Genomic DNA, 461373 nt, shown 5'->3' on the forward strand with positions numbered 1-461373 from the left:
GCTCAGTAACGAGTTCATCCAGTTGCTTGCTGCAATTATATATAGCTGAAATTTTCTTTGAAAACTCAGCAGGCATTGAGCCCTTTCTGGAGAGTATTTGCTCAATCTGGACGGATATTAAAGTCAACGGAGTCCTGAACTCATGGGAAACATTGGTAAAAAAATTGATTTTGGAATCATTGAGGATTTCCAGCTCCCTCGCATGCAGCTTTTCGTAACGCAGCGATTCCTGCAACCTGATCCTCGACCTGTAAAATCTAAAGATATAATACATCAAGCCTGCAAAGAGTAATATGTAGCAGATGTAAGCCAGCGTCGTTCGATAAAACGGTGGTGATATTTTTATAGCAAGCCGTGTTTCAGGACCACCTGAGCGGGTAGATTTAACAATTAGAACATAACTGCCCGGTGAAAGGTTGGTATAACTTATCGGGGTATTTTCTCTTGCATCGTTCCACTTGTCGGAAAAACCATGCAACTGATATATAATGTTATCTTTATTTTCCAGGATATAGTTATCCGTGACCCATTCAATATCAAAAGTTGTCTGGTCACTATTAAGCACAACCTCCTTTTCATAATAAAGCCCCTGGATCAAAACCTTGTTTCCAACTCCTGATTTTGTGTTACTGTTATTGACCGTAATTTGTTGAAGCCTTAATGAATAAGGTTTATTTGCCACAATTAACTCCTGTTCATTAAAAGAAACCATTCCACTCACTCCACCTAAAAATATTCTTCCCGAACGGGAAAGATAAAGTCCGTTTTCATTCATCGCTCCCAAAGGAAAGCCATGGTCATAACGGTAGTCATTGAAGGAATTTTCTTTTGGATTATAGACCACAAAACTTTTATTTGTAGCAATCAGCAAATTCCCGGTTGAAGATTCCACTAGATCATATACATAATTACTACTGACACCGTACATTTCAAGGTTTATCCTTTTAAAATCGTCTGTGGAGGGTTGAAACAAACAGAGTCCTGCTGAAGATGTAGCAAACCACAATTTCCCCTGATGATCCTGGATAATACGGGTTATAAAATTATCAGACAAGGTATTTTTTTTATTTACTTCGCTACTATAATGCTGAAACTCGCCTGTGTTAAAATGATAAGCAAATGCGCCCGAGCCAAGTCCTCCCACCCATAAAACTCCTTCGCGATCAATCAGTAAACTGAATGCATCCGTATCCAGTAACCTTTTGTATTGACCGGTATGGGGATCAAACTCACCAACCCCAAGCGGAGTTGCCAGGATTAGTTTATCACCATGTGGAACTATATCCTGGATTACGTTAGATGGCAATCCATCCGTTCTTTGGGGGGCTGCAAGGTAGCATGTAAACTTCCCCGTGGTGAGGTTCATCCTGTTTAGCCCTCCCAAATGCGTTCCAATCCATAATGCATTCTGTTTGGGATCAAAATAAATTGCCTTTAAATTATCCTGAGAGATACTATTTGCATGTTTATCACTTTTGAACCATTTAAATTTACCCGTCTTCAGGTTATATCTATTTAAACCACCCCCTTCCGTACATATCCAGAGGTTTCCCTGGTTGTCCTCGGTCATTTTAGCTACAACCGAAGAGCTGAGCCCCGCATCCCTGATAATGCTTTTTTTGAAATAGTCGTAAATTTCATATTTGGGATTAAAATAATTTACGCCGCCAAAATAAGTGCCAACCCAGATCGTGCCTTGCCGGTCCTTGATAATACTCCATATGGAAGAATTTTTTAAACCACCATTTTCTTCCCCATCATCATAACTTAATATTCGCCCAGTACTGCGTTCGAGTTTGTCAAGGCCACGAAAAGATCCTATCCACATATTTCCGGCTTCATCTTCCATAAAACACCGAACGAAATCGGATGAAATAGAATTCTTATCAGTTTCACTATGCCTATATCTTATTGTTTTGCCATTCACAATCCTAAATAGTCCATCGTTCCAGCTACCTATCCAGACTTCTCCCCTGGAATCCTGATATACCTGAGTCACATTGATATTATCAATTACCTTACGAACTGTTTTATTGCTACTATCTTTTACCAATAAGCCACCTTTTTCGGTACCGATCCATAATTGGCCGGATCTATCAATAAGAAAACACTTTAAAGACAGTGATATCTCAGGAAGTGAGAAATATAAGCGTTTCTCGTTTTTGGCTTCATCGTAGATGAATATCTGCTTTTTATCCATGATGTATAGTATTCCTCTGATACATGCCATCTGATAGTAAGCTCCCTTAACCAGAACTTTGAATTGGCCGGTTTTGTCATCAAATACTGAAATACCTTCATTCGTTAGTACATAAACTTTATCTATACCATTTCCGGTAACTGCCTTTATATAGCCACGGACGAACTGTACATTTTTGTAATTATCTTCCCTAAACTGTTGAACCCGGTTTCCGTTATAGCGGTTTAAGCCCTCCCTGGTACCGATCCAGATGGCACCTTTACCGTCCTGGAAAATGGCTGTTACCGAGTTGTGGGACAATCCTGTTTCTGTAGTCAGGGAATGAAATGCTATCCCCTGCCCCAAACAGACTGTTACCAGGCTAATCAATAAAAATAAAAGTGTAATAATTTTCCTCATATACTTTATTAAGAGGGAGAGATCCTTATCAGCGAATATTTGGTTTAAACTTAAGATAAAGATAATAATACTATAAAGCTAAAAGAGCTAAAATTGTACAAAGAAAACCCGAAATCATCCATATTCTGAGTCCAATTGCATTAGCACATTGACGCAGCTGAATTGACTTTCGCATTGATTACTAGGTCTTATACGCCTATGGCGTTACTGTAGGTAAGGCTAGGTGTATAAGACCATAGAGAGGTTAATCCAACACGGAACACTCATTACAAATTGGCCTAGTTTCCTCTATCAAAGGAAACTCATAAAGAATAACATGAGATCATTAGCTTATCCAATCGGAAAATTTGCCTTATAACCGTTTGTTAAATTCGTCACTTTAATAACTATTGTATAATTCGCCGCTATGTCCAGAACCAACTGCATAATATTTCGTCCAGAAACTACAGGCAGCACTATTGCAGAAATTTCCTCAAATTGGCTTCCCTGAGTCCTTTACAACCTTTATTGTGATTTAATCCATAAAACAAACCGATTTCTGCTTACTTCAGTTCCAGCTCAATAACATTGGGCAGTGCGGTTCTTAATGCTGCCGGTACCTGTACAGTAAGTTGCCCGTTTGCTACGCTGTATTTAAGGGTAGCTTTATTGCCTGATAGACTTACATTTTTAATACTTCCCTTTGTGCTAAAAGTCACCTGCTCATCGATCGGTTTTTCACCCTTTTTATGAGCCAGTAAAAACAGGTAGCGGCGCTTGGCTGCTGCTGTGGCCGGTACCGATGCCGATTCGCTGGCATCGAGTGCCTGTGCACCTTTTATGGCACTGCCATTTACTTTCATCCAACCGGCAATTTCAGCCAGACTGGTGTACATTTCAGGAGTAAGAACCCCTTCTTTAGTTGGCCCGTAATTTAACAGCATATTGGCGTTATTGGCCCTGCACTTGATCAGATTGTTGAGCACCAGCGCAACGGGTTTTAAAGGCTTTCCTGTATAGCCCCAGCCTCCATCGGTAATGGTGGTACAAAGTTCGGCCCAGCCATCTTGCTTGGTTTTGGGCAATGCTTTATCCTGCTCAAAGGTTTTGTAATCGCCATAACCGAAAAACCTTGGACTTACCACAATGCCAGGTTGCAATCTATGGATTTCGGCCATGGTTATGCATTTATCCCAGGCTTTATTTCCACGCGGAATATCGGCTGCTCCATCGAACCAGATCATATCAATCTGCCCGTAATTGCTTAATAGCTCAGTAACCTGCCCTTTTACATAAGCAGCCATTTCATTGTAATGGGCCTGCTTTTCAGCTTCGGTTTTTACGGTAATCCGAGGCCTTAAATTTTCATCCAGCACCGGGATATTTGGGTAATCCCTACCTACCCCATAGTACATAAAATTTTGGAAATCGCCATTTTGGTGCCAGTCTGGTCCTGAGTAATAAATCCCAACCTTTAACCCATATTTTCTGCAGGCGGCCACATAATCTTTTATCAGATCGCGGCCACCCATGTAGTTTTTGGTATTGAAATTACCATAAGCGCTTGGCCACAGGGCAAAACCATCATGATGTCTTGCTGTAAGCACCGCATAAGTCATACCGGCTGCTTTGGCTGCTTTAATCCATTTTTCGGGGTCGTAGTTTTGAGGATTAAAGTTTTTGGCCAGTGCCCAATACTCAAGCGGAGTAATACAGCTGTTTGTTTTTTCGCAGCCATTTCCGGCAAAATAATTGCCCGAATCCATAATCTTTTTAACCGATGCCGAATCCATCTTGGGCGAACGCCAGCCAATCTGGGTGCCGGCCATCATGGGCCACGAGAGATCTATTTGTTTAATCGATGAAATGCTCCAATGGATAAACATACCTAAACCAGCCTCCGGAAACCACTGTGCTCCGGGGTGGGTGGTATGCTTGTAGCCCGATTTTGCATCTTCAACAATGCCAATCTGGGCGTGCTCCATTTTTACTTTATCGGCTTCTTTATTTTGTGCAACCGCAAGGTTAACAGTGCCAAGCAATGGCAAACATGCCAGGCACTTATATATTAAATTTCTTTTCATTGCTTAAATCATGAATTAAGGTTATTTCCCGATAACAAAGGCATCTTTTGTTTTTTCCAGCCACTGCAGCAAAACTGACTGCAGCTTTGTTACAACGGGTAAACCCGGCTGGTAGATGTTATTAAGTTCGAAAGGATCTACTTTTAAATCGTAAAGCTCATATACGCCTTTGCCCTTTTTCTTCACAAAAGCCAGCTTATAGTCTTTGGTACGAATGCCCCTGAAACCGGTGTTGATGTTTACATTACTGCTGCCAATGGCTCCTAAAATGTACTGTTCGGCTGGTTTTTCACCTTTACCATTCAGGTAATACTGGGCGTAACTCTTACCATCTACATCTTTTGGTGTTTTATTTTTTAATCCCATCAAATCTAAAAGGGTTGGATAAATATCAGGCACACTGCCTAAAAAGGTATCATCTTTACGGGGCTGGATATGACCTTTCCAGTTTACAATGAAAGGAATCCGCAGCGACTCTTCAAAGATGTTGTTTTTGGATTCTTCGTCATGTTTACCTAAACAGTTACCATGATCGGCCATAATGACCACAATGGTATTCTCCTCCAAGTGCTCATCTTTTAAGCCTTGTAAAATACGGCCAATCTGCTCATCTACGCCAGTAATATTGGCATAATAATAACGCACATCTTTACGGTACTGATCGCCAAATGCCGTACCTGCTGCCGGGATATTGGGATCTTTTACCAAATCGGTCAAAGGAACATCTTTGTACAGGTTATAGTATTTTTCGGGTACGGTGCGGTAATTAGAGTGTGGCGGGTTCATGGAAACCACCAATGAGAAAGGCGCACCATTTTTACGGATTTTTCCGCTTTCGTTTCTAAAGTAAGCCAATGCTTTATCGGCTTCGTGCTCTGGTCCCCATTGGTTTACGTACTTAAAATCATCGCGTTTATCGCCCGTATCCCAGTACATGGGTTTGTTGTGTTCATCGTAAGTACCATAAGCATACCAATAATCGAAACCATGCCTGCGCTCTGGTGCAGTCCACTCGTTCCAGGCTACTTTACCTGTGTTGTTTGAAGTAGGAATGTAAGGTGGGTAAGGCGAATCGAGGTGCCATTTACCGATGTAACCGTTCGAATAGCCGTTCTGTTTCAATACATCCGACCAGCATACGGCATCTTTTTGAAGCTCGATGCCGAAAGGGGCCGAACTGGAGTTTACATTGCTGTAAACATGGTTTTTGAGTGGGTATTGTCCGGTCATGAGCATGGCCCTGGCTGGCGAACAAACGGGGTAATTACTCACCATCTGGCTCAGCACCAAACTCTCTTTGGCATACTGATCTAAATAGGGCGTCATTACCGGCTCGCGGCCTTCGAAACCCAGTGCCTGCCCTCTCCACTGATCGGCCATGATAATTAACAAATTTGGGCTAGTTTTAGCTTTCGTACCCTTTTGTGCCATGGCCGGGAACGCAACTAACAGGGATAGAAAAAACAGAATATACGGAGGATATTTTTTATTGCTCATTCGTCTTGGGTTTTTATCAGTTTTCATTATGGGCAGCTGCGCCGGGTATGTGCTTATTTCTTTCTGTTGCTCTTCTTATTTTTCAGCCAGAATATCCTGTGCCTTAATTTTCTTTTTCTCTTCGGCTATCCACTGGGGTAATTTACCTAATCTTAATTCCAATTGGGCTTCAAATAACGATTCGGGTTGTACGGCCTTGCCCAGGCTTTCCAATACCTGTACCTGATCTTTATTGAAGGTGGTTTCGGCACCATGATAACCCACAATAATGGGCGGCACTATTTTCCACCAGATTGATTTGGCTGGCCAGAATTCGAAATTCTTTCTGGCAGCACCTAACTGCTTGTAGTTCCACAGCACCAGATTACGGCCGTGGTTGGGCATATTAAATATGGCCCCTCCCGCCCTTCCGTCAGACAGGCCTCCTGTTACCTCATCAAGCAGGGTACATCGGGGTTGCGAGGAATGCGATTCGAAACAGGTATTTTCGGGGTACCTCGAACGCCAGATTACGGTAGCTGTAGTGCTGCCGCCACCTACGCCCACAGCATGGTGCATACCGGTTAAATCGGTAATATTAGCCAATAAAATACCAGTCGAACCACCAGCGGCATCTACAGAGTTATGCCCCATGTTGCCGTCAAAAACCAAATCAATAGCTGTACAGGCTGCTGATGCGCCGATGGTTAAACCGTTACTTACATTGCGGAACGAGCAGTTTCTAACCCACGAGTTTACCGATTTGTTTAAACTCAGGATACTCCATCCGCTATCATCCTGTGCTGAGCGGTGGTGCACAAATTTCTTTAGCCAGTTGCCTTCGAAAGCAATATTTTCGACCCCTACCTCGCTTAAATGGGCAAAGCCAGAAACGGTCCAGTGGTGTTTGGCCTGCACATCATAATGAATGGGTTCTACCAGTATAAGCTTGTTGCCCTCTACTTTAGCCACCTGATGGCGTTCATTAACCTGCACCCCTTTTTTAATCAGCGAAGCCCAGCTGGTATCGGGTTTTATGCCTTTTAAATCGTAATCAATTAGTTCGGGGCTGTTATTGGTTACCTCGAGGATAATCCAGTCGCCGGCCTTAATTTTAGAAGCATTACTTACCTCAATGATGTGGCTTTCGCGCGGGGCGTTGGCTGTTACATCAGCCAGTTTTTTATTGGCACCCTTTGCACCAATGTTTATGGCCATCGGTACCGACCACATTTGCTTTGGATTGGCGGGAGGCAAATCTTTATCAAAAAACAAAACAGTGCCCCCTTCTCCGTTACCCGCGCCCCTGAGTACAATTTTCGACCCCGAAATGCGGATCACCTGCTGGTCGTCGTTAGCGGTATTAAACAGGTACCTGCCCCTAGGGAAATAAATAATCCCTTCTCCGTTTTTTTCTGCCGCAGCAATCGCGCTTATAAATGCTTTTTTATCCGAAAGGTTATCGTTTGGAATAGCACCAAAGCTGGTTACATCGAAAACCTTATAGTTTACCGTGGGGATGGCTTCTTCGCTGTAGCGGTAGCCGGCATAAGAGAAATCGGGCAAAACAGGTGTGACACCTGTACTTTTTGCAGTTTTAAAATCTTGCCATATCGCGCTTTCCTGAGCCTGGAGCGATAAACTGCTGATGGTGATTAAACCAAAAATGATTCTTTTTAAAGCCATACATGGATTGTTATAGTTCGCTAAAATCTGCCGGACTAAAACCGGCAGATTTCATTTGATGTGCAGCTTGTTACCAGCCCGGGTTATTTTCTGTTATTAATTTGTTCGACGACATTTCTAAAGAAGGAATGGGGAACAATAAATTTCTTGCCGTAACATTTTTGCCGCCTAAACCACCATATTGCTGGTTACCCGAAGTTAGTGCGCCAGTGGTAGGTGCAGCACCCATTTCGGCGCCAACCGAATTCATGGTGCTTACAAATTTATTCCAGCGGATTAAATCCATACGGCGTAAACCTTCAAAACACAACTCGCGCATGCGCTCGTCTTCTATAGCTTGCTGAAAGGTAGCTTTGTTAAGTCCGGTCAAATCTGCCACAACACTTGCTGCCGCAACCGGCAACCCGTAACCTCTTCGGCGTACCTGGTTAATGGCATTGTAAGCGTCGGCTGTTGGACCATTTACCTGATTTTCAGCTTCAGCAAACATCAACAGGATATCGGCATACCGCAGCACCGGGAAGTTAATTCCGGTCTGGTTTTTATCTTTAGGTGTAAGCAGTTCGTACTCCCTTCTCCATTTGGCCATATCCCTGCCGTATTGAACGGTTTTGGCAATAGCCGTTTTGGTAGCGGTATTGGTGGTATTGTTAACGGTCCAGGTATAGGTTGTGAGTACCCAATCGCGGCGTAAATCTTTTCCGGTTGCATCGTATTTATTGTATAAACGCGCTGTTCCTTTTATAAAACCATAGCAATAACCCGGATAGGAATACAAGGGCGAATTGGCTGCCGATGGTGTCATGGTAATTCCCACCTGGCTCCCCAAAGGGCCCAGATCTAAGTAACCATCGGCACGGTTACCTTTAAATTCAATTTCCCACATGCTCTCTTTGGTGTTGTAAATCTCTTGCGCAGCATTGATGAATATCTGGCGGTAGGCATTATTGGAATTGGCCGGTACTGATGGTAAAGTTTCGTTGAAACCATTAAAGGTAGCATCGGTACTAAAAGTTGTATTTAAGGCATGTTCGCCCGAGCTGATTACTTTTTTAGTCCAGGCCAGTGCCTCGGCATATTTACCTGTATCGTTTAAAGGGTAGCCTGCCATTTGTAAACAAACCCTGGCTAAAATGCCTTGTACTACCGTTTTTGAAACGCGGCTGGGGTAGCCAATTGCGGTAGAGGTTGCCACTTTTGTTTCGGCTGTGGTCATATCTTTCAATATCTGGGCATAAACATCAGCCGTTTTGGTGCGGGCTAACTGCACATCGTTAGGGCTTGTGGTTGGCACTAACCTTAAAGGCACATCGCCAAAACGGGTAACCAGCATAAAGTAGTAGTAACCTCTTAAAAATAAAGCCTCGCCCAATATAATCTGCCGCTTGCCTTCATCCATTTGCGGTACATCAATGTGTGCAATTAAATCGTTGGCACGGTTAACTCCGGTATAAAGGTCGGTCCATAAATTGGTTACGTTGGTATTGGAAGGATCGAAATTAAATACCTGTATGCCGGTTACTGTACCCGAACGGGCATAATAGCCCTCATCGGTACAAGCTTCGAAACCATTTGGCAAATTGCCGTACACATTACCCGAACCCAGCGGATCGTACACCCCTGCCAATGCCTGGGTTAAGCCTGTTTCATCGGTATAATATTGTTCAAGAGCAATTTTATCGGTTGGCTGGGTATCTAAGAATTTCTTACAAGAGCTGCTGGCAATGGCCACCAAAACTAATAATACATATATCTTTTTCATCTTGAAATAATTTATTTGATTAAAATGTAAGGTTTGTACCAAAAACTATAGTACGGGCACGCGGATAGGCAGAGAAATCAAATCCTGGTGTTAAAACCGAACGGTAGGTATTTACCTCAGGGTCTCCTCCCGAATATTTGGTCCAAGTGGCCAGGTTTTGTGCCGATACAAAGAATCTTAGCGATTTAAGGTAAATTTTCTTAATCACCTTCGGATCGAGATTATAGCCCAGCGATACTGTTTTTAGCCTCAGGTAAGAACCATCTTCTACATAGTTTGATGAATATCCGCCTCCAAAAAAGCCCCTGGTACGGAACATCTCCGATTCGGCATTTTGTGGTGTCCATCGGTTTTCATAGCTCGCATATTGATTAAAATTACCCAGGCCATTTGTATTTCCTTCGAACAGCATTTTATTGGCATTTAAAAGATCGTTACCGTACGACCATTGGAAGAAAACATTTAAATCAAAACCCTTATAGGTAAAATTATTAGAAAAACCACCGGTGTGGGCTGGTAAACCATTTCCTATTTTAACGTAATCCTGGGCATTTACCACACCATCGCCATTTTGGTCTTTATATTTAATATCGCCCGGCTGAATGGTTGCCCTGGTATTTCCGTTGGTAGCAACCTCTGGTTTTAAGGTATAAACGGTAACACCGCTGCCATTAACGGAGGTATTAAAATCGGCATATTTATAAGTACCCAACCACTCGTAACCATACATAGAACCTAAAGGCTGGCCTACTTCGGCCACATAAGCGCTTACGTTACGCCAGGCGGCATCCCAGTTAATGGTACTCTCGAGGGTGTTTTGCCCTTCAGCTAGCGAAATTAGTTTATTGCGGTTAAAGGCAATATTGGCATTGGTAGTCCAGGTAAAATTTTTAGTAACAATGTTTTGAGTAGTTAAGGTTAACTCCAAACCCCTGTTTTCTACACTACCAATGTTTTTTAATGCGGTACCAAAGCCTGCCGATGGTGGCAATTGGGTGTTTAACAATAAATCTTTGGTTACTTTTCTATATACATCGGCACTGAAGGTAATTCTTTGCTTAAAAAAGCCTAAATCAATACCGGCATCTACCTGTTCGGTAGTTTCCCATTTCAAATCGGAGTTACCCAGTTTGGTTGGGATTACACCCGGTACGTATTCGTTGTTGAAAGTGTAGGTATTTACAATCGGATTGAAATAATTGGTCAGGTAATCGAAATCGCCTACGCGGTTGTTACCGGTTTGTCCGTAACTCACACGCAATTTACCTTCTGATAGTATTTTAGATTTTTTGAGGAAATTTTCCTGATCAAACCGCCAGGCAATAGCTGCCGAAGGGAAGTAACCCCAATGGTTTTGGCTTGGAAATTTAGAAGATCCATCGGCCCGGTAAGAGGCAGTAAATAAGTATTTAGAATCGTAGTTGTAATTAATACGGCCTAAAAAAGAAGCCATGGTCCAGTCGGATGCAGAAGGATCGACCCTTTGTTGTACGCCCTGATCAAAACCATCAAACATCAGGTCTTCGTTAGGCAATTGGGTTACTGAGCGGCCATTGCTCCAAGTGTGTCTTTTTTGAAGTGTAAATCCTCCTAACAGGTTTAACTTCGACTTTTTGCTTATTTTTTTATCCCAGGTAAGCGTGTTTTCGTTTAACCAGTTACTGTAATTGTTATTGCTGATTCTTCCATTTACGCCGTTTACTCCTCCCGGGCGACCTGCAGAGGTTTTGGTGTTGTTGAATACATCATTTTCGGATTTATTTTCGATAATACCGAAAGATGATCTCAGTTTTAAATCTTTAAGAATTGCATATTCGGCATAACCATTGGCGGTAATGTTGTGTGTAGTGGTTACATTGTACGAATTCTGCAAGCTGATAACCGGATTGATACGATAATCGTTCGCGGCGTTCATATCCGGATCCTGGAAAGAATCTTCGAGATCAAACACTTCGGAAGGAACTGGCCTCATGCCCAGAATAGAAGTCATTACGTTGGTAGTAGCACCATTTTCGCCCCTGGTGGGGTCGATTCCTTTTTGTTTAAGGAAGCTGTAATTGGCGTTGATACCTACTTTTAACTTATCGGTAATGGCATAATCGATCACCGCACGGCCGGTGTATCTCTGATAATTTGAATTTAATAAAATACCGTTTTGGTTAACTGTTGAAGTAGAAACTGCGTATTTCAGTTTTTTGGTTCCGCCTCTTACGGCAAAATCGTTGTTATTGTACACAGCTGTGCGCGAAACCAAATCCTGCCAGTCAATCGGGCTAACACCATTGTAATAATCAACGGTTTTTCCATCGGTAAGATAAATTTGCGTAGGTGTAGCTGGTGTTCCGGTTAAAGCAGGCGTAAGTTCTAGCTGGTATTTTACATACTCGTAAGGACTCATCATTTCCATTTTTTTGGCCATGCGCTGCACGCCCAATGTACTCGAGAAACTAAATACCGGTTTACCCTGTTTACCTTTTTTGGTTGTAATTACCACTACCCCATTGGCGCCACGGGCACCGTAAATAGCGGTTGCCGATGCATCCTTTAAAATGTCTATCGATTCGATATCGGCCGGATTAACCACATTGTTATTGGGATCTTCGATCAGGAAACCATCTACCACATACAAAGGGCTGTTGGCCTGCGTAACCGAGTTATTACCACGGATCACAATATCAACACCTGAACCCGGGCGGCCATCGGCCGAGGTTACCTGCACCCCGGCTACACGACCTGCTAAAGCCTCATCGAAAGAACGTACCGGTGCTTTGTTTAACTCGGCCATTTTAACCGAGCTTACCGAACCTGTAAGGTCTTTTTTGGCTACCGTACCATAGCCCACTACCACCACCTGATCCAGGTCGTTGTTTTGTTCGGCTAAGGTTACATTTATCGTTTTTTGTTGATTTACAGTTACCTCTTTGGCGTGGTAACCTACGTATCTGAATACCAAAACCGCTGTCTGATCGGTAGGTACACTAATGCTGTATTCGCCCTGTGCCCTGGTGGTAACGCCACCTTTGGTTGTACCTTTAATACTTATACTAACACCGGCTAAGGTTTCGCCGGTTTTTTGATCGGTAACAGTTCCGGTTATTATCTTACTCTGCTGGGCAGAACTCGAAAAGACGGTCAGTAGGAAGACTGAAAATAGCAGAATTCTTCTCATAACACTAATTCAATAAAAGTTTATAGTTGGTTGTTTGGTATCAAATTTACCCCCAGTTGTAAATTTAGGGGGTATTTTTTTCCTTTTAAAGGTGAAATTTATCCTTTTCTCACCTGCGCTTAAAAGTTTTACTAATATAATTTTAGTCCGGCATTTAGCTTCTTGTACCTGAGTAATGCCTCCATAAAATAGTAATCGGCATATACCAAAGGTACATCGATCTGGCTGTTGTGCGGAATCGATCCTATATTGTGTTTCAGAATAAAATCGGCATTGGTACCTGTTGCCGCAAAGTATGCTGGTGTGGCTAGCGAATGAAGCATTTTTACGGCTGCATCTTTATACTTTTTGGCAGTTTTACCTGTAGTATAGGTACTCAGTTCTAACAAGGCCGATGCGGTAACCGCTGCTGCCGAAGCATCGCGGTATTTTACGTTAATGTTATTGGCATTGGAGTTTACACCAGGCTTATAGCCGATCTGATTGGCATTAAAGTCCCAGTAAGGAACGAAATCGGTAGGCAGATTTTTACTGTCGATAAAATAGTTGGCTAAACCCTGGGCCATTTTTAAAAAGCGAACATCTTTGGTTTCGCGGTAGGTCATGGTATAACCATATATAGACCAGGCCTGGCCACGTGCCCATGTTGAGTTATCTGAATAGCCCTGTGCAGTTTCGCGTGCCAGCACCTTCCCTGTTTTATCATCATAGCAAACTACGTGGTAAGAACTGTAATCGGGTCTGAACTGGTTTTTCATTGTAGTAAGTGCATGTGTAATGGCAATGTGCCTGAAACTGGTATCGCCCGATATTTTTGAGGCAGCAAACAGCAACTCCAGGTTAATCATGTTATCGATAATTACGGGAAAATTATAGCTCTCTTTGCCATGCCACGATTTAAATACATTCCACGATTTAATGCAACCTGTAACGGGGTTAAAGCGGGTGCTTAATGCTTTGGCCGAATTAATTAAAACCTGCTTATAGTTTTCGTTTTGGGTAAGCCTGTAAGCATTGCCGTAGCTGCAGTACATCATAAAACCCAAATCGTGATGCTCGGTAAAGTTTTGCAGGGGCGCTAACTTTTCTGTCCACTGGATGGCCTGTGCTTTTAGTGCGGCATCTTTATTGGCCTCGTAAGCATACCAGAGGTTGCCCGGGAAAAAGCCGGTAGTCCACTCGTACAGGCCACCACTGCGCAGCTTCCCTTCTTTATCGGTTGTTTGCGGAAAAGCTGTAGCCGTAAGGCTTTTGCTGCCCAACATTTCTTTTACCTGTTTTTGGCACAGGGCCAGGTTATGCGTAATAAACTTTTCTTCGGTTTGGGCTTTGGTTGTACTCGTTATAGTGGTTAACGAAGCAAAAGTAAAAGCGGCGATCAGTAAATTTCTCTTTATCATTTTTAATTTGGTTAGTGCATGCCTGTTTCCAGGTGTATCCGGTTCTTTTCGTTCTGTAAAAGGTGGTGTAAATGTTGTAAGCCTCCATGTGGCACTGTTTACCCGGCCTTTTGTCTTATTCGAAATTGCTGTAGTTCTGCCAGTTGAAGGGTAATTTTTTTCCTTAAAAAGGGTAAATATTTCCTTTTCATTCCTAAATTTGATTATTGCTAATGCAAATCGCTTCATCCCGGTTAGATATTAGGAACGATTGCCAGTAATAATAGCGCTACCCAATAGCATTTAAACCAAATAACAAGCAGAACTTAACGACAAAAATTTGAAGGCTCTTCGATTTTCATTGGTATTGATATGGCTTTACTGCATTTTTTTTAATGCCACTAAAAGCCACGCCCAAAGTAGCCAACTAATTTTCAACCATTTAAACATCAGCAATGGCTTGTCTAACAACTCGGTGTTATCTATCAATCAGGATACTACAGGCTATATCTGGCTGGGTACAAAATACGGTTTAAACCGCTTTGACGGTCGCACATTCAGGATTTTCAAAAACGACCCGCAAAATACTGGTTCAATCTCTTCAAACGATTTTATTAAATGCCTAGAAATAAGGAACGACCAGCGCATGTGGGTAATAAACAGTGGTTTAGACCTATACAACCCCGTTAACGAATCTTTCGAGCATATTATGCCAATTGGCTCAGGGATTACCAAAATTGTAGAGGATAAACAAAAGCAACTTTGGATAGCCTCCTTAACCGGATTAAAATTTATTGCGGCAAACAGTAAAAAAATTATTCCCATTCAGCTGGGTAAAGGCAGTAACGAGGTTAGCGAAATTTTTGAAGATAGGGATCAGCATATCTGGGTAGGTACTTCGGTTGGCTTATACGAACTTTTTTTCAGCAACAAAAAGCTAAAGGTCCTGTTGCATCAGGAGGCTGCGTTTGATGTATTTTATGGCAACCAGATTAAAGCCATTGCACAGGATAAAAACGGCAATTTGTGGTTTGGCACCAAAACCAATGGCATACAAATCCTGAATATGGCTACCAAAAAGATTAGCCACTTTGCCAAAAACGGTGCCGATAAAAGAAACCTGGTTAACAATAACATCCGGAAAATCATTTCGGTTAAAAATGGCAAGATGTGGATTGGCACACAGGATGGCCTCTCTATCGGCGATCCGGATTCGTTTACTTTTCAGCATTACCAGCACGATGTTACCGATGCAAACAGTTTAAGCCAAAACTCCATTCATGATATTTTTCAGGATAAAGACGGCTCGGTTTGGATAGGTACTTTTTTTGGTGGCGTAAACGTGGTGTATGCGGTTAATACCCCTTTTAAAAGCTATCAGAATAACCTCTCGCCCAATAGCATCAGCAGCAGTATAGTAAGCGCTATAGTCGAAGATAAACAGCATAACCTGTGGGTAGGTACCGAAGCTGGTGGTTTAAATTATTTTAACAGGCAGAGCAATCAATTTATCAGCTATAAGAATTCGCCAGCCGATACAAACAGCCTTAGCTCCAATCTGGTTAAATCGATAGCGATTGATCAGTATCAGCATGTACTAATCGGCACATCAGTTGGAGGCTTAAGTTATTTTGATCCTCAAACCGGAAAATTTACAGTGTACAAGCGCAAGGGGATTGGAAATAACAGCAACAATATCGCATCCGACAATGTGAACTGCCTGCTGGTGAGCCGCGGGCAGCAGGTACTGGTTGGTACCGACGAAGGGTTAAACCTTTTTGATCCTTTAACCAAACATTTTCAGCTGTTAAATTTAGCCGGTAGCAACAGCAGATTTAATAAAAAAATTACTGCACTCTTTCAGGATCGCCAGAACAAGATCTGGATTGGTACACCAGCCGGCTTATACAGCCTCTCGCCTAACCTGACCATACAGCCTGAAAATTACAAAGGTGAACCAGACCATGCATTTAAGTTGAATATTAACTGCATTCAGCAGGATAGTGAAGGAAATATCTGGCTGGGTACTTACCACAAAGGTTTAGCCCTGCTCAATCAGCGCAATAAAACCTTCGAGCTGTTTAACTATAAAAACAACCTGCCCAGCGATAACATTTTAAGCTTGGTTGAAGACAATCAAAACAATTTATGGATTGGTACCGATAATGGTTTGGTAAAATACGATCGCAAAGCCCGCTTTTTCAGGAGTTTTAACATGCTGGATGGCTTGCCCGACAATCAGTTTAACACCAGCTCTTTTTACAAAGCTGCCAACGGAGCATTGTTTTTCGGCACCTTTAACGGCCTTGTTACCTTCGATCCGCAGAAAATAGAAAAAAACAATACTGCCCCTCAAGTGGTGCTTTCGAACTTAAAGCTTTTTAATAACCCGGTTAAAATTAATGATGAAACCAGGCTGCTTACCGAAGATATTAACTTGAGTAAAAACATCACTTTTAACCACCTGCAGAACAATTTTACCTTAGAGTTTTCGGCACTAAACTTTATAAAACCGAGTAAAAACAAATATGCCTATAAGCTGGAAGGTTTTGAAAGCAACTGGAACAATGTCGAAGTACCCACTGCCACCTACACCAATTTATCAGCAGGAACTTATACCTTTCTGGTTAAGGCAACCAATAACGATGGCATTTGGAGCAGGGAAATCAAATCGGTTACCATTACCGTTTTACCGCCAATATGGAAAACCATCTGGGCTTATTTGCTTTATGCCATAGCCATTTACTTTATTGTGGCCTACATCATTAAATTTTTCAAGGCGAAGGCTAAGCTAAAGCAAGAGCTTTATCTGGAACATATTGAAGCGGAACACCAGAAGAAAAATTACCAGATGAAGCTGGATTTCTTTACCAACATATCGCATGAAATACGAACACCACTTACGCTTATTTTAGGGCCACTGGAGAAGCTTGAAGAGATTACCACCAATAATACCGTTGTACACCAATACGCTTTAACCATTAAGAACAATACCGAGCGGTTGTACCGCCTGGTAAACGAGCTGCTCGACTTTAGAAAAGCCGATTCTGAAAATCTGCGCTTGTACTTTGCCGAAACTGATATTGTGGCTTTTTTACGCGGCGTGTTTGAAAATTTTGCGCACCTTGCTGAAGCCAAAAACATAACTTATACTTTTAAAACAACTGATGAAGCCATACCCGTTTATTTTGATAAAAACCAAATGGAAAAGGTATTCTTCAATTTATTATCAAATGCCTTTAAATTTACACCTGCCGATGGCGAAATTAGCTTGGTGATTGAACAAAACTGCCTTGAGCAAGTTTCTGTTACGGTTAACGACAATGGGAAAGGCATTGCACTTTATAACATCGACGATATTTTCAAGAATTTTTATCAGGAAGACCAAAGTATGGGTACCGGTATTGGCCTGGCACTATCTAAAAAACTGGTAGAACTACACCAGGGAGAGGTCATGGTAAACAGCAGGTTAGCTACAGCAAATGAACGGGGTTTCACTGCTTTTAAAGTATTGTTACAACTGGGCAATAGCCATTTAACAGGGGCTTATACCGGCGAAGCAGCCGTATCTGAAGCCTACCAACTGCAACACGAGCCCGATTATGCTACCGAAAGCCCGCTTACCGAAACAACAGCCGCCGCTAACAATAATAAGCCCTCTGTTCTGATTGTAGAAGATAATAAGGAGTTGAGAGATTTCATTAAGCAATCGTTAGCCAATGATTATGATGTACAGGTGAGTGAGAACGGTTTGCAGGGCTGGGAAATTGCAAGCACTACCCTACCTGATCTGATTATCAGCGACATTATGATGCCGGTTATGGACGGGCTAACCTTTTGCAAAAAAATCAAAACCGATGTCCGCACCTCACACATCCCGGTAATTCTGCTCACGGCAAAATCGGCACAGGTACATGAAATACAAGGTTTAGAACACGGCGCTGATGTGTATATTACCAAACCTTTCAGCAACAAAATTCTTCAGCTTAATATCCATAACATGCTGGCTTTAAAAACGGCCATGCAAAAGAAATACAGCGATCAGCTGCAACTGCCTCCAATTATCCAGCAGCCAAATGCTTCGGCTGATGAAAAGCTGTTATCGAAACTACAGCTTGTTATTGAAGAGAATTTAGCCAATGCCGATTTCGATATTGTAGCCTTAACTTTAGAAATAGGGATGAGTAAATCGGTACTTTATAAAAAATTTAGTGCGCTTACTAATCTTTCGTTAAATGAGTTTATTAAAACCCAGCGTTTAAAACATGCCGTTACGCTACTCCAGCAGGGAGAAACATCTATTCTTTCGGTAGCTGTGCAGGTAGGCTTTAACGATGTAAAGTACTTTAGCCGCGAGTTTAAAAAGGTTTACGGCATTACACCAAGCCACTACATTAAAAATTAAAGCATAAAAAAAGCAGATTAAGTGTTTGATAGCTACACTCAATCTGCTTTTAATAATTTGGCTGTTAAGCCCGAATGTTATTTAACCACTTTAATCTGGCCTTTCATAACCATATAATGGCCCGGGTAGGTACAAATAAACGGATATACGCCAGGTGTTTTAGGCACCGTAAAATAAATGGTATCTGCTTTACCGGGCTGCAGTAAAATCGTATGTGCCAGCACCTTTGGGCTACCGGGAACAAAATCGTACTTTTCGCCATCGAGCCCCATTTTTAAAGCCATTTCGCCTACCGCATTACCCGAGCCTGGTGTGGTAAGCACAAAGTTGTGCAGCATATCGTCGGCATTGGCAAAGGTTAACTTCACTTTTGTGCCCGCCTTTAAAGTAATATTGGTTATATCGAATTTCAGGCCTGGTTTGGTTCCCAGTAAAATAGTTTTGTCTGGTCCATTGGCCCAACTTTCGGGCTGCCTGATTACATGCTTACTGGCATCGGTATTGCCTTTAACAGCACCGCCGCTTGCAGGCATATTGCCCATTTGGTGATGCTCCATTCCTGCCATACTATGCTCCCCCTCCATCTTACCTGTGGGTTTATTTTCGGCAGTTAAGGCTATCTTTTCTCCATCCGGAATCCTGTTTAAGGTATAATACCCATAATTGTGCAGCAAAGGTGTATTGCCATTTTCGGCACGCAATCCTTCCATTCTGATTTCGTGGATATAACCCTCTTTTAAACTATCAAGTACCAAACGCACACGTTTTCGGTCGGAAGAAACAACAACTGCTTTAATGTTACGGGCCGACTGGTTAATTACCGGACTTCCGTAAATATGGTGGTATTTATAGGTAAAAGTTGATAGTTTATACGCGCCGGCATCGCGGGCTGTTTTTTCGTCAACCGGCAAAGTAAACTCCAGCTCAAAACCATCGGGCTGCGCCTTTACGGTCTGTACCTCGAATGGCATAATGCCCGACCAGGTTAAGCGCTGCAACCCGTACTCGGCTTTTCCGGTTGATGACCAGCCCCTTGAGGTCATGCCCACCAGCATACTGCCATCCGACCCCCAGTTCATTCTGAGTATTCCGGAAGAAAATCCCCGGCGAAATGGAAATACTGCACCTTGATACACGCCTTTAATTTTTTCTAAAAATACCCTGTTAATATTACTCTGCGATTGATCACCTACAAAAAGTTGTCCTTTAAAAGGCCCCATATTGCCATTATCCGAATAATTTAAGATCCCTGATGTAGAATTACCCATAATAGAGTGCGGAATCCATACAGAAGGGCTTTTTAGCCCGGGTACCCTTTTGGCCACTTCAAACTTGGGCTCACCTGTATCCGGAATATCACTTTTGTGCAGCTTTACCGGAGAGCCGGGCTCATCTGCCCATACCAAACCAGCAGGATTGCCAACAAAATCGCCTTCTTCTACATGGGTAATGCTGCCCGAGCCTACCCAGTCGCCCTGGTTCTCAGCGTAAAATATTTCGCCATCGCCATTCAGTGCCAGCGCCGCAGGCGAACGGAAACCTGTTGCAAAAGGTTTTAACTTAAAATCGGGTGTAAATTTAAGCATCCAGCCATGCCATTTAGATAAACTTGCGCCATAACCAATCCAGCCCACATTTAGGGTAACCACCATGTTACCATCTTTATCCAATATAGGGCCATAGGCATATTCATGATAATTGCCCGATAGGGGCCACGAATACATGGTGCTGTATTCGTCGGCTTCGCCATCGCCATCCAAATCGCGCAGGCGTGTAATTTCAGCACGTTGGGTAAGGTAAATATCGCCCTTAATATAATTTAAGCCCAGTATTTCGTGCATGCCATGTGCAAATAACCTGTATTTGGGTTGTTGCCCATCTTTCATGTATGGGTTGGTAATAATCCACACTTCTCCTTTACGGGTGGCCACAGCCAGCTCATCGTTTGGTAAAAAGGTCATTCCACCCACTTCGAGTGCTATTTCTTTTGGAATGGGTATAGTTACAATGGGATAAATCTGGCTTTCTGTTTGTGCTTTTACCCTTACCAAACCAGCACCCAGTAACAAAAGCGGCAATAAGTATGTTAATTTTTTCATGTTTTGATTACCAGATTAGCGAATAGGTTAACGAATCGGTTCCATTGGCCAATAGTACAAGCAGTTCTTTGCCATTTTGGGTCTTTCTGATGAACGCTTTTGTACCATCTGCAACCTTTATGGTATAAGTTTTATCGCCAACACTATAGGTATTGTTTTTATGGGCTTCGATAGTGGGCCCCGCAGCAATACGGCAATAAAGTGGCTGCTTGCTGTTGCTAATGCTAATGGTGCGGCTTAATGCAGTACCGCCATTTTGAACGGCTATTTTATCGGTCACATCGGCACCATTGGCGGCGTATAAAAATGTAGGCATTTTGCTTTTATCTAATGCGTACCCCTTGTTCAGGAGGTCGTCAAAAGCTATAGAATCGGGCCAGACAGCATCTTTATCTGTCAGCACAGCAAGGGCTGGTGCCGCAGAAAGCGGTAAAACCGTACCCAAAGGTTTGGCCAGCTGGGGTTCTCCCCTGTCTTTCCACATTTCTGTTACATCCATAAAATCTCCACGCCATACCTGCAGCAAAGCACCTTGTTTCAAATCGTAAGCATAGTTTACCTTTTCGGGGGTACCTACCGAAATTACGTGGGTACGTTTCTTGCCTTCAAACATCAGGAAACTTCGCAATAAATAGGGTTTGCTTGCGGCATTGATGAGGTAAGGGCTTGCATTTTGAGCCATAGCGTAAGTGGCACAGCAGATAAACAGCGCCAGGCAGCACATCAATCGTTTATAATTCATTTTTTATTTGGTTAAGGCAGCCATAACAATCGGTTGCATAACAAATATATCATAAGCAAATCAGTTTACAAAAACTCTGGCAACACAATTATTAAAAATAAACACAAACAATTAACAATCAATAAATTAAACTATACAATACAGTATGCAAACGATAGCACAAAAAGGAAAGCAGACCCTAAAACCTTTGACATTGCTTACACAATAACCTGCAATAATTAGCTGTTTGTTTTTTAACTTTAAAGCATGAACAAGTTCTCCCTTTCAGAGATATACGTGTACCCGATTAAATCGTTGGGTGGCTTTCGCCTTAAAGAAGCACACTTAGAAGATAAAGGCCTTAAATACGATAGAAGGTGGATGCTTGTTGATGAAGATGGCACTTTTATTACCCAACGAAAACATTTTGAGCTGGCACTTTTACAGGTAAGTATTGCTGATGGAAAACTAACTGTAGCGCATAAACTTACACCAGAACTGCATATTTCTTTTGGGTTGGATGAAGATGCTGGCACCGCCATTCCGGTAAGTATCTGGAACGATGCCTCTACAGGACTGGAGGTAAATGCTGAGGTGAGTGAGTGGTTTTCGGCTTATTTGAAATTTAAGGTAAAGCTGGTAAAAATGCCCTTGGCAGAGAAGCGTTTCGTTGACCGTGACTATGCCTCGAATGACGAGATTGTAAGCTTCGCTGATGGTTATCCCTGCCTGATGATTGGCCAGGCTGCCTTAAACGGACTTAACGAAAAATTACAGGAACCGGTATTGATGGATAGGTTTCGCCCTAACTTTGTGTTTACGGGTGGTGAGCCACATCAGGAAGATCAATTTAAAACTTTTTACATCGGCGATATCCTCTTCTCGGCTGTAAAGCCCTGCGCCCGCTGTGTATTAATTACCATCGACCAGCAAACCGGCGAAAAAGGACAGGAACCTTTGCGCACCTTAGCGGGCTACCGCACTTTGAATAAAAAAATAATGTTCGGCCAGAACCTTATTCCCCAGGCACTGGGTATTATCCGTACCGGAGATGAGATTAGGGTTGTGGATTGGAAGTAAAGAATAGAATAATGGTTCGTGCGGACACGAACCACGGGATTAGGATAAGTAGATTTCTCCACTGCGGTCGAAATGACGGTGACCTATGGAGATCCTCCTTAAGGTTTGTCACGTTGAGCCTGTCGAAACGCCTCGCAATATTTTACGTAGGTCCTTCGACAAGCTCAGGATGACAAATCTAATAGAAAATCGTCATCTCGACTGAAGCGCAGCGAAATGCCTGCCCGTACAGGCGGGGAGAGATCTTTAATCAGCTTTCTCGGCTCGTTGCACTCCGCTCGAAATGACGATTATCTGTAGCGGCACTCCTAATTAAAAACTACTCATAACCATTCTCAAAGGTCACAGTTTGCTTTGGTTTAAGCTTTATCTCAGCAATTCCATCATCACCCATTTTTACACTTCCTGCAGGTACATCTTTAGCTACATAAGTTTTAAAAGGGAGCTTAACCCGTAGCAAACCGCCTTTCTCAGCATAGATTTTTACTTTTGCAGGCACACCATTTTCTTTGGCAGCACTTACCAAAAAGGCACCTTCGGTACGTAAATCTTTAAATGAAACATTAGCCCAGCTTTGCGGCACTGCCGGGAAAACCTGTATATAACCGTTACGGCTTTGCACCAGCAACTCCTGCAGGCCTTGTGCAAAGGCAAAGTTACCTTCGAGCGTGAACGGCCGATAGGTGAAACCTGAATATTGGCCACCTTTCTGATCGCCGTTTAAATGGAAACTGTTTGCAGAACAGAAATTACTGGCAAAGATTTCGAGTTGTTTTACCGCTTTATCTGCCTGGTAAGCCCTGGCGTACAAAGAAGCCATCCAGCTAAAAGAGTAACCGCACCAGGCTCTGGTACCCATTTCTTCAATGCGTTTTAAAGAGTTATCGATTACTGTTTTATCTTTTTCTTTATTGGCATCAAGCAAATCGAGCGGGTAAATGGCCATATATTGCGACATATGGCGGTGCGAGCTGGTTAAATTTGATCCCGGTGCAATGGTAAATCCGGTTTCGTTAATTTCGTATTCAGGCAATTGACTCAAAACAGTTAACCAGTGTTTGCGCTCGGCTTCTTTACCGTTGGCCTGGCTTACTTCGGCGGCGGCCTTAAATAAAAACTTAGCCAGCGATAAATCGAAATTGGTCCATTCTAAAAACCAGGCTTTAATGCTATTATCGTTAAACTCTGGACTGGAGCTTAACGGTAATTTACGCACACCGTCCTTTAACCGGGTAATGTTTTCTAAGAAAGTTGCGGCATCATGAATGTATGGATAGGCTCTTGTTTTCAGAAAAGCATCGTCCATACTGTATTTCCACTGCCAGTAAAAGTGCTGCGAAGCCCAGGCCCCAACGGTTGGCGAAAGCGAATACTGGATCCAGCCGCCCATAGGGTCGCCGTTTAGCGTAACCACCCCCGGCACATTCAAGCCTGCAACACCAAAATACTGTTTAGTATAGCTCAGGTTGCGGTTTCTGATTTTCCAAAGCCAATCGGTAAAGGTTGCCCTTCGGCCAGGCGGTTACCGGTGTAAGTTGGCCAGTAGCTTAACTGGGTATTGAGGTCGTTATGAAAATCGCCTTTCCACGGTGGTAAACTACCGTTATCGGCTGTCCAAACGGCCTGTAAAGTAATGGCTGGTGCGCCTTTACGGGCTACGCTACCCAATTTATACATTTCGAGGTAATATTGCTTCTGAATAACCGGATCGGGTACCGAAATGCTGGATTTACTCCAGAAATTTTTCCACCAGGCGGTGTGTTGAGGCCAGCCTGTAGGCTCTTTAGCAGTTGCAGAAATAGCAGGCAAGCTTGCGGTTTTATCGCTGGTAATGGTCCAAGAGCCAATAACTTTGTTCTTGCCTGTTTTTTGCCATTGCACCAGTACTTCAAAATAATGGCCATCGTAGGTAGGTTGATGATAACGTACGCTATTGGCGGTGTTTACAACCGTGCCCTTTCCGTAACCCAGTTTTTGCAAACCTACACCAGCATGGCTGTTATCGCCTTTCTCGGTTTGGTTATTGCTGTAATTGTGTACAATCAGGGCTGGCAACAAATCGGTAGCTTTTAAGTCGCTGAAACTGAAATAGCCACGTTGTTCGGTAGCATGAATGTAACAGTTAAATACGGTTCCGTTATCGAATTTAATGGTATTTAAAGCGGTTTCGATATCGAGATCGTTGGCTACCACTTTACCCAGTTTAGCCAGATCAAACTCCATAGCGGCAGCAGGCAGTTTAGTTGGGAACGGGCTCCTATCGTAAGGTTCATCGCCCAGTTTTTGTACGGCAGCATAATTGTTTTTATGTACCTGCTCTTCAACCCATTTGAAGTTGAATTTAGAAATGTCCATCGCTTTGCGCTCGTCCCATAAATCGGCACGATCTAAAGAAAGGCGAAGTTTATTGTTCTTCTCCCATATTAATACACCAAGCATACCGTTACCGAGTGGCATGGCTTCATCCCACTTATCGGCAAGTTTAGGAAAGGAAAGATTGTAAGGTTTTAACCTTTGTGCGTAACCTGCAAAAGAAAAGCAGATAAGCAGTAAGAGGATAGTGACTTTAGTTTTCATTTGGTTCTTTTAGAAATGATTAGCATTTGTGTTTACTGTATCAATTTCTAAAATACCGATATTTAATTATAATAGAATAGCCTAAAAATTACGCAAACGTTTGACGGCTAATATAAAATAGATTTTTGCGAAAAAAAGATCAATGTACAATCTTAAAAACGAGTTCTTTTAACAATTCGCCATCATCAACATTACCGGTACTGTCTAATCCTTTGCTTTTTAAATCGTACTCGCGCAGCAGGCTTATCACCTGAAAAACCTTACCGGTATTATAGTTTCGGGCAGCTACCTCATAATCTTTGATAAAAAAGGGAGGTACACCCAATGCTGATGCCGCATCGGCCTTATTGGGTACGTAATGATATTTTAATAGCTTGGTAAAATAACCACCTAAATTGGCCAGTACCATAACCGTAGGATTTGCTTTGGGGTTGCTGCCGAAATAATTGATGATCTTATTGCACTTCAGCACATCGCGCATAGCCAGCGCTTTCTGTAACTCGAAAACGTTATACTCTTTACTGATACCGATATTTTTTTGTACCAGATCGGTATTGATGGTTTGATCTTTAGGCACATTGAGCATCAGTTTTTCGATCTCATTGGCGATTTTAGATAAATCTGTACCCAAATACTCAGCCATTAAGGCCGATGCCTGCTGATCGATTTTATACCCTTTTTCTTTAATGAAATCTTCAATCCAGGGTACCAGTTTATAATCGCGTACGGGGTCTGACTGAAAGATCAGGCCGCTTTTGCTAATGGCTTTATAAATCTTTTTACGCTTATCGAAATTGGCGTATTTGAAAGCCAGCACTAAAATGGTACTGGGTAAAGGCTTTTCGAAATAATTGAGCACAAATTCGCCCTCTTTGCTGCCACCATCTTCTTTGCCCCATTTTAAATCCTGCGCTTCTTTTACAATGACCACCTGATAGTCTGACATCATGGGGTAACGCTTCGCTGCACCTAAAACCGTAGCCATATCGGTATCTTTTCCGTACAGCACCGTTTGGTTAAAACCCTTTTCGGCATCGTTTAACAGCTTATCTTCGATATAATCGGTTACCTGATCGATATAGTATGATTCTTCACCATGCAGTAAATACACGGGTTTAAATTTTCGGGCTTTAATATCTTTGATAATTTCGGCAGCTGTCATGGCCTGTAAAATTACGATTTAGGTTGAACGATTAAAGAAATTAACTGATTTGTTTATGCACATAATATTAACTTTGGGATTTATAAACAGATCAGCTACAGAAAAACAATGGTGCACGATACAAACCTTTTACCTATTGCCATGGTAGAAATACCTGCAGGCGAAATTGTGCTGAGAGACGACAGGATTAAGCAAAGCTGGACTGTTGAGATGAAACCTTTTTACTTAGCGAAATACGCGGTAACACAAGCGCTTTATTTTGAAATAACCGGCAACAGGCCGGCTACATTTACCGGAGATAACCATCCGGTAGAAACCATAAGCTGGCGCGATGCAGTATTATTTTGCAATGTCTTATCTGAAAAAAATGATTTAAACCCTTGTTATATTTTTGACCGGGAAGCCGACGAAGTGCTGTTTAAACCAACCGCCAATGGCTTTAGATTGCCCACAGAAGCCGAATGGGAATACGCCTGTAAAGCAGGTACCAACGGCATCAGGTATGGCGAACTTGACCACATTGCCTGGTATAAACAAAACTCCGGAAAAACTACCCAACAGGTGGGCCTCAAAACGCCCAATGCCTGGGGCTTGTATGATATGCTAGGCAATGTTTGGGAATGGTGCACTGATATTTACGATGAAAGCGTGTACGGCTCTTACCGCATTATCCGTGGTGGTGGCTGGAGCGATGAGGAAAGGGGTTGTATGGCCACTAACCGCCGGCGCAGCCATCCCAAATCATTTAAAATAGAAGATTTGGGTTTCAGGCTGGCGAGGAATATGTAAATCGTAAATGACTTAAAAGCCATAACTTTGAAGTAAATGGATCAGGATACGGCAAAATACATTGTGACTTATTTTTCCAAGTGCTTAACTGCAGAGGAGAGGTTGGCGATTCGACACACCCATTCTCTGATTAAACTTGGATTAGATACTGACCCTGCCATAACACCCAGTGCACTAAATATTTATAAAAAAGCTGGCTGGCTTACTGAGAATAAAAGCATATTAAACTTACTAAAAGATGGCTACGATTCTTTTGAGATAAGGGTAGCTAAAAGAATTTTAAACCAGGAAAAGATATTTTTAAACAATTGTCCCGATTGTGGTAAACTAGCGAGAACACCCTCAGCTAAGCAATGTAGATTTTGTGCACACCGTTGGTCTTAAATGCAAAAAAACTGAAATTGAAAACTGAAATTTTTACCCCTACCCCACTAAACCTTCCGCCTTATCCTTTTAAGATTACGAGAAAGGATAATGTGGTTTTTATTTTCGATGAGCTGAGGAAAAAGCACCTGGTGCTAACGCCCGAAGAATGGGTGCGCCAGCATTTTATACAAAACCTTATTTCATCAAAGAAATTTCCGCGTACACTGATCCAGATTGAGGGTGGTTTGGTACTTAACCAGTTGCAAAAACGGAGCGATATTTTAGTATACAACACGGCAGGCGAAAAACTGATGCTGATTGAATGCAAAGCACCGAAAGTAAAAATTACACAATCGGTTTTTGATCAGGCTGCGCGGTATAATTCGATTCACCAGGCCAGGTGGATTGTACTAACCAACGGCTTGCAGCATGTTTATGCAAAGATGGATCTGGAGAAAGGCAGCTTTAACTTTGCGGAGGAAATGCCGGAATATTTGGGTTTATAATTTTAGCCACGGAAGGCACGGATAACACGGAAGGCGCAGAAAGCACAATACTGCAATCGTCATTTCGAGCGGACCCGATAGCTATCAGATCCGGCGTAGTGGATCATCTAAACGGAGCGCTAAACACTATACGTTGATTTCCAAACCTGTTTTTCGCCAGTATAAATAGCCTCATTACACATCCCCACACATATGGCAGCCTGTGTACCGGTATTGATATTAGAAGCGGGTTCTTTGCCAGTGGTTATCGATTTGTAGAATTCATCGAGTGCATAATTGGTCCCATCGATGGTTGGCTTATCTAAAATCGGGATGCCCCCATCTTTATTTATCACAATTTTAGTTGCACCCGTTACCCCATCTACAATACCCAGTTCTTTTTTGGCAATTTCTTCGGGATAGAATAAACCAGTATTGGTAAGTAGTGAAACTGAACCTTTTGTACCTTTTATTTTAAACAGGTAACCATCGTGTGCATTGCCGCAGGTGGCGCCAAAGTTACCAATCATGCCTTTTTCGTTATAACGGAGAATGGCTTGAATATTATCGTAAGTTTCTCGGCCATCTTTAAAAACATCAATACCACCCGAGCCCATAATCTCGTCGGGCTGTGTTTCGAAAGCCCAGTTAATAAAATCAATCTGGTGCGAAAGTAATTCGGCAGCTAATCCACCCGAATACTCTTTGTACATGCGCCAGTTAATTTTTCTTTCTAAAGCCGGATCGGGCACTGCCCTGCGCCAGTTACCATTGCGGTCCCAACGACAATCGATTTGAGTAACCTTACCCAAATAGCCGCTCTGAATCATATCTTTCACCTTAAAGTACAGAGGCGAATAACGGTATTGGTAACCTACCTGAAAAACCTGCTTGGGATGTTGCTTAACCAGCTTCTTGAGCGCCAGGGCCTGCTCAATATTGTAAGTCATGGTTTTTTCTACGTACACATGTTTTCCGGCAAGCACAGCATCTTTTGCAATTTTGAAATGCTCGCTTAGTGGTGTTGCAATAAAAACGGCATCTATACTTTTATCATCTAAAACCTTGTGGTAATCTTTTATAGCCTTTGCATTAGCCGGAACGTACTTTTCGGTTTCTTTAAGCCTAAAATCGAGCAGATCGCAATAGGCTACAATTTTATATTTTGCAGGCATCGATTTAATTACCGATAACACACCTTTGCCCCTGTCGCCGCAGCCAATCATGGCCACATTGATAACCTGATCAGCATATAAATCAGCAAAAACCTGATTACCAACCAATAAACCAGAGCCCAATAACGTGGTATGTTTAACAAAAGATCGACGATGCATGATATAAATTGTATTTTATTTTAAAAATTATGTTTTAAAGGTAGTAAAAAGTGAATAGGCAATGCCCGAGCTCTCTAATTTTTTACATGCAAACCAAAGGCTTTAAGAGGTTTTAAACCAAAATGCCATGATGCATAAATGCGAAGTACAAAGTAATTGATACCCTGTACTTCGCAGTAGTTTTTTAGATTGATTTGAGTTAAGACCTTATTTTAAGGTTTTTATTTTGATGGTCCTGAAATCTACTTTATTGCCATGATCTTGTAGCAGGATGTGGCCTTTTGGCGCTTCACCAAAGTTTTTCCAGTCTTTATATTTGCTAATGGCTACCAGTTTTTTAAACTCTTCTGAGCCACGTGTATATTCTAAAACTTTAACTCCGTTTAAATAGTGTTCTACTTTGTTATTAGGGTACACCACCAAACGGCCGTTGTTCCAGCTACCTATAGGACGTAAATATCTTGATTCTTTTTTAGCGGTCATTAAATCGTATAACGAGGCTAAAGTGCGGTTTCCATCGCGACCTAATTTAGCATCCGGGTGCAGTACATCATCCAGCACCTGGTATTCTAAACCAATTGCCGAACCTGTATTTTTCTCGCTTAAGGTAACAAAGTATTTAACACCGCTGTTGGCACCGGGAGTAAGTTTAAACTCAAACGACATATCAAAAGCAGCATATTCTTCTTTGGTTACAATATCGCCACCATTGGTAGATTCGGCACCGCCTGAAGGTTCAACACTGATTGTACCATTGGCAATTTTCCATCCTTTTTCAGGAAATGCAGTTTTATAAGCGCCAATCCAGCCAGCATTGGTTTTGCCATCAAAAAGCAATTTGTAACCATTAGCTTTCTCGAAAGGTGATAAAGTATTTGGTGTTAAGTTTACCACGTAAAATCCTTTTGGAAAAGCTTTGGCTTTAAGGCCTTCTGTTTGGATATTGATGTTTTTGAAATAAACTTTCTTACCATCGTTTTCGGTGTTGTTGCCAATACCGTGTACCTGCAAACCAATAAAGCCCGACTGATCTAAAGTATCGATTACATAGGCTACCGGCTGTCCGTTTAGCCAGGTTTTGGTTTCGTTACCAATACATTCTATCCTGTAGTGGTTAAACTCGTTCTTTTTATACAAAGATCTTGCTGATGGGTTTAATTCTAAAGGGTATAACCAGCTTCTTCTGGCTTCATCGTAAATACCACCACTCCAGGCCCTTGCAGATGGATCTATTTCTACCTGACGGCCAAAAACCATCCCTCTGCCGTTATTGGCTTCCTGTTTAATGTGGCTACGGGTTTGAATACCAGAGTTGGTGCTTTCGCCCTCGAGTTTTACATCCAGTTCTAAAATAAAATTGCCGTATTCTTTTTCGGTAATCAGAAATGAGTTAGGTGTTCCTTTGGTCATGGCACCTACAATCATTCCGTCTTCAACTTTGTATGGGGCTACACCTGCCACCGATTTCCAGCCGGTTAGGGTTTTGCCATCAAACAGGGGTTTGGCTTTTTGGGCTGCCGCCGATAAACTAATTAGAGAAAAAGCAAGAATGCTATACTTTTTAATTTTTGACATGATTGGTTTTGGATAATTAATATTTAAATACTTTTCCGTTTGCGATTACTTCTTGTCTGCCTTCATCAAAGGTGGCTTTTGCGCCAGTTCTTACCGCAGCGTTAGTCATGATATTGGCAATTGAATGCGAATAACCGGCCTCTACAGGCGCATTAGGCGTTTTACGGCTGCGCACACATTCCATCCAGTTGCGCATGTGGCCCGAGGTTAACGGATCGCCGCCCATATTTGCTCCGGTTGCTGCTTTGATTTCGGTTTTACTTAAATCAAACTCCGGTAAAAGGTTAGCTTTTAAGCCCATTGCAGCGGCTTCTTTTTCTCTCAATCCGCCCTTTGGCGAAACTTTATTGGTAATGAGGTTAAGCTCACCACCGTTCGAATAATATACTTCGCCTACATCACCTACGCTATTCTGCATTCGCGAGGTAAAGGTTACCTGAAAGCCATCGGTAGTATCGGGCTGGCCATAGTCGAATACAGCCACCATCGAATCCCAGTTTCTCCGGCCATCTTTCCAGGTGTAAATGCCTCCGTTGGCTACCACACTGCGCGGATGCTTTAGATTGGTAAACCAATGTACAGTATCAATCTGGTGACTCATCCATTGCCCGGGCATCCCTGATGAATAGGGCCAGAACAACCTGTACTCTAAATATTTTCTCGGATCGAAAGCCTCAACCGGGCGGTTAAGCAGGAAACGCTTCCAATCGATGTCTTCTTCTTTTAACTTAGCCACTAAATCGGGTCGGCGCCATCTGCCGGGCTGGTTTACATTCCAAACCAGGTCTACAGCGGTTATGGGGCCAAACTTACCATCCTGAATAAATTTTGCTGCATTGGTATAATTCTCACCACTTCTTCGCTGCGAACCAATTTGCACAATCTGTTTACTTGCTTTAACCGCTTTAAAAGCTGCTTTAGCATCATCCATGGTTTCGGCAAAAGGTTTTTCTACATAGGCATCGCAATTGGCTTTAACAGCCTCAATGGTATGTAAAGCATGCTGAAAATCGGCTGTACTGATAATTACCGCATCAAGATCTTTAGTTGCATAAAGCTCATCGTTGTTGCGGCAGGCTTTAATATCGTGACCAAATTTTGCTTTTAGATGGGCAATGCCCAAATCCCTGCGGTAATTCCATAAATCAGAAAGGCCAACAATATCGAAGTTCAGTTCTTTATTATGGTTCATAAAACAAGGCAGGAGCGTTTCTTTAAAACGGTCGGAAAACCCAACAACGCCTACCCGTACCCTATCATTTGCGCCAATTATGCGCCCATAACTTTTAGCACTCATTCCCATAGTACCGGCATAGGTTGCCGCAGCAAATATTGCAGATTGCTTAATAAATTTCCTTCTGGAATTTTCCATATTTGGCTATATTAACAAATACGGTTTCTCATCAAACCATATCGAATGAGCTAAAATAGTATTTTAAATAAGATGCACTAAAACTCAGCGGGTATTATTCTTGAAACGATTATTTCAGTGAATAAAGCTTAATCTGCTCTGAGCTTATCCAGTAAGCGATTTGAAGCCTTTTTTAATTAAATTGTAACAAGCTTATTATTTAGGAAAACGTTTGAAATAATAATTTAGGTTTTGAATATAAAAGGGGAAACTGTTTCAGCCTGTTTAATATACGCCTACCGAAACTATCGTAGAACAAATCAGTTGGTTGGATTACAAAAGCCTATGAAAGAGTACTTCTTAAGCCTTGGAAATAGTTCTTTTTGGCAGTACAAAAATTATAGAATCAGCTTCAAATCTTTATTATAAAGGCCAACAAGGATGCTATTGCCATTTCCATCTATTTTAAGGCCGCCGTATTTAGCCGCTTCATATTTTTTCCCCTTTCCTTCCTGAAAAAAATAGGACTCGGCACCGATATGGATAGAGGGCCAATATTCGTTTCCATCAAAAAAATATTTAACCACTACTTCATCATTACCTAACGGTCTCATATCTTTTATTAAAGCGATTCGATGTCCTATTCCATTCGAATCTATTTTTAATAGGCAGAAACCTCTTTTAGGTATTTTTACTTTTTCTAAGAAAGTATTCTCTTTATAATTTAAGTGCATATAATCACCTTGCATCAATGATCGCGGATCGACTGGGGCAAGTTCAATGAGAACAAGCTTGCCCTCACTCAATATTCTTTCCTTAGCATAGATAGACCAATTAAAATAACCAATCAGAAGTAGCAAATTGATTACAATGAATACAGATTTAATCTTTGTCATATGATCTAATTTGTCTGTTAAAAATATAAGCAACAACAAGCAACAAGGCTCCGGTGCAAATCATTATGATTGATTTAGTGAGCAAGGTATATTGGAGATCATAATAAAACTGTCCAACAAAATAGAACAATGCAACTATCCCGAAAACGATCGTTAACCTGTGACCTACATGAATACCAACAATCAAAATTAAAATCGCTCCACAAATTGAAGGTGCAAAAATTACCGAAGCCAAAATCGTTATAGCAAATATGTAAATGATGAATTGGCCAGTTTTAAGTTTTAAAAAATCTATAATGGAACTTATGTTGTAAATGGTAGCAGCCATAATAATAAGTGAAGAAACCCAACGGTATGGGAAAGATGGCTTAGCAAAATATATTGCGAAATAAATTAACAGCACACTAAGCGAAACTAAAAAGCCAATCCGAAAGGGCGGGTATCGCTTGTTTACAGAAATAGATCTCACAAGTGCTTTATGCTCCACCAAATTAATTATAACAAATCCAATGCACAGAAAAGCGGTTAAGAAATGAATAAGAATATTAACATTATTAGTTTCAATAAATGCAAATAAGCAAGAATTAAACATTAAAAGTCCAAATAAGTTGAGCATATAGTTTTCTGTACTGGCAACTGTAGCTACAGCAATTACAAGCAAAGAGAAAATAGTGAGGTTAGCCGAATCGGTCATTTGGTTTATTGAGTAGCCCAGGAGTGTACATCCAGATAGAAATGCGCCAATACAAACAGCATCCAATACAGTGCTGTTTGATATTTTATCCAACAATACGGCCCCGCCTAATACTATCAAGCCAAAAATAAATGTTGCTGTCGGAGATTCCGAAATACTCAAGGTAACGAAACCTAAAAAAAGCAAGGAGCCCAGTAAGCCTCCACAAACAGAGAGAATTTTAATTCCTAAACCACTATATGTCTGGCTATCTTTCGATATTTCTTTTTCAAACTTTTCGTTATCAATTGTAAAATCAGGCTTCGATTTTCTTTCAATACTGGCAATAAAATGATCTACAATTTGTAAGTTATTCATTCCAGGATTTATTTAAGTTAACCAATAATTTCGTCAATAGAGTAATGCTGGCGACTACGAAAACACTCATAAAGAAAAATAACGTACCGTATTCCTGATGGTGGCTTTCAGTAATCCAGCAGCAAATGATAATAAGTAAACTCAATGGTACAATACACAAATGGAACAATGATTTATGCTTAAAACTGTGATAAACCGCAAGCGTATAAACCATAAAGGCAAGTAAAAAAAAGACAAACCAATATCGATGGTCTTTATCAAAAATATTTAGAGCTGCCCCTATTGTTATGTACGTTGCGATGCTCAAAGAAATAACCTTTATTAACCAATTCGGAACTGATGCTTTTAAAGCAGAAGGAAGCAACTGTATTACTATTAAAACCACACTATTTAAAACAAAAAGCAATAAATATTTGAGATCTGATGGCCAATATGGAGCAATTTGATCTACATAAAGCGAAATGGTAATGTTAATCAATGCCATAGCCAATAGCCATAGTGGAGGGAAATCTGCAACCAGAGCCCATATTATTATAAACACCGTCCACCCTAAAAAGAAATCGTAAGCATCTGCTCCAGTCTGATAAACCTGACCAAATACAGAGAACATTGCACCAACCAAAACTGAAGCGCTCATTAATAATACACTCCGTACTAATTGATTTCTTTTAAAAACGAATGATGTCAGTACGGTTGCAATAACCAGAAGCTGTACTAAACCCAGTTTTAGAAACCTTTGTAGCAAATGCCAATTATAAGCTAAGAAAAAAATAATACCTGATATAACAAAAGCAGCACCGATACCAATTAATGCAATTTCAATATACTTTGCCCATCCTTTTTTATCTGCATAAATGCCTTGTTCTTTAAATTGTGTCTCAAGCTCCTCAGCCGACAAATTACTATTCCGGGCAATGATTTGCAGTGTGCGACGGGTAACTCCCGGTTCTGTCATATAATCTATTTGGTACCACCAAAATACTATTTATTCATGAATTTATTAGAAAAATGGAAAAGCCCCTTAGCAATTCGCTGCTAAGGGGCTTTGGGTATTATACCTGCAAGGTTTTAAAAACCTTACAGGTATTGATGACTATATGATTATCCTAAAATCGCTAAACTTTCTTCAATAATTTTAATTTTAGCTTCAGCATCGGCCTTTTTATTGCGTTCGTTGGCAATAATTTCGGGTTTTGCATTCTGCACAAAGCGTTCGTTGCTTAGTTTCGAATCAACCGATTTTAAGAAACCTTGTAAGTACACCAAATCAGTATTTAAGCGTGTGCGCTCCGCATCTACATCTACATTTTCGGTTAGTGGAATAAAGAACTCATCCTTACCAGCCATAAATGCCGTTGCACCCACAATTTTATCGTTCACAATCTCGGCTTCCGAAACATTGGCCAGTTTGAAAACAATATTTAACCATTTCTCATAATCGATATCAGAGTTTACCTTCAAACTTAATGGCAAAGCTTCTTTTGGCGAAATCTGTTTTTGGTTACGTACATTCCTGATTTCGGCAACAACAGTTTTAATTACCTCAGCATCTTTCAACAACTGCTCATCAATGCTCCCTCCTTTTGGAAATTCGGCAACAATACAGCAATCCATTTCACCGCGGGCAGCAAACAAATCATCATGCCACAACTCTTCTGTTAAGAAAGGCATATTAGGATGCAACAGTTTAATAATCTGTTCAAAGAAACCAACCGTAGCCTGGTAACTTTCGGCATCAATCGGCTGCTGGTAAGCAGGCTTAACCATTTCTAAATACCAGGCACAGAAATCGTCCCAAACCAGTTTATAGGTAGTCATTAAAGCCTCCGATAAACGATATTGTTTAAAGTTATCTTCAATTTCGACTAAAGCGGCATTAAAGCGGTTTTCGAACCACAAAATAGCCTGTTTATTTGGGTTTTCGAGGTTTGCATCTACTTCCCAACCTTTAACCAAACGGAAGGCATTCCATATTTTTGAAGCAAAATTACGGCCCTGCTCGCAGTAGCTTTCATCGAACATTAAATCGTTACCCGCCGGCGATGACATGAGCATACCTACACGTACCGCATCGGCACCATATTTTTCGATCAATCCAATCGGATCGGGCGAGTTACCCAGCGATTTAGACATTTTACGCCCCAGCTTATCGCGTACAATACCGGTTAAATACACATTGGTAAATGGTTTTTTGCCCATAAACTCGTGTCCGGCCATAATCATACGCGCCACCCAGAAGAATAAAATTTCAGGAGCCGTAACCAAATCATTGGTTGGATAGTAATAGTTAATGTCTTTATTGTCAGGATCTTTAAAACCATCAAAAACAGAAATTGGCCACAACCATGATGAGAACCAGGTATCCATTACGTCTTCATCCTGACGTAAAAATGGCTCTAACTGATGCTTAAAGCCTGCTTTCTCAGCATCTGAACAACTTTCGTCCAAATGTTTTTTCTTCCAGAATTCTTCTAAAGCTTCATCTTTGGTTTTGGCAACAACCCAGTTTCCTTTATCATCGTACCAGGCCGGGATACGCTGTCCCCACCACAGCTGACGCGAAATATTCCAGTCGCGTACATTTTCCATCCAGTGGCGGTAGGTATTTTCAAATTTATTCGGGATCAGGTTTACCTCTCCGTTTAATACATCATCCAGCGCCGGTTGTGCCATTTCTTTCATCTTCACAAACCACTGCATAGAAAGTTTAGGCTCAATTGCAGCATCGGTACGTTCAGAAAAGCCCACCTGCGATTTATAATCTTCAACTTTATCTAAATGACCAGCCTCTTCGAGCATTTTGGCAATCTTTTTACGCGCAATAAAGCGGTCTTCGCCAACCAGAATAACGGCCAGTTCGTTTAAGGTACCATCATCATTTAGAATATCGGTAACCGGTAAATTGTGCTTTACACCCAGCTCGTAATCGTTTAAATCGTGTGCCGGAGTAACTTTTAAGCAACCTGTACCAAATTCGATATCCACGTACTCATCTTCAATAACCGGAATTTCGTGGTTAACCAGCGGTACGAATACTTTTTTACCTTTTAAGTGACTAAAACGTTCGTCGTTAGGGTTAATACAGATCGCCGCATCAGCCATAATGGTTTCAGGACGCGTGGTTGCAATCGTTAAAAACTGATCTGTTGTACCTGAAATCAGATACTTAATATAATACAGCTTTTGGTTAACTTCTTTACGGATTACTTCTTCATCAGAAACCGCAGTTTTACCTGCAGGATCCCAGTTTACCATACGGATACCGCGATAAATCCAGCCTTTTTTGTACAGGTGGATAAACGAATCGATAACCGCTTCAGAAAGATCTTCCTCCATGGTAAAACGTGTACGGTCCCAATCGCAGCTTGCTCCTAGTTTCTTCAATTGCTCTAAAATAATACCACCGTACTTCTCTTTCCATTCCCAGGCGTATTTTAGAAATTCTTCGCGCGAAAGGTCTTTTTTATTAATCCCCTGTTCTTTTAACATGGCTACAACCTTGGCTTCAGTAGCAATAGAAGCATGGTCGGTTCCGGGTACCCAGCAGGCATTTTTGCCCTGCATACGGGCCTTACGGATTAAAACATCCTGAATGGTATTGTTAAGCATGTGCCCCATGTGCAGTACTCCTGTGACATTTGGTGGCGGAATTACGATAGTGTAAGGTTCGCGCTCATCAGGTTCTGAGTGGAAAAACTTTTTAGATAGCCAGTAGCTATACCATTTATCTTCTGTTTCTGCAGGATTGTACTTGGTGGAAATGCTCATGAAAAATTGTTATAAAAGCCCAAAAATAGCTAATTAAGCTGAAAGACCAAAGCGGAAACCGAAAGACTAAAGCAGCTAAACACCTTATCATTACATACTGAAGCCTACCTATTTTCGATTTCTTGGCAGGCTGGACTAACATTCTATTTTTGGGTTGGTGTTGCTTTTTGTATTTTAGTATTTGCCTGGAGATGTTTTTAACCCCTTGCATAAACTATATGAACGCTAAAAACTTAAGCATTGGCTATGCCATTTTACGCTATTCCGTAGCCATTATCTTATTATCGCACAGCGTGTTTGGCATGTTTGATGGCGGTATTAACGATTTCGGAAATTTATATCTGAACAAAGTCGGCTTTGCCCCTTTTGGCGTTGCCCTTGCCTGGAGCATTAAACTCTCGCATGTACTTTGCGCAATACTGCTGGTTTTTAACAAATACATTCGTGTGGCCTGTTTTGCCAGCATATTTGTTTTAATAATGGGCATTATTATGGTGCACTTTAAAGAAGGCTGGTTTGTGGTAGGCGGTGGAAGAAATGGTATAGAGTATAATTTTATATTAATTTGTGTATTAACCGCAATTGTATTTTTTAACACGGCGAGCCACCCTGAATCAAAACAGTAATTAATCTAAATCTTTGAGAATATATAAGTATGCTCACCTTTCTTTTTTAGCATGTATTTCATTCAACATCAATAAGTTAATAGCATTAAAATTGGATGTCGTTTTCTTAACTACCTTAATTGCTTAAAGATCAAAAAACAGCTGACATTAGAACTTCATTTTCTGAATCCGCACTGCATTTAAAATAGCCAGCAAAGCTACACCAACATCTGCAAAAACCGCTTCCCACATGGTGGCCAATCCACCGGCACCCAGAATTAAAACAAGGGCTTTAACAGCAAAGGCGAGCGTAATATTCTGGATCACCACGTTTTTGGTAGCCTTGCCAATTTTAATCGCGATAGCAATTTTAGAAGGTTGGTCGGTTTGGATCACTACATCAGCTGTTTCTATCGCAGCATCGCTCCCCATCGCGCCCATGGCTATGCCTATATCGCTAATGGCCAATACCGGCGTATCATTAATGCCATCGCCAACAAAAGCAACTACCCTGGTTTTATCACTTTTAATTTTTTCCAGATTCACTACTTTATCTTCCGGCAATAAATCGCCATAATACTCATCGATACCCAACTGGCTGGCTACTTTTTTAACAATAGTAGTTTTATCGCCGCTGAGCATTACCACCTGCTTTACACCATTTTCGTGCAATTGCTTAACCGCAGCTGCAGCGTCTTCCTTAATCTCGTCGGCAATTAAAACATAACCCACATATTGCCCATCAATAGCCACCACTACAATACTTTCTTCTATCTCTTGTATTTTAAGATCGAATGGAATATTGAATTTCACTAAAAGTTTCGCGTTTCCTGCTAAAACCGTTTTGCCATTTACCGTGCCCTTTAAACCCATTCCAGCAATTTCCTCCAAATTAGAGGCCGGATGAAGATCTGCTCCATTGGCATACTCTACAATCGCTTTGGCAATGGGGTGGGTCGATTTTGCTTCAACAGCAGTTAGTAGTGCTAAAAACTCTGTCTCGTTAATTGTACTTTCTATTTTCTGAACTTTAAAAACACCTTTGGTAAGTGTTCCGGTTTTGTCCATCACAACAGTATCCAGCTTGGTAATGAGCTCTAAAAAATTAGATCCTTTAAACAGAATACCGTTTGCCGACGCAGCCCCGATACCACCGAAATAACCAAGGGGAATAGAAATAACCAAGGCACAAGGGCAAGAGATAACCAGAAAAACCAATGCCCGGTACAGCCAGGTCTGAAAATGATAATCGCTGCCTAAAATCAGGATGGGGATTGTAACCAATGCAAGCGCCAGAAAAAACACGATAGGGGTATAAACTTTGGCAAATTTGCGAATAAAGAGTTCGGTTTTCGCTTTGCGTGCGGTAGCATTTTGCACCATCTCCAATATGCGCGATAAAGCACTATCGGCAAAAACTTTGGTTACCTTTATTTCGATAACCCTATCCAGGTTTAGCATCCCGGCCAAAACACTTTCACCTTTATTTATGGTTCTGGGTTTGCTTTCGCCGGTTAATGCAGCGGTATTGAAACTACTTTTTTCGGATAACATTTCGCCATCCAGGGCTATTTTCTCCCCCACTTTAATCTGTATAGTTTCGCCAATGGCTACCTTTTCAGGATTCACATTTTCATATTTTCCGTTTCTGAAAACATGTGCCACATCTGCACGCACATCGAGCAAGGCCGAAATATTTCTTTTTGCCCGGTTTACTGCTGCCAGCTGAAAAAGCTCTCCTATGGTATAAAAAAGCATTACAGCTACGCCTTCGGGATACTCTCCAATAGCAAAGGCACCAATAGTAGCGATAGACATTAAAGAAAATTCGGTAAAGAAGGCCTTAGCTTTAAAGGTTTCCCAAACTTCGCGTAAAACCGGTAAACCTACTGGCAAATAAGCCAAAATGTACCAATATGGCCTGATGGTTTGAAAAACGGGTACCTTAAGAAAATTATCGAATGCAATCCCAATCAGCAACATTACCAGGGTAACAATAGCGGGCAGGTAGGTTTGAAATGCAGATGGATCGCCGCCGTGATCATGATCGTGATCATCGCCTTCACCATGTGAATGGTTATGAGGTTGATTTTTGGGTTCAGAATGTGCTTTACTGCTACAGCAGTTATCGTGATTATCGTGTGAGTGGCTCATTATTTTTATACTATAACTCGTTATTTAACACCAGGCGCTATAAGTCTGGCACATATTATACTGTATTAAAACGATCGGAAATCAAATTTATGGAAAATAAAATGGTTTATCCCGAATCATTCTTAATAGCAATAATTTTTACAGTCACACAATAAAATTTGTTAAAAAATGTTAATAGTGTATAAAAGATTTAAAAAATGAATCCTCAAACGATTAAAATAATCAGAAAAGGATCCATCTGAAGAATACAATTAAATATATAAACAGATGAAATCTATTAAAATCTCATTTTCAGCATCAGATTTGATCAGACGGCTAGGCTTGGCAAAAATTTACTACTGGTTTTACAAGTAATATTTCTAATATATTACCACAGTATTAATTAGTATTTCATAAATTTCGCATTATAAACTAACTTATTTTAAGCGAATGAAATACCAAAATTTGAAAAGATATTTTGCGGCACTGGGTATAGTTGCTGCTAGCTTTTCTGCAAACGCACAAACCATCAAAAAATTTATCGACCCAGCCAATATGGATTTATCGGTTAAACCGGGCGATGATTTTTACCAATATGCAAGTGGTACCTGGGTAAAAAACAATCCTGTTCCGGCTAAAGAAACACGCTGGGGTTCCTTCAACGAGCTTCGCGATTTCAACATCAACGCTGTAAAAACACTTGTTGAAGATGCGGCAGCCGACAAATCAGCACCAGCAGGATCGGTAAAACGTAGGGTTGGCGATTTTTATACCGCTGCGATGGATAGTTTGACCATCGAGAAATTAGGTTACACTCCAATAAAAGCCGATTTAGCTAAAATTCAGCAGATTAAAGACATCCAGGGCGTTTTAGATCAGGTAGCTTATATGCGTGTAAATGGTTTAGCTGGCGCCATGTTTGGTGTAGGTGTTGGCCAGGACCGTAAAAATGTAAACAAATATATGGTTAGCGTTGGTCAGGGCGGTACTACTTTGCCCGATCGCGATTACTATTTAAAAGACGATGCCCGCAGTGTTAAAATCCGCGAGGCTTACAATACTTATATGGTTACCCTGTTTACCTTAACCGGTAGCAGCGCCGAAGAGGCTAAACAAAAAGCAGCAACTGTTTTTACCATCGAAAAACAATTTGCAGAGGCGCAAATGAGCCGTTTGGAAATGCGCGATCCTTATGCAACTTATAACAAACTTACTGTTGCCGAGCTGAACAAAAAAACACCAGATATCAATTGGTCAACCTACCTTCCAAAATTCAAAATTAAAGGCCAGGATACCGTTTTAGTTTCGTCGCCTAAGTTTATGGCAAGTTTAGATGGTATGTTAAAATCGGTTTCGGTAGCCGATTGGAAAACCTATATGGAGTGGAACATTTTAAAAGGATCGGCATCAAGCTTAAGTGCTCCCTTTGTGAAAGCAAGTTTCGCCTTTACTCAGGCACAAACCGGCCAGAAAGTACAAACGCCACGCTGGCAACGCATGTCCTCGTTAACCGATGGCACCATTGGCGAATTATTGGGTCAGCTTTATGTAGCTAAATACTTTAAACCAGAGGCTAAGGAACGCATGAACCAGATGATTGTGAACCTGCGCAAGGCTTTCGAAATCAGAATTAATGGCTTAGAGTGGATGAGCCCTGAAACCAAGCAGAAAGCATTGGCTAAATTACATGCTTTTACCCCAAAAGTTGGTTACCCTGAAAAATGGAAAAACTATGATGGCTTAGCGATTAATAAAGATACTTACTTCCAAAATCTACGCAATGCTAGTGTTTGGGGCTATAACGAAATGGTAAATCAATTAGGCAAGCCTGTTGATCGTAAACGCTTCGGCATGACCCCGCCAACGGTTAATGCTTATTACAGCCCTACACTAAACGAAATTGTTTTCCCTGCAGGTATTTTGCAATTCCCTTTCTTCGATCCTAATGCAGATGATGCAGTTAACTATGGTGGTATTGGTGCAGTAATTGGTCACGAAATGAGTCATGGTTTTGACGATAGCGGAAGCCAGTACGATGCTGCCGGTAACTTAAAAAACTGGTGGACTGCAGAAGACAAAGCTAAGTTTGACGCTAAAACCAAAGCCCTTGGCGAACAGTTTGACGCATACACCGTATTAGATACCGTACATGTAATTGGTAAATTAACCATGGGCGAAAATATTGGCGATTTAGGAGGTTTAAATGCAGCTTACACGGCTTTCAAAATGACTAAACAAGGCCAAAGCAACGAAAAAATTGATGGTTTTACGCCAGATCAACGTTTCTTCCTTGCCTGGGCACAAGTTTGGAGAGGTAACATTTTACCAGAGAGTGCTGCCCAGTTAATTAAAACCGATCCGCACTCTCCGGGTCCTTACCGTACCATTGGTGCCCCTGTAAACATGGATGCCTGGTACAACGCCTTCGATGTTAAACCTGGTGATAGATTATATAAAAAACCAGAAGACAGGATAAGAATGTGGTAGTTTAAAGTGGGAGGCTTTGCCAACAGGCCAAAACCTACACAGTATTTCATCCCTATATTGTAAACGCCCCGATTTTAATTGGGGCGTTTGTTTTTATATTGATTTCGGATAAACATCCAAAAATTAATTGTCCTCCTTTCGGCTATTGTTAAATATCATTCTATCTTTGAAAAAACATTCCATCATACCATGAAAAGCGCAATTAAAACACTTTCCATCCTGGCTTTAACTTTTGTTTCTTTAACCGGCTTTGCACAAAACAAACTGTTTACTGCCGAAGAATTAATCAATAAAAAAGATCCGGCATGGCCCTTGGTTAAAAAATGGATTGATTCTGCCAAAAACAAAGTCGAGATTCTGTCCGTTGATTCAACAAAAGCCAAAGAAGTGTTATACAATACGCAAATTTCAACTTATTCGACCCTGGGTTCGGTAATTTACAATAGTGGAGGCATAATGGTTGACAATGGCTGGATCAGGATTTTAGGTTCGGGAAGTGAGCGTTTAAACCGTTCTGTTTCAGATTGGAATAAGGGCAAAACCGTTAAAGAATATGGCGACAATATGCCTTATCTGCTGGTAGCGGATGATGCCGTTGGCGGTTTTTTCGCCATTAACTATGGTGGCTTAGGCCCTGATATTAAAAACGTATACTACCTGGAACCCAACAGCTTAACCTGGCAACCACTTGGTGCAGGCTACGGAGAGTTTTTGGTTTTCTGTTTCGACAGCGACCTATCTAAGTTTTACAAAGGCCTTCGCTGGAGTAGCTGGAACCAGTTTATTGGTAACTTAGATGGTACTAAAACTTACAGCTTTCGTCCTTATTTATGGGAAGAAGGAACTGATATTGAAAAGTGTACCCGCAAACTGGTTGGCATTGAAGAAATGTACAAATTCAATATCATGAAATCGAAAGAGCTGAAAAGCGCCGGCGAAGCGAAAAAAGAGGAACCTAAAACGGAGCAATAAACTGATTATCTAAAGAAAATGTCAGATACACAATCGAGTTCTGTACCCCGGTACTTAAACTAAGCGTATTTGGACTGAGTTTTCTTTGACAGTTTGGCCAGTACCATTGCGCGCGATGCCTCTACCCTACTTTTCAATTCTGTATCGTTAAACACCTCTAAGTTAGCTACACGAATCCATTGGCGCTTAGCCATGTGGTGCGCCTGTTGTATGCCATCTCTGCCAGTAAGGGCATCAAATTCTTCCGGATCACATTTGATCGAGAAGCTGTTATCCTCGTCAATGGCGATAATGAAGAACATTTTTTCTTCAATCATGAAACACAAATGGCCCCATTTCATGCCTTCGGTTGTACCAGGCAAACTCAAACAATATTCTCTAAAGGTTTCGATATCCATTTTTTAAGGTTTAAAGCAAAGCTAATAACAAAAGCCGAAAGGCAGATAGAAAATGCTAATTTTGCCATGAATATAGAAATCATTAATTCTTTTAGGCCCCATGAATATTATCACCCCAACCGCCGATGGTTCCAATACCCTTTACAACGAAACCATAGGCGAACATTACCACAGCAAACATGGTGCGTTGCAGGAAAGCAAACACGTGTTTATAGCGGCGGGGTTAAAATTTGCTTCTGCCGGCAAGCCTGAAATAGCTGTTCTGGAAGTTGGTTTTGGAACGGGTTTAAACTTTATTTTAAGCCTTGAATACTGCGAATCAAATAATATTCAACTCGATTATACCAGTATCGAAGCCTTTCCGTTATCATCAGCATTAATTGAACAAACGGGTTATTCGGCTTATGTACCGCAAGCCATTTGGAATACTTTTATGAGTAACTACGAAGCTGCTCTTCAAGCCCCTCAATCACTATCGGCATTAAGCGCACTCGAAATTCCACATACAACATTAGCCGCATTTAATACACCTAAAAAATTCGATATCATTTATTACGATGCCTTTTCTGTGCAGCACCAGCCCGAAATGTGGAGCGATGAAATTATTGCACATGCCTGCAGTTTCTTAAAGCCCGGTGGTACTTTTGTAACCTACGCCATTACCGGAAAATTAAAACGTGCGGTAAAAGCCTGTGGTTTTAACATCGAAAAACTACCCGGTGCACCTGGAAAAAGGGAAATGCTTAGGGCAGTGAAGGGAATGTAAGGCGGGATAATGCAAGATGGCAAATGGATGAGGGAAGATGGTTGTTAAACTTTAATCAATATGTTATCTAAACACTGACATTAACAAGACCTTTTCTTAAAACTGCATTTAATTCTGTTTGTTAATCCTATTATAAAATTCACATCATGGAAAAAAGAATATTAGGCAAATCAGATTTAAATATAGCACCGGTTGTTTTTGGCGGCAACGTTTTTGGCTGGACCATTGATCAGGCAAAATCATTCGAAATCTTAGATCATTTTATCGAAAGTGGTTTTAATTGCATTGATACAGCCGATGTTTACTCGCGCTGGGTGCCCGACAATAAAGGCGGAGAATCGGAAACCATTATTGGTAACTGGTTAAAAAAGCACGGCAAACGGCACGATGTAATTATTGCAACCAAAGTAGGCTCTGATATGGGCCAGGGCAAATCGCTCAAAAAAGATTACATCATTAACGAAGTCGAGCATTCATTAACTCGCCTGCAAACCGATTATATCGACTTGTATTTCTCGCATTATGATGATGAAAACACACCGGTAGAAGAAACTTTAAGCGCTTACGATAGCCTGATTAAAGCCGGTAAAGTACGGTGGATCGGCGCATCGAACTTTTCGGCCAATCGCTTAAAAGAATCATTAATCTTCTCTAACGAGCATAATTTACCCCGTTACGAAGTTTACCAACCAGGTTACAACTTATACGATCGCGAAGGATTTGAGGCAGAACACGAAAAAATTTGCTTAGAGCACAATTTAGGTGTAGTTACCTATTATGCCCTGGCCAGTGGTTTTTTAAGCGGAAAGTACCGCAGCGAAGCCGATTTAAGTAAAAGTCAGCGGGGAGGTGGTGCAAAAAAATACCTGAACGACCGGGGTTTTAAAATCCTCAGGGCATTAGACCAGGTTGCAGAAACACATGGTGTAGAACAGGCATCGGTAGCATTGGCCTGGCTGCTGTATCATCCGTCGGTTACCGCACCAATTGCCAGCGTTACCGATTTAAACCAACTCAAATCTTTTACCGAAGCTGCAAATTTAAAGTTAAGCGCAGAAGATATTTCGTTGCTGGATAAAGCCAGTATTTATTAAAAAGTTTTACTGGAGAATCATCCCTTAAGCGTGTTTATCTTAAAATTTGTTACGTTGGGCGTTAATTTATTGGATAAGCCTGCCTGCAGCAGGCAGGCAATCTTACAATGATCGCTAGTTATCAACCCTATTAACTACTTTTAAGGGATTTTTTACATTTGTAACAAATCTAAATCTATGACAATCTCCACAATTTTGGCATCCGTGCCAGGCATTATAGAAATCCTTGTTATTCTTATTGGTATTGCTATATTATTGGCGGTGGCCAATTATGGTAAAAACACCTCATTGGGGTATTTTGGTTCGCTCCTTTTAGCAATTTTCACTACACCACTGATTGCTTTCTTTATAATTCTGATATTTTTCAAAAAAGACAGATAATATTAATAATTTGTACTGGTATTTACCAGTTAAACCTACAATAGAATTGATTAAAACTTTTAATCCCTCAATTTGTATTAAACAGGATTTAATTTTTTTATGAAAGACAAACTATCATTCCTGCCTAAACTTGCGCTGGTTCTCTTCTGCTTAATCAGCCTAACTTACATTGCCATTTTAGGGCAATCGCTTCTGGCGCCACTTCTTTTCTCCTTTTTAATGGGGATTTTATTATTACCGGTAGCCAATTTTTTGGAACAGCGGTTTAAATTTAAAAGAAGTTTATCAACACTGGTTTCGGTGATATTAATGATCGCTGTAATTGGCGGAATTGTATATTTTTTTGGCAACCAGTTGAGCGATTTATGGGCCGACTGGCCTTTGTTAAAAGAGAAAGCCGATGTTTCTTACCATGAACTGCAGCATTGGATTTCGAAAACCTTTCATGTAAATTCAGAAAAACAACTGGCTTACCTAAACGATAGTACCGAAAAAGCCCTGGCTACAAGTGCCACTATTGTAGCCACTACATTGGCTACCTTATCTTCTACCCTCTTATTCCTGGGTTTCACCTTATTGTTTACGTTTTTCATCCTAAACTACCGCAGGATATTGTATACCTTTTTAACATCTGTTTTTAAAGAAGAACACAAAGAGAAGGTAAGCGAAATCGTATCGCAAATCCAGTATATCATTAAGAAATACATCATTGGCTTGTTCTTACAAATGCTAATCGTAACCATCTTAATGATTACCGTATTGAGCCTTTTAGGTGTAAAATATGCGGTTTTATTGGGTTTGGTAGCAGGTATTTTTAATGTGGTTCCATATCTGGGCATTTTCTTCGCTTTGCTCATTAGCTGTTTAATTACATTCGCCACTGCTGGTGCAGGTAAAGTACTGTTGGTTTTAATTGCTTTTGTTGGCGTTCATGCCATTGATGGAAATATTTTAATGCCATTGGTGGTGGGTTCTAAAGTAAAAATAAATGCCTTATTTGCTTTTATCGGCATTGTTGTTGGCGAAATGATCTGGGGTATTTCGGGTATGTTTTTATGTATTCCTTATTTGGCTATGCTCAAAATCATTTTCGACCGGATAGATAACCTTAAACCCTGGGGCATTTTAATGGGCGAAGAACATAAACCTGAGAAGAAAAAACGGGTTTACCGCATCACCAAAAAAATTAAACTGGAAGAAAAAGATTAGCATGGCAGAAAACCGTTCGCCACATATTTTAAGTACTTCGGCCAATTTACTGGGGATTTGTTTTATCGTGCTCACCTCTTTAAAGAAACTAAACCTGGCCGATAGTTCTATTATTGATGAGTTTGCCGTTGCAGCCGTTATCTTTTTTATGACCAGCTGTATTTTATCTTTTATTTCGATGAGAAAAGGCGATGCCGTGAGTCAAAGGCTGGAAAAAAGTGCAGATTTTATTTTCCTTTCAGGATTAGTGGTGCTCTTTATAGCCACCATATTAATTGCCTTTAATTTGATTTCGTAATTTTTACAACTCCATTACACCAGGCTTTTAGCGTATCTGCTCGTTAATTTACATATTTGAGGCATGAAACCTTTATTCGTATTACTTGTTGTTTATGTTGCCCTGCTTGCCTTTGGTGGTCATACCACATTCGATAAAGGAAATATTTTTGCCGGTAACATCGCTATGGGTGTAATGTTGCTTTTTACAGCAATAGGCCACTTTAAGTTTAAAACCAGTATGGCCGCCATGATCCCGCTTTTCATTCCGAAGAAAGTAGAAATTATTCTATTTACGGGCGTACTAGAGATTTTATTTGCCATTGCATTACAAATTGAAGATATAAGATACTATACCGGCATTGCATTGATCATATTTTTAATGACCATTATACCTGCCAATATTTATGCAGCAAAAAACCACATCAATTACGAAGATTTATACAAACCCGGCCCAGGCCCTAAATATTTATGGTTCAGAATTCCTTTTCAGCTTTTCTTAATCGCCTGGGTTTGGTATTTTAGCGTCCGTTAATTGCTAAAGCACTAACTTTACCTCTCTGAAGTAAATAATACTGACAAAATATGCCAAACAATCCTATTCCTGCCAGCGCCAATAACCCTGCTGATGCTTTTATGCGTCTGCTAACTGTTTTAGATACTTTGCGTACACAATGCCCATGGGATAAAAAACAAACCATGGAAACCCTGCGCCATTTAACCATTGAGGAAACTTATGAGTTGAGTGATGCAATTTTGGAAGGCGATCTGGATGAAATTAAAAAGGAACTGGGCGATGTAATGATGCATCTGGTTTTTTATTCGCGTATTGCTTCAGAAACCAACGAGTTTAACATTACAGATGTTTTAAACGGGGTTTGCGACAAACTGGTTAACCGCCATCCACATATTTATGGCGACGTAGAAGTGCAGAATGAAGAAGATGTAAAACGTAACTGGGAGCAGATTAAACTCAAAGAAGGCAACAAATCGGTTCTGGCTGGTGTTCCGGGTTCATTACCTGCGCTGGTTAAGGCCTCACGCATTCAGGAGAAAGCACGTGGAGTGGGTTTTGATTGGGAAAATAAAAATCAGGTTTGGGAAAAAGTGGAGGAAGAACTGCAGGAATTTAAATCGGAGTTTAACGTAGCCGATAATACCGCTATTGATGTAGAAAAGGCCGAGTCAGAATTTGGGGATGTACTTTTCTCACTGATCAATTACGCCCGCTTCATCAACATCAATCCTGAAAACGCGCTGGAAAAAACCAATAAAAAATTTATCAAACGCTTTCAGTACCTCGAAAGTAAGGCAAAAGAAAATGGTAAAGCATTGGCTGATATGACCCTTGCCGAAATGGATGTGTATTGGAATGAGGCAAAAAAGGTATAGTCGAGTCGTCATCTCGAGCGGAGTATAGCGTAGCCGAGAGATCTATCAAAGTAGATTTCTCCATTCCGTTGCACTCCAGTCGAAATGACGCCTTTATTAAAACTACTCATAAAACTTCCCGTCAACATAATACCATTTCCCGTCTTCTAACCTGAAGTTAGATTTTTCATGCAGTACTTCCGTTTGGAATTTCTTATTGAGATAATAAGCCTTAAATTCTACGGTATCAAAAGTTGCTGCAACAATTTCGAGTTTAAGCCATTTGGTATTTTTTGCGCTTTTTAAATAGGCATCTTTACTATTGCCCTTGCGTTTGCTGCTGTGTGTGGTTTCAACCAAATAATCACCATCATGCACTACAAAAGCCGAATACCGCGAACGCATTAAGGCTTCGGCTGTAGGAGCAGTTTGTTGCTTTAAATGGTATGGTTTACAGCAGTTTTGGTAAAGCAAACCGCTTCCGCAGGGACAATTGGTAATGTTCATCTCGATTATTTGAGCGGCAAATTAGGAATTTAATGTCCTTGATGCCAAAATTTCCGTAAAATTGCAATCCAAAATAATGAGATACTTCTTCCACATTGCTTATCAGGGTCAGCATTACAATGGCTGGCAAAAACAACCAGGTGCCATTAGCGTACAGGCGGTAATTGAAAAAGCACTGGAACAAATTTTAAAACAGCCTGTTCCCATTATTGGTTGTGGCAGAACTGATGCACATGTACATGCCAGTCAGTTTTTCTTTCATGCCGATATCGAAAAAACCTTTGATTTTGACCTCCTTTATCGCTTAAACAAGGCTTTACCGCAAAACATTGCTGTTTTCGATATTATTCCAATGGAAGGCCTGCCACATGCCCGATTCGATGCTGTTCAACGCAGGTACGATTATTTTATCCACACTTACAAAGATCCTTTCTTAAGCAACCAGAGTTCTTTTTATCAGGATCCGCATTTGGACCTTCAAAAAATGAAAGCAGCGGTTAATCTGCTACCACAATACAAAGATTACCGGGCTTTTTGTACCCAGCCCAACAAATACGAGCACACCATTTGTAACGTAATGGAAGCCGATTTATTTGTGAATGAAAAAGGCGACCGCATTCGCTTTCACATTGCAAGCAACCGTTTTTTAAGTAAAATGATCCGTATTTTAATGGGAAAAATCCTAAAAACCGGATTAGGCGAACTGAGCCTGGATGAATTTGAAAGCCTGCTAATTAACCTGCAAACACCTAAAACTTTAGATCCGGCGCACCCTACAGGCCTATACCTTTCTAAAGTAACCTACCCCTATTTAAACCTGCCACCCAGAACCGAGTTTTTGCATAGCACGCAAGGAATTGAATGGATTTCGGTTAAACTGTAGCGTTTTGCTTTCAGCTTCCGTTTAAGGAGTATGAAAGCTAAAATCTCCATCCTTTTATTTACCCTTGGCCTATCATTGGGCTGTAAAAAGCCTGATAAAGTTGATGTGGTAAACAATGGCGATTATACCGGTTTACTGGTGGTAACCAATAGTGTAAAATCGGTACCGAGCACCTACCCTATTGTTGCTTCTTTAAAGAACGGACAGTTTAGTATCACATACAAAAACACCAATAAACCCACAGCAGGATCAGGTACATATACTTTTGACAAAGGGCTTGCTGTTTTTGTTAATGAAGGTATTTATACCGCCGATTTTGACTGGAACATGATTTTAAATGGAGAATACGAGGTTAAAAGCAATGCTACCGACCTCACGCTCAAAAAGAAGTTTAAGCAGGCTGCTACCGAAAATTCACCAGCTACCTCATACGCTTACCTGCAATATGAATACATTTTGAAAAAAATTAACTAGCAAGAGAATAAAAAGTTAGGTTTAGGTTGCCTGGGCATCGAAAATGATCTGATTTGATGACCCAGGCTTTTTTATGCCTTATTTAAAGCGGATTGCCTTTAATGGTGAAACTTTACTAATTAACAACGAAGGGATAATCAGCACAGTTAAACATACCACTACCGTAACTACATTGAGTAGCAGCACATCAATAAAATGAAATTCGATTGGTACATAGGCTAAAAAATACGAAGCCTGGTTGAGTTTGAAAATGTGCGTAGCCTCCTGAAAGAAGCCAAGGCCCAGGCCTAAAATATTACCAAGCAATAACCCAATACCAATCAGGTAAGCAGCATTGTAAAGAAAAATCTTCATGATGCTCCAGTTTGTTGCCCCAAAAGATTTAAGCATCCCAATCATGTTAGTGCGTTCTAAAATCATAATCAACAGGGCAGTAACCATGTTAATTACCCCTACAATCAACATTAAAATGAGTAACACATTTGTATTTACATCTAGCAACCCCAGCCAGGTAAAAATATTAGGGAAATTTTCTTCAATAGAAAAAGAACGTAGATTACGTGGTAGTTTTTCGTAAATCTCATCCGCAACGGGCTGAAGTTTACTAAAATCTTTAATCCTGATTTCTACCCCTCCAATTTCGTTAGCTTCCCAGTTATTTAAGCGTTTAACAATATTCAGGTTGCCCAATACAAAACCTTTGTCGATATCTTCTACACCGATATCGTAAATACCCACAATTTTAAATTTCCGCGGGCGCAACTGGTTCTGCACAAAGTACATGATAAAATCATCGCCTGTTTTTAATTTTAAGCGATTGGCCGTATAATTTGAAATCAACAGTTCTTGCATAGCCCTGGTACTATCAGCAAAATTGATGGTAGTACCGCTAATAAGGTGTTGTTTAATGTAATTCCAGTTATAACTTTTATCTACCCCCTTAAAATTAATCCCTTCTATTTCGTTATTGGCCGAAAGAATAGCTGGCTTAGTGGCGAAGGGATAAAAATATTCGATATTGGGATTGTTTTTCAGATCGTTATTAGCGGTATCACTTAAAGCAAATGGCGAATGCTCGAAAGAATTATTCAGGTCGTAGCGCGTAATTTGTACATCGCCTAAATAACCACGCACTTTATCTTGAATTTGGGTTTTAAAACCTTTAATAATGGCTATTGAAAGGATCATAACCGCCAAACTCAGCATTACGCCAGCTATCGCAATGCGAACAATGAGCTTTGAAAAAGTACGTTCTGATTTAACGGCTATCCGCCCGGCTATAAAATATTCGAAATTCAATTTTAACAGGTTTCTAAGTAACAAAAATGCTCAATTCCTTTTTAAAAATGGCATTTTCAAAAATAAATAACCAACTTTAAAAATAATGTAGCCTTGGCATAAAACAAATACCAATAACCATAATCAATTGTTTTATAGCAATTGCAACAGATTATAACAATACCTGATATGAAACAATACCTCAGCTTTGCTTTAACCAGTTTAATTGCCTTATCGGCCTGTGGCCAACCCAAACCGCTTGAACAAGAAGTTGCCGGTGGCAAGGGTCTTGGAAACAAAAAACTGATGATCAGGAAGATGAAACTTCCATCTGAACTTAAAACAGGTGCAGAGCAAACAGAAAAATATCTGCCCCTTTTAAAAGGCAAACGGGTGGGCATGGTAGTTAACCCTACTTCCGTTATCGGGGCACAAACTTCGGTAGATAGCCTGTTAAAATTAGGCGTTAAAATCCAGAAAATATTTGGTCCGGAGCACGGCTTTAGGGGAAATGCCAGTGCCGGTGTTACGGTTAACGATGATGTAGATACTAAAACGGGTATAAAGGCGATCTCACTTTATGGCAAACACAGTACGCCTACGGCAGAAGACCTTGCCGATATCGACATCATGGTTTTCGATATACAGGATGTTGGCGTTCGGTTTTACACCTACATTAATACGCTGCAACATGTAATGGAAGCTTGTGCAGCCAACAAAAAAACTTTATTGATTTTAGACCGGCCAAACCCGAATGGTTATTTAATTGACGGACCAATTTTAGATCCTAAATATAAATCGGGTATCGGCATACAGCCTATTCCCATTGCACACGGTTTAACCGTTGGCGAATATGCACAAATGTTAAACGGCGAGGGCTGGTTAAAGGATAAGGTGAAATGTAAGATTACAGTTATCCAAAATGCAAACTATAACCACGATATGGAGTACACTTTACCGGTTAAACCTTCTCCAAACTTAAATACACAACAAGCTATTTTGCTTTATCCATCTACCTGTTTATTTGAAGGTACTTACTTAAACCATGGTCGGGGTACTCAATTCCCGTTTACAGTAGTTGGTGCACCCTATCTAAAAGGTAAATTCGATTTCAGCTTTACGCCTAAAAGTATTAAAGGCATGTCAGAAACGCCACTGTTTCAGGATCAGGTTTGTTATGGACTGGATTTAAGAACCTACGATACAGCCGAGCTGCGCAAAAGCAAACAAGTTAATATATCGTGGTTAATCTCATTATATCAGGCATCGCCTAAAAAAGAAGATTTCTTTAATTCTAAGCTAAGCAAAGAAATGGGTACCATTGAAAGATTGGTGGGTGTTGGTGATTTCAGGCAACAGGTTATTGATGGAAAAAGTGAAGCCGAAATCAGGGCCAGCTGGGAACCAGGCCTTAGCGCTTACAAAACCATGCGTAAGAAGTACCTTCTTTATCCGTAACTATTGGATGAGGGAATGATTGGAGGATGGAATATGAGAGAATGATTGAATGACTGATTGATTGAATGGAAGAATGATAAAACAATTTTTCAAACTTAACAGATTAAGCATTGTTATTAAATAGAGTACTTCGTTGGGTGTTATCAACATTAAAACTTAAAACATTCAACTTATCAGCTTAAATATTCAAAATTTATTCATTCAATTATTACCAAAATGAGCGGTCCAAAAGTTAAAAGTACTAAGCCCGGAAGTAATTACCAGGAAGAGGTACCTAAAGGCAGAGAGCCTGTTGATCACAAAACAGTAAGAAAAGCAAACGACAGTTTACCCAATAAACCTGTTAGAACGAATAATCCGGCTCAACAGCGCGAAAATGAAGAGCAGCCGGTGCACCCGATCAAGAAAGCCCCGAAAGCATAAATAATCGTTCAGGTCGCAGTAACTGTATCATCTGAACGATTTTATTTTAAGCGCAAAGAAAAAAGTAGCTCCTTGCCCGGCTGTACTTTCTACCCAAATCCTGCCACCCTCGCTTTTTATAATTTCGGCCGAGATGTAAAGGCCTAAGCCTAGCCCTGGATAGGTATGCTGTAAATTTCCATCTACGCGGTAAAACTGATCGAACACAAGGTGTTGCATATCTGCCGAAATTCCGATGCCGTAATCTTTAACACTTAATATAACTTCTCTATCCTCAATAAAAGTTGCTACAGCTATCTCACTGGCATCTGTTGAGTATTTAATCGCATTAGATAGAAAATTGGTAATTACCTGCCCAATGCGCTCTTTATCTGCAAAAACAATTGCATTACCTGCCAAGCCGCAAATAATTTTGTGCTTAGAACTGATGTGCTGCATTTCTTCTACAATTTCTTCAACCGCAGCATCAAAGTCAAATTCTACCGGATTAAAGGTCATTTTACCCGACTGGATTTTGGTTACATCCAGCAAATCGCCAATCAAGCCTGTCAACCGGTTTAACTGCTGATCCATTTTACGCACCATATTTGCCTTTTTCTCGTCGCCTTCATTCCTGATCATGCGTTCAAGAACCTGTGCGTAGGCTTTAATACTGGTTACAGGTGTTTTTAATTCGTGGCTCGCAATACCCAAAAACTCGTCTTTTTGCTGTTGCAACTGCACTTGCTTAGTTACATCCATCGCTGCATGAATAATAGCATACACCTCACCATCCGAATCTTTAAGAGGTTTATATGTAAAACTGAACCAGCGTTTTTCTTCCTTACCGTTAACCAACATCCTGGCTTCTTCCTGATCGGCATGATAAGTAATTCCGGTACGGTAAACATCCTTTAAAATCCCTACAAAAGGCTGCACGTTTAATTCGGGTATCGCCTCTATAACGGTTTTACCAATTACACTTTTATCCTTACCCCAAAAACGAAGCATTTCATCATTTGCCAGCCTGATAACAATATTTTCGGTTTCATAATAAGCGGTAGCCATCGGTATATCATAAAGAAAATTGCGAAAACGTTCTTCACTTTTGGCCGCGTCCATTTTTGAAATTACCTGGGCGGTAACTTCGTTTGCAACCACCATAATACCAGAAACCTCTCCATCCTGCCCAAATATCGGATCGTACACAAAATTGAAATAGAAATCGCCTAAAATGCCATTACGCTCCAACCGAGCCATTGTTTCGTAGCCATAATGGGCAACACCGCTATCGTAAACCTCTTGTAAAAGTTCAGGAAAAGGCTGACCAATAATTTCGGGCAATCCAGCTAAAAGGTTTAACCCGATTACGGCTTTACTTTTTCCCCATATTTTTAACAAATCATCGTTGGCCTCTTCAATAACGAGATCTCTTCCCCTCAAAATGCCTATGGCCACAGGCGCATCGTAAATCATCTGCCTGAACAGGGCTTCACTTTGCTCAACTTTAAACTTCGCATTTACCAGTTCGGTAACGTCGGTAGCATTATTTAAAATACCCCATACCTTACCGTCGGTATCCATTAGCGGTTTGTATATGAAATCGAAATAGAAAGTTTGGAGTACATCATCGTTTAAAAGTAAAGCCTTATCTTCTTTGGCCTCGTAAGCAACGCCCGTAGTTCTTACCTGATTAAGTATATGCAGAAAGGGCTGGTCTTTTAATTCAGGCAATGCTACGGCCAGTTCTTTACCTATTACTGATGCATCTCTGCCCCAGGCTTTAAGCATAGCTCTGTTTGCTACCTGAATAACCATATTTTCGCCAACATAAAGCGCTATTGGCATTGGAGACTCTTCTATAAGCGTATTAAAAATATTGGCTTTATCGTCGAGATTGATTTGCATAACAAGATAAAAAACAAATATAAACGGTTTTTCTACTTGCTGTTAGCTTTTAAAAAAGATAATAACACTTTTTCGTTGTGCTCCAGACTAATGTTACCCTTAAGCGAATTGTTGTTCATCTTTTTAAGGTATTTTTCCAGCTCATTGTTTTCGTAAGCGGTAAGCAAAAGCGGGTAAACGTAAGAACTCTTACACACCGCCCGGGTATTGCCTAGTTTTTTAGCCACACAATCTAAAACGGCAACTATTGTTTTTTTACTGTTTAAATCGGCATTTTCATTAAGCTGGCACTGGGCAAACTGCCGCATGGCTTCGAGTGTTCCTCCCCAGGTCCTGAAATCTTTTGCGGTAAAATCATCCCCGGTAATTTCTTTAATATAGGCATTTATTTTTCCCGAATCGATGCTTTTATGTTCGCTGCCATTGGTGTAAAACTGAAAAAGCTCCTGCCCGGGTATGTCCCTGCATTTTTTAACCAATCGGGCTAATGTCCGGTCGTTCAGTTCTACTTTCTGCTGTACCCCTTTTTTACCTACAAAATCCATGGTAATTTTACTTCCTTGTATTTTTACGTGCTTATCGCGCAGAGTGGTAAGTCCAAAAGAACCATAAAGCTGCTTATAACTTTCGTTCCCTACCCTGATGAGTGTTTTTTGGAGTACATCAACCGAAATGGCCAATACCTTACGTTCGTCGAAATCTTTTCTGCGCAGGTCTTTTTGAAGGTTTTTCCGGGCTCTGGTCAGGGCTTTACCAAATTCGAGTAAGCGAAAATATTTATCTTCAGATCGCCGACTGGTCCATTTTTGGTGATATTTGTACTGTTTTCGCCCTGCCGCATCAATTCCTGTAACCTGCAAATAAGCGTTAGGTTTATTTGCAATCCAAACGTCTTGCCATGCAGGCGGAATTACGAGGGCTTTAATCCGATCAAGATGTTTATCTTCAGTAACTTTATCCCCGTCTTTATCCACATAATGAAATTTACCGGGTTTACCCTTCCGATATATACCAGGCATACTGTCGGTTACATACACCAGTCCACTTGCTTTTACAACATCTTTACCTTGTACCATTTTTACCTATAAGTATGGGTTTATTTTTAGTTATTTTGCAAAACTTTAAGTGGCTAGCCACGTTATTTTAAAACACAACACTTTCTTATGAGAATAGTTTTTATGGGCACGCCCGATTTTGCGGTAGCTTCGTTAGATGCACTGGTACAAGCAAATTTTGATGTTGTTGCGGTAGTAACTGCACCAGACCGGCCGGCCGGCCGCGGGCAAAAGCTTAACGAAAGTGCGGTAAAAAAATATGCGGTTGAAAAGAATATTCCGGTGTTACAACCCGAAAAACTAAAGAACGCCGAATTTCTCGAAACCTTAGCCAGTTACAAAGCCGATTTACAGGTGGTAGTGGCTTTTAGAATGTTACCCGAAGTGGTATGGAACATGCCACCTAAAGGAACCATTAACCTGCACGGATCGCTTTTACCACAGTACCGTGGGGCTGCTCCTATAAATCACGCCATTATAAACGGAGAAAAAGAAAGTGGTGTAACTACCTTTTTCCTTACCCATGAAATTGATACAGGCAATATTATTCTTAGCGACAGTGTTGCCATTGCCGATGATGAAACCGCCGGCGACCTACACGATAAATTGATGCACATTGGCGCCAACCTGTTGGTAAAAACACTTAAAGCAATTGAAGCAGACGAGGTAAGCGAGCAGCCACAGCCACAAAGCGGCGATTTAAAGCATGCGCCTAAAATTTTTAAAGACGACTGTAAAATAGATTGGAACAATCAGGCGCAAACCATTTATAATTTAATTCGTGGGTTAAGCCCATACCCTACCGCCTTTACTTTTTTAAACGATAAAACATTAAAGGTATTTAAGGCTGAATTAGAAAATAAAGAGCCGGGCATTGTTGCCGGAGGCTTTTTAACAGATGGCAAAACCTATTTAAAATTTGCTGCTAAAGATGGCTTTATTAAACTATTAGACATCCAGTACGAAGGTAAAAAACGGATGTTGATTGAAGATTTTTTGAGGGGAATGCGCTTGTAAAGCTAATTTACAAAGTTTGAAATAAAATAACCAGACAGGCTTAATTAGGCGCTGTCTGGTTATCATTTTAAACACTAGCGGTTATAATTATCGACAGCCCTCTCTATATTTTTTTTACCAGATTCGCCGATAAAATAACCACCTATACTAAAAGCGGCGCCAAGCCCCAGCAAAACAAAACTACCTGTATAACTGCGGTCAGCATATTTGGGCATACCGCCGAATGAGGTACCTATTTGTTTACCCTCCGACATCAGCGTAATCCCACTGGCAATAACTGCAGCCCCAGCTGCTACGTACATGGCAATGCTGGTAATTTTAGTGTTTCTGTACCGCCTTAACAGCGCTAAACTCTTCGGGTTATCGGCCATGGCCTCGTTTAAATTCCGGTAATTTACTTTTTTCAGGTCGGTATAGCTTTTGTTCATAAACATTCGGTTGTTCACCACTTGTCGCCTGTAATCTCTAAAGCCGTAATATTCCGCTTCAATGGGAACATCATCGTAAACCACTTCCTGATAAATATTGATTTTACCTTCAATTATCCGCTCGGCAAAGGAAGCTTGCCCCAAAAGATTGAGTTTCCGAGTATTGGCAAAGAAACCATCCTCATTGTTAAAAAATTTGACCTGCGCTATCGGCACCCGCCTTGAATCGGCCCGGAGCGACCACCCGCCGCTAAAATCGGGGCGTAAGCTGATCTTTTTTGCATAAACTGTAGAATCTGAATAGAAGTACAGAAAGTTTCTGGATTCGTTCAGCTGTTGTGAACGGGCGTTCAGGCCATAGCAAGCCATTACGAGAATGAGTAATTTTTTCATTTCGGTTAAATTTGTGTGTGTAACCAATAATACTAAAAATATAGTTCAGGCAAACACAAATCGGCAGAAATAAAACGTAACATCAACGAAGCAAAAGAAATTTGCCTCATAAACTTATCACTGATTGCGACTATAAAGCGTTCAGCTTATCGATTAAAACCTTCGAAACTTCGTTAAAATAGCGTTTACGACCGTAGCCCATCACCCATTGTATGCCCTGAGTGGCATTGGTAATAAAAACTTCCTCGGCTGCTTTTAATATTTCAGGATTAATCTGCGCTTCGATTAATGGAATATCGTTCATTTTGCACAACTGCATAATGGCTGTGCGCATAACGCCACTTACGCAACCTTCGGTTAATGCAGGGGTGTACACCTGCTTGTTATACACTACAAAAACATTGGCGCTAATGCTTTCGCACAGAAAACCCTGTTGGTTTAAAATCATGGCTTCATCCAAACGGTTCTGGCTTTTAAAAAGTCCGGCCATTACGTAAAGCAGTGCGTTGGAGGTTTTAAAATTAGACAGCTTGTTAATTGGCTTGGTCATTTCGTCGAAAACGTCAATAATGAGGCCTTTGCTGTTTAATTCGTATGTTGAAGCAGTTAAGGGAAGCCCTTCCAAAACATATCCGGCTTTATTGATTTCGGGAGTATAAACGCCTGCCCCTTCCCTGTAAACCGAAAGGCGAAAGCGCACATTACCGTTCCACTTGTTCTTTTTGGCCAGGTCGGCAGTTTTCTGACGTAAAAAATAATCATCCATTAAGGCATGCCCGTCCATTTTCAGGGCTTTCATACCTGCGGTTAACCTATCGGCATGTAAATCTGCAAACTGCAGTTTATTATTAATCATCCGCATGCTTTCAAACAAACCATCACCAAATTTGAAAGCACGGTTAGAAGCGTTTAAAACAGGAGTATCTGTCGCATGAAATTCATCATTAAATAAAAGGTACTGTTGAAGCATATTTTATGATGTAGCGATATAATTTTCCCATTTAGTTAAACCTGCTTTAAAATCGTCTGGCAAAGGCGATTCAAAGTACATATATTCTTTCGTTGTTGGATGTATAAAACCTAAACTCTGTGCGTGTAAAGCCTGTCGGGGCAATAACTCAAAACAGTTTTCAACAAACTGTTTGTACTTGTTAAACGTAGTTCCTTTTAAAATCTTATCGCCACCGTACATGGCATCGCTAAACAGCGGGTGACCAATGTGCTGCATGTGCGCCCTGATTTGATGTGTACGGCCAGTTTCGAGTTCGCAGCTAATTAACGTAACGTAGCCTAAACGCTTTAAAACTTTATAGTGGGTTACCGACCATTTGCCTTTTTCTTCATCATCATAAATATCCATCACACGGCGATCTTTCGCACTGCGGCCAATATAGCCCGTTACGGTACCATCATTTTCGATATCGCCCCAAACCAATGCAATATACCTACGCGTAATGCTGTGATCGAAAAACTGACGGGCCAGATGCGTAATCGATTTCTCGTTTTTACTGATGAGCAACAAACCCGAAGTATCTTTATCAATGCGGTGCACCAAACCGGGGCGGCCATCATTGCCCGGCAACTGCGGTAACTGCTCAAAGTGAAAAGCCAAAGCATTAACCAATGTGCCAGTATAATTGTTAAAACCGGGATGCACCACCATACCCGCAGATTTATTTACCACCAGCAAATCGCTGTCTTCGTAAATAATATCCAATGGAATATCTTCCGGGTAAACTTCGGTATCGCGGGGCGGATGTGGTAAAACAATCGAAATCTCATCAAAAGGCTTTACCTTATAACTCGATTTGATTTGCTTCTGGTTAACCAGCACATTACCTGCATCAATTGCATTCTGAATGCGGTTTCGTGAGGCATTTTCTACACGAACCATCAAAAATTTATCAATGCGCAACAAAGACTGCCCTTTATCGACAATAATTTTTAAATGTTCATATAATTCCTGCTCTTCCGATTCCTGCAATTCGACCACATTTTCCATGGTGCAAAAATAAACTTTTAACAGCAAGAATTATTTAATGATTACAGTTTTGCGAAAAACAGCTCTATCTTTACTCTAAATCAAATTATTATATATGAGAAAATGCTACGCTTTAAAGGCATTATGTGCCTTATTTTTATTGGTAACAGCTCAAAAAGTAAGTGCACAACAGGATGTTGGAAGCTTATTTGTTTCGGGTCCTGCCGATGCTACCAAATTAATTAATGCCTATTTCGATCCTTTGTATAAAGGTTTGGGCTTGGGTTTAACCGATGGCTGGACAAACACCGCCAAATCGAAAGGATTTTTAAAGTTTGATGTGCGGGTATCGGCATCAGCCTCCTTTGTACCACAAGCGGGCAGAAGTTACGATGTGAATACCCTGGGTTTGGGCAACATTAAACCTGCTCCCGGAGCTTCTTCAATTGGCCCAACTGCTTTTGGCGATGACCACGAAGGCGGCAAAATGCAAATTTACACCAGCAATGGTATTCCTACCGGTAAATTTTTCAACCTGCCACAAGGTGTGGGTTTCCATGTGGTACCTGCACTGCAAATACAGGCAACACTGGGCTTACCTAAAAACATCGATGTTACCTTAAGGGCCATGCCTAAAATAAAACTGGGCAGCGATTTAGGAAGTTTATCGATGATCGGTTTTGGGGCAAAGGTTGAACTTTTACCTTTGTTTATGGGCTCAACAACCGAGAAACTGTTTCCGGTAGATGTTGCCATAGCAGGAGGTTTTACACAGTACAAATATGATTTGCCTTTAGACATCAACAATACGGGTAATTCTAACCAACGCATTGACGCGAAATTTAATGGAGTGAACTTTGACGCCATTGTTTCGAAGAAAATCTTATTCTTCACCCCTTTTGCCAGCGTAGGCTACCAAACCTCCAACACCAATTTAAAAGCTTTAGGTACCTACCAGTTTACCGACGGAGGAACCAATGCCACCTACGTTGACCCGATAGCGGTTAAACAAACCGATATAGATGGTGTGCGGGGAAGTTTAGGTTTCCAGTTAAAATTCGGCTTCTTTAAATTTTACACCTCTTATACTCAGGCCAAATACAGTGTAGTTAATGCAGGTTTTGGATTCGGCATGGGTAAGTAAAACCATAACCCACCGGTTACAAACCGAGCTATTAAATAAAAAACACCCGAAATACCCGGGTGTTTTTTATTTTTACATGTGTTTAAAAAAATCTACAGTCCGGTACAAAAAGTAAGCTTTGCTCCATTTAACCATTTATCGGTAAAGCGCGACGACCTGATAGACCCCTATATTTCGGGCAATAAATGGCGTAAACTGAAATACATACTGGCCAAAGCGAAAGCCGGAAACAAAACACATTTGGTTACTTTTGGCGGAGCTTATTCTAACCATTTGGTGGCCACTGCCGCTGCCGCAGCAAGATCGGGCTTAAAGTCAACAGCTTTTGTGCGTGGCGAAGCTGTAAAAAACGAAATGCTGTTGCTGTGTAGCCTATTCGGTATGGAACTTATTTTTACCGACCGTGAAAGTTACCGGGATAGGCACAAGCTTTTTGAAAGTCGCTTTGCAGATAATGCGGAAGTCTGTTTTGTAGATGAAGGTGGTGCATCAGTAGAAGCTACTCTTGGCTGTGCCGAAATAATTGGCGAATTAACCGAAACCTACGATCATATTTTTTGTGCAGCAGGCACCGGAACTACTGCTGCCGGCTTACTCAAAGGCTTACAAGAACAGCAACTACCAACCAAACTTCATGTTGTACCAGTTTTGAAAGGTGGCGCGTTCATAGGAGATGAAATCGCCCGATATACTACAACAGATAAACAATTAGAACTGCATTTAGACTATCACTTCGGCGGCTACGCCAAAACTACTCCAGAGCTGATTCATTTTATTAAAACCTTTACTGCACAAACCGGACTACTTTTAGACCCTGTTTATACTGCAAAAATGTTTTATGCCATTTGCGATTTAGAAAAACGTGGTCAATTGCACCGGGACGAGCGTATTTTGGCTATCCATACCGGAGGCTTAATGGGCTTATTTGGCATGCGGGATAAATTTTAGGCAGGAGACATTTAACCACTGCATGGTCAAGAGAATAAACAACAAAGGCTCCGCATTGCTGTGGAGCCTAAATAAGATTTCTAAATCGTCCCGTTGATTTGATTCTTGATATAAATATATTACTCATTATGGTTTAATGCGACAAAAATAGACCAACACCATAAATTAATAGATGTAGTATGAATATTTATACACATTACAGAAAAAATGTTAATAAAGTCGTGGATTACAGAATCTTGACCTCTACACCAGCATACAAAAAATCATTAAAATTAGCCGCCCAACAGACAAAAAAAGCGATGATTTAAATAAGCTAACTTGTATCAAATTTGATTTTCTCTGTTTCATTGCATAACTTCAACATGAATCTTATCCCTCACCGAAATATCCGTTATGAAAACATATATTTTTATCATTCTTTTGGCACTTTCTTTTGCAGCAAAAGGTCAGTCAAATACTGTTAATTATAAATATTTAATTGTTCCTGAGAAATTCAGTTTTCTCAAACAACCCAACCAGTATAATCTGAATACCCTTGCAAAGGCACTTTTTGAAGATAAGGGTTTCACCGTATATTACGATAACACCGAAATACCTTCCGAAATTGCAACCGACAGGTGTAAGGCTTTAGTAATTGATGTGGAGGAACACAATAGCATGTTTGTAACCAATCTTACCTTTGTGCTTAAAGATTGTAAAGGAAACGTTGTACTGAAAAGTAAAGAAGGTAAAAGCCGGGAAAAAGAATACAAGCAATCGTACAATGCTGCTATGAGAGATGCTTTTAGCTCTTTCGGCGACATACATTACGAAGCTGGCAGCACACCTGCAGCAAATTTTACAGTAACTACTACACCAGCACCGGAAGTAAAAACAGTTGCACCCACCCCTGTTACTCAACCTGCCGTAGCTACCACTAAACAATCAGAGGCGCTTTTATATGCACAACCTATTAACAATGGCTACCAACTGATTGATTCGGCCCCTAAGATTGTACTCACCTTGCTAAAAACAACTGTGGCCGATTACTATATCGCCAGCAATACCAGTACCAATGGAGTGGTTTTAAAAAAAGACGGTAACTGGTTTTTTGAGTATTATAAGGATAACGCCCTGGTATCGGAAAAACTATCGATCAAATTTTAAACCAGTACATTCGATAGAAACTATTACTATTAGACAGTTTCTATCGAATTTAGAGTTAAACTTTCAGCTTAAAATATTATTATAGGAAAATCGTAAGACTACCACTATACTGTTTACAGTCAGGAGCCAAATTGATTACATAAAAATAAACTCCTGCTGCTATTACTCTGCCATTCGTCTTTCCATCAAATTCCTTTTGATAACCCTCAGAGGTAAAAATCACATTACCATTTCTGTTAAAAATTTTTATACTGGCCTTAGGGTATTGATCAATGTTCGAAATTCGCCAGGTGTCATTAACTCCATCATCATTAGGGCTAATTGAATTCGGAATTTCTATTGCCTTTTCTGAAAATATAATTGGTACAACAGCCCTTTCACTTTCACAGGTTCCGTTAGCTAAACTCATAAAGAAAGTAGAAGATTTTAATATATTCAATTTAAAAAAACCGGTTTCATTACTGGCTAGTAACTTTCCATTTGTAGCCTTATCATATAGATTAAACATTCCCGAGGTATTGGCATTAGCCCTAATAATACCTTCGCCTTCTGCACATAATAAAGATGGATAAACGATAGGTGGACTAATGATTTCTCCTGAATTAGAAATTGTAAAGTTAAAGCTTTGCTCGGAGCAGGTAGAATTACTATTATCTGTTATCGTTAAAAAGTAAAGACCTTCCTTAACATTATCCAATCCAATATTTGTAGATATAATTTCACCATCAGTATTTCTCCAAGTATAATGATACGGTAAAATACCACCTTTTATAGAAATGTTTGCGACAGAACCTACACCCATGCCGCATCGATCATTTGTAATGTGCGTACTTTCAGGATCGATTGAAAGCGGTGTAATTCTTTCAATGACGTATGTTTTGTAGAAAATTTCACATTTGTTTTCATCCCGGAGATAAAGTTGATAATCTCCTTCACTTAAATTTAAAATTTCATTGCTGTTGCCAATTTCTTTTCCTTCCCTATCTAGCCACCTAAACTCAATATTTTCATGATAATCTGCAGTATTTATTTTAACTGAGCCATTATTTAAATTGCAGGTTGCAGGTGTAATCATAAATGGAAAGTCAGGATAAGTTATGGAGCTTTGACGGATAATATTAAAAGTACGGTTTGCCGTGCAGTAACCATTATCAACGATTAAAGTATATTTTCCGGCAGCTAAATTTTCCAGGTCTTGTTTATCCCCTACCTGTATACCTGATTCATTGATCCATTTGAAACTAAAACCAGTTGATGCAGATATAATATTAAGCTTTTTAATATGACCATTATCTGCAATACAGCTCGCATTTTGTATATCTGCTGTTTGATCATCTATAGTTATAGCATTTAATATGGGAATTTCAAAATCGTAAACCGCAGCGCCACATATCCCCTCATCACTTACTTCAAGAAAATACTTTCCACCAGGAACGTTAACCAGTTCACTTTCCTGACTAATGATGTTTTTTTGTTCATCTTTCCAAACCAATTTAATTTTACCCACACCTGAAACGATAACATTCGTAATACTCCCATTTGAACTACCGCAACCAGCTTTAGTAATATTAACCTTAACTTTATCGATTAAAGGCACACCCTTGGCTGGAATTTCAAAAGGACCAAATGTTGCCACACAATCATCAGCAGTTGTTAACTGTAGTGTGTATTTACCACTTTTTACATTACTAAGAATCAAACTATTTCCCTTTACTTCCCCTTTTTCATCTATCCATTTAAATGATTTTGTAGTAAAATCGTTTTGATTAGAAATAAAAAGATTTTTAATCCCACCATCTTCCTTGTTACAGTTCTCCGGACTAATGAGCATAATGCCTGTAAATAGTTGCGGTTGGCCATCTTTCACTGAATAGGATAAGGTTTGCGTTTTACAGGTGGTCCCCAAAAAAGCCTGAAAGGTATAAATATCTGGTTTAACATTTATTAATTCTTCTGTATTCCCAACTAAATTGCCCTTACTATCTTTCCATTCTATACGCGTTGCCCCAATAACCTTTAAACCTTTAATATATCCATTGTTTAGACCGCAACTAGTATTTTTAACAGAAACATTTCCTGCCAGAAAGCTAAGCCCAAGGAATTTAGATGTTCGGTTGTTTATACTGGCTGAAGCGGTGAAACCTATATCAGAAGGGATAGTAATGGTCCATTTCCCCGAGGCATCTGCCATAGTGTTTGCTGCATAGGCTTTAGCTTCACACTGCATACATTCGCCATCGGTATATACCTCAATTTCAGAATTTGGAGTTGCCGTTCCGGTTAGTACACCATTACTGTAATTTGTGATATTTATCACAGGAAGTTCTACTTTACTATTTTCTGGTTTGTAAACAATACTTTGTGCTGTGCAATAAATCGAATTTCTCTGCAAGAGAATATCTCCACAATTAGTTGCATAAATACCTGGCCCAAAACCCCCATATTTATTATTAGCTAAAATATTGGCTTGTCCTGCATCTTTACCGCCTATCAATACATTATTACAAGCATCGAAATCAAGCAAAGAATGCGCGTAAGATCCTTGAGTATTTAATGCGCCAACCCCAAAACTGTTTCCTTGAATTAACATCCCCACCGATATATCCTTAAAACTGAAACCTGCGCTCATGGAAGTAAAATTATTAAGCAATTCTACTTTTTTAAAATTTTGAATGATATGGGGATCTGATAAGCCCCCTTTAAGTAACTCATCCCCGAAAACATTATTTTTAATAACACATATCTCTCCTCTTTGCTGTACACTTTGTGTAGATGGATCAATACCTGTAATTAGCATACCCCTATAAATATATCCACACTGATTGCCTTCGGCTTTGGTATCTCCTCCAATTAAAATATTATCGCACTGATAAAATCTTAACATAGAGCCAAAAGCTGTTCCCAATAGCTCCGTACGCTCCGGATTGAAGGCAAACCAATTGTTTGAAACTTTGATCTTATTACATTTAAACATGCTAAGATTAACATCGATTTTACCATATACATTTCCTTTATTTGGTGCCCCGATAATAATATTTTCACAATTATTGAGTGAAATGGGTGTAGACGATCTTGAAGCCGCATTAGCAAAAAATGAAAAGTAAAAACCATAGATTTCCAGGTTTTTTAAACTCGTGCCTGAGAAACCAATAGGGGTTACATCGGAAACATAAGAGACGCTGGTTTTCAGAGTTACCTTTGCACTGGATAATCCCAAAGCAGGCCCGGGCAAAGTTGTGGCATCAATCACCAAGTTTGAAGAAAGTATTAATGGACTCACTATGCTAATCAGAACAGGCTGATTAGTAATATTGAAATAAATATAGTCTGTTTCGGCGCTACCATTAGCTGCAGCCAATTGTAGCGTTTCTCTTAATGAGCCTATTCCACTATCTGCACTACTACTTACTGTAAAAATAGCAGCTCTTGCAACATACGAACATAAAATAAAAACAAATACAAGAGCGATGATCTTTCGCATATTTAATAAGAAAAATTAGATACACAAATATATCAAAACCTCATCAGTTTATAACCAGCAATGCGATGAGTTTACAATGAACATCCATTCTTAGAAAGAAAATTCAAACTTAAATTCAAGTCTATAAGAAGCTTTTCCTGAAAAAGTTTTCCACATCTGTGAAGTCCAAAACACAAATTTGTCTATAAACATACTTTAAACTGTTTAAACCTGTTTTTTGCTTTACAGGCATAAAAAGTGCTTAAATTTTGATTTCAGGCACATTTAACTAAATTTGGATTATACCAAATCCAAGTTTATGTATCAATTAACAGTACCTGCAAACCGCGTTAGTGAATCTTTAAGTAAGCACATTTTAGCTGATGGTTTCGATCTGACTTACGATATGGAAAAGAGTCAGGGCGCCTATATTTACGATTCGAAACACAATAGAACCCTGCTCGATTTTTTCACCTGTTTTGCATCTGTTCCTTTAGGATACAATCACCCAAAAATGATCAATGATGAGGCTTTTAAGAAAAGTCTTTTCCAGGCTGCTTTGGCCAACCCATCTAACTCTGATGTTTACACACAGCAATACGCTCAATTTGTAGAAACTTTTTCCCAAGTGGGTATCCCCGATTACCTACACCACGCTTTTTTTATAGCAGGCGGCGGTCTGGCGGTAGAAAATGCTTTAAAAGTGGCCATGGACTGGAAAGTGCAAAAAAACTTTGCCAAAGGTTACACCAGCGAAAAGGGCTTTAAAGTATTGCATTTCGAAAGGGCTTTCCACGGTCGCACGGGTTATACCCTGAGTTTAACCAATACCCTGCCCGATAAAACCAAATGGTTTGCCAAATTCGACTGGCCAAGGGTCTCGGTTCCCGAGGTTAAATTTCCGCTATCGGGCAACAACCTAACCCATGCCGTTGAAACCGAAGAAACATCCATCGCTCAGATTAAAAAGGCTTTTGCCAATCATAAAGACGATATCTGTGCCATTATTGTAGAGCCTATCCAATCGGAGGGTGGCGACAACCATTTACGTGAGGAATTCTTAATCCAGTTAAAAGCCCTTGCCGACGAAAATGAAGCTTGTTTAATTTATGATGAAGTACAAACGGGTGTTGGCTTAACGGGTAAATTCTGGTGTCACCAGCACTTTAGCGAAAAAGCACGTCCTGACATTCTCGCATTCGGCAAAAAAATGCAGGTATGCGGTATTTTAGCAGGAAAAAAAATAGATGAAATAGAAACCAATGTATTTAAAGTACCAAGTCGTATCAACTCTACCTGGGGTGGCAACCTGGTTGATATGGTACGCTCAACTCAAATCCTGCAGATTGTAGAAGAAGATCAGCTTTGCGAAAATGCAACCAAAGTGGGTGCTTATTTAAGAGATCAATTGGAAAGCTTATCGCAAAGGTTTGATCAGATGGCAAATGTACGCGGAAGAGGATTGCTTTGCTCTTTCGATTTCCCAAACAAAGAGATTCGTAATACTTTTATAAGCAAAGGACTGGAAAACAATGTGATGTTTTTGGGATGTGGCGAAAAAACAATTCGCTTCCGCCCGGCACTTTGCATTGAGCAAAAACATATTGACGAAGGCTTGACCATTATGGAAAAAATATTGCCTTTATTGTAGGCATGAGTAGAAAATTTCTTATCTATAGCATTGCAGCAATTGTTTTAATCCTTATTTTCTTTATGGTTAAAGATACTTTTAACCAACCGGGAATTGAGGGAATGAAAGCTGGTTTTAAAGAAATTGCCAAATACAGAAACGATAACAATACCGGACCTGTACAGCGTATTTATGTGGTAACGGTTAAAGACTCGGTTTGGGAAGAGCTGGAAGATTATGGTAATTTAATGCCACATACTAAGTATGGCAATACCAAAGTATATTTCTTTATGCAAAATGCAAGCGTTCCGCAAAGTTTACAGCCGGGTGAAGTTAATTTCGATCCGGTTTTTAATAAAGCCTGTATTGCTTTGTACGAAAAAAGTGCCATGAGCCAGGTAGCTTTTAACAAACATCCTTTTTAGCCGCCATTGGTCTGTCCGTAGAGTTCTGAAAGGCTCTACGGATTATTGAATGGAAAAGAGTCTTTGACTCGCCTTTGGCCTTAATCCTATCGGTTTGTGTCTTCACAGACCGACCATGATATTTCAATTGACAGAATCGAATCTTGGTTTATAGTAGGTGGTTTGTGAAAAAAAAACCATTAGATTCAGGAACTAACAACCATCACACAAAAGCCGAAAAGCCCGTTATTGCCCGTCCAACTATCAATGTATTGATTTCCTTCGTGCCCTCGTAAGAATAAATGGCTTCGGCATCGGCAACGAAACGGGCCACATTGTATTCCAACAAAATGCCATTGCCACCCATTACCTCACGTGCCCTGCTTACCACATCACGCGTGCGCAGCGAGCAAAAAACCTTGGCCAGCGAAGCATGTTCATCTTTCAGCAAACCCTGATCCTGTAGCTGAGATAAACGAAAACATAACGTTTGCATCGCTGTTAAATTCGATAGCATTTCTACTAAATGGTTTTGGATCAATTGAAAAGAGGCAATCGGTTTACCAAACTGTTTCCGGGTTCGGGTATAATCGAGAGCATTCTCGTACGCACCACGGGCACAACCTACAGCTTGCCAGGCCACACCTGCCCGTGTCATCTGTAAAACCTTTGCGGTATCTTTAAATGAGTTGGCATTTTGCAAACGATCGGCCTCTTCTACTTCGCAATTGGTTAAGGTAATTAAACCATTCTGAACAATCCGGAGTGCCATTTTATTCTGCATTTTTTCTACTGCAAAACCCGGATTGTCTTTTTTAACAATAAAGCCTTTTACCTCACTACTTTCCTCATCGCGTGCCCAAATCACCAATATATCGGCAAAGGTTGCGTTGCCAATCCATTTCTTCTGACCGTTTAAAACCCATTTGTCACCTATTTTTTTACAAGTTGTAGTTAAGCCACCTGCTGCGGCCGAACCTACTTCGGGCTCGGTTAAGCCGAATGCTCCGATAATTTTAAACTGCTGCATGAGGGGCAGCCATTGTTGTTTTTGTTCCTCCGATCCACATAAATAAATCGAACCCATGGCCAAACCACTTTGCACACCAAAAAAGGTCGAAATAGAGGTATCAATTCTGGCCATTTCCATCGCTAAGATCCCTTCCATCAGGTTCGATTTACCAGGACAGCCATAGCCTTTGTAAGTTAACCCGCAAATGTTTAGCTCGGCAAGTTTGGGTATAATTTCGAACGGAAATTCTGCTTTGTTCCAATATTGGTTTACAATAGGCTTAACTTCCTTTTCTAAAAAAGCACGTACTTTTAATTGCAGCTCGCGGTCTTCATCTTTTAAAGCTTCATCGCCCAGATGATAAAAATCGCCTTCAATAGGTGGCAGTTCTTTCTTTATATGCGATCCACCCATCATCTTCATCATCCCCTGAATCTGTTTATCATCCAGATTTGAGATGGTTTCCACCATTTTAGGCAGATCAACTTTTTTCGACAAGGCATCTAACTTATCGAAATCTACATGTTTAAAAAGCTTATATGCGTTTTTGAGAGAAGAGAATATGTTCGCCATTATGATTTGTTTTTAGCGTAACAAATAAATGGCGGTTTTGTTCAGATGTAGAAGCCCAATGAGGCTCACCGATATATTGTAGTATTATAACAACTTAACCACATAAGTCATAAAAGAACATATAAACTTATGTTGCCTTATGTTTCTTATATGGTTAAAATCTGTTTTACTACCGCAAATCAAACAGGTTATCAACACCTAATAATTTCCTCGAGGTAAAGCCCTCGCCGAAAGTTGTGCCAATGCTCTTGCCAAACTCTCTTGCACGACCGATCACACTCTCAAAAAACTCAGGCGATGAAATATAAGTTTGCAATCCATCAACATCAGGGTTATAAAACTGTGTTTTAAATGCTTGGATCGATTTAATTTTGGCATCCATGTGATCAGAAATATCAACAATAATATCAGGCCTTAAATAACGGTCCTGAATATATTGCAAAAGTAACCTCGGGCGGTGTGCTTCTTGTTTAACACCATTTAAAACTGTCTCCACTTTTGGTAAACCCGATAAAAATACCGAATCAAAAACCAAATCTCCTGCGCGGCCATGATCCGGATGACGATCTTCTAAGGCATTACTTAAAATAATTTCTGGCTGATATTTACGGATCACTTTAACTATCTCTAAACGATGAAACTCATCGTTCTGGAAAAAGCCATCGCGCATACCAAGGTTCTCGCGTACATGCAGCCCCAGTACTTTGGCCGACTGCGCAGCTTCTTCATCCCGGGTTTCGGCGGTACCGCGTGTACCCAATTCGCCACGGGTAAGGTCAACAATGCCAACCTTTTTACCCAATGCAATATGTTTTAAAATTGTTCCTGAACAGCAAAGCTCAGCATCGTCAGGATGAACGGCTATAACTAAAATATCTAATTTCATAGGTTTTATCGGGCATTTTCATTCAGCAACTGCTGAATTTTCTTTTTGATTTTTGTACTTAAAGGTTTGGTAAAAGGCAGATAAAAATCAACCAGTTCACCATTTCTGTTTACCAGGTATTTGTGAAAGTTCCAGCGGGGTTTCGAACTTAATTTACGATTTTGTTTTTTATCGCTCAAAAACTGATAAAGTGGGTGCATAAGCTGTCCACGTATCATAATTTTATCAAAAACCGGGAATTTAACGCCATGGTTAATCTCGCAAAAGGAAGCGATGTCAGTACCATCAAGAGGCTCCTGTTTACCAAAATCGTTGCTGGGGAAGCCTAATATTTCGAAATCGGGATGGTTAATTTCGTCTTTAAGCTGTTGTAATTCTTTTAATTGCGGCGTAAATCCGCAGGCTGATGCTGTATTTACGATAAGTACTACTTTATTCCTGTAGGCAGATAGCGGCTGATCGTCGCCATTGATTTTCTTAACCTTAAACGGATAAATATTCGGAATGCTTTCCTGCATTATTTTTTATTGATAAAAACCCGATGTGCGGATAATAGATTCTATATCCCTATCCTCTGTCGGGTCGTAAGTGCTTTTTAAATTATGGCCAACTACGCGGGCAACAATCTGATATGAAAACGCAGCAAAACCTCCTTTGGTTTGTTTCACAATATCGTAGGTGGTACGCCCAACTTCACGGTCAATCAGTTTCGTTAAAATCTGTCCCTGAGTAATTGTTAGTTCCTTTATTTCTCGGTTAAACATGTCTTTAATTTCTTTATCACATTGTTTAACCAGTTGTTTTTGTTCCTTTTTTTCCGGTGTACGGGCCAGGTCCTGTTCCAGTTGCTCGTATCTGCGTTTGGCAAATAAAGCGTAAGGCATTACTTTTAACACATTGTATCTTAAACGGTTGTAAGCAGCCTGCTCAGCAGGCGACTTCCATATTCTGGCCGCATAAATAGAAACATCTTCCAGCTGCATCCACGGAATCATTATACCATTATCGTTAGTAGAGGCTACTCTAATTGTATCGTTTCTACCTAATTTAGGAAATACTGGAGCCACCGGTTCCTGCGCCTGCAGTGAAACACCATAAATCATTACAATACAAAGAAAAAAGAGCCCTTTAATTTTCATAAATTTATACTTTTACAAAGTTAGGTGTTATTTCATATATTAGTTGTTTCACAGAACTAATATAAGTTTTATTCATAAATAAGACGCAATTTTTACGCAAAAAATACAAATGAAAACAGAGTTAGTGATTGATTTAGAGGCAGAAAAGCAAGAGATCCTTAAAAGATACAGGGCATTATTACGCGCCAGTAAATCTACTTTACAGAAGGGCGATAAAAAGGAAATCCGCAAAGCTTTTGATATGGCACTCGAAAGCCATAAAGATATGCGCCGTAAATCGGGCGAACCTTACATTTATCATCCTATTGCTGTGGCACAAATTGCCGCCGAAGAAATCGGCTTGGGCACTACCTCTATAGTGTGCGCTTTGTTGCACGATGTGGTAGAAGATACCGATATTACTTTAGAAGATATTGAACGCGAATTTGGCAAAAAAACCGCCAAAATTATAGATGGTTTAACCAAAATTTCAGGTGTTTTTGATACCAACAGCTCTTTACAGGCCGAAAATTTCCGTAAAATGCTGCTTACCCTGGCCGACGACGTAAGGGTAATCCTGATCAAACTTGCGGATAGGTTGCATAACATGCGTACCATGGATTTTATGCCGCGCCACAAGCAGCTTAAAATCGCATCCGAAACCATTTATTTATATGCCCCCTCGCCCACCGTTTGGGTTTATATGCGATAAAATCAGAATTAGAAGATCTTTCCATGAAATATCTTGATCCTGACACCTATAAATTTATTGCCAAGAAACTGAACGAGAAAAAAACCGAAAGGGCACTGTTTATCAAAAAGTTCGTTGAGCCTATTGATGAAATTGTGCACGAACAAGGGCTGGTTGCTGATGTATATGGCAGGCCAAAATCAATCCATTCCATCTGGAACAAGATGAAAAAGAAAAATATCCCTTTCGAAGAGGTGTACGATCTTTTTGCTATCCGGATTATCCTGGATTCGGCACCTGAAAATGAAAAGGCTGATTGCTGGAAAGCTTATTCAATAGTTACAGATTTATACCGCCCTAACCCCGACCGTTTACGCGACTGGGTTTCATCGCCTAAAGGAAATGGTTACGAAAGCTTGCATACTACAGTAATGGGGCCGCGTGGCCAATGGGTAGAAGTACAAATCCGTACGCAAAGAATGAACGAAATTGCCGAAAAAGGTTTCGCTGCACACTGGAAATACAAAGAATCAAGCAACGATAACGGACTTGATCAATGGATCCAGAAAGTACGCGAAATGCTGAATAATCCGGAAGCCAATGCTTTGGATTTTCTCGACGATTTCAAAATGAACCTTTTTTCGGATGAGATTTTCATTTTCACACCAAAAGGAGCTTTAATTCAGTTGCCGTTGGGCGCTACCGCTTTAGATTTCGCTTTCGAAATCCATACCGACGTAGGTGCAACCTGTATTGGTGCCAAGGTTAACCACAAACTTGTACCCATTTCTTACAAGTTGCAAAATGGCGATCAGGTAGAAATCATTACTTCCAGCAAGCAAACACCAAAAGAAGACTGGCTCAATGTAGTGGTTACGGCAAAGGCCAAGTCGAAAATCAAGTCATCATTAAAAGAAGAAAAGCGAAAAATTGCCGAAAATGGCAAGGAGATTTTAGAAAGAAAGCTGAAATCGCTAAAAATCACCTACAATACCGATAACCTTCAAAAACTGAGTTATTTCTTTAAACTGTCTTCAACACAGGAGCTTTTTGTTAATGTTGCCCTAGGCAAAATAGAGCTTAAAGACATTAAGGAATATCTATCAAGCGAAAAAGAAGTAGAAAGCAGGGCACCTGAACGACCAGAAAACCTAACGGTTGATATGGTTAAAACCAAAATTAAAGGCTCTGAAAACGATATTTTATTAATTGGAGAAGACCAGCAAAAAATAGATTATACCCTGGCCGCCTGTTGTAACCCGATTCCGGGCGATGACGTTTTTGGTTTTGTTACCGTAAGTGAAGGGATAAAAATTCACCGTACCAATTGTCCGAATGCAGCACAGCTGATGTCGAATTATGGCTATAGAGTAGTTAAGGCTAAATGGAATAAACAACAGGAACTTACCTTCTTGACTGGCTTACGCATTGTAGGTATTGATGATGTTGGTTTAATTAACAACATTACGAGGGTTATTTCTACTGATTTTAAGGTGAACATGCGGTCGATTACTGTCGACACTAATGAGGGGATATTTGACGGTTCGATTATGATTTTTGTAAACGATACAGAACACTTAGAAAACCTGATTAAAAATTTATTAAAAGTTAGAGGAGTTACCGGGGTTACCAGGTTTGATGCATAATTAGTCCGGAAGTCAGGAGTCCGAAGTCTAGATGGTAAGCTACATGCTATTTTCAGATTGAACTTCGGACCTAAGTCTTGACGACCTCCGGACTTATTACAACATTTCAACAATCTAACCCTCGAACAATCAAACTAATTGACTACCTTTGAATGGAGTTTAAAAACTATGTCTGAACAAAAAACAAATGAGCTCGTTCGCAAGATTTTTGAGGCTTATTTAGAGAACAAAAATCTACGTAAAACACCAGAGCGTTTCGCTATATTGGAAGAAATATATTCAAGAAACGACCACTTTGATGTAGAAACCCTGTACATCCACATGAAAAATCAGAAGTACCGCGTTAGCCGTGCAACGGTTTATAACACGCTGGAGTTATTGGTTTCGTGTGATTTAGTTACCAAGCACCAGTTTGGTAAAAACATGGCGCAATTCGAAAAATCTTATGGTTACCGCCAGCACGATCACGTAATCTGTATCGAATGCGGTAAAGTAGTAGAATTCTGCGACCCCCGGATACACCAAATCCAAACCATGGTTGGTGATCTCTTAAAATTTGATGTTAAACACCACTCGTTAAACCTTTATGGTTTCTGCTCTGATTGCAGTATGGCCAACAAAGTAAACGAGAGTGCCGCTACAACAGCAAATCTGGAAACAAATTAAATTATAATACAAATAAAACCAGCTTAATTTATTAAATAATGACGCAAGTAGATGTACTTCTCGGCCTGCAATGGGGCGATGAAGGAAAGGGAAAAATCGTTGATGTACTAAGTCCAAAATATGATCTTATTGCCCGTTTCCAGGGCGGCCCAAATGCCGGACATACTTTAGAGTTTGATGGCAAAAAATTCGTTTTAAATACCATCCCATCAGGAATTTTTAACGAAAAAACCATGAACCTTATCGGAAATGGTGTAGTAATAGACCCTATTATCTTAAAAAGAGAATTAGATAATTTAAAAAAAGCTGGTCACGATCCGGTTGCCGATGGTAAACTGGTAATTGCCCGTAAAGCACACTTAATTTTACCTAGTCATCAGTTATTAGATGCGGCCAACGAGGCACGCATGGGTAAAAACAAAATTGGTTCTACCTTAAAAGGTATTGGTCCAACTTACATGGATAAAACCGGCCGTAATGGTTTACGTGTTGGCGATACTACCCTACCTGATTTTAAAGAGCGCTATACTAAACTGGTAGAAAAACACACTGAGATTCTTTCTCACTACGAAGGTTTTGAATATGAACTGGCTGAGAAAGAGACTGCTTTCTTCGAAGCAATTGAGTTCTTGAAAACCATCCCTCATGTAGATAGTGAGCATTTTGTAAACGGTTACCTGAAAGAAGGTAAAGCTGTTTTAGCAGAAGGTGCACAAGGAACTTTACTGGATGTTGATTTCGGATCGTATCCTTTCGTAACATCAAGCAACACCACAACTGCAGGTGCATGTACCGGTTTAGGTATTGCCCCAAATAAAGTTGGTGCTGTTTACGGTATCTTCAAAGCTTACTGCACCCGTGTTGGTGGTGGTCCTTTCCCAACTGAGTTAGACAACGAAGTTGGAGAGAATTTACGTGCCTTAGGTCATGAGTTTGGCGCAACCACAGGCCGTGCCCGTCGTTGTGGCTGGATCGATCTACCTGCATTAAAATATGCCATCATGTTAAACGGTGTTACCGAATTAATTATGATGAAAGCTGATGTTTTAGATACTTTCGATACCATTTATGCATGTACACACTACGAATACAATGGCGAAACGATTGATTATATGCCTTATGATATCATTTCTATCGAACCAAAACCAGTACTAAAAGCAATTGACGGCTGGGCAACTGACGTAACTAAAATTACTTCTGTTGATGAAATTCCGGCTAAATTGACTGAGTACATTGCCTTCTTAGAAAAAGAATTGCAAGTGCCAATCAAATTCCTTTCGGTAGGACCAGACAGGGCACAAACTTTAGAATTACATTAATTAATATCGTCAAACCGATAGATTTCTCCCTGCCTGAACGGGCAGGTACTTCCTTCGAAATGACGGAAATACATTAAAAAGCAATCCAAAACGGATTGCTTTTTTGTTTTACAGTAAGCTAACTCAATTATTTGCTTATCATTTGATTATTTTTGATTAGAAACATTTTATTATGGCAACTACCTTAGAAAACGAAATGCTCAATTATTTTACTCAGCTAGACAATGTTGAAAAAATTCTGTTGTTAAAATGCTTAAGGTCTTTATAAAAGGCAAAAAAGAAAATTCGAACCTAAGCACAGAGCAATACAATAACGAGCTGTTAGCCGCAGAAAAGGAATTTAAAAATGGCAATTGCATAACCCACGATCAATTATTAAATTCGATTAAAAATTGATAAAAAACAGTTTGGAAATTGCCTAGACCAAACCAATGCAGAATCAATTATAAGAAATTTTCGAATATATTAGCAATATAATCGCTGTCCTCATCAATCCTCGTTGCAACGAAGATTATAGCTTTTCAAAAAGATAAAAATTAATTGCTTACAATTACCAGCGCTATTTTTACCTTTGCCGCAGCTTGGAAACCCTACAAAACATATCAGATTTTAAACAAAAAGCACTGCACTGGGCTAACCAGTTCGATGTTTGCTGCTTTCTTGATTCCAATCAATATAAAGACGCTTACTCGGCCTACGATTTTGTTATTGCAGCAGGAGTGCAAAGTGAACTAAAATGCTCCTCAGGCACTGCTTTTGATCAATTAAAAACATTTCAATCGATCAATAAGCAATGGCTTTTCGGTTTTTTCAGTTACGATCTTAAAAACGAAACGGAAAATCTGCAATCTAATCATGCTGATCAATTAAACTTCCTGGATTTATATTTCTTTATTCCAGAATACCTGATTGCTTTTAAAAATGGTAAAACTGAAATATTAATTGGTGATCGGACCATTTTAGATGAAATCAGTATTTTTCAGCTCCAAACAGAAAATTCTCCTGTTATATTAAACATCCATCAAAAAATTTCAAAAGCGCAATATATCAGCAAAATTGAAAGCTTAAAAAGCCACATCATTCGTGGCGATATTTATGAGGTTAATTTTTGCCAGGAGTTTTTTGCAGAAAATGCGCAGATCAATCCTATTGGAACTTTTGAAGCGCTGAACCAGCTTTCGCCAACCCCATTTGCCGGTTACTTTAAAGTGTACAACCAGTATATTTTATCGGCTACGCCAGAAAGGTTTATGTGCAAACGCGGCAATCGATTAATATCGCAACCAATTAAAGGAACAGCAAAACGCAGTGCAAATCCCGATACAGATGAGCAGATTAAACAGGCTTTAAGAAACGATATTAAAGAGCAGGCCGAAAATGTAATGATTGTTGATTTGGTACGTCACGATCTTACTAAATCGGCTGTAAAAGGCACGGTGAAGGTTGATGAGCTTTTTGGCATATACAGCTTTCCGCAGGTGCACCAGATGATCTCGACCATTAGCTGTGAGCTCGATCCGGATATTCATTTTATCGATGCCATTAAAAATGCCTTCCCAATGGGCTCTATGACCGGCGCTCCTAAAGTTAAAGCCATGCAGCTTATTGAACAATACGAAGAGGCCAAACGCGGTATTTATTCAGGTTCTTTTGGCTGTATAAGCCCGGATGGAGATTTCGATTTTAACGTGGTTATCCGCAGCATATTATTTAATGCCGAGTCAAAATACCTATCCTTTCAGGTGGGTGGAGCCATCACCTATCAATGCGATGCCGAGAAAGAATATGAAGAATGTTTACTTAAAGCTAGTGCCATTTTGAAGGTTTTAGGTGGGTAGTTGGTTTATTGGCTCAATTGTTCATTAGTTCATAGCTAACTCCAGTCTAATCTGTCAACCGACGCTAAACGCCAAACGAATTAATAAACGCCATTTTTCCCTAAATAAAAAAGGTGGAAAGTTTATGCATCATGCCAAACCTTCCACCTTTCTATCTTCGACCTTAAGCCTTATACCTTACTTCTTATAGTACTGTTGTGCTTCGGGCAAATATTTTTGAATCTGTGCAATACGCGTTTCATCACTAGGGTGTGTGCTTAAAAATTCAGCCGGCTTTTGTGCTCCAGCTGAGGCAGCCGACATCCTGTTCCAGAAACTGGTTGCACTTTGTGGATTATAACCGGCCATAGCCATGAAAATTAAACCTAAACGATCGGCCTCCAACTCCTGGTTACGACTAAATTTAAGCATGGCAACCGGTGTACCTACACCATAAAGCGTATTGAAGATGGATTGTGTTTTTGGATTTTTAGATAAGGCCACACCTGCCGCTGCACCTATACCTTGTGCTACCATTTCCTGCGACATACGCTCGGCCGAGTGACCAGCAATGGCGTGCGCAATTTCATGCCCCATTACCGTAGCTAAACCGGCATCATCTTGCGTTACTGGTAAAATTCCGGTATACACCACAATTTTGCCACCGGGCATGCACCAGGCATTTTTTTCATTGTTTTGTACCACATTCACTTCCCATTGGTAATCGGCAATTAAATTACCATAGTTATTACTGTTCATGTATGATTTTACAGCCGTAATTAAACGGCTACCTATGGTTTTCACCTTTAAGGCCTGCGCATTAGATGCTGGCAAAACCGTCGTTTTATTTTCTGTTAAAAAGGTATTATATGCTTGAAATGCCATTGGCAAAACCTGATCGTTGCTTACCAGATCAAACCTGCTACGACCGGTTAAAGGCACTGTAGAACAAGAGTTAAACAGTAAAACACCAGCTACACTTGCTGTTAAAAATAGCTTTTTCATTTGTTATAAATTTAGTTTTCAATGGTTATTGAACAATCATTCCACTTCCCTTTTTAAACGGGAGTAAGAATTGTTTCAAAAATCTGTCGTTAATGATACCCGTCCCTTATCTGTAATATCCATATTAACAGGAATATTGAAAATAAGTTTTTGATTATGTACTTGTTAATTAATTAGCTTTTTTTCTTAAACAGATACACTTTAGATTCTTTGCCTTTAAGCAATCTTTCGAGGTTTTTTTGGTGGGTGACTAAAATGAGTACACAAACTACCATTCCGTATAGTACTTCCGATTTTATAGAAACCTGAAAAAGAAAAACTACACTGAGCGGAAAGGTAAACCCTGCACAGATGGAGCTTAATGAAACATATTTCGTAATCAGCAATACAATAACAAAAACCAGAACACAAAGCATAGATGCTTCGAAGTTAACTGCCAAAATCATTCCAAAAAGTGTGGCAACTCCTTTCCCTCCGCGAAATCCGGCAAAAACAGGAAATAAATGTCCCATTACTGCGGTTACGCCTAAGGCAAGCTGGTAATTTACAAATGGTGCAGAATTTTGTGGCCCGGTTACAGATAAACCGATTAAGTAAGCCAGATTGGTTGCAGTATAACCTTTTGCAATATCGATAATCATTACGGCAATACCGGCTTTCTTGCCCAATACCCTAAAAGTATTGGTAGCACCCGCATTACCGCTGCCATATTCCCTTACATCAACGCCATAAAAGGCCTGACCAAGCCATACAGCTGTTGGTATCGATCCAAAAAGGTAAGCTAATAATAAAGCACTGAGCGAATAAACCGTAACCATAGCCTACAATGATACAAAAAATAAGCTTTTAATTTTAGCGCAAATCACTTTAGTATGCTTTTAAACTCATATCCAGGCTCTTTACAGAGTGTGTCAGTGCGCCCATTGAAATAAAATCTACTCCGCATGCCGCATACTCGGCAACATTCTCTTCGGTTATGCCTCCTGATGCTTCAGTAGTGAATTCACCATCAATTAATGCTACGGCTGCCCTAAGGTTTTCGAAATTGAAGTTATCGAGCATAATGCGGTCTACACCACCAATGGCTAAAACCTGTTTCAGCTCGTCTAAATTCCGTACTTCAATTTCAATCTGGAGGTTTTTATTTTGATTGGAAAGATATTGTTGAGCTGCCTTAATCGCGTTCGAGATCCCGCCTGCATAATCAACGTGGTTATCTTTAATCAAAATCATATCGTAAAGGCCTATACGGTGATTTACACCTCCACCTATTCTCACAGCCCATTTCTCTAAATAGCGCAGGCCAGGCGTAGTTTTACGGGTATCTAAGATTTTTGTTTTGGTAGCTTTCAGTAAAGCAACAATGTGATTCGTTTTAGTAGCAATGCCACTCATACGTTGCATGCAATTTAACACCAAACGCTCGGCAATCAGGATTGCATGGGTACTTCCGGAAACGGTAAGCGCAATATCGCCAACTTTAACTGCATCGCCGTCGTGCAACAATACATCAACTTTTAATTCAGCATCTACCTCCTTAAAAATGGCTAAAGCAAGCTCTATCCCTGCCAATATACCATCTTCTTTAATAATCAGTTTTGCTTTTCCCTGTGTGCCCGAAGGAATGGTTGATAAGGAGGTATGATCACCATCGCCAACATCTTCAGTAAGGGCGTTTTTTATGAATTGATGTATAAGTTGAGTATCCAAAATGTAGATTTTAATGTCGCAAAAATAAGAATTATTTGTTAGCAGACAATTTACTGATGGATATAAAGATATTCTGAATGGTTGAAAGCAGGAATTTAATCCTTGGCTGGCTCAATTCTCAGCTCAGTAATAGAAAACGCAGTATTAAACTTTTTCATGGTAATCGAAACCCTGAAAGTTTCTTTGGGGGTACTCAAAATAACTACGCCAAAACGGTAATTGGGGTTGGTATTAATTTTATGAAAAATACTTGTTTTGGTGGGCGGATGCTTGATAAAAAAGTCTCTTAAAATCTGTTCACCCTGTGCTTTTGAGTATACATCTTCTTCATCAACAATAATCAGTTCGATGGTAGAGGCAAAATTTTTGGCAATTTCTTTCGCATTGCCCGCCTTAAAATACGACGACAAATCATCAATAATATCAGCCTGCATAGCTGTGGGACGGTATAATGATGATAAACTAAAGATTAATAAGAATAAGCTCCGGATCATTTCTGTATTTTATACAGAAGCGTACAGCTAAAATTATGCCATTAGCATATCAAAAAAAGGATTTCTTAATTTGTATAACATCCAATAAAGTTATATTTGCCATATAAACAAAACACTAAAACAGGTTTAAGGTAAAAATGTTTTAAGCTGATCAATAATTTTTTAAATAAAGATGGTAAACAATAAAAAACTCGCGCTTATAATTCTAGATGGTTGGGGCTACGGAAAACAAGATAATTCTGATGCTGCCTATGCTGCTAACACTCCTTTTTTCGATTCGTTATTACAGAATTATCCAAATTCTAAGCTTGAAGCATCTGGTGAGGCCGTAGGTTTACCAGCCGGACAAATGGGAAACTCGGAAGTGGGTCACATGAATTTAGGTGCCGGCCGCGTGGTTTACCAGGAACTGGGCAGAATAAACAAAGCAATTGCCGACCGCGAGCTGCACAACAGCCCTGTTTTAGTAAACGCATTCGATTACGCTAAAAAGAACAACAAAGCAGTGCATTTTATCGGTTTGGTATCAAACGGTGGTGTACATGCACATATCGAACATTTAAAAGCACTTTGCGATGCTGCGAACGAATCGACCGTAAAAAGTTATGTACACGCCTTTTTAGATGGCCGCGATACTGACCCGAACTCAGGTTTAGGTTTTATTGCCGATTTACAAAACCACATTCAAAATACAGGTGCCAAATTAGCTACTTTAGTTGGCCGTTATTACGCTATGGACCGCGACAACCGTTGGGAACGTGTTAAACAGGCTTATGATGTAATGGTTAACGGTATTGGCGAAAAAACACAGGATGCTTTGGCTGCCATCAAAAAATCGTACGATGAAAATATTACCGACGAGTTCTTAAAACCTGTTGTACTTACACAGGATAACGGTGCTCCGGTAGCTACTATCCAACCTGATGACGTAGTGATTTGCTTTAACTTCCGTACGGATAGAGGTCGTGAAATTACCACTGCGCTAACGCAAAAAGATTTCCCTGAGCAACAAATGCACAAACTGCCATTGTATTATGTAACCATGACTACGTATGATGAAAGTTTTGAAAAAGTAAATGTAATTTTCACCAAAGATGACCTGACCAAAACCATTGGCGAAGTTTTGGCCGATAACAATAAAAACCAGATCCGGATTGCTGAAACAGAAAAGTATCCACACGTTACTTTCTTTTTCTCTGGAGGCAGGGAAGCTGAATTTGCAAACGAAAAACGCATTTTAATTCCTTCGCCAAAAGTGGCAACCTACGATTTACAGCCAGAAATGAGCGCTGCAGGAATTACCGATGCCATTACCAAAGAAATGGAAACCGGTTGGGCAGATTTTATCTGTTTAAATTTTGCAAACCCTGATATGGTTGGTCATACCGGTGTTTTCGAAGCTGTAGTAAAAGCAGTAGAAACTGCCGATAAGTGTGCAGAAACTGTAGTCAAAACCGGACTTGCAAATGGCTATTCATTTATCCTTTTGGCAGATCATGGCAACTCAGAATATATGGTAAATGGCGATGGCTCTGTTAACACTGCCCACACGACTAATCTGGTTCCATGTATTTTAATCGATAATGACTACAAAACCATTGCTGACGGTAAACTAGGCGACATCGCCCCTACTGTCTTAAGGATTTTAGGTGTTGACATTCCTGCAGAAATGACTGGAAACGTTTTAGTATAATGACTAAAAAACGATATATCGCGGTATTTGCCTTGGCTTTGCTTTCCTGTAACCAACGGAAAGCTGCCGAAGCAAATACCAGCTTTTTATATTTTGATATTAAGGGGTATTTTGGAAAGGAAATAGTGCGTTTGCAAAAACTCAATCCAACTGTACAAAAAACAGTAAGTATAAATGGTGAAGCCGAAAATAAATCGACCACTATTACCGACTGGCAGAAAGAGCTGGCTATTTTTGTAAATGCCGATATCAATAAAACATCGTGGAAGGGAAGTTTTAAAATTGTACAGAAAAATCGTGCAGATGTCTATACTTCAGACAATAAAAAGATTCCGGTAAAAAAAATTGTGGTTGAAAAGAGTGATCTAAAAATTAATAAGGTCGAAATTATTATCGATAATAAAAACATCTTATATCGATCGCAGGATACCCTAACCTACTTTCCCGATAGTCTGTACCAGATAAAAAAACAACAAAAAATCAGGCTGTTAAAACTGAAAAAATACCTGATTATTGGAAAACTGAAATAAAAAAGGAGCCTTGATCGAATCGAGGCTCCTTTTTTTACTTTAAAAGCTTTTTTATTTTAAAGTGGCAATTTGTGCCTTATCATAAGTTACCCAATCGATAATATCTTTTCTAAGTGGTTGCAAAGTGAGTACTTTCTGAAAATCGGCAATTGAATTATTAAAAAGAGCTACGCATGCGGCTTTTTCGTCTTTTTTCTTGGCTTTAAACGATTTAAATATTGCATAGTCTTTATAGGCTAAACCACGGTTCTGAAACATCTGGGTATCTTCTTCACCACTAATTTCAATTGCCTTTGTAAAATCTTTAAGCGATGCCTGATAAAAATTGTCGCGCATGGCACTTAACGATTCTTTCGGATCGTTGGCAATTTTTAACCTGGCTATTCCACGGTAGTAGTAAGCCGAAACCTCATTTGGTTTTATCACTAGTAAGCGGCTATAAGTATCAATACACTTTTCATACTCCCGGTTCTGGAAATACGAATAACCAAGCATCTGCAATACATTTGCATTGTCGGGAGTCTTGGCACTGGCTTTTTCCAATTGTGCAGCGGCTGTTTTATAATCACCTTTCATCATTGCCTGCATGCTTCTTTCGTAGTTACCCTGTGCAAAACTGCCTGTTGATGAAAAAATAATAAGTGCTAAAATCGCCTGTTTAAAATAGTTCATGTATGATTAATAAGTTTAACAAATCTAACGCCCAATACAATATATAGGAGAAATTTTTTGCAATATAATCCTATTCTGATAATTTAAAAGTTTTAATTTCTTTTGTTCAGGCACAAAGTGACCAAACATTAGCTTAAACGCAAAAAAATACATTATATGATATTGAGGGAAATATTTAAATTGCCCTGCCTTTTTAACATAACATTAATATAATTTTTACTTTGGCACAAGAGTTGAAATTGTTAACTTAATATAAAAATTAAACAAAGTGAATACGATCAAGCTGCCAGTTTGTCGTTAGCGGAAAATGTGATAATGAGTAAACAAGATATATTTGATTTCCATACAGCTATGCCAATAATCAATGAAGATACAGAGTTTTTTCCCCTAATGTCTCAACAAGACGAGGAGGAAATGAACAATGAGGAAACGCCCGAAACGTTGGCCATATTGCCTTTGCGAAACACCGTTTTATTTCCAGGAGTAGTGATTCCGATTACAGTTGGAAGAGATAAATCGATTAAACTAATTAAAGAAGCTTACAAGGGAAACAAAATTATTGGCGTAGTTTCTCAAAAAGACGTATCGATAGAAGACCCGACTTTTGAGCAGCTAAACACTGTTGGTACCGTTGCAAACATCATTAAATTGTTGCAAATGCCCGATGGTAACACCACCGTAATTATACAGGGCAAGCAACGTTTCAGCTTAATTGAAGAGGTCCAGAACGAGCCTTACATTAAAGCTGTTGTTAAAAAATTCGAAGAGCAGAAGCATAAAGCAGACAAGGAGTTTAAAACCCTTATTGCGTCTATACGCGAGATGTCGGCACAAATTATTCAGCTTTCGCCAAATATTCCGAGCGAAGCCAGTATTGCGCTTAAAAACATCGAAAGCAATTCATTTTTGATCAATTTCATTTCATCAAACATGAATGCCGAAATGGCCGATAAGCAGAAAATCCTGGAAATGGACAAACTGCAGGAAAGAGCACAAAAAGTGATGGAGCTTTTAATGGTAGAGCTGCAGATGCTGGAACTGAGAAACCAGATCCAATCGAAAGTACGTACCGATTTAGATAAGCAACAACGCGATTATTTCTTAAATCAGCAATTAAAAACCATTCAGGAAGAATTGGGTGGTAACTCTGCCGATTTAGAATTTGATGCTTTACAAGAAAGGGCTAAAAAGAAAAAATGGACCAAAGCTGTCGCTGCACATTTTGACAAAGAATTAGACAAGCTGGGTAGAATGAACCCTGCCGCACCAGATTATTCGGTACAGTTAAATTATTTAGAACTCCTTTTGGATTTGCCATGGAGCGAGTTTACCAAAGATAATTTCGATCTGAAAAGAGCACAGCGTATCCTGGATAAAGATCACTTTGGTTTAGAAAAAGTGAAGCAGCGTATTATCGAATACCTTGCTGTACTGAAACTAAAACAAAATATGAAGGCCCCTATTTTATGTTTAGTTGGTCCTCCGGGAGTTGGTAAAACATCATTGGGCAAATCGATTGCAAAAGCTTTAGGCCGTAAATACGTACGTATGGCGTTGGGTGGTATCCGCGATGAAGCTGAAATCCGCGGTCACCGTAAAACCTATATTGGTGCTATGCCTGGACGTATTATTTCTTCTATCAAAAAAGCAGGTGCAGATAATCCAGTATTCGTATTGGATGAGATCGATAAGGTGGGAACCGACCATCGTGGTGATCCATCGTCGGCTTTACTTGAGGTTTTAGATCCTGAACAAAACAATGCTTTCTACGATCATTATGTAGAAATGGATTACGATTTATCGAACATCCTTTTTATTGCTACAGCAAACTCTTTGAGCACCATACAGCCTGCTTTGTTAGATCGTATGGAGATTATTGAAGTAAATGGTTATACTATTGAGGAGAAAATTGAAATCGCCAAAAAATACCTTTTGCCTAAGCAGAAAGAAAATCATGGCTTACAAACCAAAGATATTACCCTTAAACCTGCGCTGATTGAGAAGGTGATTGAAGATTACACCAGAGAATCGGGTGTGCGTGGCTTGGAGAAAAAAATAGGTTCACTGGTTCGTGGTGTGGCTACAAAAATTGCCATGGAAGAAACTTACGATGCGAACTTAAATCCAGAAGATGTAGAGCGTATTTTAGGTGCGCCGATTTATGATAAGGATTTATACGAAGGCAACGAAGTAGCTGGTGTGGTTACAGGTCTGGCCTGGACAAGCGTTGGAGGTGATATTTTATTTATCGAATCGAGCTTAAGTCCCGGAAAAGGCAAACTTACCTTAACCGGTAACCTTGGCGATGTAATGAAAGAATCGGCTGTAATTGCCCTGGCTTACCTACGCGCACATGCTGCAGAATTTGGCATTGAGTATACCTTATTTGATAATTGGGATGTACACGTGCACGTGCCTGCCGGCGCTACGCCAAAGGATGGTCCTTCGGCTGGTGTAACTATGCTTACGGCATTAACTTCGGCCTTTACCCAACGCAAAGTTAAACAACACCTGGCCATGACCGGCGAAATTACTTTACGTGGAAAAGTCCTTCCTGTGGGGGGTATTAAAGAAAAAATCCTGGCTGCAAAAAGAGCAAACATCAAAGAAATTATCCTTTGCAAAAGCAATCGCAAAGATATTTTAGAGATTAAGGAAAGCTATATCAAGGACCTAAAATTCCACTACGTAAGCGAAATGAGCGAAGTGATTGATTTGGCCTTAACAAAAAACAAGGTGAAAAAACCTTTGGATTTAAGTGTTAAAGTTGCACCGATTGTAAACTAATTTATAATCTTTTGACAGAGAACGATTAAAAATCCAATTACAATAAATACTTTTATAGTCCCGATAATCATCGGGACTTTTTTATGAAATCACTTTTAGCTGCTTTAGTTTTTTGTTTGGTTGTATCAACCGGTTTTGCACAATCATTTAAGAATGAATTTGGTTTTAAAACCGAAAATGATGCCTATCTGGCTACTTTAAACGACCGTTATTACACCAATGGGCTATTTATTTATTTCCGCAGGGCTTTAAACACCGAAAAGCTATCGGATAAAATAGAGAAAAAAACCTACGAAATTTCTGCCGGGCAAAAAATGTATACACCTTACTGGGGGCAGGTACCAAACAAAGAGGATCAGGACCGTCCATTTGCCGGTTATTTATACGCAGGTGCGGCCTATTCGGTATTTTATAAAAACGAAAGTGTTTTAAAAACCAGTGTAGAGCTGGGTACAGTAGGCCCTAATTCGCTAGCACAAACGGCTCAACGTTTTTTACATAAAACGGTTGGTTTTTACACTCCGGCTGGTTGGGATTACCAGATTAAAAATGAAGTAGCTGTAAATTTAGCAGCAAATTACAGCAAGCTAATTTTCAGACCCGAAGATCCGATTGCCGATATCAGCGCTCAGGGTTATGCCAATTTAGGTACAACTTTTTCTGGCCTGGGTGCTTCGGTATTATTCAGGGCTGGTAAATTAAATCAGTTATTTAATAGCGCCTACCATAACGCTGTAATTGGAAATTCTAAAACCAAAAGCTTAAACAACTCAGAGTTTTTCTTTTACGTTAAACCGCAACTCAATTTTGTGGCTTACGATGCTACCATTCAAGGAAGTATGTTTAAAGACAATAGTCCATTAACTTTTGGTGTTAAACCCATTGTTTTTGAACAACAGTTTGGGGTAAACTACAGTTCAAGAAGGTTTACTGCCGATTTCAATATCATTTTTAAAACCAAAGAAGTTAAAAGTGTAGCAAAAGCGCAAAATTACGGAGGTTTAAGCTTGTACTATAGGTTTGGGAAGAGCTAATTTATTGCTGAATTGCCAGATTGTTTTATTGTTGCCGGCTATCCATTACCTGATTAAAACGCCTAAAAGGCAAATTGCCATTTGAAAACATGAAAAAAGTAATCCTTTTTACCGTTTTGTTGTTTATTGCCTGTGCTGTAATTTACTATTTATATCCTGAAAAGAAATTACCTTTAAATGCCGAAATCGATTATATCGTTGTTAAAAAATCAGACCGGAAATTATTGGCTTATTCAGAACGCAAACTGATTAAAACGTATCAAATTTCATTAGGCGATAGTCCGCTTGGACATAAAGCGTATGAAGGTGATGAAAAAACGCCAGAAGGCCTGTACACCATCAACGCCAAAAATGCATTTAGCGGCTACCACAAAAACCTTGGGGTTTCTTACCCAAACTCAAAAGATATTACGCATGCAAAACTTTTGGGAAAACCCGTAGGTGGCGATATTAAAATACATGGCATCAGAAACAATTTCGGTTTTATCGGCAAATTTCAAAGATTTTTTGACTGGACCAATGGCTGTATCGCATTAACCAATAGTGAAGTTGATGAGCTATATGCTACCGTAAAAATTGGGACTAAAATTGAAATCAGACCCTGATTAATCTATTGAAGGTTTTTTACGGCTTTCCTTCCGATTTGCAGTAAGAGCTTTATTTTTCAACCTTTTCTCGATGACACCCTTAGGAATTTTGGTTGGCTTTCTTTTTTTCTGAACAATCAGTGCCTTTTTCAGCAAATCGATCAGTTTTGCAATCGTTTTCTCTTTATTGAGCAGCTGGCTTCTATCCTCCTGCGAAACAATATGCAACAATCCTTCACTATCAAGACGGTTTTGCAGCTTTTCTTTAAGCAAAGTCTTTTCCTCATCAGTAAAATACTCAAAGGTTTCTACATTAAATACCAGCTCTACCTTACTCGAAACCTTATTTACATTTTGCCCACCTTTACCTCCGCTACGTGACGTTTTAAAAATGGCTGATCGTAAAATTTCTTCTCTGCTAGGTAACATGCGGCAAAAATATAAAGAATATCGATTTAAAAAAAGTTAGCAAACCCATTGGCTTTTTTTACCTTTGTAACAGAATGAATAAAAACTTGGTTATAGCTATTGATGGCTATTCATCTTGCGGAAAAAGCACCCTGGCAAAGGCATTGGCTAAAAAATTAGGTTTCATTTATGTAGATAGCGGGGCAATGTACCGTGCCGTTACCCTATATTTTTTGCGTAATCACATTGATATTACCAACGATGCCAAAGTTGAAGATGCTTTACAACATATTGAACTAAATTTCCATTCGCGCGATTACGAATCGCATATTACCCTGAACGGCGAAGAAGTTTCTGAAGAAATCCGTTTAATGCCAGTTTCAGAAAATGTTAGCGAAGTTTCTGCCCACAAAATTGTACGCCATGAAATGGTAAAACAACAGCAGCGCATGGGCAAATCGAAAAACATTGTGATGGATGGCCGCGATATCGGCACTACCGTTTTCCCACATGCATCGGTTAAATTCTTCATGACAGCCGATCCAAAAATAAGAGCCGAACGCCGCTTTAAAGAGCTGGAGAGCAAAGGCAACAACTATACCACTTTGGAAGAAGTTTTTGAAAACCTGGCCCACCGCGATTATGCCGATACCACCCGGAAAGAAAGTCCGCTGATTAGAGCAGAAGATGCTATCATTTTAGACAATACTGATTTAACACAAGAAGAGCAACTTACCTTCGCGCTATACCATGTGGAACCCTTTTTGGCTCATTAGTTAACGTTGTGGTTTTATAGGTTATTAGTCGATAGCCAATAGCCTGATTTAACTGTAAACTAATAATTGCCAGCTGAATACTTTGGAAAAAACATTCTCTATGTTAATCCGTGCATCTGTGGCTAAATAGTTCATTTATCAATAGCCAATTCCAACTGATAAATGCTAACTGTTTACTGTTATTTAGTCAATAGCCTTAATCCAATTGAAAACTGAATTGCCAACTGAATACATTGGAAAAAATAATTTCTGTGTTAATCCGTGCATCAGTGGTTAAATGGTTCATTTATCGATAGTCCTAATCCAGTTGCAAACTGAATTGCCAACTGAATACATTGGAAAAAAATTCATATTTTTAGCACCTAACCCAAATGCAAATATGAAATTAAGATCAATGTGCCTAACGGCATTATTTTTAGTTACTGCAACGTTATGTGCCAATGCCCAAAAAGGCTGGATTAATCTTTTCAACGGAAAAGACTTAAAAGACTGGAACGTTAAAATTTCTAAACACGATTACAAAGAAAATTATGCCAATACTTTCCGTGTTGAAGATGGCTTAATGAAAGTAGGTTATGATGGTTATAAAGAATTTGACGATCAATACGGCCATATTTTTTACAAAAAACCTTTTTCGGCTTATCTTCTAAAAGTAACCTACCGTTTTGTTGGCGAACAGGTAAAAGGTGGTCCTGGATGGGCATTTAGAAACAGTGGCGCTATGTTGCACTGCCAGGATCCGGCAACAATGTTAAAAAACCAGGATTTCCCAATCTCTATTGAAGGACAAATTTTGGGCGGCGACGGCGAACACGAACGTCATACCAGCAATGTTTGTACACCAGGCACCTTAATTAATTATAATGGTAAATTATTTACCCCACATTGTTTAGATTCTAAATCGAAAACCTATGCCGGCGACCAGTGGGTAACCGCAGAGTTTTTAGTTTTAGGCGATTCGGTAATTAAACACATTATAGGTGGTGAGGTAGTTCTAGAATACACTAAACCGCAAATTGGTGGTGGCAGTGTTTCTAATTATGATCCCAAAGCTAAAGTTGATGGCAAACCATTAACCTCAGGTTACATTTCTTTACAAAGCGAGAGCCACCCGATTCACTTTAAATCGGTACAACTTTACGACCTTGAGCCTTACATGAAAGACAAGGCTAAACTGGATAAAGTACTGGCAAAAATTTTAAAAGAGTAATTTTTACAATACCTGATTATAAAATAAGGGTGGTTTTACAGCTAAAGACTGTAGCCACCTTTTTTAATTCTTATCTTAACGTATTAAAAGTATTTCCTAATTTTGGAGCACTTAGCACGATGTTTGCTGTCAATGTCGTTGCCATATTTTTTTATTAAACTGCTTTGCGCAACCCCATACCTATGACCAGAACCTTATTCCTGTTTTTTGCCTTTTTTATGCTCTCGCTTACGGTTAATGCACAAGACATGTACCGTGTTACCGCTGATAAATTAAGGGTTAGGGAAAGTAAAGATGCGAAAAGCAAGATTGTTGGCTTTATTCCAAAAAACGAAAATATTGCCGTTTTAGATGCCAGCGACGCAAAGTTTTACAAGGTAAAATTAAAAAATGGTGAGGGCTGGGCAAGCAAAGACTTTTTAGAGAAAATAGCCCCTGCAGCAAAACCTGCCACACCTGCTACCAATACTCCGACGCCAAATACACAAACACAAACAGCTCCAGGTAGTGACGATATGTATCGGGTAACAGCCGATGATTTACGTGTACGCGAAAAGGCTGATGCCAAAAGCAAAATTGTTGGCTACCTGCCTAAAGATGAAAATGTGGCCGTTATCGATTCTTCTAATACAAGTTTCTACAAAATAAAAGTTACCAATGGCGAAGGATGGGTAAGTAAAGAATTTTTGATTCGGGTTTCTCCTGTAAAAGCTGCAACACAAAAACCTACAATTGCAGCCTCTGTACCGCAATCGAGCAAAGATTATTCGGGTGTTATTTTTATCGCCGTGGTGGCGGTTATTTTGTTTGCTATTTTATACTTTTCATTTAAGTATGCCAGCGGCAACAAATTCATTATTGGCTTCTCAGTAATTGTTATTTTAGTGGTGGGCTATTTTTGCTACATCACATTTGTAGCAGAAAAAGTAGTTACGGGCACATTTGCCAGTGGCGAAGACATTCAGTATAAATCTTTCAATTTTAAATCGAAAGATTCTGTTACTGTGAGCGATGCTTACAACGATTCTATTTTCACCTCTAAATATGTGATTGATGGCGATATGATTAAATTATACGACCAGCAAAACACCATTATGCTATTAATCAGGGATGAACAAACTTTGATTGGTGAGGGTTTTACGAGAGGGACGTTTACCAAGAAATAAATCCGGAATCATCAAACGTTCCTACGGAACGAAAAAACATATCCCCGCACACGCGTTGCTACTACCCGTGATTCGTCCCTCTGGGACGAACTGTTAAAATTTGCTGTATTTTCTTGTACCGTCCCAAAGGGACGAATCACGGGTAGCAAATAACATTTTTCTTATTTGCTTGATGGAAATTTATGCACAACCCATCGTTTGTAAACCCGATAGAGCGGGATAGCCCGCATCCCGATATTTCATCGGGAGAGGACTATAAGCGATAGCGGGACTACACTTACCGATTATTGCTGCACGTTCATTTTCAAATAATTGGCTAATAATTTGTTTGAATTTTTTAAAAAATTGCCTAAGATGCTGAAATAAATCCGATAACCGCCGGATCATGGCGTCGGTAGTTAAGCGATTGTTTTGGATTAAAAAGGTCTGTTATGGTTTAGTTAATTCTTAAACAGCTTAAAATCAGCCATATTTATTAAAAAAAACTTTTCCATAATTAAAAAAAGTATTACCTTTGCAGTCCCTAAATAGGGAAAAAAGGAGATAATTAATTAATGGCTAAAAAACAAGTAGCAGAAAAAGAATTAGCAGCTAAAACAGCTGAACTTCAGGGAGAAGGCGGACGCCTGACTGAAAAAGAAACGATTGAATCAGAAGCTGATTTAGTTTCGATCGAATCAATCAAATCATCATTAGCAACACCAAGCGAAGATTTCGACTGGGATGCAGATGAAAAAGTTTTTGGTAACTACAATGAAGCAGACCGTAAAAAGTTTGAAGATATGTATGCCGGAACATTCAACCAGATCACTAAAGGTGAAATCATCAGCGGTATCGTTGTTTCAATCAACAACAAAGATGTAGTATTAAACGTAGGTTTCAAATCAGACGGTTTAGTTTCTACTTCTGAGTTCCGTGATACACCAGATCTAAAAATCGGCGATTCAGTTGACGTATTCGTTGAAGCACCAGAAGATGCTAACGGTCAATTGATCCTTTCTCGCAAAAGAGCTAAAACCCAAAGATCATGGGAAGCAATTAACGAGGCGCTTGAAAATGATAGAATCATCAATGGTTTCGTTAAGAGCCGTACTAAAGGTGGTTTAATTGTTGACATTATGGGCGTTGAGGCTTTCTTACCAGGATCTCAAATTGATATTAAACCTATCCGCGATTACGATGTATACGTGGGTAAAACAATGGAATTCAAAGTTGTTAAAATTAACCATGAGTTTAAAAACGTAGTAGTTTCTCATAAAGTGTTAATCGAAGACGATTTAGAATCACAAAAAGTAGAAATCGTTTCTAAATTAGAAAAAGGTCAGGTATTAGAAGGTACTGTTAAAAATATTACTGATTTCGGTGTGTTCATCGATTTAGGTGGTGTTGATGGTTTACTTCACATTACTGACATTTCTTGGGGCCGCATAGAGCATCCGAAAGAAGTATTATCATTAGATGAAAAAATCAACGTGGTTGTTTTAGATTTCGATGATGAGAAAAAACGTATCGCTTTAGGCTTGAAACAATTAACTCCACACCCTTGGGAAAACTTAAGCGCTGACATTCAAGTTGGTTCTAAAGTAAAAGGAAAAATCGTAACTGTTGCAGATTACGGTGCTTTCTTAGAAATCATCCCAGGTGTTGAAGGTTTAATCCACGTTTCTGAAATGAGCTGGTCGCAAAACTTAAGAAACCCACAAGAGTTCTTAAAAGTTGGTGACGAGATCGAAGCTGAAGTTTTAACTTTAGACAGAGACGAGCGCAAAATGAGCTTAGGTATTAAACAATTATCTAACGATCCATGGCAAGAAGTTGCTGCTAAATTCCCAGTAGGAAGCAAGCACAAAGCAACTGTTAAAAACATGACTAACTTCGGTGTATTTGTTGAAATCGAAGAAGGTATCGATGGTTTAATCCACATTTCTGACTTATCATGGTCTAAAAAAGTTAACCACCCTAACGAATTCACTAAAGTTGGTGATGTATTAGACGTAGTTGTTTTAGAATTAGACGTTGATAACCGTAAATTAAGCTTAGGTCACAAACAATTAGAAGAAAACCCTTGGGATACTTTCGAAACGATCTTCACTTTAGATTCGGTTCACCAGGGTACTGTTGTTAAAGTAACTGATAAAGGTGCTGTTATTGCTTTACCATATGGTGTAGAAGGTTTCGTACCAACTAAACACATGGTTAAAGAAGATGGTACTTCAGTTAAAGCTGAAGAAACCAATGACTTCAAAATCATTGAATTCAACAAAGAAGCAAAACGTATCGTAGTATCTCATGCCCGTATCTGGGAAGAGGTTAAAGCTGAAGCTGTTGCTGAAGAAAGAGCAACTAAGAAAAAAGAAGCTAAAGCTGCTGTAACTGCGGTTAAAAAAGTTAAAGATTCTGTAGAGAAATCTACTTTAGGAGACTTAGACGTATTGGCTCAATTGAAATCGCAATTAGAAGGCGAAGAAAGCAAAGCTAAAAAAGGCTAGTTCTTTTTAACTGATAAATTAAATCCCGATAGCGAAAGTTATCGGGATTTTTTTTGCCCCATCGAGTTACCGTCATTTCGAGCGGAGTGCAACGAAGTCGAGAAATCTTTGTGGATAGATCTCTCCATTTCGCTGCGCTACAGTCGAGATGACGACCACTCTAATGGAATCTTTCAATGGTTGGCACGAAACATGACAGCATATTTAATGATGCCACAAAAAAAGGATTTCACGATTATCGTGTTTATGTAACAAATACTCCGTTCTTCCATACTTATCTCGTACATCCCTCCTATTATTACTACTTTTGAAAGGCGTAACCTAGCCTTTTCAGTATGAGAAAAATTATCTTTTTGTTTCTGATCCTTATTTCGTTCAAAATTTCGGCACAGGAAGTGAATATCATTCCACAGCCAGCCTACCTGGATATAAAAAAAACTCAGAAACCTTTTATAATCGACGCAAAAACTCAGATTGTAGTTATCGACTCTGCATTAACTCCTTCGGCTGATTTTCTTAACGATTATCTTCAAAAATACTATAAACTAAAACTAAATATCACTAACGTTACCCCTGGCGGAAACTTTATAAAACTGATATCCAATACAAGAATCAGCGAATTTGATGACGCATACAGCCTTATAGCCTCTGATCAAAATTTAGCCATTATTGGCACATCAAAACCGGGGTATTTTATGGCATCCAATCACTTCTTCAGCTTCTGCCAGCCACAGCAAGCCAGCAAATCGCTGTTCCTTCACTTGTAATTGCCGACCATCCCCGCTTCGATTACCGCGGCATGCATTTGGATGTGAGTCGCCATTTTTTTGATGTAGCCTTTATTAAGCAGTACATTGATTATTTAGCCCTGCATAAAATGAATTACTTCCACTGGCATTTAACAGATGACCATGGCTGGAGGATTGAAATCAAAAAATATCCTAAACTAACCGAAATCGGAGCATGGCGCAATGGCAGCATTATTGGTTTATGGCCCGGAAAAGGCAACGAAAATATTAAATACCAGGTGTTGCCCAACGAAATTAAAATTACGCCAAAAGATGCAGTAATTAAGACCGATGGCATTCGCCATGGTGGCTTTTACACCCAGGAACAGATTAAAGAGGTGGTTGATTACGCCGCAAAACGTTACGTTACCATTATACCTGAAATTGAAATGCCGGCACACAGCATGGCTTTATTAGCGGCTTATCCCGAATTAGGTACCGAACCTAATAAAAAATACGCAGTGGCCGAAACCTGGGGTATGATGAATAAATACAATAATGTATTACAGGCTTCTGATACAACCTTTAAGTTTTTAGAAAATGTTTTAACAGAGGTAATGGCCTTATTCCCCTCCCCTTATATTCACATTGGTGGCGATGAAGCCTCGAAAGTATGGTGGAAGCAATCGACAGCCTCCCAACAGGTAATGAAAGCCAATGGTTTGAAAAATGAGAGTGAATTACAAAGTTATTTCATCCGCAGGATGGAAAAATTTGTTAACAGCAAAGGCAAAACCATTATTGGCTGGAACGAGATTTTACAGGGTGGTCTGGCCCCAAATGCAGTGGTAATGAGCTGGCAGGGCGAAAAAGGTGGTATTGAGGCCGCAATGCAAAACCATAAAGCCATTATGACCCCTGAAAACAAAATGTACTTTAATCACGGTCAGTTTGTAAAAGAAGATAGTTTAACCGCGAGTACACCATCACTCCTTGCAGATGTTTACAACTACGAACCTGTACCAGCAGAATTAAACACCGAACAGGCTAAATACATTTGGGGTGCACAGGGTTGTTTGTGGAGTGAATATATTACCAACCCGGCTAAAGTACAGTACCAGCTTTTCCCCCGACTGGATGCTTTAAGTGAAGTTTTGTGGAGCCCGAAAGAAAAACGCAATTATCCTGATTTCCAAAAACGCTTAAAAGCGCAGTTTAGGCGCTACGATTTGATGGGCATTACCTATTCGAAAAGGTACCTTGCAAATTAATTTTAATTGGCTGTAATTTTTTGAGGCTATTGCTTACTAACTGTTCAAAATTAATTAATCAGTTATTGAAGCAATATGGAAACCAAAACCTCAAAACTCGGAACAACAGCATTTTTAATTTGTGTAGTAAGCTGCACCAATTTACCCTACTTTTTAAAATATCCGTTATTGCTTGTGGCGGCAATATCTTTGGTTATCGGAATCTACCAATATCAGAAAACATTTAAATCGACGGCTAAACCAGCAGACCAAGCTAAATAAGGTATGATAGCAAAATCTTATCTCGATAAACTTGAAGCGCATAAAGGCATTATCTATAAAATGGTAAACCTATATGCCGATGATGAGGAAGACCGTAAAGATTTGTACCAGGAAATTGTTTTCCAAAGCTGGCAGGCCTACTCCCGGTTTAAAGGCAATGCCCAATTTTCGACCTGGCTATATAAGCTAAGCTTAAATGTATCGCTCTCTTTTTTAAGCAAACAGCAAAAACAAACACAGCTTAAATCAAGCGAAACATTCAATCATTATTTTGAACCACCCGAACTATCTGAACGAGCCGATTGGTTATACCGTTGCATTAAACAATTAACCGAGATTGACCGTAGTATCGTAATGCTCCACCTCGATGGTTTCGATAATACCGAAATAAGTGAAATGATGGGTATCTCCAGAAACCATACCAACGTGAAATTACACCGCATTAAACAACAATTAACCACACTCTTAGCAGGTAAATAATATGAATTTAGAACAAGAATGGCAAAACCTGAGTGTAGAATTTAACTCAAAAGCCAACCAGATAGAAACCTCAAAGCTCACCATCGATGAAAAAGCGCATAGCCTTTTACAGGAACTGATTTTTAAACTGAGGTGGAAATTGAGGTGGATCAGAATCATTGACCTCCCGCTTTTAGCACTGGCCATATTTGTTAGCGGAGATTTAAAAATATTGTTACTGCTCATCGTGGTTACCTATGAGATTTGCAGATTCCTCGGTCTGCGCGATTTCAACAAAATTAAAACGGCCGTAGATTACAATGCCAATGCCAGGCAGGTACTTACCGATAATTTTAATGCCATAAGAAAGATTTTACGGGGTGAAACCATTTTCGGGTATATCTTTTTGCCATTGGCTGGCCCCATCGGCTTGCTGGCATACCGCTTATATGTACACCATACCTTTGAACAAGTAATTCACCTACCTAATTTTTTTATCCAAATGGCCTTGCTGGCACTGGTTGGTATTCCTTTTATCTGGCTTACCAAGCGAATGAACAACAGTATTTTTGCCAAACCCTTAAAACAGCTGAGCGATAAGCTAAATGATTTAATGGATTAACTGATTGGCCACCTGTAATTGATAAGCACCTGGAGTAATGCCCACAATCTTTTTAAACGTGCGGATAAAATAATTAGCATCGCTAAAGCCCAGTTCGTAGCTAATGGAGGCTACTTTACCTCCCGGCTGCGATAAAAGGATTTTGGCTTTATTAATTTTTTCAGTCAGAATAAAATCGTTCGGGCTTATGCCCAACTCACGTTTAAACAGGCGGTAAAAGGTAGCTTTGCTCATGCAGGCCTTATCGCTTAAACTGTTAATGTTAATCTTTTCGTTTAAATTAGCCTTAATGTAGTTCAGCACAAAAGCCAGTGGATTATGGTTAGGGTTATGGGCATCGCTACTTAAAATATTCAGGTTCTGGGTCTGCATAATCCTCACCAACAGCTCTTTTAGGGTTAAATCGGCCAGAATATCTTTTTCCTTTGAACGTTCGGAGCAAATGCGAATCACTTTGTTAATCAGGTAAGCAATTTCCTCATTGTTGTAGAAATGATATTGATCGTAATTTAACAACCACTTTTCGTTACTCCCTTCTTTCGGAAAAAACTCGTTTAAATAAGCAATGGTTTTCTTAATCTGATCCTGATCTATAGCCAATGCAATACACTGGGTAGGGTTTACACTGGTGGCTTCAGGAAAATCGATTTTCATGGTTACTGCTGGCGGAACGATAACCGTTTGGCCCGGAAAGTAGTCAAATCCTTTTTTATCGAACAAGTGCATTACCTTTTTGCCCCTAAGCATACTGGTAATCACAAAATCGTTAAAAGTAAGGGGAACTCTGTACGATTCGGTATAGGTTTCAAAAACATTTAGCTCGCAACGCTCTAGGGTATAAGAAGTACGATTCTCCACCAACGTTTGCAAACTTTCCGTTTTACTTAAACTTACCTGATCCAATACATGTGCCATAACAATAAAGATTTGGTTAGTGAGCATTACTCTACTCAAATATAAAGGTATTTCGGCAAGCTTTGCCACACTGCAACAATAATGCTATTGGTTGAGGCAATTATACTATCATCGCCACACAATTGCCAGTAGGTTTGTATTAACCAAATCTTAAAACCGCAAAGAAAACAGAAAGGGTATTTTTTTTCAAAAACACCAAAAGTTGTTTTCGAACCACAAAAATTCAATAATAATTATGGAAAACTTAATTGAAAAACCGGTATTCAAATCCCACTACGATAATTACATCGGCGGAAAATTTGTAGCGCCGGTAAAAGGTGCATATTTCGACAATGTCTCTCCTATTGATGGAAAAGTATTTACCAAAGCCGCACATTCTACCAAAGAAGATTTAGCCCTTGCTGTTGATGCTGCACATGAAGCATTTAAAACCTGGAGCAAAACCTCTTCAACCGAAAGGAGCATTATACTCAATAAAATTGCCCAGCGGATGGAAGATAATCTTGAATACCTGGCAACAGTTGAAACGATTGATAACGGTAAAGCCGTGCGCGAAACCCTGGCTGCTGATTTACCCCTGGGTATCGATCATTTCAGGTATTTTGCCGGTGTAATCCGCGCAGAAGAAGGTTCACTTTCCGAGTTAGATCATAATACTGTATCCTTAATTGTGCACGAGCCCATTGGTGTGGTAGCACAAATTATCCCATGGAATTTCCCGCTGTTAATGGGAATCTGGAAACTCGCTCCTGCCCTTGCTGCCGGTAATTGCGTGGTTTTAAAACCTGCCGAAAGTACACCGGTATCGATTATGATATTAATGGAGCTGATAGGCGATTTACTGCCTCCAGGGGTAGTTAATGTAGTAAACGGTTTTGGTGCAGAACTTGGCCGTGCGCTGGTTACCAATCCAAAAGTATCCAAAGCTGCCTTTACAGGCTCTACCCCAACCGGACGCCTGGTAATGCAGTATGCAACTGAAAATATCATCCCGGTTACCTTAGAATTGGGTGGTAAATCGCCCAATATCTTCTTCAGTTCGGTAATGGCCGAAGATGATGCCTTTTTAGATAAAGCTATTGAAGGTGCGGTAATGTTCGCTTTAAATCAGGGCGAAATCTGTACCTGCCCTTCCCGTTTGCTGGTACAGGAAGATATTTATGAAAAATTTATCGCCAAAGTAATTGAGCGTACAAAGGCCATTAAAATTGGTAGTCCATTAGATCGTACTGTAATGATGGGCGCACAGGCTTCGAAAATACAATACGAAAAGATTGCAGCATACATTAAACTAGGTAAGGAAGAAGGTGCTGAGGTATTAACCGGAGGTGAAGTAAATGAGTTAAGCGGCGACTTAGGTGGTGGTTACTACATTAAACCCACCATTTTTAAGGGCCACAACAAAATGCGGATTTTCCAGGAAGAAATTTTTGGGCCGGTGCTGGCTGTTACAACTTTTAAAACTGTTGAGGAAGCCATTGAGCTCGCAAACGATACCTTATATGGTCTCGGCGCCGGCGTTTGGACCCGCGATGCGCACGAACTTTATCAGGTACCGAGAGCCATTCAGGCAGGCCGTGTTTGGGTAAACCAATATCATGCCTACCCTGCAGGCGCGCCTTTCGGGGCTACAAGCAATCGGGTGTAGGTCGCGAAAACCACAAAATGATGCTAGGCCATTACCGCCAGAGTAAAAACATGCTTATTTCTTACGATAAAAATAAACTAGGTTTCTTTTAGCGAAAACATTAAATCTCACCGTTGGTTAATTTGATTGCGGCAGGTTTATAACTGGATCTGCCGTAATTTTTACTCTAGAGAATTTTACCCCAAAAGCTATCATGATCAATCGGATTGAAAGTACAACAAAAGCAAAGGAACTAATTGCAATACTTAAAGAAAAATATGGTGAACTGATGTTTTACCAGGCGGGTGGTTGTTGTGAAGGTACACAGCCACAATGTTTCGAAAAAGGGGGGTATTATTTGCGGATGAATGATGTTTGTCTTGGAGAAGTAGAGGCTTGCGAATTTTGGGTAGACCGCGACCTTTTCGAATACTGGCAGTTTTCGCACTTTACACTCGATGTGCTCGACGGTTTTGGTGTGGGTGGCTTTTCATTAGAAACCCCACTTCAAAAAACATTTAAAATACATTACCGCTTATTTACCGAAGCGGAATTAAAAAATTTAGCTCCAGTAAAAACGGCAGAGTAATTTTTGGTTTATTTGGTTTAAATAGAGTCAGTTTGGAGCTTTCCGGCTGACTTTTTTGTTTTGTGTTATGTCATCCTGAATTTATTTCAGGGTCTTTTAATTCGATAAATATTGATCTCGATCTTAAATCTTGACCGCATGTGGTACACGACTCTGGAGAATTCATGCATAATTTTAAAAATAAATGCAATATTTGCATTCAAATTCAAACCATGAGGAAAGTATTTGCTGTAATCTGCACCCTTATTACACTTTTTGCCATTAAAGAAGCGGTATATGTATTTACATCTACTGAGCCAGACATGATTAAACAAAAAGCAATCATGATTGTAATTGCATTAAGCATCTGCATTCCTTTAATTATTCTCTCGTTGTGGCTTTGGTCGCCACGCAAAAAGAATAGTGGCCAGTAGCAACTACGAATAAAATTTACTTTTTAAGTCGGGCGTTGGTACCCAACAGCTTTCTTCTTTGCCCCACCACTTGTATCGGTTTTGGGCTACGATATTATAAAACCAGTCTCGTACAAACTTAGGGATGATAATAAAACCATAAAGCAATGGCCAGGCCCCATTTAATTTTTTGGCAATTCTTAATGCTGCAGAAGATTTGGTATACAATTTCCCTTCTTCTAAAAGTAACACAGTATTGAGTTGAGTTAGATCGACATTAAATTTTGGAAGTACTTCTTTGGCCAATTCGCCCTGAATAGCTGTAAAACAAAACTGATCATTTTTATCGTGCGCAATAACAAACTGAACCGATGCATTGCAAAGGTTACACACACCATCAAAAAAGATTATGGGTTTGTTAAACATGGTTAAAATTAACAATTAACGTCGGTATAAAAATCAGGCTTTTGTATTATTAACGTGTATTTCTGCCGAAAGTTTAGTAATTAAAGTTTAATTTTAAATATCTTATTCAATATAAGCAGTGCGATGTATATTTCTATAAACAACAAATTGTATCCGGCAGAAGAGGCCAGTATTTCAGTCTCCGACTTATCTGTACAAAGGGGTTTTGGTATTTTCGATTTCCTTAAAACGATAAATCATAAGCCAATTTTTATCGACAATTATTTCGACCGCTTTTACCATTCGGCAGAGGAAATGAATATGGAAGTGGGTTTTGACCGCTCGAAACTGCGCGAAAGCATAAACCAGCTAATGGAGAAAAACAATATCCCCAACTCCGGTATCAAAATAATTTTAACCGGTGGTTTTGCTGACGATGGCTATACCATGAGCAAACCCAACCTGGTTATTACGCAAACACCATTAGAGGTTAATCCTGATCCTTTTAAAAACCCCTTGAAACTGCTTACCTACAACCACCAGCGCCAGTTGCCCATGGTTAAAACAATCGATTATCTGCAGGCCATCAGGCTGCAATCTTTTGTTAAAAACAGTGGTGCAGAAGATTTATTGTACCACAATAACGGCCTCATCAGGGAGTGCCCCAGGGCAAATTTCTTTATTGTAACCGACCACCATATCGTTACGCCTAAAACTGAAATTTTAAAAGGAATTACGCGGAGCAAAATTTTAAGTCTCGAAATTGAAGGCTACAAAATAGTTGAACGAGATTTTCAGCTCGAAGAATTGTACACTGCAAAAGAGGCCTTTATTAGCAGCTCGACCAAAAATGCCTGGCCCGTGGGTGTAATTGATGGCAAAGAAATTGGCAATGGCAATTTTGAAGTGGTAAAAGAGATAAACAGCAAGCTACTCGAACTGATTGACCAATATCAGCAACAGTGAGTATAAAATATTGCAATTGATAATAACTGAAACTTAATAATTTAGCAAACGAAAGCTAAAACAATCAGCATCCGGCTTTACAACCTTAAAACATTTTTATATATTTGCCCAATCCTTCTTCAATGCAAAAGAAAACACTTCTTGACGGACAAAAAATTCAGATTACAATTAAGAGGCTATGCCATCAGTTAATTGAAAACCACGACGATTTCTCGAATACCGTTTTAATTGGCATTCAGCCGAGGGGTATCTTTTTGGCCGACCGTATTCACCAGGAATTACAAACCATCCTTAAAAACAAGAAAATACTAAAGGGTAACCTTGATATTACTTTCTTCAGGGATGATTTTCGCCGTAAAGACGGACTGGTTACCGCAAGCAGCAATTCTATCGATTTTATTATCGAAGGCAAAAAAGTAATCTTAATTGATGACGTACTTTGGACCGGCAGAACCATCAGGGCAGCACTTGATGCGCTGTTAGCTTATGGCCGCCCAGAAAAAGTAGAACTTTTGGTTTTAATCGACCGCAGGTTCAGCAGGCATTTACCAATCGAGCCCGATTATATTGGCCATCAGGTAGACAGCCTCAATTCGCAACAGGTAAAAGTAACCTGGACAAGCGAAGGAAGTGAAGACAAAGTAGTTTTATTATCGGAAAAACAATAAATAAAAAATGGCAGCAGAAAAATTATCAACCCGACATCTTTTAGGCATTAAAGATATTAACCGGAATGATATCGAATTGATTTTCGAAACTGCAGATAATTTTAAGGAAGTGATAAACAGGCCCATTAAAAAGGTCCCTTCACTTCGTGATATTACTATTGCCAACATTTTTTTCGAAAACTCTACCCGAACCAAGCTTTCTTTCGAGCTTGCAGAAAAAAGACTTTCGGCCGATGTAGTTAATTTTGCTGCTTCATCTTCGTCGGTAAGCAAAGGCGAAACCCTGATTGATACGGTAAACAACATTCTATCTATGAAGGTAGATATGGTGGTAATGCGTCATCCTTACGCAGGTGCCGGTCAGTTTTTAAGCAAACACGTTAAAGCCCAGATTGTAAATGCAGGTGATGGTGCACACGAGCACCCTACACAAGCTTTGCTTGATGCTTTCTCTATCCGCCAGAAACTGGGTGATGTGGCAGGCAAAAAAGTAGTCATTGTGGGCGATATCCTGCACTCACGCGTAGCCATTTCCAACATCCTTTGCTTACAGCGTTTAGGCGCCGAGGTAATGGTATGCGGCCCTACCACGCTAATTCCTAAACACATTCGCCAGCTGGATGTAAAAGTAGAACATAACCTGATTAAAGCCCTAAACTGGTGCGATGTAGCCAACATGCTACGCATTCAGCTGGAGCGCCAGGATATTAAATATTTCCCTTCGCTAAGAGAGTATGCCATGATGTATGGCTTAAATAAACAGATCTTAGATAACCTCGATAAAGAAATTATCGTAATGCACCCAGGCCCGATTAACAGAGGTGTGGAGATTACCAGCGATGTAGCTGACAGTAAACAATCCATTATCCTGGAGCAGGTAGAAAACGGCGTTGCCATCCGGATGGCAGTATTGTATCTGCTGGCAAGCCAGGGTTAGGTTTGGCGGTTAGCGTCTGGAGTCTAGTCACTAGTCTGGAGTCGGTTTTCGTTACAATTAACCGATTTAACCAGTTAACCAATTAATGAGGTTAAACTGTTAAGCAATTTCGTTTACACGATAAACCTACCAATAAACCAATAGCAAACGGTTACTTTTCCACATTCGTCACCCACACGATACCAAACCTAAAAACCTATCGTTTATTGCTGTTATTAACAGATGTTAATTACTTCTGTTGATAAGCTTTGATACTATTTCTAATTTAGTACCAACCATATTTGAAACCAATGCAGAAAAAATACTTACTAATTCCGCTATTTGTAGCAGGAGGTTTTGGCGCCTACGCCCAGGTTAGCGCCGTACAAAACCTTAACAAAAACTATCAAACCGGCTTAGAATTATTAGACAAAGAAAAATATACGGCTGCCGCACAACAGTTTAAACTGGTTGAGCTACAACGTTATAAACCTTCTACCCAAACCGAGAGCAATGCCGAACTTTCGCTTTTAAAAGAGAATGCAAAATTCTATGCTGCAGTTTGTGCACTCGAATTAACCAATAGCGATGCTGAAAGTCTGTTTCAGGCGTTTATCCGCGATTATCCGCTAAACCCGAACACCAAACTGGCTTATTTTTATGTTGGAAAAACTTATTTCAACCAAAAAAACTATAAAAAAGCTTTAGAGTGGTTCGAAAAAACCGATCCTTCTACCCTTTCGGGCAAGCAAAGAAACGAATACCAGTTTAAGCAGGGTTATGCCTATTTCGAGCTTAAAGATTTCGAAAAAGCAGAGCCTTTATTCGAAAAAGTTAAAAAAGAAGAAGGTGCTTTTCAGGAAAGTGCCACCTACTATTTTGCTTACATCAATTATTTAAACAAAGAGTATAAAACTGCCCTTGCCAATTTCGAAAAGTTAAAAGGCTCGCCAACTTACGAAGCCAGCTATCCGTATTACATCACTTCGATGTATTATTTAGATGAGCGTTACGATGATGTAATTAGCTATGCTTTACCGGTTATGCAAAAAACCAAGCAACAGTTCGAACCAGAAATGCTGAGTTTGGTTGCTGCTTCTTACTTTGCAAAATCTGAATTTAAAAATGCAGAAAAGTACTTTGCTGAGTTTTATGCAAAAGATAAAAGCGAGACTAAAAACAATCTTTTCATTTACCAGTATGGCTACTCTTTGTTCCAAAACAAGAAATACAAAGAATCGGTAACAGTTTTAGAAAAGCTAAATACGGATGATATTTACCTGCAAAACGGTATGCATACCCTGGGTAAAGCTTTTATCCAGTTAAATGATAAACCAAAAGCCCAAAGTGCCTTTTTCAGGGCTTCGCGTTTAGATTTCGATAAGGCGATTCAGGAAGAAGCCTGGTTAAACTATGCCAAATTAAGCTACGAGCTGGAGTTTCACCAGCAAGCGCTTGAAGCAACACAGGGTTTCTTAAAAACTTTCCCTAAATCGCGCAAAATAAACGAAGCCAAAACTTTATTGGGTGAAGTATTGCTTACGACCAAAAACTACCAGGCGGCAGTTGATATTTTGGAATCGATTCCGGATAAAACTTTAGAAGCTAAAGAAGCTTACCAGAAAGTTACCTATTTCCGTGGATTGGAGTTTTACAACGAGAGGGCATTCCCTAATGCATTATCGATGTTCTTACGTTCGGAGAAATTTGCTGAGGACAATGAAATACATGCTTTAAGCACCTACTGGAAAGCCGAATCCATGTACGAGCTACGCAAATATGGCGAAGCTGTAAGTACTTTTGAGAAGTTTTTGAAAATGCCTGATGCCGACAAGACCGGAGTTTACAATTTTGCGAACTACGCGCTGGCTTATGCAGCTTTTGAAGATGAAAAGTACAGCAAAGCCGCCAACTATTTCGAGAAATTTTTAGCCGGTAACGATAAAGACCAGAAAACCATCGATGATGCCACCATCCGTTTAGCGGATTCTTATTTCGTAAATAAGAACTACGGCGATGCGATGGCTAATTATAACAAAATTATAAACAGGCACACCAGTGCTGAAGATTATGCCACTTTCCAGAAAGGGATGATCCAGGGATTGGAAAACCAGTACGATGCTAAAATTGGCACCATGCAGAGTTTGCTTTCTAAATTCCCGAATTCGAATTATGCCGATGATGCTGGTTTCGAAACGGCCTATACCTATTTCAACAAAGGCGACTTCGATAAATCGAAATCCGATCTGGTTGCCCTGGTAGCCAAATACCCGCGCAGCAGTTATGTACCGAAAGCTTTGGTAACAATTGGTTTGGTCCAGTATAACCAGGATCAGGACGATGCCGCTTTAGAATCATTTAAAAAAGTAATTACCGATTATCCAACTGCTGATGAAGCTAAACAGGCAATGGAATCGATCAAAAACATTTATGTAGATCGTGGCGATGCCAATGGTTTCATTACTTATGCCAACACTACCCCGCTGGGTAATTACTCGAGCAACGAGCAGGATAATATCGTTTTTGCTGCCGTTAATAACTTGTACTTAAAAGGCGATGCCAACGGTGCTTTCCAGGCAGTTAATGCTTATTTCGATAAATTCCCTAAAGCCAACCACGAGAAAGAAGCCAAATTTATCAGAGCCGAATCGCTGGTAAAATTAAAACGTCCGGATGAAGCTATTCCGGATTACGAGTTTATCTTAAACGACTGGACCAGCGATTACACGGAACGTTCATTGGTTAGCATTTCGCAGTTGTTCCTCGATCAGAAAAAGTACAACGAAGCCATTGTTTACTTAAAAAGACTAGAAACTACTACTGATTATAAATCGCACTATAGTTTTGCCATCAACAACCTGTTAAAGGCTTATACGGCCTTAAACATGCCAGATGACATGCTAAAATATGCGCAGCTGACTAAAGATTCGGAAAAAGCCTCTGAAGAAGAGAAAAACAGCTCGGGCTTATTCTCTGGTAAAGCTTATTTATTAAAAGGAGATACCACAACAGCCGTGAAAGAATTTAAAAATGTAGTGGCAAAAACCAAAACGATTGCTGCTGCTGAGGCAAAATACAATCTGGCTTTGGTAGAGTATAACAAAGGCGATTACAAAACCTCATCTAAAACCTGTTTCGATCTGATCAACAATATGGCCTCTTATGATTATTGGGTAGCTAAATCATTCATCCTGCTATCTGATAACTATGTGGCCCTGAAAGATAATTTACAGGCAAAAAGTACACTTCTCAGTATCATTGATAATTACGACGGTAAGGATGACATCATCCCTACAGCCAAAGAAAAACTGGAAAAACTAAACAAGAAGAAGTAGCAATATGAAATCGATTAAATATATATATAGTTCACTGTTTTTTTTAGCTGCTGGATTAATGACTGCACAGGCGCAGGATAAAAAGCCTGAAGAAAAAACTGCCGTAAACGAGGAGATTGAAGTGGTTCGCCCCTATAAGCCAATTTTGGCAGAGGCAGTAAAACTGAGAAGAAGTCCGAACCTGGATGATGTTAAAACCTACAAGGCCAAACTGAACTACAGCATTACCGATAGAAAACTGGAATTGAACAGTGATATCCAAAAGCTACAAGCCCAGGCCCTTGCCGAAGAAAAAGCAAGTATATTGGTAAATAATTATGTTAAAGGTGCCTTTGGTTCGCTGGCTACACTTTTGGGCGAAGCTTACTTTAATACAGGCAAAGACGAAGGCTTACAACTTGGTGGCTATTTCAGGCATTTTAGTCAGGAAGGAAAGCTGAATAAACAGAACAGCAGCAGTCAGCAACTGAGTGTTTTTGGCCGCAGCATATTAGATGAAAATACTTTTAGCGGCAAGCTTAATTTCGAGCGCAATGGCACCTATTTTTACGGTATTGATGATGCGCGCCCAACGTTAAACCCTAACCCTGAAAAGCAGGCGCTAACCTTTGTAGAGTTGGAAGGCGAAATGGTAAAAAACTTTACCGAAGACCAGGATGCCTTTAGCTATGCTTTAAAAGCTAATGGTTATATCTGGGGCGATAAGTTTAGCGCCAAAGAAAACTATTTTAGCCTGAATGGTTATTTAAACAAGCGTATCAGCTCGTTCAATTTAGGCTTGGCGGCTTCAACCGAATTTGGCAATACCAAAGATGCTTTAACCAGTGTGGGCAACAATTTATTGCGCTTAAACCCTTATATCCGTTTGCAGGTTAATGGTGCAAAAATTACAGCAGGTATTAATTTTGTGCAGGAATTTGGTGCTTTTAGCAGTTCGAAGATTTTCCCTGCCGTTACTGCCGATTTTACGCTGATTCCAGATTATCTGCAGGTTTTTGGTGAGGTAAAGGGCGATGTAAACAGAAACTCACTTAAAGGTTTAACCGATGAAAACCCATGGTTAAACAGCAATATCAATATTAGAAATACTGTCGAAAAATTAAGCTTTAGTGCAGGTATTAAAGGAACCGGCGGACCAGGTTTTGGTTACAAAGCCCGTATTTATGTAAAGCAGTTTGATGATATGCCACTGTTTGTAAACAACTATACCGACTTTAATAAGTTTGATGTGATTTACGATTTCGGTAAAACCAAACTTACCGGTTTAGAGGGCGAAATCTCGGTGCAGGTAAGCGACGCCCTGAAATGGACTGGAAAACTAAACATCGACGATTGGAAACCTGCTCAGGAAACTTATTCGTGGTTTAAACCAGGCTTAAAAGTAAGCTCTAACTTTGTTTATACTTACAACAAAAAATTAAGCTTTAACGCTGCTGTGGTTATTCAAGACGATGTAAAAGCGAAATTATATATTGCTAACCCGGTTAACCCGCAACAGTATGTGGTGCCGAATACTTCGATCGAATCAATTGAAACCATTAAAGGTTTTGTTGATCTGGGTATTGGAGCAGATTACAGGATTAACAATAAATTCTCTGTTTTTGCTAAAGCAAACAACATTTTGAATAAAAATTACAACAGATACCTGTTTTATCAGGTAAATGGGTTTAACATTTTTGGTGGATTGACTTATTCTTTTTAGGATAGGAAACTCCTGATGTCTGCCAAGGTAATGCCTAGCAAAACTTCAGAAATTTAACCATAACAAAAAATGCCTTCCGCAATCGGGAGGCATTTTTTGTTATGGCTGTTTAGTAAAAGCCAGATTGCAAAAGGTCTGTTATCGAAGAACAAAATAGTTGGAATGACAGATATCAGTGAGTTAAAAACATTATCTTTCAATTTTTTAACTGATCAAATAATAAACCATGTTAAACCGATTATTAGCCTGCGCACTTATCTCAATTGTTTTTTCGGCATGCGTACAAAAAGATATAAAACAATTTGTAGCAGATGAGCGGGTTGATATTAAAACCATATCACCGGATTCGACTAATTTTTCTGAATTGCAGGCCATTGGAAAAGCAATTGGAGATTCGAGGGTGGTGATGATGGGCGAACAGGATCATGGCGACTCACCAGCTTTTATGGCGAAAACAAGATTAGTCAAATATCTTCACGAAGAGAAAGGATTTAATGTTTTGGCATTTGAAAGTGACTTTTTTGCATTAAATGAAGGCTGGGATCGATTGGAAAAACAAAAGTCTAAAATTGATCCTTTCCTATCGGGCAATGTATTTAGTATGTGGAGCAAATGTAATTCTTGCGAGGATTTATTGTACAATTATGTGCCAAAAACTTTTAGAGATAAAAATCCACTAATCATATCTGGTTTCGATAATCAGATAACTGGCAGCTACAGCGATATAAATTTGAAAACATTTATCAACAATTATTTAAAAGGAAAAAAGATAAACTACACTAACACTGAAAAATATAAAGTAGATTTTCTTTCTTTTATCGATTCGATAACGTACAATAAAAACCTTCAAAAACAGCGAAAATTTAAGGAAGCACTACAACAAATCAGCCACGAACTTTCTGCAGCTGATCCTACGTCTTTTGAAACGATGCTACTTAAAAGTTTAATGGCATTAACTGAAAGTGAGATTTCTTTTTTAAGCAAAAAAAGTGATGATTCTGAAATTAGGGATAATCAAATGGCAGAGAATTTAAAATGGCTCTTAAAATACAAGTTTCCAAAAGAAAAAATAATTATTTGGGCACATAATGCGCATATTATTAAACACCCCGAACTAATCAAAAACTCAAAATGGCACAATAGTAAAGAGACGAAAATTATGGGCAATTTATTCACAGCCGATCCACAGCTTAACGAACAAACTTATATTCTGGGTTTTAACTCCAGGATTGGAAGCTCTGGCATAATTAACCACAAAAAGTATGCTGTAGAGCCACCAGCTAAGAACAGTTTCGAAACCTGGATTCCTGAAACGGTACCCTATACTTTTGTAAACTTTAAGCAGTTTCGTAAAGAAAATCCGGGCAATAAAAAACCTTTCCTTATGAAGGGCGTGTATCATTTTACTGAATCGGCATCATGGACGGATATTTACGATGGCATTTTTTATATCCGGGAGATGTATCCTTGTGCCTCAGTGGTTAAATAAATTATAGGTAAAATACTTTTTCACATCAGCATCCGCTATCCTGGCCACAGTATCTTTATAATACTGAGAGCTGTTCAGGACTCCGCTTAACGGGTAAATCACCCTTCTGAAAATTGTACCATTGGTTATATTACCTTTATAATTTACCGGAAAAGCTTTAGTCATTTGCTTGCAGGTATACCATTTCTCTATTTATCTACGTTATGTTTGGGTAGATACAGGTATGATTTTTGCGAAAAGATAATTTAAATCGTTATCATCCATAAAAAATCATATCTTTCTTGTATTCAATTTTTTAACCGAAAATTAAAAATATGGCCATTGCTACATTTGAAGGTAGAATTAACAAATTAAAATAAAAACGCTAATTTTACCCGAATGGATATCTTATCATACCTTTTAGAGCTCTTGCAGCAACGCAAAGAAGTTGGTATTACCGGCTTGGGAACTTTTTATAAAAAGAAATATCCCGGTAGATACGATAAGGAAAAACAAACGTTTTTACCTCCTGGCTACACCCTTCAGTTTGCTACGGATATTACCGAAGAAAAAGCGCTAACCGATTTTATTGCGGCGAAAAGAAATATCTCTGCCGAAAGTGCTCAATATTACATCGCTCAGTTTGTTGAAGAAGTTAACCAGAAACTGGAGCAGGATCATGAAATTGAGCTAGAAAATACCGGTCGTTTGTTTTTTACCGAACAGGGATTGGATTTCGAACCGATTAAAAACATGAACTACGGTTCGGAGTTTTACGGATTGCCCTCGCTTACCGATACTGTGGTTGAAGAAACACAGGCAGAGCCTGCCAAAGAAGATGAAGCTGTTTATGATGAAATTGCCGAAGCACCAGTTGCCCCTGCACCTTTTCAAAATAAATCGTATCAACAACCGGTAATAGAAAATGTTGAGTTAGACGAGGTAAAAGACGATCTTAAAAAAACCTTACAACATACCGAACAGGCAGTTAAAAAAAGCGTAGAAACTCCTGTGACTACTGTTTCTAACCCAACGTTAATTGAAACGCCCGAATCAGAAGAAGCAACTGCGATTGATGAGCATCACGAAGTTGAAGTTCCGGAGGCCATTATACATCAGCACGAAGAGCATCCTAATCGTTTTGGACATACACCAGAACCAGAAGAAGCCAGTAAAGCTGCCGAAGCACACGAAGTAGAAGTTCCGCCAGCAGTTGTACACCAGCATGAAGAGCATCCAAACCGTTTTGGGCATACACCAGAATCAGAACAGCCAAAAACCTATATTCCACTCGAAGAAGAGGTTAAACCAGCTGAACCTGTTATAGAAGCTCCTGCTTTTATTAAACATCAGCACGAAGAACATCCAAACCGTTTTGGTCACGATCCTATTGAGCACAACGAGCAGTCGCAAGGCATGTCTACCTGGTTAAAAGTGGTTATTGTAGTCTTGATTATCGTTATTGCAGCTGCCATTACCTATTTGGTTAAACCCGAATTATTTAACGGGCAATCTGAACCTGTAAAAACAAATCAGGTAATTATCGATTCGCCAAAAGTGGCAATCGATACCCTAAAAGATAAGCAGGATTCGATCGCCAAAACCGATAGTATTTTAAAAGCCAATCAGGTACAGCAAAAAAAATCTGATACGGTAAAAAAAATAACTCCAAAGGCAAGTCCGGTAGCGCCAAAAGCTGAAGTAGTACCTGCTAACCCAGAAACGGAATCAAAAAAAACAGGCCCTGCTACATTTGAAGTAATTGGAGCATCGTTTGGAAGCGTAGAAAAAGCAGAACAATACATTAAAACCTTAAAAAAGGTGGGTATTACCGCTAAAATTGCAAAAATGCCCGGCAAACGCCAAAACGTAAGCTTAGGTACTTTTACCAACGAGAAAGAAGCTTTGGCCCAAAAAGATTTATTGCAGAAGAAACTCAAAGGAAAGGGTTACTATGTACAACAAATATTTAACAACACACAACCATAATGATAACTTTATTAATTCAAGACACCACACAAGCATTACAAGACACAGCAAATGCCATTAACCAGGCCGTAACACAGCCTGCACCAGAACTACATTTTATTGATTTATTGTTTAAAGGCGGCTGGGTAATGATTCCCCTGGCATTTTTAGCCTTTCTAGCCCTGATTATATTTGTAGAACGTTACTTAACCATCAAAAAAGCAACTAAGGATGAGTCGAACCTAATGGGGCAGATCAGATCATATATCCAATCGGGTAATTTAGATGGCGCCATGTCGCTTTTAAGAAACAATAACTCTCCGCTTTCGCGCATGTTGCAAAAAGGTTTAAGACGCATTGGTCGCCCGATTAAGGAAATTGAAGGTGCTATTGAAAACGTTGGTAAATTAGAGGTTTCTAAGCTAGAAAAAAACATCAGCATATTGGGTATTGTTGCAGGTATTGCGCCAATGCTTGGTTTCGTAGGTACGATTGTGGGGGTAATTACCATCTTCCACCAGGTATCAATTAAAGGCGCTATCGAAATCGGAACCATTTCGGGCGGTCTATATACTAAAATGATTACCTCAGCAACCGGGTTAATTATCGGTATCATTGCCTATGTGCTTTACCATATCTTAAACATTATGGTCGAGAAAATCATCCTTAAGATGGAAACTGACGCAATTGACTTTATTGATTTATTAGAAGAACCAGGCAAATAATGAATTTACGCAAAAGAACAAAAGGAGGTGTAGAAGTACATACATCGGCACTGAACGACATTATGTTCTTCCTGATGCTGTTTTTCCTGTTGGCATCTGCTGTGGTAAATCCCCAGGTAGTTAAATTGTTATTGCCCCAATCATCAAGCGGACAACAATCTACAGCCAAAAAAGCAGTTACCGTAACTATAGACGAAAAGTTAAATTATTTCGTTGATAAGAAACCGACACCAGAAGATCAGTTACAACCGGTTATTGAAGGCTTCCAAAAACTGGCACCAGATTTAACCATCATTTTGTACGTAGCTAAAAATGTACCTGCCGAAAATATTATGGTAGCCTATGATGTTGCCAATAAACTGAAATTAAAACTTGTTTTAGCTGTTGAGCCTAAAAAATAATGAATACTGCAGAAGAAAATAATTACCCAAAAGCAGTTGCCATTTCTACCGGGATAATGGCTTTTCTGCTTGCGATCAGCTTTTTCATTGTAATCGGCTCATTCCAACCGCCAGAAGATATTGGCATGGGTGGCATGGTAGTAAATTACGGCACAGCGGCTGAAGGTATGGGCGATGATTATACCAGTATTGAAGAGCCATCTGCCGACCCGAATGCTAATGCTAAAGTACCAGACAAGGTTACCCCAGAAGAAAAAGTTACCCCTAATAAATCAACAGAATCAACTGATAAAGAAATACAAACCCAGAATACAGAGGATGCCTTAGCGGTAAATACTAAACCCACCAAGGTTAAAACCACTACCCCAACGGCACAAACTGAAGAAAAGCCGGCCAAGCCTACCATTAACCAGGCAGCCTTATATAAAGGTAAAAAAAGTACAGGCCAGGGTCAGGGCGATGGAACTGGAAGTACACCAGGTAATCAGGGTTCTGTAAATGGCGATCCGTTAGCAAATAATTATGGCGAAGGTGGTTCCGGTTTTGGTAACAAGCCCATTGCACTTAGACATTTTTCTAACCTGGTAGTTCCGCAAGATGATGGACAAAAAACGGGGAGGGTAGCTATTCGCATTTATTTTAATAAAAACGGAGATATTATTCGTGCCAATCAAGAACTAAAAGGCTCTACCATTACCGATACTGAACTGGTAAACAAATGTATTAAAGCAGTTCTAGAATCTTCATTAAGTAAAACTGAAGTTGGTGGAGATAATCAAACAGGAGTTGTAGTTTTTAACTTTAAAGTGAAATAATAATTTCAATCAATAACTCAAAAGCACAGGTACATTTACCTGTGCTTTTTTGTTATAGGCCCAATCGATTGTTTACGGCACCACTCTAAAGATTTCAGATCTTCAAAATGAAATTTATCTGATTAAAGTTACTGATCCTTTTTTGATGATTTTTTTATTCTCCTGGGTGGTAAAAGATGCAACCCAAAAATACGTACCTACAGGAGCTGGTTCTCCTTTAAAATCACCATTCCAGGCATCATATAATTTATTTGACGAAAAAATAATTGCTCCTCTCCTATCAAAAATCTGCATTTGAAAATTAAAAGCTCTGCTCCCTTCTTTTGCCTTAAAGTTATCATTTACACCATCAAAATTTGGGCTAAATGCTGTTGGAAATGAAATATCGTTACAAGCTTCAGTTTCCAGAGCAACATTGAGTTCATCAACAATACATCCATTTAACTTGAGAATAGAGAATGAATAGTTTCCCTCATAAAGACCAGAAAAAACGTAATTACCGGGATAAACCACCCCATTATATCTAATATTATAATCTGCCGAACGCTTTCCTATAGAAAATGATATCTCACCAGTTAAATCGCAAACAGGATTCCTGGCATTAACGATAGTAATTGGCTTTGTTAACGAATAATCAGGCACTACAACCGTTCGGTACGCAGATGGTGCACCTCCTGAAGCTTTTACTTCAATTTCGTAAATACCAACATCAAGCATATTAAAAACTCCGGTATTGTTCGAAATAGAATTATTAAGCGTAAATGTATAAGTTTCGGGAATTGGCGGACAGTTAACTTTTAGAAAAGCTTTCCCCAGAACATTACATTCAGGCATAATTTCAATGTTACTAATTATAATTGGACAGGGTTCATATACCAATTTCTTATTTAACTCATCAACTATGCAACCATTAAGTTTTAATATTGTAAAATTATAATCTCCTTCAATTAAATCAGAAAAAACGTGGCCGCCCGGATAAATTGCCTCTTTATATTTTATATTATAATCAGCAGTGTTGTTACCAATAGAAAACGAAATTTCACCTTTACGCTCGCAAGCAGGGTTTTTAGCATTAATTTTGGAAACAGGTTTACTTAAAGAATAATCGGGTACTACTACTGTTCTATTAACTGAGCTTGCACCACCAGATGCTTTAACCTCAATTGTATAACTACCTGGGTCAAGCATATTAAAAGTACCTGTACTATTTGATACCGAATTATTAAGGGTAAATGTGTAGGTTTCAGGAATTGACGGGCAATTAATTTTAATAAATCCTTTACCTAAAACATTACATTCTTGCAGGATTTCGATATTATTTATTACAATTGGGCAGGGTTCATATACCAATTCTACATCAAACTCATCAATTAGACAGCCCACTTTACTAAGAACAGTGAAATGATATTTACCTATCTCGAGGTTATTAAATGTATAATCGTATGGTAAAATGTCATTTTTAAGCTTAATTTGATAATTGTCACTACCAGTGAAAGAATTAAACTGGATACGCCCCTTACTGGCGCAGGCAGGATTAATTTTGACGAAAGAAAAATTTGGCTGCAGCTGCTTATAATCAGGTACGATTACATTGGTTTCAAATACATCTTCGTCAGAACTAATTTTAACCTGATAAGAGCCCGCAACTAAATTTTTAAATACCCCGGTTACATTACTAATGCTATTATTTAAAGTATAGGTATAAGCAGCGGTATGCGCCTTAGTTAAGATATTGATGATTCCCTGATGAAAAACATCGCATTGTTGCACCACATCAACCCTATCAAATTGAATTTTACACTGATCCCGTCCAACGGCAATATCCTGTTCATCAACCTTACATCCATATTTATTTACAATTTCGAAATGATTTGATTTGCCAATCAACAAATTAGAAAAGGTATTGTTAAATGGATATAATTTCCCACTATACCTGATTTGATAGCTGCTATTCTGTTCGGGCGTACTAAAAGTAATTTCACCAGGGGTTTCGCAAAGCTGATTTTTGATCTGCCAACTATAAACCGGTTTTATCAAGCTCATTTCAGGCACATCAATTGTTGTTGTATACGAATCCGATGCAGAATTTATAGAAAGCGTATACTGTCCTTTGGGCAAGCCGGTAAATTTACCAGTGCTATTAGAAACACCATTTAATGTATAAGTAAAATCTTCAATATGTGGTGCCGTACTGATATCAACATTTGCAGTATTACCAGAAATACAATCCTGATAAATATCAATTTTCTCCAATTCTATCCCGATAATACTGCCATCTTCCACCATACTGGCAGCATCCAAAACATTAAATGGAAGTTTCCCGACTACACCTACCATTTTTTGATTCTCTATGTCAAATTCTATAATATCTGTTTGTGAATTACCTACATTCGATAATCCATAAACAGTATTTTTCCTTGTGCCTGTTGAAACACTTACAATTCCATAAAGGAATAAATCTCCAGGTAAAGGGATATGGAGTGTGCTTTTATTAGGCTGTTTAAGGTTCACCTTAACTATCCCCTGAGTGGTGGCCATATAGAGTTCTTTTTTATAAAAACAGATATCACCGCTAGGTAAATAATTAAGTGGCCCTAATATGTCTGTTTTTCCTGTGTTAACATCAGCCTCAAATAAAAAAGTTGAGCAATAATATAATTTGTTATTATAACCGAGTGTTAGGGAATTTGAAAAAGCCATGCTTGGAAATAATCTTCTACAATTTTCCAGGCTGTTTTCTTTCATGTTTGCAGTGTAGATTTCAGAATCTCTCAACCAAAATAAATTATCTTTATTCATTGCTATGGAAAAGAACTTGTCGCCTGTTAAACATTCCTGTATTTTAGTATACTTTACTCCTTCATTTGTAAGCTCAACCTTATAAATATAACTCCCGCCTGGAACATATAAAGGATTAATTAAAGAACTAACGTAAAAGGTTTGTGCCAAGAGTTTAGACACAAATAAAGATAATACTAGAAGCGTTAAACTGATTTTTTTAATCACTATAATGAGAATCGTTAGATAATCAACAAATATAATCAGATATTATTCAAAACTTCAGGTTTTAAATAATGAGTCATATAATATCTTTATTCTGTTTATAACGTCTTTTATAATTTAGTATAATCTTCATTATTTCATTTCAGAATAGCAATACTCAGCTTATATTTGACCTGTAATATGAACTACCAACAAACACTCGATTATTTATACAGTAAACTGCCCATGTTTACACGTGTAGGTGCTTCGGCCTTTAAAAAAGATTTAACCAATACCATCATTTTCTGCGAAGCTTTAGGAAATCCACAACATCAGTTTAAAAGCATACATGTAGGTGGTACCAATGGCAAGGGCTCAACCTCGCATATGCTGGCATCTGTTTTACAGGCGCAAGGTTATAAAACAGGTTTATACACTTCACCGCATTTAAAAGATTTTCGCGAGCGGATCCGGATCAATGGAAAAATGATCAGTAAAACGGAAGTGATTTCGTTTGTTAAAAATCAGCAAAAACTGATTGAAAAGGTCGAACCTTCGTTTTTTGAAGTCACTGTTGCCTTAGCCTTCGATTGTTTTGCCAGACATCAGGTAAATATCGCAATCATTGAAGTAGGTTTAGGCGGCCGCCTCGATTCGACTAATATCATCAATCCGCTTATTTCGGTAATTACCAATATCAGTTTAGACCACACCAACATGCTGGGCAATACCCTGACCGAAATTGCAAGTGAAAAGGCGGGAATAATTAAAAAAAACACACCAGTTGTAATTGGCGAAACCCATCCCGAATCGGCTCCGGTTTTCGAAAAAAAGGCAGAGCAAGAAAATGCTCCAATTATTTTTGCTGACGTAGTTTTAAGGGCGCAGAATTTTAAAATCAAAAACAATAAACTTTCGTTGTCAGTTTATCAGGGAGAGGAAATCAAATATAAAAACCTACAAAGCGACCTCACTGGTATTTACCAGCACAAAAATATTTTAACCGTTTTAGAAACACTAGCTGTGCTTAATGAGAAAACGGAAATCAAAACTGATGAAGCCAGTATTTTTAAGGGAATAAGTCAGGTTAAAAAACAGACAGGCCTACAGGGGCGTTGGCAAACACTAAGTAAAAACCCTTTGGTAATCTGCGATACCGGGCATAATGAAGCCGGAATTAACGAGGTAATCAAAAACATCAGCCAAACGCCTTATCAAAACCTCCATATCGTTTTCGGAATGGTTAAAGACAAGGATATTTCTAAAGTTTTATCGCTAATGCCTAAAAATGCTACTTATTATTTTTGTAAGCCCGATTTGGAACGGGGTTTAGCAGCCAGTGATCTTGCTGCACAGGCGGCTGTATTTAACTTAAAAGGAAATACCTATTCTTCGGTAACTGAAGCCAAAGCAACAGCCATTCAATCGGCAGGTGCAAAAGACCTGGTTTATATTGGTGGAAGCACATTTGTGGTGGCCGAAGCGATATAAAATCTTTACAAAAAGTTCAAAATATCTTCATTCAAAAATGGTTACTTTAGCCGCATTAATAAAAATAAAATGAGAAAAATTCCTTGTCTGATCTTTTCAGTTTCTATTCTTTCTATTTCAATTGCTTTCGGGCAATCTAAAAAGGTAACACCCGCATCAGCTAAAGCATTTCCAGCCGAAGTAGCCCGCCCTAAACTGGTGGTTGGCCTGGTAGTAGATCAAATGCGTTGGGATTATCTGTACCGCTTTTACAACCGTTACACCAATGGTGGATTGAAAAGATTAGTAAACGAGGGTTTCTCAGTCGAAAATACATTTATTCCCTATACGCCAACCTATACTGCTTGTGGTCATACTTGTATTTATACTGGTTCTGTACCAGCTGTACATGGTATTATTGGTAACGATTGGTACGATCCGGAAACCAAAAAGAACGTTTATTGTACCGAAGATTCGACTGTAACTACGGTTGGTAGCACACCTTCATCAGAAGGAAACATGTCGCCAAAAAATATGTTAACCACCACCATTACCGATGAGTTGAGGTTAGCCACTAATTTTAAAGGGAAAGTAATCGGTATTTCCTTAAAAGACAGAGGTTCTATCCTTCCTGCTGGCCATGCTGCAAATGCAGCTTACTGGTACCAGGGCAGTACCGGCAACTGGATTACCAGTAGCTATTACATGAAAGAAGTGCCAACCTGGATTGCCGATTATAACAAATTAAAACTGGCCAATAAGTTTTATACCAAAAACTGGGAAACACTATACCCGATTAACACTTACGTAAACAGTACTGCTGATGCCAAAGAATATGAAGGCAAAAACAATACGTTCCCGCACCAGTTAACCCAAAATATCGATAAAAACTTCGATGCGATTAGAAGTACGCCTTACGGTAACACCATTACTTTAGATTTGGCTAAATTGGCTATTTTATCAGAAGATTTAGGTCAGGATAATATTACCGATTTCTTAGCTGTTAGTTGCTCTTCTACCGATTATGTTGGTCACGCTTACGGTCCTAACTCTATTGAAGCAGAAGATACCTACCTGCGTTTAGATAAGGACATTGAAGAATTCTTTAACTATCTGGATAAAAAAGTAGGTAAAGGCAGCTATACTGTATTCTTAACTGCCGATCACGGTGCTGCACATGTTCCGGGCTTTATGCAAGAAAACAAAATGCCTTCTGGTATTGTAAGCGACAGAGACATTGCCAATAAATTAAATACTTATCTGAACGATAAATTCAAAGTTAACAATGTGGTTTTAAGATCGATGAACAACCAGATCATTTTCGACCACGCTAAAACAGATAAAGCGTCAGTGAATTTCGACGTGATCAAATCAGCATCAGTTGAATTCTTAAAAACTTTAGACGGCTTTCAGAATGCAGTAGATATTGCAAACATTTCGCAAAGCACACTTCAGGAGATTCAGAAAAAGATGATCACCAATGGATATAACGCACGCAGAAGTGGAGATATTTATTACGTTTTGCAACCAAACTGGTTTAATGGCGGCAGCACCGGTACTACTCATGGTAACTGGAACCCATACGATTCGCATATTCCACTTGTGTTTATGGGCTGGGGAATTAAACCAGGTGCGACCAATAAAACACACTACATGACTGATATTGCACCCACACTGGCTGCTCTACTCCATATCCAAATGCCAAACGGAACAGTAGGAGAACCAATAACAGAAATAACCAATAAATAATTCAAAGAAAACTATGCCCACCAGCATAGTTTTTTTTTATTTATAGGTAATCGTCACCCCCATCCGATAGTTATCGGATTTCCGCCCGGCCGGTCGGATGGGTATTTCAAGGTCTCCATCTTTCTGGTTGGTTCTAACGCTAAAATAGTTCTTCTTATCTCTAACCTGGCATTAAAAATCAACTTCATTTTTTTATCTTAGAAAATGTCAAAATACACCGCCACCAAACTTACCCCCATGCTCGAATCGCATGATATGCCTGCAACGCTAAAATTTTATACCGAAATTCTAGGTTTCACTTGTGCTACAAAATTTGATGATCTGAGTTGGTTTTGCGTCACTAAAGATGAGATAGAGATCATGTTCAGCATGCCCAATGCACACCGCAATATGCCTAAAGCAGTGATGAGCGGCTCACTTTATATCAAAACAAACGAAGTTGAATTACTTTGGGAAAATTTAAAAGATCAATGCGACATTTGCTATCCTATCGAAGATTTTGAATTCGGTATGCGTGAATTTGCTATCTACGATAATAACGGTTATCTGCTTCAGTTTGGACACGAATTGGAATAGACTAAAGGCCGTAACGGTATAGGGTATTCGCAGTTTGCGCCGCATATTTTACTACATTTGCATACCAAATATCAGTCGGAACAAGCCTGATTTAAGTCTGGAATCGTTAGTTCGGAGTCTTTAGTCAAAATCTCTCCAATACAGAACCAACTTATTGCTTATCCGGCTATTTATATGACAAACACCGGTAGATTTAAAATTACCTTTGTTTTAAATTCAATTTATGCAACAAGTAGAAATATATAAGCCCAAAAATAAAATCCGTTTTGTAACCGCTGCTTCCCTTTTCGATGGCCACGATGCAACCATTAATATCATGCGCCGTATCCTTCAATCGTCTGGTGCCGAGGTAATTCACCTGGGTCACAACCGTTCGGTTGATGAAGTGGTAAATTGCGCCATTCAGGAAGATGTACAGGGCATCGCCATGACTTCTTACCAGGGCGGGCACATCGAATATTTCAAATACATGTACGATTTGTTGCAGGAAAGAGGTTCGGGGCATATTAAGATATTTGCAGGTGGCGGAGGTGTAATTTTGCCTGCCGAAATTGAAGAACTTCAGGCATATGGGATTTCGAAAATCTACTCGCCAGATGATGGCCGTAAAATGGGTTTACAGGGCATGATAAACGATATGTTGGTGCAAACTGATTTTGTAACCAAAACCAGTATCACCAATGAGTTAGCAACCATACCCGCCAAAGATATTAAAGCCATAGCCGGGGCTATTACTGTTGCAGAAAATGATCCGGAAGGCGCACAAAAATTTGTTGATGAATTAAAGCGGCTATCACAAAACAATACGGCACCTATACTGGGCATTACCGGAACCGGTGGAGCCGGAAAATCTTCGCTGGTTGACGAGCTGGTACGTCGTTTTCTGGTGGAAGTGAAATATAAAACGCTGGCCATTATTTCTGTCGACCCTTCTAAGCGGAAAACCGGAGGAGCCCTACTTGGCGACCGGATCAGGATGAACGCCATCAACAACCCCAGGGTGTATATGCGCTCGCTAGCTACCAGGCAAGCCAATCTGGCATTATCTAAAAACGTGCAGGAAAGTATTGATATCTGCAAAGCTGCAGGCTACGATCTGATTATTGTCGAAACTTCAGGAATTGGCCAGTCTGATACCGAAATTACCGAACATTGTGATGTTTCATTGTACGTAATGACTCCCGAATTTGGTGCAGCTACCCAATTGGAAAAAATAGACATGCTTGATTTCGCCGATCTCGTAGCCATTAATAAATTTGATAAAAGAGGTGCCCTGGATGCGCTGAGAGATGTACGTAAACAATATAAGCGAAACCATAACATTTTCGATGCCAAGGACGATGAAATCCCGGTTTATGGCACTATGGCCTCTCAGTTTAACGATCCGGGCATGAATAACTTGTTTGTGGCCTTAATGGAACAAATAAAGGTTAAAACCGGAACTGATTTCAAAGCCAAAATGGAATTGACTACCGATCAATCCGAAAAGATTTATATCATTCCTCCCGATCGGATCCGGTACCTGGCCGAAATTGCAGAATCGAGCCAGATGTATAATGAGTGGGTAACTAAACAGGCAACCATTGCCCGCAAAATGTATCAGCTCAAAGGTGTAATTGACCTGACTAAGGAGATCAATTCTCCTCTTTTAGAGGGGTGTCCGGAGGACGAGATGTCAAGAAATTTACAGGCAACCTACACCTTTTTCGAAGAACAACTCGATGGCGAATGCAAAAGGTTATTGCGCCAGTGGCCCGATACCAAAAGTGCTTATCAGGAAGAGTTTTTCATTTATAAAGTCCGGGATAAAGAAATTAAACAGCCTTTGTTTTATGAATCACTTTCAAAGCTTCAAATCCCTAAAGTATCATTGCCACGTTATGAAGACTGGGGCGATATTTTAAGGTGGTTGCTCACCGAAAACCTGCCAGGCGAATTTCCTTACGCTGCAGGGGTATTTCCACTTAAGCGCGAAGGCGAAGACCCTACCCGCATGTTTGCAGGCGAAGGTGGTCCCGAACGTACTAATAAGCGTTTCCACTATGTTTCATTAGGTCAACCAGCGCACCGCTTATCTACCGCTTTCGATTCGGTTACCCTTTATGGCGAAGATCCCCATATCCGTCCCGATATTTATGGTAAAATAGGTAACTCCGGTGTAAGTATAGCCACTTTGGATGATGCCAAAAAATTATATTCAGGCTTCGATCTCTGTGCACCTTCTACTTCGGTATCGATGACAATTAATGGACCTGCGCCCATGTTACTGGGCTTTTTCATGAACGCTGCCATCGATCAGCAATGTGAAAAATACATTATCGAAAATGGATTGGAAAAAGAAGTTGAAGCTAAAATTACGGCCATTTATAAAGCCAAAAATGCTGATAAACCAGCTTATAATGGTACTTTGCCGCAAGGAAACGATGGTTTAGGTCTGATGCTTTTGGGCGTAACAGGCGATCAGGTGTTGCCTGCAGATGTGTATGCACAAATAAGGGCTAAAGCTATCAGCTCGGTGCGCGGAACCGTTCAAGCCGATATTTTAAAAGAAGATCAGGCACAAAATACCTGTATTTTTTCTACCGAATTTGCTCTAAGGATGATGGGTGATATTCAGAAATATTTCATTGATGAAAAAGTACGAAACTTCTATTCAGTATCCATTTCAGGTTACCACATTGCCGAGGCTGGGGCCAATCCCATCTCGCAACTGGCTTTTACGTTGAGTAATGGCTTTACCTTTGTTGAGTATTATTTAAGTAGGGGGATGCATATTGATGATTTTGCACCTAACCTCTCTTTCTTTTTCTCTAATGGTATCGATCCTGAATATGCCGTGATTGGTCGTGTGGCACGTAGAATTTGGGCAAAAGCCATTAAAAACAAATATAAAGGGAATGATCGTTCGCAAAAACTGAAATACCACATTCAAACTTCAGGTCGTTCATTACATGCTCAGGAAATTGATTTTAACGATATCCGTACCACTTTACAAGCATTATATGCCATTTACGACAATTGTAATTCGCTTCACACCAATGCTTACGACGAAGCCATTACTACACCTACCGAAGAATCGGTAAGAAGGGCAATGGCCATTCAATTAATCATAAACCGTGAGTTAGGTCTGGCCAAAAATGAAAATCCATTACAAGGGGCTTTTATTATCGAAGAGTTAACTGATTTGGTAGAAGAAGCTGTACTGACAGAATTTAAGCGCATTAACGATCGTGGTGGTGTTTTAGGAGCTATGGAAACCATGTATCAACGTGGAAAAATACAAGAAGAAAGCCTGTACTACGAAACGCTGAAACATACAGGTGAATATCCGATTGTTGGTGTAAATACTTTCTTAAATAAAAATGGCTCACCTACTATTGTTCCCGGCGAAGTGATCAGGGCTACCGAAGAAGAAAAACAGTTTCAGATTTCTACTTTAGAAAAGTTTCAGCAACGCAATAATGATAAAGCTGCCAGTTTATTGAAACAGTTACAAAAATCCGCTGTTGCCGGTGATAATATCTTCGAACAGTTAATGGAAGTATGTAAAATCTGTTCATTAGGGCAAATTAGCAACGCCCTTTACGAAGTTGGCGGACAATACAGGAGAAACATGTAATGAAAAGATTAAGCTTTCTACTCGCATTTTTATTTGCTGCAAATACTTGGGCTGCGACATTACCTCAAACCACATACATTATCGCTTTAGGCATTGCGCAAGATGGTGGCTACCCACACATGGGCTGCCAGAAAAACTGTTGTAAAATGGCCTGGGCAAATCAAAAAATGAGAAAACAGGTTGTTTCGCTTGCCCTGGTCGATCCCGTTAATAAAAAATGGTGGTTGTTCGAAGCTACGCCCGATATTAAACAACAGTTGCAACACTTTAAGTCGCAAACCAATAACGTCTATCCTTACCTGCCCGAAGGCATATTTATTACCCATGCCCATATTGGTCATTATACCGGCTTAATGGAGTTTGGTCGCGAAGTAATGGCTACCAATAGTTTAAAAGTGTACCTATTACCTAAATTAAAAGCCTTTCTGGAGCAAAATGGCCCATGGAGCCAACTTGTTAAGTTAAACAACATCAATATAATTGGACTTACAGCCGATCAACCCATTGTTGTTTCCAATAATACAGTAACCGCATTTACAGTTCCTCACCGTGATGAATTTTCGGAAACTGCTGGCTTTAAAATTATTACACCTACTAAAAAATATCTCTTTATTCCTGATATCGATAAGTGGAGCAAGTGGAATAAAAATATTATAACAGAAGTTAAAAATGTTGATGTAGCCATGGTCGACGCTACCTTTTATAGCAATACCGAACTCGCCAACCGGGCAATTGCCGAAGTACCTCACCCTTTGGTTGCAGAAACAATAGATCTATTTAAAAACGAAACACCTGCAGTAAAGCGTAAAATATATTTTATCCATTTCAATCATACCAACCCACTACTTTGGAGCGCTCAGGCACAACAAGCTTTACAAAATAAAGGCTTTAACCTGGTTAAGCAAGATCAAGTTTTTTATTAACCACAAATAAAAAAACCTGCTGCTATAGGCAACAGGTTTTAAAATATTGTAAAATCAGTGATGCTTATCCCGCAATCCAGCTAAACTTATAATCAATAGTAGGATTTTTCATTCTTTCTGCTACACGCAATAAACGCGAAGGTAAAGCCATAATATAATCACGTGCTTTTTCTCCAGCCTCATTTAAATCGCGCATACCTTCAATTTTCCAGTCAACAATTAACTGCTGCATAATGTCAACATAATCAATTGCTGTGTAAACGCCTAAACGTTGCGCAGCATCAGTAAAATGGCCAAAGGTTTGGCCAATTTTTAAACCAACTTCGCGTAAAAAGTGTGCAGGCATTACAATTTTCTGGCGCATCATATCCTCAAAAGCCAACATCGCTTCATTTGGATCAACCTCAAAAATACGGCTCATAAAATCTTTATAAGCTTTTGCGTGTCTTGCTTCATCAGAAGCAATTACACCACACATTTTTGACAGTAAAGTATCTCCATCTTTTTTGGCTAACGAAGCTACCCTTCTGTGCGAGATATTGGTTGCCATCTCCTGAAAAGAAGTATAAACAAAATTGCGGTATGGATCATGTCCGGTACCAATGTCGAAACCATCAGCAATCAGGTATTGCGTTGAGATTTCCATCTGGCGCATATCTACCCTACCCGATAGGTACAAATATTTATTTAATAAATCACCATGGCGGTTTTCCTCAGCAGTCCAGTGCCTGTTCCACTTCATCCATCCACCATCTTCTTTCATACTTGGTCCTTGCACCATCGCTAACCACGATTCATAAGTAGGCAAAGCCTCTTCAGTAATCGTATCGCCAATTAATACCGCTACAAGATCGTACGAAAGATCTTTTGCATTATCTCTTAGTATTCTTATATCTTGATAAAATGTATCACTTGTAGAATCAGGTAGAAAGTCAGATGGCTGCCAGTTGGTATCGATCGGTTTAAGATAGGTATCCATCATCTCCAGCATATACTGTTCTATATGCACCATCACTTCCCTTCTTTTATCTGCAAAAAAACTCATTATTCGTATTTATATATTTGTTGTAAGCAAAGATAACCAAATATTACTGCAAACCTTGTGATATTAACATATTTAGCACCAAATCAGTTTTAAATCAACTTTAAATTATCAACATCATTTTAATTATCACGTTTTGTTAACAATTTGGTTGCCTCACACAATCTCCGCTTACAGTTCGATTATTTTGTTAAAACGAAATTTTACAGTTCTTTCTGTTAAGTGTTTGTAAACCTTTGATTATTATTAATCTACAACCTTTTAGCAAGAACTCTATCTTATTTGGCTAATTAACGCTTTCATACATACGGTCTTAATGGTATAAAAGCTTAAAGGAAAAATGCTATAAACGAAGAAAACCCTTTAACATTGCTGTTAAAGGGTTTCTTATAAGATTTGGCACCGACCTACTCTCCCACGTGTTACCGCAGTACCATCGGCTCTGGTGGGCTTAACTTCTCTGTTCGGAATGGGAAGAGGTGGACACCACCGATATAGGCACCTAAATTTCTTTAGATAAGCTATCTCGAGCTTAAATGACATATTATTGAAAGAAGTTAGTTTGAAGAACAAACAACAGTCTGTTTGCTTTGAAAGCTTCGGATGATTAGTACTACTCGACTGTGCTGTCACCAGCTTTACATCTGTAGCCTATCAACGTAGTAGTCTGCTACGGTCCTATATGGAATTCTCATCTCGTGGCTAGTTTCGCACTTAGATGCTTTCAGCGCTTATCTATTCCCAGCGTAGCTACTCTGCAATGCCCCTGGCGGAACAACAGATTCACTAGAGGCTAGTCCAACCCGGTCCTCTCGTACTAAGGTCAGCCCCACTCAAAATTCCTACGCCCACAACAGATAGGGACCGAACTGTCTCGCGACGTTCTGAACCCAGCTCGCGTGCCACTTTAATCGGCGAACAGCCGAACCCTTGGGACCTTCTCCAGCCCCAGGATGTGACGAGCCGACATCGAGGTGCCAAACCTCCCCGTCGATATGAGCTCTTGGGGGAGATCAGCCTGTTATCCCCAGCGTACCTTTTATCCTTTGAGCGATGGCCCTTCCATGCAGAACCACCGGATCACTATATCCGTCTTTCGACCCTGATCGACCTGTATGTCTCACAGTCAAGCAAGCTTATGCTATTGCACTCCTCATACGGTTACCAAGCGTATTGAGCTTACCTTTGAAAGCCTCCGTTACCTTTTTGGAGGCGACCACCCCAGTCAAACTACCCATCAAACAATGTCTCCCGCTGAGCGGGATTAGACACCGAATACAGAAAGGGTGGTATTTCAACGTTGGCTCCACGACGCCTAGCGACGCCGCTTCAAAGCCTCCCACCTATCCTACACATCCTGTACCCAATGTCAATGTTAAATTGTAGTGAAGGTGCATGGGGTCTTTCCGTCCCGTTGCGGGTACCCGGCGTCTTCACCGGGACCACAATTTCACCGAGCTCATGGCTGAGACAGCGCCCAGATCGTTACACCATTCGTGCAGGTCGGAACTTACCCGACAAGGAATTTCGCTACCTTAGGACCGTTATAGTTACGGCCGCCGTTTACTGGGGCTTCGATTCAATGCTTCTCCTTGCGGATGACATCCCCTCTTAACCTTCCAGCACCGGGCAGGTGTCAGGCCTTATACTTCATCTTTCGATTTTGCAAAGCCATGTGTTTTTGTTAAACAGTCGCCTGGGCCTTTTCACTGCGGCTTACATTGCTGCAAGCGCCCCTTCTCCCGAAGTTACAGGGCCATTTTGCCGAGTTCCTTAGCCATGATTCACTCGAGCACCTTAGAATCCTCTTCCCGGATACCTGTGTCGGTTTGCGGTACGGGTTTTTATAACCTGAAGCTTAGCGGTTTTTCTTGGAAGTCTGATTACCTGCGCTATCCACTCAGCCGAAGCCTCGCGGTACTATCAGTTTTCAGCACCGTTGGCGGATTTGCCTACCATCGGTATACCTACAACCTTTAACGATCTATTCCGTCAGATCGCGGCAGTGTCACTACTCCGTCCCCACATCGCAGTTATAAAAAGTACTGGAATATTAACCAGTTGTCCATCGAATTTCCCCTTCGGGTTCTCCTTAGGTCCCGACTAACCCTGATCCGATTAGCGTTGATCAGGAAACCTTATCCTTTCGGTGGGCGGGTTTCTCGCCCGCCTTATCGTTACTTATGCCTACATTTGCTTTTCTAGAAGCTCCAGCACCCATTACCAGATACCTTCACTGCCGCTAGAATGCTCCCCTACCGATATATTTCAATCCCATAGCTTCGGTGTACAATTTAATGCCCGTTTATTATCCATGCCCGATCGCTCGACTAGTGAGCTGTTACGCACTCTTTAAATGAATGGCTGCTTCCAAGCCAACATCCTAGCTGTCTGTGCAATCGGACCTCGTTAGTTCAACTTAACTGTAACTTGGGGACCTTAGCTGATGGTCTGGGTTCTTTCCCTCTCGGCGCGTGACCTTAGCACCCCGCGCCTCACTGCCGACTATATTATATAGCATTCGGAGTTTGTCTGGATTTGGTAGGATTTGACTCCCCCGCACCCAATCAGTAGCTCTACCTCTATATAACTCAACGTCGACGCTGTTCCTAAAAACATTTCGGGGAGTACGAGCTATTTCCCAGTTTGATTAGCCTTTCACCCCTACCCACAGATCATCCGGAAACTTTTCAACGTTTATCGGTTCGGTCCTCCAGTACGTGTTACCGCACCTTCAACCTGTCCATGGGTAGATCACAAGGTTTCGCGTCTACCTCCTCTGACTATACGCCCTATTCAGACTCGCTTTCGCTTCGGATCCGTGCCTGAAGCACTTAACCTTGCCAGAGAAGAGTAACTCGTAGGCTCATTATGCAAAAGGCACGCCGTCACGCAACTTGTACGCTCCGACCGCTTGTAAGTACACGGTTTCAGGTTCTATTTCACTCCCCTGTTCGGGGTTCTTTTCACCTTTCCCTCACGGTACTGGTTCACTATCGGTCTCTCAGGAGTATTTAGCCTTACCGGATGGTGCCGGCAAATTCCCACAAGGCGTCTCCGACCTCGCGGTACTCAGGATACTGCTAGGCTAGCATTCTATACGTGTACTGGGCTATCACCATGTATCGCCGGGCTTCCCATCCCGTTCCACTTCTGTTTGCTAATGCCACGTTGCAGTCCTACAACCCCCACTTTGCCGTAACAAAGTAGGTTTGGGCTCTTTCCCTTTCGCTCGCCACTACTCAGGAAATCATTGTTATTTTCTCTTCCTCTGCTTACTTAGATGTTTCAGTTCGGCAGGTTTGCTCATTATATGTGACATGTCTTCAACATGCCGGGTTGCCCCATTCGGAAATCTTCGGATCAATTCCTATTTGCAAATACCCGAAGCTTATCGCAGCTTATCACGTCCTTCATCGCCTCTGAGAGCCAAGGCATCCCCGTGTACTCTTTATTACTTTCTTCTACTCATGCGCCTTTTGCGCCGCATGGTATGCTTTTTTGCTCTTGTTATGATGTCTCATACCCCTCATCTGATTGCTCATTTGAGTGGTGAGCACAAACACAACAGTCGCCTATTGTTGTTTGCTCTTCTTTTTTAACTTCTTCCAATATGTCAAAGAACTTTACTGAGGCTGAAAACCGAAGGTATAAAAGGCTAGGGTGTCATGTGCCCTTCCTTAAGCTTCGTATCAGCTTCGTTAGTAAAAAACTGCGGTCTCGAACCGTTTCCGATGTCCTTCTTTTGTTGTACATCAGTGCCCCATGGCGTTTCTTCTTTTCTTAATTATGTCAATGTAGACCATCAATCCTGACAGTGTCTGTATTTGGTGGAGAATAACGGAGTCGAACCGTTGACCTCCTGCGTGCAAGGCAGGCGCTCTAGCCAGCTGAGCTAATCCCCAAAAGGTTATTTTAATGTAGTCCCGTCCAGATTTGAACTGGAGACCCCTACATTATCAGTGTAGTGCTCTAACCAGGCTGAGCTACGGGACTATGGTTTAAGGCAAGCGCTTCGCAGTATATAGTACCTTACCGCTACTGCTTCCTTTGGCTTACCCCATCTTTAAGTTCCGTTAAGCTTACCTTTATAGTAGCCCACCGTTTTCTTCTGGGTGTTTCTTGTTTCTCTTGTTGTGAAATATCATGTTGCGAAGCGAGTAGGTGACGCTACTCCAGAAAGGAGGTATTCCAGCCGCACCTTCCGGTACGGCTACCTTGTTACGACTTAGCCCCAGTTACCGGTTTTACCCTAGGACGCTCCTTGCGGTTACATACTTTAGGTACCCCCAGCTTCCATGGCTTGACGGGCGGTGTGTACAAGGCCCGGGAACGTATTCACCGCGTCATTGCTGATACGCGATTACTAGCGAATCCAACTTCATGGGGTCGAGTTGCAGACCCCAATCCGAACTGTGAATGGCTTTGTGAGATTCGCATCATATTGCTATGTAGCTGCCCTCTGTACCATCCATTGTAGCACGTGTGTAGCCCCGGACGTAAGGGCCATGATGACTTGACGTCGTCCCCTCCTTCCTCTCTGTTTGCACAGGCAGTCTGTTTAGAGTCCCCATCATTACATGCTGGCAACTAAACATAGGGGTTGCGCTCGTTGCGGGACTTAACCCAACACCTCACGGCACGAGCTGACGACAGCCATGCAGCACCTAGTTTCGTGTGATTGCTCACTGATCTATCTCTAAATCATTCACTAACTTTCAAGCCCGGGTAAGGTTCCTCGCGTATCATCGAATTAAACCACATGCTCCTCCGCTTGTGCGGGCCCCCGTCAATTCCTTTGAGTTTCACCCTTGCGGGCGTACTCCCCAGGTGGAACACTTAACGCTTTCGCTTAGCCGCTGACTGTGTATCGCCAACAGCGAGTGTTCATCGTTTAGGGCGTGGACTACCAGGGTATCTAATCCTGTTTGATCCCCACGCTTTCGTGCCTCAGCGTCAATAAGACCATAGTAAGCTGCCTTCGCAATCGGTGTTCTGAGACATATCTATGCATTTCACCGCTACTTGTCTCATTCCGCCTACCTCTAGTCCATTCAAGCCCATCAGTATCAAGGGCACTGCGATAGTTGAGCTACCGTCTTTCACCCCTGACTTAACAGGCCGCCTACGCACCCTTTAAACCCAATAAATCCGGATAACGCTTGGATCCTCCGTATTACCGCGGCTGCTGGCACGGAGTTAGCCGATCCTTATTCTTCCGGTACATTCAGCTACTTACACGTAAGTAGGTTTATTCCCGGATAAAAGCAGTTTACAACCCATAGGGCAGTCTTCCTGCACGCGGCATGGCTGGTTCAGAGTTGCCTCCATTGACCAATATTCCTTACTGCTGCCTCCCGTAGGAGTCTGGTCCGTGTCTCAGTACCAGTGTGGGGGCCATCCTCTCAGATCCCTAGTCATCGTCGCCTTGGTGGGCCGTTACCCCGCCAACTAGCTAATGACACGCATGCCCATCTTTATCCTATAAATATTTGATCATTGAATAATGCTATCCTGTGATTTTATGCGGTGTTAATCCGGATTTCTCCGGGCTATCCCCTGATAAAGGTAGGTTGCATACGCGTTACGCACCCGTGCGCCACTTTCATAAAGAGCAAGCCCTTTAATCGCGTTCGACTTGCATGTATTAGGCCTGCCGCTAGCGTTCATCCTGAGCCAGGATCAAACTCTCCATTGTAAAATGTTGTTTTGATTCTGACCAGTTTTAACTATTGTTAAAAATAGTCTTCTTTTGTTTTGTCTGTTAGACATCACCTTTAAAATAAAGCTCCTTAATCATGTACTTCGACCAGTACTTCATTAAACCCGCTTTCGCTACATTGACATCTCTTTTAAGAACTTATCGGCATCACCTCGCGGTTGCCTTTCTATATATCTTCAGGGTTTGGTTTCTGCCGGTCTTATTCGTCCCGCTTTCAGTTTTCGCCTGTTTCAATCTTTTTTCGTTTGCTTTCCGCGACATCCGCCGCTCAGCTTTTTTACCCTTCCTTATCGTTGGGAGTGCAAAGGTAGGAATCTTTTTTTAACTTCCAAATAAAATAATTTTTATTTTTTCGTTTTATTTTTTCCTGCTTCCCACTATTTCAAGTGCCGGTTTTATCCAGCTTCCCTCTCCTTCAGGAGCGGGCTGCAAAGGTAACAATCTTTTTCCTTCATGCAAGCTTTATTTTAAAATAAATCTCGCCCCATCCTCACCATTGTACGCTTTTCAACTAATCCCCTCTCCTTCCGAGCGGGTTGCAAAGGTAGGAAAAATTATAACCCGCACAAATCCTTTTATCGATTTTTTATGGAGTTTATGCTAACTTAATGGTTTACAGCAGGAAATAATATTATAAGTAGTGGAATAGTTGGCGCTTTGGCTGACTGGTAAAGGTTTGCAAGCCGCTTTTTAACTACAGAGGGCGCGAAGAAAAGCACAGAGCACGCAAAGCCATCTCCACTATTATAGGCGCTTAGCTCCATGCACTATGCTTTTTTTCATCATTAAGCAGTTAAGGAAATTAAGGTCTGAAGGCGGTTTTTGCTTTTTGCGTGCTATGATGACCTGTCTTGCACCGCCCCAACCACCTAAACCTGGCCGGAGTGAAAAACCCACATCCCGATATTTCAATCGGGAGAGGATTTGAAGCAAAGGACGAGAACATACCTATATAGTAGTACAGGCATTTATTAGTAGTACAGACATTGCTTTTCAAATAAAGGAAAATGAATTATACTATATAAAGCATATATAAAAGCAATACCTGAAAAGAATAAGCTACCGCATTACGAACCACACTATATATATGTTAAAAATTGTTAACTCTTTATTTGTACTGAATTGCTTTGCATAGCTTAGTGGCGAATTGTTTTTATTGATGTTATCGTATTATTAATTATCTTTGCAGAATGTTTAAAGTTAAACACTTAATTATTTTAGTATTTGTTGCCGCTTTGGGTGTGGCGGGTTGTAAAAGTCGTTTCGAGAAATTGAGGGCGAGTAACGACGTAGGTAAAAAATACCAGGAGGCGCTTCGTTTGTATAATAAAAGGGATTACAGTAAAGCATTGGTGCTTTTTGAGGACCTTTCTCAGAAATACCGTGGCCGTGCAGAAGCTGAAGATCTGAACTACTATTATGCTTATACCTTATATAGATTAAGTGATTATACTACAGCCAGATACCAGTTTAAAAGCTTTGCAGATACTTATCCTGCAAGTAAAAATGCTGAAGAGGCAAGGTATATGGGCGCTTATTGCTACTATTTAGAATCGCCGAATTTCTCTTTAGACCAGGAAAACACTTATAAGGCGATTGATGCTTTGCAGCTTTTTATCAACTTATATCCTACCAGCGACCGTGCAGCTGCTGCCGGCAAGTACATTGCCACTTTAAGGGGTAAACTGGAAGATAAGGCTTTTGAAAATGCTAAAATGTATTTAACTACCGGTCCTAGTAATATCGATAATTACAGAGCTGCAGTTATTGCTTTAAAAAATGCGCAAAGAGATTACCCGGATATTAAATATGCCGAGGAAATGGATTTCCTAATGATTAAGGCACAATATTTATATGCTAAAAACAGTTTGGTTTATCGCCAGGAAGACCGTTACAATGAAGCTTTGGCTTTATATACTGAGTTTACCGAAAACCATCCTGAAAGCCAATATACCAAAGATGCCAAACAACTGAAAGATGATGTTGAAGCAGGTATTGTGACTACCAAACAAGAAATTGCCTTGTATAATACTGAACAGGAAAAATACAAGAAAATGCTGATCAGAGCTGGTAAAATAAAAGATACCACTGCTGCAACAAATAAAACGGATATTAAAAACAAGTAATACATGAATACTAACAAACCTGCTGTACCAAACACTACAGTTACCAGAAACGTACACGATTTAGATAAAACTACAGATAACTTATACGAATCTTTAGTTGTAATTGCTAAAAGAGCAAATCAGATTTCGAACAACGTTAAAGAGGAGTTACACGGTAAATTAGCAGAATTTGCATCGAGCAACGATAATTTGGAAGAAATTTTCGAAAACCGCGAGCAAATTGAAATCAGCAAGCATTACGAACGTATGCCTAAGCCTGTTTTAGTTGCTATTGATGAATTTTTGAACGAGAAAATTTATCACAGGAATCCTGCTAAAGAACAAAAGTAAAAGCATTGCGCATAGCGTTTAGAGCAAAGCGTTTTTAGCATTACGCTCTATGCTCCATGCCCTATGTACTCTGCATTATGCTAAAAAATAAAAATATAATCCTTGGCGTTTGCGGCAGCATCGCAGCATATAAATCGGCCTTTCTGGTTCGGTTGCTTGTAAAAGCTGGTGCAAACGTAAAGGTTATCCTTACCCCTGATGGTGCTAATTTCATAACACCACTTACCCTTGCTACGCTTTCTAAAAACCCCGTTTATACCCAGTATTTCGAAGAGGAAACCGGTGTATGGAGCAATCATGTAGAATTGGGCCTATGGGCCGATCTGATCATCATTGCCCCATTAGCGCCAATACCCTGGCCAAACTGGCTACCGGAATTTGCGACAATCTGCTAACTGCAGTTTACCTTTCGGCGAAATGCCCGGTTTATGTTGCCCCGGCAATGGATTTAGACATGTGGAAACACGAAAGCACACAGGCCAACATTGCAAAAATTAACAGCTACGGCAATATCGTAATTGCACCCGGAAGCGGTGAACTGGCCAGCGGTTTATATGGAGAAGGTCGTATGGCAGAGCCTGAAGAAATTATCTCTTTTCTGGATGAGGCGATCAAAAAATCGATGCCACTCTACGGCAAAAAAGTAATGGTAACAGCCGGACCGACTTACGAAGCAATAGATCCTGTTCGTTTTATAGGCAACCATTCCTCAGGTAAAATGGGTTTTGCCCTGGCAGATGAACTGGCCAGACTAGGTGCTGATGTAACTTTAATAGCAGGACCAACAGCTCAAAAATCGAGTCAAACTGTAAAAAGGACAGATATAGTAAGTGCACAACAAATGTACGACGCTTGCTTATTGGTATTCCCTGAAACTGATATTACCGTAATGTGCGCTGCCGTGGCAGACTATAGGCCAAAAACTGTAGTGGCACACAAAATCAAAAAACAAGATAGCAATCTTGTTCTCGAACTCGAAAAAACGGTTGATATACTGGCTACTCTGGGCAAAGCAAAAAACGAAAACCAGATTCTGGTTGGATTTGCTTTAGAAACCAACGATGAAGAAAATTATGCCAAAGGTAAACTGGAAAAGAAAAATCTCGATCTGGTAGTTTTAAATTCTTTAAACGATAAGGGCGCAGGTTTTAAATCAGATACCAATAAAATTACTATTTTTAACAAGGCTTTAGAACGTAGTGTTTTCGACATGAAAGCTAAAGCCGATGTTGCTAAAGATATTTGCTCAGCTATTTTAAAAATTGCAAAATGATAAAAAGGATTTTTTGGATGTTGGTATTCCTAACCGGCTTTGGTAAACTACAGGCGCAAGAATTAAATGCGCGTGTAACTGTACTGGCTCCCCAGGTGTCGAACATTAGCAGACCAACGCTTGATGCCCTTCAAAAAACAATCCGCGATTATTTAAATAATAACAAATTCAGTAACGAAGCTTACAAGCCGCAAGAGCGTATCGACTGTAGTTTCATCATCACCATCAACTCCTGGGATGGTGGATCGGGATATACGGCCGAAGCTCAGATTCAGAGCAGTCGTCCGGTTTTTAACAGTTCGTATAATAGCACCTTGCTGAACATGAGCGATAAAAACTTCGATTTCAATTATCTGGATGGCTCTACCATCGATTTTTCTGATCAGAACTATATTTCTAATATCAGTGCACTCCTCACCTACTATGCCTATACCGTTATCGGTATGGATAAAGACAGTTTTAGCAAAATGGGTGGCACTCCTTTCTATAAAAAAGCACAAAATATCATTAACCTGGCGCAGGCTTCGGGCAATACCGGCTGGAAAGCAGCTGACGGTTTACGCAACCGTTTCTGGTTTAACGAGAATGTGCTAAACCCCATTTTTAGCGAACTACGGAGCTTTATTTATAGTTACCACTTAAGCGGCCTGGATCAGTTAACAGATAACGAAAAAGGTTTGAACCAAATTGTGGCTGCCCTACCTGCCCTGCAACAAATGGATAAACAGAAACTGGGTTCTATCTTCCCTAACGTTTATTTCGCCTCAAAAGCCGAAGAAGTAACCAATGTACTGGCCAAACTGAATGTACAGGAACGTTTAAAAGCCTACAATATGCTGGCAGAAATCGATCCGGCAAACATTGGCAAATATGAAGGGTTAAAGAAAAACTAGCTTAATGGTTAATTGTTTAAATCGGTTAACCGTTTAGTAACACTTTCAACATACTAACCTTTTACCAGGCTCCTAAAGTTAAGCAATTAACCAGTTTAAACAGTTAACCTTCCACCAGATGCAACTTTCTTCCCTCACCTGCGTCTTATAATCAATTAACCCGTTTAAACACTTAACCCGGTACAATAGTTAAATTTTTGTTAAAACATTTTGATCTTACGAATATCTTCGTACATTTGATTACGAAATAATTCGTACAACCTGTAACATATGGCGAATAACAACATCAAACCAACAGAAGGCGAAATGGAAATCCTCCAGGTGCTTTGGCATAAGGGGAATGCAACGGTAAGAGAAGTGCATGAAGCATTGAACAAAAAAGACTCAGGCTACACCACTACCCTAAAGCTAATGCAGATTATGCATGAAAAAGGAATGGTAGAAAGAGATACTAACCAAAAAACACACATCTATAAAGCATTGGCTAGCCAGGATAAAACCGAAAAACAATTGGTAAACAAAATGATCGACAATGTATTTAATGGATCAGCAGCAAGATTGGTAATGCAAGCTTTGGGTAACCACAGCGCAAGTGCAGATGAGATTGATGAAATTAAAAAATATTTAGACAGCCTTAAATAAGGCCGAAAGTTGAGGGTTGAACGGTGTAGGGTATTGCTCCCTAATTGAAATGATTATTCGGGTGTAACCCGTTAAAAAAATTAAAACCACCATTATGGAAACTTTATTACAACAATTCATCAAAGCATTTGGCTGGAGTATTTTAAACTCATTGTGGCAAAGTGCTATTATTTACGGTGTGTTATTTATCGTAATGCTTAGCTTACCTAAACTGGCAGCAAAGCACAAACACAACCTAGCTTTTAGTGCCATCATCTTAATGTTTATTGGTTTTGGCTACAATTTTATTAGTCAGATGATGCTGAGCACCAATAACCAGGCACCTGCAATCAATGCACAAAATATCCAGGTTTATCAATATTTCAACAACCTGCCCCCAGCTTTAGCAGTAAGGCCGAGCAGTATTTCCCAATTGTAGTAGCCTTTTATATCATTGGGATTTTGCTTCAACTCTTTGTAATTGCTAAAGGCTACAATCAGTTAGCTAAACTTAAAAAAGATAGCTTAAGCGCCATTCCCGAAAGCTGGAAAGCAATTTTCGAACAAGTAACAGCGCATCTTAAAATCAAAAAAAGTATCCAGTTCCACTTGTCGGCTATTGTGAATGTGCCCTTGGTTATTGGTTATCTAAAACCAGTTGTATTGTTTCCTTTGGCTTTGGTAAACCAATTGGATAACGATCAGGTAGAAGCGATCCTCATCCACGAACTATCTCACATCAGAAGAAACGACTTTTTACTAAATCTGATTAAAACAGCCATTGAAACCCTGCTTTTCTACAATCCGTTTGTATGGATGGCAGGCCGATTTATCCATATTGAACGCGAACATGCCTGTGATGATCTGGTACTTAAAATTACCGGAAAACCACTAAACTATGCCCATGCCTTGCTTAAACTAGAACTGCTTAAAGATAAAAACAGTCCTGCTTATGCATTGGCAGCAACTGGCAAGACCCAGAATTTATATCAACGTATTAAAAGAATAACCAACATGAAAACAAATTATTTAAATGCCAAACAACAAATGGCAGCCCTAACGCTTGGTGTAGCCTGCTTGTTTTCTATAGCCTGGATCAATCCGACAGAAAAGAAAAAAGAAACCAAAAAACCAGCCAAACAGGAAATGGTGAGATTTGTTGCCTCAACTCCAACTTTTAACCATACTCTCTGTACCGATACCACTAAAAAACGTAAAATAAAAATTGTTGCGGTTGATGCAAACGGCAATAAAACCGAATACAACTCAGTAAAAGAAATGCCGGATAGTATCCGCAAAGATTTTTACAGGGACGAACTTTTTGGAGGAAGGAATGCTTTCAGAATCCAGATGGATAGTGGCTTTAAATTCAAAGATTCGTTATTCAGGGTTAAAATAGACCGTGAGTTTAATTCGCCTGAAGCACAGGCTAAATGGAAAAAATTTGGGGATGATATAGCTAAACAATATAACACGCCAGAAGCACAAGCCAAATGGAAAAAATTCGGAGAAGATATCGCCAAACAATATAATTCACCAGAAGCACAAGCCAAATGGAAAAAATTTGGAGAGGATATTGCCAAACAATATAACTCGCCTGAAGCGCAAGCCAAATGGAAAAAATTTGGAGAGGATATGCAAAAGAGAATGAACTCACCAGAAGCGCAGGCTAAATGGAAAAAAATGGCTGAAGACATGTCTAAACAATTCAGTTCTCCAGAAGCACAGGCCAAATGGAAGAAAATGGGTGAAGATGTTGCTGCGAAAGTAAACACGCCTGAATTTAGGGCGCAGATCGAAAACATTAAGTTAAGTGCCTTAAATGGTGATCTAGCGAGATTATCAGCCGTCCGCGCCGATTCTCTGGGTCAAAAATACAGAGATGCCCATATCCTATACTTCGAAAACAGCAACAACAAAGTAAAACAAACCGAAGAGTATAAAAAACTGAGAGAAAAGTTTGATAAAGAAGTAAAAGAGCTACAAGAAAAGATAGAAAAAAAGGAGAAGATTGAAAAAAAGGAAAAAGTTGAAGGCGGCAATAAAGGCACTTATGTAATGCCGGCTGTGATGCTTTACAACAACAAGAATTTCACCAGCCCGGTTAAAGCATTAAATACAGAAAATGCCCTGGTAACGTATAAAGACACCAATTTTAAAGTTGCCGACCAGCTGGCATTGAAAACTTTTATCAAAACTGACAATATCAATCTATTGGATAATAATAACATCAATATTGCAATTAAATAAAAGAAGCTAAACCACACAAATTTAATTGAGCAGCGAAGAGATTATTCTTCGCTGTTTTTGTTTTGCATTGAATGTTGAAATATCTTTTTAGTATTTTCGCAAAGCTATGCTTCAAAAACTTTCTATACGTAATTACGCATTAATTGATAGCCTCGATATTGAATTCGATCGTGGTTTAAACATTATAACCGGCGAAACCGGTGCCGGGAAATCCATCATTCTAGGTGCATTATCTTTAATTTTGGGCCAAAGGGCAGAAAGTAAGTACTTTTTTAACCAGGATAAAAAATGTGTGATTGAGGGTAGTTTTGCGCTGGCCGACGAGAACCTGAAAGATTTTTTTGAAGAAAATGATCTCGATTTTTCTAGAGAAAGCCTGTTACGCCGCGAAATTTCGATTGATGGGAAATCGCGCTCATTTATTAATGATACCCCGGTTAACTTATCCATTTTAAAACAGATTGGCGAAAAATTGATCGATATCCATTCGCAACACGCTACACAAGAAATTAACGATACCGATTTTCAGTTATTGATTGTAGATTCACTGGCCAGTCACCAGCCGCTTTTGGATGACTACCGCAGCGGATTTAAAAAATTAAAGCGAGACAATAACCTGTTAAAAAAACTAATCAACGAAGCGAGCGAAGCCAGAAATAAACAGGATTACGAGCAATTTTTGTTTAACGAATTGGAGCAAGCTAAATTACAGGAAGGTGAACAGGAAGAACTGGAACTGGAACTGGAACGCCTAACACATGCAGAAACCATAAAAAGGGCACTGCTTACCGCTTCAGGTTTAATTAACGAAAGCGAACCATCGGCCTTGCAGATTTTAAAAGAAGCGTCGTTACAGTTGCAAGGAATAGAAAAATTTGATCCTGCCATTAATGTATTGTATGAGCGATTGCGTTCGTCGATTATAGAGATTAAAGACATTACCGATGAAGTTGCAACCATTGAAGAAAACACATTGCACAGCGCCGATCGGTTGGAAATCGTAAACCAGAGACTCGATTTATTTTATTCACTTCAGCAGAAACATCGCCTGGCCAATAACACCGAGCTTTTGGCCCTTCAGCAACAACTTGAAAATAACCTGAACCAGCTTTTATCTTCTGATGAACATATCGAAAAACTTCAAAAAGAGATTTCGCAGCTTCAGCAGGAACTGCAGCAAAAAGCTACGCAATTAAGCACCAATAGAAAAAAAGCCATTAAACTGGTTGAAGAACAAACCGGCCTTACCCTCAAAAAAGTAGGCATGCTGAATGCCAGGTTATTTTTAGACCAGAAAGTAGCCGCCGAACTGAATAAAGATGGTTTAGATGAAATCAACTTATTATTTACGGCCAACGCCGGTCAGGCTCCTGCCCCGGTCAGTAAAGTGGCATCAGGAGGTGAATTATCACGGTTAATGCTGGCCATTAAAGCCCTGTTGGCTCAGCATACTTCGCTCCCAACCATTATTTTTGATGAGATTGATACCGGCATTTCGGGCGAAACAGCCTTAAAAGTTGGTGAAGTTATCTCCGACCTGGGCAAAAACATGCAGGTAATTTCCATTACCCACCTGCCACAGATTGCAGCCAAAGGCGAATCGCATTATTTTGTACATAAACACGAAGATAGTGGAAAAACTACCACAGGAATTCGTAAATTGAAGCAGGAAGAGCGCATTGGCATTATTGCCGAAATGTTGAGCGGTAAAAACCCTGGAGCATCGGCTGTTGAAAACGCAAAAGAGCTATTGGCATAATTAGTCATTAACCGTTTAATCCACTGTAAGCCATTAGGTTTTTACAGTAAAAGCTTTCCAGGATTGATTACTGTGCCAGATAGAAAATATCCGACACGAAAAAAATTTTTCATTAAGCATTATTAAAACTAAGCAATTAGTTTATATTTAATCGATGAAATCATTATTAATTCTACTCTCGCTTATTATGGCCGGCACATTGTGTTCTGCGCAAAACTATACCCTTACTGGTGTGGTGAAGGATAAACGTGGAGAAGTATTACCCGGAGCCGGTATTTATGTAAGTGGCTATAAAATTGCCACTTCTTCTGATAATAACGGGGCTTATAAACTTCCGCTAAAGCCAGGAAACTACGATATCCTGGTACAGCTACTGGGTTATAAAGCGCTCAATAAAAATGTAGTGGTTGCCGATAAAGATATAAGGCTCGATCTGCTCCTTGAAGAAAGTGTTACCCAATTGGAAGAAGTAACCATAAAACCAGATCCCAACAGGGCCTATTACATTGCATTATTTAAAGATTTTTTTATTGGTACAACTCCAAATGCAGCACAGTGTAAACTCATTAACCCCAATGTGCTCATTATCGATTATGATAAGGATAATGCTTTGCTTACGGTAAAAAGTAATCAGTTTCTGATTATCGAAAACAAAGCACTCGGCTACCGGATCAAATACTTAGTTAATAATTTCGAATACAGCCGCAAAACCAATATCATTTATTATCAGGGTTATCCTACATATGAAGATTTAAAAGGATCGAAACGTAAAAAAGAAATCTGGGATAAAATGCGTTTAACCGCTTATCTTGGTTCGCCACAGCATTTTTTCAAATCATTGTACCATAAAAAAGCTACTGAAGAAGGGTTTATCATCAATAAACTACAAAGTATTCCGAATCGTGATAAGCCTAAGGATAGCCTGATTAATGCAAACATTAAGCGTTTTACCCAGGCACAAACTTTTACCGGTAACGTCCACCTCACTGTTGGCGATTCGTTAAATTACTGGATCAAGAAGAAAAATTTGCCTAAAGAAATTTCGGTACTGAGCAAAGCACCTGTACTTCAGGATACCCTGGCCCACTTAACACCTGATAGTGCCATTAAAGAAATGAACTTTACCGGTAAGCTTTATGTGGTTTACTCCAAAGAAAGTGAAGACCCTACCTTTACAGGCAAGCTTGGCTTTTCTATTAGCAGACCACCCGACTATTTTGGTTATCAGGTATCAACCATTACGATACAGCAGGCACCGGTTTATTTTTACGAAAACGGAGGTATTTATAACCCACGGTCGATGCTTTTCTCGGGCTATTGGGCATGGGAGAAAATCGCAGACAGTGTACCTATGGATTATTTGCCACCACGACCGTAAAAAAGCCGTGGTTAAGTGTTAAAATTGTTAAAAATATTTTTGCTTTTTAATAAATATTAAGCCTTTTGGTTACATTCGTCTCCATGATTAAAAGCCTTTTAGTGTCGCTAATATTCCTGATCTGGGGCGCTAATGCTATTGCACAAAACACCTACACGATCAGCGGTTTGGTGCGCGATCAGAAAGATGGCTTACCCGGTGCAAGTATTTATTTAAGCGGGTATAAAATTGCCACTGTTGCCGATAACGACGGCCGTTTTAAGCTGACCAACCTCAAACCAGGTAGTTATGATTTGCTGGTGCAGATTGTGGGCTACCTACCTTATTCCAAAAGCGTAATCATATCTGATAAATCGGTGCAAGTTGAGCTTGTTTTAAAAGAAAATGTTGCCCAGCTTGATGAGGTAACTGTTAGGGCCGATCCCAACCGGCAGAAATACATTAACCAGTTTAAAGAGTTCTTTATTGGCAAAACACCGAATGCCCTGCAATGTAAAATTCTGAATCCGCAGGTTTTAAATGTTGATTTCGATATTACCAAAAGTACCTTAACTGTCTCTACCACAGAGTTCCTGATTGTAGAAAATAAAGCGCTGGGCTACCGCCTGAAATATATGCTCGATCGTTTTGAGTATAACTCGCGTACACACATTATTTACTATTCCGGTCACCCGTTTTTTGAAGAGCTAAAAGCCTCTGCTTCGAAAAAGAAGAAATACGTTGCAGCCAGAGAAGTGGCTTATTATGGTTCTTCGCAGCATTTTTTCCGTTCGCTCTATGCCAACAAAGCACAGGAGGAAGGGTTTATTATCAATAAAATGGTTAAGGTACCTAATCCAAACCGTTACCCGGAGTATGTAATTAATACCAATCTGGAGAAGATAAAAGCGGTACCAGAAAAAACAGGTATCAGGCAAACTAAAGGAAAAGTAGATACAGCTTTACTCGCTTTCTGGACCAAACAGAAGGAAATGCCCCGCACCATCGATAAATTTTCTCGGGCTGATGTACTAACTGATACACTTGTACATTATTACAACCAAAACTTAAAGTACCTGAGTTATACCGATGCCCTGCTGATCCAATACACCAAAGAAAAAGAATCCCTGGCTTACTCTAACACTGGTTTCTGGATCTTCAGGCCTTTGGATGTGCCAGAAAATGAAATCTCGGTAGCCAATTTAACGGGTGAAGGTGTTCGTTTCTACGAAAACGGTGGCATTTACGATTCGAGATCGCTCTTATTTGAGGGTTACTGGGCTTACGAAAAAGTAGCCGATATGGTACCTATGGATTATATTCCACTCCCTAAAAAGTAAAACCTGCATTTTTATAATTGTGGAAAAGTAGTGTTCTTCAATAATTAGAATTACTAAAAATATTAGTAATTTTAACTATGATTAGCGGAGAAGAAAAACAGTATTTTAAAGGGCGAGGGCTCAGGTTAATCCACACAATAAATTTTTAAAGGATGTTTATGTAAAGGAACACGATGAAGGGATAGACGATTGGGAGGAAAGCGACCGCAAAACCTCGTTTATTTTTGAGCATTCGAAAACCATTGTGAATAAGGTTGATAGCCCGGATGTAGGCATGGCTTATTCCCTAAACCCTTATCAGGGCTGCGAGCACGGCTGCACCTACTGTTATGCCCGCAACTCGCACCAATACTGGGGTTATAGCGCAGGGATAGAATTTGAACGCAAAATTATTGTAAAGCAGGATGCTCCTACCCTCTTTAAAAATTTTTTAGAGAAAAAAGGCTGGGATGCCACTACCATTTCACTCTCAGGCAATACCGACTGCTATCAGCCTGCCGAAAGAAAATTTAAGCTTACCCGGCAGTTGCTCGAAATTGCCCTGGCTTATAAACAGCCCATTGGCATGATCACCAAAAACTCGTTAATCTTACGTGATAAGGATATTTTGCAGGAAATGGCTAAGCTGAACCTTTGCATGGTTTATGTTTCCATTAACAGTTTAAACGAAGACTTAAGGCAGGTAATGGAACCCCGTACCACCACTGCCAAGCAAAGGTTAAGGGTTGTTGAAGAATTGAGCCAGGCGGGCATCCCTATGGGGGTTATGGTTGCACCGCTCGTACCCGGATTAAGCGATCATGAAATTCCAAAAATATTAAAAGCCGTTGCCAATGCTGGTGCCATAAAAGCAGGCTATACCGTGGTGCGGTTAAATGGTGCCATTGCGCAGATATTTGAAGACTGGCTCCGTAAAAATTTCCCTGATCGTTTTGATAAAGTTTGGCACATGATACAAAGCTGCCATGGTGGAAATGTAAACGACAGCAGATTTGGAGATAGAATGCGGGGGGATGGTAATATTTCTCAAATGATCAGAGACAATTTCAGGCTGCACTGCCGTTTAAATGGCTTAAATGTTAAAGATATTATTCTAAACCACAACCTTTTTAAAATCCCAAGCGATCAGATCAGTTTGTTTTAATCGAAATATTAACCGGTTAAATTCATAATTTGCTATAATTTTGTGCCATGAATATTGCATTAGTTACCTATCTGGATAAAGGCGCTTACGATAGCGCCACTGTTGAAAGCGAAGATGATAAACTCTTAAATTTTTTAAAGGAGAAAGGATTGCACATTGAAAAAGTTATCTGGAATGATCCTGAAATTAACTGGCAAGATTATAATTTAGCCATTCTAAAGTCTCCCTGGGATTATTTTGACCTCATAACCGATTTTTACCATTGGCTTGAAAAATTAGCACATTTAAATGTAAGGTTGCTTAACCCAATTGGGTTGGTAAAATGGAATTCAAATAAATTATACCTGCAGGAAATTGAAGCGGCTGGTTTAAAAATTACTCCCAGTACCTTCATTCACAAGCAGGAAAGTGTTAAACTGAACGATTTTTTCGGGAAATTTGGGGTAGATAAACTGATTGTAAAACCCTGTGTAAGCGGCGGGGCTAAAAATACTTTCAAGGTTACAGCTGATAATGTGGATGTAGTAAACCAAAAGCTAAATGAGCTGTTGCAGGAAGAAGACTTTATTGTACAACCCTTTTTGCCCGAAATTCTCGAAAATGGAGAATGGTCTTTTATTTTCTTTAATGGGGTATACAGCCATTCCTTGATTAAACAGGCAAAACCTGGCGATTTTAGGGTTCAGCCTGCCCATGGCGGTTCAGTTCATCCGCAAAGCCCTGATAAAAATCAAATTGCCATAGCACAACAATACATAGATTTATTTGCAAAAAACTGTCTCTATGCACGCGTTGATGGCACTTTTGTAAAGGGCGAATTTTTACTGATGGAACTGGAACTTATTGAGCCATTTCTATTTTTGAATACCGACCCTCAAAATTACGAACGCTATTATCAGGCCTTGAAGGAGTTAATGTGAAGATAATCGTCATTTCGAGCGGAGTGCAGCGGAGTCGAGAACCACGCAGTGCTCAGCGAAGCTAAATCTAACTTGAAAAGATTTCTCCCCACCTGTACGGGCAGGCGTTGCGCTACTGGTGAAAACCGGCTTGCTTCGCTCGAAATGACAACTAATAATTATTTAGAAGCAAAAACCTGAGCCCAATAATTATCCGTTCTGGCAGCCCCCATTTCTTTAAAAGATGCTGTCATAATGTTTTTGCAATGGCTTTCGCTTGCAATCCATTCATTAAAAACCTGCACTTCTGTAGTTTGCCCAGATGCTAAATTTTCGCCTACGGTTGTCCAGTTATAACCTGTTGCGCTAACGCGTGTGCCAACCGTTTCGCCATTTGCAGAGGTGTGCACCAAGCTTTTAATAGAAGCAGTGTATTTACTCTGATAAAGAGCCGCTGAAGATAAATTTACATTCCAGGTTAGTGCCCCAACCGACGGCATTTTAGTAGTACCGCAATTACAACCAGCAGAACGGATATCGTTAACCAACTTTAAAAGCGCATCGTTATTGATATTGGTGGTGGTTGAGACTTCTATTTTTAATGTTGTAGGCATCTCTGTAGTGGTAGAGTCTGTTCCTTTTTTACATGACATGAGAGCACAGCATAACGCTAAGCACATTAATTTAGGGACGATAGATTTCATGACTATGGTTTGTTTAGCGAAAGATACATTGATTTTTTAAAAAATAATCCTCCACCATAATCTTTTTCATACTCCATAAACAACTAACAGACATCCACAGGGTATTTTAAACAAAAAACTCCCGATTTCCATCGGGAGTTTTGAGTTATTTAGCAGATGAATCTTCTTCTGCTGATTGTTCTTTCTTCTTTTCGCCTTTTTTGTGATTTACCGAAATCAGATCTGTTGTTTTATCATAATCAATTTCTAAAACATCTCCTTCGGTTAATTCGCCTTTAAGGATTTCTTCTGCGATCGGATCTTCAAGGTATTTCTGGATAGCCCTTTTTAAAGGACGGGCACCAAAATTACTATCAAAACCTTTCTCAGCAATGTATTCTTTTGCATTTTCGGTTAAAGCAATATCATAACCTAAAGTATGTACACGACCGAATAAAGCTTTTAATTCGATATCGATAATTTTGAAGATTTCTTCTTTACCTAAGCTATTGAATACAACCACATCATCAACGCGGTTTAAAAACTCTGGTGCAAAAGCGCGTTTTAAAGCACTTTCAATTACACCGCGGCTGTGCGATTCGGCCTGATTGTTTTTTGCCGAAGTAGAGAAACCAACCCCCTGACCGAAATCTTTCAACTGGCGTGCGCCAATGTTAGAAGTCATGATGATGATCGTATTTCTAAAATCAACTTTACGGCCTAAGCTATCGGTTAATTGTCCTTCGTCTAAAACCTGCAATAAGATATTGAATACATCAGGATGTGCTTTTTCAATCTCATCCAATAAGATTACCGCATAAGGTTTTCTTCTAACTTTTTCAGTTAACTGTCCACCTTCTTCATAACCTACATATCCCGGAGGCGCTCCTACTAAACGCGATACTGCAAATTTCTCCATGTACTCGCTCATGTCAATCTGAATCAGCGAATCGTCGCTATCAAACATGAAACGGGCCAGTTCTTTTGCCAATTCTGTTTTACCTACACCAGTTGGACCTAAGAAAATAAACGAACCAATTGGTTTTTTAGGATCTTTTAATCCGGCTCTTGTACGTTGGATGGCTTTGGTTAATTTCTTAATCGCATCATCTTGGCCGATAATTTTCTCGGCCACTTTGTCGTACATATTCAATAGCTTTTGGCTATCGGTTTGGCCAACACGTTGCACCGGAATACCTGTCATCATGGCTACCACCTCTGCTACATTATCTTCTGATACTTCGTAACGTTTGGTTTTGGTTTCAGCTTCCCACTCTGCTTTGGCTTTATCTAATTCTTCAATTAAATTTTTCTCTGTATCGCGGAGCTTCGCAGCTTCTTCGTATTTCTGACTGCGAACAACCTTGTTTTTCTCTAACTTGATATCTTCAATTTTAGCTTCGATATCAATAATGTTTTGAGGAACATGGATGTTGGTTAAGTGAACTCTCGATCCTGCCTCATCCAAAGCATCAATAGCTTTATCAGGCAAGAAACGGTCAGAAATATAACGCGATGTTAAAGTAACACAGGCCTGAATTGCCTCGTCTGTATAAGTTACACCGTGATGCTCTTCATACTTATCTTTAATACGGGTTAAAATCTCTACAGTTTCATCAGGAGTTGCTGGCTCAACCATCACTTTTTGGAAACGACGGTCTAAAGCACCATCTTTTTCAATGTACTGACGGTACTCATCTAAAGTAGTGGCACCAATACATTGAATTTCACCCCTGGCCAAAGCTGGTTTAAACATGTTTGAAGCATCAAGCGAACCCGATGCACCTCCTGCGCCAACAATGGTATGAATCTCATCAATAAATAAAATTACATCAGTAGATTTTTCAAGCTCGTTCATCACGGCTTTCATACGCTCTTCGAACTGACCACGGTATTTTGTACCGGCCACCAGCGAAGCTAAATCTAAAGTAACTACACGTTTGCCAAATAGCACACGCGAAACTTTACGTTGTACAATACGTAAGGCCAAACCTTCTGCAATTGCCGATTTACCAACGCCCGGTTCTCCAATCAAAATCGGGTTGTTCTTTTTTCTACGAGATAAAATCTGTGATACGCGTTCAATTTCTTTCTCGCGGCCAACAATCGGGTCTAAGCGACCTTCTTCTGCTGCCTTGGTTAAATCTCGACCGAAATTATCTAAAACCGGAGTTTTCGATTTTATATCTGAAACCTTTTTAGGTGTACTAAAGCTTTCTTCTTCGCGATAATCATCATCACCACCTGTAGAGGCACTGTTCGAAATATCGTCTCTGAATCCGTTCTTATTTACTTCTACCTCTTGTTTAAAAACATCATAAGTAACGCCATACTGTAACAAGATTTGTGAGGCAATGTTATCATCATCTCTCAAAACCGATAGCAATAAATGTTCGGTGCCAATTAAATCGCTTTTAAATATTTTAGCTTCTAAGTAAGTAATCTTTAAAACTTTTTCGGCCTGTTTCGTCAACGGAATATTGCCTAAGTTTACTGTAACACTCGATGTACCGCGAACGGCATCTTCAATTGAGCGGCGCAATTTACCAGTATCAACTCCTAACGATCGTAAAATTTTTATTGCCATACCATCGCCTTCGCGGATGAGGCCTAATAATAAATGCTCGGTTCCGATGTAATCGTGCCCTAAGCGGAGCGCTTCCTCCCTACTAAAAGAGATTACATCTTTAACCTGTGGTGAAAATTTTGCTTCCATAATACCTTTCTTAACAGCTACGTCCCTAAACTATAAAATAAATTATAAAAAGAGTAGGTGCTGTTTTCTTTATTTTATCAACAATTGCGCCATACGGGTGGATAAAGCGGCCTTTAAACGCCTGAAAGGCTTAAAATCAATGTAAGAATGTCGTTTCGATAAATATTATTTTATTTGTATTTATCTACGTAATAAGTGCAATAAAGGTTTTAAAGCGGGTTTTGCCAAAAACATACGCTAAAAATAATTTTATTGTCGGTTTATTGTAAGTATTTTTCCTCACTTAAAAACTGACAAAATGTATCTATTTATATAGGCAATTTACAAGTTTTGACAGAAAATTAAAAGTATCATGCCATCATTTAACATTTTCATTAGATAAAAATCAACAAGCTAATGCTGCCATTGTATTGTTGCGTTAATTACTATACGGCAATAACCTTAATTAGGTTGTTTTTGTTTTCAGAAAACAGGGCCAAAACTTAAGCGTACCATTAAGTAAAAAAGCCTTTCAATCCTGAAAAGCTTTTTAAATTTACTAACGTTTACGGTATCTACTAAGAATTAATCCGTGTTTTAAAAGTAAAACATTTATTCATCAAGTTATCAATCAGCTGGTATTATGAAAATTTGCTGATAATTAAATTAAAACGAAGTTAGAAACTGGTTCATCAACCTTAAATTCATACAAATTTAGCCTGGTCCAAACACTCCTGCTATTCTTCTTTAGGATAGCGTACCGTAATTTCTTGCTGCTGAAAAGGAATACTGATATCATTAGCTTTGAAAGCCTCGTTAATGGCAACAATAAGATCGCTTTTAGTTGAATTTGCCTGACCAATGTGCTTAGTCCAAAAATAAATTCTAATATCAATGGCACTACTGGCAAACTGTTCAAACTGCACCAGCGGCCCCGGGTTTTTGGCAATGCGCTCTTCGTCTCCCAATACCTGCATTAAAACCTTTCTGGTTTTTTCAAGATCAGTTTGATAGGCAACGCCAACAATTATGGATACCCGTTTACGGTTTCCGCCCAACGACCAGTTGATAAGGTGTGCGTTTAGCAAATCGCCATTGGGCATTACCACGTCGGCACCATCCCAGGTCGAAATTACACTACTTCTAAACCCAATCGATTTCATGGTGCCACCCTGGCCGTCAACATCCACAATATCGCCAACATTTACCGGTTTTTCGAAGGCAATAATTAACCCGCTCACCAGATTGTTTACCAAAGTCTGTAAACCAAAACCAATACCCACACCCAAGGCGCCCAGGATAATCGTAATCCGATCTACCGGTATACCTGCAGCTGCAATGGCCAAAAACAGGCCAATGGCCAGAATGGCAATACGAACCAAAAGCAACCAGCTGCCTATGCCATAGTTTTTTTGATCGTCTTTATGCTCTAAATGTTTATCGGTAGCAAAAAACGATACGACCTTCGAAACAATTAATGAGATTACGATAATTACGATAAACAATAAAACCGTATTGATACTAAAAGTATAATCGCCTATGGTTCTATCATTGCTAAAGAACTCTTTTAATGGTTTCGAGAAATAGTTATAGGCTGGAAAATTACGACCGAAAAGTACCAGCCAGCCTGCTACAAGCAATCCATAAAACAATAGCGGTGCCCGTTTACCTACTTTAGAAAAATTGAGATAAAACAGCTTTTTATCTTGCCCCGAGTAGATGTTGAAAGCTAAAAACAGTCCTTCGTTAATTAGCCTAACCGTCCAGAGGAAAAGTATTGCTACCACCACATTTAGGTAACCGCTTATAAAAAGTGTTTTAGCCAGATTATACCTGCCCAATATATTCGAAAGCATCGAGAATGCCTCTAACACTACCATAAAACCAATCGAATATACAATCCATTTCTCTCTTAGCGTATCCCTTTTACCCCTTAACAAAGTAAACAAACCAAAAATTACTCCGGCACAAGAAATAATCAAAATCTGCCACCTTTCTGTTCGTGAGGCCTGCAATACCAGATTATCAACCGCAGCGAGCATAAAAAGTATAACCATGGTTATCCACACATTCATCCAGTACTTATTGATGAACTTTCTGAAAATGATACTTAAGGACAGACAGGAAGTTATCCAGAATATGACATTGAGAATAAAGGGTGGTGACCTGAAAATGAACTGAAATATGCTGGTAACAATTAGCAATGCCGATAAAAACGGATACCTGATTACCAGTTGACCGTCCATATCCGGGCGCAACAAATTCGATTCGATATAAATACTTTTAAGTGATTTAAGATAAGTGCACGATAAAAAAACCAGCAGCATCAGTGTCAGTAATTTTCCATAATTATTTTCGGCATAAAAGCCTAGGGTCATTACCCCTTTGACCCAGGAGTGGGTCAGTATTTCGCCAAACGGTCGATAATGTCCTTCCGGTCCTAAAATATTACCAAATTCACGTTTAAAACTATTGCCTGCCATTTCTTCCTGATAGGCTGCTATTTCTTCTAAATGGTTTTGTAATTTAAAAACGGTAACATTTACCTGCGCTAATAAATTTTGAATATTGGCATTCGCAATTTTAAGCATACTATCAACCGGCTTAATCTCTTTAGCTACAAGCACAACCTTCTGCAGGTATTTCATTAATGAAACCGAATCTTGCGGAAACTTAAAAAGCGCAGGTTCGCTCGACAAAGAATCCAGCTGATAACGAAAATTATTGAGTTGTTGCTGACTGGCATCCAAGCTGAGTTTTCGGGCACTCGCTTTATTAAGCAGTTCGGTTAATATTTTGGAAGTTGCCGTTAGGTTGCGAAAAGTTTGTGATGTACCCTTATTTATAAACACCCCATCACTCGCCCGCGCAAAATCATCATCTATCTCTCTCAATTGGGTTTTTATTCCCGGCGTATCTAAACCGTTGTTCAGGTAGTTTTTGGCCTTTTGTATGGCTTTCCTGGCTTGTTCAAATATCCTAATCTGATCGATTGTTGCTTTATCTGCTGCTAATTCAGCCTTGCTTTTTTTAGCCGAACTTTTGGCAAAATCCTGCATCCGCTCTACAAAGCTCCGTTTCAAACTATCAGCAGGCTTAAGGATATTTACGCTATCCTTATTTTGTGCCCGGGCCATGTTTAAGACAAACGGTAACATAAATAAGAGAAGCAACAGTTTTTTGATTTTCATAAGCGGCGTAATTAATACCAATAATACAAAATTATATCAATTAGTTTTAAGTACCTGCATTTTGAAATTTCACTACAGAATTGACTTGATTTTCATCACAACCCCTAAAAATTCAGGCATGTTATAATTATATTTGGGTCATAAACCTATTAACATGAAAAAAATACATTTATTTATTTTAGCGATATTGCTCTCGTTCAATGTTCTTGCACAAACTAAAACTACCAGGGTAGACATTATTCAAAAAACCAACGGAGAAGAAATGAAAGGAAAAGTAACCCGGATTACCGATACTGACATTTCTTTTGTTTATGCTGGCGAAACCCTCGAGTATTCAATCAAAAAATCTGACATCCAGAAAGTAACCTATGCCAGTGGCCGTACCGAAGTTTTTAGCCAGGCCAGTCTTCCGGCGCAAGACCGCCAAAAAGATCAGGTAACCATGAGCGCAACACCTGCCGATCATCATAACAAAATTGCCATTTTGCCTTTTACATTTCTAATGGATAACCAGCCTGGTGCCGATGAAGTGGGCTATAAAGCACAGGACGATACGTACAGCATCCTGTCTCAACATTCCGCAGGTTACACCATATTAGATCCGCGCACTACCAATGCTAAATTAATACAGGCGGGCATTACCAAAGAAAAAATCAGGGGGTTTTCGATGAAAGATATTTGCGATGCCTTAGGAGTAGAATATATTATTGATGGCAGCATTACCCAAAATAAAGGTTACCAAACCAGTTCTACCAGTGATAATTCCAATACCAAAATCAAAAGAAACGACAATGATAAAATTAGGGGTGGCTCAACTTCGAGTTCGAGTTATAGCAGTGCGGCGCAGCGCTATGATGTAAGTGTTGGCCTTCACATTTATATGGATAACAATGCCAGTATTTACAACCAAAACCACAAAGCATTTTTCTCTAATACCGATGGTTCGTACAGCAGCCCTTTAGAATACCTGCTAAAACGTTGTCCTTTATACCGCAAATAAAAACACTAAAATATTGCCTTTTAAGGCGAATTTCTAACTTATTAAAAACAGGGTTTCCACGTACCGCGGGAACCCTGTTTTTCTTTTAATACTACTTTATTAAGTTTACCAATAAAGCCCTTTGGAATAGCCTTGTTGTTTCTATCTTTGTAGCGATTTGATCCTAAGCCATTGAAAATGGCAAAGCTGGTCTTAAATCTAAATAACCTCTTTTTATAAAATACAAAGTTTAAACATTATTAAAATCATATAAATACTATGTCAGACGAGAAAATCATTTTTTCAATGGCGGGTGTAAATAAAATTTACCCTCCACAAAAACAGGTTTTAAAAAATATTTATCTTTCTTTCTTTTACGGCGCCAAAATTGGTGTAATTGGTTTAAACGGTTCTGGTAAATCGTCACTTTTAAAAATCATTGCTGGTTTAGATAAATCATACCAGGGTGAAGTTGTTTTCTCGCCAGGTTATTCGGTAGGTTATTTAGCTCAAGAGCCAATTCTTGATCCCGAAAAAACCGTTCGCGAAGTGGTAGAGGAAGGTGTTGCAGAAGTTACTGCTATTTTAAAAGAATACGAAGAAGTAAACGAAGCCTTTGGTTTGGAAGAAAATTATTCTGATCCGGACGCGATGGATAAACTGATGGCCAGACAAGGCCAGCTTCAGGACAAAATCGATGCTTTAGGTGCCTGGGAAATTGATTCGAAATTAGAAAGGGCCATGGATGCTTTGCGCTGCCCTGATCCAGATACTAAAATTGGTGTGCTATCAGGTGGTGAACGCCGTCGTGTGGCCATGTGCCGCTTGCTGTTGCAACACCCTGATGTATTGTTATTGGATGAGCCTACCAACCACTTGGACGCTGAAAGTATCGATTGGTTAGAACAGTTCTTACAAAATTACGAAGGAACCGTTATTGCGGTTACCCACGACAGGTACTTCCTGGATAATGTGGCCGGATGGATTTTAGAGTTAGATCGTGGTGAAGGTATTCCTTGGAAAGGAAATTACAGCAGCTGGTTAGACCAGAAAGCGAAACGTTTGGCCCAGGAAGAGAAAACCGAAAGCAAACGCCAGAAAACACTAGAACGCGAGCTGGAGTGGGTACGTATGGCACCAAAAGCACGTCACGCCAAATCAAAAGCACGTATTGCCAACTACGATAAACTAGCATCAGAAGATGGCAGAGAAAGAGAAGATAAACTGGAGCTTTTCATCCCTGCCGGACCGCGTTTGGGTAATGTAGTAATCGAAGCGACCAATGTAACCAAAGCTTATGGTGATAAAGTGCTTTTCGATAACCTGAATTTTTCGCTTCCGCCAGCAGGTATTGTAGGCATTATTGGTCCGAACGGCGCCGGTAAAACCACTTTATTCCGTTTAATTACCGGGCAGGAAGAAGCCGATGCCGGTACTTTCCGTGTGGGCGAAACGGTTGAACTGGGTTATGTAGATCAGATGCACAACGATTTAGATGCCGATAAAACTGTTTATGAGAACATTACCGATGGTTTAGATAACATTCAATTGGGTAACAAAGCAGTTAATGGACGTGCCTATGTTTCCAAATTCAATTTCAATGGTGGCGATCAACAGAAAAAAGTAGGTATTTTATCAGGTGGAGAGCGTAACCGTGTCCATTTAGCCATTACCCTTAAAAAAGGTGCTAACGTACTTTTACTAGATGAGCCTACCAACGATATCGATGTAAATACTTTGCGCGCCCTCGAAGAAGCTTTAGAAAACTTTGGCGGCTGTGCGGTAGTAATCAGTCACGACAGGTGGTTCTTAGACCGGATTTGTACGCATATTCTGGCATTTGAAGGCAACTCGGAAGTGTATTTCTTTGAAGGTAACTACTCTGACTATGAGGAAAACCGCAAAAAACGTTTGGGTGATGTTACACCAAAACGCATCAGATATAAAAAATTAAATTAAAGCAAAAGTCCCGATCAAAATCGGGACTTTTTTTGTTTGAGAAACTGGCGTTAATAAAAAATTTTCCGAAGAAGTCAAGTTTTAAAACTTGACTTCTTTATAGCCATTACATAGATGCTGTAAATGGAGCCAGTCTTTGAGCTTCTTTCGCTTTTCGTTTTCCTCTGAAAAAGAAATACAGGTTAATAAACAGCATGATGCCAAGGTAAATAGCAAAGCCCCCAATTTTAGAACTTAGCGCTTCGATTAAATTGCGGTAATCGTTTTCGTAGATTGTAATTTTCATAATTAAAAGTGCAAAACCGATATTCAGCAGGTAAAAACCTGTTTCAAAAAGTTTATTGGTTGCAAAAGCTATTTCTTCGCGGCCTTTAAAAATATCGAGCATGTACACTTTACTATTTTTAAACAGCGTTTTTGAAACATAAAAAGTTAAGAAAAGTACAACAGGTAAATAAACTGCGTAGCCGATTAAAATTTTTGTCGTTTCCATAATCCGGATTTTTAGATTGTTATTTAATTAATTTATGAATGGTATTGGTGAGCAAAAAGATATTTAAGTAATGAAGCACCGAGAGGATGCAAATGATAGTCGCCACTTTTATGGACATAATTTCAATAAGCTGTAACGATGAGGTGATGGTCTCCCAGCCAATCAGTGTCATACTGCAGTAGCCAATATTTACCAGATAATAAGCCACCAGTAATGATTTATTAATTTGCTGGCAGAGCTCCAGATGATCTGGTATCAGTTCGGCTACGAAAACATTGCCGTTACGGTAGCAGATTTTTCCCACCACCACAATGATGAATACGATAATCGAAATAAAAATGCTGTATCCTAATATATTGTAATCCATAATGAGCAGATTTGACACCAACAATAAATTAAACTTTCAGGAAAAACTGAAAATATAGATCAAAAAATTTAGGGGTACTTCCCCTATCTGTTTCAACCGCTTTTCTTTCTCGCTTTTGATGACTCAAACATAAATCAATATTACTGAAATTTCAAATATTATTGAAAGTTTATTTCAAAAATATTTATCAGGTTGCCACGGAGGCTCAGATTAACATCGCATGTTTCGTTTCCCCAGTAAAACTAATGCCGACTCTTAAATGCTCTTTTAATCGCCGCTTCGGTTACGGTTTCCATTATTTTATAACCCGCCAAATTGGGATGCACCCCATCAACCGTTAACTCAGCCCTTTGGCCATTACGTTCGTCAACCAACGGTGTCCAGTAATCTAATACGGTAAAATGTTTTTGTTTGGCATAAGCCACAATCAGCTCATTTAGTGCCATAATTTCTTCGGCAGCATGTACGCTTTTATTCCATGGATACTGGTAAACCGGAAGGTATTTGCAAAGGATAACTTTAATGCGGTGTAATTTGGCTAGCTCGGCCATGGTTTTAATGTTATCCATTATCTTTTGGTTGGTAACATGGCCGGTATTACCAGCAATATCATTGCTTCCTGCTAAAATAATTACAGCTTTTGGCTTAAGGTTAATCACATCCTGCCTAAACCGGATTAATAGCTGTGGCGAAATCTGTCCGCTAATACCCCTGTCCAGGTAAGGCTTATCGTTAAAATACCCCGGATCTTTTTGTTTCCAGAATTCAAAAATCGAACTCCCTAAAAACACAACTCTTTTTTCCTTCCGCTTTCGGGCGGCAAAAGCGCGTTTTCTTTCTCATACTTGGTAAGGGCAGCCCAATCATCGGCAAAATTTTCTTTTTTCGGTTTAGTTTTTAACGAATCGGCATCAACACTTTGCGCTGATAAGCCGCCTGTGGTAATCACTAAAAGGAAAAATAGGATATAGCTCTTCATAAGGCTTAGGACTGTTTAAAAGAAGCGCTAAACTAAAATTTAATTTCAGCTTTAGTTCAATTCGCTTGTATTAAAATTGTTAACCCTGCTCCTGATTCTTTTATCGCCAAATTTGCTGATGCTATAAGTAAGAGTGGCTTGTACAAACCTGCTAATGAACCGCGTTCTGTTCTCGGAGATGGAATTGTTGGTAATACTGGTTTGGAAAAGTGCCCCCTGGTTAAAAAGATCGTTCGCCTGAACTGCAAAACCAAGCCTGTTATCTTTTAAGAAATTGGCATTCATGCCCATATTTACCAAAAGCGGATTGCCGGCATTTAAATTATAGCCGAAATTAAGGCTTTTAGAGGCTGAGGCGTTCAACCTGAAACGCTTGTTCGGAATCCAGCTTGCACCACCATTTAAGGCCAAAACCTGTACATTTTTAATGTTCTGGTTCAAAATAGAATAGGTGTTCGAACTAAAACTGTACGATACACTGCTGTTTACCGAAAATTTCTTCTCGTTAAGGCTAAACCTGAACGCATTGGAGAGGTTTATTCCGCTGCTCCTGTTTAATACATTATCGGTATAAAAAACATTGTGACTGTAAGCTACATTCCCATTTAAAGACAATGAAAGTTTATTGGTCATTAGGCGTTTGTTTAGCGAGTAATTGCCGCCAACATTATAAATGCCATTTACATTTTCGTAGGTAGTTTGCTGTTTTAAACTATTCAGTGTATCTCTTAAAAAAATGGTATTGCTCACCACGCTGTTAAATGCAAATGAACCCGATAAACCCGCCATAATGCTCCAGCCAGATTTAGCACCAAACTGGTTATAGCTGAGATCGGCCGAGTGGCTTGTAGTGGCCTTCAAATCAGGATTTCCAATAATGAGGTTTTGCACATCGTTATTGTTGCGGATGGGCTGAAGCTTATTAAAATCTGGCGAACTGGTATAGCCATTATAACCAAAACTTAAGCTCCTGTTTTCTTTAATCTGGTAGCTGAGGTTACCGGAAGGCGAAAAATTTAACTGATAATTGCGCAGTTGCTCTCCTGTATTCTGGTATTTACCGATAATAATGCTGGGCGAAAAATTTAACCCGAAATTATAACTGATCTTTTTCGCATTTGTATTAAACCCAATGCTAATGTTCTGGTTAATAAAATTCGAAACGTAATTCTGTCCCAGCGAATCGACCAGAAAGCTGGCTCCAAATTTATCGGTAACGGTAGTATTTTGGGTATTCTGGCTCCTGCTTACCGAAAAGCGGTACGATAAATTGATAAAACTATACCCTGTACTATCGTTAGCCCGCTTTAATGAATTGGAAAACTGAATGTTCCCTCCTACATTGGAACTACGGGTATCGTTTTCAACAAGGCGGTTTAACAGCGAATCTTTAACCAGTACATTGGTTGTTTCGTTGTAATAACGAATAATATCGTTAATACTGCTGTTTGATTTGACCTCATTAGTACTAAAATTAAAACCCATTGATAACGACCGCCTGTTGTTCGATAAGCGCCGCGACCAGTTAATATTACCACCTATATTTGGGCTATTGTTTCTCGAACCGGAGTTAGAAATAAGGTCTTGCCTGATAATCCCTGTTTTATCGGAAGTTGAAAAAGCATTGTTTTTACTGCTGCCCAACGATCCCGAAAGCGCTGCATTGAAATAGTTCTTTTTAGTAGCCCCGTTTAGTCCAAGGTTTATGTTGTTGTTAAGTGAGCTGCTATTATTGGCGCTCTCCCGTAAATCATAAATGGTTCCTTGCGGATTAAATGTTTCGAGATAGGTACTCTGAATAGAATTATTGCGGTTATTGTTAAAATTGTAATTGGCGTTAACACTAAACTCCTTAGAAATTTTATCTCTGATGTTTCCGTTTAAGCCGGTATTATGTAGCTTGCTAAACTCATTATCGGTTAATCCGTAGCGACCACCAAAACCAATTTGCTTTGTTTTTTTCCAGATACTTCCTGTTGTTCCCAGGTTATGTGCATTATTGGTGGCTGATGATGCATTTACTCCGCCAAAAACACCTTTGTCCATCCCGGGTTTGGTAACCAGGTTTAACATTTTTTGAGGGGTACCCACTTTTATACCTGTAAAATTGGCTTCATCGCCATAATCGTCTATTACCTGCAGCTTGGCAATAATATCAGCTGGTAACTGCCTGATGTAATCTTCTACATTACTGGTAAAAAAATCCTCGCCATTTACCCGCAGTTTGGTCATTTTTTTGCCCATAGCGGTAACGGCACCTTTTTCATCAACTTCAATACCTTGCAGCTGTTTCAGCAGGTCTTCTACCTTATCGTTTTCCCTTACAGTGTAGGCACCTGCGTTGTACTCGATGGTATCTTTTTTAATTTTTATCGGATCTACCTTTACTTTAACCTCTACATCTTCCAAACGAATGGTTTCAGTTTTAAGCGTAATAGGCTCTAAAACTGATCCTTTTTTAGATGGTTCTATTTCGTAAACGGAAGTAAAAGGTTTATAGCCCAAAGCCTTCACAACAAGATAGAACTTATTGCTGTTTACTTTATGAAAGGAAAAATCACCCCTGGCACCCGAAGTTGTACGCAGGGTATCCTTATCGGTCATTATCTGGATACTCACCCCTTCTATGGGCTTTTTCAGTGAATCAGTTACACTACCAGTTACTTTAGATTGAGCGCGCGCGTTAACAGAGAGAATAAGCAGTACAAAAAATAATAAAAAGCAGGAATTATTGCTTTTTTTCATCTCTAGGGCCTCTTTTATAAATTACAAGACCATTTAAAAAGTTTCGCAGGATCTGATCGCCGCAGGGCTTAAAATTTTCGTGGTCTTCATTTCTGAAAATATCGCCCAACTCCGCTTTAGTTACCTTAAAACCCACTAAATCACAAATGGTAATAATATCTTCTGTTTTAAGTGATAAGGCTACTCTAAGTTTTTTTAATATATCGTTGTTGCTCATGCGGTTTGTATTGTAAAATGAATTGATGTTGTAATGCTGGAAGGTTGAAATGTTAAATGTTGGAAAGTTAAGATTGCAGGATTTAACTCACAACTCCGAACTTTCCACCCCAAGCTCATTTCTAACTCGCTATATCTAATTTAAGTTTCTTTCCTTTAATTTTTTCGCCGTTTAGCTTTTTTAACAATTGGGCTACCTTGCTTCGTTTTACCGCTATATAACTTGTGGTGTCTTTAACTTCGATTAAACCTAAATCATCTTTGGTTAAATCTCCCTTATGTAAAAACAGGCCAACAATATCAATCTTGTTAATTTTATCCTTCTTACCATGGGCAAGATATAAAGTTACCCAATCGCTCGCCTCAGGCAAGTCGTAACGATCTGATAAAACTTCTTCTTCTATATCGTCGGGCAGGTATTTGTAGTTTTCTTCGCTGGTTAAAATGGCATAAGCCGTTCCTTTTGCATGCATACGCGCCGTACGACCGTTACGGTGAATATAAGCATCTTCGGTGTAAGGCAATTGGTAATGCACAATATGTTCAACCTCCGGAATATCTAAACCACGGGCTGCAAGATCGGTAGTAATTAAAATTTTATGGCTTCCGTTCCTGAATTTCAGTAGTGCTTTTTCGCGATCGAACTGCTCCATACCACCATGAAAAACATCGTGACCAAGACCATGTTCAAACAACAAATCGCTAATACGGTCTACAGTTTCGCGGTGATTACAAAAAACGAGTGTGTTTTTATTCCCTATTTTACTCAGCAGCCTGAACAGGTAATCAAGTTTATCGGCGGCTGGTGCGGTTATTTTCTTCAGCTTTAATGCTGGCTTAATAGTTATGTTTTTAGAAAAATCAACTTCTGCAGGTGCATTAATTTTAACAAAGGCCGGAATTTCTTCCATTTTTGTAGCCGAAGTAAGCATGCGCTGCTTTAATGACAATAATGAACCGATGATGTACGACATATCATTTTCGAAACCAAACTCGAGCGACTTGTCAAATTCATCTAAAACGAGTGTTTCAATAAAAGATTCGTCGAAATTCTGGTTATCGAGGTGATAAGCTATCCTGCCTGGGGTACCAATGAGTAGCGCCGGCGGATGTGCCAGATTGTTCTTTTCTACGCGTACAGCATGGCCGCCATAACAGCAATTTACTTTAAAAGATGTACCCATCTGCTTAAATACCTGTTCAATTTGCAAGGCCAGCTCGCGCGATGGTACCAAAACCAATGCCTGCACCCCTTTAACACCTTGCTTTAAATTGGCCAGTACAGGCAATAAAAAGGCCAGCGTTTTCCCCGAACCGGTTGGTGCAATTAACACCACATCTTTCCCGGTTTTGGCTGCCTGCACAGCAGATTCCTGCATCTGGTTTAGTGCAGTGATATTTAGTTTTTTTAAGGCATTTGCTATCATTCGGCCATAAAGGTAAGCATTTCTGTTTATGGCTAAATCTAACTTAGGGCTTAACGCTTAAAAAATCTGGTCCGCAGTTTACGGAGTGTCTCAAAATTTAATCTTTTATCTAACAGCATCAGCATTCTCCCACGCAGCGATAGCGATGAAGCCAGTTTCTCGTTAACAGCATCAACTGATGATAAAATCCTGTCGGTCAATTCATCTGCGAATTTATTGGCCCTGCTGTTTTGTAATAACTGTAATTCCTGAATTAATTCTGCTTTCATAATATAAGAATTGTTGTTGATTAATGTAAATATAACGACTCTTATATGCATTTGTTTCAAAAATTAGCGCCACAAAACGGACTATTTTTACTAACTTGTTGATAACTAACTTTTTGTTAGCAAATAAACAATCCAGCCTTAACATATATTTAATTTTTAGCGGCTATTTTTAATAAAAACCTGATTACCATTTATTAACCTCAAAAACGACAATGTATGACGTGGAAAAAATTTAGTGGTGAAGTGATCCAATCTTCGATCCTCGAAGAAATTGAAAAGGCAATTATCAGAGAAACAGAAAATGGCTTTAAGCTAAAAGTTTGTATCGGTACCGACTCGCAGGTTAAAGGCGCTATAACCGATTTTGCAACAGTAATTGTGCTGTTAAGAGAACATCATGGCGGTTTCATGTACATCCACCAGGAAAAAAATTCGGCTCAGGTAAGTATTAAAGAAAGAATGTTAATGGAGGTTCAAAAATCGATTGAAACGGCTTACTCCATTTGCGATTTGCTTGATATTTATGATGTAGCTCTGGAAGTACATGCCGATATCAATACCAATCCATCATTTAAATCGAACAAGGCACTTAACGATGCTATGGGTTATATCTTAAGCATGGGCTTTATTTTTAAAGCCAAACCAGAAGCATTTGCCAGCTCTACCTGTGCTGATAAAATGGTGCATTAATTTCTAAACATCAGACCTTACAGGTTTTAAAAACCTGTAAGGTCTGAAATAATAAATCTGTTTGTTCTTAACAAAACCGCATCTTTGCTGTTGTCTTTTTAAAACAAAAGCCTTGAAGACTTATAGATTAGAATTTACGCAAAAACTTCCTGTTGATTTGGCCACAGCCTGGGACTTTTTTTCTTCACCAATGAACCTGGCAGAAATTACGCCAACCGATATGACTTTCGATGTAACCTCGCCAAATATGGAAGGCACCAAAATGTACCCCGGGTTGATTATCACCTACAAAGTTGCACCAATAGCCGGCATTAAATTAAACTGGGTAACTGAGATTACACATGTAAAAGATCAGGCCTATTTTATAGATGAGCAGCGCTTTGGCCCATTTGCGTTCTGGCATCACCAGCATCATTTCGAAAAAATAGAAGACGGGGTTTTAATGCACGATATTTTGCATTACGGGATTGGCTGGGGGCCAATTGGAACTATTGCCAACGCGCTTATGGTAAACAAAAAAATAAACGAAATTTTTAAGTTCCGTTACCAGAAAGTGGCTGGTTTATTTGGCAAATTGTAATTGCCCGTCCGCTGTTACCACTGTTTAGTGGAGATGGTTTCAGGTTTCTTTTTTGCTGGTACCGCCACCCTGTTGGTAGCCATAAACTTTTTAAATTCAGCGCCAAATTTCTCTATTTTGGTGTAAGTACTATTTAAAATATCTTTCCATGCACCAGCGCTTAGCTTACCCGGTGTACGCTCTAAAGGAGTACCTATTTGGGTTGTTGCAACAAAATTTCCGTACCGGTCTCTCTGATATGGAATAAACTCGAAATTTGTTAACCAAAAGCGGTACTTTCCATTTCTTACTTCGCAAACAAACTGATAGCTTACTTCGCCACTCGGGTGACCGGCAACCAGTATGGTTTTATCGATTACCGTTGTGCCCTTGGCCGAAATCGACGAATCGTTAACACTTTCCTGATGCATTGTTTTTTTGTACAGCACGTTCACAAAAGCTTTAGCCCTTTGCAGCAAGGTATCTTTGGCTACAGTTTGAGAATCGACAACCTGATAAAAAATAAACTTTCCGGAATCATCTTTCGAAAACTGTTTTTGCTGTGCAGCTAACCTGATTGAAAAAGTGGCGAGTACAATAAAAAAGATATATTTCATGCAAATGGGTTAAACAAATAATCTGAATAGGTAAAGTTACTAAAAAGCCGCCCCGATTTTAATTGGGACGGCTTAATATTTAATCTGTTTATTTCTTAAAACGCATAAACTGCGGCTAAAGAGAACTGGCCAGCGTTTGGAGCTGCTGCGCCACTTTCTTTAAAGAATGGTTTATCACCACTGTGGTCTAATCTTACCTCAGGAATGAAGGTTAAACCGCCAGATTTAATGTTTGCGGTAAAAGTTACAGCAGTATATTTCAGTCCTTGCACAGCGCCTACGTTTTTATACTTAAAGTACTCACCTCTTAAACCTAATATTACACCATCTGCAACAGCATATTGTGGGTAAAGGGCTGCACCAGCATAACCACCACCATCGTTATCGATATCATAATTGGCAGCGTTTAAGCCTAATTTAAATTTTTCGGTAATCTGGTAAGAAGTGGTTAAATCTTCAATAGTACCATAACCGCCTGCTCCTGCTCCCGATAGTACGTTCAGATAAGCAGTCCAGCCTTCAACCGGGGCAACCATTAACTGGCCACCAACCGCAGAAACACCACGGGTTGCACTGTAAAGGTTCCAGTCGTTAAATACACCAGCCATTAAACTCACTTTATCAGAGAATTTATATGTGGCTTTAATACCAGCATTCTGGAATGGTCCATTCGTAAATAAATACGAAGTAGAGTAGTTAAAGTTACCCACCGGCGAAATCACTTCATAACCTATAAAGGTTCCCATGTAACCAGCTGTCATCGAAAACTTATCGGTAAAATCGTAGTTTACATATAAGTTCTGAATGTTGAAGGATGAACCTCCGGCAGCTGCATCAGGAATTGACTGCGACTGACCTCTTGGGCCGAAAGAAAGTTCGCCAACAAACGATGCTTTACCTGTTTTCTTCTTCAATGCAATATCAATCATTCCTAATGAAACCGAATTGTGATCGCTGGCAAAAGAAGTGGTAATATTGTTTGGTTTTTTGGCAAAATCGTATTTAAAATAGGTATCAACCGACCCTGAAATTTCAAGTGGTGATGTAGTTGTTTCCTGAGCCAGGGCACAGCTTGCGCTGGCCATCGCGAAAATAGCGGTTAAAATTTTCTTCATGTTTGAGCTTATTTTTGAGTTTAGATATTAAAAATCCTTAAGAGATTGCTTCGGTTATCGGACTGTTTTTTTCGATATAGATGGCTCTTTCTTCAACCAACAAAGTACCTTGTGAGTATTTTTCATCATGTTGAGATGCATCAAGACCGATTTCTTCTTCTTCATCAGAAACCCGGATTGGATTAATCAAGTTTACGAATTTGAAAATCACGAATGATACGATAAAACTAAATGCGATTACAATTAGAGCACCTTTTAACTGCGTTACGAAGAAAGCAGGGTTACCATAAAATAAACCATCTGCGCCAGCAGCATTAACTGTTTTGGTTGCAAAAACACCAGTTAACAACATACCAACAATACCACCCACACCATGGCAAGGGAAAACATCTAAAGTATCATCTAAACTTGTTTTTTGTTTCCATGAAACCGCAAGGTTAGAAATTACAGCAGCTATTGCACCAATAAAGATACTTGAAGGAATGCTTACGAAACCTGCACCCGGGGTAATGGCTACCAAACCTACTACAGCACCGATACAGAAACCCAATACTGAAGGTTTTTTACCACGTGCTACATCGAAGAACATCCAGGCTAAACCGGCAGCACCTGCAGCAGTATTGGTAGTTAAGAATGCTGAAACAGCTAAGCTACCAGCACTTAAAGCCGAACCTGCGTTAAAACCAAACCAACCGAACCATAATAAACCTGTACCAATTAATACATAAGGAATATTAGCAGGCGGCACTTCTTTGTGTTCTAAGTGAGATTTTCTACGTTTTAAAACCAATGCACCAGCTAAAGCAGCCATACCAGCAGAAATGTGAACTACGGTACCACCTGCAAAATCTAATACACCCATTTTAAATAAGAAACCTTGTGGATGCCAGGTCCAGTGTGCCAAAGGAGAATAAACGAATATGGCAAACAATACAATAAACAGGATATAAGAAGTAAAACGGATACGTTCTGCAACAGCACCTACGACTAAACCTGGTGTAATAATGGCAAACATTAACTGAAAAACCGCAAATAAAGAAAGTGGAATAGTTAAGTCAGAAGTTGCGCCCTGTAAATGAGGAGCACCAGAGTTAACCCCTTTAAAGAACAGAAAAGTTGAAGGGTTTCCAATGAAACCACCAATAGTATCGCCGAAAGCTAAACTAAAACCAACTACTGTCCACAAAACGGTAATTACACCTGCAGCTACCACACTTTTAATCATGGTAGAAAGTATGTTTTTACGATGAACCATACCGCCATAGAAAAACGCCAGACCTGGTGTCATTAAAAATACAAGCGCAGCAGCAATTAAAATGAAAGCTATATCAGCCGCACTGTACTTGCCTTCGTCGAAATTAGGTAGAAGTGGAGTAAATAGAGCTAAAATTGCGACAATCATCAAGATCGCAAAAGGCGCATACTGTTTAAAGGAGAATCTACTCATAGTTTTTAGTTTAATTTGTTTGTACTATTTAAATATTTGAAAATGTTGTCATTTATTTTTATAAAAATACGACATATTGCAATTTTAACACCATAAAATTGAATTTTTCATATAAAAATTAGTAATTTTTATAAAACACAACAAAAAAACAACTCAAAAATGAAAATAGTTAAAAAAACAGGGTTTTTAGATATGAGTTTTTAATAAAAACAAAACCACAAAATAACCCAAACACAAAGGTTTTACACCAAAAAACAATCAAAAACGGCAATAAAAATCATACAAAAACAAAAAAACACATGAAATTTCATGTGTTTTTATAAAAATTAGTAAAAAATATCAGTTTTTAACCAAAATATTCAGAACCCTGAACAACCCCACGTTTTTCGATTTCTTTATCCATATAAGTCTGAATTGCCGATTTATTAAGTCCCCAATTCGGTGCAATTAGCAAATCCCAGTCGGAAATACCAAAAAGACGCTGAATTACAATGTCCGGGCGTAGTAGAGGAATGAGCTCGCAAAGTAAATCGGTATATTCTTCGAGTGTAAACAACTTAAAAGGCTCTTTTTTGTACTTAGCCCCCATAATAGAACCATCTACCACATGTAAATGATGAAATTTAACAAATTTAATCTGCGGGAAACGGTTAATTTCATGTATATACCCGCGCATTTGCTCCCTTGTTTCCCAGGGGAAGCCAAAAATGGTATGCACGCACAAATCAAGCTTACTATCTTTCAACAATTCGACTGCCGCCACAAACTCGCCGTGACTACAGCCCCTGTTAATCTGATCGAGGGTTTCATCGTAAATAGACTCCATACCCATTTCAAGGTCAACATCAAAACGATCGGTATAACTTTCAAGCAGAGCCACTTTTTCTGCATCAATACAATCGGGACGTGTACCCACAGCAAAACCTACAATATCTTCGGTATTGATAGATAAAGCCTCATCGTACATCATCTTTAAATAATGTACCGGTGCATAGGTATTGGTATTCGGCTGAAAATAGACAATATATTTATCTGCCCTATATGAATTTTTAGCCCTCAACATACCTTCAGCAAGCTGATCTTTGATATTTGGGTTCTTTCTGGATGGCTCGGGCGTAAATGAATCTACATTGCAATACGTACAACCGCCATAGCCCTTGCTCCCATCCCGGTTAGGGCAGGTAAAGCCACCATCTACAATTACTTTAAATACGCGCTGCCCTTTATACTTTTCACGTAAGTGCGTGCCGTAATTTTTATATCCTTTTATACCTAAATCTACCTGTGTTCCCATTTGCTGCAAAAATACGGAATTAGTTTTATAATGCTGATTAGCAAAAGGAAGATGTGAAAAGGATGAATATTAAGCCATCGCCTACAGCTACATTAATTTATAATCTTCGATTTACCAAAGTTAGAACAGGGTTTTCGGTATCGATTGACATCAGAATCGGCTTTTCTTAAAAAAATAGCACAAAAAAACCTCGCAGCGATTGATAACTGCGAGGTTTAATACTGAATAATGTGCTTAAACCTACCCTTGCTGTTCTTTTTTATTTATGAAAAAATAAACAGGAACACCCAATAATACGATTAGCAGCCCCGGCCAGGTATATTGTTGTTTATAAATAAGCAACAAAGTGCAAAATGCGGCACCAATTAATAAATAAATGATTGGCGTAACCGGATATAACCATGTTTTGTAAGGTCTTTCTAAATTAGGTTTTTTAAACCTTAAGTAAATTACACCAGCAACCGTAATCATATAAAATAGTACAATAACAAAAGAAATCATGTCTAATAGATTGCCGTATTGCCCACTTAAACATAAAACGGATGCCCAAACACCTTGCATCCAAAGTGATTTTTCGGGAACTCCATTTTTATTATTTTTAAGTGCTGCTTTAAAAAACATGCCATCTTCTGCCATGCTTTGAAAAACCCTTGCACCTGCCAATACGATTCCATTAACGCAACCAAAAGTAGAGATCATTACTAAAACTGCAATAACAATGGTACCTATTCCGCTACCAAAAATCTGTTCAGAAGCCGCAACAGCCACCCTATCGTTTAGCGCAAAAGCAATACTATCTCTATTTAAGGTATTGAGATATATAAAATTAACCAATAAATAAAGGATCATTACTGCAGTAGTACCCAAAACCATTGAGCGAACTACATTTTTCTTTGGATTTTCAATTTCACCCGAAACAAAGGTTACATTCTCCCAGGCTACGCTCGAAAATACCGACCCTACCATTGCAGCTGCAATTCCGCCTACTATGGTCATTCCCGAAATAGATTCCCAACCTGATTTTAGGAAATTGCCAGTGGGATCTGTTTTGAGATTATTAAAGGCCGACCATCCAAAACTCATGTTATTAGCCCAAAAATTATTCTTTACCAGCAGAAAACCCAAAATAATTAAGCCAATTAAAGCTATAATCTTGGATCCTGTAAAAACATTCTGCAATAACTTACCGCTTTCAACACCTTTAGTATTTATATAAGTTAAAAGCAGGATAACACCAATAGCCAAAATCTGTATCCAGGTAATTTTGTAACTGCCACTTTGAAAAATTGGAGCAGCATCGTTTAAGGCTGGTATTAAATAGGCTGTAAATTTACCAAAAGCAACAGCAACAGCCGCAATAGTACCTGTTTGAATAACTGTAAATAGTCCCCAGCCATAAAGGAAGCCCATCATTTTACCAAAAATCTCTTTCAGGTAAGTGTATTGCCCGCCTGCTTTTGGAAACATAGATGAAAGTTCGCCATAAGAAATTGCTGCCGCAACCGTCATTACCCCGGTAATTACCCAAACAACAATCAACCAGTATCCCGACCCCAGGTTTCGCATGATATCGGCACTAACAATAAAGATACCGCTTCCAATCATGGAGCCCATTACCAGCATAGTAGCATCAAAAAGGGTTAATTTTCTTTTAGAGCCCCTTCTTCGTTTTGAATTTTCATTTTGTACAGTTCAGTTTGGTTTAGTTTAGTTTAGGGGCTAATTTATTTTAAAAAAACGATAATCCATGTATTATTTTAACTGAACATTTTTTTATTCGCCATTACATTTATATACGGATGATAAATATTTTATTAACTTGCTAGATATAAATGTGGTGAGACAGGTGCGTAAGGCTAAAAAGCTAAAACCTTATTTCGTAAAAACAGTTTAATCCTTTAATAACCCGCAAAACAAATAACCAAATATAAACCAATTATTAACTATGGATTTTTTACAAAACAATTTAATTTACTGTATTCCGGCCCTGGGCCTTGTCGGTATTATAGTTATGCTAATTAAAAGTGCCTGGGTAAGCAAACAGGATGCGGGTGATAAAAACATGCAGGAGCTTGCTGGTTATATAGCCGATGGTGCAATGGCCTTTTTAAAAGCCGAATGGAGGGTATTGAGTATTTTTGCTGTTTTTACAGCTGCATTATTGGCCTATTCGGGCACCGTTACCGAAATTAATGGTATTCCATTGCATTCAAGCTGGATTATATCTATATCCTTTATTATAGGCGCAGTGTTTTCGGCAACTGCAGGCTACATTGGTATGAAAGCGGCTACTAAAGCCAACGTACGTACTACACAGGCTGCAAGAACCAGTTTAAAGCAAGCCTTAAAAGTTTCGTTTACCGGCGGAACTGTTATGGGGCTTGGTGTTGCAGGCCTTGCCGTTTTAGGTTTAGGCGGGTTATTCATTGTATTTTTAAAGCATTTCAACGTAGTTTCGGTTAATAGCACCGAAATGAAAACAGCCATAGAGGTTTTAACAGGTTTCTCATTGGGAGCCGAATCGATTGCTTTATTTGCCCGCGTAGGTGGAGGTATATACACTAAAGCGGCTGATGTTGGTGCCGATTTGGTTGGTAAGGTTGAAGCAGGTATACCGGAAGATGATGTACGTAACCCCGCCACCATTGCCGATAACGTAGGTGATAACGTAGGTGATGTTGCCGGAATGGGTGCAGATTTATTCGGCTCGTATGTAGCTACAATTTTAGCAACCATGGTATTAGGTCAGGAAATTAATGTTACTGATAAATTTGGTGGCATGTCGCCAATTCTTTTGCCTATGGTAATTTGTGGTTTAGGTATTATATTCTCTATTATAGGAACCTGGTTTGTTACCATTAAAGACGAAAAATCGAACGTACAGAATGCCCTGAATCTGGGAAACTGGTCATCAATTATAATAACCGCGGTAGCTTCTTTCTTTATTGTTAAATGGATGCTGCCTGAAACCCTAAGCCTTCGTGGTTACGAGTTTTCGAACACCAATGTATTTTATGCCATTATGGTGGGTTTAGTAGTGGGTACTATTATGAGTATCGTTACCGAATACTTTACTGCAATGGGCAAAAAACCTGTAAACTCTATTATCCAGCAATCTTCTACAGGTCATGCTACCAATATTATTGCAGGCTTATCAGTAGGTATGAAATCTACAGTAGTTCCGATTTTGGTATTGGCAGGCGGTATTATGGCTTCCTTTCATTTTGCAGGTTTATATGGTGTGGCCATTGCCGCAGCCGGAATGATGGCTACTACAGCCATGCAGTTAGCCATCGATGCTTTCGGACCGATTGCCGATAATGCAGGTGGTATTGCCGAAATGAGCCAGTTGCCGCCAGAAGTACGCGAACGCACCGATAATTTAGATGCGGTTGGAAATACCACTGCAGCTACCGGTAAAGGCTTCGCTATTGCTTCTGCAGCGCTTACCTCACTAGCTTTATTCGCAGCCTTTGTTGGAATTGCAGGCATTTCGGCTATCGATATCTATAAAGCACCAGTACTGGCCGGTTTATTTGTTGGCGGAATGATTCCTTTTATTTTCTCTGCGCTATGTATCCAGGCCGTGGGTAAAGCTGCCATGGATATGGTACAGGAAGTACGTCGCCAATTCCGCGAAATACCTGGTATTATGGAATACAAAGCCAAGCCAGAATACGAAAAATGTGTGGCCATCTCTACCAAAGCTTCTATCCGTGAAATGATGATGCCTGGTGCCATTGCCTTAATTACACCAGTAATTGTAGGCTTTACCTTTGGCCCTGAAGTTTTAGGCGGTTTACTGGCCGGTGTTACCGTAACCGGTGTATTGATGGGAATTTTCCAAAGCAATGCAGGTGGTGCCTGGGATAATGCCAAGAAATCTTTTGAACAAGGCGTAGTGATTAACGGTGAAACACACTATAAAAAATCAGAGCCGCACAAGGCTTCGGTTACAGGAGATACTGTTGGTGATCCTTTTAAAGATACATCAGGTCCTTCAATGAATATTTTGATCAAATTAATGTCTATCGTTTCACTTGTTATTGCACCTTACATCGCAGTTAAGGCAATTGCAGGCGAACACCGTACAGAAGTTCGCAAAGAAATCAGAATTGAGCAAAAAACCGATAGTTTAGGCCATACAATTACCGACACTTTAACGAATACCACAGACACTTTACAGCGTTAGTTGTAAAAACCTAGATAGAAAAAGTGTAAAAGGGATTTTTAACTATCATCCCTTTTACTTTTCCGTAATTTTTATTTAGGTTTGGAGCTGAAATAATCTAAACAAAAACTAAAATATGGGTTTATTTACTAAGAAGCCGATGCATTTACTGCTAGAAGAAGCAGGAGATTCAGCCAAAGGCTTAAAGCGTACACTTAGCGCAGGTGCACTAGTGGCATTAGGTGTGGGCGCAATTATTGGTGCTGGTCTATTTGTTAGAACAGCAGCAGCAGCGGCACAAAATGCTGGGCCATCCGTTACCATCGGCTTTATCATTGCCGCAATTGGTTGCGCATTGGCCGGTTTATGCTACGCAGAATTATCATCATCCATTCCGATCTCAGGTAGTGCGTACACTTACACTTATGCCACCATGGGCGAGCTTATGGCTTGGGTAATTGGTTGGGATTTAGTATTAGAATATGCAGTTGGAGCTGCAACAGTAGGTATTGCCTGGAGCGAATACCTGAATAAATTACTGGTCGAAGTACTCCATACATCGCCCATACCTTACGAATGGTGCCACTCACCTTTCCAATCACATCCTGATGGTACCGTAAGCGGCATTATCAATCTTCCTGCTTTATTTATTGTTGGTTTATTGAGTTTACTGTTAATTAAAGGAACTTCAGAATCTGCTTTTGTAAACGGTCTTATCGTAATTACCAAAGTAAGTATTGTAATCTTAATTATTGTTTTAGGCTGGGGCTTTATTCATGAGGCGAACCACCATCCGTATATTCCTGAAGCAACTACTTATGTAGACCATGCTGGCATCAGCCATAGTTTTGGTGGTTTCTGGGGTGTTCTCGGCGCTGCTGGAACGGTATTTTTTGCCTTTATCGGCTTTGATGCGGTTAGTACTGCAGCGCAGGAAACTAAAAACCCTAAAACAGCAATGCCAATTGGTATCTTAGGCTCATTAGCTGTTTGTACCGTTTTATACATTTTATTTGCACACGTTTTAACCGGTATTGCTCCAGTTGAGTTCTTCAGAACTAAAGGTGGCGAAGCATCGGTAGTGGCTGCAATTAGCGAATATATGACAGGTTACGGCTGGTTAGCTAAATTGGTTACTGTAGCTATTTTGGCAGGTTTCTCTTCTGTAATCCTGGTAATGTTATTAGGCCAGAGCCGCGTGTTTTATTCGATGAGTAAAGATGGCTTATTGCCAAAAATGTTCAGCGATTTACACCCTAAATTCAAAACACCGTACAAAGCCAACTTAGTAATTTTGGTAATTGTAGGTTTATTTGCTGCTTTCATCCCTGGCGATGTGGTAGGTGATATGACTAGTATCGGTACTTTATTTGCCTTTATGTTGGTTTGTATCGCGGTAATTATCTTAAGAAAAACTGATCCAGATCTTCCACGTCAGTTCAGAACACCTTGGGTTCCTATCATTCCTATTTTAGGTGTTGTAACCTGTGGATTAATGATCCTAGGTTTAGGCTGGACAAACTGGTTAAGGTTATTTGGCTGGTTAGCTCTAGGTTTTATTATCTATTTTGGATACAGCAAAAAGAATTCTCATTTAAAAGATTCGAAATAAGCTGAATATTTAAAAAATTTAAAGCCCCGATTTAAAAGTCGGGGCTTTTTTTTGTGTTAAATAATTGTTAATAAATTACCTTTGCAAAAAAAACAAAACATGACCCGTTATTTTGCTTCCATTAAGCACGTTTCTATTTCTGCAATTATATTACTGCTCTTTATTTCTTCAGCTGGTTACGCACAAAGAACAATTAACGATGTAATGGACTCGACAACGGTTAATCACCTGTTAATTATCTCGAAGAAATACGGCTCCTTATCCTTCAGTGGTTATTTACAACCACAGTTCCAATTGGCGCAATCGAAGGGTACTCAGGCCGAATTTCAGGGTGGTAATTTTGGTGATTTCACTAACAACAGATTCAGGCTAAGAAGAGGGCGCCTAAGGGCCGATTATATGATGCTAACAGACGATGGAGCCCCTTCCACTTATTTTGTGCTTCAGTTTGATGGTACCGAGCAAGGTGTGGCTATCCGAGATTTCTGGGGGCGTTACTATGAAAACAAATGGAAGATATTAGCAGTAACCCTTGGTCTTTCAGGCCGGCCATTCGGAAATGAGCTCCAACTGTCATCATCAGTTAGAGAGGCACCTGAGCGGGGTAGAATGTCTCAAATTTTAATGAGAACAGAACGTGATCTTGGCGTAACCTTTACTTTAAACCCACGGTGGAAAGATGCCAAACTCAAAAATATTGTATTGGATTTTGGTATCTACAATGGCCAGGGCTTGGCTGGTAACGGAGAGTTCGATAACAGTAAAGATTTTATCCTTAGGTTAAGCCATAAAACCTATGCTTTTAAAAACTTCACCATAGCTGGCGGAATAAGTACGCTTCAGGGAGGTTTAGATCATCGCTTGCCCGTAAGCTACAAAATGGAGCAATCAAATGATACGTGGAAAATGGTTAAAGACTCATCGGCTTCGACTGTAAACAAGGTGGCACCGAGAAGATATTATGGAGCCGATATCCAACTGGCTACAAAAACCAAAAGCTGGAAATCGGAGCTTAGGGCAGAAGTAATATCGGGCTTACAAACGGGTACTTCAACCACTTCAACTACTCCGGGTTCTTATCCTGTTGATAATAAGGCCATAGCTTTGCCATTTTACACCCGTACCTTTAACGGCGCTTACTTTACCTTCGTGCAAACCTTAAATAGTACCGATAACCAGCTTATTTTGAAATATGACTGGTATGATCCAAATGCTAAAGTAAAAGGGCTTGATATTTCGGGTGATAAAGGACTTTCTCCTGCCGATGTTCGTTTTGATACCTTTGGTTTTGGCTTTTTACATCACTTTAACCCGCATTTTAAAGCTGTTCTTTATTACGATATCATTAAAAATGAGGCAACTCAGATTCAAGGTTATACAGCCGATAGAAAAGATAATGTACTTACACTGAGAACACAGTTCTATTTCTAATAAATAATGGTTCAATTGAGGAATTGATACAAATTCCGCTACCTTTGCTTAAAATTGCTCTGCTATGAAATCTGATTTTATGACGTTCAACTTAAGCCAGATACTATCAACAACGATGGTGCTGTTTGCCATAATCGATATTTTGGGAGCCATCCCTGTAGTAATCGAATTGCGCAGAAAGGCTGGTCATATCGAATCTGAAAAAGCTTCATTGGTGGCGGCAGGCTTAATGATCCTTTTTCTTTTCCTGGGCGAATCTTTATTAAAAGTAATTGGCCTGGATGTAGAATCTTTTGCCATTGCGGGCTCATTTGTAATCTTTTTTATTGCCATGGAAATGGTTTTGGGCTTAACCATCTTTAAAGAAGAAGCACCCGAAACGGTATCGATTGTTCCCCTCGCTTTCCCGCTAATTGCCGGCGCCGGAACCATGACTACCCTGCTTTCATTAAAAACAGAATACCATACGCAGAACATTCTGGTTGGGATTTTATTGAATATACTCTTTGTATACTTCGTTTTAAAGAATACCAACCGATTAGAAAAACTATTTGGTAAAACAGGCTTAAATATCCTAAGAAAGGCATTTGGGGTAATTCTACTCGCTATTGCGATTAAACTTTTTAGAAATAATACGGGGTTGTAGAAAACAGATCTACAATAAAGCTGAAAGCCATTAAAGTGAGGGATGCTTAAACAAGTTCAGCAATACGAAAAACGCTTTTCCTTAGACTATAATTACAATTATTACATTAATCCGTAACAAAAATTTCGTATATTGATCTAAACAGAAAGCTCATTACACTATGAACAGCTTTGAAGAATATACCTTAATTATTGGAGCTATAGCCGTTTTAATCGAAGCGGTAAAATACTTCAAAAAGAATTTCAGATCATGGTTTGAACATGGCTAGGTTTTGATTAGCCGCGCTACAAACATGGTATCAGCTTGATTTTCATACCCTTTTATCAGTTCCATTTTTTCCAGTTCAAGCGGTAACGTATCGGTAAGGTGCTTAACTATAGCTTCATTTTCTGCTGCAAAGGCCGAACAGGTGATATAAATCAATGGCTTACCAGGTTTAAGGTATTTCACTACATTTTGGGCAATCCCCTTCTGTATCGTCGCAAACTGATTGATTTTACGTTCACCGAAAAAAGTCAGCATTTCGGGTGTACGCCCCCAGGTGCCCGAGCCCGTACAAGGTGCATCTAAAATGACCCCGTCAAACTGATAGTGGTGTAAAACCTGATCGTTATTTTGTAAAAGATCCAGCTCTTTTTTATGGTACTTTTTGATCCCTGCCAGCCGGAAACGTTCATCTAGGTTCAGGAGCACACTTTCTCTTAAATCGGTTACCAGAAGCTCAATTACGGGCTCAAAGCTATGCAGAAGCAAGGTTTTTCCGCCTGATGCTGCACAGCAATCCCACCACTTATCCCATTTATTGGGTTTAAAATATTCGCCTGTATGTTGCGAAGAAAGATCCTGTACCTGATAGCTTCCTTCTTTTAAAATGGTTTCGAGCTTAGTACCATTAGGCATGGCTAAAGCTGTATCAGAAATGGCATTAATCGGGATATTTTCATCCTCTAATTTAGCAACAATACTGGCCGAATCGGCCGCAGCTACCCGGATAAATAAATCAGGCTGCTGAAAGAAAGAAGCAAAAAACAATTCTTTACTTACGCTTTCAGAAAGTGCAGTATGAAATGGATATACTTGTGTTAAATCAAATTCAGGGTATTTAGCTTTAACAAGTAAAAGTTTTTCTTCCAGTGCCAATGTAATACTAGCTGCCAAACCCGAAAGATTCTTCTCTACAATCAGGCTTAGTGTATCGTGGCACAAAAAATCGGCAACACTTAAACGTTCTTCGTTATTGAGTGCAGGCAAGGCTTTTCCTAAACGAAAAAAACTATAAACGTGCCGGGTAGCCCACCTCCTGTCAGACGAGCCCATTTGCTTATTTTGCTTAAAATAAGCCGGCAGAAACCGATGTAAAGGCAAACTTCCATCGTAACTATTTAAAATCTGTTCGAAGGCTCTGATCTGATGGTCTACTCTCATGTATGATAAAATGGAAGAAATTAAGGTTTACTCAACAATGTTTAAGGTAAAGTTTTTAAACCTCAATAACATTAAACTGGTGTTAATATAGCCTAATTTTTCATCATGGATAAACGAAAAATTATTATGCAAACCTTTATAACGGTCTTTTACAATATAATCTTTGTAATCTTCGCCGTAGGTAGCAAGCAAACGGCCAAAATAGTAGGCAATATCGAAACCTTTAAAGGCATACTCTCCTGGCTCAAAGCCATATTTATAGCGATATTTTTTAATAAATGAGGTTACTGCACTATTTTTATAATCAATTTTGTAAGATGAACTGACGATAGTATTCAAATCCTGCATTTTATCGGTCGGATAGTTTTGTTTTACCCAATTGGGATGACCGAACAGGGCTATACTATAACCACCTGCCGGAAGATGCTTTAATTTGTACAGTTTTTCGATAGTAGGCAGTACAAAGGCACGATCGGAAGAAGTTACCACCACTGCGTATTGTTTACCCTTAATCATTTTGGTTTCGAAAGCATAAGCCGAAGCATACTCCTGCACTGTAAATTTAGTATTAGCCTGAAAATAATTCCTGATGGGGGCACCAAATTGTTCATCTTCGGTTTTCCGTGGATTGATGAGCACTACAATGGTACTGGCAGGGTTAAAGTTTTTGGCAATGTAAGCGCTTATTTTTTTTGCATGGAGATCGATATTGTTTACAATAGAGATCAGGTTCGGGTTGTTAAAATCGGCTGGTTGCGAAGCAGCCAATGGAGAAACCACCAACGCATTGTTTTCTTTCGAATAAGCAGAAATATATTTCAATCCTTCCGGAAAAACAGGGCCAATAATTAAATTACTCTGCTTAAAGCGATCGTTCTTATACAACGAAGCAATATGTGCGTTATCATCTTCGGTATCAAAAACATTAAGTTTAAAGTTTAAACCCTGTGCTGCTGCTGAATCCAGGCCCAGTTTAAAGCCCTGATAAAAATCGATGGGCATGGCATATTTTTCAATCTCTGCTTTGGTAGCCGTTTTTAAATTCAGTTCGCTTAACTTAAACGGAACCAATAAGGAAACACTGGCACCCTGCGCAAACTTTTTAACAGGCTTTTTATCAATCGCTTTTTCATTCTCGACAGGTTTTGCCGGTTCAGGCTTAGGGGTTTTAATTTTAGGCGAACATGCCGCTAAAACTAACGCAGACCAAACCAGTAATCCATAAACCTTTTTGAAATTCATACCTATCGTTTTTAACAAAATATGCTAGCAAAGTTTATTCCACCTTGCTAGCATAATCATATTATTTACATAAAGACTCCTGACTAAAGACTCAGGAACCCAGACTAAATGCTATTCCCACTCAATAGTTGCCGGTGGCTTAGAGCTAATATCGTATACCACCCTGTTAATCCCCTTCACCTTGTTAATAATTTCGTTCGAAATTTTAGCCAATACAGGGTAAGGTAAGTGGCACCAATCCGCTGTCATACCATCAAGCGATTCTACAGCTCTCAAAGCAATTACGTTTTCGTAAGTACGCTCATCGCCCATCACACCAACTGATCTTACTGGCAAAAAGATTGCCCCTGCCTGCCAAACCTGATCGTAAAGACCTGCTTCTTTTAAGTTATCAATATAAATTTTATCAGCATCCTGTAAAATAGCCACTTTTTCGGCAGTTACCTCACCAATAATACGGATACCTAAACCTGGTCCCGGGAAAGGGTGACGACCTAAAATAAACGATTCTAAACCTAATGCAGTACCTACTCTTCTTACTTCATCTTTAAACAAAGTTTTAAGCGGCTCTACCACTTTAAGTTTCATAAAGTCTGGTAAACCACCCACATTGTGGTGAGACTTGATGGTTGCCGAAGGGCCCTTTACCGATACAGATTCGATAATATCAGGATAGATTGTACCTTGAGCTAACCATTTTACATCTTGGATCAAATGCGATTCTTCATCAAATACCTCGATAAATACGCGACCAATGATTTTACGTTTTTGCTCCGGATCTTCTACTCCAGCCAGCTGGCTTAAGAATTTATCCTTTGCATCAACACCTTTAATGTTTAAGCCAAAGTCTTTATATTGTTCTAAAACACTTTCATATTCGTTTTTACGCAATAAACCATTATCAACAAATATACAATGTAGGTTTGTACCAATAGCCTTATGCAATAATACAGCAGCAACACTACTATCAACACCTCCAGAAAGGGCTAAAACAACTTTGTCATTACCTACTGTAGCTTTAATATCGGCAATTGTAGTTTCAACAAACGCTGCTGAAGTCCAATCCTGGCTGCAACCACAAATATCAACAAGGAAGTTTTCTAGAAGGATCTTTCCATCAATACTGTGTGTTACCTCAGGGTGGAACTGAATGGCATAAGTATCAGAATCTTTAATGTGGTAAGCGGCAACCCTTACACTATCGGTACTGGCAATCAGCTCAAAATTATCCGGAATGCTGGTAATGGTATCGCCATGACTCATCCACACCTGCGAATCGATGTTAATGCCTTTAAATAATTTGTTTTCCTGATTAACAAAGTTAAGGTTTGCACGGCCATACTCGCGTGTTGAAGAAGGCTGTACATCGCCACCAGAATGTTGAGCAATGTATTGTGCACCATAACAAACAGCCAGTAAAGGATATTTTAAATGGTATTTCGATAAATCGATTTGAGGGGCATCTTCCTGACGAACAGAATATGGACTACCTGAAAAAATAATACCCTTTACATCAGGGCTAATCTCAGGAAGATTGTTGTATGGATATATTTCACAGTAAATATTTAGTTCGCGAACCCTACGGGCAATGAGTTGTGTAAACTGCGAACCAAAATCGACGATAATGATTTTTTCTTGCATCCGCAAAGGTACCAATTAGATATGAGATTTGAGACCTGAGATTTAAGATTTTTAATGCAGGCAGAGGGCTTGGGGCAGAGGGCATGGAGATGGGCATTATCGCGAGGCTTAGGACATCTGATTATCCAGAATATAGTCCTAAGTCAAGGGTCAAAATCTATAAAAATCTAACCGAGCAAATTATTCTATTAACTGAGCTTAACTTCCAAGGCCTCTTGTTTCTCCCCCCAGCAACTTCGAAAGGCAACGTACAATGCGCTATGACCAGATAAAACCTATTAACCTTATAAACAGATGATCAACTAACAGTTCTCAATTTGCGGTTACCAATGAACAAATGAATCTTTAAGATTCAATCAAAACCACCTCTACACCAAATTTCCTTAAAAAATCTACGCCCTCATCACTTGGTAAGCCTTTGTATGCTGCATACGATTTTGAATAGTACACCAGCTTGATACCTGACGATAAAATCAGGCGGGCGCAGGCAATACAAGGCGACAAAGTAGTGTACAGCGTGCAACCTTCAATCTTCGATCCGTTTTTTGAGGCATAAAGAATCGCATTTTCTTCGGCATGTAAGGCCAAAGAGCAGCTCCCCTTACTATCTCGGGCACAACCATGCTCAGGCCATTCCTCATCGCAATTGTGAGTGCCAGCCGGTGGACCGTTATAACCGATAGAAATAATGCGGGTATCTTTTGTTAAAACCGCACCAACATGCGCACGCACACAATGTGAGCGGGCAGCCAAATCGGTGGCCAGGTTCATAAAAATGGAATCGAAACTTGGTTTATCTGTCATTTGTTTAAATAAAAAAAGCCACAAAGAAATTCATCTTTGTGGCTGCTAAATTACTTTATTAAAAATTAATGTCCGCCAGAAATTTTCTGGTCGAAGTTAATTCCTTGTGATCTTAATATAGATGCCACTCTCCATGCATAAAATGCCAGATAAGCAAAACAGATAATCCCAACCACATAACTGTATTGAATACCTGTAAACTCAGATACATAACCTTGTAACCAGCTGATAATACCACCGCCCATAATCATCATAATTAAGAAGCTACTACCCTGACTGGTATGTTTACCTAAACCACTAACAGCTAAAGTAAAGATACATGGCCATAAAGTACTGCAGAACAAACCAACGCTGGTAATGGCGTAAACACTCGTCATACCGGTAGTAAACATACCAATTAACAGAGCAGTAATACCAATGGCAGAGAAAATCAACAACATCCTGGCCGGGTTACCTTTACTGGCCATATCTGCTACAATCAGTACCAGAATAATAGCTGCGTAAACATAAAAAGGAGCTAGATCATGTTTTGCGATGGCATTTACTAATAGAAAAATACCAAAGGCTAAATAAGGCGCAATAAAACGCAATATTTTCTGAGTGCTTACATTATCGGTAAAAGCTTCAACAGCTCCTGTCCAACGGCCAATCATCATACTGGCCCAGTACAACGAAATATATGGCGCAATATCTTTAATTTCGAAACCTAAATCTTTCTCCATGTAAGCAGGCAAGTTACTCGCTGTCGAAACCTCAACACCTACATAAACAAAGATGGCTATCATACCCAAAACCAATTGCGGATAATTTAATGCAGATCCCTTAATCGATTTAGTATCATCTGCCGAGGCTTCCACTAAAGCAGGTCTATCAGGCAAAGATGACATTTTTAAGAAAATCGCTACCGCAATAAAAGCTACTCCCAAAATTAAATAGGGAATTTTAACGCTCTCTACACTAATGTTGGTATTCGCATTTGCTGCAGAACCAAAAATGGCAAAACTTACAATAAGCGGACCGATGGTTGTACCAAAGTTATTAATACCACCTGCAAGTGTTAAACGTTGCGAACCTGTTTTAATGGGACCTAAGGCAATAGCCAATGGGTTGGCAACAGTTTGCTGTAAAGAGAAACCCAAAGCTACAATAAACAAGCCCGAAAGCATTAACGGGAAAGAGTGAAGATTTGCAGCCGGGTAAAAAAGTAAGGTACCCGCTGCCGAGATAACCAAACCAAGTGACAATGAATTTTTATAGCCTAGTTTGTTTACAATATCCTGTCCCATAATAACAGAAATTAGATTGTAAATTAACGCACCCACAGTATATGCAATGTAAAATGCCAATGAAACCAACTGACTTTCGGCTTGCGATAAATCAAAAGCCTTTTTAAATACCGGGATGAGAATGTCGTTACTGGCGGCTACAAAGCCCCAAAAAAAGAATACGGTGACCAGTGGGATAAACTGCGCCCACTTGGTTTGCGTTTGTTCTGAATTCATATTATAAATTTAGTTTTAGTGGGTCTAAACATAAATAAAAAAAATTAATAACCAGTATTTTTTATGCAACCTATGCAACAAAAATAAATGTTATATGTTTAGGTATAAAATTGCATATTCGCATATTCTAAAGATCACAATGCATGTTTGAAGCCATATTACTAGGTATAGGAGCAGGGATTATTTCGTCGTTTTTAACAGGGCCGGTATTTTTTGCAATGATCAAAACCAGCATAGAAAGAGGCTTCAAGGCTGGTTTCTCTTTAGCCGTTGGCGTAATTATCAGCGATATTATACTAATTGGATTAGTACTTTTCGGCAGTCAGTTTTTCGATTATAAAGCCGAATTCGATAAATATGTAGGCAGTATTGGCGGTGTATTTCTGCTTGCAGTAGGTATTTATTACCTGGTTTCTAAAATCACGGTGCATTACGATAGCACTACGCTACAAAAAGTAAGTAAACGTGGTTACGTTCTAAAAGGCTTTTTAATGTGCATCCTCACTCCTTCTACCCTCATGTTCTGGATTATTGTGAGTGGTATTATTTCTGTTAAGCTTAACAACATGCTAAACGAAAAACTGGTTTGCTTCTTTATTGCAATGGCCACCCAGTTAAGTATCGATGGAGCAAAGAGCTTTTACTCGAGTAAGCTCCGTTATAAAATAAAAGAAGATGCACTTAAAAAGCTGAATAAAATTGCAGGTGTGGTGATCATCTTTTTCGCCTTCTGGCTCATTATTAAAACCTACCTGAAATTTTACGCATAGGTTTTTAACACCACTTAGGGCACAGCGTATTTTTAGCCACGGAAACGAAGATTACACGGAAATATTTTATTAAAACATAGTATTAGTAGTTCGTGAGGACAAACCACGGAGTAGGCTTGAACTACAAATAAAATCTGCGTTTAAATCTGCTTAATCTGCGGGAACAAAAAATAAGAATTGCCATTTTAAACATGATGTTAGTAGTTCGTGAGGACACGAACCACGGAATCGGAGCCGGTATTGGTTCGAGATATGGAAACACAAAATAGATCCTGAAATAAATTTAGAATGACGCAATGAATGATAGCAGATTATAAAAAACTTCTCTGTGCCTTCGTGAACAAAAAAATAGCCCATATAAAAATATGAGCTATCTATTATTCAAAATATTTTAGGGATTAATACGCCCTTTGGTTATTTCCTTCTTTCCAGTTAACAAAAGCTTTGTTTACCACTTTGTTACCACCTGGTGTAGGGTAATTTCCAGAGAAATACCAATCACCTTTGTTTTTCGGACAAGCTTCGTGCAGGTTCTCTAAACTTTGGTAAATTACTTCAACCTCTGCAACAGTACCTTTTGGGGTAATAATCTGTGCAATTTTAGCCGAAATTTCTTCTGGCGTAAACGGTTTATAGATATCCTTAACGTGGTTTACAATCTCCTCTTTAGGCAACAATAACGAAGCTTTACATTTGGTGTAAACATCTTCAATTACCTGCCACATGCCACGCTCGGTAAGCAGTTGTATAGCTGCATCAAAAGCTACAAACTGCCCCATGCGGCTCATATCAATACCATAACAATCAGGGTAACGGATTTGAGGTGCAGAAGAAACAATGATAATTTTCTTAGGGTGTAAACGGTCTACAATTTTAATGATACTTTGCTTAAGCGTAGTACCACGAACAATCGAATCGTCTAATGCTACCAAAGTATCCTTGTGGTTGTTAATAATACCATAAGTAGTATCATAAACATGGGCCACCATTTCACTGCGGTCAGCATCCTGCGTAATAAATGTACGCAGTTTAACATCTTTAACGGCCAGTTTTTCTACTCTTGGGGCCATCGACAATAAATCGTCTAACTGCTCGTCGGTTAACTGCTCTTTTTTATGTAAAAGTGTTTCTTTCTGGTGGTTACGTACATAACGCTGTACGCCATCAACCATACCAAAAAAGGCTACTTCAGCTGTATTCGGGATGAATGAGAAAACCGTGTTTTTCAAGTCGTAATTTACGGCTTTCAAAATTTTATCGCTTAATAAACGACCTAGTTGTTTACGCTCGCGGTAAATTTCAACATCACTTCCTTTCGAGAAATAGATCCGCTCAAACGAACACGATAACCTTTCGGTAGGCTCACGGAACTGCTCCATGCTTACCTCACCGTTTTTCTTGATAATTAAAGCATGACCCGGATCGATCTCTTTAACATCTTTGAACTGTATGTTAAATGCAGTTTGTAAAGCCGGACGCTCTGAAGCTGCAACCACAATTTCATCATCATAATAGTAATAGGCCGGACGGATACCTGCCGGATCGCGCATGATGAACGAATCGCCATTACCAACCATACCGCAAATCGAGTAACCACCATCCCAGGTTTTAGCCGAGCGGCGAAGAATATTGGCAATATCTAAATGATCGGCAATTTTTTGCGTAATCGCAACATTGTCATGCCCTTCTTTTTTGTATTGATCGAAAAGCTCCTGGTTTTCATCATCCAAAAAGTGACCGATTTTTTCCAGTACTGTTACCGTATCTGCTTTTTCTTTTGGATGCTGGCCTAACTCGTATAATTGTTCCAATAACTCATCAACATTGGTCATGTTAAAGTTACCGGCAATTACCAGGTTACGGGTCATCCAGTTGTTTTGCCTTAAAAAAGGGTGGCAATTTTCGATACTGTTTTTACCATGTGTACCATAACGCAAATGACCCAATAACACCTCGCCAATAAAGCTTACGTTGTTTTTGAGCCATTCTGTATCCTGCATTAATTCAGGCGTATTTTCCTGGATATCGACAAATTTGTTCTGAACATATTCGAAAATATCCGCTACCGCATTAGAAGCCATGCTCCGGTATCGGCTAATGTACCTGCTGCCCGGTTTCATATCCAGCTTAATGGTGGCAATACCTGCGCCATCCTGGCCCCGGTTATGCTGTTTTTCCATTAAAAGATATAATTTGTTAAGGCCGTAAAGTGCTGTACCGTACTTTTGCTGGTAGTAAGAAAGTGGTTTTAACAGGCGAATAAAAGCGATTCCGCATTCGTGTTTTATCTGATCACTCATTGTGTGGGTTTGAAGCCGCAAAGTTATCCTTTTAAACCATTAGAACCTAAACAAAAATGCTTTCTTTTATTATGATGAGGTTTATCTGACAGATGAAGTAAAACTATCTCAAATCAAGCTAAAGCCAGATGAATCCGTCTTATTAATTAGAATCTTTCTAAATAATTTGCATAGTAAGTGTAAAATTCACACTTTTGCATCATTATTAAGATTTAGTCTAAATTGAAGAAACTTTACACATCACTATTATTCTTCTTTGTTTGTTTCACTGCGCTGGCGCAAATCAAGAACGTGGTTACCGGAAAAATGGTCGACCCGCAAAATAAGCCCTTAGAGCTTGTTAATATCAAAATTGTAGAAACCAACCAATACGCCATTACTGATAAGAATGGTATGTTCAGGGTTAACGGATCGGAAACGAATAACATTTTAACCCTCGAATTTTCGTACATCGGTTACCAGAAGTTAAGCCAAACAGTAACCGTTAAGGCCGGAGAAACCAATATGGGCAGTATTACCCTTAAGGTTTTAGATTTAAGTCTGGAGAATATCGAGATCAACGCCAAACGAAATTACTCGGGTTCTACCAACTCATCACTGATTATTACCAGAGATTTGATTGAACAAACTCCGGCATTGAGTGTAAACGATTTGTTGAATCAGATTCCGAATAGAAAAATCCAGCCACCCTCTTTACAAAACGTACAAAACATCAATTTAAGGGCATCTTACGCCCCTACAACTGATGGAAAAGGAGATTACGAACTTAATAATGCTTTTGGTATTGCCATTATTATGGATGGAAATACAATCAGTAATAATGCGAACATGCAGAGTTTCAACCCAGGAAGAAGTGGAGGAGTGGGCCAATCATTCGTAAAAAGTGGAGCCTACGGCATAAGAGGAACCGGCGACGATAAAACAGGATATACTGGCGATTACACTTTTGGTGGAACAGATTTACGCCAAATACCTGCTGATAATATTGAAAGTATTGAAGTTATTGCAGGTATTGCTCCTGCCAAATATGGCGATTTAACTGATGGTGCTATCATTATTGAGCGCCAGGCAGGTAAGTCTCCCGCTTACGTACGTATGCAATTAAGAGATAATGCTACATCTTATGGTTTTTCAAAAGGCTTTGAAATCAGTCCTAAATATGGAGCTGTAAATGTTGGTATAAACTATGTTAACTCTTTCGAAGATAACCGCGATAAATTAAAAGCCTACCGCAGAATCAACACTAATGCCATGTGGACTAATTTATTTGGAAAAACTAAACAACTAAAGAACACGCTCAGTGTAGATTATGGAAGAAACCTTGATGGGATTAAATTTGATCCTGATGATGAAAAAAGTACAGCTTCTAAATTCGATAGCTGGAATTTTAGTGTTGCAAACAGAAGCAATTATAGAGTTAACTCTGGATTCTTAAAAAATATTGGATTAAACTTAAGGTATTCTGAAGGTCATCAGATAAGCTATAAAGAAGAATTAGTGAATGATCCTTATGTCTTATATACCACTGCTACAACAACGGGCATTCATGAAGGAACATACGATACTGGGGTTTATACAGCAAAATCTTTAATTGATGGCCGACCAATAACAGCATCGGCAAATCTTGATTTCACAGGTGGTTTTGCTACTGGGAATCTTGTACACAATCTTTCTTTCGGAACAAGTTTTAGTTACAGTGCAAACAAAGGCCTCGGGCAAACTATAGACCCAAATGAGCCAAGAAGTGGGTCGAAGGTTGCAAGCACTTCATTAGGAACAAAGAGCTCTGAACGCTTTTACGACTTCAGCTTAGCTGTTGCCCAAAAAGATATTGGCTTTTATATTGAAGATCTTTTCACCGCAACCATACTAGGTAAACCATTAAATGTAAGAGCAGGTATTCGGTCTGATTTACAAAACGGATATGGATCTTTTTCGCCAAGAACCAATATTAATTATGAGTTAAGTAAAACTTTTAGAATAGGTCTTGCCTATGGTTTATCATACAAATCACCAGCTTTGGCACAGCGTTACCCAGGCCCCACTTTCTTCGAGATCCCATTATTAAATGCTTACAATGGTAAAGTTAATGAGAGTACATATTTGGTGTACGTAGAAAGATATGATCCTACCAATGTCAACTTAAAACCATCAAAAAGTGAAAGCATTGAGTTATCAGCCCAAATCAAAATACAAAAATTCAATCTATCCATATCAGCTTATAGTAAGAAATCCAGAAATGGAATTTCAACAGTTCAAACTTTACAAGCTATAGAATTGCCAACATATACAGCTACTATTAATCCAGGTTCAAAACCAACGGTTGTACAAAATGGCTCTAAGCTATATGCCATCAACTACTCTACTTTTAAAAATGACCTTTCATCAGACAATCAAGGTTTTGAAGTGATTCTAAATACACCTGAAATTAAAGAAATCAAAACAGCGTTTAATTTAAGTGGTGGCCTATTCAGGACATTTTATGGTTCGAATTCATATACCTTAAGTAATCAAATGCCTAATGTTATTCCCACAGATCCAAATTATGCATATATAGGTGTTTATGAGCCTTTAAACAAAAAATCATATTTTAGTAATGCAAGAGTTACAAGTGTAACCCACATCCCTAAGTTAAGCCTGGTTGTATCATTCGTTGCAGAATTCGATCTTCTAGACAAAAAAATAAATACAGCAAGCTCAAGAATTCCTGTTGGTTACTATAATAGGTTTAACCAATATACTGCCATTACCAGTTTCGATAAAACAAATACTTCTTATGGCCATCTTTACATTTCACCAGAAGAACAATCAGAGAACGATCTTCCACGTGTAATTTCCAATTACCACTTAAGTATTGCCAAAGAGATAAAAAAGCGTTTCAAATTTGCATTTAATGTTTACAACGTTTTTAATCACCGTCCATACTACATTACATCAACTGGCGCTTATAAATATCCAAATAGCAGCCCAACGTTTGGAGCAGAATTATCTATTAAACTTTAAAAGATGAGAAAATTATTATTCATATTGTTTTTGGCTACAGCAGCTTTAACTGCTTGTAAAAAATATCAGGGAAATGTTACAGGAATCCACCCGGTAAAATACCAGGTGATTGCTTCATATGCCTCAGAAGATTTAGGAAAGTTATTGCCAAAAGCTAAAATTGAGGTTACATTTAAGAGTGCTAAAAATGGCTTGATTCAAAAATACATCACTAAAAGTGATGGCATCGTTTCGCTTGATTCCATTTCCCCCGGTGTTTATGACATATCAGCTTCTATTAAAATCCCATCAACAGATTACACCGCTTTAACTGGAGAAAAAGTAGATAAGGAAGTGGTTTTTAATGCCTCAGAGAAATCGAAAACCATTACAGTAGAAGATAATCAACAAATTGAGCTAAAACTGATTTCAGGCTCTACCGGACCATGGGTAATTAAGCAGATTTATTATGCGGGTTCTAATACTACAACTGGCGCGTCATTCCGCGATCAGTTTATAGAAATATATAACAATACAGATTCAGTTTTATATGCAGATAGTTTATATATAGCTGAAGCCTTAGGCGTCCAAAATTTCACTTCAACTAATATATATAGACAAAACAATAGTCAGTATGACTGGAGTAAATCACAAGGCATGCCAACAGGTATAGATGCGAATAATGGCTACATATATACCAGAGCATTATTAATGATTCCAGGCACAGGAAAACAATACCCTATTAAACCGGGTGAAAGTATCGTGCTGGCTCAAACCGCAATAAATCACAAGGCTCCGTTTACTGGTTCTGACGGAAAAACAGTTACCGTAAGAGACCCTTCTTTAACTATAGATTTAAGCGGAGCAGATTTCGAAGCCTATTATGCTCCCTTTTTGGCTAAACCATTAGCATCGGACATTGATAACCCAAGTGTTCCAAACGTTGATGTATTATCATATAGTGGAACAGATCTCATTTTCGACAATCCAGGCCGGATGGGTTACGTAATTTTTAAAAATACAGGTATTATAGACATTAAAAAATTACCTCAGTACCCTTATCCCACAATTGCACCGCCAACATCAAATACTGATAAATATTACCAAATTCCAATTGATTTGATAATTGATGGAGTGGAAGTACAGCCGAGTAGTGCTGCCTCACGTGTTCCAAAAAAATTAGGCGCTACATTGGATGCGCTATACACCTATGCGCCCAATGGCGCATACTCTTCGCAATCAGTAATTAGAAAAACAGAAAGTATTGTGAATGGAAGAAGGATTTTGAAAGATACCAACAACTCTGCTGAGGATTTTGACTTCTTACCACTCGCAGCTCCGAGGGCTTTTAAATAACGTTGACACCATAGAAATACCGAATAAAACAAAAATGAAGAATACGATTCTATATATGCTTTTAGTTTTTAGTTCTGTACTTACGGCGTATGGCCAGAAGGATGACACACAAACTAGTAGCGTAAAAAACAAATTATTCTCTGCTGATTCAACGCTCTTCGCAGCATATGATTTTGCAAAATCAAGTCCTTTCTACATCAAGAAATTAATGCCGGCAACTTATAACAACTTAAGCATCGGTCACAATTTCGAAAAAGGACATTTAATGAGAGCACAAAATGCAACAAAAATTAATAACACCTTTTTAAGCACAGAAGGAATTTCACAGTTAAAATCAATTAGTATATGGGGGCAATTTTCATATAGCAGAACAGTTGAAGATAGTGTGGCATTTGCTCATCAAACACTAAATAATCTGGCAAATCCATACTATTATGGTTCAGTTAAAAATGTCAGTTATCAAAGAACGATTTACAACCTAAAAACTTTAGCAAGTAAGAATATTCTAAGCGACAACTTACCTATTGGATTAGGTGCCAATTATAGAATTGGCGATCACTATTCTACTAACGATCCAAGAGGTGAAATAAATGATTATCAATTGAATTTAGTTAGTACACTTGGATATAATATCACCAAAAAATTAACAATTGGTACGGCTTATCGAATTGGATATGGTACCGAAAAAACTAATGTTGCTTATAAAAACAACAGTCTCAATCAAGGAAGGGTAAGTCCTGAATTCACTAATTATCTCATAAACGGATATGGAGAACCGGAAGAATCCAATACCAATAGAACGATTCAAAGCAATCAGACCAGAAGTGGTATAGATGCATACTTAACCTATGATTCAGAGAATATCGGTGATTTTAACTTTAGCTACCAAACCTCGAAAGAAAAGCAAAAATTTGATTACAGATCCAATAGCGGAATAACTAAATTCATAGATTTCAACTTAGTTAGTGAGAACTACCATCTTTTTTGGTTAAAACATTTGGCTTTAAATTCTCTAAGCGCGGATTTTAATTATCAAACTAATAAGGGGGATAACTACCTTAATAACTACCTGGCTAACAGCTACCTTTTTAGCAACAACATTATCTCTATAAAAGGTCGCTATACGCTAAAGAAAAATCAGTACACCCACAATTTCGGTTTAGGCCTAAGTAAATATGAAGAACGTAAACAAGATGGTGTTGCTGGTAACGATATCAGGTTTAACCAACTCAACTATTCATTAAGCTACGGCATAAACCACCAGAATAAAAACAACCACAACTGGGGAATTAGTGTAACCGGATTGTATAATCAATATCTTGACTCTGACTTTAATGTACTTTTGGCGAATGAAGGTGTATTCACCAGAAATGTAATTTATTACGATTACGCCTACAATACAAGCTCAAAGTTTGGGGCTAACCTTACAGGAGATTATAGCATACCCATGTTTAAGCAAATCCAGGCTGGAATTAAGGTTGGACTTAACTATTGGAGAAGAGATGACCTAAAGGATTTTGGGAGAGTATTAACAAGTGCGCCCGGCAAAGACCGTTTTTCTTCCAATATCAGCTTAAATCTTTATTTTTGATCCCATGAATAGAGTTTTTGCTGCGCTTACCATCGTTCTCACCGGATTAATCTTATTTTCTTTTCAATCGGCTAATTTTAATGACGATGATGAACTGAGTATTGATAGCCTGCGCAAAGTATATTCAAAACCAACCAGCCAGTGGCCAAAACCTACAGTTGATCAGGGTGCTATTTTTCAGGAGCTGGACGAACTCCCTACCTCTCCTGTCGATTTAAAAAACGACTCGGTTAAAAGTGTGGTAGAGCTGGGTAAAATTTTATTTTTCGATCCACGTTTATCAGGTTCCAACCAGATTTCTTGCTCGAGCTGCCATGCGCCAGATTTACACTGGACAGATGGTCGCCAGGTATCAATTGGTCACGATCATTTAAGCAATATCCGCAATGCACCTTCTTTAGAGAATGTTTGGTTTTACAAACGCTTGTTCTGGGATGGCCGGGCCAACAGCCTCGAAGAGCAAGCCGGTAGTCCAGTGGCGGCACATAATGAGATGCACCAGGACATGAAAGCTTTACCCAAAAAACTAAGCAAGATTAAGGGATACCAACCTTACTTTACCGCTGCATTTGGCTCGAAAGAAATTACGAATAAACGCATTTTTGAAAGCCTAGCTACCTTTCAGCGCAGCATAGTAAGCAGAAGAACTCCTTTTGATCGTTTTCTGTCTAAGGATAAAAAAGCCTTAACCGATCAGCAATTGGTGGGTTTACACTTGTTCCGCACCAAGGCGCGCTGTATTAATTGCCACAACGGGCCATTCTTTACCGATAACGAATTCCACAATGATGGTTTAACTTATTATGGCCGTAAATATGAAGATTTGGGCTTGTATAACGTTACGAAAAAAGCCGAAGATGTAGGTAAATTTAAAACACCTGGTTTAAGGAATGTAATGAAAACCGCGCCATGGTTCCACAATGGTTTGTTTCCGGATATGGACGGAGTAATGAATATGTATAATGTAGGTATGCCAAACCAGCGCGTTAAACCCGAACAGGTTAATGATCCTTTATTACCAAAGAACGATAAGTTATTAAAAGGTTTAAAGTTAAGTATTGCCGAAAAAGATGCTGTAGTAGCCTTTTTAGAAGCCTTATCGTCGCCAACAGTATTGGTGAGGGTTGAAAATTTACCGCAGTAAGGTAGTTTCGAGTTGACAGTTTGGAGTCAGTTAAGTGGTTGAAAAAGACAGCCAATGTAAAGGACTGGTATTCAGTTGGCAATTGGCAGTTCTCAGTTAACCAATTCAAACAGTTAACCGATTAACCTTTGAAATTTCGTCCCCTGCTGATCCAATAAACTACATTTTATTCGATTTCAGTGCTTCGCCAAAAAATATAGAGGCATGTTCATCAAACGCTGCAGGATCGCCACTGGTATAAAAATGCCTTTCGCCTTGTCTACCTAGTTTTTCTTCGATTTCAGGGTGTCTTTTTAAATAATCTACCAAACTGGCAGCCACAATATCGCCCTGCGCCAAAACGTTCATATGAGCCGGAAGTACCGTTTTTAGTTTAGGCATTAATAAAGGATAGTGTGTACAGGCCAGCAGCACACAATCGATACCGGCCGATTGGCTAAGCAATTGATTACAATATTCCTGAATAAAAAAATCGGCCCCAGACTGCAGGTGTTCGTTGTTTTCGATGAGCGGCACCCACATTGGGCAGCTTTGCTGGTATACTTGTATATCGGGGAAAAATTTATTGATCTCTAGCAGATACGATTGCGAATTAACGGTTCCCCTGGTGCCCATTACACCTACCTGCTTGGTTGTTGTATACTGGTCGATTACCTCGGCTGTAGGCCTGATTACGCCTAGCACCCTCCTATCAGGATATTTGGCAGGCAAATCGCGTTGTTGAATGGTTCTAAGCGCTTTAGCTGAAGCCGTATTGCAGGCCAGGATTACCAAACGGCAACCTTTTGCAAAAAGCCACTCTACACACTCTAAAGTATATTTATAAATGGTATCAAAAGCATGGTCGCCATAGGGTGAACGGGCATTATCGCCTAAATAGATGTAGTTGTAATCGGGTAACTGATCGGCAATTGAACGGAATACCGTTAAACCTCCGTAACCTGAATCGAAAATACCTATTGGGGCGTTACCTTGCATACTTATTAAGGGTTAATTGTTTAAATCGGTTAATTGTGGTTTTTGTTGTAAAGGTAGTTTTAATTTGGAAGGGTGGACGTTTAAATGTTGGAAAGTTAAAATGTTGGAACGTTTTAATGTTCAGCTTTCCAGTCCTAAAACCTTCCTCAGTAATGTAATAGTAGTTAAGAAAGTCCTTCGCAGGCTCAGGATGATACGCTATTTAGTATGCATCCCCTCAAGAGTATTACCATCAAAATAATGAAGATAGTTGAGATGCTAGCATGACGGATACAGAAGTTTGGGAAATGAACTAAAACAAAAAAGCGAAACTAAGTTAAACTTAATTCCGCTTTATATTTTTGAACAGGAAAGGAGACTTTAGACTCCCGACTCTGGACTACTTTTTAGGTGCAGCTGGTTTTGCAGCAGTTGCTGTAATACCTAATTTAGTTTTAACTGCAGCTGTGATATCATCACCACCTTCCCAGAAAACTAAGTTATTACCACCTTGTCCGTTTGCGATGTCGAAAACATATGCTAAACCTTTTTCTTTAGCTACAGCTGAAATTGCAGTTGCAACTTTAGCCTGGATTGGCTGGAATAACTCACCTTGTTTAGTACCGATATCTTGTGAAGCTTTTGTACGTGCATCAGTGATACGTTTCTCTAAATCCTGCAATTCCTGACCAGCAACCTGTAATTCTTTACCTACAGCTTCTTTGTTAGCCTCGCTTAAAGTTTTTTCTTTGTCTTGTGCGTTTTTCAATTTTGTCTGATATTCTTTGATCATTGCATCAATATCAGCTTGCTTTTGTTTACCCAAGGTTTCTAAAGTTGTTTGAGCTGCTTTAGCATCAGGTAAATTTGCAAATACCTCTTCAGAATTAATGTGCCCTAATTTTTGTTGAGCATTTGCCATATTCGCTGTAAACAATAAACCTGCTGTTACAAAGAATACGTTAATTAACTTTCTCATCGTTCTATTTTACTTTTTTTATTTTTTCTAATTGTTTGTTCCTTAAAATCAAAGGGGCGAATATACTAATTATTTACAGTCCCCGGTTTGTAACCTAATTTTACAATTACATCATTACTTACGTCGTAACTGCTGCTTGCATAAATCATCATGGTTGCTTCACTGCTCTTATCAAAAATGAAATCCAGATACTTAGATTTTGCAATTTGTTTAATGGCATCTGCAACTTTATCCTGTATAGGCTTAATCAGTTTACTTCTGCTCTGAAAAAGATCTCCATCAGGGCCAAATTTAGAACGTTGAAATTCTTTAGCCTGTTTTTCTTTTTCAATAATTTCGTTCTCGCGGCGCTTACGCATATCGTCGGTTAATAAAACCTGATCTGCCTGGTAAGCTTTGTACATCCTGTCAATTTCTGAGAAGTTCTGATCTACCTGTTGTTGCCATTGTTTAGAAGCAACTTCTAACTGGCTTAAAGCGGATTTATATTCTGGTAAATGTTTTAAAATATACTCCGTGTCTACGTAAGCAAACTTCTGTGCAAAAGCACCGAAAGAAGTGCAAATTAAGAATGCGATAAAAAGATATTTCTTCATTTGTGTGTGTGTTTAATGATATCGTTAATAACCTAAGCTTTGTTTAAACTCAACTTGCAATGATTTATTGCATAATTAGTTAATTTTTTACTCTTTATCAATTAAAATCCACCTAATTGTTGTGCGATACTGAAGTGGAACTGTCCTTTGTTCGCATCAGGCAAGCCTGGGATAGCATCAAAACCATAACCATAATCAATACCCAGTAAACCAAATATTGGTAAAAAGATACGCGCACCTACACCTACTGATCTTCTGATGTTGAACGGATTAAAATCGCTAAACCTGTTCCAGGTATTACCACCCTCGGCAAAAGCTAAAACAAATGCTGTTGCCTGCTGACTTGCAATAACCGGGTAACGTGCCTCTAATACATATTTGGTATAAATCGGGCTACCTGATTGTTGTGCAATGCTCGGGTCAGATCCTACCGGAATAACGGTGTTGTTTGAATAACCACGCATCGCAATTAGCTCAGATCCCTGTAAGAAATCGAAACCTTGCATACCATCACCACCCAATTTAAAACGCTCGAATGCTGATTGACCAACGGCTTTGTTATACTGACCTAAGAAACCAAACTGCGCCTGTGCTTTGATAACCAAATTGCCTACTACGCGTTGGTACCATTGCGAATCGAATTTCCATTTGTGGTATTCGGTAAAGCGGTATTTTTCTTTATCAGATGCCGTAGCATAGTTGGTTTTGTTAAACAACGAATATGGTGGCGTAGCCTGAATAGTGAAACGCAGGAACGAACCTGATTTCGGGAAAATAGGCGAATCTCTTGAATCGCGGCTAATCTCTTGTGATAAGTTTAAGTTGTAAGAAGTACCGGTGCTGAACAAATAACCTGCATAGTTATTCAAAATGTATTGCTGCAAGTTAATGGCATGGCTTAACTGGAAATAGTTATCTGGCCAGTTTAATCTTCTACCCAAACTTACGGTTACACCATTTAAACGGATTTTCTGGAATGAAGCATTATCAGAACTTAAACCGTTTGATTGTAGTGAAGTAAATGCACTTACACCAAAACTTACTGGTTTCTCGCCACCAAACCAAGGTTGAGAGAAAGAGAAACTGTACGATTGGTAATATTTACCGTTGGTTTGTCCACGTAAGCTTAATTTTTGTCCATCCCCTTTTGGAAGTGGTTTATAAGCTTTTAGGTTAAACAGGTTACGTAAAGAGAAGTTATTAAAGGTTAAACCCAGGGTACCGATAATACGGCCACCACCAAAACCACCTGAAAGCTCAATCTGATCTGAAGGTTTTTCCTCAACTGCATATTCAATATCCACAGTACCATCGGCCGGATTAGGGCGCGGGGTTGGAACAGTTTTAGATTCATCGAAATTACCCAATTGACCAATCTCGCGGATGGTACGAATTAAATCGCTTTTGTTAAATTTTTGTCCCGGTTTGGTACGGATCTCGCGCAATACCACTTTATCGTTGGTAATGGTGTTACCTTTTAAAGTAATGCGGTTGTTGGTGTACTGCGGTCCTTCGTACATGCGAAGTTCTACATCTACCGTATCGCCACGAATGGTTTTAACCGGATCGATGTTGAAAGTTAAGTAACCGTTATCGGTATACAAACTATTGATATCGCCACCATTTTCGCCACCACCGTTTAATTTTTTGTTTAAACGCTCTTCGCTAAATACATCACCTCTTTCGATGGTTAATACTTTATTTAAAATACTATCGGGATAAATGGCATTACCTGCCCAGCTTACACTACCCACATAATATTTCTTTCCTTCGTAAAGATCCATGCGGATGTTAACCCTTTTTTTGTTGTACTGGTAAATGGTATCTTTTAACAACGTAGCGTCCAGATAGCCTTTTTCCTGCATTTTGCCAATCATTTTCACCTTGTTCTCTTCGTATTTCTCTTTTGAGAATTTTCCAGAGCCCCAGAAACGCCACCAGGCAAATTGCTTAGGGTTTTTAAGGTACTTTCTAAGCTTGGCAGATTTAAATTCTGTATTTCCGGTAAAATCGATATGCTGTACTTTTACGCGGTTACCTTTATCAATATAAGCCTCTAAAACTACACTGTTCTCTGCATTTGGATCTTTTCGGGTTTTATAATCAATGGTGGTAAAGAAAAAGCCTTTATCCAGCATGTATTTTTTTACAATGGCCGATGTGGTATTGTATAAGTTATCGTTTACAATTTTACCGGTTTTATCGTTAAGCTTTTCCTGAATGGCAGTTCTTTGCGATTTACTGATTCCTTTTAAATCGATAGAGCTTAAACGCGGGCGCTCTACCACTTCAATTTCAAAGTAAACTGAATCCTGAACAAACTTTTCGATGTTAAGTTTTACATCATCAAACAATCCCTGCGCCCAAAGCGTTTTAATCGCGTCAGACGTAGCCTCACCCGGAAGCACAATTTTATCCCCTTTGGTTAATTTAGAAAGAGTAATTAAAACTTCTTTATCTAAATATTGGGTTCCGGTCACAGTGGTACCACCAATGATATATTCTTTTGGACTAAAATAATCGAGATCTAAGCCACCAACCTTTAAAGAGGGGGTTGCCGGCGCCTGACCTTGTGGACGTATTTGAGCAAAGGCCGGAGCGGCTAAAACTAGTAGGATTAAAACTTGAAATATTCTTTTCATTAAAATAATTTGTTCAGTAATGGCCACGAAGGTAACAATGTTTTGTAAGCAAATATTTCTTTAAACCGTTACCCTGTTATGGTTTCATTTATCGTATAAAAGTGGTGCTAAGTTAGTTTAAACGCTTGTTAAAAAGTGTTAAAAGAAAAATTAGTTTAATTGCTCGCTAATTTTACCAAAACGGCGTTCGCGTTTTTGATAGTCTACAATGGCCTCGAAAAGATCCTCGCGCCTGAAATCCGGCCACAAAACATCAGTAAAATAAAACTCGGTGTAAGCCATCTGCCAAAGCAGATAATTGCTGATCCGGTGCTCGCCACTTGTTCTGATCATTAACTCCGGATCGGGTATATTTACTGTTGTTAATTTAGACGAAAACAGGTTTTCATCTATATCGGCTAAAGAAATGGTATCGTTTTTAACTTCAGCAGCAATTTTTTTGGCTGCTTCTAAAATCTCCCACTTGGCACTGTAGCTTAACGCCAATGTTAAGGTACATTTTTCGTTGTGGGCAGTTTTGTCCATGGCTTCTTTTAAATCGTTGATACAGGCTTGCGGTAACGATTCGATATTGCCAATGGCATTAAGCTTAATATTATTTTTATTAAGTGTTTCGGTTTCGTTGTTGATGGTCGAAATCAGAATCTGCATTAAAGCATCTACTTCTTCTTTGGGTCTGTTCCAGTTTTCGGTTGAAAAAGCATATAGTGTAAGGTATTCAATCCCCACCTCAACACAACCTTCTACAATATCTTTTACAGAAAGTACACCTTGCTCATGTCCGAAAACCCGCACTTTTCCCTGGCCTTTTGCCCATCTTCCATTGCCATCCATAATTACGGCAATGTGCTTTGGCAGGCGGCTATAGTCTATTTGTTCTTTAAATCCCATTAATTATGTCAAAATCAGCTTAAAAGGAATAGCATTTTGAGGATACAAAGGTAAAAGATATGCCAACACTAACAAATAGATAAGTGTCCCTTTTTCTAAAATCGCCTCTTTGGGTACCGGGATATCCGATTTGGTTGACAGAAGGATCAGATAAATTAACCTGGTTTTGGCCATTTCCTCTGATTACAGGGCTATCGGGATAGCGGCCGCTTACATCATCAATATAATCGGTAAATGGTGTACGATAGCCTATTTCGGTAAAAACACTCCAGGTATCTTTATAGTTGTACCTTAATCCCAATCCATACGGAATGGTTAAAGCTACATTGCTATAGCCATTTTCCTGACCTTCGGTAGCCAGCCTATCCAAGCGGTATTTTTCTCCATCAACTTTTACTGTTGGTTTAAACACCACAAAACCTGCACCTGTAAACAAATAAGGAGTAAACTGCCGCGTTCCGCCACCAATATTAAAATTAAAGAAGTTAAAGTCTACTATTCCGCTAAATTCATTTAAAGATGTTTTAAACTGCAGGTTTCTTTCCCTGAACTGGGCATTATTTGATTTGGAATCTTTAGCCTGAATCTGTCCGTAGGTGTAATTTAAACGAACCCCAAGATATTGGTTGAAATTTCGTTTAACGTAGGCCCCACCTGAAAAACCACTAATTTGTAAGGGATTGTTTTGATTGAGATCGCCCATGTAACCTGCACCACCTGCCATTAAACCCAACTCCCATGAAGGCTCTCCCTCTTGTGCACGAACAAGCTGCCCGCCCAAAAGAAATAAGAGGATGAGAAAGAGTGGTTTATTTGGCGTCATATCTAGTAGTTACGGGTATCGATTCCCCATAATAATTTATTCCTTAACGTGTTTAAATACGTTTCATTGTTAAGGCGGATAAGATTTACACAAAAATCGGCTTTTTTGATGGTAATTTTTACTGACCGCTCTACCGTTACGGTACGGCTATCGCAGGAAACCAGAAATTTCGATTCCCTGGCTTCGACCTCAAAAGAAAGCTTATTATCGTCTGGCACCACTACTGGCCTTACATTTAAATTGTGCGGCGCAATAGGTGTAACCACAAAATTTTCAGAATCGGGATAAATAATCGGGCCACCGCAGCTTAAAGAATATGCTGTAGAGCCTGTAGGCGTGGCAATAATTAATCCATCGGCCCAATACGAATTGATAAATTCATCATTCATAGAGGCATGAATAATCATCATGGCCGAATTATCACGGCGGTGAATGGTAATATCATTCAGGGCAAAGTTTTCTTCGCCAAACAAACCGTTTTCTGATTCTAAAGTAAGCAGTGATCGGGTATCTAAAGTATATTCTTTATTAATCAGGGCCTCCAGGGCATCACCTATCTCATTTTTATTGATACTGGCCAGAAACCCCAGACGACCAAAATTAATCCCGATTACAGGAATGCCCGAATTGCGGATCAGCGATAAAGTATCTAACAATGTACCATCGCCCCCAAGGCTCAGCAACACATCGGCCAGCTCTTTTAACTCGCTATGGTTATGAAAAACAACGGTATTAACAGGCAGTTTAATTTTGCCTTGAAGTGAAGTTTTGAATTTTGAATATAAAACGGGCTGGATATGGTGTTCGGCCAGATGATTAAAGACCTCCTGAACGTACGGCAAAACCGTATCGTTAAAATCTCTCCCGTAAATTGCAATCCTCATAAAGTAGGTTTATACATTTAAATAATTCATGAACGAATCGTAACGCTCCTGCGACCCATCATCAATCTGTGTGTTGTTGTACACTTCTTTTACCTGATAATCATATCTTTCGAAAGAAGCTACCAATGAAGTAATTTCAGTTTTATTTACTTTTAATGTTACTTCTAAACGTGTAGAATCTGCAAAAGAATTCACGTAAGAAGAAAGAATCTGTGCATTATCGGCTTCTACAATCTGCGAAATGTGCGCCAGCGAGTTATCACGGTTACTGATTTCGAGTACAATAATGCCACCAGGCTCGTTTACTGCATATTGTTGGGCTACCGCATCAACCATGTTGCTGATGGGAATTATGCCTGCGTAACTTTTCTGCCGGTCTAAAACCGGAACAGCCGTAAGTTTTAACTGGCTCAACAGCCTAATTACATCGTAAATATGCGCATCGCTAAGTACAAAAGCATTAAGCAGGTTTACAGACGAATCGTTTAAAAGGGTATCGTGATTATCGATGCTCAACAAATTATCTTCTGCTACCAGCCCCATAAAAGCAACTTCATTAACAACAGGCAAATGTTTTAGCTTAAAATCGTTCATCCGATCTAAAGCCTTTTGCACCGTGTCATCGCTTCTCAGTGTAGGTATAACATTCGATATGATTTCTTGAGCAAACATTATTTTAACAATATCCTGTCTAAAAATTTCTCTAAAAAAGCATTAAATATTCCGGGATGCTCCATCATAGGTGCATGACCGCATTTATCTACCCAGTTCAATTCAGAATTAGGCAGTAGTTCGTGAAATTCTTCGGCCACTTCTGGTGGCGTAACTTTATCGTTTTTTCCCCAGATTAACGAAACCGGGATGGTAATTTTCGACAATTCTTTGGCCATGTTATGGCGTATAGCCGATTTTGCCATGGTTAAGATACGGATTACTCTCGATCTATCGTTAACTGTTTTAAATACGTCATCAACCAGCTCTTTGGTTGCCGTAGCCGGATCGTAAAAAGTAAATTCTACTTTCTCTTTAATATAATCGTAGCTCTCTCTGCGTGGGAAAGAACCACCAAAAGCGTTTTCGTACAAACCAGAACTACCTGTTAAAACCAGGGCCTTAACAAACTCCTGATGGGCAACGGTAAATACCAAACCAACATGGCCACCAAGTGAGTTACCCACTAGCACCACCTGGTTTAAATTCTTAAATTTTAAAAACCGGTGCAGGTACCTCGACAATGCCTTTACACCAAGTGTTAAAATGGGTAAATCGTATATGGGCAAAATAGGGATCACTACATGATAGCGGTCTTTAAAATAATCCATAACCGGCCCCAATTGCTCAATTCGCCCATTAGGCCATGCAGCAATACCAGCGTTTCGCCTTCTCCAGCTTCGATGTATTTAAATCCGTCTTCTTCTATTACCTGGTATGTCATATATATAAATAGGATGCTACTGTGCTACTAAGTTAGTAGAGTAAAATTAAATTTTTGCATTTCTTTGCCATTTTTCTGAAATAAAATCGAAAACGGTCTAAAAACTCGCCATAGTGCATTAAGAAGCGGGAATTAAACATCTTGGAACAGGTATCAAGTATTAAATACAAGATATACTTTTAACAAGCTTTCCGCTTTGGTCTTTCAGCTTCAATCTCCCTATGCTAGTTTCTCTTTAACAATTTCGGCAATTAATTTACCATCGGCTTTACCGGCCAGTTCTTTGTTCGCCATACCCATTACCTTGCCCATATCCTTAACCGATGTAGCGCCAGATTGTTTGATTACCGTTTCAATAATTGCCGCAACCTCTGCCCTATCCAATTGTTTTGGCAAGAACTGGTTAATTACTTCAATTTCTTCTTCCTCTACCTTATACAAGTCCTCACGGTTTTGCTGTTTATAAATATCAGCCGATTCGCGACGCTGTTTAATTAGTTTCTGAAGGATTTTAAGCTCAGTTTCTTCGGTAATTTCTTCTGCAGAACCTTTTTCGGTTTTTGCCAAAAGTAAAGCAGCCTTTATAGCCCTTAAACCTCTTAACTGCGCATTGTTTTTAGCCAACATGGCTTTTTTTATTTCCTGATCTATTGTTGTTGATACCATTATTGTTTAATTGTTTGAATTGGTTAACCGGTTAATTGTAAATACCGGTCGCCAATTATTATTTTCATTTTTTATTAATCGTTTAATCTTTCAATTAACCAATTTAAACAGTTTATACAGTTAACCTAACTAACCTCTATTTATAATCGTAGCTGTTGCCTGTACAGTTGGCATAATCAGCATATCGTTAATGTTTACGTGCTTAGGCCTGCTCACTACATACCATATCGCGTCTGCAATATCATCGGCAATTAACGGCTCCAGGTTTTCGTAAACCTTTTTTGCACGGTCTTCGTCACCTTTGAAACGTACCACCGAAAATTCGGTTTCTACCATACCCGGATTAATTTCGGTAACCTTAATGCCATGTGGCAATAGATCGATACGCATTCCTTTGCTCAGGGCATCAACCGCATGTTTGCTGGCACAATATACATTTCCATTTGGATAAACTTCTTTACCCGCAATAGAACCTATGTTAATAATGTGTCCTGATTGGTTCGGGATCATCCAGTTGGAAACAATTTTGGTTACATAAAGCAATCCCTTCACATTTGTATCGATCATCGTATCCCAATCGTCGGTATTGCCTCTATCAATCGGGTCTAATCCCTGGCTTAAACCTGCATTATTTACCAGCACATCTACCTTTTTCCATTCGGCTGGTAAAACCTCCAATGCAGTGGTTAAACATTCTTTGCTACGCACATCGGCAATCACCTGTTTAATTTCAATCGCATATTTATCTGCCAAATGATGGGCTATTTTGGCCAGTCTTTCTTCTCTGCGGGCCAAAAGTATTAAGTGGTATCCTTGTTGGGCAAATGTATGTGCGCAAGCTTCGCCAATACCAGAAGTTGCACCTGTAATTAATGCGATTTTAGACATATTTATGAATTTAAGTCACGGTAAACTTTACGGTTAAAAACCAGTTTAATCTACCTACGTAGACAAAGATAAGTTTTTTTGAATGTTAAAGACTACTGAAAAATCAAACTGAACGTGAATTGACGCAATTTCAACTTATCAATCGGATTAGCATAAGCTGTATCGTCATGCTTCAGTATATCGCTGGTAGAATACGACAGTTTAATTTCGGGCGACATTTTGAAATACTCAAAATAAAGGTCAAAACCGATTCCTGTTTCATATGAAAGATAATTCCGTTCGTTTTTGAGCAATTTGTTTACGGCAGTTTCACCTTCATCAAAAGTTTTCTTTTTGGAGGCAATATCAATCGAATACTTTGCTCCACCCAGCCAGTAAGCTCTGAAGTTATTTAAGCGGTTCGATTTGATTTTAATGCCTAGTGGAAATTCGAACATGGTGGCCTGCACTTTCTTATCAACCAGGGTTTGAAAATGTTTGGTTTGCCCGTTGCCCACATTAACCGGATCGGTAGGTACGTATTCGTAACTCACTACCCTATCGCTAAAAATCAGTGAAGGTGTAGAACGGATATCGAAATTTTCGGAAATATTCCTGTTCATTACAAAACCCAAACCAAAGCCTTGCGAGGGTTTACTCGAAATCGAATTTAACGAATTGGTTACCATGGTACCTGAAGCGGGATCGAAAGAAACGCCGTTGCTGTTGGGCATCTCGTAAAATGGCGCCCTCCAGTTCTGTTTTTTGAGGATTTTATATTCTGCCGAAATGTATTGAAAATTAAAACCAAAACTCCAGTCCTCATCATCTATACCACCACCCCAGTTTTGAGCAAGAGCGGCTGTAGAAATGCTAAAGAGTGAAAGAATGAGGCTTAATTTTTTTATCATTTAGTTCCGGTATATATCGAACTTATTCCAAACGTTAAACTTTTATGTTTGGTACTTTTAAAACCAATTTTTTGCATCAGCGCAATAAAATCTTCTCCATCGGGGAAAGCCGCTACCGATTCGGGCAAATATGTATAGGCCCTGTGATCTTTAGAAAATAGCTTACCGAAAAAAGGTGTTACCTGCTTAAAATAAAAACTGTAAAGCTGCTTAACCGGAAAAACCCTGGGTTTCGAAAATTCGAGTATCACCATTTTTCCGTTTGGTTTAAGCACCCGGTACATATCTGCCAAACCTTTTTCGAGGTTTTCGAAATTACGCACCCCATAAGCACAGGTAATGGCATCGAAGGTGTGATCTTCAAAATGCAAGCCTTCTGAATCGCCAACCTGAACCGAAAAAACTTCGTTCAAACTGCGTTCATTGATTTTCTTTTTGGCTACTTCGAGCATGCCTTCAGAAATATCTACACCGATTACCTTTTCGGGATGAAGCTTTTTAATGGCTTCAAAAGCAAAATCGCCGGTTCCGGTAGCTACATCAAGCATTGTTCTCGGGTGGATCGAAACGAGTTCTTTAATGGCCTTTTTGCGCCAAAGCACATCAATTCCCAGTGAAAGAAAATGGTTTAAAAAATCGTAAGTGCCCGAAATATTATTGAACATGGTTGCAACCTGTTCTTTTTTGGTTGCATCTGCTACCTGATATGGAGTGATATTCTGATTCATGATATGTGGCAAAGATAGATAAAAGAGTTTGCAGTTGGGAGTTTAGAGTTTGCAGTTTAGTGATTCCAATAAACTTTACGAAGCGTTGACCTCGGTAAATTCAAGCTCTCAACTCCAACCCCCAACTCAAAACTAATTATTACCTTTGCACTATGGTTATCAAAACAGCAGCATTTATATGCAGCAACACCCAGGTTTCGGCTTTGCCGCCACCAACAATGCCCGAGTACGCTTTTATTGGCCGCTCTAATGTGGGTAAATCTTCTTTAATCAACATGTTGGTTAATCAACACGGATTGGCAAAAACCTCGCAACGTCCGGGAAAAACACAACTCATCAATCACTTTCTGATTAATGATGCCTGGTACATTGTCGATTTGCCGGGCTATGGCTATGCTAAAGTTTCGAAAACGAGTCGCGAAAAATGGGAAAAATTTATCCGCGCATACATTACCAAAAGAGAGAGCTTACAATGCGTTTTTGTTTTAATCGATAGCCGACTGGAGCCACAACAAATTGATATTGAATTTTGTTATTGGCTGGGCGAAAAACAAATTCCTTTTTCTTTAATATTTACCAAAGCAGATAAGCAGGGAATGACAACCACGCAAAAAAACGTGGCAGCCTTTAAGAAAAAGCTGGGTGAATTTTTTGAAGAGATTCCGGCAACATTTGTTACCTCGGCCGAAAAAGCCACAGGTAAAGATGAAGTGCTGAATTTCATCCATGAAGTAAATAAAGATTTTGTAGTACCTACAGATTATAAGCGGTTTTAAGGTTCAATAGCCCATTGGTCATTGGTTCATTAGTAATTGACAATCTGCCATTAACCATCGACTATTAACCAACAAGAACAGTAAACCATTACCAATAAATGAAAAAATACTTTTCACTCGTATTATTTGCACACTCGGTTTTTGCATTGCCCTTTGCCATGATCGGATTCTTTTTGGGGGTAACTACTACCGATAATCCATTTTCGTGGTACAAATTAATATTGGTTTTGCTGTGTATGGTTTTCGCACGCAACTCGGCCATGGCTTTTAACCGCTACCTTGACCGGAATATTGATGCCAAAAACCCACGTACTAAAATGCGTGATATACCTGCAGGGAAAGTTTCGGCGAATGAAGCGCTTACTTTTGTGATCATCAATTGTGTATTATTTGCCATTGCCACCTATTTTATTAATCCGCTTTGTTTTTATTTATCGCCGGTAGCACTATTTGTAGTATTATTTTATAGTTACACCAAAAGGTTTACAGCACTATGTCACCTGGTATTGGGACTTGGCCTATCGCTGGCGCCGATTGGGGCATATATTGCTGTAACCGGTCAGTTTGCTTTGGTACCAGTTTTATATTCATTAACGGTATTGTTCTGGGTAAGCGGTTTCGATATCATTTACGCCTTGCAGGACGAAGATTTCGACCGCGAAGAAAAATTACATTCCATTCCATCGGCTCTTGGCATAAAAAATGCGCTGAACGTTTCGGTTTTACTGCATGTATTTTCGGCAGCCTGTGTAATCTTGCCGGTATTCTTTACCGAATTTAGCTGGGTTTATTATGTAGGAATTATATTTTTCTGCTCTATGTTGATTTATCAGCACCTGCTTGTAAAACCAAACGATATCAGCAAAGTAAACCGCGCATTTCAAACCTTAAACGGCTATGCTTCGGTGGTATTTGCCATTTGTTTTTTAATAGACGCATATTTGAGACATAAATAGAAATGAGTGAAGGAGTGAATTTTGAATGATTGAATGCATTGTGTAACTAATCAAATTCATTCTGTCATTCAATAATTCTCCAATTCAATAATTAAACTAACCATGATCATCACCAAAAAACCAAGAACATATATTCCACAGGATTTAACCATTACCTGGGAAAGCTTAGCCCCTATTTTTGATGAATTGCAAGACCGCAGCATCACGAGCAACGCAGAATTAGAACAATGGCTAAAAGACCGTTCGGAGCTTGAAGCTGCTTTAGAGGAAGATTTTGCCTGGCGTTACATTAAAATGAGCTGCGATACGGCCAACGAAGAACTGGTTAAAAGCTTCCAATATTTCGCTACCGAAATTTCGCCAAAAATATCACCACTATCTAACGAACTAAACAAGAAATTTGTAGAAAGTCCTTTCATGGATGAATTGGACAAGGAAAAATATTTCGTTTATAACAGATCGGTTAAAAAGGCATTGGAACTTTTCCGCGAAGAGAACATCGAACTGTTTACCGAGCTGCAAGTTAAGCAACAGAAGTACCAGAGCATTACAGGTGCCATGAGCGTAGAAATTAATGGACAGGAATATACACTGGAGCAAGCTTCTATTTTGGTAAAGGATTTAAACCGCGAAGTGCGCGAAAATGCTTTCAGAACTATCCAGCAGCGTCGCCTTGTTGATAAAGACGATTTAAATATCCTGTTTGATGAATTGATCAGACTACGTAATCAGGTGGCTCTTAATGCAGGTTTTGAAAATTACCGCGATTACATGTTTCAGGCTTTAGGCCGTTTTGATTATACTCCACAAGATTGCTACGACTTTGCGAACGCCATTGAGAAAGAGATTGTCCCAATTTTGAAAGAACAGGCTGAGAAACGCAGGGAGGCACTGGGCTTAGATACTTTAAAACCATGGGATTTAGAGGTAAGTGTAAGTGGTAAGGCTGCATTAAAACCTTTCAACAACGGTGCTGAACTAATTGACAAAAGTATCGCCTGCTTTAATGCCATCGACCCTAAACTGGGCGAAAAACTGGCAACCATGAAAGCCAACAACCTTTTTGATGTAGAGAGCAGAAAAGGCAAAGCACCTGGTGGATACAACTATCCTTTGGCCGAGACCGGAGCACCGTTTATCTTCATGAATTCGGCCAACTCGCTCCGCGATTTAACCACGATGGTACATGAGGGAGGGCACGCTGTTCATACTTTCTTAACTGCCAATTTAGAATTGAACGATTTTAAACATTGTCCGTCGGAAGTGGCCGAACTGGCCTCAATGAGCATGGAATTAATTTCTATGGATAAATGGGATGTTTATTTCGACAACGAGGAAGATTTAATCCGCGCAAAAAAAGAACAGCTGGCCGATGTTTTAAAAACATTGCCATGGGTAGCGGTAATCGACCAGTTTCAACATTGGATTTACACCAACCCTAATCATACTGCTGCAGATCGCGAAGAAACCTTTAAACAGATTTATAACCGCTTTGGTGCGGGCTTTGCCAACTGGGATGACCTGGAACAACAATTCGGCAATATTTGGCAAAAACAACTGCATTTGTTCGAAGTTCCTTTTTACTATATTGAATATGCAATTGCCCAGTTAGGCGCCATTGCGGTTTGGAAAAACTATAAGGAAAACCCTGAAAAAGCATTAGATCAATACCTGGCTGCACTGACTTTGGGTTACACTAAACCGATGAACGAGATTTATGAAACCGCCGGAATTAAATTCGACTTTAGTGCCGAATATGTAAAAGAACTGGCCAGTTTTGTAAAAGGAGAACTGGAGAAACTGGGATAGGACAAGCTGGAAGGTTTAAAGAAGGAAAGCAGAAGGCTTTTCCACTCAAAAAACAAAAAAGTCGTAGCAAATGTTACGACTTTTTTGTTAGAGTTTAAATTTAAAAATTTAGTTGCCTTAATCCGCCACTTCTTTTTTTCTTACTTTCAAAATCATAAACATTACGATCAACGATATTACAATCATAATCAAATAGCTGTAGCTCAGATTGCGTTCATCCTTCGCCGGTACCAGACTCACCACTGCATAGCTCAAAAACGACACAATAACATAAGTAATTCCTCCTGTTAAACCACCAGCAATACCCGCATTTTTAGGGAATTTACTCAAACAGAAGGTAAAGTAGTTGTTAAAAGTAAAACCTGCCCCGATATGGATAATGAAGGCAAAAAAGATCAGCGAGTAAAGGTTACTGATAAAATTAAGGCTCAGCATCATTAATACCACAAATACCAGCTGCAAAACTGAATTAATGGCTAATCGCTTAAAAAACGGACGATTAATGGTAGCTTTCCCAATAAAACCACCAACCATCCAGGCAAAGCCCAATACCAATGAGCTATAGCCTGCAATTACAGGCGAAAGGTGCAAATGGTGCTCAATAATAAATGGCCCTGTCATGTTGTAAACCATTACCATGCAATAGGCTAGTCCAAGCATAACTATACCCAGTGTAAAACTGGTGGTTTTAATCATAGTGGCATAAATGTTGGCTATTTTCTTCAACTGGAAATCGGTAAAATGTTTCAAAGTTTCGCCACTAAACATAAACTCAAGCAGAGCAAAAACCAGGGCAAAACCACCCAGGAAATAGAAGTTAGACTCCCAGCCAAAAACTGTTTGCAGGTAGCCTCCAATAAAAGGCGCTACAATTGGTCCGGTTGACCAGATGATGGAAAACAAACTGAGGTAATGCTTAAGCTGTTCGCCTTCAAAAAGATCGACAAAATAAGCGCGCTTTGCAACCACTATCGCCCCAACGGTAAGCCCGTGTATAATCCGCATTAAATAAATTAAGTAGATGTTATGCGTATTGGCAATGATTAGACTAGCAGCCGCAAAAATCAACAGCGAATACAAACCGATTTTATAGCGGCCAAAGCTATCGAGCACACTGCCGATAAACAGTTGCGCAACACCATAACTAATCAGAAATATACTTAGCGTAAGCTGAACCTGAACGTTGCTCACCTGCATTTCACCAGCCATGGTTGGCAATGATGGAATGTAGATATCTGTAGCAAAACCCGACAAGGGAATCAGCGCAAAAGCCAGTATAGTGGCTATCCCCTGGTGGCGTTCTTTAATGTATTTAATGTCTAAAGTACCCGTGTTCATAAATATGAAAATTGTAGATGTTTATATTCCAATCAAACAAGATTTTACGTGTAAACATCCATCTTGAAGATTGGAGCAGGCAAAATTAACGCTTTTGCACTGCTTAAAACTATGCCAATCAAACAAAGGCTTATGATGAGCAAATAATTGAATTTTTTGACATTAATTTCATAAAACATCAGCATTCTAGTCGCTTTTTACTCTCCATTGGCGTGTAATGAAATTTATATCTTGCTTTAAACGTTTTTAGCCAAACTTTTTATAAGTTTGAAGAAACAATCAAACAACAAATGTTCGAAAAGCTATTCAGAAAGAAATCCATTTCCAAGATATTACAAGATGCGGCAAAAGGCTATGGCGACCACGAAAATACATTACATAAAACCCTCGGTGTACGCGATTTAACTGCCTTTGGCATTGCAGCTATTATTGGTGCTGGTATTTTTAGTACGATTGGCAAAGCCAGTGCAGACGGCGGTCCGGCGGTAATTTTTCTGTTTATTTTTACTGCAGTTGCCTGTAGTTTTGCAGCTTTTGCCTATGCCGAATTTGCATCAATGGTGCCGGTTTCGGGCAGTGCATACACCTACTCATACGTTGCTTTTGGTGAGCTGGTGGCCTGGATTATTGGCTGGTCGCTCATTATGGAATACTCCATCGGGAACATAACTGTAGCTATATCCTGGTCTGATTACTTTACAGGACTACTCTCTACTATAAAAATACCACCTTTAGGAATTAACGGCATCCACGTACCAGACTGGATGACTATGGATTACCTTAGTGCTTACAATGGTCATAAACACGCAGAAGCCCTATTGGCCGCAGGCAAAAATTTAGCTGATTTAGATTCGGCAACAGCGCTTGCCAATAATGCCTGGCTTACCGCGCCAAAAATTGGTGGTTTCCACCTGGTAGCCGATATCCCCGCTTTAGGCATTATCATTCTGATTACCTGGTTAATTTACCGCGGCATGAAAGAAAGCCGCAATGCGAGTAATGCCATGGTAGTAGTTAAACTAGCCGTAATTTTATTGGTACTGGCTGTAGGTATATTTTATGTTGATACCAAAAACTGGAATCCTTTTGCGCCAAATGGTGTTTCGGGAGTATTAAAAGGTGTTTCTGCTGTATTTTTTGCTTACATCGGCTTCGATGCCATTTCTACTACGGCTGAAGAATGCAAAAACCCACAACGTGATTTACCACGCGGTATGATGTGGGCCATTATTATCTGTACAATTCTTTACGTAGCCATAGCATTGGTTTTAACCGGTATTGTGAAGTCTGATACTTTGGCTGTAGGCGATCCGCTGGCTTTTGTTTTCGATCAGATCGATCTTAAATTAATGAGTGGCATTATTGCCGTTAGTGCTGTTTTTGCTATGGCCAGTGTACTTTTAGTGTTTCAAATGGGCCAGCCACGCATCTGGATGAGCATGAGCAGAGACGGGCTGTTACCGAAATCGTTTTCAAAAATTCACCCGAAATATAAAACACCTTCTTTTGCAACTATTGTGGTAGGTTTTGTAGTTGCTGTTCCATCGCTATTCATGAACCTCACCATTGTTACCGACCTTTGTTCTATCGGAACACTTTTCGCTTTCGTATTGGTTTGTGCAGGTGTTTTGGTGCTTCAAAACAGGCCTGATGTACAACGTGGAAAATTCAAGATTCCGTATGTAAACAGTAAATTCATTGTTCCGGTTATATTTATTGCGAGCATTGTCTTTGCCTTTACACAGTATGGAAAGGAAACCAAAGCTTTCTTTTTTAACTCTCCTAAAATTGTAGAAACGGTAAACTTTGTCACTTCTTTAAACAGCGAAGAGCTTAAAATTGTTAAGGAAGAAATTGTAAAAAATGCTGCGCCACAAATCATTCTGGCCGAGAAAGTGGATGCAGAATTTTACCTAAGCGCACTGCCTGGCGATCGTTATGAGCAGTTTATTGCGGCTTCGAAGGTTAGCATCGAAAAGAAATACGAAAGTGGCTGGAGCCTCTTTAAACACAAAATCCCAATGTGGATTTTTCTGATTATCTGCGTAGTTATCACCTTCTATTGCATTACTAAAAACCTTTCGCTAATTCCAGTATTAGGGTTAATTAGCTGCCTGTACATGATGTGCGAACTGGGTATTTCTAACTGGATTGGCTTTGGTATCTGGCTGGTTGTAGGCCTGGTTGTTTATTTTGCTTACGGATACAGGCATAGTAAGCTGGCACAGGCTGAGCGCTAAATATAATGAAGTACAATCCTTTAATACATCATCGGAGATCGATCAGATTAAAGGATTATGATTATTCAAAAGCTGGAGCTTATTTTTTTACCATTTGTTGCGAAGATCGGCTTTCCCACTTTAGTGAGGTCGTTAATGGTTAAATGGTTTTAAATCAATATGGAATCATTGCTTTTGAACAATGGCTGAAACTTGCGGATCGATTCTGTAATTTTCAATTGGATGTTTTTCAAATCATGCCGAATCACATGCATGCAATAATTGTATTGAACAATGTCGGGGTAACCGCAAGGGTTGCCCCGACAATTTCCGATATTATTGGCATATAAATCAATCGTTTCAAGCGCTTGCCTGCAATTATTCAAATCACAAAACAATAGGCAAGTTATGGCAACGGAATTATTACGAGCACATCATCCGCGATGAAAGAGCATATCAAAATATCTCAAATTATATCATCAACAATCCCATGAAGTGGGACAAAGATAAATTTCATCTTTAAACAAAAAATCCTCTTTCCGTAATAGAAAGAGGATTGTATTTATTTCTTCTTAACAAAAGCTAAGGTGGTTATTATTATCAAGCCTAAACCAGACGCCATCATGTAATTATTTGCATGATTGAGATGATATATTTTTGCTACAGGGCCTGCAATAAACAGAATTACAGCAAGCAGAATAATCAGCTTCCTGCCCATTAAACTGGTAATCTGTTAAGTTCAATATCATCCGGCGTAACAAAAATAAGTGGTACTTTCTCAACATCCACATAGCTGCTGTCCAAACCAAAACTGCGTTCTTCAGATAAACTTAGTTTTTTCAGGATGAAGTAGTAATCCATGATGGTACGTTCGTAGAAACTCAGTTTGGTAAATTTAGATAAGTGTTTTTCTAAAAGTACAAACCTAAAATCGCCGGCAATTTTATGCTTGTTTAACGAAGTGTACTGACTTGTAATATCAATTTCACCGTTTTTAACCAACTCTTCAACAACCTTACGGTAAAGCAGGTTTACACGTTGCTCAATCCTGAAACCTAGTTTGAAATCGATCCTGATCAACTTACCAGGAATCAGGAATTCTACCTTATAATCTAAAGTATAAGGCTCATCCATTACATCAACGTGCACCAGCCAATACACATCGGCACGTTTTGGCTCTTTCTGAATAATGGAATAAATAATTTTCGATTCAATCTCGGTTTTGAAATTGGCACTTGTTAAATAAACCAGCTGAGAAGAATATTTCGGCACAGATTCATCACTACTCAATTCGCTCAAAATCTGGTAGTAATCTTCAATTTCCACGTACTTAACAAAGCGGTTTTTGATTTTACGTGCCACAAACCAACTCCACATAATGGTAAACAGTAGCGAACCAATTAATACCGTTACCCAACCGCCATGCAAGAATTTAGTTAAATTACTAATCAGGAAAGTACCTTCAATAATTACATAAGTAAAGAAGAAAATAGCAATAAGGTATTTAGGAAAACGCCTGCTCCTTAAGTAAAAACTAACCAAAATGGTAGTCATTAACATGGCAATTGTAATAGACAAGCCGTAAGCAGCGTCCATTCTTTCTGATTTTTCGAACAGCAAAACAATACCGCAACAGCCAATCCACAGCATCCAGTTAATCGATGGAACATAAAGTTGTCCTTTAGAAACCGATGGGTAAATAATTTTGATTTTTGGCCAAAGGTTTAAACGAACCGCCTCAGATATCAAGGTAAATGAACCACTAATTAAAGCCTGACTGGCAATTACAGCAGCCATTGTTGCCAATATAACCATCGGGATCTGAACCTGATCGGGTACAATCTGGAAGAAAGGGTTCATTTTAGCTCCCGGAACATAAGTTGCACTATTGTGCAAAATCCAAACACCCTGCCCTAAATAGTTAAGAATAAGGGTTAATTTAACAAATATCCAGCTGATGCGGATGTTGTTTCTTCCGCAGTGGCCTAAGTCTGAATATAAGGCCTCGGCTCCCGTTGTACATAAAAACACACCCCCGAGAATTAAGAATGCCAGCTTATTGGTTACCAGCAAATGAATAGCATAGTATGGATTAAATGCCTTTAAAACGCTAAAATCCTTAACGATAAAAGATACACCTAAAACCCCTAATACCCCAAACCAAACAAACATTACCGGCCCGAATAATTTACCAACCAGGTTGGTACCGAACTGTTGAATAATGAAAAGCACAGTGAGGATAATTAATACAATCGGAATAACCTCTACGTCGAATTTCTTGGTTAAACCTTCAATTGCTGAAGTAACGGTAATACTCGGTGTGATAATACCATCGGCAAGCAAGGCACAACCACCCACAATAGCCGGAACAACCAACCATTTGGCTTTTTTACGCACCAGCGAGAACAAAGAAAAAATCCCCCCCTCACCTTTGTTATCGGCACGTAAGGTAATAATCACATACTTTACGGTGGTTTGTAGGGTTAGGGTCCAAATGATACAAGATAATACTCCGAGTACATTGGTAGGATTGATATCCTGTTTACCGCCTAGGATAATGGTAAAAATTGCATTTAAGGTATATAATGGTGATGTACCAATATCGCCGAATACAATTCCCAAACTAATTAGAACCCCACCAGCGGTTAACGCGTTGACATTTTTATGATTTGACACTTCGTTGATTATTTTAGTGCGGCAAAAGTAAACTAACTATAACAATTTAACAACCAAATTATTGTGTATTTTCAACACTATGAAATTTAAATATTATTGTTAAATTGTGTTAAATTATGGCTTTTAAACAAAATGTTTAATTTCTTTGTTTTAAATTAATACATTTGCATTACCAATTTGATGAAACTCTACACTAAGACAACGTTACTCACCAAACTAGCCTGCACATTGTGTATGGTTTTGTTGTGCAGCGTAAATTCTTGGTCGCAGCAGGCTGATAGTATTAAGATTAGCCTTAAAAACAGAACCAAAAAGGTAAGCAGAATTCCCGAAATTAAAGCTAATATTACCCCTTACAAACCGCTTTATCTGTCTATTGGTGGCAGTGGTTTATTTAACTCGTACTCTACTACTCCAAGATCTGCAACAGTTACACCCAAAGATAAGTTACTAACTATTGTAAAAATATACCCCAATCCAGTTGAAGATCAGTTAAATATTATCCTTTCTATTGGTAAAGACGGCACACAAACTACAATAAAAATTATCGATTTACTGGGGAACGAAGTAGCTACATTATCGAACGAGCGCTTAAATGCTGGTGAACAAACCAAAACCTTCACCATTCCAAGCAGGATAAATGCGGGCATCTACTTTTTAAGGGTTATTGCCGGAACAGAAAGCCAGGTAAAACGTATCTCAGTTTTATAGCTTCATTTTCTTTTCTATTTTTGAATTGACCTGGGTTTAACTCATGTCTATTTTCTTACACAATAAATTTTTAAAAAAAATGAAAATCATAGCCATTGGCCGTAACTATGCCGAACACGCCAAAGAACTGAATAATCCGGTTCCAACTACTCCGGTAATTTTTTTGAAGCCCGATACAGCAGTACTAAAAGATAACAAACCTTTTTACCTGCCCGATTTTTCTGATGATGTACATTACGAACTGGAAGTAGTTTTAAAAATCTGTAAGGAAGGAAAACACATTGCTGAAAAATTTGCAGCTAATTATTATGACGAAGTAGGCTTAGGTATTGATTTGACTGCCCGCGATATCCAAAGCAAACATAAAGAGAAAGGCCTACCCTGGGAGCTTGCCAAAGCATTTGACAACTCTGCTCCCATCAGCCTTTTCACACCTAAAAATGATTTCGAAGATCTTTACAATTTAAATTTTGAACTCAAAATAAACGGAGAAAGTCGCCAGGTTGGCCATACTAAAGATCTGCTCTTCTCGTTCGAGAAGATAATCAGCTTTGTTTCGCAATATATTACTTTAAAGAAAGGCGACTTAATTTTTACGGGTACACCAGCAGGTGTAGGCAAAATTAATAAAGGCGATAAGTTAGAAGCATGGCTGGAAGGCAAACAACTATTAAATTTTGATGTAAAGTAACGAATGACTAAAAATCCGATCCTCCAATTCAGTAAGCTTACACTTTTATTTTTATCAGCTTTTAATATAGCTCAGGCACAACAGATTTTCAGCACCAATAAATACCCTATTACCGATTTCAGGCAGCCTTTAGATATTACCCCTCCTGCCTTGGCGGGCTCATTCGGAGAAATTCGAGGGAACCATTTCCATTCTGGCATCGATTTCAGGACGAATCAGCGCGAAGGCTACCCCGTGTATGCTGTTGCTGATGGATACATTTCGCGACTAAGGGTGCAGAATAGTGGCTTTGGGCAAGCGCTTTACATTAATCATCCCAATGGTTTCACCACAGTTTACGGTCATTTACAACGCTTTGCACCTAAAATTGCAACGGTAGTTAAAAATCTGGAGTACGAAAAAAAGTCTTTCGAAATTGATGAGTTTCCCGATGCTACCTTAATTCCTGTGCATAAAGGTGAAGTTATTGCCTGGTCGGGCAACCGCGGAAGCTCTGGCGGTCCGCATTTACACTTCGAAATCAGGGATACTAAAACCGAAGAAACCATTAATCCCCAATTTTTTGGCATCATCATTCCCGATAACATTCCACCGGTTATCCATGGTCTTTATGTTTACCGCTTAAATGGAAAAGCTTTCAACGAATTTACACCCAAACAAGCAATCGGCATTACAGGTGCAAGCGGCGGGTATAAAACAACAGCTCCAGTCAGCTTAACTGGCGAAGTGGGCTTTGGCATTGTAGTTACCGACAGGCACAATGGTTTATCGGGCACCAATGGTGTTTATTCTATCCAGCTCGAGCTTGATGGCAAGAAAATCTATACTTCGGCATTAGAGCGTTTTGCTTTTGAAGACAGCAAGGCCATTAATTCACATATCGATTACCCAACATATATCAATACAAAAAGAAGCATTCAAAAAAGTTTTGTAGATCCGGGCAACCCATTAAAAATATACAGTAGTCTCGTAAATAGTGGCAGGATCAACTTTAACGACGGTGCTACACACCAGCTACGTTACATCATTACCGATTCGAAGGGAAATTCGTCTGTTTTACCTTTTACCGTTAACGCAGGCACTGCACCCGTATCTGCACCAACAGTCCCTTCAGGCATTATTTATCCTTACAACAAGGTAAACGAATTTAATAGTGAGGATATTAAGGTTGTTTTTCCGATGGGTACTTTATACAACGACCTTAATTTCAGTTATAAAAAGCTTCCTAAACCAGCTGGAAATGCCTGGTCTGCAGTACATCAAATCCATAACCGTTATACTCCGCTTCACATTGGTTTCGATTTATGGATCAAAGCAGATAACCTTCCCGAAAATTTAAGAAGTAAAGCCCTGATTGTAAACACAAATGGTTCATCGCAAGGCGGAAGTTTCGATAATGGTTTTGTTAAGGCTACTCCAAAAAACTTTGGCAGCTTTTACATCGCTACCGATACCATCGCACCGAGAATTGTACCTGTTAATATTGGAGAAGGCCGGAATATGGCGGGTTTATCGAAAATGACTTTTAAGATCAGTGATAATTTATCAGGCATTAAAAGTTTTAACGGCTACATAGATGGCAAATGGGTTTTAATGGAGTTTGATGCCAAAACGGCTACCCTATGGCACAGTTTCGACGAACGAACAAGTCCAGGCAAGCACAGCCTTGAACTGGTAGTAACTGATATGAAGGAAAATACCAGGCATTACAGCATTGGTTTTTCGAGGTAAGCCTGAAATAATCAAATCACAATAACGAATTATCAAACTCAGTACAAACCCGGTAATTGAACTTTGATAATTGGTTATTGGTCATTGTTTATTGGTATTTGGTTATTGATGTTTGGCCTTTGATTATTAATTAACCTAAAGTCATCTTTTAACATATATCGAACACTATAATGGCTTAAACTGTTTAACTTGCACATTCAATCATTTTACCAGTCAAAAATTCAATCATTTATAATATGGCAGAGTTAAAAGAAGGTGATCAGGCACCTGCAATTACATCGAAAGATCAAAACGGTATTGAGGTATCGTTAAATGATTACCAAGGAAAAACGGTGGTCCTCTATTTTTATCCGAAAGATGATACCCCGGGCTGTACCGCCGAAGCTTGTGATTTCAGAGACAACTACCAGGGCTTACAAGCTAAAGGTATTGTAGTTTTGGGCGTAAGTGTTGACGACGAAAAATCACACCAGAAATTTGTAACCAAACACAACCTACCTTTTACCCTATTGGCCGATACCGATCAGAAAATCGTAAATGACTATGGCGTTTGGGCCGAAAAAAACATGTATGGTAAAAAGTATATGGGTACCGTACGCACAACTTTTATTATTGATAGCGAAGGCAAAATTGCCCACATCATTAAAAAAGTAGACACTAAAAATTCAACACAACAAGTACTCGATTTAATCAATAACTAATTATGATATAGCAAGTAAAATATTAACTTTGCTATGTAACAACAACCTCTAATTTTAATGAAACATACAATTAAAGAGCTAGAAGATATTGCCTCTCAGATCAGACGAGATATCGTTAGAATGGTTCACGGATGTCAGTCTGGCCACCCTGGTGCCTCACTTGGATGCGCAGATTTTTTTACTGCTTTATACTTTGAAGTAATGAACCACAAAACCGACTTCACCATGGAAGGCGCAGGCGAAGATTTGTTTTTCTTATCTAACGGACACATTTCTCCGGTTTGGTATAGTACTTTGGCACATGCGGGCTATTTTGACAAAAGTGAATTGGCAACTTTCCGTAAGTTAGACTCTAGATTGCAAGGCCACCCTACTACGCACGAACATTTACCAGGAATCCGTATTGCTTCAGGTTCATTGGGCCAGGGCTTATCGGTTGCTATTGGAGCAGCCTTAGCCAAAAAATTAAATGGCGATAAATCTATCATCTTTGCACTATTGGGTGATGGAGAATTACAGGAAGGCCAAAACTGGGAAGCAGCCATGTTTGCCCCATTCAATAAAGTAGATCATTTAATTGCTTCTGTTGATTATAACGGTCAGCAAATTGATGGTCCTACAAATAAAGTACTTGCCTTAGATGATTTACAAGCTAAATTCGAAGCTTTCGGATGGCATGTAATCAATACCGATGGTAACGATATGCAGGCAATTGTTGAAGGTTTACATTATGCTAAAACCCTAACTGGTAAAGGCAAACCAATCTTAAATTTAATGAGTACGCAAATGGGTGCTGGCGTAGATTATATGATGGGTACGCATAAATGGCACGGTACAGCACCAAACGACGAACAATTGGCTGCTGCTTTAGCTCAATTACCAGAAACTTTAGGAGACTATTAAATTAGATTGGAGACAATAGATATGAGACTGGAGACGAATAGTCACCCAATCTCACTTCTAAAAAACAATGAAATCCTGATACTAAACTAGATTTGGGACAATAGATATGAGATTTGAGACAAATTGTCGCCGATCTCACTTCTAAAATCTCATATCTCATATCTAAAAAACAATGAAAAAATACACATATACAGAAAAAAAAGATACACGTTCGGGATTTGGCGCTGGCTTACATGAAGCCGGCAAGAAAAACGAAAATGTGGTTGCCTTATGTGCCGACTTAGTTGGATCGCTTAAAATGGATGCCTTTATTAAAGATTTCCCTGAGCGTTTTACACAGGTTGGTATTGCCGAAGCCAACATGATCGGTATTGCAGCCGGTATGACTATTGGTGGTAAAATTCCGTTCACCGGTACTTTTGCCAACTTTTCTACAGGTCGTGTTTACGATCAGATCCGTCAATCTGTTGCTTATTCAAATAAAAACGTAAAAATCTGTGCTTCACACGCAGGTTTAACCCTTGGCGAAGACGGCGCAACACACCAGATTTTAGAAGATATTGGTTTAATGAAAATGTTGCCGGGTATGGTCGTAATCAATCCTTGCGATTATAACCAAACCAAAGCTGCTACAATGGCCATTGCCGAATATGAAGGTCCTGTTTACCTGCGTTTCGGTCGTCCGGTAATCCCAGTATTTACAGATCCTGATCAGAAATTCGAGATTGGTAAAGCATGGATGGTTAACGAAGGTACCGATGTAACCATTATTGCAACCGGCCACATGGTTTGGAAAGCAATCGAAGCTGGCGAAAAACTAGCAGAACTGGGTATTGATGCGGAAATTATAAATATCCACACCATTAAACCTTTGGATGATGAAGCGATCTTAAAATCAGTGAAAAAAACTGGTTGTGTGGTAACATGTGAAGAGCATAACAAATTTGGCGGTTTAGGCGAAAGTGTTGCGCGTTTGTTAACCACCGAATTGCCAACTCCACAAGAGTTTGTAGCCACTAACGATACTTTCGGCGAAAGCGGAACGCCAGATCAATTAATGTCTAAATACGGATTAGATGCTGTGAACATTGTTGAAGCTGTGCAAAAAGTAATCGGCAGGAAAAAAGCTTAAAAACAAATAACTACAAGGGCACAGGGCATATCAGGTGTAATCTGGTGGGCTTGGTGCCTTTGTGGTAAATAAAGAAAAAATCCCTTGATGAGACAAGTTGAAGATTTAGAAATTCTTGAAATGTTTGCCGTCGAGAAGACCCGCAATGAAGCCTTTAACCTGCTTTTAAAAAAATATCAGCAAAAAATTTACTGGCACATTAGGAGATTGGTACTGAACCACGATGACTGCGATGACCTTTTGCAAGAAGTGTTTGTTAAAGTTTGGAAAAACCTTGAAAAATTTAGAAATGATTCGCAATTGTATACCTGGATTTACCGCATTGCAACAAACGAATCTATTACCTTTTTAAACAAACAGAAGCAGAAAAACAATACACCTTTAGATGAAGTTTCATCAGAGTTGGCCGATAATCTGGTTGCATCATCTTATTTTAATGGCGATAAACTTGAACTAAAACTGCAAAAAGCGATTCTTACTTTACCCGAGAAACAGCGGATCATTTTCAATATGAAATATTTTGATGATATGAAATACGAGGAAATTTCGGAAGTACTTGGTACCTCAGTTGGGGCTTTAAAAGCCTCGTTTCATATCGCGGCAAAAAAAATTGAGGCTTTTATAACAAATGATGAAATAGACTATTAAACCTTTTCACATTAATTGTATCATATATCTGTGATGAACGAGAATTTAGAAAACAACGATTGGATTAACGAAGCTCCTACCCTTGCGGCCATGGGGAAACGGAATCCTTTTGCTGTTCCGGATGGATATTTCGAAAGTGTTGAAGAGCAAGTTCTTACTGCTGTTTTTTTGGATGGGCTTAAGAAAAAAACAAACCACAATAGTTTTGATGTTCCGCAAAATTATTTTGAAGATTTAACGGAACGCATTGAAATGCGGATCAGCCTGTCGGAAATACCAAAAGCACAACCGTTTGCTGTACCAGAAAACTACTTTGATACTTTACAAAGCAGAATTAACAGTAAAATTGCGGCAGAAACACCTAAAAAGGTGGCTAAAATTGTTCCGCTGTGGAGAAGAAACATGGTTAAATATGCAAGCGCTGCATGTTTTGTATTAATGGCAACATTTGGCGCCTACTTTTACAAAAACAACCCATCGGTACCAGTCGCAAAAACACCACTAACCGACCTCGCTAATGACCAATTGCTTTATGATATTGATGAGAATACCATTATTGAACATTTAGAAGCCCAGAATACCACCTCATCTAAAACTCATGCTGCGTCAGATACAGAAATGGAAAACTATATCTTGAGTCATTTCTCATCAAATGATTTATCTCAGGAACTAAATAATTAATTAGAAATGAAGAATTTAATTTTTGTTGCTTTAATGTTTCTATTACCCACTGCCCTTTTGGCCCAAAGACCAAAAGTAGAAGAAATAGAATCGCTAAAAATAGCATATTTTACCCAAAAGCTGGATCTATCGCCTGAAGAAGCCAAGATCTTCTGGCCAATTTACAACGATATGCAAAGCGAACAAAATGCCTTGCGCAAAGAACGCATGCAAAAGATGATCTCCTTCAGAAAAGTAGACGAAATAGATAATTTAAGTGATGCGCAGGTACAAAGCTTAATCACAAGTGAATTCGATTTCAAACAAAGAGATCTTAATCTCGATAAAAAATATTACAACAAGCTTAAATCTTCGCTTCCTATTAAAGTAGTAGGTAAATTTTACAGGGCTCAGGAAGGATTTAAACGCGAATTGCTCAACAGATTTAGAGGTGGACAAAAGCCCTAGCAAAAAAGACTTACAGCGATGTAGGTCTTTTTTCGATTATAAGGTTACCATAGGCCGTAAGTATATTGGTTTTTATCATAAGATGTCGAACAAGGATAAGAATCTTGCTTAAATCCGTACTTTTGTGCTATGCTTACCCAACGTCAATTGTTTTTACAACACAATGCACAAACCTCTCCCGAACCTTTAATGCTCGAATTTGTAAGGGCAAAAGGAATTTACATTTACGATGCTCGAGACAAGAAACACATCGATCTGATTGCCGGTATCGGCGTAAGTAATGTTGGCCATTGCCATCCTGCTGTGGTTAAAGCTATTAAAGATCAGGCAGAAACTTATATGCATTTAATGGTTTACGGCGAATATGTGCAAAGCCCACAGGTGAATTTTGCGAAGGCATTGGCCGATATTTTACCAGAAAGCCTAAGTTGCACCTATTTTTTAAATTCAGGTACTGAAGCCGTTGAAGGTGCCATGAAACTGGCTAAACGTTATACCGGCCGAAAGGGCTTTATTGCCTGTAAAAATGCCTATCATGGCAGTACGCAGGGAGCTGAAAGTTTAATGGAAAGCAACTTCTATTCAGCTGGGTACGGCCCGTTCCTGCCTAACGTAAGTTTTATTGAACATAACCAAATTGCCGATCTGGCTAAAATAACCACCGATACTGCAGCTGTTTTTATAGAACCCATACAGGGTGAGGCAGGCATCCGTGTAGCTGACCTAAGCTATATGCAGGCCTTAAAAGCCAAATGCCAAGAAACCGGAACCCTACTCATTTTTGATGAAATACAATCAGGTTTCGGCCGAAGCGGCAAAATGTTTGCGTTTGAGCATTATAATGTAGTACCCGATGTATTGCTTTTGGCAAAAGGCATCGGTGGCGGCATGCCAATTGGGGCTTTCATAAGCTCACTTGAAATCATGTCGGTACTTTCGCATACCCCAATTTTAGGCCACATGACTACTTTCGGTGGTCATCCGGTTTGTTGTGCCGCAGGCCTGGCCACTTTACGAACGCTGATTGATGACCACATTGTAGCTGAAGTGGAAGAGAAAGGACAATTATTTAAACGATTAATTAAACATCCGGCCATTAAAGAAATACGTGGAAGAGGTTTAATGTTGGCGGTTGAGTTCGAAAATTTCGAAACCAATAAAAAAATAATTGATGCCTGTATTCTCGACGGCATCCTATCCGACTGGTTTTTACATTGCAGCAATTCGATGCGCATTGCTCCTCCTTTAATTATTACTACAGAAGAAATTGAAGAAGCTTGTGCCATCATATTAAAAAATATTAACTTAGTTGCAGGGTAATAGCGTAGTGCAAAGGGTAAAAGCATAGCGCTTTGACCTAAAAGACTAAAGAAAAACATTGATTATAGAAAAACACAACTAAAAATTGTAAACCGAAAACTGTAAACTGAATGAACGTACTCATAGTTGAAGATGAAAAGAGCCTTGCGCTTGAAATGGACGAATTTTTAAGTAAGGAGGGCTTTATTGTGGAGCATGCCTGGAAAAAATCATCGGCCGAAGAAAAAATCTTCGTAAACAATTACGATTTCATTTTATTAGATCTGGGTTTACCTGACGGCGATGGTTTTGAAGTACTGAAACAGCTTAAAGCAATAAAGGACCGTGATGATGCTGTAATTATTTTAACAGCCCGGAGTGCGGTAGATGACCGGATTAAGGGACTCGATGAAGGTGCCGACGATTATTTACCAAAGCCTTTTTCGCTAAATGAGCTTTTAGCGCGTATGCACGCCATTACCCGTCGCAAACACAAACTCGAGAAAAACGAAATCAATATCCATAACTTCTTACTCAACATCCAAAACAGAACGGTTTCTTTTGGCGAAGAGCGCTTAAACCTTACAAAAAAAGAATTCGAGATTTTTAACTACCTGGTATTGAATAAAAACCGTGTGGTATCGAGAATGAGCTTAACCGAACATGTTTGGGGAGATATTCTAGAGGTAAACTCCGATTCGAATTTTGTTGATGTACATGTTAAAAACTTAAGGAAAAAACTAGCCAATATCTCTCCCATTGACTGGTTCGAAACCGTAAGAAGTATTGGTTACAGGATAAATTGTTAACGAATATTAATCGAGAAACAATAACCAATGATCGGCACATTTTCCATCTTAAATAAAACATCATCCAGAAAATGAAGTTACAGGTTAAGTTTTCTTTATATAATGCGATCACCAAAATTGCCATTATTCTGGTTTTGGGAGCCATCATTTTATTTTCTCTGGATAGACTTGCTTACAATCAGTTTGATAATCGTCTGATTAAAAAGAAGAATAAAATAATTGAAAACCTTACCGACAATGAAATTGACAGCCTGCTAAACAAGGAACAGTCTTTTACCGATTACAATATATTAAAGGAGGAATTTATTGTTTTAACCGATATTCCGGATAACCAGACCGACTCGAGTGCCAAGGTTTTTACCGAAAAACGGGAAATTGAAGGTGACATTGAGGTTTACAGGATTTTAAATTATAAATTTTCTTATCATACCAACTGGTATAACCTCGAGGTTGGAGAAACCATGACCGCGCTCCAATCGATTAAGAATTCTATCCGATTTTATATGTTGGTAGTACTGGTAGCTGCTTTATTAGTCACCTTGGTTGCCGATTATACCTTTTCGAATTTCCTGTTAAAACCATTTTATCTCATTATCGATAAAAAAATTAACCGGGTTGATGATCCTTCGCACTTTAATTACCAGAATATCCCCACCAATACCGACGATTTTAAAATTCTTGATAACAGTATAAACTCTTTAATGCGTAAAATAAATAACCTATTCGCATTAGAAAAGCAATTTATTGCCAATGTTTCGCACGAATTGCTTACACCTATCTCTATTTTAAGTACCCGTTTCGAGAATATGCTCAACACCCCCGGTATTCCGGTTGAGCATGAAAACAAAATATACGCTTCTTTAAAAACATTAAATCGTTTGAAGGTAATTATCAATAGCTTGCTTTTAATTTCGAAAGTAGAGAATAATCAATACCTGAAAACAGAAGAAATTAGCTTAAAACAAGAACTAGAAGATATCTACGAGGATCTGGAAGACCGGATTACGGATAAAAAAATTACTTTCAGGGTTAACCTGTTAAAAGATTTTCATTTTACCGGAAACAAAGCCCTGATACATACGCTCCTGGTAAACATCATTAACAATGCCATAAAATACAATGTTACCGGTGGCTCAATTGATATCTCCGATAAAATGGATCAGGAACACTATATCCTTACTATTGGCGATACCGGACAAGGCATGAGCCAGGCATTGGTAGAAGATGCTTTCGATCGTTTTAAAAGGGGGAACAGCGAAGAAAATGGATTCGGTTTAGGGCTGGCGATTGTTCAAAGTATTGCAAAATTTCATAAAATTGAAGTAGATATCCAATCAGAAGAACACGAGGGCACCCGCATTTCATTGTTTTTTGCACAAAATTAGTTGAAAGGCTGCACTATAAAGCCATAGATGGTAACTATTCCGTACAATTTAGCCGTAAACAAAAAGGTTGCCTATTGCAACCTTTTTAATCCTTTTAATTACTTTATAGCTTCCGTCGCCGCTTTCGACCATTCTTCGCTTAGCTTTAGCACATAGTCAGAATACTTTTGTATCTCGTCAGGCTTAAGCTTGCCGGCCCAGGTTGTTGCCTGGTTGGCCCAAACAGTATATTTTTCACTAATTGCTTTAATTTCGGCTGCATTTTTAGTCTTTAAAGCCGCTACATAATCATCTTTCAATTTAGCATATTCGGCCAAACCTTTGTTCACTTCTTCGCTCGAAAAAGATGGGACATTGGTTTTAACAACTTCAGTCGTTTTTGTAGTAACTTTTGTAGTCGTGTCTCCATTAGCAGAAACCATACTCGAATCTTTAGTAGTCTCTGTTTTTCGGGTATTTTCGCAGGAAACAAGCGTTATAGCGAATAAAGCAATCGCAGCAACGGCGCAGATGGTATTTTTCATTGTTTTTTGGTTTTTTATCTGATAGTGGTTAAAGATTGTGCCAAAAAATGCAATCCTTTCAAAACCAGGAAAAACCAAAACTAAATATTAAAGGTTTTCGAATCTTTCCCAAAAGCCATCAACCGGTAATTTGGCAAAAATATTTACGGGTTCTTTTTTAACCGGGTGAATAAACTGCAGGCGGCGTGCATGCAAACAAATACTTCCCTTTCTGCTTCCGCGCGGGTAACCATATTTATTATCGCCCATAATAGGACAACCCATTGAAGAAAGCTGTACTCTAATCTGGTGCGACCGTCCTGTTAAAGGATCAACTTCTAATAAATAATAATCGCCAACCTTAGCTTTTACTTTATAAGAAAGCTCAGCACGCTGACTGCCCGTAACTTCAGTATTGTAATAAGAAACCACATTTTTCTGCGGGTTTTTAACCAGCCAGTGAACCAGTGTAGCCGATTCTTTTTCAGGCTTGTTTTTAACTACAGCCCAATACGTTTTCTTTACTTCTCTATTCTTGAAAACGGCGTTCATCCGCTCTAGTGCCTTACTCGTTTTGGCAAAGAGGATAACTCCACTTACCGGCCTGTCTAAACGGTGCACTACACCTAAAAAAGCACCGTTTGGTTTGTTGTACTTTTTAGCAATATACTTTTTAACCTGCTCATCCAACGGTTCATCACCAGTTTCATCAACCTGCACAATATCCCCGGCCCTTTTATTAATGGCAATGAGGTGGTTATCTTCAAAAAGTATGTCGTTATCAGTAATGGGCATTATAAGGGTTAAGTGGTTAATTGTGCAAATCGGTTATTTCAATGGCCAAATTGTAAGATGGCTAAATTGTTAACTGCAAATTGTTAACTGAATACTATTTCAGAAGGGTTAATCGGCCAATTGATTCAAAGCTTCAGGCTTAATACTGTTCCTTCTCGCTTGGAAAATCGTTAGCTTTTACATCGCGAATGTAAGATTGTGCAGCACCCAGAATTTCGTCGTACAAATTAATATATTGGCGTAAAAAACGTGGTTTAAAACCCTTGGTTAATCCAATCATATCGTTTACAACCAGTACCTGCCCATCGCAATGCTGACCTGCACCGATACCAATAGTTGGAATATTCAGGCTTTCTGTTACTTCTTTACCCAGAGCAGCCGGAATTTTTTCTAAAACAATACCAAAACAACCTGCAGCTTGTAAGGCAAGGACATCAGTTTTAAGCTTGTTGGCTTCTTCTTCTTCTTTTGCGCGTACCGTATAAGTACCAAATTTATAAATAGACTGTGGCGTCAAACCTAAGTGCCCCATCACCGGGATTCCGGCAGTAATAATACGCTGCACTGATTCTATAATTTCTTCTCCACCTTCTAATTTAACACCGTGCGCACCCGACTCTTTCATAATCCTGATGGCCGAATTTAAGGCTTCCTTCGAATTTCCCTGGTAAGACCCAAAAGGCAAATCGACTACAACAAAAGCACGTTTAACAGCCCTGATAACTGAAGCTGCGTGGTAAATCATCTGGTCTAAAGTAATAGGCAGGGTAGTTTCATGCCCAGCCATTACATTAGAGGCCGAATCGCCTACCAGTAAAACGTCCAAACCTGCGTCATCCAAAATGGTTGCCATAGAATAATCGTAGGCCGTTAGCATAGATATTTTTTCACCACGTTGCTTCATTTCCTGTAGCGTATGTGTAGTGATCCGTTTAATTTCTTTATGTACCGACATGGAATTTGTTTTGTGTTGCCAAAAGTATTGTTTTTTCTTTAATTAAGCCGAAAAGACCAAAGCTAAAAGACTAAAGCTATCTCAGATAAAAATCATTTTTTATCTAAAGGGAGTTTCATTGCTTTCTGCTTTAGTCTTTTGCTGCTGACTTCAACGTTATTTTACTTTTCTCTTTAAATTATAAATCTAAAACCCTATCTTTGTACCCCGAAATGGAAGGGATATATTCATCTTTTTTTGCACCCCGCAAAAACAGCTTTAATGCTGAGAGAACCCTTTTTCCAACTCTTTTTTAAATCAAAATCCATATTGTAATTACCATGACTAACTACACCAAGTTACCTGCGATTTTATTACTGGCCGATGGCACAGTTTTTTACGGCAAAGCGGCCGGAAAAATTGGCACCACTACGGGCGAAATTTGTTTTAATACCGGGATGACAGGTTACCAGGAAATTTTTACCGATCCAAGTTATTTTGGACAGATAATGGTTACTACCAATTCACATATTGGTAATTATGGTATCCATAAAGATGAAATCGAATCAGGTTCGATTAAAATTGCCGGTTTAGTTTGTAAAAATTATAACATTGTATATAGCCGTAAACAAGCTACAGAATCAATCCAGGATTATTTCCAGAATGACAATTTAGTTGCTATTTCGGATATCGATACCCGCGCATTGGTTCGCCATATCAGGGATAAAGGCGCAATGAATGCCATTATCTCTTCAGAAATCACAGATTTAGAAGAACTAAAGCAAAAACTGGCCGAAGTACCATCAATGGAAGGTTTAGAGCTTTCTTCTAAAGTGAGTACTACCGAGCCTTATTTTTACGGTAACCCTGAAGCAAGTTTAAAAGTTGCTGCTTTAGATTTAGGTATCAAGAAAAACATTTTGCGCAATTTCGAAAGCCGCGACATTTATGTTCAGGTTTTCCCGGCAAAAACTACATTTGCTGAAATGGAAAAGTTTAACCCTGATGGTTATTTCATTTCAAACGGTCCTGGCGATCCATCGGTTATGCCTTACGCTGTTGAAACCATTACTGCAATCTTAGCTGCCGATAAACCTCTTTTCGGCATCTGTTTAGGTCACCAGTTATTGGCAGAAGCCAATGGCATTGGTACCATGAAAATGTTTAACGGTCACCGTGGTTTAAACCACCCGGTTAAAAACATCATTAAAAACCACTGTGAAGTAACTTCTCAGAACCACGGTTTTGGCGTAGTACCAGAAGAAGTAATTAATTCTGATAAAGTTGAGGTTACACACGTAAACCTTAACGATAAATCGATTGAAGGTATCCGTGTTAAAGGTAAAAAAGCCTTTTCGGTTCAATACCACCCTGAATCTTCACCAGGCCCACATGATTCGCGTTACTTATTCGATGATTTTGTATCGGTAATCAAAGGCGAATTAACCTGGTAATTTAAGCTTAAAGTAAAAAGACTAAAATCGCATACCATAATCTGCGGATCTACGGCAAATTTCAGGCTGGAGATTCGCAGATTTGTTTTTTTAACCCATTTCGCCTGAACAAAACATCATTTTACCGACATTTTAAGTCATAACTGATAAAATTCATTTTCAATTCATTTAAAGCTCCTTACATTCGCAACATGGAAACACCCAAAGCTATTATCAGTGTCAAAAACCTGGTAAAAAAATATGATGATTTTGTGGCCGTTCAAGGTCTTAGTTTTGACGTTTACGAACATGAAATTTTTGGTTTACTTGGCCCAAATGGTGCCGGCAAAACCACTACCCTCGAAATTATCGAAACTTTAAGGGATAAAACATCGGGCGAAATTACTGTTGATGGCTTCTCTGTAGAGAAACAGGCGCAGGAAATAAAACAAATTATAGGTGTACAGCTACAGGCCGCAGGTTATTACCCTAACTTAAATCTTATTGAGCTGATTGAGCTTTTTGCGGGTTTATATGGCGCCAACATCAAGCCCATGGAAATGCTGGAAAAAGTAAACCTGCAGGATAAAGCTAAAGCCAAATACAAAGCACTTTCTGGAGGTCAGAAACAACGCTTTTCTATTGCTACCACACTTATTAACCAACCCAAAATTATCTTCCTCGACGAGCCTACTACCGGTTTAGATCCACAAGCCAGAAGAAACTTATGGGATCTGATTACTGAAATCCGCAATGCAGGCACAACAGTTGTAATTACCACACACTACATGGATGAGGCAGAACAACTTTGCGACCGTGTGGCCTTTGTAGAACGCGGCGAGATCATTGCGCTTGATACACCCGACAATCTGATCGATCAATTGGTAAACAGCGGTTTCGAACGCAAAAAAGAGGTAAAAAAAGCTAATCTGGAAGATGTTTTCATCAACTTGACAGGCAAAGAGTGGAGAGAGTAGTAATTACCCACCAGAGGAACTAAAATCTAAAACATAAGCCTGTCATTAAATAGCAGAATTAATATGCAAAAAGATATACAAGATCAAAATTCAAGGTCCCACACGGGGGCGAACGGTTACAGCAATACCACAGCAACCCTGGCTTTGGCAAAAGCGAGTTTCCGTTCTATTATGCGAAGCCCTTCGGCTGTGGTTTTCACGCTCGCCTTTCCCCTGATATTTATCCTGGTTTTCGGGTTTTTAGGCGGCGGCGGTACCCACATCGATGTTGGTATTACTCCGGGATCGGATATAAACAATCCGGTAATAGGCATGCTGGAGAAAACTGGCATGATCAGACTGGTTAAAGACAAACCAAAAGCGGAGTTCGATAAGCTGCTTGAAAAAGGAAATGTTGATGCCATGATTGATGTGCACCGGAAAGTAAATACAGCAGCCTATTCAGTAAATGTTGTTTACACTTCTGCGTCAAGAGATAAAGGCGGTATTTTAAAATCAGTACTGAACAATCTGTTTTACGATAAAACGTTAAAACCATCGGTTGCCGAAATACGCGAAAGCACCATTACCGGACGCGAATATAAAACGATAGACTTTATTCTGCCAGGCCAATTAGGCTTCTCATTATTAAGCACCGGTGTATTCGGAACAGCCTTTGTATTTTTAAGCCTGCGCCAAACTCTGGTCATTAAACGCTTTTTTGCTACGCCTGTAAAACGATCGAGCATTGTAATTGGCGAAGGTATTGCACGTATAGGTTTTGCATTGATTGGGGCCTTATTTATCATATTATTAGGCCATTTTTTCTTTGGCTTTACACTTATTCATGGCGCACTCACGGTCGTCAACATGTTGCTGCTGGCTACTTTAGGGGTAATTGTTTTTATGGGATTTGGCTTTATTATTTCGGGTATTGCCAAAAATGAAAGCATGATCCCTCCTATTTCAAATATTGTAACCCTTCCGCAATTCTTACTATCGGGAACTTTCTTTTCAATCGAGGCCTTCCCGAACTGGTTACAACCTATTAGCAGAGCGTTACCACTCACCTATTTAAACGATGCCATGCGTAAGGTAGCCTTTGAAGGGCTTGGCCTTTGGGATGTAAAATTTCAGATTATGATTCTCTTAATCTGGGGAATAGGTATTTATGCAGTTGCCGTTAAAGTATTCAAATGGGAATAATCAGAAAAAATTAACCTGGCGCCGGGCAACAGTTAGTTACCCACTATGAAGCGTTAACCTTTTTTAACCTTTTGCAAGAGAATATTAGGTTAATTTTATCGAAATTTTTTGAATGAAAAACTTAATATTCTCTTGTGCTTTTTTACTGATTGGGTACAGTTTACAGGCTCAGTTTAAATTTTTGGCCAATAACAGCTCAAATAACTTCAAAGCCAAAATTTTTGTAGAAAATTGCACCACAGGACATTGCAATGGAAAAGCTACCATTATTTTGTATGATAAGATTACGGACCAGGAAATGCAGACTTTTACTTCAAAAGACCTGGATTTTGGCTTGACTGAAATGCAAAACGCCCAACTGGGCTGGCTCGATCTTGGTAAATACCAAACCCCACTTATATTTGGCGATTTCAATTTTGACGGTACCGAAGATCTAGCAATCAGAAATGGCAACAACGGTGCTTACGCCAGTCCATCTTACGATATTTACATCTCAATTAACAATAAACTTGTGTTGAATGCAGCATTAACTAAACTAGCCAGCGAAAACCTTGGTTTGTTTGATGTTGACAAGAAAAACAAACAGCTTGCTATCCATCTGAAAAACGGTTGCTGCTTTGATAAAACCATCAACTACAAGTTTGATGTTAAGAAAGAACTTTATGAAGATTCTTCAGTTATTGAAGATTCGAGTATTGCAGATAATGTTACTGTAATTACCCAAAAACTGGTTGACGGCAAGATTAAAAAAACCGTGCAAAAATTTAAGTTTAAAGATTACTATAACCAATAAACATTTAATTTATGCACGGCTTAGGCACTAAAGCGCAGCCTTTACCAAGAATGGTAATATTTCTTTTTGAAAACTCACGAAATTCTTGCGCACATCCGAATCGCTAACCGAAGTAAAAGCGAATGAAAACACAATACTTTTACTTGCCTTAAGCAGAAAAGCCAATCCTTCGCGACGGGCGGGGTTGTTTTTAAAGTTATCTAACTGCAGATAGGCCGCTAGCAATAATGCTTCCAACTGATCTGACAAATGTTTTAAAAACTCCTGAGAGTTTGCATTTTCGCGCACAAAATCCCAACCGATAAATTCGTTACAGGCGGTAAAAGATAAACGGCTGGTTTTCATTACCAGTGCCTTTAAATGCTCTTCTTCGCTAGCGTAACTTACTTTGTTATTTAATATTTCGTAAAGGTTCTGGTCCAGATAATCCATCAGGATACTATCTAAAACCTGCTCTTTACTTTCAAAGTATTTATAAATGGTTGCTTTAGCAATACGTGCTTTTTTAGCAATTTCGTTTACACTGGTTTTATGATAACCGTATTTTCTGAAGAGTTCTTTGGCCGCCTTTTTTACTGTTTCTTTTATTTTTTCAGCTTCCATTCTAATTGCTTACGTGTATTAATGTATTGCCCTGTACTGAAACATTGTAGCTTTTTAAGCTTCTTTCGGCAGGGGCTTTTTGTGGGCTGCCATCATACAATGAAAATTTTGCTCCCGAACAGGCGTCAGTTGCAGTTACCCCACTATCATCAGGTGCTACCTTGCATATTTTCTCCGGATTCACCGTACTGCAACGATCAAAAGCGACATAGGTATTAAATGGTGTTTTAACCACAAGTAATCCGCCAACGCCATGGCCTGGTACAACCAAAACGTTATTAACAGCTTTAATGCTAAATTCAGTTAATGTTACATTGTAGTTTACCGGAACATCAGGAATGTAGCCTTCATCTTTACCACAACCCGCAGTAAAGATCAAGACAAACAATATGCTGTAGAGATACCTCATGTTTTAGATTAAAGCCGATTTAAACTGCTTTAAAAAGCGTGCATCGTTTTCTGAGAACAGGCGTAGATCTTTAATTACGTATTTCAGGTTGGCTATACGTTCTATACCCATTCCAAATGCAAATCCGCTATATTTTTTCGAATCGATGTCACAGTTTTCCAATACATTTGGATCTACCATACCACAACCCAAAATTTCTACCCAGCCACTATGTTTACAAAGCTGGCAACCCGAACCTTTACAAATGGTACAAGAAATATCCATCTCTGCAGAAGGTTCAGTAAAAGGAAAATACGACGGGCGGAAACGAACTTTAGTACCTTCGCCATACAACTCCTGCACAAAGTAAAACAAGGTTTGTTTTAAATCTGCAAATGAAACATTTTCATCTACATATAAACCTTCTATCTGGTGAAAAAAGCAGTGTGCCCTTGCCGAGATAGCTTCGTTACGATATACACGACCTGGCATAATGGCCCTGAATGGCGGCTGTCCCTGCTCCATCATCCGCACCTGTACAGAAGAGGTGTGCGTACGCAAGGCAATATCGCCTTTTTCGCCACCTTTTTTAATGAAGAAGGTATCCTGCATATCTCTTGCCGGGTGCTCTTCAGGGAAGTTAAGTGCCGAGAAGTTATGCCAGTCGTCTTCAATCTCCGGCCCTTCGGCTACAGTAAAGCCCAGTTTGGCAAAAATCTCAACAATCTCTCTACGCACAAGTGCCAGCGGGTGACGGGAACCAATCTCGAAACCTTCGCCGGGCAATGTCATATCGGGTTGTGTATAATCTGTTTGCTGATCAGAACTTTCTGTCGATTCTTTTAACACCTGGTATTTCGATTCGGCCAGTTGCTTAAATTCGTTCAGCACCTTACCTAGAGATCTTTTTTCTTCGACAGAAACTGTTTTAAATTCTTCGAAAATCTCTTTAATGATACCCTTGCTTCCTAAATATTTAATACGGAACTGCTCTAATTCATCTGCTTTTTCGGTTACAAAAGCATTGATTTTTTCGGTATATTGTGTTATTTTATCCTGTAACATGGCTTCAAATATACAGCAAATTATCTAATATTTTTAAGGTTACCGAGTTCAAATAATCAGTTTACAATAGCATTATAAAAGAAAATGAACCCGAAACAAAAAAAGCCGCAAGAAGCGGCTTTTGAATGATATAAAATTTAGGGCTATTAAATTACACCTAATTCTTTTCCTACTTTGGTAAAGGCCGCAATGGCTTTATCCAGGTGATGTTGCTCATGCCCTGCCGATAACTGCACCCTGATTCTTGCTTTACCCTGAGGTACAACAGGATAGAAGAATCCAATTACATAAATACCTTCGTTAAGCATCTTAGCCGCAAACTCCTGTGCAATTTTTGCATCATAAAGCATTACCGGAACAATTGGGTGGAAACCAGGCTTGATATCAAAACCTTCAGCCGTCATTTTTTCGCGAAAATATTTAGTGTTTGATTCCAGCTTATCTCTTAAGGCAGTGGTTTCGCTCAACATATCAAGCACAGCAATAGATGCACCTGCAATAGCCGGAGCTAAAGTGTTAGAGAATAAATACGGACGTGAACGCTGACGCAGCATATCGATAATTTCTTTCTTACCTGAAGTAAAACCACCTGAAGCGCCACCTAATGCTTTACCTAATGTACCTGTAATGATATCAATACGGTCAATTACATCGAAATGTTCATGTGTTCCGCGACCATTTTTACCAATAAAGCCTGTACAGTGCGATTCATCAATCATAATTAATGCTTCGTATTTATCAGCCAGATCAGCAATTTTATCCAATGGCGCAACAGAACCATCCATAGAGAAAGCACCATCGGTAACAATAATGCGGTGTCTGCAATCTTTAGCTGCAATTAATTGTTTCTCCAGATCTTCCATATCTGCATTTTTATAACGGAAGCGTTGCGCTTTACACAAACGAACCCCATCAATAATTGAAGCATGGTTCAACTCATCCGAAATAATGGCATCTTCTGCATTGAACAAAGGCTCAAAAACCCCTCCATTGGCATCAAAGGCAGCAGCGTATAAAATGGTATCTTCAGTACCTAAGAATTTAGAAATTTTGGCTTCCAATTCTTTGTGCACATCCTGTGTTCCGCAGATGAAACGAACAGATGACATTCCATAGCCATGATCATCGATCGCTTTTTTAGCCGCTTCTATCACCTTTGGGTGTGATGAGAGCCCTAAATAGTTATTTGCACAAAAGTTTACTACCTCGGCTCCGCCACTTACCTGAATGTCGGCACCCTGAGGGGTAATTATGATCCGTTCGCGTTTAAATAATCCAGCGTTCTCAATTTCTTCTAGTTCTTTTTGAAGAACCGGTTGTAATGTTTTATACATGGCCTTTAATATGGTTGATTGTTGGCTCCAAAGTTATAAAAAAAAGCCTTACAGAACCAAAAAGGCAATTTTAATGGCTTTATTAAAGAGACAAACGTTTGATGTGGATTGAAACTAACACCGGGTGATATATTGTTTTATAAAAATTAGCGTTGTTATTATTTTTTTGCCAACTTAACAAACTTTAACACATGCCTGTATGTATAGTCTTAAAAGTTATTCGATATTTATAATTTACTAATCTAACTTATGATAAGAATTTGCGCGCTCCTGTTACTTTGTAGTCTTACCCATATTGCATTTGCTCAACAATTTACAGTAACCGGCACAGTTAAAGATAGCAACGGTCAGCCTGTTCCTTTTGCTTCGGTATATTTAAAAAACACTACTACCGGCACATCAGCCAATGTAGATGGCAAGTATTCGGTAAAATTAAAAAGCGGCCAGCAAACTTTGAGTTTTAGGGCTGTAGGCTACAAACAACAAGATCATATTATTAACCTTACCGATGATATTGCCCTAAATGTAACACTAAGTGCAGAAAGTTATACTTTAGAAAATGTAAATATCAGGGCAAATGCCGAAGATCCGGCTTATGCTATTATGAGGAAAGCAATTAAAGAACGAAAAACACATTTAAATGAAGTTAAAAGCTTTAGTTGTGATGTTTACATTAAAGGCGTTCAACGCTTAAAAGGCGCCCCTAAAAAGTTTTTCGGCCAGGATATACAGAAGGTTTTGGAGCTCGATACCAACCGCAAAGGGATTATCTATCTTTCAGAATCGCAGAGCAAATTCAATTTCAGCCGGCCGAACGATATTCACGAAGAAATGATTTCATCAAAAGTAGCCGGACGCAATAATGCTTTCAGTTTCAATAAGGCTTCTGATCTGATTATTAATTTTTACGACAATTACCTGCTGGAAAACAAATTAAGCGCTAGGGGCTTTATATCTCCAATTGCCGATAATGCCTTGTTCTATTACAAATACAAGTTACTTGGCGAAAGCACGGAAAATGGAGAGCTGATTCACAAGATACAAGTAATTCCACGCCGTGAAAACGACCCAGTATTCAGGGGCATAATTTACATTATAGATAATAGCTGGAGGATTTACAACACCGATCTTTTTCTGACCAAAAACGCAGGCATCAACTTTATCGATACACTAAACATCAGTCAACAGTTTACTAAAGTGAAAGAAGTATATATGCCAACCTCAATCAACTTTCAGTTTGCAGGTAATGTACTGGGGTTTAAAATTGCTGGTTATTATGTTGGTGTGTACAGCAATTACAATATCGATCCTAAATTTTCTAAAAACTTCTTCAGCGGCGAAATATTGAAGGTGACAGAAATGGTTAACAAAAAAGATTCAGCTTATTGGGTCAACAACAGGCCTATTCCCTTAACTGAAGACGAAAAGATAAATTATGTTAAAAAAGATAGTATAGCTAAGCTAAAGGAGTCGAAAAAATACCTCGATTCGTTAGAAAAAGACAATAATAAATTTGGCATTGTAAAACTGTTACTCCGGGGACATAGCATTAACGATCGTTACGATAAAGAATACTGGTATTTTGATCCAGTGCTTAGGGCATTTTTTTACAATACCGTAGAGGGTTTTACGATTAAATATGGTGTTACCTACCGTAAAACTTTCGAAAATAGAAGATCGTACTCCATCCGTCCGGAGTTGAGATATGGTTTTGCCAATAAGAAACTAACTGGAAGTTTAACCGGAAATTACTATTACAACCCGCTAAAAAGAGCCAGTGTTGGTGCATCATTTGGTAACGGTATTTTTGACCTGAACAACCTGGGCTCCATGACGGCCCTGGGTAATAGCATAAACTCGTTATTTTACGAAAAGAATTTCCCTAAATTTTATGAAAAAAGCTTTGCTAACATTAACACAACCAGAGAACTGGCTACAGGCTTACAAGGTAGTTTAGGCATCGATTATAGCCATAACAAAAACCTGACTAACAGTAGTAATTTTAAGTTTATTGATGCAAAGGATAGAGAATTTACCTCTAACAATCCGTTTAGCCCGACGGAAGAATTACCGCTTTTCCCTACCTATAATTCGTTTAGTGCTACTGCCAGTTTAACCTATACCATCGGGCAAAAATACATTAGCCGACCGGATGGCAAATTCTACACTGAATCGAAGTATCCCAGAATTACCGTTTTATATAAAAAAGGCTTTAACAATGTACTAAACAGCGATATAGATTACGACTTTGTAAAAGCAGAAGTTTATCAGGAGAGAATTGGTTTGGGTTTACTGGGATATACTTCATTTTTGGCGGGCGTTGGTAAGTTTATCAACAACAGTAAAATGTACTATCCCGATTTCAAACATTTTTCGGGAAACATCTCTACCATTTTTCCACCAAATTTCAGAAAGTTCCAATACCTGGATTTTTATCAGTTCAGTACCAACCAGCAATATTTTGAAGCGCATGTGGAGCATAATTTTGCGGGCTTTTTCATGAACAAAATCCCGTTGTTGCGTAAAGCAAAATTAGAGGAATTTATAGGTGGTGGCTATTTATCGTCGCCAGAAAAACGAAATTATAAAGAATTTTACTTCGGTATACAGCGCTTGGTTTTAAGGGCCAGTTATGGCTTTGCTTACGATGGGGGGCGCAAACTGACGCAAGGATTTAGGATTTCTTACGGACTTTAACATGAAAAATGTAAGATGGATGATGGAGTTTACCCGCTATCTTACATTTTCCTTTTTCCATTTTTACATCTTACATAATTCTCTTATCTTTGCACCGCTTTAAACGCCGTTTGCAACGGTATCAACAGCGTTATGAAAAAATATCAGACACTACTTTACTATTGCTATAGCTACATAGCAGAGGCAGAGCAATTTGCTGCCGATCACCTAAAATTTTGTAAATCACTAGGCCTGGTTGGCCGTATCATCGTTGCCGACGAAGGTTTAAATGGTACTGTTTCAGGTACTCCAGAAGCCTGTGAAGCTTACATGAAAGCCATTCACGCGGATGAAAGATTTGCCAAAACAGAATTTAAAGTAGACAATGTAGAAGAACTTTCGTTCTTAAAAATGCACTGCCGCTACAAATCGGAAATTGTACATTCTGGTTTAAGAGATACTTCGATTATCAATCCAAATGAAAAAACAGGTAAACACTTGGAACCGGTTGATTTCATGAAAATGAAGGATGACGAAGATGTAGTAATTTTGGATGTACGTTCTAATTATGAACATAACCTGGGCAAATTTAAAAATGCCGTAACCCTCGATATTGAGAACTTCCGCGATTTCCCTGAACAAATTAACCAGCTCGCCCAATATAAAGACAAGAAGATTTTAACCTATTGCACCGGTGGCATTAAATGCGAAAAAGCATCTGCCCTATTATTGCATCATGGTTTTAACGATGTGTACCAATTGCATGGTGGCATTATCAAATACGGCAAAGAAGCTGGTGGAAAAGATTTTGAAGGCAAGTGTTACGTTTTCGATAACAGGATTGCGGTTGATGTAAACCAGGTTAACCCAACGGTGGTTTCTGTTTGCTATAATTGTGGTGTTACTACCCCTAAAATGATCAACTGTGCTAATCCGGAGTGCAATGAACACGTAACCCAATGCGATGCATGTGGCGAACAGCTTCAAGGCTGCTGCTCGGAAGCCTGCACCACGAATCCACGTAAGCGCCCTTATGATGGAACTGGTTATTATGTAAAAGTACCGCAGCCGGTTGGAAAACTTAGTTTAGCTTAAACTTACTCCTAACTTATTTATATAAAGCAGATGCAATATGAAACTTCATACTGTGTCTGCTTTTTTGTTTCGGTTGATCAACAAGTTAGTCAATTATCATTTTTTTATTTAATTTGTGTTTTAATCAGCATCCTAATTTAGCATTACATGCAAAAACTTCTATGTTTTCTTTTATTGCTTGTCGTTTGTACTTCTACCCATATTTTTGCTGCTGATATTAAAAGCATTGGTGTACCGTACATAGAAAATTATCCAAAATCAGTTTATTCATCAGGTAACCAGAACTGGAGCATAGCAAAAGACAAAAATGGTGTAATGTACTTTGGTAATGCCGAGGGTTTATTAACTTTCGATGGCCGTTACTGGCAGAAATACAGAATGCCAAACCGCCAGATTGTTAGAGCCGTTGCTACTGATAACCAGGGTAGAATATACACAGGCAGCTTTGGAGAGTTTGGCTTCTGGGCTATCAAAAACAACAAATTAAGCTATAATTCACTTACCAATCTCCTCCCAAAAGGTATAAAAATAGATGATGAAGTTTGGAAAATCTATATAGATCGCGACCGGGTAATTTTTCAATCTTTTTCAAAAATCTTCATCTACAAAAACAATAAAATCGAAGTGGTAAAGTCGCCTTCTTCTTTTTTGTTCTTGCATAAAGTTAATCAACGGTATTTTATAGAGGTGCTGGAGCAAGGCCTGTTCGAGCTTATTGGCAATAAACTGGTACACCTGCCGCAGAGTGAGCAAATGGGCAAAGAAGGAATTCTCTCCATTTTACCTTATAAAAACAACGGACTGATTATTGGCACCAGTAAAAATGGGCTTTTTACTTACGATGGCAACAATTTCACCCCTTTAAACACCCCGGCAAACAATTACCTAAAAACCTATCAGTTAAATAATGGTGTAAGTTTATTGGGCAAATATTATGCTTACGGCACCATTTTAAACGGTTTAATCATTATCGATGAAAATGGCAGGGTTGTGCAACGCATTAATAAATCGAGCGGATTGCAAAACAATACCATATTAAGTTTATACGCAGATAATGAGCAAAACCTCTGGACAGGTTTGGATAACGGAATCGACCGTATTGAACTCAATTCTCCCCTTTATTTTTACTTTGATAAAACAGGTCAGTTTGGTACCGTATACTCCAGTATCATTTTTAACAATAAAATTTATCTCGGCACCAATCAGGGCCTATTTTACAGCGAGTGGTCGCCGTATAATCTCCTCCCCTTCAATTTTCGTTTAATACCGAATTCGCAAGGACAGGTTTGGGAATTGGCCATTATCGATAATGAGTTAATTTGTGGCCATAACAGCGGTACCTTTAAGGTTTTGGGCGATCAAATAGAATGGATATCAAGATCATCGGGTGGCTGGACCATTAAAAAACTAAATTCTAACCCAAATTACCTGGTTCAGGGTACTTATACAGGCTTATCTCTCTTTACCAAATCACCAGGTGCAGGATTGAGGTTCGCAACAAAAATAGCAGGATTTGGAGCTCCTTCGAGATATGTTGAGCAAGACAACAGAGGCGACATTTGGGTGGGCCATGCTTACAAGGGCTTATTTAAATTAAGCCTTAGCCCCGATTATACCAGGGTAACGAGCACCAAATATTTTGACGAGAAAAATGGCTTACCAGGCAATTACAACATCAATATTTTCAATCTGGAGAATAAGATTGTCTTTTCATCTGATGCTGGTTTTTACACCTACGATGAGTTAAGTAATAAATTCACCAAATACGAGGTACTCAATAAAAACCTGGGCTCTTTCGAAACCTCGAATAAAATTATCCCAGCCGGAAGTAAAAAATATTGGTTCATCAATCACGGTAAAACCGCTTTGGTTAATTTTAGCGAACCTGGCAAGATAGAAATAGATTCGAACCAATTTAGCATTTTGGATGGCCGGATGGTGCAGTACTATGAAAATATTAGCCGCATAAGTGATTCAATTTATCTCATTAGTGTTGATGATGGGTTTGTGATTTATAATCCAACGGCTGAGCTAAACATCCAGAAACAAAAACTACCAGCCGTGTTGATCAGGCGGATTGAAGATATTACCGATAAATTTTCGCTGATTAGCGAAACTGGCAATGGCGAGGAGCCTACTGAGATTCAGAACAGCAGAAACAATATCCGCATTTCTTATACACTACCTTATTACAGGCAGGCCAAAGTGAAATATCAGTTTTACCTGGAAGGTTATTCGAGAACTTGGTTTGACTGGACTTACGCTACCCAAAAAGATTTTACCAACCTAAGTGCTGGTACCTATACTTTTAAAGTAAGGGCAAAAATTGATGACAGCACAGTAAGTGCCGAAACAGTTTATACATTCACCATCCTACGCCCGTGGTATTTGAATAATTGGGCTATATTATTTTACACCATTTTATTTGTGGTGGTTTTAATTTTGGGCAAAAAGATATATGAAAGGAAACTGCAGCGCGACAGTCAAAAAATTACCAACCGTTTAAAGGCAGAGCAACAGGAAAGATTAAGACAGGAAGCCGAAATTAGCGAAAAGCAAATCATTAAGCTCCAAACAGAAAAACTTCAGGCCGAGCTCGCTTCGAAAAACAGGGAACTGGCCAATTCTGCTATGACCCTGGTGTATAAGAATGAGCTGCTTCAAAAACTGGCAGATGATATAACCAAGCTTAAAGATGAAAACGGGAAGAAACTTTCTGATGAGCAAACCCGCAAAATACAGAAAGTAATTAACGACGGTATGAACGACGAGCGCGACTGGCACCTGTTCGAAAACAGCTTTAATGAAGCACACGAAAGTTTCTTTAAAAAGTTAAAGGCGCAACATCCTGATCTCGTACCTAACGATTTAAAGCTCTGCGCTTATTTAAGGATGAACATGAGCAGTAAAGAAATGTCGTCCTTACTGAACATCAGTTTAAGAGGTGTAGAGATCCGCAGGTACCGCCTGCGCAAAAAACTAGAAGTACCGCACGATAAAAATTTAACCGAGTTTTTAATGGAGCTTTAGGCTTTCGCATTCCTGAATTTTTCATTTTAATTCATTGTAAGATCAGTCGCCCCCTGGTACGGAAACGTTTGCGTAAAAAACGGTTTTTATCACTTTTTTGAAGTTTTGCCCTCACCAGGCACTACATCATTACCTCTCATAGCACTTTTTAAAGCCCCACAAAACACTTGGTGTGTTTTATACACTTACCCAAGTGTTAATGTTTTGTTAAAATTCAAAAAAACTGCGTTTTTGACCCAAAATCGCATTTGGTTTATTTAGGTGTGAAACCTTACAGCTGCTGTTGATGTATTAATGTAGAGGTAAAAACACTTGCACATCCACAAAAACAACCCCACATTTAACTAACAATTAAACTAAATTTTAATAAGCATGAAAAGAATCTTTACAAGAATTTCTGTTCTGGCCGTATTTTGTTTACTCGCAATTAACGTAGCATTTGCGCAAAACATTACTGTGAAAGGTAAGGTAATTGATGGCGGCGATAAAACTCCATTGCCGGGCGTATCTATTTTAATTAAAGGCACACAAAACGGTACACAGACAGATGTAAACGGCAACTACTCCATTAGTGTGCCGGGCAACGCCACTCTGGTATTTAACTTTGTTGGCTATACAGCACAAGAGCAGGCTGTAAATAACCAAACTACAATCAATGTATCCTTAGCTTCATCAACACAACAATTAGAGCAGGTTGTGGTTGTTGGTTATGGTACGCAGAGAAAAATTGATGTTACCGGATCGGTAGCTTCAGTTAAAGGCGAAGACATTTCAAAACAAGCGTCTGTTAATGCAGTAAGCGCATTACAAGGTAAGGTAGCAGGTGTTAATATTACCAACTCTGGTACGCCAGGTTCAACACCTCAAATCACAATCCGCGGTACAGGTACTATTTTTGGAGCCTTAGGTGTTTTATATGTAGTTGACGGAGTATGGTACGATGATATCAGTTTCTTAAACCCAGCTGATATTGCTGACATGAGTATCTTAAAAGATGCATCATCCCAATCAATTTATGGTATCCGTGCAGCTAATGGTGTTATCCTGGTAACCACAAACAAAGGTAAAACCGGTAATCCTGTAATTAACTACAACGGTTCAGTTGGATACAAAAAAGTAACCAACCAAATTGAAATGGCTAACGCTACAGAATATGCAACGATTATCAACGAATTATCGGCATCAAACTCCGCTCAGGCATTGTTTGCGAACCCAGCCAGCTATGGTGAAGGGACTAACTGGTATAATCAGGCCTTTAGAAATGCCCTGCAAACCAATCATCAAATTTCTATAAATGGTGGCACAGAGAAAACAACTTATAATTTTTCACTAGGTTATACAAATGAAGATGGTATTGTTAAAACCCAAAACTGGAAACGTTATACTGCTAAATTTTCAAATGATTTTCAAGTGTTGAAATCGTTAAAATTAGGTTATTCTATCTCAGGTACGTCAATTAACTCCAATGACATAAATGGTGGTATTTTCCGTCAGTTATATGCTGCTGGCCCGGTTGTTCCGGTTTACTACGCAGATGGAACTTATGGCGATGCAAATGATTTCAGCTTAGGTGGTGGTAATAACTTCAACCCTCAGGTAACCTTAGATTTCTTTAACCAAAAATCTAAAAACTACCGCATAAACGGTAATGTTTATGCAGAATTAACTTTTGCCAAAAATTTTACTTTTAGAACAAGTGCAGGTGGCGACTTCGGACAAAATGAAGTAAGAGGCTATACCCCTTCTTATCAGGCAACCCAGGGTCAAAGAAATGATATCAGTAAGTTAATTGTTAACAGAGATGAAAACAGAAACTGGATTCTTGAAAACACTTTAACCTATAAAAACACATTTGGTGATCATAATTTAACTTTATTGGCTGGTACAACAGCTCAAAGAAGAAAGAATTATTATATCAACTCCAGTGCATTAAATGTTCCATATTCAAGTGATGGCGATTTATATCTGGCTTTAGGTACAGCCTCGAATCGTGAGGTAATTGATGGAGGTAGTTTATCAACTTACCTATCTTACTTCGGTAGAGCAAATTATTCATTCAAAAACAAATATTTATTGAACGCTACATTACGTGCCGATGCTGCCTCGCAATTTTTTGGTGGTGGCGATCTTTGGGGTTACTTCCCTGCAGTTGGTGCTGGCTGGGTTATTTCCAATGAAGATTTCATGAAAGACCAAAATGTAGTGAATAACTTAAAATTAAAAGGATCGTGGGGTAAAGTAGGTAATGCTGGAGTTCCATTAAATCCAACTACTTTAACAGTAACGCAAAGTGCTGGTTATGTAGCTATTTTTAATGGCGTAGCGTATACTGGAGCAAGCGTTGCTTCGTTAGTACCTTCATTCTTAAATTGGGAACGTACAACAGGTACCGATATCGGTATTGAAGCCGCATTCCTTAAAAATCGACTGAATATTGAAGCTAGTTATTACAATAAGAAAACCGAACAGGCAATTTTCGAAATCCCGATCTTAAGCTCAATTGGTACTTCCTCAAGTAGAATGATTGGTAACCAGGCCGATTTACAGAACCGTGGTTTTGAGTTTTTAGCAACCTGGAGAGATCAACCGAAAGATGATTTTAGCTATTCCATTAGTGCAAACATAGGAATTAACAATAACAAAGTGTTATCGGTAATTACCGGTTTAAATCCAATTTACAATGGTGGGCAAGGTATTGCTAATGGTGCTTTGGCCACACGTACCGTTCAAGGAGGTCCAATCGGATCATTCTTTGGTTATCAGGTTGCCGGCATTTTCCAAACTCCAGCGGAAGTTGCAGCCTCTGCACAAAATACTTCTGCTAAACCTGGAGATTTTAGATATATAGATCAAAATGGTGATGGTGTTATTGATGGAAAAGATCGTGTTGTATTAGGAAATCCAAATCCTAAATACAGTTACGGTATCAATACAACTTTCGCTTACAAAGGATGGGATTTGTCATTCGATATTCAAGGTGTGGCAGATGTTGATGTTTACAATGCCAACATTGCCTATCGTTTCGGTAATGAGAACTTCAGCAAAGATTTTTACGATAACAGATGGCATGGTGCTGGTACCTCTAACACTTACCCTTCAGCGAACGTTGGTTCAACAACCAATGCAGCTCCAAACTCTTTCTATGTTGAAGATGGTTCATATATCCGTCTAAGAACAATTCAGTTAGGTTATGCACTCCCTGCAAGCTTAATGAGCAAATGGACAATGAAAAAAGTAAGGGTATTCCTTGATGCACAAAATGCAATCAACCTATTCGGTTATAAAGGTTTTACACCAGAAATTGGTTACGATGCTGGTTCAGGCCCTATCTCAAGAGGTATTGATGCCAGTGTGTATCCGCTTTCTGCTATTTATAGATTAGGTCTTCAAGTGCAATTCTAATACATACGACGATGAAATTAAATCATAAAAAAACATATATTCAAAAGTTTGGATTTATAGCTTTATGCGCAAGTACATTAGTGATACCCGCGTGTAAAAAGGATTTCCTGAATGTAGATCCTCAGGCCAAACAACCAGCGGTAACATTCTGGAAAACCCAGGATGATGCCACAAAAGCAGTTAACGCTATCTATGCCAATTTAAGAACCTGGGGAAATACAGCTTTCCCGGCTTTAGCAGTGGAAAGTATCCCTGGCGATGACGCCGAAAAAGGAAGTTCTGCTAATGACGCCAGTTATTTAAACAATTTTGATAACTATACAGCTTCTTCAACAGAAGGCCAGTTTGGCGGTTTTTGGGAAGCTCAGTATCAAAATATCAACTTGTGCAACCAGGTATTAGATAATATTCCGGCTATTAGCATGGATGCCAGCCTAAAGTCGCGCTACATTGCTGAAGCAAAATTTGTTCGTGCCTATTCTTATTTCAGATTAGTGCGTGCATTTGGTGATGTTCCTTTACGTTTAAACATACCAAAGGATGCCTCAGAATTTAACACTCCAAGAACACCAAAAGCTCAGGTTTATGCTGCAATTGAGAAAGATTTAGATGATGCTGCTGCAGTATTGCCTCAAACATACCCTGCTGCTGATTTAGGTAGAGCAACAAAAGGTGCAGCATTAGGTTTACATGCCAAAGTTGCGATGTATTTAGGCAAATGGGATGCTGTTCTTTCTTACACCAACACGGTTATGACTTTAGGTTACGATTTATATCCTAACTTCCAGGAAGGATTCCGTACCACCCGCGAAAATAACATCGAATCTGTATTTGAAATTCAATGCGAACTATTGCTAAACAATAAGGATGCTTCTAACTCTCAATACAGTCAGGTTCAGGGTGTTCGTGGTTCAGTGGCAGGCTGGGGCTTTAATGTGCCAACTGCTGCACTAGCTGCTGCCTTTGAGACAGGCGATGTAAGAAGAAATGGAACAATTATCTTCAGAGGAGAAACTACTCCACAAGGCGATGCAATTGCAGCAACAGGCGATAACCCAATGTATAATGAGAAATCTTATGTTCCATTTAGCTTAATTGTTTCTGGCTACACCGAAGGTTCTCAACAAAATGTACGTGTACTTCGTTTTGCCGACGTTTTATTAATGAATGCTGAGGCTGCTAACGAGCTAGGCAATACTACATTGGCTAAAACATCTTTAAACAAAGTTCGCGCTCGTGCCCGTGGCGGTGTTGCCGGTGTTTTACCTGATGTTACAACCAATGACAAAGATGCATTACGTCAGGCTATCTGGAAAGAAAGACAAGTAGAATTAGCTATGGAATCTGATCGTTATTTTGATGTAATTCGTCAGGGTCGTGGTACTGCTGTTTTCGGTGCTAAAGGCTGGAAAGCCGGTAAAAACGAAGTTTGGCCAATACCTTCTACCGAGATCGATAAAAGTGCAGGTACTTTAACACAAAATCCAGGTTATTAATCGCTTTTAAATTTTACAAAAATGAAAACAAAATATTTTTTATTGATGGCGACAGTAACACTGGGGTTATCATCCTGCCAAAAAGAATTTGATCCGGCCAGTTATGCCCCACCACTAAACATTGGCGGCTACACCAGCTCAAAGCAAATTGCTACCAGCAGCTTAGTAGCCTACTGGGCTTTTGATGGCAGCTATACCGATAGTATTTCTAATACTGTTGGTGTTAACACCGGAACCTCTTTTGCAAAAGGAATTAAAGGACAAGGCTTACAGGGGGCTTTAAATGGTTATGTGGTATCTAATACCCCAGCAGCGGTTCAAAGCTTAAAAAGTTTTACACTTTCCCTTTGGGAGAAAATGCCTTTAAACGATAAAGGGATTGTTGGTTTGGTAGATGTAGCTAAATCTTCTGATTTTTGGGGCAACCTTACATTTTTCTTTGAAAATGGCGGTGACGCTACCACTGGAAAATTAGTTGCAAGAACTTATACTGGTGTTGTTAACAACGGAGGTGATAATTTCTTAAAACTAACAGATCCATGGAACAAATGGAATCAAATTGTATACTCGTACGATGCTGCGACATCTACATTTAAAGTTTACTTCAATGGATCTAAAATTGGCGAAAAAACGGTAGCTAACTTAGGTCAATTAACTTTCCAGGATGCTGGTAAAATGGTTTTTGGAACGGTTCAATTCCAAACTACGCCAAGTTTAACTACATCAACTGGTAAGCAAGATTGGGCTAGTTATCTGGTTGGTCAATTAGATGAAGTTCGCATTTACAATAAAGCTTTAACAGCAGATGAAATCAGTGCTCTTGCAAAGCTTGAAGGTAGAGGAAAATAAAAATCCTACCTCAAAATAGGCACAATTTAAGGGGCTGCCAAATGGTAGCCCTTTTTAAAATCTCCCGAAATGAAAAAAAACTATTTCTTTATTCTAATCCTTTCTGTTTTTTTCTTTGCTTGCAAAAAAGGCGGCACCAACGATCCCGTAATAGATCCGGTTGCACCTCCATCAACTTATTCTTTTGCCGATTTAAAAGTAAACGGCACTTACAGCGGCTTTACCTATTATGGTTTAAACAATACGCCTGTTGTTAAAATTACCTTCTCTTCTGCTATCAACCTATCTTCTGTTAGTGGAAACATTACCTTAACCGATGCAGCCGGAAACACCGCAGCATTTACCCCAACCTTAGAAAATAACGATAATACCGTTGTAATTACCTCTTCGACATTGCAACCTATTACAAAATATATTTTAAACATTAATACTGGCTTGTTATCAAAAAGCGGAAACAAATTGCAATCGGCAATTACAGTAACCCTGATTACCGCAGTTGACGATACCGACAAATTTGCCCGCGTTACAGATGATGAACTACTTACCCTTGTTCAAAAACAAACCTTTAAATATTTCTGGGATTTTGGCCACCCAACCAGTGGTTTGGCCCGGGAGCGCAATACTTCCGGCAATACGGTTACTTCAGGTGGTTCGGGCTTTGGTATTATGGCTCTGATTACCGGGATTAGCCGTAATTTTATTAGCAGAGCAGATGGATTGGCAAGGATACAAAAAATAGTATCTTTCTTAAAAACCGCCGATCGCTTTCATGGCGCCTATCCACACTGGCTGGATGGAAATACCGGAAAAGTAATTCCATTTAGCGTTAAAGACAATGGTGGCGATTTAGTAGAAACTTCTTTCCTAATGGCAGGTTTAATTACCGCCCGACAATATTTTAACGGAATTGACGCAGCAGAGACTACTTTAAGAGCCGATATTAATTCCATCTACAATGGTGTAGAATGGAGCTGGTACCGGAAAGACAACGGCAATACCTTATACTGGCATTGGAGCCCCAATTATAACTGGGATATGAATTTACCCATTAAAGGATGGAACGAGTGTTTAATTACTTACGTGATGGCCGCAGCCTCTCCTACTTTTGCTATTCCTAAAACTGTTTACGATACCGGATGGGCACAAAATGGAGCCATGAAAAACGGCAGTAGCTACTATGGGGTTCAACTCCCGCTAGGAACAGCGAACGGTGGTCCGCTATTTTTTGCGCACTATTCTTTTATGGGCATTAATCCAACCGGTTTAACAGATGCCTACGCCAATTACGAAACGCAAACTAAAGCACATGCTTTAATCAATTACAATTATTGCAAAGCCAATCCACAGGGTAATTATGGTTACAGCGAAAACTGCTGGGGTTTAACAGCCAGCGATATTCAAAGTGGATATACTGCAAGTTCGCCAACCAACGATGTTGGAACCATAGCGCCTACAGCAGCACTCGCTTCTATGGCTTACACTCCCACCGAATCGATGCAGGCACTAAGGTATTTTTATTACAAGCTGGGCAATAAAACCTGGGGCGATTATGGCTTTTACGATGCTTTTTCATTAAAAGACCAATGGTTTGCCACCTCAACCCTGGCGATAGATCAGGGACCTATAGTGGTTATGATCGAAAATTACAGAACAAAACTAATCTGGAACTTATTTATGAGTGCCCCGGAAGTAAAAGCAGGAATGAAAAATCTTGGTTTTAGCAGTCCAAACCTTTAACAACACACACAAATGAAACTCAAATTTCAACATTTATTAATACTTACACTTTTTACCCTTTCGGCTTGTGCTCAGGACAAAAAGCAAGGTTACAATCCTGATCTTAGCATTAAGAAAAACCTTTCAGATGAACAATTACTAGATCTGGTACAAAAACAAACCTTCCAGTATTTCTGGGATGGTGCCGAACCTACTTCAGGTGCCGGCCGCGAGCGCTATCATGTAGATAATGTGTATCCCGAAAACGATAAAAGTACTGTTGCAACAGGCGCTACAGGCTTTGGCTTAATGGCTATTTTAAGTGGTATCGACAGGAGTTATGTGACCAAAAAAGACGGTCTAAACAGATTAAATAAAATACTCGATTTCCTGGCTAAGGCCGATCGCTTTCATGGTGCCTGGTCGCACTGGATTTATGGCGAAACCGGTAAAGTACGTCCTTTCGGACGCAAAGATAATGGTGGCGACCTGGTAGAAACTTCCTTTGTTGCGCAAGCCTTAATTTGTATCGATGCTTATTATAAAAATGGTACACCAGCTGAAAAAGCTTTAGCTAAAAAAGCTGACGAACTTTGGAAAGGAATTGATTTTAACTGGTACCGCAAAGGAGGTCAGAATGTATTGTACTGGCACTGGTCTCCCGAATACCAATGGGAAATGAACTTTCCGGTAAAAGGCTATAACGAATGTTTAATTATGTACGTTTTAGCTGCATCCTCCCCTACCCATACCGTCCCTACCGAAGTTTACCATCAGGGTTGGGCCAGAAATGGAGAAATTAAAGTCAATTATGAAGTTTACGGCCATCCTTTCACACTTGACTATCAAGGCCAGAAAAACTTGGTTGGTCCCTTATTCTGGGCACATTATTCTTATTTAGGTTTAAACCCCAAAGGATTAAAAGACCGTTATGCCAATTACTGGGAGAATAATGTAAACCATACGCTGGCCATTCACGATTACTGCGTAGCTAACCCAAAAGGTTTTAAAGGCTATGGCCAAAACAACTGGGGTTTAACAGCCAGTTATTCTGTTAAAGGCTATGCTGCACATAATCCACAAGAAGATTTTGGGGTAATTTCTCCTACAGCTGCCATTTCATCAATACCCTATACACCAAAAGAATCGATGAAGGTGATCAGACACCTTTACGAAGATTTAGGTACCAAAGTTTGGGGCAAGTACGGTTTTTATGATGCTTTTTCTGAAACGGACAACTGGTACCCGCAACGCTATTTAGGAATAGATCAGGGCCCGATGGTGGTCATGATCGAAAATTACAGGTCAGGACTGCTTTGGAAGTTATTTATGAGCAATACCGATGTACAAAAAGGTTTAACAAAACTTGGATTTGAAAGTCCGGAATTGAAGAAATAAGCCGGCAGTTAAAATTTTAGCATATTAAATGAAAAATATTCTATTCATCATATTAATCAGCCTCACAATCGGGTCGAAAGCACAGCAGAAAACCTATTGCAACCCGATTAATGTAGACTATGGTTATACCCCTTTCGAGTCTTTTACCGAGTGGGGCAGGCATCGTGCCACGGCCGATCCGGTTATTGTTAACTACAAAGGCGATTTTTACTTGTTTAGCACCAACCAATGGGGTTACTGGCATAGCCCTGATATGCTAAACTGGAAATTTGAAGAACGAAAGTTTCTGCGCCCATGGAATAAAACCAAAGATGAACTCTGCGCACCCGGAGTAGGCATCGTTGGCGATACCATGGTGGTTTTTGGCAGTACTTACACCAAAAATTTCACCCTATGGGGCAGTACCGATCCCAAAGGAAACAAATGGTTTCCTTTGGTTGATTCGTTAGAAATTGGTGGCTGGGACCCGGCATTTTTTACTGATGATGATGGTAAATTTTACATGTACAACGGCAGCAGCAACAACTACCCGATGTATGGAGTAGAATTAGACCGCAAAACATTTAAGCCTAAAGGAACCCGCACCCCAATGTACCTGCTGCAAAGCTGGCGTTATGGCTGGCAACGTTTTGGAGAATATATGGACGATACTTTTCTCGATCCTTTTGCAGAAGGTGCCTGGATGACCAAACACAATGGTAAATACTATTTTCAGTATGGTGCCCCCGGAACCGAGTTTAGCGGCTATTCAGACGGAGTTGTAGTGGGCAGTAAACCACTTTTTGATGGTATTCAGGCTACACCTCAATCCGATCCACTGAGTTATAAGGGCGGTGGTTTTTCACGCGGTGCTGGCCATGGGGCAACTTTTCAGGATAACAACACAAACTACTGGCACATTTCTACCAGCATTATATGCGTTAAAAACACCTGGGAACGCCGGATGGGCATTTGGCCTACGGGTTTTGATCAGGATGATGTAATGTGGACCAATACCGCATTTGGCGATTATCCGCTCTATCTGCCTTCCGAAAGAAAAGAAAATGGCCCTGCAGGCCCAGGCTGGATGCTTATCAACTATAAAAAACCAGTTACGGTTTCATCAACATTGGGTGCTTTTCAGGCCAATAATGCCGTTGATGAAAGTATTAAGACCTATTGGAGTGCTAAAACAGCAAATAATGGCGAATGGATCCAGACAGATTTGGGCAGTTTAGCTACGGTAAATGCCATCCAAATCAATTATGCCGATCAGGATGCTGAGTTTATAGGTAAGCAGACCGGTATTTTTCACCAGTACAAAATCCTTTCATCTGTTGATGGCAAAAAATGGAGTGTTTTGGTTGATAAAAGCCAGAATAAAACCGATGTGCCACATGATTATATCGAGCTCCCCAAAGCGGTTAGAACGAGGTTCATTAAAATGGTTAATATCCACATGCCTACCGGAAAATTTGCCATTAGTGGCCTGCGTGTTTTTGGTAATGGCAATGGCGAAAAACCAACACAGATAAAAAACCTGATTGTGTTGCGCACCGAAAAAGATAAACGCAGTGCCTACATCAAGTGGCAACCGGTTAATAATGCCTTTGCCTATAACCTGTATTACGGTACAGCACCCGATAAACTTTACAACTGCATCATGATACACGATTTTAACGAATACTGGTTTAAAGCGATGGATAGCCAAAAAGCTTACTATTTCGCTATCGAAGCCATAAATGAAAATGGCGTTTCGGCAAAAACTGCAGTGAAGAAAGTAGATTAAAAATATAGCTCGCGCTTGTTTATAACGAGCGTTAGAGCAGTTAAAATGAAAATACGATAGAATCGTAAAGCTATCCTGGCACGCGTTGGAAACGAGTGCCAGCTAGCAAAATGCTCGCGCTCGTTTGTAACGAGCGTGGAAATAGTAAATCGTTTATAACGATTAAAACACAATAAGGAAAAAGAATAAAATACACATACAATGAATAGAGCGAAAATCCTGGTTGTTTTTTTTACAGCCCTCGTACTGAACGCATCTGCGCAGACCAAAAAACCGGTTTCGGCCGAAGAAGCAAAGATGAATACCTTCATCAACAACCTCATGGCTAAAATGACGGTTGAGGAGAAAATTGGCCAGCTGAATTTGCCAAGTTCTGGTGATATTACCACCGGACAAGCCAATAGCAGCGATATTGGTAAAAAAATCAGGGATGGCCAGGTTGGTGGTTTGTTCAATATTAAGGGGGTTGAGAAAATCAAGGCAGTACAAAAGGTTGCCGTGGAAAACAGCAGGATGAAAATCCCTTTGTTGTTTGGCATGGATGTAATCCATGGCTATAACACTGTTTTCCCGATCCCACTGGGTATGAGTGCCACTTGGAACATGGATGCGGTACAAAAATCAGCACGTGTGGCGGCCATTGAAGCTAGTGCAAGCGGTATCAACTGGACCTTCTCTCCTATGGTCGACATTTCGCGTGACCCGCGTTGGGGAAGGATTTCTGAAGGCAATGGAGAAGACCCTTACCTGGGTTCTCAAATTGCAAAAGCCATGGTAAAAGGTTACCAGGGTAAATTGCAGGCCAATAACGAAATTCTGGCTTGTGTAAAACACTATGCCCTTTATGGAGCAGCCGAAGCCGGAAGAGATTACAATACCACCGATATGAGTAAGGTAAAAATGTACAATGAATACCTTCCACCTTACAAAGCAGCCGTTGATGCAGGTGCAGCCAGTATTATGGCTTCTTTTAACGAGGTCGACGGAATTCCGGCTACAGGCAGTAAATGGTTAATGACCGAGGTTTTACGCAACCAGTGGGGCTTTAAAGGCTTTGTGGTGACAGATTATACCGGCATTCCGGAAATGATTGCACACGGCATGGGCGATTTACAAACTGTTTCTGCTTTAGCTTTAAATGCTGGAATAGATATGGACATGGTTGGAGAAGGTTTTTTAGGTACCTTAAAAAAATCGCTTGCAGAAAAGAAAGTTAGCATTGATCAGATTAACAGGGCTTGCCGATTAATCCTTCAGGCAAAATACAAACTAGGCTTATTTGCTGATCCTTATAAATTCTGCGATGCACAAAGAGCAGAAAAAGAAGTTTTCAATCCCGAAAACAGAAGCATTGCGCGCCAGATTGCAGCAGAAAGCTTTGTGCTGCTAAAAAACAAAAACAACGTATTACCACTAAAAAAATCGGGCACCATTGGCCTAATTGGCCCATTGGCCGATAATACTGCAAATATGTACGGTACCTGGAGTGTTGCAGCCTTATTTGACAAATCGGTAACGGTATTGCAGGGTTTAAAAAATGCTTTAGGCAACAATGCCAAAATATTAACTGCCCGTGGATCAAATTTCCTTGCCGATTCTGCTTTAGAGCACCGTTATGTAAACATCCACAACCCTACCTACAAGCACGATTCGCGCACAGAAGCAGATATGATTCAGGAAGCTTTAGAGGTTGCAAAAAAATCGGATGTGATTGTAGCTACCATGGGCGAAAGTTCTGAATTTACAGGGGAGAGCAGCAGTGTTACCGATATCCAGATTCCTGAAACACAAAAAAATCTGTTAAAAGCTTTAGCTAAAACAGGCAAACCAGTGATTTTGGTTTTGTTTACTGGCCGTCCATTGGCATTAAAGTGGGAGGAAGAAAATATACCGGCCATTTTAAATGTTTGGTTTCCGGGTAGTGAAGCTGGCAGTGCTATTGCAGATGTACTTTTTGGTGATGTGAACCCTTCGGGTAAATTAAGTGCTACTTTCCCTCAAAATGTTGGTCAGGTACCACTTTATTATGCGCACAAAAATACTGGCCGTCCTTTGGCCGAAGGTAAATGGTTCGAAAAGTTCCGTTCTAATTATTTAGACGTGAGCAATGATCCCTTATATCCGTTCGGTTTCGGTTTAAGTTATACCACATTTAATTACAGCGATATTAAATTAAGCTCAAATACTTTAACCAAAGGCAAATCCATCAACGCATCTGTTACCTTAAGTAATACGGGCAAATACGATGGTCAGGAGGTAGTACAACTGTATATCCGCGATTTAGTGGGCAGCATTACGCGTCCGGTAAAAGAACTAAAAGGTTTCCAGAAAGTAAGTTTAAAGGCTGGTGAAAGCAAAACCATCACTTTCAACCTTACCGAAAACGACCTTAAATTCTACAACTCAGATTTAAAGTTTGTAGCAGAGCCTGGCGATTTTAAAGTATTCATTGGCACCAACTCACGCGATGTAAAAGAAGCATCTTTTGCACTGAAATAAAGACAATTAGGTTTGGTTGTTAACCCTGTGCTATTGTAAAGTAGCCAGGGTTTTCTATTTTTGTTAAATGAAGCCACTGTAATTTATCAAAACACAAGTGGAAATAACATACCGTGATGCCTGTCTGCTGCAGGCGGGGATTTATCACAATTAAAATAAATTAAACAGATGAAAAAGATTTTTCTCACTATCAGTATTCTTTTTTCTGTACTCTTTTTAAACGCTCAGGATTTTAAAAAATACGACAGGGGAAGTTTTATCAAAGGCAAGGATTCTATTTATTATAGGGTGCTTTTTCCGGAGAACTTTAACCCTGAGGAAAAATATCCCTTAGTTGTTTTCCTGCATGGTAGTGGCGAAAGGGGTAACGATAATGCCAGTCAGCTGGTACACGGGGGCAAACTTTTTTTGAAAAACGATGTCCGCAAAAACTTTCCTGCTATTGTGGTATTCCCGCAATGCCCGGCAAATGATTTTTGGGCCAACATCAATTTAGATAACGATGCCAATGGCAAACGAAAATTAAGCTTTGTTGAAGGAGGTAAGCCAACCAAAATTATGCACGCATTGCAGGGTATGATTAAAGATTTCCTGAAAAAGCCTTACGTAAGCCGCGAACAGGTTTATGTTGGTGGCCTCTCCATGGGTGGAATGGGAACTTACGAGCTGTTAAGAAGAGAGCGTCGCAAATTTGCCGCAGCCATTGCCATTTGTGGTGGCGACAATACCAATAACATTAAAAAATACAAGAAAACGCCACTATGGATTTTCCATGGTGCAAAAGACGATATTGTAGATCCGGCACTATCCATCGCTATTGCCGAACGTTTAAAAACAGTTGGCGACGAGGTTAAGTTTTCGCTTTATCCAAATGCTAACCACAACAGCTGGGACAGTGCATTTGCGGAACCCGAGTTATTGCCCTGGTTGTTTTCGCATAAGAAATAGTTTATCAGACCTTACAGGTTTTAAAAAACTGTAAGGTCTAAATGAAAAAGGTCCCAATGTTAACATCGGGACCTTTTATATAAAATATCAAATGATATTACTCAGCCATATTGTGGTAAACCGCCTGCACATCATCATCCTCTTCCAGTTTATCAATCAGTTTTAAAACATCGGCAGCCTGCTCTTCTGTAACCTCGTGATGCGATAAAGCAATACGCTCCAGTTTAGAGCTTTTTAATTCAATACCTTTTTCTTCCAGTGCTTTTTGTAAAGAGCCAAAGTTTTCGAATGCTCCCTGTGCAACAGCGATATCATTTCCTTCCTCATCGGCTTCTACATATAGTTCTTCCAAACCTGCATCAATCAATTCAAACTCTAGTTCTTCCAGATCTAAACCATCGGCAGGCACAAAGCGAAAAATAGATTTGCGGTTAAAAACAAAGTCTAAAGAACCTGTTTTACCTAAAGTTCCATTGGTTTTGTTAAAGTAACTGCGCACGTTGGCTACAGTACGGTTGGTATTATCGGTTGCTGTTTCAATTAAAACTGCTACTCCGTGAGGTGCATAGCCTTCGTAAACAATTTCTTCGTAATTGGCCAGCGATTTATCAGATGCACGCTTAATAGCTGCCTCCACCCTATCTTTAGGCATGTTTACTGCTTTAGCATTTTGCATTGCAGTACGTAAACGCGAGTTGGTTTCAGGGTGAGGCCCCGATTCCTTAACCGCCATTACAATATCTTTACCAATACGCGTAAACTGAACCGCCATTTTGGCCCAACGCTTAAATTTTCTTTCTTTTCTAAATTCGAATGCTCTTCCCATTGCTTAAGTATTGAGATATCAGATTTGAGATGTGAGACCTTAGGCCTTCAACCTTCCAACCCTCTACCTTTATATTATTTTTTTAAATTCTTTAACATGTCAATTGTCAGTCTCGATAAATCGAACTCTGGTTTCCAGCCCCAATCTTTTGCAGCATAGTTATCATCAATAGAACGTGGCCAGCTATTGGCAATCTGTTGACGTGGATCGTTATCGGTGTAAGATAATGTAAAATCCGGAATATGCTTTCTGATTTCGGCAGCTAAAACCTCTGGTGTAAAACTAACGCCCGCAAAATTATAACTGCTACGCACCGAAATCTGATCAGCAGGTGCGTCCATCAATTCGATTGTACCACGGATGGCATCATCCATATACATCATCGGCAGTTCGGTTTCGGCATTTAAGAAACTCTGGTAACTGCCTTTTTTAAGTGCATCGTGGAAAATGTGAATGGCATAATCGGTAGTTCCACCTCCTGGTGCCGCTTTCCAGCTAATTAACCCCGGATAACGGATACTACGAACATCCAATCCATATTTCTGGTTATAGTACTCGCACCAGCGTTCGCCCGCTAGTTTACTTATACCGTAAACCGTATTCGGGTCCATTACACAATATTGCGAGGTATGATCTTTAGGCGAATTTGGTCCAAACACAGCAATTGAGCTTGGCCAGTACACTTTTGCCGTTTTATATTCAAGTGCTAAATCTAATACATTTAGCAAACCGTTCATATTTAAATCCCAGGCTAATTTAGGATTTTGCTCACCTGTTGCAGATAATAATGCTGCCAACAGGTAAACCTGGGTTGGCCTGTACTTGTGAAAAATGCCTTTAATCATTTCTTTATCAAGCACATTTACAAATTCGAATGGCGCAGAATTTTTGATGTCATAATCTGGCCTACGGATATCGCATGCAACTACGTTATCATCGCCATATATCTTACGCAAAGTGGTAACCAATTCAGTACCAATCTGCCCGTTAGAGCCTAAAACAACAATTTTTTCTTGCATATTTTTCTTGAGATTGAGCAAAGGTAAAAAAATGAGATAAAAGGAGATAAATTATTTATACTTAGTAGATAAGTTGGTTAATTGTTTAAACTGGTTAATTGTTAACTGCAAACTGCTTAACTGGATCAGGTTAACAGTTTAAATTGTATAAATTAGTTAATTGTAAGTTGCAAACTGTTAATTGCGAATTGCTAACTGTTAACTGCAAACTGCTTATCTGGACTGATAAACATTCAAACCTTTCAACTTTAAAACATTCCAACAATAAAGTATTCCAATCTTAAAACATTCCAACTTTAAAACTTAAAATTTATACATTTACTATAATTAGCGTACAACCAAATAAACCAATGACTCCTTTTGAGCCTGAAAATTCTGATGATCTACTTAACCGTCTAAAATTGGGCGACAAGCAGGCTTACGAAAGAGTTTATTTCACTTACAGTAAAGAATTATTACTGGCAGCCTATAAAAAAACAGGTGATAAGGTAATTGCCGAAGAGCTGGTTCAAAACATTTTTATTTCGCTTTGGGAAAAACGAGAGGAAGCCAAAATCAATAACCTGCAGGCGTATTTGTTCGGAGCTTTAAAACTAAGTGTGATTAACCACATCAGAAGTTTGGTTATGGAAAATAAGTATGTGCAATACCAAAGCCTTACCTATACCGAAGATCATCAGGATACCGCTAATTTGGTCGACCTTCACGACCTTTCGGCCATTATCGAACAAGGTATCAATTCGCTCCCCGAAAAAACACAGGAAGTTTTCAGGCTCAGCCGCTACCAGCATCAATCTACCAAAGATATTTCTACTGGTTTAAACATCTCAGAAAAAGCTGTAGAATACCACATTACCCGCTCAATTAAAAGAATAAAAGAATACATCAAAAACTTTTACATCTTTTTATAACTGATTAACAGATAATTACAATTTATTTCATCTTTTTTCTCTTCCAGCTTTAGGGCTTCGCCTCCTTTGTGTTACTTGTATAGTATAAAGCCAAATATTCTTTCTTATGGATCAGAAATCATTCTACGATTTATTAAGCCGTTACGAAAACGGAAATTGTACCGAAGCCGAAAAGCTTTGGATTGATAAATGGTACCATAACATCAATAACAAGAATTTTAAAGATTTGTCTTCAACTGCACTCGATGAAATGCAGGCGAACACCTGGCTCAACATCAACAACATTGAGCAGCAACCAAAAACAACCTTAAAAATTAAAAAGCTATGGCCAAAGCTGGCTATTGCCGCATCAATAGCCATTGCCTTTTTAATTGGAGGTTTATATTTTGCCCGTTACAATCCTGCTGAGCAAGCATTCATTAGCGAAAACAGCGAATTGAACTTAGTCAGCAAAACCAATGATACTGATCGTCCCATCATTATATCGCTTAGCGATTCAAGTACAGTAACACTTAAACCGCAGGCCAATATTCTTTATCCAAAGGTTTTTGCTGCCGGTAAAAGAACGGTTTATTTAAAAGGAACCGCTTTCTTTTCGGTAAGCAAAAACCCTAACAGACCTTTTTATGTGTACAATCAAAAACTGGTTGTGCGTGTGCTGGGTACCAGCTTTTGGGTAAAATCATCGACGGATAAAATGCCTGCCCAGGTTGCGGTAAGAACCGGAAAAGTTCAGGTTCAGGAAAACGCAAAAAGTTCTCTTTTTGGTTTCACCGCACAAAAACTGGCTAAGCCGATTTTACTTACACCCAACCAGAAAGGAATTTTTGCCGATCATAATTTAAAGAAAACCTTAGTAAGTAAACCTATTCCTTTGGCCGAGGCCTACAATGTGCCTACAAGTTTGAGTTATAACTTTAAAGAAGAAAGTGTTAAAGATATTTTCAAAACCTTATCTGAGGCTTACGGAATTGACATAAAATCTGATAACGAGCAGATTTCCAATTACACTTTTACAGGAGATTTAAGTAAAAAAGGGCTTTATGAGCAGCTCGACCTTATTTGCGGAACCATATCAAGCAAATATTATATCCAGGGAACCAGTATAGTGGTTTCGAATAAAAACTAACCAAAATATAAAAACGATGAACAAGAACCACAACACCAACAGCCCGTAACCGCGGCCCGATTTTCCATAATATTTTTCTAAAAAACAAAGCCGACAATGTGGGGCATTGCCGGCGAGCTAAATACAAAGAAATGTATTCATGGTATTCCTATGTCCAATAAATCCAATCATTTAATGAACAATAACCAAATTTATGAAAAAAAATCAACTTATTTCGCTGGCGATATATGCAATGAGAGTTTCGATTTACCAAATACTTGCAATAGTAATTTTTACCTGTGCTGCATTCGCTAAAAATGTAGGCGCCCAGGAATTCCTGAATAAACCTATTTCGATCAAAGCCGATCAAACAGATATTAAAACCATTATCGAAAAAACCGAGTTGCTTGCAAATGTAAAGTTTGTGTACAGCCCTCAATTAATCAACTCTGACAGGAAAATTTCTGTCAACGTAGTTAACCAAAAACTTAAGTACTTTCTTGAGAATTCGCTAAAACGTTATGACGTGGGATATAGGATAGTTAAAGATCAGATTCTGCTCTATTCTATTCCCGCCAATAACAACCTGGCATTATTAAAGGCTTTTGAAGGTATAGTTACCGGTAAAGTTACCGACAGCAAAGGTAACGCCATCCCTGGAGTATCGGTTACCGTAAAAGGGAAAAGCATTGGTACCACAACTGATGAGAATGGTGCTTTTGCATTAAAAGGCCTCACCGTTGATAGCCGCGTACTGGTGGTAAGATATGTAGGTTATATATCTAAAGAAGTAAACCTATCTGCAGGCAATGCCGATGAAAACCTGAACATCAGTTTATCAGAAGATAACCTGCAGTTGGAAAGTGTGATGGTAACTGGCGGTAACCCGAAGAAAAAACTGGAAAGTAGCGTGGCCCTTACTTCAGTAAGCAATAAGGATATTACCAACAGGGCACCTTTAAACAGTACTGATTTGTTAAAAGCAATACCGGGTTTAACAGTAGAAAGTACAGGTGGCGATGGTCCGGGCAACGTTTGGGTAAGGGGGTTTCCACAGCAAGGCGGTTATATTTTCCTGGGCATTCAGGAAGATGGACTACCCCTTTTGCCAACAGGCTTCAACACCAACCCATCTGTAGATCAATATTATAAAACAGATTTAACCATTCAGAATATCGAAGCGGTAAGAGGTGGTAATGCTTCTATTATTCAGGCCAATACCCCAGGCGCAGTGGTTAACAACCTCAGCTACGTTGGTGCCGATAAACAATATGGCCAGTTTAAATTCACCACAGGGTTTTCGCAGGGTTTATATCGCTTTGATGGAAATACAGGGGGAAAAATAAACGACCAGATTAAATACAACATCGGTGGTTTTTTCCGTACCGATAATGGCGTAGTAGATCAGGGTTTTAATCCGGCCAACCAGGGTGGGCAAATTAAAGGCAACATGACTTTTAATTTTAAAAACCATAAAGGCTTTATCCGTGTGTATGGTAAATACCTGAACGATAAAGTTCAGTTTTTGTTAACCAGTTACTACCCTTACGATGGTACTGGCAAACCAACTACTTACCGCGATTACGATATGGCTTCACAATCTATCGTTCCACTTCAAACCGAATGGAGTTACAATGATCCGGCAACCGGCAATCACAATTTTAGTTTGACAGATGGTATCCATACCAAATTAGGATCAGTTGGTTTTCAGTTCAACTACCTGACAGATGGGGGCTGGCAGATTGTTAACAATTTCCGTTACCAAAATACCCATACCAATTCTACTTATACCGTTCCGGCCGGAATTGCAGCAAGAACTGCAACAACCCCCTATTATTATCCGGGTGGTACCGTAGCACCATTTGTTACCGGCGATTATGTAATTACTTCATCGGCCAATGGTCAAATCAATAGTGATGTGCAGATTGTAAATTACTTGGATCTAAAGAAAACTATTAAAAACCATAGTTTAGGTATAGGTGCAGGTATTCATCAGTATAACCGCGATGATTTGCGCTATGCTTTCCGCTCGTTCTCAGAATTTAAAGAGCATCCGAGCATCTTATTACAATCGCCAACTGCTGGTGAACGAACAATCCAAACCAAAAACACTTTTATTGGCGATACCAGAACATTATCTGCCTATGTTAGTGATGAGATTAAAATTTCGGAGCAGTGGCGTTTAGATATCGGTGCAAGGATCGATAACCAGAACGTAAAAGGCGACAGACCATATTATGCTTTAAATGCAAACGGTACGGTAAACACAACTGCAGCCGCCACCGCAACAATATTAGGCTATACCGCTTACGATGAAACCTTAACCAACTGGTCGGCCTCTTTGGGTGCAAACTATAAAATAAACAATACCGCAAGTATTTTTGCAAGAGCTACAAAAGCTTATAATGCGCCTAACATTGGCGATTATAATGCAGCAGCCTATAATGCGGCGAATATCAAAAAACGCCCTGTTTATTTAGGCGAAGTTGGTTTTAAATATGCCAAAAACAACCTGGCTATTTTTGCTTCAGGAAGTTACTCGGCCATTAAAAATGTATCTTTAACCATCAATGTGCCAACAACAGCAGCAGGTACCCAGGCTTTAGTGGCTTTTGGCTCTACCCGTACCTGGAGTGCCGAATATGAAGTATCATACAAAATTGCCAAACCATTAAGCTTACGCTTAACCGGAACACTACAGGATTCTAAATACACTGATTACGAAGCATCAACCAAAGGAAATGCAGCGGTACTGGCCGAATTCGGAGATCGTGTTTACAGTTTTACCGGTAAAAGAACCGAACGTGTTCCGGTTTTAAATACTGAGCTTGGCGCCAATTACGATTATAAAAACTTTAACTTATATGTAGCTGCAAATTATGTAGGCAGTCGTTTCACCTCGCCAAGCGATAGCTACAGGCTACCTGCCTATGTGGTAATGAAAGCAGGCGCAGGTTATAATTTCACTAAAAAGATTTCAGTAAGATTTTGGGCAGACAACTTGTTAAATGCAAAAGTGCTGACAGAGGGCGATGTTCGCGGAGACCAATTCAGAGATTTCTCGACCGTAACCCCTGGCACATTAATGATTGGCAGAACATTACTTCAACGTACTTTCTGGGGATCATTGGCTTATTCATTCTAACAAATAAAACCGGAGTTTACGCTCCGGTTTTTTTAATTCTAATACATCATGACAACAAGAAGATCATTTTTACAAAAGGTAAGTTTAGCTGGTGCAGCAGCCTTTTTAAGTCCATCAATTATTACATCGGCTTTAGCCCAACCCACAAAACTTTCGAAAATCGGCATCGGCCTGTTTACCTTACGTGAACAGTTAACTGCCGACGTTAAAGCAACAATAGCACAAGTAGCTCGCATCGGTTATAATCAGGTAGAAACTTATTATGGCTATCCCGGCAAATATGAAGTAAAAGGCTTTTGGGGTTTAGAAGCCAGAGATTTTAATGAACTACTAAAAGCCAATGGACTCACATCGCCAAGCGGGCATTACAATGTAACCGAATTTCTTTCTACCAGCGACGACAAAGTATTAAAATCGCACATCGAAACCGCAGCGACAGTTGGCCAGAAATATTTTGTTATCCCTGCCTTACCAACAGATATCAGGGCAAATGGTACATTAGATGATTACAAGCGTATGGCAGCAAAGTTTAACCAGGCTGCAGAGCTTTGCCAAAAATCGGGTTTAAAATTAGCCTACCACAACCACAACTTCGAGTTTAAAGATCAGGGAAATGGTCTTACAGGCTATGATATTTTATTAAATGAAACTGAAGCCAAACTTGTAGGTTTCGAGCTCGATATCTTCTGGGCAGTTAACGCAGGCTTGAACCCTGTTGATATGTTTAAGAAAAATCCAGGCCGTTATAAAATGTTTCATGTTAAGGATATGGACAAAGAAGATAAGGCCGTATTTACCGAAGTAGGCTCGGGCAGAATAGATTTTAAACCCATTTTTACAGCTTCAAAACTGGCCGGTGTAGATTATATTTTCACAGAACAAGACCTGATTAAAAAGCCGCCTTTTGAAAGTATTACAGAAAGCTACAATTACATTAAAAAGAACCTGCTTTAAACCCAAAATTTCTGCCGAAATAAAGGCTGTTAACGATTTACTGGTAAATAAGACATTCAATCACACTAAATGTACTTTTTACACCAAGTAAATTAAGCACAAAAACAGGCTTTAATTAGCATTAAACAAACAAAATCCATATTATTTAGAATAATTATTCGGAGTAACAATAGCGTTGCGTATCAATAATTTAACGGTGTAACCTTAACGTTTCCATTATATTTTTTCTAATATTACTCATTCAACACATAACATAACCAATATATAAAACCATAAATACGATGCATAGAAGAGAAGCACTCAAAAACGTTGCATTTTTGCTGGGAGGAGCAATCTCAGCAAGTACAATGGGCGTTTTATTTGAAAGTTTTACGCTCCCGGAAAACGAAAAAAACTTCGTACAGTATTCTATTGAGGATGAGAAGATTTTTGCTGAATTTGCTGATATCATTGTTCCAACTACCCAGTCATCTGCCGGTGCCAAAGCTGCCGGATTAGGTAAATTTATACCAATGATGATGAAAGACTGTTATCCTGCTGCCATGCAAACTTCATTCGCAAATGGATTTAAAGCCCTTCAGGCTAAATCGATGAAAGATTTCGGAAAAAGTTACATCACCTTAACCCTTGCCGACCGCAAAAAGTTAATGACCGATTTAAGAACCATCGCCATTGCACAGAAAGAAACTAAATCAGAGGAGAACAAAGATTTAGCTTATTTCTTCATTACCGCACGCGATTTAACTTTGCTAGGTTATTACTCATCCGAAATTGGTTGCACCAAAGCAAGGGCTTACGTTCTTGTTCCAGGCCGTTATGATGGCAATACTACCTTAAAGCCTGGCCAAAAATCGTGGGCTACCTAACATCAACTACAACGACAAAACATCATGAATTTAAATACAAATTTAAAAGCAGAAAATACTTACGATGCTATTGTTATAGGATCGGGGATTAGTGGCGGCTGGGCTGCAAAAGAACTTACCGAAAAAGGCTTACGCGTTTTAATGCTCGAAAGAGGGATGAACATTGAGCACATCACGGGTTACGAAACCGCAATGAAAAATCCATGGGATTTTAAACATGCTGGTAAATTAACTGAAGAGCAAAAACGTACCCACCCGGTACAAAAAAGAGATTACCCTTATCAGGAAGCGAACGAAAAATGGTGGGTAAACGATTTGGAATGCCCTTATACAGAAGATAAACGTTTCGATTGGTACCGTGGTTTCCATGTGGGCGGTAAATCGCTAATGTGGGGCCGTCAGAGTTACCGTTTAAGCGATCATAACTTCGAAGATAACGCAAGGGATGGTCACGGAAGTGACTGGCCGGTTCGTTATGCCGAGCTTTCGCCATGGTACGATTATGCCGAGCGTTTTGCAGGCATCAGTGGTTCTAACGAAAACTGGCCTACCTGTCCAGATGGGCAGTTTTTACCACCAATGGATTTAAACATTGTAGAAAAATCGGTAAAAGCACGTATAGAAGAGCACTATAAAAGAGAGCGGATTATGATGATTGGCCGTGTGGCTAACCTTACCGTTCCGCATAAAGGCCGTGGCAATTGCCAGTACAGAAATTTATGCAGCCGCGGTTGTCCGTTTGGTGCATATTTCAGTACGCAATCTTCTACCCTGCCTGCTGCTATGGCTACTAAACGTTTAACGTTAAGACCATACTCTATTGTAAACCACATTATTTACGACAAAGACACCAAAAAAGCTAAAGGTGTAATGGTTATTGATGCACAAACCAACAAAACAATGGAGTTTTATGCCAAAATTGTTTTTGTTAATGGTTCTACTTTAGGTTCTACTTTTATCTTGTTAAACTCTACTTCTGAGGCGCATCCAAATGGTTTGGGTAATGGCAGCGGTCAGTTAGGGCACAACTTAATGGATCACCACTTCCGTTGTGGTGCATCCGGCGAAGCTGAAGGTTTCGACGATAAATACACCTATGGCCGTCGTGCAAACGGTATTTATATCCCAAGGTATCAAAACATCGGAAACGATAAACGCGATTATTTACGTGGTTTCGGTTATCAGGGTGGTGCAAGTAGAAGTAACTGGCAAAATGATGTAGCCGAGTTATCGTTCGGTGCAGACCTGAAAGAAAAAATGACCAAACCAGGCAAATGGAGCATGGGCTTGGGCGGTTTCGGAGAGATGTTGCCATATTACGAAAACAAGGTTTACATTGATAAAACCAAAAAAGATAAATGGGGACAGCCGGTATTGGCCATTGATTGCGAATACAAGGAAAACGAGAAAAAAATGCGTACGGACATGATGAACGATGCTGCTGAAATGTTAGAAAAAGCAGGCATGAAAAACATCAAAACCTACGATAATGGTTGCTATCCTGGTATGGCCATTCACGAAATGGGTACAGCCAGAATGGGTAACGATCCAAAAACATCGGTGCTTAACAAATGGAACCAGATGCATGAGGTGAATAACGTTTTTGTAACCGATGGATCATGTATGCCATCTATCGCATGTCAAAACCCATCATTAACATTTATGGCGCTAACCGCACGTGCTGCAGATTACGCAGTAAAAGAATTAAAGAAAAAGAATATCTAGAAAGGTTTAAGGTGAAAGGTTTAAGGTATAAGGTTAATATCCCTATACCCTAAGCCATTTACCCTATGCCCTATACCTCAACATGAAAAGAAAATTAAGAATGGGCATGATAGGCGGTGGAAAAGACGCCTTTATTGGTGCCGTACACCGTTTGGCCGCTAATATGGATGGCCTGATTGAATTATCTGCAGGAGCGCTTAGCATAAACCCCGAAATCGGTTACGAATCAGGAAAAATCCTTTTTCTTCCTGATAACCGCATTTACACCAGTTATGAAGAGATGCTGACAAAAGAAAGCGAATTGCCAGCTGATGAAAGAATTGACTTTGTAACTATTGTTACCCCAAATTTTGCCCACTTTGCACCAGCAATGATGGCACTGGATAAAGGTTTCAATGTGGTAATAGAAAAACCAATGACTTTAACTCTAGATGAAGCTAAACAACTGCAGGCTAAAGTAGAGGAAACAGGCCTAACCCTTTGTTTAACCCACACCTACTCGGGCTACCCAATGGTTAAGCAAGCCAGGCAAATGGTAAGCGAAGGCGAACTGGGTGCTATCCGCAAAATTGTAGTAGAATATCCTCAAGGCTGGTTAAGTACACTTTCTGAGCGCGAAGGCAATGCACAGGCAGCTTGGCGTACCGACCCATCTAAAACCGGGAAAAGCGGTTGCATGGGCGATATTGGTACACATGCAGCGCATCTTGCTGAATACATTTCAGGATTAAAAATCTCTAAAATTTGTGCCGATTTAAACATTGTTGTCCCAGGAAGAGCTATTGATGATGACGGTAACGTATTGTTAAAATTCGATAATGGAGCTAACGGCGTATTAGTAGCTTCGCAAATTGCCGCTGGCGAAGAAAATGCATTAAAAATTAGGGTTTATGGCGAAAAAGGTGGTTTAGAGTGGCACCAGATGGAACCAAATACCCTAATTGTAAGATGGTTAAACGCACCTGCCCAGATTTACAGAACGGGTAATGGCTATATGGGTAGTTTTGCAAAACACAATACCCGCACACCAGGTGGTCACCCTGAAGGTTATTTAGAAGCATTTGCCAACATTTATAAAAACTTTGCACTTACTGTAGATGCAAAATTAAATAACGAGCAACCTACGGCTGAAATGCTTGATTTCCCAGGTACCGCAGATGGTATCAGAGGAATGGCATTTATCGAAAATGTTGTGGCATCAGCCCAATCAGATCAAAAATGGTTAGACTATAAACTATAACAATTCGGCATGACAACGATAAAAGGACCCGCTGTATTTTTAGCGCAGTTTATAAGCGATGAAGCACCGTTTAATACCCTTGATAACATTTGCAAATGGGCTGCTGACTTGGGATTTAAAGGTATCCAGATGCCAACACTGGATGCCCGTTTTATTGATCTTAAACAAGCAGCTGAAAGCAAAACCTATGCTGATGAATTAAAAGGCAAAATTGCAACCTACGGCTTAGAGATAACCGAACTATCTACACACTTACAAGGCCAGTTGGTTGCAGTGCACCCTGCTTACGATGACTTGTTTGATGCCTTTGCACCAAAAGAAGTACACAAAAACCCAAAAGCGAGAACTGAATGGGCCGTACAACAGATGAAATATGCGGCAAAAGCATCACAAAACCTAGGCTTAAATGCCCATGCTACCTTTAGTGGTTCGCTATTGTGGCAATATTTTCATCCCTGGCCACAACGCCCTGCAGGTTTGGTAGAAGAAGGCTTTGCCGAACTGGCCAAACGCTGGACACCAATTTTGAACGAATTTGACCAATGTGGTGTAGATGTATGCTACGAAATTCATCCTGGCGAAGATTTATTTGACGGAGAAACTTACGAAATGTTCCTTGCAGCAGTAAATAATCACCCTAGGGCATGCTTATTGTATGATCCATCACACTTTGTTTTACAGCAGTTAGATTACATTCAGTACATTGATTTTTACCACGAAAGAATTAAAGCCTTTCATGTTAAGGATGCAGAATTTAACCCAACAGGTAAACAAGGTACTTTTGGCGGTTACCAAAGCTGGGCAAATCGTGCTGGCCGTTACCGCTCTCCTGGTGATGGACAGGTAGATTTTAAAACCATTTTCAGTAAACTGGCACAATACGATTTTAAAGGTTGGGCCGTTATGGAGTGGGAATGCTGCATTAAAAACCAGCAGGATGGTGCACGCGAAGGTGCCGATTTTATTAAAAAGAACATTATCAGCGTAACCGATAAAGCATTTGATGATTTTGCTGCATCAGGGAGTGATAGTGCTTTCAATAAAAAAATATTAGGACTATAACTGTAACAACATGCAATGAAACCTGCATAGGCAAAACAAATTAATATTACCGCTTATGCCAGCTCGAATAAGAATAAAAACAAAACACACAATGAAAAAAACATTTTTAATTTTAGGCGCTGTAGTCATTTTTATGGCGTCTTTCACGAAAGCAGATTTAGCGAAAGAGAAAAGTGCAATCGCAACAGCAACCATGGCCAACAGTGCCTTTCAATCACATCCAGGTGAAAAACTAATTAATAAATCTGACTGTTTGGGTTGCCACAACAAAACCAATAAAATTATCGGTCCAGCTTATATTGAGGTTGCAAAAAAATACCCGGCTACCGAGAAAAACATTAACATGTTAGCCGATAAAATTATTAAAGGTGGTACCGGAGTTTGGGGCAACATGCCAATGACTGCACATGCTACTCTTAAAAAAGAAGATGCAAAATTAATGGTAAAATATATTTTGTCCCTGAAAAAATAATTTAACCTCATCAGCAAATCGATTTACCTCATATGAAAACAGAGCAAGAAAATAAAACCACGAGTAACCGTCGTGATTTTATTAAAACAACAGCAATCGCTGCCGCTGCATTTATGATCGTTCCGCGCCACGTTTTGGGCGGTCCAGGTTATTTGGCACCAAGCGACCGCTTATTGGTTGCCGGTATCGGTGTTGGCGGAAAAGGCCAAAGCGATTTAGATATGTTTTACAAAAGCGGAAAAGCAGATATTGCCTTTCTATGTGATGTAGACGATCGCCGGGCCGCCAACAGTGTAAAAGCTTTTCCTAAAGCCAAATACTATAAAGACTGGCGCGAAATGCTGGATAAGGAGCATAAAAACTTCGATGCTGTCTCTGTTTCCACTCCCGATCATAACCATGCTATCCAGGCTTTGGCAGCCATGCAACTGGGTAAACATGTGTATGTTCAAAAACCATTAACACACGATATTTACGAGGCCCGCATTTTAACTGCAGCTGCGAAAAAATATCAGGTGGTTACACAAATGGGTAATCAAGGTGCATCAAACGATGGGCCGCGCCAAATGAAAGAATGGTACGAAGCTGGTTTAATTGGCGATGTACATACCGTTTACGCATGGACCAACCGTCCGGTGTGGCCTCAGGGTATTCCGTGGCCAAGCCAAAAGGCCGAAATTCCGAAAGAATTAGATTGGAATTTATGGCTGGGAACTGCCCCTGAAAAAGATTTTGTTGATAAACTGGTTCCTTTTAACTGGCGTGGCTGGTGGGATTACGGAACAGGTGCATTGGGCGATATGGGTTGTCACTTAATCGAAGCTCCTTTTAGTGTATTAAATTTAAAATATGCCAAAGAAGTTGAGGCTAGTGTAGGCTCTGTATATGTGGATGAATTTAAACGCGGTTATTTCCCTGAGAGTTGTCCTCCATCAAGCCATGTTACCTTAAAATTCCCAAAAACAAATAAAACCAAAGGCGATGTAACCTTACATTGGATGGATGGTGGTATTCAGCCAGAGCGTCCTGAAGAATTAGAAGCAAACGAAACTTTTGGCGACGGTGGTAACGGTACTTTATTTATCGGTACCAAAGGTAAAATGATGTCTGAAACTTACAGTGCCAACCCTAAGTTATTGCCTTTAATCAGAAATAACGACATTAAGGTTAAGCCTAAATATGCGCGTGTGCCCGATGGCGCCAATGGCCACTATAAACAATGGGTAGAAGCAGCAATTGCAGGTTATGGTAAGCAAGAAGTAAGCTCTCCTTTCGAAATTGCCGGTCCGTTAACCGAAGCTTTATTAATGGCCAATCTGGCAATCAGAAGCTTCGATATTCAGAAAACCGTAAATGGTAAGGTTACTTACCCGGGCAGATACACCAAAATGCTTTGGGATAACGACAACATGAAGGTAACCAACTTTGATGAAGCCAACCAGTTCGTAAAACGCGAATATCGCAAGGGCTGGAATAATTTAACACTTTAATAATCACAAACCTCATAGGCTTTCTAAACCTATGAGGTTTAATAAAAAAAATATGAAAAAAATAATCTTTTCTGCTTGTATCTTATTGGCAGTTACACAAATATCAAAAGCTCAAAAAGGCTTTAAACCGTTGTTTGATGGTAAAACTACAACCGGCTGGCACACCTATAACAAAACTACTGTAGGCAGCGCCTGGCAGGTACAAGACGGTGCACTGCATTTAGATTTAGCAACCAAAGGAAAAGATGGTGGCGGCGATTTAGTTACCGATAAAGAATATGGCGATTACCATTTAAAATATGAGTGGAAAGTTGCACCAAAAGCAAACAGCGGACTTATCTTTTATGTACACGAGGAGCCTAAATACCATGCAACCTATTCAACAGGTTTAGAAATGCAGGTAATTGATAACGACGGCCACCCTGATGGTAAAATTACCAAACACCGTGCAGGTGATTTGTACGATCTGGTAAAAAGTTCTTCAGAGCCGGTAAAAGCTGTTGGCGAATGGAATAAAGCTGAAATTATTAGTAAAAAAGGTAAATTAACCTTAATATTAAACGGTGTTGAAGTGGTAAAAACTACCCTTTGGGATGATAGCTGGAAAAACCTTGTAGCAGGCAGTAAATTTGCTACATGGGAAAACTGGGGTACTTTCAAAACCGGTAAAATTGCATTGCAAGATCATGGCGATGAAGTTTGGTACAAAAACATCTCTATAAAAGAACTTTAAATAAGGAAAATGTAAGAGGGAAAATGTATGATGTGAATTATACATTTTCCCTCTTAACAAATCCAGTTCAAATATTATAAACAGTAAGATGTGTTTTAGGAAACCTTTCCATTATCCATCTTACCTTAACCATTTTACACAATTACTGACCAAATGAATAACACTACTCGCTTTAAACTCTCTGCCATGATGTTCCTGGAATTTTTTATCTGGGGCGCCTGGTTTGTTACCCTGGGTACTTTCTTAGGAAATAATTTAAAAGCTTCAGGTGCCGAAACCGGAGCTGTATTTTCTACTCAATCATGGGGCGCTATTATTGCCCCTTTCATTGTTGGTTTAATTGCCGACAGATATTTTAACGCCGAGCGCATTTTAGGTGTTTTACACATTGTTGGCGCCATATTAATGTATCAGATGTACAACGCAACCGATGTAAGCGTGTTCTATCCTTACGTTTTGGGTTACATGATCCTTTTCATGCCTACTCTTGCCCTAGTAAACTCTGTTTCTTTTAATCAAATGAACGATCCTGAGAAAGAATTTTCTTCTATCCGTATCTGGGGTACCATTGGTTGGATTGCAGCGGGCTTATTAATCAGTTACTTTTTCCACTGGGATTCAAAAGAAGGTACCGAAGCAGGTTTGTTGAAAAACACTTTCCTTATGGCAGGTATTGTTTCTTTAGTATTAGGATTATTCAGTTTCACTTTACCTAAAACGCCACCTAAGGTTTCATCTGATGAAAAAATTACCATTTCTGATGTATTGGGTCTTGATGCCTTAAAACTATTAAAAGACAGAAACTTCCTGATTTTCTTTATCTCCTCTATATTAATCTGTATTCCACTGGCATTTTATTACCAGAATGCAAACCCGTTCCTTTCTAATATCGGAGTTGATAATCCAACTGGTAAAATGACTATTGGTCAGGCTTCAGAAGTACTCTTCCTATTATTTATACCTGTATTTTTTAAACGTTTCGGTTTTAAAATGACCATCTTGGTAGGCATGCTGGCCTGGGCAGTACGTTATGCCCTGTTTGCATATGGAAACGCCGGCGAACTAAGCTTCATGTTAATTTTAGGTATTGCCTTACACGGGGTATGCTACGATTTCTTCTTTGTTTCTGGCCAGATTTATACCAACTCTAAAGCGGGTGAAAGATTTAAAAGCTCTGCTCAGGGCTTAATTACTTTGGCGACTTACGGTGTGGGTATGTTGATTGGTTTTGCAGTTGCCGGAAAAATATCTGATGCCTATAAAGCAGTAGATGGTACTATGGACTGGAAAATGATCTGGATTATCCCTGCTGGTATCGCCTTGGTTGTATTTTTGCTTTTCGCATTAATATTTAACGATAAAACCAAATCAGAAGTAGAAGCTAAAACTGTTTAATATGGCCTCAAACATAAATAGGAGAAATGCATTAAAGAATATCGTTGCAGGTACTGCTGCAATAGGTGTTTCTTCAGGACTATCAGCCCTTGCAATGGATAAATCAGAATCAAAAGAGCCGTTTAGGCTAAAAGGAAATATTAACCATGCGGTATGTCGCTGGTGTTTTAGTAGCTTCGATGTAGAAGCACTTTGCATCGAAGCAAAAAAAATTGGCATTAAAGGGATTGACTTAGTTGGTCCGAAAGACTGGCCTACCTTAAAAAAGCACGGTTTAGAATCGACAATGTGCAACGGTGCCGAAATTAACCTTGTTGACGGTTTCAACGATGAAAAATTTCACGAAAAGCTCATCAAAAACTATACTGAAATGATTCCTCTTGTAGCGGCAGCCGGTTACAAAAACCTGATTTGCTTTAGTGGTAACCGCCGTGGCAAAGACGATGAAACCGGATGGAACAATTGTGTAAAAGGCCTTAAACAGTTAATCCCTTTGGCAGAAAAACACAATGTTGTACTGGTAATGGAGCTTTTAAACAGCAAATTAAACCATAAAGATTACCAATGTGATAGAACCTCGTGGGGTGCTGAACTTTGCAAACGTCTAGGTTCAGAAAACTTCAAATTGCTTTACGATATTTATCACATGCAGATTGATGAAGGCGATGTAATCAGAAACATCAGGGATTATCACCAGTACATTGCGCATTATCATACCGCAGGTGTTCCGGGCCGTAATGAAATAGATGATACCCAGGAGTTGTATTACCCTGCCATTATGAAAGCCATTGCCGAAACCGGCTTTAAAGGTTTCGTTGCACAAGAATTTATACCTAAACAAGCAGATAAAATGGCTTCATTGAAAAAGGCTGTTGCTATCTGCGATATTTAATCTTACGTTATGATATCAAGAAGAAATTTTATAATAAACAGCAGCATGGCTGCAGCCGCAGCACTTTTGGTTCCATCATTCGTTTTTGCTGCTGCCGATAAAAGAGCGGTTGGCTTGCAGCTGTACTCTTTAAGAGATGAATTACCAAAAGATGTAAAAGGAACAATCGCAAAAATTGCAAAAGCTGGCTTCAAAGAAGTAGAAACCTATGGTTTTTCTATCAAAGATCAGTTTTGGGGTTTAACACCTGCACAATTTAAAAAACTGCTTGATGATAATGGATTAAAAGCTCCTAGTGGTCATTATGGTTTAGGCAGTTATTTAAACGATGGCAACACCACCGAGTTAAAAGCAGCCATTGCAGCAGCTAAAGTACTTAAAAGCGAGTATGTAACCATTCCCTGGTTAGATTCGGGTATCAGAAAAAATGCCGAAGATTACAAGAAAATTGCGGCAAGAATAAACGAAGCAGGTAAAATGTGTAAAGCAGCCGGTATCCGTTTGGCTTACCATAACCACAATTTCGAATTTGAGAAAATTGGTGATACTACTGGTTACGAAATTTTATTAAAAGGTACCGATAAAAAATTAGTCGATTTCGAACTTGATTTGTATTGGGTGGTACGCTCAGGAAACGATCCTATAAAATTGTTTAAAGAAAACCCAGGTCGTTTTACCATGTGGCATGTTAAAGATATGGATAAAGCCAACCCGGCCCTAAATGCTGAGGTAGGTACTGGTGCCATTAATTTTAAACCGATTTTTGCCCAGGCAAAACTTTCGGGCATGAAACATTTCTTTGTAGAGCACGAAACCAATTACAAACCAAACCCAATGGCCTCTGTTGCAGCTAGCTGCGCTTATATTAAAAAGGAAATTATTTAATCTTTTAAGAGATGAATTCAAGAAGAACATTCTTAAAACAAGCAGGATTAGCTGCCGGAGCAGCATTACTGATCCCCTCTTTCGCATTCGATAAACCAAAGAAAAATATTGGTTTACAACTTTATACCTTGCGCGATGAATTACCAAAAGATGTAAAAGGTGTTATCGAAAAGGTAGCACAAGCCGGATACAAAGAAGTAGAAACCTATGGTTTCTCTAACGGTAAATTCTGGGGTTTAACACCAAAAGAATTTAAAGCCCTGTTAGATGCAAACGGCTTAAAAGCACCAAGCGGCCACTACGGTATGGACGATTTTGTAAGAACCGGAAAAACCGACAAATTAAAAGCCGATATCGAATCATCGGCAGCTATTGGTGGTAAATATTTTACCATCGCAGGGGCACATGTTGATACCAGCAAAGGCGCAGACGGTTTCAAAAAAACTGCCGAAAACTTTAACAAGGTTGCCGAAATTGCCAAAGCATCTGGCTTAAAATTTGCCTACCACAACCACGATTTCGAATTTAAAAAAATAGGCGACATTACCGGTTATGATGTTTATTTAAGCGAAACCGACAAAAACCTGGTTAATTTCGAAATGGATTTGTACTGGGTAGTACGCTCGGGTAACGATCCCCTGGCTTTGTTTAAAAAATATCCTGGCCGTTTCCCAATGTGGCACGTAAAAGATATGGATAAAACCAAACGAGAGTGGAATACCGAAGTTGGAAATGGTTCAATTGATTTTAAAACCATCTTTGCCCAAGCCAAACTTTCGGGTATGCAGCATTTCTTTGTTGAGCACGAAACCAATTACAAACCCGATCCAATCGGTTCTATCAAAACAAGTTGCGATTATATAAAAGCAAATTTGGTATAGTTTACTAAAACCCCGCAGATCTAAAACCTGCGGGGTTTTCTTTTCTCTGTGGAGTCCTAAGAAACGGTCTTCTGCATTTAATTATATTTTCTTCAAAAAATCACATTACTTATTGAAAAAATAATATTTCTGCCATTAAAAGCAAATTAAATTGGTAACAATAGGGATATAAGCTTAATTTTTAGCATATTTGGGCTTACATCAAATGTTTAATAAAATATAATTAAAATTTAAAATGAAAGTAGCAGTAGTAGGTGCCACCGGTTTGGTAGGCACTGTCATGTTAAAAGTATTGGAGGAAAGAAATTTCCCTTTAACAGAGTTAATTCCCGTAGCATCTGAGAAGAGTGTTGGTAAGGAAATTACTTTTAAGGGTAAGAAGTTCCCAATTGTTAGCATGGATACCGCTATTGGCATGAAACCAGATATCGCTTTATTTTCTGCTGGCGGAAGCACCTCTTTAGAGCATGCACCACGCTTTAAAGAAGCCGGAACTACAGTAATCGATAACTCTTCTGCATGGAGAATGAACCCAACCATTAAATTGGTAGTGCCAGAGGTTAATGCCCACGAGCTTTCTATCGATAATAAAATTATTGCCAACCCTAACTGTTCTACCATTCAAATGGTAGTGGTTTTAAAACCTTTGCACGATAAATATAAAATCAAACGTGTAGTGGTTTCAACTTACCAATCGGTTACCGGAACTGGCGTAAAAGCTGTAGAGCAGTTAATGAACGAACGTAAAGGCGTTGATGGCCCTAAAGCTTATCCATACGAAATCGATTTAAACGTACTTCCTCATATTGATGTTTTCACTGAAAACGGATATACCAAAGAAGAAATTAAAATGATTAAGGAAACGAACAAAATCATGAGCGACGACAGCATTAAAGTTACCGCTACAACCGTTCGTATCCCAGTAATGGGAGGTCACTCAGAATCGGTAAATATCGAGTTCGAAAACGATTTCGATTTAGCTGAAGTACGCAGTATTTTAGAAAAAGCGCCAGGTGTAATCGTTGTAGATGACGTGGCGAATTTAAAATACCCGATGCCAAAAGATGCACACGAAAAAGATGAGGTTTTTGTCGGCCGTATCCGCAGAGATGAATCGGCTCCTAAAGCGTTAAACCTTTGGATTGTTGCTGATAACCTGCGCAAAGGTGCTGCAACCAATGCAGTTCAAATTGCCGAATACCTGATTCAAAAAGAATTGGTTTAATCAATATTACAGGCCCCGATCAACAATCGGGGCTTTTTTATGCTCGCTCCATTCATGAAAAATATTCCCATTGCCTTAATTTACTCGCGGCTGCTAATTGGTTTTACAATTGTTTTACTCAGTATTTTTCAGGTAACCCACTACACCGTTCTAGCCATCATATTATTATCAGTTGGTTTGCTCACCGATGTTTTTGATGGAATTATTGCACGCAAACTGAATATATCTACCGAAAAATTAAGGCGCCTGGATTCCAGCATCGATCAGATATTTTTTATTTCAGTTGCCGTAGCCACCTACATTCAATGCCCCGTTTTTTTCAAATCCAACCTGGCAAAACTGATCGTTCTAGGTGCTTTTGAGCTTTCAACCTATGTATTAAGCTATATCAAATTCAAAAAAGAAATTGCTACACACTCTATTGGCGCTAAAATCTGGACATTAATCCTATTTGCTACACTGGTCGAAATAATGGTCCATTGTGAGCCTATTGTGCTATTTGAGCTTTGCCTATGGATTGGACTGGCCACAAGATTAGAAATACTGGCAATTGTGTTTACCCTTAAAAAATGGATCAACGATGTACCCACTATTTATCATGCGGTAAAACTCAGACAAGGGAAAGAAATTAAACGCAATAAGTTATTCAACGGATAATATTTGTAAAGATGTTATCATAACAACACTCACTTTTTAATTAGTTTTATCTTTGGCAACCTCCAACAGATAAAACACCTATGCGATTAAGAATATTTTCACTACTCCTTATACTTTTTACCACAAATCTTGTCATTGCACAAAACAGGATTCAAAACCTCGAAAAAGCTTTCAACAACCTGTTAAATGATGAGCAGGCTAAACATGCTCTATTATCACTTTGTGTTTTGGATGCCAATACAGGAAAAACGCTATTTGCAAGGAATGAGCAGATTGGCTTGGCCACTGCCTCAACACTAAAAACCATTACTGCAGCCACAGCTTTCAGCATTTTAGGGAAAGATTTTCAGTTTCAAACTACACTGGCTTACACTGGTACCATTACAGCCGATGGGACATTAAAAGGAAACCTGATCATTATCGGCAGTGGTGACCCAACTTTGGGTTCGTGGCGCTACCAGAATAAAGAAAACGCCGTATTAAGCCAATGGGTTTCGGCCATAAAATCGACTGGCATTAAAAAAATTGAAGGTGCCGTAATTGGTGATGATCGTATTTTTGGCACACAAACTACTCCTGAAGGCTGGGTTTGGCAAGATATAGGCAACTACTACGGCGCAGGCACTTCGGGCCTGGCCTGGCGCGAGAATCAGTTCGATATCCATCTTAAACCCGGCAGCGGCACAACCGAAGAAGTAAAAATTGTAAAAACTGTTCCAGCTACTCCTTATGTTCAAATTGTAAATGAGTTGAAAACGGGTCCCTCTGGTACAGGTGACAGAAGTTACGCTTTCCTGCCCCCGTACGGCAATGTAGCCTACCTCCGTGGCAGCTGGGGAATGGGAATTGGTAAAACTGGTATTTCCGTGGCATTACCCGATCCTGCTTTTGATTGCGCTTACCGTTTGCAAGACACGCTAAAAAGGCTCGGCATAAGCACCGATCAGCAAGCTACCACAACCCGCTTAATGGTCTTAAACAAGCAGTCCATTCCGTCAGTAAAGCAAAAAATAAGCACTGTCAGCTCTCCTACCCTGAGCGAAATTACTTACTGGTTTTTAAAGAAAAGCATTAACCTGTACGGCGAAAGTTTATTAAAAACCATTGCCTTAAAATCAGGGAAAGAAGCCAGCACCGCTAAAGGAGCCGAAGCCGAAATAGCTTTTTGGGTTAATAAAGGCATCGAAAAGTCGGCGCTTAACATTATTGATGGCAGCGGACTTTCGCCAGGCGACAGGATTACCACTGCAGCCATGGCAAATGTTTTGTTCCAGGCACAAAAAGAAAGTTGGTTTGCCGATTATTACAAAGCTTTTCCTGAATATAACGGCATGAAAATTAAAAGTGGTACAATAAACGATGTTTCGGCATTTGCTGGTTACCATACCGATGCGGCCGGAAATAAATATATTGTTGTAATCAACATCAATAATTATAGTGAAAGCGGCATTAATAAAAAGTTATTCAAGGTGTTAGATGAATTGAAATAAGTTACTGTTTACGATTTAAATAAAAGTGCAGTCGTCACATCCCGATAGATCTCTCCGTACCGCTGAGCAATTAGGTGGTTCTCGACTGCATTGCACCCCGCTCAAAATGAATATTTTTTAAATACCTAGACAATTGTCATTCAAGTAATTTTTACGAAATATCACCCAGGCTGCAATAATATTTAAAGGGATTAATACTAAGCCTAAACCAAAAATGATAAATACATAAAAAAGCATAAACAGGCAGAAAATACCTGTTAAAAATCTTTTAACCCGTATCCTATCCGCTAAAAGTAAACTTCTAAATAAAAGAATAGCCGAAAAAGCAAACAAGATTAGTTTGAGTGAAGTTAACGACCCAAACCGGGTAAACATCCAACAAATTTCGGGCAATAATAAAACGAGATAGTTTAAGCAGAAGCCCAAAAACACCTTTACCCTACTAAAAGGAAAATTCGGAAGAAAGGATAAATAGCGGCAATTAAAAATTTTCTCCTGATAAATGAGTACACCATGAGCTATAACAATGCAGGAGGTAATGAGCATCAGTAATTTGAAATTATCTTCCAGATCAGAAAAAAGGATAAAAACACTCGAAATCAAAATCCAAGAGAGTATTTTGGTTAGTACGTAAGCTAGCTTTGATCGGTTAAAAACCTGAAAAGTATATAATAAAAACACAGGTTTATTCCATTTCCGACTTATCCTGATCAACCAATTGGGTTTATTAGCTTCGAGTAAACGGTTACTTTCTTTTAAGCACACATAAGCAGCGCCCAAAACCAAGAGCAACTGAAAGACTAAGATCCCAATAGAAATAAGATAATAACCAAACACCAACCCAATAACGATGGCATACAAAGTATAACACAATATTGGTATAAAAATACTCGCCTGTACTACGCACCAGGCAATAAATTGGTGTTTTTTTGAACATGAAGTAAAACTATAATACAAAAATTCCTGCTGAGGCAGAGCAAGCTGACTAAACACATATTTTAAGCTTTTATAGGCATATATTGAGCTTGCAATAATGTAAAAAGCCATGATTAATGGATTACTTACCAAACTAATAGTAAAGAAAAACTGCCAGAAATCAATCTGATCCAGCATAACAGTCCCTAAGGTATTTATGAACAAACAGTAACTGATCAACATTACGAAAACAAATACCAGCATACCTGCATGGGTACGGTAAAACCCATCTACAAATATTTTTCTTACAGCAAGGTTCGAAGACAGAAACATTAAAAGTTCAAGGTTAATTTTTTATTCTCAATACTAATCTGTTTAAGTCCGGGCAATTTTAAATTATCAAATGGTTGATGTGACGACAAGAGAAAACTGATCCTCTCTTTCTCATGTTTTTCTTTTATCCAACGGTATAATACTTCAAGGGATTCTGTATCTATCGTATTTAAAGGTTCGTCCAGCAAAATCAATTTTGGTTTCCCAAGAAAAGCCAGCACAAGCGAAAGCTTTTTGAGCATACCACTAGAATAGGAACCTAATGGATTATTGATATATTCAGTCATTCCTATTTCCGCAACCAGGATCTCCGCATGATCAACAGCGGCGCCTTTTGCTTTTGCAAAAAGATTGATCATCTCTGCTCCACTTAAAAATTCTGGGAACAATGGCTCTGCGGCAGCAAAATTCACCAATTTCCTATACGGAACACCATGATTTTTTAAATAGACGGGACCTACTGCAATGTCCCCTTAAAAGATAATATTCCTGCAATTGCCTTCAACAAGGTACTTTTTCCGGTGCCATTGCTTCCTTTTATCCAAAAAATGCCTTCTGGAATCTTAATATTATCTATCTTTAAAACAAGACTATCGAAATAAGACTTTTCAAATTGATTGAAATGTAACATAAAACCATTTTATTTCTGACTTTAGTTTTCTTGAAAAGTTACAAACAGATCATAGCTTGATAAAACAGTACATGAATGCAACTAATTTTACGCCCTTACCAACCCTCTGATGTTGAAAGCCTGGTTAAGCACGCCAATAACTTTAACATTTCGAAATACTTAACCAATAAATTCCCCTTTCCTTATGAGAAAAAGGATGGAGAGGCTTTTATTCAACTGGCATTAAGTCATAATCCTTTACAAATTAAAGCCATTGTTGTTAACGGAGAAGTAATCGGATCAATAGGTGTGCACCAACTGACTGATCTTTACAGTAAAAGTGCAGAAATGGGCTATTGGATTGCAGAACCCTACTGGGGAAAAGGGATTATGCCAATTGCTGTAAAAGAAATGCTGAAATACGGCTTTACTACCTTTGATATCAACCGGATTTTCGCCCGCACTTCCCACACCAACCTGGCTTCGCAACAGGTACTGAAAAAAGCAGGTTTTATTTTTGAAGCAGAGTTGAAATCAACCATTTTTAAATACGGCGAATATTTCGATGAACGAATTTTTGGTTTTCGCAAACAACAGCTTACAGCGCCAAACTATTAAAAGATTTTGCCAAAAACCAAAGCTTAATGCGTAAATTAGCATAAACCAAAAACAACAAAACCATGAAATTATTTAAAAAATCTATAGCACTGTTTATTGTGCTATTGGGCGCAGCAAATTTAGCAGACGCACAAGGTTTAAAAATACCTCAACCCAGTAGCGGACAAACCATTACCCAGGATTTTGGATTGGGTAAAATAACTTTAACCTATTCACGTCCGGACGTAAAAGGGCGTAAAATTTTTGGCGGTATGGAACCATTAGGCGTAGTTTGGCGTACAGGAGCCAACTCGGCTACCCGGATTAAATTTACGGAAGATGTTAAAATTGAAGGCAAAGATTTACCTGCGGGCGAATATGGTCTTTTTAGTATCCCAGGTGAAAAAGAATGGACAGTTATTTTCAATAAAATAGCCGACCAGTGGGGTGCATACACATATAAAGAAAGTGATGATATTTTACGCGTAACAGTAAAAACAATTGCGTTAAAAGATAAAGTTGAAACGCTTACCATGCAATTTAGCGATGTTACAGAAACTGCTGCCAAATTAAATTTAATGTGGGAGAAAAGTGCTTTTACAGTCAATATGACAACTAGCATTGACGAAAAGGTAATGGCCAATATTGCCGAGGCCATGAAAGGCGAAAAGAAACCCTATTTTGCTGCCGCACAATACTACTACCAAAATGGTAAAGATTTAAAAACAGCTTTAGAATGGATGACAGAAGCAGAAAAATCTGATATGAAGGCGCCATGGTTTAAACTGTGGAAAGGCCGTATCCAATTAAAAATGGGCGATAAAGCTGGTGCAACGGCTAGCGCACAACAAGGCATTGAAGCTGCAAAAGCACAAAATATTGATGAATATGTGCGTTTAAACACTGAATTATTAGGTCAGGCAAAAAAATAAAAAGTCGTCGTTTCGACCGCAGTGGAGAAATCTATGAGTGCCATATCATGGTCTTAGATTTCTCCATTTTATTATATTTTGGTTGAGACGAGACATCAATTGGATATAAATAATGTCCAATATTAACTTAAAATTAACCACTCATTAATTTGAACAACTCCCCTAACATTAACGCTCAAAACGCTTTATTTATTTAAAAATTATACTAACTTTGATGTTGCGCTTAGTAATTGTACTTTGTACACTAAGCAGGTTAAGAAATCAACAAAAAATTAAAATAAAATGAGCATAATTGTTAATGTCCATGCGAGACAAATCCTCGATTCAAGAGGAAATCCAACAGTAGAAGTAGAAGTTGCAACGGAAGCAGGTGCATTTGGCCGTGCTGCAGTACCAAGTGGTGCATCAACCGGACAATATGAAGCTGTTGAATTACGCGATGGAGATAAATCTACATATTTAGGTAAAGGCGTTTTAAAAGCAGTTGAAAATGTAAATACTAAAATTGCTGATGCATTAAGAGGTATTGATGTTTTTGAACAAAACACAATTGACAAACTTATGTTAGACCTTGATGGTACCGAAAACAAAGGTAACTTAGGTGCTAATGCTATTTTAGGTGTTTCTTTAGCTGTAGCCAAAGCTGCTGCTGATGAAATTGGCCAACCTTTATACCGTTATATTGGCGGTGTAAATGCAAACACTTTACCTATCCCGATGATGAACATCATCAATGGCGGTTCTCACTCTGATGCCCCTATTGCATTCCAGGAATTTATGATTATGCCAGTTGGCGCACCTTCTTTCTCTGAAGCATTACGTTGGGGAACTGAAGTTTTCCATAGCTTGAAAAAAATTCTTCACGATAGAGGTTTATCTACAGCTGTAGGTGATGAAGGTGGTTTTGCACCAACTTTCGATGGTACTGAAGATGCAATTGAAACGGTATTAAAAGCAATTGAAACTGCAGGTTACAAACCAGGTTCGCAAATTTGTTTAGCTTTAGATTGTGCTTCATCTGAGTTCTACAAAGATGGTAAATACGATTATACTAAATTTGAAGGTGCTACAGGTGTAATTCGTACCAGCGAAGAGCAGGCACAATACTTAGCAGATTTATCAGCTAAATATCCAATCATCTCTATTGAAGATGGTATGGACGAAAACGACTGGACTGGCTGGAAAAGCTTAACTGATAAAGTTGGCGACCGTGTCCAATTGGTTGGTGACGATTTATTTGTAACTAACGTAACCCGTTTACAACGTGGTATCGACGAAGATACTGCTAACTCTATCTTGGTAAAAGTTAACCAAATTGGTTCTTTAACCGAAACTATCAATGCAGTAACTTTAGCACAAAACAGTGGTTATACTTCGGTAATGAGTCACCGTTCTGGCGAAACTGAAGATGTTACCATTGCTGATTTAGCTGTTGCATTAAACTGCGGACAGATCAAAACCGGTTCGGCTTCACGTTCGGACAGGATTGCAAAATACAATCAATTATTACGTATTGAAGAAGAATTGGGCGAAAACGCACGTTTCATCGGTTCAAAATTCAAATACGCTAAAAAATAATCCATTATCCATTGAGGCGGGTTTAAACCATCCGCAATGATGCAATAATGTTAACAAGTTGAAAAACTTATTTGTGAAACATCCGGAGATTTTAAATCTTCGGATGTTTTTATTTTAATACTATATTTGTTGTGCAAACCTTACAGGTTTTTGAAACCTGCAAGGTTTAAATAACGGCTTTTGAGAAAATTATGAAACGTTTAATAGACCTTTTCCGCAATAAATATTTCCTTGCAACGGTTGCTTTTGCTATGTGGATGCTGTTTTTCGATAAAAACGATATGATGTCGCAGTACGAGTACCGCAGCCAGGCCAATAAATTGCAGGAAGAAAAAGAGTATTTCGAGAAAGAAACCGCCCAGGTTAAAAAGGATTTAAACGAGCTAAATACCAATTTAAATACCGCCGAAAAATTTGCCCGCGAAAAATACTTCATGAAGAAAGACAATGAAGATGTTTTTGTGATTATTCAGGAAGAAAAGAAGGACTAGTTAGCAGTTTTCAATTCTCACTTCACAGTTGGCAATTTGTGGTTAACAATTTAACCATCCAGCAATTAGAACAATTCAATCAGCAGGTTGAATATGCAGTTAACCAGTTTAAACAATTTATACAGTTAACCTTTCTATCTAATACTCAAACTTAGGCAAAGAAAGCTTAAACCTTACTGCTACTATACGCAAAATAAAAATGAAAGCCACAACAGAAAGCTTTGCTACCACACTCTCTACATTTAATTGCACCAGTAAAAAGTAAAGCAAACCGCCAAATATGCAAGCCGTAGCATAAATTTCTCGTCTGAATACTAATGGTATGGTATTAAGAAGCGTATCTCTGATAATACCGCCGAAACAACCGGTAATCGTACCTAATGCAATGCAAATACCTGGATTTAAACCAAAAGCAATACCTTTTAGTAAACCAACCATTGTAAATAGCCCAAGACCTAAACTATCAAACAAAAACAATGTAATTTTCATTTTCTGCACATGGGTTTTAAAAAACATGGTAGCCAGTGCTGTAAATAAAATAATCAGACAAGTTTGCATATCGCGCATCCATGCAACAGGTGTATCGCCTATTAATAAATCGCGAACAGTACCACCACCAATTGCCGTAACAAATGCTATAATGAGCACCCCGAACGGATCCAGCTTGCGTTGCATAGCAGTAAAAGTACCTGATATTGCGAAGGCAATGGTTCCCAGCACCTCAATAATTTCGGAAGTAGAAATGTTATAGTTCTCCATTGCGTTTACGTAAAAACCATTCGGTACCAAACAAAATCAAAATCAGGCCGAACAGCCATTTCATGTTAATCAGTTCATCGTATTTGCGGTCTTCGTAGCTAATCGTTTTTATATTTTCGTTTTTAAGAATTTCATCGGCTATTTTCAGCAGATTGGCAGGCATAAAAAGCTTTCCGTTGCTTTGCTTAGCAATGGTATTCAATAGCTGGTGATTGGCAGTTGTTTGCTGATATTCGGCAATTAACGCATTGATGTAAAAACTACCGACAGCATTGAATTTCTTTCCGCCTAATGTTGTATTGGCTACATACCAATAGTTTCCTGCGGGCATGGGACCAGCATCGAGCTGATAGGCATTTTCAGTTTTAGAAAAGGTATAATTGAAAACCTTACCAGTTTCATTTTTAACCTGCAAATTCACTTCAGGCTCATTTACGGCCTGATAACTGTCGTTATAAAGTGTGGCATTAAACTGTATGTTCTCATTTTCATCATATGCAGCTTTAGATGTAAACACTTTAAACCTTCGTTTATCATCTTTAACCGAAAGGTATTGAACGGTTTTGGAGATCAGATCATTTAAAACCGACTGCGGGGCTTCATTTTCGGCCTCCGAAAGTTTCCAGCGCCATAAGCCCTCTCCCATCAAATACCCGGCTTTTAATCCGTTTTCGTTCGTAAAAAACAATAAGGGCTGCTGCGTGCTTACTTTACCAATCCGCTGGTTAAAAACAGCTGTGGCACCTGCATTAACAGTTAGCCGGCCAAATGGGCTAAGCAATGGATCGAAAGTAGAGAATTGTTTCTGATCGGCCGCTGTTAGGTTAAAACTTGTAAAACCATTGGCAAAATCGGGATAAACTTCTTGTACCGAACCATTGGCCGAGCCCAGGTTAACCTGACTTTGAAGCTGGTTAAATGCAGTTATATTACTCTGTCCACCTAAAATATACAAAATGGGTTTCTTAACCAATTTGAGCTTTTGTAAGAAGCTGGCAGATAAGTTCTGTAGATCGGGTAATTGATACAGTACAATTAAATCGAATTTAGAAGGGTCTGTAGCGCTTAAATCATCGGCAAGCACTAGTTTAGCCTCATAGTGTTTGTTAAGTGAAATAGCCTCCTTTAAAACACCAAGATCGGGATGTGGGGCAGCAGCAGCCAATAATACTTTTTGCCTTCCATCGATAACCTCCACATAAAAGCTCTGGCTGTTATTACGGATGGTCATTTCGTTAGGTAAGCTACCCAGCTGCACGGTATATTTTTGCACACCTATTTTACCTGCATGCAATTTAACTGGAATTGTTTTCACAAAGGAATTTCCGCTGATAGCGATGTTTTGCTGTTCAATTTTACTCCCATTCTGAGCTACCGTTAGGCTGGTATTTTCGCCATTGCTCTGAAAAGCCTGCACCTGAACTTCAACCGTAAAATCATCATCCAGGTACACTATATTATTGTAGTTCACATTTGAGATCAACACGTCGCGTTTCGGAACACTATCGCCCAGTGCAACCGTATAAACCGGCGCATTGATTTGGTTAATGCTATACAGTGGATTGCCACCGTGGTTAAAAATACCATCTGTAGCCAAAATAACAGCACCTATGTTCCTGTTGGTATATTCGTCTTGTACCTTACGAAAAAACGCTGCAGCATCGGTTAATTTGCCCTGATTTTTGAAATCTAAACCATCTGCAACCTGATCTGAAAAGTGATAGCTTTTTACTTCATACTTATCAGATAGTTTATCCTGCAGTGCTTTCAGGTTTTGCTCATACTGTTTTTCATCAAAACCTGCAGCTTTAACCTGCCTTACCGAAAGCGAATTATCTTGCCCGATAATGATTACGGGTTTATCGAGCGTATAATTCAAGGTTTTAATTAGTGGGGCAAACAAAAGCCAGGCAATAGCTGTAACCACCAAAATCCTTAATACCGTGAGGGTGTATTGAAGCTTTTTATCCAGGTTTTTATTGTTTCTATACAGTAACCAGGCATATAATATACCCAGCGCCAAACAACCGAGAAAGGACAAAACAGAAGTACCTGAAAAAAAGCTATTCATATTGCATAAAGATGGTAAATTTGGTTAAATTTTCAAGGCCAATTAACAGCAAAGTGCCCAAAGAATTTACGTAAGGTTAAGATCGTAAATTTGTTTACCATAGAGAACACTAAGATTTGCACCGGAGAGCACAGCGTTTAAAGTATATAATTAAGTCATTCTGTGATCTCCGTACCAAGCAACAAAAAAACGCTATGGCCTCTGTGGTTAAATACCTATTTTTAACCAAATCAATCTTTATGAAATTAATCTGTTTAATGTTTTTGCTATCTCTAAGCCTTATGGTTAATGCCCAAAACAATTTTAAAGCAACACAAATTAAATTTGAAAGAGTAGAAAAAGCGTATAATGAAAAATGGGAAACATTGAAAAAATTTGTTCGCGCTGATGGTTATGGTGACCAATTTTCGATGGTAATTAACGCCTACAAAAGTGAAGGTAAATTAGAAGTTTGGCTAAAGGCTAATACCGATAAAGGCTATAAATTATTCCGTACGTACGATTTTTGCGCGCATTCGGGTACACTTGGCCCAAAAGTAATTGAGGGAGACGGGCAAACCCCTGAAGGATTTTATTACATCAATGTTTTCAACCCAATGAGCAATTTTCACTTGTCATTAGGCGTAAATTATCCAAATAGTGTTGATAAATTAAGAACAGGCAAAGACCGTAAAACAGGCGGCGATATCTACATCCACGGCAATTGCGTAACTGTTGGTTGCATTCCTTTAACAGACGAAAAGATTAAAGAAGTTTACGTTTTGGGAGTGGAGGCGCGCAATGCCGGACAAGAAAAAATCCCTGTGAACATCTATCCTTTCAAAATGACCGACGCGAATATGAAAAAGTACATTGTCCAGTTCCCTACGCAGGCAAACTTTTGGAAATCATTACAGGTGGGGTATTTAGCTTTTGAGAAGAATAAATACCTTGCGGAGATTAAGGAAGTTAAAGGACAATACCTAGTAACGAAAGAAGTCAAGTTTTAAAAAACTTGACTTCTTTAATGTTTTTATGCGACTGGAAGAAACCTTCCACCTTATACCTTCAATCTCTCTTAAAGCATCCCTCCGCAAACCGATAAAGTTTGTCCGGTTACGTAAGCGCTCATATCTGAAGCTAAAAACACGCAAACATTGGCAATATCTTCAGTTTCACCTGCACGTTTTAAAGGAATATCTTTTTCCCAGCCTTCAACCACTTTAGGATCTAAAACCTCAGTCATTTCGGTACGGATAAAACCCGGAGCAACCACGTTGGCGCGGATATTTCTAGAGCCTAACTCTTTAGCTACTGATTTGGTAAAGCCAATGATACCAGCTTTAGATGCCGCATAATTAGCCTGACCAGCATTACCTGTTACACCAACAACTGAACTCATGTTAATGAAAACACCTTTACGCGCTTTCATCATCACTTTAGAAGCTGCTTTAGTTACATTGAAGATCGATTTTAAGTTGATGTTGATTACATCATCCCAGTTCTCTTCACTCATACGCATTAACAAGCCATCTTTGGTAATACCCGCATTGTTTACTACAATATCAATTGTACCAAATTCTGCCACGATATCATTGATCAACTGCTCAGCCTCATCAAATTTAGATGCATCAGAGCGGTAACCTTTAACTTTAGTGCCAAAGCTTTGCAATTCCTGCTCCAAAGCCTGTCCTTTTTCTACTGACGATAAATAGGTGAATGCTACATTAGCACCTTGCTCTGCAAATTTCTCCGCTATTTTACGGCCAATTCCTTTTGATGCGCCGGTAATTAATGCTGTTTTTCCTTCTAGTAATTTCATTATGAAATATTGTAAAGTTGAAATGTTTTAATGTTGTAAAGTTAATACTAATAAGTTAATACGGAAGTGCAGGCTGAAAACCCCGAACTTATACAGCTGGCTCTTGCTGGCTCAGGCAATGAAAACTACCCAAACCCCAGATAATATCTACCGAATTGATACCAATTACCTTACGATCTGGAAAACAGCCCTGAATAATATCCAAAGCCTTTTGGTCATTCACATCGTCAAAAACCGGAACAATTACCGCCGCATTGGCAATGTAAAAGTTTGCATAAGATGCTGGTAAGCGGGTATCGTCATAAATTACTGGTGACGGCATTGGCAATTCAACAATGTTTAACGCACGACCATCTTTCAGTTTCATTGCTTTTAAAGCTTCCAGGTTTTCCTGTAACAGCATGTAGTTTTCATCAAGTGGATTACTTTCTACAACGGTTAAAACGGTATCTTCGTTTACGAAACGGGTAATATCATCAATGTGGCCATCGGTATCATCGCCCACAATACCATCTCCTAACCATAACACCTGCTCCTGACCATAATATTCCAACAAATATTGTTCTATCTGCTCTTTTGTTAGGTGGGGATTGCGGTTTTCGTTGAGCAGGCAAGCTGTAGTGGTTAAAACTGTACCTGCACCATTAAATTCTACCGAGCCACCTTCCATTACAATATCTGGAAGAAATAATGGCAGCTCAAAATATTTCGCAATTTTAGTGGGTACCACATCATCTTGATCAAACGGTGGATATTTACCGCCCCAGGCATTGTAACCCCAATCTACTACAGCCTTTTCATTTGCTTTTAACACAAATGCAGGGCCATGATCGCGGCACCAGGCATCGTTGGTTTCGTTAAAATAAAATTCTATCTGTGTTAAATCGGCATCTACTTTTTTAAGTTCTGCAATTGCAAAAGCTTTCATTTCTTCATCTTTTACATTGATCCGAACCTTTTCGCCTTCGGCAACAGCTTTAATAAACTGGCAGTAAGGCGCATAAATGGTTTCGATTTTTCCGGGCCATGAAGCCTCTTTATGCGGCCAGCTTAACCAGGTAGCCTCATGCTTAGCCCATTCGGCAGGGAATGAATAACCTTGCTGCTTGGGAGAATAATCGAATTGATTAATATTTAGTTCTTTTCTTGGCGGAAAATTTGACATTCGTTTAGTCTTATAATTTAAAGGTGTCACATTGGATGGTCGTCATCTTGACTGGAACGCAGTGGAATGGAGAGATCTCTGATAGATTTCTCGGCTGCGTTGCACTTCGCTCTAAATGACGATTTCCTAGCTTTAAGCTTTGGTCTTTAACCTTTAAGCCTAGTCGCCGTCAATATATCTTTTAGTAATCGGCTGATACGAATCGATTCTTCTGTCTCTTAAAAAAGGCCAGTGTTTACGGAAGAAATCAGATTCCGATAAATCCAGTTCTACTACTTCTGTTTCTTCTAAATCGTGAGAACCTAAATAGAGCAGTTTACCCTGCGCGTTTGTAGCAAAACTACCTCCCCAGAATTTCATTGCACCATCTTGCTCAAAACCTACACGGTTTACACTTACTACCGGAACACCATTGGCCACTGCGTGCGAGCGCTGAATGGTTTGCCATGCATTGTATTGGTCCTGATTGGTTTCTTCATCCTGATCGGTAGCCCAGCCAATTGCGGTTGGATAGAACATGATATCTGCTCCCATTAACGCAGTGATGCGCGATGCTTCAGGATACCATTGATCCCAACAAATCAAGATACCGATTTTAGCAAATTTGGTTTCGAAAACCTTGTAGCCTAAATCACCTGGTGTAAAATAAAATTTCTCGTAAAAAGCAGGATCGTCAGGAATATGCATTTTTCGATATTTACCCAAATATGAGCCATCGGCATCTAAAACAGCAGTAGTGTTGTGGTACAAGCCTTCAGCACGTTTTTCGAACAGGGAAGCAATAATTACCACACCCAGTTCTTTGGCAACTACCTGCAAGGCATCAGTCGATGGACCTGGAATAGCCTCTGCCAGATCAAAATTATCATAGTCTTCAACATCGCAGAAATACAACGAAGTGAAAAGCTCCTGCAAACACACAATTTGTGCACCTTTTGCGGCGGCTTCCCTTACTTTTGTAATCGCTTTATCTAAATTTTCCTGCTTATCTTTAGTACAGGTCATCTGCACCAGGCCAACTTTTACCTTCTTCATTTTTTAAAATTATTGGATGAGAGAATGAGAGAATGAATGCTTTGCATTATCCATTCAACCATTCAAAATTCTATCATTCTAAATCGGCTGCAAAGTTACTAAAAAGGTTTAAGGTATAAAGGTAGCGGGTGTAAGGTTTGTATAAAAATTTGAGAAAAGCAAAGGTTGTATTGGAATAATTGTTAGTTGACTATTAGTGATAGATTAAATAAAAAGTGTCGTCATCTCGAGCGGAGTGCAACGTAGTCGAGAGATCTATCCAAGTAGATTTCTCCGTTCTGCTGCGCTTCAGTTGAAATGACGATGACTTAGGGGAGAGGTTGCAAACGATAATAAAACAAAAAGTCCCAACTTGTGTCGGGACTTTTCATTCTATTTTAAAACCAAATTAAGGATTAATGTTATCCCTTTTAGGTTTAGTTTTGGTTTCTACAATTTCTGCTACGGCAACCACTTCCTTACGTTTTTCCGGATCCATTAACTCCATCAGTTTAAGTCCCAGCAAGCCATCCATGGCCGAACCACCGGCATTTGCATTTCCACCAATTAATACATCAGGGATCAGTTTTACATTACCTTTTGATAACTCTTCGGTAATTTTATAACGGGTGAAATTTTCACCTCCCAGAGCCTTAACCGCAAGCTCGTAAGCCTCTGCTGTAGATTTACCCACTGCTAAAATTTTACCTGCTTCGGCGCTACCTGTTAACGAAATCTGCTCTGCCTCGGCCGATGCACGTAACTTAATCGCTTCCGAATCAGCCTGTGCCCTAGCTTTTGTGGCCTCAGCTTCGGCGTGCGCACGCATTTTGGTAGCCTCGGCCTCTGCACCAACAGCCAGTTTTACCCCTGCTGCATCACCTTCCGATTTTTTAACCGTAGCACTTGCGGTTCGTTCGGCAATTTCAACGCTTTGTTGTGCTTTCACAATATCCTTCTGCATATCGGCAATAGCAGTTTCTTTTTCCATCCCCTGACGCGTTTCCTGTGCCTGCTTTTGCGTTTCGTAAGTTACCTTCTGCTCTTCGGCTATTTTACGGTCGGTTAAGGTTTTCATTAACGATTCTGGTGGCACAATATCACCAATCAAAGTATCAACCGCATTCACATTATACTCATCAAGCACCTTGCGGATATGTTCTTTTGCCGATTCCTGACGTTCTTTACGGGTACTCAGGAACGCAATTACATCGCTGCCCTGAGCCGAGTTGCGGAAATAGTTACCAATAGTTGGCTCTAATACCTGCGAAACCAGGTTAACCATGTTACCAAAACGGGCAATTACTTTTGGCGCTTCTGTTGTAGGAACGTGAATGATTTGCGCCACATCCAGATTAAAAGGGAAACCATCTCTCGAACGCACTGTTATAGTTGATAAATTTTTATCCAGGTTATGCGCCTCGCTGCGTGCCGATGCCCAGTTTAACACCAAATTGGTTGTGGGTACCAGCTCTACCTTCATAATGTATTTATTAATCGGGTATTTACCGGGACCAAGCGGCTCTAACCAAACCCCTTTCGATCCCTTGCCCACAATATTCCCGTGTTTAAAATCGGCTCCGGTTAAATCATTGCCATCAGTACCAATAAACGAAATAACTACTCCAACATAACCTATGGCAATTTCAGTCATCGGGATTTCTTCCAGCTGGATGGCCCATGGATTGAGGTTATAAGAACCTGCCAAAATTACCTGCGGCTGTAAACCACGATTACCGCCTTGTTTAATAAAGGCATCAAAATCCTGGAAGTTATTGTGTCCTTCTACCAGTTTACCTGCAATCTGGTTGGCTTCGATCGGTAAACCATCCAGGGTTGTTACAATGCCTACCATACTTTCCTGAATGCGGATCATATCGGTAACCGAAACCTGAAACAACATGGTATTGATACGGTACGAACCAGAAGTGATATAGGACGTTTGCCTACCTCGCTGCCCGCCGTTTTCGAGAAACTTAACCGCATCCTGAAAGTTATCAGACTCTACTTTCTGCCCCAAAATATTCCCTGTTGGGATCTCTGCCCCATCTTTGGCCATAATGAGGCCGATTTTACCTTCGGGAATAACGGTAAATTGCTCCATGGTTACGCTGTATTGCCAAAACCACATCCCGAAATATAATCCCGGCGCCAGGGTTTTTCCCTGAAAACCAGCTTCGCCTTTAATGGCGATAATGCGCCCGTCGGGCAGCTCCCGATCCGATCCGAAGAGCACAAATTTTTTGGTTATTAATCCAATCCTGTCTTCGGGTACGATGACCATCCCGAATAGGAAACGTAAAATATATTTGTATAAAACTAAGCACAACAGTGCCACTAAAACCCACCAGTAATTTGAAATGAGCGATTCCATAATTTATATGATTTTTATTGTTTTTAAGCCTAATAAACCATTTATTAAGCATGCTATTGACAACAAATTATGTACATTGTTACCAGATTTAACACTTATTTTTAAGAAATTTTTAATTGCTTTTAAGGCCTGAAAGAAGCCTTCAGTAACGCGATCTCAGAAGTACAAACTGCAGATGACATTTTTAGGATTCTTGCATCTGAATGTTTATAAACGATTAAAAACAGGCATTTTTGTTTTACTGAATATTCGCGAAAATTTTAATTGTACTATTTACAATTAATAAAGCACAGCCGTCCTTTTTTTGACCTATCTGAATTGACCAGATTGGAGTACACCCATATTAGATTTGTTTACTTTTTCTACGAAGGGCAGGAAAGCAATAAGATTAAGCGCCTATTTCTTCACGGTATTCCTGTTGTAATTCAAACAGGCATTTGGCACATAAACAACCATCATACAGCTCAGAAATATGCTGCACTTCGTTTATACTGAGTTGTACTACGCTACACTGACATTTGGTGTAAGCATTGGCCTTGCACTCAATAGCCGATCCGCATCTTTCACAAGAAATGATTTCGTGTTTGGCGCTATGGATGTGTGCAGACATTTTTAAGGTTTCATTGTTTGCTAGTTCATTTGTTCAGTAGTCATTACTGTATGGCAATTGAGTACTAATGAACCAATTCCTAATGAATTATTGAACTAAAAGCAAAAGTAAGGACAAAAAATAAGGTTTTGAGCTTTTACCCAAAACCTTACGTTACAATTGCTTTTAAATTTTATTTTGCTGCAAGCTTATCTAGCTCTTCATAGACCTTGCCAGGCCTATTTGCATTTTTATTGATTAACGTACCATCTTTTCCAATGATCACGTAACGGGGAACGCCTCTTATTTCAAACAAATCATTAGCTTCTGAGATCTGGTCTGGGGTTAACAAATAATGCTCCCCCTCAATTTTAAGTTCTTGTTGAGCAGCCAACCATTTATCTTGAACATCCTTATAGCCAAAATAGACAAATACGATATCTCTTCCTTTTAGTTTCTCCCTCAATCTGGCTGCGTTAGGCATCTCCGCACGACAAGGAGCACACCAACTTCCCCAAAAGTCCAAATAGATTAGCTTGCCTTTATATTTATTCAAAATCTGGTTTAAGCTACTGGCCTGGCTAATGTTTTCTTTTATTCTATTGCTCATTTGGCCTAATTGGGCATTTCTGGAATCTATAACTAACTTTAATAGTTCTTTGTCTTTTACACAGGCATTAAACTGATTAAAAATCGCATTGTATGAACTATCATTTCTCAATGTCGCAAAGCTTACCATTATGCGTGTAAGCGCAACTGACCTGGTTACTTCATTAAAGTCCGTTTCATTTACAAAGGCTATAAATTTGATCCCATCAATAGGATAGCTTAGCCCATTAAATTCGTAATGCATGTAATACGCTAAAAGATAATTGTATTCGATACAATTTTTGGCTGCATAATCGTCATTACCCAATTGTGCAGTAATGAGTTTAAATGCTGTGGGGTCTGTTATTTGCCTTTTTCCCCTTACCCATTCTATAGCATTATTATAAGGACTATATTTATAAGTTGCTTTCAGCCAATGGTAATAATCATTTGTTAGTTTGAAAGATTTCATATATTCTCCCAACATCTTTAAGTCATATCGAGACACCTCTTCCTGTAACTTTATATACTCCAAGACATCTAGTTTAGCTGTTCTAGCTGCGTAAGTTTCTGATGGATACTTTTCTCGGTTCTTTTTAAGATAATAACCAAAATAATTGAAATTGGCTGCATGAGGTCCTGTTGCTGTCGTGCCCATCATTAAGCCATCCTCTTTGGCATCTATTAAAATGTTTACATTTTCATTCGGGATAAGTACGAATACATCATAACGGTCGCTGCCGATTTCTACCAACCATTTTGAGATCGTTTCAACAGGCAAAACAATATCGAATTTACCTTGATCATTTAATTTTGCCTTGTATCTTTTATCTGATCTGATACCTGTTATTATTGAAGCATCGTGGCGCATAAAGGTAATGGTACTTTCTTTTGAGTTAATTACCGTACCCGTTAGTCTTAGGTCTTGTGAAAAGGCTGGTTTTATAAAAAAAAATAAGCAAATAATCGTGAGGTATTTCTTCATAGCGTTGTAATTTGCAACAAGGTAAGTAATACCAGAAAGGTGATAAAATGATTTAACAAGGCTTAACAACTTTAACTTTTCTTAACAAAAAAGGTTCTGAACTTTCGTTCAAAACCTTTTTTGTAATTATATCTTAAAGATCACTTCAGCTCTCACTAATCCGACCTCAGCAATGACGAACAAGATTAGCAAGCTTTTTGCTTTAGTCTTTCTGCTTTTGCTTTTAAAGACCCTCTGCCTTAACCTGAACAGCTAATGCAACCTTCTTCCATCGAACAAACTGGTCCATCGATGATTTCTTCTGCAACCTGATCTTGTGTCATTTCAGCAGGAATAACCGCTTCAATTGCTTTACCGCCCTGATTCTCCACTGTGAATTTAACAGCTTGCGAAGCAGCCTGAGTACGTAGATAGTACATACCGGTTTTCAAACCTTTCTCCCATGCATAGAAGTGCATTGAAGTTAATTTTGAAGTGTTCGGTGCGTTTACGAACAGGTTTAACGATTGCGACTGACAGATATAGGCACCGCGATCGGCAGCCATATCGATGATGTTACGCATCTTAATTTCCCAAACAGTTTTGTATAGATCTTTAATGTAATCAGGAATTTCTGCAATTGCCTGGATTGAACCGTTGGCCAATATGATTTTGTTTTTCATATCGTTGTTCCATAAGCCCAAGGCTACTAAATCTTTCAATAAGTGTTTATTTACTACCACAAACTCTCCACTCAATACACGACGGGTGTAAATGTTTGAAGTGTAAGGCTCGAAACACTCGTTGTTACCTAAAATCTGCGAAGTAGATGCAGTTGGCATTGGTGCAACCAATAAAGAGTTGTACACACCATCCTTAACTACTTTTTTGCGCAATGCATCCCAATTCCAACGGCCGCTATCTGGTGTTACATTCCACAAATCGAACTGGAATTTACCTTTTGACAATGGTGAACCTTTAAATGTTTGGTAAGGACCATGTTTCACAGCTAAATCGTGTGAAGCCGTCATCGAAGCAAAATAAATCGTTTCGAAGATATCTTTATTTAAACGTTTGGCCTCATCACTTTCGAAAGGTAAACGCAATAAGATAAAGGCATCAGCTAATCCTTGTACACCTAAACCAACGGGACGATGGCGCATGTTAGAGTTTTCAGCTTCCTGAACTGGGTAATAGTTATGATCGATGATCTTGTTCAGGTTTAAAGTAGCCTGATAAGTTACATCGTATAATTTTTGGTGATCGAAAGCACCGTTAATTACGAAACGAGGTAATGCCAGTGAAGCTAAGTTACAAACTGCAACTTCATCTTTAGAGGTATACTCGATAATTTCGGTACACAGGTTAGAACTCTTAATGGTACCTAAATTTTGCTGGTTGGATTTGCTGTTCGCTGCATCTTTAAACAACATGTAAGGTGTACCAGTTTCAATCTGCGAATCTAAAATAGCAAACCAAAGCTCTTGTGCCTTAACCGTTTTACGGCCACGGCCTTCTGCTTCGTATTTAGCATATAAATCTTCAAATTCTTTACCGAAACAATCTGCTAAACCTGGTGCTTCGTGCGGACAGAACAAGGTCCAATCGCCATTATCTTTAACACGTTGCATAAACAAATCGTTGATCCAAAGTGCATAGAATAAATCGCGCGCACGCATTTCTTCTTTACCATGGTTTTTACGCAAATCTAAAAATTCGAAAACATCAGCATGCCAAGGCTCTAAATAGATTGCGAAAGCTCCTTTACGTTTACCTCCACCCTGATCTACATAACGGGCAGTATCGTTAAATACGCGTAACATTGGGATAATACCGTTACTTGTACCGTTGGTACCGCCAATATATGAACCAGTTGCACGGATGTTGTGAATACTTAAACCAATACCGCCAGCGCTTTGCGAAATCTTAGCAGTTTGTTTTAAAGTATCGTAAATACCTTCAATACTGTCATCCTGCATGGTTAGCAAGAAACATGACGACATTTGAGGTTTTGGTGTAGCCGCATTGAATAAGGTTGGTGTAGCATGTGTAAACCAACGCTCGCTCATTAAGTTATAGGTTTTAATTGCGCTTTCGATATCTTCTTTGTGGATACCAACAGAAACACGCATGAACAAATGCTGAGGGCGCTCAACAATCTGACCGTTAACTTTTAAAAGGTAAGATTTTTCTAAAGTTTTAAAACCGAAATAATCGAAACCGAAATCGCGGTCGTAAATGATAGAACTATCTAAAATATCCTTGTTTTTTTCAATAATCTCATAAACATCATCAGCGATAAGAGGTGCCTCTTTCTGCGCTTTCGGGTCGAAATATTCGTACAACATTTTCATCGTACCCGAGAATGATTTAGTAGTGTTTTTATGCAGGTTAGAAACCGCGATACGCGAGGCTAACAAAGCATAGTCAGGGTGTTTGGTAGTTAACGATGCGGCTGTCTCTGCAGCAAGGTTATCCAACTCCGAGGTAGTTACCCCATCGTATAAGCCTTCGATTACCTTTTTGGCAACATCGATCGGATCTACAAGATCTGAATTTAAACCATAGCAAAGTTTTTGAATACGTGCTGTGATTTTGTCAAATTGCACCGGCTCTTTCCGGCCATCTCTTTTTAGTACGAACATATTTTATGAGATTTAAGTTTTGTTACTGAGTGAATGAGTGAGTTTCGAATGAGAGAATATTAATTACCCCTCCTTACTCCCACCACAATTCATTATTTTATTTATTTCAATTGATGGACGGAGCATTCACCCATTCCATCATTCTCTAATTCAAAATTCTACCTAGAAGTCTTCATCTAAAGAAAACGCCTGGGCTTTGTTATCGGCAGAGGTTAATACACCACTTTTCTGATAATCGCCAACACGTTTTTCGAAGAAGTTGGTTTTACCCTGAAGCGAAATCATTTCCATAAAATCGAAAGGATTGGTTGCATTGTATATTTTTTTGTAACCTAATTCCTGTAACCACCTATCGGCCACAAACTCAATGTACTGGCTCATTAATTTTGCATTCATACCAATTAAGGCAACCGGCAATGCATCGGTAATGAATTCTTTTTCAATTTCTACTGCATCACTGATAATAGAGTGAACTTGTTCTTCGCTCAACTTATTGCTCAACATGCTGTACAACAAGCAGGCAAATTCGCAGTGAGAACCTTCATCTCTCGAGATCAGCTCGTTACTAAAGGTCAAGCCTGGCATTAAACCACGTTTCTTTAACCAGAAAATAGAACAAAAACTTCCGCTGAAGAAAATACCTTCAACCGCAGCAAAAGCCACTAAACGTTCGGCAAAAGTTCCGTTTTCAATCCAGCGTAATGCCCATTCAGCCTTTCTTTTTACAGCCGGAACGGTATCGATAGCATGGAATAAACGATCTTTTTCTTCCGGATCCTTAATATATGTATCAATTAACAGCGCATAGGTTTCGGCATGAATGTTTTCCATCATAATCTGGAAACCATAAAAGCAACGTGCTTCGGGCAATTGAACCTCGCTCATGAAGTTTACCGCAAGGTTTTCGTTTACAATACCATCACTAGCAGAAAAGAAAGCAAGAATATGAGAAATGAAATGTCTTTCGCCATCATTTAAATTATCCCAGTGTTTCTGGTCGTCAGAAAGATCAATCTCTTCTGCTGTCCAAAAACTAGCTTCGGTCTTTTTATACATTTCCCAGATTGCCGGATACTTAATTGGCAAAAGCACAAATCTGTCTTTGTTTTCTTGTAGTAATAATTCCTGTTCCATACGCTGATGTTTTTAAATCTAATTTTTAACAGAGCCGACAAAGGCACGCATCCATCAATTTTATATGATGATTGTAATGTCTTTTATCAAAACGCTGTAGTGAAAGTGCTAACCCTATTACCTGGCAACAACTTGGTTTTTAGTTCGGAAAATTTAAAATTGCAATCTGAGAGATATACGCATAAATTACTAAAAACTAAGCTTTTATATTTGTTTTCAAGTGCAAGAAGTTAAAGAACTTTGTTATAACAAATATATATACGGTGGCCCTTTTTAGTGAACCAAAGTTGTTAACACCCTGCCCTGATGCTGGGGAAAAACGATCAGCCTAATATCATTTTCAAGCCAAAAAAAAGCTAATTGTTTCTTTTAAAGGGTTTAACAAACAAAAAAGAGTGTTAATAACTTAAATTCGAGGGGTGTTTTAAGCTCAAAATAGAGCTAAAAAGAGTACTACTCAACAGTATAACTGAGGTTAACTTTAGCAATGCCTTTACGGTAGATACCAATCTGTTTAGCAGCGCGTTCTGACAAATCTATAGCCAATCTTTTAGAGAAAGGACCACGATCATTTACCTTTACAATTACCGATTTTCCGTTAACGGGGTTGGTTACGGTAACCAGTGTACCAAATGGGAGAGTACGATGTGCGGCAGTGAGTTTTTTTGATCTATAGCGGGCTCCGCTCGTGGTGCGGTGGCCTTCAAATTTTCTGTGGTAATAAGTGGCGAGAACTGTTTTTTTAGTACTGTCCGTTTCATTTACTGATGACGCGGAATCTTGTGCATTACTGTGTAAAAACAAGAACAAACTACTTAATAACAGAAGATACTTCATAGGCTAAAATTCTTTATCGAGCCCGCAAATATAAGCATTTAGTTTAAAATGAAGCTGTTAATTGGCTTTTCACCTGTAAACGATGAGCTGTTAACCGAAATACCAGACCAGGATTACAGGTGCGAAATCGCGGCCTAACATTGCGCTAAGTACGATTTTGGGCTGTTGAAAAAAACCTGGTCTGGTGCGGTAATTTATTTCATTTCGCGCTCTAAAACCGGAATTAAAAAGCGTGATAAGGCCGGAGTACGGTGTTCCTGCTTACTGATTTTAATCATTTTTTCGACAATATCCGGATGTTTTGCAGCCAGGTCATTTTCTTCTTTGACATCGTTCTCCAGATTGTACAAAGCCCACTTCGCATTGCCTTTGAGCATATTTAAACGCAGCCCTTTCCAGTTGCCCAAACGGATAGCTTGCTGGCCACCATATTCAGGATATTCGAAATACAAATACGGATGGATGTTTTTCTGCTGCTGTCCCAATAAAGTTGGCAAAATGCTGATCCCGTCGACATCCTTTGGCGTGTTTAAACCAAGTAGATCGCAAAAGGTAGGCATCATATCCATGGTAGAGGCAATCAAATTGCTTGTACTGCCTTGTTTTACCTTACCTGGCCATGAAACTATAAAAGGTTCGCGGATGCCACCTTCGTGCACAAAACCTTTACCCCAGCCAAAATTGCCATTAAATGGCCCGGCACTATTAAAAAAGGCTGGATCTACACCCGCATTAAATGCTACACCGTTATCGGCCGAAAATAAAATGATGGTATTATCGTACACGCCTTTCGCTTTCAATTCATTAATTAATTCACCTACCTGTCTATCCAGCAAAGTTATCATCGCTGCGTAGGTAGCACGGGGATAGCGGCATGGAAAATAAGAGCCATCGCCCAAAAATGGTTTTTCATCGCCAAATTTCTGATGGTAATAAGCTACCAGATCTTTTGGAGCCTGTAATGAAACGTGTGGCAATGGTGTTGGGTAATATAGGAAAAACGGCTTGGCGGCGTTTTTATCGATAAATTTTAAAGCTGCTTTGATCAAAAAATCAGGTGCATAATCTTTCTGCGCATATTTTTCATAATTTTTCTCGTCCAAACTGTCCAGTTCTTTAGGGAAAGTCACTGTAGGTGCCTGTATTTTATTGTCTAAAGGTACCCTGTTTTCGTTTTCCCACAGGTGACCGCTGTAATAAGTATGATCTTGCCGCTGGCAGATATAGCCATAAAAATAATCGAAGCCTTGTTTTGTAGGGAAACCTGTGGTAAACGGAGCGCCTAACCCCCATTTACCCACCATGCCTGTGGTGTAACCAGCGCCTTTTAGCATTTCAGCTAGTGTAACAGTCGAATCGGGTATCGGGTACTGCCCTTCGAGGTAAGGGTTTTCTTCCATGGCCTTAAAATCCCATACCGGCCCACGCTCGCCCCACTCGTGGTTGCCACGGATAAAAGCTTTTCCGGAGTTTTGCCCCGTCATTAAAATATAACGTGATGGCGCACATACCGGATAGGCATAATGCTGGGTAAACTTCATGCCACGTTTGGCTAAAGCATCCAGATTGGGGGTTTCGATTTTGTCCTGCCCGTAACACCCCAACTCACCGTAGCCCATATCATCGGCCAGGATATAAACGATATTTGGTTTTGCCGCTTTTGGTTGAGTAGTTTTTTTAACTGCTTTTTGGGCAAATGCCGAACAAAAGACAAATAAGACAAGGGTTAACAGTAAAATTTGGCGTTTCATTAATCCTGATTTTTTGGTTTGCATTGGTTAGTACCACTAAAATAAGGCATTAAAAAAACTTCTGTATGCTTAAAAACGGGCGCAAACGATTGACCATTTGAATTATTACAAAACGCCATAAAAAAAGGTGTACAGCTCATTGCCGTACACCTCTACCTAACCCTACTATACCCACCTTATTTCTTATCGGGCACAAAATTCATGGAAATCGAGTTTACACAATGACGGGTGTCTTTATTGGTAAAGCCTTCTCCCAAAAATACGTGACCTAAGTGTGCGCCACAATTGGCACAAACAATTTCTGTACGCGATCCATCTGCATCAGGAATGCGTTTTACAGCACCTTTAATTTCATCGTCGAATGCTGGCCAACCGCAGTGCGCATCGAACTTGCTTTCTGAGCGATACAAGGCCGCATTGCAGCGTTTGCAGGTATAGGTTCCTTTATCTGTGGTATGCTCGTATTTGCCTGTTCCCGGATATTCAGTGCCTTTATTTACAATCACTCTTTCTTCTTCGGGTGTTAATGGATTCCAGTTCATTTTTTTCTTGGGTATAATTTGTTCTGTTTCCTTTGCCTGTTTTGCTTCTTTCTTATCCTGTTTTTGTGCACAGGCCGAAAGCCCTGTAATCAAAACAACAGCCGAAACTAAAAATAGTTTATTTAACATCGTTCTCATGTTACAATATACGTTAAAGCTATAGGTTTTGGTTTGCTGTTTCAACTGTTTGTATTAGTGTTTACTTCACCCTGACAAAGCTTGTAGTGACATGTCTACTTACATTATTAACCACCTAAGACACCTAAGTGCATATGAGTGTTAACAAAAAACGCTACGCTCTTCGTGCCTCTCTTTGTACGCTCAGTAATTATACAATCTCAAACCTAAAACTTTGTGTGCTTTGCGCTCTTTGCTGTTAAAACCAGACAATAAACAAAAAGCGCTCCGAACCTAATCGAAACGCTTTTCTTTATATAAATTTTAAAAATCTTACTTCGCTAATTCTTCTGCCATTGCAGCACCGATTTCAGCAGGACTTTCTACTACACGGATACCACACTCAGCCATAATTTTCATTTTAGCAGCAGCAGTATCATCAGCACCGCCAACAATAGCACCAGCGTGCCCCATTCTACGTCCCGGAGGCGCAGTTTGACCAGCGATGAAACCAACAACAGGTTTAGTACCGTGTTCTTTGATCCAGCGTGCAGCCTCTGCTTCCATTCCACCACCAATTTCACCAATCATGATGATACCGTGTGTTTCAGGGTCGTTCATTAATAATTTAACAGCTTCAACAGTTGGCGTTCCGATAATTGGGTCGCCACCAATACCAATAGCTGTAGTAATACCTAAACCAGCTTTTACAACCTGATCTACGGCTTCGTAAGTTAAAGTTCCAGATTTAGAAACCACACCTACATTACCTTTTTTGAAGATAAAACCTGGCATGATACCAATTTTAGCCTCATCAGCAGTGATAATACCAGGGCAGTTAGGGCCAATCAAAGTAACATCACGATCAGCAATATATTCTTTTACCTGAATCATATCCTTAGTTGGGATACCCTCAGTAATACAAACAATTACTTTAATACCACCTTCGGCAGCTTCCATAATCGCATCAGCAGCAAAAGCCGGTGGTACGAAAATGATCGATACATTTGCTCCCGTCTTATCAACGGCATCTTTAACAGTATTAAAAACAGGCTTATCTAAATGTAATTGCCCACCTTTGCCAGGCGTTACACCACCAACTACGTTTGTACCATACGCCAACATCTGTTCTGCGTGGTAAGTTCCTTCGTTTCCGGTAAAACCCTGAACGATAACCTTAGAATCTTTATTTACTAAAACGCTCATGTATCAATTTTTTTTGTGCAAAGCTAATATTATTGAGTGGAAAGTCAAACCGAAAAGCATATTATTTGCCCCGTTTTTTCAGGAAAATGTAAGGAATTGGTTTATGGCTGCCAAAGGCCTGCTATATGTTTTATCCCTGTATATAGCCTGTACTGTTTTTATCGAATTTAGGGACGAAGGATAAATGTCTTTTTGATGCGCTATAAGGAACAAGTCTTTCGGTTGTAAGCCCGACAAGAACAGGCAGCCTCCGGTTTATGCTATCGGAGCTACAGTGGATGGCAGGGCTAAAGGCTTCTTGGAACTACAAATCGCTCATTTCCAAATAAAAAAATATTTCTTTGATTAGGAAATGAACAGTTCATTTCTTTTGGAGGGCTTCAGTCTCGCTCTCCATTCTTTCCGATGAAAAATCGGAACCACTTAGATCGGGTTTAGTAACAAAGTTTAGATGCTTTTGGCAACATCAATGCAAAACACCTAAATTTACGTTTAAAGCTTAAAGCAGATACAAAAACGAACCAAATGAGCAACCATGCATTAGCATTACTATTTTTTACTTTCTTTATTTCTACTGCTGCTAAGGCCCAAACAGCCGATACCACTAAGTATATTTTGCAAAACGATGTTGAAGTAGCCAAAACTGAACCTGGCACACACAATGGAGGTGGCGAAACCATCGGTTTTAATTTCTTCGCACAGGCTAAAAACCTCAAAACCATTTTCAGAAAGCGTATTTTAAAACCGGGCTCTTCCATCGGTTACCACCTGCAAAAAGAAGATGAAATTTATTATGTCATTAGCGGTAAGGGTAAAATGAAAATGAATGGTAAGGTTTTCTCTGTTAAACCAGGTGATGCCATTTTAACAAGGCCGGGCAGCTCGCATGGTATTGAGCCTGATGCGGGTAATGATCTGGTTATTCTGATTGCATATGAGAAGAAATGATATTCTTAAGTCGGGATTACAAATCCCGACTAACACAACAAAAGAGATCGTCATACTGAATTTATTTCAGGGTCTCTTTTTAGAGAGACCCTGAAACAAGTTTAGCAAGACGTTATGTTTAAGTTTTGATTTTTATTGCGGAAACTCCAAACTTATTTCCATCCTTTAGCCCAGGCTTCCTGTGCTTTTTCGTCATGGAAAGTCCAGGCTACAAAACGGCTTATTTTTTGGCCCTGGCTCATTTGAACTGTTCTTACTTCAAAAGCATTTACCTTGATTAAGGCATTATAAATACTTTTTAGGTTGGCACTTTTCGATACCAAGGAGGTAAACCATAAAACCTGGTTTTTAGTCTGCTCACTTTGGATGATCATCTGCTCTACAAAAGCACGTTCGCCCCCAGGACACCAAAGCTCGGCCTTATTACCACCAAAGTTTAATACGTGCTTTACTTCCTTTTCGCCACCACCAAGGTTACGCCATTTTTGACGGGTACCCTGCTCTGCCTCTTTTAACGAAGCGTGGAAAGGTGGATTACAAACTACTGCATCAAAGCGCTCGTTTCTACCTACAATCCCTCTAAAAATACCCATTTTAGAACCTTGCAAACGCGGTTCAATTGCGCCTTGTAATGATTTATTAGCATCAACAATCCTTTTTGCAGCTTCAACCGAAAGTGGATCGATATCTGAACCTACAAAACTCCAGCCATACTCTCTGTGCCCGATAATTGGGTAAATGCAATTGGCACCAATACCAATATCCAGCACATTTACAGTGGGTCCGGTTGGATTTTTTCCTTTATTGCTCGAGCCTAAAAGATCGGCAACGTAGTGAATATAATCGGCCCTGCCCGGAATAGGCGGACAAAGGTAATCTTTTGGAATATCCCATTGCGAAACATCGTAATAATGTTTCAACAAGGCTCTGTTTAATGCTTTTACGGCATTTTGATCAGCAAAATCGATAGAATCGTCGTTGTGTTCGTTTTTAAACACAAACCGCTTTAATTCTTTAGATGCAGCAGTAAGTTGTTTGAAATTGTAACGCGAACGGTGTTTGTTGCGTGGGTGTAACTCGCTTTTTTCTTTGCGGTTATTTTGTTCTTCTTGAGCCAATGTGATTTGGTTTAACTAAACATGCTGTGTTGCCTGTTTCTGCTACAAAGGTAGCTAAAAAAGGCGAAAGGCATGAAGGTGGAAAGCAGAAGGCGTTAAAGCGTATTCGGAGCGGCTTTAGTTTATCCCTCCGTCTTGCTGATGCGATAGTTATCTGACTTGTTCAGCATCTCTCAGGGTAAAACAATTCTCCAGGAAATTAGAGTCCCTGAAATACCCGTCCGATCGGCCGGGCGGAAATCCGATAGCTATCGGATCAGGGTGATGATTGTGATAAACAAGCTCCAAACTGAGCACTCCAAACTCCCAATTAACTCTCCTCTCCTTTTTCGATCATTGCAGGCTGAATGGCTTTCAAATATTTCTCCTGATCGAACTGGTTTTCGCTTTTGGCAATTACAATGGTAGCCACACCATTGCCAATTACGTTCGTAATCGCCCTGGCCTCGCTCATAAATCGATCTACGCCAATCAAGATAGAAATGTGTTCGATCGGCATAATTTTTAATGCCGTAAGGGTTGATACGAGTACAATGAAACCACTTCCAGTAACACCTGCAGCCCCCTTTGAGGTAACCATGAGCACCCCTAAAACTGTAATTTGCTGCCCCAGCGTTAAATCAACATGAAAAACCTGGCAAAGAAATATCACCGCCATGGCCAGATAAATTGCTGTACCATCGAGGTTAAAAGAATAGCCGGTTGGGATAACCAAACCCACCACCGATTTATCACAGCCAATGCTTTCCATTTTCTGCATCATACTGGGCAAGGCCGATTCGGAAGAAGAGGTACCCAATACAATTAAAATCTCCTGACGGATATATTTAAGGTACTGCCAAAGACTAAACTTATAGTACCTGCAAATTCCATTTAAAATAATAAAAATAAACAAAATGCAGGTTAAATATACCGATCCCATTAACTTGGCCATCCCAATAATGCTTTGCAAACCATGGGTACCGATACTAAAAGCCATACCGCCAAAAGCACCAATCGGCGCCAAACGCATAATCACTTTCATTATTTTAAACAGCACCTTCGAGATTTTATCAAAAGCGTTTAAAACCACTGTGCCTTCGCCCCCTAATTTGTTTAAGCCATAGCCAAAAAGTATGGCAAACAATAAAATTTGCAAAATATTGCCTTCAGCAAATGAAGCGATGATGTTATGCGGAATAATGTGGAGAAAGAACTCGGCCCAGTTCATATCCTTAGCCTGTTCGGCGTAACCGGCAATTTTTGTGGTATCGCCGGCTTTCGCAACCATGCCTGCACCTGGCTTTAAAATATTGGCTACCAATAAACCGATAGCAATGGCAACCGTACTTACAATTTCGAAATACAATAAAGCTTTGCCGCCTACCCGGCCTACTTTTTTCATATCGCCCATGTACGCGATACCCAAAACAATGGTAAAGAATATGATCGGAGCAATTAGCATGCTAATCAGGTTAATAAAGCCCTGACTGATTAGTTTAGCTGTTGGCGCAAAGCCCGGAAAGTAAGCTCCTACGTTAATACCTATTATAATGGCTACAATAACCTGAAAGGTTAAATTGGAAAAGATTTTTTTCATGAATTACTTTGCCTTACTTATAAATACTTACTTCAATCTTTCCTTCGGCTGTAATTGCACCGCGATACATGCCGTCAGTATTAAAAGGCATGGTCATATTTCCTTGCTTGTCTAAAGCAATTAATCCTCCATTGCCGCCCATTTTACCTACTTTATCTAAGGCAATTTTTGAAGCTTTGACTACTGAAAGTCCTTTGTATTCCATTAAATCGGAAATGGTTTTGGCCACTACATTACGGATATAAAACTCACCCCAACCGGTACACGAAATACCCGCAGTTTCATTATTGCAATAGGTGCCTGCACCAATAATTGGGGCATCGCCCACGCGACCATATTTTTTATTCGTCATACCGCCAGTTGAAGTTCCCGCAGCTAGGTTACCTGCTTTATCCAGCGCCACGCAACCTACTGTACCAAACTTATAATCCAGGTTTTTCACCCCAAAGAGCTCAGACTTCTTACTACCATGATCGAGCACGGCCTTGGTTGAATCTTCTTGAATTGCTTTTTGCAAACCTTCCCAACGCTCTTTTGTCCAGAAATATTTTGGATCTACAATCTCTAAACCGACCTCTTTAGCGAAAAGATCAGCACCTGCACCAACCAGCATTACATGTTCAGATTTCTCCATTACTGCCCTGGCCGCCGAAATTGGGTTTTTAATGGTGGTAACACCTGCAACAGCTCCGGCCATCAGGGTTTTCCCGTCCATAATAGCTGCATCTAGTTCGTTGCGGCCATCGTGGGTAAAAACAGCGCCCTTACCAGCATTAAAATGTGGATCGTTTTCCAACACATGAATGGTAGCTTCTACCGCATCTAAACTGGTTTTACCTGCTTTAATTTGCTCATAGCCTGCCTGCAAGGCCTGGGTTAGGACGGCAATATAGGCAGCCTCTTTCTCCGCGCTCATGTTCTTTTTTAAAATGGTACCGGCACCGCCATGAATAACCATTACATATTTTTGTTGCGCCGAAACATTAACTGCCAGCACCAACAACATAAACAAGCTAAGTATTTTGAAAAATTTCATCTCCTTACAGGGTTTAAGAAGCTGTTAAATTAAGAAAATAACAGGGAATAACAGCAGTTTAAACTTTAGCAATCCCTTTTGAAGAAAATTGCAGATCGTAAAGTTTTTTGTAATAGCCGTTTAATTTGAGCAACTGCTGATGCGTACCTTTTTCCTTGATCTCGCCTTTATCCAATACAATAATCTGATCGGCTTTCTGGATTGTAGATAAACGGTGTGCAATTACGATCGAAGTACGACCTTCCATCAGGTTATCAATAGCTTTCTGAATCAGTAATTCGGTTTCGGTATCAACCGATGAAGTGGCTTCATCGAGAACCAAAATGGCTGGATTATGCACCAATGCGCGGATAAAGGAAATTAACTGTGCCTGTCCTGCAGAGAGTGTAGCCCCTCTCTCCATCACGTTGTACTGGTAACCGCCAGGCAAGCGCTCAATAAATTCATGTGCGCCTACTTTTTTAGCGGCATTAACCACCTGTTCCAGCTTAATTTCGGGATTATTGAGGGTAATGTTGTTCAAAATGGTATCTGAAAACAAGAAAACATCCTGCAGTACGGTAGCAATGTGACTACGTAAATAATCGAGTTCAAAATCTTCAATACGAATGCCATCTACGGTAATATCGCCCTTTTTAACTTCGTAAAAACGATTCAGTATATTAATTGTAGATGATTTACCAGCACCCGTAGCCCCTACCAGCGCCGCTGTTTCGCCCGATTTTACCTCAAAGGATAAATCTTTTAAAACATAATTTTCATCATTATAGGCAAACCAAACCTTTTCGAACTTAATATTTCCTTCCAGTTTGGCAGGTTGAAGTGTTCCTGTGTTTGGCGTAGTTTCGTCAGTATCTAAAACTTTAAAAACACGTTCGGCACCAACCATTCCCATTTGCAGGGTATTAAATTTATCGGCCAATTGGCGAATCGGCGTAAACACCATGCCTAGGTACATGATAAACTGAGTAATGGTTCCGGGGTTACATCTAAAGGTTTAGCCAGGATACTTTTAGCGCCATACCACACCAGTAAACCCAAGGACATAGCCGAAATCAATTCTACAACGGGAAAAAATATAGAATAATACCAGTTACTGCGGATATTTGCATCTCGGTAACGCTTGTTAATGGCATAAAATTTACGGTATTCCTGTTTCTCGCGGGCAAAATACTGTACAATCGGAACGCCGGTAATGTGCTCCTGCAAAAAAGTATTCAGGTTAGAAACCTCGTTCCTGACTTCCTGAAAAGCCACTTTAATGGCCTGTTGGAATTTCCTGGTGGCAATAATCAATAACGGAATGGGTAGAAGCACCACAAGGCTCAATTCCCAGTCAGTATAAAGCATTACACAAACAATTACTACTACCTGCAAACTATCGCCAATCATGGAGATTAAACCTTCCGAAAAAATATCGGCAATGGTTTCCAGATCGGAAACGGTACGGGTAATTAATTGGCCAATGGGTGTTTTATCGAAAAACTTAAGCCTAAGCTTAGTAATGTGGTTAAAAACATTGATGCGCAGATCACGAATCACCGACTGCCCCAGGGTATTGGTTAAAAGGGTATGGTTATACTGGATAAGCGTTTGAAGCACCAACATAAAAACCATCAGCATGGTCATATTTACCAAACCAGAATAATTGCCGGCTAAAATATAATGATCGAGTGTGTATTTAATCAAAAACGGGCGCACCGGAGAAATTGCAGCCAGCAGGATGGTTAAAATAACCGACCAAACAAATACAGCACGGTAAGGCCTTACGTATTTAAAAATGCGTTTCAGTAATCCTGTGTTATATACGTCGCCGGTAACTGCCATTTTTTGTTTAATGAGTGAGTTCTGAATGAGTGAATGAATGAATTTTATATGCTATCGCCATTTCACATTCTATCATTAAATCAATCTCCAATGCTATCATTTATATAAGGGTACTCAATCTTCACCAAATACAAGCCACAAGCAGGTACCGATTGACCGGCCTTACTGCGGTTTTTACTTTCTATTACTGCTTTAAATGCAGCTAAATCTATTTCTTTTTTACCAATCTGCACCAGGGTACCCATAATGGCCCTCACCATGTTCCTTAAAAAACGATCGGCCTGAATGGTAAACACTAAACCGTCTTCTTGTTCTTCAAAAACAGCTTTTACTATTTTGCAATTGTTGGTAAAGGTCTGCGTATTCGATTTGCTGAAACATGAGAAATCGATATAATTTAACAACAAAGCTGCTGCTTCATTCATAGCCGTCACATCTAGGCGATCTTTAACCAACCACGACCGGTTTAATTTAAACGGATCTTTTTCGAAATGCAGATGATATTTGTAAGCTCTTGAGGTGGCATCGAAGCGCGCATGTGCCTCATTATGCACCGGAATAATCCGTTTCGTAGCAATTTGATAAGGCAAAAGAGCATTGATCCCGCCAACAGCGCTTAAAACTTTGCTTTCATCCAGATTTTCCACATCAAAATGTGCATAAAAATCTTTAGCGTGCACCCCAGTATCGGTGCGGCCACAGCCCAGGGTTTCGATAGGTTGCCTAAAAACCGTAGCCATAGCTTTATCCAACAACTCTTGCACGGTAATTGCATTGGGTTGAACTTGCCAGCCATGATACAAGCTGCCATCGTAAGCGATTTGGATGAAATATCTTTTTTTACTCAAAGCGATGCAAAAGTACTTTTTTCCTTTTATTTAGAAGGAAAGCGCTTTACATTTATTCGTAAACCCTGTAATTATGGCTTAGCTGTGTTTTTCTCCTCCAACTGCCATTTGTTGTTGTAAAAACCGGCCAACTTAATGCCTTTACTGCCTTCTTTAGGTAAATCGGAAGAGAACACCATAAAATCAGGAAATCCACTTCCACCAGCAAAGTATTGATTGGCATAAGCTGCTTTCATACCTGCAACACCAGTACTGGCCACTACACCAACCAGAAGATTATTATCCTGCTGCGGCCAGATGTAATAGGCTGCTAAATCATTGCCTTTCCAGGTTTGCTTGCCCGCTGTGATTTGCGAATTGTTAACCTGTATAGGGCAATCTTTCAGTAAGGTTTTCCAGACGGTATTATTTTCGGCATTGCCATATAAAATGATATTACGCCCCTGATATTTTGATATTGAAAATTCCTTATCGGTAATGATATCAACCGCCCCATTTCCACGGTAATACCAGCTTTCGGCATCATATCTGGCTTTGTTTAAATTGGCTTCGCTGGCACCCACAGCGCCGCTTGTTCCCACTACAAAAACCATTTTATGGTTAAACGCTTCTTTAAAAGTACCCGATCGTGCCGGATTTTTATCCCTTTTATTCACTGAAGTGAGGATTTGCCAACCTTCATTGTTTTTGGCTAAAAACAGAGTATCGTTACCACTCTGAGTAGTAAAGTTAATGGCAGGTAAGCTATCTAAAGTTATTTTAACGTTAGCTTTTGCACCAAAATCTGTTAAAGCCAGCTTTAAAGTCACCACGTTTTCAGTTTTACCTGTAATGCTCGATTTCTTCCTATCGCGGTTTAAAATAATGCGACTGTACTGTAAGGGTTGTTCCTGCTGCTCAATGGTGGCCCAGCGGTAAGTTGCCGAAATCCCTGGACTGGAAGTCATGAAATCGATGTGATTTACAGCCGAATCGACCGCTATGGTATGCCATTTAAAAAAGCTGAAAATTGCCGGCCAGTCTACACTTTGATCGCCAAACCAATGTTCTCCACCCGGATATTCGTAATAGCTAAAATCGGCGTGAAAACCAGCAAGTATTTTCTTCATTTGTCGGGCATAACTAACGGGAACCACTTTATCGGCATCGCCATGCAATATGTACACGCCCAAAGGAGTATAATTGCTAACCAGTTTCGGAACATCACTTTGGTTGCCGGCCCTTAATAACATCCGCTCGACACTATTTTGACTGCTATCGGGAATTTTTCCATCGGCCGAACCATAATCTTTAAGCGAAGCATAACCCGCAGCCGGCGCAATGGCTGCCCATTTATCGGGATAAGTTGCGCCTAAGAACCAGGTACCGTGTCCACCCATCGAGTGTCCGGTAAGGTAAATTTGTTTTTCATCTGGTTTAAACTGATTTTTAGCCAGTGCCAATACTTCTAAAGCATCTTTACGCCCCCAGTCTTCCCAGTTAAAGCCACGTGGCCTGCGGTTGGTAGCGGCAACCAGCGTGCCCCAGTCTTTAGATTTATAAGCCTTTGCCTGACCGATGGCCTCTACGCCTGCACCATGCACCGACAGAAACAAGGCAGCATTCGGTTTCCAACCATTTAATTGCGGCGTAACAGCGAAATACTGCAAACTGCCGTCAATATTACTCACAAAAGTTTGCTTATGGGTTGATGAACCCGCTAAAGCTTCAATTACAATCATTTTCTGATCTACCTGTGTATTGCCTTGCAACAATTGTAATTCGATATTGTAATTGCCCGGTTTTACCACAGCACTTGCATCTACTTCAAAAACCACCTTTCGCATGCTCAGTTTCGGAATACGCGCAATGGCTACCTCGCGTTGCTTACCGTTCAAAATGGTTTTGAAACGTAAATCATTATAATCTTTTAACGATGAATTGCTTATAGTAAGGGCACCCTTGAGTACGCCATTTTTTTCATTAAGCACAATACTGGGCGAAGTAATATCATCGGTATGGATTAATAGTTTTTTAGCATTAACAATAATCATCGGCAGTACACTGGCACCCCGTACATACAGCTCGTTTACTCCTTTTTTTAGCTGAACCGGAATATTCATATAACCCGATGCATAGGGATCGCCCATGTGTGGGATACCATTAAAAAATATACTATTGCCCCCAATAACATTTAAAATTACAGTTTGTGCTGTACCTGAAGTGTAAGTAAGGTAAATATAATCGGACCCACGATCTACCCCGCCCGGATTTAGAAAGGGGTTACTGGCTGTTTGAAACGATCTCCTCGAAAAGGCACTAAAACGGCCATTGGCATCGGCCTTAATTGCTTTCCACAATACTTTTTCACCATTTTTTCCGGTCGAAAATTCGCCGTTTTCTACCGGTGCCTGCAATTGTTGATTGGCCATTTTCCAGGCCAGCAAATCTGTATACACAGCTTCTCGACCATATCGGCTGCCACTGGCTACTGTTAAAGCTTTTTCGAATTTAAGGGTATCCTGCGCAAAAGTGTTTGCGGCAACAAACAGGGCAATTAAAAAAAGTAAGTTTTTTAACATAAATCGTTTTATAAAGTAGGCCTGGTTAAAATTAAATCCGTTAAACAATTTCCATCGGCTGCATTATAGCCAACCTGTTAGGAAAAGAAAAGGCAATAGCTTTGGTTTTATCTTTTAGGGTTTGTGGTATATAGCCAAATGTATTAAAACTTGCAGGTTTTAACAAAATCTATGCGCAGCAAAAAAATGTTTTTTCAAGGTTGAAATAGAATCCCTATAATTGTTTATTATTTCAAATTAACATGATACAAAGAATACAATCAATATGGCTTTTCTTAGCCGCTTTAACCCTGATATTAATGTTGTTTTTACCTATTGCCAGCAAAGAAATTGCCGGAACGGAATCAGCAGTATACACAAGCGGTTTGTTTCAGATAATTGCCGGTAAAGCGGGTTCGCCATTCAAAATCATATCATTTCTACCTTTACTTATAACCAATATTGCTATAGCGATTATCTGTTTCGTTAACATCTTCAATTTCAGAAAGCGCAGTTTTCAAAAAAGGTTTGCCATTCTTTCGATTGTACTAATTGGCGGATTTGCCTTTTGGTGCAGCATTTACGCCCAAAAATTACCCGGTGGTATTGAAGGAGCGGCTTTTGGTATTGGTGCGTATCTTCCGGCTATCGCTATCTTATTTATTGTACTGGCTATTTTCGGGATTAATAAAGATGAAAGACTGATCAGATCAGCAGAAAGATTGAGATAAATCAAAATGATACAAAGAATACAATCGATATGGCTTTTCTTAGCATTTTTGGTTTTAGCATTAATGACTTTCTTACCTCTTGCAACAAAAGAGATTGACGGATCTGAATCTGTTGTCTATATGTTTGGTTTAAAAACCCAATTTCAATCAGAAAGTGGGTCTGGATACAAACTAGCCTTATCTTTACCTTTAATCGTTACCTACATCGCCATAGCGATTATCTGTTTCGTTAACATCTTCAATTTCAGAAAGCGCAACCTTCAAAAAAGGCTTGCCATTATTTCGATTGTACTAATTGGTGGTTTTGCCTTTTGGTGTAGCACTTACATCAACGAATTACCTGGCGGTATTGAAGGAGCCACTTTTGGTATTGGTGCCTATCTTCCGGCTATTGCTATCTTATTTATTGTACTGGCCATTTTCGGGATTAATAAAGATGAAAGACTAATCAGATCGGCAGAAAGGCTGAGATAATGTTTCGCGTTCCATCAAAAAAATCAAATTACCAGCATCATTCCCGATGCCGATTTAAAGCCCTGCCAGTGTACATTTTCCATCTTACCTCACTCACCCTCCATTACTTCCTTATTTCCAAACATTTAGCTTAAAAAACTATTTACTTGATTATCTGTGAAATACGGAATATTAACCGTACCTTTGCGGCTCAATTAAAAATAAAAGACGAATGACAAACCCATTTCAATTATTGGGGATAAGTGATGACGTCGTTAATGCCGTAAAGGACCTTGGATTCGAAAATCCAACGCCGATTCAGGAGCAAAGTATTCCTGTACTGTTAGAAGGCACTAATGATTTTGTTGGTTTGGCCCAAACAGGAACAGGAAAAACAGCCGCATTTGGTTTGCCGCTGTTAGAACTAATCGATTTTAAAGTAAATAAACCACAGGCATTGATTTTATGCCCTACCCGTGAGTTATGTTTACAGATCGCTAACGACCTTAAAAACTTTTCTAAAAATGTTGCTAATGCCCACGTAGTTGCCGTTTACGGTGGTGCGAACATTATGCAACAACTACGCGAAATACGCCAAGGCGTTCAAATCGTAGTGGCCACGCCCGGCCGTATGTTGGATATCATTGGCCGTAAAGCCATTGATTTTTCAAACGTTAAATATGTTGTGCTTGATGAAGCTGACGAGATGTTGAACATGGGTTTCCAGGACGATATCAACGACATTTTATCAACTACTCCTGATGACAAAAAAACCTGGTTATTCTCGGCTACTATGCCGTCAGAAGTTCGCCGTATAGCTAAAAACTATATGGATAACCCTGTAGAATTAACCATGGGCACAAAAAATACAGGTAACGTAAACATCGAACACGAATATTATATTGTTCGTGCCCGCGATAAATACGCTGCCTTAAAACGTATTGTAGATTTTAACCCTGATATTTTCGGTGTTGTTTTCTGTAAAACGAAATTAGATACCCAGGATATTGCTGAGCATTTAATTAAAGATGGTTACAATGCTGATGCTTTACACGGCGATTTATCGCAACAACAACGTGATAAGGTAATGCAACGTTTCCGCGAGCGTAATATGCAGTTGTTAATTGCTACTGATGTTGCTGCACGTGGTATCGACGTTAACAATGTAACGCACGTAGTTAACTATTCGTTACCTGATGAGATTGAAAGTTATACCCACCGTTCGGGCCGTACAGGCCGTGCTGGTAAAACCGGTATTTCGATCTGTATCATCAACTCTAAAGAACTGGGCAAAATCCGTCAGTTAGAGCGCATTATCGGTAAACAATTTACCAAAGCTGAGTTACCTACAGGTTTTGATGTTTGCGAAAAACAATTGTTCTCTTTGGTACACAAAGTACACAATGTAGAGGTTAACAACGAACAGATTGATCAGTACATCCCACGTATTATGGATGAGTTTGCTGATTTAACCAAAGAAGAAGTAATTAAACGTTTTGCATCTTTAGAGTTTAACCGTTTCTTAGATTACTATTCGAAAGCACCTGATTTAAATGCAGCTGTTGGAGATGAGCGCGGTGAAAGAGGTGAGCGTGGTGAAAGACGCGGACGTGGTAGCGAAGGTTACACCCGTTTATTTATCAACTTAGGTTCGGTAGATGAATTTACCCGTGGCGATATGTTATCATTTATCTGTAACAATGGTAAAATTGGTGGCAAAAGCGTTGGTAAAATCGATTTAAAAGGTGTTTTCTCTTTCTTTGAAGTAGAAGATGCTGTTGCCGACAAAGTTTTTGAAGGCTTTAAATCAGTTGAGTTTAACGGTCGTCAGGTACGTATCGAGAAGAGTGGAGATGGTGGTCGTGGCGAAGGTGCAGGCGAAAGACGCGGTGGCGGTGAAAGACGTAGCGGTGGATTCGGCGGCGAACGCAGAAGCGGCGGTGGCGGTGGTTACCGCGGCGGCAATGGCGGCGAAAGAAGATCTGGCGGTGGTAGCGGAAGACGTGAAGGTGGAAACCGTGAAGGCGGTGGCTTCAGAGATTTCTCTGGCCGTAGCCGTGAAGATAAAGGTGGAAGCGGACGCAGAGAAGGCGGAAGCGGTGAGCGCCGTAAAAAATGGTAAATCACTAAACCAAATATTTTTACAAGCCGTCCCGATTTTTCGGGGCGGCTTTTTTTTGACCGAAAAACCTGTTACATTCCCTCATCAGCCGGCTTGATTTTCTACCTAAACAAAATTGATTTATATTGCTTCCCTAAACTACGTTTATGAAGAAAACCTTTTTCCTCAGCATGCTCATCCCCATACTCGTTTCATGTAGTCCGGTAAAAAAAGTGCTAAATGCGGGGAGATTAAAACAATCCGAATTTAATGAAAAAATCGATTTCAACTTCGAAACCGGCGTACCCATAATTGAAGTAAGTATTGCTGGCAAAAGTTATCATTTTATGTTAGATACCGGAGCCCCAACAGCCATATCTCCAACTTTGGCACAAACATTAAACCTCAGCCCTGCAACAAATTCCAAAAGTTCGGATTCGCAGGGATATAAAAAAAAAGAAACGGTTGTAGTTATTCCAGAAATTAAAATCGGCAAACTGGTTTTCGAAAATACAGGGGCTTTGGTTATCGATATGCGCAGCGTTTTTCAAATGAAATGTTTAAATGTTGATGGCATTATTGGAGCAAACCAGATGGCCAATGCGATATGGCAGCTCGATTATGCCAATAAAGTAATTTCAATAAGCGATAATATGGCAAATTTCAATGCGGCTGCCAACACAAAGATTATCGATTTTTTACCCATAAAAATTCAAAAAACGCCGTTAATCCCTATTCAAATAGGCTCCAAAACAAGTTATATAACATTCGATACCGGCTCAAACGGAAATTTAGATTTATCTCTGCTTAAATACTCTAATGTGATTAATACTTTTAAGCGGGTATACGCTACCGGCATTAGCGGAGTGGGCATTTATGGAGCGGCTAAACAGTCGACCACTACCTATGCAAAGGTTCCGGAAATAAATATTGGTACTTTAGGCTTAAAAGATCAGGTTGTTTTATTCGCAGATGGCAAATCGAGCAACATTGGCAACGATTTTTTGCAGCATTACAAAGTCATCATCAATTGGCAAACCAATAAAATATACTTAATCGGCGAGAACCATTACAACCTTTCCAAATTAAACCGCTTTGGTATTGCAATTAGCTATTCGGGGAATAAAGCTTTCGTAAGTACAATTTTCGAAAATACCGATGCAGCTATTTCAGGCATACAGGTTAATGATGAAATTGTACAAATTGATAATCATATCATTGCTGATTTTACAGAAACAGATGCATGTAATTTCACATATAACAATATTCTAAAAGGAAAAGATGCTGCAAAAGTGACAATTTTAAGGGCCGACAAAAAAATTGAATATAATTTAAAACGTTCTGTTTTACTCGAATAAACAAGTGATCTTCAGAAACTCTCTCCTGTTCCGAACTGCGCCTCTTCATATTAAATCAGCCTATTAATTATAGAGAAGTATCTTGATTTTGCACGAAATTAACGGTGTTTTTACATGCAATTCAGCCTGCAATATATTATATTTAACGTTTATCTGTACAACCAAATATTATGCGTTATTTAAAGCTTTTTATTACTTTCTTCCTGTTAACAACAGGCTTCAATCTTTCTGCACAACAAGCCGCTTCAAACCAGAAAATGCAATGGTTTGCCGATGCCAAACTAGGCATTTTCATTCACTGGGGTATTTATTCAGTTAATGGAATTTCAGAATCGTGGTCGTTTTTTAACAACTACATTAACCATGATGCCTACATGAAACAACTGAACGGTTTTAATGCGGCCAAATACCAGCCAGCAGAGTGGGTAAACCTAATTAAAGAAAGTGGCGCTAAATATGCCGTAATTACGACAAAACATCATGATGGTGTTGCGCTTTGGGACAGTAAAATGCCAAATGCCACTACGACAGTAAAACATAGTGCGGCAAAAAAAGATTTAATTACGCCATTTGTTGCCGACCTTAAAAAATCAGGATTAAAAACCGGTCTTTATTTTTCATTACCAGATTGGAGTTATACGGATTATGATGGTTTTACGCGCGATAGAAAACGCTATGATTATAAACAAGACCCTGCCCGCTTTAAAAAATTCCAAAACTATTTTCAGGGGCAATTAAATGAGCTTTCTAACCAATACAACCCGGATTTGGTATGGTTTGATGGCGATTGGGAACATAGCGGTGAAGAATGGCAGGCCAAAAACATATTGGAAAACTTACGTAAAGTGAATCCTAATGTCATTATTAATTCGCGCTTAAATGGACATGGCGACTATGATACGCCCGAACAAGGTGTACCAGTGGTAAGACCCGCTTCACCAGAATGGGAACTTTGTTATACCATGAACGATTCGTGGGGGTACCAGCCATACGATAACCATTACAAATCATCAAACATGATTATCCGCACCCTGGTTGACTGCATCAGTATGGGCGGGAATTTATTGCTCGATATCGGTCCAAAAGCTGACGGAACTATTGCACCAGAGCAGGTTAAAATATTAAAGGGACTGGGTCGCTGGACACAAAAACATGCAGAAGCCATTTATGGTACACAGGCCGGGATCTCGAATGGGCATATTGCAGGTAAAACTACCTTATCTAAAAACAAAGATGTATTGTACCTGTATCTCGATTATAAAACCAAAAACGGGATTTTACTGTCGGGTATAAAGTCAAAAATAAACAAAATTGAAGTGGTTGGCAGCAAAGCACAGCCATATACAATTAAATTAAATGAAACAGATTATCTCCTTAATTTTAAAGAAGCAGATTTTGATAGTGATGTAACCGTAGTAAAAGTATCGTTAAATGGTCCTATCCAGTTAGCTGAAGATAAACAGGAAACGCTTTCATTAGCAGACTTGTATGCTGCACCAAAACAGCGGGGCTTAACCAATTTAAACCTGAGCAAACTGGCTACTAATTTAAATTCAGGTATAAATGTATTTCAAAATACCAGTTTACCTGTTGATGGTTTAGATTTTAATCCGGGAATTAATAATGTAGACCAAAAAATCAGCAACTGGGTAATTAAAAATGCCGAGGCGCTTTACAAAACCGGAAAAGGAATACCCAGTGGTCATTACCAAGGTAACACAGCCCTATCTGCCGATAAACAGACCCTTTACCTTTTTGTTGAAGGAAAACCGACCGGCCCTGTTGCGATAAAAGGTTTAAAAAACAATATAAGCCGCATTAGGGTAGTTGGCGAAGGTACCATGTTGAATCATGAAATTTACAATAAACTGTACTGGAGCAAAATACCTGGTATTGTTTACATCCCGATACCAGAAGACAAATTAGATAATGAACTAACGGTAATTGCAGTACTTTTAGATGGGCCGATTGATTTATACCGCGAAAAAGTTGGGGCAATAGAAAGCAATCTGTAATTATTTAACAAATGTAAAATAGTTAGCGCACTTTACGTTTATCCTTAAATTGCATTACTTTCGCACATCATGCAGGCAAAATATATCTCATATCATGAAACCGGATCGTTTTCAAAACTGGTTTTAGATTATATTAACAACGAAGAACAGCTTAAAGCTTTTTACAGTTACCGCCCCGATATGGCGGGTTTAGCCAGCGCAATTGAGCATAGAAATTTTTTGGGTAACCGGACTACTTTAGTGCAGGTTTTACAAGATCAGTACCAGCATTTACAGCCCAATAAATCGGTTACTAAAAACATTGAGCTTTTAGGCCTCGATAATACTTTTACCGTAACTACCGGCCACCAGTTAAACCTGTTTACCGGCCCGCTTTATTTTATTTACAAAATTGTAACCACTATAAATTTAGCCATTGAGCTAAAAATTGCACATCCTGATAAAAACTTTGTACCCGTTTACTGGATGGCTACAGAAGACCACGATTTTGATGAGATTAACCACGTGAGTGTTGATGAGAAAAACATCAGCTGGATACAGCAAACCAATGGCGCAACAGGTAGGTTAAGCACTAAAACAGTGGCCGCAGCGGTAACTGCATATAAAGGTTATCTGGGCATTTCAAGAAATGGAAAGCGAATTGCCAAGCTGGTTGAGCAGGCCTACCTGCAACATGATAACCTGGCCGATGCGACTCGCTTTTTGGTGAATAACCTCTTCGAAAAATACGGATTGGTAATTGTAAATGCCGATGATGCACGCCTGAAGAAACAATTTGCGAATATCATTGCCGAAGATATTGTACATCAAAACAGTGCCAGGAATATTGATACCAGCTCCGAAAACCTCGAAAATTTAGGTTATAAAACCCAGGTGAACGGCCGTGATATTAATTTCTTTTACCTGAACGATAACCTGCGCGAACGTTTGATTTTTGAACAAGGCAAATATCAGGTAAACCATACCAATATCAGTTTTACCGAAGCTGAATTATTGACCGAGATCGAATCGCATCCCGAACGGTTTAGTCCGAATGTAGTAATGCGACCGATGTACCAGGAGGTAATTTTGCCCAACATTGCCTACATTGGCGGTGGCGCAGAGGTGGCATACTGGATGCAGTTAAAAGCCAATTTCGATTATTACAAAGTAGATTTCCCTGTTCTATTGTTACGCAATTCGGCTTTGCTGATTGATAAACGCAGTGCAGAGAATTTATACAAACTGGGCTTTTCTTTAGAAGATATTTTCCTGCCGGTTGAAGAACTGAAAAATATCTGGGTAAAACGGAATACCACTGCACAGTTAAGTTTAGCCGACGAAACCAGGGCTATTAACAGCATTTTTGATCAAATTAAGCTAAACGCATACAAAATAGATAAAACTTTATCGGTTTCGACTGATACAGCAAAGCAACGCACTAACCATTTGCTGGCCAACCTGGAAAAAAAACTGTTCAGGGCCGAAAAACGCAAACACGAAATGGCGTTGCTGCAGATAGATAACGTTAAAAAAAGGCTTTTCCCAAATGGTACGCTGCAAGAACGCATACTGAATATTGCGCCTATGTACGTTAACTATGGAGAAGATTTCCTATCGTCGTGCATTGAAAATTTTGAACCGCTGGGCGGTGACTTTACTGTTTTATTACCTTAAGCAAAAAGACTAAAGCTTAAAGCAAAATTTCCTGATTTCTCCTATTTGATATTAAAAAATGAACTTCATCACCTTTTCTGAAACCAAACTAAGAGCATTTACCCACAGCGTTTTTAAAAAAATGGGTTGTTCTGATGCGCATGCCGAATTAGCTACCGATGTTTTGATCCGTTCAGATTTGCGTGGTATCGATTCGCATGGGGTTGCGCGCTTAAGCGGTTACGTTAGGCTTTGGGAAAAGAAACGGATTAATGCTACTCCCAATATTAAAATTGTACACGGAACCCCAACTACCGCAACCATAGATGGTGATGCCGGTTTAGGTTTGGTAGTAGCACCTTTTGCCATGCAGGTAGCGATAGAAAAGGCCGAAAAATATGGCAGTGGCTGGGTATCAGTTAAAAACTCGAACCACTTTGGAATAGCCGGTTACCATGCACTAATGGCGGTAGAAAAAGATATGATTGGCATTAGCATGACCAATGCCAGCCCACTGGTTGCCCCTACCTATGCCAACGAACGTTTATTAGGTACTAACCCGATGTGTTATGCATTCCCGGCAGGCAAATACCCGCCAGTTATTGTTGATATGGCCACCGCAGCAGCTGCTAATGGTAAACTTGAAATTGCACAAAGAGCTAACAAAAGTATTCCGGATGGCTGGGTACAGGACAAAGCCGGCGAAAACTCAAGCAATCCCAACGAACTAAAAAACGGTGGTTCACTCTTACCTTTGGGTAGTGATAAAGATCATGGCAGCCACAAAGGATATGGTTTAAGCGCAACAGTTGATATTTTATCGGCTGTGCTATCAGGCGCAAATTACGGCCCCTGGGTGCCTCCCTTTGTCGCCTTTTTAGAACCCTCGGCCAACCCGGTTGGTGAAGGATTGGGTCACTTTTTAGGCGCGATGCGCGTAGATGGTTTCAGGCCAACCGAAGACTTTAAAAACCACCTGGATAACTGGGTAGAGCGCTTCAAAAGTGCAAAAACCATCGATCCTGATAAAAAAGTAATTATCCCGGGCGAACCTGAGCATGAATTTGAGCAGGAAAGGAAAATTAGCGGTATCCCGCTGATAGATGTGGTGGTTAATGATCTGAATGAACTGGCAGAGAAGCTTGGAATTCCTGGTTTAAACGCATAAAAAAAATACGATTTGTCCGTAGATTTCCGAAAGGCGCTACGGATGCAAAAATGGAAAAGAGTCTGTGACTCGTTCTTTGTTATTGAGTTACAAACTCAACCTTATAGACCAAATCCGTAGAGACACTACGCTTAACTCTACGGACAGAAGGTGAGAAACCGACCGATAAATCTTTACAGATTAAGAAATAAAAAAGCCGCAAAACTAACCAGGTCTTGCGGCAACACGTATGATTATAACCCACCATACAAGGGCTGAGAATTATCTTTATTACTTTACCGTTAGTGTTTCCTTTAATTGAAGTTCGCGGCTCGATGATCCGATCATTATCCTAAAATCTCCCTGCTCAATAACCGTTTTCAAATTAGCATTCAGCATCTGCAGCATTTCGGGTATAATTTTAAAGCTAATGGTCTTGCTTTCTCCTGCTTTAAGCCTAACACGCTCAAAGCCTTTAAGCTCCAATACGGGTCGCACTACACTGGCCAACATATCACGCAAATACAATTGTGCGACTTCTTCTCCATCTCTATTGCCGGTATTTTTAAGGGTAAAGCTTACTGTAGTACTTTCATTTGCCTTAATTTCTTTCTTAGCCAATTCAATATTGCTGTATTCGAATGTGGTATAGCTTAAGCCATAACCAAACGGGAACAACGGTTCGCCACTTAAATTATTGTAATCGTCGCCCCTGCCTGTAGGTTTATGGTTATAAACAAGCGGCAATTGCGCTTCATGAACGGGATACGTAATCGGAAGTCTGCCAGCAGGATTGTAATCTCCGAATAAAGTTTCGGCTACAGCAGTTCCGCCTTCTTCGCCCGGGTACCATACATTTAAAATAGCGGACGCATCGTTAATCCAGTTGCCCATCGTTATAGCACTGCCACCAACCAATAAAACCACTACTGGTTTGCCTGTTTTAGCCATTTCCTGAATTAATTTTTCCTGGTTGCCCGGTAAGCCAAGCATGGCACGGTCCAAAAATTCTCCTTCTTTTATACCCGCAGCCACTACAATAGCATCGGCTTTTCTAGCCATTGTTTTGGCTTCATCCAATACTTTTGTCTCCTGATCTTCTATACCATAATTCCAGATTAGCTTAATGTAGGCGTTACCTTTTGGTTCCTTAAACTCTACTTTAATGGGATAAGATTTACCCGCTTCAAAATTAAAAGCTTCGGTAAGGGTGTGGTAAGAAGCTTTGTTCCATTGGTCTATAATCAGCTTTCCATCCAGATACAAGCGATAACCATCATTACCGGCTAAACCGATTTGGAAAGTACCTGTTTTTAATGCCTTAATTTCTCCCTGCCACCGCACCGAGTAATTATCTGTTGCCAGTTTCTCGTTAGGCGAATAGAGTGTCCACATGAAATCGATTTGCTTATCGGTTCTGATTAACGTGGGATTGCCGGAAAGATCGGTTGTGTTAAAATATTCACCAGTTAATCCTTTTCCGTTTTTCGAACTGAGAAATGTAGAATCAATTACAGTATATTTTCTATTTTCCCTAAAGCTCCCCTGGGTGTAATTAACCTGGGTTAAATTTCCTGCCCTGGATTTTATTCCATCTAAAATGCTGATTTTGCCTTGACCGGTTCCACTGTAGCCTCCTAAACGAGCCTCTACAGCATCCTCTCCCAATACCAGGATATTTTTTGGTTGCTTTAGGGGCAATATATTTTGATTATTCTTTAGCAGTACAAATGATTCTAAAGCTGATTTTTTAGCCAAATCTTTAGCTGAGAGATCAGTGAGCGACGCTTCTGCCGCTTTTTCTGAAACATAGGGATCCTCGAACAAGCCCAGTTCGAACTTAGCCCTTAAAACCCTCGAAACGGCATCATCAATACGTGCCTGTGGAATACTTCCATCTAAAAAAGGTGGTTTAAAAAGTTTATAATGCTCGTACTCTACCTGAAAAATAACATCCAGTCCTCCGTTTAAAGCCTGCACAGTAGATTGCGCATAGTTTTTTGAAGTGTTATGCAATACATTGGCACCACCTACTGCGCCCGCATCGGAGATAACAAAGCCTTTAAAACCCCAATCGTGCTTTAAAGTTTTGGTTAAAAGCCAGTAATTCGAAGTTGCAGGTGTTCCGTCAACACTGTTGTAAGAAGTCATTACCGAACGGATACCTGCCTTCTTTACCCCTTCTTCAAAGGCCGGAAAATGTATTTCTCTCAGAAACCTTTCTGTTTTTTGAATCGGGTAACTGTCTCTGCCACCATCACCAACATTGGCAATAAGGTGTTTTGGTGTAACCACAACGTTTTCCTTTTCGATGGCATTCATAAAAGCAAGGCCCATCACTTTGGTTAGATAGGGATCTTCACCGTAAGTTTCTTCCACACGCCCCCAACGCACATCATCGGCCATGTTTATTACTGGCGCCAATACATCTCTTATGCCCCTAACCTTGGCCTCGTGTGCTATTCTTTTACCAATACTGGCCATGGTTAATGTATCAAAAGTAGCGGCTAAGCCGATCGACTGTGGAAAAGCTGTTGCATTTTTTCGCACCAAACCATGCAAAGCTTCATCAAACACCAACATCGGAATACCAAGCCGGGTATGGTTAACCAGATAGCGTTGTAACTGGTTAACCTTTTTAGCGAGTGTAAAAGCGTTCTCGGTCGTATTGTAACTTAGCAATTGCTGGGCTTCGCCTGCCCCGCCCGATTGTGCACTAATTTGGAGACCAAAAATTCCGTTTTTATAATGGTCTTTTGTTATTCCATCAACATCACCCGGCACCATAAATAACTGCCAGAATTTTTCTTCCGGCGTCATTCTCGATACCAGGTCTTTCACCCTTAAATCGATGCTGAGTTTTGGATTTTTATAGGGCGGTGTTTGTACGGTTTTCTTTTGCCCATAAACACCAGCCGAGAGTAATAATGCCGAAAGTAAAAAGGTATTTCTTTTAAGGTTAAACATCACTATTCAGTTTCGGGTGTAAATGAAAATGCCAAGGCAATTTTTTCGTCGGTTTTCGGAAAGTCGAAATGTACTTTACCATCAACCAGTTTCCATTTTATTTTTTGGTTATTGTTTACAAGTGTAATGGCTGTTCCTTTTTTAGGAATACTGCCCTTCCATGAAATTTCTTTAACAGGATTATTATCCAATAAACTGATGCCATAAACAGTTTTACCATCTTTACTTTGCGTAAACCAGTTTTGTCCGTCATGATAGTTTTTGGTTATCCTTGTGCCATATATTGCAGCACCATTTTTGGCAGTCCATTGTCCTACTTCGTCTAATCGGGCAATAACATTATCGGGCAAGGTACCATCGGCTTTAGGACCAATACCCAAAAGCAAACTACCACCTTTGGCAACGATTTCTACCAGTTTATGCACTACTTCGCGCGCAGGCTTATACCTGTCGTTCGCAACAAAACCCCATGCCCCGCCTAACGTCATGCAGCTCTCCCAGGGATAATCTAATTGTGTTTCAGGAATTTTCTGTTCTGGTGTCTGGTAATTTTCGAACTGACCATGTACAGTACGATCTACTATGATTAATCCGGGCTGTGCTTTTCTGGCATCGGCAGCAATTTTAGGCATATCAATATCCTGACTCCAATCGGGAATAGGTGCTCCCCACGAAAGTACTTCTTTGTTCACACTTGCGCGTGGACGTACCCAACCACCATCTAACCACAAAATATCGATGCTTCCGTAGTTGTTCATCAACTCCCCAATTTGGTTTTGGGTAAAGCTTTTAAACTTATTCCAGCGCCATGGGTTCTTTCTAATGTCGTAATTGTTGTTTCTATTGGCTGTGGCATATTTATCCCACCAATAATATTGCGAGTGCCAGTCGGGCTTAGAAAAATAAGCGCCAATCATGAAATTTTCTTTGCGGAACGCATCGAATACATATTTGGCTACATCCTTTTTAGGATTATTGGCAAAAGGACCTTTGGCAATGCTAAAATCAGATTCTTTAGTATCGAACATGGCAAAACCATCGTGGTGCTTGGTGGTAAATACCAGATATTTCATGCCCGCACTTTTACCAGCTTTGGCCCATTGTTCGGGATTAAATTTTGTTGGGTTAAACTTTTCGCTAAAACCCCAATACCATTTTTTATAGTCTTCGTATTTAATCGTACTATCTCTATCTATCCAATCCTCAGAGCAGATCGACCATGATTCGATAATGCCGGGTACTGCATAAAGTCCCCAGTGAATGATCATGCCGAATTTTTTATCCTGCCAAGATTCGAGCTTTTGTTTAACGGCAGCATCTTTAGGCCACTCGTAAATTTCCGATTGTGGCATAATATCGTTCTGCTGGGCGGAAGCGTTAAGTACAATAAGAACAAAACAGAAGAGGAAGTAAATTTTTATTTTCATTTGTGTATTATTTGTTTTGCAATGATGATAAAACCATCATTAAGTATAAAATGTCCTGGCCAATAATTGGCCAGGATTAATCAATTTTTGTTACTCTTTTTATTTATTATTATCTATATCCATTCACATAAAACCCAGTAGAAACATAATATGATCCAAGATTCGTACCTCCATAATTACTGACTAAAACTGGTGATGAGCCTCCTACTGAAACATAAATTGGGGCTTCTCCAGGAGCAAGGTTAGCCGTTAGACTATAATAGCCTGGAGAAATCATTACTTGATTATTACTTTGTGCTAAACCGAGGTTGCCTGAGGCAACGTAGCCATATGTGTTATTAAAATTTATTCCACCCCTTATCAAGCCAGATGTAGATGTGTTATTCACCATTATTGATACTTTAGGAAGTGCGTACAAATAACTAATTGCATAAATATCCCAAAAACTAAATCCATTCCAACTATTTAAGGCTGTACCACCATTCATTACCGAAGAGGCGTCTGGATTGACACCGCTGTTGGGAGACGACCCAACCCCTAGGGTATTTGACTCTCCCATTCCATACCAGTTCGTGTGCCTAAAACCAAGGCAATGCCCTATTTCATGCACGAGGTTATATTTTTTTTGACCAGACAAAACCGTTGAAGGTTGCACATAAGCAGAATTAACTACAACATTGGGAAAAGGATTACCATTTAAAGGAAGGCCAGCAGCCGCAATAACATCTGACGGTAAATTCAAACCGCTAGTTGGAGAAATATTGCTTAGGCGAACCGTTATATCTGCTGAAGAACCTGTCACCAGTGACAATCGTATATTACTGTTTTGCAAATCATTATATTCTCCAATTGCCTGTGATACTTCTGTTATCCAATCCAGGTCACCTCCATTATTTGGCATTGAGGCATCAATTCTAATCGTGATGTTTTGTTGTTTGGCTATATCTATCAAATTGCTCTGGCTTTGAATTACCTGTCTGGATGTTACAGATAAAGAATGTTTTGGAATTAAAATATCTCCTTCTATTAAATAATAAGTAGCTAACTCAATAGTTCCAGTTGTATCGTAACCCAATTTTTTTAAATAAGTCAGATCACTTAAACGATTATCTTCAGATTTTAGGGGCGGCACATTACTCTTTTTACACCCATTAATAGTTACAAAGAATAAAACAACGCAAATTACTTTTAAGAGAGTTTTCATAATTTTGATTTAATTAAACGTTAAAAATTATTAGATATTTGATTTTTTTAGCTCATCAGATTTTGTTTAGCCATGGCAATTAAATTAATAAGTAGGATATCTTTTTCTTGGGTATGCTATCTTAATCTTTTTTCATTTTAATTTTTTCGATTTGATACGCGCCAATATTTCTGCCTTGAGTCTGGCCATTCTCAATAGCTGGCCGATAATGAATACCTCCATAAAGCCTGCTAATAGCGGCCTCGTTAGCCGCCTGGTTAAAAGAAGTGAAGCTCCGCACGGGTAATCCAAAATCGGTCTCAGTATTATCCTGAAACTTAAACTTATCACCAAATATTTTAGTAAGCACACATGCTGCAGCAGTTGAAGCTACACTATGCCCGCTTGGATACTCAGGAAAGGGTGGTGTTTGCAAAATTGGCCTCCAGTTTTCGTCTATATTGGCATTTATGAATGTTTCTGGCCTGATGTAATTACTACGGTATTTTTCGTCCCAGCAACTTATAAAGGCATCAAACAGGGCTATACAGGTAGAAGTATAGGCCGAACTACTTTGCATATAATTAAAGTTTTTCAATCGGCTGGCAATACCAGCTATTGAAATCCAATGTGCTCCTGGCGATATCTTTTTCGTTGCGTAGTTCATATGCCCATTCAGATTTAAAAAGAATGGATTACAATCCCAGAATTTGGCAATGTCAAGCTGTTTTTCATCCAGGTTTTTACCGACCGTGTAAACTTCATTTGCATTGATATAAAAAGCACTGTTTTTATCTTTACTGTAAAGAGGAGGGGCAGTAGGTTTAAACTGATCGGCAGTTTTCATAGCAAGAGGCCTTATTCTATTCCAATAAGGTTCTACAGCTGCCATATAACCAGGAGGTGTGGGAGCCCAATTACCTTCTTGTTTTACTAAACTATATCGCCTTAATTTCCGTGTTTCTTTATATTGATCCTGATCCACCCACTTTAGAACCGTATCAGAAACCATTTTACCATACAAAATTGAATTTTGCAATATAGTATCAGGATAGCCTTTAGCTTTGTACCATGAAAGTATGCTGTTTAAACTATCTAAGGCAACCTGCTCTGAAAAAACAAGCCTTTTTCCGATCTGCCAGTAAGCATATGTTGCAGCAACTGAATAGCTGATCTTCTTTTTATCTGGATTTGGAATTCCATTAAAGTTATTCAACTGCCCTTTTAAAGACAAAAACTGACGATTATTTTTAACCTGAATTTCATAGGCAGCAATATTTGCATAAACAAATATCCTACTGGCAACCGGAGGAGAAAATATATCACTAACAATAATATCAGAAAGTGCCTTTTGTGATCTGTGTAAGGGCAAAGGATCATTTTCACTTTTATGCCATTGTGCATTGGCACTCAATGTAGTACTGAAAATAAACAAAAACAAATATCTCTTCATGATGTTGGTTTTAATTATTAACTTTTAGAAGTTCAACCTGATCATTATTTTTAACTACAATGATTTTTTTTGTACCTTCTTTAATTTCAATCATATTTCTAACGTCGCCATCGATATATAATCCTGAATCATAAGGAGCTAATGGTTTAAAATCACCTTTCCCATTTCCAATTAAAAGTAATCCTAAACTGGCATCTGCCTGACCAAGCTGTACCCTGTAAGGATAAAAATTGCCTGCCAAAAGAATATCATCTTTTCCGTCCTTATTAAAATCATCTACAACAATGCCCCATGTTCGCGAAAACTGTGCTTCAATCGGGAGTGATTTGATCGTAAATTTTCCAGTTCCATCATTTAATAAAATAGATGTTTCGAGTTTCTTACAGAAAAATTTTTGACTTTTGTCCAACTGCTCAGGTTTAAATAGCTGATCTATTGTTATATCTGAATAAGCACTATAATTTAAAAATCGCTTTTTTAACTGCACCATCTGATCGAGCAGCTCATCTCTGGATGCCATTGGATAATTTTTACCCTGAATATAGTAGCACATAATCGGATCTATTACCCCATCGCCATTAAAATCTGAGGCATAAATGGTTAATGGTTGCTGATCATTGGCTTTAAACTGATTATTGAGACCACAATTTCCCACGATAAAATCAATGGCACCATCATTATTTACATCAATAGGTACAATTTTACTCCACATGCCATCTGTATTTTCCAAACCAGACGCTTTGTCGTATTGTAAAATTCCATGATTATTTTTAAATTTCTTTAATGGCATCCAATCTCCTCCAATTAACAACTCAGGATATCCATCAGCATTCAAATCCTGCCATACAGCCGTTACAGTCATCCCAACATACTCTAATTCAGGAGAAACTTCTTTTGTTACATCAGTAAATTTTACAACCCCACCTTTTGAATCATTGCGTAATAAATAACTTTTACCACATAAAGGGAATGATCCAGGTTTACTCATACCTCCAACAAAAACATCTAAATCTCCATCTTTATCGTAGTCGGCAATACTGATTGCCTGTTTACTACTCCACATTTTGGGTAACGCATCATTTACCTTAGTAAATATTCCCTTTCCATTATTTAAATATAACCGATCCTGATATTCAGGAGCATTTTCATCATATTCATTTCCACCACTAACTACCCACAAATCCTGACTCCCATCACCATTTGCATCAAAGAAAATAGCATTAACATCTTCACTGGCTTTATCTTCATCCCAAGGTTGGCTTGAGCTCTGGCTATAATTTCCTTGCTTATTTCCTAAAAACAACCGACCAGACTGTCCAATTGCACCACCAATAAAAACATCCATTACACCATCCTGATTAACATCAGCTTTGCACAAAGCAGGCCCATATTTGGATAACTGATAAGGTAACAGGGTTTCACCTTTGAAATCAACAAAGTCGTTTTCGGTATGTTTAAATTTTAATCCCGATTCTGTTGTACCATCAACAAATAGTGGTTTTACCTTAACAATATTTGTTTTTTTATCAATAGCCTCTTCCTGACTAATGGTTAATGTTTGATTTGCTTTTACATGCTCCATCAAACTTTCCCTGCCATCTGGCCAGATAATTTTCACATAACTGAGGTTGGTATTTTTGCCTAAACCAAAACAGATGCTTTGATCTACACTGGATTGATAACCCCTAACTACATATTTTTCCTGATACTGCAGATTATCGGTTGTTTTAACATAAATTTTAGCACCTATTGCTGCTGTATTTAGTCCTGCTCCTTTAAGGTTAATCTTTAAATAATTTGGTTTTTGTAGCTCTAAATTATTCTTATACACCATTACCGGCGAGTTGATGTTGCAAACGATCAAATCCAGATCTCCATCATTATCTAAATCAGCATAAGCAGCACCATTTGAAACTGAAGGTGCAGATATGCCCCACTCGACTGTTTTATTGGTAAAGGTCAGATCGTGATTATTAGAAAAAATATAGTTTGATATTTTATTAGAAGGCATTTTTTTCACCAAATCGAAAGTCTGGAATTTTAAACTACCTTGTTTTAGAGATTCTTTTTGTGCGTTGGCAACTGTGTATTTAAGAAAATCCATATCTGTAAAATCTCTTAAATAACCATTGGAAACAAATAAATCTTTCCAGCCATCATTATCGAAATCGGCAAATAAAGGTGCCCAGCTCCAATCGGTATTAGAAACACCAGCCAGCTGACCGATTTCACTAAAACGTAAACTACCATCTTCGGCAAGCCCTTCATTTAAATGAAGCATATTCCTCATTTGCTGTTGATAATAACCGCTGTCGATTAGCAAATGATACTGGTCATATTCATCTGGTCCCTTAAGTAACTTTTGTCGATGATTATCTTCGGGTAGCATATCAAGCGTGATAATATCCGGGCGGCCATCGTTGTTATAATCGGCAATATCCGATCCCATTGAATATTTGGAGATATGCTTAATAGATTTCCGGATACTTTCTGAAAAAGTGCCATTCTTATTGTTCATATAAAGGCAATCCTGCTCGGTATAATCACTCGAGGTATAAATGTCAGGCCATCCATCGTTATTTAAATCGCTTACAGCAACACTTAATCCAAAATTTAAGGCATTATTAATTATCCCGGAGGTTAATGTAACATCTGTAAAATGAAATTGATTGCCTTTAGAATCATTTCTAAATAAACGATTCCCGAATTTCATATTGGGTGTAGAACGAACTTTTTTGGTATTTAAAAAGGGTTTATAGGTTTGGTTAGAATGATTTAGTAAAAACATATCTAAGTCACCGTCATTATCATAATCAAAAAATGCAGCCTGGGTAGACTGAGTTCCAGGCGCATCCAAACCATAGGCCTCAGCCATTTCTTTAAAAACTGGCACGCCACTTTTTACTCCCTGATTAATAAATAGTTCATTTTTAAGCTTGTTATCTGGAAATTTACCAGAATGACAAACGTATATATCAGGCAGCCCATCTGCATTTACATCAGCAATACATACTCCCGTTGCCCAGGTACCGTTTCCACTTACATGAGCCTTATTGGTAATGTCTTCAAACTTTAAATTGCCCTTATTAAGGTATAATTTATTATCTACCTCATTGGCTGAAAAAAAAATGTCGGGTAAGCCATCGCCATTAAAATCGGCCACACCAACCCCCGATCCATTATACAAATATTCATAATTCATAATATGTAACGAATCGGTTTCGACTACTTTATTTACAAAATCAATATTGGTTTCCTTTGCAGATAATAAAGTAAATAAAGGCGTTTGGCCATTGGCATTTTTAACAACAAACGCCAGCACTGAGAATAGAAGTGCAGATAACCACATTGTTATTTTCATGATAATTTTTATTAGATCAGGCCAAAAAATTAAACTACACTATTCTTTGTAAGTCTACTTACTTTAAGACAATTTGTTCATCATTCTCTTTATAAGGCAAAAACACAAGTAACATAGTCAGCATCTCGTCGGTAGATTTCATATCATTTGCTGAGTAAACGTTTCGTGGTGGACTACTGGGATTATGAGGATTTTCCTTAGTATTGTCATATGTACCCTCTATTGTTAATATGGAGCCTTTCGGAATTTTCACCAATTTTTTAAACTGGTATATTTCCTGCCATCTAAAATCCCAAGAAGGGATGGAAACAAGCTGTATGGTATCTTTTTTAGGTGTAACGGCGTATGATTTAAACACTTTACCCAAATAATGCATATGAGGCCAAATATATAACAGAGATTGGTCTTGTGGAGTGGTAATTTTTAGTTCAAACTTCCTTACCGAATCAGCTGGAATAAAAAAATAAGGCTCAATAGACTTTTCGCCTACACCCGCCGATCCTAAACTAATTACCTCAACCTTTCTTTCAATTGGTGCTTTCTTAAAAAAGAAATTTACACCCGAAATATTCTCTTCTTCTTTTGAAACCGGAGCATAATGTATGGTTAACAATATGACACCGCGCTTTGGCATAACCCAGCCAAAGTTATTGGGATAAGATTCGTAAGAGGTGCCTGGAATCCAGCCCCCATAATAGGTCATCGTTTTTTTAAAGGGGAAATATTGAGAATACTTGGTTCTATCGTCTTCTGTTAAATTCAAAAATTCAGCTCCCTGGTTAATGTCTACATCACTAGCCACAGGGTGAATAGCAAAGTTGGCATGGTGCACAACCTTCTTATTGGACGAAAAAAACTCTATTGCTTCTACATTTTTTTCTGTACCAATATCAAAAGGGATTTTAAAAACGATAAACCGTTCTTTGTTATCGCCTAATACTTTAAATGCTGAGGTTGTTTTTAAAACAAGGTCAGGTTTTCTTGAATACTGAGTGCCTTCTATATATGTTTTAACAGCAATTTTTGGTATTTCACCTGCGTCGCCCATCGGCATTTTAGCATCAACCCATTTAACTATGATTTGCTTTTCTTCATTGGTTAAAGATCTATCGTTCTTAAATAACCGATAGTGATTATCTGGTTTCCACGGTGGCATGTAACCAGACTGCGTTACTTTTTTTATAAAAGAAGCTCTTTTTGCAACATCTTCATAGGTTAATAATGAAAATGGAGCCGCTTCACCAGGCCTATGGCAGGACTGACACTTATTCTGAATAATGGGTGCAACATCTTTATAGTAAGTTATTTTTTGGGCTTTTGCACTATTCAAAATAGATAATACACCCATTACAACAGCAATACTTTTTAATAATAGTAAAGATTTCAGACTCATTATATATCGTTAATTAAGCATCCAACAGGGATCGTTTTTTTAAATGTTTGTTTGCCGTTTATTTGGTCTTTTATAGCTTGTTCAAGGTATTTTTCTGTAATTACCAGCCGTTTTTGACCGAGTGAGGATGCCCAGTTGTCAATTAATCCACTGTACATTATAACTCCCATTTTATTTATTAAAAAAACTTCGGGTGTGGTGGTAGCACCTAAATATTTTGACAATTTCTTATTCCGGTCTGTTAATAAATCGAAGTTGATACCATATTCGTTTTTGAGCTCAGTTATATCTTTTAATGAATAGCTGTTACCTGGGATCACGCCATAAAAATTAATCTGTTTATTGGCGTTTTGAAGTTTTACCAAGCCAGGCAAATAATTTTTGCATAAAGGACACTCAGGGCTTAAAAATACAATAACTATTGTTTTATCTAGATTAATACGGCTTTCTTTTCCGCTTAAATTTACCAATTTGATTGTCTCTATTTTGGTAGCAGATACTAGATTTCCCTGGGCTTGAATCCATAAAGGAACAAGAGCTATGGTTAAGAAAAAAATCAGTCGAAAAAAAACATTAAATAATTTCATTGCTTTTAATTAAAAAGAACCCTTAATAAAGCTACTAAGGGTTCTTTTAATTTAGTGATTATTTTTTATCCCACCAAACGCGACCAAAGGCATCGTTTGGTCCGCTTCCAAAATCAGGATTTTTAGCCATTTCGGCAATAGCTGCCTGCTGATTTGCATAGTTTAAATTGGTAGTGCTTAACAAATCAATACCTGCTCTACGTGCTAAAACAAGTGGTGTACCGTTTGCTTTCAAGTCAGACCAAGCTAACACTGATGTAGTATTAGGAAAACCTGTTCTTTTCCACCATGCCCATGCTTCTAAAGGTTGTCTGAAAAAATCAAGATAAGCCTGACATGCAATTTGATCAGTTGCTTTAGTTGCATCGAATTTAACGCCCACTTTGTTGTAGTAGGTATCAATGGCAGGAGTGGTTACTGCGTTAAAGTTTGCTACCTTGGCGTCAACAGCTCTATCGCTATAGAATTGAACTGAAGCATAAACTCCATTTTTATACCAGGTTTCAGCCACATCTGTGGTAACACCACGAGCTGCAAGGTCTGCACGCAAAAAGCAATACTCAGCATAAGTTAAAACAGGATAAAATCCTTTGCCTGTACCAGCACCTAAGCCATCACTTTCATTAAAGTTAGGTGTAAATAACCTGTGCTGCAATTGCGATAAATTGTTAATAGATGCATATAATGGTGCATTTGCAGGTAATTTAGCTTCATCAGGGCTGGTAAAACTACCTACATAATTTCCTGCTGCATTTGGACGATAGAAGGCCGATAACCTCGGGTCGCCTTTTGCTACCATAAAATCCAATACAGGTTTACCTGCTGCAAAATTTGCAGGGCTAAAGTTACCGCCACCATCTGCATAAGATGGGCCAACTTTAAGCATCCATGAATCATTAACACCCGACATTTGCACCGGATCAGCTAATACTTCTGTAGCAATTGCTTTCATTTTGGTAGGATCTACCTTAATTAAGCGTATGGCTATTTTTAAACGTAATGCATTTGCTGCTTTAGCCCAAAGTGTAGCATCTCCATTAAAATAAGGATCATTTCCTCCAAGGCTGATCTGCCCGGCTGCATTGCTTTTTAAAGTAGTTACTGCTGCTTTTAATTCGGCATCAACCTTTGCAAATATCGCCTGTTGGGTATCGTAAGCTGGCGTTGTAGTACCGCCATATCTCGCCTGAAAAGCCTGAGCGTAGGGAATACTTCCGTTAATATCGCTCACGTAGAATGCGTAATACGATAAAAGTATTTGTGAAATTGCTTTCATGTTTACCCTGGCATTTTTATCAGCATCAGGCATCGCTTCAATATTTTTTATTGCATCGACTAAAGCCGGACCTAATCTGCCATAAAATATTTTACCGTAACGGGTGTTGAATTGTGAGCCAACATTATTAAAGTTTAACCCATTTCCTGTACTCAACGTAGCATATTGCATCCATAAATTGGACGCACGGTAAACATCCGCAAAATACTCGAAATCGTCTTGCGAACCCACTGCCGCACGAAGAAACTGATCTTCGGGTTTAACTTCGTATAACGTAGTAGGGTTCAAATTTGCCTCTACAAAGCTCTCCTTTTTACAGCCGCCCGCTACAAGCAAGCCTGAAACCATCAGGAAATATATTTTTGTTTTATTTATAGTCTTCATATCTGTATTTCTTTAATAATTAAAACGACGCCCTGATATTAAAACCTAAACTTCTAACCAAAGGCCAGCCACCATATTCAGCAAAAGCACCTGCTCTATTGCTAAAAATACTTTCAGGATTAATACCATCCTTCGCTGTTTTATACAAATAGGCGATATTTCTACCTGTTAAATTTAAGCTTAAAGTATTGATCTTTAATTTACTTAAATATTTGCTAGGCACGTTGTATCCTACAGTTATCTCGCGAAGTGCTACCCATGAATTTTCAAATACTGAATACTCTCTGATACCACTTGACCATTGACTTAAGTTTTCATAATAAGCATAAGCCGGAATTGGCTTTAACAAACCTTGTTTAACCGCATCGGCATAAGTCATTCCACCTAAATCTACTCCATTAGCTTTTAATCCATCGTTTAATACACCATCCGGAATAATACCATCATGCTGTACCATGCCGTTCGCATCCGTATAAGTTACACCACCTGATGCTTCATCTCTACCAAAAAGTGAATTCGCAAACGAACCATTAGCAGATCCATATTGATGGGTTCCTGAAGCCATTAAACCTCCAATTTTTGCATCGATCTGAAAACCTAACGTAAAGTTTTTATAAGATAACTCTTGTCTGGTACTTGCAAGATAATTCTCCATCATAGTACCTAAATTTTTCTTAGTACCGTCATAATCCTGAGATCTTACAAAAGTGTAATAACCACCAGTGGTTCCATAACCTGTATTACCCAATACTTTTTTGCCGTTGCTTGGGCTGGCAATTGGATTGCCGCTTGCATCTTTCTTTTGATAATATGAAAAAGCAGAACCCGTAATCAATGAGCCATATATTTCGCCTACTCTGGCAACCGAAGTGATATCGTTACCAAAAGCTAAATCCAGGTCGTAGTTTTCAACTCCAGGTGCCAATTCTATGATTTTGTTGCGGTTACGTGTAAAAGTAACTGAGGCATTCCAGTTAAAATCTTTTGATACGATTGGCTTTCCAGTTACTAAAACTTCAATACCTTGATTTTGGATGTTACCTGCATTTAAAGCTTGTGAATTAACACCAGATTCTTGTGGCAAAGAAAAACTCAAAATTTGGTTATAAGAATTTTTCTTATAATAAGCAAAATCAATGTTGATACGGTTCTTTAAGAATCCTAAATTGGTTCCAATTTCCAGTTCCTTGGTTAACTCATTCTTTAAATTGTTGTTTTTAAGAATATTGTCGCTAAACCCATAAACCGATTGGTTACCGCCATTCGCATTATTAAAAGTACCATCCTGTAATTTATAATACCCATCAGTATTAGTCTGCTGCGGTTTTGCTGATAATCCAGTAGCTGAGTATGTTGCCCTTAACTTACCAAAAGAGAGTATCGAACTATTTTTGAATGCAGGTAATTCGGTAAAGATCCACGACAAACCTACACTTGGATAATAGTATGAATAATTACCGTGACCATCTCTATAAGTGAGTGCCGATGACCAGTCATTTCTACCGCTAAAGTTTAAGGTTAACATGTTTTTCCAAGTAATATCACCATACAAATAAACCGCATCAGTACGCTCACCTAAGTTTGGATAGGCACTTGTTGATGCTGGATTAATTGAGTTTGCAATAGAATATACATCGGCAATTTTAAGCCCGCCATTGGTGTACGATCTGTTGTAAAAAGCAGAGTTACCAAGGTTTTTTTGATAAGTTTCCGCTCCTATTGAGGCATTCAATTCAAAATCATTTGATAACTGCTTACTTGCATTTAACAAGCCCTGAATACGATAAGATTTATTGGTATTTTGTGATATTTCATAATCGCCCCCGAGAATGCAACACCACTACCTCTATTTTTTCTTTCGTAGGCAATATTATAAAAGTTTGTATTGGTTCTTACCAAAGCAGAAAGCCATGGAAGGATTTTGATATTTACATCAATATTGGCTAACAAATTATTTTCCTTTTGAGTTCTGTTATCATTTTCAAGTCCAAATGCAAATGATCCGATACCATAAGGATCGTAAAGATTACGATTGCTAGAGCCTAAAGCACCGCCCGTTACCGGATTGATATTGTTATTAATATAGGTACTTAAATCTACGTTTCTGGGTTTATAATAAGTAAATGCAAATAAAGGGTTATTCGCACTTCCTTGTCTTGCCGGATTTAATGAATTCGACATAGTATAATTTATACTCGCATCAACCGAAATTGCTTTTGAAATTACCCGGGTTACCCTAAGTGCAAACGCATCTCTTTTTAAATTATTACCAGGTAAAACACTTGAATTATATAAATTGGTATAAGCTAAACGATAGGTTGTGTTTTCATTTGCACCTTCAACCGATACGTTAGTATTGATAAACTTTCCTGTATTAAAATAATCTAATGGATTATTGGCTACCCATGGTCTAACTACCCCATCTAAATCCTTAACCATTCTTCCATCCAATTTAGGTCCAAAAGAATATCCACCTACATAATAACCAGCCTGCTGATCAACAACATCCATCCCATTTGCATCTTTTGCAAATACAGGTGAAATTCCACCTCCATACTCATTTTGAAGATCTACAAATTTATAAGCATCATCGAAAGAACTGGTTTGCGATACGGTTACGCCTAAACCCTTGGTAGCTTTACCCTTCTTAGAAGTAATAAGGAGTACACCACCCGCAGCTCTAGAACCGTATAGTGACGACGCAGCAGCTCCTTTTAATACACTAATGCTTTCGATATCATCAGAGTTAATGTTTTTCATGATGTTACCAAAATCTGCTGCATCACCCCATGAATCTGCTCCGGAAGTACCTTGATCAAGTAATATACCATCGTAAACCACTAAAGGTTGGGTATTTGAACTTAAAGATGAGTTACCCCTGATTCTGATTCTCGAAGAAGATTGAGGTCCACTGGCACCCTGGTTAATCATAACCCCTGCTACCTTGCCTTGTAAAGCATTTACCACATTGGAGTTATTAGCCTGCGCTAACTCTGCACCACCTACAGCTGTTGCAGAATAACTTAACCTTTTTACTTCTTTTTTAACACCAAAGCCAGTAACAATAACTTCGTTCAGTGACTTGGAATCATCGTTCATAACAATAATTAGGTTAGCAGAAGCCGAAACCTCTTGAGTTACCAGACCTAAAGATTTAACAATTAATTTTGCTCCATCTTTAACGGTAAGGCTAAATTTACCATCCGCGTTGGTAGACGTTCCGTTTTGAGTTCCCTTTTCGAGGATACTTACTCCGGGGATAGGGCTACCAGCAGCGTCCTTTACCGTGCCGGTAACATTCTTTTGTGCAAAAGCTGTTATTGTTAAAAAACACAATAACAATATGCTTAAACACCTTAAGTACATTTTTTTCATAATTTATTTTGTTTAGTTAAGATTAGTTAAAATAATTTTCGAATTTAATTTCTCAGCCTTTTTGTTCTCTCATTTATTCTGGGGTTAGTTAAAAAAAAATATTTATTTAGTTTAGTTTTAGTTAATCAAATAAGCTATTTTCTACCATTAAACTGGCCGCTGCCAATAATTCGGCCTCATTTGTTAATGTAGAAAACTTAATATCTGTTTGTTCGGCGATACGGGGAATACAAAACTCGTTTAGTGCCTGTTGTATTGGCGGGAGCAGCATTTTTCCGGCCTTAGCACCCTGCCCGCTTAAAACAATCCGTTCAGGATTTAAAATATGTATTAAAGTAGCCAACCCCTTGCCGATCTGAAATGCTGCATCAGCCAAAATAGAAATGGCTACAGGGTCTTGTTTTATAACCGCATGTAAAAAATGATCAACATGGCTTTTAGTTTCATCCTTAAATAAGGTTCTTAAACTAGTTTCTTCACCATTCATTACCGCAGCTTCTGCTTTTTGAACCATGACCAAAAGAGAAGTTTCTACTTCTAAACAGCCTCGTTTACCACACGAACATAAGGTATTTGACTCAGACAATGGAATATGACTAAATTCGCCAGCATAACCACTACTGCCCCTATATAATTTGCCGTTAATAATCAAACCTAAGCCCGTACCCAAGCCAATATTAACTACGAGCACATCTTTTAAGTTCCTTGCTTCACCAAAATTTAATTCTGCCAGCGCGATCAAACTCGAATCGTTATCGATATAAACAGGTAAGTTTAATTGTTTAGATAAATAATCCTGCAAGCTAATATCGCCTTCAACCTGCATAAAAGAATAGTTTACGCCACGCTCTGCATTAACAAAGCCCGGCATCCCTATCCCTATACCTAACAAATACTCCTTGCTAATGGTCGATTTTGTTATACAATCATCAATAAAAGCTATTAACCCATCCACACTTTTACCCTCAGCCATATCTAAATCAATGGTCTGAGTAGGCAAAACCTGATGGTTTGACAAATCATATATGGTTAACTGGGTGGTTAACTGATCCATGGCTACAGCTATTATGTACCTTTTATAATTAGGGTTCAATAAAAAATTCAATGCGCGACGTCCCCCTGTTGAAGGGGCTAATCCTTGCTCGATAATTAAACCATCCTCCATTAAAGCATTAACAGTGGAGGTAATCAGCGGCAAGCTTTTCTTTGTGCGTTTACTTAAATCAGTTAGGGACGATTTTTTTTTATAGTAAAGCAGCTTAATGATGTCGGCTCGTAATCTTTGTGCTTTCTTAATAGTTGCTGACATTTTACATTTGGTTTACATAAAATTATAAAAAAAAATAAAAGAAACGAAATCTTTTTAAAAAAATTAAAAAGAAATCCAATTATTAGCATTTTATCATTTCAACTAATCGTTAATTAATTTGAAACAATAAAACAATCACATAGGTAAATACCCACTCAGATTAGCTTCCAAGCACTATTTTAGCTAACAAGGGAAGCAGCGATCAAAAGATACGAGTTAAGCGTAATTCGTATTATTAATGACTCTAAGAAAAAAAGGTGATTTTGGCACAAAAAAAAGGCCTGCATAAAATGCAAGCCTTAAATGAGTTAATTAAAAATGGTTTAATGAATTCCCATAAACAATCTGCTCCACCTTATTTTATGTAAGAAAGAAGCTGTACTATCCCAGCTCATCCAAACAAACAGGGCTTTACCAACAATATGATCTTCAGGCACAAAGCCCCAGTAACGAGAGTCAGCAGAGTTATGGCGGTTATCACCCATCATCCAGTAATAATCCATTTTAAATGTATAACTTGTAGCTGGCTTATCGTTAATAAACCACTTACCGTCTTTTTGCTCTACCTTATTGCCTTCGTAAGTTCTGATGGCGCGATAATAAAGTGGCATTGTATTACTGTCGATCTGCACCGTCCATCCTTTTACCGGAATTTTAATCGGACCAAAATTATCACGATTCCAAACTCTCTTCGGATCGTTAGGAAAAACCCCACCCGGAACTTCTCCAGCCGGATCGGGACTTAAAGTTACCGATTTTACAAAATCCAGTGCTTTCAGTTTATCTGCAATTTCTGATGAGGCATCAACAATATAGGTGTTGTCTGCCACTGCAGGAGTATTTCCGAGGTTCAGTTTAAATTCATCCAGTGCCGAATAATTAAAATCCATTGTTTTAAATTCGATACGATATGGCATCATGCCTGTATTTTTTAATGGTTCGGCTTTACCATTTATGCTGGCAATACCGTTACTCATCGAAATTACATCGCCCGGAATACCGATACAGCGTTTAATAAAATTCTCGCGTTTATCAACAGGCCTATCTACAATAGTGTAAGTGCTGCGTACCTGCTCGCGTCCCATGCTCCGAACCAACTCGTAATAACTGGCTACCTGATTTTCTACTGCAACAGTATCACCTTCGGGGAAGTTGAAAACCACCACATCGTTTCTTTTAATTTTTGATAAACCCGGTAAACGGTGGTATTTCCATTGAACGCCATCCCAATATGCTTTGGTTGAAGTTGTTAAAGGCATGGTGTGGTGTGCGAAAGGAAAGGCAACCGGCGTCATTGGGATACGTGCGCCATAATTTACCTTACTTACAAAAAGGAAATCGCCGATCAGTAACGAACGCTCCATCGATCCTGACGGAATGGTATAAGCTTCGATAAAGAATACACGGATGATGGTTGCAGCTACTACAGCAAAAACAATAGCATCTACCCACTCGCGGGTTTTCGTTTTCTTCTTCTTAGTGGCATCTTTTTTTCTCTGCCAGAATTTATAATTCATATATCTTAATTTTGGTCTGCGATTTTATTTAATCGACTACCTGTTATCTGCATTTCCTTTGGTGTGATTTCACAGATTAAGCGATATCACAGATTTATTTAGCGATTTGATCTTTCAGCTTTAGTACCAGTCCTATTCAAAAATATCTGTAATACTGAAAAATCCTTTTTTATCTTTCACCCACTCTGCTGCCACCACTGCACCTAAAGCAAAACCAGCACGGTTATGTGCGGTATGTTTAATTTCTATTTCATCAACCTCGCTACTGTAAATTACTGTATGCGTACCAGGAATATTTTCAATCCTGTGCGACTCAATCAGTAATTGATCAGCTTTCGGAAACAACTCTACATCGGTTCCCACCACTTCATTTAACCACTCTTGTTTGCGTTCAAGATTTTCAACAATCCCTCTGCCAGTGTAATGGCTGTTCCGCTTGGCGAATCCAGTTTCTGGGTATGGTGAATTTCTTCTACCTGCACCTCGTAAGCCGGATAATTATTCATCAGTTTAGCCAGTGTTTGGTTAAGTTTAAAGAACAGATTTACGCCAATACTGAAGTTAGACCCATAAAGTAAGGTATTGTTACTTTTATCGCAGTCATCTTTTACTTCCTGTAATTTGCCATACCAACCAGTTGTGCCTACAACTACCGGCACATTGGCATCAAAACAGGTATCAATATTTTTTAAAACCGAATCGGGTGTACTAAAATCGATAGCAACATCTGCAGCCTTTAAATTTTCGCGGGTTAAATCTTTCTGATTATCGATAGTTATTTTTAAAACGATTTCGTGACCGCGTTCGAGAGCAAATTTTTCTATAATCTGCCCCATTTTGCCGTAACCTAAAAGCGCAATTTTCATCTATATATTATATTAAAGGTGATTAAAAAGATCATCAATTATAAGCATTTTGTTGTTGGCAATAACATGATCGTTTTATTGAGATTAAAATGTGAGTGATAATTTGAGTGCAGGCGTGGCGTTGAAGCCGAACACCGTGTTCGTGTTGATCATTGTTGGCATGACTTTTACGGTCCCCAGATTATCATCGATGTTAAAGAAATGCAGTCGAGCGGCAACATAGGCATCAACAATATTGGCAAAATAAACCAAACCATAAGAGAAAAGCACAATCTGCCTGTTTCTTCTGTAAGTATCCTTACGTAAGGTTATTCCTGAAGTTGAATATCTGGCACCGAAAGGTCCATTAGGATCAGGTGTTCCATTATTCAAATCGCGATATTGAAGCTCTTTCAGCGATAAATTATACTGCTTGGTACTTTCGATATAAGACATAGTAAGCACCGTAATACCACCATAAATGGCTGCTATTTTGCCTCCTGTATAAATTTTTTGCCAAAACTGGCTTTTGCCAGCCCTGGTTCCATAACCATCGCTAAGTAATTGCATGTTGTACAGCTGTCCCCAGCCTGGTATAATCATCGATCTAAAAACCGCCTTTCTACCGGCAACTTTGCCAGGGTTAACGTATTTGGCTTTCATCGAATCCTGGCGGGTTACCGGCTGCTTTGCCCCTCCCTTACCAATTGGTACTACCACTTTCGTTTTTGTGGTATCAGCAGATTTTAATACAGTATCCTTTACCTGCGCACTTGCCAGGTTTACAATAAAAAATGTAAATAAAGAAAGTAGTATTAAAAGCTTCGTTTTTTGCATTACCAATCTAATAATTCTAAAATCCTGTTCAGGTCGTCGTCGCTCATAAATGGGATTTCTATTGCCCCTTTACCATTCTGGGTTACTTTTAATTTTACCCGGGTGGCAAATTTAGAAGCCAAATCGTCCTGTAGTTTTTGATATTGGAAAGAAACTGCCTTTACTTTTGGTTTGTCGGCTGCTTTTAAGGGTACATGCTGTAAGTTACGCACCAATTCTTCAACCTTCCGAACTGAAAGACCCTTTTCAAGGATTTCCTGGTGAATATACAACTGCCTGTCTACACCATCTACATTGATTAATGCTCTGGCGTGCCCCATTGAAATTCGCTGATCGCGGATAGAAGCCTGAATAGCGGGTGGAAGTTTTAACAGACGCAGATAGTTGGTTACCGTAGTACGGTTTTTACCTACCCGTTCGCCCAATTGCTCTTGCTTTAAACCCACCTCATCAATCATCCTTTGGAAACTCAAAGCCACCTCAATGGCGTTTAAATTTTCGCGTTGGATATTTTCAATCAATGCCATTTCCAGCATCTGCTGATCGTTGGCACTACGGATATAAGCCGGAACCTGAGTTAGGCCAGCCAGTTTTGAGGCCCTGAACCTACGTTCGCCCGAAATTAACTGGTATTTGTTTGCGCCAAGTTTCCTAACGGTAATTGGCTGAATCAGCCCCTGCACTCTGATCGAATCGGCAAGCTCGTTTAAAGCAACCTGATCAAATTCGGTACGCGGCTGGTAAGGATTGGTTTCAACTTCTGTTAAATTTACATGACTGATATTGCCAACCTGCTCGGTTTCGCTTACAGCATTTACCTGCTGTTTCGGTGGATGAGCAGCTTCGCTATCATCTAAAAGCGCACTTAGCCCTCTTCCTAAACCTGTTTTTCGCTGAAAAGATGTCATCTATAATTTATAAAGTTGCTGTTCCAATATTTTCTTCTTCTTTTAACAAGCCGTTCTTTTTTACAATTTCGCGGGCAAGGTTAAGGTAGTTAATGGCACCTTTACAGTTTGCATCGTGCATAATTACCGAAACGCCATAACTTGGTGCCTCACTTAAACGGGTGTTACGCTGAATAATGGTTTCGAAAACCAGTTCGTTGAAGTGTGTTTTAACTTCTTCTACTACCTGGTTCGATAAACGTAAACGCACATCGTACATGGTTAATAAAATACCTTCAATTTCCAGATCTGTATTTAAACGGTTCTGTACAATTTTAATGGTATTTAATAATTTACCCAAACCTTCAAGGGCGAAATACTCGCACTGTACCGGAATAATTACCGAATCGGCTGCTGTTAAAGCATTAATGGTAATTAAACCCAATGATGGAGAACAATCGATAATGATAAAATCGTACTGATCTTTAATTTTCTCCAAAACCGCTTTCATTTTATACTCGCGGTTGTTCAGGTTAATCATTTCAATCTCCGCACCCACTAAATCGATGTGCGCGGGTAATAAATCTAAATTTGGTGTATCAGTTTTTTGAATCGCCTGTAAAGGGTCGATATCATTAATAATACACTCATAAATACTATCTTTTATATTCCGGGGATCGAAACCGATACCGGATGTTGAATTTGCCTGTGGATCGGCATCAACTAACAAAGTTTTATATTCTAGTACGGCTAAACTAGCAGCCAGGTTTATTGATGAAGTTGTTTTACCAACACCACCTTTTTGATTTGCTAATGCAATAATTTTGCTCATCTATGTATCAGAAATTTACTTAACGTTTACTGGGGCTGTGTTATTTATACTTTTTAATTGGCAAAAAGTTCTATTTTTGCGTTGTTTACGGCCTTTTTCACAATCAGCTAAGATACAAACTATATGGCAATTTTAGCAACAAGCGCATTCGGGTTTTGAACATCTTATTAACAATTATCCATGATTACAATTATAGCCGCAACCAACAGGTACAATAGCAATACGTTAAAAGTTGCCAAATATTACCAAAAGCAACTAAAAGAAAAAGGTGCCAATGCTACAGTATTCAGTTTGGAGCACCTGCCTATTGACGTGCTTAATACTGATATGTACGGCAAAAGATCGGATGCTTTCCAAAAAATCCAGGATATGATTAATGAGACTCAAAAATTCATTTTCGTTATGCCCGAATACAACGGCAGCTACCCTGGTGTGTTGAAAGTATTAATAGATGCCTGCAATTTCCCGGATAGTTTTTACGATAAAAAAGCAGCTTTAGTGGGCATTTCATCAGGAAAATATGGCAACATAAGGGGCGTTGACCACTTTACAGGGGTTTGCCACTATATCCATTTAAACATCTTACCCTTGCGCCTGCATATCCCCAACATTAAAACAGAACTGGATGCTGAGGGGAATTTAATAAAAGAAGATACGATTAAGTTTACCAACGAGCAGATTGATAAGTTTATCAATTTTTAAGATTCTGTTTTTTCCCACAAAAGGCACTAAATTCTACTGAAAGGTGCTAACTATTGAGCACTATCAGGCCATGTAATTTCATATATAAAATCTTATAACAATATACTTTATAGCGCATTTTAGTATCAGCCATTTTTTTGCTTACTTGGCAGCTTAAAAAACAGGTATGAAAAAAAATATTTTAACGCTGATACTCTCGTTTATTTCGCTTTCAATTTTTGCGCAGGAAGGGTATTGGCAACAGCACCTTACCTATAACATTGACGTAACCTTAAACGATACAGAAAAATCGTTAACTGGTGCAGAAACGATTGTTTACAAAAACAATTCGCCTTCAACACTAGAATTTATCTGGTTTCATATATGGCCCAATGCTTATAAAAACGAAACAACGGCGCTATTTCAACAACTAAAAAACGATCCCTCCCGAAAAAAGAAATTAAGTAAATACACTTATGGCAATCTGGAAGATCTTAGCTTTAAAATAAATGGAGCTGCTGCAAAAACAGAGGCACACCCCAATCCGCAATACATTGATATTGTTAAGGTATTGCTCCCGTCACCATTAAAACCAGGCGATTCGATAACCATCAATTCTGACTTTAAAGTGAAGCTGCCCAGCTATTTTTCTCGTTCGGGATATGCCGAAACCCAATTTATGGTTACACAATGGCACCCTAAACCCGCAGTTTTTGACAAAGATGGCTGGCACGAATTTCCTTACCTCGATATGGGCGAGTTTTACAGTGAATATGGCGATTACAGGGTAAACATTACCCTACCGGCAGCGTATGTTTTAGCCGCAACAGGCGTAATGCAAAATGCCGAAGAGCTCGAAATCTATAAATCGATAGGTGCAAGAAATAGCGCAAACAAGGAGGGGAAGCCGTTCCTTTATGAACCAAAAACCGGAACAAAAAAGATTAGTTATGCCATTAATAACGTACCCGACTTTGCCTGGTTTGCCGATAAAGACCTGGTTATCCAGTATGATACCGTAAAATTGGCCTCTGGTAAAATGATAGATGCTTTTAGCTATTACCACAATAAAAAGAAATCGCTATGGGTAAACAGTATCGATTATATTAAAGATGCAACCAGGAAATATAGCGAGTGGATTGGCGAATATGAGTATCCGGTTGTACAGGCTATAGAAGGACCTAAAAATAATTCTAGTGGAGGAATGGAGTACCCTACAATTACTTTGATTACCAGCCCCGATGCAAAAGCAACAAGTTTGGATGCAATAATTACACATGAGGTTGGCCACAATTGGTTTATGAGTATGCTGGGCAGTAATGAACGCATGCATACCTGGCAGGATGAGGGTTTAAATACCTATTTCCAGTTTAGGTATGAAGCAGAGAAGTATAAGGCAAACTCGATTTTTGGGGATGCAATACCGGCACAGGTAAAAGAACTACCAACAGATAAATTTCAGGCAAGTATTTATAATGCTTTGTCCAGCATCCCGATGAAATCGGCTATTGAAACACCTGCAGCCAATTTTTCTACTTCTGATGAATATGGATTGATTTCTTATATGAAAACTGCACTTTGGTTATATTTATTAGAATCTGCAGTCGGCAGAGATAAAATTGATCTGGCGTTTAAAACATATTTTGCTCAATGGAAAAACAAACACCCAACACCAGAAGACATGAAAGCCTCTTTTGAAAAATCGCTGGGATCGAACCTCAACCAATTTTTTAAGATGTTACACACGGAAGGGCAGTTTAAATAATCCTTTTACAAACACCCTTTTTTGATAAAAACCCTTCCAAAACGGAAGGGTTTTTTTATGTCAAAAATTTTTCACACAGGCAAAAAACAACATAAACAACTATAAGTAAGCAACTTAAATAGATCAGCATTTTCAACGGCACAAGCTTTGGCATTAGCGATTCATCAATCATTTAAGTTATGACAATTATCCTGTTTCTAATCCTAATCCTGCTCTGCTGGGCAACTTACCTTTCTATCGATTGGTTTGAAAAAATCTGAACAACATGTTAGCACTATTTATCATCGCTATGGCCGTATTTATCTATATGATTTACGTGCTGATTAAACCCGAAAAATTTTAACCTCTAAAAGGGAATTTAAAACATTAAAAAATGAACACTGAATTAATTGGCATCATTGCCACCTTTCTGCTCACCTTAATTATTGCCATTCCTTTGGGTAAATACCTGGCTAAAGTTTTTGCAGGAGAAAAAGTTTGGACAGACTTTTTAAAACCGCTCGAAAACGCTATCTATAAACTTTCAGGTATCAACATTAAAGAGCAGATGAACTGGAAACAACAGTTAAAAGCCTTGCTAACCATCAATATCCTCTGGCTGGTTTATGGCTTTTTTGTATTGATATTTCAAGATAAACTGCCTTTCAATCCTGATGGCAACCCCGGCATGACTCCCGATTTAGCTTTTAATACCATTATCAGCTTTGTAGCCAACTGTAATCTGCAACATTATTCGGGTGAGAGTGGCGTAAGTTACTTAACCCAGCAGTTTGTACTGATGTTCCTGCAGTTTGTGAGCGCCGCAACAGGTATTGCCGCAGCAGTGGTAGTATTTAAAGCTTTCAGAGATAAAACTGCAACCCAATTGGGCAACTTCTGGGAGTTTTTTGTGAAGGCCATTACACGTTTGTTATTGCCTTTATCAGTTATAGTTGCTTTAATCTTAACTTTTAATGGCACACCAGCAAGTTACGAAGGCAAAGATCAATTCATTTCGATGCAGGGCGATACTGTAAATGTTTCTCGCGGACCCGCAGCACAAATGATAGCCATAAAACATCTGGGTACGAATGGTGGTGGGTATTTTGGTGCAAATTCTGCCCACCCATTCGAAAACCCGAGCTATATAACCAATATGGTTGAGGTTATTGCACAAACAATTATTCCTATAGCCATGATTATTGCCTTCGGTTATTTTATCCGCAGGAAAAAGCTGGCCTGGACCATATTTGGTGTAATGACCATTGGTTTATTTATGCTAATGATCCCAACCGTAACCTCCGAACTTGGCGGTAACCCTGCCATTGCCAAAATGGGCATTTCGCAGGCTACGGGTGCTATGGAAGGTAAAGAAGTAAGGCTTGGTCCTGCTGCAACTGCTTACTGGAGCACTTTAACTACGGTAATTTCTACCGGTTCGGTTAATGGTATGCACGACAGCACCATGCCACTTACCGGCTTATGGCAGCTGTTAGCCATGATGATTAACGCCATTTACGGTGGTTGTGGCGTAGGTTTACTAAACTATTTCATTTATTTAATTATTGCAGTATTTATTTCGGGCTTGATGGTAGGTCGAACACCCGAATTTCTGGGTCACAAAGTTGAGGCGCGCGAAATTAAGATTGCGGCACTCATAACCTTGTTAAGTCCCTTCTTAATTCTGGCCGGAACCGCAATTGCCAGTTATGTATTTACTAACCATGGTAATGCTGCCTGGGCAGTGCAACCTAAAGCCTGGTTAAACAACCCCGGGTTCCATGGCTTTTCCGAAATGCTTTACGAGGTAACCTCATCTAACGCCAACAATGGTTCGGGTTTTGAAGGTCTGGGTGACAATAACATTTTCTGGAACGTTTTAACCGGAGTAATTATTTTCCTTGGCCGCTTCTTACCAATTATTGGTCCAGTAGCCATTGCAGGTTTATTGGCAGGTAAAAAGTTCATCCCCGAATCGGCTGGTACCTTAAAAACAGATACCAAAACATTTGCACTGATGACCTTTGCCGTAATCCTGGTGTTAAATGCACTATCCTATTTCCCGGCCCTGGCTTTAGGTCCGCTGGCAGAATACTTTACTATGCTTAAATAGACTATGGTAAATGTAAGATGGAACATAACGCCTATCATACATCTTACATCCAACGCCTTACATCCATAAACAAATCAGTGAAATCACTTCATCTGTGCAATCACTTAATATAAATAAAAATGAAACCCAATAATAAATTGTTCGAAGCTGCTTTAGTGCAAACCGCATTAAAACAATCTTTCATCAAACTCGATCCACGGGTAATGGTACGCAATCCCGTTATGTTTACGGTAGAAATAGGCACCCTGGTAATGGCTTATGTTACGGTATATTCTTTTAACCATAACGAACAAGGCTCTGCGCTATACAATTTCTTCATCTTTTTAGTGTTATTGCTTACTGTTCTCTTTGCCAATTTTGCCGAAGCCATTGCCGAAGCCAGAGGTAAAGCCCAGGCCGATAGCTTACGTAAAACGAGAGAAGAAACACCGGCAAAGGTACTTTTAAGTAACGGAGCAACCGAAATCCGATCTTCCAGCCAGCTGCAGAAAGGCGATATTTTCATCTGCGAAACTGGTGATATCATTCCAACCGATGGCGAAATTATAGAAGGTATTGCTACTATAGATGAATCGGCTATTACCGGTGAGTCTGCACCCGTGATCCGCGAATCAGGAGGTGATAAATCATCTGTAACCGGAGGAACAAAAGTACTATCAGACGAGATTAAAGTTAAGGTAAGTACTGCACCTGGCGAAAGCTTTTTAGATAAGATGATTGCCCTGGTTGAAGGTGCTTCACGCCAGAAAACACCCAACGAAATTGCCTTAACCATTCTATTGGCCAGTTTTACACTCGTGTTCATCATCGTTTGTGTTACCTTAAAACCATTCGCCGATTATGCCAATACCCCAATCACCATTGCAGCTTTAATTTCATTGTTTGTTTGCTTAATCCCAACTACAATTGGTGGTTTATTATCGGCCATTGGTATTGCCGGAATGGACAGGGCTTTAAGGGCTAATGTAATTACCAAATCGGGCAAAGCAGTAGAAACCGCAGGTGATATTGATGTGCTGCTTTTAGACAAAACCGGAACCATCACCATCGGTAACCGTAAGGCCACTAACTTCTACCCTACTGCCGGTGTAATTATTAAAGATTTTACCGATGCCTGCGTACTAAGTTCTTTGGCTGATGAAACACCTGAAGGCAAATCGATTATCGAACTGGCTGCCGAACAGGGATTCAAAAGTTTAACTACGCCCGAAGGCTCAACCTTTATCAAGTTTACAGCCGAAACACGCTCAAGCGGTTTAGATACCAAAGATGGAAGGCGCATTCGGAAAGGTGCTTTCGATTCTATCCGCAATATGGTAGAAAAAGCCGGAAATGTATTTCCTTCGGATATTGAAGACCACGTAAAAAGTATTGCCACCAATGGTGGAACACCTTTAGTAGTGGCTGAAAATGAAAAGGCACTGGGCGTAATCGAATTACAGGACATTATTAAACCCGGTATTAGCGAGCGTTTCGAACGTTTACGTAAAATGGGCGTTAAAACGGTAATGGTTACAGGCGATAATCCACTAACTGCCAAATACATTGCCGAAAAAGCAGGTGTAGATGATTTTATAGCCGAGGCAAAACCCGAAGATAAAATGAACTACATTAAAGATGAACAAGCTTTGGGTAAACTGGTGGCCATGATGGGCGACGGCACAAACGATGCCCCTGCCCTTGCGCAAGCAGATGTTGGTGTAGCCATGAACAGTGGAACACAGGCAGCAAAAGAAGCCGGAAACATGGTCGATCTGGATAACGACCCAACCAAGTTAATCGAGATTGTGGAAATTGGTAAACAGCTCTTAATTACCCGCGGTACGTTAACTACTTTCTCAATCGCTAACGATGTGGCCAAATATTTTGCCATTGTACCAGCGCTGTTTATTGCTTCCATACCGGCATTACAAAGCTTAAATATTATGGGACTGCATACACCAGAAAGCGCAATCATGTCGGCTGTGATTTTCAATGCCATTATCATTCCGATTTTAATTCCGCTTGCTTTAAAAGGTGTAGCCTACAAACCAATTGGAGCTACGGCACTGCTCCGCAGAAACCTTTTTATTTATGGCATAGGAGGAGTTGTAGCACCATTTATCGGCATCAAAATAATTGATTTAATGGTAGGCATATTTATATAAACCTGTGTTCTCTATTAAATCTGAAAAATCATTATAAAAATCTGTGTAATCACATACATCATGAAAAAGTACATCATACAATCTTTACGCTTAACCTTAGTATTAATCGTATTATTATGCATCATTTATCCAATCGGAATTGCGCTTGCAGGTAAACTTGCAAAAGGAAACGGTGGAGGTGAAAAAATCACCAAAAACGGAAAAACAGTTGGTTATGCCCTGCTTGGTCAATCGTTTACCAAACCCGAATATTTTTGGGGCAGACCATCGGCTGTAGCTTACAATGCAGCAGGCTCTGCTGGTTCGAACAAAGGTCCATCCAATCCCGATTATTTAAAAGATGTTCAATCGAGAATTGATACGCTATTAAAATACAATCCCGGATTGAAAAAATCAGCTATCCCGGCCGATATGGTTACTGCATCGGGTAGTGGCTTAGATCCGAATATTTCAGAGCAGGGAGCTGCCATACAAATCGCCAGAGTAGCCAAAGCCAGAAAAATAGATGAGAAAAAAATAAAAGAGCTGGTAGCCATGAACACTTTAAAACCACTGATGGGCTTATTTGGTCCATCATCGGTAAATGTATTAAAGTTAAATCTTGCTTTGGATAACTTGTAAACAGCTATCAAAGTCATTCCTTGCTTGATCCCATAGCTATTGGATGGGGATCGCAAAGCGCATTTATAGTATTAAGATTCCCGCCTGCGCGGGAATGACGAACAGCTTTAATCTGTGTAATCAATAAATCAGTGTAATCATCTCATGAAAAAATTCATCACCCTTATAACAACATTAACTGCTGCACTTACTGCAACTGCACAAAACGAACCGAAGGTTAAATTCTCGGGGTATTTGGAAACCTATTACGGTTACGATTTCAATAAACCAGCCGATCACAACCGTCCGGGATTTATATACTCGCACAACAGGGCAAACGAAGTAAATCTGAATTTAGTTTTTATTAAAGCAGCTTACGATAGCGGAAACATCCGTGCTAACCTGGCTGTAATGGCAGGCACTTATGCCAACGCTAACCTATCGGCCGAACCTGGGGTATTAAAAAACATCTTTGAAGCCAATGCAGGGGTTAAATTATCGAAAACAGAAAACCTATGGATTGATGCCGGGGTATTCGCCTCGCATATTGGCTTTGAAAGTGCTGTTTCGAAAGATTGCTGGGTGCTCACCCGAAATATAGCATCAGAAAATACGCCCTATTACGAATCTGGTGCTAAAGTGACCTACGGCACCCAGGATGGAAAATTTACTGCGACCCTACTCTACCTAAATGAATGGCAAAGAATTACCCGTGCTTCTGGCAACAACAAACCTGCTGGCGGCTTACAATTAACCTGGAAACCTATCGGTAAAATAACGGTAAACTACAGCAACTACCTGGGTACCGAAGGTGCAGATTCGGTTCGTGTAAACCGTTTTTACCACAATGTATATGGTATTTTTCAGCTAACAGATAAATTTGGTGTTACATTAGGTTTCGATTATGGCACACAACAAAAGGTTAAAGGTAGTAGCGATAAAAACGAAGTGATTTCACCAGTGGCCATTGCGCAATACAAATTTGCCGATAAATGGGCCATTGCCGGAAGGTTTGAGTATTACGACGATAAAAATGGGATCTTTATTGCTACCGGAACACCAAATGGTTTTAAAACCAAAGGATATTCGCTCAATCTCGATTACGCACCAATACCAAATGCAGTAATCAGGTTAGAAGGTAAAACTTTTGATAGTAAGGATAAAATTTTTAACCGCGAAGGCAACGCGGTAAATGCCAATACCAGCTTAACGGCAAGTATAGCTGTAGCGTTTTAAGTAAACCGTATCATCCTATTGCTTAGCGGTAGGATGATATTAAATTTCAAAGGAAATGAAACTATATATCGAAATCTTATTTAGCATACTGCTTTTGGGCAGTGGCATTTTCTTTTTGGTTTTAAAGCACCGCAAAAAAACCGAAAAACTCAAGCGGCTTTATGCCCGGTTAAGTAACAATAAAAAGGAAATAGTGCTTGCCATGCAAAGGGCCAAACTGTACAAACTGGTAATGATCCTTTCAGGTGTATTTCTTTTCACCGTGTGCGTATGCGTACTGGTAAACGAACACATTATCGCTATAACATGGTAAGGCTAAAATAAATTCCAACACCCATTTTACAACTTACATCATTCAACATGTCAGAAAAAGAAGATTCGGTTAAACACTTCCTCGAACTGATTAAAAAATCGAGAAGAGGAAAACTCAAAATCTATATTGGGATGAGCGCCGGTGTGGGCAAAACCTACCGGATGCTGCAGGAAGCCCAAGCCCTCTTACGTGGTGGTATTGATGTTTGTATAGGCTACGTAGAAACACATAAAAGGGTCGAAACCGAAGCTCTAGTAGCCGGTTTACCCTTAATTGCACGCAAAAATATCTTTTACCGGGGTAAGGAAATAAATGAAATGGACCTTCAGGGCATTTTAAACCGCCATCCCGAAATTGTGGTAGTCGATGAACTGGCGCATACCAATGTAGAAGGCAGCAAAAATACCAAACGCTGGCAGGATGTTTTCGATTTGCTCGAAGCAGGTATCAGTGTTATTTCGGCGGTTAATATCCAGCATTTAGAAAGTATAAACGAAGAGGTAGAACAAATTACAGGCGTTCAGATTACCGAACGCATCCCCGATAAAATACTGCAAATTGCCGATGAAATTGTAAATATCGATTTAACGGCAGATGAATTGGTTACACGTTTAAAAGAAGGTAAAATTTACGATAAAACGAAGATTGAAAGTGCGCTGGGCAACTTTTTTCAGGCCGATAAAATTTTACAGTTACGCGAACTGGCCCTTAAAGAAGTAGTGCATCAGGTTGAAAGAAAAATACAAACCGAAATTCCTAAATCCATTAAACTTCGTCCCGAACGTTTTTTAGCCTGCATTTCCTCAAATGCCGAAACCGCAGGTGTGGTAATTAGAAAAACAGCGCGACTAGCCTCCTACTACCGTTCGCCCTGGATTGTTTTGTATGTGCAGAGCGATGCAGAAAGTTTAGACCGCATAAAACTGGATAAACAGCGCCATTTGATCAACCATTTTAAGCTGGCAACAGAACTGGGTGCCGAAGTAATTAAAATAAAAAGCAACCAGATTACGCAGACCATTATTAATACGGCAACAGAGAAAGAAATTACCACCATTTGCATCGGTAAACCCCATTTAAATATTTTTCAGGTGATACTCCGAACAGCAATTTTTAATCAATTGTTGCGTAATTTAGCCAGTCAGGAAATAGATCTGGTCATACTATCTTAAAGCTTATTTAACCAAAGAGTACACAAACAAAAGACACAGAGCTGGCGCTAAATACTTTAAGTGTGCTGCGAAAAACTTGATGTCCCCTGTGGTAAAACTAAAAAAATAATGTCATGAAAATAAAAACCAAGCTCCGCCTCGGATTCGGCTTTCTCTTTATCATTGTCTTATCCTTCGGCTTAATTGCCTTATTCTTCCTGAACGAACTTTCAGATAAATCAAAAATGATTTTGAAAGATAATTACAAATCATTGCAATATGTAGCGGCCATGCGTAAGGTTATTGATGAAAGCCACTTTCCGTTAGGCGAACCACAACGTTTAACATTTGTAGAAAATTTAAACAACGAAAGCCAGAATATTACTGAACAAGGCGAGAAAATCGCTTTCCTAAAGCTCGAAAGCGCTTATAAAAGTTTAAACACTGCAGTTAATGAAAACAGTCTAAAAAATTTACGTACCGCCCTGCACGATATAGAGCGGGTAAACCTGACTGCCATTTACGATAAAAATGAGCGTGCCAACGAAACCTCATCAAGGGCTAATCTTTACATCATGATAGCGGCTACGCTCAGCTTTATTATACTGTTTACGTTTATTGTCAATTTTCCGGGCTTTGTAGCCAATCCATTGGCCGAATTTGGTGCTGCCATTAAACAGATTGGTCGCAAAAACTATAAACAGCGCCTGCATTTCGAAAACGATGATGAATTTACAGAACTGGCCGATTCATTTAATGGCATGGTAATCAAGTTAAATGAATGGGAAAACAGTAATTTATCGACCATTAAATCAGAAAAATTACGCATTGAAGCCATTATCGCACAAATGCAGGATGCCATTATCGGTTTAAACGAAAAAGGTGAGGTACTTTTCTTAAACCATCTGGCGGCAAAGCTGATGGGCTTGGATGAAGATAAAATCATTGGGCAGAATGTGGCAGAGCTCATTCAAAAGAACGAATTACTTAAACGGATTATTAAACCCGATACCGACGAGTCTACCTTAAAAATTTATGCTGATGATAAAGAGTCTTATTTCCAGCTCGAAAATCGCGAAATTATTATTCCCAATTATGAAGAGCAGGAAGAAAACACTTTAATTTCAGCTACAAAATCTGCGGGTAGCGTATATATCCTCAAAAACATCACCCAGTTTAAAGAGCTTGATGAGGCCAAAACTAATTTTATTGCCACTGTTTCTCACGAATTAAAAACACCTCTATCATCGATTAAAATGAGTTTAAAACTGCTGAATGATGAGCGTGTAGGCGGCATGAACGAAGAACAGCACGAGTTGCTCACCCACATTAAAGAAGATAGCGACAGGCTTTTAAAAATCACCAGCGAGTTACTGGATCTCTCACAGGTGGAAACCGGAAACCTGAAACTTAGCTTTGCCATTACCAGTCCGGAGGCTATTGTGCAATACGCTGTTGATGCTGTCAAATTTCAGGCGGAACAAAAGTCTATCCAATTAACTTTAAACTGCGATCAAAATCTGCCCAATGTATATGCCGATATCCAGAAAACGGCTTGGGTAATGGTTAACTTCTTATCCAATGCCTTGCGTTATAGCGCCGAAAAATCGAAAGTGATTATCGATGTTTTCCAAAAAGATGACTTTATCCAGTTTTCGGTTCAGGATTTTGGAAAAGGTATAGAAGAAAAATATCAGAAACGTTTGTTCGATCGCTATTTTCAGGTACCAACAGATGGGCAGAACAAATCGGGCTCTGGACTGGGATTGGCCATTTCAAAAGATTTTATAGAAGCAGAACAAGGTAAAATATGGGTGGTAAGTGCCATTGGTGAGGGAAGTAAATTTTGTTTTGCTTTGCCGATCGTGGCGTAGTCAGTTGTGCTCCTCAAAGCAAAGCTTATTCATTTTTCACTACAGCGCACACAAACTTACACAGAGGAAAAGAGTAAAATGTAAGATGGAAAACCTACCTTAGCGCTTGCGCTCGTTTCTAACGAGTGCTTAAAAACAAAGCGATTTTATCGCATTGCACACCAAATGCTTAGTGCCTTCCGTTATACAATATAAGGTTCCATTTCCTTATCAATGCTTTTACGCAGCTCCATTAGTTTAATGGCATAGCCGTGCATGGCGATTTCCTTGTCTGTTTTGGGTTTAAATTCTGGTATACGTTCCGGATTCCCATTATCATTTACTGCTACAAAAACAATAATACAGTGGGTGTTTTTCACAAAATCACTTTTCCCTACAGGTTTCGAGTAAGCATCAACAGCAATGTGCATACTCGTTTTACCTGTGTAAATAATCCGTGCGTCCATTTTTACCAAATGGCCAATGTGCACCGGATGAAAAAAACGGATACCACCAACATATACCGTTACACAATATGATTGGCTCCACTGTAAGGCACAGGCAAAAGCCGCCTGATCAATCCACTTCATCATCATCCCCCCATGTACTTTACCGCCGTAATTTACGTCTGAGGGTTCGCTTAAAAACTGAAGTTCGATATGATTTTTGGGTCGTGCCATTTTGATAATATTTTAGAAGGTTTGGTTGTTATGTCGCTAATATATTACAAAATCACTAACAAATACAGAAAATCATGATATTTATCATAATTATTTAACCAAAACATAACAACAGCTTAAATCGACACACAAAAACACATAAACACAAATAAAAAACCGAATAAAACTCACAAAACACCTATAAAAAACAATTAGCAAACGTATTTTACATCCAAACAATTCATCACAAACAAAAAACACAGACAGGAATATCCCATCTGTGTTAATCCCAGCCTGAACGGCCGGACAGGTGTAGCTATCTGTGGCAAAAAAAATTGCCTATGTTAATTGTATTAAGTGTAAGTTGCTACCAACCGACACCAATGGAAATTATTTCGCGATAACGCTAATTGCATAGCCCCACCCGGTGCACAATATTGGCTAAGTTTGCTTTTGCTGGTTACTTCTATTTTACGAATGGTATAAGCTTTTGGGTTGGTTTCATAATGTGCATCCTTCGCATCAGCATAAATGGTTGCGATATATTTTTTACCAGCATCTAAAAAGCTGAAATCTATTTTCGAAGTACGCGCAACCTCATCATTGGTACGACCAACAAACCAGTTATTTTTTCCTTTTGCCTTACGCGCAAAAGTAATGTAATCGCCAGGCTCTGCTTCAAGCACTTTCGTATCATCCCAGTCTACAGCCACATCCTTAATAAACTGGAAAGCATCCATATATTTATTATAGGTTTCGGGTAAATCGGCAGCCATTTGTAGCGGACTATACATGGTAACATACAGCGCCAGCTGACGTGCCAGAGTACTGTGTACAAATGAAGTATTTTCAGCATTATAAGCACCTACCTTAGTCTCGAAAATTCCAGGCGTGTAATCCATCGGCCCACCAATTAAACGTGTAAAAGGCAAAATAGTGGTATGGTCGGCATTGTTACCGCCAAAGGCTTCATACTCTGTACCACGGGCCGATTCGTTACCGATTAAATTCGGGAAAGTACGTGCCAAACCTGTTGGTCTTACTGCCTCGTGTGCATTAACCATAATTTTATATTCGGCCGCTTTCTGGATAGCATACAAATAATGGTTGTTTAACCATTGGCCGTAGTGGTGCTCTCCTCTCGGAATCATATTACCCACATAACCACTTTTTACGGCATCATAACCATTTGCTTTCATAAACTTGTAGGCCGTATCTAAATGGCGCTCGTAGTTACGTACCGATGAAGAGGTTTCATGGTGCATAATCATTTTAATCCCCTTACTTGCTGCGTAACGGTGTAGTTCCTGCACATCAAAATCAGGGTATGGCGTTACAAAATCGAAAACATAATCTTTGGTTTTACCAAACCAGTCTTCCCAACCTTCGTTCCATCCTTCAACCAAAACCGCATCCAAACCATTTTTAGCAGCAAAATCGATGTACTCTTTTACATGCGCGGTATTGGCAGCATGTTTTCCATTCGGTTTGGTTTTAGCATAATCGATTACACCCAGCTGTACACTGGTTAAATCGTTATATGCCCAGGTACTTTTTCCGGTAATCATTTCCCACCAAACACCAACATACTTGATTGGCTTAATCCACGATACATCTTTAAATTTGGTGGGTTCGTTTAAATTATAGGTTAACTTTGAAGTTAAAATATCGCCTGCTTTATCGCTCACAATAATGGTACGCCATGGCGATTGACAAGGTGCCTGCATATAGCCTTTATCGCCGACTGCATCTGGCGTTAACCACGATTCTAAAACCATATTTTTATCATCAAGGTTTAACGACATTAACGAGTAATTAATCAAAGCGGCTTCGTGAATGTTAATGTACAAGCCGTCTTTGCTTTTCATCATCAAAGGTGTTTGCAAACCTGTAGGCGAAAAAGTAGTTTGTGATGCATTGGGTGTAACTGCAGCTTTCATTTTGCCGCGCACTTCTGATAAGTTGGAAGTTACGATGCTGTATTCCTGGGTATCGTAATCACCTGGCAACCAGAAGGCTTTATGATCGCCGGCCAGCGCAAACTGGGTTTTTTCTTCTTTAATTACAAAATAATCGAGGTTTTTCTGTTCCGGAAACTCATACCTGAAACCCAAACCATCATTAAATAAGCGCATGCGCACTATAATAAAGCGATTGCTTTCCTTTTGAGTTAAGGTAACGGCAAGTTCATTGTAATGGTTTATAATTTCTTTTACCTCGCCCCAAACTGGTTTCCAGGTTTCGTTAAATGTACTGGTCTTGGTGTCAGTTACAGCAAAACCGTTCATTAAAGATTTGCCATCTTTAAGTGCTAAACCAAGCTTGCTGGTTTTAATAACGTCTTTTCCCTTGTACTTTAAGCTATAGGTAGGTACTCCCCCTTCAGCCAAAGCAAAGCTGGCTACCAGATTGCCATCCGGCGACTTTAGTCCTTCTCCGGGAACGTTCCCGAAAACATCCCCAAAAAATAGCAAAGCACATATTAAAGTAAGGATTATAGAGCGGTTAATGGATTGGTTTGGTTTCTTATTCATGCTATCATTTATTTATTATTACTATTTATATCGCATTAGAACTTACAGGTTTTGATTGCGCTAATACTAAAAACGAATTTAATTAAATACATTTTATATCTGGCAACACTCCAAACGTATTTAATTAAATACAAATCAAATCTCGCAATACTCCAGATATATTTAATCAGATGCTAACCGGCTCTCGTTTGAGACAAATCAATTCAAATAAGAACCCATTTATCTTTAATCAGGTTAATAGTTTCAAAACAAAGATGATTAGGTTCAATCAACTTGCTTTGCACTTATGCAAACCAGTGTTTTTAGTATCTGCTTATTTGATTCTAATCCAGAAGCAATGTTTCATCCTCATCTGTTAAACTCAACTGAATGCTATCGCTACCGGCAATTCCTTCAATAGAACCACGAATGTGCGTTGCATTTAAAAGCACCTTTTCGAGTTGTTTTTCGCGGGCTTTCCATAAACGCTCCATCGCATCGCGCTCACGCTGAATGGATAATTTCATACTCATAAAACCTTCGCGAATAGCTTTCCACTGCTCCGAAAACTCTACTCCGGTTAAATAGTCGTACAACATGTGCATCTTATCTCCCCTGTTTTCCTGCGATTTCATAGCACTCGATAAACGCAGGATTCCATCGCGTAAAACAAAGGCTACGGCATTTACTTCTTCAAAAGAGCAAATCCAAACCCCATCGCGCTGGCCAAAGCTCGTCATGCCTTTAGGGTAACACTGGCTTACAATCACTGCCACGTCTATCCCCATGCTGCGCATGTCTTTTTTCAGTTTCTCAATCCAGTCGCCACCAAAGTCTTTGGTACGTTTACTTTCATATATAATTTTACCGCATTCTTGTCCGAACTGGTTACGTACTACCTGCACACAATCGGCGCCACGTACACCTTTACCTACTTCCTCAATTAAATCGAAAGGGAAATTGCTGCGCAACAGTTCCTCCAAAATCAGTTCCTGTACCTCGCCTTGTAACTGCATACTCCCCTGTTCGGCTTTACGCTTCATTTCTTCAGCAAGCTTTTTCTGGTCATCAAGCTGTTTTTCGAGTTCTTTTAACCGTAATTGGTGCTCTGTTTCTTTAATGCTGTTTTTTTCGGCTTCCTGCTTTCTAATCTGCTCTACCAGTTCGTTTCGCTGTTCTTGCATTTTACGCTGAAAGGCCAGTTCCATTTCTTCCTCTTTCAGTTTCAGGCTTTGCTCGCGTCTTAAAAATTCCAATTCCTTCTCCCGGGCAAGCTTTAACTTTTCTTCATTATCTTTTGCATTACCCTCCAGCATTTGAAGTTTAGTTTCAAAATCGGCAGCAATACTCTTGCGCAGGTTGCCTTCCAAATCATCTTTCAGTTTAAGCTTTTCTTCGGCAAGTTTAACATCAAAAGCTCTCAGCTGCTGTTGTTTTTCTGATTCTAAAACCTGCAGCTTACGTTGATATTCTTCATCCTTCTGTCTTGCATAAGCAGCCGCTTTCTCACGTAACTCCTTTTTATAATCTTCGGCCATAGCTTCTTCCATCGGAAAAACATGGGCACAGTTGGGGCATTTTATTTCAGTAGGCATAAGTATTTTCTTTACTCGGGAAGAAACCAGAGGGATACAAAGATATTAAAGCTTTTTATCAATGTGTAAACGAGTTTTACACCGTGGGCGCTAAAGCACTTTCGATCTTATTTCGTGTCCTGCGGCCAAAATCTTGCTCACCGGACATTTTGTTGCAATATCTTCCAGTCTTACTTTTTGCTCTTCGGTAAGTACGCCCAGGCAAGTAATCTCCTCAAAGAAAATAGTCTCACCATTTTCAGTATCAATATTAACTTCCACTTCAATCCGGTCAACAGGCCAGCCTTTTCTGTCAATATACATTCTCAAAGTAATGGCTACGCACGAGGCTAGCGAAGCCATCAGCAAGCCCTTTGGCGCAAACCCTTTATGTGTACCACCATATTCCAGCGGTTCGTCGGCTATAATTTCGTGTGATCCATTGCTTACCGAGCATGCATAGTGCTCCCTGTTTATTGTCGCTTTTACCATATCGTACTAACTATTAAAAATGCTAAACTTAACAAATATTTCCTGATTGAAATAACGCCAAAACATTACAGGCTTACTTAGGTGGGTTATTTTTTTCGAAAAGCAGGATCCTGTAACAACATTTAAACAAATGTTATTCATTTTTTTTGACGGACATACTTTTAGCTATTTTTCTGAAACATTCTTTCATTGTATTTGTTACTTTTCGAAATGCGATGTTATGAAATACAGAAAGTTAATCGGAAAATATTTAACGCAAAAATCGAACAACAATGTTCAAATCGCACTTGCATTAGTAGCAGGTTTAGCGGCAGGTGCTGTAATTAGTGTTTTATTTGCCCCTGATAGCGGCGCTGGTACCCGTGGGAAAATTGCAGGCAAGGCTAAAAACCTACGCTATGGTTTCCAGGATAAATATAATCTTTTAAAAGAGAAGGTTTTCGGCGTAGAGGCAATAGAAGAAGATATCGTTGAACATGAAGTTCCTCATTTTAGACAAAAAATAGAAAAAAAACGCAAATCTGATGTGAAAGAAATATTAGATGATGCGTACAAAAACGGGCAGGTACAGGAAGGACAGGGATAATTACGCAAACATAGATTAAAATCTTAGTTTTGCAGCAATAGCTGCAGCCCATGATTTTTATCCTGTCAAAAATTCTTTTATACTTAATCAAGCCGTTCCTTTGGTTTTGTATTCTACTTATCCTTAGTTTTTTTGCTAAAAAGGATAAAACCCGTAAGCATTTAGGCACCGCTGCAATAGTGGTGCTTTTATTTTTTTCAAACGCTTTTCTGGCTAACCAGGTAGTTAAGTTATACGAGCCTCCCTATCCTGCACAAAAGGAAAGCTATGATGTGGCTATTGTGCTGGGTGGCTTTTCGGGGATAAACAAGCGGAATAACGAAATAAAGTTTAACGGAAGCAATGATCGCCTGTTCCAGACCTTATCACTCTACCGCCAAGGCCGGATAAAAAAAATATTGATTAGTAGTGGCAATGCCAACCTGATTAACAACAAGGTTAAAGAAGCAGATCTGGTTAAAAAATTCCTGCACGAAATCTGCATTCCCGACAGTGCAGTCTTCATCGAAAACCAAAGCAGAAATACCATCGAAAATGCGAAGTTTAGCCTTGCACTCATTAAAAAGAGTATGCCTCAGGCTAAAATTGTAGTGGTTACCAGTGCGTGGCATATCCCTAGGGCCAGGCTTATTTTCAACCGACAGGCTCAACAGAAGCTCAGCTATTATCCTACCGATTTCAGAGGCAGTACCGAATCTGGCCTCAACGACTTACTAATACCCAGTGTATCGGCATTTGGTACCTGGGAAATGTTGTTTAAAGAGTGGATTGGTTTTCTGGTCGACTACTTTCGTAGCTGACCCTTTAGAACTGCCTCTTTCATAGAAGTGCAAACAGCTTCTTGGCATTTGCCAAAACTCATACACATGTATGATTTAGCATAGTATTTTAAATTTTACTTATTAAGTATGTTTATAATTACATTATATGTATATATTTATGTCGTAAAATTACATTTAAAATTATGCTCACTAAAGAAAAACAAACTCAAAAATTTTATTGGCTTAAGTATGAGATTAGCGCTATCCAATCTTTGATCTTAAACTCTCCGGGAATCGATCAATTTGTATTCTGCTATTTTTTTCCCGATACCCATAAAAAAGATAAACCTTTACAGCTGATTGCCTACGGTTACATGGCCGACACTAATCAATACAGCAGTTATTTCGACAAGCTGGAGGTGTACAACAACAGTGCGCTTGATCTGAGTGGCCCGATCATCATGAGTAATAACATCATTTCTCTGGCCAATATCCAGTTACTCATTAACACAGCTGATGCCAATGGCGATAAACCCGATTATCTCGTATTTATCCCCAATGTAGCGCAGGGACACGTGTTCTACAACGTAAAAAGGTTTAGAAGAATTGATACCGGAGATGTAGAGTTGCTATACAACAACGGTCTCGATCCAATTGAAACCAATCCTTCGCCACCGGCAACAATACACTAATTCAATAACCCTAATCTCGGATGCTAAAAATATTCCAATTTGTTCTCGATTGGTCTGAAGTATGGGCACTATTTATCCCAATAACCATATTAATGCTTAAGAAACAACCAGCAAAACTTACGCTGGTTGTTTCTTATATGTGGGCTGCACTGATCATCAATCTGGCAATAGACCTCGTTTGGAAATTCAGGATACTGTTGCCTTCAGCATATAATTCCAACAATTTTCTTTACAATCTACATTCAGTAGTGCGTTTTTATCTGTTCAGTGCATTTTTCATCCATCTCCACCAACCTTTCCTGGTTACCGTTAAAAAAATCGTGCCTATCGGTTTTACACTTTTTATTATTATCAACTTTACTTTTTTCGAGAACTTTTTCGATTACTGGAAATTCAGCAGCCGCTTACTTTCTATCGAAGCTGCGCTCCTGCTTTTTTATGTGTTACAGTATTACCTGTTTAAAATAAAAGATAGTATAGGCACAAAGATTACCAATAACGTTTTTTGGATCGTTACCGGACTAGGCGTTTTTGTAGCACTCAATTTTTTCATTTTCCTGCTGTACAATGAGCTCACCACACGTTTTCAGAGCTTTGCTATTAGCTTATGGAGCGTCCACAATATATCGTACATTATTTTCAACCTGTTTTTAGCCAAAGGTTTTTATGAATCAGGAAAATAATAAAATCACCTTGATACTGATGGCGGGTATAGCGGCTATGCTGATGCTTTTCATCAGTATTTTACTCATTTTTATTTTCATGCAGCGCAAAAAACTTCAGTATAAAATGAATTTGCAGGCCCTGCAAAATGCGCAAAAAAACCAATTAATAGCCGCAGCGGTGAGAAGCGAGGAAATAGAAAAGTTACGCATTGCCGAAGAACTTCATGATGAGGTTGGGGCTATACTCGGGGCATCGAGCTTGCACTTTTATGGAATTAACTTAGATCATTGCGACGAAATAAGCAAGGAAATGTATACCAAAAGCAAAAGTTTGCTGGATGAGGGGATCAGCAAAATCAGGGGTATATCGCATAATCTACACTCTAATATCTTACAGGAACTTGGTTTAAAAGAAGCAATTGGCCACTTTTGCGGCAAGATTGGCCATAGCAGTTTAATCAACATCAGCTTAGATCTTCAGGATAGGTACCGCACCAAAGCTACCCCTAACGACATCAGCATTTACAGGGTTATCCAGGAGTTACTCCATAACATTACCAAACATGCCAAAGCCAATCTCATCCACATCATCTCGGCCAGTACAAACAACCACCTAATCTTTACCATTACGCACAATGGTAACGGCCTTACCCAAAGTCAGTTCGAAGAACTCAGGTTTACTAAAGATGGCCTTGGTTTAAAAAACATCCAGAACAGAATGATATTGCTGAAAGCCTGTCTTAAATTTTCGCAGCATACAGACCGTTATCAGATCGAATTAAAGATACCTATTGAGAGCAGCTTACAGAATTACAAATAATTAATACAATTAAGTAGTATTAAAATGTAATTTATGCTGCCGTTTTATAAAAAATTAACTATTTTTAAATGATTAAATAAATAATAATGTCCAAAATAAGGATAGCTATAGCAGATGATTACAGTATCTTTAGGGATGGCTTAAAAGTTGGATTTACCCGCGATAAAAACCTTGAGGTGATATTTGAAGTGTCAGACGGGTACGAACTGATGCAAAAACTCGAAGAAGTACAGCCCGATGTGATTTTGATGGATCTGAAAATGCCCGGAATGGATGGTATGGAAGCTATTAAGCTGATCAGGAAAAAATATACAGGTGATATCAAAATGCTGGTTGTTACGATGTACGACGATGTTAAATTCATCATTCACCTGATGGAAAGCGGAGCTAACGGCTATCTTTTAAAAAACACCGATCCAAAAGAAATCAGAAAGGCCATTTACTCGGTACATGAAAGCGGCTATTATTTTAACGATATTGTAACTAAGGCCCTGCTCAGGAAACTGACCATTAAAAGCCCCGCCAAACTCTCTCTCGACCAAACTATAGAATTTTCGGAACGCGAACTCGATGTGTTAAAACTGATTTGCAATGAGAAAACAGCCAGTGAAATCGGCACCGAACTTTTCTTAAGTCCACGGTCTGTAGAAGGCATCAGAATGCGTATAATCGAAAAAACAGGTGTGCGCAATACCGCCGGATTGGTAATGTTTGCCATTAAAAACGGCGTAATAGATTAAACTACGCCTCATTTCACCCTCCTTCCTTTTTCATATCCCTTTCTTAATGTAGCGGTAAGGTAAACTTCTATCTACACTACTAACTACGTAGAAATACTCAATTTTCTGATTGGGTATTAGCACGCTGGTATCAAAACCATCCCCTTCCGAACTTTACATTGTGCAAACGAAGCTTCAAAACCAACGCACATAAACAATTATTTATTTACCTCAAAAAGAAAACAAAATGGCAAAGTCAGGTTTATCCAAGGCAGAACTAGCAATCCTTGATGCATTAATCGCCGATTTACAAGGCGACAATGAAATTGTTGAAGCAAATTCAGCAGCTCCACTGTTTATTACAGCAATAACACGTACGGCTCTAAAAGCAGTAAAAGTAACTGTTAGAGCTACCCCGGTAGTTACCCAGGTAGTTGAAGCAGTAGGCGCAGCAAATGCGTTGAACGAAGCAGAGATCAGCGATCTTTCTAAAGAAGCCAACAATGGCTTATCGCTAGAGAAATTGATCGAACTACGCAAAAAATTCAATTAACTATTTAAGGAGGGCAGCTGGACTGTCCTCCTTTTTTCACCAATCTTTTTTTGAAAATGATGATGTTGAAATTAACACCTACGGCAATTTACGAGCTTGTAATAACCGTTTTCCTAGCCTCTTGGTTCTTAGCCACCATATTCTGCCAGTTTAAAGAAACCAGACTATCTTGGTTCATCAGGTATAAAATCGACCTCTTTAACCTGATTCCTTTGTGGACATTTTTTGCTCCTCACCCGGGCAAAAGAGACTATCACTTGCTTTTTAGGGATAAGATATCTGATGAAAATTATACCGAATGGCAGGAAATGGACATTACCGAAGAACGCACCTTTTGGTCCTGGTTATGGAACCCCGAAAAACGCGATAAAAAAATCCTATCAGATGTGGTGCAAAGCCTCGTTTCCAGTATCCCTTCCTACCGCGAAAGAACAGGCAACTTAAATTTACTCATGTTTTCTACACCCTATATCATTGTATTGCATGCCGTTAGCCATTATAAGCAACGTACAGCAGATTGCTACCGCCAGTTTATGCTGGCCGAATCGTCGGGCTATCAAAAAGAAACAGCCCCATCACTAATCCTATTATCTGTTTTTCATCAAATTTAGCCATGACTTTATTTAACAACACATCGCAAATTGTATTGATCATACTCAGCGTGGGTTTACTGATCTCTACCTTAGAATACCTTAAAAAAGTACAGATATTTTCTCCTAACGGGCTGCTATCCTGGAATGTGATGCAGCTAAAGTGGACCAAAGAAAACCAAAGACCTTTTCTTAAACCTTTCTTTAAACTGTTCAGTGTTCCTGGCCTGGCCATGTTGTTTTTCATCAGGTGCTTACTCATTACCGGACTTTTGTTTTTTCCCTTACAAAGTACAGTTGGGTGGATATTGATTAGTTTATTAGGACTGAGCTTACTCCTTGCCACGCTGGTTACCCATTATGGTAGTGATGGTTCTGACCAGATGAGTATGCTGATTATTATTACCCTCATTTTATGCAATATGCCGGCACTGGCCACTAGCAAATTAAGGGATATTGGGCTTTGGTTTATTGCGCTTCAGGCCTGCCTTTCATACGCTGTTGCAGGCATTGCCAAACTGGTTTCGGCTGAGTGGCGCTCGGGAACAGCGATTAAAGATGTATTCTCTACCAAAACCTATGGTTCGAAAAAGGCTACACTTTTCTTACAAAAATATCCGGCAGCCAATCTTTTCTTATGTTGGAATGTTATTATTATGGAAACTATATTTCCGCTATGCCTATTTTTACCCTGGCCCTTTGCGCTGATATTTCTGGTATGGGGATTTATTTTTCACTTTTTCACGGCAGTGATTATGGGACTAAACTCTTTCTTTTGGGCCTTTATGGCAACCTATCCGGCAATTTATTTTGTTAACCACCAAATTTCATGGCACCTGTTTTAAATACACCGAAAGATATTATCCTGTTTGATGGGGTATGCAATTTCTGTAATAGCTATATCAATTATGTTATTGCATACGATCATCGCAACAAGTTTCATTTTGCGCCTTTACAAAGCAATACTTCAGCCACGTTAAGCGAAATACATAAAACCGATTTTGAAAAGCTGAACAGCATTATTGTAGTCAGGGAAAACGGATTTCTTACCCAATCGAAAGCAGTACTCTATATTCTGAAAAACCTGAATGCATGGTGGTCGCCATTAGTCAATGTGGCCTATCTGATTCCGGACATTTCAAGGAACTGGCTGTACGAAGCCTTAGCTAAGAAACGTTATACCTTATTCGGACGAACAGAAAGCTGCATGCTCCCAACGGAGGAAGTTAGGAGCAGATTTTTAACTTAAAATAAAAAGTGGTGGTTAGCCTTCAATGGCTTTCCAAAGCATATCTTTTAGTTCAAGGATATTCTTTTCTGCTACAGAAGAAATAAAAATAGATGGTATTTTAGGTAAATCCTGTTTCATTTCTGTCATCAGTTCCTCATCCAGCATATCCGATTTGGTTATGGCCAGTACATGGGGCTTTTGCATTAATTCAGGGTTATACGATTCCAGCTCTCGTTTCAGAATTGCATATTCCTCTTTTATCGAACGACTGGTATCGGCCGGCACCATAAAAAGCAACACCGAATTACGTTCAATGTGACGTAAAAAACGGTAGCCTAGGCCTTTACCTTTCGAAGCACCTTCAATAATGCCCGGAATATCGGCCATTACAAATGATTTGCCTCCTCTATAACTTACAATGCCCAAATTGGGTACGATGGTAGTAAAAGGATAATCTGCTATTTCGGGCTTCGCTGCCGAAACTACTGAAAGTAAAGTAGATTTACCTGCATTTGGGAAGCCTACTAAACCAACATCGGCCAAAACTTTCAATTCCAGGATGTTCCAAAGCTCCTGGCCTTGCTCGCCCGGTTGTGCAAAACGCGGTGTTTGCTGTGTTGCACTTTTAAAGTGTGCGTTACCCAATCCTCCACGACCACCAGCCGTTAAAATTTTGGTTTCGCCGTCTTTAGTTATTTCAAAAAGTATCTCTCCTGTTTCTGCATCACGCGCAATAGTGCCAAGGGGTACTTCTAATATTTCGTCTTTGCCTTGTTTACCAAATTTATGCGAACTGCCACCAGCACCACCATCTTCGGCAATAATATGCTTGCGGTATTTAAGGTGTAACAATGTCCAGATATGGATACTTCCTTTAACGATAATGTGACCGCCACGGCCACCATCACCGCCATCAGGACCACCCATAGACGTTAAAATATCACGATGTAAATGTGCCGAACCTGCACCGCCTTTACCAGAACGGCAACAGATTTTTACATAATCTACGAAATTTGAACCCTGTGACATATTATTATTGTTGAAAGTTTTAATGTTTTAACGTTGCAATAACAGTTCCGTTAAAATTAAAGAGTTATAACGTTTTAACATTATAACTCTTCTTATGTTTTTTATACTGCAGCACCGGAAAAATAATCCGGCACTTTGATTTGCTTTGCAGCTATTTATTTTACTTCGATACCGCTGCTGAACTGATCGATCACCTCGCAAAGATTGCTGTAAATCGTTTCAATTTCACCAATACCATTCACCTTACTTAGCTTACCTTGTTCTTCATAGTAAGGCAAAACATGGATGGTTTTATCGAAATATTCTGAAATCCGTTTTTTTAGTTTTTCAGCGTCATCATCCGGCCTGCCGCTTACTTTGTGGCGCTCAGCTATACGCTTGGTCAATTCATCCTGATCAACATCTAAAGCAATAACACCTGCAATTTTGCTTCCTTTACGCTCTAAAAATAAATCAAGCTCTTTTGCTTGTGGAACAGTCCGTGGAAATCCGTCAAATACAAATCCTTTTGCATCAGGATTTTTATCCACCTCTTCTTCAAGCATGGCAATTGTAATTGCATCCGGAACCAATTCTCCATCTGCCAGCAACTGACTTACTTTTTTTCCTAATTCGGTTTCGCCTTTAACGTGTGCTCTAAAAAGATCGCCTGTTGAAACGTGTACCAACTGATATTTTGCAATCAGCTTTTCAGATTGGGTGCCTTTACCCGCCCCGGAGGGCCAAAGAGTACTAAATTAAGCATTCAGGTTGTTTAGGTTGTCTTCAAAATTAAAAAAAGCCTTATTCCTATGGCTCTATCAAAAATAACGTACAGCTTAGTTTAATAATCAATTAAATAATGATGTACATTCGAGGCTGCAAATATATAATTATTAATTTAGATGCCATTTATAATTGACAATTTATTTAAAAAAGAGCTGTTTTAATGACATTTCTCTTATTTCGCAAAGAATCTTGTGCCATATTTATATTTTACAGAATATTCTTTAGCGCTCAACCTCCATCTACCAAATAATCAGTTATACACTTAACTAAAAGTACGATTATAAACCTAGAAATCAGCATTTGCACAGCAACGAATCCATCATTTTTTTATTTTACCCCAGTTCGATTTCAATTGTTGCAGTAATTGTCACCTCATTGGCAGAAAATAGCTGTTATAACCGCCGTTGTTTAGTTTATTAGCTGCATACCTGGAGTTGTACCTCTGCATGGCGATAAAGATTTTGTTTTTTTAATAAGGCTGGATTTTGTTGATGTAACTGATCGACCCATTGCTTAAAATCACTGAACTTTTGGATATTTTCCATCAGTCTATTCATCACTGTTAGGAGATATATTCATTAAGGCGGTGGTACCATAACCACCCGAGCTAAGATAATAATCCTGGCATCTGCTTCAGTTCCACAGCAAGTTTTCCATGATTCTGCCAGAAAAAAAATGCCCACCGATTATCGATGGGCAAACTAATACTAAACAAAAAATGAGCGTTAATACTTTAGTTGAATCGTAATATTCCAGGTTCCAGGTTCGTAAATCGCAAAATCGAACCAATAATTAAAGTATTTTCCGATAGCACTGCTGTTGTTGTACATATCTATTCGTTCAGACCAGACCGGAATTCCATTACCCGTTGGTAAACCACCAATAACCGGTATAGGAACTCCAGGTGTTTCAATCTCCAAACGGTCAGAAAACTCTGTATACTTATCTATTTTCTGAAGACCTAAATTATGCCAATCCTTTAAGTTTGGATTTGCTGCTGTACCATAATCATAACCTAAAAGTGTTTTAGGGTCTATTGGGGTGCCATCCATCTTTAACGTTTTAACAATGAGCTTAGTAGGGCCAGTTGAAGCTGAAGTTTTTTCAATTTTAACATCAAGGCCACTTATTCCATCCACTCCCGAAAAGGCATAAGAATAAGGTCCCGCAGGTGTTGTATTTATTGTTAATGCATTCTTAATGACAAGCTCGCCACCACTATTTTTAACTTTTATATCAAAAATATAACGCCCCTGAGGAAAAATAGTAGCATCCTTTGCTTCGGCATAAATAATAATTTGACCATTGGTTGGATTAATATCTATTGCAGGCCTTTTAATAGGAACCCTGATCTTATTAATTTGATCCAACGAGGTCTCTAAACCAGTAGGTGTACCAGTCCAATAATAGGTATCCACTTTATAATTCATTAACTCGGTAAATTCTTTACCATTTTCATCATGAATAGAGAGGATACTAGCTTCTATTGGTTTAGTGGATTCATCTAAAGCTAAAGCTGCCGACATAATGATTCCCCGTCCGGTAACCACAGTTAAAGTTTTCGTAGTATATGCTATTGCCGGACTAATAAATCCAATCTTTTCGTCCTTCTTACATCCTATAAGTAGTGCTATTCCTATTACAAATAGCAAACAAGAACTCAAATAAATTCTTCTCATAATAATTTTCTATTAATTATCGTTAATTCTAAAATATTTCAGTTTTAACCCCCACCAAAATTCGCACCATCACCTAAAACATGTAAAATGGCATTTGCGGTCACTAAATTATGGGTTTGCATACCGGCTGTATAATTGATAGAATCTTTAAGTTTTATTTTTCGATGCTCATAAATCATATAATCTGCACTAGTTCTCACCGAACTACCTGGATTGGTAATACCACTAACACCGTAAATAATTAAACTATCTGTGTTATAGTCTTTATAAGCCTTATTCTTATCGGAAACAGCGCGGTCTAAAGAAACCTGATCATTCACTAGAATAAATCTCTTCAATAACATAGTTAAAGTGTCTACACCAATTTTACTCAATGGCCTGGGTGCCTGCTTATCGGAAGGTAAGAACCTACGTTGAAACCTCATCACTGCTGAATTCGGACACGCATAAAATGTAATATTAGATTGATTCACAAGTGCTTTCCCATTTGTCAGGTTGATGATTTTAACTAATGAATCGAACATATGATTTTGTCTGCTCGCCAAAAAATCATAGGTGGACATATTTTTTTCAAGATCTGATTGCCTTGATATTCCACCATCATTAAAATAATCTTTCTTTTGGCATGAAGCAATTGCGAAACATAAAATGCCAATAGCAATTATGAATTTCGTTTTTGATATATAATTTTTCATACTAATTTTAAATAAAATTTAACAATTACTGCCAGAAGGTATTTTGGGTGATTACATATCCACTTTGGGATATTATCGTCTGATTGATTGGCAGCAGCCATGCACCTTTCGTATACCAATCTGCCTGAGTTATCTTGGAATAAGCCGCAAGTTTTCTGGTTCTAACGTAGTCAAAAAATGTTTGTCCCTCGCCTAGCAACTCTTTTCTACGCTCAAGCAAAATGGTATCCTGAAGACTGCCTCCACTTGTATATTCCCTTGCCTTTGCTCTTGCCCTTACCTTATTTAACCAGATTATAGCATCTCCAGGTCTATTTACTTGTGTACTTGCTAAAGCCTCTGCCCTTAGCAACATAATATCGGCCAAGCGGGTAATGATAATGTTTGATTCATTGATATTTTGAGAGGAGGTATCACCTTGAACCTGTAAAGTTCTGTACTTGCCTAAGTAAGGACGGGAAGGATCAAAGTTTTTAACCGAATTAGTTAACCACGTAGATTTACGTCCATCTTTTGCATTAGCTGGAAACATTTGTGTTAACAATGCTGGAGGTGGGCATAGCAGAAACTTTTCTGTTCCGCCGCCGCCGTCAGACTGATCGGTGTACCATGGTCTTCCTAAAGTACGATTGTATACTTTATTTTTTTGCACTTCTTTTAATGTAGCATCAAAATTTAATTCAAAAATACCTTCTTGAGATTTTCCGATAAATATTTTTAACAATTGGGAGGTATCGGTAACAAGGCTATACTGTCCATTGTTAATAACACTATCGCAAAGTTTTTCTGCACCAGGATAATCTTGAACCCAAGCCAAAACATGGGCTTTTATTGCCCAAGCTGCACCTTTGGTTGCCCTCACTGCCCGATCTCCAACAGAATATGAGGGTGCCAGATTGGCAATTGCTACATCTAAATCCTTTTTTATCTGATCAAAAACCTGCGTCTGTGGCATCCTTGCAATATTATCAATATTCACCGCGCTAAGGTTAACTGGAACATCTCCCCAAAGGCGAGTAAGATAAAAATAGCTCAATCCTCTTAAAAAGCATGCCTCACCCAAACTCCGGCGTCTAGCAGTCTCATCATAATTTTGAATTGTAGGTATCTTCTCCAACACTAGATTACATTGTGCGATAACTCTATAAAATCCGCTCCAATCTCCACCACCATTATTTAATAGCGGTGCAATGGTATTGGTCGCAATTAAAGTTTCCGGCCTGGTGTTGCTAGACTGACTATAGCTTTCGAATGTATTTGCGCGCACATCACTAAATAAAAACACTTTATCTGGCACCACTACGCGTAAAAACGAATACGCAGCAGCAATAGCTTTATCCACATCGGCCGCGGTTTGAATTGCGTTATCAGCCGTAGGCACTTGCACCACATCGGGATTGAGTACTTTTTGACACGAAAAGAGAAGTAAACCGCATATTAAAAATAGGCTTGCTATTTTAGTTAATTTATTTTTTTTCATGAGATTAAAATTCAAAATTGAAACCTAAATTAAATTTCTTTGGCACAGGGTATCCATTACCAATATCGTAGCCAAAATTATCTACGTTTTCTGGGTCAACGCCAGAATACTTTGTTATAAGGAAAACGTTCTCCAATCCACCAAAAACACGTAATCTTCTAATTTTAGCTTTTTGCAAAAACTTAGGTGAAAAATCGTATCCAAATGTTACATTGCTCAACCTTACAAAGCTTCCATCCTCTAAAAACAACGAGGTATTGGTTTCATAATTACCAATAAAATCATAGCTTGAGAATAGATAATAACGCCAAGGGTTTAACACGGGGTATTTCGCATTGGTATGAGTTGGGGTCCATACATCTAAATTGGAAACATCTAGCAAATTGCGTTGCCCCCGGGATAATTTACATTATTACTGGCTGTCCAGCTTACCGACTGAATTCGATCTGCCAGCACTTTATTATATACTTTGTTCCCTATTGAGTAATTTAACAGGAAGCTAAATTGAAATGATGAGTTATTTTTTAGACGAAAAGAAATCGTATTTGAAAAACTTCCGGTAACCTTGGGATTAGGGTCTCCCATGTAAACCCGATCACTATTTCCAGACCCATCAATTCTGCCATCTCCATCTACATCAAGCAAATATATATCTCCTGCATGATAGGGATCCTGAGATGCAAAAGGACCTACTGGCCGCAATTTAGCACCTGTATAAGGATTAATTGGCACAGACGCCTCATCAGGAAAGACACCAAGATATTTCAATAGATAAAAACCATTTAATGGCTTACCAATTTGTAAATATGGCTGCCCAATGGCATAACCTGATCTGGAAATACTTCTTCCAAAATCTGGAAGTTTGGTTAATTGATTTTTATTTGTTGTGGCGATTAATGTCATGCTGTATTGCAACCTCTTCGCAGGTGCTGTCAAATAGCCTGTAATGCCAGCTTCAAAACCTGTATTCAATACCGCCCCGCTATTAACACTCTTTTGAGTATATCCACTTGTGCTATTTAAAGGAGTTGTAAACAAGAATCCGTCTTTTGCTTTATGATAATAATCAAAAGTTGCAGTTAACCTGCTATTAAAAAACTCCAAATCTAAACCTACACCGTAGTCTTTTGAGGTTTGCCAAGTTAAATCAGGAATTTGCAAACCATTTGCCCCTGAATAATTTGGTGCCAATATTGGCGATCCATTATAGGTTCCGAGAGCACCGCTACCCGCCCCGGTGTTATATGCACCTAAAGCCAAGTAGTTATCCTGATATTGCTGTCCTGCAGTTCCAATACTAGCTCTTAACTTACCGAAGTTAAACCAGCTACCCACATGATTTGCAAAGAAATTTTCTTTGGTAAAAACCCATGCTGCAGAGGCCGACAGAAAAGACCCCCACTGTTTATCTTTACCAAATTTGGATGAACCATCTCTCCTAATTACTCCCTGAAAAATATATTTCTTTTTAAAATCGTAAGAGAGCCTTGAGTAATAAGATAATAGTCCGTAAGTGATATTATTTGTCTGTAAAGTAATATCTGATTGGGAATAACCTTGAATAACTTGCTGAGCATCGTTTGGTCCATTCACCCCAGCACCAAAAATATTATCGTTAGTGTTTGTGTTAATTGTATTACCAACCAAGAAATCAAAGGTATGTGCATTTGCAAAAGTATGGTGTAATCTGATATTGGTTTCACTTAACAAATCCAGGGTTTCCTGCGAATAATATGAGGCTGATGCTTTACCGTTTAAATTTGCTGCCGAAGGGTTGAAATTTCTTGTACGATAGAACTGATAGCGAGCTGAACCTCTGGAAGATACATTAAGATAATCAGTTACATCGAAACTTCCTTCTAACTGCGCTGAGAGATTTCTGGTTAGATCAATATTCACACCTTTGTTGTAAGACTGTAAAAACGCATCATAGTAACCTGAATTAGGTCCAGGAGCAAATGAAGAAGAAAAGTTATTCCCAACTACTGCAGCATTGAATGTATCTCCACGACGCTGACCTGCATCCTGCTGATTAACATTTACCCTACCTGTAAAAGTTAGTTTTTTGGTTGGGTTGAAAATGCCTTGATATGTTAATGAATAACGTTTGTAACCAGAATTTAACACAACACCTTTTTCATTATAATAATCCGCACCTAAACGGTAACTGGCATTTTCGGTTGCGCCACTAATGCCAAGGTTAATGTTATACAATGTTGCATTTCTAAAATAGAGCTCTTGCCAGTTGGTAGAATTGTTGTAGAAGCTGTTTAAACTGTCTGTTAATTCAATTGGTGGGCTGGAAGTTCCACCACCTACTTTCGAACTTTGATAGGAATTAAATAAGTATAATTTAAAATTTCGCTCTGCTGCTCCGCCATACGTAGCTCTAAGCTGAGGCGGTGTGCTACCCCCAAATTGTGTGTTTAAAGTTACAACAGGCTTACCTGCCTTTCCACGTTTTGTGGTGATGATAATTACTCCATTTGCCCCCCTTGAACCATAGATTGCTGTTGCAGCCGCATCTTTTAATACATCTACGCTCTCAACATCAAACGGGTTTAACCCCCTAAAACACTTGAAATAGCTTGTCTGGGATTTGAAGGATTGAAAGAATCCTGATCTAATGGTACCCCATCAATAATAAATAAGGGTGTACTTACTACATTTGAATTCGCTGAACTAGAAAAATCTGACAATCCCCTTATAGAGATATTGCTTCGTCCACCCGGTTGACCGGAATTGTTTTGAACGATTAATCCTGGAGCAAGACCTTGCAGTAAGCTTTCGATAGAACCACTTGGTCTGTTTTGTAATTTTTCTCCATCAACGTGACTAATAGAACTTGGATTATTGTGCTTATCTTGTTTGCCATAACCAATAACAACCACATCAGTCAGATCTGATTCGTCCCCTTCCAGAACAATTTTTAAATTTTGTGACCCTTTTACAGATACTTCTTTTCTTTTATAGCCAATGTAAGTTAAAATCAGTACGTCACCGTCTTCAGCATCTATGCTGAATTCTCCATTTGAATCGCTAATTTTCGTTGTATTTTTGTCCTTTACTCTAACTGTTACCCCAGGTAAAGGTAAGCCCTTAATATCAACGACTCTTCCTTTGATAAGTTTGAACTGAATGCCACCCAATGGAGATTCCTCTTCACGTTTTCTTACAACTATGGTGTTCTGATTAACCACGAATGTTAGCGGCTGGCCCTCAAAGCACTTTTCCAGTACAGAAATTAAAGGTTCATTTGTTACAGTAAGTGAAACTGGCTTGGTTTGTTTTATTAGCCGCGGACTATATAAAAATGTATATCCACTTTGCTTTTTAATTTTAATTAAAAGCTGCTCTACTGAGGCATTTTTTTCAGCTAATGTGATATTTTGGGCAAATCCATTTGCACTGACCTGTAAAAATGCAGCAATCATTATCACAACGGTCAATTTTACGCGCATGATGATCTGTTTTTTATTATACAGCCGACTATTTTCATAGCGCGGCCAGCAATGAATATTTTTATTCATACTTTTGTTTAGTTTGGATTGATAATAAATGTTCTTAGAAAATTCATTTGGTTTAGGTCCAGACAAAATCGACCGCGGAGGTGGTTGCGACATCTCCCGGTTTTTTATCCAGATAACCTTTAAGTGGTGCGTTGTTATCTCTTCATATGATTTAGTTTAGTTTGTTGATTTGATTATTTATTTAGTTTTCATAGGAAGATATCAATTCGCAAATACGGTGAGCTTTCGCCCATCTAGTTTAAAATGCACCAGACCAGTTAATTCCAGTGTTTTAATAATTTCAGAAACATTTTTATAGCGTGTTACTGAACCCGCAAAATCTATATTACTAATGTTATTCTCATAAATCACTTCCAGATCATACCAACGCGCTATTTTACGCATTACCGTTTCGGCACTTTCATCATTAAAAACAAAAAAGCCGTCTTTCCAAGCTGCAACCTCATTCACATCGACATTTTTAACCTTTAAAGTATATTCATTAAACTGTGATTGCTGTCCGGGAAGTAAAACAACCGTTCTTTTATTAATTAATGAGCGAACCCTTACACTTCCCTCCAATAAGGAGGTCTTCGTAAGAGCTTCCTCTTCATAGCTATTGATATTAAAATGCGTACCCAGAACTTCAACAATCTGTCCTCTGGTTTGTACCCTAAATGGTTTCTCAGTATCCCTAGCCACCTCAAAATAACCTTCACCGATTAGTTCTACCCTTCTTTCACCACTATCAAAATTCACTGGGTATCTTAACGAAGATCCTGCATTTAGCCACACACTTGTTCCATCAGGAAGATTTACCCGATACTGCCCTCCTAAAGGCGTCTGTATAGTATTATACAGCCCGGGCTTATTCAGTTCGCTACTACCCACCATATTGTAAACCAACTGGCCATCCTGTTTCTTAATAATTTTAATCCCTTCTTGATTGGCAACAACCCCTCCAGTATGTACATCATTGAGGTTTACTTTTGTTCCATCACTAAGTATTAATATCGCCTTATTTCCCCCAGGTTTAATATCATTTAAAACCAGACTCCGCCTTACCTGCTTATCAAATGGCCTATTGCTACTGGTGTAATAGTAAAATAAACCTGCCGACAAAATCAAAAATAAAGAAGCAGCAATTGCCCATGCCATCTTAAAACTCTTCTTATAAGACTTTGGTTCTTTTATTGGAAATGGGATTACAGGCCTTTCAATATGATTTAAACCATCCTCGATTCTTGAAATTAATCCAGCATCTACAACTGAATGATCATTTCTTTGTTCCAGCATTTCCTCCCACCAATACAAAACTATAAGTAATTCAGATCTATCGGCGCGATCAAGCAACTCCGCTAAAGCATCTTGCTGTTGCTTTGTAAAGTTCCCTGATAAGCTTAACTCTAATAACTGCTTTACTTCCTCCAAATTCATGATTATAATCCGATTTAATAGTAAGACAGGAAGAGCTGGGGATTGGACACCCCTGGACAAAAAAATTAATGTAAAATTTTGGTAGTAATACAAACAGCAATAAATGCAGTGAGATCTGCATGAATTTTAAGGTACTCTTTTAAATATTTTGTAGCGGCATACAGTTGCTTTTTAACCATTGATTTGGAAATGTTCAATCTTGCCGCAATTTCATCCTGGGAAAGTTCTTCCCGAATACTCATTTCAAAGACATGTTTGCGCTTGGGTGGAAGTGCATTTATAGCGCGTTGAATAATTTCGTTATATTGAGCATAAATGAAATTGTCATCAGTATTATTTGCGACGAGATCGCGGTGATGAAAAATATAATCAATAGCTTTTTGTCTAACCTTGCTATGCTCGTGCACATTAACCAATTTGTTCCTGGCCATGGTGTACAAATAGCTATTGAAAGATTTTATTGTTGACAAATCTTCCTTCCTTTCCCATATTTTCATAAACATATCGTGAAGAATCTCTTCAGTATCCTCTTTTGAATAATGAACAAATGGGCAAACATATTGATACAATTTTGGAAGATAAAAAACATAGAGCTTTGTAAAAGCAATGCGACAGCCAAAAGAAGCTTCCTGCAGCAACAAATTTTCCCCTACCAGTGCGTTTACACCCTTGCCTTTCATTCTAAGCTTTATATTTTATTTGTTTACACAATCAAACATAATAATTTAATGTAACATTAATATAGCTGATCCCATAAAATATATTTATATCAGGATTGAATCAAGAATATTGGTTTCTTCTGAAAACGTGTTTGATAATAACTTGTAGAAATATGGGATACTACCTCCAAATGAGCGTATTCGTTTATCTTTTGGATATGGTCTAGGAAGCACAAAACATAAAGGAGAGTTCTTAAAAGACATATCTGCGATGGCCAACGGACAGGCAGATGAGGACAAATACATCATCATTGGCATCGCTGAGAGTGGCGGGACCGCCGAAAACTTTATTGCCATTGACGAACTAATCAGTGAAGCAGATTATCAGCAGTTTCTCAATAGCTACATCGAGCCAAACATCAATTTCAATATCGTTCGTTTTCGTACCAGAATCATCAGCTTACCTATTTCACGATATATGGTAACACGGAACGACCTTATCTCTTCAAAAAAGATTTTTTCATGGCTCAAAGTGAAAAATCATTCGGCTTTAGGACTGGTGATGGATACATTCGTCTGGGAAGCAGCACAAAAAAATGGAAAGGAAAGATTTCGAACGCATCTATAAATCTCGGCTTGATTCACCCGACAAGAAAGATTTCATAGCAATCGAAACCTATATTGGATAAACCAATTGAATTAACCCCATGCCACCAATTTTTAAATGCAATATAATGAGTTATAAAACATCATGTTAATGATTATTCGTTTTTGGTGAGATGGGGCCAATGCTTTCTGGTTTTTCCAATTATTTAACTTTAAATGAAAATAAACCCGAATCGGAAGTATTTCCTCTATTGTCTTTTGTAATTACTTTCCAGTAATAAACGGTATTAATGGATACTGAAATATCTTTTAAAACGGTATCGGTTAAATCGGCTTTTAAAAGTATCGGCGAAGTACTTTTACCTAAATAAATGCTATAATTCAAAATATCATTGTCGGGATCACTTCCTTTCCATAATAAAGATAGCTTACCGTCAACGGCATTTACTGTTTCACCAAAGCTAGGAGATAAAAGGTCTGCAGGATATGGGGCATATGAGCTGATTCCTACACCTGCGTTAAAAAATTTCCAGACATCGCTTTTGGTGGTCTGGGGATTTTTATCAGATTTTGAATCAACAGACCAAGAATAAGGAGTATTTCTCTGCAATTTTACATCAAACCTCAAATTTTGGGTAAAATAGCTGTTTACCGAGCCCGATTCTAAATTCTTAACCACAAGTTCATATCCATCTGCATTTGCAGCAGCAACCCATTCGAATGTAACAACACTCTGGCTATCAGAAATAATTACACCTGAAGTACATAACTCATTCTGAGCCGGTTTAAACAACATTGTCTTAGCTGCTGCAGGTTCCTCTACTATTGGCTCTTTATCTTTTCCACAACCGATAATGACCGTTACAAAAAGTATCATGATGATTTTCTTCATCTATTTTTTAATTACTTTAGTTACTATTGTATTTTTTGCTGTTGCTACCTTTAATATATAAACGCCGGCTGCTATATTCTGAAGATTAAGTGCAATATTTTCACCTATCTGATACAGATGCTGGTATACCAGTATTCCGGCCATACTGTAGAGTTTAACATTCACAGTTGGCGAACCATCATTTGCTACGGCCACATTTAGTACATTATCGAATGGGTTGGGGAAGATTTTAACACCATCACTAATATTAAAGGTTCTATTAAGGGTACCTTGACATGCAATATCGGAACTCAATGACAAGTTATTTATTCCGGGAGATAAGGCTAAAGTCAGCTGTCCATCCGAGGTATATTTTTTACCATTTAAATCTACCTGATAGCTTTTTGCCCCGGTAGAGACTAAATCGAGAGTAAAATTTTGCAGATTCACCGTTGCAAAAAGGGCCAGATCTTTAGGTTCAGTTATAATTATATCAAAACATTGTTGATAACCCGGCTCTTCATTTATACTAATACATATACTGTAGGCCCCAGCAGTGAGGTTATTTATATTTAAAAGATCGGTAAAATTATACTGGGTGGTATTTGCACCCGCCTTAACTGTGGCAACATAATTTAATTTTTTTTCTGCCGAAATCTGAATCGATCCATTTGAATTCCCTTTACAGGTAACCGCCGTGGATGAGATCTTAAAATTGCTGGAAGGCAGCATAAAAACAGCCTCTACTTTAATGGCATTTGAAAATGCTTTAAAGGCACCTATTTTTACCAATACCTGATAATTACCCGAAACAGCAGCACTGTAACTGCTTTCGGTAGCACCTTGGATCAGATTACCATCACGGTACCATTCATATGTATATCCTACGCCGGTACTTGAAGTTAAAGTTACATTTCCGCCCCTTATAAAAGTTGTATTTCCGCTGGCTGTTAAAACCGGCGTTGGTACAAAAGTAAAGCCTTCTAAAATTGCGGTACCCCCTATAGTACCAACTGTAACATTGCCCGAGTTTCCTTCACCTATTACCGCTGTAATTTTTGTGGATGAATTTACCACATAAGATGCCGCTTTAATGTTTCCAAAGCTTACATCACTTGCCGATAAAAAGCCTCCACCGGTAATCTCGATAGTAGCCCCCGATGTTGCAATTTTTGGGGTAAAAGAAGTAATTACAGGCATTGGCGCCACAACTTTAAATTTTATGCTGTTGCTTTCCAGTTTAAGGTTACCGCATAATGGCACATTACTGAGCTGGCATAAAACCACATCGTCATTTTTCAAACCCGCATCAGTGTAAATATTCGAGTTCGTTCCAACAACATTACCATTTTTTAACCATTGATAAACCGGGGTGATATTGCCGGCATTAGCTACGGTTGCGGTGATGATAACGGCATCGCCAATCATGATATTCGAATTGGGCTTGGCACTGATAACAACTGTTGTTGATACTGAACTGGATACCGTAAGTGGATTATTGACCACTATAGCGCTATAATAATCTTCATCACCCGATTGGGATGCAGAAATTATGGTTTGCCCAGCCTTCTTTAAGTGTATTTTATTGCCATCAACAATGGTTGCCACTGTGGTATCACTACTGAGTAGGGTAACCTTCAATCCTGATGTTGCCTTTACATTCACGTCAAAATCCGTATCACAGATTGTTTTCTGACTGAGGGTAGGGAATAAGATACTCTGATATTCTTTTTTCACCTCGGCAGGGTTAAAGGCCCAAAAATCAACCTGCGGACTAAGCTTCCCGCCTCCTCCTAAATAGCCCAGGTTGTTTATCGAAGTGCCAGCGGCATTGGTACGATCGCCCCCACTGTAATCGGGCATTCTTTTCCAACGATCGGTAACTGGGTTATATTCATAAAAATCTTTTCCGATAATCTGGATGCCACGTCCGGTTCCAATGTATCCTTTACCTGCAATAGAAAATCCAGCTGCCCCTGATCTTGCCCCGCCCTTAAAATCGGCCTTTTGTGTCCATTTATCTGTTGCTGGATCATACTCCCAAAAATCGTTCTTATAGGAGGTACCATCCCAACCAGTACCCACATAACCTTTATTCCCAATCGTAAAAGCAACAGCCTCGTACCTGCTCACCCCCGGAAAATCGGCTTTCCTTGTCCAGCTTTTCTTCTCAGAATCAAATTCGTATAATTCGTTACTGAACTGAAGATTGGTCATATACCCTAAGCCAACATAAGCTTTACCACCTATACTAAAAGCAATTGCACCTTGCCTCCCCAATCCGGGAAAATCATAAGAAATGGTAAGCCTATTGGTTTGCGGCGAATAAACCCTAAAATCCATTAACCTATATGGTCGTGCATAATTCTCAAAACCGGTTCCTACGTAGGCTAATCCATTTACACCAAAGCCAACACCGTACTCACGGTTGCCGGTACTAGACAATTCAGCAAGAATCTTCCATACATTGGTTTTTGGATTGTACTCGTATAAATTCGGGCTCTGGCTGCCACCATTACTTGCATAAATCTTATCCTCCAACGTAAAGGCCACCCCACCGTTACCAATCGGCGATGTAGCTTTCGCCACCCACGCACTATCGGGAATATCATTCGGATAAATGATCAATTTCTGACTAACCGGTTCGGCAGCGAAAAAGTTTGCATTTCCAGGTTGACTTGCCTTAATGATTAATTCACCAGCCTTTTTGATCTGTACCTGACCACCAATGATGGTAGCCAACGATGGGTCATTAACGGAGTAGGTAATGGGTAGTTTAGAAGTGGAACTGGCCTGAAGTGAAAAACCCAGGTTCTTATATTGTGCTGCAGCTATTGGTCCAAAAGTAATAACCTGTGCCGATTTAATAATTGTTAGCGGTGCTGAAACAGTGCTGGCAGCTAAATAATTCTCGTTTCCGGTCTGCAAAGAGGTAATGGTTACGGTACCCGTTCCTAAAATACTGAGTTTGCCATCCACAATCTTAACGATACTGGTATCACTACTGCTGTAGTTAACCTTTAAACCGGATGAGCTTGACGATCCGGGGTCGAAATCTATATCTAAAAACTGTTTAATGGGCAATGCAGGCATTGTGATCTGCTGTGGACTTTTATTGATCACCAATTGCTGCATTACCGGAGCAGAAGTAAGGTAATTGGCGTTGGTTTGGTAAGCAATTATCCCTACTATCCCAGCCTTTTTGATGTGTATTTTGCCATTTAAAATTACCGCAATGGTTGTATCATTACTCTTATATCCGATAGTGCCCCCATTACTGATTGTTGCCGCTGGAGAAAAGTCGGCATCTCCATAAACCTTCTCAGGCAGCGCATTAAACGTAATGTACTTTGGGACATTAACGGTTTTGGGATCGAATTCCCATGTTTCTTTTGCGTTGGTAGTAACGTTAAACGAATCAGACCCACCAATTACATAAGCTTTATTATCAGCCGCCACAAACATCATATAAGTTTCCGTTATTTTTGAATTTTCCGGACGGCTAATAAAAGTATCAGAAAGTGGATCGTATTCCAATACGGTAATACATGGATAATAGGAAACCTCGGCGGTATTAGAAAAAAAATAACCTTTATTATTCAAACTTGTTCCACCCACAATAGAAGAACTTCCCCTGTAAAACTTTTGATCATTTTGGTTTTTAATGTCCAGTTTCCGATGCCATTGATCTGTAAGGGCATCATACATATAAAAGGCATCAAAGCCTGTTTTATAGTCGTAAGTACCAACATAACCATTGTTGCCGATGCTAAACGCACCTGGTACATAGCCTGTGTTTACAAAATCCGCTTTCTTTTCCCAGCTATCCGTTTCGGGCGTATAGGCCCACATATCGTTCTCGCCATAAAACTTGATGGAATTACCGCAACCGATATAACCCTTGCCATTGATTACGAAACTAAAGGCAAATTCACGTGCCACACCTTCAAGATCTTTTTTTTGTACCCAGGTGTTTTGGTCTGCATCGTACTGCCAAACATCTTTCAAATTGGTTCCCCCATAAAACCTACCGCCTCCGGCCACAACATATCCTTTGTTTTTGATGGTAAAAGCTGATGCTCCCCAACGGGCTTTACCCGGCAGATCGGCCTTTTGTGCCCAGGTATCGCTTACCGGATCATACTCCCAATTGTCTTTAAGAAGCACATCATTTTTGGTTTTGCCACCAACCATGTAAATTTTCTTTCCAATTGAAAAAACAGCAGCGTTAGACCTTACCAGGCCACCGTGCTCGGCCCTTTTAGTCCACGATTTGGTTACAGTAAAAGATTGTGTCACATCAACTGCCGGTTCATAATTTTCATTACCGGCCTGACTAGCGGTAATAAGCGTAGATCCTACCGAATTATAGTATAAATAACCATCAATAACGCTGAAATACGAACCTGCATCGAGGGTAAGTTTATACGTAATGGTAAGCTTGGATGAGCTTTTGGCCTTCAAGGCAACATGTGATGAATCTAAGGTACCCACACCAGGTGCAGGAAAATCGATTACTTGTTTCGCCTTATTGATAATCAACACCCTGGTTATGGAGGCTCCACTGTCGTCAGTAGCCTTGATATTAACCGTTCCGGCACCAACTATATGGACTTTATTATTAACAATTGTGGCAAAGGCACTATTGTCGCTACTATAGGTAATCGAACCGAAAGAACTAGAAGCTCCGGGATTAAAATCGGCATTGCCAAACGTTTTCGCGGGGATTAAGGGAAAATCGATATTCCCTTTTGCATAAACATTTTCTGCAATACTTAATAAGAAAATAAACAGTAAAAATATTTTTAAAGCTTTAACCGGTAAGGTAAACATAAGTGCATTAATTTATAGGACATTGGCTTTTTCCAATTCTTCTGAGGTAACTTTTGGAGGCATTACCCCTTCTTTAAGTTTTCTAACCACGATTTCGGCAATTTTTTTACTACTTGCTTTAGTTTTGAATCCCAAACTACCGGGTAATCCGGGAATGTTACGTTGTAATATTACTTTCTTACTATCAATATAGATTTCATAACCCCATGTATTTTGGATCGAGGGAATTATTTTATAAGAAATTGTTGAATGAGACTTTTTTTTACTCTCTTGTTGTCGGTAAGTCCATGAAAGATGGATTAATCCAGCACCAAGAATCAGCAACAACAGGGGTTTTGGGGTAAAATTGTTAAAAAGAATGGAGAGCATACCAATAATTTCAGTCTCTAAATATAGACAAAAGATTTGAGATCGGCATACCTTAAAAATATAGTTCCCATTTCTACCGTTCTTAAAATACTTTCAGCGCTCTACTACAAATTAGCATAAAAAGAATATCGATTAAGATAATGAAACAAAAAAAATCCTCTTAAAAAGCTTAATCAATGAACTATATTGATGAATATGTTTGTATTGTTCTACAGGAATATACCAAAATTCAGCTTTTCAATTAGTCTCCACCTATTAGGAATTTTAGCTATTTTCATTAAATTTTTATCTACTTCACAAGTGTTAAAGTTGCTGGTTCGACTCCTCTTACCTTCCCATAACTCGAACCTTTTTTAGAGTTTCAACCAAAAAAAATAAAATAAACCACTATATACCAACATTTTAAACACAAAAACCTACAAGACACCCTAAAAAACCAAAATCTTAGGCCTGAAAAATCTGTCAATAGGATAAAATTACAACAATCTGGTTATCAGACATGTAAACAAAAAAAGGGAATCTCATTACTGAAATTCCCTCTTTCCATAGTGCACTTGTAGGGATTCGAACCCCAAACCTTCTCATCCGTAGTGAGATGCTCTATCCAATTGAGCTACAAATGCGTTTCCGTATCGTTAACGGACTGCAAAGGTATAACTTGACATTTTAATTTCCAACTATTTTTTCAAAAAAATCTCAAATTTTTCTTTACAAATTATGCTTTACACACTTAAAACATCATTAATTGCCTTAAAATCAGGCAGCTCATGTGCATCTTCCAAAACTTCTGCATATGCAATTTTTCCTTCTTCATCCACAACAAAAGCTGCTCTTTTTGAAACACCTTTCAAATTGAACACAAATTCATTGTAAAAAGCACCATAAGTTGCCGATACTTCTTTATTAAAATCAGACAGCAACGGAAACTGGTAACTTTGCACTTCTTTAAACTTCGCCAAAGAAAATGGTGAATCAACAGAAATACCGATTACCTGTGCATTTATTCCTTCATAGTAGCTAAAGTTATCTCTCATGGTGCATAGCTGCTCGGTGCATGTTCCGGTAAAAGCCATTGGAAAAAAATGGATAATTACTTTTTTACCTTTAAACGCAGTTAAAGAAATTTCTGCTAATTCAGAACTATATAATTTAAAATCCGGGGCGATATCGCCAATTTGTAATGACATACTTTTATTTTATGGTTATTTGTTTACTATTTAAAATTGATAATTGTTAACATAAGCTACAAAGCTGTTCGTCTCAACCCCTACTAATCAATACTTACTACTTAATTCTTACTTGATACTTACTTCTTGATACTTACTTCTTGATACTCCCCCTCATTACCCTCTGCCTCGATCCATCTGCTCTTTTAAAACCGAAAGGCCTTCTTCAAAACTATGCGGGTTATATCCTAAATCATTTATCGCCTTATCCAGTACAAAACCTGTTCGCACCGGGCGTTTAGCTGCTTGATTTAAACTTGCTGAACTAATTTCCTGAAGAAAAGATTTATCGAGCGACCAATAATCGGCAACTTTTCGCACTAAATCTGCAATACTCATGTAATCTTTACCCGAAATATGATAAATCCCCTGCGCACTTTTCTCCACGGCTAAAATACAGGCTTCGGCTAAATCTTCAGCAAGGGTTGGCATGCGCCACTGATCATTCACCACATTAATCGGCGATGCCTTTTCTAACGCTCCCTTTGCCCAGAGCACAATATTACTTCTACTCATGTCGCTGCTAATACCATAAACCAAAATCGTCCTGATAATAGCCCAATGCGCTTTCGAGTATTTCAGTAAATCTTCGGCTAATACTTTCGATTCTCCATAATAACTTACCGGGTTTACGGCATCCTCTTCTTTATAGGGTCCGTGGGCACCATCAAATACAAAATCAGTACTTAGATGAACAAGTTGGATATTTTTTTCTTCACATATAGATAACAAGGCTTGAACAGCATCTACATTAAGTTGGTGGCAAAGTTCCTTATTGGCCTCGCAGGTATCAACATTAGTCATAGCTGCCGTATGAATAATCGCATCTGGCTTATATTTTTCGATAACCTGCCTAACCTGCTCCGGATTGAGAATATCCATTTCGGCATATTCGTATCCATCTATAATAGGATAACGGTTTATTCCTTTCGAACTTGCTATCAATTTTACCCTGCCTTCAGCAAGAATTTTTTCGGTTATTTTCTGCCCTAAAAGGCCATTACTACCCGTTGTTAAAATGGTTTTCATCCTTACTATTTATGCCTCGAAATTATCTATAAAAATACTGTTAAAAAATTTTATAATATATATTTAAAATTCAGCAAGAATAACTTAACTTTGCCAACCGAATTGGAGCCCTTACAAACAGCTTTAATTCATTGACTGTAATAAATTTACTCACAACAGATATGCCTAACTTAGGAAAAATAGCACAAATTATCGGCCCAGTGGTTGACGTTAGCTTTGCTGATGATGCCCATCTACCTAAAATTTTTGATGCGTTAGAGATAACGAAAGAAAATGGACAAAAAATTGTTTTAGAAGTTCAACAGCACTTAGGTGAAGACCGTGTACGTGCAATCTCAATGGACTCTACTGACGGTTTAGTTCGCGGTATGAAAGTAGTTGATACTGGCGCTGCGATTAAAATGCCAGTTGGCGACCAAATTAAAGGTCGTTTATTTAATGTAGTTGGTGAAGCGATTGACGGTATCAACGCAGTTGATAAAACCGATGGTCGTCCTATCCACGCAACTCCTCCTAAGTTCGAAGATTTATCTACCGAAACTGAAGTACTTTTTACAGGTATTAAAGTAATCGATTTATTAGAGCCTTATGCAAAAGGTGGTAAAATTGGTTTGTTCGGTGGTGCTGGTGTAGGTAAAACGGTATTAATCATGGAATTGGTAAACAACATCGCTAAAGCTTATGCTGGCTTGTCAGTATTCGCAGGTGTTGGTGAGCGTACCCGTGAAGGTAACGATTTACTTCGTGAGTTTATCGAGTCAGGTGTAATTAACTATGGTGATGATTTCTTACACTCAATGGAAAAAGGTGGCTGGGATCTAAACGCAGTTGATACTGAAAAATTAAAAGAGTCAAAAGCAACATTGGTTTTCGGTCAAATGAACGAGCCTCCTGGTGCACGTGCACGTGTTGCCTTATCAGGATTAACCGTTGCTGAATATTTCCGTGATGGTGATGGCGAAGGCGCTGGAAAGGATATCCTTTTCTTCGTTGATAACATCTTCCGTTTTACTCAGGCAGGTTCTGAGGTATCGGCCCTTCTAGGTCGTATGCCATCTGCTGTAGGTTACCAACCAACATTGGCAACTGAGATGGGTTTAATGCAGGAGCGTATTACTTCAACCAAACGCGGTTCAATTACATCAGTACAAGCGGTATATGTACCTGCAGATGATTTAACTGACCCTGCACCGGCAACAACTTTTGCCCACTTAGATGCAACTACAGTACTTTCACGTAAAATTGCCGAGTTAGGTATTTACCCAGCGGTAGATCCATTGGATTCTACTTCACGTATCCTTTCTCCAGCTGTTTTAGGCGATGAGCACTACAATACTGCACAACGCGTTAAAGAAACTTTACAACGTTATAAAGAATTACAAGATATCATCGCAATCTTAGGTATGGATGAATTATCTGAAGAAGATAAATTAGTAGTGTCAAGAGCGCGTCGTGTTCAACGTTTCTTATCTCAACCTTTCCACGTAGCAGAGCAATTTACAGGCTTAAAAGGTGTATTGGTTGACATTAAAGATACCATCAAAGGTTTCAACATGATTATGGATGGTGAAGTTGATGAATATCCTGAAGCTGCATTTAACCTTGTAGGTAGCATTGAAGATGCAATCGAAAAAGGTAAAAAATTATTAGCAGAAGCGAACTAAGACAAGAGACATCAGATGTGAGAGGTGGGAAGAGATACAAATCTCGAATCTCAAATCTCATATCTCAAATCTAAAAACATGAATTTAGAAATATTAACTCCCGATAAAAAAGTTTACGAAGGTGAAGTAACAGCAGTTACAGTTCCGGGTACTTTAGGTTCTTTCCAGATTTTAAAAGACCACGCCCCTATCATCTCAACTTTGGAAGATGGAGAAGTTATTATAAAAGCAAACAAAGCAGATGAGCAACGCTTTTTTATTAAAGGTGGTGTAGTTGAAGCCATTCACAATAAAATTGTTGTTTTGGCAGAGGGTATTGCTTAAAACAAATTATAATGCAATTCCTGATTTCAGGATAAGCTTTAATAAGAAAAGCCTTTTCGATAAATTTCGGAAAGGCTTTTTTCGTTTCAAATCATTGTTACCTGCTTTAATTTTAAAATACCAGCAACCTAAGCGCTGATTTTATCGTATCTTCTACTACTTAAGATACACGAATATGCCCCTGGTTAAAAGAATCCTGTTTTTTTTCTTATTCCTCTTTATGATAGATAAGGCTGGAGCTAAAGAATTCAGTTCTATAGCGGCCTATCTAAAAATATTCCCCGAAACTTTACCCAACGGAAAAGATGGCAACTGGCTTAAATCCGATCGCATAAAAAATACATCGGCATGGAACAACGCCAATAAAGTTAACATTCAGCTCAATAATGGTTTTAAAGAATACGCTGATATAGCCGAACGTTCTGCCTTCTATACCTGGTTTCAGCACCAAACAGATTCGCTGGGTTTTGAAACCAAATGGAGCTATGCGGCAGCCATTACCACCAAAAAACTCGAGAAACTTTTAACCTCACCTGCAAAGCTCACCGGAATCAGCAATTCTGAAATATGTACTTTTGTAACCGAAGGCAGTCGGATTATATTCGACGATATCTGGCATGACCTAAGATTGCTCTACATATCAAAACCGATGAGTGGGAAAGTAGCCGAAACATGGGATGCGGATTTATTATTGAAAGAACAAAACCTAATCGAACCTTACTACCAAAAGTTAAGCTTACCGACCATAAAAAAACTGGAAAAACTACTGCGCAAAGAAAATTTCTTTTCGCGCTTAATGCCAGGTTATGAGTTTGAAGGCCATTTGTTAAACCTCCGCGACAGATGGTACTATGGTATGAAAATGATGCACTATCAAAACCCGAAATTTCCTTAACAACCATATTGATTTTAATCCATTTTTCGCCCACAATTTTTCAAGTTTTAATAGCCTTTTACTCATTTTAGGCAGAAAATAAGAAAATTTATAATGCAAGCATAATAAATATACCGTATACCGTTTTGATATTTGGTCTACAGCTGTCGGCATTAAATCACTAATTCCACACCGATTAAGAATATTGTTTTGATTTTAAATAAAATATACAAATAATATTCCGATTTAACTTTTTTCTGATTTCTCTTGCATATTAATGAACCAAAAACTAAATTGGTTTTATAAACAATAAGATAATAATGACTACCCAAAACAACACAATTACTACGAATACTTTGGCAGCTAGTGCTGGCAATATCGTGTTGTTTTCTGTCGTTTTACTTAACCTCCTACTCCTAAACCTTTTAGGTAATAAGCGGGCGCAGTTTAAATAGCAGTTAAAAAACTAATATATCTAAAGCGTCCCGGTACAAACGGGACGCTTTTTTTAAATAACAAAACAGAGAGTATTATGAAATACTACAATTCTAATACGATTATCTACCTTGATGGAGCTTTTGAAAAAGCTGTAAACAGCAGCACTGATTTATACGGTCAGTCGCTACATTACGGTTATGCTGCTTTTGAGGGCATTCGCTCTTATAAAACGCATAATGGTAGCCGCATTTTCAAAGCTGCTGCGCATTTTGATCGCTTAGAGCGCTCTTGCCAATTGGCCAATATTCCTTTCCCATGGGATAAACAAGAATTAATTGATGCTACTTATAAATTACTTCAGTTAAACAAACTGAAAGATGCCTATATCCGTCCGCTGGTTTTTTGTCACCCAAACATGAAACTGAACTCACCAAGCGGTGTTTCGATCATGATTTGTGCATGGGAATGGGATGCTTATTCGGGTAACAAGTTATTAAAACTAACCGTTTCCGACTACGAAAGGCCAAACCCAAAATCAAGCCCAATAGAAGCAAAATTAAGCGGCAATTATGTTAACTCGATTTTAGCCACTACTGCAGCAAACATTAAAGGTTATGATGAAGCTTTGCTCCTTGATATGAATGGTTTTGTTGCAGAAGCATCGGGTGCAAATATTTTCCTCGAAAAAGACGGTAAACTATATACTCCATCTTTAGGCAATATTTTACCCGGCATTACCCGTGCAACTGTTAAAGAACTTTGCACCGTTTTAGATATCGAATGTATAGAAAAGAAGCTTACTGTTGAAGATTTAAAAACCGCCGATAGTGCCTTTTTGTGTGGAACAGCAACAGAAATTGCAGGTATTGCCTCTATTGATGATATTGTTTACCGCCCTTTATGGCGCGAATCTATCGGTTACACTATACAGCGTGCCTATAAAAACCTGGTATTGGAAAAAGTGAATTACGAAGTGATTATATAGCGGTTGATAGTCAAATAGCCTACAGCTATAGATTAGTACCAAACAATAAAATTTAAATAATAAAAATATCCAAAAAGCGGATGACTGAAGAAATCAATCAACATTTTCCAAAAGCTTACCAGCAAATTAATGATGCAACAATCGCATCAGAATTTGCTATGGCATCTGATGTGTTGACTTGTTCTTTACTCAGAACGCTTGCAGCAACTAAACCAGCAGGAAAATTTCTGGAGTTAGGAACCGGAACAGGTTTATCTACTTCCTGGATATTAGATGGCTTAGATCAGGATAGCAGACTTATTTCTATAGATAACGACGCTAAATTTTTAGCTATTGCAGAGCAGTTTATTGGCGAGGATCACCGCTTAACGCTGGTTGATACCGATGGTGCAGATTGGATTAATAAAAATAAAAACGAAAAGTTCGATTACATATTTGCCGACACCTGGCATGGAAAATACTTGCTTTTAGACGAAGCAATTGCCATGCTCAATAAAGGTGGACTTTATATCATCGATGATATGTTACCTCAACCTAACTGGCCTGAAGGACATCAGGAAAAAGCAGCAAAGTTGATACAAGATTTAGAATCTCGCGATGATTTAAACCTAACTAAACAGGTTTGGGCTACAGGGATCGTAATCGGAGTAAAAAAATAGAGAAATAAACAAAATAGTTCTTTGCATTTTTTAATAAGTTAGTATGTTTGTGATTCGTAGAAAACATGAATTTAAACACAAACATTATTAGCAACATTATTATTGTCATTTCTCAACAGAGAGGTGGATATCGTTGCGTATAATAAAAATATACAAATCGAAACCGCCTCCGAAACGAGGCGGTTTTTTTTTGCCTCAAAATATTACAACTAACAGAACCAGAATATACATTTTAAACAATGAGCGAATTAAACAAGTACAGTAAAACATTTACACAAGACCCAACACAACCGGCGGCGCAAGCCATGCTTTACGGAATCGGTTTAACCGATGCTGATATGGCTAAAGCACAGGTCGGTATTGCAAGTATGGGTTACGATGGTAACACCTGCAACATGCACCTGAACGACCTTGCAAAAGACGTCAAAGCAGGGGTCTGGAAAAATGATTTAGTGGGCTTGGTTTTTAATACCATTGGTGTAAGCGATGGCATGAGTAACGGAACTGATGGTATGCGTTACTCTTTAGTTAGCCGTGATGTAATTGCTGATAGTATCGAAACCATATGTGGTGGACAATACTACGACGGTGTAATTGCCATTCCGGGATGTGATAAAAATATGCCTGGCGCCATTATGGCCATGGCACGTTTAGATCGCCCTTCAATTATGGTTTATGGTGGTACAATTGCCCCAGGCCATTATAAAGGTGAAGAATTAAACATTGTTTCAGCTTTCGAGGCTTTAGGTCAAAAAATTTGCGGCAATCTTTCTGATGAAGATTATCAGGGTATCATAAAGCACACTTGTCCGGGTGCGGGTGCCTGCGGTGGTATGTATACAGCAAATACCATGGCATCGGCAATCGAAGCTCTGGGTATGAGTTTACCTTACTCCTCTTCAAACCCTGCAATAAGCGAAGAAAAGAAACAGGAATGTTTAGATGCCGGTAAGTATATCAAAATATTGCTTGAAAAAGATATCAAACCATCTGATATCATGACGAGAAAAGCATTTGAAAATGCCATCCGTTCGATTATCATTTTAGGTGGCAGTACCAATGCCGTTTTACACTTTATCGCTATGGGTAAAGCCATTGGCATAGAAATTACGCAAGATGATTTCCAGAAAATGAGTGATGTAACACCGGTACTTGCGGATTTTAAACCTAGTGGTAAATATTTGATGCAGGATTTACACCAATATGGAGGTATTCCTGCAGTATTAAAATATTTATTGAACGAAGGTTTATTACATGGCGATTGCTTAACCGTAACCGGAAAAACCGTAGCTGAGAATTTGGCTGATGTAAAATCGATTATGGATTATGATCAAAAAATCATTCAAAAATTAAGCGAACCGATTAAAGCCACTGGTCACTTACAGATTCTCTACGGCAACCTGGCCGAAAAAGGTTCTGTTGCTAAAATCAGTGGTAAAGAAGGCGAAAAGTTTGAAGGTCCTGCACGTGTTTTTGATGGTGAACATGATCTAATTGCCGGTATTTCGAGCGGTCGCGTTCAACCTGGCGATGTAATCGTAATTAAAAACTCAGGTCCGGTTGGTGCCCCGGGTATGCCCGAAATGTTAAAACCAACTTCAGCCATTATTGGTGCTGGTTTGGGTAAATCGGTAGCTTTAATTACCGATGGTCGTTTCTCTGGTGGTACCCACGGTTTTGTGGTTGGTCACATCACACCAGAATCATACAAAGGTGGTTTAATTGGCCTTGTAGAAGATGAAGACAGAATCTTAATCGATGCAGTTAACAATATTATTAGCCTACAGGTTAGCGATGAAGTGATTGCAGAACGCAGAAAGAAATATGTACAACCAGCATTGAAAGTTAACAAAGGTGTATTGTATAAATATGCTAAAACAGTTTCAGATGCATCAGAAGGATGTGTAACTGACGAATAATAAAATAGCCCAAAAAACGGGGAAGTAAAATTTAACTCATCACAAACTTTGATGACAAATTCCGCTCAAAAAATGCCTTACACTTTCACAGCGCAAGGTATAGTGGAAGGAGAGAGAAAGAATTGGGTTTAAACTGAAAGAATAATAGAACCGCAAAAACATAATTATGGAAACTGCACAAGATACAATACAACAAACCGGGGCAAAAGCAGAAACCTCAAAAACTTTTAAAGGTACGGGCTCGCAGGTTTTGTTGAATGGCTTAATTGAAGAGGGTGTAACCACCATTTTCGGTTATCCGGGTGGGGCAATCATGCCTATTTATGATGCCCTTTACGATTATGCCGATAAATTAGAACATATATTAGTTCGCCACGAGCAAGGTGGCATACATGCTGCTCAGGGTTTTGCACGCGCAAGCGGCGAAGTAGGTGTAGTATTTGCAACCAGCGGCCCTGGTGCAACCAACCTGGTAACCGGTTTAGCCGATGCACAGATCGATAGTACACCTTTAGTTTGTATCACTGGACAAGTTTTCGCACATTTATTAGGTACCGATGCTTTCCAGGAAACCGATGTAATCAACATTACTACTCCAGTTACCAAATGGAACTATCAGGTTACCGATGCAAAAGAAATTCAGGAGGTATTGGCCAAAGCTTTTTATATTGCTAAAAGTGGCAGACCGGGTCCGGTTTTAATCGATATTACCAAAAATGCGCAATTGCAAATTGAGGAGTTCCCTGAATATGTAAAATGCAATCACATCCGTTCTTACCGTCCGAAACCAAAGGTTAGGGTTGAGTTTATAGAACAGGCAGCGGCTTTAATCGACTCTGCCAAGAAACCATTTGTATTGTTTGGCCAGGGAGTTATTTTAGGTAAGGCCGAAGAAGAATTTAAAGCCTTTATCGAAAAGTCTGGTATTCCTGCTGCATGGACCATTATGGGCGAGGGCGCTATTCCAACCTCACACCCTTTAAACGTAGGTATGTTGGGTATGCACGGAAATTACGGTCCAAACGTATTAACAAACGAAGCAGATGTAATTATTGCCATCGGTATGCGTTTTGATGACCGTGTAACCGGCCGTTTAGATAAATATGCCAAACAGGCAAAAGTAGTTCACCTGGATATCGATCCTGCCGAAATTGACAAAAACGTTAAAGCTGAAGTTGGCGTTTGGGGCGATTGTAAAGAAACCCTACCCCTGTTAACCAATTTAGTTAACGAAAGTAAACACGAAGAATGGGTTGCCAAATTTAGGGAATATAACCAACAGGAAATTGATCAGGTAATTACACCTGAGCTATACCCTACAGGTGATGAAATGACCATGGGCGAAGTATTGCGCAACATTAACGAAATATGTGGTGGTGATGCAGTTATTGTTACCGACGTTGGTCAGCACCAAATGGTAGCTTGCCGCTACGCTAAATTTAACAATACACGCAGCAACATTACTTCGGGTGGTTTGGGTACCATGGGTTTTGGCTTACCGGCAGCAATTGGTGCTAAATATGGTGCCCCTGATAAAACGGTAATTGCCATTATTGGTGATGGTGGTTTTCAAATGACACCACAGGAATTAGGTACCATTATGCAGTTTGGTGCAGCGGTTAAAATTCTGATCCTGAACAACCGTTTCCTAGGCATGGTTCGCCAGTGGCAACAGCTATTCCACGATAAACGTTACTCTTTTGTAAACATTACCAGTCCTGATTTTGTGGCCTTAGCTAAATCTTACTACATCGAGGCAGCTAAAGTTGACGAACGTGCAAACCTGAGAGCAGCACTGGAAACCATGATTAACCACGAAGGTTCTTACCTGCTTGAAGTTATGGTTGGCAGAGAAAATAATGTTTTCCCGATGGTTCCACAAGGAATGAGCGTAAGCGAAATCAGGTTGAAATAAGGTAGACAGCTTAAAAACTAAAGTTAGCGTAATCGTCATCTCGACTGAAGCGCAGCGAAACCGAGAGATCTTTTTTAACAAAAGATTTCTCCATAAGGTCGAAATGACGAAAAGTTAAAAAGAAATTATCATGAGCACTGAAAACACAATTGAACATAAAATAGATAAGGCCGATTTAGAAGGTAAGCAGGAATATACCATTACGGTTTATGCCGAAAACCGCATCGGTTTATTAAACAGGATTGCGATTATTTTCTCGAAAAGAAAAATCAACATCGAAAGCCTTAATACCTCTCCTTCTGAAATTGATGGTATCCATCGTTTCAACATCGTGATTCACGAAAGTTACGAAGTGGTGCGGAAACTGGCCCGTCAGATTGAGAAACAGATCGAAGTATTGAAAGTTTATTTTAATACCAACGACGAGATTATCTGGCAGGAACTAGCACTTTACAAAGTTTCGACAGATGAAATTGCAGAAAGAGTAACAGTTGAGCGTTTATTAAGGCAATATGGTGCCAGCGCAGTTGTGATTCGTAAAGATTATACTGTTTTCGCAGTTACAGGTCACCGCGAAGAAACCGATGCCCTAGTAAAAGCTTTAGAACCTTACGAATTAATTGAGTTTGTTCGTTCAGCCAGGGTAGCTATTATTAAAGATAGTGCTGGTTTCCACGAAAAACTAAAAGAATTTGAAGCCTTTGAACCAGGTGAAGAATTAGTAGAAAACGAGTTTTTAGATAAAGGACAGAAGATTTTTACAATGTAAAAAAGTGGAACATGAAATGCAATAAAGCCATACCAGTACTAAGAATATTCGATTACAATAAAGCCATCGAGTTTTACGTAAACTGGTTAGGCTTTACAATAGACTGGGAACACACTTTTGAAGAAAACACTCCGGTTTATATGCAGATTTCGCTCAATGGCATCGAATTACATTTAAGCGAGCATCATGGAGACTGTTCTCCAGGCGCAAGTGTATTTGTAGATTGTACCGGGCTGAAAGAATTTCATAAAACTTTAATTGATAAAAAATATAAATACAACCGTCCGGGCCTGGAAAAAACATTTTATGGCACATGGGCAGTAACAGTAAACGATCCGTTTTATAACAAAATAACGTTTAACCAAACTTTAACCGAAGCAGAAAAGCAATAACAGCATGGATCAAGTATTCGAATTTATTATAAACACAAGAACGGCATTTATTAAGTTAATCGATAGCTTAACTATCGAGCAATTGAATAAAATCCCTGATGGTTATAACAACAACATCATTTGGAACTTTGGCCACATTGTAGTGAGTACACAAACACTTAGTTATTTTCGTACTGGTATCTGGCCCAACCCAGCTGCAGTAAAGTTTAACGAATACTACAAAAAAGATACTAAACCAACTTATACCGTTACCGAAGCAGAAGTTGCAGAATTAAGAGCGATTGCTTTAGCAAGTATTGAAAGCATAAAAGCAGATTACGCCAAAGGAACATTTACCAATATCACCCCTTTTGTAACGGCAACCTATGGTGTACAGTTAAACAGTATTGAAGAAGTATTGATTACCACCATTGGTCACGATAATGTGCATTATGGCTACGCTTCTGCTTTGAAGAAAAAAGTTTAAAAAGTAAGAATCGGTGAAATCACCTAATCAGTGTAATCAAGCCGAAGGAAAGAAAATATAAACCTGATAATTAAATAGAAATTAACCAATAAAAACAATGGCAAATTATTTTAACACATTACCGCTTAGAGAAAAATTAAACCAATTAGGTGTTTGCGACTTTATGGACAGTGCTGAATTTTTAGATGGCGTTAGCGCACTAAAAGGTAAAAAACTGGTAATAGTAGGTTGCGGAGCACAAGGCTTAAACCAGGGTTTAAATTTAAGAGATAGTGGTTTAGATGTTAGTTATACATTGCGTAAAGAAGCGATTGAAGGTAAAAGAGATTCGTGGAAAAATGCTACTGAAAACAATTTCAAAGTTGGCACTTACGAAGAATTGATCCCAACTGCTGACGTGGTAATTAACCTTACTCCTGATAAACAACATACAGCAGTAGTAAATGCAATTATGCCTTTAATGAAAGAAGGTGCAACTTTATTATACTCACACGGTTTCAACATCGTTGAAGAAGGTATGCAAATCCGTAAGGACTTAACCGTAATTATGGTGGCACCTAAATGTCCGGGCAGTGAAGTTAGAGCAGAGTATGTAAGGGGGTTTGGTGTACCTACCCTAATTGCAGTTCACCCTGAAAATGATCCTCAAGGCAAAGGTTTGGCTCAGGCTAAAGCTTATTGCGTAGGTACTGGTGGTCACAGAGCTGGTGTATTAAAATCATCTTTCGTAGCCGAGGTAAAATCTGATTTAATGGGTGAGCAAACAATCCTTTGTGGTTTATTGCAAACAGGTTCTATCCTGTCATTCGATAAAATGGTAGAAAAAGGAATCGATGCGGGTTATGCTTCTAAATTGGTTCAATATGGTGTAGAAGTAATTACCGAAGCCTTAAAACAAGGTGGTATTACAGCCATGATGGATAGGTTAAGCAACGTAGCTAAAATTAAGGCTTTCGAAATCTCTGAGGAGTTGAAAGACATTATGCGTCCATTGTTCCAAAAACACCAGGATGATATTATGAGTGGCGAATTTAGCCGTATCATGATGGAAGACTGGGCAAACGGCGATAAAAACTTATTGGGCTGGAGAGCCGAAACAGGCGAAACTGCATTCGAAAAAACACCAGCAGGCGATGTTAAAATCGGTGAGCAGGAATATTTCGACAACTACCTTTTAATGGTTGCCTTTGTACGTGCAGGTGTTGAATTGGCTTTCGAAACCATGGTACAGGCTGGTATTAAACCAGAATCGGCTTACTATGAGTCGTTACACGAAACACCACTTATTGCCAACACCATTGCACGTAAAAAATTATTCGAAATGAACCGTGTAATTTCTGATACTGCAGAATATGGTTGCTATTTATTCGATCAGGCATGTAAACCGCTTTTAGGCGATTTCATGAAAAAAGTAGATACCGATTTAGTAGGTAAAAACTTTAACGAAGGTAAAGACGGTGCTGTAGATAACAGACAATTAATTGATGTTAACGAAGCCATCCGTTCTCACCAGGTTGAGCAGATTGGTGCTACTTTACGTAAAGCCATGACCGCCATGAAAGCAATTAAAACAGCATAGTAAACTTACAAACCTCGCAGGTTTTTGAAACCTGTGAGGTTTAAATAATTATATAAAAAATGTCAAAAACATTAGTAGAAAAAATTTGGGATGCTCACGTTGTAAAAAGTGAAGAAGGATTTCCTGATATTTTATACATTGATACACACTTAATACACGAGGTAACTTCTCCGCAGGCATTTGATGGCTTGCGCAAAAGAGGATTGCCTGTTTTGCGTCCGAAACAAACTGTAGCCACCGCCGATCATAACGTACCAACGTTAAATCAGTTGTTGCCGATAAAAGAAGAACTTTCGCGCTATCAGGTAGACATGCTTACCAAAAACTGTGCAGAATTTGGAGTAGAACTATATGGTTTAGGTCACCCTTTTCAAGGGATTGTTCACGTTATCGGTCCCGAACTAGGCATTACCTTACCTGGCAAAACCATGGTTTGCGGCGATAGCCATACCTCTACACATGGTGCTTTCGGTGCCATTGCGTTTGGCATTGGTACTTCGCAGGTGGAGCAGGTTTTTGCTACGCAATGTTTATTGCAATCGAAACCTAAAACCATGAAAATTGAGGTTAATGGCGAGCTTGCAAAAGGTGTTGGTGCAAAAGACATTATCTTATACATTATAGCCAAAATCTCTGCAGCTGGTGGTACAGGTTATTTTATTGAATATGCAGGTTCGGCAATTGAAGCTTTAAGCATGGAAGCCCGCATGACGATCTGTAACATGAGTATCGAAATGGGTGCACGTGGTGGTTTAATTGCTCCTGATCAAATTACTTTCGACTACATTAAAGGACGCGAGTTTGCTCCTGCAGGCGAAGAATGGGATAAAGCTTTAGCTTACTGGAAAACATTATACAGTGATGCAGATGCGAAATTTGATAGTGTTTTAACTTTCGATGCTGCAGATATTGCCCCGATGATTACGTATGGTACCAATCCGGGAATGGGAATGGGTATTCAGGAACATATTCCTGCAACCGCAGCGCAACCAGAAACTGAAAAAGTATCATACAAAAAAGCCTTAGATTATATGGGTTTTGACGATGATTCAGCTCTAATTGGTAAACCAATCGATTATGTTTTCATCGGAAGTTGTACCAATTCACGTATCGAAGATTTGCGCGAAGTAGCCAATTTTGTAAAAGACAAACACAAAGCAGATAACGTTACCGTTTGGATTGTTCCGGGTTCGAAACAAGTAGAACAGCAAGCTAAAAACGAAGGTTTGGATAAAATTTTCGAAGCTGCAGGTTTCCAGTTACGCGAGCCAGGTTGTAGCGCCTGCTTAGGGATGAACGAAGATAAAATTCCTGCTGGTAAATATTGTGTGTCTACATCGAACAGAAACTTTGAAGGCAGACAGGGACAAAATGCCCGTACTTTATTGGCAAGTCCTTTAACTGCTGCAGCTGCTGCTGTTACCGGAAAAATTACTGACGTAAGAGAGCTGCTCGAAAAGGCAGAAGGTTAAAAGGTAGAAGGTTTAGGACTAAAACCCATAGTCAAAATTGTCATTGCTAAGCACGAAGCAATCTTAATGCAGTAGCAATGGCGAAAAAATTAAATTATGATTTTAGAAGTTGCCATATTAAATGTAAAGCCAGGTTTATCGGCCGATTTTGAAAAAGCCTTTAACCTGGCCGAAAAAATAATCAGTGCAATGAAAGGCTATATTTCGCACCAACTTAAAAAATGTGTTGAAGTAGCCGATAAATACATCCTGCTGGTGAACTGGGAAACGCTCGAAGACCATACAGCAGGTTTTAGAGGCTCGGCAGCTTATCAGGATTGGAAAAAGTTATTGCATCATTTTTATGATCCTTTTCCAACAGTTGAGCATTATTTAGAGATAGAAGGCTGAAGGTTAAAAAGGTAGAAGGTTAAGTCCACGACTATAAAACTCAAACCGTTTATATATGTCTATGGGGTTAAAATTAAAAAAGTCTTAGGTATCTAAGGTGGTAAAATAAAAGAAGTAGTTATGCCAGAAATAGTTTGGGATGCAACATTATACGATAAGCAGCATCACTTCGTATCAGATTACGGAGCAGATGTTTTGCAATGGCTGGCGCCGAAAGCCGACGAACATATTTTAGATGTAGGTTGTGGCACAGGTCAGCTGGCGGCACAAATTGCAGCAAGTGGAGCACTGGTTCTGGGAACCGATGCGTCTGCCGATATGGTAGCCAATGCAAAAGCAGCGTATCCCAACCTGAGCTTCGAAGTGGTAGATGGAGCAAGCCTTCCCTATCAGGAAAACTTCGATGCAGTTTTTAGCAACGCTACTTTCCACTGGATTGAAAACCAGCAAGCCTTAACCGACGGCTTATTTAAAAGTTTAAAACCTGGCGGAAGGCTGGTAGCCGAATTTGGAGGTAAAGGAAATGTGAAAAGCATTACCGATGCCATCGCTGCTGCCGCCAGTCAGCTGGGGTTTACGGATCAGGTGGTAACCGATTTCTGGTACTTTCCATCCGTTAGTACCTATGCGAGCCTGCTCGAATCGAAAGGTTTCGAAGTAGAACAAGTTTGGTTGTTCGATAGGCCAACAAAACTAATCGGCGAAGCAGGCATGTACATTTGGATTAACCAGTTTGCCCAACATGCATTTAAAAATTTAGACGAAGCGCAGGCCGAAGCAATCAAAAACCTGGCAGTTGAAATCCTGAAACCCGATTACTTTATTAACGGAGAATGGATAGCCGACTACAGGAGAATAAGAGTTAAAGCCCTCAAAAGGTAGAAGGTGATAATGCATAAAGCTTAACATCCAAATAAAAAATAAAACAATGGATGATGACCGGCAATCGGTGTAATCATTAAATCAGTGAAATCACGTTAAAAATGAAAAAGTTCACAAAATTGACATCGGCAGTAGTGCCATTAAACATAGAAAATATAGATACCGACCAGATTATTCCGGCAAGGTTTCTAAAAGCCACCACACGCGAGGGATTTGGCGAAAACCTGTTCCGCGATTGGCGTTATAATGGCGACAATACACCAAAGCCCGAATTTGTATTGAACAACCCAACCTATAGCGGCCGCGTTTTAGTTGCCGGTAAAAACTTTGGTTGTGGCAGTAGCCGCGAACATGCTGCATGGGCTATTCAAGACGCAGGTTTTGATGCCGTTATCAGCAGTTTCTTTGCCGATATTTTTAAAGGGAATGCCTTAAATAATGGTTTATTGCCTATTCAGGTAAGCGACGATTTTCTGGCACAAATCTTCAAATCGGTTGATGCTAACGCACAATCAGCATTGGAAGTAGATTTGGAAAACCAAACCGTTACCATTGTAGAAAATGGTGCACAGGAATCTTTCGAAATCAATCCATATAAAAAATCGTGCTTAATAAACGGTTACGATGATATCGACTTCATCCTGGCTCAAAAACAACTAATCGAAGAATTCGAACAGGCAAGATAATGTTTAAACCATTTGTCCACATTCAGCAGCTCAACCTGGCGTACCGCAACAAAGCGGTGCTTAAGGAATTGTATTGGGTAATAAATGTTGGCGAAAATTGGGTTTTGTGGGGCGAAAGCGGTAGTGGAAAAACTACTTTAGCAAAGGCTATTGCTGGCATAAATGCCACACAGGGCAGTATCGAAATTGATTTCGACCCGCAAAGTAAATTACCTGCCGAGGTTTTATTTGTTGATAGCTGGTATCAGTTTAAAAACCTTGAAGGCGTTGCCAACTTTTATTATCAGCAGCGTTATACCAGCCAGCAGGCTAAAGATACTTTAACCGTGCATGCCGAACTGGTACATTTTGGAAAAGAAAAAGGCCTTCACTTTGATCGTGTTGAACTGATTTTAGAAGCCCTTGGTTTTTCTACTTTTGCCAGCTCTCAGTTAATCGAGTTATCAAGTGGCGAGCACAAAAAATTACAGCTGGTTAAAGCTTTGTGGTTAAAGCCGCAGTTACTGATTATCGATCAACCTTATACAGGTTTAGATACCGCTTCGCGTAAAAACCTGAATATCCTACTCGATCAAATTACTGATGAGGGGGTACAATTGATTTTAATCAGTAATGATCAGGAGTTGCCATCGTGCATTCACCGTTATGCTGAAATTAAAAACGGGCAAATTGTAACTTCGTATACCAGAGATAACACTGCAGCGACTTTTGAAGTGCATAACAGGGAAATTCCTGTCTTTTTAAAAGAGTCGCCGGTTTATTCGTCCGATAATATCGTTAAAATGGTTAATGTGAACATCAGCTATAGCGAAAAACAGGTGCTTAAAAACATCAATTGGGAAGTTAAGGCTGGTGAAAAATGGCTTTTACAAGGCCACAATGGCTCAGGTAAATCTACCTTGTTAAGTCTCGTAAATGGCGATCATCCACAATCGTACGCGAACGAACTTTATCTGTTTGGCAACCGTCGCGGAAGTGGCGAAAGTATTTGGGATATTAAGCAGCACATTGGGCTGATATCACCAGAATTTCATTGGTATTTCGATGCCACTGCAAGCGTTTGGCAAAGTATTGCTTCGGGCTTTTACGATACCGTAGGGCTTTTTCAGCAATTGCCTTATACCAAAAGCAGCCAGGTTGATGAACTGGTTGAATATTTTGGTTTAACTGAAAATAAAAATGAGCTGCTCACCTCACTTCCGTTGGGTAAGCAGCGACTGGTTTTACTGGCCAGAACCATCATCAAAAATCCCGAATTGTTAATTCTGGATGAACCGTGTCAGGGCTTAGACCTGCAGCAAACACAGCGTTTTAACCAGCTGGTTGACGAACTGTGTAGCAACGGCATGACCGTAATTTATGTTGGCCATTTTGAATCGCAGCTGCCAACCTGCCTTGAAAAAAGAATATTATTAGAAAAAGGCGAAGTAAAAGTCGTCGAAAGTTTAAATATAGAAATATTGAGCTAGGCCGCAGATTTACAGGATAGTTTTAAATCCATCAAATCATGGCCGAGCATAGGAGAATTTAACATGAAGAAGAACATTTTAGTAATACCTGGAGACGGTATTGGCCCGGAAGTCACCACCTGGGGAAAAGCAGCATTAGAAAAAATTGCAGAAATTTTTGGTCATGATTTTGTTTTTGAAGAAGCTTTAATGGGCCATGCGGCTATTGAAGTAACCGGCGAGCCTTTGCCGGATGAAACTTTAGAAAAAGCAAGACAAAGTGATGCCATTTTATTTGGTGCCATTGGCCATGCCAAATACGATAACGACCCAAGTTTAAAAGTTAGGCCTGAACAAGGTTTATTAAAAATCCGCAAAGAACTGGGTTTATTTGCCAATCTCCGTCCGATATTACTATTCGATGAGCTTCTTCAGGCATCAAGCATTAAACCTGAAATTTTAAGGGGAACCGATATTTTGTTTTTCCGTGAATTAACAGGTGATGTATATTTTGGAGAGAAAACACGTTCAGAAGACAGAAACACTGCTTCTGATTTAATGATTTACCACCGTTACGAAGTAGAGCGTATTGCGCATAAAGCTTACCAGGCCGCACAACAGCGTAATAAAAGATTATGTTCAGTAGATAAAGCCAACGTTTTAGAAAGCTCTCGCCTGTGGCGCGAAACGGTTCAGGAAATTGCCAAACAATACCCTGATGTAGAAACTGAGCACATGTTTATTGATAATGCAGCCATGCAGTTAATTAAAAACCCTAAAAAGTTCGACGTGGTGTTAACCGCCAACTTATTTGGGGATATTTTAACTGATGAGGCTTCGCAAATTGCAGGTTCAATGGGTATGCTGGCTTCGGCTTCGGTTGGCGAAAGCACTGGTTTCTTTGAGCCAATACACGGTTCGGCTCACGATATTGCAGGTAAAGATGTGGCTAACCCGCTTGCTTCTATCCTATCGGCAGCCTTAATGCTCGAAATTGGTTTCGGACTTAAAGAGGAAGCGAAACTATTGGTTGATACCATTGACCAGGTATTGAAAGAAGGTTTCAGAACACATGATATAGCCGACCAAACTACCAACCGTTTTAAAGTGTTAGGCACAGCCGAAATGGGTAAATTGGTATTGAAATTCTTATCACAAAAATTAATCACATCCTAAACCTAAGATTATGATTCACGACCCGAACAAAGTTTATATTTTCGACACGACCTTACGTGACGGCGAGCAGGTTCCAGGCTGCCAGTTAGATACAAACCAAAAAGTAGAAATCGCTAAATCACTCGAACTTTTAGGCGTAGATGTAATTGAAGCTGGTTTTCCGGTATCAAGCCCAGGTGATTTCAATAGCGTTATCGAATTATCGAAAGCGGTTACTCATCCTATTATTTGCGCCTTAACCCGCGCCAATAAAAATGATATCGATGTGGCTGCCGATGCTTTACGTTATGCCAAAAGACCTCGTATCCACACTGGAATTGGTTCTTCTGATTTCCACATCAAACATAAATTTAACAGCACACGTGAGGATATTTTAGCCCGTGCAGTTGAAGCGGTAAAATATGCCAAAAAATATGTTGAAGATGTTGAGTTCTATGCAGAAGATGCCGGTCGTGCCGATATCGAATTTTTAGCCAAAATGGTTGAAGCGGTAATTGCTGCCGGTGCAACGGTAGTAAACATTCCCGATACCAACGGTTACTGCTTACCAGACCAATATGGTTCGAAAATCCTTTTCTTAAAGGAAAATGTAAAGAATATCGATAATGCCATTATTTCAGTTCACTGCCACAACGATTTAGGTTTAGCTACTGCTAACTCTATTGCCGGTTTACAAAACGGTGCCCGCCAGGTAGAATGTACCATTAACGGTATTGGCGAACGCGCTGGTAATACTTCGATGGAAGAAGTGGTAATGATTTTAAAAACGCACAAAGTGTTGGGCTTAAACACCAGCATTGATGCTACTCAGTTTTACGATATTAGCCACAGTGTGAGAAACCAGATGAACATGCCGGTGCAGCCTAATAAAGCTATTGTTGGTGCCAATGCATTTTCGCACAGCTCGGGTATACACCAGGATGGTTTCTTGAAAAACCGCGAGAACTACGAAATTATTAAACCAGAAGATGTTGGTTTTCCTGATGCCACTATTGTATTAACTGCAAGAAGTGGTCGCCATGCCTTAAAACACCATTTAGAGCGTTTAGGCCATAAATTAGAAAAAGAACACCTTGATATTGTTTACAAACAGTTTTTAGTTTTAGCCGATAGCAAACAAGGCATTAACGATACTGATTTGAACCAATTGGTTGCTTTGCATTTAGCGTAGCAATAACCCGTCATTGCGAGGTAAGAAGCAATCTTAAAGCGCTAGGATTTACTAACAGCTATAGTTTTAGGACTGCTTCGTACCTCGCAATGACGAAAAGAAAAATATAAGAGAACAAGTTTTAATACTTGCCCCTCTAATACCTGATACTATAAAAATGAATACTACAACACCACATACACTGGATTTTAAATCTGCAAACGAAAGGCTCAAAGGCGTGGTAAAACGTACCCCACTTGAGTTTAATGCCGGACTTTCTTCTTACTACAATGCCAATATTTATTTAAAAAGGGAAGATTTGCAGATTGTGCGCTCCTATAAATTACGTGGTGCTTACAATAAAATCAGTTCGCTTCCTCAGGAATCGTTAATTAACGGAGTTGTTTGTGCCAGCGCTGGAAACCATGCACAAGGTGTTGCCTACTCATGCAAAAAACTAGGCATTAAAGGTGTTATTTTTATGCCCGAAATTACCCCAAAGCAAAAAGTGAAACAAACTTATATGTTTGGTGGCGACAATGTAGAAGTGGTTTTGGTTGGCGATACTTTTGACGATTGCTTAAAAGAGGCTTTGGCTTACAGCGCAGCACATGCCGCTACTTTTATTCCGCCTTTTGATGATGAAAAAGTAATTGAAGGACAGGGAACTGTTGGTGTTGAAATTTTTGAAGATCTGCCAGATTTAGACATGGTAGTAATGCCTGTAGGTGGTGGTGGACTGGCTTCGGGCGTAAGCGCATACCTAAAAACAGTTAAACCCGATGTTAAACTGGTAGGTGTTGAGCCATTGGGTGCACCATCAATGGTTACTGCTATGGAGCACGGCGGGCCTTTTACTTTAGATGAAATAGATCGTTTTGTAGATGGAGCTGCAGTAAAAAGAATTGGTCATATTACTTACGAATATTGCAAAGAACTGCTCGATCAGATGCATTTGATTCCCGAAGGGAAAATATGTACCACGATATTGAAACTTTATAACGAAGATGCCATTGTAGTTGAACCTGCCGGTGCACTGTCTGTTGCGGCATTAGATCAGCTCAGAGAACAGATTGCAGGTAAAACGGTAGTTTGTATTGTGAGCGGTGGAAACAACGACATAGAACGTATGCAGGAGATTAAAGAGAAATCTTTACTTTTCGAAGGTTTGAAACACTATTTCATCGTTCGTTTTCCGCAAAGACCAGGTGCTTTAAAATTATTTGTAAACGAGGTATTGGGTCCGCAGGATGATATTACCCGTTTCGAATTTATTAAAAAAACCAACAAAGAAAATGGTCCGGCGCTGGTAGGCATTGAGCTTTCTAACAAAAACGATTATGCGAGTTTACTACAACGCATGAAAGATTTTAAATTTGAAATCATTGAGCTGAATCAGGATCAGACCCTGTTTGAGTATTTGGTTTAAGATTTAACCGCAAAGGGCGCAAAGTTTATCGCAGAGAACACCAAGCCAAGCCGTCATTTCGAGCGGAGTGCAACGAAGTCGAGAAATCTATCTTGAGATAGATCTCTCCATTCCGCTACGCTTCAATCGAGATGACGTTTTCTCTACAACAGCACTTAATAATAAAATGAACTTCAAAGACTTAACCAACAAAGCATTAATTTCTGACAGCGATATTGATTGGGAAGATTTAGGCGCTGGTCTTAAACGCAAAATTATGGCTTACGATGAGCACTTGATGCTGGTTAAGGTAGCTTTTGAACAAGGAGCCATCGGATCTGTACACAACCACCCTCACCTGCAAATGAGTTATGTAGCTAAGGGAAGTTTTGAAGTAAGTATGGGCGAGGATAAAAAAATCCTAAACGAAGGCGATGTTTTCTTTGCACCAAGTAATGTATTCCATGGGGTGGTTTGCCTCGAAGCAGGACTATTGATTGATATCTTTAACCCACACCGGGAGGATTTTCTGTAGCAAAAGTCCGTAGCCCAAAGTAAAATTTATCGTCTTGCTGAACTTGTTTCAGCACCTCTTAACATAGAGACCCTGAAATAAATTCAGGGTGACGCTATTTGGAAATTACCTTTTAGTTCACTCAAAAGTCAACCTCACATTTTTATATCCTAAACCTTCAATAATCGGTTTCAATACATTGGCAGCATTGGTTTTCGTTTGGATTAAAATGTTCGACTTTTTCACTTCAGCAGCTACCTGCCTTTCGGCTGCTTTATAGGCTTCATCTACCAGATCGGCTTCTCTGAAGAAAGCCATTTTGGTATCGTACACCCGTGAATTTTTATGATCAATTTTTACATAACAGATTTCGGGCTGTGGTAAATTTACTACAGCTGTATCGGCATCAATACGGATATCTTCGCGGGTAATTTTAGTTAAATCGATACAACCAACTGCTTCGGCCTTAACAATGAGCAAAACACTGGCTTCAGGCAAAAAGTCTGTCTTGTTTTTATGTTCTAAAACGTCACTAATTTGGTACCTAACCAGCTCCAGTTTACCTATAGCTTCAATTTTCTCGACCAGGAGCTGATGTTTACTTTCCACAGTGGTACTGATGCTGAACTTTTTAGCGATAAATAAATAGCCTGCAATCAGGAGGATTAACCAAGGCAAGAGGCGAATAAAGAGCTTCATATTATTTAAAAAACGGAAATTTAACAATTGTTTACCAGCCTCACTGTACAATAATTAATCCATAAATAGCGTCTTGCATTTTTTGGCAGAAGATTTGTAATATGAAAACCACACACACAAATAAAAACTAATCAACATGAAAAAACTTACTATCTTATTGCTATGCATTGCCACACTAGGTCTGGCTTCATGCAAAAAAGACACCATTGTTCAACCAAGCAATGCCATTTTAACTGTAGTTAAAGATGTGGCTCCTAGCGCGTGGGTTTTAAGCAATGACGGAAAAACATATTCAGCCAATATTTCAGTTCCGGAAATAGATCAGTTTCATATAGACAATGAAGGAACGCTGGTTTACATTTCATATAACAGCGGCGCAAGTTACATTGCACTACCATTTGTTTATAACGTAGATGCCTACAGTTTCGAAGTATATAAAGGAGGTATATCTATCGATGTACAAAGTTCAGATTATCAGGCAACAACACCTATAAAACCTACCTCAACAGTAAGAATAAAAATAGTATTAGTAGGAAACGACCTGTAAATAAGATTTAAAACTCTAAAAAACGACTAATGTTCAATTGAACGTGGTCGTTTTTTTTATGCTCTCCCCTGTTCAATTGTATGGCACGGATATGAACGCCATTTCTTTCCAGCAGCAATTCATCATAAAAGCCTTTGTAATACACATCTTTTACTTCATAACGCCTGCTACTCCAGTTGCTATTCACCTCTGCCCATTCGGGATAGAATACCACAGTATCTTTTTGTGTTTTTAAACCAATTTTTTCGGCATCAGCAGCTGGCAAAACCACTGCGTTACCTAAAATTTGGGCTGTATAAATGTGGGCTGGGTGCTGGTAAATTTCGGCTGGTTTGCCGGTTTGCAAAAGTTCTCCGTTACGCAAAATCAGCAACTGATCAGCCAAAAATAAACCATCGGCCGGATCGTGTGATACCAGGATCACGGTTACGCCAGTTTCTGCCGCTACACGTTTAATATCGGCACGTAGCTGGTTCTTAAGCAAGGCATCAACCTGACTAAAAGGCTCGTCTAAAAGCAAAACCTGCGTATCCGAAACCATAGCTTTGGCAATAGCCACACGCTGCTGTTCGCCACCGCTCAATTCTATTATTTTTTTATTCTGGAGTGGTAAAATCCGTAGATGTTCCATAATGGCCAAAGTTTTATCGGCTTTGGTTTTCAAGTCTGTATTGGATAATTGTGAGGCAATATTATCGTACACCTTCGCATAGATATTTAACGAAAAATCCTGAGTAACCATTTTCATCTGCTTATGGCCAGGTATCAGTTGTTCATCTGGTCCTTTAACGCGCTTGTCTTCAAAATAGATTTCTCCTTCATCGGTTTTCAGCAAACCGTAAATTGATTTCAGCAGGGTAGATTTTCCGCTTCCACTTTCGCCTATAATGGCTACTACATCACCTCTTTTGATCTCAAAACTTACATTTTTAATCCCGCCGGCTTGTTCTGCCTGATATTGCTTCGTTAAATTTTTAACACTGATTAGGATATTGCTCACGGGGTAAAGATAGTGAATAAGCTTAATGCAGAAAGACTAAAGCTGAAAGCAAAATCACTTACATAATAAACCAAGTATTTTAACTTCTGAAATGTTTCTGAAAACATGTTAAACAAAAAATCCTGTCTCGCCTAACCGAAACAGGATCTGTTCATTTGTGTGTTGTTGTAATCAAGTCCCTTCAGGGGATATATGGGCTAATTTAACCCAAAAGTAACCCCGAAGCTCATGTTTTTTAAACCTGCTTGCTGCGAAGTGGTAAACATATCGTTGAAATAGTATTTGGTAAACAAGCCCAAACCACCGTATCCGAACCTGATTGTACCTCCGTAACGAACCGACTGAAAGTGGTAGCTATCGTATTGTTTCTCTTTACCACGCTCTGCACTGATTTGTTTAATCTTTCCGTTTAACAAAAAGCTCACTTCAGGACCTAACACCAGGTAAAATCTTTTGCCATTTCTATTTTCTGAAGTGCGGAATTCAAAGTTTAATGGAATATGCACATAGCTGCTCGAGAAACGATTTTTAGAGAAATGTACCGGCGACTGATCGGTGTAAACAAATTCATTTGAATTTTTAGCGATGGTAATATCTTTTCTTAAACGAATCAAAGTCCAATCGAAACCACCCGCTACATACACTTTAAAGTTCGAATTAAAACGGTAACCAAGTTGTAAGATATCAAAAGAGAATGTACTGGTTTTACCACCTTTGTAATCTAAAAAATCATTGTTTGGCGATAAATTAAAACTTCCGTTATCAATTAACCTCGAGAAACCCAAATCAACCCGGGTAAAGGTAATTCCGCCAACAAAACGACCTTTTTTAACTGAATCTGCTGTTTTACTTTTTATAATAATACCATGACCTTCACTGTAATCCATTTTCTTTTTGGTGGTATCTTGTTGTGCAAAAGCACCTGGAGCCATAACACCGGCAAGCCCGCTTACCAAAAGTGTTGTAAAAATTAGACGTTTCATATCTGTGTGTTTGTTATGTTTAATTTTGTAATATTTTAATATCAGATGCTGTTAACTGAAAACTGATAACTGTGAATTGCAAACTGTTATTTCTTCCGTTTGCCTATTTTAAAGGGCCCGATATTGATTGATGATAGCGAAGAATCGTCGTCATCAGTTCTGAACTGGATAAACTTATCTTTCCGCTTATCTACCTTGTTTACGATCAGGTTTACCACATCGCCCACATTACGGATATTTTTAATATTCTGCTCATCGTTATCATTAATGGGTTCATCTACCTTAACTGGCGTAGGATTAGCCGCAATTACGATCTCTTTCTCAGGCTGAAGAATCGCTTCTTCAATTCTTGTCTTAATATCCTTTTTAGGTTCTTCTGTTTTAGCTATAGTAGTTCCTTGTTTTAAAAGTTCGGGAGCAGTAACTATTTTTTGTTTTTCTACAGGTTTAACTACTTTTTTAGCGGTAATTTTAGCCAAACTGGTAGCTAGTTTAGTGCTAACTGGTAAAACTACTTCTGTCTTTTCAATTGGCTTAACCTTGGTAACAACCGAATCCTGAACAGGTTGCTCTACCACAACTGGTTTTACTTTAGGTACAACATAGCTTGTTAACTGTTTAGGATTAACATTTTGTTTCTGATAAACTAAAATACCTGCTGTAACTACCACTAATACCGCAGCTGCCGATAACCAGTAAATGGGTATAATCCTTTTTTTCTTTGGCTCAATTTCGCTTTCAATATTGCTCCATAAATCCCGCGATGGTGTGATCTCTGCATCGTCAAAAGCATTTTTAAACAGCTGATCAAAATCCTTATCCTGTGTAGGTTGCATAACCAAATCCCTCCATTTTTATAATTTCTTCCTTTAATATTGCCCGGGCTCTCGATAACTGCGATTTACTTGCTCCTTCTGAGATGCCAAGTGTTTCGCCTATTTCTTTGTGCGAGTAGCCCTCTATTACGTACATGTTAAAAACCATCCGGTAACCATCTGCCAGTTTTTGTATCACTTTCATCAGGTCTTGCATACCTAAACGGCTAAAATCAAATCCTGTTGAAGGTTGTTCATAGGCTTCGTCTATTTCAACCACATTTAAGCTGCGCAGGTTTTTGCGGTAACTTTCAATGGCTGTGTTTACCATTACCCTTCTAATCCAACCTTCAAAAGAACCTTCCCCCGGTATTCCTTAATTTTCTGAAAAACTTTAATGTAACCCATTTGCAGTACATCTTCAGCTTCCATCTTATCTTTGGCGTAGCGCATACAAACGGCCAGCATTTTCGATGCAGTTTGCCTGTACAGCAGCTCCTGCATCTTCCGGTCGCCGGCTTTGCAGCCTTCCATCAAATCGTTTATCGTATAGCTTCGCGTCAATTTCATTGTGTGTTTGTATATAGAAGATGGTCAATTACAAACAATGGTTGCATGGGGTAGTAGAAAAAGTTAAATAAAGTTAAATTTATTTTTACAACCACTGATTATCAGCAAGATAAACATGCAGCAGTTTCCAGAGAAAGATATAGATTTTTTATGGAAAAATGAACAGGCAGCATTTCTTAGCAGGATGTCCCGCTATCCGCTCCAAAGCCTCGGTTCGTTCCTTGCCTTCGTGCTTTCGCTTCTATCGGGTTTAAAAAACATAAGGTGATGCTCAAAAACAATAAACCTCGTAGGTTTTAGAAATCTACGAGGTTTGAAAATTATTTCATTGCACCTGAGTTCAGTCAGATGCAATGAATGAGGAAACAAGCGTTTAGTTTTTCGCTTTTACCTTTCTGCCTTCTTCACCTTAAACAATTTAAAGTCCTGTTTGTAGGTTAAGAAAAATGAGTGGTTAAACTGAAGTTGTTTATCAGTATGATCGAGGTCGATATGTGGTTCGAAACGAACATCGAGATATAAATGTGGGACCAGCTCTTTTTGGTAAGCATAACGCAGCGAAACAATGTTTCGGGCACTCTGCCTTAAACCAGGACTGTATAAATTATCTGAAACTGATTCATAAAGTGGCATACCTTTAATCGAAATAAAATTATTCCCTTTCCAGTATGAGGCCACTAAACTTCCCCATTTACTTTCTACACCTGCATTCAGCCATAACCCAAAACCACCTTCGTAAGCCCTTCTTTTATCGGGCGAAAGGTCTTTATACACTGCAACATAGTTATCGGCATATACCTGCTTAATATTCGTATTAATGGCCTTATGTAATTTTAAACCTGCCGCACCATTAAATAAAGTGCTAATCGGTATGTCTTTAAGCACATCAATCTGACCGCCCTGGTGAAAAGCTAAAAACTGTGCAGGTACACTAAATTTCCAGCCATTACTTTCGGCAAGTGTGGTTTCGGTAGATAAACCACCTATAATTTCTTCCTTGGCCGGGTCGCCTTTATAAATCATCTTCTGCCAGGCAATCCAGGCATCTAAATTAAATCTTTTGCGTTCTACCAAAAGCTGTGTACCATATTCAATTGGTGTAGTAATGGTTCTTTCGAAATCGTAAAGCGGCTCAATGTATTTATGCTGAATGCCACCTTCTAAGCTTCCGAAAATTAAGGTCAGGTTTCTTTTGTGGTACTTTAAACTGAATAAAGGTTTGGCATCGCTCACCCCATTTCTACCAAAATCTTTACGGATAAAAGCTCCGGCAGTAATGGCCAGATTCGGGTGCGCATAATATACAATTTGCGGCTGTAACTGTGTACCATATAAGGTATAACCATCGTGAAAATCGTTGGTATACTCGTAATTACGCACATAATTGAAATTGTAAAAATTAAAATGTACCTCGTTGGTTAAACTGCTATCCGGGCGGATCCTGTTTTCGAAAGCCGATTGATTAAATTGCGCCGAAGCTAAATAAGAACTGAAGAGAAAGGATATAAAAAGTACGGTCTTTTTCAGACCCGTTTGTATAAACATGAGCTTGGATTTTATGGCTCAAATTTAGAATAGTTTTTCGTTTATTTAACCGCGAAGTATACTAAGTTTACGCAAAGAAAACAAAGTTGCTCTTTGTCTGACCACGAAGGCACAAAGAACACAAAGCTTTTGCAACGCCCCTGATTACAATAGTATCCTTGACTTAGTGCCTTTGCCTTAAAAGGCTATTCACCGCGCTTTTTACGATAATTTTTATATAATTTAACTGCAATCATTATGGCCATAGCAACGCCCATAATGCCGATTAAACCATAAACCCAGTTGAGAGCATTTTTAAGGATAACCACAAATACAATGGCAATCATAAAAATGGTAGCGAGTTCGCGCCATAAACGCAACTGGAAACTGCTTAACTTAAAATGATTGTTTTTAAGCTGTTTTACGATGTCTTGGCAAATGAAATGATAAACAAGTAAACCAACAACGAAAGCAAGCTTCACCCACATCCAATCGGCCTGTAGCAGCCCTTGGTTTAAAGTTAACATAGATGCTCCTGCCAATACCGAAATAATCATTGCCGGAGTGGCAATAATTTTCCATAAAGTATCCTCCATTTTAACAAACTGTTTCTGGAGGATACTTTTTTCTGGTTCGGGTTTCTCGTTAGCCTCGGTATGGTAAATAAAAATACTTAAAATATAAAATAACCCAGCCATCCAGCTAATCACAAACACAATGTGAACCGCTTTAAAGTAAGCATAATATGGCAACAAGGTTTCTATCATTTTAGTTATTCTAACTTACGTCATGCTGAACTTGTTTCAGCATCTCTTTTGTAGAAGAGACCCTGAGCTAAATCCAATAGCAGCGTGACGTGATTTAGTGATTATGCTTGAGCTATCAATTAATACCTAAACTCCTTCACTACTTCAATCGCATATTTTACGTTATCGAAAGGAATATCTGGCATAATACCGTGACCTAAGTTAAAGATAAAACCTTCGGTACCACGCATGCGTTCGAATAATTTGTGGATCTGTGCTTTAATAACGGCTTTATCGGCGTATAAAATATGTGGATCTAAATTACCTTGTACAGCAATACCTTTTGGCAAAGCATTTTTAATATTCAATAAATCAGCATTCCAGTCAACCGAAATTACATCTGGCTTAGCCTCAGCCATAATTGGCGCAAAAACCGAACTTCCTTTACAGAAAGAAATAACCGGAATATCTTTTCGGTTTAAGTTTGAAATGATTTCCTGAATGTAGCGATGAGAAAACTCCTGGTAATCGTTCCACGATAAGGCAAGCGCCCAACTGTCAAAAATCTGGATAGCGTTTACACCGGCAGCAATCTGAAGGTTAAGATAATCGGCAGTTACTTTAGCAATTTTTGCTAAAAGCTTATGTGCCAACTCTGGTTGGTTGTGTATAAAAAGCTTGGTTAATTTGAAATCTTTAGATGAACCACCCTCAATTAAATAGCTCATTACCGTAAACGGTGCACCAGCAAAACCAATTAACGGAATCCTGTTATCCAAACGTTGTTGAATAACTTTAATCGCGTCAGCTACATATTGTAATTCATCTAAACAATCAACATTCAGGTTTTCAATATCTTGTGCAGTACGTACAGGATTTGCAAACTTAGGACCAACACCTTGCGTAAAACTTAAATCTCCGCCCATGGCTTCACCTGTTACCAAAATATCGCAGAACAAAATCGCGGCATCAATATCCAACAAATCAACTGGCAGCATGGTTACATCTGCTGCAATTTCAGGGTTTTTACACATCTCTAAAAAAGAGTATTTGTTTTTAATCTCCCAATATTGCGGCATAAAACGGCCTGCCTGACGCATCATCCACACGGGTGGGCGTTCTGTTTGTTTTGAAAATGCTGCGTCTAAAAATAAATTATTCTTCATGATTTGTATTTGGTGTTGTACTTATCCTCGCCCTGAATTCATTTCAGGGTCTAACTTACAAAGAGATGCTGAAATAAATTCAGCATGACGAATTGCTAAAGAACGAATAGTCCAAAATATTAATTTCGCAAAGGTATAAATAAAAAAAAAACGAAGTACCTTTTTATCGCTAAACTGGTGCTTCGTTATTCAAAATGACAATAGTCCTATTATATTTTGCTTATTTCCTTTTCTATTTTAACAATGATGTCTTTCGATCGCTGTGTTTCGGCCAGTTCTTTAGCCAGTTTGGTATAGGCCTCTGCCCTTTCCCGATCTTTTTTACGCAAAGCTAAATTAGCCAGATGAATCAATACATAAGCCTTCTCGTTCTTACCTCCCACCGGAAAACGGCTGGCCAGTTGAAAGTGATACTCGGCCTTATCCCACTCCTCTTCTTTCAACGCCATGTTACCTTGCATAAATTCATAGTAACCTCTGCGGCTTTTAGCTAAACGCTCTGGTTTTGCCACCTCCGCAAGCAAAGCTTTCACTTTACCAAATTCGTTATTTTTAAAATGCTTTGAAGCCATTAAAACCGAACTGTGTTTAAAATGACTCCACACAACAAAGGCAAATAAAAGCCCCGAAACGGCTGCCAGCTGATATTGATTATAAAAAACACAAACCAAACCGGCCAGCACAAAAACTGCCATTAAAGCATACCTGCCTTTATTATTGTACATTAATGACTATCGGTAAATTTATAACCTACCCCACGGATGGAGTGAAAGTAAACTGGATTTTTTTGATCTGGTTCGAAATACTTACGGAAAGTTAAAATGAAGTTATCGATCGTTCTGGTTGAAGGATAAACATCGTAATTCCAAACTGTTTCCAAAATCTGTTCTCTCGAAACTGCATCGTTTTTGCGCTCGATTAACAGTTTCAATAACATGGTTTCTTTTTTGGTTAATGGTGTAATGGTACCATCATCGTGTTTCAACTCAAAAGAGTTAAAATAGATTGTTTTATCGCCGATTTTGTAAGAATTTAATTCCTTTAAATCATCAGATTTTAAACTGCGTTTAACCAAAATACCAACTCGAAGAATCAGTTCTTCTAAGTTAAATGGTTTAACCAAATAATCGTCGGCTCCTTTTTTCAAACCTAAAACACGGTCTTCCGAAGTGTTTTTTGCTGTTAAAAACATAATCGGAACTTCTGCATTTTCTAAACGTATGGTTTCGCAAACCTGGAAGCCATCCATTTCGGGCAGCATTACATCTAATACAATCAGATTGAAGCGTTCTTCTTTAAATACTTTAAGAGCGGTTTTGCCATCTTTAACGGCGTGAACTTTATATCCTTCAAGTTCGAGGTTTAATTTAATAGCATCTAACAAGTGATCCTCGTCTTCTACCAATAGAATTCTTAATTTTTGTGACATAATTGAGATTAACTAAATGTTACTTCAAAAATACTTCCCTGAGGCAGATTGTCTTTTACTGTAATATCTGCATCATGGTATTGTAAAACCTCTTTCACAATAAACAAGCCTAAACCTGTTCCTTTCGCTTTTCTGACATTCTCGTTACCAACGCGGTAAAACTTATCAAATATCAACATTTTTTCGGCATCTGAAATACCCGGGCCTTTATCCAGCACACTGAGGTGAATATGCCCATCTAATTCGTTTAAAAGCACATTTATCTCGTCGCAAGGGTTCGAATACTTTACTGCATTTTCAATCAAATTGGTCACTACTGACGATAAGGCAAATTTGTCACCCACAAGCTGCAAATTTGGCTGGATTTTAGCATTTATGATCTGCTCACAGCCACAGGAGTGTACTTGTAATCGGTCGGTAATTTTAGCTACCAGCTCTGAAAAATTAAATGCCTCTTTCGGAAAACTATACGAGCGGTTTTCAATCTTGGTTGCCAACAGCATATTTTCGACCAAATCATCTAAACGTTCTATATCTTTTAATGAGTTATTCAATAATGAAGTTTGCCTGGCTTTATCAAGATCTCTTTTTACAATAGTTTGTATCGAAAGTTTGATGGCAGCCAGCGGCGATTTCAGCTCATGTGTAATCGACATCAGAAAATTTTGCTGCTGTTCTCTTAATTTATCCTCGCGTTTTAATGATTGGTGTAAAAAATAACCGCCAATGCAGAGCAAAAATAAAAACACCGACCCCTCGCCCATAATCATGGTCATGCGGCTTGGCTGCAAGCGCACCACCAAAGTACCCCACGAAATGAGCTGGATTAATGCGTAAAGCAGTAACGCGTAAAATATGATTATTGACTTCTTCATCTTTCGATTTTTCCTTCGGGTTGATTACACAGATTTTTGGATTACACAATCTGGCTCCTATTTCAGCGTTCTTTGTGCAAACTTTGTGCGCATTGTGGTTAAAATCTCTTTACTTCTTAAAAACCAAATCTAGGGCCTCAAAAATAGCACGTTTCGCTTTCTCTAATTCGATCTTAGTATGTGCTGAAGATACGAAACCAACTTCATATCCCGATGGGCCTAAATAAATTCCTCTGTTTAATAATTCGCGGTGCATCACTTTGAATTTCTCCATGCTACCGGCATCAATATCATCGGCCGATTGGATTTTATCTTTATCGGTAAAAGCAAACCAGAAGATAGAGCCAATAGTAAACACTTTAAATTTATAATTGCGCGCAGTAGCAAAACGCTGAATGCTGGCTACAAATTCCTGAGCCTTGTTATTTAAATCTTTATAAAAGCCCGATTTGTTTAGTTCGGTTAAAGTAGCGATCCCCGCAGCCATGGCTACCGGATTACCAGACAATGTTCCGGCCTGATATACGCCCCCATCAGGAGAAATATGCGCCATAATTTCGGCGCGCGCGCCATACATTCCTACAGGTAAACCACCACCGATGATTTTTCCATAGGTTACAATATCAGGCGTAATGCCATAGTGTGCTGCCGCACCTTCAAAACCAACCCTGAAACCGGTAATTACTTCATCAAATATTAAAAGCGAATCGTTATCAGTACAAATTTTACGCAGGAACTGAATATAGGCTTCATCCTGCATAATTAAACCATTGTTTGCCGGAATACCTTCAATAATTACCGCAGCAATCTGATCTTTAAATTGTGTAAAAGCCTGCTCAATCGCTGCCATATCATTCAATGGAACAACAATTGTTTCTTCGGCAAAGGCTTTTGGAACACCTGCCGATGAAGTTTCGCCAAAGGTTACCAAACCTGAGCCGGCTTTAACCAATAACGAATCGCTATGACCATGGTAACAACCTTCGAATTTTAAAATTTTATCGCGACCGGTAAATCCTCTTGCCAGGCGTATAGCCGACATTACGGCTTCGGTACCCGAGCTGGTAAAACGGATTTTTTCTACAAAGCGGTTATTTTTGATAATCAGCTCTGCCAGTTCATTTTCTAAAGCCGTTGGTGCGCCAAAGCTCATTCCGTTTTGCATTACCTCGGTAACCTTTTCGCGGATTTTTGGATTGTTATGTCCTAAAATTAATGGCCCCCAGCTGCCACAGAAATCGATAAACTGATTACCATCGGCATCCCAGATATAACAACCATCACCTTTCTCGATGAAAAGTGGTGTACCATAAACGGATTTAAAAGCCCTTACAGGTGAGTTTACTCCACCCGGGAAATAGGTTTTTGATTTCTCGTACAGTTCGGCAGATTTTACCCTCGAAATATCAGGCTTGCTACCTGTATTTACCGGAATATCGGCTTCATTGCCTGAAAACATTTTTTTTAATGAATCTAACATCTTTTTAAGGTTGAAGGTTAGAAGGTAGAGGGCGTAAGGCTTAGGGCGTATAAGCCCCTCGACTCTTAAAAATCTCTATCTTCTACCACAAGTTATTAAGGTTAAAGATTAAAAGGCAGCAATTGAAAGATTTTTGGGCACATAAACCCTCAACCTTAAAACCTTCTGCCTTCCACCTTAAAGCCAATCGTTATTTAAAATATCTTTAATGTGGTAAGTGGTAATAATACTTGCGCCGGCCCTTGCAAAGGCGTGCATGGTTTCCATTACTACTTTTTGTTCATCTATCCATCCGCGCTCGGCAGCTGCTTTAACCATCGAGTATTCGCCCGAAACGTTATAAACCGCAATTGGCAACCTGGTATCTTGTTTTAAGCGTTGAATGATGTCGAGATAAGCCAATCCTGGTTTTACCATTAAAACATCGGCTCCCTCCTGCTCATCCAGCTGTGCTTCGCGTAAAGCTTCTAATGGGTTTCTGAAATCCATCTGGTAAGCTTTTCTATCACCTTTACTAGGTGCACAATCAGCAGCTTCTCTAAACGGACCATAATAAGCTGAAGCAAATTTGGTAGCATGGCTCATAATGGCCGCGTTTACAAAACCGTTTGCATCTAAAAGATTACGCATTGCAGCAATCCTGCCATCCATCATATCCGATGGAGCAAACATATCTGCACCAGCCTCGGCATGCGTTAAAGCCATTTTTGCAATAACTTCAACGGTTTTATCATTTTGAACGTAATCGTTCTCCATAATCCCGCAATGCCCGTGCGTGGTGTAAGAACAAACGCAAACATCGGTTACTACATATAAATCCTCACCAAACTGTTTTTTAAGCTCGCGCACAGCAGTTGGTACTAAAGAATGATCGTGATACGCCGATTTGGCATCAGCCGATTTTTCGTCGCCTACCCCGAACAGCATGATCTTGTTTAGACCTTTTTTCAATCCGGCTTCTACATCTTTAACCAGGTTATCAACCGAATAATGGTTAACTCCTGGCATGGCATCAATAGCATGGGTAACATTAGTACCTGGCACCACGAAATAAGGGTACACAAACATATCTTTTGATAACCGGGTTTCGGCCACCATCTCTCTCACCAATGGGTTTTTTCTTAATCTACGCGGACGATGTAACATTTTTTGTATTATTAGTATCAAGTATCATGATTTTAGTCTCATAACTTGAGTATCTCTTTATTTTTTCCTTACGGGGCGATTACACAGATTTTTGGATTTCACAGATGGTTTTCCTCAGAAAGGTATTCAGCTTTCCACCTTACACCCTAAACCTTTCAACCCTCCGCATTTCTACCTCATCTCTATTCCGAACACGGCTTCAGCTAATCCAATTTCGTCGGGTGAGTACGGCAAAGCATATTTTACTCCCATTTCATCAAATTTCTTACCTGTAGAATTCCCGATCGCAATTACCTGCTGGCCTGGCTCCAATAAATTATCGGCGAAATAGGCATCAACGTTTGAGGGACTGGTAAAAATCAGTACATCAGCATAGCTTTGGTCAATGTCATCTTCAATTACGGTTTCGTAAATTGGCAGATCGATTATTTTGGCATCAGCTGGTAACGATTTCTGGATCGACTGTAAAGAATCCTGTGCTCTTGGAAACAATACCTGCTGTCCACCAACCAGTTGCGCGAAATCTTCAGCAACTTCGGTAATATCGCCGCTTGCACCAACAAAATCGGCAAAATGGTTAAATTTACGCAAGGCATCTTCCGAACCTCTGCCCACTACGCCAAATTTGGTTTTCTTTGGCAATACCGGCTTCAGGTTGAAAAAGTATTCTACACTATTGCGGCTGCTGAAGAAAATCCAATCTACATGGCGCAGAATAAACTGATCTAAAACAGTAACAATCGGGAACGTACGGATTAACGAACGACCTTCAATTTCAATATTATTATTTTCTAATGCCCTGCGAAAATAGCTGTGTTCGCCAATTTCGCGGGAGATGAAAACCTTTGCCGGTTTTTTTCTTTCTGTATTAAATTTAGCCACGATTTTTTCGGCTAAACCTTCTGTTGTATCGGCACGCAAGAACAAACGCTCAGGAAAATGATCGGCGGTTTCAGCTTTAGAAGTCCAGACTTCAAACTTTCCGTTTTCCTTTTGGCAATAACAGCCTAGTGGCATGTGGCAGCCGCCTTCGAAAAGGTTTAGCACTTTACGTTCTACATTTACGGTTTCTGCCGTTTCCGGATCGTGCAATTTTTGAAGCGCATCAAAAAGTTCTGTATCGTTTTCCCTGATCTGGATAGCCAGGGCACCCTGTGCAGGAGCAGGAATAAATTCGGTTGTTTCGAGTTCTTCAATGTGTAAATCACTCACATCAAGTCCTAAACGTTTAACACCGGCCTTAGCAATCAAAATGGCATCGTAATCTTCGTCGCGCAATTTACCAATCCGTGTAGGCACATTTCCACGCAAATCTTCTACCTCTAAATCAGGACGCAAACCCAATAACTGGGCTTTACGGCGATTAGATGAAGTACCTACCATAGCTCCTTTTTTAAGAGATAGTTTCTGCGAAATATCCACACAATCCTTTAAAATCAACAGGTACTCGCTGGCTTCTTCGCGAGGAGGCAAAGCAGCAATAGTTAATCCTTCAGGGTGTGTTGTAGGTAAATCTTTAAGGCAATGTACAGCCAGATCAATTGTTCCGCCTAACAGCTCTTCTTCCAGTTCTTTGGTAAAAAAACCTTTGCCTTCCAGTTTATCCAATCTTAAATTCAGGATTTTATCGCCCTGTGTTTTAATGATTTTTATCTCGGCTTCTATTCCAATGGCTGCCAATTCATTTTTAATATGATTAGCCTGCCATAAAGCCAGGTCGCTACCGCGTGTTCCGATGGTTAATTTCTTCACTATTAAGATTAAATGAGCTGCAAATTTAAATTAAATAGTGGTTTATACCATGAATTGTTTAAAAATGAGACAGTGAGGTTACAGAGGGGGTAATTAAGGGGATTTCTATGACATAAGGTGATTGTTTTCAAGAATAAGTTTTTGAACAAATGAGTGAGTTTTGAGTGACTGAATGTTTCAGGCATGATGCCGTATCATTCAAAACCTATCGCATTCTAATATCCAAATAGCTCCAAGCTGGTACAGACCCGGCAATTGAACCGTAGGTGAAATATACAGCCGTTTAATTTCACCGCGTTAGAATAACAGCAACCGGTAAATAGCAATAAAGGGAAAATGAAATTAAGCTGTGGTTAAATTTAAGATTGATTAACCAGAATCTCTTTAGCCATAACCATAGGTACGCTGATGTATTTTTTCTCCATGTAATTCATTACACGTTCTAAAACCTCGCGCGATGCTTCATCCATCTGGCTAATTTCTTCGGCAAATACACCGTTTATAGCTGTATTTTTGATTTCTTTAATCTTTCTTGGCACCTCTTGCATAGCAATTTCGATGCGACGTTGTTTTAAAACAGAGAAAAATTCGGTGATGTTGTTGCTGATAATATCTTCGGCATGAACCAGTTCGTTATAACGTTCCTGGATATTTTTGCGAGCCACTTCTTTTAAAGACTCAACCTCGATGTAATGCACCAGATTATGGTGAATTACCGCCGGAGCTACATCGTTAGGGATAGCTAGATCTACAATTACTTTTTTGCTGGTATCGCCATTAAGCAATTTGGCATATAGTTTTTCGTCGATAATCGTTTCTGTAGAACCTGTACAGGTAATAATTACATCAAATCCCTCTTTAAAATCTTCGAGTGCAGTTAAAGGATATGCATTCCCGTTTAACTCTTCGGCAAGCGATTCGGCTTTAGCTAAAGTACGGTTGAAAACAGAGAAATTTGAGTATTTATGCTTGTTCAGGTATTTGGCAATATTCTGGTTGGTTTCGCCCGCGCCAATAATTAAAACACGTGAGTTACCACACATATTTAATTCTTTTAGCTTGCGGTAAGCTAATGACACAACTGAAACCGGATTTTTTGAAATATTGGTATGGGTATAAACCTCTTTGGCTGTTTTAACCACGCGTTCCATAATCATGCGCATGTAATCGCCGGTAAAACCTGCATCGCGACAGTTCTCGTAAGCTCTGCGGATTTGTGCCAGGATTTCCTTTTCGCCTACCACTAAGCTCTCTAACGAGCAAGATGTTCTTAATAAATGGTTAAAGGCTTCTTCGTTTTCGTAAACAGTTACATTATCCAGGAAACGCTCCATAAACTCAGCCGGAAGGCCCATGTCTAAAACAGTAAGAAACCTGGTTACGAATTCTTTGTCGGTTTTTTCTTTAGTTAGAAAAACAAACTCCACACGATTGCAAGTACCGATATAAAAAATTTCGCTTACAGGAAGCTCTGTTTGAATATTTTTCAACCTGCTATCCAGACTCTGATCACAAATAACTAATTTCCCTAAAGATTTCAGGTCGATGTGGTGATGCGTAAAAGCTATTACTTTTAAATATTCCAAGTGCTTCCGTTATTAACTATTATCGGGATACAAAAGTAACACGGTTGGTGGATGTCAGCGTCATTAATCTGTAATTTACATTAATTTAGAACGGTTTTAAATAGCTGCAAAACTTTGACAATCCATTTAAAGACCTTAAAATCAGTGACGAATTTAAGGCTTTCAACTATGTTCTAACTGGTTTCCAACCACTTTTAATCCAATATTTATATTACGAAATTATTGCCAAATGGTTGCCTGACACCGTATTTTAATGTTTAGTTTTGTTATTAAACTTGCTATGGTTAAGCTAAACTGCCGAAACAGTTATGAATAAGGGGCAATTGCGACAAACATTAAAAAACTGACAACAAAATCTACTTTAGTAGGCTTATATTTGATACCAACACCTTAAACGATGATTACACAAAGCAATTTTAGCCTTAGCGGTTCAGACGGAAAATTAATTATTGGCGATATCACTTTTGATGAAAAGAACCCAAATACGCCCATTATTCTTTTTGTACATGGCTTTAAAGGCTTTAAGGATTGGGGAGCGCATAATCTGGTGGCCCGATATTTCGCCAGCAATGGTTACCGGTATATTAAATTTAACTTATCGCACAGCGGCGTACCGGTCGATCACCCACAGGATGTAACCGACCTCGAAACTTTTGCCAGCAACACCGTATCAAAAGAGCTGTTTGACTTGAATGCGGTACTGGATTTTATAGAAAAAGCCTATGGTACCGAAACAAAGGTGAATTTAATTGGTCATAGCCGCGGTGGTGGTTTATCGATTATTGAAGCTGCAAACGACTTAAGAATAGACAAACTGATTACCTGGAGTGCCATTGCTGATTTTAATAGTTTATGGAAAAAAGAGCAGGAAGCTGAATGGAAGAAAAACGGAAAAATCTTTGTAACCAATGCAAGAACTAAAGAGCAAATGCCACTAAACGTAACGCTGTTACAGGATTTGCAGGAAAACGCAATTACTCTAAACATTGTGGAAGCGGCCAAACGGATTAATATTCCCTGGTTAATTGTGCAAGGTGATGATGATGTAAATGTTCCTTTCGAAATGGCACAGCAACTGGCAGATGCCAATCCGGCCAGCAGACTGGTTAAAATTGAAGGCGCCAACCATGTTTATGGCGCCTCGCAACCTTATACGGGCGAAAACTTACCGCCACTTTTGTTTAAGGTCTGTGAGAAGGTTTTGATGTTTTTGGAGGAAGCGTAAATTACTTATCTTGGGCCATAATATTTTATGGCACAGGATAGAATTAACCTTTCGGATTTTAATAAAGCCACATTAAAGCAGACCATAATTGGCGTAACTTTATTTTTATGTTTGGTTGCTTTTCTGGATAGTAATTTTTCGCCGGTAAAATCAAACGTCGAATTTATTAGCGATTTTTGGGCTGATCGTTTAAACAGCGGAAAAGGATATAATTTCATTGCTCAGACACCTAATAAGAACTATAAGATTCCAGCCGAGCTCTTCAATGTAACCAATCCTAAAGATTCATTATTAATTTTTAAATCAAAAATAACGGGATTTATCCAATACTATGGCTTAAAAAAACCTAATGAGACGATCATCTGCAAATCACCGATAATTAAGGATTATTTTCTTGGACTAATTACAACAATCCTAGGTCTTTTGATTGCTACTATATTTTATTTCAATAAAAGATTAGCACAAAACACAACCCTCCAGGGAATTTTAGTCTTTTTAATTATTATTTCATTAATTTTCTTACGAAATTACTTCTTCAGAAATTACTAATTAGTTTTAACGCAAATACTAATCATCCCCTCTCCTAACAAAATTGCGCATATCGCTACCACTTGGGCTTTGGAAAATTTCTAGATCAAAATAAGGCACTGCAGCAAGTAAATGATCGAAAATATCGGCTGCTACCTCTTCAAATTTCTTCAGTCCTTTTTCTTTCGAAAACACATAAATTTCGATTGGTAAACCGTTTTCGGTAGCCTGCAGCTGGCGTACCATAAAAGTTAAATCTGTATTAATATAGGGATTGCTTTGAAGGTATTTCTCTGCATAAACCCTAAAAGTACCAATATTGGTCATGTGACGACCATTTACCAGGTTATTAGGGTTTACAGTATGTTCAGCATTAAAGGTTGCAATATGTTGCTGGGTTTCCTTTAAATAATCTTTCAAGAAATCGATGCTTTGCAAACGCCCAATTAGTTCTTCATCGCAGAACTTAATACTCGAAATTTTAATGTTAATATGTCGCTTAATTCTTCTTCCTTCGCTTTCTTCCATGGCCCTCCAGTTCTTAAACGATTCGCTAACAATGGCATAACTCGGTACAATGGTTACCGTTTTGTCCCAGTTGCGTACCTTAATGGTGGTTAAATTAATTTCGGTTACCTCGCCATCAGCACCATATTTTTCAACGGTAATCCAATCGCCTACCCGGACCAGATCGATAGCGCTCATTTGTACTGAGGCCACAAAACCTAAAATCGGATCGCGGAAAACGAGAATAAAAACAGCCGTTACAGCACCAAAACCACCAAATATATATAGTGGCGACTCATTCAGCAGAATAGATAGAATGAGTACAAAGCCCACAATGTAAAAAACAATTTTAGCAACCTGCTTATAGCTTCGAATGGGTTTATCAGCATACTTTTTCGATGCTTCCATGATGGAAACCAAAGCATTGAGAAAAGCATTTACAGCAAACATAACCGCCAAAACCATATAGATTTTAGCAAAAATCAGCGCATAAAAAAGCCAGTTTTTAAAATAAACAAATACATAAGGAACGGCATTGTAAATGATATAAGCACCAAAAATTAAGGCAAAGGCCCTGAATACCCTAAACTCAAACAAGGCTTTCTGCCAATCGGGTTTAGTTTTAGCGCTTTTAACCACGCCTATAAAAATTTGCCTGGTTAAGAAAATGGTTACGAATAAAAAAAGGACAACCCCAATAATGCCAATGAAAAAATATGAGTACACCAACTCGTTGCCAGAAAGGCCTCTGCAGGTAAGCCAATTTCGAAGTTCGTTAAACAAGGATTGAAACTCGGGAATATTCATCACAGCAATTTAGTATTTATTGATTAGAAAAGTAAATATTAGCTCAGTATGCCATCGACTGACTGGTACACTCAATTATAAAATTACTTTCGTATCTGCCAGTTTAATTTTCCCCGAATTTAATTCAGCCTCATTTGCAAAGGTATAACTGGCTGATTTTAATAAATGACGATCATCAAAATATGAAATGGTTATTAACGGATCCCTGAAGATGTTACCTTCATTAAAAGTTATAGCGTAAATATTCACCCTTGTGAACTCGTCGGGCTCCTCCCGCTTCAGAAATTTTAGTCGCAAATGAAAACATGCTTCAGTTAATAAAACATATCCCATAAAGAAATTAAAACCAAATAAAGAAAGTACTCCTATTGCAATCAAGCGTTGAAATAATAGAAACTTAAATTCAATTTTTGTTAATCTATTATCAGGCTCTTTAATACTTTCTAAAAAGATAATTAAACTAAGGGCAATCTGGATATAAATCATTAAATCGTTTAAAAATAAACTGAGGAAACCTACGCCTGCAATTACAAAAGGTTTCCATACGTGATCATAGCTAAAATCAGGACGATCGGTGATAAGAATCTTATCATCGTAAATCTGCATAACTTTCTTCTTCAGATCAACTTCAGGAGGAAGATAAAACTTACTTTTAGCGTCTTCAAACATTTAATTCTTATTAAACCTTCTCCACCCAGTTCCCATCATCTTTGATGATATCGATCAGCTCATCCAAAGCGTAGGCTGTGGTTACGTTTTTCTTTACTACTTCTTTACCACGATAAAGGGTAATTTTATCCGGACCGGTACCTACATAGCCGTAATCGGCATCGGCCATTTCGCCGGGTCCGTTTACTATACAGCCCATGATGCCAATTTTAATACCTTTCAAATGATCGGTACGCGAACGGATGAGTTGCGTAGTTTCCTGCAAATCAAAAAGTGTACGACCGCAACTTGGGCAGGAAATATATTCAGTTTTACTAATACGGGTACGGGTAGCCTGTAAAATACCAAAACTGGTTGAATTGATTAGTGCCAGGCTCTGTTTTTCAGCATCAATCCAAACCCCGTCACCGAAACCATCGGTAAGTAAGGCACCCAAGTCGGTTGCTGCATAAAGCATTAAATTATCTGCATCCAAATTTTGGTAAGTGCGCTTGATAATAACCGGAATTTGAATGTTCTGCTCTTGCAGGGCTACAAAAAATGCTCTTTGTTCGGCCATACCGTGTACAGCTGAAGTATTAAGTATCAGTACTACATGGGTTAAGTGGCTAACTGTTAAACTGGTTAACTGGTTGGCATCAACCTCAACAAAATTTAAAAATTCATCTTTATGATCAGCTTTACTAAATTCTTCCAGCGTAAACAAAGGGTGACAATTGTTCTGATCTTTCAGCTTAAGCCAGGTTTGGTAATTGTAAATCTGCTTTAAGTTGCCAGGGAAAGAAAACGAGGGCAGGTTATCGCCCAAATAAGCTAAATCGCAAGCCTGATCGGCTAAATTGTATTTATCTAAACCTGCACTGTAATTGTAACCTACAGCGCTTAGGAAATAAGGATCTTTTAAATTTTCTTTCGAAACATCAATCATCACTACCGGATGGTGATGCCCGCCAATATGCTGTACTGGTGTGGTAATGCGGCGGTTGTATTCATAAGGGGAATAAGTTTTGATGGATGGTGTATTATGTATGATGGAAGATGTGCCAATAGACTCAAGACTTGCAACTTCGGCCTTCTGACTCCTCAAACTATACCTATCAGCCAAAGCTTTTGCTACTGGTGCCTCAAATTCCGGATCTTCTGTTAACGAAACGCGAATAGTATCGCCCAAACCGTCTTCTAACAAAGTTCCGATACCGACAGCTGATTTAATGCGGCCATCTTCTCCATCTCCTGCCTCTGTTACACCAAGGTGCAACGGATAATTCATGCCTTCTTTAGCCATAGTGTCGACCAGTAAACGATAAGCCTGAACCATTACCTGGGTATTACTCGCTTTCATCGAAATGACCAGGTTGTAGTAATTCTGGTCTTCGCACATGCGGATAAACTCCATTGCCGATTCAACCATCCCCCGTGGTGTATCGCCGTAATGGCTCATAATACGGTCGGAAAGAGAACCATGGTTGGTACCGATACGCATAGCAGTACCGTATTCTTTACAGATTTTAACCAGCGGGATAAACTTTTTATAAATCCGGCTCAGCTCGGCATTATATGCATCCTGCGTGTATTCTATATTTTCGAATTTCTTTTTATCGGCGTAATTTCCCGGATTAACACGCACTTTTTCCACAATTCTTGCGGCCATTTCGGCAGCATTTGGTGTAAAATGGATATCGGCAATCAGGGGCACATTATAACCTCTAAAACGCAGTTCTTTTTTAATATTAGCCAGATTTTCGGCCTCTTTTATGCTTGGCGCAGTTATACGAACGTACTCACAGCCTGACTCTACCATGCGGATAGTTTGTTCAACAGTCCCCAGTGTATCCATCGTATCGGTTGTGGTCATCGATTGGATACGGATCGGGTTATGTCCGCCCAAAGCGATATCGCCGATATTTACTTCACGGGTTAAATACCTCGAATAGGTTGTTAAACTGTTGCAATATCCTCCTGCCAAATCGTGTTTTGCCAATATTTTTTCCATCTCGGTGCAAAGATAAGTATTGTAGGTAGGTTTTAATGTTGGAAAGTTTAGATTTATGGCACTAAAGAAATCGCTTTTTCCAGAATTTCATCTCTACCTTCTTTAATTCCGTTTACTGTAAGTTTAACTTTAAAATCAGGAACTATGCCAATTCTTTGCGTTTCTTTTCCGTTCGGATAATATACGCCAATTTGTGTAAAACCAGTACTTATCCCTCCCGGAAACGTTACAGGCATACCTACAGTACCGTCGGCGCCAGCTGTTTGACTACCTACAATTATAGTATTTGGTCTGGCACTTAGCGCCATTGCCGATAATTCAGCAAGGCTTTGGGTTTCTTCGTTAACCAAAACGATTACTTTTCCCGGATAAGGGGCATCTTTATTTTCCCCGATTTTTACATTTGCCATATATTCATCAGACATGTAGGTGAATAATCCAGGCGTTTCAACGCTTCCCTGCGTATATTTAGCTACATCCATAGGCTTTTGGAAAAGGTACTTACCGATATCCCACGCAAAACTTGTAGGGTTCGGATAGGTACGCATATCAATAATAATGGCTTTAGCCTTCAAAGCCTGGGGTATTACCGATTTAAGCTTCGTTTTAATCCGTCCTACGTTAAAGTAAGCAATATTATTAATCATTTTAAAACCACTATCTGCTGGCATGGGTGCGCGATAATTCATTCTGTTGTATGGAAAACATTTTAAAGTGGTGTTTTCAATTTTACCATTGCGACTATAAGTAACCCGCATTAAGGTATCATTTGTTCTTAAAAACTGTGACGCTAGCTTTCTATACTGGGTTGGCAGATTAGAGGCAGTAAAATAGGGCAGTTTTTCTTTAATCAGCTGCGTAACCGAAACCTGATTGATACTTTGGATAACATCACCTTTTTTAAGGGTATTTATTCCAACAATTTCATCGTTACTGTACTTAACAACTGGTAAATTATCAATAAAAACAATTTCCATATTTGGTTTAAACTTGCCATAAAACTCGATAAAAGCACGATCGTAAGGGGAAATATCTGAATGTGAATCTTTGGTTTCGGCAATAAATGCTGCCGCTGTAAGTTTGTAGTCTAGTTCATCTTTGGCCAATAAAAATTTGGGGACATATTCCTCCAATACATTTATCCAGGGTTTATCAATAACATTTTTGTAAGGCGAAAAATACTCATAAATGCTCCAGAACCTGAATAATGCTAGTAAACGATAACCATCATCAGGATATTTAAAACTGGCATAAGCATCTTCGTTTTTAAAAATAGCAACAGGTGTCTCTGTATTATACATCTTCACATAATAGCTTTCCGTTGTTCTATCAGCTTTTTTAATCAAATTTAACTGGTTAAGCAGTTTTTTACTAAATCCTGATTTATTGAACCAATCGAAATTAGGGTTGTATTTTACATTTCCCACCACAGTTTTTGTTTCAATGGTTTTAAAGACACCTAAACTACTAATCCAATTTGAAAATACTTCGTTTCTATCGTTATTCGTTTTGGCATCAAGTACTTTGGGAATAAGCCGAAACAGCTCAAAGTCCCAATTGTAATCTCCTTTGGCTACAGAGGGATGATAGTATTTTAAGAAACCCCATAATTTACCCAATGTTATTAGGCTTCTCGTTTGCGCAGAGGTTAAATTGTTTAGTTTAATTTTCGACCCTTCTATAAACGTTTTATCGAGTTTGGCTTTTTTATCTTTATCTACTGGGTTTTCTAACTGGGCAGTTGCCTTTATGGTGGTAAAAAGCAATAAGAGCATTAATAGTTTTTTCATTCCATTGAGATTAATTTACATATCGAAGATATAAAATAGCTCATTGATCTCCCCACCTTTAACAATCGTTAACAAATGCTATATCAATCTGTCTTTTATCACCAAAGTATTGGCAGTAATATCGTGCCAGCACTGGTTTTTCTTATTCAAAAAGCTGTAGAGATAACCAAAAAACACAGGGATTACCGATAAGATTTTAGAAAAATTACGGACTATGGAAATACCAAAAGAAACACGGCTCCCATCCATACCGGCCACCTTAATATTCAGCAGCTTTTTACCTATTGTAGCCTGACTTTTAGTTGCTTCGGCAATGCTGCCATAAATTAGCTTAACCACAAATATAATTGGGAAAGGAACTAAAAAAGTCATAATGCGCTGGTCTTTACCTTCAATAAAGATATAGCTGGTTAAAATAATAATGGTATAGAACCCAAAAATAATGAAATGATCGATTACTGAAGCCAGTAAGCGCTGATCGAATGCGGCAAAATACTGTGGGGCAGTTTTTTGATAACTGAAACCCAAAAGCTCACGCAATTCGGGGATTGCATGAGCTTCTTTATAATCATCCATCCCTGGTTTACGGATAAACGTATTCGGTTTTATATCTAAATCTTTAAGATCGGTTAAACTATATGGCCCTTGTGGCTTACCATTAATTACAACTGTGTACTCTTTATTGGGATTCATTGGTTTTCAGGTTTGTTTGGATGTTAGGACTGTAAGATTAATGGCTAGGAATTTCCTTCCATTTTCCATCCCACATCTTCCATCCCCTAATATCTGCTCACCTCAAAGTTACTCAATCCACCATCTAAATTGATGAAGATTTTTTTGGTAGAGGTTTTATAGTTAGCAGTTTCGTATACTCCATCGCTCAGTTTTAAAAATCCATCAAAATCTTTGGCCGATAAACCTGTTTTTGTTTTAATTCTACAACCAGAGTTAGTAGGAACCTTAATTTTCACATCGGCAACGCCTGATTTTACCACCACATCTGTAATAGGTAACAAATCGCCAAAAGTTATATCAAGGGCTGCAGCACCACCATCAAAACGGAAAGTACGCACTTTATAATCTTTAAAATCGAAATTAGCTTCGCCTGCACCTAGTTTCATTATCACATCCCAATTGGCAGCTTTGTTTAATTTAAAGTTTACATCGTTACTGCCGTCTCCAAAATTCCATTTACCTTTTTTGTCGTCCATTTTAAAGGTAAGCACCGTAGCACTATCGGTTAGTAATTTCTTAAGTGAAAAATTGCCATGTTTTTTGGTGATATCGGCATTGATCAGTTCAGCCGTTTCGCCATCCAGGTTAAAAGAAATTCCGCCACCCGAAATATTTAAAATCGTTTTTTTTGCGTTGTCGGCTTCAACAAAAGGCTCTGTAAGTTTTAATTGGTTAAAAGCAGTATCATTGTTGTTGTCATCATCCCTATCGTTATCATCCAAATTAATATCTACATCTTTTTTAAAATGATGTCCCCACCAGTTACTCCTGTCAGGAACCTGCTGGCCCCTGTAAAACAGAAAAGATAAAGCCACCACTAAAACTGCAATCGAAATAATGCTTCCGGTTTGAGAGTTATTTTTGTTGAATAAAATATTTACACCTGCAATGATGAGAAATATTGGCCAGAAGCTCCAGATATTACGCCAGTAAAAATCAATAATACCAAAGTTTTCGAGTAGAAGTACACCGCCAATAAAAAGCAGTAAAATACCCCAAATTAATCTATCTAATTTCATTTTATTTATGCTTGAGGGTTAGGTGATGTTGAATTATCGTCGTTGCTGGTTGGTGTTTCGGGAGCTGATTCTACAATAGTTTCAGAGAAATCTGTTTTTTTCTGTTGTTCTGCTTCCTGTTGGGTTTGAAAAGCTGCCCAATCGTTTTTTCTTTTTGATTTAGCAATTACAGCAATACCTAAACCAATAAACACCAATGGCCACATAAATTTGAACAGGTTGCGAAAACTAAACCAATAAGGTATAAAATCAAGTTCGCGCATCAGAAAAAAACAACCAATTACCAATAAAAGCAATCCGCCAATGGTGCGGCCAGTATCGTTTGATTTGTTAAAACCACTAAAATTGGCCTGAGTTTCAAATGGTGTTTTTTGTGTATCGCCAACAGGCTGTGTCCAGTTGGTATTTCCCGAGCCAACAGGACCGGTAAAAGAATCGCCTGTGCCAAATGGTGCACCTGGATTTTGTTTATTAAAATAATCGTTAAATTTCGAGAACCTTGCAGCCGGATCTGGATTTACCGGAACAATAATCCACATAATTATATAGGCAATTAAGCCGCCTCCAGCCATAAATATGGCCGATAGTGCAAACAATAATCTGATTATGGTAACCTCCACCTGCATGTAATCTGCAAGTCCCGAAGCTACACCGGCAATCATCTTATCGTGTTCGTTTCTAAAAAGCTTCTTTTCCATAACGCTGTTCATTTTTGTGTTTAAAAATCGAGCGGGGTAATTAAAACCTCATCTACGTTTACCCCTTTACTTAAGTTTAAAATGGTAAATAATGTTTCTGCAATATCTTCGGGTTGTACAAATTTTTCATCCGGAATGGTTGTCCCTTCCCAGGAAGAAGTTTTTGTTGAACCAGGCAAAAACGCAGTAACTTTAACGTTGTGAGGGGCTAACTCTTGCCGCAATACATGATTAAGACTTAACATCGCTGCTTTTGTTACACTATAACTGCCACCATTTTTTACCGGGGCTTTACTGGCTACTGAACAGATGTTAAATATATGGCCACGGCCTGCCGCACGCATCTTTTTACCTAAAAATTTACTGGTGTAGTAGCCTGCATTTACGTTCAGATTTTGCTGCTTTTCAAAGGTTTCGTCATCCTCATCGAGCATACTACCGGGTAAAAAAGTACCCACATTGTTTACCAGCACATCAATAAAACCTGCTTCGGCATCAGCCTGGTTTAAAAACTGATATACACTTGCCTTAACCGAAAAGTCGACCGGGTAAACAGCTATCGTTCTCCCGGCAGTCAACAAATCATCACGCAGGATTTCGAGTTCCTTCACATTCCGGGCGCCGAGTACCAAATCGAAACCATTTTCCCATAATTTAATGGCAATTGCCCTACCAATTCCTTTAGTTGCACCGGTTATTAAAGCTTTCATGTTTTTGTGGTTTAATTTTTGTTAACAAAAAACCATATTTATATTCAAAAGCACGAATATTTTTGCAATTAGCAAAGAGCGACAACTTTTTTATCGTTTCTTTGTAGTACTATATAATGATCATTTAAATTAAGCAACACCTACGGAATGAATTTTACCAATTTCGGCAGATACATCCTGCTACTCAAGTCTGTATTCAGAAAGCCGGAAAAGCTGAAAATATACCTTAAAGAGATCGTCAAACAAATGGATTATGTTGGCGTGGGTTCACTGGGGCTTATTGCCATTATCTCTACTTTTATCGGTGCAGTTATGACTTTACAGATTGCTTTCCAGCTGGTTAGCGATTTCATACCTAAAACCATCATTGGTTCGGTAAACCGCGATTCGAGTATACTGGAGTTAAGTCCAACCATTAGTGCAATTGTTTTGGCTGGTAAAATTGGTTCGGCCATTTCATCCGAAATTGGCTCAATGCGTGTAACTGAACAGATAGATGCCCTTGAAATTATGGGTATCAATGCACCGGGTTATTTAATACTTCCTAAAATTATTTCGGGAATTACCATGGTGCCAATGCTGGTTATTATTTCGATGTTTTTAAGCATTACCGGTGGATATATTGGTGGTTCTATTTCAGGTGCGGTAACTCCTGCAGAGTACATTCAGGGTATTACTACTGATTTTAACCCATATACCATCACCGTAGCACTGGTTAAAGCATTTGTTTTTGGCTTTATTATTACTTCGGTACCTGCTTACGAAGGTTTTTACGTTCGTGGTGGTGCATTAGAGGTGTCGCAGGCCAGTACAAGAGCCGTTGTTATCAGCTGTATTTCTATTTTAGCTTGCGATTATATCGTGACCCAATTGTTATTGTAATGATCGAAATTAAAGATATTTATAAATCATTTTCCGGAAACGATGTACTACAAGGCATTTCCGGCAAGTTTGAAGAAGGCGTAACCAACCTGATTATCGGTGGTTCTGGTTCTGGTAAAACTACTTTGCTTAAATGTATGGTGGGCTTGCACCAACCAGATTCGGGCTCGGTACTGTACGATGGCCGTGATTTTACACCAATGACCTACGAACAACGTATTGAGGTACGTAAAGAAATAGGTATGTTGTTTCAGGGATCGGCTCTTTTTGATAGTATGACTGTGGAGGATAACATTATGTTCCCATTGAATATGTTTACCGATCAAAGCCGTAAAGAGAAATTAGAGCGTGTAAATTTTTGCCTCGAAAGGGTTAACCTTGCAGGTAAAAACAAATTGTTTCCGGCAGAATTATCTGGTGGAATGAAAAAACGTGTGGGTATTGCCCGTGCCATTTCCATGAACCCAAAATATCTGTTTTGCGATGAGCCCAACTCTGGTTTGGATCCGAAAACCTCGATTGTTATTGATGAACTGATTCAGGAATTAACAGAAGAATACAAAACAACCACTATTGTAGTAACGCATGATATGAACTCGGTAATGGGAATTGGCGATTATATTTTATTCCTGCATGAAGGGAAAAAATTCTGGGAAGGCAGCAACAAAGAAATTGCCCATACCGACATTAAAGAGCTGAATGACTTTGTGTTCGCCAGCCGCTTTATGAAAGCTGCAAAAGATAAGTTTTAAAAAATTTGTATATTTGGGTATGACCGCGGCAACAAAAAATACCATTCATAAATTGGAAACCCTACCAGATAGCATGGTATACGAGGTAGAAGATTTTATTGATTTTTTAAAAGCCAAGCATGCCAAAAGCTTTCCCAAATCGGGAAGCAATGAAGTAAAATTAGTTGAAGAACCAAAAAGCTTGTATGGTGCCGCAAAAGGTCTATTTATCATCCCTAAAGATTTTAACGAACCATTAGATTTCTCTTAAAACCAAATCGTCATTGCGAGGCACGAAGCAATCTAATCACAAATCAATCGCATTAAGATTGCTTCGTACCTCGCAATGACGGCATACTATAAATTAAATGATACAATTACTTGCCCCCACCCACTGGAAAGATTACGAACTGATTGATTGTGGGGATTTTGAAAAATTAGAACGTTTTGGCAATGTTATTTTAATCCGTCCTGAACCACAGGCCGTATGGAAAAAAACCTTATCAGAGCAAGAATGGCGTAAAACCGCTAACATTACTTTTAAAGGCCGTTCGGCTACTTCTGGAGAGTGGGTAAAGAAAAACCTTTCTATTCCTGATCGCTGGCATGTAGAATACAAAAACAACGAAGCGGCCATTAAACTTCGTTTAGGCTTAACTTCTTTTAAGCATGTTGGTGTATTTCCGGAGCAAGCTGTAAACTGGGATTTTATTTCTTCATCGATCAAAAAGTTTAAAACGCCGCAACCTAAAGTATTAAACCTTTTCGCCTATACAGGTGCAGCTTCGTTAATTGCCAATGCTGCCGGTGCAGAAACTACACACGTAGATTCGATTAAACAGGTTGTAACCTGGGCCAATGAAAACCAGGAGCTATCAGGTTTAAAAGATACCCGATGGATGGTAGAAGATGCCTTGAAGTTTGTGAAAAAAGAGCTCAAAAGAGGCAAAAAATATAACGGTATTATCCTCGATCCACCTGCATATGGCCATGGCCCTAACGGCGAAAAATGGAAACTGGAAGACCATATACAGGAAATGATGCAGGATGTAGTACAGCTTCTAGATGAAAAAGAACACTTCCTGATCCTGAATACCTACTCTTTGGGTTTCTCTTCGGTAATTGTCGAAAACCTGATCCGTACTTCTTTCCCTGCGGTTAAAAACCTCGAAACAGGCGAATTATATTTACAGGCTACATCGGGAATTAAATTGCCACTGGGTGTTTTTGGTAAATTCTGTAATGTGTAAATGTTAATTACTTTATTTTAAACTACCAGATTTCCACCCTACTTTCATTCCAAAACAGAATCGGAAAACTGTCTAAACTTTAATTACCTTAATAATCTATGAAATTTCCTCAATTAGCAGGCACACTAATACTTGGTTTCGCCGCAATCAGCTTGTTTGCCAACTGTAATTCAGATGGTAAAACCAGCAGCAGTATCGGCAAAATATTTTCTTCTGATTCGACGAAGAAAAAAACCGATTCTACAGAGAACGTAATAAAACCTGTTGATCCTAAATTATATGACTCTTTAGCCAAAAAACTTGCCAATGGCGATACCACAGGGAGGTGGCCGGTAAAAAAACAACCCTATCCTTTAGCTGGTGCTATTTTACCTTTTAAACGTATTGTGGTTTATTACGGGAACCTTCACTCCAAAAAAATGGGTGCTTTGGGCGAGTATGCTCCAAAAGAAATGTGGCAACGCCTAAATGCCGAAGTTAAACACTGGGAAAAGGCGGACCCATCTACTCCTGTACAGCCAGGCTTACATTACATTGCAGCCGTGGCAAGCGGTACGCCAGGTAAAGATGGTAAATACATCAACAGAATGGGTAATAAACAGATCGATTCTGTTTTAAAAATCGCCAAAATGCAACCAAATACCATCGTGTTCTTAGATTTACAGGTTGCATTGAGTAACATTAAAGCTGAATTACCACACATCGAAAAATACCTTGAGCTCCCTTACGTGCATTTAGGTATCGACCCTGAGTTTTCGATGAAAGATGGTTCATTACCGGGCAAAAAAATTGGAACTTATGATGCTGCAGACATTAACTATGTATCGGGCTACCTTGCTGATATTGTAAAAAAATACAACTTGCCTCCAAAAGTATTTACCGTTCACCGTTTTACAAAGAAAATGGTAACTAACTCGCAAAACATCAAGTTGCGCCCGGAAGTTCAGATTGTAATGCACATGGACGGATGGGGTGAGCCTGAATTAAAAAAAGGAACATACAGGCACTTTATCCAAAGCGAGCCAGTGCAGTTTACAGGTTTTAAACTATTTTACAAAAACGACTTAAAAAAAGCACCTAACAGGCTAATGACTCCTGAAGAGTTATTAAAACTTACACCAAAACCGATTTATATTCAATATCAATAAATAAATTAACACAAAAGGCCCGTAATTTTACGGGCTTTTTGCTTAAACAGGTTTTTATCCATTATTTGCAATTCATATTAACCCTATTTAGTATCACATAACTACACAGGGTTAAAACTTTTAGGAATATTCGGCGAGCGACTATAATTAATATCAAAAAATATCGTTTTTTTGATTCAATTAATTAGTCGACTAGATTTTACAACAGGTAGGATATGCAAACAGCAACATTTGGCGGAGGCTGCTTTTGGTGCACCGAAGCCGTATTTCAGGCCCTGAGCGGAGTAACCAAGGTTACATCTGGCTATATGGGGGGAGATCTAAAGCATCCAACATACATGGAAATCTGCAATGGCGATACCGGGCATGCAGAGGTAGTTCAGCTCATTTTTGATGAAAACATCATTTCTTTCAACGAGCTTTTATTTATTTTTTTTAAAACCCACAACCCAACTACACGAAACAGGCAAGGCAATGATGTAGGCTCGCAATATCGTTCGGTAATATTTTACGAAAATGATGATCAAAAAACAAAAATTGATCAAATCATATCAGCCTTAACGCAGCAAAATGTTTTCGAAAAACCGATTATTACCGAAGTTATACCAACAACTGAATTTTATGAGGCCGAAGATTATCACCAGAATTATTTTAATGATAACCAGGGAAAACCTTACTGCTCTTTTGTAATACAACCCAAGTTAAATAAGTTTGCAATAGATTTCAGGAACAAAATCAAACCTGAGCTCCTCGAATAATTAAACCTCAAAAGTAAGCAACCCGTGTTGGCTGGCGGTGTGTATATCCCTCCATACCCGATTAATCTCCGATCCCTTTTTTGCCGCCTCTAAACCACAATACGGAAACAAAACACTTGCAGTACGCCAACAGGTATGAACCAATTTACGACTGATTGAACTGACCTTATTTAGTTTAGCATTGGTAATTTGACCATTGTTCATTAACTCAGTCCACGATTCATCAAATGCGGCATAGAATTGCGTTCTTAGTGTCTGCACCTCATGTTTGCACCGGTCTAACTCGGCAGTAAAGAACTGCATTTGTGCTTCGCTAAATCTCCGCAGGCTGGAGCGTGAATGGAATGATTGTTCTGCCAGTTGAATAAAATGGTTAGTCATCCCCAAACTGTTTACCGTTAGCGTGGTTTCTGCAAGCTGCAAAAACGGGTAGTCAAAGCCTGAATCCGCTACCAGGATATCTTTATTGATTATAAAGGTCCTGTTCTCTGGCACTTCGAGGTTTTTTACCTCAAAAGCATGGCTACCGGTTGCCATGAGACCGAAATAAGACCATCCTGGTAAAATATATACTTCTGCTTTTTTTAGGATAAATGATTTGATTACAGACTCGCCGTTTTCATCCAAAATATCCTCCCCATTTTCGTTTTTAAGGGTACAGTTGGCTGTAAATATGGTAGCGTGTAATGCACCACTGGCATAGTTCCATTGACCGTTTATAAGATAGCCCTTTTCCGTTTTCACAGCTTTGCCTCCTACTGCCCCACTTCCTGCGAAACAAACTTCCCGGTCGGCAAAAATATCGGCTGCCAGCTCCGGATTTAAAAAACCAGCAAACCATCCTGCTCCGGCGCATAAGGTAACCGTCCAGCCTAAACTGCCATCGGCTTCGGCCAACTGTTCTTCTAAACGCAGAATTTCGGGGAGCTTTTTATTCGCGCCGCCATAAACTTCGGGCACAAAAAGTTTGAACCAGTTTTCCTGGTAAGCCAGCTCCAGTATTGCGGGATGCAGTTTGCCCATTTCTTCTGAAAGGGCAGCATATTCGGCAACTTTTTCCTGCCAGGTAAAGGTTAAGGTATCTTCCATAATGCTGACAGCTTAAGATTGCGCCAATTTAAGTCTGCTTTTATTAATGATCTTCTTCCAGTCTAAAAAGCCGAAAATAGCCACAGTAAATAAAAACGTAGTTAAACAAGCCATTAAAGGCAGCTTTTTATGGAATAATAAGGGAATAGCTACAATGTTTGAAATATTTAGAAAAATCCAGTTTTCTATTTTACGTTTAGCCAGCAACCACATGCCCGCCCAGGCCGTAGCCGAAACAAAGGCATCGAAAAGAGGTACATCCGAATCGGTAAAATGCCGCAATACCAGATACAATACTACAAAACCAATTACCGAGATCGATACCGCAATGCTTAATTCATTGTTGTTTGACCACGACACCTGATTTTCGGCATCTTGTTTCCTTTTCTTCCAGATGATCCAACCATATACACTCATTACCAGATAATAGATGCTAAGCAGGGTTTCTGCATATAGTTTTACATTTAAGAGCAGAAACATAGACAAAAGAATGGAAATAATACCCGTAGGATAAAGCCAAATGCTGTTCTTTTTGGCCAGTAAAACTTCGGTCACACCAAAACCTACAGCCAGCCACTCGATAAAGGAAGTATGTGCAATCTGCTCCTGAAAAAGCTTAAACCAATCCTGAAAATTCATTTACAATATTTTGCTAATGCTAAAAATAATTGAAAACTGTTTTCGGGGCGAAACAGTATGGTAAAAGTTAACCTCCTTCCTACGTCGGTATTATCCGCATCAGGTACATGGTTTTAAAATTCCAATAAACATTTTAACAATAATCAAACGTCTGTACATTTTGATATTGATGTTTGGAATTTCTAAACCAACGGGTGTAATCTCAGCAAACTGGTTGAAAAGAATTTCTGAACCAATAAGCACCCCTTTGAGCAGGACAAATATAGGTTTAAAAACAGAAGGTTTTGTTTTTTATTCGATTTTGTGACGTTGAGGCTATTTGTTTTGGTTAACGATAAGTAGATCATCATTCCCAACTTGATTGAGAATAACGATCTACTGGAGTGTATGCCTCCGGTAATTAAAGTTTAAATGTGGTTAAAACAAACCAATTTGCCCTTTGTCATCAATATCGATGTCATCAGGGTTGGTAATTTCGAAGTCTACCTTTTTAACAGGTTTATCTTCAGTTTTCTCTTCTGCTTTAGCGCTTTCCTTTTGGGGTGGAGCCGGCGCAGGTTTTTCTGTTTTAGGTGCAGGAGCTTCTGTGCGTTCGAACTTTGGTTTTACCTTTTCTATAACAGGCTCATCGGCAGTTTTTTCTGCTGCTTCTGCAATTTCGTTCGTTTCTTCAGCAGCTTCTTCCTCACCTTCCTCATTGTTATTATCCTCTTCGGCAGGTATTTCTGCTACTTCCTCTTCTTCAATCTCAGGTTCTTCTAAAACAACTTTTTGTACATCATGTGGCGATAAACGATTACCGTTTGCCTTTAATCCTTTAACGTCAATCAGTTCGGCCAATACAAGATCCAGGGTTTCCGGAACCTGCGTTTTACCTTTCAATACATCGACTATAATTTTGGCGACAGGGTTGGCAGTTAGGTGTAATAATCTCGATTTCTGCTCTTCGCTGATAAAAATCGTTTTCTTACCATTGGCCTGTAACTCGAATGCAAAACGCTTGATGAAATAATTCTGTGCTTTACCTTCAAAGTGAACTGCAGCAAAAACTCTTTCGGCATCAAACTTCTGAATCAACAACAGATTATCGTCAAAGTGGTTCGTTAAATCGAACGAACTCAACTCGTAGTAACCATCTTTGTGCACCTGTAAAATACGGTCGTCACCATCAAACTCGCCCAGATATTTACCACGTCCATCAACATTCAGGCGTTTTAACAAATCATCGTACCAAATTTTAAGTCCGGATAAGGTAGAAACACCTTTACTTTTTAAAATGATCTTTTTAACCGGATATTTCGATACAATATTACCTTGCGAACCACGGCCTTTAATGGCTACTTCAGCAAAATCCAGATCGAACTGTAGTTTACGTAATTTTGAATGTGGCTTTAAGGCAACATTTATAATTTCGGCTTCACCGTTAGGGTTAGCGGTAAAGTACAACACCTTCGAACCTTTTGATCCTTTGGTTAAATCGTATTCTTTATCGCGGGTTACCCCCACAACCGAAAAACGCTTAATGTACGATGTTCCACTGGCACCGTCTTTATAAACCATGTTATAAACGGTACGTTCATCGTTTTTCTTGAATACCTGTACGTGTATAATCCCCTTACCTACAAAGGTTTTATCGGCCACTTTAGTAATGGTGCATTTACCATCCTCGCGGAAAACGATAATTTCATCAATATCTGAGCAGTCTGCTACGAACTCATCTTTACGTAAACCAGAGCCAACAAAGCCATCAACACGGTTTACATATAATTTTACATTGGCTAATGCAACTTTCGAAGCCTCAACCCGATCGAACAAACGGATTTCAGTTTTGCGTTCTCTTCCTTTTCCGTACTTGTCTTTTAATTTTTGATACCAGGCAATGGCATAATCGGTAAGGTGTTTTAAATGGTTTTTAACCACTTTAATCTCATCTTCCAGATTTTTCATTTGCTCATCAGCCTTTTTCACATCAAAACGGGTGATGCTACTCATCGGCTTATCGATTAGTTTCTTAAAATCTTCGGGCAGGATTTCGCGGTAAAGCGAAGGTTTAAAAGGATCGAATAAAATATGTAAAACCTCTACTACCTTTTCAAAATTAGTTGAATTTTCGTATTCAGGATTTTTATACATCCCTTCCTGAATAAATATTTTTAACAGGGAACTGAAGAAAATTTTCTCCTGCAGCTCGTGTAAACGTATTTCAAGCTCCTTTTTAAGCAGGCTTTTTGTATGTTTTGTATTTTCGATCAGGATATCGTTCACACTTAAAAAGTGTGGCTTATCTCCCTGAATAATACAGGTATTGGGCGAAATAGAAACCTCGCAGGCTGTAAAAGCGTACAAGGCATCAATCGTTACATCCGGAGAAATACCAGGTGCCAGATGCACCACAATTTCTACATTGGCCGCAGTATTGTCTTCAATTTTTTTGATTTTGATCTTACCCTTATCGTTGGCCGATAAAATACTATCAATAACTGAACCTGTGGTAGTACTGAAAGGCACCTCACTAATCACTAAGGTCTTTTTATCCTTTTCGGTAATTTTTGCTCTTACGCGTATTTTACCACCCCGCTGACCTTCGTTATAGTTCGAAAAATCGGCCATACCGCCCGTAAAAAAATCGGGCATGATATTGGGGCGAACACCTTTCAATGCTTCTATTGATGCATCTAACAGCTCAATAAAATTGTGCGGCATTACTTTGGTAGCTAAACCTACGGCAATACCTTCGGCACCTTGAGCAAGTAATAAAGGAAATTTAACCGGCAAGGTAATGGGCTCGTTGTTACGGCCATCATAACTTAACTGCCATTCGGTAGTATCGGGATTGAACACCACATCGTTGGCAAATTTAGATAAACGTGCCTCAATATAACGTGGTGCCGCAGCACTATCACCTGTAACCGGATCTCCCCAGTTACCCTGCATATCAATCAACAAATCTTTTTGCCCAATTTGCACCATAGCATCGCCGATAGAGGCATCGCCATGCGGGTGGTATTTCATGGTGTTACCAATTACGTTGGCAGCCTTGTTAAAGCGGCCATCATCCATCTCCTTTAAGGAGTGCATGATGCGACGTTGAACGGGTTTTAATCCATCGTTAATGTGTGGAACCGCCCTGTCGAGAATTACATAAGACGCATAATCTAGAAACCAGTTTTCGTATAAACCGTTAATTGGCGTTATGGTATGTTTGTGTTCTTCGTTGATGTTTGGGTCTAGTTCTTCACTCATTTATATACAAAAATTGGCAGCTGTAAATATAATAAAAAGGATAATACGGTTAAATATTGGTTATTCACATTTAGGGCTATGGCTATTCCGTCAGCTGGCGTCGCACCCGTCGAATTTATACTTATCGGTCCTATTAGCCATATAAAATTTATAAGGCCATTTGCACTTACATTTCCTAAAATGCCTTATATGGTTAACAATATGAACCACATAAAAAGATCCTTCACTGCGTTCAGGATGACAGCGTAGTCGGTTATTCCGTACCCAGCAATACCCCTGAAACATTCCAGGCGCTTGAGCTCGATCCCTCAGGCTTACCCATAGGGATAGTAATTTTAATGGTGTGCTGACCGGCTTTTAAATCGCCAAGGCTAATCCAGTTGGGATTGGTAACTGTACCCGGGCACCAGTTAGACCGGCTTAAATCTGATGATGAAAGCCCTGTTTCGAAATTACCTGAAGCGGGGTTAGATAAGCGGTAAGAACCACAATCCTGTCGCCATGGGGTAAAAGCAAATGTTTCTTTATTATCCAACCATATTGTGTTTTTGCGGGGCACAAACTCATCGCCATTTCCCCAGCCACCATGGCCTGTGGTAATGTAACGCAATTTGGCATCTTTTACATCTTTATCAAGCGTGAAAGAAACTTCAAGCCCTTTTTCGCTGCTAAACATGGTGGCGTATTCTTGTCCGGCCATTTCCATTACATTGGTAGAATTGAATAGTGGCATAATTACTTCTTTTTTGCCTTCTCCACGACCGCCATTATGCAGCGTAATGTTCATCGAAACTTTGTGTCCGCCTTTATCGTAATTGCCGATAAAAACAGCAACCCAGGCTTCTTTTCCATTTACCAAAGGAAATAGCTCTGAAATATCCTGTCTGTAATACACCTTTTCGGCCCAGTTTTTATCTTTTAGTTTTAAAGTATTGTACTTGCCCACACCAAAAGGCGTAAAAAAGCGCATCAATTCAATTACCGGATTATAATTGGCCGTAGCCACTACGCCCTGGTATTTTTTCCCGTTTCCGTTATCATAAACCGGCAGTTCTTTTACCGAATTTTTCAGGGCATCCATCAAACTAATTGTTTTATCGGTTGGAATTACAAACACTGAACCCGTTCTGTCGTAGGCATCGCCATTTGATTGTTCTGTTAAATCAACAAAAACATTTGGGCTACCAGTATAAGCCGGAAATTTAACCTTTCGTGCAATAACGGTTCCACCGGCAAAACGGAAAACCGAATCGGTTGATAGAGGCTTATCGATAAAGTTGATGGTTTCGTTGTTAAACACATTTAAAGTGGTAAACCTGCTTTTCCACAAAAGGTCTTTATAAGTTAAACCATCGCTTAGGTTGGTACTTATTTTGGCTAAATCAATCTGTTTTACATTTTTAACAGTTTCGATTTTAGTTGCGGTAACATAACTGCTGCCATTGCGTACCTGCTCTAACACCAAACCCAGGTTTTGGCCTAAAACGGTAGGTGCGGCTTTAATGCTGGCATCGGTTGTGTACCATAAATCGATGCGGTTAGAGTTTACCACTGTGGTGGCTTTTTTACAGGTATACCCCAGTATCACTTTGGTATCGTTACTGTATTCAAAAACCTGTTTACCAATTGTTGCACTATCAACAGTTACAATTTGGCTGGCGGTGCTTAAATCGGCTATCTGAAACAAAATTTGCGCGGGTTTGGTTACCAGACTTTGCTCGTAAGGATACTTCGCCTTATTATCTAGAATATTGGCATTGCTGATTAAATTCTGTTTGGCATCTGCAATTACCACCGTAGCGTTACGGTCTTCCTTTGGTTTGCCATCGCCTGATCGGAAGTAAGTAATTTTATAAGTTGCGTTACTTTTTAGAACGCCCTGGGCCTGCAGGTTAAAAGATATAAAGGCCGAAAAAACGAGAATGTATAAATGTTTCATTGTGGTTAAAAAACCAAATATAATAGTTTGTACGATAAACGTTTGATTTTAACGAAATCCTATTTCCCCCCTTCGACGGGGGCAGGGGAATGAAGCTGTAAACAATCAAATTAGAAAATCTAAAATTTCTATTCTATTATCATCCCCCTACCCCTTCAAAAGGGGGACTGAGTTTACCGCCTGACAATTAGAAACCGAATTTCTAAAAAATGTGCATCTAAACTTTCTCTTACCGCTCCAACCTATCTTCCGCAAAAGCAAAAGGCAATAAACTCTTTACGCTGGGCACTTTTAGTATCTCGCCGTTTAAGCAATAAAAAATCACATCAATCGGGCTTTGCTGTTTGCGTTCAAATTCGATCATTACCTGTAAGCAGCCTCCGCAAGAGGTAACCGGCTTTAAAATTTCGAAATGATCGGTTTGTGCGGTAATGGCCATGCTTTCGATAACCCCATCAGGGTATTTGGCACCAATTGCAAAAAGTGCTACACGTTCGGCGCATAGTCCTGATGGATAAGCCAGGTTTTCCTGGTTGCTGCCTAAAACTATTTCGCCCGAAGCCAAACGAATAGCAGTACCCACCCTAAATTTCGAATAAGGTGAATATGAGGTTGCCAAAGCCTGTTCGGCGTTTTGACATAATGTGCGGTCTTTTTCTATTAATTCATCAATACCCGCGTATTGTTCAAAAGATATATTTAGATTTATTGAATTCATTTTAAACTGTTTATTGCACCGCCCATGTTAAATTTTTATAGCGGGCGAACAATTTAGGTTATTTTTTGTATTAATTAGTAAAATGCCAGCTAAAATTAATTTAAACGGCATGCTTTTTGGCTTTTAACAAACACCAAACACACTCTGTTTTGAATAAATACGTACGCAAAAGTCTTAAAATTTTACTGTGGTTAATTGCCTCCATTATTATATTGGTGATTGGTTTAGCGCTGTCGCTAAATATTCCGGCCGTTCAAAATTTTGTTAAAGATAAGGCCATCAATTACCTGAAAACCAAAACCAAAACCGAAGTTAGCCTTGAAAGCATTAAAATAGCCCTGCCCAAAGATGTTGTACTCAACAAATTCTATATCGAAGACCGTAAAGGTGATACTCTGCTTTATGCAGAAAAACTGGCTGTAGATATCAGCTTATTTAAGTTGTTAAAAAACACTGTTGAGGTAAACAATATTGAGTTAAAAAATGTACGCGCAAATGTGAAGCGCATTAGCCCTGATACTACATTCAATTTTTCTTTTCTGGTTGATGCTTTTGCAAGTGATCAGAAAAAACCCGAAGAGAAAGTTAAAAAAGATACCACCTCTACCCTAAAATTTTCGGTCGATAAAGTTTCGTTTGAAGATATAGGCCTTAGCTACCGCGATGATGTGGCAGGCAACGATGTAAAGCTTTACCTGGGTGCCTTTAAAACCAAAATCAAAAATTTCGATCTGGCCAACCAGCACTATGTGATTAAGGAGCTGAGCTTAAATAATACGTCTTTACGGTACCTGCAGCAAAAACCTTTAGTTAAACTGGTGCAACACATCACCAACAGTGTGGATAGCAGTGAGAAGGAGCAGGGAAAACTGCCTTTAATAGAAGTGCAGAATTTTGTTTTCAGCAAGGTAAAAGTACATTACGACGATCAGATTTCGACTACCAAAGCTGTTGCCGATGTAAACGACCTTGGTTTGGTTAACTTAAAAGTAGATTTAACCAATAGCAAATACGCAGTTGATGATGCACATTTAAACAAATCGAACATCCTGTTTGCCTTTAAACCTGCGCCCAGTAACGATTTAAAAAAAGTAAAAGATACTGTATTACCCGAAAAATCGACCTTGGGGCTGCTGATCAAAAATATTAGCCTGGCCGATAATCAGGTGCAGTTCGATAACCTCGGCGCCAAACCTGCTGCAAAAGGAATGGATTTTAATCACCTCAAAATTGCCGGATTAAATTTAGGTGCGAGCGACGTATCTTACAGTGCAGCAGGGATAAAAGCCAATGTTAAAAATGGCTCGTTAAAAGAAAAAAGCGGTTTTGTATTAAATGAGTTGAAAGGCGATGCCGTGTACAATGACAAGCAGATTAAGCTGAGCAATTTTGTACTCAAAACCCCAAATACCACTATCGAAAATGCCACTGAGCTTAATGTTACTTCGATGGAGGATTTAACCAAACACCCCGAACGTGTAAAACTTAACCTGGCCTTTAAAAACACCACGATTGGTTTAAAGGATGCGGGCTATTTTAGCGATGCCATTCCGGCGAATTACCGTAACGAAAAAATAAAGCTCAATGCCGATGTTAACGGTTACTTAAATAACCTGAATATTCCACGCTTACAGGTTAGCGGATTAAAAAATACCCAGATCGATATCAGTGGAAAAGCAAAAGGCCTGCCCGATATCAAAAAAACCTTTCTGGATTTAAACATCAAAAAGCTCCATGTTACCAAAAGCGATATTTTGGTTGCCGTAACTAAAAAATCGCTCCCGCCTACCATCGAACTGCCCAATGTAATTGATGCAAAGGGTAATTTTAAAGGATCGATGACTGATTTTAACACCAACCTAAACATCCTAACCGATATGGGTGGTGCCAATGTAATAGCAGGAATGAAGGGGCCAAAAGGTAGGGAAAGTTACCAGGCCGATATTAGCCTGAACAATTTTAATGTTGGCCGTTTGTTAAAAATGCAGCCCAAATTGGGTCGCGTTTCAGCAAAAGCCAGGGTGGCAGGTACCGGTTTAGATCCCAAAAAAATCAATGCTAAATTTAATGCAAAGGTGTTAAGCGCTTACTACAATAAATATACTTACCGCAATTTAAATGTAGCCGGTACGTATGCCAACCAAAACGTTGTGGTAAAAAGCAGTATGCCCGATAGCAATGCCAACTTTGCCCTCGATGCTAAAGTGAACCTGGCCGGAAAATACCCAAGCATAAAAGCTGATTTGAATTTAAAACAGGTTAATCTGCAGGCTTTAAATTTTAGTCCAACCGTATTAAGTGCAGCAGGTGTAGTTAAAGTAGACCTGGCTACCGCCGATGCCGATTATTTAAACGGGTCGGTTGATGTTACAGGCCTGCAGCTGGTAAAAGATAAACAGCGGATTAATGTAGATACCATTTCGGTACGCGCCAAAACAACGGCTACTGAAAATGAACTTACGCTGAATTCGGAAATTCTATCGGCCAAAATTGATGGTAAATATCAACTAACCAATATCAGTAGTGCCATTATAAACGAAATCAATAAATATTATGCTTTCGGTACCGTTACCAAAGTTCCCGATCAGCGTTTAAGGTTCTTTGTGCGTGTGTACGATTCAAAACTGTTAAAGAGTTTTGTACCCGAATTAACGGTGTTTAAACAATCTCAGTTTTACGGCTTAATTGATACCCAAAAAGACAGTCTTCAGATTAAAGGAAATCTCCCACAGGTTGTTTATGGCGATTTCAAAGTAGACACCACGGTTTTAAACATCAACAACGACAACAATAAACTCGATTACAGTTTAACTGTTAAAAGTTTACAAAGTCCATCCATTGCCCTTTTTAATACGGAGGTTACCGGCGATGCAGCCAACAATAATTTAGGCATAAACGTTTTCTTACGCGACAGGCAACGTAAAAACAAATATGTAATCGGTGGTAATTTCCAATCCATTAACAAAGATTTTAAATTTACCCTCGATCCGCAAAAACTGTTGCTCGATTACCAGAAATGGGTGGTTTCGCAAGATAATTACATCCAGTTCGGGGCTTCGGGTATTTTGGTCAACCAGTTTCAGATCAGTAATAGCGGCCAATCGCTGGCCATAAACAGCAACCCAACCGAGCCCAATGCACCTTTAGCAGTTGAGTTTAAAGATTTTCAATTGGAAACCCTTACCAAATTTGCCGAAACCGACACCACTTTGGTAGGCGGTCGTTTAAATGGAACAGCCAATGTGAAAGACCTGGCTACTACCCCGAAATTTGAGGCCAATCTCACCATCGATCAGTTGCGTTACCAGAAAGACCAGTTGGGTACCTTGCGCTTAGCCGTAAACAACAATACCGAAAATGCTTTTGAGGTAAACCTCGCATTAACCGGCGTGCACGAATTAAGGGCAAACGGTTTTTATTATACTGCACCACAAAGTGCATTAGATTTGACCGTAAATATCGATAAGATTGAAATGAAAAACATTGAGAGCTTATCGGCCGGACAGCTTAAACGTGGCACAGGCACCTTAACAGGAGCACTAACCGTTAAAGGGGCATTAACGGAACCAAAAATACTGGGCGATTTAACCTTCAATAATGCCGGATTTAACGTGGCCTATGTAAACTCTTATTTCCGGATGCCAAACGAAAAGATTTCGTTTACCGAAGAAGGGATCAGCTTTAACAACTTTACATTGATCGATTCTTTAAACCAGAAAGCCACCATTAACGGAAAAGTTTACACCAGCGATTTTAAGAATTACCGCTTCGGTTTGGATATTAAAACCAATAATTTCAGGGCACTGAATTCGACCGCAGCCGATAACGACATGATTTACGGAACGGTTTTCTTAACCAGCGATATCAAAGTGCGTGGCGATTTGAACCAGCCCGATGTAAACATGAACATTAAGGTAAACAAGGGCACCAAGTTTTTCTTTGCCTTGCCTGCCAACGATCCATCCATTATCGACCAGGAAGGTATTGTTCAGTTTATTGATGAAGACGCCCCGCCATTTAATGGCAAAAAGGCACTGAATGTAGATAGCATCAGCAAAGCGCCTATTAAAGGCTTAAACTTAGTTGCCGCAGTAAATATCGACCCTGAGGCTGAACTCAATGTGGTAGTAGATCCGGCCAGTGGCGATAACCTGAATGTAAAAGGCGATGCCGATTTAAATGTAACGATGGATCCCAGCGGTAAAATCAGCATGACAGGCCGTTACGAAATTGTAGATGGTTCGTACAACCTTACCCTTGCCGTGGTTAAGAAAGAATTTAAACTCGTAAAAGGTAGTACCATTATCTGGACTGGCGAACCAACATCGGCTAATGCCAATATAACAGCTTTGTATGAGGTGAATGCAGCTCCTATCGATTTGCTCAATCAGCCAGACCTTTACGAAGCCAGAACCAAATTACCTTTTCAGGTTTATTTAATGATGAAAGGCGAATTATTAAAGCCAACCATTTCATTTAAACTCGATTTACCCGAAAATGAGCGTGGCGCACTGAGCGGCCAGGTGTATACCAAGCTGATTAACGTAAACCGCGATGAAAGCGAACTGAACAAGCAGGTTTTTGCCTTGCTGGCTTTAAACCGGTTTATTGCTAATAATCCGTTCCAGAGTTTGGCTGGTGGTGGCGGTGGGGTTTCTACCCTTGCCCGCTCGAGTGTAAGTAAATTGCTAACTGAGCAGCTAAACAATTTAACTTCAGATTTGATACAAGGTGTAGACCTCAACTTCGGGGTAAATTCATCAGAAGATTACTCTACAGGTTCAATGCAGCAAAAAACCGATTTAGAAGTTGGTTTATCTAAAAAACTACTGAATGATCGATTAACGGTTACTGTAGGTAGTTCGTTCGCGCTGGAAGGTCCGCAGGCACCAGGAGAAAAATCGACCAATATTGCCGGAAACGTAAATGTAGAATATGCACTTTCGGCGGATGGCCGCTACCGGTTAAGGGCTTACCGCCGCAACCAGAACGATGTGATTGTGCAAGGTCAGATTATCGAAACCGGCTTAGGGTTTACTTTGGTGGTAGACTACAATAAATTTAGAGAGATATTTCAGAAGAAACGCATTAGAAGAATAAGAAACATTGAACAGAAAGCACAAGATGAAAAAACTAACTAGACCGCTTTTATTTTTACTGGCCTGTTTAGTTTGGGCTTGCAGCAGTACCAAATCTTTAAAACCAGGACAGATTTTGTACACCGGTGCTGAAGTGAAAATCAATCCGGATTCTTCTGGGAAGATTGATAACGAAAAGCAGATTAAAAACGATCTCGAGGCTAAAACAAGGCCTCGTCCTAACAGTTCAATCCTGGGGATCAAATTCAAACTTGGCCTTTACAACCTTGCCGGCGAACCTAAAAAGCCAAAGGGTTTCAGGAACTGGCTACGCAAAAAAGGAGAAGCTCCGGTGCTGTTGAACGATGTAAAACTGAAATACAATAACGATGTACTTACCAGTTATCTCATTAGTGAAGGCTACCTGCAGGCCAATGTTACCGGCGATACCATAGTGAAAGAAAAAAAAGGTAAAGCCATTTATACCGCAGTTACTGGCCAGCGCTATAAAATCAATAAAGTAACTTTCCCGCCCGATACAGGTATTTTAACCAAAAACATCAATGTTAACAAGGATAAAACCTTGTTAAAAGTGGGTGATTTTTATGATATTGACACCTATAAAAACGAACGGATCAGGATTGATAATGACCTGAAAGAAATTGGTTATTTCTATTTCAGTCCCGATTACCTGATTATACAGGTTGATAGTACCATCGGCAAAAACCTGGTTAACATTAAGGTAAAAGTTAAAGATATTGCGCCTGATGCGGCGATAAAGCCTTACACCGTTAAAAACATCAATATTTACCCTAACTATTCGTTGCGGAGAGATAGTGCTTTAAGGAAGCTAAATCCGTTGGTATATAACGATTTTAACATTTACGATAACCGCAATACGTTTAAACCTAAACTTTTCGACCGTCTGGTATTTTTTCAAAAAGGAGAAGCCTATAACCGTAAAGATCATAACCAATCGTTAAACAGGATGGTAAATGTAGGTGCATTTCAAGATGTTAGGGTGGAGTTTTTGCCTGTAGATAGTTTTAGGAACAATCAACTTGACCTGAATATCTATTTAACCCCTTTAAAGAAAAATTCGCTTACTTTCTCGGTTACCGGAACCAGTAAATCAAATAATTTTGTTGGTTCTGAAGTTAAGGTTACCCAAACCACACGGAACCTGTTCAGAAATGCGGAACAGCTTGATTTAAGCGTTAGTGGCGGCTTTGAAACTCAAACTAAAGGAACCTCACTGGGCAAAAATTCGTTGTCGTTTACGGCCGAAGGAAAACTAACTTTCCCCAGGTTAATTGTTCCATTCTATAAACCGAACAGCACCAATGCCTTTATTCCTAAAACCATCACCTCGCTGTCTTACCAGATGCTAAATAGGGGTTCGGAATATACTTTACATGCTATAAAAGGCGAATACGGGTATAATTTTAAGGAAAATCAGTACAAAGAGCATAATTTTAATCCGATATCGATTAGTTATGTAGCTACAAGTTTCCCTGATACCAATACCAGAGATAGCCTTTTTAAAAATAATCCGCTTTTAAGATCTACACTTGAAAACCAATTCATCGTCGGTAGCAATTACAATTTTACCTATACCAACCAGATGGAAGATAGCCGTCGGAATAATGTATACTTCTACGGCGCTTTAGAAACCGGAGGAAACGTTTGGGGTTTATTTACTTCTAAAAATAATGAAGGCAAGCGAACCATTTTTAATGTTCCCTTAACCCAGTTTATCCGCGTAGAAGCCGATTTAAGAGATTATTATAAAATTACCAAAAACCTGATCTGGGCTAATCGGTTAAACTT

365 protein-coding genes, 3 tRNA genes, 3 rRNA genes and 8 pseudogenes (2 of these 379 cut by a window edge) are annotated in these 461373 nt (G+C 39.3%); 198 read left to right on the forward strand and 181 right to left on the reverse strand.

What is annotated here, in order from left to right:
- The 7 genes from G7074_RS03080 to G7074_RS03110 form a co-directional block, all read right to left on the reverse strand.
- A protein-coding gene (locus G7074_RS03080) for a two-component regulator propeller domain-containing protein (RefSeq protein WP_166206905.1) crosses the window boundary here: on the reverse strand, positions 1-2599 show its 5' portion. The gene continues 1403 nt to the left of window position 1, outside the view; the window shows 2599 of its 4002 coding nt (coding positions 1-2599); it begins with the start codon at positions 2597-2599; its stop codon lies off the left edge, out of view.
- A gap of 542 nt (positions 2600-3141) precedes the next feature.
- Complete coding sequence (locus G7074_RS03085; protein WP_166206908.1) at positions 3142-4662, reverse strand: alpha-L-fucosidase; 1521 nt, start codon at positions 4660-4662, stop codon at positions 3142-3144.
- A 21-nt stretch (positions 4663-4683) separates the two neighbouring features.
- A complete protein-coding gene (locus G7074_RS03090; RefSeq protein WP_166206910.1) occupies positions 4684-6159 on the reverse strand; it encodes a sulfatase in 1476 nt (491 codons plus the stop codon).
- Positions 6160-6234: 75 nt separating this feature from the next.
- On the reverse strand, positions 6235-7824 hold the full coding sequence (locus tag G7074_RS03095) for a DUF4955 domain-containing protein (RefSeq protein ID WP_166206913.1): 1590 nt from the start codon (positions 7822-7824) through the stop codon (positions 6235-6237).
- Positions 7825-7894: 70 nt separating this feature from the next.
- Positions 7895-9586 carry a RagB/SusD family nutrient uptake outer membrane protein gene (locus G7074_RS03100; RefSeq protein WP_166206916.1) on the reverse strand — a complete coding sequence of 564 codons (1692 nt, stop codon included), beginning with the start codon at positions 9584-9586 and terminating at the stop codon, positions 7895-7897.
- A 19-nt stretch (positions 9587-9605) separates the two neighbouring features.
- Positions 9606-12755, reverse strand: a complete 3150-nt coding sequence (locus G7074_RS03105) for a TonB-dependent receptor (protein ID WP_166206919.1) — start codon at positions 12753-12755, stop codon at positions 9606-9608.
- Between the two features lie 131 nt (positions 12756-12886).
- Positions 12887-14383 (reverse strand): glycoside hydrolase family 88 protein, encoded by a 1497-nt coding sequence (locus tag G7074_RS03110; protein ID WP_240916458.1) that lies wholly within the window; start codon positions 14381-14383, stop codon positions 12887-12889.
- A gap of 211 nt (positions 14384-14594) precedes the next feature.
- Here G7074_RS03110 and G7074_RS03115 point away from each other — a divergent pair, with 211 nt between their 5' ends.
- Positions 14595-18539 carry a two-component regulator propeller domain-containing protein gene (locus G7074_RS03115; protein WP_166206922.1) on the forward strand — a complete coding sequence of 1315 codons (3945 nt, stop codon included), beginning with the start codon at positions 14595-14597 and terminating at the stop codon, positions 18537-18539.
- A gap of 77 nt (positions 18540-18616) precedes the next feature.
- Here the strand turns inward: G7074_RS03115 and G7074_RS03120 are convergent, their stop codons facing one another.
- Together G7074_RS03120 and G7074_RS03125 are read right to left on the reverse strand one after the other, a co-directional pair.
- Positions 18617-20638 (reverse strand): plastocyanin/azurin family copper-binding protein, encoded by a 2022-nt coding sequence (locus G7074_RS03120; protein WP_166206925.1) that lies wholly within the window; start codon positions 20636-20638, stop codon positions 18617-18619.
- A 7-nt stretch (positions 20639-20645) separates the two neighbouring features.
- Entirely contained in the window at positions 20646-21380 is a 735-nt protein-coding gene (locus tag G7074_RS03125; RefSeq protein WP_166206928.1) for a hypothetical protein, read from the reverse strand.
- Between the two features lie 246 nt (positions 21381-21626).
- On the opposite strand from G7074_RS03125, the gene G7074_RS03130 reads away from it, so the two are divergent.
- On the forward strand, positions 21627-22439 hold the full coding sequence (locus G7074_RS03130; protein ID WP_124560194.1) for an MOSC domain-containing protein: 813 nt from the start codon (positions 21627-21629) through the stop codon (positions 22437-22439).
- A 319-nt stretch (positions 22440-22758) separates the two neighbouring features.
- Here the strand turns inward: G7074_RS03130 and G7074_RS26980 are convergent, their stop codons facing one another.
- The 3 genes from G7074_RS26980 to holA form a co-directional block, all read right to left on the reverse strand.
- Complete coding sequence (locus tag G7074_RS26980; protein WP_240916459.1) at positions 22759-23829, reverse strand: glycoside hydrolase family 95-like protein; 1071 nt, start codon at positions 23827-23829, stop codon at positions 22759-22761.
- A 71-nt stretch (positions 23830-23900) separates the two neighbouring features.
- A complete protein-coding gene (locus tag G7074_RS26985) occupies positions 23901-25016 on the reverse strand; it encodes a DUF5703 domain-containing protein (protein ID WP_240916460.1) in 1116 nt (371 codons plus the stop codon).
- A gap of 139 nt (positions 25017-25155) precedes the next feature.
- Complete coding sequence (holA, locus tag G7074_RS03140) at positions 25156-26178, reverse strand: DNA polymerase III subunit delta (RefSeq protein WP_124560196.1); 1023 nt, start codon at positions 26176-26178, stop codon at positions 25156-25158.
- Positions 26179-26286: 108 nt separating this feature from the next.
- On the opposite strand from holA, the gene G7074_RS03145 reads away from it, so the two are divergent.
- From G7074_RS03145 to G7074_RS03155, 3 genes are read left to right on the forward strand one after another with little or no spacing between them, the layout of a single operon-like run.
- The gene (locus G7074_RS03145) at positions 26287-26967 is read left to right on the forward strand and encodes an SUMF1/EgtB/PvdO family nonheme iron enzyme (RefSeq protein ID WP_166206931.1); all 681 of its coding nucleotides are present in this window, start codon (positions 26287-26289) and stop codon (positions 26965-26967) included.
- A gap of 36 nt (positions 26968-27003) precedes the next feature.
- Positions 27004-27351: a hypothetical protein gene (locus G7074_RS03150; RefSeq protein WP_124560198.1), complete on the forward strand. Its 348-nt coding sequence runs from the start codon at positions 27004-27006 to the stop codon at positions 27349-27351.
- A 29-nt stretch (positions 27352-27380) separates the two neighbouring features.
- Positions 27381-27839, forward strand: coding sequence for a type I restriction enzyme HsdR N-terminal domain-containing protein (locus G7074_RS03155; RefSeq protein WP_124560240.1), 459 nt, complete (start codon positions 27381-27383; stop codon positions 27837-27839).
- 119 nt (positions 27840-27958) lie between these two features.
- Here the strand turns inward: G7074_RS03155 and G7074_RS03160 are convergent, their stop codons facing one another.
- The 7 genes from G7074_RS03160 to G7074_RS03190 all read right to left on the reverse strand — a co-directional run bounded on the left by G7074_RS03160 (position 27959) and on the right by G7074_RS03190 (position 37793).
- A complete protein-coding gene (locus tag G7074_RS03160; protein WP_166206934.1) occupies positions 27959-29152 on the reverse strand; it encodes a Gfo/Idh/MocA family protein in 1194 nt (397 codons plus the stop codon).
- Positions 29153-29359: 207 nt separating this feature from the next.
- A complete protein-coding gene (locus G7074_RS03165; RefSeq protein ID WP_166206937.1) occupies positions 29360-30727 on the reverse strand; it encodes a DUF1080 domain-containing protein in 1368 nt (455 codons plus the stop codon).
- 16 nt (positions 30728-30743) lie between these two features.
- Positions 30744-32099 carry a Gfo/Idh/MocA family protein gene (locus G7074_RS03170; RefSeq protein WP_124560201.1) on the reverse strand — a complete coding sequence of 452 codons (1356 nt, stop codon included), beginning with the start codon at positions 32097-32099 and terminating at the stop codon, positions 30744-30746.
- A 377-nt stretch (positions 32100-32476) separates the two neighbouring features.
- Positions 32477-32974, reverse strand: coding sequence for a GDYXXLXY domain-containing protein (locus tag G7074_RS03175; RefSeq protein WP_166206940.1), 498 nt, complete (start codon positions 32972-32974; stop codon positions 32477-32479).
- Positions 32961-34025, reverse strand: coding sequence for a DUF4401 domain-containing protein (locus G7074_RS03180; RefSeq protein ID WP_166206943.1), 1065 nt, complete (start codon positions 34023-34025; stop codon positions 32961-32963). Before G7074_RS03180 ends, G7074_RS03175 begins: the two co-directional genes overlap by 14 nt.
- Entirely contained in the window at positions 34018-34980 is a 963-nt protein-coding gene (locus tag G7074_RS03185) for a DUF2157 domain-containing protein (protein ID WP_166206946.1), read from the reverse strand. The genes G7074_RS03180 and G7074_RS03185 overlap by 8 nt, the downstream gene beginning before the upstream one ends.
- Positions 34981-35126: 146 nt before the next feature.
- On the reverse strand, positions 35127-37793 hold the full coding sequence (locus G7074_RS03190) for a valine--tRNA ligase (RefSeq protein WP_124560205.1): 2667 nt from the start codon (positions 37791-37793) through the stop codon (positions 35127-35129).
- A 218-nt stretch (positions 37794-38011) separates the two neighbouring features.
- On the opposite strand from G7074_RS03190, the gene G7074_RS03195 reads away from it, so the two are divergent.
- Positions 38012-38419: a DoxX family protein gene (locus G7074_RS03195; protein WP_166206949.1), complete on the forward strand. Its 408-nt coding sequence runs from the start codon at positions 38012-38014 to the stop codon at positions 38417-38419.
- Positions 38420-38566: 147 nt separating this feature from the next.
- Here the strand turns inward: G7074_RS03195 and G7074_RS03200 are convergent, their stop codons facing one another.
- On the reverse strand, positions 38567-40552 hold the full coding sequence (locus G7074_RS03200) for a heavy metal translocating P-type ATPase (RefSeq protein WP_166206952.1): 1986 nt from the start codon (positions 40550-40552) through the stop codon (positions 38567-38569).
- Between the two features lie 429 nt (positions 40553-40981).
- On the opposite strand from G7074_RS03200, the gene G7074_RS03205 reads away from it, so the two are divergent.
- The gene (locus G7074_RS03205) at positions 40982-43018 is read left to right on the forward strand and encodes a M13 family metallopeptidase (RefSeq protein WP_124560208.1); all 2037 of its coding nucleotides are present in this window, start codon (positions 40982-40984) and stop codon (positions 43016-43018) included.
- Positions 43019-43207: 189 nt separating this feature from the next.
- A complete protein-coding gene (locus G7074_RS03210; RefSeq protein WP_199748335.1) occupies positions 43208-43990 on the forward strand; it encodes a DUF2625 family protein in 783 nt (260 codons plus the stop codon).
- Positions 43991-44049: 59 nt separating this feature from the next.
- On the opposite strand, the gene G7074_RS03215 is transcribed toward G7074_RS03210, so the two are convergent.
- Positions 44050-44388 (reverse strand): MmcQ/YjbR family DNA-binding protein, encoded by a 339-nt coding sequence (locus G7074_RS03215; RefSeq protein WP_166206955.1) that lies wholly within the window; start codon positions 44386-44388, stop codon positions 44050-44052.
- A gap of 100 nt (positions 44389-44488) precedes the next feature.
- Between G7074_RS03215 and mnmD the strand changes: the two genes are divergently transcribed.
- The 7 genes from mnmD (at position 44489) to mazG (ending at position 49506) form a co-directional block, all read left to right on the forward strand.
- Positions 44489-45154, forward strand: a complete 666-nt coding sequence (gene mnmD, locus G7074_RS03220) for a tRNA (5-methylaminomethyl-2-thiouridine)(34)-methyltransferase MnmD (RefSeq protein ID WP_124560210.1) — start codon at positions 44489-44491, stop codon at positions 45152-45154.
- A gap of 146 nt (positions 45155-45300) precedes the next feature.
- On the forward strand, positions 45301-46248 hold the full coding sequence (locus tag G7074_RS03225; RefSeq protein ID WP_166206958.1) for an aldo/keto reductase: 948 nt from the start codon (positions 45301-45303) through the stop codon (positions 46246-46248).
- A gap of 177 nt (positions 46249-46425) precedes the next feature.
- Positions 46426-46629 (forward strand): hypothetical protein, encoded by a 204-nt coding sequence (locus G7074_RS03230; RefSeq protein ID WP_124560212.1) that lies wholly within the window; start codon positions 46426-46428, stop codon positions 46627-46629.
- A gap of 99 nt (positions 46630-46728) precedes the next feature.
- Complete coding sequence (locus G7074_RS03235; protein ID WP_124560213.1) at positions 46729-47838, forward strand: AI-2E family transporter; 1110 nt, start codon at positions 46729-46731, stop codon at positions 47836-47838.
- Between the two features lies 1 nt (position 47839).
- Positions 47840-48136: a hypothetical protein gene (locus G7074_RS03240; protein ID WP_124560214.1), complete on the forward strand. Its 297-nt coding sequence runs from the start codon at positions 47840-47842 to the stop codon at positions 48134-48136.
- A gap of 63 nt (positions 48137-48199) precedes the next feature.
- Positions 48200-48649 (forward strand): hypothetical protein, encoded by a 450-nt coding sequence (locus G7074_RS03245; protein ID WP_124560215.1) that lies wholly within the window; start codon positions 48200-48202, stop codon positions 48647-48649.
- Between the two features lie 50 nt (positions 48650-48699).
- Positions 48700-49506 carry a nucleoside triphosphate pyrophosphohydrolase gene (gene mazG / locus G7074_RS03250; protein ID WP_124560216.1) on the forward strand — a complete coding sequence of 269 codons (807 nt, stop codon included), beginning with the start codon at positions 48700-48702 and terminating at the stop codon, positions 49504-49506.
- A gap of 102 nt (positions 49507-49608) precedes the next feature.
- On the opposite strand, the gene G7074_RS03255 is transcribed toward mazG, so the two are convergent.
- Complete coding sequence (locus G7074_RS03255) at positions 49609-49992, reverse strand: YchJ family protein (RefSeq protein ID WP_124560217.1); 384 nt, start codon at positions 49990-49992, stop codon at positions 49609-49611.
- A gap of 76 nt (positions 49993-50068) precedes the next feature.
- On the opposite strand from G7074_RS03255, the gene truA (G7074_RS03260) reads away from it, so the two are divergent.
- Entirely contained in the window at positions 50069-50875 is an 807-nt protein-coding gene (gene truA, locus G7074_RS03260) for a tRNA pseudouridine(38-40) synthase TruA (protein WP_124560218.1), read from the forward strand.
- Between the two features lie 30 nt (positions 50876-50905).
- On the forward strand, positions 50906-51349 hold the full coding sequence (locus G7074_RS03265; RefSeq protein ID WP_124560219.1) for a hypothetical protein: 444 nt from the start codon (positions 50906-50908) through the stop codon (positions 51347-51349).
- A gap of 78 nt (positions 51350-51427) precedes the next feature.
- On the opposite strand, the gene G7074_RS03270 is transcribed toward G7074_RS03265, so the two are convergent.
- A complete protein-coding gene (locus G7074_RS03270) occupies positions 51428-52648 on the reverse strand; it encodes an FtsX-like permease family protein (RefSeq protein WP_166206961.1) in 1221 nt (406 codons plus the stop codon).
- Between the two features lie 285 nt (positions 52649-52933).
- Here G7074_RS03270 and G7074_RS03275 point away from each other — a divergent pair, with 285 nt between their 5' ends.
- Both G7074_RS03275 and G7074_RS03280 read left to right on the forward strand, forming a co-directional pair.
- On the forward strand, positions 52934-54085 hold the full coding sequence (locus G7074_RS03275; RefSeq protein WP_240916545.1) for an exo-beta-N-acetylmuramidase NamZ domain-containing protein: 1152 nt from the start codon (positions 52934-52936) through the stop codon (positions 54083-54085).
- Positions 54086-54301: 216 nt separating this feature from the next.
- The gene (locus G7074_RS03280; RefSeq protein ID WP_124560222.1) at positions 54302-54508 is read left to right on the forward strand and encodes a hypothetical protein; all 207 of its coding nucleotides are present in this window, start codon (positions 54302-54304) and stop codon (positions 54506-54508) included.
- Positions 54509-54535: 27 nt separating this feature from the next.
- On the opposite strand, the gene G7074_RS03285 is transcribed toward G7074_RS03280, so the two are convergent.
- On the reverse strand, positions 54536-56395 hold the full coding sequence (locus G7074_RS03285) for an ATP-binding protein (RefSeq protein ID WP_166206967.1): 1860 nt from the start codon (positions 56393-56395) through the stop codon (positions 54536-54538).
- Between the two features lie 32 nt (positions 56396-56427).
- A complete protein-coding gene (locus tag G7074_RS03290; RefSeq protein WP_166206970.1) occupies positions 56428-57471 on the reverse strand; it encodes a DNA topoisomerase IB in 1044 nt (347 codons plus the stop codon).
- 87 nt (positions 57472-57558) lie between these two features.
- On the opposite strand from G7074_RS03290, the gene fmt reads away from it, so the two are divergent.
- On the forward strand, positions 57559-58467 hold the full coding sequence (fmt, locus tag G7074_RS03295) for a methionyl-tRNA formyltransferase (RefSeq protein WP_124560225.1): 909 nt from the start codon (positions 57559-57561) through the stop codon (positions 58465-58467).
- Positions 58468-58541: 74 nt separating this feature from the next.
- Here the strand turns inward: fmt and G7074_RS03300 are convergent, their stop codons facing one another.
- The 3 genes from G7074_RS03300 to G7074_RS03310 all read right to left on the reverse strand — a co-directional run bounded on the left by G7074_RS03300 (position 58542) and on the right by G7074_RS03310 (position 61290).
- Positions 58542-59288 carry a hypothetical protein gene (locus G7074_RS03300; RefSeq protein ID WP_124560226.1) on the reverse strand — a complete coding sequence of 249 codons (747 nt, stop codon included), beginning with the start codon at positions 59286-59288 and terminating at the stop codon, positions 58542-58544.
- 130 nt (positions 59289-59418) lie between these two features.
- A complete protein-coding gene (locus G7074_RS03305; RefSeq protein WP_124560227.1) occupies positions 59419-60258 on the reverse strand; it encodes an aminotransferase class IV in 840 nt (279 codons plus the stop codon).
- A gap of 3 nt (positions 60259-60261) precedes the next feature.
- Positions 60262-61290: an RluA family pseudouridine synthase gene (locus G7074_RS03310; protein ID WP_124560228.1), complete on the reverse strand. Its 1029-nt coding sequence runs from the start codon at positions 61288-61290 to the stop codon at positions 60262-60264.
- Positions 61291-61384: 94 nt separating this feature from the next.
- Here G7074_RS03310 and G7074_RS03315 point away from each other — a divergent pair, with 94 nt between their 5' ends.
- The 3 genes from G7074_RS03315 to G7074_RS03325 all read left to right on the forward strand — a co-directional run bounded on the left by G7074_RS03315 (position 61385) and on the right by G7074_RS03325 (position 64507).
- A complete protein-coding gene (locus tag G7074_RS03315) occupies positions 61385-62413 on the forward strand; it encodes a DUF6588 family protein (protein ID WP_124560229.1) in 1029 nt (342 codons plus the stop codon).
- Positions 62414-62491: 78 nt separating this feature from the next.
- Entirely contained in the window at positions 62492-63361 is an 870-nt protein-coding gene (locus tag G7074_RS03320) for a 1-aminocyclopropane-1-carboxylate deaminase/D-cysteine desulfhydrase (protein ID WP_166206973.1), read from the forward strand.
- A gap of 393 nt (positions 63362-63754) precedes the next feature.
- The gene (locus tag G7074_RS03325) at positions 63755-64507 is read left to right on the forward strand and encodes a hypothetical protein (RefSeq protein WP_166206976.1); all 753 of its coding nucleotides are present in this window, start codon (positions 63755-63757) and stop codon (positions 64505-64507) included.
- A 79-nt stretch (positions 64508-64586) separates the two neighbouring features.
- Here the strand turns inward: G7074_RS03325 and G7074_RS03330 are convergent, their stop codons facing one another.
- Positions 64587-67988 carry a gliding motility-associated C-terminal domain-containing protein gene (locus G7074_RS03330; protein WP_166206979.1) on the reverse strand — a complete coding sequence of 1134 codons (3402 nt, stop codon included), beginning with the start codon at positions 67986-67988 and terminating at the stop codon, positions 64587-64589.
- 298 nt (positions 67989-68286) lie between these two features.
- Between G7074_RS03330 and lat the strand changes: the two genes are divergently transcribed.
- On the forward strand, positions 68287-69618 hold the full coding sequence (gene lat, locus G7074_RS03335; protein WP_124562139.1) for an L-lysine 6-transaminase: 1332 nt from the start codon (positions 68287-68289) through the stop codon (positions 69616-69618).
- Between the two features lie 2 nt (positions 69619-69620).
- Positions 69621-70022, forward strand: a complete 402-nt coding sequence (locus tag G7074_RS03340) for a hypothetical protein (protein WP_166206982.1) — start codon at positions 69621-69623, stop codon at positions 70020-70022.
- Between the two features lie 202 nt (positions 70023-70224).
- Here the strand turns inward: G7074_RS03340 and G7074_RS03345 are convergent, their stop codons facing one another.
- The 4 genes from G7074_RS03345 to G7074_RS03360 all read right to left on the reverse strand — a co-directional run bounded on the left by G7074_RS03345 (position 70225) and on the right by G7074_RS03360 (position 73611).
- Positions 70225-71586, reverse strand: a complete 1362-nt coding sequence (locus G7074_RS03345; RefSeq protein WP_166206985.1) for an acyl-CoA dehydrogenase family protein — start codon at positions 71584-71586, stop codon at positions 70225-70227.
- A 169-nt stretch (positions 71587-71755) separates the two neighbouring features.
- Entirely contained in the window at positions 71756-72472 is a 717-nt protein-coding gene (gene bshB1 / locus G7074_RS03350) for a bacillithiol biosynthesis deacetylase BshB1 (RefSeq protein ID WP_166206988.1), read from the reverse strand.
- Between the two features lie 5 nt (positions 72473-72477).
- Positions 72478-72990, reverse strand: a complete 513-nt coding sequence (locus G7074_RS03355; RefSeq protein WP_166206991.1) for a glutathione peroxidase — start codon at positions 72988-72990, stop codon at positions 72478-72480.
- A 6-nt stretch (positions 72991-72996) separates the two neighbouring features.
- Positions 72997-73611, reverse strand: coding sequence for a DUF4294 domain-containing protein (locus G7074_RS03360; RefSeq protein WP_166206994.1), 615 nt, complete (start codon positions 73609-73611; stop codon positions 72997-72999).
- A 109-nt stretch (positions 73612-73720) separates the two neighbouring features.
- Here G7074_RS03360 and G7074_RS03365 point away from each other — a divergent pair.
- From G7074_RS03365 to G7074_RS03380, 4 genes and pseudogenes are all read left to right on the forward strand, one after another.
- Positions 73721-75927, forward strand: a pseudogene (locus tag G7074_RS03365) (bifunctional (p)ppGpp synthetase/guanosine-3',5'-bis(diphosphate) 3'-pyrophosphohydrolase).
- 168 nt (positions 75928-76095) lie between these two features.
- A complete protein-coding gene (locus tag G7074_RS03370; protein ID WP_124562146.1) occupies positions 76096-76593 on the forward strand; it encodes a Fur family transcriptional regulator in 498 nt (165 codons plus the stop codon).
- Between the two features lie 38 nt (positions 76594-76631).
- Positions 76632-77912 (forward strand): adenylosuccinate synthase, encoded by a 1281-nt coding sequence (locus G7074_RS03375; protein ID WP_166206997.1) that lies wholly within the window; start codon positions 76632-76634, stop codon positions 77910-77912.
- 581 nt (positions 77913-78493) lie between these two features.
- Positions 78494-79750: an anthranilate synthase component I family protein gene (locus G7074_RS03380; protein ID WP_166207000.1), complete on the forward strand. Its 1257-nt coding sequence runs from the start codon at positions 78494-78496 to the stop codon at positions 79748-79750.
- A 177-nt stretch (positions 79751-79927) separates the two neighbouring features.
- Here G7074_RS03380 and G7074_RS03385 read toward each other — a convergent pair whose 3' ends face one another.
- From G7074_RS03385 to G7074_RS03400, 4 genes are all read right to left on the reverse strand, one after another.
- Complete coding sequence (locus G7074_RS03385; protein ID WP_124562149.1) at positions 79928-80734, reverse strand: M48 family metallopeptidase; 807 nt, start codon at positions 80732-80734, stop codon at positions 79928-79930.
- A gap of 173 nt (positions 80735-80907) precedes the next feature.
- Positions 80908-81552, reverse strand: a complete 645-nt coding sequence (plsY, locus tag G7074_RS03390) for a glycerol-3-phosphate 1-O-acyltransferase PlsY (protein ID WP_090772588.1) — start codon at positions 81550-81552, stop codon at positions 80908-80910.
- A gap of 49 nt (positions 81553-81601) precedes the next feature.
- Positions 81602-82444: a carboxylating nicotinate-nucleotide diphosphorylase gene (gene nadC / locus G7074_RS03395; protein WP_124562150.1), complete on the reverse strand. Its 843-nt coding sequence runs from the start codon at positions 82442-82444 to the stop codon at positions 81602-81604.
- Positions 82445-82539: 95 nt separating this feature from the next.
- Positions 82540-82938 (reverse strand): DUF4783 domain-containing protein, encoded by a 399-nt coding sequence (locus tag G7074_RS03400; protein WP_124562151.1) that lies wholly within the window; start codon positions 82936-82938, stop codon positions 82540-82542.
- A gap of 172 nt (positions 82939-83110) precedes the next feature.
- Between G7074_RS03400 and gpmI the strand changes: the two genes are divergently transcribed.
- Both gpmI and G7074_RS03410 read left to right on the forward strand, forming a co-directional pair.
- Positions 83111-84631, forward strand: a complete 1521-nt coding sequence (gene gpmI, locus G7074_RS03405; RefSeq protein ID WP_124562152.1) for a 2,3-bisphosphoglycerate-independent phosphoglycerate mutase — start codon at positions 83111-83113, stop codon at positions 84629-84631.
- Positions 84631-85161, forward strand: coding sequence for a hypothetical protein (locus tag G7074_RS03410; RefSeq protein ID WP_124562153.1), 531 nt, complete (start codon positions 84631-84633; stop codon positions 85159-85161). Before gpmI ends, G7074_RS03410 begins: the two co-directional genes overlap by 1 nt.
- A gap of 51 nt (positions 85162-85212) precedes the next feature.
- Here the strand turns inward: G7074_RS03410 and G7074_RS03415 are convergent, their stop codons facing one another.
- Complete coding sequence (locus G7074_RS03415; protein WP_124562154.1) at positions 85213-85833, reverse strand: tetratricopeptide repeat protein; 621 nt, start codon at positions 85831-85833, stop codon at positions 85213-85215.
- A gap of 315 nt (positions 85834-86148) precedes the next feature.
- On the opposite strand from G7074_RS03415, the gene lon reads away from it, so the two are divergent.
- The 3 genes from lon (at position 86149) to G7074_RS03430 (ending at position 90259) form a co-directional block, all read left to right on the forward strand.
- Positions 86149-88620 carry an endopeptidase La gene (gene lon, locus G7074_RS03420; RefSeq protein ID WP_124562155.1) on the forward strand — a complete coding sequence of 824 codons (2472 nt, stop codon included), beginning with the start codon at positions 86149-86151 and terminating at the stop codon, positions 88618-88620.
- Positions 88621-88703: 83 nt separating this feature from the next.
- Positions 88704-89654: a lipid A deacylase LpxR family protein gene (locus G7074_RS03425; RefSeq protein WP_166207003.1), complete on the forward strand. Its 951-nt coding sequence runs from the start codon at positions 88704-88706 to the stop codon at positions 89652-89654.
- Positions 89655-89743: 89 nt separating this feature from the next.
- Positions 89744-90259, forward strand: a complete 516-nt coding sequence (locus G7074_RS03430; RefSeq protein ID WP_166207006.1) for a murein L,D-transpeptidase family protein — start codon at positions 89744-89746, stop codon at positions 90257-90259.
- Here the strand turns inward: G7074_RS03430 and arfB are convergent, their stop codons facing one another.
- Positions 90260-90670, reverse strand: a complete 411-nt coding sequence (gene arfB, locus G7074_RS03435) for an alternative ribosome rescue aminoacyl-tRNA hydrolase ArfB (protein WP_124562157.1) — start codon at positions 90668-90670, stop codon at positions 90260-90262. It abuts the gene before it with no gap.
- Between the two features lie 74 nt (positions 90671-90744).
- On the opposite strand from arfB, the gene cmk reads away from it, so the two are divergent.
- The 8 genes from cmk (at position 90745) to G7074_RS03470 (ending at position 99631) form a co-directional block, all read left to right on the forward strand.
- Positions 90745-91425: a (d)CMP kinase gene (cmk, locus tag G7074_RS03440; protein WP_166207009.1), complete on the forward strand. Its 681-nt coding sequence runs from the start codon at positions 90745-90747 to the stop codon at positions 91423-91425.
- A 379-nt stretch (positions 91426-91804) separates the two neighbouring features.
- Complete coding sequence (locus tag G7074_RS03445; protein WP_124562159.1) at positions 91805-92635, forward strand: DUF1080 domain-containing protein; 831 nt, start codon at positions 91805-91807, stop codon at positions 92633-92635.
- A gap of 182 nt (positions 92636-92817) precedes the next feature.
- The gene (locus tag G7074_RS03450) at positions 92818-93801 is read left to right on the forward strand and encodes an SH3 domain-containing protein (RefSeq protein WP_124562160.1); all 984 of its coding nucleotides are present in this window, start codon (positions 92818-92820) and stop codon (positions 93799-93801) included.
- Positions 93802-94355: 554 nt separating this feature from the next.
- Entirely contained in the window at positions 94356-96290 is a 1935-nt protein-coding gene (gene rpsA, locus G7074_RS03455; RefSeq protein WP_124562161.1) for a 30S ribosomal protein S1, read from the forward strand.
- A gap of 335 nt (positions 96291-96625) precedes the next feature.
- Entirely contained in the window at positions 96626-97057 is a 432-nt protein-coding gene (locus tag G7074_RS26990) for a glycoside hydrolase family 20 zincin-like fold domain-containing protein (protein WP_240916461.1), read from the forward strand.
- 32 nt (positions 97058-97089) lie between these two features.
- Positions 97090-98289 (forward strand): beta-N-acetylhexosaminidase, encoded by a 1200-nt coding sequence (locus G7074_RS03460; protein ID WP_240916462.1) that lies wholly within the window; start codon positions 97090-97092, stop codon positions 98287-98289.
- 264 nt (positions 98290-98553) lie between these two features.
- Entirely contained in the window at positions 98554-99030 is a 477-nt protein-coding gene (locus G7074_RS03465) for an RNA polymerase sigma factor (protein WP_124562163.1), read from the forward strand.
- A 1-nt stretch (position 99031) separates the two neighbouring features.
- Positions 99032-99631 carry a hypothetical protein gene (locus G7074_RS03470; RefSeq protein WP_166207011.1) on the forward strand — a complete coding sequence of 200 codons (600 nt, stop codon included), beginning with the start codon at positions 99032-99034 and terminating at the stop codon, positions 99629-99631.
- Here the strand turns inward: G7074_RS03470 and G7074_RS03475 are convergent.
- Positions 99620-100546 carry an AraC family transcriptional regulator gene (locus G7074_RS03475; protein WP_124562165.1) on the reverse strand — a complete coding sequence of 309 codons (927 nt, stop codon included), beginning with the start codon at positions 100544-100546 and terminating at the stop codon, positions 99620-99622. The genes G7074_RS03470 and G7074_RS03475 overlap by 12 nt on opposite strands.
- 235 nt (positions 100547-100781) lie before the next feature.
- Here G7074_RS03475 and G7074_RS03480 point away from each other — a divergent pair, with 235 nt between their 5' ends.
- The 3 genes from G7074_RS03480 to G7074_RS03490 all read left to right on the forward strand — a co-directional run bounded on the left by G7074_RS03480 (position 100782) and on the right by G7074_RS03490 (position 103175).
- Complete coding sequence (locus tag G7074_RS03480; RefSeq protein ID WP_304622166.1) at positions 100782-102194, forward strand: aldehyde dehydrogenase family protein; 1413 nt, start codon at positions 100782-100784, stop codon at positions 102192-102194.
- A gap of 193 nt (positions 102195-102387) precedes the next feature.
- Complete coding sequence (locus G7074_RS03485; RefSeq protein WP_124562167.1) at positions 102388-102762, forward strand: DUF779 domain-containing protein; 375 nt, start codon at positions 102388-102390, stop codon at positions 102760-102762.
- A 212-nt stretch (positions 102763-102974) separates the two neighbouring features.
- On the forward strand, positions 102975-103175 hold the full coding sequence (locus G7074_RS03490; RefSeq protein WP_124562168.1) for a hypothetical protein: 201 nt from the start codon (positions 102975-102977) through the stop codon (positions 103173-103175).
- Between the two features lie 3 nt (positions 103176-103178).
- Here G7074_RS03490 and G7074_RS03495 read toward each other — a convergent pair whose 3' ends face one another.
- Positions 103179-103580: a thiol-disulfide oxidoreductase DCC family protein gene (locus tag G7074_RS03495; protein ID WP_166207014.1), complete on the reverse strand. Its 402-nt coding sequence runs from the start codon at positions 103578-103580 to the stop codon at positions 103179-103181.
- Positions 103581-103703: 123 nt separating this feature from the next.
- Between G7074_RS03495 and G7074_RS03500 the strand changes: the two genes are divergently transcribed.
- The 6 genes from G7074_RS03500 (at position 103704) to G7074_RS03525 (ending at position 112635) form a co-directional block, all read left to right on the forward strand.
- Positions 103704-104525, forward strand: coding sequence for an aminotransferase class IV (locus G7074_RS03500; protein ID WP_124562170.1), 822 nt, complete (start codon positions 103704-103706; stop codon positions 104523-104525).
- A gap of 122 nt (positions 104526-104647) precedes the next feature.
- Complete coding sequence (gene pyrR / locus G7074_RS03505; RefSeq protein WP_124562171.1) at positions 104648-105193, forward strand: bifunctional pyr operon transcriptional regulator/uracil phosphoribosyltransferase PyrR; 546 nt, start codon at positions 104648-104650, stop codon at positions 105191-105193.
- A 7-nt stretch (positions 105194-105200) separates the two neighbouring features.
- Positions 105201-106130, forward strand: coding sequence for an aspartate carbamoyltransferase catalytic subunit (locus G7074_RS03510; RefSeq protein WP_166207017.1), 930 nt, complete (start codon positions 105201-105203; stop codon positions 106128-106130).
- Positions 106131-106420: 290 nt separating this feature from the next.
- Positions 106421-109444 (forward strand): tetratricopeptide repeat protein, encoded by a 3024-nt coding sequence (locus G7074_RS03515; RefSeq protein ID WP_124562172.1) that lies wholly within the window; start codon positions 106421-106423, stop codon positions 109442-109444.
- Between the two features lie 4 nt (positions 109445-109448).
- Positions 109449-111146: a TonB-dependent receptor gene (locus tag G7074_RS03520; RefSeq protein WP_166207020.1), complete on the forward strand. Its 1698-nt coding sequence runs from the start codon at positions 109449-109451 to the stop codon at positions 111144-111146.
- A gap of 226 nt (positions 111147-111372) precedes the next feature.
- Positions 111373-112635 (forward strand): erythromycin esterase family protein, encoded by a 1263-nt coding sequence (locus G7074_RS03525; RefSeq protein WP_124562174.1) that lies wholly within the window; start codon positions 111373-111375, stop codon positions 112633-112635.
- Here G7074_RS03525 and G7074_RS03530 read toward each other — a convergent pair.
- On the reverse strand, positions 112621-112800 hold the full coding sequence (locus tag G7074_RS03530; RefSeq protein WP_124562175.1) for a hypothetical protein: 180 nt from the start codon (positions 112798-112800) through the stop codon (positions 112621-112623). The two genes, G7074_RS03525 and G7074_RS03530, sit on opposite strands and share 15 nt — an antisense overlap.
- Positions 112801-113013: 213 nt before the next feature.
- Between G7074_RS03530 and G7074_RS03535 the strand changes: the two genes are divergently transcribed.
- The 4 genes from G7074_RS03535 to G7074_RS03550 are packed head-to-tail and all read left to right on the forward strand — an operon-like array spanning position 113014 to position 116523.
- A complete protein-coding gene (locus G7074_RS03535; protein WP_166207022.1) occupies positions 113014-114603 on the forward strand; it encodes an SPOR domain-containing protein in 1590 nt (529 codons plus the stop codon).
- Positions 114603-115307, forward strand: a complete 705-nt coding sequence (locus tag G7074_RS03540; protein ID WP_124562177.1) for a MotA/TolQ/ExbB proton channel family protein — start codon at positions 114603-114605, stop codon at positions 115305-115307. The genes G7074_RS03535 and G7074_RS03540 overlap by 1 nt, the downstream gene beginning before the upstream one ends.
- A complete protein-coding gene (locus G7074_RS03545; RefSeq protein ID WP_039482209.1) occupies positions 115307-115708 on the forward strand; it encodes a biopolymer transporter ExbD in 402 nt (133 codons plus the stop codon). Before G7074_RS03540 ends, G7074_RS03545 begins: the two co-directional genes overlap by 1 nt.
- Positions 115708-116523, forward strand: coding sequence for an energy transducer TonB (locus G7074_RS03550; protein ID WP_124562178.1), 816 nt, complete (start codon positions 115708-115710; stop codon positions 116521-116523). The genes G7074_RS03545 and G7074_RS03550 overlap by 1 nt, the downstream gene beginning before the upstream one ends.
- Before the next feature lie 114 nt (positions 116524-116637).
- Here the strand turns inward: G7074_RS03550 and G7074_RS03555 are convergent, their stop codons facing one another.
- Complete coding sequence (locus tag G7074_RS03555) at positions 116638-119484, reverse strand: gliding motility-associated C-terminal domain-containing protein (RefSeq protein ID WP_166207025.1); 2847 nt, start codon at positions 119482-119484, stop codon at positions 116638-116640.
- A 222-nt stretch (positions 119485-119706) separates the two neighbouring features.
- Here G7074_RS03555 and G7074_RS03560 point away from each other — a divergent pair, with 222 nt between their 5' ends.
- From G7074_RS03560 to G7074_RS03580, 5 genes are all read left to right on the forward strand, one after another.
- On the forward strand, positions 119707-120996 hold the full coding sequence (locus G7074_RS03560; protein WP_166207030.1) for a folylpolyglutamate synthase/dihydrofolate synthase family protein: 1290 nt from the start codon (positions 119707-119709) through the stop codon (positions 120994-120996).
- 69 nt (positions 120997-121065) lie between these two features.
- Positions 121066-122724, forward strand: coding sequence for an alkaline phosphatase PafA (gene pafA, locus G7074_RS03565; protein WP_124562181.1), 1659 nt, complete (start codon positions 121066-121068; stop codon positions 122722-122724).
- A 204-nt stretch (positions 122725-122928) separates the two neighbouring features.
- Positions 122929-123300 carry a VOC family protein gene (locus G7074_RS03570; protein WP_124562182.1) on the forward strand — a complete coding sequence of 124 codons (372 nt, stop codon included), beginning with the start codon at positions 122929-122931 and terminating at the stop codon, positions 123298-123300.
- Positions 123301-123523: 223 nt separating this feature from the next.
- Positions 123524-126919 carry a methylmalonyl-CoA mutase family protein gene (locus G7074_RS03575; RefSeq protein ID WP_166207033.1) on the forward strand — a complete coding sequence of 1132 codons (3396 nt, stop codon included), beginning with the start codon at positions 123524-123526 and terminating at the stop codon, positions 126917-126919.
- Positions 126919-127842: an MBL fold metallo-hydrolase gene (locus tag G7074_RS03580; protein ID WP_124562184.1), complete on the forward strand. Its 924-nt coding sequence runs from the start codon at positions 126919-126921 to the stop codon at positions 127840-127842. The genes G7074_RS03575 and G7074_RS03580 overlap by 1 nt, the downstream gene beginning before the upstream one ends.
- A 64-nt stretch (positions 127843-127906) precedes the next feature.
- On the opposite strand, the gene G7074_RS03585 is transcribed toward G7074_RS03580, so the two are convergent.
- The 6 genes from G7074_RS03585 to G7074_RS03610 all read right to left on the reverse strand — a co-directional run bounded on the left by G7074_RS03585 (position 127907) and on the right by G7074_RS03610 (position 134582).
- Positions 127907-128887: an acyl-ACP desaturase gene (locus G7074_RS03585; RefSeq protein WP_124562185.1), complete on the reverse strand. Its 981-nt coding sequence runs from the start codon at positions 128885-128887 to the stop codon at positions 127907-127909.
- 391 nt (positions 128888-129278) lie between these two features.
- Positions 129279-129390, reverse strand: a 5S ribosomal RNA gene (gene rrf, locus G7074_RS03590).
- A gap of 82 nt (positions 129391-129472) precedes the next feature.
- Positions 129473-132348, reverse strand: a 23S ribosomal RNA gene (locus tag G7074_RS03595).
- A gap of 364 nt (positions 132349-132712) precedes the next feature.
- Positions 132713-132788: transfer RNA gene (locus G7074_RS03600), tRNA-Ala, on the reverse strand.
- Positions 132789-132805: 17 nt separating this feature from the next.
- Positions 132806-132880: transfer RNA gene (locus tag G7074_RS03605), tRNA-Ile, on the reverse strand.
- 183 nt (positions 132881-133063) lie between these two features.
- Positions 133064-134582: ribosomal RNA gene (locus G7074_RS03610) — 16S ribosomal RNA — on the reverse strand.
- The 16S, 23S and 5S rRNA genes sit together here with 2 tRNA genes alongside, the layout of an rRNA operon.
- A gap of 1214 nt (positions 134583-135796) precedes the next feature.
- Between G7074_RS03610 and G7074_RS03615 the strand changes: the two genes are divergently transcribed.
- From G7074_RS03615 to G7074_RS03670, 12 genes and pseudogenes are all read left to right on the forward strand, one after another.
- Positions 135797-136732: an outer membrane protein assembly factor BamD gene (locus G7074_RS03615; protein ID WP_124560931.1), complete on the forward strand. Its 936-nt coding sequence runs from the start codon at positions 135797-135799 to the stop codon at positions 136730-136732.
- Between the two features lie 3 nt (positions 136733-136735).
- Positions 136736-137062: a DNA-directed RNA polymerase subunit omega gene (locus tag G7074_RS03620; protein ID WP_025145617.1), complete on the forward strand. Its 327-nt coding sequence runs from the start codon at positions 136736-136738 to the stop codon at positions 137060-137062.
- 77 nt (positions 137063-137139) lie between these two features.
- Positions 137140-138335: pseudogene (gene coaBC, locus G7074_RS03625) on the forward strand (bifunctional phosphopantothenoylcysteine decarboxylase/phosphopantothenate--cysteine ligase CoaBC).
- A complete protein-coding gene (locus tag G7074_RS03630; protein WP_124560932.1) occupies positions 138332-139228 on the forward strand; it encodes a DUF4835 family protein in 897 nt (298 codons plus the stop codon). Before coaBC ends, G7074_RS03630 begins: the two are co-directional and overlap by 4 nt.
- A 270-nt stretch (positions 139229-139498) precedes the next feature.
- Positions 139499-139870 carry a BlaI/MecI/CopY family transcriptional regulator gene (locus G7074_RS03635; protein WP_124560933.1) on the forward strand — a complete coding sequence of 124 codons (372 nt, stop codon included), beginning with the start codon at positions 139499-139501 and terminating at the stop codon, positions 139868-139870.
- A gap of 94 nt (positions 139871-139964) precedes the next feature.
- Entirely contained in the window at positions 139965-140288 is a 324-nt protein-coding gene (locus tag G7074_RS03640; protein WP_166207036.1) for a hypothetical protein, read from the forward strand.
- 20 nt (positions 140289-140308) lie between these two features.
- Positions 140309-142099, forward strand: a complete 1791-nt coding sequence (locus G7074_RS03645; protein ID WP_240916546.1) for a M56 family metallopeptidase — start codon at positions 140309-140311, stop codon at positions 142097-142099.
- A gap of 106 nt (positions 142100-142205) precedes the next feature.
- Positions 142206-143858 (forward strand): DNA repair protein RecN, encoded by a 1653-nt coding sequence (recN, locus tag G7074_RS03650; RefSeq protein WP_166207039.1) that lies wholly within the window; start codon positions 142206-142208, stop codon positions 143856-143858.
- Positions 143859-144012: 154 nt separating this feature from the next.
- Positions 144013-145236 carry a carboxypeptidase-like regulatory domain-containing protein gene (locus G7074_RS03655; RefSeq protein ID WP_124560936.1) on the forward strand — a complete coding sequence of 408 codons (1224 nt, stop codon included), beginning with the start codon at positions 144013-144015 and terminating at the stop codon, positions 145234-145236.
- A 101-nt stretch (positions 145237-145337) separates the two neighbouring features.
- Positions 145338-146555, forward strand: coding sequence for a carboxypeptidase-like regulatory domain-containing protein (locus tag G7074_RS03660; protein WP_233603918.1), 1218 nt, complete (start codon positions 145338-145340; stop codon positions 146553-146555).
- A 178-nt stretch (positions 146556-146733) separates the two neighbouring features.
- Positions 146734-147699: pseudogene (locus tag G7074_RS03665) on the forward strand (PA0069 family radical SAM protein); the annotation flags it as partial.
- Positions 147700-147746: 47 nt separating this feature from the next.
- Positions 147747-148619, forward strand: coding sequence for a RimK family alpha-L-glutamate ligase (locus G7074_RS03670; RefSeq protein ID WP_124560939.1), 873 nt, complete (start codon positions 147747-147749; stop codon positions 148617-148619).
- Positions 148620-148777: 158 nt separating this feature from the next.
- Here G7074_RS03670 and G7074_RS03675 read toward each other — a convergent pair whose 3' ends face one another.
- The 3 genes from G7074_RS03675 to G7074_RS03685 form a co-directional block, all read right to left on the reverse strand.
- Positions 148778-149251 carry a CAP domain-containing protein gene (locus tag G7074_RS03675; protein WP_158674072.1) on the reverse strand — a complete coding sequence of 158 codons (474 nt, stop codon included), beginning with the start codon at positions 149249-149251 and terminating at the stop codon, positions 148778-148780.
- Positions 149252-149447: 196 nt separating this feature from the next.
- Positions 149448-151997, reverse strand: a complete 2550-nt coding sequence (locus G7074_RS03680; RefSeq protein ID WP_124559574.1) for an ATP-dependent Clp protease ATP-binding subunit — start codon at positions 151995-151997, stop codon at positions 149448-149450.
- 716 nt (positions 151998-152713) lie between these two features.
- Positions 152714-155167: a mechanosensitive ion channel family protein gene (locus tag G7074_RS03685; protein WP_240916463.1), complete on the reverse strand. Its 2454-nt coding sequence runs from the start codon at positions 155165-155167 to the stop codon at positions 152714-152716.
- A 154-nt stretch (positions 155168-155321) separates the two neighbouring features.
- On the opposite strand from G7074_RS03685, the gene G7074_RS03690 reads away from it, so the two are divergent.
- Together G7074_RS03690 and ettA are read left to right on the forward strand one after the other, a co-directional pair.
- Positions 155322-156167, forward strand: coding sequence for a hypothetical protein (locus G7074_RS03690; RefSeq protein WP_166207042.1), 846 nt, complete (start codon positions 155322-155324; stop codon positions 156165-156167).
- Between the two features lie 258 nt (positions 156168-156425).
- A complete protein-coding gene (gene ettA / locus G7074_RS03695; RefSeq protein ID WP_124559572.1) occupies positions 156426-158105 on the forward strand; it encodes an energy-dependent translational throttle protein EttA in 1680 nt (559 codons plus the stop codon).
- Positions 158106-158211: 106 nt separating this feature from the next.
- Here the strand turns inward: ettA and G7074_RS03700 are convergent, their stop codons facing one another.
- The 8 genes from G7074_RS03700 to G7074_RS03730 all read right to left on the reverse strand — a co-directional run bounded on the left by G7074_RS03700 (position 158212) and on the right by G7074_RS03730 (position 164601).
- The gene (locus G7074_RS03700) at positions 158212-158598 is read right to left on the reverse strand and encodes a hypothetical protein (RefSeq protein WP_124559571.1); all 387 of its coding nucleotides are present in this window, start codon (positions 158596-158598) and stop codon (positions 158212-158214) included.
- Between the two features lie 19 nt (positions 158599-158617).
- Positions 158618-158965 carry a hypothetical protein gene (locus tag G7074_RS03705; protein WP_124559570.1) on the reverse strand — a complete coding sequence of 116 codons (348 nt, stop codon included), beginning with the start codon at positions 158963-158965 and terminating at the stop codon, positions 158618-158620.
- A gap of 242 nt (positions 158966-159207) precedes the next feature.
- Positions 159208-159756 carry a GDSL-type esterase/lipase family protein gene (locus G7074_RS03710; RefSeq protein WP_205944153.1) on the reverse strand — a complete coding sequence of 183 codons (549 nt, stop codon included), beginning with the start codon at positions 159754-159756 and terminating at the stop codon, positions 159208-159210.
- Positions 159747-159944, reverse strand: a complete 198-nt coding sequence (locus tag G7074_RS26505) for a hypothetical protein (protein WP_205944154.1) — start codon at positions 159942-159944, stop codon at positions 159747-159749. The genes G7074_RS03710 and G7074_RS26505 overlap by 10 nt, the downstream gene beginning before the upstream one ends.
- A 51-nt stretch (positions 159945-159995) precedes the next feature.
- The gene (locus tag G7074_RS03715; protein ID WP_166207045.1) at positions 159996-162689 is read right to left on the reverse strand and encodes a TonB-dependent receptor domain-containing protein; all 2694 of its coding nucleotides are present in this window, start codon (positions 162687-162689) and stop codon (positions 159996-159998) included.
- Positions 162673-162906 (reverse strand): DUF1456 family protein, encoded by a 234-nt coding sequence (locus G7074_RS03720; protein WP_029274124.1) that lies wholly within the window; start codon positions 162904-162906, stop codon positions 162673-162675. Before G7074_RS03720 ends, G7074_RS03715 begins: the two co-directional genes overlap by 17 nt.
- A gap of 121 nt (positions 162907-163027) precedes the next feature.
- Positions 163028-164332, reverse strand: coding sequence for a DEAD/DEAH box helicase (locus tag G7074_RS03725; protein WP_166207048.1), 1305 nt, complete (start codon positions 164330-164332; stop codon positions 163028-163030).
- A gap of 50 nt (positions 164333-164382) precedes the next feature.
- Entirely contained in the window at positions 164383-164601 is a 219-nt protein-coding gene (locus tag G7074_RS03730; protein WP_124559566.1) for a hypothetical protein, read from the reverse strand.
- A 216-nt stretch (positions 164602-164817) separates the two neighbouring features.
- On the opposite strand from G7074_RS03730, the gene G7074_RS03735 reads away from it, so the two are divergent.
- Positions 164818-165291 carry a ribonuclease H-like YkuK family protein gene (locus G7074_RS03735; protein ID WP_124559565.1) on the forward strand — a complete coding sequence of 158 codons (474 nt, stop codon included), beginning with the start codon at positions 164818-164820 and terminating at the stop codon, positions 165289-165291.
- Positions 165292-165403: 112 nt separating this feature from the next.
- Positions 165404-165871 carry an SRPBCC family protein gene (locus G7074_RS03740; protein WP_233603844.1) on the forward strand — a complete coding sequence of 156 codons (468 nt, stop codon included), beginning with the start codon at positions 165404-165406 and terminating at the stop codon, positions 165869-165871.
- A gap of 14 nt (positions 165872-165885) precedes the next feature.
- Here the strand turns inward: G7074_RS03740 and G7074_RS03745 are convergent, their stop codons facing one another.
- The 5 genes from G7074_RS03745 to G7074_RS03765 form a co-directional block, all read right to left on the reverse strand.
- Entirely contained in the window at positions 165886-166467 is a 582-nt protein-coding gene (locus G7074_RS03745) for a DUF4468 domain-containing protein (protein WP_124559564.1), read from the reverse strand.
- A 95-nt stretch (positions 166468-166562) separates the two neighbouring features.
- Complete coding sequence (locus tag G7074_RS03750) at positions 166563-167582, reverse strand: porin (protein ID WP_166207051.1); 1020 nt, start codon at positions 167580-167582, stop codon at positions 166563-166565.
- A gap of 37 nt (positions 167583-167619) precedes the next feature.
- The gene (locus G7074_RS03755; protein WP_124559562.1) at positions 167620-169029 is read right to left on the reverse strand and encodes an ammonium transporter; all 1410 of its coding nucleotides are present in this window, start codon (positions 169027-169029) and stop codon (positions 167620-167622) included.
- A gap of 346 nt (positions 169030-169375) precedes the next feature.
- A complete protein-coding gene (locus tag G7074_RS03760) occupies positions 169376-170323 on the reverse strand; it encodes a TIGR01212 family radical SAM protein (protein ID WP_124559561.1) in 948 nt (315 codons plus the stop codon).
- Between the two features lie 240 nt (positions 170324-170563).
- The gene (locus tag G7074_RS03765) at positions 170564-171928 is read right to left on the reverse strand and encodes an APC family permease (protein ID WP_240916464.1); all 1365 of its coding nucleotides are present in this window, start codon (positions 171926-171928) and stop codon (positions 170564-170566) included.
- A 340-nt stretch (positions 171929-172268) separates the two neighbouring features.
- On the opposite strand from G7074_RS03765, the gene G7074_RS03770 reads away from it, so the two are divergent.
- The 4 genes from G7074_RS03770 to G7074_RS03785 all read left to right on the forward strand — a co-directional run bounded on the left by G7074_RS03770 (position 172269) and on the right by G7074_RS03785 (position 178183).
- Positions 172269-174515 (forward strand): sodium-translocating pyrophosphatase, encoded by a 2247-nt coding sequence (locus G7074_RS03770; protein ID WP_124559559.1) that lies wholly within the window; start codon positions 172269-172271, stop codon positions 174513-174515.
- Between the two features lie 115 nt (positions 174516-174630).
- Positions 174631-176106 carry an amino acid permease gene (locus G7074_RS03775; protein ID WP_124559558.1) on the forward strand — a complete coding sequence of 492 codons (1476 nt, stop codon included), beginning with the start codon at positions 174631-174633 and terminating at the stop codon, positions 176104-176106.
- An 81-nt stretch (positions 176107-176187) separates the two neighbouring features.
- On the forward strand, positions 176188-177537 hold the full coding sequence (locus G7074_RS03780) for a porin (RefSeq protein ID WP_233603843.1): 1350 nt from the start codon (positions 176188-176190) through the stop codon (positions 177535-177537).
- A gap of 79 nt (positions 177538-177616) precedes the next feature.
- Positions 177617-178183: a MarC family protein gene (locus G7074_RS03785; RefSeq protein ID WP_124559579.1), complete on the forward strand. Its 567-nt coding sequence runs from the start codon at positions 177617-177619 to the stop codon at positions 178181-178183.
- A 264-nt stretch (positions 178184-178447) separates the two neighbouring features.
- Here G7074_RS03785 and G7074_RS03790 read toward each other — a convergent pair whose 3' ends face one another.
- The 5 genes from G7074_RS03790 to G7074_RS03810 all read right to left on the reverse strand — a co-directional run bounded on the left by G7074_RS03790 (position 178448) and on the right by G7074_RS03810 (position 184797).
- Positions 178448-179608: an RsmB/NOP family class I SAM-dependent RNA methyltransferase gene (locus tag G7074_RS03790; RefSeq protein ID WP_124559556.1), complete on the reverse strand. Its 1161-nt coding sequence runs from the start codon at positions 179606-179608 to the stop codon at positions 178448-178450.
- Positions 179609-179635: 27 nt separating this feature from the next.
- Positions 179636-180850: an ABC transporter substrate-binding protein gene (locus tag G7074_RS03795; RefSeq protein ID WP_124559555.1), complete on the reverse strand. Its 1215-nt coding sequence runs from the start codon at positions 180848-180850 to the stop codon at positions 179636-179638.
- A gap of 111 nt (positions 180851-180961) precedes the next feature.
- A complete protein-coding gene (gene guaA, locus G7074_RS03800; protein WP_124559554.1) occupies positions 180962-182491 on the reverse strand; it encodes a glutamine-hydrolyzing GMP synthase in 1530 nt (509 codons plus the stop codon).
- A gap of 345 nt (positions 182492-182836) precedes the next feature.
- Positions 182837-183295 carry a dCMP deaminase family protein gene (locus G7074_RS03805; RefSeq protein WP_086547433.1) on the reverse strand — a complete coding sequence of 153 codons (459 nt, stop codon included), beginning with the start codon at positions 183293-183295 and terminating at the stop codon, positions 182837-182839.
- A 65-nt stretch (positions 183296-183360) separates the two neighbouring features.
- A complete protein-coding gene (locus G7074_RS03810) occupies positions 183361-184797 on the reverse strand; it encodes an MFS transporter (RefSeq protein WP_124559553.1) in 1437 nt (478 codons plus the stop codon).
- Positions 184798-184940: 143 nt separating this feature from the next.
- Here G7074_RS03810 and G7074_RS03815 point away from each other — a divergent pair, with 143 nt between their 5' ends.
- Positions 184941-185567, forward strand: a complete 627-nt coding sequence (locus G7074_RS03815; protein WP_124559552.1) for a LysE family translocator — start codon at positions 184941-184943, stop codon at positions 185565-185567.
- Between the two features lie 398 nt (positions 185568-185965).
- Here G7074_RS03815 and G7074_RS03820 read toward each other — a convergent pair whose 3' ends face one another.
- Positions 185966-187867 (reverse strand): class II glutamine amidotransferase, encoded by a 1902-nt coding sequence (locus G7074_RS03820; RefSeq protein ID WP_124559551.1) that lies wholly within the window; start codon positions 187865-187867, stop codon positions 185966-185968.
- 222 nt (positions 187868-188089) lie between these two features.
- On the opposite strand from G7074_RS03820, the gene G7074_RS03825 reads away from it, so the two are divergent.
- Genes G7074_RS03825 through G7074_RS03840 form a run of 4 tightly spaced genes read left to right on the forward strand, consistent with a single transcriptional unit; the run spans position 188090 to position 194940 of the window.
- Positions 188090-190870 carry a TonB-dependent receptor domain-containing protein gene (locus G7074_RS03825; RefSeq protein ID WP_124559550.1) on the forward strand — a complete coding sequence of 927 codons (2781 nt, stop codon included), beginning with the start codon at positions 188090-188092 and terminating at the stop codon, positions 190868-190870.
- A gap of 3 nt (positions 190871-190873) precedes the next feature.
- Entirely contained in the window at positions 190874-192205 is a 1332-nt protein-coding gene (locus G7074_RS03830) for a DUF4876 domain-containing protein (protein ID WP_166207057.1), read from the forward strand.
- 34 nt (positions 192206-192239) lie between these two features.
- Positions 192240-193796 (forward strand): DUF6850 family outer membrane beta-barrel protein, encoded by a 1557-nt coding sequence (locus tag G7074_RS03835; protein ID WP_124559548.1) that lies wholly within the window; start codon positions 192240-192242, stop codon positions 193794-193796.
- A 4-nt stretch (positions 193797-193800) separates the two neighbouring features.
- Positions 193801-194940 (forward strand): cytochrome-c peroxidase, encoded by a 1140-nt coding sequence (locus tag G7074_RS03840; protein ID WP_166207060.1) that lies wholly within the window; start codon positions 193801-193803, stop codon positions 194938-194940.
- A 159-nt stretch (positions 194941-195099) separates the two neighbouring features.
- On the opposite strand, the gene murI is transcribed toward G7074_RS03840, so the two are convergent.
- The 13 genes and pseudogenes from murI to ubiE form a co-directional block, all read right to left on the reverse strand.
- Positions 195100-195918, reverse strand: a complete 819-nt coding sequence (gene murI / locus G7074_RS03845) for a glutamate racemase (protein ID WP_124559546.1) — start codon at positions 195916-195918, stop codon at positions 195100-195102.
- Positions 195919-196297: 379 nt separating this feature from the next.
- A complete protein-coding gene (locus G7074_RS03850) occupies positions 196298-196876 on the reverse strand; it encodes an OmpH family outer membrane protein (protein ID WP_124559545.1) in 579 nt (192 codons plus the stop codon).
- 65 nt (positions 196877-196941) lie between these two features.
- Positions 196942-197472, reverse strand: coding sequence for an OmpH family outer membrane protein (locus G7074_RS03855; protein ID WP_124559544.1), 531 nt, complete (start codon positions 197470-197472; stop codon positions 196942-196944).
- A gap of 101 nt (positions 197473-197573) precedes the next feature.
- Positions 197574-200114 carry an outer membrane protein assembly factor BamA gene (bamA, locus tag G7074_RS03860; RefSeq protein ID WP_124559543.1) on the reverse strand — a complete coding sequence of 847 codons (2541 nt, stop codon included), beginning with the start codon at positions 200112-200114 and terminating at the stop codon, positions 197574-197576.
- 150 nt (positions 200115-200264) lie between these two features.
- A complete protein-coding gene (locus tag G7074_RS03865; protein ID WP_124559542.1) occupies positions 200265-201005 on the reverse strand; it encodes an isoprenyl transferase in 741 nt (246 codons plus the stop codon).
- Between the two features lie 19 nt (positions 201006-201024).
- Positions 201025-201828: a DUF6089 family protein gene (locus G7074_RS03870; protein ID WP_124559541.1), complete on the reverse strand. Its 804-nt coding sequence runs from the start codon at positions 201826-201828 to the stop codon at positions 201025-201027.
- Positions 201829-201830: 2 nt separating this feature from the next.
- A complete protein-coding gene (locus tag G7074_RS03875) occupies positions 201831-202712 on the reverse strand; it encodes an NAD kinase (protein WP_124559540.1) in 882 nt (293 codons plus the stop codon).
- Positions 202713-202721: 9 nt separating this feature from the next.
- Positions 202722-203384, reverse strand: coding sequence for a CBS domain-containing protein (locus tag G7074_RS03880; RefSeq protein ID WP_124559539.1), 663 nt, complete (start codon positions 203382-203384; stop codon positions 202722-202724).
- Positions 203384-204147 (reverse strand): annotated as a pseudogene (locus tag G7074_RS03885) (alpha/beta fold hydrolase). The gene G7074_RS03880 and the pseudogene G7074_RS03885 overlap by 1 nt, the downstream one beginning before the upstream one ends.
- Before the next feature lie 219 nt (positions 204148-204366).
- Positions 204367-204813: a GatB/YqeY domain-containing protein gene (locus G7074_RS03890; RefSeq protein ID WP_124559537.1), complete on the reverse strand. Its 447-nt coding sequence runs from the start codon at positions 204811-204813 to the stop codon at positions 204367-204369.
- A gap of 129 nt (positions 204814-204942) precedes the next feature.
- Entirely contained in the window at positions 204943-205701 is a 759-nt protein-coding gene (locus tag G7074_RS03895) for an SDR family NAD(P)-dependent oxidoreductase (RefSeq protein ID WP_124559536.1), read from the reverse strand.
- Positions 205702-205793: 92 nt separating this feature from the next.
- Entirely contained in the window at positions 205794-206591 is a 798-nt protein-coding gene (locus tag G7074_RS03900; RefSeq protein ID WP_124559535.1) for an outer membrane beta-barrel protein, read from the reverse strand.
- Positions 206588-207319, reverse strand: a complete 732-nt coding sequence (gene ubiE / locus G7074_RS03905; RefSeq protein ID WP_199748311.1) for a bifunctional demethylmenaquinone methyltransferase/2-methoxy-6-polyprenyl-1,4-benzoquinol methylase UbiE — start codon at positions 207317-207319, stop codon at positions 206588-206590. Before ubiE ends, G7074_RS03900 begins: the two co-directional genes overlap by 4 nt.
- 152 nt (positions 207320-207471) lie before the next feature.
- Between ubiE and yihA the strand changes: the two genes are divergently transcribed.
- The 3 genes from yihA to G7074_RS03920 all read left to right on the forward strand — a co-directional run bounded on the left by yihA (position 207472) and on the right by G7074_RS03920 (position 210860).
- Positions 207472-208095 (forward strand): ribosome biogenesis GTP-binding protein YihA/YsxC, encoded by a 624-nt coding sequence (gene yihA / locus G7074_RS03910; protein ID WP_124559534.1) that lies wholly within the window; start codon positions 207472-207474, stop codon positions 208093-208095.
- 98 nt (positions 208096-208193) lie between these two features.
- Positions 208194-209051, forward strand: a complete 858-nt coding sequence (locus G7074_RS03915) for a UbiA-like polyprenyltransferase (RefSeq protein WP_124559533.1) — start codon at positions 208194-208196, stop codon at positions 209049-209051.
- Between the two features lie 102 nt (positions 209052-209153).
- Positions 209154-210860: a M3 family oligoendopeptidase gene (locus tag G7074_RS03920; protein WP_124559532.1), complete on the forward strand. Its 1707-nt coding sequence runs from the start codon at positions 209154-209156 to the stop codon at positions 210858-210860.
- Between the two features lie 117 nt (positions 210861-210977).
- Here G7074_RS03920 and G7074_RS03925 read toward each other — a convergent pair whose 3' ends face one another.
- Entirely contained in the window at positions 210978-212198 is a 1221-nt protein-coding gene (locus tag G7074_RS03925) for an MFS transporter (RefSeq protein WP_124559531.1), read from the reverse strand.
- Positions 212199-212488: 290 nt separating this feature from the next.
- Between G7074_RS03925 and G7074_RS03930 the strand changes: the two genes are divergently transcribed.
- Positions 212489-214438, forward strand: a complete 1950-nt coding sequence (locus G7074_RS03930) for an amino acid permease (RefSeq protein ID WP_124559530.1) — start codon at positions 212489-212491, stop codon at positions 214436-214438.
- Positions 214439-215134: 696 nt separating this feature from the next.
- On the opposite strand, the gene G7074_RS03940 is transcribed toward G7074_RS03930, so the two are convergent.
- The gene (locus tag G7074_RS03940) at positions 215135-217093 is read right to left on the reverse strand and encodes a KUP/HAK/KT family potassium transporter (RefSeq protein ID WP_124559529.1); all 1959 of its coding nucleotides are present in this window, start codon (positions 217091-217093) and stop codon (positions 215135-215137) included.
- 180 nt (positions 217094-217273) lie between these two features.
- Here G7074_RS03940 and G7074_RS03945 point away from each other — a divergent pair, with 180 nt between their 5' ends.
- The 12 genes from G7074_RS03945 to G7074_RS04000 all read left to right on the forward strand — a co-directional run bounded on the left by G7074_RS03945 (position 217274) and on the right by G7074_RS04000 (position 228231).
- Positions 217274-217804, forward strand: a complete 531-nt coding sequence (locus G7074_RS03945) for a T9SS type A sorting domain-containing protein (protein WP_233603842.1) — start codon at positions 217274-217276, stop codon at positions 217802-217804.
- Positions 217805-217883: 79 nt separating this feature from the next.
- Complete coding sequence (locus tag G7074_RS03950; protein WP_124559528.1) at positions 217884-218495, forward strand: fumarylacetoacetate hydrolase family protein; 612 nt, start codon at positions 217884-217886, stop codon at positions 218493-218495.
- Between the two features lie 3 nt (positions 218496-218498).
- A complete protein-coding gene (locus G7074_RS03955; RefSeq protein ID WP_124559527.1) occupies positions 218499-220226 on the forward strand; it encodes a M23 family metallopeptidase in 1728 nt (575 codons plus the stop codon).
- A 236-nt stretch (positions 220227-220462) separates the two neighbouring features.
- Entirely contained in the window at positions 220463-220927 is a 465-nt protein-coding gene (gene bcp, locus G7074_RS03960; RefSeq protein WP_124559526.1) for a thioredoxin-dependent thiol peroxidase, read from the forward strand.
- Between the two features lie 57 nt (positions 220928-220984).
- Complete coding sequence (locus G7074_RS03965) at positions 220985-221830, forward strand: transketolase (protein ID WP_124559525.1); 846 nt, start codon at positions 220985-220987, stop codon at positions 221828-221830.
- Positions 221831-222002: 172 nt separating this feature from the next.
- Positions 222003-222962 carry a transketolase family protein gene (locus tag G7074_RS03970; RefSeq protein WP_056851843.1) on the forward strand — a complete coding sequence of 320 codons (960 nt, stop codon included), beginning with the start codon at positions 222003-222005 and terminating at the stop codon, positions 222960-222962.
- Positions 222963-223049: 87 nt separating this feature from the next.
- On the forward strand, positions 223050-223610 hold the full coding sequence (locus G7074_RS03975; RefSeq protein ID WP_124559524.1) for an RNA polymerase sigma factor: 561 nt from the start codon (positions 223050-223052) through the stop codon (positions 223608-223610).
- A 33-nt stretch (positions 223611-223643) separates the two neighbouring features.
- The gene (locus G7074_RS03980) at positions 223644-224291 is read left to right on the forward strand and encodes a hypothetical protein (RefSeq protein ID WP_124559523.1); all 648 of its coding nucleotides are present in this window, start codon (positions 223644-223646) and stop codon (positions 224289-224291) included.
- Between the two features lie 6 nt (positions 224292-224297).
- Positions 224298-224738, forward strand: a complete 441-nt coding sequence (locus G7074_RS03985; RefSeq protein ID WP_124559522.1) for a hypothetical protein — start codon at positions 224298-224300, stop codon at positions 224736-224738.
- A gap of 129 nt (positions 224739-224867) precedes the next feature.
- On the forward strand, positions 224868-226058 hold the full coding sequence (locus tag G7074_RS03990; protein WP_166207063.1) for an aspartate aminotransferase family protein: 1191 nt from the start codon (positions 224868-224870) through the stop codon (positions 226056-226058).
- Between the two features lie 110 nt (positions 226059-226168).
- Positions 226169-226846, forward strand: a complete 678-nt coding sequence (locus G7074_RS03995) for a response regulator transcription factor (RefSeq protein ID WP_124559521.1) — start codon at positions 226169-226171, stop codon at positions 226844-226846.
- Positions 226847-226917: 71 nt separating this feature from the next.
- Positions 226918-228231: a HAMP domain-containing sensor histidine kinase gene (locus G7074_RS04000; protein WP_166207066.1), complete on the forward strand. Its 1314-nt coding sequence runs from the start codon at positions 226918-226920 to the stop codon at positions 228229-228231.
- Between the two features lie 98 nt (positions 228232-228329).
- On the opposite strand, the gene G7074_RS04005 is transcribed toward G7074_RS04000, so the two are convergent.
- The 3 genes from G7074_RS04005 to panB form a co-directional block, all read right to left on the reverse strand.
- On the reverse strand, positions 228330-228755 hold the full coding sequence (locus G7074_RS04005; RefSeq protein WP_124559519.1) for a hypothetical protein: 426 nt from the start codon (positions 228753-228755) through the stop codon (positions 228330-228332).
- Between the two features lie 87 nt (positions 228756-228842).
- Positions 228843-229529 carry an RluA family pseudouridine synthase gene (locus G7074_RS04010; RefSeq protein ID WP_039477435.1) on the reverse strand — a complete coding sequence of 229 codons (687 nt, stop codon included), beginning with the start codon at positions 229527-229529 and terminating at the stop codon, positions 228843-228845.
- Positions 229530-229668: 139 nt separating this feature from the next.
- A complete protein-coding gene (gene panB, locus G7074_RS04015; protein ID WP_124559517.1) occupies positions 229669-230484 on the reverse strand; it encodes a 3-methyl-2-oxobutanoate hydroxymethyltransferase in 816 nt (271 codons plus the stop codon).
- A gap of 320 nt (positions 230485-230804) precedes the next feature.
- Here panB and carA point away from each other — a divergent pair, with 320 nt between their 5' ends.
- From carA to G7074_RS04035, 4 genes are all read left to right on the forward strand, one after another.
- Positions 230805-231917: a glutamine-hydrolyzing carbamoyl-phosphate synthase small subunit gene (gene carA, locus G7074_RS04020; RefSeq protein ID WP_124559516.1), complete on the forward strand. Its 1113-nt coding sequence runs from the start codon at positions 230805-230807 to the stop codon at positions 231915-231917.
- A gap of 191 nt (positions 231918-232108) precedes the next feature.
- Positions 232109-232873 carry an ABC transporter ATP-binding protein gene (locus tag G7074_RS04025; protein WP_124559515.1) on the forward strand — a complete coding sequence of 255 codons (765 nt, stop codon included), beginning with the start codon at positions 232109-232111 and terminating at the stop codon, positions 232871-232873.
- 63 nt (positions 232874-232936) lie between these two features.
- Complete coding sequence (locus tag G7074_RS04030; RefSeq protein ID WP_124559514.1) at positions 232937-234058, forward strand: ABC transporter permease; 1122 nt, start codon at positions 232937-232939, stop codon at positions 234056-234058.
- Positions 234059-234170: 112 nt separating this feature from the next.
- The gene (locus G7074_RS04035; protein ID WP_124559513.1) at positions 234171-234851 is read left to right on the forward strand and encodes a hypothetical protein; all 681 of its coding nucleotides are present in this window, start codon (positions 234171-234173) and stop codon (positions 234849-234851) included.
- A gap of 27 nt (positions 234852-234878) precedes the next feature.
- Here the strand turns inward: G7074_RS04035 and G7074_RS04040 are convergent, their stop codons facing one another.
- The 4 genes from G7074_RS04040 to kbl form a co-directional block, all read right to left on the reverse strand.
- Positions 234879-235454, reverse strand: a complete 576-nt coding sequence (locus G7074_RS04040) for a TetR/AcrR family transcriptional regulator (protein WP_090501759.1) — start codon at positions 235452-235454, stop codon at positions 234879-234881.
- Position 235455: 1 nt separating this feature from the next.
- A complete protein-coding gene (locus tag G7074_RS04045) occupies positions 235456-235863 on the reverse strand; it encodes a hypothetical protein (RefSeq protein WP_166207069.1) in 408 nt (135 codons plus the stop codon).
- A 3-nt stretch (positions 235864-235866) separates the two neighbouring features.
- Positions 235867-236907 (reverse strand): phenylalanine--tRNA ligase subunit alpha, encoded by a 1041-nt coding sequence (gene pheS / locus G7074_RS04050; RefSeq protein WP_166207072.1) that lies wholly within the window; start codon positions 236905-236907, stop codon positions 235867-235869.
- A gap of 146 nt (positions 236908-237053) precedes the next feature.
- On the reverse strand, positions 237054-238241 hold the full coding sequence (kbl, locus tag G7074_RS04055; RefSeq protein WP_166207075.1) for a glycine C-acetyltransferase: 1188 nt from the start codon (positions 238239-238241) through the stop codon (positions 237054-237056).
- 249 nt (positions 238242-238490) lie between these two features.
- Here kbl and G7074_RS04060 point away from each other — a divergent pair, with 249 nt between their 5' ends.
- The 11 genes from G7074_RS04060 (at position 238491) to G7074_RS04110 (ending at position 259118) form a co-directional block, all read left to right on the forward strand.
- On the forward strand, positions 238491-240938 hold the full coding sequence (locus tag G7074_RS04060; RefSeq protein ID WP_124559509.1) for a DUF5686 and carboxypeptidase regulatory-like domain-containing protein: 2448 nt from the start codon (positions 238491-238493) through the stop codon (positions 240936-240938).
- Between the two features lie 132 nt (positions 240939-241070).
- A complete protein-coding gene (locus G7074_RS04065) occupies positions 241071-242012 on the forward strand; it encodes a rhodanese-related sulfurtransferase (protein WP_124559508.1) in 942 nt (313 codons plus the stop codon).
- 147 nt (positions 242013-242159) lie between these two features.
- Entirely contained in the window at positions 242160-245042 is a 2883-nt protein-coding gene (locus G7074_RS04070) for a triple tyrosine motif-containing protein (RefSeq protein ID WP_124559507.1), read from the forward strand.
- A gap of 372 nt (positions 245043-245414) precedes the next feature.
- The gene (locus tag G7074_RS04075; RefSeq protein ID WP_124559506.1) at positions 245415-248444 is read left to right on the forward strand and encodes a TonB-dependent receptor; all 3030 of its coding nucleotides are present in this window, start codon (positions 245415-245417) and stop codon (positions 248442-248444) included.
- A gap of 11 nt (positions 248445-248455) precedes the next feature.
- Entirely contained in the window at positions 248456-249940 is a 1485-nt protein-coding gene (locus G7074_RS04080; protein ID WP_124559505.1) for a RagB/SusD family nutrient uptake outer membrane protein, read from the forward strand.
- A gap of 21 nt (positions 249941-249961) precedes the next feature.
- A complete protein-coding gene (locus G7074_RS04085) occupies positions 249962-250789 on the forward strand; it encodes a LamG domain-containing protein (RefSeq protein WP_124559504.1) in 828 nt (275 codons plus the stop codon).
- Positions 250790-250858: 69 nt separating this feature from the next.
- The gene (locus G7074_RS04090; RefSeq protein ID WP_124559503.1) at positions 250859-252526 is read left to right on the forward strand and encodes a glucoamylase family protein; all 1668 of its coding nucleotides are present in this window, start codon (positions 250859-250861) and stop codon (positions 252524-252526) included.
- A 12-nt stretch (positions 252527-252538) separates the two neighbouring features.
- On the forward strand, positions 252539-253903 hold the full coding sequence (locus tag G7074_RS04095; RefSeq protein ID WP_124559502.1) for a glucoamylase family protein: 1365 nt from the start codon (positions 252539-252541) through the stop codon (positions 253901-253903).
- A 28-nt stretch (positions 253904-253931) separates the two neighbouring features.
- A complete protein-coding gene (locus tag G7074_RS04100; protein ID WP_124559501.1) occupies positions 253932-255671 on the forward strand; it encodes a family 43 glycosylhydrolase in 1740 nt (579 codons plus the stop codon).
- A gap of 201 nt (positions 255672-255872) precedes the next feature.
- On the forward strand, positions 255873-258170 hold the full coding sequence (bglX, locus tag G7074_RS04105; protein ID WP_124559500.1) for a beta-glucosidase BglX: 2298 nt from the start codon (positions 255873-255875) through the stop codon (positions 258168-258170).
- A 168-nt stretch (positions 258171-258338) separates the two neighbouring features.
- Positions 258339-259118, forward strand: coding sequence for a prolyl oligopeptidase family serine peptidase (locus G7074_RS04110; protein WP_124559499.1), 780 nt, complete (start codon positions 258339-258341; stop codon positions 259116-259118).
- A gap of 97 nt (positions 259119-259215) precedes the next feature.
- On the opposite strand, the gene G7074_RS04115 is transcribed toward G7074_RS04110, so the two are convergent.
- Together G7074_RS04115 and G7074_RS04120 are read right to left on the reverse strand one after the other, a co-directional pair.
- Positions 259216-259944 (reverse strand): YebC/PmpR family DNA-binding transcriptional regulator, encoded by a 729-nt coding sequence (locus G7074_RS04115; RefSeq protein WP_124559498.1) that lies wholly within the window; start codon positions 259942-259944, stop codon positions 259216-259218.
- Positions 259945-260018: 74 nt separating this feature from the next.
- On the reverse strand, positions 260019-260963 hold the full coding sequence (locus G7074_RS04120) for an NAD-dependent epimerase/dehydratase family protein (RefSeq protein ID WP_166207078.1): 945 nt from the start codon (positions 260961-260963) through the stop codon (positions 260019-260021).
- 350 nt (positions 260964-261313) lie between these two features.
- Here G7074_RS04120 and G7074_RS04125 point away from each other — a divergent pair, with 350 nt between their 5' ends.
- The 18 genes from G7074_RS04125 to dacB all read left to right on the forward strand — a co-directional run bounded on the left by G7074_RS04125 (position 261314) and on the right by dacB (position 282094).
- On the forward strand, positions 261314-261874 hold the full coding sequence (locus G7074_RS04125) for a sigma-70 family RNA polymerase sigma factor (protein WP_124559496.1): 561 nt from the start codon (positions 261314-261316) through the stop codon (positions 261872-261874).
- 106 nt (positions 261875-261980) lie between these two features.
- Entirely contained in the window at positions 261981-263003 is a 1023-nt protein-coding gene (locus G7074_RS04130; protein WP_124559495.1) for a FecR family protein, read from the forward strand.
- 193 nt (positions 263004-263196) lie between these two features.
- Complete coding sequence (locus tag G7074_RS04135; RefSeq protein ID WP_166207081.1) at positions 263197-266127, forward strand: TonB-dependent receptor; 2931 nt, start codon at positions 263197-263199, stop codon at positions 266125-266127.
- A 48-nt stretch (positions 266128-266175) separates the two neighbouring features.
- Complete coding sequence (locus G7074_RS04140) at positions 266176-267081, forward strand: TIM barrel protein (RefSeq protein WP_166207084.1); 906 nt, start codon at positions 266176-266178, stop codon at positions 267079-267081.
- Positions 267082-267362: 281 nt separating this feature from the next.
- Positions 267363-267947 carry a gluconate 2-dehydrogenase subunit 3 family protein gene (locus G7074_RS04145; protein WP_124559492.1) on the forward strand — a complete coding sequence of 195 codons (585 nt, stop codon included), beginning with the start codon at positions 267363-267365 and terminating at the stop codon, positions 267945-267947.
- A gap of 24 nt (positions 267948-267971) precedes the next feature.
- Positions 267972-269672 carry a GMC oxidoreductase gene (locus G7074_RS04150; protein ID WP_199748310.1) on the forward strand — a complete coding sequence of 567 codons (1701 nt, stop codon included), beginning with the start codon at positions 267972-267974 and terminating at the stop codon, positions 269670-269672.
- Between the two features lie 82 nt (positions 269673-269754).
- Complete coding sequence (locus G7074_RS04155) at positions 269755-270912, forward strand: Gfo/Idh/MocA family protein (protein ID WP_124559490.1); 1158 nt, start codon at positions 269755-269757, stop codon at positions 270910-270912.
- A 9-nt stretch (positions 270913-270921) separates the two neighbouring features.
- A complete protein-coding gene (locus G7074_RS04160; protein WP_124559489.1) occupies positions 270922-271974 on the forward strand; it encodes a sugar phosphate isomerase/epimerase in 1053 nt (350 codons plus the stop codon).
- A gap of 91 nt (positions 271975-272065) precedes the next feature.
- Positions 272066-272446 carry a c-type cytochrome gene (locus G7074_RS04165; protein ID WP_124559488.1) on the forward strand — a complete coding sequence of 127 codons (381 nt, stop codon included), beginning with the start codon at positions 272066-272068 and terminating at the stop codon, positions 272444-272446.
- Between the two features lie 32 nt (positions 272447-272478).
- Complete coding sequence (locus G7074_RS04170; protein WP_166207087.1) at positions 272479-273936, forward strand: Gfo/Idh/MocA family protein; 1458 nt, start codon at positions 272479-272481, stop codon at positions 273934-273936.
- 52 nt (positions 273937-273988) lie between these two features.
- Positions 273989-274669: a DUF1080 domain-containing protein gene (locus G7074_RS04175; protein ID WP_124559486.1), complete on the forward strand. Its 681-nt coding sequence runs from the start codon at positions 273989-273991 to the stop codon at positions 274667-274669.
- 153 nt (positions 274670-274822) lie between these two features.
- On the forward strand, positions 274823-276064 hold the full coding sequence (locus G7074_RS04180) for a nucleoside permease (protein WP_124559485.1): 1242 nt from the start codon (positions 274823-274825) through the stop codon (positions 276062-276064).
- Position 276065: 1 nt separating this feature from the next.
- Positions 276066-276956, forward strand: a complete 891-nt coding sequence (locus G7074_RS04185; protein ID WP_124559484.1) for a hydroxypyruvate isomerase family protein — start codon at positions 276066-276068, stop codon at positions 276954-276956.
- A 45-nt stretch (positions 276957-277001) separates the two neighbouring features.
- Complete coding sequence (locus tag G7074_RS04190) at positions 277002-277841, forward strand: sugar phosphate isomerase/epimerase (RefSeq protein ID WP_240916465.1); 840 nt, start codon at positions 277002-277004, stop codon at positions 277839-277841.
- 11 nt (positions 277842-277852) lie between these two features.
- Positions 277853-278722, forward strand: a complete 870-nt coding sequence (locus G7074_RS04195; RefSeq protein ID WP_166207090.1) for a sugar phosphate isomerase/epimerase — start codon at positions 277853-277855, stop codon at positions 278720-278722.
- Positions 278723-278957: 235 nt separating this feature from the next.
- Complete coding sequence (locus G7074_RS04200; protein ID WP_166207093.1) at positions 278958-279947, forward strand: aspartate-semialdehyde dehydrogenase; 990 nt, start codon at positions 278958-278960, stop codon at positions 279945-279947.
- Positions 279948-280001: 54 nt separating this feature from the next.
- On the forward strand, positions 280002-280604 hold the full coding sequence (locus G7074_RS04205) for a CDP-alcohol phosphatidyltransferase family protein (RefSeq protein ID WP_124559575.1): 603 nt from the start codon (positions 280002-280004) through the stop codon (positions 280602-280604).
- Positions 280605-280684: 80 nt separating this feature from the next.
- Positions 280685-282094 (forward strand): D-alanyl-D-alanine carboxypeptidase/D-alanyl-D-alanine-endopeptidase, encoded by a 1410-nt coding sequence (gene dacB / locus G7074_RS04210; protein ID WP_166207096.1) that lies wholly within the window; start codon positions 280685-280687, stop codon positions 282092-282094.
- 117 nt (positions 282095-282211) lie between these two features.
- On the opposite strand, the gene G7074_RS04215 is transcribed toward dacB, so the two are convergent.
- Together G7074_RS04215 and G7074_RS04220 are read right to left on the reverse strand one after the other, a co-directional pair.
- Positions 282212-283342: a hypothetical protein gene (locus G7074_RS04215; protein ID WP_166207099.1), complete on the reverse strand. Its 1131-nt coding sequence runs from the start codon at positions 283340-283342 to the stop codon at positions 282212-282214.
- Positions 283342-283755 (reverse strand): AAA family ATPase, encoded by a 414-nt coding sequence (locus G7074_RS04220; RefSeq protein WP_166207102.1) that lies wholly within the window; start codon positions 283753-283755, stop codon positions 283342-283344. The genes G7074_RS04215 and G7074_RS04220 overlap by 1 nt, the downstream gene beginning before the upstream one ends.
- A gap of 293 nt (positions 283756-284048) precedes the next feature.
- On the opposite strand from G7074_RS04220, the gene G7074_RS04225 reads away from it, so the two are divergent.
- From G7074_RS04225 to G7074_RS04240, 4 genes are all read left to right on the forward strand, one after another.
- The gene (locus G7074_RS04225; RefSeq protein ID WP_124559477.1) at positions 284049-284570 is read left to right on the forward strand and encodes a GNAT family N-acetyltransferase; all 522 of its coding nucleotides are present in this window, start codon (positions 284049-284051) and stop codon (positions 284568-284570) included.
- A gap of 62 nt (positions 284571-284632) precedes the next feature.
- On the forward strand, positions 284633-285481 hold the full coding sequence (locus G7074_RS04230) for a DUF2911 domain-containing protein (protein ID WP_124559476.1): 849 nt from the start codon (positions 284633-284635) through the stop codon (positions 285479-285481).
- Positions 285482-285763: 282 nt separating this feature from the next.
- Positions 285764-287059, forward strand: a complete 1296-nt coding sequence (eno, locus tag G7074_RS04235) for a phosphopyruvate hydratase (protein WP_124559475.1) — start codon at positions 285764-285766, stop codon at positions 287057-287059.
- A gap of 191 nt (positions 287060-287250) precedes the next feature.
- Positions 287251-287550, forward strand: a complete 300-nt coding sequence (locus G7074_RS04240; RefSeq protein ID WP_025145767.1) for a septum formation initiator family protein — start codon at positions 287251-287253, stop codon at positions 287548-287550.
- 138 nt (positions 287551-287688) lie between these two features.
- Here G7074_RS04240 and G7074_RS04245 read toward each other — a convergent pair whose 3' ends face one another.
- A complete protein-coding gene (locus G7074_RS04245; protein WP_124559474.1) occupies positions 287689-288309 on the reverse strand; it encodes a trimeric intracellular cation channel family protein in 621 nt (206 codons plus the stop codon).
- Positions 288296-290380, reverse strand: coding sequence for a hypothetical protein (locus tag G7074_RS04250; RefSeq protein WP_166207105.1), 2085 nt, complete (start codon positions 290378-290380; stop codon positions 288296-288298). The genes G7074_RS04245 and G7074_RS04250 overlap by 14 nt, the downstream gene beginning before the upstream one ends.
- A gap of 239 nt (positions 290381-290619) precedes the next feature.
- On the opposite strand from G7074_RS04250, the gene G7074_RS04255 reads away from it, so the two are divergent.
- Positions 290620-291369 carry a murein L,D-transpeptidase family protein gene (locus G7074_RS04255; RefSeq protein ID WP_124559472.1) on the forward strand — a complete coding sequence of 250 codons (750 nt, stop codon included), beginning with the start codon at positions 290620-290622 and terminating at the stop codon, positions 291367-291369.
- Between the two features lie 68 nt (positions 291370-291437).
- Here the strand turns inward: G7074_RS04255 and fabG are convergent, their stop codons facing one another.
- From fabG to sucD, 12 genes are all read right to left on the reverse strand, one after another.
- Positions 291438-292181, reverse strand: coding sequence for a 3-oxoacyl-[acyl-carrier-protein] reductase (fabG, locus tag G7074_RS04260; RefSeq protein WP_124559471.1), 744 nt, complete (start codon positions 292179-292181; stop codon positions 291438-291440).
- Positions 292182-292269: 88 nt separating this feature from the next.
- A complete protein-coding gene (locus tag G7074_RS04265) occupies positions 292270-293346 on the reverse strand; it encodes an agmatine/peptidylarginine deiminase (RefSeq protein ID WP_166207108.1) in 1077 nt (358 codons plus the stop codon).
- Positions 293347-293505: 159 nt separating this feature from the next.
- Positions 293506-294381 carry a carbon-nitrogen hydrolase gene (locus tag G7074_RS04270; RefSeq protein WP_166207111.1) on the reverse strand — a complete coding sequence of 292 codons (876 nt, stop codon included), beginning with the start codon at positions 294379-294381 and terminating at the stop codon, positions 293506-293508.
- Positions 294382-294769: 388 nt separating this feature from the next.
- The gene (locus tag G7074_RS04275; protein ID WP_166207114.1) at positions 294770-296734 is read right to left on the reverse strand and encodes an SPFH domain-containing protein; all 1965 of its coding nucleotides are present in this window, start codon (positions 296732-296734) and stop codon (positions 294770-294772) included.
- Between the two features lie 388 nt (positions 296735-297122).
- On the reverse strand, positions 297123-297344 hold the full coding sequence (locus G7074_RS04280) for a cysteine-rich CWC family protein (protein ID WP_124559467.1): 222 nt from the start codon (positions 297342-297344) through the stop codon (positions 297123-297125).
- 172 nt (positions 297345-297516) lie between these two features.
- Positions 297517-298896 carry a TlpA disulfide reductase family protein gene (locus tag G7074_RS04285; protein WP_166207117.1) on the reverse strand — a complete coding sequence of 460 codons (1380 nt, stop codon included), beginning with the start codon at positions 298894-298896 and terminating at the stop codon, positions 297517-297519.
- A gap of 239 nt (positions 298897-299135) precedes the next feature.
- Complete coding sequence (locus G7074_RS04290) at positions 299136-301520, reverse strand: ribonucleoside-diphosphate reductase subunit alpha (RefSeq protein WP_124559465.1); 2385 nt, start codon at positions 301518-301520, stop codon at positions 299136-299138.
- 162 nt (positions 301521-301682) lie between these two features.
- A complete protein-coding gene (locus G7074_RS04295; RefSeq protein WP_124559464.1) occupies positions 301683-302654 on the reverse strand; it encodes a ribonucleoside-diphosphate reductase small subunit in 972 nt (323 codons plus the stop codon).
- 453 nt (positions 302655-303107) lie between these two features.
- Entirely contained in the window at positions 303108-303491 is a 384-nt protein-coding gene (locus G7074_RS04300) for a septal ring lytic transglycosylase RlpA family protein (RefSeq protein ID WP_124559463.1), read from the reverse strand.
- Positions 303492-303685: 194 nt separating this feature from the next.
- Positions 303686-305242, reverse strand: coding sequence for an arylsulfatase (locus tag G7074_RS04305; protein WP_124559462.1), 1557 nt, complete (start codon positions 305240-305242; stop codon positions 303686-303688).
- A 176-nt stretch (positions 305243-305418) separates the two neighbouring features.
- Positions 305419-305922, reverse strand: a complete 504-nt coding sequence (locus G7074_RS04310) for a methionine-R-sulfoxide reductase (RefSeq protein WP_124559461.1) — start codon at positions 305920-305922, stop codon at positions 305419-305421.
- A gap of 312 nt (positions 305923-306234) precedes the next feature.
- Entirely contained in the window at positions 306235-307107 is an 873-nt protein-coding gene (gene sucD / locus G7074_RS04315; protein ID WP_039479954.1) for a succinate--CoA ligase subunit alpha, read from the reverse strand.
- A gap of 525 nt (positions 307108-307632) precedes the next feature.
- Here sucD and G7074_RS04320 point away from each other — a divergent pair.
- Positions 307633-308055, forward strand: coding sequence for a cupin domain-containing protein (locus tag G7074_RS04320; protein WP_124559460.1), 423 nt, complete (start codon positions 307633-307635; stop codon positions 308053-308055).
- Between the two features lie 152 nt (positions 308056-308207).
- On the opposite strand, the gene rlmF is transcribed toward G7074_RS04320, so the two are convergent.
- The 6 genes and pseudogenes from rlmF to G7074_RS04350 form a co-directional block, all read right to left on the reverse strand.
- Positions 308208-309173 carry a 23S rRNA (adenine(1618)-N(6))-methyltransferase RlmF gene (gene rlmF / locus G7074_RS04325; RefSeq protein ID WP_124558800.1) on the reverse strand — a complete coding sequence of 322 codons (966 nt, stop codon included), beginning with the start codon at positions 309171-309173 and terminating at the stop codon, positions 308208-308210.
- A 310-nt stretch (positions 309174-309483) separates the two neighbouring features.
- Entirely contained in the window at positions 309484-310752 is a 1269-nt protein-coding gene (gene dctA / locus G7074_RS04330) for a C4-dicarboxylate transporter DctA (RefSeq protein ID WP_166207120.1), read from the reverse strand.
- Between the two features lie 13 nt (positions 310753-310765).
- The gene (locus G7074_RS04335) at positions 310766-311788 is read right to left on the reverse strand and encodes an isoaspartyl peptidase/L-asparaginase family protein (protein WP_166207123.1); all 1023 of its coding nucleotides are present in this window, start codon (positions 311786-311788) and stop codon (positions 310766-310768) included.
- A 58-nt stretch (positions 311789-311846) separates the two neighbouring features.
- Positions 311847-313615, reverse strand: a pseudogene (locus G7074_RS04340) (ABC transporter ATP-binding protein).
- A gap of 80 nt (positions 313616-313695) precedes the next feature.
- Positions 313696-314463 carry a tRNA pseudouridine(38-40) synthase TruA gene (gene truA / locus G7074_RS04345; RefSeq protein WP_199748282.1) on the reverse strand — a complete coding sequence of 256 codons (768 nt, stop codon included), beginning with the start codon at positions 314461-314463 and terminating at the stop codon, positions 313696-313698.
- A gap of 71 nt (positions 314464-314534) precedes the next feature.
- Positions 314535-317024: a prolyl oligopeptidase family serine peptidase gene (locus G7074_RS04350; protein ID WP_124558795.1), complete on the reverse strand. Its 2490-nt coding sequence runs from the start codon at positions 317022-317024 to the stop codon at positions 314535-314537.
- Between the two features lie 242 nt (positions 317025-317266).
- Between G7074_RS04350 and G7074_RS04355 the strand changes: the two genes are divergently transcribed.
- The 7 genes from G7074_RS04355 to G7074_RS04385 all read left to right on the forward strand — a co-directional run bounded on the left by G7074_RS04355 (position 317267) and on the right by G7074_RS04385 (position 326464).
- Positions 317267-317734, forward strand: coding sequence for a DUF4293 domain-containing protein (locus tag G7074_RS04355; RefSeq protein WP_124558794.1), 468 nt, complete (start codon positions 317267-317269; stop codon positions 317732-317734).
- A gap of 6 nt (positions 317735-317740) precedes the next feature.
- On the forward strand, positions 317741-318208 hold the full coding sequence (locus tag G7074_RS04360; RefSeq protein ID WP_166207126.1) for a DUF4293 domain-containing protein: 468 nt from the start codon (positions 317741-317743) through the stop codon (positions 318206-318208).
- A gap of 211 nt (positions 318209-318419) precedes the next feature.
- Positions 318420-320309, forward strand: a complete 1890-nt coding sequence (locus tag G7074_RS04365) for a DEAD/DEAH box helicase (RefSeq protein WP_124558792.1) — start codon at positions 318420-318422, stop codon at positions 320307-320309.
- Between the two features lie 146 nt (positions 320310-320455).
- Positions 320456-321646 carry an aspartyl protease family protein gene (locus G7074_RS04370; protein WP_166207129.1) on the forward strand — a complete coding sequence of 397 codons (1191 nt, stop codon included), beginning with the start codon at positions 320456-320458 and terminating at the stop codon, positions 321644-321646.
- A gap of 170 nt (positions 321647-321816) precedes the next feature.
- The gene (locus G7074_RS04375; RefSeq protein ID WP_166207132.1) at positions 321817-323661 is read left to right on the forward strand and encodes an alpha-L-fucosidase; all 1845 of its coding nucleotides are present in this window, start codon (positions 321817-321819) and stop codon (positions 323659-323661) included.
- A 69-nt stretch (positions 323662-323730) separates the two neighbouring features.
- The gene (gene bshC, locus G7074_RS04380) at positions 323731-325317 is read left to right on the forward strand and encodes a bacillithiol biosynthesis cysteine-adding enzyme BshC (RefSeq protein WP_166207135.1); all 1587 of its coding nucleotides are present in this window, start codon (positions 323731-323733) and stop codon (positions 325315-325317) included.
- A gap of 58 nt (positions 325318-325375) precedes the next feature.
- On the forward strand, positions 325376-326464 hold the full coding sequence (locus G7074_RS04385) for an Ldh family oxidoreductase (RefSeq protein WP_166207138.1): 1089 nt from the start codon (positions 325376-325378) through the stop codon (positions 326462-326464).
- Positions 326465-326734: 270 nt separating this feature from the next.
- Here G7074_RS04385 and G7074_RS04390 read toward each other — a convergent pair whose 3' ends face one another.
- The 16 genes and pseudogenes from G7074_RS04390 to G7074_RS04460 all read right to left on the reverse strand — a co-directional run bounded on the left by G7074_RS04390 (position 326735) and on the right by G7074_RS04460 (position 350076).
- Entirely contained in the window at positions 326735-329410 is a 2676-nt protein-coding gene (locus tag G7074_RS04390; protein WP_166207141.1) for a glycoside hydrolase family 3 N-terminal domain-containing protein, read from the reverse strand.
- A gap of 2 nt (positions 329411-329412) precedes the next feature.
- Positions 329413-330837: an alpha-L-fucosidase gene (locus tag G7074_RS04395; RefSeq protein ID WP_124558786.1), complete on the reverse strand. Its 1425-nt coding sequence runs from the start codon at positions 330835-330837 to the stop codon at positions 329413-329415.
- 109 nt (positions 330838-330946) lie between these two features.
- Entirely contained in the window at positions 330947-332041 is a 1095-nt protein-coding gene (locus tag G7074_RS04400; RefSeq protein ID WP_124558785.1) for a M57 family metalloprotease, read from the reverse strand.
- 121 nt (positions 332042-332162) lie between these two features.
- The gene (locus G7074_RS04405; RefSeq protein ID WP_166207144.1) at positions 332163-333473 is read right to left on the reverse strand and encodes a vanadium-dependent haloperoxidase; all 1311 of its coding nucleotides are present in this window, start codon (positions 333471-333473) and stop codon (positions 332163-332165) included.
- A 10-nt stretch (positions 333474-333483) separates the two neighbouring features.
- Positions 333484-336834 carry a VCBS repeat-containing protein gene (locus G7074_RS04410; RefSeq protein ID WP_205944155.1) on the reverse strand — a complete coding sequence of 1117 codons (3351 nt, stop codon included), beginning with the start codon at positions 336832-336834 and terminating at the stop codon, positions 333484-333486.
- Positions 336835-336892: 58 nt separating this feature from the next.
- Positions 336893-338227 (reverse strand): cytochrome c, encoded by a 1335-nt coding sequence (locus G7074_RS04415; RefSeq protein WP_124558783.1) that lies wholly within the window; start codon positions 338225-338227, stop codon positions 336893-336895.
- Complete coding sequence (locus G7074_RS04420) at positions 338227-338814, reverse strand: redoxin domain-containing protein (RefSeq protein ID WP_166207147.1); 588 nt, start codon at positions 338812-338814, stop codon at positions 338227-338229. Before G7074_RS04420 ends, G7074_RS04415 begins: the two co-directional genes overlap by 1 nt.
- Before the next feature lie 58 nt (positions 338815-338872).
- Positions 338873-340474 (reverse strand): SusD/RagB family nutrient-binding outer membrane lipoprotein, encoded by a 1602-nt coding sequence (locus tag G7074_RS04425; protein ID WP_124558781.1) that lies wholly within the window; start codon positions 340472-340474, stop codon positions 338873-338875.
- A gap of 19 nt (positions 340475-340493) precedes the next feature.
- Complete coding sequence (locus G7074_RS26510; RefSeq protein ID WP_205944156.1) at positions 340494-342245, reverse strand: TonB-dependent receptor; 1752 nt, start codon at positions 342243-342245, stop codon at positions 340494-340496.
- Complete coding sequence (locus G7074_RS26515; RefSeq protein ID WP_205944157.1) at positions 342239-343849, reverse strand: TonB-dependent receptor plug domain-containing protein; 1611 nt, start codon at positions 343847-343849, stop codon at positions 342239-342241. The genes G7074_RS26510 and G7074_RS26515 overlap by 7 nt, the downstream gene beginning before the upstream one ends.
- A 121-nt stretch (positions 343850-343970) precedes the next feature.
- Complete coding sequence (locus G7074_RS04435) at positions 343971-345158, reverse strand: ROK family protein (RefSeq protein ID WP_124558780.1); 1188 nt, start codon at positions 345156-345158, stop codon at positions 343971-343973.
- Positions 345159-345481: 323 nt separating this feature from the next.
- Positions 345482-346675: a signal peptidase I gene (gene lepB, locus G7074_RS04440; protein ID WP_124558779.1), complete on the reverse strand. Its 1194-nt coding sequence runs from the start codon at positions 346673-346675 to the stop codon at positions 345482-345484.
- Between the two features lie 132 nt (positions 346676-346807).
- Positions 346808-347541 (reverse strand): annotated as a pseudogene (dapB, locus tag G7074_RS04445) (4-hydroxy-tetrahydrodipicolinate reductase).
- 84 nt (positions 347542-347625) lie between these two features.
- The gene (locus G7074_RS04450) at positions 347626-348357 is read right to left on the reverse strand and encodes a DUF5683 domain-containing protein (protein WP_124558777.1); all 732 of its coding nucleotides are present in this window, start codon (positions 348355-348357) and stop codon (positions 347626-347628) included.
- Positions 348357-349265, reverse strand: coding sequence for a ParB/RepB/Spo0J family partition protein (locus G7074_RS04455; RefSeq protein ID WP_124558776.1), 909 nt, complete (start codon positions 349263-349265; stop codon positions 348357-348359). The genes G7074_RS04450 and G7074_RS04455 overlap by 1 nt, the downstream gene beginning before the upstream one ends.
- 7 nt (positions 349266-349272) lie before the next feature.
- Positions 349273-350076: a ParA family protein gene (locus tag G7074_RS04460; protein WP_124558775.1), complete on the reverse strand. Its 804-nt coding sequence runs from the start codon at positions 350074-350076 to the stop codon at positions 349273-349275.
- Positions 350077-350256: 180 nt separating this feature from the next.
- Here G7074_RS04460 and G7074_RS04465 point away from each other — a divergent pair, with 180 nt between their 5' ends.
- The 10 genes from G7074_RS04465 (at position 350257) to G7074_RS04510 (ending at position 361935) form a co-directional block, all read left to right on the forward strand.
- Complete coding sequence (locus G7074_RS04465; RefSeq protein ID WP_124558774.1) at positions 350257-350778, forward strand: NADPH-dependent FMN reductase; 522 nt, start codon at positions 350257-350259, stop codon at positions 350776-350778.
- 166 nt (positions 350779-350944) lie between these two features.
- Positions 350945-352522, forward strand: coding sequence for a M1 family metallopeptidase (locus G7074_RS04470; protein WP_166207150.1), 1578 nt, complete (start codon positions 350945-350947; stop codon positions 352520-352522).
- 289 nt (positions 352523-352811) lie between these two features.
- Positions 352812-352865 carry a potassium-transporting ATPase subunit F gene (locus G7074_RS04475; RefSeq protein ID WP_240916547.1) on the forward strand — a complete coding sequence of 18 codons (54 nt, stop codon included), beginning with the start codon at positions 352812-352814 and terminating at the stop codon, positions 352863-352865.
- 30 nt (positions 352866-352895) lie between these two features.
- A complete protein-coding gene (kdpA, locus tag G7074_RS04480; protein ID WP_124558772.1) occupies positions 352896-354614 on the forward strand; it encodes a potassium-transporting ATPase subunit KdpA in 1719 nt (572 codons plus the stop codon).
- Between the two features lie 119 nt (positions 354615-354733).
- Positions 354734-356761: a potassium-transporting ATPase subunit KdpB gene (kdpB, locus tag G7074_RS04485; RefSeq protein ID WP_124558771.1), complete on the forward strand. Its 2028-nt coding sequence runs from the start codon at positions 354734-354736 to the stop codon at positions 356759-356761.
- A 60-nt stretch (positions 356762-356821) separates the two neighbouring features.
- Positions 356822-357382, forward strand: a complete 561-nt coding sequence (locus tag G7074_RS04490; RefSeq protein WP_166207153.1) for a K(+)-transporting ATPase subunit C — start codon at positions 356822-356824, stop codon at positions 357380-357382.
- Between the two features lie 144 nt (positions 357383-357526).
- Complete coding sequence (locus G7074_RS04495; protein WP_166207156.1) at positions 357527-358597, forward strand: porin; 1071 nt, start codon at positions 357527-357529, stop codon at positions 358595-358597.
- 55 nt (positions 358598-358652) lie between these two features.
- Entirely contained in the window at positions 358653-358910 is a 258-nt protein-coding gene (locus G7074_RS04500) for a hypothetical protein (RefSeq protein ID WP_124558768.1), read from the forward strand.
- A 47-nt stretch (positions 358911-358957) separates the two neighbouring features.
- Positions 358958-360082 (forward strand): sensor protein KdpD, encoded by a 1125-nt coding sequence (locus tag G7074_RS04505; RefSeq protein WP_124558767.1) that lies wholly within the window; start codon positions 358958-358960, stop codon positions 360080-360082.
- Positions 360083-360195: 113 nt separating this feature from the next.
- Positions 360196-361935 (forward strand): ATP-binding protein, encoded by a 1740-nt coding sequence (locus G7074_RS04510; protein ID WP_124558766.1) that lies wholly within the window; start codon positions 360196-360198, stop codon positions 361933-361935.
- A 182-nt stretch (positions 361936-362117) separates the two neighbouring features.
- Here G7074_RS04510 and G7074_RS04515 read toward each other — a convergent pair whose 3' ends face one another.
- The 4 genes from G7074_RS04515 to G7074_RS04530 form a co-directional block, all read right to left on the reverse strand.
- Positions 362118-362594, reverse strand: coding sequence for an acyl-CoA thioesterase (locus G7074_RS04515; protein ID WP_124558765.1), 477 nt, complete (start codon positions 362592-362594; stop codon positions 362118-362120).
- 332 nt (positions 362595-362926) lie between these two features.
- The gene (locus G7074_RS04520) at positions 362927-365107 is read right to left on the reverse strand and encodes a glycoside hydrolase family 97 protein (RefSeq protein WP_166207159.1); all 2181 of its coding nucleotides are present in this window, start codon (positions 365105-365107) and stop codon (positions 362927-362929) included.
- 323 nt (positions 365108-365430) lie between these two features.
- Positions 365431-366681 (reverse strand): DUF2130 domain-containing protein, encoded by a 1251-nt coding sequence (locus G7074_RS04525; protein ID WP_124558764.1) that lies wholly within the window; start codon positions 366679-366681, stop codon positions 365431-365433.
- Positions 366682-366771: 90 nt separating this feature from the next.
- Positions 366772-367152, reverse strand: coding sequence for an OsmC family protein (locus tag G7074_RS04530; RefSeq protein ID WP_124558763.1), 381 nt, complete (start codon positions 367150-367152; stop codon positions 366772-366774).
- 220 nt (positions 367153-367372) lie between these two features.
- Between G7074_RS04530 and G7074_RS04535 the strand changes: the two genes are divergently transcribed.
- The 10 genes from G7074_RS04535 to G7074_RS04580 all read left to right on the forward strand — a co-directional run bounded on the left by G7074_RS04535 (position 367373) and on the right by G7074_RS04580 (position 373787).
- Positions 367373-367738 (forward strand): YtxH domain-containing protein, encoded by a 366-nt coding sequence (locus G7074_RS04535; RefSeq protein ID WP_124558762.1) that lies wholly within the window; start codon positions 367373-367375, stop codon positions 367736-367738.
- Positions 367739-367788: 50 nt separating this feature from the next.
- Positions 367789-368538 (forward strand): YdcF family protein, encoded by a 750-nt coding sequence (locus tag G7074_RS04540; RefSeq protein ID WP_124558761.1) that lies wholly within the window; start codon positions 367789-367791, stop codon positions 368536-368538.
- Between the two features lie 164 nt (positions 368539-368702).
- Positions 368703-369191 carry a hypothetical protein gene (locus tag G7074_RS04545; protein ID WP_124558760.1) on the forward strand — a complete coding sequence of 163 codons (489 nt, stop codon included), beginning with the start codon at positions 368703-368705 and terminating at the stop codon, positions 369189-369191.
- A gap of 20 nt (positions 369192-369211) precedes the next feature.
- Positions 369212-369874, forward strand: coding sequence for a hypothetical protein (locus G7074_RS04550; protein WP_166207162.1), 663 nt, complete (start codon positions 369212-369214; stop codon positions 369872-369874).
- The gene (locus G7074_RS04555) at positions 369858-370676 is read left to right on the forward strand and encodes a sensor histidine kinase (protein WP_124558758.1); all 819 of its coding nucleotides are present in this window, start codon (positions 369858-369860) and stop codon (positions 370674-370676) included. The genes G7074_RS04550 and G7074_RS04555 overlap by 17 nt, the downstream gene beginning before the upstream one ends.
- Before the next feature lie 86 nt (positions 370677-370762).
- Entirely contained in the window at positions 370763-371416 is a 654-nt protein-coding gene (locus G7074_RS04560) for a response regulator transcription factor (protein ID WP_199748279.1), read from the forward strand.
- 226 nt (positions 371417-371642) lie between these two features.
- Positions 371643-371948 (forward strand): hypothetical protein, encoded by a 306-nt coding sequence (locus G7074_RS04565; protein WP_124558756.1) that lies wholly within the window; start codon positions 371643-371645, stop codon positions 371946-371948.
- A 56-nt stretch (positions 371949-372004) separates the two neighbouring features.
- Positions 372005-372559 carry a hypothetical protein gene (locus G7074_RS04570; protein WP_124558755.1) on the forward strand — a complete coding sequence of 185 codons (555 nt, stop codon included), beginning with the start codon at positions 372005-372007 and terminating at the stop codon, positions 372557-372559.
- Between the two features lie 2 nt (positions 372560-372561).
- The gene (locus G7074_RS04575; RefSeq protein ID WP_124558754.1) at positions 372562-373383 is read left to right on the forward strand and encodes a hypothetical protein; all 822 of its coding nucleotides are present in this window, start codon (positions 372562-372564) and stop codon (positions 373381-373383) included.
- A complete protein-coding gene (locus G7074_RS04580; RefSeq protein WP_124558753.1) occupies positions 373368-373787 on the forward strand; it encodes a thiol-disulfide oxidoreductase DCC family protein in 420 nt (139 codons plus the stop codon). Before G7074_RS04575 ends, G7074_RS04580 begins: the two co-directional genes overlap by 16 nt.
- Positions 373788-373802: 15 nt before the next feature.
- On the opposite strand, the gene obgE is transcribed toward G7074_RS04580, so the two are convergent.
- From obgE to G7074_RS04630, 10 genes and pseudogenes are all read right to left on the reverse strand, one after another.
- Positions 373803-374798 (reverse strand): GTPase ObgE, encoded by a 996-nt coding sequence (obgE, locus tag G7074_RS04585; protein ID WP_124558752.1) that lies wholly within the window; start codon positions 374796-374798, stop codon positions 373803-373805.
- 155 nt (positions 374799-374953) lie between these two features.
- Positions 374954-375543, reverse strand: a pseudogene (locus G7074_RS04590) (adenylate kinase).
- A gap of 748 nt (positions 375544-376291) precedes the next feature.
- The gene (locus tag G7074_RS04595) at positions 376292-377245 is read right to left on the reverse strand and encodes a DUF5007 domain-containing protein (protein WP_124558750.1); all 954 of its coding nucleotides are present in this window, start codon (positions 377243-377245) and stop codon (positions 376292-376294) included.
- 44 nt (positions 377246-377289) lie between these two features.
- Positions 377290-377940 (reverse strand): hypothetical protein, encoded by a 651-nt coding sequence (locus tag G7074_RS04600; protein ID WP_166207165.1) that lies wholly within the window; start codon positions 377938-377940, stop codon positions 377290-377292.
- A 25-nt stretch (positions 377941-377965) separates the two neighbouring features.
- Positions 377966-379420: a RagB/SusD family nutrient uptake outer membrane protein gene (locus tag G7074_RS04605; protein WP_124558748.1), complete on the reverse strand. Its 1455-nt coding sequence runs from the start codon at positions 379418-379420 to the stop codon at positions 377966-377968.
- 4 nt (positions 379421-379424) lie between these two features.
- Positions 379425-379742 (reverse strand): hypothetical protein, encoded by a 318-nt coding sequence (locus G7074_RS04610; RefSeq protein WP_166207168.1) that lies wholly within the window; start codon positions 379740-379742, stop codon positions 379425-379427.
- A 53-nt stretch (positions 379743-379795) separates the two neighbouring features.
- Positions 379796-382048 carry a SusC/RagA family TonB-linked outer membrane protein gene (locus tag G7074_RS04615; RefSeq protein ID WP_166212328.1) on the reverse strand — a complete coding sequence of 751 codons (2253 nt, stop codon included), beginning with the start codon at positions 382046-382048 and terminating at the stop codon, positions 379796-379798.
- Positions 381982-382950, reverse strand: a complete 969-nt coding sequence (locus G7074_RS04620; protein WP_166207171.1) for an STN domain-containing protein — start codon at positions 382948-382950, stop codon at positions 381982-381984. Before G7074_RS04620 ends, G7074_RS04615 begins: the two co-directional genes overlap by 67 nt.
- A gap of 201 nt (positions 382951-383151) precedes the next feature.
- Positions 383152-384366, reverse strand: coding sequence for a FecR family protein (locus tag G7074_RS04625; protein ID WP_124558746.1), 1215 nt, complete (start codon positions 384364-384366; stop codon positions 383152-383154).
- A gap of 65 nt (positions 384367-384431) precedes the next feature.
- Positions 384432-385046 (reverse strand): RNA polymerase sigma-70 factor, encoded by a 615-nt coding sequence (locus G7074_RS04630; protein ID WP_124558745.1) that lies wholly within the window; start codon positions 385044-385046, stop codon positions 384432-384434.
- A gap of 250 nt (positions 385047-385296) precedes the next feature.
- On the opposite strand from G7074_RS04630, the gene G7074_RS04635 reads away from it, so the two are divergent.
- Complete coding sequence (locus G7074_RS04635; protein WP_166207174.1) at positions 385297-385653, forward strand: hypothetical protein; 357 nt, start codon at positions 385297-385299, stop codon at positions 385651-385653.
- 180 nt (positions 385654-385833) lie between these two features.
- Here the strand turns inward: G7074_RS04635 and G7074_RS04640 are convergent, their stop codons facing one another.
- The 6 genes from G7074_RS04640 to G7074_RS04665 all read right to left on the reverse strand — a co-directional run bounded on the left by G7074_RS04640 (position 385834) and on the right by G7074_RS04665 (position 393959).
- Entirely contained in the window at positions 385834-386523 is a 690-nt protein-coding gene (locus tag G7074_RS04640) for a hypothetical protein (RefSeq protein ID WP_166207177.1), read from the reverse strand.
- The gene (locus tag G7074_RS04645; protein ID WP_166207180.1) at positions 386524-391335 is read right to left on the reverse strand and encodes a kelch repeat-containing protein; all 4812 of its coding nucleotides are present in this window, start codon (positions 391333-391335) and stop codon (positions 386524-386526) included.
- Positions 391336-391347: 12 nt separating this feature from the next.
- Positions 391348-391704, reverse strand: coding sequence for a DUF4907 domain-containing protein (locus G7074_RS04650; RefSeq protein WP_166207183.1), 357 nt, complete (start codon positions 391702-391704; stop codon positions 391348-391350).
- Positions 391705-392253: 549 nt separating this feature from the next.
- Positions 392254-392327 (reverse strand) — tRNA-Arg (locus G7074_RS04655).
- A gap of 99 nt (positions 392328-392426) precedes the next feature.
- Positions 392427-392891, reverse strand: a complete 465-nt coding sequence (locus tag G7074_RS04660) for a redoxin domain-containing protein (protein ID WP_124557929.1) — start codon at positions 392889-392891, stop codon at positions 392427-392429.
- Positions 392892-393047: 156 nt separating this feature from the next.
- Positions 393048-393959, reverse strand: a complete 912-nt coding sequence (locus G7074_RS04665; protein ID WP_124557928.1) for an SDR family oxidoreductase — start codon at positions 393957-393959, stop codon at positions 393048-393050.
- Positions 393960-394120: 161 nt separating this feature from the next.
- Here G7074_RS04665 and atpD point away from each other — a divergent pair, with 161 nt between their 5' ends.
- The 20 genes from atpD (at position 394121) to G7074_RS04765 (ending at position 415090) form a co-directional block, all read left to right on the forward strand.
- Positions 394121-395623 (forward strand): F0F1 ATP synthase subunit beta, encoded by a 1503-nt coding sequence (gene atpD / locus G7074_RS04670; protein WP_124557927.1) that lies wholly within the window; start codon positions 394121-394123, stop codon positions 395621-395623.
- A gap of 78 nt (positions 395624-395701) precedes the next feature.
- The gene (atpC, locus tag G7074_RS04675) at positions 395702-395947 is read left to right on the forward strand and encodes an ATP synthase F1 subunit epsilon (protein ID WP_124557926.1); all 246 of its coding nucleotides are present in this window, start codon (positions 395702-395704) and stop codon (positions 395945-395947) included.
- Between the two features lie 220 nt (positions 395948-396167).
- Complete coding sequence (locus G7074_RS04680) at positions 396168-396842, forward strand: hypothetical protein (RefSeq protein WP_124557925.1); 675 nt, start codon at positions 396168-396170, stop codon at positions 396840-396842.
- Positions 396843-397353: 511 nt separating this feature from the next.
- Complete coding sequence (gene ilvE, locus G7074_RS04685) at positions 397354-398244, forward strand: branched-chain-amino-acid transaminase (protein WP_124557924.1); 891 nt, start codon at positions 397354-397356, stop codon at positions 398242-398244.
- Positions 398245-398324: 80 nt separating this feature from the next.
- Entirely contained in the window at positions 398325-398903 is a 579-nt protein-coding gene (locus tag G7074_RS04690; protein WP_124557923.1) for an O-methyltransferase, read from the forward strand.
- Between the two features lie 239 nt (positions 398904-399142).
- Positions 399143-400822, forward strand: a complete 1680-nt coding sequence (gene ilvD, locus G7074_RS04695; RefSeq protein WP_124557922.1) for a dihydroxy-acid dehydratase — start codon at positions 399143-399145, stop codon at positions 400820-400822.
- Between the two features lie 166 nt (positions 400823-400988).
- The gene (gene ilvB, locus G7074_RS04700) at positions 400989-402737 is read left to right on the forward strand and encodes a biosynthetic-type acetolactate synthase large subunit (protein ID WP_124557921.1); all 1749 of its coding nucleotides are present in this window, start codon (positions 400989-400991) and stop codon (positions 402735-402737) included.
- Positions 402738-402867: 130 nt separating this feature from the next.
- Positions 402868-403506 carry an acetolactate synthase small subunit gene (gene ilvN, locus G7074_RS04705; protein WP_052266424.1) on the forward strand — a complete coding sequence of 213 codons (639 nt, stop codon included), beginning with the start codon at positions 402868-402870 and terminating at the stop codon, positions 403504-403506.
- Positions 403507-403517: 11 nt separating this feature from the next.
- A complete protein-coding gene (locus G7074_RS04710) occupies positions 403518-403898 on the forward strand; it encodes a glyoxalase superfamily protein (RefSeq protein ID WP_124557920.1) in 381 nt (126 codons plus the stop codon).
- 4 nt (positions 403899-403902) lie between these two features.
- Complete coding sequence (locus G7074_RS04715) at positions 403903-404364, forward strand: DinB family protein (protein ID WP_124557919.1); 462 nt, start codon at positions 403903-403905, stop codon at positions 404362-404364.
- A gap of 97 nt (positions 404365-404461) precedes the next feature.
- Positions 404462-405943 (forward strand): ketol-acid reductoisomerase, encoded by a 1482-nt coding sequence (gene ilvC / locus G7074_RS04720; RefSeq protein ID WP_124557918.1) that lies wholly within the window; start codon positions 404462-404464, stop codon positions 405941-405943.
- Positions 405944-406002: 59 nt separating this feature from the next.
- On the forward strand, positions 406003-407415 hold the full coding sequence (gene leuC, locus G7074_RS04725) for a 3-isopropylmalate dehydratase large subunit (RefSeq protein WP_124557917.1): 1413 nt from the start codon (positions 406003-406005) through the stop codon (positions 407413-407415).
- 96 nt (positions 407416-407511) lie between these two features.
- Positions 407512-407805, forward strand: a complete 294-nt coding sequence (locus G7074_RS04730) for an antibiotic biosynthesis monooxygenase (RefSeq protein WP_124557916.1) — start codon at positions 407512-407514, stop codon at positions 407803-407805.
- Positions 407806-407925: 120 nt separating this feature from the next.
- A complete protein-coding gene (locus G7074_RS04735) occupies positions 407926-408687 on the forward strand; it encodes a class I SAM-dependent methyltransferase (protein ID WP_124557915.1) in 762 nt (253 codons plus the stop codon).
- 101 nt (positions 408688-408788) lie between these two features.
- Positions 408789-409373 carry a 3-isopropylmalate dehydratase small subunit gene (gene leuD, locus G7074_RS04740; RefSeq protein ID WP_124557914.1) on the forward strand — a complete coding sequence of 195 codons (585 nt, stop codon included), beginning with the start codon at positions 408789-408791 and terminating at the stop codon, positions 409371-409373.
- Entirely contained in the window at positions 409373-410842 is a 1470-nt protein-coding gene (locus G7074_RS04745; protein WP_205944158.1) for an ATP-binding cassette domain-containing protein, read from the forward strand. The genes leuD and G7074_RS04745 overlap by 1 nt, the downstream gene beginning before the upstream one ends.
- Before the next feature lie 63 nt (positions 410843-410905).
- Entirely contained in the window at positions 410906-411997 is a 1092-nt protein-coding gene (gene leuB / locus G7074_RS04750) for a 3-isopropylmalate dehydrogenase (RefSeq protein ID WP_166207186.1), read from the forward strand.
- A 10-nt stretch (positions 411998-412007) separates the two neighbouring features.
- Entirely contained in the window at positions 412008-413168 is a 1161-nt protein-coding gene (locus tag G7074_RS04755) for a 2-isopropylmalate synthase (RefSeq protein WP_124557912.1), read from the forward strand.
- Positions 413169-413325: 157 nt separating this feature from the next.
- Positions 413326-414576: a threonine ammonia-lyase IlvA gene (gene ilvA, locus G7074_RS04760; protein ID WP_166207189.1), complete on the forward strand. Its 1251-nt coding sequence runs from the start codon at positions 413326-413328 to the stop codon at positions 414574-414576.
- Between the two features lie 166 nt (positions 414577-414742).
- Positions 414743-415090 carry a cupin domain-containing protein gene (locus G7074_RS04765; protein ID WP_166207192.1) on the forward strand — a complete coding sequence of 116 codons (348 nt, stop codon included), beginning with the start codon at positions 414743-414745 and terminating at the stop codon, positions 415088-415090.
- A 117-nt stretch (positions 415091-415207) separates the two neighbouring features.
- Here the strand turns inward: G7074_RS04765 and G7074_RS04770 are convergent, their stop codons facing one another.
- The gene (locus tag G7074_RS04770) at positions 415208-415768 is read right to left on the reverse strand and encodes a DUF4230 domain-containing protein (protein WP_166207195.1); all 561 of its coding nucleotides are present in this window, start codon (positions 415766-415768) and stop codon (positions 415208-415210) included.
- A 136-nt stretch (positions 415769-415904) separates the two neighbouring features.
- Here G7074_RS04770 and G7074_RS04775 point away from each other — a divergent pair, with 136 nt between their 5' ends.
- The gene (locus G7074_RS04775) at positions 415905-416315 is read left to right on the forward strand and encodes a hypothetical protein (protein WP_166207198.1); all 411 of its coding nucleotides are present in this window, start codon (positions 415905-415907) and stop codon (positions 416313-416315) included.
- Between the two features lie 7 nt (positions 416316-416322).
- Here the strand turns inward: G7074_RS04775 and G7074_RS04780 are convergent, their stop codons facing one another.
- The 14 genes and pseudogenes from G7074_RS04780 to hemA form a co-directional block, all read right to left on the reverse strand.
- Positions 416323-417315 (reverse strand): ABC transporter ATP-binding protein, encoded by a 993-nt coding sequence (locus G7074_RS04780; RefSeq protein ID WP_166207201.1) that lies wholly within the window; start codon positions 417313-417315, stop codon positions 416323-416325.
- A gap of 197 nt (positions 417316-417512) precedes the next feature.
- Positions 417513-418298 carry an outer membrane beta-barrel protein gene (locus G7074_RS04785; RefSeq protein WP_124557904.1) on the reverse strand — a complete coding sequence of 262 codons (786 nt, stop codon included), beginning with the start codon at positions 418296-418298 and terminating at the stop codon, positions 417513-417515.
- An 86-nt stretch (positions 418299-418384) separates the two neighbouring features.
- Entirely contained in the window at positions 418385-419134 is a 750-nt protein-coding gene (locus tag G7074_RS04790; protein ID WP_124557903.1) for a hypothetical protein, read from the reverse strand.
- Positions 419115-419683, reverse strand: a pseudogene (locus G7074_RS04795) (RNA polymerase sigma factor). Before G7074_RS04795 ends, G7074_RS04790 begins: the two are co-directional and overlap by 20 nt.
- A 387-nt stretch (positions 419684-420070) precedes the next feature.
- On the reverse strand, positions 420071-421228 hold the full coding sequence (locus tag G7074_RS04800) for a hypothetical protein (RefSeq protein ID WP_124557901.1): 1158 nt from the start codon (positions 421226-421228) through the stop codon (positions 420071-420073).
- A gap of 185 nt (positions 421229-421413) precedes the next feature.
- Positions 421414-421974, reverse strand: a complete 561-nt coding sequence (locus tag G7074_RS04805) for a CopD family protein (protein ID WP_124557900.1) — start codon at positions 421972-421974, stop codon at positions 421414-421416.
- A gap of 119 nt (positions 421975-422093) precedes the next feature.
- Positions 422094-423119: a uroporphyrinogen decarboxylase gene (hemE, locus tag G7074_RS04810; protein ID WP_124557899.1), complete on the reverse strand. Its 1026-nt coding sequence runs from the start codon at positions 423117-423119 to the stop codon at positions 422094-422096.
- Between the two features lie 209 nt (positions 423120-423328).
- Complete coding sequence (locus G7074_RS04815) at positions 423329-423844, reverse strand: hypothetical protein (RefSeq protein WP_124557898.1); 516 nt, start codon at positions 423842-423844, stop codon at positions 423329-423331.
- Positions 423844-424548, reverse strand: a complete 705-nt coding sequence (locus tag G7074_RS04820) for a response regulator transcription factor (protein WP_039477978.1) — start codon at positions 424546-424548, stop codon at positions 423844-423846. The genes G7074_RS04815 and G7074_RS04820 overlap by 1 nt, the downstream gene beginning before the upstream one ends.
- A gap of 8 nt (positions 424549-424556) precedes the next feature.
- Positions 424557-425423 carry a sensor histidine kinase KdpD gene (locus G7074_RS04825; protein ID WP_124557897.1) on the reverse strand — a complete coding sequence of 289 codons (867 nt, stop codon included), beginning with the start codon at positions 425421-425423 and terminating at the stop codon, positions 424557-424559.
- Positions 425424-425532: 109 nt separating this feature from the next.
- On the reverse strand, positions 425533-426903 hold the full coding sequence (gene hemL, locus G7074_RS04830) for a glutamate-1-semialdehyde 2,1-aminomutase (RefSeq protein ID WP_124557896.1): 1371 nt from the start codon (positions 426901-426903) through the stop codon (positions 425533-425535).
- A 177-nt stretch (positions 426904-427080) separates the two neighbouring features.
- Positions 427081-428049, reverse strand: coding sequence for a porphobilinogen synthase (gene hemB, locus G7074_RS04835; protein WP_124557963.1), 969 nt, complete (start codon positions 428047-428049; stop codon positions 427081-427083).
- 171 nt (positions 428050-428220) lie between these two features.
- On the reverse strand, positions 428221-429801 hold the full coding sequence (gene hemC / locus G7074_RS04840; RefSeq protein ID WP_199748249.1) for a hydroxymethylbilane synthase: 1581 nt from the start codon (positions 429799-429801) through the stop codon (positions 428221-428223).
- A 359-nt stretch (positions 429802-430160) separates the two neighbouring features.
- A complete protein-coding gene (gene hemA / locus G7074_RS04845) occupies positions 430161-431387 on the reverse strand; it encodes a glutamyl-tRNA reductase (RefSeq protein ID WP_124557894.1) in 1227 nt (408 codons plus the stop codon).
- 397 nt (positions 431388-431784) lie between these two features.
- Here hemA and G7074_RS04850 point away from each other — a divergent pair, with 397 nt between their 5' ends.
- Entirely contained in the window at positions 431785-432612 is an 828-nt protein-coding gene (locus G7074_RS04850) for a S9 family peptidase (RefSeq protein ID WP_124557893.1), read from the forward strand.
- 567 nt (positions 432613-433179) lie between these two features.
- Here G7074_RS04850 and G7074_RS04855 read toward each other — a convergent pair.
- The 8 genes from G7074_RS04855 to G7074_RS04890 all read right to left on the reverse strand — a co-directional run bounded on the left by G7074_RS04855 (position 433180) and on the right by G7074_RS04890 (position 442068).
- On the reverse strand, positions 433180-434454 hold the full coding sequence (locus G7074_RS04855) for a mechanosensitive ion channel family protein (RefSeq protein ID WP_124557892.1): 1275 nt from the start codon (positions 434452-434454) through the stop codon (positions 433180-433182).
- Positions 434455-434529: 75 nt separating this feature from the next.
- Complete coding sequence (locus G7074_RS04860) at positions 434530-435123, reverse strand: hypothetical protein (RefSeq protein ID WP_124557891.1); 594 nt, start codon at positions 435121-435123, stop codon at positions 434530-434532.
- A 10-nt stretch (positions 435124-435133) separates the two neighbouring features.
- Entirely contained in the window at positions 435134-437116 is a 1983-nt protein-coding gene (gene ispG, locus G7074_RS04865; protein WP_124557890.1) for a (E)-4-hydroxy-3-methylbut-2-enyl-diphosphate synthase, read from the reverse strand.
- Between the two features lie 53 nt (positions 437117-437169).
- Positions 437170-438906, reverse strand: coding sequence for a S41 family peptidase (locus G7074_RS04870; protein WP_166207204.1), 1737 nt, complete (start codon positions 438904-438906; stop codon positions 437170-437172).
- A gap of 78 nt (positions 438907-438984) precedes the next feature.
- Positions 438985-439599 carry an RDD family protein gene (locus tag G7074_RS04875; protein WP_124557888.1) on the reverse strand — a complete coding sequence of 205 codons (615 nt, stop codon included), beginning with the start codon at positions 439597-439599 and terminating at the stop codon, positions 438985-438987.
- Positions 439600-439685: 86 nt separating this feature from the next.
- Positions 439686-440660 carry a LiaI-LiaF-like domain-containing protein gene (locus tag G7074_RS04880; protein WP_166207207.1) on the reverse strand — a complete coding sequence of 325 codons (975 nt, stop codon included), beginning with the start codon at positions 440658-440660 and terminating at the stop codon, positions 439686-439688.
- Positions 440661-440665: 5 nt separating this feature from the next.
- Positions 440666-441358, reverse strand: coding sequence for a PspC domain-containing protein (locus G7074_RS04885; protein WP_166207210.1), 693 nt, complete (start codon positions 441356-441358; stop codon positions 440666-440668).
- Between the two features lie 20 nt (positions 441359-441378).
- A complete protein-coding gene (locus G7074_RS04890; protein ID WP_124557885.1) occupies positions 441379-442068 on the reverse strand; it encodes an SDR family oxidoreductase in 690 nt (229 codons plus the stop codon).
- 147 nt (positions 442069-442215) lie between these two features.
- On the opposite strand from G7074_RS04890, the gene G7074_RS04895 reads away from it, so the two are divergent.
- The 6 genes from G7074_RS04895 to msrA all read left to right on the forward strand — a co-directional run bounded on the left by G7074_RS04895 (position 442216) and on the right by msrA (position 446837).
- Positions 442216-442950, forward strand: coding sequence for an ABC transporter permease (locus tag G7074_RS04895; RefSeq protein WP_124557884.1), 735 nt, complete (start codon positions 442216-442218; stop codon positions 442948-442950).
- Positions 442950-443702, forward strand: a complete 753-nt coding sequence (locus tag G7074_RS04900) for an ABC transporter ATP-binding protein (RefSeq protein ID WP_124557883.1) — start codon at positions 442950-442952, stop codon at positions 443700-443702. Before G7074_RS04895 ends, G7074_RS04900 begins: the two co-directional genes overlap by 1 nt.
- 19 nt (positions 443703-443721) lie before the next feature.
- A complete protein-coding gene (locus G7074_RS04905; protein WP_124557882.1) occupies positions 443722-443952 on the forward strand; it encodes a DUF2281 domain-containing protein in 231 nt (76 codons plus the stop codon).
- A 97-nt stretch (positions 443953-444049) separates the two neighbouring features.
- Positions 444050-444931 (forward strand): class I SAM-dependent methyltransferase, encoded by an 882-nt coding sequence (locus G7074_RS04910; RefSeq protein ID WP_124557881.1) that lies wholly within the window; start codon positions 444050-444052, stop codon positions 444929-444931.
- A gap of 98 nt (positions 444932-445029) precedes the next feature.
- Positions 445030-446079, forward strand: coding sequence for a hypothetical protein (locus G7074_RS04915; protein ID WP_124557880.1), 1050 nt, complete (start codon positions 445030-445032; stop codon positions 446077-446079).
- Positions 446080-446294: 215 nt separating this feature from the next.
- The gene (msrA, locus tag G7074_RS04920) at positions 446295-446837 is read left to right on the forward strand and encodes a peptide-methionine (S)-S-oxide reductase MsrA (protein WP_124557879.1); all 543 of its coding nucleotides are present in this window, start codon (positions 446295-446297) and stop codon (positions 446835-446837) included.
- Here the strand turns inward: msrA and G7074_RS04925 are convergent, their stop codons facing one another.
- From G7074_RS04925 to G7074_RS04945, 5 genes are all read right to left on the reverse strand, one after another.
- Positions 446838-447926, reverse strand: coding sequence for an acyl-CoA dehydrogenase (locus tag G7074_RS04925; RefSeq protein WP_124557878.1), 1089 nt, complete (start codon positions 447924-447926; stop codon positions 446838-446840). It abuts the gene before it with no gap.
- Positions 447927-447938: 12 nt separating this feature from the next.
- Positions 447939-448565: a nicotinamide riboside transporter PnuC gene (gene pnuC / locus G7074_RS04930; protein WP_124557877.1), complete on the reverse strand. Its 627-nt coding sequence runs from the start codon at positions 448563-448565 to the stop codon at positions 447939-447941.
- A gap of 417 nt (positions 448566-448982) precedes the next feature.
- Positions 448983-451808, reverse strand: a complete 2826-nt coding sequence (locus tag G7074_RS04935) for a DNA gyrase/topoisomerase IV subunit A (protein ID WP_124557876.1) — start codon at positions 451806-451808, stop codon at positions 448983-448985.
- A 253-nt stretch (positions 451809-452061) separates the two neighbouring features.
- Positions 452062-453747, reverse strand: a complete 1686-nt coding sequence (locus G7074_RS04940; RefSeq protein WP_124557875.1) for a PNGase F N-terminal domain-containing protein — start codon at positions 453745-453747, stop codon at positions 452062-452064.
- Between the two features lie 229 nt (positions 453748-453976).
- Positions 453977-454465 (reverse strand): cytidine deaminase, encoded by a 489-nt coding sequence (locus G7074_RS04945; protein WP_166207213.1) that lies wholly within the window; start codon positions 454463-454465, stop codon positions 453977-453979.
- 149 nt (positions 454466-454614) lie between these two features.
- Here G7074_RS04945 and G7074_RS04950 point away from each other — a divergent pair, with 149 nt between their 5' ends.
- Positions 454615-459606 (forward strand): translocation/assembly module TamB, encoded by a 4992-nt coding sequence (locus tag G7074_RS04950; RefSeq protein WP_166207216.1) that lies wholly within the window; start codon positions 454615-454617, stop codon positions 459604-459606.
- Positions 459590-461373 carry the 5' portion of a BamA/TamA family outer membrane protein gene (locus G7074_RS04955; protein WP_166207219.1) on the forward strand. It continues 529 nt past the right edge of the window, so 1784 of the gene's 2313 nt are visible here — the first part of the coding sequence; the start codon lies at positions 459590-459592; its stop codon lies off the right edge, out of view. The genes G7074_RS04950 and G7074_RS04955 overlap by 17 nt, the downstream gene beginning before the upstream one ends.

Source organism: Pedobacter sp. HDW13, assembly GCF_011303555.1.
Taxonomy (GTDB): Bacteria; Bacteroidota; Bacteroidia; order Sphingobacteriales; family Sphingobacteriaceae; genus Pedobacter.

Excerpts from the sequence above, each read along its gene's own strand:
- G7074_RS03085 (WP_166206908.1), bottom strand. The coding sequence starts at position 4,662 with ATGAAAAGAAATTTAATATATAAGTGCCTGGCATGTTTGCCATTGCTT.
- G7074_RS03090 (WP_166206910.1), bottom strand. The coding sequence starts at position 6,159 with ATGAGCAATAAAAAATATCCTCCGTATATTCTGTTTTTTCTATCCCTG.
- G7074_RS03095 (WP_166206913.1), bottom strand. The coding sequence starts at position 7,824 with ATGGCTTTAAAAAGAATCATTTTTGGTTTAATCACCATCAGCAGTTTA.
- G7074_RS03100 (WP_166206916.1), bottom strand. The coding sequence starts at position 9,586 with ATGAAAAAGATATATGTATTATTAGTTTTGGTGGCCATTGCCAGCAGC.
- G7074_RS03105 (WP_166206919.1), bottom strand. The coding sequence starts at position 12,755 with ATGAGAAGAATTCTGCTATTTTCAGTCTTCCTACTGACCGTCTTTTCG.
- G7074_RS03110 (WP_240916458.1), bottom strand. The coding sequence starts at position 14,383 with ATGAAGCGATTTGCATTAGCAATAATCAAATTTAGGAATGAAAAGGAA.
- G7074_RS03120 (WP_166206925.1), bottom strand. The coding sequence starts at position 20,638 with ATGAAAAAATTAACATACTTATTGCCGCTTTTGTTACTGGGTGCTGGT.
- G7074_RS03125 (WP_166206928.1), bottom strand. The coding sequence starts at position 21,380 with ATGAATTATAAACGATTGATGTGCTGCCTGGCGCTGTTTATCTGCTGT.
- G7074_RS03130 (WP_124560194.1), top strand. The coding sequence starts at position 21,627 with ATGAACAAGTTCTCCCTTTCAGAGATATACGTGTACCCGATTAAATCG.
- G7074_RS26980 (WP_240916459.1), bottom strand. The coding sequence starts at position 23,829 with ATGGGCGGCTGGATCCAGTATTCGCTTTCGCCAACCGTTGGGGCCTGG.
- G7074_RS26985 (WP_240916460.1), bottom strand. The coding sequence starts at position 25,016 with ATGAAAACTAAAGTCACTATCCTCTTACTGCTTATCTGCTTTTCTTTT.
- holA (WP_124560196.1), bottom strand. The coding sequence starts at position 26,178 with ATGACAGCTGCCGAAATTATCAAAGATATTAAAGCCCGAAAATTTAAA.
- G7074_RS03145 (WP_166206931.1), top strand. The coding sequence starts at position 26,287 with ATGGTGCACGATACAAACCTTTTACCTATTGCCATGGTAGAAATACCT.
- G7074_RS03150 (WP_124560198.1), top strand. The coding sequence starts at position 27,004 with ATGGATCAGGATACGGCAAAATACATTGTGACTTATTTTTCCAAGTGC.
- G7074_RS03160 (WP_166206934.1), bottom strand. The coding sequence starts at position 29,152 with ATGCATCGTCGATCTTTTGTTAAACATACCACGTTATTGGGCTCTGGT.
- G7074_RS03165 (WP_166206937.1), bottom strand. The coding sequence starts at position 30,727 with ATGTCAAAAATTAAAAAGTATAGCATTCTTGCTTTTTCTCTAATTAGT.
- G7074_RS03170 (WP_124560201.1), bottom strand. The coding sequence starts at position 32,099 with ATGGAAAATTCCAGAAGGAAATTTATTAAGCAATCTGCAATATTTGCT.
- G7074_RS03175 (WP_166206940.1), bottom strand. The coding sequence starts at position 32,974 with ATGACAAAGATTAAATCTGTATTCATTGTAATCAATTTGCTACTTCTG.
- G7074_RS03180 (WP_166206943.1), bottom strand. The coding sequence starts at position 34,025 with ATGAATAACTTACAAATTGTAGATCATTTTATTGCCAGTATTGAAAGA.
- G7074_RS03185 (WP_166206946.1), bottom strand. The coding sequence starts at position 34,980 with ATGACAGAACCGGGAGTTACCCGTCGCACACTGCAAATCATTGCCCGG.
- G7074_RS03190 (WP_124560205.1), bottom strand. The coding sequence starts at position 37,793 with ATGAGCATTTCCACCAAGTACAATCCTGCAGAAACAGAAGATAAATGG.
- G7074_RS03195 (WP_166206949.1), top strand. The coding sequence starts at position 38,012 with ATGAACGCTAAAAACTTAAGCATTGGCTATGCCATTTTACGCTATTCC.
- G7074_RS03200 (WP_166206952.1), bottom strand. The coding sequence starts at position 40,552 with ATGAGCCACTCACACGATAATCACGATAACTGCTGTAGCAGTAAAGCA.
- G7074_RS03205 (WP_124560208.1), top strand. The coding sequence starts at position 40,982 with ATGAAATACCAAAATTTGAAAAGATATTTTGCGGCACTGGGTATAGTT.
- G7074_RS03210 (WP_199748335.1), top strand. The coding sequence starts at position 43,208 with ATGAAAAGCGCAATTAAAACACTTTCCATCCTGGCTTTAACTTTTGTT.
- G7074_RS03215 (WP_166206955.1), bottom strand. The coding sequence starts at position 44,388 with ATGGATATCGAAACCTTTAGAGAATATTGTTTGAGTTTGCCTGGTACA.
- mnmD (WP_124560210.1), top strand. The coding sequence starts at position 44,489 with ATGAATATTATCACCCCAACCGCCGATGGTTCCAATACCCTTTACAAC.
- G7074_RS03225 (WP_166206958.1), top strand. The coding sequence starts at position 45,301 with ATGGAAAAAAGAATATTAGGCAAATCAGATTTAAATATAGCACCGGTT.
- G7074_RS03230 (WP_124560212.1), top strand. The coding sequence starts at position 46,426 with ATGACAATCTCCACAATTTTGGCATCCGTGCCAGGCATTATAGAAATC.
- G7074_RS03235 (WP_124560213.1), top strand. The coding sequence starts at position 46,729 with ATGAAAGACAAACTATCATTCCTGCCTAAACTTGCGCTGGTTCTCTTC.
- G7074_RS03240 (WP_124560214.1), top strand. The coding sequence starts at position 47,840 with ATGGCAGAAAACCGTTCGCCACATATTTTAAGTACTTCGGCCAATTTA.
- G7074_RS03245 (WP_124560215.1), top strand. The coding sequence starts at position 48,200 with ATGAAACCTTTATTCGTATTACTTGTTGTTTATGTTGCCCTGCTTGCC.
- mazG (WP_124560216.1), top strand. The coding sequence starts at position 48,700 with ATGCCAAACAATCCTATTCCTGCCAGCGCCAATAACCCTGCTGATGCT.
- G7074_RS03255 (WP_124560217.1), bottom strand. The coding sequence starts at position 49,992 with ATGAACATTACCAATTGTCCCTGCGGAAGCGGTTTGCTTTACCAAAAC.
- truA (WP_124560218.1), top strand. The coding sequence starts at position 50,069 with ATGAGATACTTCTTCCACATTGCTTATCAGGGTCAGCATTACAATGGC.
- G7074_RS03265 (WP_124560219.1), top strand. The coding sequence starts at position 50,906 with ATGAAAGCTAAAATCTCCATCCTTTTATTTACCCTTGGCCTATCATTG.
- G7074_RS03275 (WP_240916545.1), top strand. The coding sequence starts at position 52,934 with ATGATCAGGAAGATGAAACTTCCATCTGAACTTAAAACAGGTGCAGAG.
- G7074_RS03280 (WP_124560222.1), top strand. The coding sequence starts at position 54,302 with ATGAGCGGTCCAAAAGTTAAAAGTACTAAGCCCGGAAGTAATTACCAG.
- G7074_RS03285 (WP_166206967.1), bottom strand. The coding sequence starts at position 56,395 with ATGCAAATCAATCTCGACGATAAAGCCAATATTTTTAATACGCTTATA.
- G7074_RS03290 (WP_166206970.1), bottom strand. The coding sequence starts at position 57,471 with ATGGTACAAGGTAAAGATGTTGTAAAAGCAAGTGGACTGGTGTATGTA.
- fmt (WP_124560225.1), top strand. The coding sequence starts at position 57,559 with ATGAGAATAGTTTTTATGGGCACGCCCGATTTTGCGGTAGCTTCGTTA.
- G7074_RS03300 (WP_124560226.1), bottom strand. The coding sequence starts at position 59,288 with ATGAAAAAATTACTCATTCTCGTAATGGCTTGCTATGGCCTGAACGCC.
- G7074_RS03305 (WP_124560227.1), bottom strand. The coding sequence starts at position 60,258 with ATGCTTCAACAGTACCTTTTATTTAATGATGAATTTCATGCGACAGAT.
- G7074_RS03310 (WP_124560228.1), bottom strand. The coding sequence starts at position 61,290 with ATGGAAAATGTGGTCGAATTGCAGGAATCGGAAGAGCAGGAATTATAT.
- G7074_RS03315 (WP_124560229.1), top strand. The coding sequence starts at position 61,385 with ATGAGAAAATGCTACGCTTTAAAGGCATTATGTGCCTTATTTTTATTG.
- G7074_RS03325 (WP_166206976.1), top strand. The coding sequence starts at position 63,755 with ATGAAAACATATATTTTTATCATTCTTTTGGCACTTTCTTTTGCAGCA.
- G7074_RS03330 (WP_166206979.1), bottom strand. The coding sequence starts at position 67,988 with ATGCGAAAGATCATCGCTCTTGTATTTGTTTTTATTTTATGTTCGTAT.
- lat (WP_124562139.1), top strand. The coding sequence starts at position 68,287 with ATGTATCAATTAACAGTACCTGCAAACCGCGTTAGTGAATCTTTAAGT.
- G7074_RS03340 (WP_166206982.1), top strand. The coding sequence starts at position 69,621 with ATGAGTAGAAAATTTCTTATCTATAGCATTGCAGCAATTGTTTTAATC.
- G7074_RS03345 (WP_166206985.1), bottom strand. The coding sequence starts at position 71,586 with ATGGCGAACATATTCTCTTCTCTCAAAAACGCATATAAGCTTTTTAAA.
- bshB1 (WP_166206988.1), bottom strand. The coding sequence starts at position 72,472 with ATGAAATTAGATATTTTAGTTATAGCCGTTCATCCTGACGATGCTGAG.
- G7074_RS03355 (WP_166206991.1), bottom strand. The coding sequence starts at position 72,990 with ATGCAGGAAAGCATTCCGAATATTTATCCGTTTAAGGTTAAGAAAATC.
- G7074_RS03360 (WP_166206994.1), bottom strand. The coding sequence starts at position 73,611 with ATGAAAATTAAAGGGCTCTTTTTTCTTTGTATTGTAATGATTTATGGT.
- G7074_RS03370 (WP_124562146.1), top strand. The coding sequence starts at position 76,096 with ATGTCTGAACAAAAAACAAATGAGCTCGTTCGCAAGATTTTTGAGGCT.
- G7074_RS03375 (WP_166206997.1), top strand. The coding sequence starts at position 76,632 with ATGACGCAAGTAGATGTACTTCTCGGCCTGCAATGGGGCGATGAAGGA.
- G7074_RS03385 (WP_124562149.1), bottom strand. The coding sequence starts at position 80,734 with ATGAAAAAGCTATTTTTAACAGCAAGTGTAGCTGGTGTTTTACTGTTT.
- plsY (WP_090772588.1), bottom strand. The coding sequence starts at position 81,552 with ATGGTTACGGTTTATTCGCTCAGTGCTTTATTATTAGCTTACCTTTTT.
- G7074_RS03400 (WP_124562151.1), bottom strand. The coding sequence starts at position 82,938 with ATGATCCGGAGCTTATTCTTATTAATCTTTAGTTTATCATCATTATAC.
- gpmI (WP_124562152.1), top strand. The coding sequence starts at position 83,111 with ATGGTAAACAATAAAAAACTCGCGCTTATAATTCTAGATGGTTGGGGC.
- G7074_RS03410 (WP_124562153.1), top strand. The coding sequence starts at position 84,631 with ATGACTAAAAAACGATATATCGCGGTATTTGCCTTGGCTTTGCTTTCC.
- G7074_RS03415 (WP_124562154.1), bottom strand. The coding sequence starts at position 85,833 with ATGAACTATTTTAAACAGGCGATTTTAGCACTTATTATTTTTTCATCA.
- lon (WP_124562155.1), top strand. The coding sequence starts at position 86,149 with ATGAGTAAACAAGATATATTTGATTTCCATACAGCTATGCCAATAATC.
- G7074_RS03425 (WP_166207003.1), top strand. The coding sequence starts at position 88,704 with ATGAAATCACTTTTAGCTGCTTTAGTTTTTTGTTTGGTTGTATCAACC.
- G7074_RS03430 (WP_166207006.1), top strand. The coding sequence starts at position 89,744 with ATGAAAAAAGTAATCCTTTTTACCGTTTTGTTGTTTATTGCCTGTGCT.
- arfB (WP_124562157.1), bottom strand. The coding sequence starts at position 90,670 with ATGTTACCTAGCAGAGAAGAAATTTTACGATCAGCCATTTTTAAAACG.
- cmk (WP_166207009.1), top strand. The coding sequence starts at position 90,745 with ATGAATAAAAACTTGGTTATAGCTATTGATGGCTATTCATCTTGCGGA.
- G7074_RS03445 (WP_124562159.1), top strand. The coding sequence starts at position 91,805 with ATGAAATTAAGATCAATGTGCCTAACGGCATTATTTTTAGTTACTGCA.
- G7074_RS03450 (WP_124562160.1), top strand. The coding sequence starts at position 92,818 with ATGACCAGAACCTTATTCCTGTTTTTTGCCTTTTTTATGCTCTCGCTT.
- rpsA (WP_124562161.1), top strand. The coding sequence starts at position 94,356 with ATGGCTAAAAAACAAGTAGCAGAAAAAGAATTAGCAGCTAAAACAGCT.
- G7074_RS26990 (WP_240916461.1), top strand. The coding sequence starts at position 96,626 with ATGAGAAAAATTATCTTTTTGTTTCTGATCCTTATTTCGTTCAAAATT.
- G7074_RS03460 (WP_240916462.1), top strand. The coding sequence starts at position 97,090 with ATGCATTTGGATGTGAGTCGCCATTTTTTTGATGTAGCCTTTATTAAG.
- G7074_RS03465 (WP_124562163.1), top strand. The coding sequence starts at position 98,554 with ATGATAGCAAAATCTTATCTCGATAAACTTGAAGCGCATAAAGGCATT.
- G7074_RS03470 (WP_166207011.1), top strand. The coding sequence starts at position 99,032 with ATGAATTTAGAACAAGAATGGCAAAACCTGAGTGTAGAATTTAACTCA.
- G7074_RS03475 (WP_124562165.1), bottom strand. The coding sequence starts at position 100,546 with ATGGCACATGTATTGGATCAGGTAAGTTTAAGTAAAACGGAAAGTTTG.
- G7074_RS03480 (WP_304622166.1), top strand. The coding sequence starts at position 100,782 with ATGGAAAACTTAATTGAAAAACCGGTATTCAAATCCCACTACGATAAT.
- G7074_RS03485 (WP_124562167.1), top strand. The coding sequence starts at position 102,388 with ATGATCAATCGGATTGAAAGTACAACAAAAGCAAAGGAACTAATTGCA.
- G7074_RS03490 (WP_124562168.1), top strand. The coding sequence starts at position 102,975 with ATGAGGAAAGTATTTGCTGTAATCTGCACCCTTATTACACTTTTTGCC.
- G7074_RS03495 (WP_166207014.1), bottom strand. The coding sequence starts at position 103,580 with ATGTTTAACAAACCCATAATCTTTTTTGATGGTGTGTGTAACCTTTGC.
- G7074_RS03500 (WP_124562170.1), top strand. The coding sequence starts at position 103,704 with ATGTATATTTCTATAAACAACAAATTGTATCCGGCAGAAGAGGCCAGT.
- pyrR (WP_124562171.1), top strand. The coding sequence starts at position 104,648 with ATGCAAAAGAAAACACTTCTTGACGGACAAAAAATTCAGATTACAATT.
- G7074_RS03510 (WP_166207017.1), top strand. The coding sequence starts at position 105,201 with ATGGCAGCAGAAAAATTATCAACCCGACATCTTTTAGGCATTAAAGAT.
- G7074_RS03515 (WP_124562172.1), top strand. The coding sequence starts at position 106,421 with ATGCAGAAAAAATACTTACTAATTCCGCTATTTGTAGCAGGAGGTTTT.
- G7074_RS03520 (WP_166207020.1), top strand. The coding sequence starts at position 109,449 with ATGAAATCGATTAAATATATATATAGTTCACTGTTTTTTTTAGCTGCT.
- G7074_RS03525 (WP_124562174.1), top strand. The coding sequence starts at position 111,373 with ATGTTAAACCGATTATTAGCCTGCGCACTTATCTCAATTGTTTTTTCG.
- G7074_RS03530 (WP_124562175.1), bottom strand. The coding sequence starts at position 112,800 with ATGACTAAAGCTTTTCCGGTAAATTATAAAGGTAATATAACCAATGGT.
- G7074_RS03535 (WP_166207022.1), top strand. The coding sequence starts at position 113,014 with ATGGATATCTTATCATACCTTTTAGAGCTCTTGCAGCAACGCAAAGAA.
- G7074_RS03540 (WP_124562177.1), top strand. The coding sequence starts at position 114,603 with ATGATAACTTTATTAATTCAAGACACCACACAAGCATTACAAGACACA.
- G7074_RS03545 (WP_039482209.1), top strand. The coding sequence starts at position 115,307 with ATGAATTTACGCAAAAGAACAAAAGGAGGTGTAGAAGTACATACATCG.
- G7074_RS03550 (WP_124562178.1), top strand. The coding sequence starts at position 115,708 with ATGAATACTGCAGAAGAAAATAATTACCCAAAAGCAGTTGCCATTTCT.
- G7074_RS03560 (WP_166207030.1), top strand. The coding sequence starts at position 119,707 with ATGAACTACCAACAAACACTCGATTATTTATACAGTAAACTGCCCATG.
- pafA (WP_124562181.1), top strand. The coding sequence starts at position 121,066 with ATGAGAAAAATTCCTTGTCTGATCTTTTCAGTTTCTATTCTTTCTATT.
- G7074_RS03570 (WP_124562182.1), top strand. The coding sequence starts at position 122,929 with ATGTCAAAATACACCGCCACCAAACTTACCCCCATGCTCGAATCGCAT.
- G7074_RS03575 (WP_166207033.1), top strand. The coding sequence starts at position 123,524 with ATGCAACAAGTAGAAATATATAAGCCCAAAAATAAAATCCGTTTTGTA.
- G7074_RS03580 (WP_124562184.1), top strand. The coding sequence starts at position 126,919 with ATGAAAAGATTAAGCTTTCTACTCGCATTTTTATTTGCTGCAAATACT.
- G7074_RS03585 (WP_124562185.1), bottom strand. The coding sequence starts at position 128,887 with ATGAGTTTTTTTGCAGATAAAAGAAGGGAAGTGATGGTGCATATAGAA.
- G7074_RS03615 (WP_124560931.1), top strand. The coding sequence starts at position 135,797 with ATGTTTAAAGTTAAACACTTAATTATTTTAGTATTTGTTGCCGCTTTG.
- G7074_RS03620 (WP_025145617.1), top strand. The coding sequence starts at position 136,736 with ATGAATACTAACAAACCTGCTGTACCAAACACTACAGTTACCAGAAAC.
- G7074_RS03630 (WP_124560932.1), top strand. The coding sequence starts at position 138,332 with ATGATAAAAAGGATTTTTTGGATGTTGGTATTCCTAACCGGCTTTGGT.
- G7074_RS03635 (WP_124560933.1), top strand. The coding sequence starts at position 139,499 with ATGGCGAATAACAACATCAAACCAACAGAAGGCGAAATGGAAATCCTC.
- G7074_RS03640 (WP_166207036.1), top strand. The coding sequence starts at position 139,965 with ATGGAAACTTTATTACAACAATTCATCAAAGCATTTGGCTGGAGTATT.
- recN (WP_166207039.1), top strand. The coding sequence starts at position 142,206 with ATGCTTCAAAAACTTTCTATACGTAATTACGCATTAATTGATAGCCTC.
- G7074_RS03655 (WP_124560936.1), top strand. The coding sequence starts at position 144,013 with ATGAAATCATTATTAATTCTACTCTCGCTTATTATGGCCGGCACATTG.
- G7074_RS03670 (WP_124560939.1), top strand. The coding sequence starts at position 147,747 with ATGAATATTGCATTAGTTACCTATCTGGATAAAGGCGCTTACGATAGC.
- G7074_RS03675 (WP_158674072.1), bottom strand. The coding sequence starts at position 149,251 with ATGTCATGTAAAAAAGGAACAGACTCTACCACTACAGAGATGCCTACA.
- G7074_RS03680 (WP_124559574.1), bottom strand. The coding sequence starts at position 151,997 with ATGGAAGCAAAATTTTCACCACAGGTTAAAGATGTAATCTCTTTTAGT.
- G7074_RS03685 (WP_240916463.1), bottom strand. The coding sequence starts at position 155,167 with ATGAAAATCAAAAAACTGTTGCTTCTCTTATTTATGTTACCGTTTGTC.
- G7074_RS03690 (WP_166207042.1), top strand. The coding sequence starts at position 155,322 with ATGAAAAAAATACATTTATTTATTTTAGCGATATTGCTCTCGTTCAAT.
- ettA (WP_124559572.1), top strand. The coding sequence starts at position 156,426 with ATGTCAGACGAGAAAATCATTTTTTCAATGGCGGGTGTAAATAAAATT.
- G7074_RS03700 (WP_124559571.1), bottom strand. The coding sequence starts at position 158,598 with ATGGAAACGACAAAAATTTTAATCGGCTACGCAGTTTATTTACCTGTT.
- G7074_RS03705 (WP_124559570.1), bottom strand. The coding sequence starts at position 158,965 with ATGGATTACAATATATTAGGATACAGCATTTTTATTTCGATTATCGTA.
- G7074_RS26505 (WP_205944154.1), bottom strand. The coding sequence starts at position 159,944 with ATGAAGAGCTATATCCTATTTTTCCTTTTAGTGATTACCACAGGCGGC.
- G7074_RS03715 (WP_166207045.1), bottom strand. The coding sequence starts at position 162,689 with ATGAAAAAAAGCAATAATTCCTGCTTTTTATTATTTTTTGTACTGCTT.
- G7074_RS03720 (WP_029274124.1), bottom strand. The coding sequence starts at position 162,906 with ATGAGCAACAACGATATATTAAAAAAACTTAGAGTAGCCTTATCACTT.
- G7074_RS03725 (WP_166207048.1), bottom strand. The coding sequence starts at position 164,332 with ATGATAGCAAATGCCTTAAAAAAACTAAATATCACTGCACTAAACCAG.
- G7074_RS03730 (WP_124559566.1), bottom strand. The coding sequence starts at position 164,601 with ATGAAAGCAGAATTAATTCAGGAATTACAGTTATTACAAAACAGCAGG.
- G7074_RS03735 (WP_124559565.1), top strand. The coding sequence starts at position 164,818 with ATGACGTGGAAAAAATTTAGTGGTGAAGTGATCCAATCTTCGATCCTC.
- G7074_RS03745 (WP_124559564.1), bottom strand. The coding sequence starts at position 166,467 with ATGAAATATATCTTTTTTATTGTACTCGCCACTTTTTCAATCAGGTTA.
- G7074_RS03750 (WP_166207051.1), bottom strand. The coding sequence starts at position 167,582 with ATGAAGAAAATTTTAACCGCTATTTTCGCGATGGCCAGCGCAAGCTGT.
- G7074_RS03755 (WP_124559562.1), bottom strand. The coding sequence starts at position 169,029 with ATGAGTAGATTCTCCTTTAAACAGTATGCGCCTTTTGCGATCTTGATG.
- G7074_RS03760 (WP_124559561.1), bottom strand. The coding sequence starts at position 170,323 with ATGGGAACACAGGTAGATTTAGGTATAAAAGGATATAAAAATTACGGC.
- G7074_RS03765 (WP_240916464.1), bottom strand. The coding sequence starts at position 171,928 with ATGATTGGAAGCGGTATCTTTATTGTTAGTGCCGATATCATGCGAAAC.
- G7074_RS03770 (WP_124559559.1), top strand. The coding sequence starts at position 172,269 with ATGGATTTTTTACAAAACAATTTAATTTACTGTATTCCGGCCCTGGGC.
- G7074_RS03775 (WP_124559558.1), top strand. The coding sequence starts at position 174,631 with ATGGGTTTATTTACTAAGAAGCCGATGCATTTACTGCTAGAAGAAGCA.
- G7074_RS03785 (WP_124559579.1), top strand. The coding sequence starts at position 177,617 with ATGACGTTCAACTTAAGCCAGATACTATCAACAACGATGGTGCTGTTT.
- G7074_RS03790 (WP_124559556.1), bottom strand. The coding sequence starts at position 179,608 with ATGAGAGTAGACCATCAGATCAGAGCCTTCGAACAGATTTTAAATAGT.
- G7074_RS03795 (WP_124559555.1), bottom strand. The coding sequence starts at position 180,850 with ATGAATTTCAAAAAGGTTTATGGATTACTGGTTTGGTCTGCGTTAGTT.
- guaA (WP_124559554.1), bottom strand. The coding sequence starts at position 182,491 with ATGCAAGAAAAAATCATTATCGTCGATTTTGGTTCGCAGTTTACACAA.
- G7074_RS03805 (WP_086547433.1), bottom strand. The coding sequence starts at position 183,295 with ATGACAGATAAACCAAGTTTCGATTCCATTTTTATGAACCTGGCCACC.
- G7074_RS03810 (WP_124559553.1), bottom strand. The coding sequence starts at position 184,797 with ATGAATTCAGAACAAACGCAAACCAAGTGGGCGCAGTTTATCCCACTG.
- G7074_RS03815 (WP_124559552.1), top strand. The coding sequence starts at position 184,941 with ATGTTTGAAGCCATATTACTAGGTATAGGAGCAGGGATTATTTCGTCG.
- G7074_RS03820 (WP_124559551.1), bottom strand. The coding sequence starts at position 187,867 with ATGAGTGATCAGATAAAACACGAATGCGGAATCGCTTTTATTCGCCTG.
- G7074_RS03830 (WP_166207057.1), top strand. The coding sequence starts at position 190,874 with ATGAGAAAATTATTATTCATATTGTTTTTGGCTACAGCAGCTTTAACT.
- G7074_RS03835 (WP_124559548.1), top strand. The coding sequence starts at position 192,240 with ATGAAGAATACGATTCTATATATGCTTTTAGTTTTTAGTTCTGTACTT.
- G7074_RS03840 (WP_166207060.1), top strand. The coding sequence starts at position 193,801 with ATGAATAGAGTTTTTGCTGCGCTTACCATCGTTCTCACCGGATTAATC.
- murI (WP_124559546.1), bottom strand. The coding sequence starts at position 195,918 with ATGCAAGGTAACGCCCCAATAGGTATTTTCGATTCAGGTTACGGAGGT.
- G7074_RS03850 (WP_124559545.1), bottom strand. The coding sequence starts at position 196,876 with ATGAGAAAGTTAATTAACGTATTCTTTGTAACAGCAGGTTTATTGTTT.
- G7074_RS03855 (WP_124559544.1), bottom strand. The coding sequence starts at position 197,472 with ATGAAGAAATATCTTTTTATCGCATTCTTAATTTGCACTTCTTTCGGT.
- bamA (WP_124559543.1), bottom strand. The coding sequence starts at position 200,114 with ATGAAAAGAATATTTCAAGTTTTAATCCTACTAGTTTTAGCCGCTCCG.
- G7074_RS03865 (WP_124559542.1), bottom strand. The coding sequence starts at position 201,005 with ATGGGATTTAAAGAACAAATAGACTATAGCCGCCTGCCAAAGCACATT.
- G7074_RS03870 (WP_124559541.1), bottom strand. The coding sequence starts at position 201,828 with ATGACGCCAAATAAACCACTCTTTCTCATCCTCTTATTTCTTTTGGGC.
- G7074_RS03875 (WP_124559540.1), bottom strand. The coding sequence starts at position 202,712 with ATGAGGATTGCAATTTACGGGAGAGATTTTAACGATACGGTTTTGCCG.
- G7074_RS03880 (WP_124559539.1), bottom strand. The coding sequence starts at position 203,384 with ATGTTTGCTCAAGAAATCATATCGAATGTTATACCTACACTGAGAAGC.
- G7074_RS03890 (WP_124559537.1), bottom strand. The coding sequence starts at position 204,813 with ATGGTATCAACAACAATAGATCAGGAAATAAAAAAAGCCATGTTGGCT.
- G7074_RS03895 (WP_124559536.1), bottom strand. The coding sequence starts at position 205,701 with ATGTCTAAAATCGCATTAATTACAGGTGCAACTTCTGGTATTGGCGAA.
- G7074_RS03900 (WP_124559535.1), bottom strand. The coding sequence starts at position 206,591 with ATGATAAAAAAATTAAGCCTCATTCTTTCACTCTTTAGCATTTCTACA.
- ubiE (WP_199748311.1), bottom strand. The coding sequence starts at position 207,319 with ATGAATCAGAATATCACTCCATATCAGGTAGCAGATGCAACCAAAAAA.
- yihA (WP_124559534.1), top strand. The coding sequence starts at position 207,472 with ATGGTTATCAAAACAGCAGCATTTATATGCAGCAACACCCAGGTTTCG.
- G7074_RS03915 (WP_124559533.1), top strand. The coding sequence starts at position 208,194 with ATGAAAAAATACTTTTCACTCGTATTATTTGCACACTCGGTTTTTGCA.
- G7074_RS03920 (WP_124559532.1), top strand. The coding sequence starts at position 209,154 with ATGATCATCACCAAAAAACCAAGAACATATATTCCACAGGATTTAACC.
- G7074_RS03925 (WP_124559531.1), bottom strand. The coding sequence starts at position 212,198 with ATGAACACGGGTACTTTAGACATTAAATACATTAAAGAACGCCACCAG.
- G7074_RS03930 (WP_124559530.1), top strand. The coding sequence starts at position 212,489 with ATGTTCGAAAAGCTATTCAGAAAGAAATCCATTTCCAAGATATTACAA.
- G7074_RS03945 (WP_233603842.1), top strand. The coding sequence starts at position 217,274 with ATGAAACTCTACACTAAGACAACGTTACTCACCAAACTAGCCTGCACA.
- G7074_RS03950 (WP_124559528.1), top strand. The coding sequence starts at position 217,884 with ATGAAAATCATAGCCATTGGCCGTAACTATGCCGAACACGCCAAAGAA.
- G7074_RS03955 (WP_124559527.1), top strand. The coding sequence starts at position 218,499 with ATGACTAAAAATCCGATCCTCCAATTCAGTAAGCTTACACTTTTATTT.
- bcp (WP_124559526.1), top strand. The coding sequence starts at position 220,463 with ATGGCAGAGTTAAAAGAAGGTGATCAGGCACCTGCAATTACATCGAAA.
- G7074_RS03965 (WP_124559525.1), top strand. The coding sequence starts at position 220,985 with ATGAAACATACAATTAAAGAGCTAGAAGATATTGCCTCTCAGATCAGA.
- G7074_RS03970 (WP_056851843.1), top strand. The coding sequence starts at position 222,003 with ATGAAAAAATACACATATACAGAAAAAAAAGATACACGTTCGGGATTT.
- G7074_RS03975 (WP_124559524.1), top strand. The coding sequence starts at position 223,050 with ATGAGACAAGTTGAAGATTTAGAAATTCTTGAAATGTTTGCCGTCGAG.
- G7074_RS03980 (WP_124559523.1), top strand. The coding sequence starts at position 223,644 with ATGAACGAGAATTTAGAAAACAACGATTGGATTAACGAAGCTCCTACC.
- G7074_RS03985 (WP_124559522.1), top strand. The coding sequence starts at position 224,298 with ATGAAGAATTTAATTTTTGTTGCTTTAATGTTTCTATTACCCACTGCC.
- G7074_RS03990 (WP_166207063.1), top strand. The coding sequence starts at position 224,868 with ATGCTTACCCAACGTCAATTGTTTTTACAACACAATGCACAAACCTCT.
- G7074_RS03995 (WP_124559521.1), top strand. The coding sequence starts at position 226,169 with ATGAACGTACTCATAGTTGAAGATGAAAAGAGCCTTGCGCTTGAAATG.
- G7074_RS04000 (WP_166207066.1), top strand. The coding sequence starts at position 226,918 with ATGAAGTTACAGGTTAAGTTTTCTTTATATAATGCGATCACCAAAATT.
- G7074_RS04005 (WP_124559519.1), bottom strand. The coding sequence starts at position 228,755 with ATGAAAAATACCATCTGCGCCGTTGCTGCGATTGCTTTATTCGCTATA.
- G7074_RS04010 (WP_039477435.1), bottom strand. The coding sequence starts at position 229,529 with ATGCCCATTACTGATAACGACATACTTTTTGAAGATAACCACCTCATT.
- panB (WP_124559517.1), bottom strand. The coding sequence starts at position 230,484 with ATGTCGGTACATAAAGAAATTAAACGGATCACTACACATACGCTACAG.
- carA (WP_124559516.1), top strand. The coding sequence starts at position 230,805 with ATGACTAACTACACCAAGTTACCTGCGATTTTATTACTGGCCGATGGC.
- G7074_RS04025 (WP_124559515.1), top strand. The coding sequence starts at position 232,109 with ATGGAAACACCCAAAGCTATTATCAGTGTCAAAAACCTGGTAAAAAAA.
- G7074_RS04030 (WP_124559514.1), top strand. The coding sequence starts at position 232,937 with ATGCAAAAAGATATACAAGATCAAAATTCAAGGTCCCACACGGGGGCG.
- G7074_RS04035 (WP_124559513.1), top strand. The coding sequence starts at position 234,171 with ATGAAAAACTTAATATTCTCTTGTGCTTTTTTACTGATTGGGTACAGT.
- G7074_RS04040 (WP_090501759.1), bottom strand. The coding sequence starts at position 235,454 with ATGGAAGCTGAAAAAATAAAAGAAACAGTAAAAAAGGCGGCCAAAGAA.
- G7074_RS04045 (WP_166207069.1), bottom strand. The coding sequence starts at position 235,863 with ATGAGGTATCTCTACAGCATATTGTTTGTCTTGATCTTTACTGCGGGT.
- pheS (WP_166207072.1), bottom strand. The coding sequence starts at position 236,907 with ATGTTACAGGATAAAATAACACAATATACCGAAAAAATCAATGCTTTT.
- kbl (WP_166207075.1), bottom strand. The coding sequence starts at position 238,241 with ATGTATAAAACATTACAACCGGTTCTTCAAAAAGAACTAGAAGAAATT.
- G7074_RS04060 (WP_124559509.1), top strand. The coding sequence starts at position 238,491 with ATGATAAGAATTTGCGCGCTCCTGTTACTTTGTAGTCTTACCCATATT.
- G7074_RS04065 (WP_124559508.1), top strand. The coding sequence starts at position 241,071 with ATGAAAAAATATCAGACACTACTTTACTATTGCTATAGCTACATAGCA.
- G7074_RS04070 (WP_124559507.1), top strand. The coding sequence starts at position 242,160 with ATGCAAAAACTTCTATGTTTTCTTTTATTGCTTGTCGTTTGTACTTCT.
- G7074_RS04075 (WP_124559506.1), top strand. The coding sequence starts at position 245,415 with ATGAAAAGAATCTTTACAAGAATTTCTGTTCTGGCCGTATTTTGTTTA.
- G7074_RS04080 (WP_124559505.1), top strand. The coding sequence starts at position 248,456 with ATGAAATTAAATCATAAAAAAACATATATTCAAAAGTTTGGATTTATA.
- G7074_RS04085 (WP_124559504.1), top strand. The coding sequence starts at position 249,962 with ATGAAAACAAAATATTTTTTATTGATGGCGACAGTAACACTGGGGTTA.
- G7074_RS04090 (WP_124559503.1), top strand. The coding sequence starts at position 250,859 with ATGAAAAAAAACTATTTCTTTATTCTAATCCTTTCTGTTTTTTTCTTT.
- G7074_RS04095 (WP_124559502.1), top strand. The coding sequence starts at position 252,539 with ATGAAACTCAAATTTCAACATTTATTAATACTTACACTTTTTACCCTT.
- G7074_RS04100 (WP_124559501.1), top strand. The coding sequence starts at position 253,932 with ATGAAAAATATTCTATTCATCATATTAATCAGCCTCACAATCGGGTCG.
- bglX (WP_124559500.1), top strand. The coding sequence starts at position 255,873 with ATGAATAGAGCGAAAATCCTGGTTGTTTTTTTTACAGCCCTCGTACTG.
- G7074_RS04110 (WP_124559499.1), top strand. The coding sequence starts at position 258,339 with ATGAAAAAGATTTTTCTCACTATCAGTATTCTTTTTTCTGTACTCTTT.
- G7074_RS04115 (WP_124559498.1), bottom strand. The coding sequence starts at position 259,944 with ATGGGAAGAGCATTCGAATTTAGAAAAGAAAGAAAATTTAAGCGTTGG.
- G7074_RS04120 (WP_166207078.1), bottom strand. The coding sequence starts at position 260,963 with ATGCAAGAAAAAATTGTTGTTTTAGGCTCTAACGGGCAGATTGGTACT.
- G7074_RS04125 (WP_124559496.1), top strand. The coding sequence starts at position 261,314 with ATGACTCCTTTTGAGCCTGAAAATTCTGATGATCTACTTAACCGTCTA.
- G7074_RS04130 (WP_124559495.1), top strand. The coding sequence starts at position 261,981 with ATGGATCAGAAATCATTCTACGATTTATTAAGCCGTTACGAAAACGGA.
- G7074_RS04135 (WP_166207081.1), top strand. The coding sequence starts at position 263,197 with ATGAAAAAAAATCAACTTATTTCGCTGGCGATATATGCAATGAGAGTT.
- G7074_RS04140 (WP_166207084.1), top strand. The coding sequence starts at position 266,176 with ATGACAACAAGAAGATCATTTTTACAAAAGGTAAGTTTAGCTGGTGCA.
- G7074_RS04145 (WP_124559492.1), top strand. The coding sequence starts at position 267,363 with ATGCATAGAAGAGAAGCACTCAAAAACGTTGCATTTTTGCTGGGAGGA.
- G7074_RS04150 (WP_199748310.1), top strand. The coding sequence starts at position 267,972 with ATGAATTTAAATACAAATTTAAAAGCAGAAAATACTTACGATGCTATT.
- G7074_RS04155 (WP_124559490.1), top strand. The coding sequence starts at position 269,755 with ATGAAAAGAAAATTAAGAATGGGCATGATAGGCGGTGGAAAAGACGCC.
- G7074_RS04160 (WP_124559489.1), top strand. The coding sequence starts at position 270,922 with ATGACAACGATAAAAGGACCCGCTGTATTTTTAGCGCAGTTTATAAGC.
- G7074_RS04165 (WP_124559488.1), top strand. The coding sequence starts at position 272,066 with ATGAAAAAAACATTTTTAATTTTAGGCGCTGTAGTCATTTTTATGGCG.
- G7074_RS04170 (WP_166207087.1), top strand. The coding sequence starts at position 272,479 with ATGAAAACAGAGCAAGAAAATAAAACCACGAGTAACCGTCGTGATTTT.
- G7074_RS04175 (WP_124559486.1), top strand. The coding sequence starts at position 273,989 with ATGAAAAAAATAATCTTTTCTGCTTGTATCTTATTGGCAGTTACACAA.
- G7074_RS04180 (WP_124559485.1), top strand. The coding sequence starts at position 274,823 with ATGAATAACACTACTCGCTTTAAACTCTCTGCCATGATGTTCCTGGAA.
- G7074_RS04185 (WP_124559484.1), top strand. The coding sequence starts at position 276,066 with ATGGCCTCAAACATAAATAGGAGAAATGCATTAAAGAATATCGTTGCA.
- G7074_RS04190 (WP_240916465.1), top strand. The coding sequence starts at position 277,002 with ATGGCTGCAGCCGCAGCACTTTTGGTTCCATCATTCGTTTTTGCTGCT.
- G7074_RS04195 (WP_166207090.1), top strand. The coding sequence starts at position 277,853 with ATGAATTCAAGAAGAACATTCTTAAAACAAGCAGGATTAGCTGCCGGA.
- G7074_RS04200 (WP_166207093.1), top strand. The coding sequence starts at position 278,958 with ATGAAAGTAGCAGTAGTAGGTGCCACCGGTTTGGTAGGCACTGTCATG.
- G7074_RS04205 (WP_124559575.1), top strand. The coding sequence starts at position 280,002 with ATGAAAAATATTCCCATTGCCTTAATTTACTCGCGGCTGCTAATTGGT.
- dacB (WP_166207096.1), top strand. The coding sequence starts at position 280,685 with ATGCGATTAAGAATATTTTCACTACTCCTTATACTTTTTACCACAAAT.
- G7074_RS04215 (WP_166207099.1), bottom strand. The coding sequence starts at position 283,342 with ATGTTTCTGTCTTCGAACCTTGCTGTAAGAAAAATATTTGTAGATGGG.
- G7074_RS04225 (WP_124559477.1), top strand. The coding sequence starts at position 284,049 with ATGCAACTAATTTTACGCCCTTACCAACCCTCTGATGTTGAAAGCCTG.
- G7074_RS04230 (WP_124559476.1), top strand. The coding sequence starts at position 284,633 with ATGAAATTATTTAAAAAATCTATAGCACTGTTTATTGTGCTATTGGGC.
- eno (WP_124559475.1), top strand. The coding sequence starts at position 285,764 with ATGAGCATAATTGTTAATGTCCATGCGAGACAAATCCTCGATTCAAGA.
- G7074_RS04240 (WP_025145767.1), top strand. The coding sequence starts at position 287,251 with ATGAAACGTTTAATAGACCTTTTCCGCAATAAATATTTCCTTGCAACG.
- G7074_RS04245 (WP_124559474.1), bottom strand. The coding sequence starts at position 288,309 with ATGGAGAACTATAACATTTCTACTTCCGAAATTATTGAGGTGCTGGGA.
- G7074_RS04250 (WP_166207105.1), bottom strand. The coding sequence starts at position 290,380 with ATGAATAGCTTTTTTTCAGGTACTTCTGTTTTGTCCTTTCTCGGTTGT.
- G7074_RS04255 (WP_124559472.1), top strand. The coding sequence starts at position 290,620 with ATGAAATTAATCTGTTTAATGTTTTTGCTATCTCTAAGCCTTATGGTT.
- fabG (WP_124559471.1), bottom strand. The coding sequence starts at position 292,181 with ATGAAATTACTAGAAGGAAAAACAGCATTAATTACCGGCGCATCAAAA.
- G7074_RS04265 (WP_166207108.1), bottom strand. The coding sequence starts at position 293,346 with ATGTCAAATTTTCCGCCAAGAAAAGAACTAAATATTAATCAATTCGAT.
- G7074_RS04270 (WP_166207111.1), bottom strand. The coding sequence starts at position 294,381 with ATGAAGAAGGTAAAAGTTGGCCTGGTGCAGATGACCTGTACTAAAGAT.
- G7074_RS04275 (WP_166207114.1), bottom strand. The coding sequence starts at position 296,734 with ATGGAATCGCTCATTTCAAATTACTGGTGGGTTTTAGTGGCACTGTTG.
- G7074_RS04280 (WP_124559467.1), bottom strand. The coding sequence starts at position 297,344 with ATGTCTGCACACATCCATAGCGCCAAACACGAAATCATTTCTTGTGAA.
- G7074_RS04285 (WP_166207117.1), bottom strand. The coding sequence starts at position 298,896 with ATGAAGAAATACCTCACGATTATTTGCTTATTTTTTTTTATAAAACCA.
- G7074_RS04290 (WP_124559465.1), bottom strand. The coding sequence starts at position 301,520 with ATGTTCGTACTAAAAAGAGATGGCCGGAAAGAGCCGGTGCAATTTGAC.
- G7074_RS04295 (WP_124559464.1), bottom strand. The coding sequence starts at position 302,654 with ATGGAACAGGAATTATTACTACAAGAAAACAAAGACAGATTTGTGCTT.
- G7074_RS04300 (WP_124559463.1), bottom strand. The coding sequence starts at position 303,491 with ATGAAGTATCTTCTGTTATTAAGTAGTTTGTTCTTGTTTTTACACAGT.
- G7074_RS04305 (WP_124559462.1), bottom strand. The coding sequence starts at position 305,242 with ATGAAACGCCAAATTTTACTGTTAACCCTTGTCTTATTTGTCTTTTGT.
- G7074_RS04310 (WP_124559461.1), bottom strand. The coding sequence starts at position 305,922 with ATGAGAACGATGTTAAATAAACTATTTTTAGTTTCGGCTGTTGTTTTG.
- sucD (WP_039479954.1), bottom strand. The coding sequence starts at position 307,107 with ATGAGCGTTTTAGTAAATAAAGATTCTAAGGTTATCGTTCAGGGTTTT.
- G7074_RS04320 (WP_124559460.1), top strand. The coding sequence starts at position 307,633 with ATGAGCAACCATGCATTAGCATTACTATTTTTTACTTTCTTTATTTCT.
- dctA (WP_166207120.1), bottom strand. The coding sequence starts at position 310,752 with ATGAAAAAAATCTTTTCCAATTTAACCTTTCAGGTTATTGTAGCCATT.
- G7074_RS04335 (WP_166207123.1), bottom strand. The coding sequence starts at position 311,788 with ATGAAATTTTTCAAAATACTTAGCTTGTTTATGTTGTTGGTGCTGGCA.
- G7074_RS04350 (WP_124558795.1), bottom strand. The coding sequence starts at position 317,024 with ATGTTAAAAAACTTACTTTTTTTAATTGCCCTGTTTGTTGCCGCAAAC.
- G7074_RS04355 (WP_124558794.1), top strand. The coding sequence starts at position 317,267 with ATGATACAAAGAATACAATCAATATGGCTTTTCTTAGCCGCTTTAACC.
- G7074_RS04360 (WP_166207126.1), top strand. The coding sequence starts at position 317,741 with ATGATACAAAGAATACAATCGATATGGCTTTTCTTAGCATTTTTGGTT.
- G7074_RS04365 (WP_124558792.1), top strand. The coding sequence starts at position 318,420 with ATGACAAACCCATTTCAATTATTGGGGATAAGTGATGACGTCGTTAAT.
- G7074_RS04370 (WP_166207129.1), top strand. The coding sequence starts at position 320,456 with ATGAAGAAAACCTTTTTCCTCAGCATGCTCATCCCCATACTCGTTTCA.
- G7074_RS04375 (WP_166207132.1), top strand. The coding sequence starts at position 321,817 with ATGCGTTATTTAAAGCTTTTTATTACTTTCTTCCTGTTAACAACAGGC.
- bshC (WP_166207135.1), top strand. The coding sequence starts at position 323,731 with ATGCAGGCAAAATATATCTCATATCATGAAACCGGATCGTTTTCAAAA.
- G7074_RS04385 (WP_166207138.1), top strand. The coding sequence starts at position 325,376 with ATGAACTTCATCACCTTTTCTGAAACCAAACTAAGAGCATTTACCCAC.
- G7074_RS04390 (WP_166207141.1), bottom strand. The coding sequence starts at position 329,410 with ATGTTTAACCTTAAAAGAAATACCTTTTTACTTTCGGCATTATTACTC.
- G7074_RS04395 (WP_124558786.1), bottom strand. The coding sequence starts at position 330,837 with ATGAAAATAAAAATTTACTTCCTCTTCTGTTTTGTTCTTATTGTACTT.
- G7074_RS04400 (WP_124558785.1), bottom strand. The coding sequence starts at position 332,041 with ATGAAAACTCTCTTAAAAGTAATTTGCGTTGTTTTATTCTTTGTAACT.
- G7074_RS04405 (WP_166207144.1), bottom strand. The coding sequence starts at position 333,473 with ATGAAGAGATATTTGTTTTTGTTTATTTTCAGTACTACATTGAGTGCC.
- G7074_RS04410 (WP_205944155.1), bottom strand. The coding sequence starts at position 336,834 with ATGAAAATAACAATGTGGTTATCTGCACTTCTATTCTCAGTGCTGGCG.
- G7074_RS04415 (WP_124558783.1), bottom strand. The coding sequence starts at position 338,227 with ATGAGTCTGAAATCTTTACTATTATTAAAAAGTATTGCTGTTGTAATG.
- G7074_RS04420 (WP_166207147.1), bottom strand. The coding sequence starts at position 338,814 with ATGAAATTATTTAATGTTTTTTTTCGACTGATTTTTTTCTTAACCATA.
- G7074_RS04425 (WP_124558781.1), bottom strand. The coding sequence starts at position 340,474 with ATGAAGACTATAAATAAAACAAAAATATATTTCCTGATGGTTTCAGGC.
- G7074_RS26515 (WP_205944157.1), bottom strand. The coding sequence starts at position 343,849 with ATGAAAAAAATGTACTTAAGGTGTTTAAGCATATTGTTATTGTGTTTT.
- G7074_RS04435 (WP_124558780.1), bottom strand. The coding sequence starts at position 345,158 with ATGTCAGCAACTATTAAGAAAGCACAAAGATTACGAGCCGACATCATT.
- lepB (WP_124558779.1), bottom strand. The coding sequence starts at position 346,675 with ATGAATTATAAATTCTGGCAGAGAAAAAAAGATGCCACTAAGAAGAAG.
- G7074_RS04450 (WP_124558777.1), bottom strand. The coding sequence starts at position 348,357 with ATGCAAAAAACGAAGCTTTTAATACTACTTTCTTTATTTACATTTTTT.
- G7074_RS04455 (WP_124558776.1), bottom strand. The coding sequence starts at position 349,265 with ATGACATCTTTTCAGCGAAAAACAGGTTTAGGAAGAGGGCTAAGTGCG.
- G7074_RS04460 (WP_124558775.1), bottom strand. The coding sequence starts at position 350,076 with ATGAGCAAAATTATTGCATTAGCAAATCAAAAAGGTGGTGTTGGTAAA.
- G7074_RS04465 (WP_124558774.1), top strand. The coding sequence starts at position 350,257 with ATGATTACAATTATAGCCGCAACCAACAGGTACAATAGCAATACGTTA.
- G7074_RS04470 (WP_166207150.1), top strand. The coding sequence starts at position 350,945 with ATGAAAAAAAATATTTTAACGCTGATACTCTCGTTTATTTCGCTTTCA.
- kdpA (WP_124558772.1), top strand. The coding sequence starts at position 352,896 with ATGAACACTGAATTAATTGGCATCATTGCCACCTTTCTGCTCACCTTA.
- kdpB (WP_124558771.1), top strand. The coding sequence starts at position 354,734 with ATGAAACCCAATAATAAATTGTTCGAAGCTGCTTTAGTGCAAACCGCA.
- G7074_RS04490 (WP_166207153.1), top strand. The coding sequence starts at position 356,822 with ATGAAAAAGTACATCATACAATCTTTACGCTTAACCTTAGTATTAATC.
- G7074_RS04495 (WP_166207156.1), top strand. The coding sequence starts at position 357,527 with ATGAAAAAATTCATCACCCTTATAACAACATTAACTGCTGCACTTACT.
- G7074_RS04500 (WP_124558768.1), top strand. The coding sequence starts at position 358,653 with ATGAAACTATATATCGAAATCTTATTTAGCATACTGCTTTTGGGCAGT.
- G7074_RS04505 (WP_124558767.1), top strand. The coding sequence starts at position 358,958 with ATGTCAGAAAAAGAAGATTCGGTTAAACACTTCCTCGAACTGATTAAA.
- G7074_RS04510 (WP_124558766.1), top strand. The coding sequence starts at position 360,196 with ATGAAAATAAAAACCAAGCTCCGCCTCGGATTCGGCTTTCTCTTTATC.
- G7074_RS04515 (WP_124558765.1), bottom strand. The coding sequence starts at position 362,594 with ATGGCACGACCCAAAAATCATATCGAACTTCAGTTTTTAAGCGAACCC.
- G7074_RS04520 (WP_166207159.1), bottom strand. The coding sequence starts at position 365,107 with ATGAATAAGAAACCAAACCAATCCATTAACCGCTCTATAATCCTTACT.
- G7074_RS04525 (WP_124558764.1), bottom strand. The coding sequence starts at position 366,681 with ATGCCTACTGAAATAAAATGCCCCAACTGTGCCCATGTTTTTCCGATG.
- G7074_RS04530 (WP_124558763.1), bottom strand. The coding sequence starts at position 367,152 with ATGGTAAAAGCGACAATAAACAGGGAGCACTATGCATGCTCGGTAAGC.
- G7074_RS04535 (WP_124558762.1), top strand. The coding sequence starts at position 367,373 with ATGAAATACAGAAAGTTAATCGGAAAATATTTAACGCAAAAATCGAAC.
- G7074_RS04540 (WP_124558761.1), top strand. The coding sequence starts at position 367,789 with ATGATTTTTATCCTGTCAAAAATTCTTTTATACTTAATCAAGCCGTTC.
- G7074_RS04545 (WP_124558760.1), top strand. The coding sequence starts at position 368,703 with ATGCTCACTAAAGAAAAACAAACTCAAAAATTTTATTGGCTTAAGTAT.
- G7074_RS04550 (WP_166207162.1), top strand. The coding sequence starts at position 369,212 with ATGCTAAAAATATTCCAATTTGTTCTCGATTGGTCTGAAGTATGGGCA.
- G7074_RS04555 (WP_124558758.1), top strand. The coding sequence starts at position 369,858 with ATGAATCAGGAAAATAATAAAATCACCTTGATACTGATGGCGGGTATA.
- G7074_RS04560 (WP_199748279.1), top strand. The coding sequence starts at position 370,763 with ATGTCCAAAATAAGGATAGCTATAGCAGATGATTACAGTATCTTTAGG.
- G7074_RS04565 (WP_124558756.1), top strand. The coding sequence starts at position 371,643 with ATGGCAAAGTCAGGTTTATCCAAGGCAGAACTAGCAATCCTTGATGCA.
- G7074_RS04570 (WP_124558755.1), top strand. The coding sequence starts at position 372,005 with ATGATGATGTTGAAATTAACACCTACGGCAATTTACGAGCTTGTAATA.
- G7074_RS04575 (WP_124558754.1), top strand. The coding sequence starts at position 372,562 with ATGACTTTATTTAACAACACATCGCAAATTGTATTGATCATACTCAGC.
- G7074_RS04580 (WP_124558753.1), top strand. The coding sequence starts at position 373,368 with ATGGCACCTGTTTTAAATACACCGAAAGATATTATCCTGTTTGATGGG.
- obgE (WP_124558752.1), bottom strand. The coding sequence starts at position 374,798 with ATGTCACAGGGTTCAAATTTCGTAGATTATGTAAAAATCTGTTGCCGT.
- G7074_RS04595 (WP_124558750.1), bottom strand. The coding sequence starts at position 377,245 with ATGAGAAGAATTTATTTGAGTTCTTGTTTGCTATTTGTAATAGGAATA.
- G7074_RS04600 (WP_166207165.1), bottom strand. The coding sequence starts at position 377,940 with ATGAAAAATTATATATCAAAAACGAAATTCATAATTGCTATTGGCATT.
- G7074_RS04605 (WP_124558748.1), bottom strand. The coding sequence starts at position 379,420 with ATGAAAAAAAATAAATTAACTAAAATAGCAAGCCTATTTTTAATATGC.
- G7074_RS04620 (WP_166207171.1), bottom strand. The coding sequence starts at position 382,950 with ATGAATAAAAATATTCATTGCTGGCCGCGCTATGAAAATAGTCGGCTG.
- G7074_RS04625 (WP_124558746.1), bottom strand. The coding sequence starts at position 384,366 with ATGAATTTGGAGGAAGTAAAGCAGTTATTAGAGTTAAGCTTATCAGGG.
- G7074_RS04630 (WP_124558745.1), bottom strand. The coding sequence starts at position 385,046 with ATGAAAGGCAAGGGTGTAAACGCACTGGTAGGGGAAAATTTGTTGCTG.
- G7074_RS04635 (WP_166207174.1), top strand. The coding sequence starts at position 385,297 with ATGGCCAACGGACAGGCAGATGAGGACAAATACATCATCATTGGCATC.
- G7074_RS04640 (WP_166207177.1), bottom strand. The coding sequence starts at position 386,523 with ATGAAGAAAATCATCATGATACTTTTTGTAACGGTCATTATCGGTTGT.
- G7074_RS04645 (WP_166207180.1), bottom strand. The coding sequence starts at position 391,335 with ATGTTTACCTTACCGGTTAAAGCTTTAAAAATATTTTTACTGTTTATT.
- G7074_RS04650 (WP_166207183.1), bottom strand. The coding sequence starts at position 391,704 with ATGCTCTCCATTCTTTTTAACAATTTTACCCCAAAACCCCTGTTGTTG.
- G7074_RS04660 (WP_124557929.1), bottom strand. The coding sequence starts at position 392,891 with ATGTCATTACAAATTGGCGATATCGCCCCGGATTTTAAATTATATAGT.
- G7074_RS04665 (WP_124557928.1), bottom strand. The coding sequence starts at position 393,959 with ATGAAAACCATTTTAACAACGGGTAGTAATGGCCTTTTAGGGCAGAAA.
- atpD (WP_124557927.1), top strand. The coding sequence starts at position 394,121 with ATGCCTAACTTAGGAAAAATAGCACAAATTATCGGCCCAGTGGTTGAC.
- atpC (WP_124557926.1), top strand. The coding sequence starts at position 395,702 with ATGAATTTAGAAATATTAACTCCCGATAAAAAAGTTTACGAAGGTGAA.
- G7074_RS04680 (WP_124557925.1), top strand. The coding sequence starts at position 396,168 with ATGATAGATAAGGCTGGAGCTAAAGAATTCAGTTCTATAGCGGCCTAT.
- ilvE (WP_124557924.1), top strand. The coding sequence starts at position 397,354 with ATGAAATACTACAATTCTAATACGATTATCTACCTTGATGGAGCTTTT.
- G7074_RS04690 (WP_124557923.1), top strand. The coding sequence starts at position 398,325 with ATGACTGAAGAAATCAATCAACATTTTCCAAAAGCTTACCAGCAAATT.
- ilvD (WP_124557922.1), top strand. The coding sequence starts at position 399,143 with ATGAGCGAATTAAACAAGTACAGTAAAACATTTACACAAGACCCAACA.
- ilvB (WP_124557921.1), top strand. The coding sequence starts at position 400,989 with ATGGAAACTGCACAAGATACAATACAACAAACCGGGGCAAAAGCAGAA.
- ilvN (WP_052266424.1), top strand. The coding sequence starts at position 402,868 with ATGAGCACTGAAAACACAATTGAACATAAAATAGATAAGGCCGATTTA.
- G7074_RS04710 (WP_124557920.1), top strand. The coding sequence starts at position 403,518 with ATGAAATGCAATAAAGCCATACCAGTACTAAGAATATTCGATTACAAT.
- G7074_RS04715 (WP_124557919.1), top strand. The coding sequence starts at position 403,903 with ATGGATCAAGTATTCGAATTTATTATAAACACAAGAACGGCATTTATT.
- ilvC (WP_124557918.1), top strand. The coding sequence starts at position 404,462 with ATGGCAAATTATTTTAACACATTACCGCTTAGAGAAAAATTAAACCAA.
- leuC (WP_124557917.1), top strand. The coding sequence starts at position 406,003 with ATGTCAAAAACATTAGTAGAAAAAATTTGGGATGCTCACGTTGTAAAA.
- G7074_RS04730 (WP_124557916.1), top strand. The coding sequence starts at position 407,512 with ATGATTTTAGAAGTTGCCATATTAAATGTAAAGCCAGGTTTATCGGCC.
- G7074_RS04735 (WP_124557915.1), top strand. The coding sequence starts at position 407,926 with ATGCCAGAAATAGTTTGGGATGCAACATTATACGATAAGCAGCATCAC.
- leuD (WP_124557914.1), top strand. The coding sequence starts at position 408,789 with ATGAAAAAGTTCACAAAATTGACATCGGCAGTAGTGCCATTAAACATA.
- G7074_RS04745 (WP_205944158.1), top strand. The coding sequence starts at position 409,373 with ATGTTTAAACCATTTGTCCACATTCAGCAGCTCAACCTGGCGTACCGC.
- leuB (WP_166207186.1), top strand. The coding sequence starts at position 410,906 with ATGAAGAAGAACATTTTAGTAATACCTGGAGACGGTATTGGCCCGGAA.
- G7074_RS04755 (WP_124557912.1), top strand. The coding sequence starts at position 412,008 with ATGATTCACGACCCGAACAAAGTTTATATTTTCGACACGACCTTACGT.
- ilvA (WP_166207189.1), top strand. The coding sequence starts at position 413,326 with ATGAATACTACAACACCACATACACTGGATTTTAAATCTGCAAACGAA.
- G7074_RS04765 (WP_166207192.1), top strand. The coding sequence starts at position 414,743 with ATGAACTTCAAAGACTTAACCAACAAAGCATTAATTTCTGACAGCGAT.
- G7074_RS04770 (WP_166207195.1), bottom strand. The coding sequence starts at position 415,768 with ATGAAGCTCTTTATTCGCCTCTTGCCTTGGTTAATCCTCCTGATTGCA.
- G7074_RS04775 (WP_166207198.1), top strand. The coding sequence starts at position 415,905 with ATGAAAAAACTTACTATCTTATTGCTATGCATTGCCACACTAGGTCTG.
- G7074_RS04785 (WP_124557904.1), bottom strand. The coding sequence starts at position 418,298 with ATGAAACGTCTAATTTTTACAACACTTTTGGTAAGCGGGCTTGCCGGT.
- G7074_RS04790 (WP_124557903.1), bottom strand. The coding sequence starts at position 419,134 with ATGCAACCTACACAGGATAAGGATTTTGATCAGCTGTTTAAAAATGCT.
- G7074_RS04800 (WP_124557901.1), bottom strand. The coding sequence starts at position 421,228 with ATGTTTATACAAACGGGTCTGAAAAAGACCGTACTTTTTATATCCTTT.
- G7074_RS04805 (WP_124557900.1), bottom strand. The coding sequence starts at position 421,974 with ATGATAGAAACCTTGTTGCCATATTATGCTTACTTTAAAGCGGTTCAC.
- hemE (WP_124557899.1), bottom strand. The coding sequence starts at position 423,119 with ATGAAGAATAATTTATTTTTAGACGCAGCATTTTCAAAACAAACAGAA.
- G7074_RS04815 (WP_124557898.1), bottom strand. The coding sequence starts at position 423,844 with ATGTACAATAATAAAGGCAGGTATGCTTTAATGGCAGTTTTTGTGCTG.
- G7074_RS04820 (WP_039477978.1), bottom strand. The coding sequence starts at position 424,548 with ATGTCACAAAAATTAAGAATTCTATTGGTAGAAGACGAGGATCACTTG.
- G7074_RS04825 (WP_124557897.1), bottom strand. The coding sequence starts at position 425,423 with ATGAAGAAGTCAATAATCATATTTTACGCGTTACTGCTTTACGCATTA.
- hemL (WP_124557896.1), bottom strand. The coding sequence starts at position 426,903 with ATGTTAGATTCATTAAAAAAAATGTTTTCAGGCAATGAAGCCGATATT.
- hemB (WP_124557963.1), bottom strand. The coding sequence starts at position 428,049 with ATGTTACATCGTCCGCGTAGATTAAGAAAAAACCCATTGGTGAGAGAG.
- G7074_RS04850 (WP_124557893.1), top strand. The coding sequence starts at position 431,785 with ATGATTACACAAAGCAATTTTAGCCTTAGCGGTTCAGACGGAAAATTA.
- G7074_RS04855 (WP_124557892.1), bottom strand. The coding sequence starts at position 434,454 with ATGAATATTCCCGAGTTTCAATCCTTGTTTAACGAACTTCGAAATTGG.
- G7074_RS04860 (WP_124557891.1), bottom strand. The coding sequence starts at position 435,123 with ATGTTTGAAGACGCTAAAAGTAAGTTTTATCTTCCTCCTGAAGTTGAT.
- ispG (WP_124557890.1), bottom strand. The coding sequence starts at position 437,116 with ATGGAAAAAATATTGGCAAAACACGATTTGGCAGGAGGATATTGCAAC.
- G7074_RS04870 (WP_166207204.1), bottom strand. The coding sequence starts at position 438,906 with ATGAAAAAACTATTAATGCTCTTATTGCTTTTTACCACCATAAAGGCA.
- G7074_RS04875 (WP_124557888.1), bottom strand. The coding sequence starts at position 439,599 with ATGAATCCCAATAAAGAGTACACAGTTGTAATTAATGGTAAGCCACAA.
- G7074_RS04880 (WP_166207207.1), bottom strand. The coding sequence starts at position 440,660 with ATGAAATTAGATAGATTAATTTGGGGTATTTTACTGCTTTTTATTGGC.
- G7074_RS04885 (WP_166207210.1), bottom strand. The coding sequence starts at position 441,358 with ATGGAAAAGAAGCTTTTTAGAAACGAACACGATAAGATGATTGCCGGT.
- G7074_RS04890 (WP_124557885.1), bottom strand. The coding sequence starts at position 442,068 with ATGAAAGCTTTAATAACCGGTGCAACTAAAGGAATTGGTAGGGCAATT.
- G7074_RS04895 (WP_124557884.1), top strand. The coding sequence starts at position 442,216 with ATGAATTTTACCAATTTCGGCAGATACATCCTGCTACTCAAGTCTGTA.
- G7074_RS04900 (WP_124557883.1), top strand. The coding sequence starts at position 442,950 with ATGATCGAAATTAAAGATATTTATAAATCATTTTCCGGAAACGATGTA.
- G7074_RS04905 (WP_124557882.1), top strand. The coding sequence starts at position 443,722 with ATGACCGCGGCAACAAAAAATACCATTCATAAATTGGAAACCCTACCA.
- G7074_RS04910 (WP_124557881.1), top strand. The coding sequence starts at position 444,050 with ATGATACAATTACTTGCCCCCACCCACTGGAAAGATTACGAACTGATT.
- G7074_RS04915 (WP_124557880.1), top strand. The coding sequence starts at position 445,030 with ATGAAATTTCCTCAATTAGCAGGCACACTAATACTTGGTTTCGCCGCA.
- msrA (WP_124557879.1), top strand. The coding sequence starts at position 446,295 with ATGCAAACAGCAACATTTGGCGGAGGCTGCTTTTGGTGCACCGAAGCC.
- G7074_RS04925 (WP_124557878.1), bottom strand. The coding sequence starts at position 447,926 with ATGGAAGATACCTTAACCTTTACCTGGCAGGAAAAAGTTGCCGAATAT.
- pnuC (WP_124557877.1), bottom strand. The coding sequence starts at position 448,565 with ATGAATTTTCAGGATTGGTTTAAGCTTTTTCAGGAGCAGATTGCACAT.
- G7074_RS04935 (WP_124557876.1), bottom strand. The coding sequence starts at position 451,808 with ATGAGTGAAGAACTAGACCCAAACATCAACGAAGAACACAAACATACC.
- G7074_RS04940 (WP_124557875.1), bottom strand. The coding sequence starts at position 453,747 with ATGAAACATTTATACATTCTCGTTTTTTCGGCCTTTATATCTTTTAAC.
- G7074_RS04945 (WP_166207213.1), bottom strand. The coding sequence starts at position 454,465 with ATGAATTCAATAAATCTAAATATATCTTTTGAACAATACGCGGGTATT.